Origin of the sequence: Ferrimonas balearica (genome assembly GCF_019802085.1) — a bacterium.
Taxonomy (GTDB): domain Bacteria; phylum Pseudomonadota; class Gammaproteobacteria; order Enterobacterales; family Shewanellaceae; genus Ferrimonas; species Ferrimonas balearica_B.
The window spans coordinates 444,979-900,780 of sequence record NZ_JAHVHV010000002.1 but is presented as its reverse complement, the minus strand read 5'-3'; the positions used below and the strand labels follow the sequence as shown (position 1 = coordinate 900,780).

The following is a 455,802-nucleotide window of genomic DNA, read 5'->3' as shown; positions in this document are numbered from 1 at the left end:
GGCCGGGGCGATCTCGTCGAGGATCTTCTCCACATCGAGGATCTCCACCAGTTGCTTATCCAGCTCGGTGACGGCGGTCAGGTAGTTGCTCTTACCGCTGCCCTTGGGCGGCGGCAGCACCCCCTCCCAGTTGAGGTTGACGATCCGCTCCACGCCGCTGACCAGGAAGCCCTGCACGGTGCGGTTGTACTCGGTGATGATGATGAACGCGGTGTCCAGGTCCTGGGTGACCGGACCGCCGATCGCAGCGGAGAGATCGATCACCGAGATGGTCTGGCCGCGGATGTGGGCCACGCCCCGGATCAGGCCGCTTTGGTGGGGCAGCATGGTGAGCTTGGGGCACTGCAGCACTTCCCGCACCTTGAACACGTTGATGCCGTAGCGCTGGCGCCCCTGGAGACGGAACAGCAGAAGCTCAAGGCGGTTTTGGCCCACCAGTTGGGTGCGCTGGTTAACCGAATCCAGAATACTGGCCATAGGGAAAATCCTTTTCAACGAGAGCGGGTCATGGCTCGGCGTGCCCCGGTAAGGCGCCTGAGGCCGATTGTCGTTATAATGCAGCGGCGTTGTATCAATTTCCCCAACGTGGTTCAAGCTTGGGGATGTAACCCTTTGATATCCAGCGTTACTATCTGACCAAGGCCTTCAAGTATAGGATTATTGGATCGTCGAATGCGAACTTTCTCACGCCCGTGGCGCGCCGCCGGTGCCCTGCTCGCGGCCCTGACCGCCGCCCCGGCCTTGGCCAATGAGTTTACCCCCCTGGAAACCATCCGCGACACCGCCGCCGGCTACGTGGAGGCGCACATCACGGTGCCCGAGGGCGCCCGGGTGACGGTGGAGGCCAACGCCCTCGACAACCGCCTTAAATACCCCCATTGCCAGCAGCCCCTGCTGGCCAGTGCGCCGGGCAATAACGGCTTTGGCCGCTACGTGACCGTCAAGGTCTCCTGCCCGGACGACCAGGGCTGGTCCCTCTACGTGCCGGTGCAGACCCGCACCGAGTTCCCGGTGGTGGTGAGCACCGCCACCTTGATGGCCGACACCCTGCTGGAGCCCCAGCACCTTCGTGTGGAGTACCGGGACGCCAACAGCCTGCGGGGCAACCAGCTGAGCGATCCCGAGCAGCTCAACGGCGCCCGGCTGATCCGCCGGGTCGGGGCGGGCCAGCCGATCCGCAGTAACAACATCTGCCTGGTGTGCAGCGGCGATCTGGTCACCATCTACGCCCGCACCGGCGGCATCGAGATCAAGACCAACGGGGAAGCCCGGGGCAGTGGCGCCATCGGGGACACCATCCGGGTGCAAAACACCCGCTCGGATCGTATCATCGAGGCACGTGTGGTGGGCCTGGGCGCCGTCGAAGTGCGGATGTAAAAATCCCTAAAGCTTCGCCGACTCCGGACGATAACCCGGGTAAGAGACCCCTTTCAGTTCAACGGAACCAGTCATTATGGCGATCGATCTGAACAAACTTGGCGGTGGTGCACACCGCCCCCTGACCCAACAGGGCCAGGGCAAAGCGACGGCCGCGCCCCAGAGCAGCGCCGCCCCGGCCAAGCCCGCCGCGGACGCCGTGGTGCTGACCGAGCAGGCCCAGCAGCTGTCCCGGGCCGAAAGCGGTCTGGCGGACGCCACCGGCATCGACCAGGCTAAGGTGGACGCGGTCAAGCAGGCCATCGCCGAGGGCCGCTACCACGTGGATCCCGAGCGTCTGGCCAGCAACATCACCAAGTTTGAAAACGAGCTGAGCGGCCTGCTGGATGAGTGAGCCCCGTCTCGAGGATCTGCTGACACAACAGCTGGCCCGACTGGGCCAGCTGTTGGCGCTTCTGGAGCAGGAAACCGACGCCCTGGTCAAACGGGACGTTGAGCGTATCGAAGCCCTGCTCAAGGAGAAGCTGACCCTGCTGGAGGCGATCGCCGAAGCGGACCAGGCCCTGGGCCGTCACCGAGATGTGGCCCGCCTGACCGAGGAGCCCGCACTGGCGGAGCAGCTCAAAGCCGGTCAGGCCCTGCTGGCCCAGTGCCAGAGCCGCAACGAGCACAACCAGGCCCAGGCAGAGCTGGTCAGCGCCAGCCTGACCCGGCTGCAGCAGCTGATGCAGCGCACCCGCCACGCCAGCGCCATGACCTATACCGGCGAGGGGCAAACCCACGTGGGCCAGCGCCTGGGCAAGCGGATCCAGGTCTGAGGTTTCCTCAGCCACAAAAAAGCCCGGCTTGGCCGGGCTTTTTTGTGCGAACGTCAACACTCAGTAGTAGCTGACCGACTTGACCCGTTGGCGGGGTTGCTGCTGGTAGAGCTCCCACACCAACTGGTAATCCAGCTCCAGTTCGGTGACGTAGCTGTCCCCCACCGGGTAGCTGCGCACCACCTTGGCGCCGCGGATCACCCCGTCCACCTGGGCCCGGAAGCGGTCGCTGCTGAGCACCAGGTTGTCCACCTCGCTCTGGCCCTGGATCCGCTGGCCGTACACCTGCTCGGCCAGCTCCCGGTAGGCGTCCAGTTTGGCCGCCCGCATCGCCCGGCGCATCTTCTCCTGCTCGTTGTTTCCCAGCTGGGCGGACAAAGGCGCGATGCCGGTGGCGGTCAGCACCGGGAAGGACTCCGGGGCCACGGTCTCGTACTCCACAAAGCGGTCGTAGCCGGCACAGCCGGCCAGGGCCCACACCAGGGCCAGGGGGATGGCACGCTTCATCACTCCTCCAACTCCACCACGCCGCCGCGGCCGGCCTGGTCATGGCGGTAAAGCCGCCCCTGCTCCAGGCTGACCCGCTGGGCGGGACTGAAATACTGCGGCAGGCTCTGCCAGGGCACGCTGCTTTGCGACGCGGACAGCACCCGGCGGTTGGCCACGCTGATCAGCCGACTGTGGATCTGCACCGAGTCCCGGCTGGTGGCCACCGTGGCCACCACCACCTGGTCCACCGGCAACTGACTGGCCAGCGACTCGAAGTCACGGCTCAGCATCAGGTTGCCCTGTTCGGTGATCCGCACCCGGTCGCTGCCGTTCAGATCCACCAGGTTGAGCCCCTGCTGGTGCAGCGCCGCCAGCAGCGCTTCCCCCAACTGTCGGGCAAACAGGCTGCTTTGCTCAAACTGCTCCAGCATCACCGGGGTGGTGACCGCGGTCAGCTGGGTGGTGTCCAGGTTGTCGTGGTGGCGCACCAGATCCCGGGCAATGGCCTGGGCCAGGTCATTCAGCGCCCCCTGGGGCGGCAACGGCTTGCCGTCCGCCTCGGCGGCGGGCCAGTCCGGCGCCTCGGGCCCGGTGGCACAGCCAGCCAGCGCCAAGGCCAGTGCGGCCGCGAGCAATCGCATCTTCCTGTCTCCTGTTTGAGCACCTGCTCAGGGTATCGACCAGGGGCTTGGAAGCTTTAGGCACAAGCCTTGCTTATCTTTGGGGATACATCAAACGGCAACCTGCTTCGGAACCTCATGACACTGCTTCGTCCGCTTCTGCTGGCCACCCTGTTACTCAGCCCTTCGGCCCTGGCCGGCTGGGTAACCGTCCACGGTCAGGCCCAGATCATCAACGACAACCTCGACCAGGCGCGGGAGCGTGCCATTGATCGCGCCCTGTCCCAGGCGCTGATGCAATCCGGTGCCCAGCTGGACTACCAGCAGCGCAGCCAGAACGGGGTGCTGATGGAGGAGGAGCTTCACTGGCAGGCCCAGGCTGAAGTGGAAAGCATGGAGCTGCTCTCGGAGCGGCGCAGCGGCAACCACTACAAGGTGGAGCTGCGGGTGCTGCTGCAATCCACCGCCCTGGGGGAGTGCCAGGGGCCGGCAGGTCGGGTGGCCATCAGCGTGCCCCGGGCCCAGGTGCGTTACCGCGAGCAGCTGGTGCCCGGAGGCCTCTACGAGCTGGACGGCGCTTTCGCCCGGCTGCTGGGCAACACCCTGAACGGCGAAGGGCGCTACGCCTTCGCCACCGCCCGGGACGACTTGCGCATCGACATGATGAGCCCCGACCGCCAGTGGGTGCGCTCCTTGGGGGAGCAGGATCACAGCCAGTACGTGCTGGCGGTGGTGTTTGACGATCTCAGTGTCGACCGCCCAGACCGGGTGCTGGGCTACTGGGAGCGGGACGCCAGCCGCAACCTGGCGCTGGAAGCCACCCTGTACGATGCCTTCACCACCGAGCGGGTGTGGAGCCAGCGTTACCGCAGCCAGGGGGGCTGGCCCTACGAACGCCAGGAGATGGCCGACACCGCCACGGAAAAGTTCTGGGGCAGCGACTTTGGCGCCGAGCTGCGCCGGGTTGGCACCGAGCTGGTGCGGGATCTCAACCAGACCCTGGCCTGCCAACCCCTCAAGGGGCGCATCCTGGAGCTGACCGGGGACACCGCCGTGGTCACCCTGGGGCTGCGTCATGGGCTGCGCCCCGGCGACCGGCTTCAGATCGTGCAGCAGCAGGACTATTGGGGTCAGGCCGGCAGCCTGACCCTCACCCTGGAGCAGGTGGAGCCGGAGCGGGCCCGGGCTCGCTTCAGCGGCGCCGCCGCCCAGATGGGGGTGCAGGTGGGCGACTGGGTGCAGCGCGCTCCCCGTTAGACCATTCTTTAGCCAGTTGATTTTGTGGCCTTTTCAAATCCAACATCCGCGGACTAGAATGGGCCTTCCTTATCTCTCCCCATAGCTCAACAGGATAGAGCAGCCGCCTCCTAAGCGGCCGATAGAGGTTCGAGTCCTCTTGGGGAGGCCATATTTATCCCACGTTGTTTTCCCCGTCTGTGAAGCGCCATCGAGTCCGCCTCGGGCCAACCCGCTGCGCTGAAATCCATTCAAGATTTCAAACCGCCCTGTCGCCATTGGGGGCGATACCGGCGTGCCATTCGGTGCCCTCAGGCAAGCCGTCGAAATTCCGGGACAAGGCCATTGCTTCAAGCTCTTATTGGATCCGCTTTCATTAGGCGTTATTGCTGTGTCCATTCGTTTGCGCCTGAGATTCTGCTTTATTCGACGAATTGGGTTTGTGACCGTGGCATGTCAGGACAATTAAGCTAAAATGTCCGAAGTAAAATTGCGCAATTCGAAAGTTGTGCCAAAGAATTGACTGCAGACGTTTTTATGGCTTGTTGGAATCACCATAAACACCCTGTATGCAAAGTTGTATAGATGAGAGAGCGTCATCGCATACACAGGTTGAATTAAAACAAAATTGGGATCCGCATATGACGATTGTTACGCGTTCTTTCATCGTTGCTCCCCTGATGTTCCTGGGTGTTACGGGCTGCAGCAGCGCCCCGACCCAGGAGGCAGCCAGCGAAGCCACCTGGATGGAGGCCGCCCGCCAGGGCCACGCCAGCTACGTCCGGCAATACGCCGACCAGCTTGACCGCCGTAACAGCGAGGGGCTGACCCCCTTGGAACAGGTCTTTGATGAGGGCGATCGTCTGGCCTTCAAAACCCTGTTGCAAGCCGGGGCCAACGCCAATATCGAATCCCAAAGCGGCGCCACCCTGCTCTGCCGCGCCGCGCAAAATACCGACCCCTTTTACCTGCGCGAACTATTAAGCTTCGGGGCGGAAGTTAACCTGCCCAATTATTCCCCCTCCGATCTGCCCAATGCCGCGTTTTGCGCCGCCCAAGCCGGTCGCGATCATAATTTGCTGCTGCTGCTCTCCCTGGACGTGGACGACGCCCGAACCAATTTAAAAGGCGACACCCTTTGGGATGTGGCTGCCCATCACAATCAGGCAACGATCAGCAACATTCGCCACCATTTTGACCATTAATCCCGTCGGTTCAAAACTGGTCTGCGCTGTTTCGCCTTGAGGGGGCATGGGGGGCATGTTATCAATACGCCTCCCATTCCCACCGGCATGATGTACCGCTGATGAAACACTTTACCGCCCTACTGGCACTGGCCCTGTCCGTGCTGATCCCGGCCCAGGCCCGCACCGTGGCCGACGTCACCCTGCAAGAGTCCATCACCGTCCAAGGCGACACCTTATCCCTGTACGGGGCGGGGATCCGCACCAAGTACTTTATGAAGCTGTACGTCGGCTCGCTCTACGGCGCCGAAACTGGCTTGGACGCCAAAGGGGTGCTGGCCAGCGAGCAGACCACCGCGGTGCGTCTGAACATCATCTCCGGCATGATCACCTCCGACCGGATGATCGACACCATCGAAGAGGGGTTCGATACCGCCACCGGGGGCAACGTTGCCCCGCTGCGGGAGCGCCTGGACAACTTCCTGGCGGTGTTTGATGAGGCCGTAGAGGTGGGCGATCAGTTCACCATGGTCTCCATCCCCGGCAGCGGCCTGGAAGCCTACAAAAATGGCGAACTGCTGACCCTGGTGGAGGGAGACGACTTCCGTCAGGCCCTGTTCGCCATCTGGCTCGGCGAAAAACCCGCCGACAAGAAACTGAAACGGGCCATGCTGGGCCAGTAACGCACAACGGCGCCCAAGGGCGCCGTTGTTGTTTGGACCTGTCGCGTCAGAACGACCAGTTAAAGCTCACCGCAAAGCCCAGCCGACCGTCAACGTCCTGCTTGCGGTTGGCCGCACCATCGGGTTCCCAGTTGAGCTCCCCCTCGGTGCGGTAGCCGATGATCCCCGACAGGTACCAATCCTCGTTGGGGAAATAGGAGAGGCGGCCAAACGCCACCGGCTCCTCCAGCTCCGCCGCCCCGCCCTCAAGGGCAAACCGATCGCTTCGGTAGGCCCCGCCCACCCCCAGCTCGAAGTGGGGGTTCCAACGGTAGCTGAGCTCCAGCCCCGCCCGGCCGGCAAAGCCCGGCTCAAAGGGGTTGTCCAATTTGAGTCGCTCGGTGATCTGCCACTTCACCAGCACGATGGGGAAACTCTTGGTCTCCTTGACGTCGTTGAGGTAGGAGAGCCCAAAGCCCAGTTGCAGATCCGGGCTCATCGAGTACATGGCGCCCCCCAGTACCCCCCAACTGAAACCGTCGGAGAGACTGGCGTCCTTGGCCGCGCTCCACTGGAACCGGGGCGCCAGAATGAACTGCCACTGCTTGTCCATCAGATAGATGCCGTTAAAGCCCAGCCCGATGCGGTCGCGATGTTCCCAGCTGGGCAACTGCCCCTCAAACAACGCGTCTCGGCTGAAGTCGGTGTAGCGGCGGTTGAGCGAGACAGTGCTGCCGACGATCCATTGGGGGCCCAGGCGGGTGCTGTACCCCAGATCCATCCCCAGGGCGCTGTCACCCAGGCTGCCGTCCTGGGCCAGATCACCGTCCGCCATCTGCACCCCGTAGAGGGTGAGATCCCAGGGCTTAAAGTTGGCCGGTGGGCCCCCCTGAGCCAAGGCGGCGGGGGCGAGAAACAGCAGGGAATACCACAGAGACTTCATCCATTCGTCCTTGAAAATTAACTCAATTGTTCTCTACGCGAGTGGCCGATGGCGCGATCACCGGCGCGGCTGGAAACCGTAGCCTCGCAGGAAAAAATCCACCATCTGTGTGACGCGCTGATGGCGCTCGGCGTCGGTTTCGCGCACCTCGAGCCCCAGCTCCAGGCGCAGGTGGCACATGCCGCGGGCCATCAGCAGCAGCTGTCCCGCCGCGACGGTGGGGTTGTCCAGGGTCAGCACGCCGGCGCGCTCCAGTGAGGTCAGGTAATCCGCCAGCACCTTAAGCACCTTGGCCGGTCCGGCCTCGAAATAGCGCTCCGACAGCGTCGGGTGGGTCTCGGCCTGGCTGACGCACAAGCGGTAGACGTAGATCGCCTCTTCGCTTCTGATCATCTCGGCAAAGCGCTGCGTAAACTCCAGCAGCACCTGGCGGGGATCCTCCCCGGCCAGGGCCGACGGCAGCAGCTCCGAGACCACGCACTTGCGCTCGATGCAGTGGGTAAACAGCTCATCTTTGCTGCCGAAGTGGGCGTACACCGTCTGCTTGGACACCCCGGCCCGCTGCGCCACCTCGTCCATGCTGGTGGTGGCAAAGCCCTGCTGGACAAAGAGTTCACCGGCGGCTTCGACGATCTGCTGCCGTTTCTTTTCACTGCGGGCACTGAGAATCTGGGTCATGATCTACCACACCTACTTACATTTGGCTCACATTCAAACTGGACAGTCTAGTTTCCCACAACTAGACTGGACAGTGCAGTTTAATTATGGACCAATTGTTGCTGTCATGGCTAGATATCTTACTGTTTTGCCACTGCTGTTGTTAACCGCTTGTCAGCCCGTCGCGGAGACCTCGGTGAGCAAAGCGCCCCACCCGGTTGTGACCGAGCGCCTTGTTCTGGCACCGGATTACCCCATCACCCACCGCTTCGTCGGCCGCCTCTACTCCTCCACCACCAGCCAGGTGGGCTTTGAGCTGGCCGGCGTGGTGCAGAGCATCTCGGTGGACACCGGACAACGGGTGGAGCGGGGGCAGGTGATGGCCGCCCTGGACGACGCCCTGCTGGCCAGTGAAGCGGACCAGCTGACCGCCAACCTGGAGCAGATCCGCGCCCAGCGATCCCTGGTGGACACCACCCTGGCCCGTCAGCGCCAGCTGGAGGCCCAGGGGTACCAGTCCCAGCAACAGCTGGACGAGCTGCAGAGTCAGCAGAACGAACTGGCGGCGCGCCAGCAGCAGCTGCAAGCCAGCCTGGACGCCAACCGGATCCGCCGCCAGAAAAGCCAACTGGTGGCCCCCTTCGACGGCGTGGTCTCCCAGCGCCAGCTGGCCCCGGGCCAGGTGGTGTCTCCGGGCCAGCCGGTGCTGACCCTGGTGCCGGACCAGCAGGCCGAGGCCCGCATCGGCGTACCGGTGAGGCTGCTGAGCCGCCTGACCGCCCAGGGCGCATTCGCGATCAGCGTCCAGGGCCACAATCACGAAGCCACCCTGGTGGGCCGCAGCGCCGAGGTGGACCCGGTCACTCGCACCGTGGAGTTGCGCTTCGCCCTGCCGCCGCTGGAGAACCTGGTGAACGGCGATCTGGCCTACCTCAACGTCGAGGAGCGGGTGCCCACCGCCGCGGTCAAGGTGCCGGTGAGCGCTCTCATCAGTGGCCTGCGGGGCCGCTGGAACCTGATGGTGGCCGCCCCGGCCGAGTCCGGCTTTGTGCTGGAGCGGCGGGACGTCACCATACTGCACAGCGACGATCGCATCGCCTACGTCAGCGGCGCCATCGACGACCAGGACCGGGTGGTGACCACCGGGCTGCAGTCGCTGGTGGCCGGCCAGCGGGTCTACCCGGACGGCAAGGAGTAGTCCCATGGTCAATGCCCTGGTTCGCAACCCGCGGCTTATCCTGCTGCTGGTGGTGCTGATCCTGGTGATGGGCCTGGGGGCCCTGAACCAGCTGGCGCGCACCGAAGATCCCCACATCACCAACCGCTTTGCCGCGGTGATCACCGCCTACCCCGGCGCCTCCGCCGAGCGGGTGGAGATGCTGGTCACCGAGGTGCTGGAATCCCGCCTGCGGCAGCTGGATGAGCTGGCGCTCATCACCTCCAACTCCCGCCCCGGTATGTCCGCCATCACCCTGGAACTCAAGGACAGCGTGTTCGACACGGACCCGGTGTGGTCCCGCGCCCGGGATCTGTTGGCAGACGCCGCCGAGGCGCTGCCCGCCGGCGTCGCCCGCCCCAGCCTGGATGATCAGCTTGGCTACGCCTTTACCCGCATCTTTGCCCTGCGCTGGCAGGGGCCCGGCGAGCCGGATCTGGCGGTGCTGGGGCGTTACGGCGAAGCCCTGGCCAACCGCCTGCGGGTGCTCTCGGGCACCGACTTTGTCAAGGTGCAGGGGCGTCCGGACGAGGAGATCCTGGTCCGGGTGGACGACAACCAGATGCAGGCCTTGGGGCTGACCACCGACACCCTGGCCCAGATCATCGCCGCCGCCGACGCCAAGGGCTCCGCCGGCACCCTGGAGAGCGACACCATCCGCGCCCAGGTGGAGGTGGCCGGTGAGCTCGACTCCCTGGACCGCATCCGCCGCATCCCTCTGCGCCTGGGCGACCGCCTGCAGGGGGTTCGGGTGGGGGACATCGCCGAGGTCACCCGCAGCGTGCACGAGCCGGGCCAGGACCGGGCCATCGTCCAGGGCGAGCCGGCCATCCTGGTGGCGGCGCGGATGCTGTCGGACATCCGGGTCGACCGTTGGGATGACCAGGTGGAGGCCCAATTGACGGCGCTGCAGAGCCAACTGCCCGCCAACGTCCGGCTGGAGACCCTGTTCTCCCAGCGCGATTACACCGAAACCCGACTGTCGGAGCTGCTCACCAGCCTGGGCCAGGGCTTTGCCCTGATCTTGCTGGTGCTGCTCATCACCCTGGGGCTGCGCTCGGCGTTGCTGGTGGCCGCCGCCCTGCCCCTGACCGCCCTGGTGACCCTGGCCTGCATGCAGTTCTACGGCCTGCCCATCCACCAGATGTCGGTCACCGGACTGGTGGTGGCCCTGGGGATCATGGTGGACAACGCCATCGTCATCGTTGACGCCATCGCCCAGCGCCGAGGCCAGGGGATGGGGCCGGTGCAGGCGGTGCGTCAAACCCTGCGCCACTTCTGGCTGCCGCTGCTGGCCTCCACCCTGACCACGGTACTGGCCTTCGCCCCCATCTGGCTGATGCCGGGCCCGGCCGGGGAGTTCGTGGGCGGCATTGCCCTGTCGGTGAGCTTTGCCCTGCTGGCCTCCTACGCCATCTCCCACACCCTGATCGCCGGCCTGGGTGGCCGCTTTATCCGTCCACGGGAAGACGGTCACTGGTGGCAGCAGGGGCTGACCATCGCTCCGTTGGCGCGGGGGCTGAAGCGCTCTTTGCAGCTGGCCCTGGCCCGCCCCGGCTGGGCCATGCTGGCGATGACCGCCCTGCCGCTGACCGGCTTCTGGGCCGCCGGCCAGATGACCGAACAGTTCTTCCCCCCCTCGGACCGGGACATGTTCCAGATAGAGGTACGCTTGAGTGAGGCCGCCAGCTTGCCCGCCACCCAGGCCCGGGTGGCGGAGCTCGACGCCTGGCTGCGCACCCAGCCGGGGATCACCCAGACCGCCTGGAGTTTTGGCCGCAACGCCCCCTCCTTCTACTACAACCTGCTGCAGCGCCAGCAGGGGGTGCCCCGCTACGCCCAGGGGATGATCACCACCGACAGCTTCCAGCGGGCCAACCACCTTATCGAGCAGCTGCAGGGGGAGCTGGACCGGCGCTACCCGGACCTGCAGGTGCTGGTGCGCAAGCTGGAGCAGGGCCCCCCCTTCAACGCCCCGGTGGAGTTTCGGGTCTTTGGCCCGGATCTGGCCCAGCTGGATCGCATCGGTGAACAGCTGCGACTGGTGTTGCAGGAGCAGGCGGAGGTGACCCACACTCGGGCGGCCCTGGCCAGCGGCCTGCCGCGGGTCAAGCTGGCACTGGATGAGCAGGCAGTCACCGCCGCCGGCCTCACCCTGGCCCAGGTGACCAACCAGATCCGCGGCAGCCTGGACGGCAGTGTCGGTGGCACCCTGCAGGAGGGCCCCGAAGCCTTGCCGGTGCGGGTGCGCCTGCACTCCGAGGTGCGTCGGCAAAGCGGCGATCTGGCCAACCTGCAACTGACCACCGCCGACGGTCAGATCCTGCCCCTGTCCGCCCTGGGCAGCCGCACCATCGTGGCCAGTCGCAGCCAGATCCCCCACCGCAACGGCGAGCGGATCAACACCATTGAGGCCTTCCTGATCGCCGGCGTGCTGCCGGCCCAGGTGCTGAACCAGACCCTGGCCCAGCTGGAGCAAAGTGGCTTTGCCCTGCCCGAGGGCTATCGCCTGGAGGTGGGGGGAGAGAGTGCCGAGCGCAACGAAGCGGTGGGCAAACTGATGTCCAGCGTCGCCATCATCAGCGTGCTGCTGGTAGCCATCGTGGTTCTGTCCTTCAACTCCTTCCGCCTGACCGGGGTGATCCTGGCCAGCGCCATCCAGTCGGTGGGGCTGGGGCTGTTGTCGGTCTACCTGGCGGGTTACCCCTTTGGCTTTAACGTCATCATCGCCCTGATGGGCCTGATGGGACTGGCCATCAACGCCGCCATCGTCATCCTGGCGGAGTTGGAGGACTCGCCGCAGGCCCGGGCCGGCGAGGTGGACGCCATCATCGCCGCGGTGAGCAGCTGTGGTCGCCACATCGGCTCCACCACCATCACCACCATCGGCGGCTTTATGCCCCTGATCCTGGCCGGGGGCGGCTTCTGGCCCCCCTTCGCCATCGCCATCGCCGGGGGCACCGCCCTGACCACCCTGCTCTCCTTCATCTTCGTCCCGGCGGCCTATCGGGTGGTGCGCCGCTGGCGCGCCGAGCCCCCCAAGGCGCAACCGGTGGCGATCGCCGCATAAAAAAACGGGCCTTCGGGCCCGTTTCCTTTTCTGTCGGTCCAGTCTCAGCCGTGACCGTTAAGCAGCCGCCGGTAGAGCTGGTCTTTCAAGCTCACGCGGCGGGCTTTGAGATCCATAAAGTTCTGGTCGGTGGTGGGGACCCCGTTGACCTCCAGCCCCCGGACCTTGTGGTCCAGATCGTGGTACTCCTTGGCCATGCGGGCAAACTCCTCGTCGCTCTCTTTGAGGTGGTGGATCACCTCTTTGTGCTCGGGAAACTCGAAGATCAGTGCATGATTCTCACCCAGCATCACGGGGCCCTCTCTGCTGCTACTACCAGAGGTAACCATAGCCCAGTTACTTCACCTCGTGCGCCTCGGCCCGCTTGTCCGCCAGCGCCTTTTCCAGGGCATCCAGCTGTGCCTCGGAGAACTGGCCGCGGTCAATCAGATGGGTGATCGCCTCCGCACTGCGGCCCCGGTGGTGGATGATCACCTCAGGCACCTTGATGGTGGCCACATGCGCCTCGATGCGCCGGGCTTCCTCCTCCAGACGCACCCCCTCCTCTTCCAGGCGCCGGTGCAGCTCCGCCATCTGCTCCGCCATCGCCTCCTGCTCCAGAAACTCCAGCTCCAACTCCTCCCCGGGCAGGGTCATCAGGTGCACCCGGTGGTGGGCGCCACTGTGCAACGCCAGATGCAGCTCCCCCTCCCCGGCCACCGCACTGCGCGCCAGCTCTAGCCAGCGCTCGCCATGCTCACTGTCCGCCAGGGCCGTTTCCAGCGCCCCCCAGTCCGGCGATGCCGGATCCAGGGTCAACGCCAGGCGCTCCCCATCGCGGCTGAGCACCACCTTGACTGGCTCCGTCCCCTGGCGGGTGAGGGTCAGGCTGTCGGCCCAGAGGGCGGCAGGGTAGAGGGTGGTCAGCGCCAAAGCGGCCAGGCAAAGGGTTCGGGTCCAGAGGGTCATAATGTCCATCCTGTGGTGGTGATTGGACCCAAGCCATTGAAAAGCGCGTGCCAACTTAGCCAAGGCCCGGCCCATGGGCCCTGGCGGGGTTTCGCCGGAGCAGCGCCCCGCTTCGACTGCCGAAAAGGGCAGCGCCTCCTGCCCATATGGGGAGGGTCATCCGGAGTCGGGCCCTTGCCGCCACGCCCGCAGCCTGACACTCTGGGCATTGGCGCCCTGGCACGAAAGCTGTATGACCAGGACAGACAACCTTGTGGAGTGCCCTGAGTCCATGTCCCTCAAACGCTATCTGTTCTTTGCTTTTGGCTCGCTGATGCTGCTGTTCATCGCGGTGCAGATCCTGCTGCTCAACAAGCTGACCGCCGATTTTCACGACACCCTGGGGGATCAGTCCGCCGTGGTGGCCCGCCGGGTGGCGGAGATCACCGTGGAGAACCTGTTCGACGACGAGATGCTCCGCCTGGAGCCGCTGCAGGCCCCCCGGGCCCCGCTGCCGCCGGAGCAGGTTGAGGCGGTTCGGCAACAGCGCGAGGCGCAGGAGCAGCAGCGCGAAGCCGAGCGTCAGCACCAGGAACAGGTGCGTCAGGCGCAGGAGGCCGAACGTCAGCGCCAGCAGGCCTCCCTGTCCCAGCAGCTGCACGCCCTGGAGGCCCACAGCGAAGCGCTGGAGAGCCACCTCGAAGCGTTGGTGCTCACGCCCCACACCATGAGCGAGGAGGAGCAGGCGCTCATCAAGGCGGAGCTGGCCGAGGCACGGCGCCAGGCACTGGAGCAGGCCCGACAGATCAAGGTGGAGTTCGAGCGCGGCAGCGACCGGGTGTTCATCGAGGGCTTCGACGCCCCCCTGGCGATGACCCTGCTCCACGCCCCGGAGCAGGCGCTGATGAGCCAGTTCAGCCGCACCCTGTTCTGGGCCTTACTGCTCTCCGGCGGCATCGGCCTGCTGCTGATCTACTGGCTGGCCCAGCGACTGGCCCGCCCCCTGGAGGCCCTGGATCAGGGCTGTCAGCGCCTCTCCGCCGGTGAACTGGGCCACACCCTGCCGCTGCAGGGCAGCTCCGAGGTGCACCACGCCATCGGTGCCTTCAACCAGATGAGCCAGTCCCTGGCCCGAATGACCGAACAGCAAAAAACCCTGCAAAGCCGCCAGCACCTGGCGGAGATCGGCGAGATCGCCCGGGGCCTGGCCCACGCCCTGCGTAACCCCCTGCACACCATCGGCCTGGCCCTGGAGCGCACCGAGCAGGCGGACGCCGAGGAGCGCCAGCGCTGGCATCGACAGATCCGCGCCAAGCTGACCCACATGGACCGCACCCTGACCGCCATGCTCACCCTGTCCGCCAACGGCATCGACCGCAGCGAACGTCACCGGGCCCGGGCGCTGGTGGACGACATCATCCTGGAGCTGTCCATGGCCAACCCCCAGGGAGTGAGTTTTACCAACACCCTGCCCGACGCCCTGGTGCTGACCGGCGCCCACTCGGAGCTGCGCACCATGCTGCACACCCTGCTGGTCAACGCCCAGGAGGCTTCCCCCGCCGCCGGCGAGGTGCAGATTGAGGGCGAGGGGGACGATCAGAACGCCCGGATCCGGGTGCTGGATGGCGGCGCGGGCCTGGCGCCGGCGATGGTGGACCGGCTGTTCGAGCCCCACCAGAGCACCAAGTCCGACGGCTCCGGCATGGGGCTCTACCTGGCCCGCCGCCTGGCCCGGCTCTGGTACGGCGGTGACGTCGAACTGGCCGACCGCCCCGACACCCCCGGCTGCCAAGCCACCCTGACATTGCGACAAGGAACCGCCCAATGACCCCCTGCCCCATCGTCCTGCTGGAAGACGACGACGCCCAGCGCAGCCTGCTCACCACCCTGCTGGAGGAGGCCGGCCACCGGGTCAAGGCGGTGGCCACCGCCGACCAGGCCGCCACGGCCCTGGAGAGCCCCGACTGGCAGCTGCTGCTGACCGACTGGAAGCTGGCCGAGGGGGACGCCGGGCCCCTCATTCGTGATGCCCGCACCCGACGCCCGACCCTTGGGATCATCGTGGTCACCGCCTACGGCTCCATCGCCCACGCGGTGGAAGCGGTGCAGCTGGGGGCCGACGATTACCTGGCCAAACCCTTCCAGCGTCAGGCCCTGATGCTGGCCATCGACAAGGTCAGCCGCGCCCGTCAGCTGAGGGAGTCCAACGAGCGGCTCAGCGCCCAGTTGGCCCAGCAGGAGCAGTTGGTGGACCTGGTGGGCCACTCGGCGCCGATGCAGAAGGTGTACCGGCGCATCGAGCGGATAAGCCAGGCCAGCGCCACCGTGCTGATCCACGGCGAAAGCGGCACCGGCAAGGAGCTGGCCGCCCGGGCCCTGCACAAGCTCTCCCCCCGCACTGGCCCCTTCGTGGCGGTCAACTGCGGCGCCATCCCCGACAGCCTGGCGGAGTCGGAGTTGTTCGGTGCCGAGAAGGGGGCCTTTACCGGCGCCCACCAGACCCTGGTGGGCAAGCTGGAGGCGGCCAGCGGCGGCACCCTGTTCCTGGACGAAATCGGCGAGCTGCCGCTGAACCTGCAGACCCGACTGCTGCGGGTGCTGCAGGAGGGCAAGATCACCCGCCTGGGCAGCCATAAGGAGCGGGCGGTGGACCTGCGCGTGGTGGCCGCCACCCACAAGGACCTGGCCAAGGCGGTGGCCGAGGGGGAGTTTCGGGAGGATCTCTACTACCGGCTCAACGTCATCCCCCTGACCCTGCCGCCGCTGCGGGCCCGGCGGGAGGACATCCCGGCCCTGGTGCGCTGCCTGATGGCCCGCACCTGCCAGCGCCACGGCCTGCCGGAGCCGGCACTGGACAAGGCCCAGCTCAAGACGCTGATGGACCACTCCTGGCCCGGCAACGTGCGGGAGCTGGCCAACGCGGTGGAGCGCCTGGTGTTGCTCGATGAGCTGGAGCTAAACCCACTCCAGGCCAAGACCCGCCAGGAGGCGTTGCTGCCCAGCGAGGGGATCCAGTGGGAGGTGGTGGAGCAGCGCTACCTGAAAGCGGCGCTGGAGCGGGCCGAGGGCAACCGCTCCGAGGCGGCCCGACTGCTGGGCCTGGGCTACAAGGCGTTTCTCTACCGGGCGGAGAAGTACGGACTGGGATAACAAAACGGGCGGCCCCTGGGCCGCCCGTTGTGGTTTTGCCGAGGGGTTACTGCAACCCTTTGTTGGTGAACAGCACCGCGTTGTCGCCGGCAAAACCAATCTTGATCTGGGTCTCCTCGTCGCCCCAGACACAGCTTTCGGTGCCCAGGGCCTGCTCGCAGTGATCGGCGCCGCCGAGGATCGCCTCCACCTCGCTCTTGCTCATCCCCATCTCGATTTTGTCGTAGTTTTCCTGGGTGATCTTGCCACAGCCGGCCAGCAGCAGCGTCAGGGCCAACCCCCCCAATACCATCCGTTTCATCTTTGACTCCTGTTCACGCAAGGGCGGTTAGGGTAACAGATCGAAGCGGGCGGGACAGCGCTGCTGACCCTGGAAGGGGGCCGGCCGGGCCAGGCTGGGATCGCTGGGCAGGTCCGGTTGCAGGTAGAGGCGCACCTCCTCCAGATAACCGCCCCGACAGTGCAGGCTCACCGCCTCGCCCCAACCCCAACGCTCGAACGCCTCCAGCGCCGCCGCCAGGCTTATCTGCCCCCCGGCCTGGCGACGCAGTTCGGCGGCCGCCGAAGAGGCTTTGAGCCACTGGCTGTAGGTCACCGACTGCTGGAAGTAGGCCTCGGTGGACAGCCCGGAGCAGCTGCCGTGCTTGTGCCACTGGTAGCGCTCCAGACAGACCTGGGTGCCGGGCATCAGGGTATCCAGCTGCTGCCTCAGTTCCGGCTCCAGGGCGAGGGCGGAGTAGCGGCAAAACCCCTGGCGACGGCTGCCGTCGCAGTACTCCGGGTGGGGGGCCCGCGGGTGGGAGGGCCAGAGGCCGTGAAGCACCAGCTCCCCTCGGGCCTGACGGCAGTCGGGGCGGTTGCCCCGCTCGGCGCAGAAGCCACTGTGCCAACTCATCGCCAGGGTGTAGTGGGCAAAGGGCTGAGGCGCCGCGGCCGTGGCGTTTTCGCCCCCTTGATGCTCACCACACCCGGTGGCCACCCAGCGCCGCTGCCCGTCCACCTGCACCAGAAACCAGTCGCCACCGGGCTTGTTCTGGGCCAGTACCGGGTAGGCCTGACCGGGCACCAGGCTCAGCGCCCCGGGATTGCTCTGCTTACGAATGGACTGGAACGCCTCACAGGCCTGACTGGCCAGCAACTGGCCCTCGGCGGGCACCTGGCCCCAGGCGGGTTGGAGCAGAACAAGAAACAGGAGGGATCCCAGCAGCGCGCGCATAACCATTTGTGTTTTATGGAATAGGCGGCGCAGTGTAGCAGGGCAGTACGCAAAACGCCCGGGGCCATTCCCTAACTTCGAGCTGGATCAGGATGCAGTCGGCCGGGGAGCCAAGTCGGGTTTGAGGCGGATTTTCGCGGGGTGATCCCGTCGTCATTATGAAGACGGTTTCTGTGATCGGCTTCACCTCCCCCGCCACAGCCCTGGCGTAAGCTGTCGCCTAATTGTAATGGAAATAACAAATACAAAGAGGCAGTTATGAGATTTTCCCAGTGGCGCTTCGGACGCCAGATCGGCAGCCTGTCGCTGTTGATCTCAATGCTGGTGTTGACCGCGTTCGGCCTGCTCTCCTACACCCTGGCGGCCCAGGCTCTGCGTCAGAGCGCCATGGAAAACACTCAGAGCCAGCTCAGCGCCATGAGCGAGTTGCTCTCCATCCAGTACCAGTCCCAGCTGGACCTGGCCAACCACAACGCCGGCCTCTTTGCCGCCCTCTTCCCCGGTGAGTTCAGCCTCACCGGCAAGCGGATGGCGGTGGGGGGCATCGACGCCCCTGAGATGCGCAGCGGCACCCGGCTGGTGAACACCACCGTGGCCCAGGTGGACCGCTACGCCAACATCACCGGCGGCACCGCCACGGTGTTTGCCCGGGAGGGGGACGATTTCATGCGGATCGCCACCTCGCTGCGCCGCGAGGACGGCAGCCGGGCCACCGGCACCTTCCTCGGCCAGGGCCACCCAGGTTACCAGGCCCTGATGGCCGGCCAGGAGTACACCGGCTACGCCGATCTGTTCGGCCGTCAGTACATCACCGTCTACACCCCGCTGGTGCAAGAGGGCCGGGTGATCGGCGTGCTCTACATCGGCCAGGATGTCTCCTACGCCACCGAGCAGATGCGCCAGACCCTGGATCGCATCCGCATCGGCGACAGCGGCTACTACAGCCTGATCCGCCAGGAGAGCGGCGCCTTCCTCTACCACCCAGGGATGGCCGCCGAACCCAACGCCCTGGCGCTGAAGGACGATCTCGGTGAGCCCCTTTACCAGGCAGCGGTCTCCGGCCAACTGGAGGGGGTGCGGCAGTACCCCCAGGGCGGCCAGGCCTGGCTGCAAGCGGCCACGGTGATCCCCGGCCCCGGCTGGGTGCTGGCCGCCGCCGCTCCAGTAGCGGAGCTTGAAGCGGCCCTGGCGCCCCTGCGCGGCTTCAACGTGCTGGCGGCCCTGGGCGGGTGTCTGCTTATCGGCCTGTTGCTGGCACTGATGCTGCGTCGCACCCTCAACCGCCCGCTGGAGGAGCTGTGCGAGCAGATCGACGCCATCGGCAGCGGTAACCTGGCCCAGAGCCTGCCGCCGGTGCCGGCCCAGTCCGCCAACGAGGTGCACAGGATCACCGCCAGCGTCACCACCATGAGCCAGGGGCTGCGAGACCTGCTGAGCGCCCTGGCCCGCTCCAGCGAAGCCTTGGAGCAGGAAGCCCGGGGCCTGCAACAGGTGGCCCAGACCAACGGCACCGGCGCTGCCGAGCTGATGCAGCAGACCGATCAGATCGCCACCGCCATGGAGGAGATGAGCAGCTCGGTACGGGAGGTGGCCCGCCACGCCACCGGCTCGGCCGAGCAGTCACACCAGGTGGACGCCGCCGCCCAGGCGGGGGATCGCCAGGTGGACGCGGTGATCAACCAGATGCAGACCCTCTCCACGGCGCTGGGCCAGGGCTCTGAGGCGGTGGACCGGGTCGAGCAGGAGAGCGAGGCGATCGCCAAGGTGGTGCAGGTGATCAACGAGATTGCCGAGCAGACCAACCTGCTGGCGCTGAACGCCGCCATCGAGGCGGCCCGGGCCGGCGAGCAGGGCCGCGGCTTTGCCGTGGTGGCGGACGAGGTGCGCTCCCTGGCCCAGCGTACCCAGACCTCCACCACGGAGATCGCCCAGACCATCGAGCAGCTCCATGGCCGCACCCGGGAGGCGGTGAGCCAGATGGCCCACAGCCTGACCCTGAGTCAACGCTCCACCGAGCAGTCCGGTGAGGCCGGCGTGGCCCTGACCCAGATCGCCCAGAGCGTGACCCAGCTGGCGCAAAACGCCACCTCCATCGCCAGCGCCGCCGAGCAGCAGGGGGTGGTGGCCGACGAGATCGCCGCCAACCTCAGCCAGATCACCGAGCTGGCGCGGCAGAGCGAACAGGGGGCCGGCCAGACGGTGGACGCCGCCGGCCAGCTCAACGACCTGGCCCGTTCCCTCAAAGGGCACCTGGCCCACTTCCGCCTCTGACGGGGCCCGCAACGACAACGCCGCCCAGTGGGCGGCGTTTTTTATGGGGGCTTTACCGGTTTACCGGAAACGGCGGCGTCCCAGGTTCAGCAGGGAGAGCAGCAAAAGGCCGACGCCCCCCAGGGTTCCGCCGCCGAGGGAGTAGCCCGATTTGTGCTCCACCCGGGCCACCTCTTCGTTCTTGACCCGCTCGGTAAAGCGGACCAGCTCCGACTCCAGGTTGGTGGTCATGTCCGCCATCGCCAGCTGGAATCCGGCGTCGCCCTGCTCGTAGAGGCTGGCGGAGGCCTCGATGGCGGTGCTGGTCTCCTCCTGCTTGCTGACGCCCGGCGCCCGGAACAGCATCTTGCGGGTTTTGACGTCGAACACCGCGGTATCCACAAAGGTCTGCACGCTGTTCTGGTTGCCCGGGATCACGTACATGCCGACGATGGTCCAGTAGAGAAAGGCCGCCTTGTTCTCCGAGCTGCGCCGCACCTGGTCGTAGGAAACCAGCGCCATCAGCTCGACATCGTACAGACGGGCCACCTGCTCCAGGGTCTCAAAGCCCCGGCCCTGGGCCAGGTAGTCACTGGGGATCACCTCGATGCGATTGATGTAGTCGTACTCGAGAAAGGCCGCCTTGGTGTCCTCCAGCAGTTGCTGCTGGGCCTGACGGCTGAGATCGGAGCGGGTCGAAGGCACGAAGGCCACCCCCACGTTCACCGGCAGACGCAACGTCGGCAGCGTCTCGACGTGGGCCTGACGGCTCGCCTCATCGGGGTAGAGGTAGGCCACTAAACTGCTCGACTCGGCGCCGGTGGCCTGGTAATCCAACATGTACGCACTGCAACCGCCCAGCACCATCACCAACCCGGCCATCCCTAGCCATCTCCACATCGCTGTACTCTCCGCGTCAAAATCGTTAATGGGTATCAGAGGAAACAGCATACCACCTTGGTTTGCCTCGAAAAATAATGCCATCCAAGGCCGCTCTCCCCCTGGGTTGCGAGCCGTTCTGGGCACCAGGGCCCGTCCCGATCACCGGTGGGCGGTGAGGTAGCCGAGAAACGCCTCGGCCAGCACGGAGGGAGGCCGGTCCTTGGGCCAGACAAACTGCCAATGGGTCTGGATCGGCAGCTCCTTGACCTTGAGGCGCTGGATCCCCGCCATGCCGCCATAGGTGATGGCGTGCTCCGAGAGGATCGCCAGTCCCAACCCGGCGGCCACGCACTGCTTAATCGCCTCGTTGCTCTCGATCACCATCCGGGGCTCCAGCGCCAGATCCAGCGCCGCCAGGCACTGGTCGATGGCCAGCCGGGTGCCGGAGCCGGCCTCACGGAAGATGAACGCCTCCTGGGCCAGATCCTTGAGGCTCAGCCGAGGATGGCCACTCAGGGGGTGGGGATCCGGGGCGATCAGGTGCAGAGGGTTGGCCACCAGGGGGTGGACGTTCAGCGGCGGCTGCTCCGGCAGCTGGCTGATGACGTAGACGTCATCCTGGTGCTGGGCCAGGCGAGCCAACAGCTCGGCGCGGTTGACGATCTTCAGCTGCAGATCCACCAGGGGGTATTGCCGGACAAAGGGGCCGATGATGTTGGGAATGAAGTACTTGGCACTGGAAACCAGGGCGATGCGCAGGGTGCCGGCCTTGAGCTGATGCAGGTCCGCCAGGTTCATCTCCAGCCGCTCGGCGCTTTGCAGGATCTCCAGCGCGCAGCGGGCCAGCAACCGGGCGCTTTCGGTGAAGGCCAGCTGCCGGTGGTGCACCCGGTAGAGCGGCTCGCTGAGCTGTTCGCTGAGGCGTTTGAGCTGCAAGGAGACCGTGGGTTGGGTCAGGTGCAGGTGTCGGGCGGCGGCGGTGATCGAGCCGCGCTGATACACCTCGAGAAACACCTGAAGTTGGCGCAGGCTGACGCTGCGCAGGGGCAGAGGCATGGGCACCTCACATAGCACTTTGCCTATGGATGGCATTAGAAACATTTAGTTTCGCTAATGATAGCAATGGGGCAGAGTGGCGCCATCCCCGTGGTATTGGAGGTGGTTATGCAAAACGAAACGATCCTGGTTCCCCTGGCCCCCGGCCAAGTGCTCGGCGCCCAGTCCACGCCCCTGCTGACCTACGCGGAGGCCGCCGGCGCCAAACTCACCCTGGTCACCGTGGTTCAGCAGATCCAGATGCTCGGCTCCAGCGGCCTGTCGCTGCTGGACCTGCTCAAGCGGGCGATGCAGTCCCAGCAGGAGACCCTGGACGCCCAGGCCTACGAGCTGCGGCTGCGCTACCCCAGCCTGCGGGTCGACACCGAGGTGGTCAGTGGCAAACCCTTTATCGAGATCGTCAAAGCCGCCGAGCGCCACGGCGCCAGCCTCATCGCCATCGACGCCAGCCGGCGCCACAAGAGCGCCGCCTGCCAGTACGGCAGCACCACCCGTCACCTGATGCGCAAATCCCAGGTGCCCCTGTGGGTGCTGGCCCCCTCAGAGCGCACCGACTTCGCCACCGTGGTGGCCGCGGTGGACATCGTCACCTGCGATCCCGAGACCCAGCGGCTTAACGAGCAGATCGTCCAGCGGGCCCAGGCGATCGCCGAGCAGCAGGGGGCCAAGCTGCAGGTCTGCCACGCCTGGCGACTGGAGGCGGAGGGCTACCTGCGCAACTGGGCCCGCTACTCGGACACCGAGATCGCCCAGGTGGCCCAGCAGGAGGAGCGCCACCGTCGGGTGCGCCTGGAGGCCCTGCTGGCCCGCTTCGGCCTGACCCCGGAGCGGGTGCCGGTGGTGATGCTGGAGGGGGAGGCGAAAGCCGAGATCCCGGCCTTCGTCGAACGGGTCGGGGCGGACCTGCTGGTGATGGGCACCCTGTGCCGCAGCGGGATCTCCGGCTTTATCATGGGCAACACGGCGGAGCGGGTGATCGATCAGGTGCGCTGCTCAGTGGTGACCTTAAAACCCGATGGCTTTCGCTCCCCGGTGCTGGCCGAAGAGGTTCACCATGCAGATTGACCCCAGTGACCGCATGCAGGCGCAGCTGCAGCGGGTCATCCACTGGTCGGTGCGAGCCCTGTCGGTGCTGATGGTGTTCGTCATCGTGATGGGGGTGATCGACGTCGGCTGGATCCTGTACCAGCGGCTGATGATGGCCCCGCGTTTCGTGCTGACCATCTCCGACATGCTGGCCAGCTTCGGGGCCTTTATGGCGGTGCTGATCGCCATCGAGATCTTCATCAACATCACCATCTACCTGCGGGACAACGTCATCCACGTGAAGATCGTGATGGCCACCGCCCTGATGGCCATCGCCCGTAAGGTGATCATCCTGGACATGGAGGAGACCGAGCCCATCTACGTGTTCGCCATCGGCGTGGTGGCAGTGGCCATGAGCCTGGGCTACTGGCTGATTCACCAGCTGCCCCGCCAGCAGCACCTGGAGGAGTAAGCCAGACACAAAAAAACGCCGTCCCGAGGGGCGGCGTTTTGTCCTGTTAGGTTGGCCTGCGGCACGCCGCAGGCCAGGACGTTACCAACGAGGAGTTGTCAGTCGTCGTCCTTATCCAAGGCTTCCTGCGCTTCGAGCCACAGGCCATTGATGATGCCAAAGGCACAGGCCAGCAGCACGCCCAGGATCCAAGTGAAGTACCACATAGTGTCTAGCTCCTTATTTCCCAGGCCTTAGTACAGAGAGGCCGAATTCTTTTCGATGTGCTCGTTGTTCAGACGACCAAACATCTTGATGTAACACCAGGTGGTGTACGCCAGGATGAGGGGCACGAAGATCACCGCGGCCACCAGCATCACCTTGAGGGTCAGCTCGGAGCTGGTCGCATCCCACATGGTCAGGGAGTGGTTGGGGTTCTTCGAGCTCGGCATCACGAAGGGGAAGAGCGCGGACACGGCGGTCACGATCACACCCACGATGTTCAGGCTGGAGAAGAAGAACGCCAGGCCGTGCTTGTGCGCCTTAGTCGCCACCATCACCAGCAGGGGCATGGCCACCGCCAGCAGCGGGAACAGCCACAGTACCGGGTAGCTGTAGAAGTTGTTCCACCAGGCACCGGCCTGCAGTTCAACGGTCTTGGTCAGCGGGTTGGACGCGGCATTGGGGTCGATGGCGGAGGTGATGACGTAGCCGTCGATGAAGCTGTTCTGCCACACACCGGCAATCACGAACAGCAGCACGGAGGCGGTCGCCAGCACCATGGTGGCCTTGCGAGCCCGCTCCAGCAGCACGCCTTCGGTCTTCATCTGCAGCCAGGTGGCCCCGTGCAGGATCAGCATGGCAGCGGACAGCAGACCCGCCAGCAGGCCGAAGGGGTTCAGCAGGCCGAAGAAGCCGCCGTCGTAGTAGTTGCGCATCCACTCGTCGTAGTAGAAGGGCACGCCCAGGAACAGGTTGCCGAAGGCCACACCGAAGATCACCGGCGGAACGAAGCCACCAATGAACAGGCCCCAGTCCCAGCTGTTGCGCCAGCGCGGATCTTCAATCTTGGAGCGGTAGTCAAACCCGATCGGACGGAAGAACAGGGCGAACAGGGTCAGCACCATGGCGATGTAGAAGCCGGAGAACGAAGCGGCGTACACCATGGGCCAGGCGGCGAACAGCGCGCCACCGGCGGTCAGCAGCCACACCTGGTTGCCGTCCCAGTGGGGGGCGATGGAGTTGATCATCACCCGGCGCTCGTTGTCGGTCTTACCCAGGAAGGGCAGCAGGGCGCCCACTCCCATGTCGAAGCCGTCGGTCACGGCGAAGCCAATCAGCAGGACTACAACCAGTCCCCACCAGATCAGGCGTAAAGTTTCGTAATCAAGCATTGCTCGGAGTCTCCTTGGCCGGGGCGTTCAGGGCAGCGTCAAATTCCGCTTCTTTGTTTTGGCCTTGTTCAAAGTGGTAGCGGCCGGTTTTCAGGCTGCTGGGGCCCAGGCGGGCAAACTTGAACATCAGGAACATTTCCACCACCAGGGCCACGGTGTAGAAGCCGCAGATCAGGATGATGGAGAACCACAGCTCACCCACGGAGAGGCTGGAAGCCGACATGTAGGTGGGCAACACTTCGGCGATGGTCCAGGGCTGACGACCGTACTCGGCCACGAACCAACCACACAGGATGGCGATCCAGGGAGCCGGCAGGGTGAACAACAGAGCCTTGAGCAGCCAGGGCTTCTCGTCGACTTTCTGCTTGCAGCTTTGGAAGAACGCCATACCGATGAGGAACAGCATCAGGAAGCCCAGGCCCACCATGACACGGAAGGTCCAGAACATGGGGCCCACGGCCGGGATGGAGTCGTCCACCGCCTTGGCGATCATCTCTTCGGATGCGTTGGGGATGTCGTCGGTGTAGCGCTTGAGCAGCATGCCGTAACCGATGTCGTCCTTGTGCTCCTCGTACAGGGCACGCTCATCCTCGTTCAGCTCACCGGCACGCAGCCTCTCCAGCAGGCCGAAGGCCATCATGCCGTTGCGGATGCGCACTTCGTGCTCGGCCTTGAGGTCGATGATGCCAGTCACCTGCTCGTCCAGGGAGCGGGTGGCGATGATGCCCATGACGTAGGGGATCTTGATGGCGAAGTTGGTTTCCATGGTCTCGCTGTTGGGGATCCCCACAGCGGTAAAGGCAGCCGGGGCCGGGTGGGTTTCCCATTCCGCCTCGATGGCGGCCAACTTCACTTTCTGCACGTCCCCGACCTCGTAGCCGGACTCGTCACCCAGAACCAGAACGGACAGGATGGAGGCCATACCGAAGGCGGCGGCAACGGAGAAGGAGCGGCGGGCGAAGGGCAGATCGCGCTTCTTCAGCAGGAAGTAGGAGCTGATGGCCAGGACGAACACGGCACCGGTCACGTAGCCGGCGGCCACGGTGTGCACGAATTTCACCTGAGCAACGGGGTTAAACAGCACCTCGGCGAAGGAGACCATCTCCATTCGCATGGTTTCGTAGTTGAACTCGGCGCCGACCGGATGCTGCATCCAGCCGTTGGCCACCAGGATCCACAGGGCAGACATGTTGGAGCCCAGGGCCACCAGCCAGGTCACGGCCAAGTGCTGACGCTTGGACAGGCGATCCCAGCCGAAGAACATCAGACCCACCAGGGTGGACTCCAGGAAGAAGGCCATCAGGCCCTCGATGGCCAGAGGCGCACCGAAGATGTCCCCCACGTAGTGGGAGTAGTAGGCCCAGTTGGTGCCGAACTGGAACTCCATGGTGATGCCGGTGGTGACACCCAGGGCGAAGTTGATGGCAAACAACTTACCCCAGAACTTACACATGTCTTTGTAGACCTGCTTGTTGGTCATCACGTAGAGCGATTCCATGATCGCCAACAGGAAGGCCAGGCCCAGGGTCAGGGGCACAAACAGGAAGTGGTACATCGCGGTGAGCGCGAACTGTAACCTCGATAGATCGACGACTTCATCGATAATCATTGCGTTCTCCTCAACACCATTGCGCCCACCTGGGGTAGGCCACAATGGCAACGCCTAGTTCAACAAAATACGGTCAGGGACGGGGGCAGCCTGCACCCGTCCAGAACCGAGAAAAAAGGGGCGCGCAAAGACACGGCTGAAGGGCGTCTATGGGGGGGACAGTCCAACCTGGGTCAGAATTAAACTCTTCCATGCCGCGACTCCGCGCAATACAACATCCAATTAACATCCAGCCCATTTATCGGGCCGGAGAAATGGCCAAAAAGCCCGTCCGCAAAGTATGATGCAGCCAACACTTTCACCGCAGTTTATAGCATCGGCAGCGCAAGCCTCTCAATCCCTGCCAGAGCGCCCGATCTTGTTTTGTGACTTACCCCTCAGAAGCGCACATCCGGGCGAAAATCTTTGCTTGTTTCCAAAATGTTGCACTCACCTCCGCCTGCATTTCTGTTGCGACACCAACTCGCCCCAAAAACAGGAAAAGGGATTTTGATCACAATTTACACCATACTTATTTTAACTCTTATAAATGCATACTCATTCACAGTCGTTCATTTTCACATGTTTTAAAAGGCTTTTTCCTATTCACTGGCGAGGCGCCCCCATAACTATTGATTAGTTTTTATAATCTAAAATTAAATTTTTCTCGGTTGTGAGCACATCCGCCCCCGATTAGACTAGCCCCGCGACATTGAGACAGGCTTTCCTTCGGGGGCCAAGGCCACCGAAACCGACCCGTCTCTGCGCAAGGTTGTTTGATTGAACTGTCTGTGTGGAGGCCGTATGAAAAAGTTTGTAGATACCCTGGTAGCCAAGTATCAGCGCACCTTCGCTGAGCTCTACCACCAGCCGGCGAAGTAAGACGCGCCGCACCCTTCCTTTCTTGCGTTAAAGCTTGTGCTTTTTTTCACCGCCCTCGTGGCGGTGTTTTTTTTGCCTGCGCGTTAGGAAGTTGATCCAGATCATGGCTCCCCCGCATCTATCCCTATCGGGGTATGTAACCCCCGCAACAAGCTCTTTACATTGCCCCTGAACTTCATTTGTCGGACCGGTCAAAACCGCCCCGTGAGAGGGCGAAAAGATCTTCCGACGTTGTCAGGGAACCGCGATGACTCACCCCCGCCTTTGGCGACGACTGAAAACCCCTCAGCGCCCGCTGTTTCGCATGCCCCACCTGGTGGAGGAGCGCCACTTCGTTGAGCTCTGCACCCGCTGTGATGCCTGCGTCGAAGCCTGCGAGACCGGGGTGATCGTCCGCGGCGATGGCGGCTTTCCCGAACTCGACTTTCAAAGGGCCGAATGCAGCTTCTGCGAAGCCTGCAACACCGCCTGCCCCGAACCGCTGTTTCTGCCCAAGTCCGTCGCCCCCTGGCCCTACCGGGCCCGGCTGGGCGAAAGCTGCCTGCCGCTGTCCGGCATCGAGTGCCGCAGCTGCGCCGATGCCTGCGAAGCCCAGGCGATCCGATTTACCCCCACCGCCGGTGCCGCCCTTCCGACCCTCACGGAAGACTGCACCGGCTGTGGGGCCTGCCTGCCCCGCTGCCCGGGACAGGCCCTGACCCTGCACCCCAAAGGAGAGGCCCAATGAGCGAGCAGATCTGCTCTTTGGTGGTGAACGCCAACCCCCAACGTCGCCAAGCCGTGGAAGCGGAGATCACCGCCCAACCCGGCGCCAGCGTCGCCCTGTCCGACCCCAGCGGCAAGCTGGTGGTGCTGCTGGAACACCCCGGTCAGCAGGCACAGGTGGACTGCATCGACACCATCAAGGGGCTGCCCGGCGTCACCGCCACCACCCTGATCTACCACCAACAACTCTTAGAAAACTGACCATTACTGACATCAAGGAATGGACCATGAAACTCACCCGACGCGAATTCGTTAAGGCCCAGGCGATTGCCGCCGGTGCCGTGGCCGCCGGCCTGGCCGTGCCGGCCGGGGCCCAGGGCATCATCGCCACCCGCTCCGAAGACACCCTCCAGTGGGACAAGGCCCCCTGCCGCTTCTGCGGCACCGGCTGCTCCGTGCTGGTGGGCACCAGCGGGGGCAAGGTGGTGGCCGTCCAGGGCGACCCCCAAGCCCCGGTCAACCGCGGCCTGACCTGCATCAAAGGCTACTTCCTGCCCAAGATCCTGTACGGACAGGATCGCCTGACCCAGCCGATGCTGCGCAAGAAGAACGGCCAGTACGACAAGCAGGGGGAGTTCACTCCGGTCTCCTGGGATGAAGCCTTCGACGTCATGGCGGACAAATTCAAGCAGGCGCTCAAGGAGAAAGGGCCGACCTCGGTGGGCATGTTCGGCTCCGGTCAATGGACCGTGTGGGAGGGCTACGCAGCTGCCAAGCTCTACAAGGCCGGTTTTCGCTCCAACAACATCGATCCCAACGCCCGCCACTGCATGGCCTCGGCGGTGGGCGGCTTTATGCGCACCTTCGGCATCGACGAGCCCATGGGCTGCTACGACGATCTGGAGCAGGCGGACGCCTTTGTCCTCTGGGGCTCCAACATGGCGGAGATGCACCCCATCCTCTGGTCCCGCCTGAGCGCCCGCAAGCTGTCGGCACAGCACGTCAAAGTGGCGGTGCTCTCCACCTTCCAGCACCGCAGTTTCGAGCTGGCGGACACCCCCATCGTGTTCACCCCGCAGACCGACCTGGCGATCCTCAACTTCATCGCCAACTACATCATCCAGAACGACAAGGTGAACCACGACTTCGTCGGCAAGCACGTCAACTTCCGCCGCGGCACCACCGACATCGGCTACGGCCTGCGCCCGGAGCACCCGCTGGAGAAGGCGGCCAAGAACCCCGGTAACGGCGGCTCCGAGGCGATCGACTTCGAGCAGTTCAAGGCCTACGTGGCGGACTACGACCTGGAGTCCGTCTCCAAGCTCTCCGGCGTGGAGCCGGACAAGCTGGTGGCCCTGGCGGAGCTCTACGCCGATCCCAACCGCAAGGTGGTCTCCTACTGGACCATGGGCTTCAACCAGCACACCCGTGGGGTGTGGGCCAACAACCTGGTCTACAACATCCACCTGCTGACCGGGAAGATCTCCGAGCCCGGCAACGGGCCCTTCTCCCTCACCGGCCAGCCCTCCGCCTGTGGCACCGCCCGGGAAGTGGGCACCTTCGCCCACCGCCTGCCCGCGGACATGGTGGTGAAAAATCCCAAGCATCGGGCGATGGCGGAGAAGATCTGGCAGCTGCCGGAGGGCACCATCCCCGCCAAGCCCGGCTACCACGCCGTGCTGCAGGACCGGATGCTCAAGGACCGCAAGCTCAACGCCTACTGGGTGATGTGCAACAACAACATGCAGGCCGGCCCCAACATCAACACCGAGCGTCTGCCCGGATACCGCGACCCGGCCAACTTCGTGGTCTGCTCCGACCCCTACCCCACGGTCACCGCCATGGCCTCGGATCTCATCCTGCCCACCGCCATGTGGGTGGAGAAGGAGGGGGCCTACGGCAACGCCGAGCGCCGCACCCAATTCTGGTACCAGCAGGTGGCCGCCCCCGGCCAGGCCAAGTCCGATCTCTGGCAGCTGATGGAGTTTGCCAAGCGCTTCACCGTCGAGGAGGTGTGGCCCGAGGAGCTGCTGGCCCAGAAGCCCGAATACCGCGGCAAGACCCTGTTCGACGTGCTCTTTGCCAACGGCGAGGTGGACAAGTACCCCCTCACCGAGGTGCCGGAGCAGCGCCTGAACGACGACGCCCGGGCCGCCGGCTTCTACATCCAGAAGGGGCTGTTCGAGGAGTACGCCCGTTTCGGTCGCGGCAAGGCCCACGACCTGGCGGATTTCGACACCTACCACCAGGTGCGCGGCCTGCGCTGGCCGGTGGTGGACGGTCAGGAGACCCGCTGGCGCTTCAAGGAGGGGGCCGACCCCTACGTCAAGGCCGGCAGCGGCTTCCAGTTCTACGGCAAGCCCGACGGCCGGGCGGTGATCTTCGCCCTGCCCTACGAGCCGGCCGCCGAGGCCCCGGACGAAGAGTTCGATCTCTGGCTCTCCACCGGTCGGGTGCTGGAGCACTGGCACACCGGCACCATGACCCAGCGGGTGCCCGAGCTCTACAAGGCCTTCCCCGACGCCGTGGTGTTTATGCACCCCATGGACGCCAAGGCCCGCGGCCTGCGTCGCGGTGACAAGGTGGTGGTGGCCTCACGGCGCGGCGAGGTGGAGACCATGGTGGAGACCCGCGGCCGCAACAAGCCGCCCCGCGGCCTGGTGTTCATGCCGTTTTTCGACGCCAGCACCCTGGTCAACAAGCTCACCCTGGACGCCACGGATCCCCTGTCCAAGGAGACCGACTACAAGAAGTGCGCCGTGCTGGTGCGCAAGGCCTGAACCGCAAGGGGGCGGCACGCCGCCCCCACAAGAACAACATTGGAGCACGCCATGAGTCTCAAACCCCTGATCATCGCTGCCGCGCTGCTGCCGCTGTGGGCCAGCGCCGCCGAACCCCAGCACTTTGGCCTGCGGGCGGACATCCCGCTGGAGCAGACCAGCCCGGCCCCCGGCCTCAAGCCGGTACTCAAGGAGTCCGGTCGCAAGTCCCTGAACTACGTCAACCAGCCGCCGCTGGTGCCTCACAAGGTACAGGGCTACCAGATCACCCAGTCCACCAACCGCTGTCTGCAGTGCCACGACGTGGACAACTACCTGACCACCGGCGCGCCGCGGGTCAGCCCCACCCACTTCACCGACCGGGATGGTGTGGTGCAGCCCCAGGTGGCCCCTCGCCGCTATCTGTGCCTGCAGTGCCACGTCACCCAGGCCGACGTCACCCCGCCGGTGGCCAATGACTTCACCGGCCTGGGCCAGTTCGCCAAGGATTAAGGGGGCGCTATGTCTATCACTAACGGGCTCAAACGCCTCTGGGGCTGGCTGCGCCGCCCCAGTCCCAAGGCCCTGGGCACCCTGCTGATCCTGGGTTTCGTCAGCGGGATCCTGTTCTGGGGTGCGTTCAACACCGGCATGGAACTGACCAACCGGGAGCAGTTCTGCATCGGCTGTCACGAGATGGAGAACAACGTCTACGAGGAGTACATCACCACGGTCCACTACAACAACCGCAGCGGCGTGCGGGCCACCTGCCCGGACTGCCACGTGCCCAAGGACTGGACCCATAAGATGGTGCGCAAGATCCAGGCCTCCAAGGAGGTGTTTGGCAAGATCATCGGCATCATCGACACCCCCATGAAGTTCGAGGAACACCGGCTGGAGATGGCCGAGCGGGAGTGGGCGCGGATGAAGCGCACCGACTCCCAGGAGTGCCGCAACTGCCACAACTTCGACTACATGGATTTCACCGAGCAAAAAGGGGTCGCCGCGCAGCTCCACGCCCAGGCCAGTGCCGAGGGCAAGACCTGCATCGACTGCCACAAGGGGATCGCCCACCGCCTGCCCGCCAACTACGCCGGCAACGATGCGCTGTCCCACACTTTGAGTGCCGACCAGCAATCCACCACCGTTCACTAGCTGTACCCGGGTTCCCTGCAAAGAACCGGATTTGGTCTGGCCCCGCCCCCCTGTACAAGGGGGGCTTTTTTGTTTGCCGGCCAAACCTTGATCTGGATCCCAACCTTGGGGACCATGGGCCCTCCCCCCACTTGCAAGGAGTGCCCGCGTGCAGATCAGCAGCGCCTTTGACAGCGGCAACATCGACGTGGTGTCCCTCGACGACGCCGCCCACATCCAACTGACCATCCGCCCCGATCACAACACCGAGAAGTTCCAGTGGTTCCATTTCGCCCTGCACGGTGCGGCGGGCCAGGCCTGCGCCCTGCACCTGACCAACGCCGGTCAGGCCGCCTACCAGGATGGCTGGCGCGACTACCAGGCGGTGGCCAGTTACGACCGGGAGAGCTGGTTCCGGGTGGACACCCGGTTCGACGGCCAGAACCTGGTGATCGAGCACACCCCGGAGCGGGACCTGGTCTACTACGCCTACTTCGCCCCCTACCCCGCCGAGCGCCACCGGGACCTGATCGCCGCCTGCCAGGACGACGACCGGGTGCACTACCAGTGCCTGGGGCTGACCCCGGACGGCCAGAGCCTGGATCTGCTGCGCATCGGGACCCCGGAGGAGGGCAAGAAGGTGTGCTGGATCATCGCCCGCCAGCACCCGGGGGAGACCATGGCCCAGTGGTGGATGGAGGGGGCCCTGGCGGCCCTGCTGGACGACACCGACGCCGTCTCCCAGGCCCTGCTGAGCCAGTGCGTCTTCTACCTGGTGCCCAATATGAACCCGGACGGCAGCCGCCGCGGTCACCTGCGCCATAACGCCCACGGCACCGATCTCAATCGCGCCTGGCGCCAGCCCAGCCTGGAAACCAGCCCCGAGGTCTACCAGGTACGCCAGGCGATGGAGCACAGCGGCGTCGACTTTTTCCTCGACGTTCACGGCGACGAGGGGCTGCCCTACAACTTCATCGCCGGTGCCGAAGGGATCCCCAGTTGGACGCCCCAAAAGCAGGCCCAGCTGGACGGCTTCAAACAGGCGCTGATGGCCGCCAGCCCGGAGTTTCAGACCGAGCACGGCTACGAGGTGGACAAGCCCGGTCAGGCCAACCTGGACATCGGCAGCAACTTCATCGCCCAGCACTTCGACTGCCTGGCGATGACCCTGGAGATGCCCTTCAAGGACAACGCCGCCCTGCCCAACCCGGTGGTGGGCTGGAGTCCGGAGCGGGCCGCGGCCCTGGCTCCGGCCAACCTCAAAGCCCTGCTCCACTGCCTGCGCAGCGACCTTATCTGACACAGCCCCACGCAACAAAAAGGCGCCCCAATGGGCGCCTTTTTTCATGCCTTGCCGACTCAGTCGACGGTGACGGTCAGGGTGGCGCCGGAGAAGGCGCGGTAACCGTACACCCCGATGTGCCAGGTGCCGGCATTGGGGTTGGTGCCGCTGCAGCTCTCGTTGTTGCCGCTCAAGTAGGGACGACAATCGTAGTTGCGCCGGTCCGGCTGACTGCCAAAGCGCACGTAGAGATCCGCATCCCCGGTACCGCCGGCCAGGCTGACGGTCAGGCTGCTGGCCCCGGCGGGCACCTCGACGGTGAAGTACTGCCAGCTACGGCGGGCCCCATCCAGGTTCTCGTAGGTGTCGGTGGTGCCGTCGCCGCCCCCGCCACCGGTATCGCCGTTGATGGCCGCGGTCACCGCCGCGTCCGAGTCCACCAGGCCCACCCCGCAGTTGCTGCAGTTGTCCGCCCGTGCGGTGTTCTTGAGCAGGCTCTCCACCTGGTCCGGGGTCAGGGTGGGATCCGCCTCGTAGAGCAGCGCCGCCAGACCGGCCACGTGGGGCGCCGCCATGGAGGTGCCCTGCAGGTAGTCGTAGTTGTCGCTGCCCGGGCTCAGGGTGCCGCTGTTGTGGGTGGAGAGCACGCCGTTGGGATCGCTGGCAAAGCTCTGGGCGCCACCGGGGGCCGAGATGTCCACGGTGTTGCCGTAGTTGGAGTAGTAGGCCCGGGTGCCGTCCCGACCCAGGGCCGCCACGGTGATCACGCCGCTGCAGTTGGCCGGGTTGTAGCCACTGGCATCGGCATCGCTGTTGCCCGCCGCCACCACCACGGTGGCGCCATTGGCCCGGGCGGTGTTGATGGCTGCCTGGGTGGTGCTGGAGCAGCTGCCGCTGCCCCCCAGGCTCAGGTTGATGACATTCGCCGGGTTGGCGTTGCCCGGCACGCCGCTGACGTTGCCGCCGGAGGCCCAGATGATGCCATCGGCGATGTCCGAGGTGTAGCCGCCACACTTGCCCAGCACCCGCACCGGCACCACCTTGGCGTCGTAGGCCACCCCGGTGACCCCCAGGTTGTTGTTGCCCACCGCCGCCACGGTGCCCGCCACGTGGGTGCCGTGCCAGCTGCTGTCGTAATCCGACGGCGGGTAGCCACCACCACACTCCCCCTGGCTCATGGCGTCGCCGGGATCCTGGGCATCGTTGTCGCGGCCATCGCCGTCCACCGAGACGAAGGTGTCGTCGATCATGTCGTAACCCGGCAGGATGTTGCCCACCAGATCGGCGTGGGGCCGGTAACCAGTGTCCAGCACCGCCACCACGGTGCCGGCGCCGGTGGCGTTGTCCCAGGCCGCCGGCAGGTTCATCCCGGCGGTGGCTTCGAAGTAGTGCCATTGGTCGCTGTAGCGGGGATCATTGGGGGTGGCCATGGGCCGCAGCAGTTGGTCCACCTCGATGGCCAGGATGTTGGGGTCGTTGGCCATCATCAGCGCCATCGTTTCCTCGGCATCCTGACGGTCCAGGGCGCGGTCCGAGGCCATCACGTAGCGCTGGGGCACCCCCAGGGCACGCAGATACTTGAGGCTCTGCCCCAGGTTGCGCCCCAGGTTGTCGGTCACCTCCTGCATCTTGCGCGACTTTTGCTGGGCGTTCATCAGGCCGGCCACCGCCGGGCTGCTGGCCAGGCCGGCGTCGGCGTAGTGCACGATAAAGCGGGTGGCCGGGCCCTGGCCCGGCAGCGCGGCTCGGGCCGCGGCGTTTTCGTTGGGGCGCTCCACCGCCCAGCCCGGGGCGGTGCTGCAGATCAGCAAACCGCCCAGACAGGCGGCTTTGAGTGTTGGCTGTTTCATTCCAAATCCTTGGTGTTGGGATTGGCGGAACTGACCACGTAAGCGTGTTTTGTCCACTTATCTTCCTGCCAAATCGACACTCGGGACTATTCGCCATGGCGGCCGGGGACGAAAGTTGCGTTGAGCCAAAAGAGGTATGGCCACATAGCCTGGACACATACTGCGCGGCAGAGGATGCCGCTCGGCGCCAGCAAGCCCGCTGTGGCCATCACCCACGACGGCTTGAGCCAATGGGGGCGTCAAATTCCGGTGCCGTGTAGCGGGTAAATCCCTTGACCCGGAACAAAACTGTATATATAAACAGCACTGTATTCATATACAGTTTCGGAGTGGGCCATGAGCACCTTTCAACTGAGCGACGCCGGGGCCGTCCCCTGGCTCCAATCCCTGGGCCGCCATTCGGTGGATCTGGTGCTCACTCGGTTGCCGCCCCGGCGGCGCCAGTCGGATCTGGCGGTGGCCACCGAGCTCAAAAACGCCCGCTCCGCCCGCAACCAGTGGTTCGCCATCTTCCCCAATGATCCCCACCCGGGGCTGTTTGAGCAGCTCTACCGGGTGCTCAAGCCCGACAGCCACTTCTACCTGTTCTGCAGCCAGGAGGACCTGTTCGTGGTCAAACCCCTGGCCCAGGCCGCCGGCTTCCGCTTTCAGACGGTGCTGGTGTGGGATCAGCAGCGCAGCCGTCCCGGCCGTCACTACCGGCCCCAACTGGGCTGGATCTGCCTGTTCGAGAAGGGGCACCGGCCGGTGAGCGATCCCAGAGTCAGCAACCTGCTGAGCTACCCCGCCGAGGACGGCACCCTGCCCCCGGCCCTGATCGCCCTGTTGCTGGAGCAAAGCTCCGCGCCCCAGCAGCTGGTGATCGATCCCTTCCTTCAGGGCAGTGAGATCGCCGAGGCCAGCCTCACGGCCGGACGCCGCTTCTGCGGTGCCACCGGCGATCCCAGCCGGCGCGAAACCCTGCGCCAGGACCTGGGCCAACTGCCCGGGGTCACCGAGCTGCTCACCCGACTGCCCCCCGCCGCCCTGCCCAACTGGAGCCAGGGCAGCGCCCAAATTGCCCTGCTGTAAGCCATAAAAAAAGCCCCGCACTGCGGGGCTTTTTTCGGGACTGAGGCTTAACCCAGGGTGACCCGGGCGCTGCGGAACATCCGCATCCACGGGCTGTCCTCGCCCCAGTGGTCCGGGTGCCAGGAGTTGGCCACGCTGCGGAACACCCGCTCCGGGTGCGGCATCATGATGGTGGCGCGCCCGTCGGTGGTGGTCAGGCCGGTGATCCCCGCCGGCGAGCCGTTGGGGTTGGCCGGGTACTGGGTGGCGATCTGACCGCGGTGGTTCAGGTAGCGCAGGGCCACGGTGCCGGAGTTGTCCGTCGCCTGGAAGGCCTCCAGGTTGGCAAACTCCGCCCGACCCTCACCGTGGGACACGGCGATGGGCATGATGGAGCCGGCCATGCCGCCCAGGAAGGCGGAGGGAGATTCCTGCACTTCCACCAAAGAGAAGCGAGCTTCGAACCGCTCGGAGCGGTTGCGCACGAAGTGCGGCCAGTGCTCGGAGCCGGGGATGATGCTCTTCAGGTTGGAGAGCATCTGGCAGCCGTTGCACACCCCCAGAGACAGGGTGTCGGCGCGCTCGAAGAAGCCCTGGAACTGCTCCCGGGCCCGGTCGTTGAACAGGATGGACTTGGCCCAGCCCTCACCGGCGCCCAGCACGTCCCCGTAGGAGAAGCCACCACAGGCCACCAGGGCCTGGAACTGCTCCAGGGTCAGGCGACCCTCGAGGATGTCGGACATGTGCACGTCGATGGCTTCGAAACCGGCCCGGTCGAAGGCGGCGGCCATCTCCACGTGGGAGTTGACCCCCTGCTCCCGCAGCACCGCCACCTTGGGCGCGCTGCCCTTGGCGATGTAGGGGGCGGCGATGTCCTCGGCGGGGTCGAAGCTCAGCTTGGCGAACAGACCCGGATCCTCGGCGTCCTGCTTGGCGGCGTGCTCCTCTTGGGCGCACTCCGGGTTGTCACGCAGGGACTGCATCTGGAAGGTGGTCTCACCCCAGATGGTGCGCAGCTCGGTACGGGACTCCTGAACCAGCACGGCCTCACCCTGACGGATGGTGATGCTGTCTTCGTTGGTCAGGCCGCCGATGGCGTGGCTGCAGTCGGTCAGGCCGTTGGCCGCCAGGATGGCGTCCACCGCAGCGCGGTCGTCCTTGCGGATCTGCACCACGGCACCCAGCTCTTCGTTGAACAGCAGGGCCAGGGCGTCGTCACCCAGGCCGGCCAGGTCCACGTCGATGCCCTGCTTACCGGCGAAGGCCATCTCCGCCAGGGTCACCAGCAGACCGCCGTCGCCCTTATCGTGGTAGGCGATCAGCTTCTGCTCGGCAGACAGCTGCTGGATGGCGTGCCAGAAGCCCTTGAGCCGCTCGGCGCTGTCCACGTCCGGCGCTTCGTTACCCAGCTGGTTGTAGACCTGGGCCAGGGCGGAGCCCCCCAGGCGCTGCTTGCCAGCCCCCAGGTCGATGAACAGCAGTTCGGAGTCGCCCAGGTCGTTGCGCAGCTGCGGGGTGACGGTGTTGCGAACGTCTTCTACCCGGCCAAAGGCGGTGATCACCAGCGACATCGGCGCGGTGACGGCCTTTTGCTCGCCGTCCTGCTCCCAGGCGGTCTTCATGGACATGGAGTCCTTGCCCACCGGGATGGTGATCCCCAGGGTCGGACACAGCTCCTCGCCCACGGCCTTCACCGCCTCGTACAGGCCGGCGTCTTCACCGGGGTGACCGGCGGCAGACATCCAGTTGGCGGACAGCTTGACGTGCTTGAGGGCACCGACATGGGCCGAAGCCAGGTTGGTCAGGGCTTCACCCACCGCCATGCGGGCGGAGGCGCCGAAGTTGATCAGCGCCAGCGGGGTGCGCTCGCCCATCGCCATGGCTTCGCCCTGGTAGGTGTCCAGGGTGGCGGTGGTCACCGCGGCGTTGGCCACCGGCACCTGCCAGGGGCCGACCATCTGGTCGCGGGCCACCAGGCCGGTGACGGTACGGTCGCCGATGGTGATCAGGAAGGTCTTTTCGGCCACCGCCGGCAGACGCAGTACCCGGCGGATGGCGTCCTGAACACTGACGTCGCCCAGTGCCAGGGTCGGGGCGTCGCTCTTGGCGGAGGCCACGTCCCGGTGCATCTTGGGTGCCTTGCCCAGCAGCACCTCCATCGGCATGTCGATGGGGTTGTTGCCGAAGTGGCTGTCCTCCAGGGTCAGGTGGCGCTCCTCGGTGGCTTCACCGATGACCGCGTAGGGCGCGCGCTCACGCTGACAGATGGCGTCGAAGGTGGCCAGGTTCTCCGGGGCCACCGCCATCACGTAACGCTCCTGGGACTCGTTACACCACAGCTCCAACGGGCTCATGCCCGGCTCGTCGCTGGGCACATCCCGCAGCTGGAAGCGGCCGCCGCGGCCGCCGTCGTCCACCAGCTCCGGCATGGCGTTGGAGAGGCCACCGGCGCCGACGTCGTGGATAAAGGCGATGGGGTTGTCGTCGCCCATCTGCCAGCAGCGATCGATCACCTCCTGGCAGCGACGCTCGATCTCCGGGTTGTCCCGCTGAACGGAGGCGAAGTCCAGGTCCTCGGAGGATTGACCGGAGGCCATGGAGGAGGCCGCGCCGCCGCCCAGGCCGATGTTCATCGCCGGGCCACCCAGTACGATGAGCTTGGCGCCCACCGGGATCTCGCCCTTCTGGACGTGATCCTCGCGGATGTTGCCGAAGCCGCCGGCCAGCATGATGGGCTTGTGGTAACCGCGCACCTCGGCGCCGTTAAAGCTCTGGACCTGCTGCTCGTAGGTGCGGAAGTAGCCGTTCAGGGCCGGACGGCCGAATTCGTTGTTGAACGCCGCGCCCCCCAGGGGACCCTCGATCATGATGTCCAGGGCGGAGACGATGCGGTCGGGCTTGCCGTACTCCTGCTCCCAGGGCTGCTCGAAGCCGGGGATCTTCAGGTTGGAGACGGTGAAGCCGGTCAGGCCGGCCTTGGGCTTGGAGCCGCGACCGGTGGCGCCCTCATCGCGGATCTCACCGCCGGAGCCGGTGGCGGCGCCCGGGTAGGGGGAGATGGCGGTGGGGTGGTTGTGGGTTTCCACCTTCATCAGGATGTGGACCGGCTCCTGATGGTAGCGGTAGACGCCGTCGGCGTCGGGGAAGAAGCGGCCGGCGTGGGAGCCGGTCATCACCGCGGCGTTGTCCTTGTAGGCGGACAGGGTCTCTTCCGGGGTCACTTCGAAGGTGTTCTTGATCATCTTGAACAGCGACTTGGGCTGCTTTTCGCCGTCGATGGTCCAGTCGGCGTTGAAGATCTTGTGACGACAGTGCTCGGAGTTGGCCTGGGCGAACATGTAGAGCTCGATGTCGTTGGGATTGCGACCGAGGGCCTGGAAGTTGGTCACCAGGTAGTCGATCTCGTCCTCGGCCAGGGCCAGCCCCAGCTTGACGTTGGCCTCGGCCAGCGCCGCCCGGCCACCGCCGAGAATGTCGACGCTGGTGAAGGGCTTGGGCTCGGCGGCCTCGAACAGCACCTTGGCGTCGTCAAAGCTTGGCAGCACCGCTTCGACCATGCGATCGTGGACCAGCGCCAGCAGGGCTTTCTGCTCCGCGTCGGTCAGGGTGCGCTCCAGTTTGACGTACCAGGCCAGGCCACGCTCCAGGCGCTTCACCTCCGACAGACCGCAGTTCTTGGCGATGTCGGTGGCCTTGGAGGCCCAGGGTGAGATGGTGCCCGGACGGGGCACCACCAGCAGCAGGGTGCCTTCCGGGGTATGCTCCTCCATGCGGGGACCATAGGTCAGGATCTGGGCCAGTTGCTGGGCGTGTTGCTCGGACAGGGGAGCGGAAAGATGGGCGAAGTGCGTGTATTCAGCGTAGAGGTCTGTGACGGGCAGTTGGGCGTCTCGGCAAGCTTGCATCAGCTTGTTGACCCGGAACGCGGATAATGCCGGAGCACCGCGAAGGATCTCAATCACGTCGGTTCACCTTAATATTGTTATGATGCAGGGTATGGTTGAGGTGGCGCTATTATAGAGAAAAGCCCTGCCTAAAACACCCTCAGTCAATCAGGATGATGACACGAACACACCGGTTTAGGACCTGGACCCGAAATTGCCTGCTTGGCCCGCTGCTTTTCGCCTCGGGATTGTCCGGCTGCATCGAGCTGGCGCCGCCGCAGACCCGTCCCCAGCCCCAGGAGGACAGCGGCGTTTTGGCGGTGGGCACCCTCTACGGCCCCACCAGCTACATGGTGATGGGCCAGGGCCCCAGCGGCTTCGATTACGACCTGGCGGCGGAGTTCGCCGACTACCTGGGCAAGCCGCTCAAGATCCACGCCTACCACAGCCTGGAAGAGCTGTTTCAGGCCCTGGAGGCGGGCCGGGTTCAGATGATGGCCGCCGGATTGACCACCACCCCCGCTCGCCAGCACTTCTGGCGCTTCGGCCCGCCGCTGTACGAGGTCAGCTCCCAGCTGGTGTACCGCAACGGTCAGCCCCGCCCCCGGGACCTGGGCGCGCTGGAGGGGGAGCTGATGGTGGCCAAGGGCGCCAGCCATGTAGAGCTGCTGCACCGACTGAAGCAGGAACACCCCGGGCTGAGCTGGACGGAAACCACGGATTTTGACAGCGACGAGCTGCTGGCCCGGGTGGCCGAGGGGCACCTGGCCTACACCCTGGCCGACTCCACCTCGGTGGCGGTCAACCGCCGCTACCACCCGGAGCTTCGGGTGGCCCTGAGCCTCGGCGAGCCCCAGTCGGTGGCCTGGGCGCTGCCCCGGGACAGCGCCAACCCCCTGTTCAGTGATCTGCTGGATTTCTGGGACAGCCAGATGCGCGACGGCCGACTGGCCCGGTTGGAGGAGAAGTACTTTGGCCATGTCCAGGGCTTTGACTACGTCGACACCCGGGCCTTTATCCGCGCCGCCGAATCCCGCCTGCCCCGCTACCAGCCGCTGTTCGAGCGCTACGCCGGTGACCTGGACTGGCGCAAGCTGGCGGCCATCAGCTACCAGGAGTCCCACTGGGACCCCAACGCCCGCTCCCCCACCGGCGTGCGCGGAATGATGATGCTGACCCAGTCCACCGCCAAGCGGATGGGGATCAGTAACCGGCTCGACCCGGAGCAGAGCATCCGCGGCGGCAGCGAATACCTGCAGCAGCTGATCACCCGATTGCCGCCCCGCATTCCCGAGGAGGAGGCGATCTGGTTCGCCATGGCCGCCTACAACATCGGTCTGGGCCACCTGGAGGACGCCCGGGTGATCACCGAGCGCCACGGCAAGGATCCCAACAGCTGGCTGGACGTGAAGCAGTACCTGCCGCTGCTGCGCCAGCGCAAGCACTACCAGAGCACCCGCTACGGCTACGCCCGGGGCGACGAAGCCGCCCACTACGTCGACAACATCCGCCGCTACTACGACACCCTCATCTGGCTGGACAGCCAATCCAGGCTGGATCGCGTGATCGAGTCCCAGTCCGCGCAACACATGGAGTGACCCGGGTCGCAATCCCCCCTCATTCTGAAGCCCGCTCACTTGACGCCCGTATAACAACGGGTTAAGCATTAATGGTGGGGTGTCGACTGCACTGTAGGGGGCTTGGGTTCATCCAGGCGTCACCCTACCGACATCCCGGGGTCATCGTGACCCAGCATCGTTGCGACAACGACTGCAGTCCCACAAGAATAAGGAGGCAAACGTGATGGCGAGAAAACAGAACCGTCGACGCAAGGCCTTGAGCAGCTTGATGGAGCGTCGCCGGCAGGTTCGGAAACGCACCCATATGCGCATCGTACACCGCGCAAAACTCTTCACTGCCGCTCAGGCCGATTCCCCGGAGTCCAACTCCGCCCTTTGAGCCTGTTTCAAGGCTTTCTTCTCCGCCCTGCGCCGTTTGAAAAAGGCGCTTAGTTGCGCCGCGCAGGGCTCGGAGAGCACCCCTTCCACCACTTCCAGTTGATGATTCAGCGCCGGATGGCGCACCAGATCCATCACCGAGCCGCAGGCGCCGGTCTTGGGATCCGAGGCACCGTACACCAGGGTGCTGACCCGGGCGTGAACCAGGGCACCGGCGCACATGGGGCAGGGCTCCAGGGTGACGTACAAGGTGGTGTCCAGCAGACGGTAGTTGTTCACCGCCTCGCCGGCGGCGCGCAGGCAGAGCATCTCCGCGTGGGCACTGGGGTCGTTGCTGGTGATGGACTGGTTGTAGCCCTCGGCGATCACCCGGTCCCCCTGGACCAGCACCGCCCCTACCGGCACCTCGCCCAATGCCTCCGCCTTTTCGGCCAATGCCATGGCATGGGCCATCCACTTTTGATGTTGTTCCACCGCGCGCTCCTCGTTCTCGGCCGGCCATTGTACTCCCCCCCAGGGGCAACTCAACGCCACCGGCCAGACGGACAGTCACTCATAAAGTGTAAGGCGATTGCCATGTTACATATTGGCAACTTTCTGGTATATCTTTTAACCGTTTAGCGATTCGATGAGAGATATGGATGTCTCAGACTGACGACACCCCCGGCCCGGTGACGGGCAACGCCTCTAAGGCGCCGCCCCGCTGGCGCAAGCTGCGCTCCGGCCTGCTCTACGCCGTGGGCCTGATGATCGCCTTCGGCAACTGGAACGACACCAAGGAGCTGTCCACCAGCTTGTACGAAACCGCCATCGCCCACTTCACCCACCAGGTGGAGCTGGATCAGCTGGACCAGCTGGATGTGGGCAACTACCTGGAGTACGCCGAGAATCTTTTCGGGATCCCCCAGGTGGTCAAGGCCTCGCGATTAACCCCCGAGCTGCAGTACCGTTACTACAAACAGGACAAGTTCTTGCTGATCCTGCAGGTGGAGCAGGAGCGCATCGCCGGCTACCTGCTGCAGAGCCTGCCCCTGGCCAACCGGTTCAGCGCCGCCGGGCCCTTTACCCCGCCCATCCCCTTTACCGCAATGGAACTGGATGAGGCCCCCCTGGCCAGCCTGCCGTTTCGCGACGAGGGGTTCTCGCTGGACCACCACAACCTGGTCTACTTCCTCGAGCGCCACCCCCTGGCGGCGGACGGCCTGCACCTCAACCTCTACCTGGGGATCACCGAGTACGGCGAACCCATTCCGGGACTCAGCCAGGCCCTGGGCACCCTGGATCAGACCTTGGTGTTCGAACAGGGGGACGACCGCCACCAGGCCCTGGAGGCGGTACGCCAGCGCTACGCCCCCAACCTCTATGGCCTGAGCGAACTGGACAACAGCCATATGGCCGAGGCCCTGCTGACCCGCTACGAGTTCAACGCTTACTTTTGATGACGCCGCCCACCGTTCTTGGGAGAGACACAGGTGCGAAACCTGATGATGTTGCTGTGCCCATTGCAGAGCGAGGCTGCCCCACCCCATTCAACCACGCTGAGGAAACGACGATGAAAAAACTGCTGCTGCCCCTGATGATGGGCGCCACCCTGGTCGGCTGTGCCGCCACCGAGGAAGTGACCCTGGCCTGCACCTTCCCGGATGCGGCGCAGACCCAGGCCCCCGGCTGGGTGTGCGATGAACCGGTGGCCGGTTTCGCCCTGACCGGCGTCGGCTACGCCAAGCAAAGCCCCGCCGGCATCGGCTTTATGAAAGAGGTGGCCGCCAACGATGGCCGGGTCAAGATGGCCCAGGCGTTTCGCACCCGGGTGGCCGCCACCTTCCGCCAGAGCGTAGTGGCCAGTGGCGGCAACGGCGATGAGACCACCAACACCCTGGTGGAGACCGCCGCGCGCAACGTCACCGAGCAGGCGCTGTCCGGCGCCCGCATCCTCCAATCCCGCACCAGCCCCAGTGGCGCCCTCTATGTCCTGGTGGGCATGAGCGAGGCGGACTACGAGCGCACCATGAAAGAGGCGCTCAAAGCCAGCCAGGATCGCGACAGCGAGCTTTGGCAACGCTTCAAGGAAGACGAGTCCACCAAGCTGCTGGAGGCGATGCTGCAGTCCACCCGCCAGCTCTGAACCTAAGGAGGCCCCATGGCACCTTCGCGTACACGGCGACCCTTTCGGGTTGCCCTGCTGACCGCCGCCACCTTGGCGGGGATGGGAAGCGCCGCCGCCAACCCTCCGCCCGCCGGAGGCGAGTGGGCGGCCTTCCAGGCCTACAAGCAGCAAACCCAGTCGGAGTTCGAGCAGTACCGGCGCGCCTACCTCGATGCCTTCGACGCTTACCGCGATGAGGTGCTGGGGCAGTGGGACGAGGCCCCCCTGGGGGACGCCCACACCCTGGTGCAGTACAGCGAGGATCAACATCGTCGCACCGAGGTGGATTACCAAAGCGGCACCGTCACCATCTCGGTGCTGCACGACCCGGGCCAGGCGCCGGATCCCAAGGCGATCCAGGATGCCCTGGTGGCCCTGGCCCAGAGCGACACCGCCGAGGCCCGGGCCCAGGATCCCATCCACGCCAAGCTGGCGGCCCCGCCCACCCAGCTGCCGGTGCTCAACGCCCCTCAGCCCCTGGTGCCGGAGCTGGCCCCCGTGGTGGTCGATTCCGGTCAGGCGGCCGAGGCGCGGGTGGAGGCACTGATCGCCCAGGCGGAGGTGACCACCCGCCCCCGGGACTACAGCGCCGAGCGCCTGGCCAAACTGCAGGCAGAGCTGGCCCGCCAGCAACAGGCCGCGCTGCGTGAGTTGGAGCGGCAGCAGGAGTTGGCGGCCCTGGCCGAGGCCAGTGAACCGGAGCAGGCCCAGCCCGCTCCGGTGCCGGAGGCGCAAGCCCAGGCACTGCAAAGCCAGGAGAGGGAACGGGAAGCCAAGCTGGCGGCCCGCTACGCCGAGCGCCAGGCGGATCCCACCGCCAAGCAGATCACCACCTACCGGATCCAGCTGCCCAGTCACGGGCAACAGCAGCGGGCCCGGCCCTTCCTCGACCAGGCCCATGCCCAGGCGCAGCAGTGGCAGGTGGAGCCGGAGCTGGTGCTGGCGATCATGCAGGCGGAGAGCAGCTTTAACCCCCTGGCCCGTTCCCACATCCCGGCCTTCGGCCTGATGCAGATCGTGCCGGCCAGCGCCGGGCGCGACGTGCGCCAGACCTTCTACCAGTCGCGCCAGGCCCCCACCGCCGAGGAGTTGTACCGGCCGGAGTTCAACATCCGCTTCGGCAGCGCCTACCTGAACATCCTCGACAAGCGCTACCTCAAGGGGGTGACGGACCCGCAAAGCCGGCTCTACTGCGTCATCGCCGCCTACAACACCGGGGCCGGCAACGTGGCCAAGGCGTTCAATTCCGACGGCAGCCGGCGGCTGAGCAGCGCCCTGCCCCGGATCAACGCCCTGAGCCCAGAGGCGGTGTACCAGCACCTGGTGGAACACCTGCCCTACGACGAGACCCGCAAGTACCTCACCAAGGTGCGCAATTACCGCGAGGGCTACGCGGCACTGGCCACCGGTCAGAAGCTGTAACCCAACCAGGGCGCCGAAAGGCGCCCTGGTTTTGTCAGGCCAGCCACTCCTTGTGCAGCTGGGCCGGCTCCCCAAGATAGTCGAGCAGCCACTGCAGCAGCGGCGAGTCGCGCTCCCGGCTCCAGGCCAGGCAGCAGGGGCTGGGGCGCTGGCCACCGGTCATGGTGCGCTCCACCAGGCTGCCCCCGGCCAGCAGGGGCCGGGCCAGGTGGCGGGGCATGTAGTTGAGCCCCAGCCCGGCCTGGACACAGGCCTGGGCATTGGGCCAGTCCGGCACCATGATGCGCCGCTGATTGTCCTGCAGCCAGGTGGTGCGCTTGGGCAGGGTGCGGGCGGTGTCCTCCAGGCAGATAAGCGGAAAGCGACGGATCCCCTCGGGGGTGAGCCGGTCCATGGAGCTCGCCGGGTGGCTGGGGGCCATCACCAGAGCCCAGTCCAGCTCGCCCATCTCCCGGTAACCGAAATCCCCCCCCACGGGCACCGCGGTGGTGGCGCCGATGGCGATGTCCGCCCGCCCCTCCGCCAGGGCATCCCAGACGCCGTTGAACACCTCGATGCTGAGGATAAGCTCCGCGTCGTCGAAGGCGGCGTAGAAATCCCGCACCAGGGCGGTGATGCGGTCCGCCTTGACCACGTTATCCAGGGCCACCCGCAGGCTGCGCTGCCAGCCGTTGGCCACCCGCTGGGTCTGCAGGCGCACCTGCTCCATCTCCCGAAGCCATTGTCGGGCCTGCTCGAGGAAGTGGGCCCCGGCGGGGGTCAGCACTACCTTGCGGTGCTGGCGCTCGAACAGGGTGGCCCCCAGCTGCTCCTCCACCTGGCGCACCCCGTAGCTGATGGCGGAGGGCACCTTGTGAAGCTGGGCGGCGGCGGCGCTGAAGCTGCCGTGGCGGGCCACGGCGTCCAGCATCTGCAAAGTGGACTGGGCAAACATAGTGCTTTCAAATTTTTTGATGGCAATAGCCAAAATATACCGTTTAACAGGGGCAATATCACTTAGTAGACTTCGCGACCGACTGAAATCAACCGGTTTACGAGATGGCTGGCAACAAACAGATTGAAACCAAAGCTGAGAAGATCCCCTTTATCGAGCTGCTCTACCTGGCGGGCCTGTCGATGATGGCCTTTGTGGCCACCGACATGTACCTGCCGGCGTTCAAGGTGATGGAGGGCTACTACGGCACCGGGCCGGAGTCCATCGCCCTCTCCCTGTCGGTGTTCCTGGCCGGCCTGGCCGGGGGGCAATTGCTGTGGGGCCTGGCCTCGGACCGCTTCGGCCGCCGCACCACCCTGATGGCGGGCCTGGTGCTCTACACCCTGGCGTCCCTGGGCCTCACCTTCAGCGACAGCGTCTGGCAGCTGCTCAGCCTGCGCTTTGTCCAGGCCATCGGGGTCTGCGCCCCGGCGGTGATCTGGCAGGCGCTGGTGATCGACCGCTACCCCGGCGCCCGGGGTCAGCAGGTGTTTGCCACCATCATGCCCCTGGTGGCCCTCTCCCCCGCCCTGGCGCCTCAGCTCGGGGTGGGCCTGACCCTGCTGCTGGGCTGGCAGAGCATCTTCCTGGCCCTGACCGCCATCGGCCTGGTGTGGCTGTGGCTGACCTGGCGTCTGCCCAAGGACCAACCCGCCGCCAGCCAGCGCTCGGTGCGCGGTGACATCGCCGGGCTGCTGCGCTCCCGGGTCTACCTGGGCAACGTGGTGATCTTCGGTGCCGCCTCCGCCGCCTTCTTCGCCTACCTGACCGGGATGCCGGAGATCATGGCCAGCCTGGGCTACGACGCCCGCCAGATTGGCCTCTCCTTCGTGCCCCAGACCATCGCCTTTATGCTGGGGGGTTACCTGGGCAAGCGCCTGGTGGCCCGCCACGGCGACGCGCCAGTGCTCAAGGGCCTGCTGGTGATGTTCAGTGTGGCGGCCGGGGCGATCACCCTGGTCAGCCAGCTGACCCTGACCAGCATCTGGCCGGTGCTGCTGCCGTTCTGCTTCCTGGCGGTGACCAACGGGGCCCTCTACCCCATCGTGGTCAACCGGGCCCTCTCCAGCGCCCCCCACTGCGCCGCCACCGCCGCCGGTTTGCAGAACAGCCTGCAGATCGCCATCAGCTTCGGCGCCAGTGCCGTGGTGGCCGCCCTGGCCAGCATCGCCCTGCCGGTGACCGGCGTCGCCATCGGCCTCAGTGCCCTGGTGGTGGTGCTCGGCGCCCTGTGGGCCGGCTCCGCCTCGGCCCCCCAGCCGGCCCTGGCCACCGAGTCCTGAGCCATTGCGCCATAAAAAACGCCACCCCTCGGGGTGGCGTTTTTTGTTGTAGGGGGTCAGGGGCGCTTCTCCACCACCACGTCACCCTCAACCACGTAGGCCTCGGAGCCGAACAGCAGCGGGATGTAGAAGGTTTCCCGCTTGATGGTGGCGTTCTCCAGGGCCACGCCGTTGGGCACCGACTCGATGGTGTTGTCGATCGCCTCTTCCAGGTTGGGGATCCCGGTGGGGATGAAGCTGATGATGTAGGAGCGGTCCTCACCGGCCACCCGCTCCACCCGCTCGTACTTCTCCGGGGCATCGACGTCGATGTTCTTGGTGGTGACGTAGGTCAGATCCGCCACCCGGACCGAGCAGCCGCTGGCCAGCAGGGCCGCCGCCAGGGCAACAATAAGCGTGCGCATTGCAGTGTTCCTTATAACGAGAGTGAAGGGGCTGGCCCGGTGGCCAAGATGGGCGCCACTCTATACGTATTACATACGCTTTAAAAGCCACCCATGGGTTCCATCGGCTTTTGTTCAGCTTTCATTCAAGTTGCTGCTGCCAGACAAAAAAAACGCCGCGATAAACGCGGCGTGGGTCTTGGTCGGGCCGCTCAGTCGTTGAGCTCCAGGGCCATGTCCCCGGTGACGGTGGAGGAGCAGGCGAGGAAGTAACCCTGCTCAATCTCCTTGGGGGTCAGCCCCATCACCGAGCTGCTCTCAAGCTTGTCCTTCTCCCCCTTGCACTTGCAGCTGCCGCACACCCCGGTACGACAGGCAGCGAAGATGGGCAGACCGCCCTTCTCCAGGCTCTCCAGCACCGTCTGGCCCGGCAGGATGGGCAGCTCGATGCCGTCCACCGCCAGCGAGTGGCCCTGGGCCGAGTCCGCGGCCGGCGCCTCGGCCACCTCGGGGGCCAAAAAGGCCTCGCTGTGGATGCGGTCCGCGGCCACGCCTTTGTCACTCAGCATCCCCTTCACCGCGTCCATGTAGCCCTGGGGGCCGCAGATCATGGCGGTGCGCCCGGCCAGGTCCGGCACCCGGGCCGCCAGCTGAGCGGCGTCGAGCCGCCCCTCCAGCAACTCAGGCCGGGGATCGTCGCCGATCACCCAGTGCAGCTTGAGGTTGGGGTGGGCCGCCGCCAGAGCTTCGAGTTCGGCGGGGAACAGCTTGTCCGCCTCGGAGCGGGCGCTGTGCACGAAGGCGATGTCGGCGTCGGGCTCCCGGGCCAGGCGCTCCTTGAGCATGGAGAATACCGGGGTGATCCCGCAGCCGGCGGAGAGCAGCAGCCAGGCGCCCTCTCCGGCGGTGTCCCGGTGGAAGGCCCCCGCCGGAGCCATGGCTTCCAGCGCATCGCCGGGACGCAGGGCGTCCAGCAGGTGGTTGGAGACCCGGCCACCGGGCACCCGCTTGATGGTCAGCTGCAGACGGGGCTCGCCGGGCACCGAGCTTAAGCTGTAGGCCCGGGCACTGGTCTGCTCGCCGATGGGCACCAGCAGGGTGAGGAACTGGCCGGGGATGAAGTCCACGTCGGCGTCGCTGTGGAAGAAGAAGCTGGTGACGTCCGCGGTTTCCGGACGCACTTCATGACAGGTCAAAAGCATGGTGACTGTGCCGCTCAACTAACCGAGAAAACAAAAAGGGGGCGGTTGCCCGCCCCCGCTTGATGGGCCTTAGGCCGCCAGGATGTCGCTGATGTCCTGCTCGACGGTGGTGATGAGGCGCAGGCCGAACTGCTCGTTCAGGGCCGCCACCAGGTTGTCGGTCAGGAAGGCCGGCACCGTGGGACCGACGCGGATGTCCTTGATCCCCAGGGCCAGCAGGGTCAGCAGGATGGCGATGGCCTTCTGCTCGAACCAGGAGAGCACCATGGAGAGCGGCAGGTCGTTCACACCGCAGTCGAAGGCGTCGGCCAAGGCCACCGCCAGTTGGATGGCGGAGTAGGCGTCGTTGCACTGGCCCACGTCCAGGAAGCGCGGCACGCCGTTGATGTCGCCAAACTCCAGGTCGTTGAACTTAAACTTGCCGCAGGCCAGGGTCAGGATCAGGGTGTCCTTGGGCGCCTGCTTGGCGAACTCGGTGTAGTAGTTGCGCTCCGCCTTGTCGCCGTCACAGCCGCCCAGCAGGAAGAAGTGCTTGATGTTGCCGGCCTTGACCTGGTCAATCACCGCCGGGGCCGCCGCCATCAGGGCGTTGCGGGCGAAGCCGGTGGTGGTGTAGTGCGGGATCTCGTCGTACTTGAACCCTTCGCAGGCCAGGGCCTTGTCGATCACCGCGCTGAAATCGTCGCCCACCAGGTGGGTCACCCCGGGCCAGCCAACGATGGAGCGGGTGAACATGCGGTCACCGTAGCCCTCGATGCCCGCCGGGTTGGGGTCGATGAGGCAGTTGGAGGTCATGACGATGGCGCCGGGGAAGTTGGCGAACTCCTTCTGCTGGTTCTGCCAGGCGGTGCCGTAGTTGCCCACCAGGTGGGGGTACTTGTGGCCCAGCTCCGGGTAGGCGTGGGCCGGCAGCATCTCACCGTGGGTGTAGACGTTGATGCCCTTGCCCTGGGTCTGCTCCAGGATGTGCAGCAGGTCAATCAGGTCGTGACCGGAGACCAGGATCGCCTTGCCCGCCACCGGCTTCATGTTCACTTTCACCGGCACCGGGTGGCCAAAGGCCTCGGTTTCACCGGCGTCCAGCAGCTCCATCACCCCGAAGTTCAGGTGACCGATGGCCATGGACAGCTCCAGCAGTTCGCCCATCTCGCTCGGATCTTCACCCAGGCGAGCCATGATGCGGTGGAACTCACCGGCCAGCTTGGCGTCCTGCTTGTTCAGCACCCGGGCGTGCTCCAGGTAGGCGGCCACGCCCTTGAGGCCGTAGAGGCAGAGCAGGCGCAGGCCAACGATGTCCTCGCCCACCTCGGCCTGGCCGCGGTTGACCAGGGTCTGCGGGGCGGCGGCCAGCATGGCGGCCTTGTCGACACTGAGTTCCAACTGGGCGGCGCCCTGGGGGGACTGGGCGGTCACGCCCTGTTCGGCACAGGCGGCCTCGTAGGCGGCCTTGATGCGGTTGCGCAGGGCCATGGCGCGCTCGGTGTAGGCCACCAGGCGCTCGGCATCGAAGTTGACGTTGGTCAGGGTGGAGAAGAAGGCCTGGGGCAGGTAGGTGTCGATCTCGTTGTCGATCACCCCAACCTGGCGGCCCAGGTGGGCGTAGGCGCTGACGCCCTGGATGAGGTAGACCAGCACGTCCTGGAGATCGGAGATCTCCGCGGTCTTGCCGCACATGCCCATGCTGTAGGCACAGCCGTTGCTGACGGGGGTCCGGATGGTTTGCTCACACTGAACACAAAACATGGTCTCACTCCATTTGATGCTTTTAATATGCATGTTTAATGTGGCCATCATACGCCCTCCCCCAACCAATAACATGCATTGAACATGCTCTTTTGTGGTTTTCCTGATCCGGATCAATAAAAACGTCGATGGGGACGAAGGGGTTTTCCCCCTTTCCCGGCCCACAAGTGCAATGGGGCAAGCCCCACTCACTGGAGAGAAAAAGACGTGATGAGAGTGGGTTAGCCCATAGAGCCCGACCCCGTCTGCGGGCGCTTTCCCGGCGGGCGGGCACAAAAAAGCCCGCGCGGTTCCCCGTGCGGGCAAAGGGTCTGCATCGCTGTTAACTGAGCAGAAAGACGGTCATGGAACAGGCGCCGTGGGCCCCGATCACCAGGGACTGCTCGATGTCGGCGGTCTTGGAGGGGCCGGCGACGAAGGCACCGTGGCTGCCTGGGGCCAGGTCAATGGCCGGAGCCGCCTGGTGCATGGTGGGGTAGATGGCATCCGCCTTGACCACCGCCGCCAGGTGCTCGGTGATGTAGGGAGCCACCCGGTGACCGGTGGCGGTGTCCTTGATGAACACCGCGCCGTTCTCCGCCACCGCGAACTCGGCGTTGACCAGGGTATGGTCCACGTCTTTGAGGTCGTGGGCCCGCTCATTGAGTTCCCGATTGCCGGTCAGGCCATCGATCAGGCTCAGCACCTGGCCGCCCTCGGCGATGCGATCGTTGAGGTAGACCTGCACCTCCTCCAGGCTGCTGACCCGGATGAGGGAGCCGCCCACCTTGGCCAGGCTGGCTTCGTACTGGCCCGGCAGGTCCTCGGTGTTGGCCGCCACGTCGATCACCGGCATCGGCTGGTTGGGCAGTTCGATCTGGCCCAGGGCCTCAAGGATTTGGTTACGGCTCGACATCATTTGTTCTCCCGATTCTTGCGGAACCACTGCTCGAAGGAGCCGGTCTTGGGCGCCTCGGGCAGTTCACGGTGCTGGGTCCAGGCCCCACCAAAGGGTTTCATCAGCGACCCCGGCAGGATGCGCAGGGCCCCTCGGGCCATCCCCATGCCGGCGTTGAGCATGCTCTCGCTGCCCATGAACTTGCCCACCAGGGGCATGTAGCGGCCCTTGCCGTAGGGCAGCTTGTTCTCGGTGGCGTGGATCTTGCGCCAGTGGTGGATGATCTGGTCCAGGGGCACCTTGGTGGGGCACACCTTGGTGCAGGAGCCACACAGGGTGCAGGCCCAGGCCATGGAGTGGGTCTCATCGTCACCGGCGGACACGGCGATGCCGATGGGGCCGGGGATCAGGGCGTTGTAACTGAAGCCGGAGGAGCGGCGGTACACCGGGCAGGTGTTGAGGCAGCCGCCGCAGCGGATGCACTTGTAGGCCTCCGCCAGCAGCTTGTCCTTGAACAGCTTGGTGCGGCCGTTGTCCACCATCACGATGTGCATCTCACCGCCGGCCTTGGGGCCCTTGTAAATGGTGTTGTAGGTGGTGCTGGGCTGGCCGGTGGCGTTGCGCGCCAGGGTGCGGGTCAGCACGCCCACGGCGTCCAGGTTGGGCACGATCTTGTCGATCCCCATGGAGTGGATCTGCAAAGCCGGCAGGTTGACGCCCATGTCGGCGTTGCCCTCGTTGGTGCAGACCACCACGGCCCCTTCGCTGGCCACCGCCATGTTCACCCCGGTCAGGGCCGCGTCGGCGCTGAGGAAGTGCTCGCGCAGGTGATAGCGGGCCTGCTTGGTCAGGTAGGTGGGGCAGGAAGCGCCCTTGTCGGAGCCGATCTTCTCGTGGAACAGCTCCCCTACCTCCTCTTTCTTGAGGTGGATGGCGGGCACCACGATGTGGCTGGGCGGCTGCTCGTTGAGCTGGATGATGCGCTCACCCAGGTCGGTGTCGATCACCTCGATGCCCCGCTCAATCAGGTAGGGGTTGAGGTGACACTCCTCGGTCAGCATCGACTTGGACTTCACCAGCTTCTTCACCTGGTGTTGCGCCAGCAGACCGTGGATGATCTCGTTGTGCTCTTTGGCGTCCTTGGCCCAGTGGACCACGATGCCGTTCTTCTCGCAGTTGGCCTCGAACTCCTCCAGGTACTTACCCAGGTTGGCCAGGGTGTGGTACTTGATGTCGGAACCGAGCTGCTTGATCTGCTCCCACTCGTCGCCACCGATGCTGTCGGCGGCCAGGTCGCGTTTGTGACGCAGGGTCCACAGGGCCTTGTCGTGCCAGTCCACCCGGGCTTCGTCCCGGTTGAACTTCTCCGCCGCGCTGGCGTGGCTTTCAATCTCACCAATCAGTGCCATGAGACAGTCTCCTTACAGGGCCATGTTGAGGACCTCTGCGATGTGCAGGGTCTTGATGGGGTGCAGCTGCTTGCGGATGACGCCATCCAGGTGCATCAGGCAGGAGGGATCGAAGCCCACCACGTAGGTGGCGCCGGTGTCGGCGTGGGCCTGGGCCTTGTCCTTGCCCATCTTGCCGGAGACCGCGCCCTCATCCAGGGCGAAGGTGCCGCCGAAGCCGCAGCACTCGTCGCGGCGCTCCGGGTAGCAGATCTCAATGCCTTCGATGTGGGAGAGCAGGGCCTCAACCTTGTTGTAGCTCTTGCCCTTGGTCTCGGAGGGGGTGGCCAGGTCCAGCATGCGGATCCCGTGGCAGGACATCTGCAGGCTCACCTTGTGGTTGAACGGCTTGTTGAAGCGTTCCAGACCGTGGATGTCGTGGAGGAACTCGGTCAGCTCCTTGAGCTTGCCGATGACGGCGGTGGCTTCCGGGCTGCAGTCGAACTCGTGGAAGTTCTCCTTGGCCGCCACCAGGCAGGAGGCCGCCGGGCAGACGATGTAGTCGCACTCCACGCCTTTAAAGGCGTTGAGCAGCTTCAGGGTGGTCTTCTTGGCCTCCTCCATGCAACCGGAGTTGGTCATCGGCTGGCCACAGCAGGTTTGGCCTTGGGGCAGGATCACCTCGTGGCCCAGCTTTTCCAGCAGCTCCACGGTGGCGATGCCCACCTGGGGAACCATGTGGTTCACCAGACAGGGTACGAACAGGGCGATTTTCATCGGTGTCTCCGCAATGAAATGACAGACGCGAAGAGCCTCTTTTCCCCCCGCGCTCACCAGCGGTAATTTACTCGCATCCCCTACTCTAGGCGCGGTTTAAATTTGTGTAAAAAAACCCGATCAACATTAGAGTGATCACCTTAAATCCTCCGTTTTTTAACCCTGCGATAACACTGAGATCACCCTGGCGCAACTTGGTCAGACCAATCCGGCCCCGGATGTTGCGTTAGCGTTACTGGCGCGATAACCCACCGTTAACATTCGCCGGTGAAATTTCGTTCAGAACTGGGAGGGGGATCACCTTTTAGCGGGCACGTCGGTGGCGAACGCTTTCCATCCGCCCCCGAGTTGGCCTCACCGCGCGTCAAAATGTCTCACCGGCGCCGGGTTTACTTTCCGATAACACCGAAAATTCCTCGGTGTCCTGCCCCCGTCATGGGACGCAAGCCGGCTTGGGCGGCGGCAAAAGGCGCATGCCAAAGTGGACCACCATCAGCACCAGGTAGACCAGCACCAGCATGGTCAGCGACTGAGTGATGGCGAAGCTGGGCACCAGGTTAACCGCCCCGGTGGTCATCACCACCAGCAGCTGAGCCCCGAGCATCCGCATGATGAACTTCATCGCCCCCTCGCCGGCGAACAGTCGCCAGATCACGAACAGATTGATGAAGTAGAAGGCCCCCAGCTGCCAGGCCTCGGTCAGGTGCGGCAGCAGCAGCGCGTACTGGATCAGCACCGGCACCGCCAGGGCGGTGATCGCCACAAAGGCCACGCCGATCATCCTGGGCGGAAAGGTCACCAGGGGGCTGCTCAGGGAGACCGCCATGATGGGGAAGAGCACGCCGCCGGGCACCGGCAACTGGACCCAGAGGATCAGGGCCACCACCAGAATCAGCATAAAGCTGCTGGCCTGGTGCAGGCGAACCGCCCCGTTGCGGCGCAGGTGCAGCTTGGGCCAGGGCAGGCGCGTGCGGGGCGCGTCGCTGGGCAACTGGCCCAGGGCCATGGCGGCCTCACGCTGAACACTCGCCAGCGCCGCCAGGGGCGCCGAGCTCGGCGCTTGGGCGGCATTGGCCTCATCGAGCGGCAGCGTTCCTCGGCCCCGGGCCTCCGCCAGGCCCAGCAGGGTGCCCACAACGGCGCGCTGCTGGGCCCGCTCGGTCGGGTCCGGGGTGGACCCTGACGCCAGCTGCGCCTCCAGGGCATCCAGGTAGGCCAGCAGCGCCTGGACCATCCGCTGCCAATGCAGTGGACGGAAACGCAGCAGGTAGCTGCTGCCCAGGGGCAGTTGCAGCTGCTCCGGCAGGGGATCAAGCCGGGCCCGCACCCGGGCCAGGGCGGCCGGTTCCAGGGGGCCATCGCCGTCCAGCTGCGCCTGGAGTTCCGACAGGCCCGGGCCCAGCTGGGCAAAGAAGCGGTCGGCGGGGGTCTGGGGCCACAGCAGAGCGTAGACCAGGGTGAACACCGCGATGCCGAGCACGTTTTCCTCGATGCGGAGGATCCCGGTGACGAAGGTGTTGGCGCTGTCCATCTGCCCCATGGCGGCGATGATGGTGGTGACCACCAGGGTGATCTGAAAGGCGTAGCCGTAGTTGGGGCAGCCGGCCAGGTAGACGCACAGCCCCCCCAGCAACACCAGGGCGGTCATAAACAGCATGGGCTGCTGGGCGAAGTTGGCCACCAGGACCACCGCCAAAACGATCCCCAGGGTGGTGCCCACCAGGCGGTTCCAGCCCTTGTAAAGCGCCTGGCTGTGGGACTCCGCGGTGGCCAGGACGATCACCGCCACCGCCGCCCAGTAGGGCTTGGCCCAGCCGAAGCTCAGCGCCAGCAACATGGCGATGGTCACCGCCAGGGCGAGCTTCAACGCCTCCCGGGTGGCAAGACTGAACATGATCAGCGCCCGCCCGCCGGGGACTTCTCGATTTGCACGCTGGCGGTGGTGCCGACCCGCAGCTGGATCCCCTCAGGCAGTTCGGCCAGGGCCACCTTGACCGGCACCCGCTGGGCCAGGCGGATCCACTGGAAGTTGGGGTTCACGTTGGGCAGCAGGAAGGCACCGGTGCTGCCGTCGCTCTGGGCGATGCCGTAGCCGATGCTGGTCACCCGGCCCGGCAGGGGCCGATCGGGGAAGCCCATCAGGGTGACGGTGGCGCTGTCGCCGATGGCGATGCCGTGCAGATCCGTCTCCTTGAAGAAGCCCTCGATCCAGAAGCTGTCCTGATCGATGAGCGCCACCATCGGCTGGTTGGCCACCGCCTGGGTGCCCTCGTGCAGGTTGAGGTTGGTGATAAAGCCGTCATGGGCGGCGTGGATCCGGGTGTACTCCAGGTTCAGCGCGGCCTCGTGGGCGGCGGCCTCGGCCGCCTTGACGTTGGCGGCGGCGGAGTCCACCGCGTTCTGGTGGTTGTTCAACTCCAGCACCGACACCGTGCCCGGCTGGCGCCGCTCCAGGCGCACCGCGCGGTCGTTCTCGTTGCGGGCCTTGTCCAGGGCCGCCTGGGCCTGAAGCAGACCTGCATCGGCCTTGGCCAGGGCGGTCTGGTAGGGCACGGGATCGATCTCGAACAGCAGCTGGCCCCTCTCAACCTGGGCGTTGTCCTCGATGTGCACCTGGCTCAAGGGGCCGGTGACCCGGGGGGTGATCTGGATGATCTGGGCGCGCACCAGGCCGTCCCGGGTCCAGGGGTTGTCCAGGTGATGTTGGTAGCGCAGGGTCACCAGGGTGACGGCGGTGGCCACCACCAGGCCGGTCAGCAAAAAGCGTTTGAACACGTCTCTCTCCTCTTAAGCGGGGATCACCCAGGTGCCCAGCACCACGGCGTAGATGGCGGTCAGCCCCAGCTCGAACAGCACCGGCAGGGCGACAAAGCGGTGCAGACCGCCTTTCACCAGGCCCTGGGCGGTGAGCTGGGCGCCGAGGTAGGCGAGGGCCACCACCAGCAACAGCGGCGGAAACAGCACATCGGCAACGGCCAGTTCGTGGGGGGCAATCAGTGGCATCACGTTTATCCCGGAATGGGCTGCGCTTGGGGGGCACGCAGCGGTCAAAACACAGGGGCCGGGGGTCGCGGTGTTCACTCAAATGCCGGTCAGGCAATGGGGATGGCGACGAGGAGGCCCGTAAAGAGCGGCCATTCTAGGGGGTGGTGCCAGACACCGATAATCGTGATTGACGGATCCGATCCATCAATTTTCCGGGCAGGCTTAAGGGGGGCAAAAGGGTACAAAAAAGGGGCCCCCAAGGGCCCCTGTCGTTCAAGTTCAACCTCAGTGACGGGCTTTGGGCGCGGAGGCCTTGTCCAGCAGGGTGAGGATGTTCTTGTAGGGAATGCCGGAGTGGGTGGTCAGGCCCACTTCACAGGTGGCAGAGACGGAGTAGCCACTGGTGCAGCCCTTGTCCTTGGTCTCCTCTTTGAGGTGACGGAGGCCGTGCTCGTTGAGCTCGGGGTAGTTCATGCCCCGGTTGCCCGCCATGCCACAACAACCCACCTTCTCCGGAACCACCACCTCGGTGGCGCAGAGCTTGGCCAGGCCCACCAGGTCATCAACGATGCCCATCTTGCGGCAGGTGCAGGTGGGGTGGACGGCGATCTTCTCCTCGATGGGAGTGATGGCCAGGCGCTCCACCAGGTACTTCATGGCGAACTCCTCCGGCCCCAGCAGGGTCAGACGGGTGTCACAGGCGCGGCGCATCCGCTCCAGACAGGCGGTGGTTTCCACCAGGATGGGGTGCTCACCGTTGTTGGACACCTCCAGCAGCCAGTTGGAGAGCTCGTCGGACTTGCGGTCCGCCTGCTCGTTGTGGCCGTAGGACTCCCAGGGCTGACCGCAGCACAGGCCCTTGGGCTTGTGACCGCTGACCATCTCCATGCCGGCCTTCTCGAACAGGGCCTTGATGGTTTCCGGGATGGAGCGCTGATCCTCATGCTTGGGCGAGGTGCCCATCATGCGGTTCAGACAGGCGGGGAAGTATACCGCTTTGACGTCACCGGCGGTCTTGAGCTCCGGCAGAGCCTTGCCGCGCTTGGGCATCCCTTCGGTCCACTGGGGGATCGGCAGGCCGGTCTTACGCAGACCCTTGGTGATGCCAGAGATGGCGCCGTCGCCGATCACCGCGCGGGTCACATCGGTGGCCCCCAGGGCGAAGCGGGCCACGGACTCCAGGGCACCGAACTTGTCGGCGGTGAAGTTGGAGATCTTCTTGTCGCCTTCGCTGGCACCCTGGGCGCGCAGCTCCTTGACGAACTTGCCGGTGTCGATGCCCATGGGGCAGCCCATCTTGCACAGGCCGTCGGCGGCACAGGTGTCCAGGGCGAAGTAGGGGTACTGCTTCTTGAGGTCAGCCAGCACTTCCGGCTCGGCACCGGTGGTCTCCAGGGTCTTGATCACCCGGGCCACGGCGGTGCGCTGACGGGGGGAGAGGGTCAGGCCGTGGGCCACACAGTGGGCCTCACAGAAACCACACTCGATGCACTTGTCGACGATGTCGTGCACCTTCGGCAGCGGCTTGAAGCCCTTGGCGTGGCAATCCGGATCGTCGTTGATGATGACGCCGGGGTTCAGGATCCCCGCCGGGTCCAGCACCTGCTTGACGCGAGCCATCAGGCCGTAGACGTCGCTGCCCCACTCCTTCTCGACGAAGGAGGCCATGCCGAAGCCAGTACCGTGCTCGGCCTTCAGGGAGCCGTCGTACTTGACCGCCACCAGCTCGACCATCTCCTTCATGAAGTTGTCGAAGCGATCGATCTCCTCCTGGGTACCGAAGTCCTGGGAGAAGATCACGTGGTAGTTGCCCTCCAGGGCGTGGCCGTAGATCACCGCATCGTTGTAGCCGTGGGCGAAGGAGAGCGCCTGCAGGTCCAGGGTGGCCTGGGGCAGCACTTCGATGGGGAAGGCGATGTCTTCGATGACGCAGGAGGTGCCCGCCGGACGCATGGAGCCGGCCAGGGGGAACACCGCCTTACGGATGGCCCACATGTTGGTGATCTCGGCGCTGTCCTGGGTGAACTCCACCGGACGGTACAGGCCGTGCTTGGCCATGATGGCGCCCATCTTGGCGATGTTGGCGTCGATCTGCTCCTGGCTCATGCCGAAGGTTTCGAACAGCACCGCGGTGACGTCCTTGTGGATGTCGCCGAGGAAGTCCGGGGTCTGGTACTTGGACGCGGCCACCGCCTTCAAGGCGAAGTTGTCCAGCAGCTCGGCGGCGTTGGTCTCGTCGAAGGCGTCTTGGCGCAGCTCCACGATCGCCTCACAGGCGCCCTTGAGGCTGTCGAAGTAGACCATGGCGGAGGCGCTGTGGGTCGGCTTGATCACGCTCTTCATGGTGATCTCGGACAGGAAGCCCAGGGTGCCTTCGGAGCCCACCATCAGGTGCAGCAGGATGTCGAAGGGATCGGTGAACTCGACAAAGGAGTTCATGCCGAAGCCGGTCACATTCTTGATGGAGTACTTGCGCTTGATGCGCGCCACCATGGCTTCGTCCGCCATGATGGTGTCGCGGATCTCCGCCAGACCCTCGAGGATCTCGGGGTGCTTGAGGGCGAACTGGGCACGGCTTTGCTCACAGGCGGTGTCCAGTACGGTGCCGTTGGCCAGCACGATGCGGGCGCCGTCAATCAGGCGGTAGGCGTTGTGGTGGGTACCACAGTTCATGCCGGAGGCGTTGTTGGCCACGATGCCGCCCACCATGGCGGAGGCGATGGTGGCCGGATCCGGACCGAACTTCCAGCCCAGGGGAGCCAGGATCTGGTTGACCTTGGCGCCGATAACACCCGGTTGCAGCTTGATGCGGGCACCGTCGTCCAGCACTTCATGATCGGTCCAGTGGGCACCGGCCACCATCAGCACGGAGTCGGACAGGGCCTGACCGCACAGGGCGGTACCGGCGGCACGGAAGGTCACCGGGGTCTTGGCTTGGTGACACTCGGCCAGGGCCTTGGCGACTTCGGTTTCGTTTTGCGGATGCAGTACCACTTGGGGGCGCTTCTGGTAGAAGGAGGCGTCTGTCCCCCAGGCCACCCGACGCAGGTTGTCGGTGTAAACACGATCTTGATCCAGGATCTGGCCCAGTTTGTCGGCCAGCACACTGATGTTCGATTGCAGCATGTGATCTCCCTTACATTTTTTGCTCACAAAAGACGACAAAGCCGGGCGTCTGCCCGGCTGTCGTTGGCTCACTGGAGGATTAGAGCCCGCCCCACATAAAGGCGATGGTACCGGCGATCATGGCGTAGCCAAGGGCGACCGGCAGGGTCTTACGGATGATCTCGGACTCACGACCGGCCATGCCCACCACGGTAGCGGCGGCAACCACGTTCATCACACACATCATGTTACCGGCGTTGGCACCAATGCCCTGCAGGGCCAGCACCAGCGCGTGGTTCATGCCGATGTTGTCGGCCACACCGTATTGCAGGCCGGAGAACATCATGTTGGAGAAGGTGGCGGAGCCGGACAGGAAGGCCCCGAAGATCCCCACTACCGGCGCCATCCAGGCCCAGACGGCACCCATGGAACCGGCCAGCAGTTCCGCCAGCTGGTTCGGCATGGAGGCCAGGCCCGCGGCGTTCTCACCGGAGTTCAGGAAGATCTTCACCATGGGTACGGAAGCACCCAGGGAGATGATGGTCGGAACCATGGACTTGCAGGAGCTGGTGAAGCTCAGCTTGAAGGCCGCGGGCTTCATCTTGAAGATGAAGAAGCCCAGGATACACACGGTCACGAAGAAGGCGCCCGGGGCATACAGGGTGGCAAAGCCAGCCTTCAGGTTGGTGCCCATGATCTCAGTCCAGCTGATGTTGAAGCTGCTGAGGAAGGACTTCAGCGGCGCCACGGTGCGGGACAGCACCAGCAGGGCAGCCATCACCAGGTAGGGGGTCCAGGCGGCCAGCTGAGAGATCTCGTTCTTGGTGGCAGCAGCGCCCACGGACTGGGGCTGGCCAACGGCCGGCTCTTCGGTCTTGGGCTTGTCACCGTCGGCGAAGTCGTTCCAGGGCTGGCTGGGCAGCAGGAAGCCTTTCTTGGCCGCGGGGATCACGATGCCCATGCCGATCAGGGCGCCAATCACGGAGGGGAACTCCGGGCCGGCGATGAAGTTGATGGTCCAGGCCGGGATGGTGAAGGCCAGGCCGGCGAAGATGGCGAACTTCCAGATGGCGAAGCCTTCGGCGAAGGACTTGTTGCGACCGAAGAAGCCGGTCAGCACACACACCAGCACCAGCGGGATCAGGGTCCCGGTCACCAGGTCGATGGTGATCATGTGCAGGGCGATGAACTGGGCGTAGTCGGCGAAGCTGCCACCGTGCTCGGCGATCTGGGCCGCGGCCATGGAGACACCGCCTTCCATCAGGCCTTGCTCCATACCGAACAGCACCGGCAGACCGATGGCCCCGAAGGACACGGAGGTGGAGTCGGCGATCAGGGCCACCACGGCGGCGGCGATCGGCGGCACGCCCAGCAGCACCAGCAGCGGGGCACCGATGGCGGCGGGGGTACCGAAACCGGCGGAGCCTTCGATGAAGGAACCGAACAGCCAGCAGATGATGATCACCTGAACCCGGGCGTCGGCGCTGATGTTGGTGAAGCCGGCACGGATGGTGTCCATGGCGCCGGAGTTCTTCAGGGTGTTCAGCAGGAAAATCGCGCCGAAGATGATGGTGAGCGGGGTGATGGCGGAGTAGAAGCCCTCCACCACGGACGCCATCAGGAAGGTGCCGTCCATCTCCCACACGAAGTAGGCCACCAGGGCGGTAAGTACGGCGGAGATGGGCATGGCGCGGGAGGCGGGCATCCGCATCAGTACCAGGAAGACCAGTACCGAGATGACCGGCGTCAGCGTCGCCAGAGTTTGAATGAAGGTCACAACCTTGTCCCTCTTTTTGAGTCTTTCGCGTTTTTTATCTTAGTTACGATCGCCTCAAAGACAGGAGCGTGATCGACTTCAAATCGTCGACCTACAGGCAGGAACTCCAAACCCGGGCAATCGCGAGAGAGGATTCTTCCTCACCATACCCACAATTACTGTGAGCCAAATCACCCTAATCCGCGCATGAAAGCCTTTCACTTGAGCCAGATCAATAGATCATACCAATTCCCCATTTCGCGACCTGGGGGAAAGATTCTCATCGCTTATGAATTGCTCACCCCAACCCCCGTCGCATTTGCGTAACAATTCGGAAATCCGGAAGCGACAAGATGGGAAAGAAATTGGTCAAATTGTTAGGCATTTAACAGCACGTGGATCAATGGCATGACCAGTGAAGCGGCGATGGCGGTCAGGGCCATCGCCAGGCCGGCAAAGGCCCCGGATTCCGGGTGCAACTGGAAGGCCCGGGCAGCCCCCTGGCCGTGGGCGGTGGCCCCCAAGGCCAGCCCCACCACCTTGGGATCCCGCACCCCCAGGCGGCGCAACACGCCGCTGCCGATGATGCTGCCCAGGTTGCCGGTGATCACCACAAAGACGATGGTCAGGGAGACCACCGCCTCGAGCTGGCCACTGAGCCCCATGGCCACCGGCACCGTCACCGATTTCAGTGCCAGGGACTGGCCCATCTCGCTGGGCATCGCCAGCCACTGGCTCAGCTGCACCGCCCCCAGGTAACTGACGCTCACCGAGGCCAGGATCGCCAGGGCGATGGGCAGCCACAATCGCTTGAGGTGGTGCAGCTGGCGATAGAGGGGCACCGCCAGGGCCACGGTGGCCGGCCCCAACAGGAAATGGATGATCTGCGCCCCCTCGAAGTACTGGGCATAGGGGATCCCCAGCCACAGCAGCAAAGGGATGATGGTGAGGATGGCAAAGGCCACCGGGTTGACCATGGGGTGGCGACCGCTGCGCTCAAACAGCCACTGGCCGCAGGCGAACACCAGCAGGGTCAGCATCAGGCAGAAGGCGGGGTCCTGGGTCAGGCTGTGGATCATCGTCGTGCCCCCAGTCGCATCGCCAGGGCCATCACCGCGGCGCTGACCGCCAGGGTCACCAACGTGGCCACCACTACCGCCACCGTGGCGGGCAGCCAGGCGGCCAGCAGGTCATCGCCGTACACCATCACCCCCACTCCGGCGGGCACAAACAGCAGCGCCAGGTACTTCAGCAGGCCGTCACTGGCCACGGTGATCGCCTTGGGCTCGCCGCCGCGCAGAAGTAAGAAGAGAAACAGGGCGGCCATGCCGAGCACCGAGCCGGGGATGGGCAGGCTCAGCCACTGGGCCAACGCCTCGCCCAGCAGCCACAGGCCAATCAGGGTGGCCAGACCAAACAGCAGTTCCATGGAAAGCGGGAGTTCTTCGGATTGACATCAAGGGCGGTTAGCATGCCCCATGCGAGGAAAATTGCCTGCCGATTCAACGGCTCTGTGATGGGGATCATGCTCACCGGAGCGTCCGGCCAATTCTCACCCGGTCGAAGCCGCGACGGTTTCGCCCCGGGCCGGGAATTGGGTAGAGTGGGCAATCAGACAAAATAGAGGGAGAACAACACGGTGGAATGGCTTTGGATCCTGGCCCCCCTGGTACTGGCGGTGGTCCTGCTGCTGCCTCGGCTGCAGCGCCGCCAAAGCGAGGCGCCCACGCTGGTGCCCGCCCTGCTCTCCCCGCCGGCCCGCCAGGTCTTCCTGCAGGTCCAACAGGCCGCCGGGGCTCACGCCCTGGTGCTGCCCCAGGTGCCCGCCGAGGCCCTGTTTCAACCGGCCCCGGACAGGGCGCTGCCGGCGCTGGATCTAGTGCTGTGCGATCCCCACAGCCTCAAACCCCTGCTGGCCATCAGCCGCAGTCCCAGCCGCGCCCTGCGTCAGCTGTGCCAGAGCGCCGGCCTGCCCCTGGAGGCCCTTCCGGAGCAGGAGCTGGACAACCCCAGCACCCTGCCCCTGTTGCTGGCTCCCTACCTGGGGGACACCAGCGCCCCCCAGGCCCAGCACGGCCACCTGACCAACGACGAGCGCGACAGCCTGTTCGACGCCATCCAATCCCTGAACCGGGACGAGCCGGTCTCCTCCTAACGCCCCCGGGGCTCAGTAATCCGCCAGCCACTGGGGATCAAACGCCGGCAGGGGCTCATCCAGGGCCTCGGCCTGCTCCACCACCCGGGCCAGGTCGCGCTCCACGGCGGACAGGGTCAGGGTGTTGTTGTCCAGCTCATACACCAGCTTGCGACTGCGATGATAAAAATCCAGCATCGACAGGGCCTTGGGATCATTGCCCTCCGCCGCGGCCTGGATCCTGGCCAGCTTGCGGTAGAGGCGGTTCTGCATCTGCTTGAGCTGCCAGACGTAGAAGAGTTCGTGGAATCGGGGGTGGCGGCGCAACCCCGCCAGCACCGCGGAGCACAGCCCCAGGGCCAGGATTACCCCCATCAGGTTGAGGTGGAAGTGCCCGGTGGACTCACCCGGCGCGCTCGGCCCCTGGCCAAACAGGGCAATCAGCCCCGCCCCCAAGGCCACCGACAACAGCGCCAGCGCACCCACAAAGCCCAGGGTCACCTGGTTCACCTGGCGCCGGTAGCGCCCCTTATCCACCGTTTCTAACCGCATCCTGACTCACTCTTTGCTGAAATGGCCCCCGCTCGGCTCGCGGGGCCCCGGCAGTCTACCCCCTAACCCACACTGCGTCAGGCCTTTAGCGGCGTTTTTCGGTCTATGTTTAGTGCATCCCTTTTCACGGTGAACCCTGAATGACGCCCTACCTTGCCCTGCTGCTGTTCCTGGTGCTGGCCCTGGCCGGTGCCCTGTGGTGGCGCCGACGGCGGGCCAAACGCCGCCACCGCGAGCCCAGCCTCAGCCCCCAGGAACGGGCGCTCTCCAGTGCCCTGCAAAGCACCCTGGACACCCTTTCTGTGCCCCTTAGGGTGTTTGCCAAGGTGAAGATCGCCGACGTGCTGGCCCCTGGGCGCGGCCGCCACCGGGATCACTGGCTGGCGGAGTTTGCCCAGCTGCGGGAGAAGACCTTCGATTTTGTCCTCTGTGAGGCCCACAGCCTTAAGATCCGCGCCGCCATCGAGATTGAGAAACCCGGCCGCAAGGCCCAGCAGCACGATCTGGTGGTGCAGGAGGCGTGCAAACAGCTGCCCCTGCCGCTGTTGCGCTTCCCCAGCCAACGCCACTACCCCCTGGAGTCGGTGCGCGAGCCGCTGATGGCCGCCCTGCCGGAGCTGATGAAACCCGCCCCCAGCGATGCGCCTCAGGTGCCGCCGCAGGAGACGGAAGCCCCCCTCCCCGATGAGTCGCAACCGGTATCGCCAGCCGCGACCCCAACACCGCTAAGCGCCCAGCCCGATGTTGAGGCGGCACAGACCCCCGAGGCGACGATCGAACACCTCTCCACCGAGGAGTTTGCCGAGCGCATCGCCCTGCACCCCCGGGCCCTGCTGGCCCTGCTGGCCCGCCTGGGGTACCTGGAGTGGGACGACGACGGTCAGCTGCAGCTGACGGAGAAGGGTCGGGTCAAGGGGGCGGTGCAGTGGCAGGACGAAGCGGACAAGCGCCAGTTTCAATGGGCGGTGCGGGATCGGGGCCTGCGCCACGCCACCGCCGCCGAATAGGTTTCCACCCCCTCAAACCGTTGCCCAGGCCACACTTTTGGCCCCGGCGGTTGCGCCGAAATCCCACATGACTACAATGCGCGCCCAACAATTTATTGCGCTGTATATCTCTGGAAATCAGGTCCAGAAGTCTCTACCACAAGACCGAATCTTGTGACTACAGTCCAATCCCCCACCGGGCGCCACTGCGTCGGGCGGGTCCAGTGATAGCTGCCGGTAAATTGCCCTGAAAACAGCAACCGAAAGGCAACTTCACTGTGGCGATCACCTCCCTGCTCGACCGGGTCAGCCGGTCCTCCACCCTGGACTCGACCTTCCAGATCCGCCAGCGGCGCAGCACCGTGGGCACCGAACTCTACGCCGGCTTCATCACCTTCCTGGCCATGAGCTACATCCTGGCGGTCAACCCCGCCATCCTCGGTGGCATCGAGGGGATGGACCGCGGCGCCGTGTTCACCGCCACCGCCTTGGCCGCCGCCTTCGCCACCCTGATCATGGGCCTGTTCGGCAACTACCCGGTGATGCTGGCCCCTGGCATGAGCATGAACGGCTTCTTCAAGGGGATGCTGCTCTCCGGCTCGGTGGCCCTGCTGTGGCACGAGGCGCTGTTCGGGATCTTCCTCTCCGGCCTGGTCTACCTGGCCTTCTCCCTGACCCGGGTGCGCAAGCGGATGATCGAGTCGATCCCCGAGGACCTGAAGCTCGCCATCACCGTCTCCCTGGGCCTGTTTATCGCCTTCCTGGGACTCAAGAACGCCGGCATCATCGTCTCCAACCCGGTGATCCTGGTCAGCCTGGGGGACATCACGGACCCGCAGATCGCCATCGCCTTTATCAGCCTGTTCGTGGCCCTGGGCTGCATGGTGCGCGACATCAAGCTGGCGACCTTTATCGCCTTTATCGCCTCCATCGTCCTGACGTTGCTCTCCGACGCCTTCCTCGGCACCCAGTACGCGCCGCTGCCGGAGCAGTGGATCACCGCGCCGCCGAGCCTGGCCCCCACCTTCGGCCAGATCTTCAACTTCGAGTTTCTCACCGTCGATAAGCTGTTTGACCTGCTGTTCATCGTCATCATCTTCTTTATCGTCGACTTCTTCGATGGCCTCTCCACCATCGTCGGGGTGGGCCGTGACGCCGGCATCATCGACAAGAACGGCAAGGTGCCCAACGCCCGCTCCGCCCTGGTGGCCGACGCCGGCGGCACCGTGGCCGGCACCGTGCTGGGCACCACCTCCATCACCGCCTTCTCCGAGTCCGGCATCGCCTCCTCCCAGGGCGCCAAGACCGGCCTGGCGGCGGTGACTGTGGCGGTGCTCTTCCTGGCCTCGCTGTTCTTCTACCCGGTGTTTTCCCTGTTCTCCACCGCCATCGTCGCCCCGGCGATGATCGTGGTGGGGATCTACATGGTGGGCCGCCTGGGCCAGATCCAGTGGGACAAGAAGGAGTCCCGCATCGCCGCCTTCTTCACCATCATGTTCACCATCCTGAGCTTCTCCCCCGCCAACGGCATGGCCATGGGCTTTATCAGCTACGCCTTCGCCATGGTGGTGGCCGGCAAGGGCCGCCAGGTGCACCCCATCATCTACGGCCTGTCGGCCATCTTCGTCGCCTACCTGGTGATGCTGTAACAAGGAGCCACGATGAACCCATTGCAACAACGGATCCTCGACCAGGGGGTGGTAAAAAGTGCCGCCGCCCTGGACGCCAGCGGCTTTCTGACCAAGCAGCTGGACGTGGCGCTGCTCAACTGGTGCGCCCAGGCCATCGCCGAGCACTACCGGGACGCGGCCATCGACAAGGTGGTGACCATCGAGGCCGGCGGCATCGCCATCGGCACCCTGACCGCGCTGGCGCTGGGCAAGCCTCTGGTGGTGTGCAAAAAGGCCGCCAGCATCCTGGACAACGCGGCCCTGCTCACCGCCGAGGTGAAAAGCTTCACCAAGAACACCCAGTACACCCTCACCTGCGACGCCCGCCACCTGACCACCGGCGAACGCCTGCTGTTCGTGGACGACTTTTTGGCCCACGGCCAGGCGCTGCAGGGGATGCAGAGCGTCTGCCGGCAGGCCGGCGCCACCCTGGCCGGGGTCGGCATCGTGGTGGAAAAATCCTTTCAGTCCGGTCGGGCCCTGGCGGATGAGCTGGCCCTGCCGGTGCACTCCCTGGCCCGGCTCAAGGCCCTGGAGCCGGCCATCGAGTTTCTCTGACAGCGGCACTGCCTCTGTACCCTGCGAAAAACAATAAAAACCAGAGAAAGGAAAACCGCCGGCAGGACGCCGGCGGTTTTTTTATTGGTGGGAGTGGAGGCCAATCATGTTGCCGTCCGGATCCGAGGCGATGCTGATAAAGCCGTACTCGCCGATGCTCATCTTGGGCCGCACCAGGGTGCCACCGGCGTCCGCCACCCGACTCTCCTCCACCGCGCAGTCGTCGCAGCTGAAGTACACCAGGGTGCTGTTGGCCCCCGCCGGCACCCCTTCCATGTGACAGATCGCCCCCGCAGCGCCGTAGCCCTCATCCACCCAGGGGAAGGCCCACATCTCAGGCCCGCCGCCGACCCCGGGGTTAATCTGACTGAGGGTGGTGTCGAACACCTGTTGGTAGAACGCCTTGGCCCTGTCCAAGTCGGACACGTAGATCTCAAACCAGCCCACGGGATTGCGCATGTTCACTCCTTTGGCTTTTCAACTGGGGAATTCGCTAACAGCTTAGACGCCAATTGGGCTAAGTGAATGGCGCGCCCACAGGGCGTGCAAGCCGAAAGCTAACTCGCTACCGGGTTGATCTCGCACAACATTTGCAGATTGCTCATTTGTTAATCGCTCGTATACAGTTGTAAACACGCACCGTGACGCAAGGAAGGACCCATGCGCAAACACCCGATCAGTGCCCGCCTGGACGACGCGGACTACGACCTGCTGATGGCCATCGACTGGAACGGGGCCACCACCCAAAGCGACAAGCTGCGGGAGCTCATCGCCTTCGCCCGGGAGTGCGCTTTTGGTCAGCACACCCCGGAGCAGGCCCAACCCCAGATCGATCGCCTGCTGGCGCCCCTTCGCCAACGGCTGCCCCAGGCCGACGCGCCGCTGGCCAAACACTACCTGACTCACCTGCCGGATCTGCTGCGTCCCGGACTGACGCCACCGCCCCCTTGTGCGACCTCGGCCGAGCAGCAAGCCTGGGAGCGGCAGATCCTCGACGCGAGCCTGCAGTGGCTCGACACCCTGCTTCGGCAACACCTGGGCAAGGCGGCCCCCGCAGGGGCACCGGACCCGCTGGCGGGCCTGGCCCGACTCTACCTCGAGATACAGAAGGAAACGGATCATGAATGACGGGATTTTCAGTCGCATTTCACGCCTTATTACCGCCTCGGCCAACGGCCTGGTGGACAGCATGGAGAACGCCGCCCCGGAACTGGCCATGGAGGGCGCCATCGCCGAGATGGAGCAGGCCATCAACGAGCTGCGCCACGAACTGGGCAAACTGGAAGCGGCCAAACACCTGGCGGCCAAACGCTTCCAGGCCAGCTCCTCGGAGCATGACGAACTGGCCGATAAGCTGCGCATCGCGGTGGATGCCGGGCGCGATGACCTGGCCGAAGCGGTGATCGCCCGCCAGATGGACATCGAAGCCCAGCTGCCGGTGCTGCAAAAAGTGCTCAGCGAGAAAAGCGACGAGTTGACCGAAGCGGAGGGTTACATCGACGCGCTGCAGGCCAAGCGCCGGGAGATGCTGGACGCCCTGAAGGCGTACCGTCAAAGCCAGCAGCACAGCGCCGAGAGCCCGGCAGGCAATGCCCCCACCGCCAGTGCCGGTAACACCGCGGCCAAAGCCGAGCAGGCGTTCGAGCGGGTGCTCAGTCGCCAAACCGGCCTGGAGGGTGCCGTGGCGGACAAGGACCACGCCAAGCTGCAGGAGCTGGAAGCCCTGGCCCGCCAGTCCGCCATCGCCCAACGCCTGGCCAAGGCCAAGCTGGAAAACCAGGAGTCCTGAGCCATGCTCGAGTTCCTCACCGCCGAGGCCAACGCCCCCTTCAGCATCGCGCTGCTGCTGATGCTGATGATCGCCCTGTTCGAAGGGGTGGCCGTGGTCTTGGGCTTTGGCTTCTCCTCGATGATCGACGCCCTGCTGCCGGAGATCGATCTCGCCCCCGATGCGCTGGAGGTCCCCTCCGGCGGCCTGACCGGGGTGCTGGGCTGGCTCATGGTCGGCCGGGTGCCGGTGCTGATGATCCTGGTGGTGTTCCTGACCCTGTTTGGCCTAATCGGTCTGACCGCCCAGTACAGCCTGCTCAAGCTCATTGGCCATTTGGCCCCCGGCGGCCTGCTGGCAATACCGGTGGCCCTGCTGACCCTGCCGGTGCTGCGCACCTGCAACCAGGCGCTGGCCCGCCGCTTCGTTGATGAGCGCTCCCAGGTGGTCTCCCTGGACGAGCTGGTGGGCAAGGTGGGCGTCATCACCGTCGGGGTGGCCGAGCCGGGCTCCCCCGCCCAGGCCCGGGTCAAGGACCGCTTCGGCACTCAACATTACGTGATGGTGGAGCCCGATGGCGCCACCGCTCCCCTTCACCAGGGGGAGTCCGTGCTGCTGGTGGAGTACCGCGGCACCCATTTCACGGGCATTACGCCCCAAAGTGACCACTTACAATCCATGGAGTGACCTGTAAATGACAACGGACTTCAATTTCATCCTGATCGTGGCCGGCAGCAGTTTCGTTGCCCTGCTGCTGCTGGGGCTCATCTTCTCCCGCCTCTACACCCGGGCCTCCAAGGAGCTCTCCTTCGTGCGCACCGGCTTTAGCGGCCAGAAGGTGATCATGAACAGCGGCGCCCTGGTCCTGCCGGTGCTGCACGAAGTGATCCCGGTGAACATGAACACCCTGCGCCTTGAGGTCTCCCGTAAGGAGGGTCAGGCGCTGATCACCAAAGACCGCATGCGGGTGGACGTATTGGCGGAGTTCTACCTGCGGGTCAAGCCGGACCTGGACGCCATCGCCAATGCCGCCCAGACCCTGGGCCGGCGTACCCTGCACCCGGACGCCCTCAAGGACATGATCGAGGGTAAGTTCGTCGATGCCCTGCGCTCGGTGGCCGCGGAGATGAACATGGACGAGTTGCACGAGCAACGCGCCCAGTTTGTGCAGAAGGTGCAGCAGGTGGTAAGCGAAGACCTGCTGAAGAACGGCCTGGAGCTGGAGTCGGTGTCCCTCACCGGCCTGGACCAGACCAAGAAAGAGTTCTTCACCGCCGACAACGTGTTCGACGCCGAGGGTCTGGCCAAGATGACCCGCTCCACCGAGGCCCGACGCAAGGAGATCAACGACATCGAGCAGGAAACCGCGGTGGAGATCGAACGCAAGAACCTCACCGCCACCCAGGACAAGCTGGAGATCGACAAGCAGAAGCGCTACTCCCAACTGGAGCAGGAGCGGGAGATCTCCATCCGTGAGGCGGAGCAGAAGGCGCTGATCGCCCAGCAGCAGCACGACCGCCAGCGGGAAGCCCAGGAGGCGGAGATCACCGCCGAGCGTCAGGTGGAGCAGGCCCGTATCGCCGCCGAGCAGCAGACCAAGAGCGCCGAGATCGCCAAGGAACAGGACATCCAGACCAAGGAGATCGAACGCGATCGCCTGCTCAAGGAGCAGGACATCCAACGTCAGAAAGCCATTGAGCTGGCAGAGCAGGAGCGGGCCATCGCGGTGGCGGAAAAATCCCAGCAGCAGTCCATGGCGGACAAGGAGGCCAACCAGGCCCGCGCCCAGGCGGTGAAAGCCGAGGAGGAGGTGGCCACGGCGCGCCAGGTGGAGATCGCCGAGCGTCAGAAACAGATCGAGATCATCGACGCGCTGAAGGAAGCGGAGAAGCAGGCCACCGGCACCAAAGTGGCCGCCGAAGCGGAGAAGCTGGCGGCGGAGGATCTGGCGGACGCCCGCAAGACCGAGGCCGACGCGGAGGCCACGGCCATCAAGATCCGCGCCGAAGCCAACCAGGAGCAATACCGCATCGACGCCGAGGGGACCCGGCTGATGAACGAGGCCCTCAACGCCCTGTCGGAGAGCCAGGTGGCGCTCAAGCGGGTGCTCAGCCTGCACGAGTCCCTGCCGGCGATCATTGCCGAGAGCGTCAAGCCGATGGAGCGCATCGATGGCATGAAGATCATCAACATCGAAGGCCTCAACGGCGGCCCCGCCACCCCGGGTGCCCCGGGAGCCGGTGCCGAAAGCGGCAGCCTGCCAGAAGCCCTGGTCAACTCGGCGCTCAAGCACCGTGCCCAGGCGCCCCTGGTGGACAGCCTGCTCAAGGAGTGTGGCCTGGAAGATGGCCTGAAGGGGCTGACGGAGAAGGGCCAGTAGGCCGCTGAAGCCGCGCGGTCGCCACCGCGCTAATCCGAATCAATCCCCGGCCCAGGCCGGGGATTTTTTGTCCTAGCCCAGCACCGGCGCCGGTTTGAGGCGGCCATCGCCGAGATCCCGGAGATCATGGATTGCCTGCGCCTGTCCGGCGACATCGACTACCTCTCCTTCACCCGCTTTCCCGACATCGAGGCGCTGAACCGCTGCTGCGATCGCCTGAGCGACGACCCCAAGCTCTCCATCAAGGCGATCCGCCCCCGCATCGTGCTGGAGCGCTCCAAGTGGTTCTTCGGCTACCCCCTGGACCACCTCAAGTGGCATGACGACAAGGGCGCCTGAAGGCGCCCTTTTTCTAGAACATCGGCAGCCGGTCGAGCTGCTGCCACAGCATCCAGCGCAGCTGCCCGGTGGTGTCGCTTTGCCACAGCCCGGCGGTGTGCACCATCAGCGGCACCAGGAACAGGAAGAGCACCAGAATCACCGTCATCAGTCGCGGACTCAGGGGCAGGCGGTGGCGAGGCAGGCTGACGGCCAGCGCCCCCTTGGCCGGGCAGGCGGCGACGCAGCGCTGGCAGCTGTGGCACTCGTCGCTGTGCACCGTCAACACCTGCTCAACCCGAATGCGTGAGGGGCAGGCCCGGTGACACTTGTCGCAGGCCATCCCCCGCCCCTCCCGCAGGCACAAGGCGGTGTTGCGCCGAACCTTGTAGGGGCTGAGCACGCCAGCGATGGCCATCAGGGCGCCATAGGGGCAGAGGTAGCGGCAGACGCCGTTGCGGCGCATCGCCGCCAGGGCCAGCACCGCCGCCATCCCCAGCAGCATGCCGGTGGAGGGCTGGGTAAAGAGGGCCCACATCTTCAGGTCCGCCGCCTTGTGGTAGGCGCCATCCAGGTAGCGGGCCACCATCATCGCCGGCATCCCCCCCAGCACCAGGTTGGCCAACCAGGCCAGCAGGCCGTACTTCACCAGACGCAGTGCCCAGTCGCTCAGCCAGGCCACGCCCGTCACCCCTCGCTCCAGCCACTGCGGTGCCTGGGCCAGGCGGGTCCGCCAATCCCAGTGCCAGAGCCGGCGCCGCAGCTGGTAAAGCTGCTCTCCCAGCCAGCCCAGGGGGCAGCCCCAGCCGCAAAAGGCCCGCTTGACGGTGAAGCTCAAGCCCACCGCCACCAGCAGCATCACCAGCCCCGCCGGGTGGTGGCTGTCCCACAGCCCCAGGGTCAGCAGGGCCTTGAGCTGAATGAGCGCAGCGATGGGCAGGAAGGCGTCCACCACGTCCGGGCGGGCCACACTGGGCACACCGCTGTCCAGCTGCCAGACGTTAACCGCGTACTGGGCCCCGGCCAGGGCGATGGCCCCCACCAGCAGCCATTGGGTGATCTCGCGCCAGCGGTTCCAATCCCGGGCCTTATGGGCCGGCCCGTCCAGCCACGCCGGCCGGTTTGACCAGCGCACCACCGCCCAAAGCCCCGCGGCAAGTCCCCCCAGGGCCAACCACAGCAGGGGAGCCAGGCTCAGGAGATAGGCCAGGGCCGCCAGGGCGGCGGTCAGCCCGGCGCCGAATCGGCGGGGGCCGGTCAACAGGGCCCAGGTGCCCAGGCCCAAGGCCAGCACCAGGGCCAGGGTTTCGGTGATGCTCATCTTCCACTCCTTAAAACGCGGCCCGTCGGGGCCATGGGATGAGCATAAGGAGGGGGCGCGGGCGGGCGAAGGGACAGATCCGGGCCAGTGTCCCACCGGGGCCGGGCAATCCAAGGTTTTGTGATCCTTGAAGCATTTCCGCTGGTGCATTCAGACGTTGGGGGCTGGGGCGGCGCTATACTGGCGGCAATTCCCAAGTCGAGCCGCCATGACCGAACCCTGCACCCAGCTGCGCATCATCGACGCCTTCCGCACCCTGTTGCGGGAGCGCGATTACGGCCGCATCACCATCGCCGAGCTCATTGCCCGGGCCGGGGTGGGCCGCAGCACCTTCTATCGCCACTTCCGCGCCAAGCTGGAGATCCTGGTGCGGCTGCACGACAGGGCCTTTGGCAGCCTGTTAAGCGAGCTGGACAGCGCCGATCAGTGGCGGGAGGCGACTCCGCCGGCCTCCCTGGTGGCGCTCTTTTCCCGCTTCGAGGGGCGCCGGGCGCTGCACCGCTCCCTGGCCGATGCCCTGGGGGCCGACGGCGAGCCCGCCGCCCGGCGCATTGAGCAGGCCCTGGCCCGGCAGATCGAAGCCCGGTTGCGCCACGCCTTTGCCGATGCGACCTGGGGGGTAGACCCCAAGGCCCTGGCCCTCTCCCTGGCCGGCCTCTACCTGACCCACCTGGCCCACTGGCGCCGCGGGCTGGTGGGGGGCGACGCCGAGACGGTGGCCGCCCTGGTGCACCGCCACAGTCGGGCGCTGGTATGGGATGCGGTGATCAGCGACTGAGCCAACTGAGGGCCCGGTCCAACTGCTGCTGGGGTGAGGCGTCGATGGCCAGGGTCAACACGCGGGGGTCGTCCCGCGCCGGTGGCTCCATCGCCGCCAGCTGACTGGCCAGCAACGCGGCCGGCATAAAGTGTCCGGTCCGGCTCGTCAGTCGGGCATCCAGCAGCCCTGCCTCCCCCTCCAGCCAGATCCAGTAGGCCGGCACCCCTAGGGAGCGCAGCCGCGCCCGGTGAGCGGTCTTGAGTCCCGAATAGGCCAACACCAGGGTCTGGCCGCGCCGGCCGTGGTCGGTCACGGTATCGCACAGCCGCTGCACCCAGGGCAGGCGCTGGGCGTCGGTCAGCGGCTCGCCCCGGGCCATCTGGGCCTTGGCTTCACGGCTGTGCAGATCATCGGCATCGACAAAGGCGCTGCCGGGCAGGGCCTGAGCCAGGGCCTGCCCCAAGGTGGACTTGCCGCAGCCGCTCACCCCCATCACCACAATCAGGCGTCCGCCACTCATCCTTCGACCTCCGGCAACAGCACCGTCAGCTCGACGCATTCCCCCGCCTGAACCGCCAAACAGGGAGCGGCCAGGGGGGCGTCCTCCCGCAGCACCGTCATTGCCCGCTGCCCCGCCTCTCGGCGGTAGTGCACCCGCACCTCGGCGCCGCGAAACTGGCGCACCGCCCAGGCCTCCGCCCAATGGCTGGGCAGTTGGGGGGCGATCTCCAGCCCGTCCCGCCCCCCCTTCAGGCCAAACAGCTGTTCGGTGACGATGCGCAGACACCAGGCGGCAGTGCCGGTGTTGAACAGCTGACTGGACTGACCGGCGGCCTCCGGGTGGTGCTCGAAGGCGCCGCGGTAGTAGTTGGGCAGGTAGAGCGGCAGCTGGCCCTGCCGGGTCGCACGCTCCGTCTCCAGCGCCGGGATCAGCCGGCACAGCTCGGCAAAGGCGCCGTCCGCCTCGCCCTGCTGGTAGAGGGCGTGGATATAGAACATCGCCGCGTGGTTATAGACCGAGCCGTTCTCGGCGCTGCCGGGAAACTTCTGGCACAGGCGGCCGATGTCCTCCTGCATCCGGGTGTAGGCCGGGGCCAGCATCTGCAGGCCATGAGGGGTGGCCAGCTGGGCCGAGACCGCCGCCATCAGCGCCTCTTTGCGCGGCCCCTGGGCGGCCCCGCTCATCAGCGCCCAGCTTTGCGGGTTGAGGTAGATGCGCCCCTCCGTCTCTTCGGCGACGCCGAAACGGCGGCCGCCGTCGGTGATCCCCCGGGCGTACCACTGGCCGTCCCACAGCTCGCGGTTGACCGCGCCGTTCAGAGTCTCCGCCCAGGCTCGCCACTGCTCCGGCCCCAGCTCGATGCCCAGCCCCAAAGTGGTGTCGGCCGCCTCCAGCACCTGGGCCCACTGGCGACAGGCCACCGCCAAAGCCAGGGTGAGCCAGCCGGAGACGCCGCGCCCCTCGGGGCCCACCATGTTCATGGGATCACACCAATCGCCCTGGCCGATGAAGCACAGTCCCCGGGCATCGCGCTGGGACAGGTGCCACAGCAGCGCCCGCTCCAGATGGGCCGCCACCGGCGCCGGCGCGCCCCCATCGAAGGGCACCGGCACCGCCAGCAGCGGGTAGTCGTCGCTCTCATCCAGGTAGGCCTTCAGGGCCAGGGGCAGCCAGATCCCGTGGTCGGTGTGGGGCACCTGGTTGATGTACTTCAGCTGCGCCTCGGCGCTTAAGCGAATGCCGTCGGGCATGGCCCCGCTGGGGGCCTGTTGGCTCAAGGCCTTGAGCAGGGGTTCCCGCCCGGCGCCGGCCTGCAGGTAGTTCAGCCCCTGGTGGTCCTGCAGGTAGTTGCGGGTCTGGGGATCGGTGCTCATGCGGTTGAGCACCCCGTGGTAGTGCACCTGGCGGGGCAACCAGTGGTTGAGAAACCCATCCAGCTTCGGCTCAGGCGTGGTGACCGCCAGCGCCCCGGCCCCGCCGTCGCTGAAGGCGCGGTGGGATTGGGCACTGGCCTCGAACTGGCCCGGCTCGCTCAGGAAGTGGCGGCGCACTGCGGCGATCTCGTCCAGATCCGCCGCGGGACCGAAGGCGAAGCGGTGGGTCACCGAGGCCCCCGGGGCCAGGGTGAGATCAAACTGCAGCGCCGCCGCTGGCACCTCGTAGAGCGCCGTGCCCTGCCCCAGCCCCTCGCCGGCCAGGCCGTCGGGATGGGTCAGTCCCCCCTCCCCTTCGAACGCCTGCTGACGGGTCTCCCAGCGGTCCGGGCGGTGGTCACTCACCAGGTAGGTCAGCGCCTTGGCGGCCTTGACCGCCGGGTACTGGGACAACTTCTGATAGGGGGGCACGCAGTGGGCCACCACGGCGTGCAGTGCCGGCTCAAAACGGGCGGACTGGGCCATCCAGGAGCGGTTGCCGATGGGGAAATAGGGCACCAGGCGCAGCCGCCGGGGGCGATCCGTGGTGTTTTTGAGGCTCAGCTGCCACAGCTCCACCGCGCCGTGCTCCGGCAGGCTGACCGAGAGGGTGCAGGCCAGGTCCAGGGTCTCAATCCGCCAGCGCACCCCCTCCGGCTCGGCCTCGAAACGGAAACTTTGATGGGGGCGGCGTACCGGCTCGTAGGGCAGCGACGCCCGCTCGGTGCTGTCCTGGTCCTGCAGGTAGAAGAAGCGGCCCGGGTGGTGGGCGTAGTAACCCTGCTCCGGCTGCATAAAGGTGGCCGCTTCCAGCGCCGGCCCCTGGGCGTACTTGGCCGGCTCCGGCTGCATAAACTGGGCGCTGGCAAAGCCGCGGCAGTTGAGCTGCAGCAGCATCTCGCGGTTGTAGAGAAAGGCCCCCGCCTTGGGCAGTTCGGTGGGGCTCAACAGCGCCACCCGGCGCCCGCCATCCAGGTGTTCAATCACGCCTCGGCCTCCTTCTCCTGGGCCACAAACAGCGCCTGCTGCAGCCGGTTGAGCTGCTGTGCATCCAAAGGATAGAGGTGGATGATCCACACCGACAGGGCGGCGAAGGCGCCGGGGATGAGGCTCATCAGCAGGACGATGCCCTGACTGGAGGCGTCGCTTTGCACCGCGTTGGCCACGTAGCCGAGGCTGGAGAGGATCCAGCCGATGGTGGCCCCGGCCAGGGCACCGCCCAGTTTCTGGGAGAAGGCCGCCGCCGAGAACACCATGGCGGTGGCCCGTCGGCCGGTGCGCCAGTGGGAGTAGTCGGCGGTGTCGGCGTACATGGAGAACACCAGGGGCGACTTGGGCCCCAGGGCCAGGCCGATGGCGCCGTGCACCACGAACATCAGACCAAGTTGGTCCGGCGGAATGAAGTAGAAGCCGCCGCACAGCAGCGCCACCGCCGCCATCAGCGCCATCAGCAGGCGTCGCTTGTCCCAGAAGCGGGTCAGTAGCGGTGTCAGCGCCGCACCGGCGGCCAGGGAGAGCATGTAGCAGAGGGTAAAGGCGCCGATAAGATCTTCCCGCCCGGCCACGTACTTGAGGTAGAAGGTGCCGCTGGAGGCGCGCAGCGAGATGGTCATCATGATCACCAGCGCCAGTACGAAGAGCACCAGCCAGGGGCGGTTGCCGGCCAGATCTTTGAGATCCTGGCGCACCGAGGCGCTCTTCACCGGGGCGGCCACCCGCTCTTGGGTGGAGAGAAAGCAAAGGGCAAAGAGCACGGCCGCCACAGCGCCATAGAGCACCAGGGTCAGTTGCCAGCCGGTCGCCTCATCCCCCTGGCCCAGCCAGGTGACCAGTTCCGGGGTCAGGTAGGCCACCAGCGAGCCGCCGCTGAAGGCGCCGATAAAGCGGAAACTGGTGAGGGTGGTGCGCTGCTGACTGTCGCCACTCATCACCCCCATCAGGGCGCCGTAGGGCACGTTGATGAAGGTGTAGGCCAGCATCAGCAGCACGTAGCTGCCGTAGGCCCAGGCCAGTTTGCCGCCCCCGTCCAGATCCGGCACCGTGAAAGTGAGCACCCCCGCCGCCGCCAGGGGCAGGGCCCCCCACAGCAGGTAGGGGCGGAACTTGCCGAAGCGATGTCGGGTGCGGTCCGCCAGCGCCCCCATGGCCGGATCTGACAGGGCATCGATCAGCCGGGTCACCAGCATCATGGTGCCCACGGCGGCGGCGTCCAGGCCGAACACGTCGGTGTAGAAGATGAAGAGGAAAACGTCGATGACCCGCCAGTAGATGTTGGAGGCCACATCGCCGAGGGCGTAGCCGGCTTTCTCGCGAAAGCGCAGGGGAGCGCAGGGGCTGGGGTGTGCCATAGGTTGCCTTATTCGTTGTTGTTAAACCGTCAGGAGCCACCACCTAAGACATCCCAAATCAAAATGTAAGCGTTTACATTTTGCATTTCCACTGTCTAAATACTAAAAACCCAAGACTTTTTTCGAACCCGCTTCGCTGACAAGGATGACCCCATGGCCCTCACCGCCGCCTCCGTTCTGGCCGCCGCCCTTTCAACCGGACTGACCGCCCCGGCCCCCACCGAGCCCCAGCGCTTTGTGATTGGCACCTACACCGGCGCCAGCAGCGAGGGGATCTATGAAATCACCCTGTCCCCGGAGCAAAAGACGCTGGCCCCGGCGCAGCTGCTTACAGCCATGGACAACCCCTCCTACCTGGCCCTCTCCGCCGATCAGCATCACCTCTACGCGGTGAGTGAAACTGGAAAAGGCGCGGTGCACGCCTTCGCCTGGCAGGCCGGGGCGCTGCGCCCCCTGGGCCAGCAATCCAGCCAGGGGGCCAGCCCCTGCCACCTGAGCCTGCACCCTGATGGCCAGGCCCTGGCGGTGGCCAACTACATGGGAGGCAACAGCGCGGTGCTGCCGGTGGAGGTCGATGGCGCATTGCGTCCCGCCACCGCTCGGTGGGCCTACCAGGGCCAGGGGCCCAACACCGAGCGCCAGGAGGCCCCCCACGCCCACTACGCCCAGTGGAGCGCCGACGGTCGCCACCTCTACACGGTGGACTTGGGCAGCGACACCCTCTGGCAACAAGAAGACGGCCGAAGCGAGCCGGCGGTGGCGCTCAAATTGCACCCCGGCGACGGACCCCGTCACCTGGCCTTTCACCCCACCCTGCCGGTGGCCTACCTGCTCAACGAACTGAGCAACACCCTGGTGGTGGCCGACAGGAACGTGGAGGACGGTACCCTGTCGGAGCGACAACGTCTGGCCACCCTGCCAGAGGGCTTTACCGGCCACAGCCAGGCGGCGGCGGTGAAACTCAGCGCCGACGGCACCCGGCTCTACCTTTCCAACCGGGGGCACAACAGCCTGGCGGTGTTTGAGGTGAGCTCGGACGGGGCGCTGGTCCTGATGCAGCACATCGACAGCGGCGGTGACTGGCCGCGGGACTTTGCCCTGAGCCAGGATGGCCGTTGGCTGGTGGTGGCCAACGAGCGCAGCGGCCGCTTGGCGCTCTTTGCGGTGGCGGAGGATGGCAGCTTGAGTGACACCGGGCGGTACTGGGCCCTGGATAGCCCAGTGGCGGTGCTGGCGATCGCCTCAGAAGGGGAGTAAGTGGCGACTCACTCCCCCACCGGGGCTCGGCGCAGCGGGCCCCAGCTGCGGCTGTAAGCCACCAGGGCCGAGGCCCCCAGGTACATGGCGATGCTGTAGATCCCGGCGGCGATGGCGTAGTCCGGGGCGCCCATCAGGCTGATGGCGATGAGCATCGCCATGGTGGAGTTTTGCATGCCGATTTCGATGGCCAGGGTCAGGGTGTCGCGGGCGTTCAGGCCCCCCAAGCGCCCCAGCCCCAGTCCCAATGCGGCACAGGCCAGGTTGAGCGCTAGGGTGGCCCAGAACACCCGGTCGAAGTAGGCCACCAGCATGGTCCACTCCTGGATGATCACCGAAACAATCAGCACCAGCAGGAACACCACACCGAAACGATTGAACAGCGGCTCGGCGGTCAGCGCCCAGTCGCGCCACTTCGCCCGCACCGCCATCCCCAGCAAAATCGGCAGCAGCGAGAAAGCCAACAGCCCCAGGGCCACGGTCAGCAGGGAGAACTCCGTCGCCGCCTCGCTGGCGAACAGTTCGACGGCCAGATTGATGATAAAGGGGGTGGTGAACACGCAGATGAGGGTGCTCAGGGCGGTCAGGCTGACCGAGAGCGCCAGGTTGGCCTTGGCCAGGTGACTGATCAGGTTGGAAGTGGTGCCGCCGGGACAGGCGGAGAGGATCATCACGCCGACGGCCAGTGCCGGCGGCAGGGCGAACAGCCAGCACACCGCCAGAGCCACCATGGGCAGCAGCACCAGCTGGCCCAACATCCCCAGCAGGATGGGTTTGGGGGTTTGCCACAAGCGCAGAAAATCCCGCCCGGTAAGACTGAGGCCCATGCCAAACATGATGACCGCCAGCGACAGCGGCAGCAGCAGCTGGGTGATGATCGAGTCCGTCATCCCTGCCCTTTCGAAATGAAAACGCGAACGATTACGTTAGCGGCCCCGCACCGCCCTGGCAAGCCCCGCAAGCTGCCCCGCTTACCCTGAAAACACCGACCAAGAAATAACCCCAGCCCTTTCCGACACCTGGCGAAATGGGCCATATCAGGGCCCTCGGCGGCGCCAGGCCTGGGCTAGGCTTGGGCCTGTTTGACGTCAACTTCCTCAAGGAGCATCGCGATGGACATCGGACAACTGCTGCAGCTGGGGGCCAAGCTGTTTGCCCAAAGTGGCCCCAACACCGGCAATCTCAACCTGGACGACATCACCTCCGCCCTGGCCGGGCTGCTGGGGGGTAACGCCGACGGCAGCGGCATCGATCTGTCCGGCATTTTGGAGAGCCTCAACGGCGCCGGCCTGATGGACCTGGCGCAAAGCTGGCTGGGGGATGGCGCCAACGCCGGCTTCTCGGTGGAGCAGCTGGGCCAGGTGTTCGGCCAGGACAAGCTGTCCGGTTTTGCCCAGCAACTGGGGCTGGACCAGGCCGAGGCGGACAACGGCCTGACTCAGGCGATCCCCGCCATCATCGACAACGCCAGCAGCGGCGGCAACCTGCTGGAGCTGGCCGGTGGCGCCCAAGGGCTGATGGGGATGGTGGGCAAGCTGTTCGGCAAATCCTAAGCCACTCGCTGACTGCACTTCATTGGCCGGGCACTGGGACAGGCTGCGCTTTCTCGCCATCAGGGTACGACCCCGGTTGCCCGGCCAAGGCACTCCCATGCGCCCTGTCCTTTTGGGCCTTACCCTGCTGTTTTGCCCCCTGGCCCACGCGGATAACTGGGTGCAAACGCAGGTCATTTTCCAGAACCAGCCTATCGACTTTGTCCACGCCCAGGGGCGTGTCCACCTTGCCAGTGTCTGCCAGTCGCTGGCCAGCCTCCCCGAGCCTTACGCCCGCTGTCGGCGTCACGCCCGGGCGTTCTTCCAGGCCCGTTGCGACGCCCTGCGTCACTCCCCGCCCCAGACCCCGGAAGCGCTGTCGGAGAAGACCCTGTACTGCCAAGCGGCCCGGGAATTCAGGCCCTAAGCTTCGATTGGGCGCCACGCTCCACTCAATAGCCACCAAGGCCAACGCCATGGACGCTGGACTGTTGGCCAGAGGGGACGCGCCTTATCGACCGCGCTGGTTGATCCGGCGTCCCATCGAATCATCCAAGTCACCACGCCATCAAGCTGAGTCCGTAGGGCGGCGTTAACCGCAAGGAGCACGTTATGCCAGCCAGAGACCCATGGTGGGATGAAGTCATCCAGACCGATACGGCCAACTACTACCACACTGCTCAGCAGGCACAGGCCGACAACAACCCGGACAAATCCCCCAGCAAGGGACGAAAAGGCAGCTTTCTTTGGGGTGATCGGGTGCGGGTAGTTGACACCCAATCCGGCGTGAAACGCGTCAGTGGGCGGGGTGTGGAGTTCTGGGTCAACGCCCGCCACCTCGGCGGCGAACCGTTGCTGGAGCTCTACGTCATCGACGTCGGTCAGGGCGACGGGCTGCTGGTGGTCACCCCCGAGGGGCATCACCTGATGGTCGATGGCGGCAACATCCGCTCCAACCAAAATGGCGGTAAAAACGCGGCGGACTTCGTCGACTGGAAGTTTTTCAAGGATTACCTGTCGTTCCCGGACCGCGACGATCCGGCCCAGGCCAGCATCCAGTTGGATGCGATGATCGCCACCCACAATGACATCGATCATTTCGGCGGGCTGCTCAACCTTATCGACCAGGACGAGAAAGACCAGGCCGAACTGAACTGCACCTCGGTATCCGTCGAGCGGGTCTACCACGCCGGCCTCTCCTGGTGGAAAAAGGCCTCCGGACGCACTTTGGGCCCCATCACCCAGGAGCACTACACCAAGCTTCTCGGTGGCCGCAGTTCGGCGCTGGAGGCGGTGGCCAATCTCGACAACCCCGACAACGACACCCTGAACGGGTCCTGGGGGCAATTCGTCCTCGCCGCCACCAAGGCCAAACGCCGCTCCGGGGCCCCTGCTGACATCGTGCGCCTCTCCCACGCCACTCACACCCACCTGCCGGGCTTTGGCCCCGGCCAGAGCCAGTGCCAGATCCAGGTTCTGGGCCCGGTGGAGGGCCAAGTGAACGGCGAGCCGGCCCTAAAACGCTTTCCCGATGGCGACTCCAAGAACACCAACGGCCACAGCGTGGTGCTGCGGCTCGATTACGGCCAGCGCCGCCTGCTGCTGACCGGCGACCTCAATACCCACAGCCAGAACCACCTGATGGGCCACTACGGCGCCCAGTTCCACCCGGAGTTCAAGTGCGACGTGGCCAAGGGCTGCCACCACGGCAGTCACGACGTCTCCTACAAGTTTCTCGAGGGGATGCGCCCGCTGTGTACGGTGATCTCCTCCGGCGATGCCGAAACCCACGACCACCCAAGGCCCAACATCCTCTCCGCCAGCGCCATCACCGGCCGTCGGCTGGTCGATCTGGACCACGACCGTCTGATCTGCCCACTCATCTACGTCACCGAGGTGGCCCGCTCTGTGTCCATCGCCGAGATTGGCGCGATGAAGGAGTACCCCGCGCCCCGACCCAAATACGAAGCCAGCAAACCCTCCGGGGCCCAGAAGGTGCATAACACCGAGGCCGAAATGGCCCGCTATCGGCTGTTCCTCGGCAGCAGCCAAAGCAAGCCCGCCCAATGGCCCCGGCTCGACCTGGCCAAGGTGGTGCGCGGGCTGCGTTATGGGCTGATCAATGTGCGCACCGATGGCCAACGGCTGCTGTTTGCCCAGTTGGAGGAGTCCGGCAGCGACTGGGCCATCACCACCCTGTCACCGGAGCAGATTGACCAGGCCCGCTAACCGCCCTCCCCCGGCGCGCCCTCAAAGCGCCGGGGCCCTTGCCTACCCCGTCCAATGCTCCCGCGAAACACTCGGCCCAAGCGCGCCACCAAGGGGCCTCGGGCAATCGGTAAAATCGAATAGTGGCGACCGGCAAGGGCAGGTAACCTACTGAACCCTATCGAGTTTCCAAAGCCATTTTATATATAGGATGTTATAAATGCGCCTTGTTCCTCTCGCCGTGCTCAGCGGCGCCGTGCTGATGGGTTGCGGCAGCGACAGCGATTCCCAAGCCCCCGGTCTGACCGACCAGCAACTGATCGACACCATCGAGTGCAGCAATCTGGCCTGGGGCAAGCCCCATCAGCCGGACAGCCCCTGCACCGCCAACTCCTACCAGGCCTGGGCTGACTGGGACGCCAACCTGCAACACTGCAAGGGCCAGTACTGCTTCGAGGATTACTCCCCGGCACCGGCCAACCCCGGGCTGACTCGCTTTCCCCAGGGGCACCTGATCCCCACCTACAGCCTGTACGCCGAAGACCCCCGCTTTGTCCGCGCCATGGACAAAGCCGAGGCCCTGGTGGGCTACAAACTGTTTGACCGGCGCGGCGTCATCGAGCTGGACATCAGCAACTGGTTCGACATCGATTACTCGGATCTGCCCACCGAGTGGGGCTTTATCTGGAGCCAGGGCACCACCGGCGGCAACTGCTCCTCCGGCACCGTCTCCCGGGGGCCCTGGTCGATGAGCCTGGTCGGCAACCTCGCCAACCCGCAGCAAGGGCTGGTACGCAACCTGCCGGGGGAGTTCACCTGGATCAACATCGACGGTGACGAGGAGAACGCCCAGGAGGGCTGCACCGTGATCGCCAGTGACGAGGTGACCCTGCACGAGCTGGGCCACGCCCTGGGGATGAAAAACCACTTCCGCGGCTTTGGCGACGGCGCCGCCTTCGACGCCAACGCCGAGCGGGTGCTGCGCACCATGTACAACCCGCAAAACCCCGAAGGCCAGCCTTTCGACGCCCTCTACCTGGTCGACTGAGCCGCATCTGTGGCCCTAAAACCACAAAGCCCCGGCGCTCGCTCAGAGCACCGGGGCTTTGTTTTGACCAAACGCCTTAGGAGGCGAGACGCGGCTGGGCCAGGTAGCGGCCGGGACGGTGGTTCATCCCCAGCACCAGGTTCATCAGCACAATGCACAGGGTGGAGGCCATCAGGGTTTCCACCCCGAAGAACACGGCAGTGGCCAGCAGAATCAGGCCGTCGAGGCCCATCAGCAGGTAGCCGGCGCGCAAGCCAAAGCGCTCCTGGCAGTAGAGGGCCAGCACGTTAAAGCCGCCAGCGCTGGAGTGGTGACGGAACAGCACCAGCAGGCCCACGCCACACAGCACGCCGCCGATGGCGCCGGCCATCAGCGGGGAGAGCCCCTCGATGGCGATGGCGTTTTGCATCAGCTCCGACAGCCAGGAGATGAGCCCCACGGTGGCGAGGCTCTTGAGGGTGAAGGCACGGCTCATGCGAAACCAGGCCATCAGGTAAAACGGCGCGCTGATGGCGAAGAACAACAGGCCAAAGCCCCAGCCGGACAACTGACTGACCAGCAGCGCCAGCCCGGCCACGCCCCCCACCAGCACCCCCGCCTGTTTCAAGATCACGATGGCGAAGGAGAGCATCATAACCCCGATGCCGAGGGAGAACAGATCTTCTTGAAGGGAGTGGGACGACGTCACTTTTGGGCCTCTTAACTGCGTTGGCGTGTCGGGGTTCGTACTGTCGCATCGGGCGGGTCGATACCCCGCCGGACGGATTTGGCGCCGATCCTAGTCATCCAGCGCCAGTTCACAACCCCCTAACAACGCACTTTCTGCTACCCGGACATCGGATTGGTTCAACATGCTCTGTTCGGCCCGCCCCCGATGGAAGGGTGCTCGACGCAAGGCGTCCCACGCCGCCGAATCCGCCAAACTGCCTACCGGTTAGAGAAAATGCTCTATCGATGAATAAGCGATACTGATGGCCACACAATCTGCCAGCTAAAAAACGGCGATAGCGCCAGGGAGCCAGAGCCTCAATACTGGTAACTCAGCCGGGGGAATCACAGTCGCCCCGAAAGAGTAAGGAGAACGCGATGCACCTTGAAGGCTCCTGCCACTGTGGGAAAGTGGCCTTTTCCGTCGACTCCCCCCACCCCTGCCCCTTTAACCGCTGCTACTGCTCCGCCTGTCGCAAGGTGGCCGGCAGCGGGGGCTACGCCATCAACCTCAGTGGCCACTACCCCAGCCTCAAGGTTAAGGGGCAGGAGCATGTGCGGGTGTACCAGGTGGAGACCGAGGGCCAGCGCAGCCCCCTGCAGCGCCACTTCTGCGGCCACTGCGCCTCCATGCTGTGGGTGTACGACCCGCGCTGGCCGGAGCTGGTGCACCCCTTCGCTTCCGCCATCGACACCGAGCTGCCCATCCCGCCGGAGCACACCCACCTGATGCTGGGCAGCAAGGCCAACTGGGTGGAGGTGGAGGGCCACCCGGACGACCCGCGCTTCGACGAATACCCCAAGGAGAGCATCGCCGCCTGGCATGACCGGCTGGGCCTTACCCACCCCATCGACCGCTAACACCCATAACCACAAAGCCCCGGGCAAAGGCCGGGGCTTCACTTGCGATGCCGAGGTCGGTCGACTTAGCCCTCGATGCGGAACTGGGCCATCACGCCATCGCGCTTCTCCATCCGCTCGGTGATGTCGCCGAACAGGTCCGGGCGATCCGCCGGGATGCTGTAGTTGTGGCCGTCGTTCAACCGCTTCAGATCGACGCTGAAGTGGGTAAAGGTATCGCCGAACTGGTAGCGCAGGTTCAGCACCTGTTGGTCGAGGTTGTACACCACCCCGTAGAGGGTGGCGTAACCGGTCATCACCCCGCCCAGTTCGCGGTTGGCGGCGTCCAGCGGGATCTTGTAGGTGACGCTGTCCAGCTTGGCCAGGCCATTGGTGTAGCTGCTGGGCTGCTCCAACTGCTCGAACATGTAGCGGTTCCAGACGTAACGCTGGGCCGAGTTGATGTTGCCGGGCACGGCAAAGGTGCCGTTCACCTCGGCCTGAGATTGGGGCTTGGCCGCCTCCCAGTTGGCCAGGTGCTCGGCAAAGGTGGGGCTGTTGGTCATCACGCTGTACTGCTTGCCGTGATAGATCTTCCACTCACCGTCGATGTATTCCAGCACCGCCGAGTCACCGCTGGCGTCCTGCAACGAGTAGTGGCCGCGCATCGCCATGCCGTTGTGGGTGAACTGCTGGATCTGCAGGCTGTCAATCTGGGCCAGCGCCTCCTTCACCGTGGCAAAGCTGTCCAGCAGGTAAGCCACGAAGCGCGCGTTGACGATCTGCTGCTTGCCGGCCTGCTTCTCCCCGGGCGCTTCCTCATCCAGGTAGAGCGCATTGGCGGAAAACCCCACCTCGTTGAAGCCGTCCACCAGGCCAACGCCGTAGAGTGTGGCCCCAATGGAGGCGTACTTCGCCGTCCACTGGAGGGCATTGTCGCCATCATAGCCACGGTAGCTCTGGCCCTTGGCGCGCACGTCGATGGTGGGCTGATTCTCCTCCATCCAGTCCATGGTGCGGGAAACAAACACGCCGTGGTCTTCGGTTTCCCAAACGATTCGGGAACAGGCAGACGCAGCGGCGGAAAAGCCGGACAGGGCAGTGGCAACGGACGCTGCCAGCAGCAGTTTTTTAGAGCAGTGAGCCATGGGGTAGCCCCTCAGTGTCGGTGAATATGGGCCCTATTGTAGGAATCACCACCCGCATGTAATCTCGCTACTGTTGGACATTTTCCAACAAAGAGGCTCAGCCACCCGTTGAGCCTTCAGCGTGAGCCAACCGCCAGCCCCAAAGACGCAACCGGAGAGTGGGATGCCCAGAACCAGTTTTGATCAGCTCAACGCCTTCGTCGCCGTGGCAGAACACGGCTCTTTCAGCCAGGCCGCCCGAATGCTGAGAAAAGACCGCGCCACCTTGCACTCCCAGGTGGGGGATCTGGAGATCGACTGGGGCGTCACCCTGTTTGAGCGCAGTGGGCGCTCACCCAAGCTCACCGCCGAGGGACGCAGCCTGCTCAGCCAGGCCCGCCACATCCTCTACCAGCTCAATGCACTAGAGAACGCCTGCGATGCCATCAACCAGGGGCACGAGCACGAGATCACCCTGCATCACGACATGTCAGTCCCCTGCGAGATGATCCGCACGCTGGAGCAGGACGTGCACCGGGCCTTCCCTCACACCAAGCTCAACTGGCTGCATCGAAGTCGGGAAGAATCCATCGAAGCCTTGGTGGCCAAAACAGCCGACTTCGCGCTGATGCTCAACGCCGGTCAGGTGGTGCCCACGGAGGGCTTAAGCTTTATCAACCTGGGCTACCCCCGCTTCGCCTTCTTTGCCCATAAGAGCGCGCCGCTGGCCCAGCAGGACAGCGTCTCCCTGGCGGACCTGGAGCGCCATCGACAGTACATCGCTGAGAATTTTTCCGGCATCCTCAAAACCCAGCTGGCGATGTCCGCTCAAACCGCCCTGGTGAGCAATACCGATGTGCTACTGGCGCTGCTGAAAAACGGCGGGTACGCCCTGCTGCCTTACCACCTGGTGGATGCCGCGCCTTATAAAGGCCAGTACAAACCCCTACCGCTGGACTTCATGGTGCAGGATGCCCGGGTGGGTTACGTGCTGCTCAGCCTCAGCCGCGCCTCCGGGCCAGCCAAGGCGTTCCTGCAACAGCGGATTGAAGCCGCATTTCGACAGATGAGATAGAACAGCAGGCGACTCCATGGCCAAGCGAAACGCCCTGCTGGAAAGGCACGGGCCTTAAGCCCGCTTTACAAACTTGGCCGTCACCATCATCTCGCCGGCGCCATCGAGCTTGCAGTCCAGCTGGTGATCTTTGCCCTCCACAATGCGGCGGATGCGCCCCTTGGTGCCGATCTTCAATACCGTCGAGCTGCCCTTCACTTTAAGGTCTTTCACCAGGGTGATCTTGTCCCCCTCCGCCAGCGTGGTGCCGTTGGCGTCCTGCACACTGAATTCCGGCTCCTCGCCCGAGGTGTCCGCCGGATTCCACTCATGGCCGCACTCGGGACACACCAGTTGGTTCTGGTCCGGATAGACATGCTCAGACTGACACTCGGGACACGGAGGAAAGGACATGATGGGGCTCGAATCAACAGAAAGTGGCGTACAGGATACTGGCTGCAGGCCCACCGCGCCATTGGCAACAGAAACCGTTGAAATTTAAAGACTCTTTACTAGAACGTACGCCATAGACGAAGATGGCCATTAAGCCCATTGCCTGACGCTAAATCGTGACCAACAAAGAACAACAACGCCATATCGCCCTGGGGCGACACTTGAACCGGGTGTACTGGCTGGAAACCCGCATCGACCGTTTCTCCGACAAACTGGTGAACGGCGCCTCCTGGAAAGCGTTAATCCTCGTTTTCCTGTTTGTCTGGCTGTTCTACCCGGAGCAGCCCACCAAGGGCGTGCTGATCGCCGGCGGGCTGTACCTGCTTGTGGGCCTGTCCCTGGTGGGTCTGGGTCTTGCACTGATTGAATACGGCTCCCGAGTGCACGACCGGGTGTACAACGGCTACCAGTCGGTACGCGCCGACGGCGAGCAGGCCTATGCCGCCGGGCAAAGCGCCGAGGATTGCCCCTACGCGCCTGAGTGTGAGGCGCGCCAACGGCTGGCCAAGGAGTGGCTCAAGGGGTTTGAGCGGGCCCAGAAGCAGGCCGAGGCGCCGTAAGGGCGCTCAGCGTGATGGCCCTGGCTCATCGGAATTTGACGTGAAGGCCGTCAATGAAAGAGGTTAGAGTGGCGTGACCCCCAAGCCCACAGGAGTGCCTCTGTGACCGACGCCAGGCTCATCGTGATCCTCAAAAGCTGCATCGCTTTAGGGCTGATTCTGATATTGCTTGGGCTCTACCTGCACAACTTCAGCGACACCATCGAGGCCATGGGCGTCACGGGGATCATCATCAGTGCCATCTGCGTCGCCGTCGGCATGGTGCTTTCCCTGCCCACCAAGATGTACCTGACCTTTATCCTGGTCAAACGCGAAGCGGACAAAGCCCAGAAGCGGTAACGCCCAGAGAGGGGACTGCTCGGAAGCGCACTGGGCATCTTCGCCAGTGCGCCACCATGGCACAGCCCCCTGCAGCGCTACTTTGCTGCGTCGGCTTCGCGCGCTGAGCCTACCCACTGGATGATCTCGCCCGCACTGCGAACGGCGCGAGCCCGATCCACCACCTCTCCAGAGGCAGAAAACAGCAGAATGTCAGAGGAGCGAGCCCGGTATTGAGTCTGGAACTGCTCGCCGGCCGGAGAGCCAACTCGGGCGATAAGAAAGAGCGCGTCATCGCCAATCTGGCTTCGGGCCGCATTCATCTGCTCTGTCTGGGTGTTGCTCGAGGTAAAGTTGGGGTCATACACAAACACCACCGCCGGTTTTCCCGTACCTATCTCCTCATGCGTCGCTTTGAATCCTTTAGGCATCGCGTTGAATACCAGTACAGCCAATAGAACCAGCGCGGCGATGACGCCAAGCTTTATCCAGGGGTTGCGGCGCGTTGACGTGTCAGTGTGATGCGGTTTGATAGCGGGATCCTCTCATCTGGGTTCATTAGCCGTTGTTTAATATACCCAAACCGCCGCGACCTTGCTTCGACTCTGCCTCGGCCACCGTGACCACAGCCGCATTTCAACAGGAGGGTGCACAGCTCGCCACCAAAGCTGGCAAAGGGCCATACAAGAACGCTAACTTGCTGTCACATCGGCTTGAAGGGTTGGCCCACGCCAAGTGATTCCATCAGCAGCACGCCTTCGCCCCTTTGTTGTGCCGAAACGGCTGAGGCCCCCGAAGTGCTTGATTCGACTAGGCAATCTGGATACCTCGAATAGTTGTCCTCGGGTGCACATTCAACTCGGCAAAACCTTATAAAAACCTGCTAACGCACGATAAAGATCCCGTTTGCAAAAAGCCTTTTCTTATTCTTTTAACCGATTACACTGGCAATTCGCTCAAAAGGCTGTTTTTGGACAAAGAGAACATGAAAAAAACAACAAAAACAAAGAAAGTTCCACATACCCTTGTTTTGCTCCTGGGCATGATGCTGGTGGCCTACATCGCCACCTGGTTGGTGCCTCAAGGGGCGTTTGAGATGGTGGCGAACGACTCCGGTCGCCTTTCCGTGGTGCCCGGCACCTACCATGCCGTCGAAACCACCACCAGCATGACCCCCTGGGATCTGTTGCAGGTGATCCCACGGGCCTTTGCCGCGGCGCAAGACGTGATCTTCTTTGTCTTGATCGTCGGTGGCGTACTGGCAGTGGCGCGGGCCACCGGCACCGTGGATGCGTTGATTGGCCGCATGCTGGAGCGCTTTGGCGACTCGCCGCAGAAGCTCATCTTTGCCGTGGTGTTTGTCTTTGCCATGGCCTCCAGCAGCATCGGCACCGCCGGAGAGTACATCCCCTTTGTGCTCATTCTGGTGGCCCTGTGTCGGGCGATGAAACTGGATGCCATGACCGCCGTGGGGATGATCGTAGCCGGCTATGGCATCGGCTATGGCGTGTCGGCGTTTAACCCCTTTACCGTACTGATCGCCCAGCAGATCGCGGAGATCCCGGCCTACTCCGGGCTCGGCCTGCGCCTGGCCATCTTCGTGCCCTTCGTGCTCATTGGTTTCCACCACGTTTGGCAGTACACCAAGAAGGTTCAAACAACCCCGGGCGCCTCTATGATGGCCGGCATCCCCTGCCCGCTGGGTGACAAGCCTGCCCACAACTACCCGCAGTTAAACGGCCGCCATAAGCTGATCCTGGCCAGCTTCGTGGCCACCCTGGCGATTGCCGTCGCCGGTATCGCCACCCAGGGCTGGTACCTGTACGAGCTGGGCGCAGTGTTTATCGCCTGGGGCATTCTGGTGGCTATTATCGGTAAACTCAGCCCCGATACCGCCGCCAACAAGTTCATCGAAGGCACCTCCGAGCTGGTGATGACCGCGGTGCTGATCGGCGTGGCCCGGGGCATTGCCCTGGTGATGGAAGATGGCCAGATCCTGCACACCCTGGTGCACGGGATGAGCCTGCCCCTGTCTTACGTCAGCGCCGAACTGTCCGCCGTCGGCATGTTGCTGATCCAGACCCTGCTCAACACCTTTATCCCCTCCGGCTCCGGCCAGGCCTTCGTCACCATGCCGCTGATGGCGCCGCTGGGTGACCTGGTGGGTGTGCCGCGTCAGGTGGCCGTACTGGCTTACCAGTTTGGTGATGGCTTCTCCAACATGATCATCCCGACCAACGCGGTATTGATGGGGATCCTCGGTATGGCGGGCGTGCCCTACAGCCAGTGGTTCAAGTTCTGTCTGCCACTGATGGCCAAACTGATGCTGGCCTCCGTTGTGGTGTTGGTGGCCGCCACCATGTTCGGCTACGGCCTGGATGTGCAGCCGCAAGTCAGTGCCATGGTGGAAGCCGCTAACGGCTGACCATACACCAAGGCACTGGAGGGGATAACCGCCTCTATGCCAGCAGGAAAAACGCGCCCAAATGGGCGCGTTTTTCTTGGATGTGGCACTCCAGCCGCATCCCGGCACATGCGTCCTCCGCGTTGGCTGCTCCGTTCCGGGCCTGATCAGGTCAACGATTTAGCATTGCAAGAGGACCGGAGATTACACCGACCGACATTAGACATTTAATCAACCGAGTTACCGAATTTCCCCCCCATCCCCCTCCTTTCAGTCACCAGGTCGTGGTACGTTACCCATTCAACACAAGGACGGTGTTGTGGGAACCCCAGGTACCGAGGAGCAACCGGAATGCAATGGAATCTAGTGCCTGCTTTGCTGCTTTTGGCAGTACCGGCAGTGGCCGAGGCAGAAGTCTATAAGTGCACCATCGACGGCAACATCATCTATTCGGACGACCCCTGCCCGGCTGGCGCAGAGTCGAAGATCATCGACCTTGAGCCCCCATCCGTCATTCCAGACAATAATCCGTCCCTCAGTCGTTACCCCCAATCTCGCCAACAGCAGGGCAAGCTAACCATGAGCGCAAGTGACGCCATTGTCGTCGAACGCTCTAGCTGTACGAATAAGGGGCGCTACACCATTCATTCTGGCTTGCTGCGTAACATCAGCAGATACTCGACGTACAGCGCCAAGATGACCACGCAGTTCGTGTTGGAATCGCCACTGTCGGACTTCACCATGGACTGGGGGAAACAAACCAAGACCACTAGGCTAGGCCCTGGTCAAACGTGGTCCTTCAAACTTCAGTCTCGCGTGCATGATGACGGTGACGAAACCAGCTGCGACTATCGGCTCAAGGTCAAGTTCATCGACAGTGTGCTCAAGCAATAGCGCAGTCGCCCCAGCCCCAGACAAACACCCATCAAAAAAGCCCCAGGTTCGATGCCTAGGGCTTTTTGCTTTCAATAACTCAGGCCGCGTGAGTCCTGCTATGGTTCTCGACTTTGAGAACGGCGGTGGTGAGTGTTGGATACCACTACCATCCCAAGCGCACTGATAACACCCACTATCCACAAGACACCGTCCGAGGCATCTAGCAGTTTTGCTGCGATTAGTGGCAGCAGGAATACACAGAAAATTAGCAGCGTAACTGCCAACTCACGGCTATTGATTCGGCTTCCCATATCACCTGCCAAGTTCATCGAGTTATTGCCTTGTCCTTAGGTTTACCAAATTTGAGGCAAAAGTTCATTACGTTGAGCGACTGGCCACAAGGTTCAGAATCATTGACCCCGTTCACCCTGATGCCCCCACATTTTTGCTCTTGCTTTTCGCCGACTTGGAGGTGCCCGAGCGCAATCGATTTGCACAAGGCTGAGGGTCGGGACGACCCGAGAGGTCAGCGGAGCCAGGGATGGCGACTCTGGCCGGTGCCGCAGTGCGAGTCGATGGAGCGAGGATAAGCACCGACCGGAGGCCCAGGGATTCCAAAGGGCGAAGCCCTTGGCGGCCGCCGGGCCGCTCCCGGCAAAAGATCTTAGTGCCCCACCTCCAGCCTATCTCCATCTTTGCCGAGAAATAGCGGAGCAACGAAACGGTACTCGCCCGTTGAGCCATAAAGCGAAAATCGGGCTGACGCCCGATTTCTTTTTCAAGACTCCACTTAGTCTTTGTATTTTTGCCCCATTGAGTCTTCGAGCTTTCCGTCAAACCCGCGAGTATACTCGGTCCCATTTTGGTCAAAGTAAATGTGGTCGCTCATTCCGTCATCTTCTTTAGCGCTCACGCGGAGTTTCTCTTCCTTATCGTCGTCCGCAATCAGATCAAGCACAACAGATAACGCCTTCCCGGCCATAGACAAATAACTCACCATTACCTCCTTGCAAACACGGCAGCCATTTCAAAAGCTACGTCAGGCGTATACCCATTTCAAGCTGCAGAAGAATAAAAGTCATTTAATGTCATACAGTTAGTGTCTTGCCCTGCCATTCAGGGGCTTTACGAAATTAAAAAGCCCTGAGCACAACGCTCAGGGCTTTTTTTACATCCGGCCATCAGGCCAAAGAGAGGATCACTCCCACTCGATGGTCGCCGGCGGCTTACCGGAGATGTCGTACACCACGCGGGAGATCCCGTCGATCTCGTTGATGATGCGGTTGGAGACGCGACCCAGGAAGTCGTAGGGCAGCTGGGCCCATACGGCGGTCATAAAGTCGATGGTCTCTACCGCACGCAGGGACACAACCCAGTCGTACTTACGACCGTCGCCCATCACGCCTACAGAGCGTACCGGCAGGAACACGGTGAACGCCTGGGAGGTCTTGTTGTACAGGTCGGCCTTGTGCAGCTCCTCGATGAAGATGGCGTCGGCACGGCGCAGCAGGTCGCAGTACTCCTTCTTCACCTCACCCAGTACACGCACGCCCAGACCCGGGCCCGGGAAGGGGTGGCGGTAGAGCATGTTGTAGGGCAGGCCCAGCTCCAGGCCAATCTTGCGCACCTCGTCTTTGAACAGCTCGGTGAGCGGCTCCACCAGGCCCAGCTCCATGTCTTCTGGCAGGCCGCCGACGTTGTGGTGAGACTTGATGACGTGGGCCTTGCCGGTGGCAGCGCCGGCGGACTCGATCACGTCCGGGTAGATGGTGCCCTGGGCCAGCCATTTCACGTTCTGGATCTTGGACGCTTCCTCGTCGAACACCTCGATGAAGGTGTGGCCGATGATCTTACGCTTGGCTTCCGGGTCGTTCTCCCCTTCCAGGGCGGACAGGAAGCGCTGCTCGGCGTCGACGCGAACGATGTTGAGGCCGAAGTGGTCACCGAACATCTCCATCACCTGGTCGCCTTCGTTCAGACGCAGCAGGCCGTTGTCGACGAACACACAGGTCAGCTGGTCGCCGATGGCGCGGTGCAGCAGCATGGCGACCACGGAGGAGTCGACGCCGCCGGACAGGCCCAGGATCACCTTGTCAGAGCCGACCTTCTCCTTGATGCGGGCAATGGCGTCATCGATGATCGCCTCGGAGGTCCACTTGGCCTCGCAGCCACAGATGTTCAGCACGAAGTGCTCCAGCATCCGCTTGCCCTGCTTGGTGTGGGTCACCTCGGGGTGGAACTGCACGCCGTAGAAGCGGCGGGACTCGTCCGCCATGGCGGCGTAGGGGCAGGTTTCGGTCTTGGCCACCTGGGTGAAGCCCTCGGGGATGGCGGTCACCTTGTCACCGTGGCTCATCCACACGTCCAGCAGGGCGTTGCCGTCGGCGGCGATGGCGTCTTCGATGTTCTCAAACAGCTTGGTGGCTTCCAGCACTTCCACCTGGGCGTAACCGAACTCCTTCTTGTCGGAGCAGGACACCTTGCCGCCGAGCTGCTCGGCCATGGTCTGCATGCCGTAGCAGACGCCCAGCACCGGCACGCCGGCGTTGAACACGTACTCGGGGGCGCGGGGGGAGCCGGCTTCGGCCACGGACTCCGGGCCACCGGAGAGGATGATGCCGGTGGGGTTGAACTCGCGGATCTTCTCTTCGGAGACGTCCCAGCCCCACAGCTCACAGTAGACCCCGATTTCCCGGGTGCGGCGGGCCACCAGTTGAGTGTACTGGGAGCCGAAATCGAGGATCAGAATGCGGTGGTCATGGATGTTGCTCATGCGCTTTGCTTCTCTTTTGTTCGTGATATAAAGCGGCAGGTGCCTCAATCGAGACACCTGCCGTGTAGGGTGTGGTTTAGCCCAGACGGTAGTTCGGGGCTTCTTTGGTGATGGTCACGTCGTGGACGTGGCTCTCCTTGATGCCGGCGCCGGAGATGCGGACGAACTCGGCCTTGGTGCGCAGCTCCTCGATGGTGCCACAACCGGTCAGACCCATGCAGGAGCGCAGGCCGCCCATCTGCTGGTGGATGATCTCCTTGAGCTTGCCCTTGTAGGGGATCCGCCCTTCGATCCCTTCCGGCACCATCTTGTCGGCGGCGTTGTCGGACTGGAAGTAACGGTCGGAGGAGCCCTTGGTCATGGCGCCCAGGGAGCCCATGCCACGGTAGGACTTGAAGGCCCGGCCCTGGTACAGCTCGATTTCACCCGGGGCTTCCTCGGTGCCGGCAAACAGGCCACCGGCCATCACCACGGAGGCGCCGGCGGCGATCGCCTTGGCCACGTCGCCGGAGAAGCGGATGCCGCCATCGGCGATCACCGGGATGCCCTGCTCGTTACAGACGGCGGCGGCTTCGGCCACGGCGGTGATCTGGGGTACGCCCACGCCGGTGACGATGCGGGTGGTGCAGATGGAGCCGGGGCCGATGCCCACTTTGACGGCGTCCACACCGGCGTCGATCAGCGCCTGGGCGCCGGCGGCGGTGGCGACGTTACCGCCAACGATCTGGATGTTGGGGAAGGCGGCGCGGGTTTCGCGGATGCGCTGCAGTACGCCTTCGGAGTGGCCGTGGGAGGAGTCGATAAGGATGACGTCGACGCCGGCTTCCACCAGGGCGGCCACGCGCTCTTCGTTGCCGGCACCGGCACCAACGGCGGCGCCGCAGCGCAGACGACCCAGCTCATCCTTACAGGCGTTGGGCTTGCGCTCCGCCTTCTGGAAGTCCTTAACGGTGATCATCCCTTTGAGTTTGAAATCGGCGTCGACCACCAGCACCTTCTCGATGCGGTGCTTGTGCATCAGGGCCTGGGCGTCGGTCAGCGGAGCCCCCTCCTGGACAGTCACCAGGCGCTCCTTCGGGGTCATCACCTCGGCTACGGTCATCTCCGGGTTGGTGACGAATCGCACGTCACGGCCGGTGATGATGCCGATAAGGTCGTTGTTGTCGCCCACCACGGGGAAACCGGCGAAGCCGTGCTGCTCGGCCATCTCACGCAGGGTGCGCATGGTGGCGTTGGAGGTCACGGTTACGGGATCCTGAACGATGCCGGCTTCGTACTTCTTCACTTTGCGCACTTCCGCCGCCTGGGCTTCGACGCTCATGTTTTTGTGAATGAAGCCTAAGCCCCCTTCCTGAGCCATGGCGATGGCCAGACGGGCTTCGGTCACGGTGTCCATGGCCGCAGAGAGCAGCGGGAGGTTCAAACTGATGGTTTTGGTCAGTTTGGTGCCGAGGTTGGCGGTGTTGGGCAGAACGGTTGAGTGGGCGGGAACCAGGAGGACGTCGTCGAACGTCAGAGCTTCTTGTTTGATACGGAGCATATGCAACATTCCACCGATTTTATGATTTGGGAAGAGGTAAAATATTGCGGTCGCATTATAGCGACTCGCCCTTGCCCCGACAAACAAAAGTTGGTACCAATTGGGGATCCTCCTCACGAACCACGATGAAGTCGCCCCCTTGTCCGCGAACCACGCTCACGTTTTCACCGTTTCCGCCCTCAATCGTCAGATCAAAGCCCTGCTGGAACAGCACTGGGGTCGGGTCTGGCTGTCGGGGGAGATCTCCAACCTGGCGATGCCCGCCTCCGGCCACTGGTACTTCACCCTGAAGGACGATCGCAGCCAGCTGCGCTGTGCCATGTTCCGCAGCCGCACCTCCCGGGTGGGGTTCCGCCCGGAGCACGGCATGCAGGTGATGGTGCGGGCCAACCTGACCATGTACGAACCCCGCGGGGATCTGCAGCTGGTGGTGGAGTCGATGCAGCCGGCCGGCGACGGGGTGCTGCAGCAGCGCTTCGAGGCGCTGAAGATGCAGCTGGCCGCCGAGGGCCTGTTCGCCATGGAGGCCAAGCAGCCCCTGCCCCACCCCATCAAACGCCTGGGGGTGATCACCAGCCCCAGCGGCGCCGCCATCCAGGACGTGCTGTCGGTGCTCAAGCGCCGCGACCCCATGCTGGAGGTGGTGATCTACCCCAGCCAGGTGCAGGGCGCCGAGGCCACCGCCCAGCTGTGCCAGGCGATCCACACCGCCAACGACCGCAACGAGGTGGACGCCCTGCTGCTGACCCGCGGCGGCGGCAGTCTGGAGGATCTCTGGTGCTTTAACGAGGAGGCCCTGGCCCGGGCGATCCACGGCTCGCGCCTGCCGATTGTCAGCGCCGTGGGCCACGAGGTGGACACCACCATCGCCGACTACGTGGCGGATCTGCGCGCCCCCACCCCCTCGGCGGCAGCGGAGCAGCTCAGCCAGGACGCCGGCCTGCGGCTGGACCGCCTAGACCGGGACCGTCAGCGCCTGGTGCAGGCGGTCAGCGGTCAGCTGCGCCACCAGCAGCAGCGCCTGGCCCTGCTCACCACCCGACTGAACGGCAACCACCCGGCCCGCAAGCTGCAGCAACACGCCCAGCGCCTGGATGAGTTGAGCCTGCGCCTGGACCGCGCCCTGCACAGCCAGCTGCTGCGCAAGGAGCAGCGTCAGGAGCGCCTGGCGGCCCGTTTGGGCCAGCACCACCCCACTCCCCGCCTCAATGCCCTGGAGGCCCATCTGGCGGCCCTGGAGCACCGTCTTAAGCGGGGCACCGAGCAGAGCCTGCATCAGGCCAAGCTGACCCTGGCGGGTCAGGCGGCGGCGCTGGAGGCGGTCAGCCCCCTGGCGGTGCTCTCCCGCGGCTACAGCATCCTGCAGGACGAATCCGGCCAGACGGTGAAAGGCGCCGACGAGGTGGAAGTGGGCCAGCGGCTGAGCGCCCGGCTGCACCAGGGGCAGCTGGGGCTGACGGTAACCAATAAAGATTAGTGCCCGAACGGGCCGAGTTGCGCCCCGAAGTGGACAGAGAAAGCCCCGCCTAGGCGGGGCTTTTTTGCGGCCTCAGTCCGGCCGGATGTTCTGGTTCAGGTGCAGCAAGTTGTTGGGATCGTACTGCTGCTTGACCTGCTTGAGGCGCTCGAAGTTACCGAGGTAGGCGTCTTCGACCCGGCCCCCCTCCTCCTCGGTCATGAAGTTGACGTAGGCACCGGCAGAGGCGTACGGCGCGGTGGCGCGGAACAGGGCCCGGGCCCAGTCGATGCAGCGAGCGTCCTCGGCGGCGCTTTGCCAGCGGGCGTGGACGTTCATCACGAAGCGGGCGTCCCGGGCGCCCCAGGCGGTGGCCTGGGTGGGCACCTGGTTGGTCACCCCGGCAATCAGGCCGAAGAACACCTCGCACTCCGGCCCCGGCAGCTGCTCGGCGTAATCCAGGGCCACGGTCAGCATCTCGTCGGACAGGCCGGTGAAGTTGTGGGTCTTCCAGTAGTTGCGTGCCCCGGCGGTGAGCAGGGGGTCAAAGGCCTGCTGCCAGTCCACAAAGGGCATGGGCCCCAGGTGGCTGCCCACCGGGGTACCGAATCCCTCCAGGGTGGCCGCCAGTTTGGCGCCCTCGGCCACATCGCCGCTGTGGCAGACCGCCAGCACCGCCACCTTGGTGCCGTGCACCGACTCGTCCAGGAAGGGCAGCGGCGGCGCATGGCGCAGCACCACCCAGGCGTTGAAGGTGGTGTCCGTGGTCAGCACCCAGTCGCGGTACTGGCGCAGCACCGACTCGGCCTGCTCGAAGGGGAAGACAATGAGCCCGGCGAACACCTCGGGGCCCACCGGGTAGGCCTCGAAGTCGAAGCGGCTGATCACCCCGAAGTTGCCGCCCCCGCCGCGAAGGGCCCAGAACAGGTCCGGGTTGTCCTGCTCGGTGGCGTAGACCACCTCACCATCGACGGTGACCACCTGGGCGCCGCGCAGGGCGTCCACCGTCATGCCGAAGCGGCGGCTCAGCCAGCCAAATCCGCCCCCCAGGGTGAGACCGGCAATGCCGGTGGTGGAGTTGATCCCCACCGGCACCGCCAGGCCGTGGGCCTGGGTGGCGGCGTCCAGCTGGCCCAGGGTGGCGCCGGGCTGCACCCGCACGGTGTTGGTGCTGGTGTCCACCTCCACCGCGTTCATGGCGGAGAGATCGATCATGATGCCGTCATCCACGCTGGCGTTGCCGGCGATGTTGTGGCCGGCGCCGCGGATGGCGATCTCCAGGCCCTCGTCCCGGGCGAAGGCCAGGGCGGCCTGGATGTCCGCTTCATTGGCGCAGCGGGCGATCACCGCCGGACGCTTATCCGCCATGGCGTTCCACAGGGCGCGAACCTCGTCGTAGTTGGGGGCATCGGATTGCAGCAGTTCACCGGCAAACTGGCTGCGAAGTTGGGACAAATCGACTCCGTTGGACCGACTCATAAGGACCTCTCAGACAACCGCAAAGTGCTGGGTGTGGAGCCCAAGCTTAGTCAAAAACCACAGGGTATGTAGGGAGATTGGTGCCGGCGGGGATCAGCCGGCGATGCGGGCCTCGACGGCGGCCTCGTTGGCGGGGCTGGGGCGGCGTTCGCCGTGGGTGTGACTGCGGTTGCGGCCATTGGCCTTGGCCTGGTAGAGCGCTTTGTCCGCCCTCAGGTACATGGCCATCAGGCGATCCCCCGGGCCCTGCCAGGAGGTGGCGCCCAGGGAGACCTCCACCGCCACCTGGTGATCCTGGTAGGACTCGTACCAGCGGATCTGGCGGCACAGGCAGTGGGCCAGCTCCGCCACCGGCTGGCCGGGGCGCAGGGGCATCAGCAAGGCGAACTCCTCGCCCCCCAGGCGTGCCACCAGGGCCTCATCCTCCACCAGATCCACCAGGCGACCGCCGAGCTTGCGCAGCACCTGGTCGCCGAAGGGGTGGCCGTAGCGGTCATTGATCCGCTTGAAGTGGTCGATGTCCAGCACCAGAAGGGCCAGGTCGTGGCCCTGCTCCACCGCCCGGGCCACGTAGGGCTCGGAGTACTCGAAGAAGTGGCGACGGTTGGAGAGGCCGGTGAGGGAGTCGGTGAGTGCCAGCGTCTTGAGGTGCTCCAGTCGCTGCACCTCCTGGGAGACGTTGCTGACCACGGTGCACACCGCCGGCTCGCCGTCCCACATCAGCACGAAATCCACCAGTTGGGCGTGCAGGGAGCGGCCGTTCAGGGTGAAGTGCTCCACCACCTGAATCTTGTTGAGGCTGCCCTCGTTCATCAGGCAGTCGTAGTTGCGCTGGGCCTCGGGCCAGTGCTCCTCGCCGATGATGCTGCGCAGGCTCTCCAGGGCCAGCACCTGCTCCACCGAGTCGAAGGCGAACAGCTTGGCGAAGGCGGGGTTAGTGAACAGCGGCTTGAAGCGCCGATGCACCATAAAAGCGCAGGGGTTGAGCTCCACCAGCTGGCGGTAGTGTTCGTAGCCCTGCTCGGGGAAGGCGGTGAGCAGGCTGAGCCAGGCCTGGCCGGTGGGCAGGCGGGAGCTGGCGATGGAGAGTTTCAGTTGGCCGTTGGGGGAGCGGTAGGTGGTGCGCCCCTCGCCATCGACCTGGCGCAGGCGGTTGATCACCTCCCCCTGGAGCAGCAGCGGCTCCGCCAGGGGGTTGGCCGCCAGCACCCCGTGTCCGTCGTGCACCACCGCCGGCTCCGGCAGCAGTTGCAACCAGCTCAGGGTGTCCATTTTCAGCGTGTGGTCGACGGGCATGGCAATCAGAATCCTTTGGCTGCACCGATTATATCGAAAAGTCCCAAAAAGAAATGTGTCAATTCAGGATTTTAACCAAGTTGTCTGCCCACCTTAACCCAGAGGGTGCAGGGCGTTGAATAACGATGTTCAAGGCCAAAAAAAGGGAGCCTTATGGCTCCCCTGTTCGCTGACTAGCGACGGTTTTTCAGATGCCCCAGCACGCGCTTGCGCTGGCGCTGCTCGCTGGCGGTGAGCTTCTTGCGCCGACCGTCGAAGGGGTTCGCCCCCTCCTGGAACAGCACCTTGATGGGGGTGCCGACGATGTTCAGGGAGCGGCGGTAGTAGTTCATCAGGTAGCGCTTGTAGGAGTCCGGCAGATCCTTCACCTGGTTGCCGTGCACCACCACGATGGGCGGGTTGTAGCCGCCGGCGTGGGCGTACTTGAGCTTGACCCGGCGACCGCGCACCATTGGCGGCTGGTGATCATCCTGGGCCATGTGCATGATCTTGGTCAGCAGCGAGGTGGAGGCGCGCTTGGTGGCGCTGTTGTAGGCCTCCTGCACCGACTCGAACAGGTGGCCCACCCCGGTGCCGTGCAGCGCCGAGATGAAGTGCAGCTTGGCAAAGTCGATAAAGCCCAGACGGCGATCCAGCTCCCGCTTGATCTCCTCCTTCACCGTCATGTCCAGGCCATCCCACTTGTTGACCGCCACCACCAGCGCCCGGCCGGCGTTCAGTGTGAAGCCCAGCAGGGAGAGGTCCTGGTCCGAAATCCCTTCCCGGGCGTCCACCACCAAAAGCACCACGTTGGCGTCTTCGATCGCCTTGAGGGTCTTGATGACGGAGAACTTCTCCACCGCCTCGTTGATGTTTTTACGACGGCGCACCCCGGCGGTGTCGATCAGCACGTACTCGCGCTCGTCGCGCTCCATGGGGATGTAGATGGAGTCCCGGGTGGTGCCGGGCATGTCGTACACCACCACCCGCTCCTCGCCGAGGATGCGGTTGGTCAGGGTGGATTTGCCGACGTTGGGCTTGCCGATGATTGCCAGCTTAATGGGCAAGGCCTGCAGCCGGGCCGCTTCCGCCTCGGCGTCCTCTTCGCTCAGGACCTTCGGCTCCTCCACCGCCCACTCGTCCACCTCCGGCTCCTCGTCGCCGGCGTCGGCTTTGAGTTCCTCGGCCAGGGGGGCCAGGGCGTAGTGAATGAGGGAGGAGACGCCGCGGTTCTGAGCGGCAGCGATCTGGTGGATCTCACCGAGGCCCAAGGCGTAGAACTCGCCACAGGCGGCGTCGGCGTCGATGCCGTCGGTCTTGTTGGCCACCAGCAGGGTGGTCTTCTCGCGGCTGCGCAGGTGCTTGGCGATCCCCTCGTCGGCGGCGGTCAGGCCGGCGCGAGCGTCCACCAGAAAGAGCACCACGTCCGCTTCCTCGATGGCCAGCAGGGACTGCTCCGCCATCTTGGTCTCGATGCCCTCTTCGGTGCCATCGATGCCGCCGGTGTCCACCACGATAAAATCGTGACCGGAGAGGTTGGCTTGACCGTACTTGCGGTCCCGGGTCAGGCCGGGGAAATCGGCCACCAGGGCGTCACGGGTACCGGTCAACCGGTTAAACAGGGTGGACTTGCCCACATTCGGACGTCCAACCAGGGCCACCACAGGGATCATCGTTTCCAAACCTCTCGAGTCAAACAAAAACGCCCCCGAAACTTCGGGGGCGCCATAGTGTACAGCCAGATCAGGGCATTGTCACCGCGGCGATGCGTCCCGCTCGGGTTTGCAGATAGAGTGTATCCCCATCCCGCACCGCTTGCGTATACAGACCGCTGGAATCCACCTGGGTGCGTCCCAGCAAGGTGCCGGTGGCGCGGTCCAGGATGTGCAGGTACCCCTCGAAGTCCCCTGCCACCAGGTAATCGCCCATCACTTGCGGGGCGGTGACCAGGCGACCGGTCAGTTCGGTGTTGCCCCACTTCTCCAGACCGTTGCGACGATCGATGGCGTAGATCCCGCCCCGGGCGTCGGTCAGGTAGATGTCGAAACCGCGGATTGCCAGGGGGGCATAGCTGGAGTACTTACGGCTCCAGAGCACCCGGCCGCTGCGCAGCTCGATGGCGGTCAGGTTGCCGTTGAAGGCCACGCCGTAGACGGTCTCGCCCAGTACTACCGGGGAGGCGTCCACGTCCACCACCCGCTCCAGTTCGTTGGCACCGGAGGCCTCCGCCAGTCGGGCTTCCCAAAGCAGGTTGCCGTTCTCGGCGAACATGGCGGTGATCTTGCCGTCCGGGGTGCCGACAAAGGCGGCGCCCTGGGCCTGGCCGATGCCGGAGCTGCCCCGCAGCACCAGCGACGGCATGGTCAGGTCGACCTGCCACTGGAACTCACCGGTGTCGACGTCAAACGCCTGCACCTTGCCGGCGGCGGTGTTGACCACCACCATGGCACCCACTACGGCGGGATCGGAGAGCACTTCGCCGCCGGTGGTGGCCTGCCAGGCCAGGGAGCCGTCCTCGGCGTTCAGGGCGAACAGCACGGCGTTTTCACTGCCGACGAACACCTTGTTGAAGCCGGTGGCCAGGCCGCCGGAGAGGCGAGCGCCCTTGTTCTTCTGCAGCGCGCCTTCGGCGAACACGCGGCGCAGGTTGGTTTCCCACAGCTTGCTGCCGTCGGCCTGGTCGAAGGCGGTGACCAGACCGTAGCGCTCGGAAACGAACACCTTGTCGTAGGCCACTGCCGGGGAGAGGGAGGACCAGAAATCCTCGATCCCCTTGCCGACCCGGGCGGTCCACTGCACGTTGGCGGCAATGGGGTTGTCCAGCTCCGGCAGGGGGGAGATCACTTCGCTTTCGTCATCGCTGGACGCGCAGCCACCGAGCAGCATTGCGCCGCCGATCAGGCCCGCCAGCCATCCTTTTCTTGCCAGCAACATCGGCTCCACTCCTTAGGCTGGTTTAGGCCAGATCGTCCAGTTTCATCTGCAGGGCCGGGCTGGTCTGAGCGCCGCCGGCGGCCAGAGCGGCCTCGTAGGCGGCACGGGCGCCTTCGGTGTCACCCTTCTTCACCAGGATGTCACCCTTGAGCTCTTCACGCTGGGCGGCGAAGGCTTCGGACTGCACCTGGGCCAGGGTGCCCTCGGCGGCGTCCAGCTTCTCCTGGGCCAGCTGCACACGGGCCAGGCGCAGTTGCACCATCGGCTTGGTGGCGCTGTCCAGGGCCGGCAGGGCGTCGCTCAGCAGGGTTTCCGCTTTGGCCAGGTCACCGGCTTCCACCGCGGCGCGGGCCAGCAGCAGCTGGCTCAGCGGGCCGTAGCCGGAGTTGCCGTGCTCGGCCTGGAACTGGGTCACCAGGTTGTCCAGAGCATCCTGAGACTGGGCCGCCTGCTCCACCACTTGGGTGAAGGCGGCGGAGGCCGCTTCGCGCTGGGTCTCGACGTGGCCCTGGTAGTAGTTCCAACCGAACAGACCACCGAGGCCCAGTACCGCACCGCCGATGATGGAGGTGCCGTACTCTTTCCAGAATTTCTTGATCGCTTCTACTTGTTGTTCTTCAGTGCTGTAAATTTCCACGCGTATCCCCTTAATTCTGCACCAGTGCCTTCAGTTCCGTGGCCAGTGCCTCCCGGGACAGCTGACGCTGTTCGCCCCCGCGCAGAGGTTTCACCGTCACCCGTCCCTGCTGTAATTCGTCCTCGCCGAGGATCAGGGCCCATTCGGCCCCGCTCTTGTCGGCGCGCTTCATCTGTTTCTTGAAGTTTCCGCCACCACAATGGGTCATCACCTTAAGGCCAGAAACACTCTGGCGCAACTCCTGGGCCAGTTGCAGCGCAGCGGCCTGGGTGCCGGCGCCCATGGCGCAGAGGTAGACGTCCACCATCCGCGGCAGGGTGTCGAACTTGCCCAGGGTGTCCAGCAACAGCACCAGGCGCTCCATCCCCATGGCGAAGCCCACCGCCGGGGTGTCTTTGCCCCCCAGCTGACCCACCAGGGTGTCATAGCGGCCACCGGCCAGCACGGTGCCCTGGGCACCCAGGCTGTCGGTGACCCACTCAAACACGGTGCGGTTGTAGTAATCCAGGCCGCGCACCAGTTTGGTGTTGACGGTGAATTCGATGCCCGCGGCGTGCAGGAGTTCACACAGGGTGTGGAAATGTTCTTTGGACTGTTCGCCCAGGTAGTCCATCAGCACCGGCGCTTCGGCCAGCAGGGCCTGCACACCGGCGTCCTTGGAGTCCAGCACCCGCAGCGGGTTGGAGTAGAGGCGACGCTGGCTGTCTTCGTCCAGGGCGGCCTTGTGCTGCTCCAGGAAAGCCACCAGAGCCTCTTTGTAGGCGGCACGCTCGTCGGCGTTACCCAGGGTGTTGAGCTCCAGGCGTACCTGATCGCGTACCCCCAGTTGCTCCCACAGCGCCGCGGAGAGCATCAGCACCTCGGCGTCGATATCGGCGGTGGCCAGGCCATAGACCTCCACCCCGAACTGGTGGAACTGGCGGTAGCGGCCTTTCTGCGGGCGTTCGTGGCGGAACATGGGGCCCATGTACCACAGGCGCTGCTCCTGGTTGTAGAGCAGGCCGTGCTCGTTGCCGGCACGGACGGTAGAGGCGGTGCCCTCGGGACGCAGGGTCAGGGAGTCGCCGTTGCGATCCTCGAAGGTGTACATCTCTTTTTCGACGATGTCGGTGACTTCGCCGATGGCCCGCTTGAACAGACCGGTCATCTCGACGATGGGGGTGCGGATCTCCTGGTAGCCATAGCCCGCCACCAGCTCACGCAGGGCGCGTTCCACCTGTTGCCACTTGAGGGTGTCCGCCGGCAGACAATCGTTCATGCCGCGGACCGCTTGGATCTGTTTTGCCACGATAAACCCGTATTGAATTTGGAGTGATTTCGCAAGAACCCGCCATTATAGGAAGCGCCCGCCCATTGGAAAAGGGGCGGGCGGCGGGAGTGGGATCAGACGTCCTCTTCTTTGACGTCGATGCGCTGGGCTTTCTCGGCCACCTTGGCGCGGATGCGCTGCTCCAGCTGGTCCACCAGGTCGGTGTTGTCGAGGCGCTCCTTCTGGCGCTCGCCGTCGACGTAGTAGCCGCTCTTGCGGTTGGATCCCGCCAGGCCAAGGTCGGAGACCAGGGCCTCACCGGGGCCGTTAACCACACAACCGATGATGGAGACGTCCAGCGGGGTGGTGATGTCCTCCAGGCGCTGCTCCAGGGCGTTGACGGTACCGATGACGTCGAACTCCTGGCGCGAGCAGGAGGGGCAGGCGATGAAATTGATGCCGCGGGCGCGAATGCGCAGGCTCTTGAGGATGTCGAAGCCGACCTTGACCTCCTCCACCGGGTCCGCCGCCAGGGAGATCCGCAGGGTGTCGCCGATCCCCTCGGAGAGCAGCATGCCCAGGCCGATGGCGGACTTGACCGAACCGGCACGGGCGCCGCCGGCCTCGGTGATCCCCAGGTGCAGGGGCTGGACAATCTGCTTGGCCAGCTGACGGTAGGACTCCACCGCCAGGAACACATCGGAGGCCTTCACGCTGACCTTGAACTGGTCGAAGTTCAGGCGGTCGAGAATGTCGACGTGGCGCATGGCGGATTCCACCAGGGCCGCCGGAGTCGGCTCGCCGTACTTCTCCTGGATGTCCCGCTCCAGCGAGCCGGCGTTGACGCCGATGCGGATGGGGATGTTGTTGTCCCGGGCGCAGTCCACCACGGCGCGGATGCGATCCTCCCGGCCGATGTTGCCGGGGTTGATGCGCAAACAGTCCACCCCGTACTCCGCCACCTTGAGGGCGATGCGGTAATCGAAGTGGATGTCCGCCACCAGGGGGATGTCGGTCTGCTGCTTGATCAGCTTGAACGCCTCGGCGGCTTCCATGGTGGGCACCGAGACCCGCACGATGTCGGCACCGGCTTTCTGGATCGCCTGGATCTGAGCCACGGTGGCGTCCACATCGGTGGTGCGGGTGTTGGTCATGGACTGGACGGAGATGGGGGCGTCGCCACCCACCGGAACCTTGCCCACCCAGATCTGGGTGGACTTACGACGGATGATGGGGCTTTCGTGTTGCATAACGGTCTTATTGCGGCAGGGTCAGGCGGGCCACCCGACCGGCACGGAAAGAGGAGAGATCGACGGCTTCGCCATCGAACACCAGGGACACCGCTTCCGGTGCGCCCAGGCGCAGGCTGAAGGGGGCCTCACCCTCCAGCTCGGTGGTGTAGCCGGCCAGTTTGAGCCCCTCGAGCAGCACATTGCCGTTGGCGTCCTGCACCAGCATCCAGCACTCACTGCTGAGGCTGATGGCCAGGCGGTTCAGCGCGGCCTCGGTGGCCTCGGCCTGGGCCGGTACCGACGGTGCGGCGTCACTGATGGTGGGGCTCTGGTCCGCGCCACTGGGCGCGGTATCTTGAATCTCGACCGCGGCCGGTTCATCGGCCTCGGTTTGTGCGTTGCTGTCGGCGGGTGCCTCAGGGGTGTCTTCCGGGGCCGGCTCCGGCAGCTGCACCGGAACTGGTGCCTCGTCCTGGGCCGGTTCGTCGGTTACCGACAGGTCAGGCTCATTCGGCTCGGGCTCGGACAGGGTTGGCTCGGCGATACCGGACTCGGCCGGTGTACTTACCGGTGCCGTGTCGTTCTGGGGCGCCAGCTGACGGGTCTCCTCGTTGGCCAACCACCACCAGATCACCAGGCCGACGATGCCGGCGGCGATGATCCAGGTGGCCATCATCCAACGGTTGTCGGTCTTCTGCTGGTTGGTGCGGCGGGAGAAGCTTTGCATGTTCGGGGTGGCTTCCACCTGGTGCAGGGCATCCAGGGCCTGGTTCAAACGGGCTTCGTCCAGCCCCACCAGGCGGGCGTAGTTACGAACGTAACCGCGGATGTACGTCACCGAGGTGCCGGGCTCGAAGCTGTCGTCCTCCATGCCCTGCACCACGGAGTGGCGCAGGTTGAGGCGCTGAGCCACTTGCTGAGTCGTCAGCCCCGCTTGCTCTCGGGCCGCCTTCAGCAGCGGGCCGGGAGTTTCTACGGTGTTCTCGTTGTTCTGTTCGTCGCTCATCAGTAATACTTCGTTCGGTAGGTTTTCGCCTGCTCTGAACCGGGGTACTTGGCCAACAATAACACCCCATAGCGGCGAGCCGCATCAGTATCGTTCGCATCGAGGGCCAATTCCACCCCCAATAGCAGGCTGTCCGGCGATTCGTTGCCGTTATCGTGATATCGGCTCAGGTATTTGCGTGCCTCGGAGGGCTGCTGACGGGCAAACGCCAACTGGGCCACCTCCAGCAAAGAGACGGCGCGACGCGGGTCATAATTGAGGGCCTGGACGAAATAGCCCTGGGCCTTCTCCTCCCACCCCGCCTCCCGGGCGCAGAGGCCCAGGTTCTCGTAGGTCTGGGCCTGGCGGATGTAGTTGGGCATCTTCACCGCCCGGCTCATCCACTGGTCGGCATCCTTGTAGCGCCCCTGACGACAGAGAAACACGCCGTAGTTGTTGGCGGCATCGGCGTTGTTGCGGTTGGCGCTCAGGGCACGGCGGTAGGCACGCTCCGCCTGCTCGGTGTCGGAGACGGTTTCGTAGTAGTAGGCCAGGGCCAGGTGGGCCTCATCCAGGTCAGGCGCCTGTTTGAGGGCACGGTCGAGGTTGAATTTGGCCTGTTCCATGTTGCCGCGGCGCAGGTAAGTGAGGCCCAGCGCGATGCGCTCCCGGGCCGCTGCCACCGCATTGTATTTCTGTTCCACGACCGGCTGGTCCGTGCCGCTGTAGGTGGTTTGCTGGACGCAGCCGCCGAGGCCCAAACAGGCCAGGGCCAGCAGGCATATGCGGTTCATTTAGACCCCGATCCTTTGGCCAAACAAGAGGTTAGACCATTGTGACGGAAATGCCGTCCCCTTGCATGCGTTTTTTCAGCATGCGCTTGGTGCGGTCACGGACGTCCCCCACCAGCTGTCCGCAGGCCGCGTCGATGTCGTCACCGCGGGTCTTGCGGACGATGACGGTCATGCCGTAATCCATCAGCACCTTGGCGAAACGATCGATGCGCGAGTTGGAGCTCTTGCCGTAGGGACTGCCCGGGTAGGGGTTGAAGGGGATCAGGTTGATCTTGCACGGGGTGTCCTTCATCACCTTGGCCAGTTCATGGGCCTGTTCCGTGCTGTCGTTGATGTGGTCCAGCATCACGTACTCCACCGTCACCCGACCCTTGTTGGCGTAGGACTTGGAGAGGTAGGTGCGCACCGAGGCCAGGAAGGTCTCGATGTTGTACTTCTTGTTGACCGGCACCAGCACGTCCCGCAATTCGTCGTTGGGGGCATGCAGGCTGATGGCCAGAGCCACGTCGATCATGTCGCCGAGCTTGTCCAGGGCGGGCACCACACCGGAGGTGGAAAGGGTGACCCGACGCTTGGACAGGCCAAAGCCGAAGTCGTCCAGCATGATGTCCATGGCGGGCACCACGTTGCTCAGGTTGAGCAGCGGCTCACCCATGCCCATCATCACCACGTTGGAGATGGGGCGCTCGCCGGTGTCGGTCTTGAGGCCCAGGTAGGTGGCCACGCGCCACACCTGACCGATGATCTCGGCCACCGTCAGGTTGCGGTTGAAGCCCTGCTGGGCGGTGGAGCAGAAGCTGCACTCCAGGGCACAACCCACCTGAGAGGAGACGCACAGGGTCGCGCGGTCGCTCTCGGGGATGTAAACGGTCTCCACCTCCTGACCGTTACCCACGTCGATGGCGAACTTGATGGTGCCGTCGGCGCTGTGCTGGCTGGTGGCGATCTGTGGCGCGACGATCTCGGCCCGCTCCTTGAGCTTGCCTCGCAGCACCTTATTGATGTTGGTCATCTGGTCAAAGTCGTCGCAACCGAAGTGATAGATCCACTTCATCACCTGGTCAGCACGGAACGGCTTCTCGCCCATCTCCGCGAAAAATTCGCGCATGGCTTTGCGATCCAGGTTGAGCAGGTTGATTTTGTCAGTCATCGGTTGCCTCGTTTAACCAGCCGAAAATGGCGCGCAATTGTACAGGCCCGGGCGCCACCGCGTCCAGTCTCCCAAGGTTTCAGTCTAGCCCCTGCACATTGTGCTTCCGAGAACGGGTGGGAGTCGTGGTAGACTCTGGCTCACCATTAATTACGGATACCCAAACCCTAAGGCCTTATCGGCAATGACACTTCTTCTGGTTTATGTCGCGGTCGCCATTGGCGTCTCATTCATCTGCAGCGTGTTCGAAGCGGTGCTATTGAGCGTCACCCCCTCCTACATCGCCGGACTCAAAGCGGAGCGGCCCAAAGCCGCCGCCAACCTGGCCGAGCTCAAAGAGAACGTGGAAGCTCCCCTGGTGGGGATCCTGACGTTGAACACCATCGCCCACACCGCCGGTGCGGCTGGCGCCGGGGCCCAGGCCGCCGCCGTCTTTGGCAGCCAGGCGCTGGGGCTTTTCTCCGCGGTGCTCACCTTCGCCATCCTGTTCTTCTCCGAGATCATCCCCAAGACCCTGGGCGCCAACTACTGGCGAACCCTGGCCCCCAGCGTGGCCATCGGTCTGAAGTGGATGGTGACCCTGTGCAAGCCCCTCATCTGGTTCTCCATGAAGATGACCGCACTGATGGGCAAGGGCGAGGCCGGCCACTACGTGCGGGCGGAGATGACGGCGATGGCCGACATCGGCGCCGAGTCCGGTGAACTGAACGAGCAGGAGTCCAGCATCCTCAAACAGATGCTCAAGGCCCGCTCGGTACCGGTCAGCGCCATCATGACCCCGCGCACGGTGATCCACTCCCTGAGCCAGGATCTGACCCTGACGGAGTTCACCCACCTGCACGGCAAGCGTCGCTTCTCCCGGGTGCCGGTGTACAACGAGGACAGCGACGACATCGTTGGCTACATCACCCGCTCCGAGGCCCTGCTGGCGGAGAAGCACACCCCGAAGGCGCCGCTGAAGTCGATCCGCCACAGCATCATCGCCGTGCCGGAGAGCGCCCGACTGATGACCCTGCTGGAGCTGCTACTGAAAAAGCACACCCAGATCGCCATCGTTGTGGACGAGTACGGCAGCGTGCTGGGCCTGGTGACCATGGAGGACATCGTCGAGTCCCTGCTGGGGCTGGAGATCGTGGATCTGAGCGATCCGGCCACCGATATGCAGCAGGTGGCCCGCAAGCTGTGGGAGCACCGTCAGAAGCAGCGCAAGATCCGGCTGAGCAAAGACGAAGAGTAAGCGGACACAAAAAAAGCGCCCCCTCGATTGAGGGGGCGCTTTTTTATGCCGGGCTCACCTTAGCGGGTGCGCGGGCACAGCTCTTCAGCAGTGAAGAAGTAGGCGATCTCGCGCTCGGCGGAAGCCAGGGCATCGGAGCCGTGTACGGCGTTCTCGTCGATGCTGTTGGCGAAGTCGCTGCGGATGGTACCGCGGGCGGCTTCGGCCGGGTTGGTGGCGCCCATGATTTCACGGTTGGCCAGAACGGCGTTGTCGCCTTCCAGAACCTGCACCATGATGGGACCGGAGGTCATGAAATCCACCAGGGCACCGAAGAAGGGGCGCTCTTTGTGCTCGGCGTAGAAGCCTTCGGCCTGCTCACGGCTCAGGTGAACCATTTTGGAGGCAACGATCTTCAGGCCAGCGGCCTCAAAACGGTTGTAGATGGCACCGATGTGGTTTTTGGCAACCGCGTCAGGCTTGATGATGGAAAAAGTGCGCTCTAAAGCCATTGTCCACTCCATGTTGTCTATCGGACATTAAATTCTCGGCGCGGATTATATGCCAACTGACCCGGCAAACCCAGCCCCAATCACAGCGCAAAAAAGCCGGGACAATCCCGGCTCGCATTTTTCCCTGTCCGCTTGCGCGGGATCACCATTTGCTGGCGGCGTACTTCACCCCGACCCAGGCGCAGTGCTTGTCGCAGTTGCGGCGGTAGCGGGTCACGAATCCGGTGCGGTTGGCAGCGGTGATGGCGTCGCGCAGCTGATCGGCCTGGTCGGGCTGTTGCGCCACGGTGAGCATCAGGCGGCCACCGTTGCCCAGGCGGCGCCAGGCATGATCCAGCAGCGGCTCATAGGGCTCGGTCAGGCGCTCGGGCAGGATCGCAATGGCGTCGCACTGCTGTTCGTCGACACTGGGGCCAGGGGCCACCACGGTCACCTGAGGGAAGAGGTGCAACTGCTGCTGCAGGCTGCGGCGCTCGGCGTCGGAGACACCGGGCTCGGTCAGCACGGTGATGCGGCCGGTCTGGCCCACCGCCATCGCCAGGTTTTCCACCGTGGTCATGCAGAGGGTGCCCATCAGGATGGCGTGTTCCCCCCGCTTCAGGCCCAACTTGCGCATCAGAAAACGCAACTGCCAACCTGGCAAACCCGACTCAATGGGCGCCGAGACGAGCTCAGGCGCAATACTGCGGACAATTGGAGTCATTGTTGTCTCCGCAAGGAATTATTATGTGTGATAAGAAAAGTCCAAAGCGCGAAAGGCGGGACTTTGACTAATAAAGCGACAACCAGTCACCAAACATAAAGTGTGTTTGATGCAAAAAAAACCCCCTGAATGGCATTTTTTTACGCATTTTGCCCCTATGGTTCGATAACTCCCTGCTACGTCACAAAAACCACAATAATCACGATCGGAACTTTACTTTACCCCCGTCCCAGTCGCAGGGTCGAAAACGGCACCCGAAGGTGCCGTTTTACTGTGTTGAGTGCGAAATTGCTTCAGAGCAGACCCCGAACCGCCCACAAATCGGGAAAGATGTAGCGATGCAAGGTCTTGTGCAGGTACGCCGCCCCAGGTGAGCCCCCACTGCCCCGCTTGGTGCCTATGGTGCGCTCCACCATCTTGACGTGGCGATAGCGCCACTCCTGAAGCCCCTCGTCCAGGTCCACCATCAGCTCGGCAACCAGGTTGGCCTCCGGGTCACGGGGCAGCAGATGGGCCAGGCGGGCCTGGGTGGCTTCGCAGGGGTCGTAGATCACCCCGGCGTCGTTCACCGGCTTGGGGGTGGGGATGTCGTGGCCGCGCAGGTTGAGGTAGGCGACGAAACCGGCCCACAGGGTGGGCTGGGCCAGGCGCTGCTGCAGCCGGTGGTATTGCTCGGGCACGTCCTTTTGCACCTCGATGGCCTGGGGGGAGTGCACACCGCAGAGGATCTCCAGCTCGCGGAACTGCCAGGACTGGAAGCCGCTGGAGCTGGCCAGAAAGTCGCGGAAGCTGTTGAACTCCATCGGCGTCATGGTTTCCAGGATGTCCACCTGGCCCACCAGGGTCTTCATGATGGTGAGGATGCGCCGCAGGGTCTTGGCGCTGTGCCAGGTTTCCCCAGCAACCAGGGCCGGGCCCAGCTTGTCCATCTCGTGCAGGATCTGCTTGAACCACAGCTCGTAGGTCTGGTGAATGACGATAAAGAGCATCTCGTCGTGTTCCGGCGGATCCGACTGCAGTTGCTGCAGCTTGAGCAACTCCTCCACCTTCAGATAGCTGCCATAGGTCAGTGCCATGGTGTGTCCCTAACTCCAATTTCGCCCGCAGGCAATCCTTGCCTTCGACTCTATCGGCTCCCCCAGGGCCTGGCCAGCGCCCCCACAAGGCCGACTCGGGCGGCCAGGTGCAAAGCTGCCTTGCCAGTATGCAACCGGCCGGGCGCAACCCACAGCCTGCGGGGTTTGGCCCGCCCTTCCCCTGTGTTGCTCCCTTTACGGTGGGACAAAAGAAAACGGAGCCTTGCGGCTCCGTTTGGGTCAATCCATCTCTTCGATCCAGGCCTGCTGGATCGCTTCCAGCACCTTCTCGCCACAGTGGCTGGGGTCATCATCGAACCCCTCGAGGGCCAGCACCCACTCCCGCAGGTCGGTAAAGCGCACCTGGGTGGGGTCCACGTCGGGTTTGGCTTCCGACAGTTCGATGGCGATGTCCTGTACGTCAATCCATTTCAGGCCCATGGGATCTCCTTAGTGGTTTTCCGATACCTGGTTGATGGTGTAGCGGGGGATGTCGACCACCAGGTCGTCGTCCGCCACCTTCGCCTGGCAGGAGAGACGGGACTCCGGCTCCAGACCCCAGGCCTTGTCCAGCATGTCGTCTTCCAGCTCGTCGCTCTCCTCCAGGGAGTCGAAGCCCTCGCGCACCACGCAGTGGCATGTGGTGCAGGCACAGGACTTCTCGCAGGCGTGCTCGATGTGGATGCCGTTTTTCAGCGCCACATCCAGGATGGTCTCACCGCTTTGGGCTTCCACTTCCAGGCCGCTGGGGCACAGTTCCTGGTGGGGCAAAAATACGATCTTTGGCATCGGTTCCTCTTATACGTTGTCCACGGACTGGCCGGACAGGGCCCGGCGGATCGCCAGGTCCATCCGGCGAGCGGCGAAGTCGCCACTGGCCTTGTCCAGTGTCTCGATCCCCTGCTTGATGGCTTCCCCATCGGTGCCTTCGCAGAGGTGTTGCAATTGCGTCATCAGCCGGTCGAGCTCGGCGCGCTCCTCGTCGTTCAGCAGCACCTCGCCGTCTTCGGCCAGGCCACGGCCCAGGCTTTCCAGCACGCGGCCGGCTTCGATGCGCTGCTCGGTGAGCATCCGCTTGGTGATGTCCTCCTTGGCGTGGGCCATGGAGTCTTTGAGCATCTGCATCACTTCGCCATCGGAGAGGCCAAAGGAGGGCTTCACCTCGATGGACGCCTGCACCCCGGAGGTTTTCTCCATGGCGGTGACGCTCAGCAGGCCATCGGCGTCGACCTGAAAGGTCACCCGGATCACGGCGGTGCCCGCCGCCATCGGCGGGATCCCCTGCAGCACGAAGCGGGCCAGGGAGCGGCAGTCTTCCACCATCTCCCGCTCACCCTGCACCACGTGGATCGCCATGGCGGTCTGACCGTCCTTGAAGGTGGTGAACTCCTGGGCCCGGGCCACCGGAATGGTGGTGTTGCGGGGCACCACCTTCTCGGTCAGGCCACCCATGGTCTCCAGCCCCAAGGAGAGCGGCAGCACGTCCAGCAGCAGCATCTCGGAGTCCGGCTTGTTGCCCGCCAGGATGTCCGCCTGAACGGCGGCGCCGATGGCCACCACCCGGTCCGGATCGATGGAGGTCAGCGGCGGGCGACCGAAAAAGTCCCCCAGGGTCTGGCGCACCAGGGGCACCCGGGTGGAGCCCCCCACCATCACCACTTCCAGCACCTCCTCCTTGTCGACGCCGGCGTCTTTAAGGCAGCGGCGACAGGCCATCAGGGTTTTCTTCACCAGCGGCTGGATCAGGGCATCGAACTGGGCGCGGGTGACGCTGCCGCGCCACTCGCCCAGCTCGGCGGTGACTTCGTCGGCGTCAGTCAGGGCTTCTTTGACCCGGCAGGCTTCCATCATCAGCGCCCGCTGGGTGCCGGCATCGGCACTGTCGGCGCCGGACAACTCGGCCAGATGATCCGCCAGCAGGTGGTCGAAGTCATCGCCGCCCAGGGCGGAGTCGCCGCCGGTGGCCATCACCTCGAACACCCCTTTATTGAGGCGCAAAATGGAGATGTCGAAGGTGCCGCCGCCCAGGTCATAGACCGCGATCACCCCCTCCTGACCGGAGTCCAGGCCGTAGGCGATGGCCGCGGCAGTGGGCTCGTTCAGCAGGCGCAGCACCTTGATCCCAATCAGCTCGGCGGCGTCCTTGGTGCCCTGGCGCTGGGCGTCGTCGAAGTAGGCCGGTACGGTGATCACCGCGCCGGTGAGATCCCCGCCCAGGGTCGCTTCGGCCCGCTGGATCAGCGGCCGCAGCACCTCGGCAGAGACCTGGATCGGGTTCACCACCCCCTGGCGGGTTTCAAACAGCGGCAGGCCGTTTTCGGAGGCAGCCAGGCGGTAAGGGTGATTGGGGTAGCGACCGGTGACGTCCGCCAGGGAGCGCCCCAGGTAGCGTTTTACCGAGATGATGGTGTTGTAGGGGTCGGCCACCGCTTCGGCCTGGGCGGTGTAGCCGGTGGCCACCCCCTGCTCCAGGTAGCGCACCACGGAGGGCATGCGGTGGCGGCCGTCGGTGTCCGGCAGGGTGTCCGCCTGGCCGCTGCGCACGGCAGCCACCAAGGAGTTGGTGGTGCCCAGATCGATGCCCACCGCCAGCTTGTGCTGATGGGGCGCGGCGCTTTGGCCGGGTTCGGCAATTTGCAGTAGAGCCATGATGCTGTGTTATCCGTCGATCACGGTGCCCACTGCTCTTCCAGCAGGGACAGCTCGTCTTCCAGTTTATGGATGAATTTGAGTTTGCGCACCGTGTCCGCCGCCTGTTCCCACGCCTGGCCCTCGAGGCGGGCGCGCAGCTCGGTGGTCATCTGCTTGCGATCCCCCTCCAGGCGATCCGCCAGGTCCATCGCCGCCTGCTCGGGATCGGCGCTGTCCGGCAACTCTTCGAGCGCCTCGCGCAGCTCCAGCTGCTCCATCAGGAACAGGGGGTCTTTGATGGTGGTGGACTCGCCACGCAGCTCGATACCGTTGAGTCGCAACAGGTATTCGGCGCGGCCGATGGGGGATTTGAGGGTTTGAAAGGCGTCGTTGATTTCGGCGGTTTTCTGCACCGCCATCAGGCGCTGCTGCTCGCTGGCGGCGGCAAAGTTGTCCGGGTGTACCGCCCGTTGCAGCTCGCGGTAGCGGCTGGCCAGGGCGGCCCCGTCAATCTCATAGCCCAGGGGCAGGCCAAAGAGGTCGAAGTAGTTCATGGTCAGACGGTGAAACTCTCGCCGCAACCACACTCCCCGGACGCGTTGGGGTTATCAAACTTGAAGCCTTCGTTGAGGCCCTCTTTGACGTAGTCCACCTGGAGGCCGTCCAGGTAGACCAGGCTCTTGGCGTCGATGATGATGTTGACGCCCTGCAGCTCAAACACTTCGTCACCGGGGCTCAGCTCGTCGACGAACTCCAGCACGTAAGCCAGACCGGAACAGCCTGAGGTTTTCAGACCCAACCGCAAGCCGATCCCCCTGCCTCGATTCTGCAGGTAGGATTTGACGCGCTCGGCCGCGGTGTCGGTCAGTGAAATGCCCATGGGTACAGCTCCAGCTTACTTCTCGTGCTTGCTCTTGTAGTCGGCGATGGCGGCCTTGATGGCGTCCTCGGCCAGGATAGAGCAGTGAATTTTCACCGGCGGCAAGGCCAGCTCTTCGGCGATGGCGGTGTTCTGGATCTGCTCCGCCTCCTCCAGGGTCTTGCCCTTCACCCATTCGGTGACCAGGGAGCTGGAAGCGATGGCACTGCCGCAGCCGTAAGTCTTGAACTTGGCGTCTTCAATCACGCCGCCGTCGTTGATCTTCAGCTGCAGTTTCATCACGTCGCCACAGGCCGGAGCGCCGACCATGCCGGTTGCCACGCTGGGATCGTTCTTGTCGAACGAGCCGACGTTACGCGGGTTTTCGTAGTGGTCGATTACTTTATCACTGTAAGCCATGACTTAACTCCAATACTTACTCTGTTCGTGAGGGGAGTCCCACCTGCGTGGGACCCGCCCAAATCCGTTAGTGTGCGGTCCACTCGACCTTGGACAGGTCGACGCCATCTTTGAACATCTCCCACAGCGGCGACATGTCGCGCAGCTTGCCGATGGCATCGTTGATGATGCTCACCGCGTGGTCCACTTCCGCCTCGGTGGTGAAGCGACCGATGGAGAAGCGGATGGAGCTGTGGGCCAGCTCGTCGTTCAGACCCAGGGCGCGCAGCACGTAGCTGGGCTCCAGGGAAGCGGAGGTACAGGCACTGCCGGAGGAAACCGCCAGGTCCTTGAGCGCCATGATCAGCGACTCGCCTTCGACGAAGTTGAAGCTGACGTTGAGGTTGCCGGCCACGCGCTGCTCGAGGTCACCATTGACGTAGACCTCTTCCATGTCCTTCACGCCGTTCCACAGACGGTTGCGCAGGGCCAGGATGCGATCGTTCTCGGTGGCCATCTCCTCCTTGGCGATGCGGCAGGCTTCACCGAAGCCGACGATCTGGTGGGTGGCCAGGGTGCCGGAGCGCATGCCGCGCTCGTGACCACCGCCGTGCATCTGGGCTTCCAGGCGCACCCGGGGCTTACGACGCACGTACAGGGCACCGATGCCCTTGGGGCCGTACATCTTGTGGCCGGAGATGGAGATGAGGTCGACCTTCATGGTCTTGACGTCCAGCGGGATCTTGCCGGCGCTCTGGGCGGCGTCCACGTGCAGCAGGATCCCCTTGGCACGGCACAGCTCGCCAATGGCGGCCACGTCGTGGATCACCCCGATCTCGTTGTTCACGTGCATGATGGAGACCAGTACGGTGTCTTCGCGAATGGCGTCTTCGAGGCGGGTCAGCGGGATGATGCCGTTGGCGTCCGGCTCCAGGTAGGTGACTTCGAAGCCTTCACGCTCCAGCTGACGGCAGGTGTCCAACACCGCTTTGTGCTCGGTCTTGCTGGTGATGATGTGCTTGCCCTTCTTCTGGTAGAAGTGGGCCACACCCTTGATCGCCAGGTTGTTGGATTCGGTCGCGCCGGAGGTAAAGACGATCTCGCGGGGGTCGGCGTTAAGCAGCTCGGCCACCTGGTTGCGGGCCACGTCCACCGCCTCTTCCGCCTGCCAACCGTAACGGTGGGATCGGGAGGCCGGGTTGCCAAAGGTGCCATCCAAGGTCAGGTACTGCACCATGATGTCGGCGACACGAGGATCCATCGGCGTGGTGGCAGAGTAATCAAAATAGATCGGGAGTTTCATTACCTTCTCCGCTTGCGAGCCGGTCAATTATGGTACCGGCGAAGTACGACAAAAATTCGGGTGGGTTCAGGCCCGAGCCTGAACGCGGCCCTGTGCCTGCTCCTGGCGCAGGCTGACCACTTTGACATCGCGGTTGGCCATCAAGTCGGCCAGGCTGATGCCATTTAAGAAACTGGAGATGCGATCGCTCAGGTCTCCCCACAGGGAGTGGGTCAGGCAGCGCGCCCCGCCCTGGCAGTTGCTCTTGCCGTGGCAGCGGGTGGCGTCGACGGACTCGTCCACGGCGTGCACTACCATACCCACGGCGATCTCTTCCGCCGGGCGACCCAGCAGGTAACCGCCGCCGGGACCCCGGACGCTGGACACCAGGCCGTGCTTGCGCAGTTTGGCGAACAGCTGCTCCAGGTAGGAGAGGGAGATCCCCTGCCGTTCGGAGATGTCAGCCAGGGGCACGGGGCCATCGGGGGAGTGCAGCGCCACATCCAAAATGGCGGTCACCGCGTAGCGGCCTTTCGATGTGAGTCTCATTGCCTATGTCCTTCCATCTGTCTGCCGACCAGTCTACATACCCGAGTAATTTAGTCAAGTATTAGACCCAGTGAACCGGTCAGGTATTTTGGGCCTCGTTTGGCCTCAATACCCCGGTGGCGGGCCGGGGTATTTAACCCCATTGAGCGCTCGGGATCAATGACCCTTAAGTGGAGATCCAACCGATTGGTTCGACCGTTTTTTTGAGGTGGATCACGGTAATTTGTGACCCCTTAGTGACAGGGAAGTGGTGAATCATTCCGTCGGCTTCTTGCCGTGCTGGCCACTGGCCTTGTCCACCGAGGTGAGCACGCCGCGCAAAATGGCCAGCTCGGTGGCCTCGGGACGGGCGCGGTTGAACAGCCGGCGCAGCTTGGTCATCACCTGTCCTGGGTGGGCCTGGATGATAAAACCGGTGTGACTCAGTGTCCGCTCCAGGTGCTGATAGAAGCCCTCCAGCTGCCCCTGGTTGGGGTAAGGCTCCTGGGCCTCGGCCGGTGCCTCGGCCATCGCCAGATGCGCCATGCGGGTCTCGTAGCTGAGCAGCTGCACCGCCTGGGCCAGATTGAGGGAGCTGTATTCGGGGTTGGCGGGGATGCAGACGTGGTAGTGGCACATCTGCAGCTCTTCGTTAGTCAGTCCGTGGTTCTCCCGGCCAAACACCAAAGCCACCGGCCCCTGGCGCCCTTCCTGGGCGAGCTTGGTGCCCGCCTCCCGGGCATCCAGCATGGGCCAGCTCAGGGTGCGGCTGCGGGCGCTGGTGCCGATCACCAGGGCGCAATCCGCCACCGCCGAGGCCAGATCCTCGGTCACAACCAGGTGCTTGAGCACGTCGGTGGCTCCGGCGGCCAGGGCCACAGACTGACCATCGGGCTCGACCCGGGGCTCGGCCAGCACCAGCTGGGACAGGCCCATGGTCTTCATGGCCCGGGCGGCGGAGCCGATGTTGCCGGGGTGGGAGGTGCCCACCAGAACAATGCGAACGTTACTGAGCATGGAGGTTGCCAAATCTGTGCAGGGGGTATGGCGGCGGATACTAGCACACCCGGGGTCTATGCTTGATCCTCAGCGTCACGAAAAATCCACCGGGGCCGCTTTAGTCCTTGCCTGCGGAGGGGTTTGGCTATACCATGCGCGCCTTGCCGCAGGCTTGCGCCTGGTCCCGGCCCTCCGTTCTTTTACATCCTGGGGTATCGATATGCATCCGATGCTGAACATCGCCGTGCGCGCTGCACGCAACGCTGGCAACGTTATTGCCCGCGCTTTTGAAGATCTGGACAAAGTGGAAGCCGAACAGAAAGGCTTGAACGACTTTGTCACCAACGTGGACCGCGACGCGGAGCGCGCCATTGTGGCCACCATTCAAAAGGCCTACCCGGGCCACACCATCATCGGTGAAGAGTGCGGCACCATCGTCGGTGAGCACGATGAGTTCCAATGGATTATCGATCCCCTGGATGGCACCACCAACTTCATGAAGGGGATCCCCCACTTTGCCGTTTCCGTCGCCCTGCAGATCAAGGGCAAGGTGGAGCACGGGGTGATCTACGATCCCATCCGCAATGAGCTGTTCAGCGCCAGTCGTGGCGGCGGTGCCCAGCTTAACGGCTACCGCGTTCGCGTGGGCAACCACCGCGACCTCAAGGGCACCATCCTGGGCACCGGCTTCCCCTTCAAGCAGCGTCAGCACATCGAGCCCTACCTGGCGATCTTCAACGAGCTGTTCACCGACGTGGCGGACATGCGCCGTGCCGGCTCCGCGGCGCTGGATCTGGCCTACGTGGCCGCCGGCCGTCAGGACGGTTTCTGGGAAATTGGCCTGAAGCCCTGGGACATCGCTGCCGGTGAGCTCATGGTGCGCGAGGCCGGTGGCCTGGTCAGCGACTTTATGGGTGGCCACAACCAGATGACCAGCGGCAACGTGGTCGCCGGTGCCCCCAAGGTGACTGCCGCCATCCTGAACAAGATGCGCCCGCACCTGACCGAATCTCTCAAGCGCTGAGCCTTACGCCCAGACGCAAAAAGCGCGGCCCTCGAGCCGCGCTTTTTTGTGTCCGGAGTGTGCTTATCGGTCCTGCCGGCTGCGCTGCCACCAGCGGGCGGCGCGAAACGCGCCGAACAGCACCAGCAAGCCCAGGCCCACCGCCGGGGCCAGCAGCAGGCACAGCAGACCCACCCACAGGTAGGGCAACTGCCTGGGGTGCAACCATCGATGATGTCGGGAAACGCCGTCGCTCATATCCGCTCCATGACAAGGGCAGGCCTACTCAGTCTACGCCAAAACGGCAAAAAAAACCGGGCTGCAAGAGCCCGGTAAAGAACGAGAAGCCAATGAAAAACGTTTGCCGGGATGCCTTCCGACGGTAGTCACTGTGCCCCATTTTGATGACATCCCGGTGACAGAGTGCACCGTCCTGGCGCAAGAGGGCTGTCCCGCGGGGGCAGCAAGCCTATAAACCATTGATTTAAATGCAAGGGAATTCTTGGTACGGCAGTTGCTCTGCAATGCACATTGGGAGAATGAGAAGGAGTCGACCATGCCCTGGACCCCGTTGTGCCAAAGCGAACACCTGCCCCTGCGCACCCAGCTGCAGATGAGTGAAAACGATCAGCGCCTGCTGCTCTACCGGGATCCCTACAGCCGCAAGGTCTACGCCCTGTACAACCACAACCCCCTGACCCTGGGGGCCAACCTGCACCAGGGCGAGGTGGTGCACATCGGTGAACACCCGGTGCTCAGCGTCAACCACGCCCACTTCTCCCTGGCCACCGGCGACTGCCTTGAGATCCCCGCCATGGCGGTGGAGGTGGTCCGCACCCGCGAGTGGCAACAGCAGATCGAGATTTATCTGCCGACTCACTGAAAAATTGGGATTTTCTTGGGGGTGATCCGGATCACAGCCCGGCGGCGGCTATGATAAAAGTGCGGACGGGATCACGGGTTTGCACGTGGGCACACCGATCCCCTGCCAGTACACTAATGCTCAGTCAACCTCAACGGACCGAGTCAATGAACGCACTTTATCAACGCTATGGCACCAAGAGCCTGAAGTTTTGCGAGCACGGGATCCTGATCATCATCTCCATCGCCACCCTGGTTGCGATCTACGAGGAGGTGATGATGATGTTCGGCAACCGCACGGTGCAATTGGGCGACCTGCTGCTGCTGTTCATCTATCTGGAAGTGCTGGCCATGGTGGCCAACTACGCGGAAGTGGGCAAACTGCCCATTCGGATGCCCATCTACATCGCCATCGTGGCGCTGGCCCGTTACCTCATCCTGGACATGAAGGCGATGGACGAGTGGCGGGTGTTGGCGGTGGCCGTTGCCGCCCTGGTGCTGGCCGCCACGGTTCTGGTGATCCGCTTTGGCCAGCTCAAGCTGCCCTATCCGAAGGACAGCAACGACTGAATCAGTGGTTGCAGACCCGGGCCCGATTCACCTGGTACCCCTCCCCCTGCTGGCTGAGCTTGTCCCGCTCCAGCAAAAAGGCCAGCAGGGCATCCACCGTCAGGTCGTCCATCTTACAGGTGTGAAACCGCACCTGGTCACCAAACCGTTCTGCCGCCAAGGCTTTGAGTTGCTCCAGGCTCTGGGGTTCGGCACACTCGGACACCATGGCCAGAAATTCGTGGGCGTGTACACTGCTCATAAAACCACTCCTATTAAATAACGAGTAGATAATATGCACCTTTAGGGGGCGGGTCTTTGATCCCGGTCCGGTTTTGGGGCTTTGGCCTGGGTGCGATACCGCCACATGGAAAACCTCGATCTCATTGTCAGCCTGACCCAACAGATGAGCCTCTACCTGGTACTGGCCTATCTGTTGACCAAGACCCCGGTGCTTCGGCCCATGGTCGATCTGGCGGTGCACCTGCCCCACAAGCTGATCGTCTACGTCACCTTCTCTTTGCTGTGCATCATGGGCACCTACTTCGGTGAGGCCACCCATGGGGCCATCGCCAACACCCGGGCCATGGGCGCCATCCTCTCCGGATTGCTGGGCGGGCCGGTGGTGGGCACCCTGGTGGGGCTGACCGGGGGCCTGCACCGTTACTCCCTGGGTGGCTTTACCGATCTGGCCTGCGCCATCTCCACCACCTCCGAGGGCCTGCTCGCCGGGCTGATGCACTACCGTCTGGTGCGCGGTGGCCGCCTCGATGCCCTGTTCGATCCCCGCCGGGTGGCCCTGGTGGCCCTGGCGGCGGAGACCCTGCAGATGCTGATTATCCTGGCGGTGGCCCGCCCCTTCGTCGACGCCCTGGCCCTGGTCAAGGTGATCGCCCTGCCGATGATGCTGGTCAACTCCCTGGGGGCGGCACTCTTTATGAGCATGATCCGGGATCAAAGGGCCATCGCCGAGAAGCTCTCCTCCGTGCACTCGGCCAAGGCGCTGAAGATCGCCGAGCGTACCGTGGGGGAGCTCATCAACGGCTTCAACCAGGAGAGCACCGCCAAGGTGGCGCGCATCATCTTCGAGGAGACCAAGGTCAGCGCCGTGGCCATCACCGATAGGGAAAAGCTGCTGGCCTTTATCGGCACGGGGGCCGATCACCACATCCCCGGCACCCCCATCTCCTCGCAGATGACCCTGGACGCCATTGCCACCAACCAGGTGGTGTTCGCCGATGGGGTGGAGCGGCCCTACCGCTGCTCGCTGTCGGACCACTGCCTGCTAGGCTCCAGCCTGATCGTGCCCCTGCGGGGGGACAACGAGGTGATCGGCACCATCAAGCTGTACGAGACCAAAAAGCGGCTGTTCCTCAGCCTCAACCAGACCCTGGGCGAGGGGATCGCCCGACTGCTCTCCAACCAGATCCTCACCGGTCGCTATCTGGAGCAGAAGAGCCTGCTGACCCAGGCGGAGCTCAAGCTTTTGCACGCCCAGGTCAACCCCCACTTCCTGTTCAACGCCCTGAACACCCTGGCGGCCATCACCCGCCGCTCGCCGGAGCAGGCCCGGGGGCTTATCCAGCACCTGGCCTCCTTTCTGCGCAACAACCTCAAGCGGGGCACCGGGGAAGTCGCCCTGGGTCAGGAGCTGGAGCACATCCACGCCTACCTGACCATCGAGCAGGCCCGCTTCGGCGACCGATTACAGGTCAGCATCGAGGTGCCCGATGCCCTGCGCCCCTGCCGCCTGCCCACCTTCACCCTGCAGCCGCTGGTGGAGAACGCCATCAAGCACGGCACCTCCACCCTGCTGGAGCCGGGGCGCATCGAGATCGGGGCCCGGGACGAGGGCGAGGATCTGCTGCTCTGGGTGGCGGACAACGCCGGGGCCTACCAGGCCAAACCGGACTCCGACGGCCTGGGAATGAACATCGTCGACCAACGCATCAAGAACGAGTACGGTGAGCACTACGGCATCACCGTCACCTGTGAACCGGACAGCCGCACCGAGGTCCAGGTCCGGCTGCCCAAGAGGGAGGCTTTATGATCCGCACGCTGATCATCGATGACGAACCCCTGGCCCGCGATGAGCTGATCAGCCTGCTGGGCGACCACGACGACATCGAGATCGTCGGCGAAGCCAACAACGCCATCGAGGGGATGAGCCAGATCAACCGGTTGAAGCCGGACCTGGTGTTTCTCGACATCCAGATGCCCAAGATCACCGGCATGGAGATGCTGGCGATGCTGGACCCGGAGTCCATGCCCCGGGTGGTGTTCGTCACCGCCTACGACGAGCACGCGGTGGCGGCGTTCGAGAAGAACGCCTTCGACTACCTGCTCAAGCCGGTGGCGGAGGATCGCCTGGCCACCACCCTGGCCCGGGCGCGGGAGGCGCAGGCCCCCCAGGCGCTGGCACCGCTGCTGGAAGATCGCATCCGACATTTGCCCTGCTACCAGCGCAACACGTTGAAAATCGTGAGAATCGAAGACGTAGAGTTTGTTTTCTCCGATCTCAGCGGGGTGCACGTGGCCACGGCCTCACAAACCATCCATACCCAGCTCACCCTGAAGGTGCTGGAGGAGCGCTCCCCGCTGATCCGCTGCCACCGGCAGTACCTGGTCAACCCGGAGGCGATCGCCGCCATCACCCTGCAGGAGGGGGGCAACGGCGAGATCCAGACCCGTGGCGAGCGCACCCTGCCGGTCAGCCGCCGCTATATGAAGCCCCTCAAGCAGGCCTTTGGCTTTCAATAGCCCACTTTTTAGGCAGTTCCCCTCGGCCCGTCTACACTGAGAAAACCCCCTGTGGGGTTCTTTTGATGTTGTAAATGAGTGAGGTACTGGCATGTCTCTGACCAAGGCAGATATGACAGCCCACTTGGTTGACCATCTTCACCTTAAAGTGGCCGATGCCAAACTGCTGGTGGACACCTTCTTTGAGGAGATCCGCCAGACGCTGGAAAAGGGCGAAGAGGTTAAGCTAAGTGGTTTTGGCGTCTTTCACCTAAGAGACAAAAACCCCAGGCCGGGACGGAACCCGAAAACCGGTGAAGAACACGAGATCACGGCCAGGCGGGTCGTGACCTTTGCCGCAGGGGGCAAGCTCAAGGGCCGGGTGGCCACATTGAACGCCTGACGACACAACGCCGCACTCGCGGCGTTGTTCTTTTCGCCTCAGTAAAAAGTTTCACACCGCTCACCGACCCCACCAACCGCTTACTCCCGCTGACAACCGCTCACTGCCCCTATGGCACCGCTGACCCTTTTTGCCCATGAACCCCTCTCACCGTGCGAGTAAACTGGCGCCATTCTTCGTCTGAGGACTGTCAAAATGCTCTGGTTCTTCACCTGTGTCGCCCTGCTGGTCGGCGGCTACTTCATCTACGGTGCCTTCGTTGAGAAGGTGTTTGGCATCAACGAAAAGCGTCAAACCCCGGCGCACACCAAGACCGACGGCGTGGACTACGTGCCCATGTCCAAAAAGAAGGTCTACCTGGTTCAGCTGCTGAACATCGCCGGTGTGGGTCCCATCTTCGGCCCCATCATGGGTGCCCTGTATGGCCCGGCGGCCATGCTGTGGATCATCGTCGGCTGCATCTTCGCCGGTGCCGTTCACGATTACTTCTCCGGCATGCTGTCCGTGCGTAACGGCGGTGCGTCCGTTCCCACCATCGTGGGCAAGTACCTGGGCACTCCGGCCAAGCACTTCATGAACCTGTTCGCCATCGTGCTGCTGCTGCTGGTGGGCGTGGTGTTCGTTTCCGCTCCCGCGGGCATGCTGACCAACCTGATCAACGAGCAGACCGGTCTGACGGTGACCCTGGGCACCATGGTGGCCATCATCTTCACCTACTACGTGATCGCCACCATCGTTCCGGTGGACAAGATCATCGGCCGCTTCTACCCCTTCTTCGGCGCCCTGCTGATCTTCATGTCCGTTGGCCTGATTGCCGCCCTGATGTTCTCCAGCGAGCACACCCTGCTGGGCAGCTACCAGGTGTCTGACATGTTCACCAACCTGAACCCGAACGACATGCCCCTGTGGCCGGCCCTGTTCATCACCATCGCCTGTGGTGCCATCTCCGGCTTCCACGCCACTCAGTCCCCGCTGATGGCCCGCTGCATGGAGAACGAGAAGAACGGCCGTTTCGTGTTCTACGGAGCCATGATCGGTGAGGGTGTCATCGCCCTGATCTGGTGTGCCCTGGCCCTGTCCTACTTCGGCGACATGGGTTCCCTGGCGGCAGCCGTAGCCGACGGTGGTCCGGGTAACGTGGTCTACTCCGCGTCCTTCGGCCTGCTGGGTGTGTTCGGTGGCATCATCGCCTTCCTGGGTGTGGTGATTCTGCCCATCACATCCGGTGACACCGCGTTCCGCTCCAGCCGCCTCATCCTGGCTGAGTACTTCAACATGAACCAGGTGAAGATCAAGAACCGCCTGATCATCGCCGCGCCGCTGTTCGCCATCGGTGCCATCCTGACCCAGGTGGACTTCGGGGTTATCTGGCGCTACTTCGGTTTCGCCAACCAGCTGACCGCCGTGATGATGCTGTGGACCGCCACCGCCTACCTGGCCCGTGCGGACAAGCTGCACTGGATCACCACGCTGCCGGCGATGTTCATGACCTCCGTCGTCGTGACCTTCATCCTGAACAACGCCACCCTGGGCTTCGGTCTGCCGATGACCATCTCCACCGCCTGTGGTGTGGTTACCGCCTTCGTGGTTGCCTTCACCGTAGTTGGTGTGATTGGCAAGCAGGAGCTGCCGGCCGACGCCGAAGCCTAACGGCCTCGCCAAGTCGCTAAAAAACGGAGCCTTCGGGCTCCGTTTTTGTTTTGTCATCTACACTGACAGTCTCTGTCATGTTCAATCGTCACACTCCCCGCGTCATCAACTGAGAGACAACAAGATGTCTGAACTGTCTTGGCATGTGGAGGGGATCTGGAAAACCCCCAAGGGACACCAGAGGGACATACGCTACTTCAATGGCAGCAAGGAGCACGTGGAAAAGGTGTTGCAGCGACTGGAAGGAAAGGGCCGGCTGTTACGCCGGCTGAAGTTTGCTAAGGGCACACCGCACCGCTGACAAAGGTGGTGGGTTTGAACGGCGCCAGTGACGACTGCCACTGGTCCTGGGCTGCCTCGGGCAGCACCACCAGCACCTGCGCCCCCTCCTTCAGCCCGGCGGCGATCTCCGCCAGGGCCTCCGAATCCAGCGCATGACGCTCGGCATCACGACGACACAGCGCCTCCAGCGCCTCCGGCACACTCCCCAGATGATAGATGGCGTCCAGCTGCTGCAGGTGGGTCAGCGCGGCGATGGGCAGGGTGTCCGCCTGCTGCTCGCTCAACACCAGCCACAGGCGCCCCTGGGCGTCCTCTTCCCGCTCCGCCTGGGCCAGCCGGTCCGGGGTGTCCGCCCGCCAGGCCAGGCCATTGCCCTGCAAAAACCGCTGCCACACCAGGCGCGGCTCCCGGTGCTGTTCCATGATGCGGGGGCGCTGCTCACCGATAAAACGGGCCAGGGCCCCCAGGCTGCTGGGCAGCAGCCCCTCGAGTCGGGCGCGCAGGCTGCGCACCAGCACCGGGGCACCGCCTTCGCTGCCGATGGCCACCACCACCGGCGAACGGTCCACCAGTGCCGGGGTGATGACGGTGCAGGATTGGGGGTCGTCCACCACGTTGACCCAGAGGCCCCGGGCCCGGGCGTGTTCGCTGACGGTGCGGTTGAGGGCGGGATCGTCGGTGGCGGTGATCACCCCCTGGTGCCCCTTGAGTTGCTCATCGTGGTAGAACTGGGCCAGGTGGCGCACCCGACCCTGTTTGATAAGGCCATCGACTGCGGGCACCACCCGGGGGGCGATCACCGTCAGCCGCGCTTCAGTGCGGCTCCAGAGGGTCAACTTGCGGGCCGCCACCTCACCGCCGCCGATCACCACCACTGAGAGGCCCTTGGTGTCGTGAAACAGGGGGAAGTAGCGCATCAGGCCTCCGGCTCGGCGCCGCAGCGCCAGCACAGCTCGAAATGGCCGTCGTTTTGCTCACCGCAGGCGGCGCACTGCCAGGGCGCCATCTCCTGCTGATAGCGTTTGAGCAGCTCCAGGGCCCGGGCCTGGTGGCAGCGTTCCACCAGCAGGCGCACCTCCTGGGATTCCATGGGCAGCTCCCCTGCCCCGCCGCCGAGGGCTTCGCCCAACATCCGCACCAGGATCCCCTGCTGCTCCAAAAATCCCTTTACCGCATGGGCTTCGATCGCGTTGGCCGCTCGATAGAGCTCAACATAGCTATCCATGGTTGACGCCTTCTCCTTGTCGCATGGATTACCGCAGATTCGGCCCGGGTTCCCAGGCCGGCTAAGCTAACAAAAAGCCACCCCGGAGGGTGGCTTGTCAAGACAAATGTGTCGGTCGACGTCCATCAGGGCATCAGGGGGTCCTGATCCGCGCCCTCTTTTTCCACCACCACCGGCAGCATGTGCTCGCGGCACAGGCCCAGGCGGATGGAGGTGTAGCTGGCCACGTAGATGGAGGAGTAGGTCCCCACCGCGATCCCCAGCAGCAGCGCCGTGGCGAATCCGTGGATCATGGAGCCCCCGAGCATAAACAGCGCCACCACCACAAACAGCGTGGTGCCGGTGGTGATGATGGTCCGGCTCATGGTCTGGGTCACCGAGGTGTTGACCACGTGCTCCGGGCTGCCCTTACGCATCTTGCGGAAGTTCTCCCTCACCCGGTCAAACACCACGATGGTGTCGTTAAGCGAGTAACCCACCACCGCCAGCAAGGCCGCCAGCACCGTCAGGTCGAACTCCAGCTGCAACACGGAGAACACCCCCAGGGTGACTATCACGTCGTGCATCAAGGCCACCAGGGCACCCAGGCCCAGACGCCACTCGAATCGGGCCGCCACGTAGGCCAGGATGCAGATCATCGCCACCAGGACGGCCAGGCCACCCTGCTCGGCCAGTTCCTGACCCACCTGGGGACCCACGAACTCAACCCGCTTGATCTCGGCACCGGCGCCCAGGCCCTTGGCCGCGGACTCCACCTTGGCCACCAGCTCGTTGCCTTCACCGGCCTTGGGCGGAATGCGCACGATGAGGTCTCGGGCGCTGCCAAACTGCTGCACCACGGCCCCTTCGATCCCCTGCCCCTCGACCGCCTGACGCAGATCGCTGGGCGAGACCGACTCGGCGTAGTTCACCTCGACCACGTAGCCGCCGGTGAAGTCCAGGCCCCAGTTGATGCCCCGCAGCCCCAGGCTGGCCAGGGAGGCCAGCACCAGAAGGATGGAGAACAGGCTCACTACCTTGGCGTGCTTCAGGAAGTCGATGGTGCCTTTGATTTTCAGGATCTCAAACATCACATCGCTCCTTTAGATGTCCAGCTTCTTGAGGCGCTTGCCGCCCCACAGGGCGTTCACCACGGCCCGGGAGCCGACAATGGAGGTGAACATGGAGGTGGCGATGCCGATCATCAGGGTCACGGCGAAGCCCTTCACCGGCCCGGTGCCCACGGCGAACAGGATCAGCGCGGTGATCAGGGTGGTGATGTTGGCGTCCGCAATGGTGGACAGGGCGTTGCCGTAACCTTCGTGGATCGCCTGCTGGACGGTGCGGCCGGCCTTGAGCTCCTCACGGATCCGCTCAAAGATCAGCACGTTACCATCCACCGCCATCCCCACCGTCAAAACGATACCGGCGATGCCCGGCAGGGTCAGTGTGGCCCCGGGGATCATCGACATCACGCCGACGATCATCACCAGGTTGGCCATCAGGGCCCCCACGGCGATAAGGCCGAACTTGCGGTAGTAGATCGCCATGAAGATCACCACGGCGGCCATGCCCCACAGCAGGGCGGCCATGCCGTTGTCGATGTTCTCCTGGCCCAGAGAGGGACCGATGGTGCGCTCCTGGACGATGGTGATCGGCGCGATCAGCGCCCCGGCCCGCAGCAGCAGCGCCAGGTTGTGCGCCTCGGCGGGCGAGCCGATGCCGGTGATGCGGAAGTTGCGACCCAGGCGCGCCTGGATGGTCGCCACGTTGATCACCTCTTCGATCTTGTCGAACTTGGGGCTGCCGTCTTCGTTGCGCTCGCCGGTGGGCTTGTACTCGATAAAGACGGTGGCCATGCCGGAGCCGATCTTATCCCGGGTAAAGTCCGCCATCTTGTTGCCGCCGGCCGCGTCCAGGTTGATGTTCACCTGGGGCTGGCTGGTCTCGCTGAAACCGGACTGGGCGCCGGTGATGTGGTCGCCGGTGAGGATCACCTGCTGGTCCAGCACCACGGGACGGCCGTCGCGGTCTTCATACAGACGGGTGCCCGGGGGCACGATGCCCCGCAGGGCGGCGTTCAGGTCCGCTTCCCGGGAGACCATGCGGAACTCCAGGGTCGCGGTGGCGCCCAGGATCTCCTTGGCGCGGGCGGTGTCCTGCACCCCCGGCAGCTCCACGGTGATCCGCTCGGCACCCTGGCGCTGTACCACCGGCTCCGCCACACCCAGCTCATTCACCCGGTTACGCAGGATGTTGATGTTCTGGTTGAGGGCGTACTCTTTGATCTCTTTGAGGTAGGGCTCAGAGAGCGTCGCCAGCAGCACCAGGTCGTCGGGCTGACTGAACACCAGGTTGGCGTTGCGGCCGCGCAGGTAGGCGTAGGCTTCGTTGGCCACCGCGGCGTCGCGGAAGCGCACCTCGACGCCGTCGCCGGCCACACGCACACCGGAGTAGCGCAGACGCTGCTCACGCAGGTCGGCGCGGAAATCGGTGACGATCTGCTCCTGCTGCTTGCGGATCGCCTCGTTCATGTCCACTTCCATCAGGAAGTTGACCCCACCGCGCAAGTCCAGGCCCAGCTTCATCGGGTTACCGCCGATGGTCTTGAGCCACTCCGGGGTGGCGGGCGCCAGATTGAGGGCGACGATGTAGTCGCTACCCAGCTCCTGTGCTACCACTTCCTTGGCTTCGATCTGATCTTCGGCGTTGCTGAACCGCGCCAGGATCTGACCCTCTTCCATTACCACGCTCTTGGCGTCCAACCCCTCTTCACCCAGGGCGGTCTGGATCCGATCCAGAACGGAACTGCTGAGCTCGACGTTTCGCGTCGGCGAGATCTGCAGCGCCGGGTCCTCCCCGTAGAGGTTGGGTGCCGCGTAGAGCGCCCCGATGGCGATCACGAAGATCACCAGCAGGTTTTTCCACATCGGGTATTTGTTCAACACGCCGTTGCCCCTTAACAAAAACTGGCTAAATGCGTCGTAAGACTTACAGAGACTTTACGGAGCCTTTGGGCAGAACCGCGGTGATAAAGTCTTTCTTGATGGTGACTTCGGTGTTCTCGCCCAGGGCCAGCACCAGGTAGTCGTCGTCGGCGGTGACCTTAACGATCTTACCCACCAGACCACCGTTGGTCAGGACCTCGTCGCCCTTGGCCAGGGACTCCACCAGGCTCTTGTGCTCTTTCACCCGCTTGTTCTGGGGGCGCAGGATCATGAAGTAGAAGATCAGGCCGAACACCGCCAGCATGATGATCATCTCCATGCCGCCACCCTGGGGGGCACCGGTGTTGGCGTAGGCGTTAGCGATAAACATAAGCGTCAACTCTCTCGTTAGTTATATTGATTTCAGTCGTTTAACGGGGGTACTTCCCGGCCTTGCCTGGCATAGAAATCCGCCACAAAGTCGTCTAGGGTACCCTGCTCAATGGCCCCCCGCAAACCCTCCATCACCCGCTGGTAGTAGCGCAGGTTGTGGATGGTGTTGAGGCGGGCGCCGAGGATCTCGTTGCAGCGCTCCAGGTGATGCAGATAAGCGCGGCTGTAATGCTTGCAGGTGTAGCAGTCGCACTCGCTGTCCAGGGGCGAGGTGTCGTCCCGGTGCTTGGCGTTTTTGATCTTCACCACCCCTTCGGTGGTGAACAGATGGCCGTTGCGGGCGTTGCGGGTGGGCATCACGCAATCGAACATGTCGACGCCGCGACGCACCCCCTCCACCAGGTCCTCCGGCTTGCCCACGCCCATCAGGTAGCGGGGCTTCTCTTCGGGGATCTTGGGACAGATGTGCTCCAGGATGCGGTGCATGTCCTCCTTGGGCTCCCCCACCGCCAGACCGCCGATGGCGTAGCCGTCGAAACCGATCTTCATCAGGCCGTCCAGGGACTCGTCACGCAGGTACTCGTACACGCCCCCCTGGATGATGCCGAACAGCGAATTCTTGTTGCCCAGCTTGTCGAAGGCGTCACGGGAGCGCTGGGCCCAGCGCAGGGACATGCGCATGGAGGTGGCGGCCTCCTCTTCGGTGGCCGGATAGGGGGTGCACTCGTCGAAGATCATCACGATGTCGGAGCCCAGGTAGTACTGGATCTCCATGGAGCCTTCCGGGTCGAGGAAGATCTTATCGCCGTTGATGGGGTGGCGGAAGTGCACGCCCGCTTCGGTGATCTTGCGGATGTCACCCAGGCTGAACACCTGGAAGCCGCCGGAGTCGGTCAGGATCGGCTTGTGCCAGTTCATAAAGTCGTGCAGATCGCCGTGCTTCTGCATGATCTCGTTGCCCGGGCGCAGCCACAGATGGAAGGTGTTGCCCAGGCAGATCTCGGCGCCGGTGGCTTCCACCTCTTCCGGGGTCATCCCCTTGACGGTGCCGTAGGTGCCGACGGGCATAAAGGCGGGGGTCTCCACCGTGCCGCGTTCGAAAGTCAGCCGCCCACGGCGCGCGCGGCCGTCGGTGGTGAGCAGATCAAATTTCATGAATACCTCTTACCAGAGAAACAGTCCGGAGATGGTGTGTAGTGTAGGCCGCAAGGGCGGCGCAACAGGGATAAAATGGGGATCCCCCGAGCCGGCTTCAAGCGCTCGGGGGCGAATTTTGGGTTTTTCGTGATTTACGTCCGCCTGGCGGCCTATTTTTCGTCCCGACGGGTCACGAACATGGCATCGCCGTAGCTGAAAAAGCGGTAACGCTGGGCCACCGCGTGACGGTAAGCGTTCATCACGTTGTCCTGACCGGCGAAGGCGCTGACCAGCATGATCAGGGTGGACTCCGGCAGGTGGAAGTTGGTGATCATGGCGTCCACCAGCAGAAAACGGCGCCCGGGGTAGATAAAGATGTCGGTGTCCTGGGCGTAGGGGGCCAGCGGCGCTCCCCGCTCGTGGGCTGCCTGGGCAGCGGACTCCAGGGAACGCACCGAGGTGGTGCCCACGGCGATCACCCGCCCGCCCCGGGCCCGGGTGCGCTCGATCGCCTCCACCACCTCGGCGCCCACCTCGGCAAACTCCGAGTGCATGTGGTGATCCTCCACCTTATCCACCCGCACCGGCTGGAAGGTGCCGGCGCCCACGTGCAGGGTCACGTAGGCCATCTCCACCCCCTTGGCCTTGAGGGCCGCCAGCATGCTCTCATCGAAGTGCAGGCCGGCGGTGGGGGCCGCCACGGCGCCGGGACGCTGGTTGTAGACGGTCTGGTAGCGCTCGCGGTCGCTGTGCTCATCCGGGCGGTCGATGTAGGGCGGCAGGGGCATGTGGCCGATGCGGTCCAGCAGGGTCAGCACCGTCTCCTCACCATGGAAGGCCAGCTCGAACAGGGCATCGTGGCGGGCGGTCATGGTGGCGGTGACGCCGTCGTCGAACTGCAGCTCATTGCCGGGCTTGGGGGCCTTGGAGGCGCGCACGTGGGCGAGCACCCGGTGGTTGTCCAGCACCCGCTCCACCAGCACCTCGATTTTGCCCCCGGAGGCCTTCTGGCCAAACAGCCGGGCCGGGATCACCCGGGTGTTGTTGAACACCATGAGATCCCCGGGGCGGATGAGATCCATCAGATCGGGGAACTGACCGTCGGTGAGGGCGCCGCTGGGCCCATCCAGGTGCAGCAGCCGGGAGGCGGTGCGATCTTGGGTGGGGTAGCGGGCGATCAGCTCGTCCGGCAGTTCAAAATGGAAATCGGATACCTGCATGGTTTCGGCCCTTGTCGACGGCGTGGGGGTGTCCCGCATCAGGCGGGGGCGCTAGTCTAAAAAGAGGGCGGGCCGGGATCAAGGCCGAGGGGCCTCAGTTGTCCTCTTCGCGCTTACTATCCAGCGGATCGTCCTGGTCCCGGTGCTGGCTGAGCAGCTCCTTCATGGTGTCCGGGGCTTCGTGGGTCTCGAAGGGGATGTCCAGCTCGATCCGTTGTCGTCGCCGGAAGGTTTTCTGTATGTGGTCCTGCAACCATTTGAACGCCATGGGAACTCCTTTCCCGTCCGAAGGGGGTGACGAGGCCTGCCCAAACCTCAAGGTGTCGCCATCCAATGGCGTTAACATAATGTAAATACGACACAAATTCAGAGCAAGCGTAATTTGAACTTCCTCGCCCACCTGCTGATCGCCGATCACACCCAAACCAGCCTGGCCGGCGCCGTGGGGGCGGACTTCGTGCGCGGCCCCCTGGGCGGCTGGCCGGAGCCGCTGCACACCGGCATGGCCCTGCACCGCTTTATCGACGTCCGGGTGGATCAGGACCCGCGGGTACTGGCCCTCAAGGCGGCGTTCGATCCGGCCCATCGGCGGATGGCGGGGATCCTGCTGGACCTGGCCTTCGACCATCAGCTGGCCCGCCAGTGGTCTCGCTTCCACCCCTGGCCCCTGCCCCGCTTCAGCCAACACTGCTACGCCGAGATGGCCCGCACCGAGCACCTGCCGGAGCGGTTTCGCCCGGTACTGGCGGCCATGACCCGCACCGACTGGCTGGTGCAGTACCGCGACGCGGCCAACATCGACGGCGCCCTGTACAACATCGCCCGGCGCCTCTCCCGGCCGGAGCGGTTGCGGGCGGCGATCCCGGAGATCTGGCGCCTGGAAGCCCCCATCGCCGACGCCTTCGACAGCCTGATGCCGGACCTGCTGGACCAGGCCGAGGCCTTCCTCAGGCACAAAAAAAGCCCCGCCTGAGGCGGGGCTTTCTGGGCCGCGGGGTTACTCCACGGCGGGGTTGGGCTTGAGGTTCGCCTCGCCCTTGGTCCGCTCCCGCAGACGCTGGAACAGGGCGAAGAAGCCGGGGATGAAGCAGGTGCCCACCACCAGCACGCACATCAGGCCGCCCAGCAGGGTCCAGCCCAGGGACCACTGGGAGAGCTCGCCGGCGCCGGAGGCCAGCACCATGGGGATCATGCCGCAGATAAAGGACCAGGAGGTCATGTTCACCGCGCGGAAACGCAGCTTGCCCGCTTCCACCGCGGCCGCCTCGATGGGCCGCCCCTCCTCCTCCCGTTTGAGACGGGCGAACTCCACGATAAGGATGGCGTTCTTGGCCGCCAGGGCGATCAGGAGCACCAGACCCATCTGGGCATAGAGGTTCAGCGGCAGACCCACCGCCTTGAGCGCCATCAAGGCCCCCAGTACCGCCATGGGCACCACCAGGATGATGGCGGTGGGCATGGTCCAGGACTCGTACTGCGCCACCATAAACAGGTAGATGAACAGCAGCGCCAGGGCAAAGGCGTAGATCGCCAGATCCCCCGCCGCCTTCTCCTGGAAGGCCATGCCGGTCCACTCGAAGGCGTAGCCGTCCGGCAACATCTGATCCGCCAGCCGCTCCATCGCCGCCAGGGCTTCACCGGAGGCGTAGCCCGGGGCCGCCTGGCCGCTGATGGTGGCGGCGTTGTAGAGGTTGTAACGCCAGGCCACGTCCGGAGCCAGGGTGGGCGAGAGGCTCACCAGGGTGGAGAGCGGGATCATGTCACCGCCGGCGCTGCGCACGTGGAAGCGGCCCAGATCCGTGGTGTCACGTCGAAACTCCGCCTGGGCCTGCATGTTGACCCGGTAGGACTTGCCGTAGAGGGTCACGTCGTTGACCCGCATCGCCCCCAGGTTGGTCTGCAGCGTGGAGAAGATCTCGGTGATGGGGATCCCCAGCTGACGGGCCTTCAGGTAGTCCACATCCACGTAGTAGTGGGGCACGTTGGCACGGAAGAAACTGAACACCCGGGTCAGTTCCGGCTGCTGGTTGGCGGCACGGATGAAATCGTCCATCACCGCCGCCAGCTCCTCCCGGGGACGCCCTCGGGTGTCCTCCAGCATAAACTCGAAGCCGTTGGCCGCGCCGATGCCGGGGATGGCCGGCATGCCGAAGGCCATCACCTGGGCGTCGTGGTACTGGGTGGCGGCCCAGACATTGAGTCGGTGGGTCACCTCACTGAGGCCCGCTTCCCGGTCGGCCCAGTCGTGCAGGCGGACGAAGAAGGTGGCGGTGTTGGACTGCAACGAGAAGGAGAGCAGACCGAAGCCCCGGGCGGCGCCCACGGCGTCCACTTCCGGGTAGCTCATCAGCACCGCTTCCAGATCATCCGCCACCTCCATGGTGCGGCGCAGGGAGGCGCCGTCCGGCAGCTGGACGTTCACCAGCATCATCCCCTTGTCCTCCTCCGGCACAAAGCCGGTGGGGATGGAGGGGGTGATGACGGTCAGCAGCGCGATGGCGGCGGCGAACAGGCCCAGCAGCAAACCGGACTTGCGCACCAGGGTGGCGGCCACCCGGCCGTAGCGCTCGGTCAGGCGGTCGAAGCCGCGGTTGAAGGCCCGGTACCAGCGCGGCCCTTCGGCCCCCGGCTTGAGCAGCAGGGAACACAGTGCCGGCGACAGGGTCAAGGCGTTGATGCTGGAGAGGATCACCGAGATCACGATGGTGACCGCGAACTGGGCGTACATCTCACCGGTGATCCCCGGCAGCAGGGAAACGGGGATGAACACCGCCAGCAACACCAATGTGGAGGTGATGATGGGGCCGGTCACCTCCTTCATGGCGATGATGGTGGCCTCGACGCCGCTCAGCTGCGGGTTCTCCCGCATGTTGCGCTCCACGTTCTCGATCACCAGGATGGCGTCGTCCACCACGATGCCGATGGCCAGGATCAGGCCAAACAGGGTCACGGTGTTGATGGTGAAGCCCATGGTCAACATGAAGGCGAAGGTGCCGATCAACGAGACCGGGATCGCCACCAGGGGCACCGCCGTGGCCCGCATGGAGCCGAGGAAGAGGTAGGTCACCGCCACCACCAGCAGCACCGCCTGGATCAGGGTCTCCAGCACCGAGGCGATGGACTCCTCGACGAACAGCGTGGTGTCGTAAACGATGTCGTAGGCCATGTCCTCCGGGAACTGCTCTGCCGCGGCGGCGAGGAAGGCCTTGACCTGCTGACCGGTCTCCAGGGCGTTGGCGTCCGGCTGCAATGAGAGGCTCAGCATCGCCGCCAACTGGCCGTTGCGGGTGGCCTCGAAGTCGTACATCTCTTTGCCCAGGTCCACACTGGCCACGTCCTTGAGGTACAGGGTGCTGCCGTCGGAGTCCGCCCGTACGATGACGTGCTCAAACTCCTCGACGGTCTGCAGCCGGCCCTGGGTCACCAGGGGGATGGTCATGGCGGGCTGGTCCAGATCCGGTGCTCCCCCGATGCGACCGGCGGGCATCACCACGTTCTGCTCCGCCAGGGCGCCGTAGACGTCGGTGGTGGTCAGGCCGTAACGGGCCAGGCGCTCCGGATCCAGCCAGACCCGGATGGAGTAGCGCGCCCCACCGAGCAGGGAGACGTCGGAGATCCCGGGGATCCGCTTAAGCTGCTCCTCCAGGTTCAGGGCGACGTAGTTGGTGAGGAAGATGTCGTCGTGGGTCTCGTTGGGGGAGTAGACCGTCATCGCCATCAGCAGATCCGGCGACTTCTTGGCCACCTTGATCCCCCGCTCCCGTACGTCGGCGGGCAGTCGGGGTGTGGCCTCGTTCACCCGGTTCTGCACCAAGACGGTGGCCATGTCCGGATCCGTGCCGATGTCGAAGGTCACCTCGAGGAAGTAGCCGCCATCGTTGGCGGAGCGGGAGCGCATGTAGATCATGTTCTCCACGCCATTGACCGCCTCTTCGATGGGCTGGGCCAGGGTCTGCTCCACCACCTCGGCGTTGGAGCCGGGGTACATGGCGGAGACCTGCACCACCGGCGGGGTGATGCGAGGGAACTCGTTCACCGGCATGGTCCGCATGGCGATGAGCCCCACCAGCACCATCACCAGGGCGATGACGATGGCGAACTTGGGACGGTGGATGAAAAACTTGGAGATCATGCGTCGTCACCCACCACGGAGACCTGGCCGCCGGAGCGCACCCGGTGCAGACCGGAGACCACCACCCGCTCACCGGAGTTCAGGCCATCGAGGATCACGATCTCCTGGTCCAGGCGGGTGCCCAGCTCCACGTTGCGCCGGGTGACGGTGCTTTCGCCGTCCACCACCATCACGAAACTGCCCTGCTGGTCACGCTGCACCGCGGCGTTGGGGATCACCACGCCGTTGAGGGCCTGGTGGGGGCGCACCTGGACCTGGACGAACTGGCCCGGCAGCAGCACCTGCTCCGGGTTGGCGAAATCGGCGTGCAGCGCCAGGGTGCCGGTGGCCAGGTCGATCCGGTTGTCGAAGAAGCTCAGGGCCCCGTCATGGCCGTAGATCTGGCCCTGACCCAGGTCCAGGGTGATCTCCACCTGGTCGTTGGCCATCAGACCGTTGACCACCATGGCCAGGCGCTCGCGCTCGGAGATGCGGAAGCTGGTGCGCACCGGATCCCGCTGCACCAGGGTGATGAGGGGGCCGCTTTGCGGGCTCACCAGATCCCCCACCGCCGCCTGAGCGGCGCCCACCTGACCGGCAATGGGGGCGGTAACCACGGTGTGGTCCAGATCCAGCTCTGCTTTCTCCAGGGCCGCCTGGGCCTGCAGCACGCGGGCTTCGGCCATGGCCAGGCTGGCGCTCAGGTTATCGATGTCGGACTCGCTCACGCTGCCCCGGCCCAGCAGCTCCTGGTTGCGCTTGAGGTTGACCTGGGCGATGTCCCGGGAGGCCTTGGCTTCCGCCAGGCTGGCCTGGGCGGCGGACAGGGCGGCGCGGTAGGGACGGGGGTCGATCTCAAACAGCGGTGCCCCGGCCTCCACCACCTGGCCATCCTCCACCAGGCGCTGGGTCAGGTAACCGGAGACCTGGGCACTGATGTTGATGTCCTCGATCGCCTCGATGCGGCCGGAGAAGCGGCGCACCGGCTGGTAGGCCTGTTCGGTGGCGGTGGTCACCACCACCGCCGGCGGCGGCATGGCACTGGGGGCCGCGCCCTGACCGCAACCAACCAGACCAAGGGGGAACAGCAGTGCCAGACACCGCTTGTTAGCAAAATTCATACTGGGAGTCCTATCGAAAGCCCTGGCTCACCCATTGAGCAGTTTCGGGGCACACTCTAGAGAGATGGGGCTGAACTCTACCTCAACAAAGACAGTAAAAATCATGGTTTCAATGCGGAAACTGTATCTAACTATGGTAAGGCCGGAGCTTTCGAAAAACTCTCTTTCACAGAGCAACTTATGGTCAACATCAGGCCAACATTAAACCCACTGATGGCCATCTGGGCACAACCTTGGCAACGGATAAACAAAGTCAGGATTGATAAGTGCAATCAAGCCCGTAAAAAGGGCAAAAAAAGGGGAGGACCGAAGTCCTCCCAAAGCACAAGCAACGTGGGAAACTCAAAGGGGAAGGGTCAGAACTGGTTCATGGTGTTGTCCTTGCCCGCGGCCTTGAGGGCGGCGTCACCGGAGAAGTACTCCTTGTGGTCATCGCCCATGTCGGAACCGGCCATGTTCTGGTGTTTAACGCAGGCGATCCCCTGGCGGATCTCCTGACGCTGAACCCCGGACACGTAGGCCAGCATCCCCTGGTCACCGAAGTAGCCCTTGGCCAGGTTGTCGGTGGACAGGGCCGCGGTGTGGTAGGTGGGCAGGGTGATCAGGTGGTGGAAGATCCCCGCCTCCCGGGCCGCGTCGGCCTGGAAGGAGCGGATCTTGGCGTCCGCCTCCACCGCCAGCTCGGTGTCGTCGTACTGGACGCTCATCAGGTTGGTGCGGTCGTAGGCGGAGAGATCCCGGCCGGCGGCCTCCCAGGCGTCGAACACCTGCTGACGGAAGTTCAGGGTCCAGTTGAACGACGGGCTGTTGTTGTAGACCAGCTTGGCGCTGGGGACCACCTCGCGGATGCGGTTAACCATGCTGGCGATCTGGCCAACGTGGGGCTTCTCAGTCTCGATCCACAGCAGATCGGCGCCGTGCTGCAGTGAGGTGATGCAGTCGAGCACCACCCGGTCCTCACCGGAACCCTTCTTGAACTGGAAAAGGCCACTGGCCAGACGGGCCGGCTTGAGCAGTTTGCCGTTGGCCTTGACCACCACGTCCCCGTTGGCGATGTCGTCGGCGCTGTTGACGTACTCGCCATCCAGGAAGCTGTTGTACTGGTCCCCCAGATCACCGGGCTCACTGGTCACGGCGATCTGCTTGGTCAGGCCGGCCCCCAGGGAATCGGTACGGGCGACGATGACGCCGTCGTCCACCCCCAGCTCCAAGAAGGCGTACCGCACGGCGCGGATCTTGGCCAGGAAGTCGGCGTGAGGGACGGTCACCTTGCCGTCCTGGTGGCCGCACTGCTTCTCATCAGACACCTGGTTCTCAATCTGGATGCAGCAGGCCCCCGCCTCGATCATCTTCTTGGCCAGCAGGTAGGTGGCCTCCTCGTTACCAAAGCCGGCGTCGATGTCGGCAATGATGGGCACCACGTGGGTCTGGAAGTTGTCGATCTTGGCCTGGAACTCGGCTTCCTTGGCCGAGTCGCCGGCCTCACGGGCGGCGTCCAGGGCACGGAAGTAGCCCCCCAGCTCGCGGGCATCGGCCTGGCGCAGGAAGGTGTAGAGCTCCTCGATCAGCGATGCCACCGAAGTTTTCTCGTGCATGGACTGGTCCGGCAGCGGGCCGAACTCACTGCGCAGGGCCGCCACCATCCAGCCGGACAGGTAGAGGTAGCGCCCCTTGGTGCTGGTCAGGTGCTTCTTGATGGCGATCAGCTTCTGCTGGCCGATAAAGCCGTGCCAGCAGCCCAGGGACTGGGTGTACTGACTGGGATCGGCGTCGTAGCCGGCCATGTCATCGCGCATGATCTTGGCGGTGTAGCGGGCGACGTCCAGGCCGGTCTTGAAGCGGTTCTGGGCCTTCATTCGCGCCACGTTCTCGGCGCTCACCCCCCACGTTTGCCCCTGGGTTTCAATCAAGCTGTTGGCGGTATCGATGTCGTTTTGATAAGTGGCCATGGTTCGGGACTCCTTTTACGTGCTTATCCTTGAGCGAGGGTGGGTTGGGTCAGGATCTGGTACCCGGGCAGGGTGAGAAAATCCATCAGGGTGTCGGCGCAGGTCAGGCGCTCGAAGATCGCCGCGGCCTCGTCGAAGCGGCCGCCGTCGAAACGCGCCGGGCCTAGCTCTTCGCGCACCGTGGCCAACTCCTCGGTCAGCAGGGTGCGGAACAGCTCGGCGGTAACCAGCTGGCCGTTGTCCAGGTGGGTGCCGTGTTTGATCCACTGCCAGATGGACGCCCGGGAGATCTCGGCAGTGGCGGCGTCCTCCATCAGGCCGTAGATGGGCACACAGCCGTTGCCGGAGATCCAGGCTTCGATGTACTGCACGGCGATGCGGATGTTGGCGCGCATGCCCGCCTCGGTGGCCTGACCCTCACAGGGAGCCAGCAGCTCCTCGGCGGTGATGGGGGCGTCCACATCGCGGCTGATATGCAGCTGGTTGGGCCGCTCGCCGATGTACTCGTTCATCACCCCCATGGCGGTGTCCGCAAGGCCAGGGTGGGCGATCCAGGTGCCGTCGTGGCCGTTGCGGGCCTCCAGCTCCTTGTCCTGCTCCACCTTGGCCAGCACCTGGGCCTGACGTTCGGGATCCTTGGCTGGGATAAAGGCGGCCATGCCCCCCATCGCCAGGGCACCGCGCTTGTGACAGGTCTTGATCAGCAAGCGGGAGTAGGCGGACAGGAAGGGCTTGTCCATGGTCACCACCTGGCGATCCGGCAGCACCCGGTCGGGGTAGTTCTTGAGGGTCTTGATGTAGCTGAAGATGTAATCCCAGCGGCCGCAGTTGAGGCCGACGATGTTGTTGCGCAGCTCGTAGAGGATCTCGTCCATCTCGAACACCGCCGGCAGGGTCTCGATCAGGCAGGTGGCCTTGATGGTGCCAGGGGTCAGGCAGAAGCGCTCCTCGGTGTAGGCGAACACCTGGGCCCACCAGCGCGCCTCCAGGTGGCTCTGCAGCTTGGGAATGTAGAAATAGGGGCCGGAGCCCTTGGCCAGAAGGGCGCGGTAGTTGTGGTAGAAGTAGAGCGCAAAGTCCACCAGGGCCCCGGGTACCGCCTCACCGCGGAAGCTCAGGTGCGCCTCATCCAGGTGCAGGCCCCGCACCCGGGCGATCAGCACCGCCGGGTTGGGCTTGAGGGCGTAGGCCTTGCCGGTGGTGGGGTGGGTGAAGTCGATGGTGCCGGCCACCGCGTCCTTGAGGTTCTGCTGGCCCTGGATCACCTTCTCCCAGCTGGGGGCCAGGGAGTCTTCGAAATCCGCCATAAAGACTTTGACGTCGGCGTTCAGGGCGTTGATCACCATCTTGCGATCCACCGGCCCGGTGATCTCCACCCGGCGATCCTCCAGATCCGCGGGGATCCCCAGGATGGTCCAGTCGCCGTCGCGGATGGCCTGGGTTTCGGGGAGGAAGTCCGGCAGGGTGCCGGCATCGATGCGCGCCTGGCGCACCGCCCGCTCCGCCAGCAGCGCTTGGCGCGGCTCGGCGAAACGTTCCGCCAGTTCCGTGAGAAAACCCAGAGCCTCCGGGGTCAGGACGTCAGCCTCCCCCGCCACGAATTGGCCGCGCTTGATGACGCTGTCTTTGGACTCGATAACCGCCTGGCTCATATCGCTCCTCCATGTATGGGTTTTTTATGGGTTTTCATCTGAAAGTTTAGAACTACGGAAAAATGTCACCAACTTTCTTTCCCGTTGCACCATCCCGGTGCCTCAATATGAAATTTAAGCTGCTTTATGGTGCATGAAAAATCAAGCCGGAAATAACAATAATTTCACAAAAACAATTTAATTCACTGTTTTTAATGGCTCTTTGTGGCAGGTCGTGATTTGAGCATTAACTTTAAACGGCCGTTTTACTGCCGTTGATAATATTTAGAACCGGATCGGCCAAATGAAACTTAATTACGTAATTTAATTAATGCGCGTAAGCGAAGATTGACATATTCCCGCGTCGCTTCGATTGCACGGGATATTCCCGCGCCCCACCGGCCGTTTGCCCCTGCCCTGCACGTCAGCCTGACAAGCCCGCCAGAGCGGGCGTCGCAGCGGGCCTGTACGCCTTTTCGCCATTAAACGGTCGTTTGAATTTGACCTTTACGTCAACTGTGGTCAAAAAGCGTCCAGCTCGGGCTTGCCGAGATGGCCACCGCAGATGGAAATGAAAAACATCAAATGGGTTCGAGGGGTGGCGCTACAGGGCCCGCCAGGCCGGCCTTTGCGGGGATAGAGGGTCTGACCAATCCACTGGCTCGGGGCCGGGGATGAGGGCTGAGCAAGCTCGCCGTCGCAGGCAAGAAAAAGCCCGCCGAAGGGCGGGCTTGGTTGGGACGACCTCACAGGGTCTAGGCGGGCTGGCCCTTCACCCGCTCCCGCATCCGCTGCAGCACCACGTAGAACACCGGCACCAGCAGGGTGCCGACGATCCCGGCGGCGATCATGCCACCGAACACCGCGTAGCCCAGGGAGTTGCGGCTCTCGGCACCGGCCCCGCTGGCCAGCACCAGGGGCAGCACCCCGAGAATGAAGGAGAAGGCGGTCATCAGCACCGCCCTGAAGCGCATCCGCGCCGCTTCCTGGCCAGCGTCCACGATGCTGTGGCCCGCCTCCCGCTGCTGCTTGGCAAACTCCACGATCAGAATGGCGTTCTTCGATGCCATGCCGATCAACAGCACCAGGCCGATCTGCGTATAGAGGTTGATGTCCGCCTGGGCCAGCATCACGTTGAGGAAGGCCCCGAGCACCGCCACCGGCACCGACAGCATCACCGCCAGGGGGATGGTCCAGCTCTCGTACTGGGCCACCAAAAAGAGGTAGGTGAACACCAGCGCCAGGGAGAAGATGAAGGGGGCCAGGTTGCCGGCCTTGATCTCCTGGTAGGTCTGCCCCGTCCACTCGTACTGGTAGCCGGCGGGCAGCGAGCTCTCAGCCACCCGTTGCATGGCGGCGATCGCCTCACCGGAGCTGAAGCCCGGGGCCGGGATCCCGTTGATGGTCACCGAGCCGTAGAGGTTGTACTGGGAGACCACCTCCGGGCCTAAGATGGGGGTGATGGTCACCAGGGTGGACAGGGGCACCATGTCTCCGGCGGCGGTGCGCACGTAGAACTTGCTGATGTCCCGCTCCGAGTTGCGGTAGTCCATCTCCGCCTGGGCCATCACCCGGAAGGTCTTGCCGAAGCGGTTGAAGTCGTTGACGTAGGCGCCACCGAGCATGGTCTGCAAGGTGGAGAATACCTCGGTCAGGGGGATCCCCAGCACCTTGGCCTTCTCCCGATCGACGTCCACGTACATCTGCGGCACGTCGGCGCGGAAGTTGGAGAACGCCATGGCGATGGCCGGCTCCTGGTTGGCCTCGATGATAAGCCCCCTCATTACCGAGGCCAGCTCCGCCGCGCTGCGACCCATGGTGTCCTGCAGCACGAACTCGAAGCCCCCCACGTTGCCCACCCCGGGCAACGGCGGTAGGGCAAAGGCCATGGCGTTGACCCGGGGATCGGCGGCGTACTGCCCCTGCAGGGTCTGCAGGATCACCTTGTCGGAGAGCATGGGATCGGTCCGCTCCTCCCAGGTGTCCAGCACCACAATCAGCAGGCCCCCGTTGGAGGCCACCGAGCCGGTGAGCACCGAGAAGCCCGAAGCGTGAATGACGTTGGAGACCCCCGGCTGCTGCAAGGTCAGCTCCACCAGGTCCTTCATCACCTCTTCGGTGCGGTTCAGCGAGGCGCCGTCCGGCAGCTGCAAGTCCACCATAAAGCTCTTCTTGTCCTCCGCCGGCACAAAGCCGCTGGGCAGGGTGCTGCCCAGCAATCCGGTGGCGCCGATGGCCAGCACAAAGGCCAGCATCACCAGGGCGGATTTGCGAATGAGCCCCGCCACCAGCGCGCTGTAGCGGCCGGTGAGGCGGTCAAAGTGGCGGTTGAAGGCGGCGTGGAACCCGGTGTCGTGCTGTTTGGGCGGCTTGAGCAGCGAGGCACACAGCGCCGGTGACAGGGTCAGGGCGTTGATGGAGGAGATCAGCACCGAGACACAGATGGTGACCGAGAACTGGGCGTACATCTGGCCGGTGATCCCCGGCATCACCGCCGTGGGCGCGAACACCGCCAGCAGCACCAGGGAGGTGGCGACGATGGGGCCGGTCACCTCTTTCATCGCCTCGATGGTGGCGGTGCGCGGGTCCATCCCCTTCTCTTCCATCAGGCGGGTGACGTTCTCCACCACCACGATGGCGTCATCCACCACGATGCCGATGGCCAGGATCAGGGCGAACAGCGAGACGGTGTTGATGGTCATGCCGAACATCAACAGGAAGACGAAGGTGCCGATCAGGGAGACCGGAATGGCGATGGCGGGCACCAAGGTGGAGCGCACGTCCTGCAGGAAGAGGTAGACCACCAGCACCACCAGGCCGACGGAGATGAACAGGGTCTCCACCACCTCCTGGATAGACACTTCCACAAACTCGGTGGTGTCGTAGAGGATGTCGTAGGTCAGGTCGTCGGAGAAGCCCTCCGCCAGGCGGGCCATCTCGTTGCGGATCCCCTTGGCCACCTCCAGGGCGTTGGCGTCGGGGCTCTGGTAGATGGCGATGATGGCGCTGGGGTTGTTGTCCAGCTTACCCTGGGCGTCGTAGAACTGGCTGCCCAGCTCCACCCGGGCCACGTCATCGACGATCACCTTGGAGCCATCCGGGTTGGAGCGGATCACGATGGCGGCAAACTCCTCGGGCCGGGAGAGTCGGCCCTGGGCCTGCAGGCTGTACTGGAACTGCTGGTCCGGATCCACCGGCGCGGCGCCGATGCGGCCCGCCGCCACCTGGATGTTCTGCTCCCGCAGGGCCGAGATGACGTCGTTGCTGGTCACCGCCAGCGCCGCCATCCGGTCCGGGTTGAGCCAGATTCGCATGGCGTAGTCCATGCCACCGATGATCTGCACCTCGGACACGCCGCTGACCCGGGCCAGGGTGTCCTTGATGTTGAGACCGGCGTAGTTGGTCAGGTAGAGGGCGTCGAAAGTGCCGTTGGGGGAGTAGAGGTTGGCCACCATCAGGAAGTTGGGGCTTTTCTTCTTCACCTTGACCCCCTGCTGGGTCACCTCGGCGGGCAGCCGGGGCAGGGATTGCTGCACCCGGTTCTGCACGTTCACCTGGGCCATGTCGGCGTCGATGCCCACCTCGAAGGTGACGGTCAGGGAGTAGGAGCCGTCGTTGGAGGACTTGGACTCCATGTAGATCATGTCCTCCACCCCGTTGACCTCACTCTCGATCACCTGACCGATGGTGTCCTTGACCACCTCGGCGCTGGCGCCGGGGTAGCTGGTGGTGACCGCGATCTGCGGCGGCGACACGTCCGGGAACTCCGCCACCGGCAACGCCGGGATCGACAACAGCCCCGCCAGGGTCAGCACGATGGAGATGACGAAGGCGAACTTGGGCCGGGATACGAAAAATTGACTGATCATGCCTGGCTCCCGGCTTAGCCTTGCTCATCCGCAGAGAAGGGGGTCACTTCCTGGACCACCGGGTTGACCTCGGCGCCGGGGCGGATCTTCTGCAGCCCCTCCACCACGATCTTCTCCCCCGCTTCCAGGCCGTCGATCACCGCCCACTGGACACCGAAACGCTGGCCCAGGGTGACCACCCGCTTCTGCACCATATTGCCCTCCCCCAGCACCATCACGTAGCGGCCCTGCTGGTCCTCCTGGACCGAGGCCTGGGGCACCAGCAGCTGCGACTCGGCGGTCTGGGAGCGGATCACCAAGGTGGCGTACATCCCCGGCAGGATGCTGGCGTCCGGGTTGGTGAAGCGGGCCCGCACGCTCACGGTGCCGGTGGCGACGTCCACCCGGTTGTCGACGAAATCGACAAAGCCGGTCTGCTCATACATCTCACCGTCCGGCAGGCGCAGCCGCACCTCGAGATCCTCCAGCTTGCTGACCTGGTCCGGGTTGTTACGCAGGAAGGTGCGCATCGCGGCCATCTGGCGCTCGGAGGCCTGGAAGGTGACCCAGAAGGGGTCCACCTGGACCAGGGTGGCCAGAGTGGTCTGGGGCGTCACCAGATCCCCGGTGGAGACCAGGGCGGCGGAGATCCGACCGGCGATGGGGGCCCGCACCTGGCTGTACTCCAGCTGCAGCTGGGCCGAATCCAAAGCCGCCGAGGCCTGCACCACCTGGGCCTCCGACTGCAGCTTGCGGCTGGTCAGCTCATCCATGTCGGTATCGGAGATGACCCCCTCCGGATGCAGGCGCTTGCCCCGCTCCCAGTTGATCACCGCCACGTCGCGGGCGGCGTTGGCCTGGGCCAGCACGGCGTTGGCCTGGGCCACCTGGGCCTGGAAGGATTCGGGGTCCAGGGAGTAGAGCAACTCATCCTTCTCCACCGGGTCCCCCTCGGTGAAGTGGCGCTGGATCACCTGGCCGGAGACCTGGGGCTGGATATGGACGTCTTCGAACGCCTGGGTTCGACCGACGAACTCCGCCGAAGGGCGCACCGGCTGGGCGCTGACCGCAAGCACCTGGACGCTGGGCGCGGGGCGCTCCGGCTGATGCTGAACCTTGCCGCAGGCAACCAATCCGAGGCACAGCAGTAGGCTGCACAGCGTGATCCCTTTCATAGTGGTGACTCCTTGACCCTGTTCCGATACGGATACGATTCTTTTACCTCAGACAAGCTTATCAGCAACCCCCAACAAAAACCCTCTCAACACCAATTATTTCTGTTTAACAACAAGGGGTTTAGCTACATTGGAGGAGCAGAGCCGGAGGGACGGATGAAAAAAGCGGATTACGAGTCGGAGCTGAAACGGCTCCAGGTGGAACTGGTCGCCCTGCAGGAGTGGATCAAGCAGGAGGGGCTCAAGGTGGTGGTGATATTCGAGGGCCGGGACGCCGCCGGCAAGGGGGGCGTCATCAAGCGGATCACCGAGAAGCTCAACCCCCGGGTGTGCCGCATCGCCGCCCTCCCCGCCCCCTCGGACCGGGAGAAGACCCAGTGGTACTTCCAGCGCTACGTGGCCCACCTGCCCGCCGCCGGCGAGATGGTGCTGTTTGACCGCAGCTGGTACAACCGGGCCGGGGTCGAGCACGTGATGGGCTTTTGCACCGAAGCGGAGTACAACGACTTCCTGCGGGCCTGCCCGGAGTTCGAGCGAATGCTGATCCGCTCCGGCATCATCCTGATCAAGTACTGGTTCTCCGTCAGTGACGAGGTGCAGGAGACCCGCTTCCTGGAGCGGCTGAGCGATCCGGTCAAACGCTGGAAGTTCAGCCCCATGGATCTGGAGTCCCGCAGCCGCTGGCAGCTCTACTCCCAGGCCAAGGACCGCATGTTCGCCCACACCGACACCCGCCACAGCCCCTGGTTCGTCATCGACGCCGACGACAAGCGCAAGGCCCGCCTCAACTGCATCCGCCACCTGCTCGGACGCATCCCCTACCAGCCGATCCAGTACCCGGAGATCACCCTGCCGCCGCTGGACAGCCGGGGCTACATCCGCCCCCCCATGGAGGAGCAGGTCTGGGTCGAGGATCACTACGACGACGAGCCCGAATCGTCGTGACAAAATCTTGATAAAGTTGTGAAGGTGGCTTGATACCCGCTTCCTAGACTGATCCCGAATGCGCCATTGCACCGGGAGAAAAAAGGATGAACATCAAGCCACTAGCCCTGTCACTGCTGGTCTCCAGCACCCCTCTGATGGCCCAGGAGGTGACGGTCGAGATCACCAACCTGACCCAGGGGATTTACTTCACGCCGCTGCTGGTCAGCGCCCATGACGCCCAGTACCACCTGTTCGAGGCGGGCACCAGCGCCGGGCCTGAGCTGCAGGCGATGGCCGAGGGCGGTGACATCGCCGGCCTGCTGGGGATCGCCGACAGCGTCGGGGCCGTCTCCGCCGCCAACCCCGCCGAGGGGCTGCTGGGGCCGGCCACCACCACTACGGCCAGCCTGGCCAACGTGGAGATGGGCAGCGTCCTCTCCATCACCGCCATGGTGCTGCCCAGCAACGACGGCTTCGTCGGCCTGGACAGCTGGGCCATCCCCACCGAGCCGGGCACCTACACCATTTACCTCAACGCCTATGACGCCGGCACCGAAGCCAATGACGAGCTGATCGTCGAGGGCAGCGGCGCTCCCGGCGTGCCCGGCATGCCCGCCAACCCCGGCGGCAACGGTGGCACCGGTGGCACCGGGGTGATCGACAGCGAGCCCAACACCCTGATCCACATCCACCGCGGCACCCTGGGGGATAACGACCCCGTCGGCGGCCCCAGCGATCTGGACAGCCGCCTGCACCGCTGGCTCAACCCGGTGGCCCGGGCCGTGATCACCGTGCAGTAAGGAGGCGGCCATGAACAAAGCACTTCCCCTGGCGGCCCTGATCGCCCCGCTGTTGCTCATCGGCTGTCACGACGATGACGACGACATCGTGGTCACCCCGCCGCCCGAGCCGGAGCCGATGATGGCCCGCTACCAAATCACCGTCACCAACCTGACCTCGGCCCAGCCGATGTCCCCGGTGGCCGCCTACCTGCACGACGGCACGGCCCGCGGCTGGCAACTGGGCCAGAGCGCCAGCGTCGGCCTGGAGGAGCTGGCGGAAGCCGGCGATGGCACCACCTGGCTGATGGAAGCCGAAGGCATGGGCAGCCTGACCAGCGCCAGCGGCAGCGACATCCTGATGCCGGGCATGAGCCAGAGCCTGGAGCTGACCCTGGAGGAGACCGACACCCTGGCCCTGAGCCTGGCCACCATGCTGGTCAACACCAACGACGGCTACACGGGTCTGGATGGCCTGGACCTGGCGGCCCTGGCCCCCGGTGAAGCGATGATGCGGCCGTTGCCGGTGTACGACGCCGGCACCGAGGCCAACTCCGAGCTGGCGGCCACCATCCCCGGCCCCGCCGGCGGGGGTGCCGGGTTTGACAGCGGTCGCGATGACGTCGACTTTGTCGCCCGACACCCCGGGGTGGTCAGCCAGGACGACGGCGTCGCCGACTCCGCCCTGCGCTCGATGCACCGCTTCGATGGCCCCGTGGCCCGATTGGTTGTAACAAGAATGGAGTGACGCCGGTCTGTGTGACCTCCGGGAAACCCCGGAGGTCATTCCTTAAGGAGCGGATCATGGCGGAACTGTTGGTGATCGAGGACGACGAGGACATCAATGCCCTGGTGGCGATGCACCTGGAATCCCTCAACCACCGGGTGACCCGTTGCCGCGACGGCGCCGAAGGGCATCGTCTGGCGGGCACGGAGCACTTCGACCTTATCGTGCTGGATCTCATGCTGCCGGGCATGGACGGGCTGACCCTATGTCAGCGACTGCGCCAGGAAGGGTGTCACACCCCCATCCTGATGCTGACCGCCCGCAACAGCGAAACCGACCGGGTGGTGGGGTTGGAGACCGGCGCCGACGACTACCTCACCAAGCCCTTCAGCGTTCGGGAGCTTCAGGCCCGGGTCAAGGCCCACCTGCGCCGGGCCGGACTGAGCGAGGCGGCCGAGGGGCCCCAGGTGCTGGCCCGCGGGCCGCTGCAGTTGGACCCGGAGCGCCGTCGGGTGCAGCTGGCGAAAAAAGAGGTGGAGCTGACCAGCACCGAGTTCGACCTGCTGTGGTTTCTGGCCCGTCATCCGGGCCGGGTGTACCGTCGCGACCAGTTGCTGGACGCCGTCTGGGGCTATCAGCACAGCGGCTACCAGCACACGGTCAACTCCCACATCAATCGGCTGCGGGCTAAGCTGGAACGGGATCCCGCCCACCCCGAATTCGTCCTCACCGTGTGGGGCATAGGGTACAAATTCAATGACCATCTTTCCCCGTAACTCGCTGTTTTCAAGGTTGGCCCTGGCACTGGTGGCCAGCTTCCTGCTGCTGGGCCTGGCCCTGATGTGGCTCACCCGGCTGCTGGATCACCACTACCAGGATGAGATCACCCAGCGACTGCACTTCGCCCTGGCCGAACACATCGTTCACGAGGGCCCGCTGTTTCTCGACGACCAGCCGGATCCGGCGGCGGTGGAGCGGGCCTTTCACAACATGATGATCCTGGGCAAGGGGTTCGAGTTCTACCTGCTGGACCCGGACGGACGGCTGCTCAACTACTCCGCCCCGGCGGAGAAGATCAAGCGCCAGCGCATCCCCCTGACCGCCATCCAGCAGGCGCTCTCCGACAACCCCAGTCTGCCCCTGCGGGGGCCGGATCCCAGGGCGCTGGAGCGGGACAAGATCTTCTCCGTGGCCCCGGTGCTCAGCGAAGGTCGATTGCAGGGCTACCTCTACATCATCATCAACGGCGAGATCTACGATTCCGTGGTGGCCCAGGTGGCCAGCGAGGAGTGGCCCCGCTGGGTGGCCCTGGTGCTGGCCGCCACCCTGGGGTTTCTGCTGCTCTCCACCCTGGGCCTGCTGGCCTGGCTCACCCGCCCGCTGCGCCGCCTGACCGACGACATCGAGGCGATGGAGCAGCAGGGGTTTGGCAGCGGTACTCTCAAGCTGAGGGGGCGCAATCCGCCGGATGAGATCCACCGCCTAAGCGGAGCCTTCAACGCCCTGTCGGAGCGGTTGGAGATCCAGTACCGCAAGGTCAAAAGCGTCGACGAGATGCGCCGGGAGCTGCTGGCCCACGTCAGTCACGATCTGCGCACCCCGCTGGCGGCGCTGCAGGGCTACCTGGAGACCTGGCTGTTGCAGCAGGAGCAGGGCCGGGGGGATCCGGAGTACGTGCGCATCGCCCACCAGAACGCGGGCAAGATCCACAAGATGGTAGACCAGCTGATGGAGCTGGCGCGGCTGGAGAGCGACCAGGTACCGATGCAGATCGAACCTGTTGGGATCGCCGAGCTGGTGCAGGATGTGTTGCAGAAGTACCGGCCTGCAGCCCAGGCCAAGCAGGTGCTGCTGGACGTGCAGCCCAAGGATCCCAGCTTGCAGGTGCTGGCGGACATCGAGAAACTGGAGCGGGTGTTCACCAACCTGGTGGACAACGCGCTGCGCCACTGCCAGGCGGGGGACACCATCACGGTGCGGCTGACCCCGGGGCCGGAACACCTGTCGGTGGCGGTGAGCGACAGCGGCATCGGGATCCCCGCCTCGGATCTGCCCCACATCTTCGATCCCCACTACAAGGCCGCCAACAGCGTGCGGGGCGACAGCGCCCACAGCGGCCTGGGGCTGGCGATCACCCGTCGCCTGCTGGCCCTGCACCAGTCCCCCATCGAGGTGTCCAGCCAGGTGCAGCAGGGTACCGAGTTCCGCTTCCAGCTGGACTGGGCCTGAGCCCCAATCAGAAGCGGTAGCCGAGACTCAAAGTGAAGGCGTCTCGGCTGCTGCCCTTGGAGTACATGATCACCGCTTCGAACTGACTGCCCAACCCAGTCGCATCCGCCCGCCCCGTTGATGGCTCATATCGCTTCAGCCTAGTACAGCTTAAGTGACTGGGTGGTGGGGCTTTACCTGGGGATCGAGCCGGCCTAGAACAGCAAAACGCCCGGCAGGGGCCGGGCGTTATCGCGTCGATGGGACTTACTTGAGCAGGTCTTCTACTTGGCTCATGTCGAGGTGGCGGATGTCCTTGCCCTTGACGTAGTAGATGATGTACTCGCAGATGTTCTGGCAGCGATCCCCCACCCGCTCCAGCGCCCGGGCGGCCCAGAGCACGTCCAGCACATTGGGGATGGAGCGGGGATCTTCCATCATAAAGGTCATCAGCTGGCGCACCACCGCCTCGTACTCGCTGTCGACCTTGGCGTCCTCCTTATGGATCCGCATCGCCGCGTCCACGTCCATGCGGGCGAAGGCGTCCAGCACCTCGTGCAGCATCTTCAGGGTGTGGCGGCCCATCGCCTCCATGGAGACCAGCATGCCCCGCTGACGCTTGTGGTGGTGCTCGGTGGCCAGGCGGGCGATCCGTTCGGCACTGTCGCCGATCCGCTCCAGATCCGACACCGTCTTGGAGATCGCCAGCACCAAGCGCAAGTCCGAGGCCGCCGGCTGACGCTTGGCGATGATGCGGGTGCACTCCTCGTCGATGGACACCTCCAGGGTGTTGACCTTGCGATCCCGGGCCACCACCTTCTTGGCCAGCTCCTCGTCGCCGCTTTGCAGCACCGACAGGGCGTTGGTCAGCTGCTCCTCCACCAGGCCGCCCATGGCCATCACCCGGTTGCGCACGTCCTCCAACTCGGCGTTGAACTGGCCGGAGATGTGCTTGCTGAGATTCATGTTGTCCATCGAAGGCGTCCTTAGCCGTAACGGCCGGTAATGTAGTCCTCGGTCTGCTTCTTGGCCGGGGTGGTGAACAGGGTGTTGGTGTCGCTGTACTCGATGAGCTTGCCCAGGTACATAAAGGCGGTGTTGTCGGACACCCGGGCCGCCTGCTGCATATTATGGGTCACGATCACCACGGTGTAGTTGCGCTTGAGCCCGGTGATCAGCTCCTCGATGGTCAGGGTTGAGATGGGGTCCAGGGCGGAGGTGGGCTCATCCAGCAGCAGCACCTCGGGCTCGATGGCGATGGCCCGGGCGATCACCAGACGCTGCTGCTGACCACCGGACAAACCGAAGGCGTTGTCCGCCAGGCGGTCCTTCACTTCGTCCCACAGCGCGGCGCCCTTGAGCGCCTTCTCCACCGCCTCATCCAAGCGACGGCGGTCGTTGATCCCCTGCAGGCGCAGGCCGTAGACCACGTTCTCGTAGATGGACTTGGGGAAGGGGTTGGGGCGCTGGAACACCATGCCCACGTTGCGGCGCAGGGCCGCCACGTCGACGTTGCGGTGGTGGATGTCGCTGTTGTTGAGCAGGATCTCCCCCGCCACCCGGCAGCCGTCCACCAGATCGTTCATCCGGTTCAGACAGCGCAGCAGGGTGGACTTGCCGCAACCGGAGGGGCCGATAAAGGCGGTGACCTGGTTTTTCGGGATCTTCATGGAGATCCCGTCCAGGGCCTGCTTCTGGTCGTAGTAGAGGTTCAGATCCCGGATCTCGAACGCGGTCTGCTCCGGGCTCAGTGCCGTCAGGTCCTGGGCGGTGCCCCGGGTCATGGCAGTGTCTATGGACAACATGGCTATCGCCCTCGGTTAGTGTTCAAAGGCGCGGAATTTCTCCCGCAGGTGGTTACGAACGGCAATGGCGGTCAGGTTGAGCGCCACAATCACCGTCACCAGCAAGAAGGAGGTGGCGTACACCAGGGGGCGCGCCGCTTCCACGTTCGGACTCTGGAACCCCACGTCGTAGATGTGGAAGCCCAGGTGCATGAATTTTCGATCCAGGTGGACGTAGGGGAAGTTGCCGTCCACCGGCAGCTGGGGCGCCAGCTTGACCACCCCCACCAGCATCAGCGGCGCCACCTCCCCCGCAGCCCGGGCCACCGCCAGAATGAGGCCGGTCATGATCGCCGGGCTGGCCATGGGCAGGATGATGCGCCACAGGGTTTCCGCCTTGGTGGCCCCCAGGGCCAGGCTGCCGTGACGCACCGCCGAGGGGATGCGGCTGAGCCCCTCCTCGGTGGAGACGATCACCACCGGCAGGGTCAGGATCGCCAGGGTCAGGGCGGACCAGAGCACCCCGGGGGTGCCGAAGGTGGGGTTGGGCAGCGCCTCGGGGTAGAACAGCTCATCGATGGAGCCCCCCACCATGTAGACGAAAAAGCCCAGGCCAAAGACGCCGTAAACGATGGAGGGCACCCCGGCGAGGTTGATCACCGCGATGCGGATCAGCCGGGTGATGGGCCCCTTGTGGGCGTACTCGTGCAGGTAGATGGCCGCCATGACACCGAAGGGGGTGACGATCACCGCCATCAGCAACACCATGAACACGGTGCCGAAGATGGCCGGGAAGACGCCGCCTTCGGTGTTGGCTTCCCGCGGCTCGTCGACGATAAAGCTGCCCACGGCGCTCAGCCAGTGCCAGCTTTTGCTCAGCAGGTGCATGTCGTTGGGAAAGGCGATCCCCTTGACCACGCTCAGGGGCAGACGCACCTCCTGGCCGCGCATGTCCTCGACAAAGAGCGCGTCCCGCCCCGCCTGGTTGCGCAGGGCGAACAGCTCGGTCTCCAGCACCTGGTAGGCCTGGTTCAGCTCGTCGCGCCGGGCCTGGATGCTTGCCAGCGCCTGGGGGGTGTCCTGACCGTTCAGGGCCAGCTTGCGCTGCTCCAGGCGCAGCCGCTCCAGCTGGTGGTTGATGCGGCCGATGTCCTTGCTCTGCAGGCGGTCCGCCTGGGCATTGAGGGCGTTGGCGTCGTCGATGGCACCCTCCAGGGCGGCGTGCATCGCCTCCCCGGTCAGGCGCTGGCCGTCCTGCTCCAGGGCCACCGGGTAGCCGTAAAAGTTGCCGTTACGGGCCCGCTCCACCACCGCCAAGTTGGCGGGGGTCTGGCTGGCCACCATGCTGGGAGCCAACACCCAGCGAAAATCCAGGGGCACGTATTCCCGGTTGCCGGTCTTGACCAGCAGCCGCTCGACAAACTCCTCGTCGGTGTCCAGCTCGATGCCGGCGTCCCGAAGCCGCTCCACCGGCACCCATTCGCGATCGTAGACCTCACCAATCAGCCGCTCCTGGCTGCCGTCCGGATGGGTCAACTGCCACTCGTACAGGGTGGCGGGCCAGAAAAAGGTCAGTCCGCGCCAGGCGATCAACAGCAGCAGGCCGAGCACCGCCACCAGGGAGAGGCTGACGGCGCCGCCGGTCATCCAGATCCAGGGACTTCCCGATTTAAACCACTTACCCATGCTCATCCCTACAAGGTGCTGTATTTTTCACGCAGCCGCTGGCGGACGAACTCGGCCAGGGTGTTGAAAATGAAGGTGAAGATAAAGAGGACAAAGGCGGTGAGGAAGAGCACCCGGTAGTGGGTGCTGTTGATGGCCGACTCCGGCATTTCCACCGCGATGTTGGCCGCCAGGGTGCGCATCCCCTCGAAGATGTTCCACTCCATCAGCGGCGTGTTGCCGGTGGCCATCAGCACGATCATGGTCTCCCCCACGGCGCGGCCGAAGCCCATCATCACCGCGGAGAAGATCCCGGGGCTGGCGGTGAGGATCACCACCCGGGTCAGGGTCTGCCACTGGGTGGCGCCCAAAGCCAGGGAGCCGTTCACCAAGTGCCGGGGCACGGAGAACACCGCGTCTTCGGCGATGGAGAAGATGGTGGGGATCACCGCAAAGCCCATCGCCAGTCCCACCACTAGGGCGTTACGCTGGTCGAAGGTGATCCCCAGGGTGTTGGTGACAAAGCCCCGGGCGTCGCCGTCCATCAGGTAGAGCTCCAGGTAGGGGCTCAGTTCCATCACCGACCAGCCCACCAGCAGCAGGATGGGCACCAGGATCAGCTCCCGGTAGTCGCCCCAGTGGCTGTTCTTGATGCGTTCCGGCAGCCGGTGCCAGGCGAAGGCGGTGATCAGCATGGTCAGGGGCAGGGCCAGCAGCAGCAGGATGATCCCCGGCAACCTCGCCTCCACCAGGGGCGCCAGCCAGAGGCCGGCCAAAAAGCCCAGGATCACCGTCGGCAGCGCCTCCATGATCTCCACCGTGGGCTTGACGATGCCACGGACCTTGGGGGACATGAAGTAGGCGGTGTAGATCGCCCCGGCGATGGCCAGGGGAACGGCAAAGAGCATGGCGTAGAGGGCCGCCTTAAGGGTGCCGAACGCCAGGGGCATCAGTCCCAGCTTAGCCTCGAAATCGTCGGAGCCGGAGGTGGACTGCCAGACGTGGGCCGGCTCCGGGTAGCCTTCGTACCACACCTTCTGCCACAGGGCACTGAAGGAGACCTCCGGATGCTGGTTGTCCACCGCGAACACCCGAATGCCCCCCTCGCTCTCCAGCACCAGGCCGTTGGAGCGAGGGCTGAAGGCGGCATGGCTGAGCTGGCCGTCGTTCAGGCGCTCTCGCAGCAGACGCTTTTGCGAGGTGGTGTAGTAGAGGGCCAGCTCGCCGTCGCTGTCGCCCACGGCGAAGCTTTTGCGGAAATACTCGGTGGTCAGGGCGGTGATGGGGGCCCCGTGCTGGAAGTCGCGAATGCGGTTGAACTGGCGCCCCTCGGGGGTGTTGACGGTGAACCACTGGCTCACCACCCCGTTATCGTTGGCCACCAGCAGGGAGCTGGCCCCCGCCAGCAGGGCGATGTCGGTGATCCGCGCCTGGGGCTCGGCGGCCTCCAGGGTCTGGGCCAGGCGGGGATTTTGCGGGTCGCGGATGTTCCAGACGCTGACCTGGTTGTCCGCCAGCACAAACAGCTGGCGCTGGTCGGGGGTGATCAGCAGCTCCTGCACCGCATTGGGCAGCCGGGGCAGCAGCACATCGGAACGCACCCAGGTGACCTCGTCGCTCAGGAAATCCACCTCGGCGGCCATCCGGGTCAGGGTCATCTGGCTGTCGTCCGCGCCGGCCCAGACAAAGGTGGTGGCGTCCTCGCTGGTCTCAAAGGCCAGGGCGCTGATCGCCTCCCCCTCCGGATCCAGGGTCAGCAGCGGCTCCCCCAGGGGGTAGCGCAGGTTGGGTCGGATGGTGCGGATGTCGTTGGGGTAGCTGATCTCAAAATCCGCCTTGAGCACCAGCACCTGGCCGTCGTCCAGCCCCAGGGCCGCGGTGGCGGTGGAAGGCTGGGACAGGGCCGAGCGGGTGATGGTGCGACCGGCGGGCACCCCCAGGGGCAGCAGCACCGGTTCGCCCCCCTCCAGGGAGTGGAACTCCGCCTGGCCCCCCTGGCTGAAGCGGTAGGCCCAGGTATTGGCCTCATCCAGCCCCAACTTGACCGTGGCCCCCTCGCTGATGGGGGTCAGGGTGGTGCGCGGGGTGATCTCGGCGCCGCGGAAGGTGGGGAAAACCACGTAGAGCAGGTAGATGAAGATCAGGATCAGGGCCACCAGCACCATGATGCCACCGGCGGTGATCCCAAACTGGGCCAGTTTGTCTTTGACACGGCGGCGGTGATTGCCCTTAAACCGGTCTGCGCTCGCGATTTCCATCCCTTTCCTCTGGGCCTGTGACGGGGTCCTGATCATGACGATGCGGCATTATATGTCGTTTATATGACAGTCAGGTGACATTCGCGAGCGACTTGAGGCGGATCACGACTGTTCAGGGTATCAGATGTAACCTATAGATATACTTAGGAAACTTCTTTTTATTCCCGGTCAGTCTCCGGCCTTGTCGGTCCGGTCACCCGGTGTGTTTGATGATAAAGTGGCCAAAATCACGGTCGGATTTCATCAAGATGACATCTGCATGATGGAGACTGCCGCTTTTCTCGATTCGCGTTGAACCTATTGGGGCATTATGTCGGCACAAACCACCTTTCCCTACATGGAAAAAGAGCTCAGCTGGCTCTCCTTTAACGAGCGGGTGCTGCAGGAGGCGGCGGACCCGGACAACCCGGTGATCGAGCGGGTGCGCTTTTTGGGGATCTTCTCCAACAACCAGGACGAATTTTTCCGGGTCCGGGTGGCGGATCTGCGCCGGCGCATCATCATCGCCGAAGCCAAGGGCGGCGGGGAAGCCGCCCGTACCCTGATGGCCCAGATCAACGCCAAGGTGCAGGAGCTGCAGACCCGGTTCGACGACATCTACCGCCAGCTGCTGCTGGACTTGGCCCGCCGCAACATCTTCCTGATCAACGAAACCCAGCTCTCCGAGGAGCAGGGGAAGTGGCTCAAGCGCCACTTCCGCGACAAGATCCGCCGCCACATCATCCCCATCCTGCTCACCCCGCACACGGAGCTGGACAAGTGCCTGGAGGACGGCATCACCTACCTGACCACGGAGATCCGCCACAACGATCAGGTGCGCTACGCCTTTATCCCGGTGCCCTCCGGCAAACTGCCCCGCTTCGTGCAGCTGCCCTCCGACGGCAACAAGAGCAAGAAGACGCTGATATTGCTGGACAACATCATCCGTCACTGCCTGAACGAGCTGTTCGACGGCATCGTCGAGTTCGACTCCTTGAGCTGCTACTCCATGAAGCTGACCCGGGACGCCGAGTACGATCTGTCCGACGAGATTGAGCTGAGCCTGCTGGAGAAGATGTCCTCCGGCCTCAAGCAGCGCCTCACCGCCGAGCCGGTACGCCTGGTGTACGACCGGGAGATGCCCCAGACCATGCTGGACTGCCTGCGCCAGGCCCTGGGGGTGGCCAGCTTCGATTCGGTCAACGCCGGCGGCCGTTACCACAACTTCCGCGACTTTATGGCCTTCCCCAACCCCGGTCGCAAGTACCTGGAGAACGGCAAACTGCCGGCCCTCTCCAGTCGCCAGTTCACCGACTACAAGACCGGTTTCGAGGCGATCAGCGCCGGCGACGTGCTGCTCTACTACCCCTATCACAAGTTTGCCCACCTCACCGAGTGGCTGCGCCAGGCCGCCTACGACCCGGCGGTGCGGGTCATCAAACTCAACATCTACCGAGTGGCCTCCAACTCCCAGGTGATCGGCGCCCTGACCGACGCGGTGAAAAACGGCAAGGACGTGACCGTGGTGGTGGAGCTTAGGGCTCGCTTCGACGAGGAGGCCAACATCGACTGGGCCCGCCACCTGACCGACGCCGGGGTGAAGGTCAATTTCGGGATCCCCTCGCTCAAGATCCACTCCAAGCTGGCGATCATCAGCCGGGTGGAGGAGGGCGAAATGGTTAACTACGCCCACATCGGCACCGGCAACTTCCACGAGAAAACCGCCAAGATCTACACCGATTTTGCCCTGTTCACCAAGCACCCGGAGATCACCCGGGAGGTGGAGACGGTGTTCGACTTCATCGAGCACCCCTACCGACGGGTCAAGTTCCAGCACCTGCTGGTCTCGCCGGTGGACGCCCGGCGCAAGCTCTACAGCTATATCGACCGGGAGATCCAGAACAAGCTGGCGGGGCTGCCGGCGGGGATCACCCTGAAGGTCAATAACCTGGTGGACACGGGCCTGATCAAACGCTTGTACGACGCCTCCCGCAACGGGGTGCGGGTGCAACTGATCATCCGTGGCATGTGCTCCTTGCTGCCCGGGGTCCCCGGCGTGTCCGAGAACATCCGGGCGATCTCCGTGGTGGACCGCTTCCTGGAGCACCCCAGGGTGATGGCCTTCGAGAACGGCGGCGATCCCAAGGTGTTCATCACCAGCGCCGACTGGATGGGCCGCAACATCGACAACCGAATCGAGGTGGGTTGTCCCATCCACGACAGTCGCCTGAAGCGTCAGATCCTGGATCTGCTGGCGATCCAGTGGCAGGACACCCAGAAGGCCCGGGTGATCAACCGCACCCAGGACAACCAGTACGTGCGGCGGGGCAACCGCAAAAAGGTGCGCAGCCAGATTGCCATCTACGATTACCTGGTAGCCGCCGAGCAGTCAGATTTGGCAAAATCACGCTAACTAGCGGATTTTAATAAGACTCAAATGTCCAAAAACGCCCGTCCAGCCCGGGTCGGTGACACCATTGCCGCCATCGACATGGGCTCCAACAGTTTCCACCTGGCCATCGCCCGGGTACTGGAAAACAACGTCCAGATCCTTCACCGGGTCAAGCAGCGCGTCTCCCTGGCGGAGGGGATGGACGAGAAGGGCAACCTGGCCCAGGCCGCCATGGAGCGAGGCTGGGAGTGCCTCGGCCAGTTCGCCCAGCGCCTGCAGGAGAGCCGCATCACCGACTTGCGCCTGGTGGCCACCTTCGCCCTGCGTCAGGCCCCCAATCGCCGCACCTTCCTCGACCAGGCCCGCACCATCGTCGATGCCCCCATCGAGGTGATCCCCGGCCGGGAGGAGGCCCGCCTCATCTTCGGCGGGGTCAGCCACACCACGGAGCTGAAGGACGCCACCCTGGTGGTGGACATCGGTGGCGGCAGCACGGAGATCATCATCGGCCAGGGGCCGGAGCCGGTGCTGCTGGAGAGCCTCAACATGGGCTGCGTCAGCTACCGGGATCGCTTCTTCGACGGCGGCAAGCTGAGCCGCAAACGGTTCGACAAGGCGGTGCTCTCGGCCCAGCAACAACTGGAGCCGCTGGTGGAGCGCTACCAGCAACAGGGCTGGCAACAGGCCCTGGGCACCTCGGGCACCATCAAGGCGATCGCCCAGATCTGCCAAAGCGAGTTCGACAAGCCAGAGATCAGCCGCAAGTCCCTGGAAAAACTGGTGGATCGCTTGAGCGACGCCGGACACGTGGACGAGATGGGGCTGGAGTCCCTCTCCGACAGCCGCCGGCCCATACTGCCGGCGGGGCTGGCGGTGCTGCTGGGCTGCTTCCGCGCCCTGGAGATAGACCGCATGCGCTTCTGCGACGCGGCCCTTCGGGAGGGGGTGATCTTCGAGATGGCGGACCGCACGCCTCAGCAGTCGGTGCGCCAGCACACGGTGGAGGCGATGCAGCGGCTCAACCAGGTGGACGTCAACCACGCCCGCCGGGTGGCCACCACCGCCGTCTACCTCTACCGCCAGTCTTCGCACCATCAGGAGGCCCTGGAATCCCTGCTCCACTGGGCCGGGGATCTGCACGAGGTGGGCCTCTCCCTTAACTCCAAGGGGGTGCAGCGCCACTCCGGTTACATCCTGGCCAACAGCAATATGGCCGGCTTCCACCTGGAGCAGCAGCAGCTTCTGGCCTACCTGGTGCGCTGGCACCGCAAACGCCTCGACGACTGCGACCTGCCTGAGCTGCAGCTGGCCAAACCGGCCCAGCTGGAGAGCCTGCTGATCTGCCTGCGCCTGGCGGTGCTCTGGCACCTGGGCCGCCGCCACCATGTGGCCCTGCCGGAGTGCCAGTGGGACAAGCGCACCCTGACCCTGTCCCTGCCGCCAGAGCTGGAGGAGGATCAGCTGCTGCTGGCGGATCTCGATCAGGAGCGGGAGCATCTGGAAGCCCTGGGCTGGGCCCTGAGCGGCGTCGAACCGCCAGCGGACGACTGACGGAACCGGGCCCCTCTGGGCCCGGTTCACTTTCTTACTGCTGTGCCTGACGGGCCTGCCAATGGGCTTCGGCCAGGGCGTTATAGCGGCTCAGCAGATCCCCCTCCTCCCCCAGCTCCAGCAGATCCATCTTCAGCGTCCCCCGGCCATCGAACTGGCTGGCGTAGGTGCCCATATTGATCATCCGCACCTGCCAGTCGGTCAGCCGTCCCAGCACGTAGTTGCCAAACTGGAACGCCTCGTACTCGTTGAGCAGGGTCAGGAAGTCGCTGAAGGAGAACCCCTCCAACCGCTTTTGCGCCTCGAAGGCGTCGCGATAACCCTGGGCCAGCACCGAATCCTCGGCGTAGGCCAGCTGGAACTGGTAGGAGTGACGGGTCTCGTGCAGCAAAAAGGCCAACGACGCGTAGGGGGGCATGGCGGCCAGCTTCTGTGGGTTTAAGTAGACCACCCCCGGGCCGGGGCGACTCGGATCAAAATCGAAGTACACCGTCTTGCCCGGGTAGCTGTGGGGGTCAATCACAAGCTCAGGCGGGGTGATCCCCAGCAGCGCACACTCCAGGGCAAACACCCGCTCCAGGTGGGGCCGCTGCTCATCAAAGCTCAGCTGTGGCCAGCGGGCGATGGCCTCGGCCAGCTCGGGCTCGGCCTGAATTGCCGCCACCAGCGCCTCCCCCTGCTTGCGGGTTAGAGCATGTGCCTGGGCCAAGAAGGGGCGGGCCTGGGCCTGCAGGGCAAAGGCGGAGGGGGCCTGGGCCTGAAGCTCCGGGTTGGCGTAGAAGGGATCGGCGGCCTGGGCCAGGGGCGCGCTCAGCGCCAGGGCAAGCCAGAGGGCCTTGGTCATAAAGTCGTCCTTGAGGGCAAAAAGGCGCAGCTTACCCCTTGGGAACCGGCCCCGCCAGGGGCGGGCGACTCGACCACCTCGGTGCGCTGTTCATGATGACGAACAGGCACAGACTCTGGCCCGGACTGCGGTTACGGCGTTGGTGGCGACTCGGCCAACCAGGTCAGGGCCGCAGCCATATCGCCGTCGGCCTTCCCAGGCCGCGGGGTCGGCAGCGGCACGGCCGGCATCAAGGGGCCATCCGGCATTCCCTCGTCGGCGAAGTAGCCGATCAGCGGCAGGTCCAGCTCCAGGCCACTGTGTGGCAGGCGCAGGTAAAGGATCGCCCCACCATTGATCCCCCGTCGATTGCCGCCACTGGGGCGACCGAAGGTACGTCCACGCTCGAGTTGGGCCAGCGCTTCGAGCAGCATCAGGGTGGCCGAGCGGTTCTTGCCGTCCATCAGCACCGCCACCGGTCCGCCAAAAGCGTTCTCGGCCGGGCTCAGGTTAAGCGGCTGATCTCTGGGGTTATCGCCGGGAAAGCGTCGCCAGGGCCTGTCCTGCTCCCCCTCCTCGTCGGCCAGGGTCTCCGCGCCCAGGCTCTGCCAGCTGTCGTCCCAGCTTTGCAGGTGGGGCAGCAGCGCCTCGGGCACTTGGTCGAACACCAGACGTTGTTGCCAGGGCACTATCGTCACCGGTGCGCTGATCAGGTGGCGCACCAGCTGCGCCGCCACTCTGTCCAGTCCCCCTTCGTTGCCGCGCAGATCCAGCACCAAACCCGTGGCCTGTCGCTGTTCGAGCTCAGCAAAGGCCTGGGCCAGCCAGGCCTGCCAGTCAAAATCGAAGGTCCAGGAGGCCAGGGTGGTCAGCTTCAGGTGCGCCACTTTAGGCTCGGGCCAGCTCAGCGACCAGGGCGCCGGGGGCGTGCCCAGCGCCGCCGCGCGTCGGGCCCGGGTGGTGGCCGCCACCGTAAGACTGCCGCCGTTGGCCAGGGTCAGCCGATAACGCTCGGCCCCGTAGCGCAGGGCGAATAGCAGATCGAAGCTTTCGTAGCGGCCCCAGCCGGTGACCGAGAGCCGAGCCAGCCGGGCAGCCTCGTTGTGGCCGTCGCTGGGCACCAGGGGGGTCAGCTCGGCCAGGATGTCCGCCACTGTGGCCCCGTTGATGGCGGTGATCACCTGGCCGGGCCTTAGCGGCGGCGGTGCCAGGCGATCAAGCACCAAACTCTCCGGTTCCGCCACGAAGGTGAAAGGCAGCACCGGGGCCGAATCAAACAGCTGGGCGCGGACCGACTCGGACTGGTTCCAGAAGTTGGGATAGGTGTGGCCGCAGCGCAGTGTGGCGGCCCAGCGGGAGAGCGCCAAATAGGCCTGGTCCAAATCATCCCCCGGTTGCCAGGCCTGAGCCAGGGTCGCCAGGGAGGCCTTCAATGCCGCCGGCTCCTGGTAGCGCAGCGCCCCGGGGTGCAGGGCCTCAACCGCCTCTGCCAACAGCGCCACGTCCTGTTGCCACCCCTCGGCGGTGAGTGCCGGCGCCGTGGCATCCGCCGACATCGACGACAGCCAGAGGCCGGCTACCAGGGTGAGGCAGCGAGCCCAGTGCCCCATCCTAGCCCGGCTCCGCCATCGTGAGGATCGCTTGCCACTGGGCCTCGGTCACCGGCTGGATGCTGAGCCGGCTGCGCTTGACCAGCACCATCTCTTCCAGGGCCGGATTGGCCTTGATGGCCGCCAGGCTCACCAGGGGCAGGTGCCGCTGGTAGGTCACATCCACCATGATCCAGCGAGGGTTGTCCGGATCCGATTTGGGGTCGTAGTAGGGGCTCTCGGGGTCGAACTGGAAATGGTCGGGGTAGGCCTCGCGGCTGACGGTGGCGATGCCGACCACCCCAACGTTCTTGCAGGAGGAGTGGTAGATGAACACCGAGTCCCCCAGTTTCACCTCGTCCCGCATCAGGTTGCGGGCCTGGTAATTGCGCACCCCCTCCCAGCAGGCGGTGCCCTGTGCTTTCAGGGTGTCGATGGAAAAGGTGTCCGGCTCGGTCTTAAACAGCCAGTAGGCCATGATGCGCTCCTTGATATGCTCGCCTTTCATCATGGCAGAGTACTGAGAACAAAGAAAAACCGCCCGTTTTCACGGGCGGTTTTCTGTGGGGGAACCCCGATGTGCTCGTGGGAACGTCGCGACTTACAGCTGGATCCCCAGGGCCGCCAGGTCCTTGGCGATCACGGTGCGCGGCAGGGGCACGTAGCCGTCCTTCTCCACCACGGTCTGACCCTGCTTGGACAGCATGAACTTGATGAACTCGGCCACCATGGGATCCAGGGGGCGGTTCGGGTGCTTGTTCACGTAGACGTAGAGGTAGCGGCTCAGGGGGTACTGACCGCTGGCGGCGGTGGCGGCGGTGGCTTCGACAAAGTCGCTGCCGGACTTGGCCAGGGGCACGGCGCGCACGCCGGCGGTCTGGTAGCCGATGCCGGAGTAGCCGATGGCGTTCAGGGAGGTGGACACGGACTGCACCACGGAAGCGGAGCCGGGCTGCTCGTTCACGCTGGGCTTGAAGTCCCCCTTACACAGGGCCTTCTTCTTGAAGTAGCCGTAGGTGCCGGACACGGAGTTGCGACCGTACAGCTGGATGTCGCGGCTGGCCCAGGAGCCGGCCAGGCCCAGATCCCCCCAGCGGTTCACCGCCTCGCCGCCACACCTGAGGGTGGAGGAGAAGATGGCGTCCACCTGTTCGATGGTCAGCCCCTCGATGGGGTTGTCCTTGTGGGCGAACACCGCCAGGGCGTCGATGGCCACACGGATGGCGGTGGGCTTGTAGCCGTAGCGCTTGACGAAGGCTTCCTCTTCGTTGGGCTTCATCTTGCGGCTCATGGGGCCGAACTGGGAGGTGCCCTCGGTCAGGGCCGGCGGCGCGGTGGAGGAGCCGGCAGCCTGGATCTGGGGGTTGATGTTGGGATACTGGTTGCGAAACTCCTCGGCCCACAGGGTCATCATGTTGGCCAGGGTATCGGAGCCCACGGAGGAGAGATTGCCGGAGACCCCGCTGGTTTTCTGATAATCGGGCAGGGCGGGATCAATGGCGGCCGTGGCGGAGGCGCTGACCAGGCTGGCAGCGGCGAGGCTCAGGGCACCAACGAGGTGTTTGATTTTCATGGGAATCTCCAGGTTCATCCAGGATCTGGTCAAGGTTTGCACAGGCAGTATCCGCAGCCGAGATGACAATTATGTGACATTTCGATGGCCAACAGGTTAACAACAATCCGTTAACCGGCCCGCTGCACCACCAGGGCGGCGGGGAGTTCGAAGGCGAAGCGGCTGCCCTGCCCGGCCACGGACTGGATCTCCAGCTGGCTGTTGTGGTGGTTCAGCGCGTGCTTGACGATGGCCAGCCCCAGGCCGCTGCCACCGGTGTCCCGGGAGCGGGCCTTGTCGACCCGGTAGAAGCGTTCGGTCAGCCGGGGCAGGTGCTCCGGCGAGATCCCCTCCCCCTGGTCCGCCACCTCGAACCGGGCCCTGTCGCCCTGGCGCTGCCAGCTGACCCGCACCTCACCGCCGGCGGGAGTGTAGCGGATGGCGTTCTGCACCAGGTTGGCGCAGGCGCTGTGCAGTTGCATCTCGTCGCCGTACACCTTGAGCTCGGGATCGATGTCGAACACCAGGGTGTGGCTGCCCCCGGCCAGGGTCTCCCCCTCCTGGCGGATGGTGCCCATCAGGGCCGGCACGTCCACCGGGTGCTCCAGGTCCAGATCCGCCGCCGACTCAATGCGGGAGAGGGTCAACAGGCGATCGATGAGGGTCTTCATCCGGGTGGACTGCTCCTCCATCGCCTTGTACTGACGCCCCTGCATCGACTCGGGATCGCTGGTCATCTGCATCATCTCCACGTAGCCCTGCAGCACCGTCAGCGGGGTTTTGAGCTCGTGGGAGACGTTGGCCACGAAGTCCCGGCGCATCTGTTCGAGCTGACGCAGACGGGTGACGTCCCGGGCCACCAGCAGCCGCTGGCTGTCGCCGTAGGCCATGATCCGCACCTCCAGCAGCCAGCTGTCGTTGACCGGGGAGACCAGCTCCAAAGGCTCGGCGAAGCGGCGTTTGTTCCAGTATTTGACGAAGCGGGGGTGGCGCAGCAGGTTGTGGATGCGGTTGCCGGAGTCCTGGGGCCAGTGGATCCCCAGCAGGTGCTCCGCCAGCTGGTTACTCCAGAGGATCTGCCCCTCGGGCCCCAGCACCAGGGTGGCGTCCGGCAGGGCTTCGGCCCCCTCGCGGAAGCGGGACAGCAGTCGAGCCAGCTGGGCCCGGCGGCGCCGGTTCTTGCCCTGCATGCGGTAGATGCCGTTGAAGATGGGTTCCCAGCTGCCGCTGCCGTGGGGCGGGGTCAGCCGGCGATCGTGCCACAGCCAATTGGCCAGTTTGTTGAGGTGGCGGTAGTGCCAGAACAGCAGCAACCAGGAGCCGATCAGCAGCAGCAGGGCGACCTGGTCGACCATCAGCCCCAGCAGCAGCCAGGGGATCATCCACAGGGCGAGTTTCAGCAACAGGCGGGCGCCGGAGTAGGACTCAAACATGACAACAACCTGACCGGATGGGGTGCTCGATGCCCCGGCGACGCGCGCTCACCCCATCCCGTCTCATCAGTTAAATCTTGGTGGAGAAGCGGTAACCCGCGCCCCGAACGGTCTGGATCAGGCGATCGTGGCCGGTGTCCTGGATCGCCTTGCGCAGGCGTCGGATGTGCACGTCCACGGTGCGATCTTCCACGTAGACGTTGGTGCCCCAGACGTTGTCCAACAATTGCTCACGGCTGTAGACCCGCTCCGGGTGGGTCATAAAGAAGTGCAGCAGGCGGAACTCGGTGGGCCCCATGTCCAGCCCCTTCTCCTCCACGGTCACCCGGTGGGAGACCGGATCCAGGCGCAGGCCCTGGACCTCCACCGCCTCCTCCAGGCGAGTGGGGGCGGAGCGGCGCAGCACCGCCTTGATGCGGGCCACCAGCTCCTTGGGGGAGAAGGGCTTGGTGATGTAGTCGTCGGCGCCCACCTCCAGGCCGCGCACCCGATCCTCCTCCTCACCGCGGGCGGTCAGCATGATAATGGGGATCTGACGGGTGTGCTCCTCCTGGCGCAGGGTCTTGGCCAGCTGGATCCCGCTGCCGCCGGGCAACATCCAGTCCAGCAGCACCAGGTCCGGGTAGGGTTCGCTGATGGCGGACAGGCCCTGGTCGTAATCCGCGGCACTGGTGGTGCGAAACCCGTGCTGGTCCAGTACGAAGGTCAGCATTTCACGGATGGCGGATTCGTCTTCGACGATGAGAATATTGGCAGTCATAACAAGCTATTGGATCCACGAGTGACGTTTCGCGGATGATTATCTGTCCGATAAATGACAGAAATATGAATCCCTGACAAGCAGTGTAATAAAAAAGAGGGCCCTGGGGCCCTCTTTTCGCGGCTTTTCACAGCAATTAGAAGTCGTAACGCAGACCCACAGCCAGGACGCTGTCGTTGTCGGCGCTGTCGTAGCTGGTGCCGGTGTAGTAGGCGTTCAGGCGCATCTGCTTGGACAGCTTGTGCTCGGCGCCCACGGAGTAGACGGAACCGGAGTCGGCGAACTTGTTGCTGCCGTCGGCGTCCTGGTACTGGGCCTTCAGCTTGGTGTCGCCCAGGCTGTAGGCAGCGGAAACCAGGAAGCCGTCGAAGGACTCGGAGCTGTCCACGCGCTCCTGGTCGTTGTACATGGCGCCCAGTTCGATGCCGGCGATCTTACCGCCCACGGTCACACGCAGGACGTCCCAGCCCAGCACTTCGCTGTCGTAGGCCACGGCGGCGTAGAAGGGCTGCTTCTTGTAGTTGGCGTCACCGAACATACCGGCCACGGAGAAACCGCTGTCGCCATTCTGGCTCTTGGCATCCTCAGTCACGTAGGTCACTTCGGCGCGGAACAGGTTGGCGATGGTCGGGGTGGCGTAGGAGATCTGCTGGGAGGCGCGGTTCTCGCCACGGAACAGGGCGTTCAGATCGCCTTCGAAGTCGTTGAACTGGTCAACCTTGCCCTGGGACAGCTTGAGGGCGGTGTCGCGGCGACCGATGGTGGTCATACCGAAGTCGCCCTTCAGGCCGATGAACTGGTTACGGTTAGAGAACACATCGTCTGCGGTGACATCGATACCGAACTCCGCCTGGTAGATGGCTTCCAGGCCCTCGGAGATCTGGTGGCTGCCCTTCACACCCAGGCGGGAGGAGTGGGTCGCAACGCGGGTGGTGCCGTCGCTGTCGTCGCCGCCCAGGTCAGCGTACTGAGCGGTCAGGTTCAGGCGGCCGTACACGTTCACATCGGCGGCAGCGGTGGCAGGCAGGGTTGCGGCAGCCACAGCGGCAGCCAGGAAAGTGCGTTTCAGAGACATGGTTTTAAATTCCTTGTTAAACGGATGTTTTCCGGGTTCAGGAGAAAACGCCGGCAAGTGTGCCAAGGCTTTGTGACAGTTGGATGTCAAACATCCGTGACACTTTTGTGACAATGCCGAAGGACATTCAATGGCATTAACATCCGTTTAACAAGGGGTTGCTCAAGATTTACCGCTCGATAAGGCGCAGTTGACTGGTGCCACCTCCTGCCGCACTCAGCTGCACCCGGGTGCCGATCCGCTCCACCAGGGTCTGCACATGGGAGATCACCCCCACCTGGCGTCCCGCCGCCTGCAGGGCGTCCAGGCAGGAGAGCGCCAACTCCAAGGAGTCCGGATCCAGGGTGCCAAAGCCCTCATCGATGAACAGCGAGCCGATCCGTCCGCCGCCGGTGGTCAGGGCGGAGAGGGCCAGGGCCAGGGCCAGGGAGACCAGGAAGGTTTCCCCGCCGGAGAGGCTTTCGATGGCGCGGATCTCCTCCCCCATGTCGCCGTCCACCACCTGAAGGTCCAGCCCGTTGCCCGGGGTGGGCTGCAACCGGTAACGGGGGGCCAGCTCCGCCAGCTGGGCATTGGCCAGGCTCAGCAACTGGGCCAGGGTCAAAGACTGCGCCATAGCCCGGAATCGGCTGCCATCGGCGGAGCCGATCACCTCTTTGAGCTGCAACCAGACCCGGCAGTCCGCCTCCGCCTGGTGCTGCTGCGCCTCCAGGTCCAGGGCTTGCTGCTGCAGGCTGCTTTGCTGGGCCAGGCGGTGGCGGCACTCGAAATGGGACCGCTCCAGGGTGGTCAGCGCCGCTTTGAGGGCCGACAAGTCCGCTGCCTCGAACTCGCTCTGGGCCAGCTGCTGCTGCCAGGCCGCGTCGGCCTGGCGGTGGGCGGCCTGACGCTCCGACAGTTCCGCTTGTGCCCGCTCGCGGTCACGGCGGGCCCCCTCCCGGGCCAGCTGATGGGCCGACAGGCGCTGCTGCTGGGCCTGGCGCCACTGGTGATCCCGCCCCATCAGGGCCAGCACCTGCTGTTGGGCCAGCCCCAGGGATTGCAGCAGTTCACTCCAGCGGGCCAGGCTGTCCCGGCGCTGATCCTGCTGCTGGGCCAGCTGCTGTCGCTGCTGCTCCAGGGTTGTGGTGAGCGCCACCTGCTCGGTGCGCGCCCGGCTCAGGGCCTCCTGGGCCTGGGTCAGGGCCTCCTGGGCCTGGGCCTGCTGTTCGCCCAGGCGCTGGTGACGCTCGGCCAGGGTCTCCCCCTCCAACAGCGCCGCCAGGACGCTGGACAGGCGTTCAGCCTGCTCGGTCAGCGCCTCGAGCTTGGGCTCCATCAGCGCCAGGCTGGCCCGCAGCTCCTGCATCGCCAGGGCGTGTTGCTGAGCCTGTTCAGCCTGTTCCTGGCCCAGAGTCTCCAGTGCCGCCAGACGGCTCTGGACCTCTCCCAGCGCCGCGACGCTGGCGTCCAGTTCCGCCACCTGGTCGCCCATCCCCTGGGGCTCCTGCCCCAGGGCCGACCAGGGCAGATCCGGCAGCACCGCTGCCAGCTCCTGCCGCTCCGCCTGCAGCGCCCCCTGCAGCCGGGCCAGCTCGGTTTTCAGCCGGGCCTGGCGCTCCTCGCCCTCCTTGACCTTCAGCGCCCAGTGATGACGCTGCTCCTGGGCCTCGGCCCGGGCCCGGTGCAGCTGCTCCGTCTGCTGCTGCAGCTGGTTCAATCCCTGCTGCCACTGACGCCACTGCTGCTGGGCCTGGTGACTCTGACCCAGAGCCTGCTCCCACTGCGCCGCCGTCTCCTGCAGCTGGGCCACCGAACACGACGCCCATTGGGGCTGCTGGGCCTCCAGGGCGTGCTGCTCGGCACGGCCCTCGGCCAACCCTTGGGCCAGCTCCAAGCGCTCCGCCTCCAGTTGTTCGGCTTGCAACCGCTGCTGCTGTGCCAGCACCTGGCCCCGCTGCAGCTCAGCCTGGGTCGATTCCAGCCCCTGGGTCAGTGTCTCGACCCGGGACAGCATGCCGGTCAGCACGGCGCTGACCGCCGGATTGTGCTCCGCGTAGGGGTGGTCCGTGCCTCCGCACAGGGGGCAGGGCTGCTCCGGCTGCAACAGCGGCCGGTAATCCTCCAGGGCCAGGGTGGCCTGGGCCTGTTGGTGCTGGTGTTGCGCTTCGGCCAGGGTCGCCCGCTCCGCCTGGATCCGCTGCTCCAGCGCGCTGCGCTGTGGCGCCCAACGCGCCTGGTGTTCGGCAAGCTCAGCCAACCGTGCTGTCAGGGCGTCGCTGCGCTGCTGGGCCGGCCGCAGCCGCTCACCCAGCTCCAGGTAGCGAAGCAGTTGGCGCAGGGCCTGCTCCTGGGCCGTGCGCGCCTCGGGATCCGGCTGGGCCGGCTCCTGCGCTCGCCACTGGGTCAGGCGCGCCGCCAGTGTCTGTGCCTGCGCATCGAGGCCCTGTTCCTGCTCAGTAAACTGGGCCAGCTGGGCCTGCTCCTGCGCCAGGGCCGGTTGTCCCTGGCGCTGCTGCTGACGCAGGGCATGCCACTGTGTGCCATCCCGGCCCAGGGCCAGCAGGCGATTGCGCCACTGGGGCCACTGGCCCGCCAGGGCCACCAGGGCGCGGTTGGCGTTCAGGGTCTCACCCAGTTGCCGCTGCTCCTGCTCCCGGGCCTGCTGGGCCTGGGCCAGTTCGGCCTGTTGCGCTTGTCGTTTTGAGAGGGCCTGACGCTGGGGCGTCAGCTGGGTCTGCAACTGGGCGTGTTCGGCTTGCACCCCCTGGCGCTGGCGCTCCAGCTGCTCCGCTTCACCGCGCTGCCCCTGCCAGCGCTGCCACTGGGCGTCGCAGCGGGTCTGGGCCTCGGTGAGGGTCGGCAGCCTTTGGGTCAGCCGGTCAATCTCGGCCTGCTGACGGGCGCTGTCCTCCTCCAGGCGCGTCAAGCGGGGCTGCGACTCCGCCAGGGCCACCTCCAGCTGGCTGAGCTCCTGGTAGAGGGGGCGGGCCGCCTGGGCCCGGTCGAACACCTCCAGCTCCGCCGCCAGGGCGTCGAAGGCATCTTGCTGTTCGGCCAGGGCGGTTTCCGCCTCCATGGCCGCGTCGATCTTGGCCTGCTGCCCCTGGCACTGCTGAGCCAGGGTGGTCACCGCGGCGGCGTCCGCCACCAGGGCCTGCCCCCGGGCCAGTCCGGCGGCCAGCTGGGCCTGTTCGGCCTCCAGGGCCGCCAGGGCCTCCGGGTCCATCAGCTCCAGGTGGGCCCGGCGCTCCGCCAAGCGGCTCATCTGCTGCTCGGCGTCCCGCCCCCGCTCGAAGGCGGCGGCGCCGATGCGGCTGTAGATCTCGGTACCGGTCAGCCGCTCCAGCAGCTCGGAGCGCTGTTTCGGGGAGGCTTTGAGGAAGGCGGCAAACTCCCCCTGGGCCAACAGCACCGCGCGGCGAAACTGTTCCCAGCTGAGGCCCACCTTGGCCTCGATGCTGGCCAGCACCTCGGTTTTCTTGCCGCTCTCCACCTTGGCGTCGACCAGGTGGGTCAGGCTCATCTCCTGGTGCTGCATCCGTCCCTCGGCCCGTCCCCGAGCCCGGCGCACCGTCCAGCGGGCGCAGTAACGCTGGCCATCGATGCCGATGAACTCCACCTCGGCGTGGCCCTCGGCCTTGCCGCGACTGAGGATCTGGCGGACGTCGTTGCTCTTGAGCCACAACTTGTCGTCCCCGCCCCGGGCCCCGACCGCCGCCCCTTGGCGCCCTGTGGTGTAGCGGGGGGTCTGGTCATAGAGGGCCAGGCAGAGGGCATCCAGCAGGGTGCTTTTGCCGGAGCCGGTGGGCCCGGTGATGGCGAACAGACCGGATTGGGCCAGGGGGCCCTCCCCCAGGGGGATGTCGAAGGGGCGCGCCAGGCTGGCCAGGTTCTCGCCGCGGATGGCCAAGATCTTCATGCCTGCTCCTCCAGCTCGGCCACCAGGGTGTCGAAGGCGTGCAACAGCCCCTCGGCCGGCGCCTCGCCAAACTGCGCCTGGTAGCCCTGGACAAAGACTTGTGTGGGGTTGAGCTGATCCAGCCCCTGCCCCGGCAACGTCTCTCCCGGGGCCGCGTCCGGGTGGGTCACCTGTATTCGCGCCAGGCGCACCGGCTTATCCTCCAGCACCGCCAGGATCCGCTCACGCAACCTCGGCTCCGGGGCACTCAGGGCCACCCGCACCTCCAGCAGGGGCTGCCGTTCCGGGGCCACCTCCGGCCACTCCTGCGCTTCCAATGTGGTGAGCACGGAGGCCAGGTCCGCCGGCGTCTTGGGCAGACGCAGTATGGGTACCGCCCGGGGCACCCTCAGGGCGTCGTTGGCCACCACCTCCCCCGCTTCAATGCGCAGCTTGCGCACCTGGTGGGGGTAGTGCTCCTCCGCCAACGACAGGGGGATGGGGCTGCCGCTGTAGCGGACCTTGCCGGCCTTATCCACCCGCTGAGCCTTGTGCAGGTGGCCCAGGGCCAGGTAGTCGAGCGACTCGGGAAAGCGCCCGAGGGGCAGCGCATGCTGGTTGCCCCCCAGGATCCGCCGCTCCGACAGCTCCGACAGCTCGGTGCCCGCCAGGTAGGCGTGCCCGGTGGCCACCAGGGCCTGATCCGGCTGGCGCTGCGCGATCATCGCCTCGGTGCCGGCCTGGTAGAGGCGGGCCACGGCGCCGATAAGCTTGTCCTCCTCCGTGTCCAGGGCGGGATCCGACAGGTTGAGATCGGCGCTGCGCAAAAAGGGCATCGCCAGGCACCAGGCGGCCACCGCACCGCTGTGGTCCGTCAGCGGCAGCACCAGCCGCGGCCAGTCGGGGGCGCCATCCTCGCCACGGGGCAACTGGCCGATCACCGTGATGCCGAAGCTCGCCAGCAGGCTGTGGGGGGCGTCCAGCTTGGCCGGCGAGTCGTGGTTGCCGCCCACCAGCACCAGGTCCAGATTGGGCAGCCGACGTCGGCAGTCGGCCAGGAAGCGGTAGAGCATCTGCCAGGCGTAGGCCGGCGGGTTGGCGCTGTCGAACAGGTCGCCGCAGATCAGCAGGGCGTCCGCCTGCTCCGCTTCCAGGGTGTCCAGCAGCCAGGTGAGAAACTGCTGGTGCTCGAAGGCCCGGCTGTGGCCGTGCAGCAACTGGCCCAGGTGCCAGTCGGCGGTGTGGAATAGGTTCATCGGCAATCGGGTGTGGGGAAGATGGGCTAAGGATATCAAGCTCATCGACCGGAGACACCGCCGGATTTGCTCGCCGGGGCGCTTTTCCCCTACACTGCCGCCCCATTGAATTCGCCAAGCAACAGGATCCCCCATGTGGTTTAAGAACGTGCTGCCCTACCGCCTGACCAAGCCCGTCGAGTGGCAAGCGGACGAGCTCGAGCGGCAAATGGACGCCCTCACCTTCACGCCCGCCGGCAGCCAGGAGATGGCCAAGCTGGGCTTCGTCAGTGCCCTGGGGCCCAAGGTGGACGGGGGCCTGGTCCACGTTGCTGGTGGCAACCTGCTGATCGCCATCGAGAAAGAAGAGAAGATGCTGCCCGCCTCGGTGATCAAGGAGGAGCTGGATGAGCGAGTCAGCCAGCTGGAGAACGACCAGGGTCGACCGGCGCGCAAGGCGGAGAAGGAGGCGATGAAAGAGGACATCGTCGCCCTGCTGCTGCCCCGGGCCTTCAGCCGTCGCAAGCGGATCCAGGCGCTGATCCTGCCCAAGCAGCAGCTGATCCTGGTGGACAGCTCCAGTGCCGCCCGGGCCGAGGAGCTGCTCTCCCTGCTGCGCCAGGCCATCGGCTCCCTGCCGGTGGCCCCGCTGATGCCCAACACCCTGCCGGAAGAGGCGATGACCCAGTGGGTGCGCGAAGGGGTGATCGGCAACAACCTGAGCCTGCTGGAGGAAGCGGAGCTGAAAAGCCTGGCGGAGAACGGCGGCAGCGTGAAACTCAAGGACCTGCCTCTGGACAGTGACGAAGTGGGCGCGCACCTGGACGCCGGGCTGCTGGCGGTGAAGGTGGGCCTGGACTGGGCCGACAGCCTAAACTTCGTGCTGGGCGCCGATCTGTCCCTCAAGCGGCTGAAGTTCTCCGACGTGCTGCAGGAGCACAATGACGACATCGACAAGGCGGATCTCGCCGCCCGGCTGGACGCCGATTTCGCCCTGATGTGTGGCGAGTTCGAGCGGCTGTGGCCGGATCTGCTGGAGGCCATGGGCGGCGTCGACGAGAGCATCTGACGCTGTCCCCTCCCCCAAAAGGCCGCCGATGCGGCCTTTTTTGGTTTTATCTACCGGAGCCGACCATGGAGCTGTATCAACGCCACGCCCGGGCCTACGCCGAGGCGATCGAGGACAACCTCTACAACGCCCAGCTGGACCGCTATACCCTGCTGCGGATGCTGCCGCCGCTGGATGGCCTCAAGGTACTGGACCTGGCCTGCGGCCCCGGGGCCTACCTCCAGCCGCTGTTCGATGGCGGCGCCGCCTGGGTCAAGGCGCTGGATCTCAGCCCCCAGATGGTGGCGCTGGTGCGCGAGCGCTTTGCCAGGCAGCTGGGCCAGCGCCTCGAGTGCGAGCAGCAGGACCTGGCCCAGGGGCTGCCCCAGGAGCCCAGCGCCGAGTACGATTTGGTGATCTGCCCCCTGGCAGTGCACTACCTGGCGGATCTGGCGCCACTGTTTCGCGATGTGCAGCGGGTGCTCAAGCCCGGCGGTCGCTTTGTCTTCTCCACCCACCACCCGCTGGTGGACGCCCCCCTCTCCCCCAGCGGCAACTACTTCGCCGTCGAAGCCATCGAGGAGCAGTGGAACACCATAGGCACGCCGGTCACGGTGCGCTTCTACCGCCGCCCCCTCGAGGCGCTGTTCGCCGCCCTGACCCAGGCCGGGCTGCTGGTGGCGGCGCTGGAGGAGGGCACCCCGGACCCGCGCATGGCCGAGCAGGCTCCCGAGGTGTACCAGCGCCTTCGCACCCAGCCGAACTTCCTCTTTCTCGAGGCCAAAAAAACGGGCACCTAGAGGGTGCCCGTTGTTTCGCTCGTTAAGCGGCCTCAGTAGGGCCAGTCCACCCCAAGCCAGGCCTCGAAACGGGCTTTTTGCGCCCCGGTCACCGATTCCAGCGGCTGGATCTTGGCCGGCCCCTTGGGCTGCTCGGCCAGCTCGAGGGTGCGGGTCATCAGGCGGTCGCGACGAAATACGGTGACCGTCACCGACTGCCCCGCTTGGTAGCGAGCCAGGGTCTGCTCCCAGGCCTTGGGATCCCAGCGCTGACCGTCGATGGCCACCAGCTGATCCCCGGCGGTCAGTCCCGCCTGCCAGGCCGGCCCGTCCCGGCGTACCCGGGTGATGGCCCCGCCCTCCCCGTCGGTGGTCAGCCCGAGATCCAGCTTGCGCTGCTCATCCAGGGTCAGGGTCAGCCCCGCCTGGGCCAACAGCGCCTGGCTGTCCAGTTGCAGCGGGCCATCGATGTGGCTCTGCCAGAACGGCTCGGCGGAGCGCCCCCCCAGGGTGCTGACCAGGCGCTTGAGCTGGTCGTCGTTGTAGGCCCCCGGCAGACGGTGATCCCGGTAGAGGGCCCGGTGCAGCTGCTCAATGCCGCTGTCGCCGTCCCGCAGCCAGAAATCCAGCGCCCAGTTGGCCAAAAAGCCCTCGGAGTAGATGCTGACGCTGTGGTTGGTGCCGTAGTCGCCACCCCGGGCGATCCAGTTGTCGAAGCTGGCCTCGGCCACGCTCTGCAGCTCACGCCCCGGGGTCTGGCCGTGGCGCACCAGGCGCTTGGCCAGATCCTTGAGGTACTCCTCGACGGTCATCACCCCGGCGCGCACCAGCCAGAGGTTCTGCAGGTAGCTGGTGCCCCCCTCTGCCAGCCACAGCAGCGGCGTGTAGTTGTCCGACTGGTAGTTGTAGGGCACCAGGCCCTGGGGCCGGTAGGCCTTGACGTTCCAGGTGTGCACCAGCTCGTGGGAGGCGGTGGCGATAAAGCTGAGGTAATCCTCCCGCTTGGCGAAACTCCAGCGGGGCCGCTGGATCACCGTGGAGTTGAGGTGCTCGGTGGCCCCCCGCACGCCGGTGGTGGCGTGGACCATAAAGACGTAGCGCTCGTAGGGGTAGTCGGAGCCGAAGTAGGCGCCGCCGGCGGCCACCAGGGCCTTGAGGTCATTGACCATCAGCTCGGTGTCGTAGTTGCCCTCCCCCCAGATCACCAGCTCGTACTGGCGACCGTCCACCTCGAAGGCGAAGTCCTGGTGGATCCCGGTTTCGATGGGGCTGTCCACCAGCACGTCATAGTCCGGGGCGACAAAGCGGTGGGCGCCGTCGCCGTCCATGCCGGAGACGCTGCGCCAGCCACTGGGCACCTCCAGCTCCACGCTGACCGGTTCCTGGCGAAACTGCGGGCTGTACATGAACACCCCGGAGGCGTCCAGGTAGGCGTGGGTGTCGTCGATGTGGCGGCTGCGGTCCTTGAGCTCATTGGCGTGCACCTGGTAGCGCACCGTCACCTCGGTGGCCTTGGGCAGGGCGATGGCCCAGGTGGCCCGGGCGGTTTTCTGCCAGGCCAGGGGCTGGCCATCGCTGCCCAGCGCCTCGAAACCGCGGATCCCGTCCGCCAGGGGCAGCAGCTGGTAGCGACCGGTGCGCCAGTTGGGCAGCTTCACCTCCAGGGTGCCGGCGGCGCGGCTGGGGAACTGGGCCTGGACCTGGGCGCTGTGGTGGTCGGGGTTGTCGATGTGAATGCGGTAGGCCACGTCGCCCCAGGCGGGGGTGGCCAACAGGGCCGCAGCCCAGAGGGTCCCGGGTAAGATCTTCATCTCAAAATCCTTTTCGCTGTCGTTATAGTTGTTATGAAAATGTCGGGCTGGCACTATACCCAGTGATGACTCGGGGATCCAGATGAGGTAGGGAATGCGGCGGTTTGGGCTGGTATTGGCGGTATGGATGCTGGTGGCCAAGGCGCAGGCGTTTGGCCCGTCCGATCCCCAACGGGGCTGGTCGATGGTCGAGCAGGATCCCGAGCGGATTTTGGCCCTCTACCTGGACGAGTCCGGCCAGACTCCGGAGCTCGAATCGGAACGCCTTTTGCTGCTGGGCTACGCCTACAAGGAGCAGAGCGACAAGCCCGGACTCCAGCGCACCCTGACCCAGCTTCAGCACCGCACCCTCACCGCCACCCAGCAAGCCCGTTTCCTGATCCTCGAAGGCCTCTACATCGGCCCCATGGAGAGCCGCTTCGACGAGGCCCTGTCCCGCTTCGAGTCCGCCCAGGTGCGCCTGGCCAGCCGCCAGGATCCCACCAGTTTGTCTCTGCAGATCCACGCCCTGACCCTCTCCGGCTCCCTGCTGCGCTACCTGGACCGCATCCCCGAGGCGATCGACCGCCTGGGCCAGGCCCGCCAACGCGCGGTGGCCCTGGGGGATAAGGCCCAGCTGGCCCAGGTGGAACAGCATCTGGGCCGGGCCCTGCGCATGGGGGAGCAGCCCCGCCTGGCCGCCGAGCACTACCGGGCCGCCCTGAACCTGTCCGAGCATGTGGTGGACCCCAAGTTCCCCGGCACCCTGGAGCTGGAACTGGCCCGCCTCTACCGCGGCGTGGGTGAGCACCCCAAGACGTTGGAGCACGCCCACAACGCCGCCCATCTGCTGGAGCAGGCGGGAGAGCCGCTGCTGATGGCCGACGCCCTGGCGGAGCTGGGCTACGCCTACCGGGCCCTGGACAACACGCCCCGCTCCCTGCACTACTACATGCTGGCCCTGGACCATCAACTGGCGGCCGAAAGCGTGCTGGGGGTGGCCCGTACCCGGCGTCAGATCGCCCTGACCTACCTGGCCGCCGGCGAGCCGGAGAAATCCCTCGATTACCTGCACCTGGCCCTGGAGGCCTTCCGTCAACGCAACCGCGACAACCTGGTGCTGGCCACCCGCATCGCCATCAGCGAGACCTTCCTGGCCCTGGGGCGCTGGAGCGAAGCCCAACGCCTGGCGGAGGAGCTGCTGGTGCAGAGTCGCCAGGCGGAGGACCGGGAGAGCGAGCGGGCCCTGCTGCTGGTGATGGCCAAGGCCAACCGGGCCCTGGCCCGCACCGAACAAGCCTGGGAGCAGCTGATGCAGGTGGTGACCCTTCCCAGCCGGGATCTGCGCACCGCCAGCAACCTGGGGGCCGCCAACCAGCTGGCGGAGCAGCAGCTGCGCAATCAGCTGCAGCGCCAGGTGGACGAGTTGAACCAGGCCCAGGTGGCGATGGCGGATCTGCGCAACCAGCGCCTGCTCACCGCGCTGGTGCTGATCGCCCTGGTGCTGTCGCTGCTGCTGATGTGGCGACGCCAGCGCAGTAAGGGCGGTGCCCTGGCCGAACTGCACCACCAGGCCCACTACCACACGGAAACCGGCGCCGGCAATCGGCTGGGGCTGTTCCGCCAGCTGGATCTGGCCCAACCCGGCTACCTGGTGCTGCTCAAGGTGGGCGCCCTGCCGGACAGCGAGATCGCCAGCGGTCAGACCCAGTTTGCCGACAACCGCCAACGGCTGGTGGCCCTGATGAGCCGCCAGGGCTGGGTGGAGTCGGTGTACGAACCCAGCCTGGGTCTGGTGGCCCTGGTGGCCTCGGAGCAGGCAACCCTGGAGAGCGAGCTGCTGCGGCTGTTTGACACCCTGGAGCAGACCTTCGGCGACCGCCCCCACTGCCAGGGGCCCCACAGCGCCGGGGTGATCCCTCTGCCCTTCCAGCCCGGCGCCCTGCTGCGCCTGCCGCCGGAGCAGGCCCTGGAGCTGACCCAGCTGGCCCTGTGGAGCGCCAACGATCTGGCCCAGCGCACCGACCGGTCCCAGTTTGTCCAGCTGCGCCCGGTGGCCCTGAGCGCCCCCCTGCTCAACCCGGACAACCTCTACGCCAGTGCCATCAAGGGGATCCAGCACGGGGTGATCCGCTGCCTGGTCAGTGACGATCAGCAGGATCTGCGCTGGCCGCTCCAGGACGACGCGGACGCCATGGCCGATGACACGGAGAATGTGCCGTCGGTCTCTCTGGGCTCACAGTAGGCTTGCACTTGCTGATGGCTCCGATACCATGTGAAGAACAAGAAAAATCAGTAACTAGCACGCATTCGCGGGCGGCGGATTCAGGAACCGATGAAAGAGGCGACCCCTTCTGATCTGGCTCAGGACAACCTGGCGCACCAGTTAAAACGCGCCCAGGTGGCCCAGCAGCAATTGCGGGACTTCCAGGAGCTTCACGACCGTCAAGTCCGGGGACTGGTGGAGTGCATCCACCATCTGAGCATCAACTGCAAAGGACAGAATTTGGAGCTGGACAACCGCCTGGCCAAGCTGCGGGCGCAGCTGGCCGACGAGAAGGACCTGGACAAGGCGTTGCCTGAGCTGGCCAACCTGTGCCGGGCCCTGCAGAACCAGTACCAGCTGACCCAGCGGGAGATCGGCAGCAGCCAGCAGGCCCTGCTCTCCCTGGCCCGTCGCCTGGCCCAGCTGGCCGAGCTGCCGGACCAGATGCAGCGGGAGCTGCACTTCTTCCAGCAGGACGTGCAGAAGCCGATGCACACCCTGTGGGAGTTCCTGCCCCACGTCACCCGCCTGATCCACCACTACGAATCCCTGCTTAAGGAGCGGATGGCCAGCGACGAGCCGCTGCCCATCACCCCCCGCCACCGCCAGCTCAGCCACGAGCTGGCCCACCTGCTCAGCGAGATGGATTTTCGCACCGAGAGCCGGGACGTGGTGGCCGCCATCAAGGCGGAGCTGGCCGGCGAGATCAGCGCCGAACAGCTGCTGGAGGCCTACCAGCAGGTGCTCCACCTGGTGCTGGCGGACATCGCCAAGGAGAAGAGCGCTTCCCAGCAGTTCCTCTACGCGCTGAACGACGCCCTGGGGGCGGTGCGCGAAGCGGTGGCGGACAACTGGAACCAGTCGGTGCGCAACTTCGGCCACCAGCGGGAGTTCAATCGCCAGCTCTCCACCCAGTGCCTGGAGATCGGCGACACCGTGCGCAACGCCACCCAGCTGGACCAGCTCAAGCAGCACGTGGGCAACGAGCTGTCCGCCATCCGTGAGCTGCTCAAGAAGCGCGACGAGGAGGAGACCCGGGAGTTTGCCCGCCTCAAGGCCAGCATGGAGAAGATGCGCAAAGAGCTGACCGCCCTCTCCTCCGAAGCCAGCGGCTACAAGGAGCAGCTGGTGGAGCAGCAGCGTCTGAACATGCTCGACGCCCTGACCCAATTGCCCAACCGGGCGGCCCTGGATGAGCGCCTGAAGCGGGAGTACCGCAACGTGCGCCGCTACGGCAACGACCTCTGGGTGGCGGTGGCCGACATCGATCACTTCAAGGGGATCAACGACAATTTTGGCCATACTACAGGGGACAAGACCCTGCAGGTGGTGGCCATGGCGCTGAAAAACTCCCTGCGCAAAGGGGAGTTCGTGGCCCGCTATGGCGGGGAGGAGTTTGTCCTGTTGCTGCCAGACGTGACCGAGGATCAGGTGCACCAGATCCTCAACCGCACCCGGGAGCGGATCAAGGCGATCCCCTTCAAGTTCCGTAACGAGAAGCTCTCCATCACCGTCTCCATCGGCGCCGCCCTGGTGACCGGTGGGGAGACCATGCAGGAGACCTTCGAGCGCGCCGATGCGGCCCTCTACCGGGCCAAGCGCAAGGGACGGGATAGGGTCGAAATCGACACCTGAACAACAACCATAAGGGGGGATCATGCAGATTCAAGTGCGTCCCCGGGGCAGCCTGGACCAGCTGTCCCAACTGGAGGTGGAGCGGCTGCGAGACAGCGCCGCCTCCGAACTCTACCAGCTCTACCGCAACTGCTCCCTCGCGGTGCTCTCCTCCGGGCTCTCCAGTGACGACAGCGCCGCCCTGTTCGAACGCTACCAGGACTTCAAGGTTCGGGTGCTGCGCCAGGAGCGTGGCATCAAGCTGGAGCTGACCCAGCCCCCCGAGGAGGCCTTCGTCGACGGCAAGATCATCCGCAGCATCCAGGAGCACCTGTTTGCCGTACTGCGGGACATCCTCTACATCAGCGACCGCTACGAAAACCTCCGCCACATCAACCTCACCAACTCCACCCACATCACCAACGTGGTGTTCGAGATCCTGCGCAACGCCAAGGCGATCAGCCCCGGCGGCGAGACGGATCTGGTGGTGTGCTGGGGGGGCCACAGCATCAACGCCGTGGAGTACCAGTACACCCGGGAGGTGGGCTACGAGCTGGGGCTGCGGGAGCTCAACATCTGCACCGGCTGCGGCCCCGGCGCCATGGAGGGGCCGATGAAGGGCGCCGCCATCGCCCACGCCAAGCAGCGGATCCGCGACGGCCGCTTCCTGGGGCTGACCGAACCCTCCATCATCGCCGCCGAGCCCCCCAATCAGATCGTCAACGAGCTGGTGATCCTGCCGGACATCGAGAAGCGCCTGGAGGCCTTTGTCCGCCTGGCCCACGGCATCGTCATCTTTCCCGGCGGCGTCGGCACCGCCGAGGAGCTGCTCTACCTGCTGGGGATCCTGCTGCACGAGGAGAACCGCGCTCAGCCCCTGCCGGTGGTGCTCACCGGTCCCCAGAGCAGCCGGGCCTACTTCGACGAGATCAACGAGTTCATCGGCGCCACCCTGGGCCCCGAGGCCCAGAGCCGCTACCACATCATCATCGACGACCCCCAGGCCGTGGCCCGCTGCCTGAAACAACAGCTGCCTGAGGTGAAAAGCTACCGCCTCAGCACCGAGGACGCCTTCGCCTTCAACTGGCGGCTCAAGATTGAGCCGGAGTTCCAGCTGCCCTTCGAGCCGGACCACGACAACATGGCCAACCTGGATCTGCGGCCCCAGGCCAACAAGGCGATGCTGGCCGGTCACCTGCGCAAGGCGTTCTCCGGCATCGTGGCCGGCAACGTCAAGGCCCAGGGGATCAAGGCGATCCGCCACCGGGGCCCCTTCCAGATCCGCGGCGACAAGACCCTGATGGCGCGAATGGACGCCCTGCTGGGGGCCTTCGTCACCCAGGGCCGCATGAAGCTGCCCGGCAGCGTCTACCACCCCTGTTACGAGATCATCAAAGGATGAAACCCAAGCTCCTGCTCATCGACGGTCTCAACCTGGTGCGTCGGCTCCACGCCGCCGTGCCCGGGGAGGCCGCCGAGGACCTCAAGCGCCGCTGCCTCGGCGCCCTGGACAAGGCCCTGCGCCAGCACAAGCCCAGCCACGCCATCCTGGTGTGGGACGGTGGCCACGAGCGCAGTTGGCGCCGGGCGCTCTACCCCGAGTACAAGGCCCACCGCAAACCCATGCCCGAGGACCTGGCAAAGGCCCTGCCGCTGCTGGACGACGGCTTTGCCCAGCAGGGAGTGCGGTCGGTCAAACAGGCGGACCTGGAGGCGGACGATCTCATCGCCACCCTGGCCAGCAAGGTGGCGGACGCCGGCGGCGAGGTGGTGATCCTCTCCACCGACAAGGGGTTTGGCCAGCTGCTGGGAGCGGGGATCGGCCAGTGGGATCATTTCGAGGGCCACTGGATCGACGCCGAGCTCCTGGCCGCCAAGCTGGGGGTGCCCCAGCCACGATTGCTGGACTACTGGGCTTTGGCCGGGGACAGCGGCAATGGGATCCCCGGGGTGCCCGGGGTGGGCAAGAAAACCGCCCAGGATCTCGTCGCCCGTTTCGACAGCCTCAAAGCGATGTTTGCCGAAGACGCGGTGGAGGGCAAACTGGGGGAGCGGCTGCGCAGCCACCAGGACGAGGCCCGCCTCAGCTACCGCCTGGTGCGCTTGAAAAAGGACATTCAACTTCAGCTCAACCTGAGCCAGTTTCGACTAGGGAGACACCCATGAGCCAGACCATCCTCATCACCGGCGCCAACCGCGGCATCGGCCTGGAGTTCGTGCGCCAGTACCTGGGCAGCGGCGCCCGCATCATCGCCTGCTGTCGGGAACCGGACCGTGCCGACGCCCTGATGGCCCTGGCCGAAGCCCACCCCAGCGAGCTGGATCTGGTGGCCCTGGACCTGGCCAAGCCATCCCAGCTGACTGGCCTCAAGGCCTACCTTGGGGATCTCAAACTGGACCTGCTGATCAGCAACGCCGGCGTCTACGGCCCCAAGGGCGTTCCCCTGAGTGCCCTCGATGGGGAGGATTTCGCCCCGGTGATGGCGGTCAATGTGCTGGCCCCCCTGCTGCTGGTGCAAAACCTCACCGACAACCTGGCCAAGGGCGCCAAGGTGGCCCTGCTCTCCTCCAAGATGGGCTCCATCACCGACAACGGCAGCGGCGGCAGCTACCTCTACCGGGCCTCCAAGTCGGCCCTGAACGCCATCGGCCGCAGCCTGTCCATTGACCTGGCGGAGCTGGGGATCAGCGTGGCCCTGCTCCACCCCGGCTGGGTGCAGACCGACATGGGGGGCCCCAATGCGCTGATCACCCCCCAAACTTCGGTGATGGGGATGCGCCATCTGCTGGCCCAACTGGACCTGACCGGCTCCGGCCGCTTCTACAACTACGACGGTACCGAGATCCCCTGGTAAGCCATGGCCATCCGGGAACGTTTTCACCTCGGCGCCCTTGAAGGGGTGCGAGTGGGCCGGTTTCAGTTCGGCATCAACACCACCTTTATCGTCTACCGGGTGGGGGACACCCTGTTCGACGCCGGGCCCCCCAATCAGTGGTCGTCGGTGGCCGCCTTTGTTTCCGAGCGCCCGGTGCGCCAACTGCTGCTCACCCACCACCACGAGGATCACAGCGGCAACGCCGGGCGGATCGCCACGCTGACCGGGGTCACCCCCATGGCCCCCGAGCCGGGAAGGGCCAAGCTGGCCCGGGGGTTCGCCACCCCGCCTTTGCAGCGGCTGATCTGGGGGGCGCCCTCCCCCCTCGCCACCGAGCCATTGGCCGACGACCTGCATCTGGAGGATGGCAGCCCCATCCAGCCGGTTTTCACCCCCGGGCATGCCCCGGACCTGACCTGCTTCCACCTGCCCCAGCAGGGCTGGCTGCTGAGCGGCGATCTCTACCTCTCCCGCAAGCTGCGCTACCTGCGCAGCGACGAGGACCTGGCCGAGCTGATGGCCAGCCTGCGCAAGGTGCTCACCCTGCCCTTCGACACCCTGCTCTGCCCCCACCGCGGACCGGTGCGCCAGGGCCACCAGGCGCTTTGCGAAAAACTGGCCAACCTGGAGCGGCTGTGCGCCGAGGCCCAGGCGCTGGCCCGACAGGGGCGCAGCGAAAAGGCGATCCTCAAGGCCCTGCTGGGACCGGAGGACTGGCTGGGGCACCTAAGCCGCTACAACCTCTCCAAGACCAACCTCATCCGCCAGGCGCTGACCGTCCCCCTGCCCTGAACGCCGCCCACAAAAAAGCCCGGCCAGTGCCGGGCTTTTTGCGGTTGGGTCGGGCTCAGCCCTGGCGGCTGGCCGCCTTGTCCGCCGCCGCGGTGAAGATCACGTCGGTGGAGCTGTTCAGGGCGGTTTCGGCGGAGTCCTGGATCACCCCGATGATGAAGCCCACGGCCACCACCTGCATCGCCACGGCGTTGTCGATGCCGAACAGGCTGCAGGCCAGGGGGATCAGCAGCAGGGAGCCACCGGCCACCCCGGAGGCACCACAGGCGGAGACCGCCGCCACCAGGCTCAGCAGCAGTGCGGTGGGCAGGTCCACGCTGATCCCCAGGGTGTGCACCGCCGCCAGGGTCAGCACGGTAATGGTGATCGCCGCGCCGGCCATGTTGATGGTGGCCCCCAGGGGGATGGAGACCGAGTAGGTGTCCTCGTGCAGGTCCAGCCGCTTGCACAGATCCAGGTTGACCGGCACGTTGGCAGCGGAGCTGCGGGTGAAGAAGGCGGTCACCCCGCTCTCCCGCAGGCAGCGCAGCACCAGCGGGTAGGGGTTTTCCCGGGTCTTCACGAAGACGATGAGCGGGTTCACCCCCAGGGCGATGATCGCCATGGCGCCCAGCAGCACCGCCAGCAGGTGGGAGTAGCCCCACAGCGCGTCGAAGCCGGTGGTGGCCAGGGTGTTGGCCACCAGGCCGAAGATCCCCAGCGGGGCAAAGCGGATCACCACCCGGACAATCTGGGTGATGCTGTCGGAGACGTCGTGGAACACCTGCTTGGTGGCCTCAGAGGCCCGGTGCAGGGCCAGCCCCAGGGCGATACCCCAGGCCAGGATCCCGATAAAGTTGCCGGTCATCAGGGCGTTCACCGGGTTGTCCACCACCTTGAACAGCAGGGTGTGCAGCACCTCGCCGATCCCCTCCGGCGGGGCCACCGTGGTCTGCTCGGTGACCAGGGCCAGGGTGGTGGGGAAAGCGAAGCTCAGTAGCACCGCGGTCAGGGCGGCGCTGACGGTGCCCACCAGGTAGAGGCCGATGATGGGGCGCATGTGGGTGTGCTGACCCGGCTTCTGGTTGGCGATGGAGGAGGCCACCAGGATAAACACCAGGATGGGGGCCACCGCCTTCAAGGCGGAGACGAAGAGATCCCCCAGCAGGCCGACGGACTGGGCGGAGGCCGGCGAGAGCGCCGCCACGGCGATGCCGACAATGATACCGATGAGGATCTGGAGAACCAGGCTGCCCCGAAAAACGCGAGATAGGAGTGATTGCATCATAATGGTTTTAACTGTTTTATCGTTGTAATTGCCGCGACCGGTCGGCCGCAGGAAACCGTGGTTGTAACAATCTATGCCGCGTTTTGTCCATCCCGATCCGTCCGTTAGTTGATCTTTATCCTTGAGTAACGGTGTTCACTGGTCCAGCCCCCTGACGGCCCACTTTGCTTGTTCCGGGCCGACTGCTACCCTAGGCGGGTTGGTAACAAGGAGTTTACATTGATGAGTCAGGGAAAAAGCCGCCTGGTGCCCTTGGTGGCCGGATTGATTGGGGTGTATCTGGTGTTTGTGGTGGCGGTGATCGCCCTGTGGGAGGAGACCCCGTCCACCCCCGACAACATGGACTGGGATGACCGTCAGAAGCACAACGTGGCGGTGATCGCTTCCCTGGAACCGGGGCTGTCCAAGACGGTGGTAATGGAACGCCTGGGCAACCCGGATTTTTCCGAGGCCCTCAACGACGCCGATGGCCAGGGGATCCTGGTGCTGCGCTACCGCACCCACCGCACCAAGGGGGACGGTGAAACCACCCAGGATGAAACCACCCCGCTGCTGTTCCGCGACGGCGTGCTGTTCGCCTGGGGCGAAAACGCCTTCGAGCGATGGCAGAACGGGGGATAAAACAACGGCCGCGAAAGCGGCCGTTCTCTTTTACTGGTCCGGTTTGCGGTAGGGCAAACCGTTGACCCACCAATCCGGAGCCGGGGCCCCCTTCAGGGTAAAGTCGAAGAACGCCTTCATCTTCAGCGTGTAGTCCAGCTTGTTGGGGTACTGCTTGGGGTGGTGCGGCTCGTTCTGGTACTGCAGCATCACCACCGGCTTGGCCAGCCGACGCATCGCCAGGTAGAGCTCGATCCCCTGCTGCCAGGGCACGGCATCGTCCACGTCGCCGAACATGATCACCATGGGCGTCTTGACCTTATCGGCGTAGAACACCGGGCTGTTCTCGATGTAGAGATCCGGTGCCTCGTAGAGGCTGGGACCGATGCGGCTCTGACCGGACTCGTACTGGAACTGACGCCCCAGCCCGGAGCCCAGACGGATCCCGGTGTAGGCGGAGGTCATGTTGGAGACCGGTGCGCCGGTCACCACCGAGGCGAAGCGGTCGGTCTGGGTGACGATGTAGGCGCTCTGGTAGCCGGCCCAGGAGTGGCCCTGCAGGCCGATCGCCTTGGGATCCGCCACCCCCATCTCAACAATCTTGTCCGCCCCGGAGAGCAGCGCCTTGAGGGACGCCGGCCCCGGCCGCCCCACTTCGAACACGACGTCCGGCAGGAAGATGGCGTACCCCTCGCTGGCGTACCAGGGGAAGTTGGGCCTGTGGTTGATCGCCATCTGCGGGAAGGCGTGCAGGCGATCGCTCATAAAGCGGTAGAAGTAGATCATGGTGGGCAGCGGTCGCTGACCGTCGTACCCCGGCGGGGTGATCAGCACCCCCTTGAGGGGTTGACCGTCTTCGGTCTCCCAGCGCACCAGTTGGGCCTGACCCCAGTCGAGGCGATCCAGCTGGTCCCCCAGGCGACTGAGCTGCTCCGGTTCGCTGCTGGCGTTGGCACTGAGGTAGAGATCCGGGAAGCGGTCATAGCGCTCAAAGCTCAGCATCAGGGTGTCCGCCTCGGCGGCCTTGGCCAGGAACTTCACCCGGTAATCCCCCTGCTGCCAGGGGCTCAGGCTGCCGTCGGCCAGGGCCAGGCGGTACAGCCCCTCGGCCTTGCTCTGCTCGTTGACCCCGTGCACCAGCAGCTCGGCGCTGGCCGCCACCGACAGGGCGTCGGGATCCGTGGTCTGCACCCGGTAGAGAGTGTCGGCCTCGCGGCCCTCGGTCAGCCGGTTGAGCTTGCCGCTGGCGCTGTCGAAGCGCCAGATGTCGTACTTGTCGTACACCAGGGCACCGGCATCGCCGCTCAGCCAGGGGCCGAAGCCGTAACCCGGGGCGGGGCTGGGGTAGTCGTGGTCCTCGTTGGAGAAGCCGTCCGCCAGCTTGCGGGTGCGGTTGCGCTGAACGTCGTGGTGATAGAGGCCATCGCGCACATGCCAGAGCACCTGGCTGCCACCGGGGGCCAGGGTCGGGGTGTCGGCGCTGCCCAGTTGCACCGCCAGGGCGCGACGCTGGCCGGTTTTCAGGTCCACCAGGTACCAGTCCTTGTAGAAGCCGGCCCAGGAGATCATCTTGCGGTAGGGCTTATCGGAGCTAGCCAGCAGGTGGTTGGGGTTGTCCCCCATCACCAGGGTGGGCACCTCAGAGTCGGTGAGCTGGACGTAGGTGTCGTCCCCCAGGTGCCACACCCCCGGATAGGTGCGCTTGCGCTCCTTGTCGTACTGGTGCATCTCCCGGGTCTTGATCTGCTCGTCGTCGCCGTGCCAGAGCACCAGATCGGCGCGGGCCAGCAGCAGATCCCGGTTGGTCAGATCCTCCGCCTGACCAAATTGGGGCTTCTCCGGCACCGCCGGCAGTCGGGCCTGGCGGCCGATAAAGAGCCGCTGGCCGTCGCGGCTGAAGGCCAGATCGCTGTAGGCGGACACCATAAAGTCGGCGTGGTTGAGCTCCTGCCAGCGCAGGGCGTCCCGGGCAAAGAGCCCCACCAGGTGCTCACGCTGACGGGCCTTGGCCTGGAGGGAGCCCCAGCTGAACCCCAGGACCGCGCCGCTGCGATCCCACACCAGGGCGCCGGTGCCATAGCCATCCTGCTGGTGCACCAGCACCGGCTTGAGGGCCGGGTCCAGGCGGTAGAGGGCGTTGCCCTTGCCCTCCTTCGCACTGGTGCTGAAGGCCAGGGCGCTGCCCTTTTTGGGCAGGGCAAAGTGGCGCACATCGGCAAAACGCTGTTCGCTGCCGTCGGTCAGATCCCGCACCAGCAGCGCGCTGCCCAGGTCCGCCTCGTCGATGCTCGGGGCTGCGTCCTCTTCCGACTTCGCCTCGTCGGCCGGCTCCGCGGCCTCGCTCTGTTCCGGCTCGAAGTGGATCACCAGCAATCGGCCGTCGTGACTGAAAGCGGCGGCCTTGACCCGCTCGAAGCGCTCCTGCTTGCCGGTCTGGGTCTGGATCAGCACCCGCCCGGCCTTCAGGCCCTTGCGCTCCTTGGCGCCGGCGTTCTCCTGCTCAAGCAGCGGAACCGGCTGTTCAAACAGCACAAAACGGCCGTTTGCGTTCACAATCGGCTTCTGTGCCCGCTCCAGGGTAAACAACTGACCGTCGGAGCGCCGTACCCGCCCCTGGGGATCGCCCCGGTCCGGGGCGGCGGTGAAGGCCACCACCGCGCCGTTGCCGGCCAACACGGGATCTTTCAGGCTCTTGAATCCCATAACCGCTTCCGGGGTGACCGGCGCCGCCAGCAGGGGCGTTGCCAGGATCCCCAACAGGGGTAAAAGGTTTCGAATTCGTCTCCGCACCGAACCACCTCTCAAAATGTCCATTTTTGTGACTTATACCTTCCGCTAGCTGTCAGTAAGCGGCAAAAAACGTTAAGATGTGCGCTGCATCATGCTAACAAAGCCCCGCCTCCCCGTCACAGGGAATAAGAAGGGCCAAGGATCCAACAAGTTCAACGTGGAAGGATGTAACGATGTCCGCAAGAAGCATTACCGTGATCCCCGGCGATGGGATCGGACCCGATATTGTCGATGCCACCCTCAAGGTGCTGGACAAGGCCGGCTGTAACTTCAACTACGAGTTCGCCGACGCGGGTCTCGCGGCACTGGAGAAACATGGAGAGTTGGTGCCCGCCAGCACTCTGGAGCTGATCGAAAAAAACCGTGTCACCCTCAAAGGCCCCCTGACCACCCCCATCGGTGAGGGCTTCACCTCCATCAACGTCAGCCTGCGCAAGCGCTTCAACCTGTACGCCAACGTGCGCCCGGTGCTGTCCCTCAAGGGCACCCAGGCCCGCTACGAAGACGTGGACATCATCACCATCCGGGAGAACACCGAGGGGATGTACTCCGGTGCCGGCCAGCGGGTGACCGACGACGGCAGCACCGCCGAGGCGATGAGCATCATCACCCGCGAAGGCGCCCAGCGGATCTGCGAGTTCGCCTACGAGCTGGCCCGCAAAGAGGGTCGCAAGAAGGTGACCGCGGTCCACAAGGCCAACATCATGAAGTCCACCTCCGGGCTGTTCCTCAAGGTGGCCCGGGAAGTGGGCGAGCGTTACCCGGACATCGAGTCCGAGGAGATGATCGTCGACGCCACCTGCATGAAGCTGGTGATGGACCCCTCCCAGTTCGACGTGATCGTCACGACCAACCTGTTCGGTGACATCCTCTCCGACCTGTGTGCCGGTCTGGTGGGCGGCCTGGGCCTGGCCCCGGGCGCCAACATCGGTAAGGACGCGGCGATCTTCGAGGCGGTGCACGGCAGCGCCCCGGACATCGCCGGTCAGGACCTGGCCAACCCCACCGCGCTGCTGCTCGGTGCGGTGCAGATGCTGGAGTACCTGGGCATGGCCGACAAGGCCGCCAAGATCCGGGACGCGGTGCGCGACACCATCGCCGCCGGTGAGTGTGTCACCCGTGACCTGGGCGGCAACGCCGGCACCAAGGCGTTCACCGACGCCATCCTGGCCCGCCTGTAACCGCGGCGCCCAGCAAAAAGGCTCCCCGAGGGGAGCCTTTTTTGTGCCGGTTCGACGAGCCTTAGCCCCTCAGCGGCGACGGTGCAGGTAGACGGTGATCTCCTCGCGGTCGTGGTAGAGGTGCTTGGCTTGCAGCTCGAACTCGACCCCGGCGCTGTGGAGGATCTCCGTCAGCAGGTTCAGCGACTCGTAGACGCTGACGTAGCGCTGCTTCATGGGCAGCTTGAGGTTGAAGATCGCCTGGCTGGCCCAGCCTCGCACCAGCCAGGCCGCCATGAGCTGGGCCACCCGGTCCGGTTTCTCCACCATGTCGCACACCAGCCAGGTGACGTTCTTGCGGGGCGGCTCGAACTTGAAGCCGTCCGCCATATGGTGGGTGACCTGGCCGCTCTCCATCAGGCTGTCGGCCATGGGACCATTGTCCACCGCGTGAACAAAGAGCCCCCGGCGCACCAGCTGATAGGTCCAGCCCCCGGGGCAAGCCCCCAAGTCCACCGCCCACATGCCGGACTGCATCCGACTGGCCTGCTGCTCGGGGGTGAGGAAGAGGTTGATCGCCTCATCCAGCTTGAGGGTGGAGCGGCTGGGGGCCTCCGAGGGGAACTTGAGTCGCTCGATCCCCATAAAGTGGGCGGCGCCGTTGTCGGAGCGGCTGTAGCCCAGGTAGCCGTTCTGGTTGTCGGTGAGGAACAGGTGCATGCGGGGCATCTGCTCCTTCTCGGTCTTGGTCAGCAGGCCGGCCTGGCGCAGGGCCTGGCGCAGGGGCACGGTGAACTTGCGACAGAAGGTGAGCAGGGAGCGGTAGGCGTCGCCATCGCCGCTCTCCACCCACAGCTTGCCGCACTTGGGCAGGGCATCGCTGTGGGCCAGGACCGACGCCACCCGATCCGCCGGATCCATCTCAGACAGCTCGGCCAGCACCGCAAACCAGCTGCGGGCGAAGATGAGGTGCGCCAGGGGCAGGGTCTGGATCAGCCGCTCGGCGTCCCCCTCCTGGTAGCACTCGAACAGCACAAAGCCGCTGTCCCGCTCCAGGCGGGGGTAGCCGTACACCTCCAGCTCCGCAGCCCGGTCCTGGATCTCCGCCGCGCACTCCTTCTCAAACCCGGGACGGCAATGCAGCAGGACCTTATTCACGCTCACCTCCCTGGGTCAGGGCCATCACCGCCAGCAGGGCCCAGCCCACCATCAGGGTCAGCCCCCCCATGGGGGTGATGGGGCCGAAGCCCTTGCTGCCCACCAGCACCAAAGCATAGATGCTGCCGGAGAAGCCGAGCATGCCCACCACGAAGGCCAGGCCGGCGGCCACCAGCACCCGGCTTGGGCGCTGCATCAGCCACAGGGCCACGGCCATCAGCGCCAGGGCGTGGAAAAACTGGTACTGCACCGCGGTATTGAAGCTGGCCAGCAGCTCGGGGCTGACCTTACCAGGCAGACCGTGGGCGCCGTAGGCCCCCAGGCCGGTGGCCAGCAGACCACAGAGGGCCGCCAGCAGCAGGAAAACTCGACTCATGATGCGTGTCCTTGAATAAAGGCGCGGGCCAGTTCGGCAGCCCGGGCCAGGTTGTCGTGTTCGGTCAGGCCGCTGAGTTTGCGCGGCTTGAAGCTGTGGTCGCCGTCCGTCAGGTAGTGCAGGCGCGCCCCCTCCGGCAGGCGATGGGCCGCCAGCTCGGCGCGGCTGCCGAAGGTGTCCCGCTCCCCCTGCAATATCAGCAGGGGCCGGGTGCAGGCCAACACCGGCGCCCAGCGCCACTTCTCCGGCTCACTCTTGCCCACCGGGTGGAAGGGGTAGCCCAGGGCGATCACCCCGGCCGCTTCGGCCTCGGCGCCGCACACCGTGGCCACCCGCCCGCCCATGGACTTGCCCGCCAGATACAGCCGCCGACCGCTGCCGGACAGGGCGTCGATCCAGCCCTGGTAGCACTCGGTCAGTTTTGGCAGGCGATCCGGCGGGCGGCGGCGCTCCTCAGCCCGGGCGCGGATCATATAGGGAAATTCAAAGCGGATCACGGCGATGTCGTCGCCGGCCAGCAATTGGGCGAACTGGACCATAAAGGGGTGATCCATGCCAGCGCCGGCGCCGTGGGCCAGCAGCACCAGGTTGGGGGCGTCGGGGTTGCCGTCCAGCCGGTGCTCGGCGGGGAAGTCGTCAATCGGCAGAGGGGATAAGATCACTGTGGGCCTCGTCACTGAACATCTGCAGCATCCACTCACGGAACGCTTCAATCTTGCCTAAGTCCGCCTGGTTCTCATGGCACACCAGGTAGTAGGCGTTTTTGCTGAGCAGCACCTGCTCGAAGGGGCAGACCAACCGCCCCGCCTCCACCTCCGGTCGGGCCAGCACCGAGGAACCCAGGGCCACCCCCTGGCCATGGATCGCCGCCTGCAGCACCAGGGAGGAGTGGCTGAAGATGGGGCCGGAGTTGACGTTGAGGTTGGCCCCCACCTGCTTGACCCAGGCCTTCCAGTCCCGCCGGGACATGTCGTGCAGCAGGGTGAAGCGGGCCAGGTCCGCCACTTCCCGCAGGGGCCGCTCCCCCTGCAGCAGACGGGGGGAGCACACCGGCACCAGGCACTCGCTGCGCAGCTTGTCCGCTCGCAGTCCCGGCCAGTTGCCGCGGCCGAAGTAGACCGCCACGTCGACGTCGTCGGTCAGCGAGGCCTCGTCCTCGTCCACCGCCTTGATCCGCACGTCCACCTCCGGGTGCAGCTCAGAGAAGCGGGCCAGACGGGGCACCAGCCACTGGATGGCAAAGGAGGGGGTCATGCTGACAGTGAGGGAGCCGGTGGCGCTGCGGGCCAGCAGACGCTCGGTGGCGTCCGCCAACTGTGTAAAGAGATCTTTAATGTCGAGAAAATAGCTTTGACCCTCTTCCGTTAACAGAAGAGATCGATTCCGCCGGCGAAATAATTTTAATCCTAAGTACTCTTCGAGGGCCTTGATCTGATGGCTGACTGCGGCCTGGGTCACGAACAGCTCTTCTGCCGCGCGGGTAAAGCTCAGATGGCGGGCTGCCGCCTCAAATGCCTTGACCGCATTGAGGGGTGGAAGGCGCCTGGACATGATGATCCACCTCACGTTTTTTAATTAGATTATCTAATGGCCAATCATACATTAATTCGTTTGTAACCGGCACCGGAACAGGCTAATTTTTGCGCCGTATCCGACACATATTTTGCCGATTGGCAGGAGAAGTCACATGTCCACTATTGCACTGCTTGCTGCTCTGATCACCACCCCCGCTCTGCAACCGGAGCCGGTCCAATTCGACCACGAGGTGATCAACCAGGAGGTTCAGGCTCAGCTGCAGGATCAACTGGCGGAAGTTCGCCAGTCAATGTTCAACATGGAAGTGGGCCCGTCGGTGCAAGTCGCCAAGGTCGACAGCGACGAGCACGACGCCGAGTAATCGAAAAGAAAGCCGCCCGATGGGCGGCTTTTTTGTGTCTTACTGGATGTCCAGGTCCGGCTGGCTCTTGATGAGGTCATCCAGGGCCTTGAGCTGGGCCAGGAAGGGTTCCAGCTTCGCCAGCGGCAGGGCGCTGGGGCCGTCACACAGGGCCTGATCCGGCTCCGGGTGGGCTTCCAGGAAGAGGCCCGCCAGGCCGGTGGCCATACCGGCCTTGGCCAGCTCAACGGTCTGACGACGGCGCCCGCCGGAGGCCGCCCCCAGGGGATCGCGACACTGCAGGGCGTGGGTGACGTCGAAGATCACCGGCAGGCCGCCGGAGCTCTCCTTCATGGTGCGGAACCCCAGCATGTCCACCACCAGGTTGTCGTAGCCGAAGTTGGCCCCCCGCTCACAGAGGATCACCTCCTCCTTACCGCACTCGCGGAACTTCTCCACGATGTTCTTCATCTGCCCCGGGCTCAGGAACTGGGGCTTCTTGACGTTGACCACGGCGTCAGTCTTGGCCATAGCCGCCACCAGATCGGTCTGACGGGCCAGGAACGCCGGCAGCTGGATCACGTCCACCACCTCGGCCACCGGGGCGGCCTGGTGAATTTCATGAACGTCGGTGATGAGCGGCACCTGGAAGGTGGCTTTGATCTCCTCGAAGATCTTCAGCCCCTCCTCCATCCCCGGCCCCCGGTAGGAGTGGATGGAGCTGCGGTTGGCCTTATCGAAGGAGGCCTTGAACACGTAGGGGATCTTCAGCTTCTCGGTGACCTGCACGTAGTGCTCGGCGATCCGCATCGCCAGGTCCCGGGATTCCAGGACGTTCATGCCACCAAACAGCACAAAGGGCTTGTCGTTGGCGACCTCGCATTGACCCACCTTGATGGTGACTGCGCTCATGCTAAAACCTCACTTATTGAATCGGCGTCCGCATTATACCGCCAACGCCTGCAAAATCTGCCCACAGAACCACGCCATGTAGGTGCCGAGCACGTAACCGAGCACCGCCAGCAGCACCCCCACCGGCGCCAGGGCCGGGTGAAAGGCCGCCGCCACCACCGGGGCACTGGCAGCGCCGCCGACGTTGGCCTGGCTGCCCACCGCCATGTAGAACAGCGGCGCCCGGATCGCCCGGGCCACCAGCAGCATGATGGCGGCGTGCACCATCATCCAGATGGCGCCGAGCAGGAAGTAGAGGGGCGCTTCGAGCACCGCCTTGATGTCCATGTGCATGCCGATGGTGGCCACCAGCACGTAGATGAAGGCGGAGCCCACCTTGGAGGCCCCCACCGCTTCGAGGCGGTGGGCCCGGGTCAGGGAGAGCAGCACCCCAAAGGTGGTGGCCAGCACCATCAGCCAGAAGAAGCCGGAGTGCAGGCTGTAGCGCTCCAGCTGGGGGAAGTGCTCGGCAAACCAGGGGGCCAGCAGATCGGCGCCGAAGTGGGCCAGGCCGGTGGTGCCGAAGCCCACCGCCAGGATCACCATAAGATCCCTAAGCAGGGGGATCTTGGCGTGCTCCTCCTGCCAGGCGGCCATGTGGTTCTGCAGCCGCTCCAGCGCCGAGGTGTCCGCCCCCAGCTTGCTGTCCCAGGCCCGCGCCCGGGGCACCAGGATCAGCAGCACCGCCATCCAGGCGTTGGCCACCAGCACGTCCACGGCGATCATGGCGGAGAAGATGGTGTCACCGACGCCGTAGATCTCCTTCATGGCGGTCTGGTTGGCGCCTCCGCCGATCCAGCTGCCGGCCACCGTGGTCATCCCCCGCCACACCGCCTCCGGCCCGTGGCCGTTCATCAGCTCCGGGAACAGCGCCGAGGTGGTCATCAGGGCCACCGGCGCGCCCAGGACAATGCCGACGGTGCCGGCCAGGAACATGATCACCGCCTTAGGGCCCAGTGAGGCGATCGCCTTGAGATCCAGGTTCAGGGTCAGCAGCACCAGGGCCGAGGGCAGCAGGTAGCGTGAGGCCATGTAGTAGAGGGACTTGTCGTCGCCGTCGATGACGCCAAAGGTGTTGAGCAACGACGGCAGAAAATAGCACAGCAGCAGGGCCGGCACGTAGCGGTAGAAGCGGCGCCAGAACGGGTGGGGGCTGTGGGAGGTGTAGAACACCCCACCGAGCACCAGCATCAGCAGGCCCAGAACGGTGGCGGGGTTGGTGAAGATCGCCTCGGACATCCAATACTCCTTTTGAAGCCGATCGTAAAAACGTCAAAAGGGGCCACGCTGGCCCCTGAAACCTTAGCCGACTGGCTCAGCCGAGCAAGATCGGGGTCTTGGTCATCGCCAAGCGGGCCATGTAGTAGACCCAGCCCAGGGCCCCAAGGAAGGCGAAGGTGCGGAACAGCTTGCCCCGCTGCAACTTGAAGGTGATGACGCCGAGCAGTATGTAGGCCACCAGGGCGATCATCTTCTCGGTCAGCCAGGCGCTGGTGCCCGGGTACTGGGCGATGGCGACGCAGAGCAGGACGCCGGAGAGCAGCAGGAAGGTGTCCAGCGCATGGGGGGCGATGCGCGCCCATTTGCGCCCCAGCAGCGGCGACTCCGCCATCAGCCAGACAAAGCGCAGGATGAAGAAGCCCACGCTGGCGGCGATCAGGGTCATGTGCAGGTGCTTGAGGCCGGGATAGAGGGAGTAGAACCATTCCATCGTATTGAAATTCCTTTCGTCTGTGATTGCGCCTAGGTTACGCGTTCCGCTGCCAGAAACCCAGTGTAAAGCGCTCGCGCTGGCCCAGATCCCGTCCGGTGCGCACCCCCTCGAAACCGGCCTCGGTGAACAGCGCCCGCACCGCCGCGCCCTGATCGTAACCGTGCTCCACCAGCAGCGCCCCGCCGGGGACCAGGTGGGCCCGGGCCTCGGTGGCCAGGTGGCGGATGTCCGCCAGCCCGCACTCCTCGGCGGTCAGGGCGGAGCGCGGCTCGAAGCGCACGTCCCCCTGGGTCAGGTGGGGATCGGTCGAATCGATGTAGGGGGGATTGGAGACGATAAGATCAAACCGCTGGCCCGCCAGGGGGGCGAACCAGCTGCCCTGGTACAGGGTGATGGGCAACGCCAGCGTCTCGCTGTTGCGCTGGGCCAGGGCCACCGCCTCGGCCACCCGGTCCACCCCGCTGACCCGCCACTGGGGGCGCTCGCTTTTGAGCGCCAGGGCGATGGCGCCGGTGCCGGTGCCCAGGTCCACCACCCGGGCCTCGGCCGGCAGGGTCAGGGCCAGGGCGGCCTCCACCAGCGCTTCGGTATCGGGGCGCGGGATCAGAGTGTGGGCGTTGACCTGCAGCGGCAGCGACCAGAACTCCCGCTCGCCGGTAAGGTGGGCCACCGGCTCACCGGCCTCGCGGCGGGCCAGCAGCCCCTCGAGGTTGGCCACCAGGGCCTCGGACAACGGGTGATCTGGCCAAGTGAACAGGAAACTGCGGGGCTTGCCGAGGCGGGCGAGCAGCAACAGCTCGGCGTCCAGTCGGGGGCTGTCGCTGTGACCGGTCAAGCGGGCCGTGGCCTGGGCCAGCCAGGCGTCCAGGCGCACTCAGGCCTCCTCTGCCAGGGCCGCCAGCAGGTCCGCCTGGTGCTCCTGGAGAATGGGCTCCATCAGCGCCGACAGGTCCCCCTCCATCACCTCCGACAGGCGGTAGAGGGTGAGGTTGATGCGGTGATCGGAGACCCGGCCCTGGGGGTAGTTGTAGGTGCGGATCCGCTCGGAACGATCGCCGGAGGCCACCAGGGAGCGACGGGTGCTGGTCTCTTCCGCCTTGCGCCGCTCCTCCTCCGCCGCCTGCAGCCGGGCGGAGAGCACCGCCATCGCCTTGGCGCGGTTCTTATGCTGGGAGCGCTCGTCCTGACACTCCACCACGGTGCCGGTGGGCAAGTGGGTGATCCGCACCGCCGAGTCGGTCTTGTTGACGTGCTGGCCGCCAGCGCCGGAGGCGCGGAAGGTGTCCACCTTGAGATCCGCGGGGTTTATTTCGATCGCCTCCGCCTCGGGCACCTCGGGCATCACCACCACGGTGCAGGCGGAGGTGTGAATGCGGCCCTGGGACTCGGTGGCGGGGACCCGCTGCACCCGGTGGCCGCCGGACTCGAACTTCATCTCGCCGTAGACGCCGTCGCCACTGAACTTGGCGATCACCTCCTTGTAGCCGCCGTGCTCACCGTCGCTGGCGGACATCAGCTCGATGGCCCAGCCCTTCTGCTCGGCGTAGCGGCTGTACATCCGCAGCAGATCGCCGGCGAAGATGGCGGCCTCGTCGCCGCCGGCCCCGGCACGGATCTCCACGAAGGCGCTGTTGTCGTCGTTGGGGTCCCGGGGCAGCAGCAGAATTTGCAGCTCCTGCTCCAGGGCCTCGGTCTGGGCCTTGGCCGCCTCCAACTCCTCCTGGGCCATCTCCTTCATGTCGGGATCCGACAGCAGCTCGGTGGCGGTCTCGATGTCTTCCTGGGCCTGCTGGTAGGCCAAAAAGGCCTTGGCCACCGCCTCAAGCTGGGCGTACTCCTTGGAGAGGGCGCGGAATCGGGTCTGATCGGCGATCACCTCGGGCTCCCCCAGTAGCGCCTGAACCTCTTCATAGCGCTCCAGCAACCCTTCCAGTTTGGCGTATACGGACGGCTTCATTGGATACCTTTGTCTTGGCCAGCGAATGTGGCGTCATAGCAAAGCGGAAGCCCGAGGCTTCCGCTTTTTTCAATCGATGGGAATCGGCAATGACTTAATTGTCGTCGATGCCGAGGGCGCTGCGCAAGAGCTCCAGGCTGTCGAGGTCGCCGGAGCGGGCGGCCTTGGAGAGTGCCTGGGTGGGGGAGTGGATCAGCTTGTTGGTCAGCTTGTTGGCCAGTTCCAGCATCACCGCTTCCGGTTCGGCACCGGCGGCGAGGCGCTCCTGGGCCCGCTGCAGCGCGTCCTGCTTGACGGTGTCGCTCTGGGCGCGGAAGGCGCGAATGGTGGCCACGGAGTCGAGGCTGCGCAGCCAGCTCATGAACTCGCCGGACTGTTCGTGGGCGATGAGCTCCGCCTGCTCCGCCGCTTCCAGACGGGAGGCCATGTTCTTCTGCACAATGCCCTGCAGGTCGTCCACGGTGTAGAGGTAGGCGTTTTCCAGGTCGCCCACTTCCGACTCGATGTCCCGGGGCACGGCGATGTCCACCAGCAGCATGGGCTGGTGACGACGCGCCTTGAGGGCGTTCTCCACCATCCCTTTACCCAGGATGGGCAGCGGCGAGGCGGTGGAGGAGATGACGATGTCCGCCTCCGCCAGGTGCTCGGGGATCTGGGACAGGGTCACCGCCTGGGCGCCGAACTCGGCGGCCATCCCCTCGGCACGGGCCAGGGTGCGGTTGGCCACCACCATGTTGTTGACGCCCTGCTCGGTCAGGTGGCGGGCCACCAGCTCGATGGTCTCACCGGCGCCCACGAGCAATACGCGGGACTGGGAGAGGTCGTCGAAGATGTGGCGGGCCAGGTTGACCGCGGCAAAGGCCACGGACACGGCGGAGGAGCCGATCTCGGTCTCGGTGCGGATCCGCTTGGCCACCTTGAAGGTGTGCTGAAACAGGCGGTCCAGGGTGTGGGCGATGGTGCCCACCTGCTTGGCGTCGGAGAACGCCTGCTTGATCTGACCGAGGATCTGGGGTTCGCCCAGCACCAGGGAGTCCAGGCCGGCAGACACCCGCAACAGGTGCTGTACGGCGGACTGTCCGGTGTGCATGTAGACGCACTCCCGCAGTTCGGCTTCATTAAGATTGTGGAACTGGCTAAGCCACGCAATCAGGCGCTCCGACTCCACCTGGTTGGTGTACAGTTCGGTGCGGTTGCAGGTAGAGAGGATCACAGCCTCTCCGGTGCGGGTTTCGCCAGCAAGACTCTTGAGGGCGTCGGTGAGGATGTCCGGGCCAAAGGCCACTTTTTCCCGCAGCGACACGCTGGCAGTCTTGTGATTGATTCCAATAGCAACTAACGTCATGGCTTCGTAACTTACTCGCCCTTTCTCTCAGACATTCCGTGGCGGCAAGGCAATTTTATGCATAAAGCGGTTGGCGAGGGAAATAAAACCGGGAGGAGTTACCCCCACCAGAGTGATCTCTGAGGGTTGGCGCACAAAGTTGGAAAAAAATGCTTAACCTATCATTCAAGACGTTACCGCTCTTATTACTTGTCATTCTCATTAACGGTTGTGCCACGGCCCCCACCCCGGCCGGGGACGCGCCGGCCGCCGACGCCCCCAACTGGCATTTGCGGGGCAAGCTGGCGGTGATCCAGCCCGATGAGCGGGTCTCCGCCAACCTCCATTGGCGCCACCGCAGCAGCTCCGGCCAGGACGACCTGCGCCTCTCCACGCCCATCGGCACCACGGTGCTGGTGCTCAACAGCCAGCCGGGGCGGGCCCAGGTGCGCTTCGATGGCCAGCAGCACGAAGGGCAAAGCGCCGATCAGCTGATCGAACGGCTGACCGGCTGGCCCCTGCCCCTGTCCCAGATCAGCCGCTACCTGTTGGGGGACACCCAGGGGGCCCAGGCGGTGCAGTACGATGAGTTCGGGGAGCCGTCGGCGCTGGAGCTGGTGCACCCGGCCACCGGCGAACAGTGGCAGCTGCGCTACCTGGGCTGGCAGCAGCTGTCCGGTTACAAGGTGCCCCGCCAGATCGAGTTGCGCCGGGGCGATCAGCGCTTAAAATTGGCGCTTTCCCACTGGCAACCGGAGCCCTGATGTCCGCCCACGCGCCCTGGCCCGCCCCGGCCAAGCTCAACCTTTGTCTGCACATCAATGGTCGTCGCGACGACGGCTACCACGAGCTGCAGACCCTGTTCCAGTTTCTCGACGTCGGTGACCGGCTCTCCTTCGGGATCACCGACGACGGCGACATCACCCTGACCCCGGCCATCGAGGGGGTCGCCAACGAAGACAACCTCATCGTCCGTGCCGCCCGTCGCCTGCAGGCTCACACCGGCACCCCCCTGGGCGCCCACATCCAACTGGAGAAGGTGCTGCCCATGGGCGGCGGCCTGGGGGGCGGCTCCTCCGACGCCGCCACCACCCTGGTGGCCCTCAACCACCTTTGGGGCACCGCAGTGGACGAGGACACCCTGGCGGAGCTGGGGCTGGCGCTGGGGGCCGACGTGCCGGTATTTGTCCGGGGCCGGGCGGCGATGGCCGACGGCGTGGGAGAGCAACTGCGGCCGGTGACCGTGGCGGAGCCCTGGTACCTGGTGGTGGTGCCGGATGTGGAGGTGAGCACCGCCGAGGTCTTTGGCCACCCGGACCTGACCCGGGACACCCCCAAGATCCCGGCTCTGGAAACCCAACCGGAACGCTGGCAGAACGACTGCCAGGCGGTGGTGTGCCAGACCTACCCCCAAGTTGCAAAGGCCTTGAGCTGGTTGATAGAATACGCGCCGTCAAAAATGACCGGTACCGGCAGCTGCGTGTTTGGGCAATTTGCCCAGCGGGATTCGGCTTTGGCGGCACTGAACGACCTGCCCAAGGAGTGGCAGGGGTTCGTCGCCCGAGGCTGCAATCTGTCGCCGCTGCGGACTAAACTGGGTTAGTACAAAAACAGACGATTGGGCTATCGCCAAGCGGTAAGGCAGCGGGTTTTGATCCCGCCATTCCCAGGTTCGAATCCTGGTAGCCCAGCCATAATTCGGCTCGCGATCTCTCCACCAAGGTCCAGATTGGTTCGATCGCGGCCCACCGTCCGGCAGGGCCGGAGGGTGCCCCAGGGGCATTTTTGACACAGGGTCGGGGCGTTACGCTACCGGCCAACTTTGAGAAGTTAACGGAGAATGGCCAGCACGCCGCTGGGTTCCTGTCCCAGGCGCGCGGTCTTCCACCCAAGTCAATAAGCCTGAGGTTCTTCCTGTGCCCGACATCAAGCTTTTTGCCGGTAACGCCACACCGGAACTTGCCAGTCGCATCGCCCAACGCCTGTACTCCTCCCTGGGTGAAGCCGAGGTGGGTCGTTTCTCCGACGGAGAGATCAGCGTCCAAATCAATGAAAACGTTCGCGGCGCTGACGTATTCATTATCCAATCAACCTGTGCCCCCACCAACGACAACCTGATGGAGCTGGTGGTGATGGTCGACGCCCTGCGTCGCGCCTCCGCCGGCCGCATCACCGCGGTGATCCCCTACTTCGGTTACGCCCGCCAGGACCGCCGCGTGCGCTCCGCCCGGGTGCCGATCACCGCCAAGGTGGTGGCCGACTTCCTCTCCAGCGTGGGTGTGGACCGGGTCCTGACCTGTGACCTGCACGCCGAGCAGATCCAGGGCTTCTTCGATGTGCCCGTGGACAACGTGTTCGGCAGCCCGGTGCTGCTTGAGGACATGAAGCAAAAGGCCCTGGACAACCCGGTGGTGGTCTCCCCGGACATCGGTGGTGTGGTGCGTGCCCGTGCCGTGGCCAAGCTGCTGGACGACAGCGACCTGGCGATCATCGATAAGCGTCGTCCCCGCGCCAACGTCTCCCAGGTGATGCACATCATCGGTGACGTGAAGGACCGCGACTGCATCATCGTGGACGACATGATCGACACCGGTGGCACCCTGTGTAAGGCGGCCGAGGCCCTCAAGGAGCACGGCGCCCGTCGCGTGTTCGCCTACGCCACCCACCCGGTGTTCTCCGGCAACGCCGCCGAGAACATCAAGAACTCCGTCATCGATGAGGTGATCGTCACCGACACCATCCCGCTGAAGGACGAGATGAAGGCCACCGGTAAGGTGAGCCAGCTGACCATGAGCCAGGTGATGGCCGAGGCGATCCGCCGGGTCAGCAACGAAGAGTCCATCTCCGCGATGTTCGAGCATTAATCGGCCCCTCAGCCGAGTGCGAAACGCCCCGCCCCTGGCGGGGCGTTTTTTGTTCGTGATCCCGATCACGTTCGTAAATTAGTGTCACATCTTGTTGTTTTTCGGGTGTTACATATACGCCGCCACCCAGATGGCAGCCTATAAGCCTTCACAACAAGAGACCAGATTGATGAACCTACAACGCACGGCCCTGGCTTTGGCCCTGACCGGCCTGATGGTCGGCTGCAGCAACAGCTCCAGCGATGACAACCAGGGCACCCCCTTCGCCCTGACCATCGCCCACATCAACGACACCCACTCCAACTTCGACCCCATCAACAGCAGCTTCGCCAACCCGACGCTGCGTGACGGTCAGGCGGTCTACAACCAGTTTGGCGGCCACCCCCGCCTGCTCAGTGCGGTGGACGAGATCAAGGGCAGTGCCGAGCGCCAGGACCAGAGCCTGCTTTTCCTGCACGGCGGCGACGCCTGGCAGGGCACCGGCTACTTCAAGCTCAACAACGGCCGTATGAACGCCGACATCCTGAGCCTGATGGGGCTGGACGCCATGGCGGTGGGCAACCACGAATTTGACCTGGACAACGCCACCCTGGCCGAGTTCATCGATAACGTCACCTTCCCGGTGCTGGGCGCCAATATGGACGTCAGCCAGGACGCCGATCTGGCCGACGTCAGCAACCTCAAGCCCTACGTGGTGTTCGCCTTCGACGGCCACACCAAGACCCGGGTGACCGATCTGGACAACCTGCCCCAGGGTCAGCAGCTGGTGGCGGTGTTTGGCGTGGTGCTGGAGGACATGCCCACCATCTCCCCCAACGTGGGTGACGTCACCTTCCAGGCGGAGGTCGACACCGCCCAGGCCATCGTCGACGAACTCAAGGCGCTGGGGGTCGACAAGATCCTGGCCCTGACCCACCTGGGCACCAGCCGTGACATCAACCTGGCCCAGAACGTCGACGGCATCGACGTCATCGTCGGCGGCCACTCCCACTCCCTGCTGGGGGATTTCTCCAACCTGGGGATGGGCGACAGCGAGGTGCAGTACGCCCAGCTGGTGGAAACCCCCAACGGCGGCCTGACCTGCATCGTCCAGGCCGGCCAGTACGCCCAGGCGGTGGGCCAGGCCGAGGTGGTCTTTGACGCTCAGGGCAACATCGATCAGTGCGGCGGCGGCAACACCCTGCTCTCCTCCGACACCTTCTATGCCGAGAGTCAGCGCCAGGAGGCGGACCGCCTGGTGGGCGCCGAACACGCCGAGGTGGCCAACTTCATCGCCGGCCAGGACAACATCCGCATCCAGGCCGAGGACGCCACTCTGCGCGCCCACATCGACACCCACTACAAGCCGGCCCTGGACGAGGCCTACGGTGAGGTGATCGCCCAGGTGCCCGAAACCCTGGTGCACGAGCGCCGTCCCGGCGACAACGGCATGGACGAGCACGGCTCCCGGGTGGCCCCCATCGTGGCCGAAGGCCAGCGCTACTGGGCCAACCTGCCGGAGGTGGTCGCCGAGACCGGCATGAGTGTAGATCTGGCCCTGGTGGGCGCCGGTGGTGTGCGCACCAACATTGACGAGGGCGCCTACTACGAGGGCAGCGTGTCCCTCGAGCTGCTGCCCTTCTCCAACTACCTGTCGGTGGTGGAGCTGACCGGCGCCGAGATTCGCCAGCTGCTGACCGAAACCATCACCCTGGCGCTGCCCAACGACGCCCACATGGGCAAGTTCCCCTACATCGGCGGCGCCCGCTACGTGTTCAAGGAGACCGAATCCCAGGTCGGCGGCCACATCGAGACCCTGGAGCTGCTCACTGGCGGCACCGAGGCCGAGCCCCAGTGGACCGCCATCGAGGACACGGCCCACTACAACGTGGTGATGACCAACTACAACGCCAACGGCAACGACGACTGGCACGCCATGTACGAAGCCCAGGCCGACGGCGCCAAGCGCTTCGACATCATCCTGGTGGACGGCGCTCCGATGGTTTACCCGGTGGAGAAGGTGCTGTTTGACGGCAGCAGCTACACCGCGGTCTACGCCGACGGCGCCCCGGACTGCGATCAAACCGGCGCCCAGTGCAACACCGACGCCCTGGCGGTGATCGAGTACATCGACGACACCCGCAACGAGCTGGTGGAGATGCAGTACCAGGGCGTGACCTTGAACCGGGCCCAGTAATCCGGACGCCCGACAGAAAAGCCCGCCTTTTGGCGGGCTTTTTTTTGTCCGCAGTGCCTCAAGGCAACCGGCGGAGAATTGGGGGCTTTTGGGCCCAGACCCTCAAAGGGCCCCGGCACAGGGCGCCAATGGCCCGGCAAAGCCCCGCCGCTTTGGCTACTGTTGCTCCATTCCCACCCAGGAGGATCGGATGATGAGTTACCGAGCTGTTCTGCTGTGCCTGGTCACCCTAACCCTGCCTTCGGCTCTGGCCAAGCCCCCCGGGGTGCCGCCGGGGCCCCCCTTCGACCCGCCGGGGCCGCCCGAGACGCCGCCGGGTTTGGCCAAGCAGACGGTGCGCTTTACCGTGCTGCACACCAACGACCACCACGGCCGCTTCTGGCGCAACGGCGACGGTGAGCTGGGAATGGCCGCCCGCAAGACCCTGATCGACCGCATCACCGCCGAGGTGGAAGCCGAGGGGGGCGAAGTGCTGCTGCTCTCCGGTGGCGACATCAACACCGGGGTGCCGGAGTCGGATCTGCAGGATGCCGAGCCGGACTTTGTCGGCATGAATCTGTTGGGCTATGACGCCATGGCGGTGGGCAACCACGAGTTTGACAACCCCCGGGATGTCCTGGCCGCCCAGGAGGCGCTGGCCCAGTTCCCCTTCCTCTCCGCCAACATCTACGACGCCGACAGCGGCGACCGGATTTTTGCCCCCTACCAGCTGTTTGACGTCAATGATCTCAGCATCGCCGTGGTGGGCTTCACCACCGCCGACACCGGCAAGCTGGCCAACCCCGACTACGTGGCCGGCCTGGAGTTTCGCGATCCCCGCGACGTGGCGGCCACCCTGCTGCCGATGATCGAGCAGGAGCACGATCCGGATCTGATCTTTGCCGTGACCCACATGGGCCACTACGCCAACGGCGCCAACGGCAGCAACGCCCCCGGGGACGTGGCCCTGGCCGAATCCCTGCCCGCCGGCCTGCTGGACATGATCGTCGGCGGCCACTCCCAGAACCCGGTCTGCGTGCGGGACGACGGCTCCGGCGAGTACGCCGATTTCGGCCCCGGCGATCCCTGCCTGCCGGACAACAAGAACGGCACCTGGATTGTCCAGGCCTTCGAGTGGGGCAAGTACGTCGGCCGGGCCGATTTTGCCTACCGCAAGGGGCGCCTGACCCTGGAGAGCTACGCCCTGATCCCGGTCAACCTCAAGGACGACGAGGGCAACGTCATCGTCGAACCCATCGAGGAGGACGCCGAGGTGCTGGCGGTGCTGCAGCCCTACCAGGACGCCGGGGACGAGGCCCTGGGCCGGGTGATCGCCCAGAGTGACGGCCGCCTGGAGGGGGACCGTGACGTGGTGCGCAGCCAGCAGACCAACCTGGGCCGCCTGATCGCCACCGCCCAGAACGAGGTGGTGCAGGGGGCCGGTTTCGGCATCATGAACTCCGGCGGGGTGCGCGCCTCCATCGAGGCCGGCGAGGTCACCTACCGGGATGTGCTGACGGTCCAGCCCTTCGGCAATACCGTCGCCCAGGCCACCTTAAGCGGAGACGAGCTGCTGGAATACCTCGGCGAGGTGGCCAGTAAACAGATCGGCTCCGGCGCCTACGCCCAGTTCGCGGGCATCAGCATGGAGGTGGACTGCCAGGCGATGTCGGTGAGCATCAGCGCCATCGGCGGCGTCGACTTTGACCCCTCCGGCGAGTACGTCTTCTCCATCCCCAGCTTCAATGCCGCCGGCGGCGACAACTACCCGGTGCTGGAGGTGATCGACACCGGCTTTGTCGACGCCCAGATCCTGGCGGAGTTTATGGAGGAGCTGGGCACCATCCAGGTGGCGGATTTCGAGCCCATGGGCGAGATCCAGTACCTCAACTCCCTGAGCGACACCGGCTGTCAGCTCGAATGAGCATAAAGGGGGCCAGTCGGCCCCCTTTTGCGGCCGGTTTGAGCGCTTTGCGGTCAAAGTGGTAGACTATCGCGCCGGCAATTTCTTGGTAGTTTGCCGGCACTCGTCTACAAGGAACAGACCTGTCTTGGTCGCGAGGCAGGTTGGACACCCCAAAACAAGGAGAACGGACCATGTCGCAATTCGAATTTGATGCTCATGTCCGTACCGAACTGGGCACCGGTGCGAGCCGCCGGTTGCGTAGGGCAGAACAGCTGCCCGCAGTGTTGTACGGTGCAGACGACGCTCCTGTGGCCATCACTTTGGACCACAAGAAAGTCAACCAAGCCCAGGAACAGGAGGCGTTTTACAGCCAGGTCCTGACCCTGAACATCGAAGGCAAAAAGGTGGAGGCGATCGTCAAGGCGATCCAGCGCCACCCCTTCAAACCCAAGCTGCTGCACATCGATTTCCAGCGGATCAAGCGGGGCACCGCCATGACCGCTACCGTGCCGCTGCACTTCGTGAACGAAGACTCCTCCGACGGCGCCAAGGCCGGCGGCACCATTATGCACCTGCTCAACGAGGTGACGGTGCGCTGCCTGCCCAAGGATCTGCCGGAGTTCATCGAAGTGGACATACAAGCCCTCAACACCGGTGAGGCGCTGCACCTGTCCGATCTGGCGATGCCAGCGGGAGTGGAGCTGCCCAACCTGGAAGCGGGGTCCGACAACGATCTGTCGGTGGTGAGCATCCAGCCGCCCAAGGGTGGCAGCGACGATGACGCCGAAGACACCGAAGAGCAAGAGACACAAGAGTAACGGTGAGCAACAACATCCGTTTGATCGTGGGCCTGGCCAATCCAGGCCCCGAATACGCCCACACGCGTCACAACGCCGGTGAGTGGCTGGTGAACGAACTGGCCCGCACCCACAACGTGACCCTGAAAAGCGAAAGCAAGTTTTTTGGCCTGACCGGACGCATCCAGTCCGGGGGCAAGGATCTGCGCCTGCTGATCCCCACCACCTTCATGAACCTGTCCGGCAAGTCGGTGGCCACCCTGGCCAACTTCTACGACATCGCGCCGGAGGAGATCATGGTGGCCCACGACGAGCTGGATCTGCCCCCCGGGGTGGCCCGCTTCAAGCTCGGTGGCGGCCACGGTGGCCACAACGGCCTGAAGGACATCATCAGCCGGCTGGGCAACAACAAGAATTTCTACCGCCTACGGATCGGCATCGGCCATCCGGGGGATCGTAACCGGGTCACCGGCTACGTACTGGGCAAGGCCCCCGCCGCCGAGCAGCGGGCCATGGACGAGGCCATCGATGAAGCCAGCCGCAGCATCGACATCCTGCTCAGTGACGGCATCACCAAGGCACAGAATCGCCTCCACACTTTCTCGGCCCAACCGGCCTAATCGACACAAAGGTTAACGACACCATGGGTTTTAAATGCGGTATCGTGGGCCTGCCCAACGTGGGCAAGTCCACCCTGTTCAACGCACTGACCAAGGCCGGCATCGAAGCGGCCAACTTCCCCTTCTGCACCATCGAGCCCAATACCGGGGTGGTACCGGTGCCGGATCAGCGTCTGGACGCCCTGGCCAAGATCGTCAACCCCCAGCGTGTGCTGCCCACCACCATGGAGTTTGTGGACATCGCCGGCCTGGTGAAAGGCGCCTCCACCGGGGAGGGGCTGGGCAACAAGTTCCTGGCCAACATCCGGGAGACCGACGCCATCGGTCACGTGGTGCGCTGCTTTGAGAACGACAACATCGTCCACGTCGCCGGCGGCGTGAACCCCGCGGCGGACATCGAGGTGATCAACACCGAGCTGGCCCTGGCGGACCTGGACGCCGTGGAGAAAGCCCTGCTGCGCCTGGCCAAACGCGCCAAGGGCGGCGACAAGGACGCCAAGGCGGAGATCCTGGTGCTGGAGAAGCTGTTGCCGGTGCTGGAAGCCGGTGGCATGGCCCGCTCCGTCACCCTGGCCCCGGAAGAGGCGGCCCGCATCCAGTACATGGGCCTGTTGACCCTCAAGCCCACCATGTACATCGCCAACGTCAACGACGACGGTTTCGAGAACAACCCCTACCTGGACAAGGTGCGTGAGATCGCCGCTGGAGAGAACGCCGTGGTGGTGCCGGTGTGCGCCGAGATCGAGTCCGAGATCGCCGAACTGGACGACGAGGAGCGCGAGGAGTTCATGGCGGATCTGGGCATCGATGAGCCGGGCCTGAACCGGGTGATCCGCTCCGGTTACGAGCTTTTGGACCTGCAGACCTACTTCACCGCCGGTGTGAAAGAGGTGCGCGCCTGGACCATCCCGGTGGGCGCCACCGGCCCCCAGGCGGCGGGCAAGATCCACACCGATTTCGAGCGCGGCTACATCCGTGCCGAGGTGATCGCCTACGACGACTACGTCACCCTGGGCGGGGAGAACGCCGCCAAGGAAGCGGGCAAGAAGCGCTCCGAAGGTAAGGACTACGTGGTCAAAGACGGCGACGTGATCCACTTCCTGTTCAACGTCTGAGTCCCCGCCGCCTCAGTCCACAGCCCGGCTTCGGCCGGGCTGTGTGCGTCTGGGCCCCAGCACCGCCCTCCCCGACCGGCCCTGAGTCCACCCGACAGGGCCGATGCCCCGACGCCGGCAGCGCTGCTTTTTTCATCGCCGCGGGCCCCCCGTTGCTGCATCTTTGCCTACTCTGATTATTTTGCGCCCGAACGATCCCGGCCCGGCACAAATCGCCGCAAAAGCAGTTGACGCTGTGGGGGCAACTCAGCATAATACGCCCCGCTCCCACCGATGGGGGCGCGATGGCTACGTAGCTCAGCTGGTTAGAGCACGGCACTCATAATGCCGGGGTCGCAGGTTCAAGTCCCGCCGTAGCCACCATTCTTTGTTTTGGGCGCTCAAAGCACTGAAACGCGGAAGTGGCGGAATTGGTAGACGCACCAGATTTAGGTTCTGGCGCCGCGAGGCGTGAGAGTTCAAGTCTCTCCTTCCGCACCATCTGTTGGGCTATCGCCAAGCGGTAAGGCAGCGGGTTTTGATCCCGCCATTCCCAGGTTCGAATCCTGGTAGCCCAGCCATTTTTAAGATGCACGACACGTCGGGCATCGATTGGAGCCATCCAATCACCACGGTTACCGTGGCTATGTAGCTCAGCTGGTTAGAGCACGGCACTCATAATGCCGGGGTCGCAGGTTCAAGTCCCGCCATAGCCACCATTTTTCGATTGCACTGCAATCACCCCCAGTTGGGCTATCGCCAAGCGGTAAGGCAGCGGGTTTTGATCCCGCCATTCCCAGGTTCGAATCCTGGTAGCCCAGCCATCTTCCGAACGACCTCGGTTGTTCACCCCAGTTGGGCTATCGCCAAGCGGTAAGGCAGCGGGTTTTGATCCCGCCATTCCCAGGTTCGAATCCTGGTAGCCCAGCCATCTTTTCGAACGACCCCGGTTGTTCACCCCAGTTGGGCTATCGCCAAGCGGTAAGGCAGCGGGTTTTGATCCCGCCATTCCCAGGTTCGAATCCTGGTAGCCCAGCCATCTTTCAAAAGCTCGCCTCGCGCGGGCTTTTGTCGTTTTTACCCCCCAGCTTGACAAAAAAGCGGCCCCGAAGGGCCGCAGCGCTGGCGTCGGGAAGGACACCTTAAAAGCGGTAATCCAGTCGCACCCAGGCGTTGCGCCCCGGCTCGTTGACCCGCACGGTGCGCTCCTCAGGTGGCAGCAGATCGTTGCCGGCACCGGATTTGCTGACGTGCTCGGCGTAGGCCTTATCAAAGAGGTTGTCGATGCCGAAACTCAGCCGGGTGGCCCTGCCGTGCTTCCAGGCGCCGTTCAACGACAGCACGCCGAACCCGGCGGTCTCCCCCAGGTCCTGGCCCACGATGTTGCCCTGCCCCACCGCCACCCGGTCCTGCCGGTCCACCAGGCGCCACAGCGCCCCGAACAGCCAGGTGTCGTTTTCGTAATCCAGTGCGATGCGCCCCTCCAGGGGCGAGATCTGGCCCAGGGGGACGCCATCGGTGTCGTTGTCGCCGTGGGTGTAAGCCAGGGTGGTGGTGAGGGTAAAATGCTGGGCAAAGGCCACGCTGGCCCCCAGCTCCCCCCCCCAGAGTGTGGCGTCGACGTTGCGGGCCGAGGGCTGACTGTTGTTGTCGATCAGGATGTAGTCCTGGATGTCCGCGTAGAACAGGGAGGCCGACAGCTCCAGTGGCCCCTGATGCAGCCAGCCGATGTCCAGCTGAGTGGTCTGCTCCGGTTCCAGCGTCAGGTTCTTGCCCGCCTTCATCACCTCCCAGTAATCGGCGATGCGCTGGGCGTACCCCACCCCGGCGTAGAACTGATGGTGCTCCAGCAGCCACTCGTAGCGGCCGAACCCGCTGAGCAGGTTTTCGGTCTTGTCATTGACCTTGCCCGTCCCGGACCAGCTGCCCAGCAGCGTCTGCTCGTAGCGATCGTAGCGGGCGCCGGCCACCACCTTGCCCGGCCCCAGGGCCCAGTCCGACTCCAGCAGCACCCCCAGGTTCTCCTTGCGGTAGACCTCCTCGAAAGCGGCCCCCAACAGCTCATCCAGGCTCAATCCACTGCGCATGTCCTGAGTGCTGTCCAGGTAGTCGACGCCCACCAACAGCTCCCAGCCCGCCACCGGCATCAGCTCAAACCAGAGGTGGCCGCCCAGGTTGGTGCGCCGGGGGTTGGTGCCGGGGACGGTGTTCTCGGGGCGGTCGAACTGGTCCATGATGTGATCGTTCTGGTTGTAGTAGGCCTGGAACTCCATCATGGCGAGCCAGTCCCGCTCTGAGCCGGTGCGCATCAACAGCGTGGCGTTCTCGTTGTCAATTTGCCGGGCCTTGTTGGCCCGATCCGCGTACTCGGCAGAGCCGGAGGCGAAGCCGTAGCTCAGCTCCACCACCGACTCGGCATCCGGGGTCCAGCCGATGGCGGTGTGGAAATTGTCCCGGTCGTAGCTGGACTGCATGACATCGCCGTTGCCGTCGGTGAAGTCGTCGCTTTCGGAGTGGTTGGCGTCGATGCGCCAGTAATGGTCCGGCGTTCCGGTCACCAGCTCCATGGCGTAGTCTTTGCGCTCAAAACTGCCGTAGGTCATGCTGGCCCGCCCCTCGGTGCCCCCCTCGGCCAGGCCAAAGTGGTCACGCTCGAACAGCACCGTCCCCGCCGAACCCACCGGGCCGTACTTGACGGTCTGCGGCCCCTTGATCACCTCCACCCGCTCGTAGGTGTCCGGTGAGATGTAGTTGGTGGGCGGATCCATTCGGCCGCCGCAGGTGCCCCCCACCTGCTGACCGTCGTTGACGATGTTGACCCGGGAGCCGGCCATCCCCCGCAGCGTAATGTCACCGCCGGCTCCACCCTTGCGGGTCACGTTGAAGCCGGGGATGGTACGCAGGAAGCCGGAGCCATCGAAGGCGGGCAGGGGCTGGCGGGGCAGCTTGGGGTCGGTCACCACGGTCAGGGGCGATTGCATCACCTCCGCCGTGACCACCTGGTACTCATCGCAGCGACCCTGCTCGGTGCAGTCGCTGATCTTATCGGCGTAGGCAGGCAGGGCCAACGCCAGGTTAACGGCCGCGGCGACGGCCAGAAGCTTGCTTTCGGGCATGAAGGATCGGTCCTTGTGAACGTTCAGCGCAGGGCAAGAGCCATGGGATAAGGCCCTTTTACGCCGATGCCAGAAAAGACCAAGCCCGCTGGGCCAGGGTGCGACAATATGCCGCAGGGGGGCGACAACATCGGTTTGAGTTTGAGCATTGAAGACCCCGGCGCCGGCCTGTCGAGCCCGAGTTCGGAGGGGCATGGCCTGGGGCTGTTGATCGTCACCGAGCTGTGTCGGCGCTACGGTTGGGTCTTTGCCCTGGAGGAGCGACCCGAAGGGGGCTGCCGGGCCAGCATCGACTTTACCGGGACGGCGGCGTCACCAGAGTGCTGAGGCGCTGGTAGCGCTCAAGCAACAGCGCCATCTGGTAGAGCACGAACCCGGCCCGGTTGGGCTCCTGGCCCTCCAGCTCGCCGTAGAGCCAGGCCTGCTCCTGCGCCAGTCCCACCGGCCAGGGACTGCGATCCCCGGCCATGGCGTCGGTCAGCACCCGGTAGGCCTCGCCGAACACCTGCTGCAGCCGCTCGCCCATGGGGTCCGGCAGCGTCAGTCCCCGCCGGGCCAGGGGTGCCAGGGCGTTCAGGTGACTCATCGCCCCCTTGTACTCCCCCAGCAAAGCCAGGCTGGCCTCGGCGTTGCGGTAGCCCGGCTCCTGTTTCATCTGGTTGAAGCTGGCGCTTAAGCTCACCCCCTGCTCGTAGGCCAGGCGCCGGGCACGGGCCAGTTGCACCGGCGCCACTGGCTTGCCCTCGAAGGTCATCAGCAGCAGCTGCAGATAGCGCTGCAGGTGGGCCAGGGCCTGGCGCCGCAGGGCCTGCTGACGGCCCCCCTGCCACTGGGGCCAGAGCCAGCGAAAGGCGGCAAACACCAGCACGCAGCCGATCAGGGTATCCAGCATCCGCGGCAACAATATGGAGTCGCCGCCAAACCCCAGGTACTCGAACATCAGCACCAGCAGCATGGAGGCGAAGGTGGTGGTTAGGCCGTGGTGCAGGGGCACCATGGCCAGGGTCACGGGCACCAGCGCCACCGCCAGCCCCAGGGCACCCTGACCGGTGACCCCCAGCCACACCAGCGCCGCCCCCAGGGCCAGGCCGGCAAAGGTGCCCGCCGCCCGCTGCCCCACCCGGTTGCGGGTGGCCACGTAGCTGCTCTGGGTCACCATGGCGATGGTGGTGAGGATCCAGTAGCCCTTCTCCAGCCCCATGTACTGGCTGATGAGCGAGCCCACCCCCAGCAACACCGCCACCCGCGCCGCCCCCCGCAGCACCGGCGAGGACCAGGTCATCATCTTGCGCCACTGAGCCCAGAGCCCCGGGGATTCGCCGCCGATGAAATCCCGTTGGTACAGCGGCGATACCCGCTCCGCCAGGCGGGCGATGCGACGCACGTTGCCCGCCATGTAGTGGGCCACCATGCCCCGGGGGCCGCCGGTCTCGGCCGCCTGCTCCAGGGCCGTCACCAGGGGCTCGGCCAGCGCCTGATGGCGGTCGCTCTGGGTGATGGGGCGCTGCTGGGCCAGGTCCCGGCTGATGCGCATCAGTCGGGCGGCCACCGCTCGGGTCCAGTCCCGGTAGAGGGGGTAGATGTCGTCGGAGGTGAACAGGGCACGGGCCTGCTCCGGCTGGGGGGTGGCCTGGAGCCGCTCCTGCAGATCCAGCGCCGCAATAAAGGCGTTTTTCAGTGGTGCGATGTCCCCCTGACGACCGAAGGCCGCCAGCTGGTTGCGGCACAGCCCCAGCTGCTGGCCCAGCTCGGCATCGAAGTGCAGTGGCAGCCCCTCCCCCCGCAGCTGCTCCGGCCGGGCCAGCAGCAGCTGGGCCAGGCGCCGATAGGCGGCGGAGAGGCTCTGGCGAAGGGGGTAGTGGCGCCAGAGGCGGTACCACAGGGCGCTGAACAGCATCAGCCAGAGCACGCAGCCGCTGTAGCCCAGGGCCAGTTGCCAGGCCGGAGCCAGATCCGAGGTGGCCAGCCCTACCACCGCCATCACCAGCACCGCCATCCCCAGGCGACCGGAGAGCTCGCCCCAGGCCGCGGCGCTGCCCATGGCCAGCCCCAGCAGGGCAAACCAGAGGGGCAACAGCGCGGGGCAGTGTTCGGTGATTAGGGCGGTCAGCCCCGAGGCCAGGGCGACGCCCAACAGGGCCAGGGCGATCCGGCCCCACCAGCGGGGGGAGGGTTGGTCCAGCGCCGCCACCAGCACCGCCGGCAGGGCCAGCATGGAGAGGGCCACCGGCCCCACCAGCCCCAGCGGCCAGGCCAATCCCAGCGCCAGCAGCAGTCCGAGGGAGAGCCTCAGAGACTGGTTGAGGGCGGGATTGAACCAGTAGCGCCGCACCGGGGATCAGAGCCCCATGGCGTACCGCATCACCTGGTTCTTCACCGGGCCGGCGTTCTGGGCCGCCATCAGGCCCAGGTTGCGTGCCAGCTTGAGGGGCAGGCGGTCGTTGGAGAACAGGGTATAGAAAAGATCCATGGTGGACTGCATCAGCAGGTTGTCGCGCCGGCGGGGGGTCTGGTAGCGCATCAGCACCGCCTCGCTGTCCCAGCTCTGGCCGCTGTCCTTGGCCTCCACCAGCACCTGGGCCAGGGTGGCCACGTCCTTGAAGCCCAGGTTGACCCCCTGGCCGGCCAGGGGATTGATGGTGTGGGCCGCGTCCCCCAGGAGCACCAGGCGACCGTCGAAATAGTGCTGGGCGTGCTGCCGGGTCAGGGGGAAACTGCCCCGGCCGTCGATTTCGAACGCCCCCAGGCGCTCCGGGAAGGCCTGCTGGATCGCCCGCTTCAGCTCGCCATCCTCTAGGCGCATCAGCTGGGCCACCTTCTCGGGGCTGTCGTACCACACCAGGGAGCCGTGATGACCCGCCAGGGGCAGGAAAGCCCGGGGGCCACTGGGGGTGAACTCCTGCCAGGTGATGGTCTGCTGTGGCGCCTCGGTGGTGATGTTGACCGCCAGACAGTGGTGGCGATATTGCCAGCCGGTCAGGCCGATGCCGGTGGCGGCGCGCACCCGGGAGCGGGCCCCGTCACAGCCCATCAGCAGCCGACCCTGCAGCCGGCGCTCGCCCACCTGCAGGTAGGCCCCGGCTTCGTCCTGCCAGATCCGGTCCGGCCCCTGGCCGGTGAGCAGGGTGATCCCGTCCAGCTCGGCCATCGCCTGCCACAGCCCCAGCTGCACCACCCGGTTCTCGATGATGTGGCCCAGGTGATCGCAGCCGATCTCGCTGGCCTCGAAGCGCACCTCGCTGCGCTGCCACTCCCAGGTGGCCAGGGTCTGGTAGGGGGCGGTGCGCATGGCGTCGATGGCCGACCAGGCCCCCAGCTGGCTCAGCAGCTGCTCCGAGGCGGCGCTGATGGCACTGACCCGCAGATCCCGCGGCTGCTCCGGGGCAAAGGGTTGCGGGGTCTGGGCTTCCACGATGGCCACGGAAAACCCTTTCTGGGCCAGGGCACAGGCGCTGGCGGCGCCCACCATGCCGGCCCCCACAATGAGGATGTCGTACTGCTCCATGATCTGGCTGTTTCAGGATGAAAAAAGTTGGCCCCATGATATGTCAAAAGCCGGGCTTACGTAATAAAAGGTAAGCGACGCGCACTCTACTCACATCCGCTTACATCCTCCGGTCCGCGGCCTCCAACCCTTTCCTAGACTCAGCCTGTCTTACTGAGGGACCCAAAAGGAGAAACCGTTATGCAAGTCCGTCCGCTGTGCCTCATCCTGACCCTCCTGTCCGCCCCGGCCGCGCTGGCCATGGAAACCGATGCCCGCTACGAAGTGCGTGGCCTCAAGGAAGCCAACCCCATCGTCGAGGAGATCAACCTCGCCCGGGCGATGATCCGCTACGAGCTGGCCCTGGACATTCAGCGCCAGGTGTACCACACCCTGAGCCAGCAGTTTGACCATCAAGTCGTGGAACAAGAGTTGGAAGAAGAGGAAGTTAGCCACAGCGCCGCCGCTTCCGGTCCGCTCACCACCCGCCACTGCCGCCACTGAAACCGCGCAACAACTGGCCAGCGTCGCTGCTGCGGTATAAAATACCCCGCTATTTTTTCCGGAGCGACGCTGATTGATGAGCAAGAAACTGCACATTAAGACCTGGGGCTGCCAGATGAACGAGTACGACTCGGCCAAGATGGCCGATCTGCTCGACGCCTTTGGCGGCTACACCCTCACCGACGAGGCCGAAGAGGCCGACGTACTGCTGCTGAACACCTGCTCCATTCGCGAGAAGGCGCAGGAGAAGGTGTTTCACCAGCTGGGCCGCTGGCGCCCGCTCAAGGAGCACAAGCCCGGCCTGGTGATCGGTGTGGGCGGCTGCGTCGCTTCCCAGGAGGGGGATGCCATCCGCGAACGCGCCCCCTACGTCGACATCGTGTTCGGCCCCCAGACCCTGCACCGCCTGCCGGAGATGATCGGCAAGATCCAGGCCGGCGAGCGCGGCGTGGTGGACGTCTCCTTCCCGGAGATCGAGAAGTTCGATCGCCTGCCGGAGCCTCGCGCCGAGGGGGCCAGCGCCTTCGTCTCCATCATGGAGGGCTGCAACAAGTACTGCTCCTTCTGCGTGGTGCCTTACACCCGCGGCGAGGAGGTCAGTCGCCCCCTGGACGACGTGCTCTACGAGGTGGCCCAGCTGGCCGAGCAGGGGGTTCGCGAGATCAACCTGCTGGGGCAGAACGTCAACGCCTACCGGGGCGAGACCCACGACGGTGAGATCTGCAGCTTCGCCGATCTGCTGCGCTTTGTCGCCGCCATCGACGGCATCGATCGCCTGCGCTTCACCACCAGCCACCCGGTGGAGTTCACCCAGGATATCATCGACGCCTACGCCGACGTGCCGGAACTGGTGGACTTCCTCCACCTGCCGGTGCAAAGCGGCTCCGACCGCATCCTGACCATGATGAAGCGCAACCACACGGCGCTGGAGTTCAAGTCCATCTGTCGCCGGCTGCGCAAGGTGCGCCCCAACATGCACATCAGCTCCGATTTCATCGTCGGTTTCCCCAACGAAACCGACCAGGATTTCGAAGACACCATGACGCTGATCGCCGAGATCGAATTCGATCAGAGTTTCTCCTTCATCTACAGCGCCCGTCCCGGCACCCCGGCGGCGGACATGGTGGACGACGTCAGCGAGCAGACCAAGAAGCAGCGCCTCTACGTCCTGCAGGAACGCATCAACCAGCAGGCGATGCAGTTCAGCCGCCGCATGCTGGGCAGCGTGCAGCGCATCCTGGTGGAGGGCCCCTCCAAGAAGAACGCCATGGAGCTGCGCGGTCGCACCGAGAACAACCGGGTGGTCAACTTCGAGGGCAGCCCGGAGCAGATCGGCACCTTCGTCGACGTCGAGATCACCGAAGTGCTGCCCCACTCCCTGCGTGGTACCCTTATCCGTACTGAGACGGAGATGGACCTGCGCCGGCAACTGCGCCCGGCGGAGATCCTGAAGCATCGCCCCAACGGCCAGCCGGACGCGCTGGGCGTGGCGACTTACCAGCCCTAAAGGGACACTGTGAGTAACAAACTGCTGACTTTAGAGGTTTTTCTCGAACCTGCACACAACCAGCGTCTGGCGGCCCTCTGCGGGCCCTTTGACGACAACCTCAAACAGATCGAGCGCCGACTGGGCGTGGAGATCAGTTACCGCAACAACCAGTTCACCGTGGTGGGCCAGCCCCACCAGGCCCAGGGCACCATTGAGCTGCTCAAGAGCCTCTACGTGGAGACGGCGCCGGTGAAGAACCAGCTGCCGGATCTGGAGCCGGAGCGGGTGCACCTGGCGATCCAGGAGCTGGTGGCCCTGGAGGCGGAAGACACCAGCGCCATGGGCAAAGAGGTGTTCTTCAAGACCAAGCGCGGGGTGCTCAAGCCCCGCAACCCCAACCAGGCCCAGTACATCCGCAACATCATCGCCCACGATATCTGCTTCGGCATCGGCCCGGCGGGCACCGGCAAGACCTACCTGGCGGTGGCCGCGGCGGTGGACGCCCTGGAACGCCAGGAGGTGCGCCGCATCCTGCTGACCCGTCCGGCGGTGGAAGCCGGGGAGAAGCTGGGCTTCCTGCCGGGAGACCTCTCCCAGAAGGTGGACCCCTACCTGCGTCCCCTCTACGACGCCCTGTTCGAGATGCTGGGCTTCGAGCGGGTGGAGCGGCTGATTGAGCGCAACGTCATCGAGGTGGCCCCGCTGGCCTACATGCGTGGCCGCACCCTGAACGACGCCTTCATCATCCTCGATGAGAGCCAGAACACCACGGTGGAGCAGATGAAGATGTTCCTGACCCGCATCGGCTTCAACAGCCGCGCGGTGATCACCGGCGACATCACCCAGGTGGACCTGCCCCGGGGCGCCCGCTCCGGGCTGCGTCACGCCATTGAGGTACTGCGGGAGGTGAACACCATCAGCTTCAACTTCTTCCAAAGCGGCGACGTGGTACGCCACCCGGTGGTGGCCCAGGTGGTCGAGGCCTATGAGGCCTTCGAGGAGAACGAGCGGGCCCGCAAGGCTCAGAAGGAGCGCGATCGCCTGGCCGAGCAGGCCGCCGCCCCCCAGGACGAGGCCGAATGATGGAACTGGACCTGCAACTGGCCGTCGAGGCCGATGCCCTGCCCGATGAGGCCCAGTTGAACCGCTGGGCCGCCCTGGCCCTGGCCGACCGCCCGGAGGCGGAACTGACCATCCGCATCACCGACGAGGCGGAGAGCCAGCAGCTCAACCGGGATTACCGCGGCAAGGACAAGCCCACCAATGTGCTCTCCTTCCCCTTCGAGGCCCCCCCGGGCATTGAGCTGCCCCTGCTGGGGGATCTGGTGATCTGCGCCGCCGTGGTGGCGCGGGAAGCAGAGGAGCAAAGCAAGGCCCCCATGGACCACTGGGCCCATATGGTGATCCACGGCTGTTTGCACCTGATCGGCTACGATCACATCGACGATGAGGACGCCGAACAGATGGAAGCCCTGGAGCGCCAGCTTCTGGCGCAGCTGGGCATTGCCGATCCCTATCAAGAGCGGTAATCTCTCTGACAGGCCCCTAATCCATAGGACAACATGAACGAAGACCAACCTCCGTCGAGCCAGCCCCAACCGAAAAAAAGCTGGTTTGAACGTCTTAGCCAACTCTTTGGTGGCGAACCGCAAAACCGTCAGGAACTGGTGGACGTCATACAGGACGCCGAACAGCGCGACCTGATTGACGAAGACACCAAAGAGATGATCAAGGGGGTACTTGAAGTCTCGGATCTCAAGGTCCGGGATTTGATGATCCCCCGCTCCCAGATGATCACCATCGAGAAGAACCAATCTGTTGACGCTTTCCTGCCCATCGTGATCGAATCCGCCCACAGCCGTTTCCCGGTCATCGACCGCGACAAGGACCACATCGAGGGGATCCTGCTGGCCAAGGACCTGCTGGCTTACGGCTTCGGCAACGGCGACGATTTCAGCCTGGAGAAGGTACTGCGTCCGGCGGTGGTGGTGCCCGAAAGCAAGCGGGTGGATGTGCTGCTCAAGGAGTTCCGCTCCGACCGCTACCACATGGCCATCGTGGTGGACGAGTACGGCGGCGTGTCCGGCCTCATCACCATTGAGGATGTGCTGGAGGCGATCGTCGGTGACATCGAGGATGAGACCGATCTGGAGGAGGACACCCAGGCCCACATCCGGCGCGTCAGCCGCCAGGTCTGGTCCGTGGCCGCCCTGACCCCCATCGAGGAGTTCAACGAGCACTTCGACTGCGGCTTCTCCGACATGGAGTACGACACCGTCGGTGGACTGGTCAGCCACGCCTTCGGCCACCTGCCGGAGCGCGGTGAAACGGTGGAGCTGGAAGGCTTCGAGTTCAAGGTGGTCAGCGCCGACACCCGGCGCCTGGTGCAGCTTCAGGTGCGCACCGCCGGCCAGGCCGACGAACTGACCGAGGATCCCTCCGCCGCCTAATGCCCACTCAAGGAACCCCCATGGCAAACCCCTGGATTGCCGCGTTGATCGCCCTGCTTAGCGGGGCGATTAGCCATCTGGCTTTCTCCCCCTACGGGATCTGGCCCCTGCTGCCCCTCTCCCTGGCCCTGCTGATCTGGCAGTGCCGGGATCGGGGCCCCAAGGCCGCCGCCGGCTTGGGCCTGGCCTACGGCTTCGGCCAGTTCGCCCTGGGGCTGCGCTGGGTCCACGTCAGCATCGACCAGTTCGGCGGCCTGCCGCTGCTGGTATCTTTGCTGCTGATGGCCCTGCTCTGCCTCTACCTGGCCCTCTATCCCGCCCTGGTGATGGGGCTGCTGGCCCGCTTCTTCTCCGCCAACGCCCTCTCCCGGCTGCTGGCCTTCCCCGCCCTCTGGCTGCTGGCCGAGTGGGTGCGCGGCTGGATGCTCACCGGTTTCCCCTGGCTGTGGCTGGGCTACAGCCAGACCGCCGGTCCCCTGACGCCCCTTATCCCCTACATCGGGGTCCTGGGGGTGGGCCTGCTGTTGAGCCTGACTGCCGCGGCCCTGGTGCCCCTGGCCGACAAGCGCTGGGGCTATCTAAGCGTGCCCGTGGCGGTGGCCCTGATGGCCCTGGGCGCCCGAGCAGCGCCCCCCAGCGTCACCAGCCAGGGCAGCCTGGACGTGGCTCTGGTGCAGGGCAACGTTGAGCAGAGCCTCAAGTGGCGACCGGAGATGCTCTGGCCCACCCTGCTCAAGTACCAGGATCTCTCCCGCCCACACATGGACGCCGATCTGGTGATCTGGCCGGAGGCCGCGGTGCCGGCGCCGGAGGCGATGGTCAGCGAGTTCCTGCACCAGTTCGAGCGCGCCACCGTGTTCCGGGAGACAGAGGTGATCACCGGCATCATCAGCATGGACAGCCAGAAGCACTTCTATAACTCCCTGCTGGTGCTCGGCCAGGAGGAGCGCAACGGCCCCTTCAGCCCGGCGGATCCCAACCGCTACCACAAGCACCAGCTGCTGCCCATCGGCGAGTTCGTGCCCCTGGAGGACTGGCTGCGGCCCCTGGCGCCTTTTTTCAACCTGCCGATGTCCTCCTTCAGCCGCGGGGATTACGTCCAGACCAACCTGATGGCCGGTGGCCAGCGCCTGGCCCCGGCGATCTGCTACGAGATCGCCTTCCCGGAGCTGGTGCGGGCCAACGTCAATGCCGGCACCGATCTGCTGCTGACGGTCTCCAACGACGCCTGGTTCGGCGACTCCATCGGCCCCCACCAGCACATGGACATCGCCCGGATGCGAGCCCTGGAACTGGGCCGGCCACTGCTGCGGGTCACCAACAACGGCATCACCGCCATTGTCGACGCCCGGGGCCAGGTTCAATCCCAGCTGCCCCAGTTCGAAACCGGGGTCTTGCGGGACACCGTCGAGCTGGAACGGGCAGACACCGCCTTTCGGGAGTACGGCCAACGGCCGCTCTACCTGATTGCCCTCACCCTGCTGTTCCTCGCCTGGCGCTGGCGTCGGGACTGACGGCCTCAAACGCAAAAACGCCGCCCTTCGGGGCGGCGTTTTGTTTGGCACGGGGGCGGCGTTACAGGGCGTCCAGGGCCTCGGTCAATTTGCTCACCCCAATCACCTCCATCCCCTCGATGGCTTGGCGGGGGGCGTTACCCTTGGGCACGATGGCCCGGCGGAAGCCGTGCTTGGCCGCCTCGGACAGGCGCTCCTGGCCGTTGGTCACCGGCCGGATCTCCCCGGACAGCCCCACTTCACCGAACACCACCAGGTCCCGGCTCAGGGTGTGATCCCGGAAGCTGGAGACCATCGCCAGCAGCAGCGCCAGGTCGGCGCCGGTTTCCGCCACCTTGACCCCGCCCACCACGTTGGCGAACACGTCCTGATCCGACATCATCATGCCGCCGTGACGGTGCAGCACCGCCAGCAGCATCGCCAGGCGGTTCTGCTCCAGCCCCACCGCCACCCGACGGGGGTTGGCCAGTTGACTGTGATCCACCAGCGCCTGCAGCTCCACCAGCAGCGGCCGGGTGCCCTCCCACACCACCATCACCACCGAGCCAGGGGACTGCTCCTCCCCCCGGGAGAGGAAGATGGCGGAGGGGTTGGCGACCTCCTTGAGGCCCTGGCCGGTCATGGCGAACACCCCCAGCTCATTGACCGCCCCGAAGCGGTTCTTGTGGCTGCGCAGGGTGCGAAAACGGCTGTCGCCGTTGCCATCCAGCAGCACCGAGCAGTCGATGCAGTGCTCCAGCACCTTGGGGCCGGCCAGGGTGCCGTCCTTGGTGACGTGGCCCACCATAAAGATGGCGACGTTGTTCTGCTTGGCAAAGCGGGTCAGGTAGGCGGCGCTCTCCCGCACCTGGGCCACCGAGCCCGGCGCCGACTGGACGTCCGCCATGTGCATCACCTGGATGGAGTCGATCACCATAATCGCCGGCTTCTCCTTCTCCGCCACCAGGCAGATCTGCTCCACCGAGGTTTCCGACAGCATCTTCAGCTTGTCGGTGGGCAGGGACAGCCGGTTGGCCCGCATCGCCACCTGTTGCAGCGACTCCTCACCGGTGACGTAGAGCGCCCCCATGGACTGGGAGAGCTGACACATCACCTGCAAAAGCAGCGTGGACTTGCCCGCGCCGGGGTTACCGCCGATGAGGATCGCCGCCCCGGGCACCACACCGCCCCCCAGCACCCGATCCAGCTCCGAGTAGCCCGTGGAGAAACGGGGCACCTCGGTCAGGTCGATCTCCGCCAGGGTCTGCACCGGGCTGGAGCCGGACCCGGCGTAGCCGCTGTATCGGTCGGTGCGGACGGCCTTTGCGGCCCCCAGGCGCACCTCGGTCAGGGTGTTCCAGGCACCGCAGGCGTTGCACTGGCCCTGCCAACGGGGGTGGTCGGCGCCGCAGTCGTTGCAGACGTAGGCGGATTTTGCTTTTGCCATTGAAATATCAATATTCTGTGGGAAGGCGGTCATTATCACCGATGGCCGTTCGGGGTTACAATGGCCACGAGAATTGGAATCGACCGGAACAGATGGACAAGCACGCCGCGCTCATCGAGCAGCTCAAACCCCTCCTCCAGGACAAGGAGTTCGACCTCCTGTTTCAGAAGCTTTGCCACGATGTGCCCAGCTCGGAGCGCTTCCTGGTGAAGATGGAGCTCAACCGCCTTAACCAGCCCAGTCGCCAGGTGATCGACTTACGCGACCGGCTGGCCGACTGCCAGCCCCAGCCCATCGGCGGCGTCACCCATTTCCTCGATACCGAGGCCAGTGGGCGCCTGAGCGAGCAGGTGCGGCTGTACGGCGATCGCCTCACCGTGGGCGCGGTGGAGTCGGTGCTGGCCCACTACCGTCCGGAGCGTCACCCGGACAAGCCTCAAAGCCCCCAACACCCGGCCAACCCGCCCCGCCCCCCGGGGCAGATGGGCGGCCAGTTGCTGGGCCACTACGTCACCCGGGGGGAGACCCGACGCACCTTCTCCACCGAGGTCCAGGTGCACCAGGGCCAGGGGCCCCGCGTCGAGGGCTTGACCCTGGATCTCTCCGTCGGCGGCTGTCAGCTGCGTCTGCCCGGAGATTGCCGGCTGGACTCGAACAAGCCCCTGGTGGTGCGCTTCGTCGCCCTGGGCAAGGAGTTTCTCGCCCCGGCCATGAGCGCCGGGATCCCCTACCAGATCCTCAAGATCCAGCGGCGCAAGGGTTACCAGTACGTGCGGATGAAACGCCAGGACGGCGAGCCGGGTCAGGAGCAGGAGCTGGGCCGGGTGTTGCAGGCCAGCAGCCTGCGCACCACACCGGAGATCAACCATCTGCTGGCCACCACCCGCAGCCACGGCTACGAGCGTCACTTCCTGTCGAAGATGACCGCCCTGCCCCTGTTCTTCAAACTCGACGCCGAGCACCTGGTGCCAGTGCTGGCCCTGGAGACCGAACACAACCAGTCGGTGCTCAGCCACTGGCAGAACGAGCGGGGGGTCAATCAGCTGGCGGCGGCCCTGGGCACCTTGCGACTCAGCCGTCTGCTGCAGGCCCCGGAGGAGGCCGCCCACCGTCTGCTGTTCAGTTTCCAGCACCGTCAGCAGGAGCAGGTGATCTTCTTCAGCGCCACCCTCTACGAGCTGCAGCACAGTGGCCTGCTGGCCACCTTTTTGCACACCGCCAGCCAGCGCACCAGCTTCCAGGTCCACCGCCTGGGGCTGCACGCCCTGTCGGACGGGGATCGCCAGCTGGCGCTGCGCTGCCCGGTCACCGGGCGCAGCGCCGATCCCCTGGTACAGCAGCAGTTGGGGGAGCTGTCTTTGGTGCTGATGATGGAACCGCTGACCACCGAGGATGCCCTCGCCCAATACCAGCAGTGGTCCCCCGCCGGCGACGCCAACGAGCTGCGCCGGTTCGGCATGGCCCGGCTGGCTCGGGACCCCATCCGGGTATTGCCCTTCCAGCGTCGGGAGCTGCGCCGGGAGGCGCGCTTCGGCCTGCGTACCCAGGCCCTGGTCAAGTTGGGGCGCAAGGTGTACCCGGCCCTCACCCTGGATGTCTCCCCCGGGGGCATCAAACTGCAGCTGGCCGAAGCCCAATCCCTGGAGCGGGACAGCCTGGCGGAGCTTGAGCTGCCCAGCCTTCAGCCCCTGGCAGGCAAACTCAAGCTCAAAGGGATGCCCTACCGGCTGGTGCGGGCCCAGAAGGATGGCCGTACCCTGCACCTGAAGGCCGAGGGGAGCGTGGGCCACAGCGGCGTGGTGTTCCTCTCCCACCTGCTCAGCCAGAACCGGGCCAAGCTGTCGGAGGTGGGCAGTGCCCGCCAGCACCGGCAGATGACTGATGGGCTAAAGGACTTGATGTTCAAGCAGCTGCACAGCCTGCCGGTGTTCGCCCACAAACGCGGCGGCAAGGTGGTGCTGGATCTGCTGGGCCAGTCCGCCACCGAGGATCCCCTGCTGATGCGCCTCACCGACAGCGTGCCGGCCAACTTGGGCTGGCTCCTGGAGCGGGGCGGAGTGCAGGACGCCCTGGGGGACTGGCGCCGCCAGGGAGAAGGTGCCCAGCTGGAGATGGAGTGGCTTATAAAGCTGCCGAGCGCGGCGATGGAGGCCCAGGTGCTGCCGATGAGCGCCGCTCAGCCCTTGGCCGTCCGTCAGCAGTTTGTTCGCGAGGCGATGGAGCAGGAGCGCTTTTTGGCGCTGAAACTGAGGCTGTTCGCCGCCAATCGGCCGGATCTGGATTACCTCCAGCAGGACCTGGCGGCCATCAGCACCCACGCCCTGCATCGGGCCCGGGAGCTGGAGGATATGCTATGGCAGGTGCAGGCGGTGGGTCAGCTGGTGGACATCAGCGATGAAGCCCTGTGCCGCTGTCAGTGGACACCGGCCCAGGAGTAATTGACCGGTTCAGGGGCGCAGCAGCGCCAGCACGGCGTCCAGTCCCAGGTGGGCCAGCGCCACGTCCGCCTGGGCGGCCACCGCCGGTTTGGGGTGCACCCCCACCCCCAGTCCCGCCGCCGCCAGCATTGGCAGATCGTTGGCCCCATCCCCCATCGCCACCCGCTGGGCCGGCGCAATGCCCCAACGTGCGCCCAACTCTTCGAGGATCGCCGCCTTGCGGGCGGCATCGACGATGGCCCCGTCCACCTCACCGGTAAAGACGCCGTCGCAGACGGTCAGGTCGTTGGCTTCGATGTAATCCAGTCCCGCCGCTTCGGCCACCGCTTTGGCCACCGGGGTAAAGCCGCCGGAGGCCAGCGCCAGGCGCCAGCCCCGCTGTTTCAGGGCCTGGCAAAGGGTGACCAGTCCCGGCATCAGCGGTGGCTGCTGGGCGATGTCGCCCAGTACCGACTCCGGGATCCCCTTAAGCATCGCCACCCGCCGGCGCAGCGATTCGGCAAACTCCAGCCCCCCGGCCATCGCCTGGGCGGTCACCGCCGCCACCTGGTCGTAGACCCCGCCCTGGCGGGCGATCTCATCGATGCACTCGATGGTGATGGCGGTGGAGTCCATGTCCATCAGCAGCAGACCCGGCTGGGCCAGGCTGGGCAGGTTGGGTGGCAGGATGAGCAGCTCACACCCCTCGGGGGCGGCGGGCAGCGCATCGAATTCACGGCCCTGCCAGCCGACCCGCTGCAGGCCGCCGGGCAGGTTCTCCGCCACCACGGCGTTCAGGGGGCCGCACTGGGCCAGCACCGCCTCGCCCTGGGCTCGGGTCAGGGACGACCCTAGCAGCATCAGGGTGGGCCGATGGGGCTCCCAGGGCAGGAGATCGGAGGCCAGTTGCGGGATCAGGGGCGCATCCGGGGAGAGCGGGGCCATGATAAATCCTTGTATCACTTCTGTTCTTTGGCGCTACCCATTATAAAGAGAGAAACCGAGATGGAAACGGATCTTCCCGTATGCTGTGGCGCAACCGTATGAGAGTCTGGCGTGTTTTGCAGATGGGCCTGGCCCTGACCCTGCTGGTGGGGATCCTCCAGTTGTGGCTCAGCAGCGAGCGCCAGGCCCGGCTGCTGCTGGACCGACAGACCGATCTGCTGGCCGACTCCATGGTCCGCCAGGCCGCCCACGCGGCGGCCCCCGCCCTGAAGCTGGACGAGCCGGAGCAGCTCAACTGGCTGGTCCACTCCCTGGTGGCGGACCCTCGCATCGTCTCCGCTACCGTGTTCAGCCGTGAGGGGCATCGCCTGGCCAGCGAGCAATCCCTGTTCCCCACCGAGCAGTTGCCGGAGGCCGAGGTGGTGGATCGCGCCCTGCAACGTTTTGCCCCGCTGACCGCCGCGGTGCGCCAGGACAGCGAGGTGCTGGGGTACCTGAGGATCCGCATCAACCGTTCGCTGTTTTTCCGCGACAACAAAGTGATGCTGGAGCGCCACCATCACCAGCAGCAGTTGATGCTGTTATTGGCGGGCCTGATTGGCACCCTGCTGGCCCGGGCCCTCTCCTTTAAACGGGCCCGCTTCAGTTACGAGCAGCGCCTCAAACGGCTGGCCCAAAAAAAGGGGGCCGCCGAAGCGACCCCCTCCTAGCCCAATGGCCCGGCCGGATTACAGCAGGGACTCCAGGGTCATGGTGATCATGTCGTTGAAGGTGTTCTGACGCTCCTCCGCGGTGGTGGCTTCACCGGTGCGGATGTGGTCGGAGACGGTCACCACGCACAGCGCCTTGGCACCGAACTCGTGGGCCACGCCGTACAGGCCGGCGGCTTCCATCTCAACCCCCAGTACGCCCATCTTCTCCATCACGTCGAACATCTCCGGGTCCGGGGTGTAGAAGAGATCGGCGGAGAAGACGTTGCCCACCCGCACCGGGATCCCGGCCTGGCCGGCGGCGTCCACCACCTTGCTCAGCAGACCGTAATCGGCGATGGCGGCGAAGTCGTTGTCCTTGAAGCGGGTGCGGTTCACCTTGGAATCGGTGCAGGCGCCCATGCCGACGATCACGTCGCGGACCTTCACATCGGTGGAGATGGCACCGCAGCTGCCCACGCGGATGAGGTTCTTCACCCCGTACTCGGTGATCAGCTCCTTGGCGTAGATGGAGCAGGAGGGGATCCCCATGCCGGACCCCATCACTGAGACCTTCTTGCCCTTGTAGGTGCCGGTAAAGCCCAGCATGTTGCGAACGTCGGTCACCTGCTCCACGTTCTCCAGGAAGGTTTCCGCGATGTACTTGGCGCGCAGCGGATCGCCCGGGAAGAGCACGGTTTCAGCGAAGGCACCGGCGGGTGCGTTAATGTGAGGCGTAGCCATGAAATGACCCCATTTCGTCAGTTGTTATAAAAAGGATTTGCCGTAGTCCATGGGTTCCAGCCCGAAGTGGCTGGCCAGGGACTGGCCGATGTCGGCAAAGCTGTCACGCTTGCCCAGGGAACCCGGCTGGACTCCGGGCCCAAAAAGGATGACCGGCACGTGCTCACGGGTGTGGTCCGTGCCCGTCCAGGTGGGATCGCAGCCGTGATCGGCGGTGATCACCACGATGTCCCCCGGTTGCAACCGGGACATCAGCTCCGGCAACCGGGTGTCGAAATACTCCAGCGCCGCGGCGTAACCGGTGATGTCCCGGCGGTGGCCGTAGGCGGAGTCGAAATCCACGAAGTTGGTGAAGATGAGGCTGTGGGTGCCGGCTTCATCCACCGCCGCCAGGGTCTCATCCCACAGCGCCTCCAGGCCGGTGGCCTTGCGCTTCTGGGTGATGCCGCAGTGGGCGTAGATGTCGGAGATCTTGCCGACGGAGATCACCTCGCCCCCGTCCGCCTTGAGCTTGTCCAGCACCGTGGGGGCCGGCGGCTCCAGCGCGTAGTCCCGGCGGTTGCCGGTGCGGGCGAAGTCCATGGCGCTCTGGCCAACGAAGGGCCGGGCGATCACCCGACCGATGTTGTAGGGCTCCAGCTCCTCACGGGTGATCTCGCACAGCTCATAGAGCCGCTCCAGACCAAAGCTCTCCTCGTGACAGGCGATCTGGAACACGCTGTCCGCCGAGGTGTAGAAGATGGGCGCACCGGTGCGCATGTGCTCCTCACCGAGGCGCTCCAGGATGGCGGTACCGGACGCGTGGCAGTTACCCAGGAAACTCTCCAGGCCCGCCCGCTTTAGGATCTTGTCGGTCAGCTCCTTGGGGAAGCTGTTCTGCTTATCGGTGAAGTAGCCCCAGTCGAACAGCACCGGCACACCGGCCATCTCCCAGTGACCACTGGGGGTGTCCTTGCCGGAAGAGAGCTCGGCGGCAAAGCCGTAGGCCCCGGTGACCTCCGCCTCCAGGTTGAAGCCGGCGGGCACCTTGCCGGTGCTCTCGAAGCCCAGTCGAGCCAGGCCCAACTGGGTGAGGTTGGGCAGATGAAGCGGGCCGCTTCGGCCCACCTCGGCGCCGCCCTCGGCGCACACCTGGGCGATGTGGCCAAAGGTATCGGCCCCCTCATCGCCAAACTGGGCGGCATCGGCGCTGGCACCGACCCCGAACGAATCCATCATAAGCACTATGGCTCGAGTCATGACACCTCCTGTCACCGGTTCGTCAATTGCGAACCAGTCGATACACTTCCGGATCCGCCGCCGGCGCCGCCTCACCCAGGGTGATGGCGTCGCGCAGGGCGGTCGCGGCCGCCTGCCACTGGGCCTCGTCGTTGGCGTGCAGCATCGCCAGCGGCGTGCTGCTGTCCACGCTTTGGCGCAGGGTGCAGATCTGGTCGAAGCCCACACTGTGGTCGATGCTGTCGCTGGCCACCTTGCGGCCACCGCCGAGGTTGACCACCGCCATGCCGATGGCGCGGGTGTCCATGGCGGTCACAAAGCCACTGTGTTGAGCATAAACCGGCTTCACCACCTTTGCCGTGGGCAGGTAGCGGGCCGGATTGTCCATAAAGTCGTTGGGGCCCCCGAGGCCGGCCACCATCTTGCCGAAGTGCTCGGCGGCGGCGCCACTGGCCAGGGCCTGCTCCAGCATCTGCCAGGCGTGCTCCGGGTCCCGGGCCAGTTTGCCCAGCACCAGAAGTTCCGCCCCCAAAGAGAGCGTCACCCGGTGCAGCCGGGGGTTGCGTCGGGCCCCGGTGAGGTAGTCCACCGCCTCGCGCACCTCCACCGCATTGCCGGCGCTGGAGGCCAGCACCTGGTTCATGTCGGTGAGCAGGGCCGAGGTGGGCACCCCAGCACCATTGGCCACCTCGACGATGCTCTGGGCCAGGGCTTCAGAGGCCTCGTAAGTGGGCATAAAGGCACCGCTGCCCACCTTGACGTCCATCACCAGCGCGTCCAGACCGGCGGCCAGTTTCTTGGACAGGATGGAGGCGGTGATCAGGGAGATGGAATCGACGGTGGCGGTAACGTCCCGGGTGGCGTAGAAACGCTTGTCCGCGGGGGCCAGATCGCCGGTCTGGCCGATGATGGCCACCCCGGCGTCCTTGACCACCTCACCGAAGCGGCGGTTGTCCGGCACGATGTTGTAACCGGGGATCGACTCCAGCTTGTCCAGGGTGCCGCCGGTGTGGCCCAGGCCCCGACCGGAGATCATCGGCACGTAGGCGCCGCAGGCGGCGATCAGCGGCCCCAGCATCAGGGAGACCACGTCCCCCACCCCGCCGGTGGAATGCTTGTCGAGGATGGGCCCATCCAGGTTCAGGTGGTCCCAGGAAAGTACGGTACCGGAGTCGCGCATGCCGGTGGTCAGGGCCACCCGCTCCTCCATGGTCATGTCCTTGAAGAACACCGCCATGGCGAAAGCGGCGATCTGCCCCTCGCTCACGGTGTTGTCGGCGATCCCCTGGACGAAAAAACGGATCTCTTCAGCGCTCAGCACTTCGCCGTCGCGCTTTTTACGAATGATCTCTTGCGGTAGAAACATCCTTTGCCCCCTACCCAAAATCAGGGGGGCCGGAGAACGGCCCCAATGCGTCTTAGTAGGCCTGGCTGTCCGCCGGACCCTCACCGTGCCCCAGGGTCTGGAGCAGACTGGCCAGCAGGCTGGAGGCCCCGAAGCGGAAGGTGCGGGGGGAGACCCAGTCCGGCCCCAGGATGGAGGCGGCCAGGTCCAGGTATTCGGCGGCCTGCTCGGCGTTGCGCACCCCACCGGCCGGCTTGAAGCCCACGGAGGTGTCCTTGTCGCGGATCACCTCCATCATGATGCGGGCCGCTTCCAGGGTGGCGTTGACCGGCACCTTGCCGGTGGAGGTCTTGATGAAGTCGGCACCGGCGTCGATGCTGAGCTCGGAGGCGCGACGAATGAGGGCCTCCTCTTTCAACTCACCGGACTCGATGATCACCTTGAGCAGCACCTGATCACCACAGGCGGCCTTGCAGGCCTTGACCAGTTCGAAACCCACGGTCTCGTTGCCGGCCATCAGGGCCCGGTAGGGGAACACCACGTCCACCTCGTCGGCCCCGTAAGCCACGGCGGCCTTGGTCTCGGCCACGGCGATCTCGATGTCGTCGTTGCCGTGGGGGAAGTTGGTGACGGTGGCGATCTGAACCTCGGCGGCGCCGATGGCGTTCAGAGTCTTGCGGGCGATGGGGATGAAGCGGGGGTAGATGCAGATGGCGGCAGTGTTGCCAGCCGGAGATTTGGCGTCATGACAAAGCTTTATCACCTTCTCGTCGGTGTCGTCGTCATTCAAAGTCGTCAGATCCATTAGGGACAAGGCACGCAGTGCGGCGGCGTTCATATCGCTCATGGAATACTCCCAGTTCCGGTTGATTGTACGCAGTATAGATAACACCCTCGCCCCACGGAGACGGGTCAGGTCGTTTTGTGAAGTGGCCCGGAAAGGGGCACGACGAACCAGCTCTCGTCACGTGAAGGCGACGCGGACTTGGTTCCTTGAAGACTTAAGAAGGGCTCTGTTTGAAACGCCAACTTTCGCGAAAAATCCTTTTTCCCGCAAAAACGTGGTCGATAATAACAAAAAGGGTCTGCCGTTGGCAGACCCTTTTTTACACTTCTGAAAATAACTTAGAAGTTGTACTTCAGAGTGTAGATCAGAGCGTCACCGTAGTTGGCATCACCCAGCTTCTGGTCGAAGTAGCGGTACTGCAGACCGGCGGTGAAGTTGTTCGGCAGGTGCCACCACAGGGCAACCGCACCGTTCTGACCGTAGCTGTCCAGCTGACGGCCGTCGGCGCCGTTACGGAACTGGTCCTTACGACCGAACTCGGTCTCGTGCCACTGGGAGATGGACAGCTTCTGACCGCCAACCTGGAAGTCGTAGCCCAGTACCCAGCCAGCCATGTAGCCGTTGAAGCCGTTACCGGCGAAGGTCTGGTTTTCGATGTGAGCACCGATGAAGGGCTTCATCCAGAAACCGGACTTGGTGAAGATGTCGTAGCTGGCACCCAGAACCACGTTGGTGTCGAAGAAACCGGTGTCTTCGAAGTGGTATACGTGGCCGTACAGGTTCCAGTTGGACTGACCGATGTTAACGGCAACAGAACCTTTGGTGGCGATGCGGAAGCCTTTGCCTTCGGCAGCAGCGTCTTCGTCACCCAGGTTTTGCGGGTTCTCGATGTCGAAGAAACCGTACACGTCACCCCAGGAGAAGCCGGCACCGCCTTCCACTTCCAGGTACATGAAGTCTTTCTTGCCACCGAAAGAGGCGCGGTCTTCGGCCTTATCGGTCCAATCCAGGTAGTTTACGGAAGCAGTAGCGAAGCCGTAGAGCTGCTCGGCGGACGCCGGAGCAGACATGGCCAGAGCGGCAGCGCCGGCTACGGCCAGAGTAGAAAACTTGTTCATCATCAACCCCTGTGTATACAGATCATTTTTTAATTAGGACCCACTATCCGTGCAGGCAGGCGCATTGTATCCACTTGAGCCGTTCAAGCAATATCCACAGGCGAGAGCAAGGGCCCCAGGTCTCCCGAGTGTGCGCCAGATCCCATTTTCGGGGTGCAATACTAGACTTTTTACTCTGAACTGTCTTCAGCCTGAACTGAATTTATTTACTGTCTGAACACAAAAAAGGCGGCCTTTCGGCCGCCTTTTTGCCTGTTTCCCAGTGATTAAAGGGAGAGGAACAGGCCCGCCAGGGTGGCGCTCATCAGGTTGGACAGGGAGCCGGCCACCACGGCACGCAGGCCCAGCTTGGCCAGATCGTGACGACGGTTGGGCGCCATGGCCCCCAGGCCACCGAGCAGGATGGCGATGGAGGAGAGGTTGGCGAAACCACAGAGGGCGAAGGCGATGATCGCCTGGGTGCGGTCGGTCATCACGGCGCCGTTGATCAGGGCCTCACCGTTGATGTAGGGGGCGAAGTTCACGTAGGCCACGAACTCGTTGACCACGATCTTCTGACCGATAAAGGAGCCGGCCACGGTGGCTTCCTCCCAGGGCACGCCCATCAGGAAGGCCAGCGGGGCAAAGACGTAACCGAGGATCACCTCCAGGGTCAGGCCTTCCATGCCCACCAGGCCACCGGCCCAGCCGATGATGCCGTTGATCAGGGCGATCAAGCCGATGAAGGCCAACAGCATGGCACCGACGTTCAGGGCCAGCTGCATCCCGGAGGAGGCACCGGCGGCGGCGGCATCCAGCACGTTGGCGGGCTTGTCTTCCGGCTCACCGATGTCTTCCATGTGCTGCTTGGGCTCTTCGGTTTCCGGATGCATCAGCTTGGCCATCAGCAGTCCACCGGGGGCGGCCATAAAGGAGGCGGCAATCAGGTATTCCAGGGGCACGCCCAGACCGGCGTAACCGGCCAGAACGGAACCGGCCACGGACGCCAGACCACCGGTCATGATGGCGAACAGCTCAGACTGGGTCATGGTGGGAATGAAGGGGCGCACCACCAGCGGGGCTTCGGTCTGGCCCACGAAGATGTTGGCGGTGGCGGACATGGACTCCGGCTGGCTGGTGCCCAGGGCTTTTTGCAGGGCACCACCGATGATGCGGATCACCCACTGCATGACACCCAGGTAGTAGAGCACGGCGATCAGGGAGGAGAAGAACACGATCACCGGCAGCACGTTGATGGCGAAGATGAAGCCGACCTTGAACTTGGCCAGATCACCGAACAGGAAGCCGATGCCGTCGTTGGCGTAGCCAATGACGCTGGACACCGCCTCGGAGATCCCGCCCAGGATGTCCTTGCCGATGGGCACATAAAGCACGAAGGCGCCCAAGCTCGCCTGAATGGCGAAGGCGCCCCCCACGGTGCGCCAGTTGATGGCGCTACGATTGTTAGACAACCCGAAGGCAATCAGCAGCAGGGTCACGACCCCCACCAGACTCATCACAATACTCATGGACCTGTAATCCTCATTATCTGGACTTTTATGACATTATTGTAATTTGAAGTAAATTCGCGGCCGATTATAGCGCTGGAGAGGAATCAAATCCTACCCCAAAGCTTCAAAATTGGAGTTCAGTAACATCAGACAAGCAAATTTAACAATTGCCAGAGAGGTGTGGGGTCAACGCCTTGACCTCGTGGCAGGACCCAGATAGGGGTAAACATAGCAGTACAGGGAAAATCGGCCCGGGGTTAGACGCTCAGGCGAGGGAAAAGTCGTTGTGTGTTGCGGGTTAACTGCGTGGCCAGAGCCTGAGGATTGGCCCCGCGAAGCTCGGCCAGGGTGGCCAGCACCTGGGGCAGTCGGGCCGGCTCATTGCGCTGGCCCTGATGGCCCTGCAGGGGCATGTCCGGGCTGTCGGTTTCCAGCACCAAAGCGTCGATGGGCACCTGGGCCAGGGTGTGACGGGTTTTGTTGGCCCGCTCGTAGGTGATGACGCCTCCCACCCCCAGGCAGAGTCCATGACGCAGGTACTGACGGGCCAGATCCAGGCTGCCGCTGAAGCCATGCACCACCCCTCCGGCGGGCAGGGTCATGTGAGCCAACAGGCCCAGCAGTTCGTTGTGGGCTTTGCGCACGTGGAGGATCACTGGCAACTTGTGTTGACAGGCCAGTGTCAACTGGGCCTGACAGCAGGCCAGCTGCTCGGCCATGGGGGCCCGGCCGGCCACCGCGTCCAGGCCGCATTCGCCGATGGCCACCAGGGCGTGGGGCCGCTCGAGGCGTTCGGCCAGGGCCTCGAGATCCCCGGGCTGGTGATCAAAGCAGGGGTGCAGCCCCAGGGCCACCCCCACGCCGGGCCCGGCCAGGGCCTCCAGCGCCGCCCACTGGGTGCAATTCACCGCCGGCACCACCAGGGCGGTCACCCCGGCCTGGCGGGCTCGCGCCACCACCTGGTCCCGGTCGGCATCAAAGGCCTCGAGATCCAGGTGGCAGTGGCTGTCAATCAGGCCGGTCACCGCGCTTGAGCGCCTTCTGGGCCTCTTCCGACAGCGGCACACAGCAGCGCTTGTTCTCGGGAGTCAGCCCCAGGCTGTCGAGAAAATCGCAATACCGCTGCCACCAATGCTTCACCCACTTCATCCGCGCCCTCCCCTCGTGTCACGCCCCGCCACTTTAGCAAGCTTCCCCGGCGCGGGAAACGGCCGAGTCCTTGCCAGCGGCGCCCCATCGTCGGAAGATAACCCAATACGACCCAAGGACCGGAGCCCATGGCACAGGACGCCCCCTCGCTGGATCTGCAGCAATTCATGCCCTATCGGCTGGCCAGGCTGGCCAGCCACCTAAGCCAGGAGCTGTCGCAGATCTACGCCCAGCCCCCGTTCGAGATCACCATCGCCGAGTGGCGGATCCTGGCCCAGTTGGCCCAGAGCGGCCGTCTCTCCAGCACGGCCCTGGGCCGGCGTACCGATATGGACAAGACCAAGATCTCCCGCGCCGTGCGCCTGCTGCACGAACGGGGCTGGCTCGACAAGGTTCGGGACAAGGACGACAACCGCATCACCCATCTCTCCCTGAGCGACAGCGGCCGGAGCCTCTACCAGCAGTTGGCCCCCCGGGCCCTGGCCTGGGAGCGCCAGCGCCTCGCGGTGTTGAGCGACGCCGAGCGGAGCCAGCTGATGGCCCTGCTGGACAAACTCGATGACGCCCTCGGGCCCAGTGACCCGCCCCGCGATGGGCTGGGGAGATAAAAAAAAGGTGGGCCTGAGCCCACCTTTTTTTGTGCCTGATTCGCCTTATCGGGCCGGCAGCAGGGTGCTGCGCACCTCGCCAAAGCCGATGCGCGGGGCACCGGGCTTTTCACACACCGCCCGCATGATGATGGTGTCGCCGTCCTCCAGGAAGGTGCGGGTCTCGCCACCGGGCAGAGTGAGCGGTTGCTTACCGCCGCGGGTTAGTTCCAGCAGGGAGCCGGCCTCTTCGGGGGCCGGACCGGACTGGGTACCGGAGCCGAACAGATCCCCGGCGTTGAGGTTACAGCCGTTGACGCTGTGGTGGGTCACCATCTGGCCCAGGGTCCAGTAGGAGTCGCGGAAGTTGGAGCGGGACAGACGCACCGGCGCGTCCATGGTGGGGGTCTGGATCAGACACTCCAGCTGCATGTCCACCGCCCCCTGGGCGCTGTTGGCTGCCCCGGTCAGGTAGGGCAGCGGCTGAGGATCCGCCTCGGGGCGCTGGAAGGGGGCCCGGTAGGGGGCCAGGGCCTCCAGGGTGACGATCCAGGGCGACAGCGTGGAGGCGAAGCTCTTGGAGAGGAAGGGCCCCAGAGGTTGGTACTCCCAGGCCTGGATGTCCCGGGCGGACCAGTCGTTAAGCAGACACAGGCCGAAGACGTGACGCTCCGCCGCTTCGATGTCGATCGCCTCACCCAGGGCATTGCCCTGGCCGATTACGATGCCCACCTCCAGCTCGTAATCCAGTCGCTTGCAGGGGCCGAAGCTGGGCTCCGCCGCGTCCGGGGCCTTGAGCTGCCCCTTGGGACGATGGAACTGCTGGCCGGAGACACCGATGGAGCTTGCCCGGCCGTGGTAACCGATGGGCACCCACTTGTAGTTGGGCAGCAGCGGGTTGTCCGGACGGAACAGGGAGCCGACGGCGGTGGCGTGGTGGATGGAGGTGTAGAAATCGGTGTAGTCGCCGATGGTCATCGCCAGATCGTACTCCAGCTCCGCCAGCGGAATCAGGCAGGAGCTCAGGGCCGCCTGCTCGGCGGCGCCGGTGCGCAGGGCCCGGGAGAGGGCCAGACGCAGGGCCGACCAGGCCTCCTGGCCCTGGGCCATAAAGGCGTTCAGCTTGGGCTGGGCCGCCAGGGCCAGCCACTCGGCCACCACCCCATCGAACACCCCCGCGGCATTGACCGCCGCCAGATCCAGGGCGTGATCGCCGATGGCCACAGCGCCACGGAAGGGTTCGGAGGTCCCGGCCCGGCGGACGGAGGCGAACGGCAGGTTCTGGATGGGGAAATCGCAACCGGCTTGGTTGGCGCTCTCGACCCAGCTGGTGAGCGCCGTGTCGTGGGTTTCATTCAATTGATGCATGGTAATTCCCTTAAGTGTGGTGCCGCGGCGCCTCAGCGCTCGCCGTTAAACTGTTTCTTCAGACCGGACCAGCAGTCCAGATAATCCCGTTGCCGGTGCTCGCTGTCCAGCGCAAAACGGGTGGGCTCGATGACGTAGCGGGACTCGAACATGAACGCCAGGGTGTCCTGGTAGCGCTGGGGGGCCAACTCGGCGTTGCTGGCCTTGTCGAACACCTCGGCCTCCGGGCCGTGGGGGGTCCAGGCGTTGTGCAGACTCATGCCACCGGGTTCGAAGCCCTTCTCCTTGGCGTCGTACACCCCCTCAATCAGCCCCATAAACTCGCTCATCACGTTGCGGTGGTACCAGGGGGGGCGGAAGGTGTTCTCCGCCACCATCCAGCGGGGCGGGAAGATCACAAAATCGATGTTGGCCCAGCCCTCAGTGTCACTGGGGGAGGTGAGCACGGTGAAGATGGAGGGGTCGGGGTGGTCGAAGCTGACGGTGTTCATCACGTTGAACCGGGCCAGCTCGTACTTGTAGGGGGCGCTGTTGCCGGTCCAGGCCACCACGTCCAGGGGGGAGTGGTCCAGCGGCGCGCTGAACAGACCGCCGGCAAACTTGGCCAGCAGCTCGAACGGCGCCTCCCGATCTTCGAACCAGGCCACCGGGTACTGGAAGTCGCGGTCGTTGGCGTAGCCGTTGGCGCCCACCGGGCCCCGCTCCGGCAGCACCAGGGGCGCGCCGTAGTTTTCACACAGGTAGCCGCGGATGGGGCCATCCACCGGACTGATGCGGAACTTGATGCCCCGGGGGATCACCAGGATCTCACCGGGCCCCACCTCCAGCACCCCCAGCTCCGTTTCGGCCCGCAGCGCCCCCTGCTGGGGCACAAACAGCATTTCGCCGTCGGCGTTGTAGAAGCAGCGGTTGCCCATGCCGGTGTTGGCCCGGTAGACGTGGATCCCCATGCCGTGCTGGGCCTTGGCGTCGCCATTGACCGCCACGGTCACCAGGCCGTCGATAAAATCGGTGGGCTGCTGGGGCAGCGGCAGCGGGTCCCAACGCATGGGGTTGGGGGGCGTCGGGACCGACTGGGGAGCGGTTTTCCACAGCTCGTGGTGCAGCGGGGCAAACTCCCCCATGGCGATGGAGGGGCGCAGCCGGTAGGTCCAGGTGCGGCGGTTGGCCGCCCGGGGCGCGGTAAAGGCGGTGGAGTTCAGCTGCTCCGCGTAGAGCCCGTAAGGGCAGCGTTGGGGGCTGAACTGCCCCTGAGGCAGGGCCCCGGGCAGCGCCTCGGTCTCATGTTCGTTGCCAAAACCGTGCAGGTACGTCAGCTCGCTCATGATCCTCATCCTTGAAATTAGTTTCAGATGAAACCAATTTAGGGCGGGGACCTGGGGAACTCAAGACCGACAACACAGGAAGCGTCCGGGGCGGGCGTAAAACCTGGGTGACAGGCAAAAAAAGGGGCGCCGAAGCGCCCCTGGGTTCCCGCTCAGTGTTCGCGGGTTTTGCGGAAGGCCACCTCGGGGTAGCGCTCCTGGGTCAGGTTGAGGTTGACCATGGTGGGGGCGATGTAGGTGAGGTTGTCACCGCCGTCCAGGGCCAGGTTGGTGGAGGCCTTGCGGCGGAACTCATCCAGCTTCTTGGCGTCGTCGCACTCTACCCAGCGGGCGGTGGCCACGTTGATGGGCTCGTAGATCGCCTCCACCTTGTACTCGGACTTGAGGCGGGCCACCACCACGTCAAACTGCAGCACCCCCACGGCGCCCACGATCAGGTCGTTGTTGTCGATGGGCCGGAACACCTGCACCGCACCCTCCTCGGACAGCTGCACCAGCCCCTTGAGCAGCTGTTTCTGCTTCAGCGGGTCTTTGAGACGGATGCGACGGAACATCTCCGGGGCGAAGTTGGGGATCCCGGTGAACTTGAACGCCTCCCCCTGGGAGAAGGTGTCGCCGATCTGGATGGTGCCGTGGTTGTGCAGACCGATGATGTCGCCGGGGAAGGCCTCTTCGGCGTGGCTGCGGTCACCGGCCATAAAGGTCACGGCGTCAGAGATGGTGACGTCCTTACCCAGACGCACGTGGCGCATCTTCATCCCCTTGCTGTAGCGGCCGGAGCAGATCCGCATAAAGGCGATGCGGTCGCGGTGCTTGGGATCCATGTTGGCCTGGATCTTAAACACGAAGCCGGAGAACTTCTCCTCGTCGGCGGTCACTTCCCGGGCGTCGGTGGTGCGTGGCTGGGGCGTCGGCGCCCAGGCGGTCAGGCCATCCAGCATGTGGTCAACGCCGAAGTTGCCCAGGGCGGTGCCGAAGTAGACCGGGGTCAGGTCACCGGAGAGGAACATCTCCAGGTCGAACTCGTTGGAGGCGCCCACCACCAGCTCCAGCTCCTCGCGCAGCACGCCGGCCAGCTCATCGCCCACGGCGGCGTCCAGCTCGGGGTTGTCCAGCCCCTTGATGATCCGCACCTCCTGGATGGTGTGGCCCTGGCCGCTCTGGTAGAGAATGGTTTCGTCCCGGTGCAGGTGATACACCCCCTTGAACTCCTTACCGCAGCCGATGGGCCAGGTGACCGGAGCGCACATGATATTGAGCTCGTTCTCCACCTCGTCCAGCAGCTCCATGGGATCGCGGATGTCCCGGTCCAGCTTGTTCATAAAGGTGACAATGGGGGTGTCACGCAGACGAGTCACTTCCATCAGCTTGCGGGTCCGGTCCTCTACACCCTTGGCCGCGTCGATCACCATCAGGCAGGAGTCCACCGCGGTCAGGGTGCGGTAGGTGTCCTCGGAGAAGTCCTCGTGCCCGGGGGTGTCCAGCAGGTTTACCAGCGCCTCGTTGTAGGGGAACTGCATCACCGAGGTGGTCACCGAGATCCCCCGCTCCTTCTCCATCTCCATCCAGTCGGACTTGGCGTGCTGGCCCGAGCCGCGGCCCTTGACGGTGCCGGCTTTTTGCAGGGCCTGTCCGAACAGCAGCACCTTCTCGGTGATGGTGGTCTTACCCGCATCCGGGTGACTGATGATGGCGAAGGTGCGGCGCTTGGCCACTTCCTGGGCGTGTTGGCTCATGGGATCACTTATCTGGGTTAGGGGACGGATGCCGTAAAAGACCGCGCATTATAGCGCCACTGGCCAGGCAGAAAAAGCGCCCTACCCCGCCTTGGGGCGGATCCAGCCAAAGGCGCGCATCACCCAGGCCCCCAGGGCCAGGTAACAGGTGGCCGCCATCATCTGCGCAATCCGGGTCACCAGGTCCTCCCCCGCCTCCCCGCCGCTGGAGGAGGTGGTGGCGCTGATGAGGATCAGCAAGGTGGTGAAGCCGGTGGCGTAGAGTTTGCCTTTGGGGGAGGTGAACATCAGTTGGCCGAACAGCAGCGCCGACAGCACCATCAGCAGGGCGAAGAAGATCCACATGGGCACCGCCACCAGCAGGTTGTAAAAGAGGATGGCCGCCAGCCCCCCCACCAGGTTGGCCAGGATCATTATCAGCCCCGCCTTGCTGCCCGCCTCCAGGCCAGGACTTTGCGACAGGATGGCCACCAGCACCAGCACCAGCAGATCCCCGGTGCGGTCGGTCAGGTAGATGAACAGCAGCAGCGGCAACACCAGCACGGTGCTGAGCCAGGCGTTGCGAAAGGCGGTGTCCTCATCGGGCAGGGTGACTTCCGGCTTGGGTGGGGGTGGGCCTGAGGGCAGCCAGGCAAAGGCCAGGGCGCACAGCGTCAGGGCGATGGTCAGGGAGCCGAGAAAGCCCAGGGCGAAATCAATGGCCAGGCTGCGGTTGACCAGCCCCAGGGCGGGAAACATCAGGATGGCGATAAGCAGCATGATCACGATAAGCGGGTTGAGTCCCCGCTCCGCCTTGTAGAAGGTGGCGAACAGCAGCAGCGCCTGCAGGGGCACAAACATCAGGGCATAAGGCAGCGCGATGAGCACCAGCAGGATCCCCACCGCGAAGGTGATGGCCACCCCGATGAGCAGCTTGGTGTAGGCCCCCTGGGGCAAGCGCACGCCGGGAGGGCCCAGCATCATGGCGACAAAGATGGGGGAGACCACCGCCAGGCTCCACTCGATGGTCACCGCCAGGATCATGGCGATGGCGGTCCCCAGACCAAAGCGGACAATGGCCCGTTGGCGCCAGAAGTCCGCTTGCGCGTCGGGCAGAGCGGCCGCGTCAGTAGACATAGCTCACCAGGCTCAACAGCCGGATCCAGAACTTGCCCACCCAGTAGAGGAAGCCCCCGTCCTGGGTGTAGATGATCACATCCGCCTGACCGCCCTCGCGACGGTAGCCGATGGTGTCGTTATCTTCGAACTGGATGAGCACCGGGAAGCGCTCCGGATCCCGCAGCCAGCCGGTGGTGGTCACCGGATCCGGCAGGCTGCCCACGGCGCTGCCTGTCTCGAAGTTGATGCCGTAGCTTAAGGAGACCACACGGCCGGCAAACACCCGCCCGGGGGCGGAGTCGAGCACCATCTCCACCGCGTTGCCCGGGGCGATGTGCTCCAGGTTGTTTTCCCGCAGGTAGGCCTCCACCCAGACGTCCTTGGTGGAGATAAAGGTCATCAGCGGCTGACCGGGGTTGGCGTAGTAGCCCACGTCGTAGCGCAGGTTGGACACCAGCCCCAGGCGCGGGGCCCGCACCAGGGTGTTTTCCAGGTCCAGGCGAGCCTGTCCCAGGGCCGCCAGGGCACGCTGCAGTTTGGGGTTGTTCTCGCCGTCGATCCCCGCCTGCTGCTTGGCAACCTCCAGATCCGCCTTGGCCTTCTCCACGCCGGCCTCGGCGTTGTCCAGTTGGGCCTGGGCCCGGTCGACGTCGGTCTGGGAGACGTAGCCCTGATCCGCCACCGCCAGCACCCGGGCCACGTCGGCCTTGATGTTGTTCAAGGTGGTGATGGACTCGATCACCCGGGCCTGGGCCGAAGCCACGTTGGCGGTACCCGCCCCCACCTCTTGGCCCGCCAGGGCCAGTTCGGCTTCGGCGCGCTGCACCGCCAGCTGATAGCTCTCCTGTTCGATGCGGATGAGCACCTGGCCCTGCTCCACCACCTGGTTGTTCTCCACCAGGATCTGGTCGATGCGGCCCGCCACCTGGCTGGCGATGGGCAGCACGTAGGCCCGAACCCGGGCGTTGTCGGTATTGGGGGTGTAACGGTCCGACGCCAGATACCAGAGGAAGATCAGCAGACAGACCAGCAGCAGGGATAGGGAGGTGTTGCGCACCAGCTTGCCGGACTGGGGCGGTGCCTCCGCCGGGGCTTCCGCCTTGGCTTCGGCCTTGGGCTTGGCATCGCTAACCGCAGTGGCGACCTCAGGGGTCGGTTCCGGCCTGGAGTCCCGGTTAGGCTTGTCGTCGCTCATCCGGCGCCTCCTCGACTCCTGAGCCCTCGGTGGCCCCCGCTTCCTCACCGTTGATCCAGGCCACCAGCAGGGTGTACCCCACCGCCAGCACCACAGCACCGGCAAACAGGCCGATGATGCCGGAGAGCATCATGCCGCCGATGGCACCGATGAGGATCACCAGCATGGGCACCTCCATCCCCCGCCCCAGGAACATGGGCTTCAGGAAGCTGTCGCTGCCGCTGACCACCAGAGACCAGATGGCAAAGAGGGTAGCGGAAGTACCGTCATTGACCGAGAAGACGTAGGCGATGATGGGGGCCAGGACGATGATGGGGGGCAATTGGGCGATGGCGAGGATCAGGATCAGCACCATCCAGACGCCGGTGGCGGGGACCCCCACCAGGGCCATCCCGATGCCGGCGGCCAGAGCCTGGATCACCGCCACCCCGAGCACCCCCTTGGCGACGCTGCGGATGGTGTCGGCGGCCAATTTGGGCAGCGGCGAATGGGCGTGACCGGTGACCCGGTTCATCACGCGCTGAACGGCCCCTTGGCAGGCCTCGCCGGTGGTGAGGAATACGCCACAGATGATCACCGACAGACAGAACATGGCCACCCCGCCAAACAGCGAGCCGAGCATCCCCAGCAAGCCGCTCAGGGCACTGCCCACGCTGTCCTTATGCTTGGCCAGGAAGCCGGTGAGGTTGCGCGACGCGTGAGACCAGCTCTGGTAGGCCTGCTCGCCAATCAGGGGCCAGCCTTTGACCTGCTCCGAGGGCGGCGGAATCTCCAAAGTGCCGGCCTGCAACTGCTCGGTGAAGCGCCCGGCGCTGTCCACCACCCCGCCCCCTAGAGCGAAGGTGGGCACCAGCAGAATCGCCAACCCCACCAAAGTGATGATGGTGGCCGAGAGCTTGGCCTTGCCCCCCAGTTTGGCGGTCAGCCCCAGGTGCATGGGGTAGAGCGCCACCGCCAAGAGCGCGGCCCAGAGCACGGGCACCAGGAAGGGACGGACAATCTGGAAACACCAGATGAGGAGGATGGCGATGAAACCCAGCTTGATCATCGCTTCGATGACCTGCCGTTCGATGACACGGTCATCTTGCGGAACGGGCGAAGTGGCCATGGGAACTCCTTAGAGTCACAAAGGGGCGCGGCCTGACGGGGTCAGGGGTCAACGACTAACCATAGCAAAACCCTTGGTTTTCGCCCCTTGGCCCGAGTAGGCGCCCGGACGCCCTTCGCCGGGCAATAAAAAAGCCGCCTGACGGCGGCTTGAGCTTGGCTTCACTGAGCGGCTTGCGGGGGCTGGGACTCCGCTTGTTGCAGCGACTCCTCGGCAATCTCCCGCATCTCCACCAGGGCGTAGCGGTGTTCGACGAACTCGTACACGTTGGTGGCCAGGGCCAGCTTGTAGAGGTTGATCGCCTCGCTGGGCCGTCCCTGGAGTCGGGCCTGTTTGCCCAGGTAGAAGTAGGCTTCACAGAGGCGCTCCGCCAGCTCCCGTTGGCTTCTCACCCCGTCCCGGCTGCTGGCCAGCAGCGCCGCGGGCTCCACCCGATCGAGGTAAAGATCCACCAGCGAGGTGGCCCAGTTGGCGTCATCCAGCTGGGTGCGGTTGTACCCCAGACGGGCCAGGGCGGCCTCGGGGTCGACTTCGCGCTCCGCCAGATAGAGCCAGATCACCCGGTAGGGATCGTCCTGATCGGCGAGGAAGAAGGTTTCCAGGTCCGCCACCGCCAGTTGGGGCCGGCCGCCGTAGTAGAGGGCGATCCCCCGGTTGAGGTAGGCGTAGCTGTACTGGGGGTCCAGCTCCATCACCGCATCGAAGGCCTCGTAGGCCTGGTCGAACTCCTGGGCCTGGGTGTAGTAGATCCCCATGAAGTTGTAGACGTCGGGGAAGCCGGGCTGCAGCTGCAGGGCACGACTGAAGTCGATGCGCGCCAGGGTGCGCAGTCCCACGCTGTCATAGCGGATCCCACGGTCGTAGAGGAAACGGGCCCGCTGCTCGTCCGTCAGATCCGGCACCTGCAGCAGCTCGGTCAGCTTGGCCAGGGCGATCTCCACCTGGGGATCCGGCTGCTGGGGCGTGACCAGGGGCAAGGTGGGGTTCCGCTCGCTCTGCTGACCGGTACTGGCACAGCCCCCCAGGGCCAGAGCCATCGCCGTCAGCAACGGGATCCATCGTGTTTTGCTCATCAAGTTCGGGTTCCTTACCTTGCGTCTCTCAGCACAGTCTAACCAAGTGGCCGAGAGAAAAAAGGGAGCCTGAGGCTCCCTTATAAAACGGCGTGGCGTTTACTCGGCGGCCGGCTTGGCTGCCGCTTCCTTGATGGAGAGACGGATGCGGCCCTGACGGTCCACTTCGATCACCTTCACGTCCACTTCCTGACCCAGCTCCAGGTGCTCGGAAACGTTGTTGATGCGCTCCTCGCAGATCTGGGAGATGTGCACCAGACCGTCTTTGCCCGGCAGAATGTTGACGAAGGCACCGAAGTCGACGATGCGAACCACTTTGCCCTTGTAGATGCGGCCCTCTTCCACGTCGGAGGTGATCTCCTCGATGCGGCGGATCGCCTCTTTGGCGGCGGCGCCATCGGTGGAGGCCACCTTGACGGTACCATCGTCTTCGATCTCGATGGTGGTGCCGGTCTCTTCGGTCAGGGCACGGATGGTGACACCGCCCTTACCGATCACATCACGGATCTTGTCCGGGTGGATCTTGATGGTGGTGATACGCGGCGCGTGGTCGGACAGCTCAGCACGGGCACTGGGCAGGGCCTCGTCCATCACACCCAGGATGTGCACCCGGGCTTCGAAGGCCTGCTTCAGGGCGATCTGCATGATCTCCTGAGTGATGCCTTCGATCTTGATGTCCATCTGCAGGGCGGTCACACCTTCACGGGTACCGGCCACTTTAAAGTCCATGTCACCCAGGTGATCTTCGTCACCCAGGATGTCGGACAGCACGACGAAGTTCTCGCCCTCTTTCACCAGACCCATGGCGATGCCAGCCACGGAGGCCTTGATCGGCACACCGGCGTCCATCAGGGCCAGGGAGGTACCGCATACGGAAGCCATGGAGGAGGAGCCGTTGGACTCGGTGATCTCGGACACCACACGAACGGTGTAGGGGAACTCCTCGGCGGTGGGCATCACGGCCTGAACGCCACGCTTGGCCAGTTTACCGTGGCCAATCTCGCGACGCTTCGGCGAGCCCATAAAGCCGGTCTCACCCACACAGTAGGGAGGGAAGTTGTAGTGCAGCATGAAGCGGTCGGTGCGCTCACCCACCAGCTCGTCGATGATCTGGCCATCGCGCTCGGTGCCTAGGGTGGCGGTCACCAGGGCCTGGGTTTCGCCACGGGTGAACAGGGCGGAACCGTGGGTGCGGGGCAGCACGCCCGGCAGCACGGACAGGGCACGGATCATCTTGGTGTCACGGCCGTCGATGCGCGGCTCACCAGCGATGATGCGGCCACGAACCACGGACTTCTCCAGGCTGCTCAGCATGCCACCGATTTCAGCTTCGTCCTGCTCCGGGTTTTCGGCCAGGATCGCCTCTTTGGCAGCGGCTTTCACGGCGTTGATCTTCTCGATGCGGGCCATCTTGTCGGTGGTGGTGTAAGCATCACGCATACCGTCGGTCGCAACCTCGGCAACCTTGGCTTCCAGATCCAGGTTTTTCTCCGGGGCAGTCCAGTCCCAAACCGGCTTACCGGCTTCGGCTTTCAGTTCGTTGATCGCCTGGATCACGGTCTGCTGAGCCTGGTGACCGAACATCACGGCACCCAGCATCACCTCTTCGGACAGCACCTCGGCCTCGGACTCCACCATCAGCACGGCGCTTTCGGTACCGGCGACGACCAGATCCAGCTGGGAAGTCTTCAGATCCTCAACGGAGGGGTTCAGCAGGTATTCACCGTCACGGTAACCCACGCGAGCACAGCCGATGGGGCCATTGAAGGGGATGCCGGACAGGGACAGGGCGGCGGAGGTGCCGATCATGGCCACCACGTCGGGGGAGACGGCGGGCTCAACGGAAACCACGGTGGCCACGACCTGGACTTCGTTCATGAAGCCTTTGGGGAACAGCGGGCGAATGGGGCGGTCGATCAGACGCGCGGTCAGGGTTTCCCCTTCGGCCGGACGACCTTCACGCTTGAAGAAACCCCCCGGGATCTTACCGGCGGCGTAGGTCTTCTCCTGGTAGTTCACGGTGAGGGGGAAGAAGTCCTGACCCGGGTTAACGGATTTCTTACCTACCACACTCACCAGAACGGTGGTGTCGCCGATGCTGGCCAGAACGGCGGCGTCGGCTTGACGGGCGATAACGCCGGTTTCCAGGGTGACCGTGTGCTGGCCGTACGGGAAGCTCTTAATGACGGGATTCACTGGCTGATTCCTTAACTCGTTTTTTACCTTGAAATTCGCCCGTTAGTATACTTCAAACCGCCCTGAAAGATAGCTAAGCGGGGGCGCTGGCTAAGAAAAAGTCTGCCCCGGGGCCATGGGCACCGGGGCAGTTGGGTACAGTCAGGTCAAAAAGGGCGGTCATCCCGTCCCCTAGGCCTTCACCGCCAGGATCAGGTTGCGATTGATGGACTGGTCCACCCGGTGCAAAAAGCCGGTGTAGGGCGGGGTGTCGAGCACCTCAAACCCCTGGTGCGCCAACAGTTCGGCCACCTCTTTCCATTTCATGGTGAACTCATTGAAGGACAGGGCCAGGGCGCCGCCGGATTTGAGTCCCTGGTGCCAGCCGGGCAGGGCCTCCTCGAGCAGGGTCAGGGCGCTGCGGTCCAGCTTGGTGTCCTTGGCGTTTTTGCTGCCGTGCTGGACGCCGTAGGGCAGGTCTGACACCAGCAGGTCGCAGCTGTTGCGCTTGAGCAGCCACTGGGCCTGGCGGGTGTCGGCACCACACAGCTTGAACTGCTGCACCCGGCCGGCGGCGTAATCCGCCTTGTCCGCGGCGGTCTCGATCACCAGCTGATCCGCCACCTTCTTGCCCTTGGCGTCGTTGCGCTTGGCCTTAACCAGCTTGTGCTTGTACTTGCCGGTTTTGAGAAACTTCACCATGTAGGCCTGGATCTCCTGCACCCACTTGGTGTTGATCTCTATCCCCTCCACGTCAAACCCGTGAATGAGCCCCTCGTAGAGGGTGGTGCCCTTGCCGCACATGGGATCCACCAGGCGCAGACGCTCACTGCCGGTGCGGCAGGCGCTGTGGGCCAGGTTCACCATCAGGCGGGTGAACTGCTCGTTGGTTTTGCCGGTGTATTTGAGGATTTGACTCAGGCTTTCGGGGAAGTGCTGCCACTGCGGCGCTGCCACCGGGCTCAACCGACCGTCCTCATGGATCTGGAACAGGGCGTAGAACAGCGATGCGGCGGCCAGGGCTTTGAGGGCCTCCCCCTCGATGGCCTGGTCGGTCTCGAAACTGATGCAGGCGGGCAACCCCAGGGTCAACTCGGTAAAGCGCCGGAGGGTGATCCCCTGCCCTGCCATGATGGCCTCGATCTCGTGATTGGCCACCGCCAGGGCGGTCTGGAAGTAGATCCGGTTGTGGCCGGGATGGGCCAGGATGGCGTAGTGAAACATGGACGGGGCTCCGCAGGCTCGAGAGGGGCACAAACTACCAATACCTTAGCGGACAGGCAACGGCGGTCCCCAAAAGGCGGACGACGGACAAAAGAAAAGGGCGCCTGACGGCGCCCTTTTCCCAAACTTGGCTCGACTTAGCGACGCAGACCCAGCTTGGCGATCAGCTCCTGGTAGCGAGCAACGTCTTTGCGCTTCAGGTAGTCCAGCATCTTACGACGCTGAGCAACCATGCGCAGCAGACCGCGACGGCTGTGGTGGTCGTGGATGTGCTGCTTGAAGTGATCTTGCAGGTGGTTGATCTGGTAAGTGTGCAGAGCGATCTGAACTTCCGGGGAACCGGTGTCGTTTTCGCCGCGGCCAAACTCAGCCAGGATCTTTGCTTTTGCTTCTGCGCTTAGTGACATAGTCATATCTCCAAAAAATGCGTAATTCGCTCCGGGCCGATCACTAACTCAGCTCGAAGGCGCGACATTGTAGCGGGTTCCCTAACCCAACTCAACCTTGCTGGAGGTTGATCAGGCGCTTGGGGGCCACCAGGCCGTCATCGTCGATGGCGCCGAGGCCCACAAACACCCGCTGCTCGCCCACGGTCAGGCGTACCGAGCCCTCCTGGGGCGCGCCGGGGATCTGCACCGGCTGGCCCTGCAGCAGGTAGCTGGCCACCAGCTCGTTCATGTTCACCTCCGGTAGCGTGGCCACCGCGGTGTCCATGGGCAGCAGCAGGGGATCCAGCAGCTCCTTGGGTTTGCGCTCCTGATCCAGCGCCTGGTCCAGCAGGTTCTGGATCTGCTCCAGGGTGACCATGCGGGCGTAGGGGTAACCGGCCACCTGGGTGCGTCGCAGTGCCGTGACGTGAGCGCCACAGCCCAGCACTTCCCCGAGGTCGTCGACGATGGTGCGGATGTAGGTGCCCTTGGACACGTGCACGTCCAGCTCCACCTCGTCGCCATCAAAGCGGTTGAGCACCAGCTCGTACACATTGATGGGGCGGGCCTCCCGGGGCACCTCGATGCCTTCCCGGGCGTACTTGTACAGGGGTTGGCCCTGGTACTTGAGCGCCGAGTACATGGAGGGCACCTGCATGGTCTCCCCACGGAAGCCATCCAGAGCGGCATTGAGCTGATCCAGGGTGACGCTCACCGGACGCTCCGACACCACTTCGCCGTCGGCGTCACTGGTGGTGGTGCGCACCCCCAGCTTGGCCACCACGACGTAGCGCTTGTCCGCTTCCAGCAGGTACTGGGAAAACTTAGTGGCCTCTCCCAGGCAGATCGGCAGCATGCCGGTGGCCAGGGGATCCAGGGCACCGGTGTGACCGGCCTTGGCGGCGTTGTAGATGCGCTTGACCTTCTGCAGGGCGTCGTTGGAGCTGATCCCCGCCGGCTTGTCCAGCAGCAGCACGCCGTCCACCGGACGGCCCCGTTGTCGACGGCGACCCATTACTGCTGCTCCTCGTCGTCTTCACGACCGAACTTGTCCGCCTTGGCCTCGTCTTCGCTGCGGGCCTGGCTGACCAGGCTGGCCATGCGAATGCCCTCCACCAGGGACTTGTCGTAGGTGAAGCGCAGCTCCGGCATCACCCGCATCTTGACCTGGGATGCGGCCAGGGTGCGGATCTGGGGGGCCAGCTCCAGCAGCGCGTCCATCTGACGCTTGACCGATTCCGGGCTGTCGTCCAGGAAGGTGACAAACACCTTGGCGTAGCCCATGTCCCGGGACACCTCTACCGCGTTTACGGTCACCATGCCCAGGCGGTCATCGCGGATCTCCCGCTGGATGATCATCGCCAGCTCGCGCTGGAGCTGCTGGCCGACGCGGCGGGCTCGACTGAATTCTCTTGCCATAAACCTCTACCAAAAAGAGGGGCCGCAGCCCCTCTTGTCTGTCTCTTTACAGTGTGCGTTTCACTTCGACGGTTTCGAACACTTCGATCTGGTCGCCGACCTTCACGTCGTTGTAGTTCTTCACGCCGATACCACACTCCATGCCGCTGCGCACTTCCTGGACGTCGTCCTTGAAGCGGCGCAGGGATTCCAGTTCGCCTTCGTAGATCACCACGTTCTCGCGCAGTACACGGATCGGGGCGTTACGCTTCACGATGCCCTCGGTCACCATACAGCCGGCCACGGCGCCGATCTTGGGCGACTTGAACACGTCACGCACTTCCGCCAGACCGATGATCTCCTGCTTGAACTCCGGCGCCAGCATGCCGCTCATGGCCTGCTTCACTTCGTCGATCAAATCATAGATCACGCTGTAGTAGCGCAGGTCCAGGTTCTCGTTGTCCACGGTGCGACGGGCCACGGCATCGGCACGGACGTTGAAGCCCACGATGATGGCGTTGGAGGCGGCCGCCAGGGAGGCGTCGGTCTCGGTGATCCCGCCCACGCCACGACCGATGATGTTGACCTTCACCTCGTCGGTGGAGAGCTTCACCAGGGAATCGGCGATGGCTTCCAGGGAGCCCTGCACGTCGGCTTTCAGTACCACGTTCAGTTCGGAGACGTCGCCGGCGGTCATGTTGGTGAACATGTTCTCCAGCTTGGCCTTCTGCTGTCGTGCCAGCTTCACTTCGCGGAACTTGCCCTGACGGTGCAGCGCCACTTCACGGGCCTTCTTCTCGTCCCGTACCACGGTGGCTTCGTCACCGGCGGCCGGTACACCGGACAGGCCGAGGATCTCCACCGGAATGGAGGGGCCGGCTTCCTCAATCACCTTACCGTTCTCGTCACGCATGGCGCGCACCCGGCCGTACTCCAGGCCACACAGAACGATGTCACCCTGACGCAGGGTGCCTTCCTGAACCAGTACGGAGGCCACCGGGCCGCGGCCCTTGTCCAGGCGGGATTCGATTACCACGCCGCGGGCCATGCCCTCTTTGCGGGCGGTCAGCTCCAGTACTTCGGACTGCAGCAGGATGCCTTCGAGCAGCTCGTCGATGCCCATGCCGGACTTGGCGGAAACGTGGACGAACATGTGCTCGCCACCCCAGTCTTCCGGGATCACCTCGTGCTGGGACAGCTCGGTCTTCACACGATCCGGATCCGCGGTTTCCTTATCCATCTTGTTCACCGCCACTACCAGGGGCACACCGGCCGCCTTGGCGTGTTGGATCGCCTCAATGGTCTGGGGCATAACGCCGTCATCGGCCGCCACCACCAGAACCACGATGTCGGTGGCCTTGGCACCACGGGCACGCATGCTGGTAAAGGCGGCGTGACCCGGGGTATCCAGGAAGGTGATCATGCCGTTGTCGGTTTCGACGTGGTAGGCACCGATGTGCTGGGTAATGCCACCGGCCTCACCGGAGGCCACCTTGGCGGCACGGATGTAATCCAGCAGAGAGGTCTTACCGTGGTCAACGTGACCCATGATGGTCACCACCGGAGCACGGTCAACGGTTTCGGCTTCGGTATCCCGATCCGCCATTACCGCGTCTTCCAGTTCGTTCTCGTTGCGCAGCACCACCTTGTGACCCATCTCTTCGGCCACCAGCTGGGCGGTCTCCTGATCGATCACCTGGTTGATGGTCACCATGGAGCCCATCTTCATCATGGTCTTGATGATCTCGGTGGCTTTCACCGCCATTTTGTTGGCCAGCTCGGCCACGGTGATGGTTTCGCCGATCTCAACGTCACGGACCACTTTCTCTGCCGGCTTCTGGAAGCCGTGCTGCATGGTGGACGGGGCGCGAACGCCGCGCTTGCCGCGACCGCCACGGCGGTCGTTACGACCACCCGGGCCACGATCGCCGGCCGCTTTCTTCTTGCGGCGGGGGCCACTGCGCTCGGCCTTGGCGTCCTGCTGATCTTCCGCAGCACGGGCCGCGGCGGAGGTGGTCACGTGGTAATCCCCGGACTTCTCCTGTTCCTTACGCTTGGCTTCCTCTTCGGCCCAACGCTGGGCGTTCTCTTCGGCCAGACGCTTGGCTTCCTCGGCTTTTTGCTGGGCTTGCTCTTCAGCCTTACGTGCGGCTTCGGCTTCCTGGGCTTGTAACAATGCTGCTGCCTCTTTCTTGGCTTGCTCTTCGGCTGCCACGGCCTCGGGGTCGGCTTTGGCCTCTTCCGCTTTACGCTTGGCTTCCGCTTCACGCTGGGCCTTCATTTCGGCGTCGCGCTTGGCTTTCTCTTCGGCATCGCGCTTGGCTTGGGCGGCGGCTTCGCGCTTGGCCTGCTCTGCCGCTTCACGTTGAGCGAGCTCTTCGGCTTCACGCTGAGCCTGTTCCTCTTTGGCCCGCTCTTCGTCCAGCGCGCTGCGCTTGACGTAGGTTCGCTTCTTACGCACCTCGACCTGGACCGACTTGCTCTTGCCGCCGGTGCCGGCCACGTTCAGAGTGGAGCGGGTCTTGCGCTGCAGGGTCATGCGGGTGGGCTCGGATTTGCCACCGTGCTGCTCAGAGAGGTGAGCCAGCAGCTTCTGCTTCTCCTCCTCACTGACGCCGTCGCCCGCTTTTTTGCTGATCCCTGCTTCGGCAAATTGGGCCAAAAGTCGATCAACCGGCTTGCCCACTTCAGTGGCCAGCGCTTCTACGGTTTTCGCTGTCATTCTTTCAATTCCTCCGTTGACCGACTCAGGCGTCTTCGCCGAACCAGCAAATGTTACGAGCCGCCATGATCAGCTCGCCGGCTTTCTCTTCGCTCAGTTCTTCGATATCGCTCAGATCGTCGATACCCTGATCGGCAAGGTCTTCCAGAGTCACCACCCCACGGCTGGCCATTACAAAGGCCAGGTGGCGCTCCATCCCCTCAAGGTTAAGCAGGTCGTCCGCCGGCTCAGCGCCATCCAGCGCTTCCTCGGACGCCAGGGCTGCGGTGGTCAGAGCCGCCTTGGCCCGCTCACGCAGCGCCTCCACGGTCTCTTCATCCAGCCCTTCAATTTCCAGCAGTTCGTTCACCGGTACGTAGGCGATCTCTTCGAGGCTGGTGAAGCCTTCGTCCACCAGCACCTCGGCAAACTCTTCATCGATGTCCAGGGCCTCCATAAACTGGGTCACCATCTTGGAGGACTCGGCCTGATGCTTCTCCTGCATCTCTTCGGTGGTCATCACGTTCAGTTCCCAGCCGGTCACCTGAGAAGCCAGGCGCACGTTCTGGCCGTTACGACCGATGGCCTGGGCCAGGCTGTCCTGCTCGACGGCCACGTCCATGGACTTGGCATCCTCGTCCACCACGATGGAGGAGACGTCTGCCGGGGCCATGGCGTTGATGACGTACTGGGCGCTGTTTTCGTTCCACAGCACGATGTCGATGCGCTCACCGCCGAGCTCGCCGGAAACGGCCTGAACCCGAGCACCGCGCATGCCGACACAGGCACCGACGGGATCGATGCGCTTGTCGTTGGACTTCACCGCAATCTTGGCGCGGGAGCCCGGATCCCGGGCAGCGCCCACGATCTCGATCATCTCTTCACCAATCTCCGGCACCTCAATACGGAACAGTTCGATCAGCATCTCGGGGCGGGAGCGGGTCAGGAACAGCTGAGAGCCACGGGACTCCAGGCGCACGGAGTGCAGCAGGGCGCGAACCCGATCGCCGGGACGGAAGTTCTCCCGGGGCAGCATCTCTTCACGGAACAGCACCGCATCGGCGTTGTTGCCCAGATCGATGATGACGGAGTCACGGTTGACCTTCTTCACCACGCCGGTGATCAGCTCACCCTCTTTGTCCTTGAACTGCTCCACCACCTGGGCACGCTCGGCTTCGCGCACTTTCTGCACGATCACCTGCTTGGCGGTCTGGGTGGTGATGCGGTCGAAGGTGATGGACTCGATCTGCTCTTCAACAAAATCGCCCACCTCGATGCTCTCGTCCTCTTCCATGGCGCGGGCCGCGGAGAGGAACACCTGGCGAGTGGGGACTTCCATCTCGGCGTCGTCCTCAATCACCTCCCAGCGACGGAAGGTATCGAACTCGCCGGTTTTCTGATCGATGGCCACACGGACATCAATCTCAAGCTCTTGCTTTTTCTTGGTCGCGGTCGCCAGGGCGAACTCCAGCGCCTCAAAAATCTTTTCCCGGGGCACCGCCTTCTCGTTGGACACCGCCTCGGCAACTAACAGGATCTCTTTGCTCATCGTCAGCCTCGTTTCACCCTGAAACCATTAAAACTTATGGATCAGGTGGGCCTTCTGCACATTGGGCAGGGCCAGCACCTGATCGCTATCATTGTGTCGCAGTGTCACCATGTCGCCCTCGACGGCGACAATCTCTCCCTGCCACTTTCGCTTTCCATCCATGGGCATGTTCAGCACCAGCACCGCTTCATTGCCGATGTAGCGCTCGTAATGCGCAGCGGTAAACAGGGGCCGGTCCAGCCCGGGAGAGGAGACCTCCAGGTTGTATTCCGTGCTGATGGGATCTTCCACATCCAGCACGGCGCCCACCTGGCGGCTGACGGCAGCACAGTCGTCGACGGTGATGCCGTTCTCGTGTTCGATAAACAGGCGCAGAGTGGAGTGGTTGCCCGCGCGGACAAACTGGATCCCCCACAGCTGGTAACCCAGAGCCTCAACCGGCTCGGTGAGCATCTCAGTCAGGCGCTGTTCCATTGTTGACATGGGTTTCCCCTCTAAAACAAAAAAAGGGCTAAAAAGCCCAGTCACCCGACTATCTAGGATAGCCAAACCCTAGGGGCCAGATAACAAAAAACCCCGGTTTGAAACGGGGCTTTAAGATGACTGAACCCTGTCCTGATGCGGCTTTCGCATCGACGCTCACAGCGCCACCGTCCTCGCCACGGTTTCTTTGTCTTTCGACAAGGCTCAATGGCCGCGAGGCGGTATCCAAACCGGGCAGTCAGGTTTCGATACCGGCAATTCCTATCGACAGTGCCGCTGAGCAGTGGCGACACTCTCTTCACACTAAAGTGATGATGGGAAAGTGGTTGCGGGGGCCGGATTTGAACCGACGACCTTCGGGTTATGAGCCCGACGAGCTACCAGGCTGCTCCACCCCGCGTCAATATCGGCGAACAGTATACCGGGGCCGGTAAGCTGACGCAATATTCGCTGGAAAACCGGAACTTCCGACTTTCCGAAAAATGGTGCCGAGAGCGGGACTTGAACCCGCACGAGCATAGCTCACCACCCCCTCAAGATGGCGTGTCTACCAATTCCACCACCTCGGCACAGAGTTAACTGATTCTTTTGCGTGTTCAGTTAGGCACGTCGCCGGCCGGCACATCGTCGGCAGGCTGTTCCACAACGGGAACATTGATTTCGTTCCACTCTTCGGTGGGCTTGGCGGAGTGGGCAGACATGCGACCCAGCACCAGGCTCAGTACGAAGAACACGGTTGCCAGTACGGCAGTCGTGCGGGTCAGGAAGTTACCTGAACCACTGGAACCAAACAGAGTGGCAGATGCGCCGGCACCGAAAGAGGCACCCATGCCTGCACCCTGGCCCTGCTGAATCAGTACCAGGCCAATGATGCCCAGCGCTACCAGCAGGTAAACAACCATCAGAATCTCGAACATTTTTCGCTCATTCCGCTTCTGAGGCGATGCGACACAGCGTTGTAAATTCGCTGGCGTTTAAGCTCGCACCGCCGACTAATCCACCGTCGACATCCGGCTGGGAAAACAGGTCCGCCGCGTTGCTGGCTTTGACACTGCCTCCGTAGAGGATTCGGATGTTCTCACCGATATAGGGAGAGACTTCCGACAGCCGGCGACGGATGTAGGCGTGCACTTCCTGAGCCTGCTCAGGGGTGGCGCTCTTTCCGGTGCCGATGGCCCACAAGGGCTCATAGGCAATCACCGCGTTATCGAAGGCCAGGGTGCCATGCTTGTTGATCACGGCGTCCAACTCTCCGGCAATCACCTCAAAGGTGCGGTTCGCTTCGCGAGCCGGGAGGGACTCCCCCACACAGAGGATCGGGGTCAATCCCATCTTCTGCGCCATGGCGAATTTATCCGCCACGATATCGCTGGTCTCTCCGTACATACGACGGCGTTCGGAGTGACCGATGATAACATAGTTGCAGCCGAATTCTTTAAGCATCCTGCCGGAGGTTTCCCCGGTGTAGGCACCGAATTCGTGGTGGCTTAAGTTCTGGCCACCGAGCCGAATGAGGCAATCGGACAACTCGGCACGATTGGCTTCATACTGCTGCTGCACGCCGTCCAGATAGATGCTTGGCGGACAAAGGACAACTTCAACGGAATCATCCTTGAGCTGGCGAAACTTTTCGAACAGCTCTTGCGCCAGCTGTCGACTGCCATCCATTTTCCAGTTGGCAGCCACCATAGGGCGTCTGAGGGCCATAGACATCTCCTGTGAAAGCGGGCGAGATAATATCTAACTGACCTGTAAGTTACAAGGCATATTAGCGACAATTCCAGCGGGCCCAAACCGTTCGCGCAAGGAATGTGCAACCCGTCGAGAACTTGGTCATTTCACGCTATTGGCGATCCCCTGGGCCAGGGTCTGCACCAGGGTGGCGTCGGCGCCCTCCACCATCACCCTCAGCACCGGTTCGGTGCCGGATTTTCGCAGCAGCACCCTCCCCTGGCCGGCCAGGGTGGTTTGCGCCGCCTGCTCTGCGGCCCTCAGTTGCGGGTCTTTCAAGGGATCCTGCCCCCCCACCTGGTAGGGCACGTTGATCAGCACCTGGGGCCACAGAGGGCACTCGGCCACCGCTTGAGCCAGGCTCTGACCGCTGCGCAGCAGCGCCGCCACTACCAGCAAGGCGGCCACGATGCCGTCCCCGGTGGAAACGTGGTCCAAGTCCAGCAGATGGCCCGAGCTTTCCCCGCCCAGGCGCCACCCGCGCTCCTTGAGGGTTTCCATCACGTAGCGATCGCCCACTTTGGCCCGGGTAAAGGGCAGCCCCATCTGTGCCAGCCGCTGCTCCAGCGCCATATTGGTCATTAGGGTCCCCACCACACCGCCAATGGCCCGCTCTCTTTGCTGGGCGTCTTTGGCCAGGACATAGAGAAGCTGATCGCCATCGACCACCTGGCCGGTGGCGTCCACCATGATCAGGCGATCGCCATCGCCATCCAGTGCAATGCCGAGCTGGGCCTGCTCGGCCACCACCCGCTGGGCCAGTGCTTCGGGGGCGGTGGCGCCCACACCGTCATTGATGTTGAGGCCGTTGGGACTCACCCCCAGGGTGTGGACCTTTGCCCCCAACTCACTGAACACCGCCGGGGCGATGTGGTAGCCGGCACCGTGCGCACAGTCGAGAACCAAATTGACGCCCGACAGGGTCAACTCCCCGGGGAAGTGACTCTTACAAAACTCGATGTAGCGCCCGGCGGCATCGTCAATGCGGGTGGCCTTGCCCAGTCGATGGGATTCGGCGCATTCGATGGGTTGAGCCAGCATCGCCTCGATGGCCAGCTCGATGTCGTCCGCCAGTTTGGTGCCATCGGCGGAGAAGAACTTGATGCCGTTGTCGTAGTAGGGGTTGTGGGAGGCACTGATCACCACGCCCGCTTCGGCCCGGAAGGTCCGGGTCAGGTAGGCGATGGCGGGGGTGGGCATGGGCCCGGTGAGCGCGACATCCACCCCTGCGGCACTGAAGCCGGCTTCCAGCGCCGACTCCAGTAGGTAGCCACTGATGCGGGTGTCCTTGCCGATCAGCACTTTTCGCGTCCCTCGCGAGGAGAGCACCTTGCCCGCGGCCCAGCCCAGCCGCACCGCGAACTCTGGGGTGATCACCCCTTCGCCAACCCGCCCGCGGATCCCGTCCGTTCCGAAATAGGCCCTCGCCATGGCCACCTCCCTAATCTCGATGGGCTTGTACCGCCTCCCAGATCATCAGCGCATCCCGGGTCGCCGCCACATCATGCACGCGCAGCACCGGGGCCCCTTGTTGGGCGGCCAGCAGGGCGGCGGTCACGCTGCCCACCACGCGCTCGTGGGTGTCACGGCCCAGCAACTCGCCAATCATCCGCTTCCGGGACAGCCCAATGAGCAAAGGTAGCCCAAGGTGCTGCAGTTGCCGGAGGTTCGCCAGCAGACGGTAGTTATGTTCCCGAGTCTTGCCGAAACCGAAGCCCGGGTCCAGCATCAGTCGCGAGCGGTCAATGCCGGCCGCTTCACAGGCGGCCACCCGCTCAGCCAAAAAGGCGCCGACCTCACCGTAGAGATCCCGGTATTGGGGACTTTCCTGCATGGTACGGGGCTGGCCCTGCATGTGCATCAGGCAGATCCCCGCCTCGGTCTGGGCCGCCGCTTCCAGCGCGCCAGGCTCGCGCAAAGCCCGCACGTCGTTGATGATGTCGGCACCGGCCGCGACCGCCTGACGCATCACTTCGGCTTTGGATGTGTCGATGGAGATAAGCACCGTCTGGGGCAACTGTTGGCGCAGCGCACGTATCACCGGCACGGTGCGGGCCAACTCGTCCTCCAGGGCCACGTCTGCGGCACCGGGCCGGGTGGACTCTCCGCCAATATCGAGAATGGTGGCGCCCTCCTCCATCAGGCGCAAAGCGTGACTGACCGCCGCCGCCTGCTGATGATGTTGGCCGCCGTCGGAGAAGGAGTCGGGGGTTACGTTGACGATCCCCATGATCTTCGGGGATGACAGATCCAGCGTTCGCTGGCCGCATTGGAGCGTATTCAATGGCTGTTCCTCAAACAAAAAACCCCGCTGAGCGGGGTTTTCTTATTGGGCCTGGGTTACTTGGCCGGGGCTTCGCTGCCCTTGTCCGCGTTGACGTCGGTCTTAGCGGCCACCGGCTCTTCCACCTGGGGCTCTTCGGCCGGAGCACCACCGGTGGGCTTGTCATTGCCCGAGTCGCTGTCGGTCCAGTCCGCCGGCGGACGCACATCGCGGCGCTCCATAAGGTCGTCGATCTGCTTGGCGTCGATGGTCTCGTACTTCATCAGCGCGTCGGTCATGGAGTGGAGGATGTCCATGTTGTCCACCAGGATCTGGCGGGCCCGCTCGTAGTTGCGGTCGATGAACTCCTTCACCTCCTCGTCGATCATCTGCGCCGTCTCGTCTGACATGTGGCTGGCCTTGGCCATGGAGCGGCCCAGGAACACCTCACCATCCTCTTCGGCGTAGTTCATCGGTCCCAGCTTCTCAGACAGACCCCACTGGGTCACCATCTTGCGGGCAATCTCGGTGGCCCGTTCGATGTCGTTGGAGGCGCCGGTGGTAACCTTGGCATCACCGTAGATCAGCTGCTCGGCAATCCGCCCGCCGTAGAGGCTTGAGATCATCGACTCCAGGTGCTGCTTGGAGTGGCTCCAGCGGTCCTGCTCCGGCAGGTACATGGTGACACCCAGGGCGCGACCACGGGGAATGATGGAGACTTTGTAGACCGGATCGTGCTCCGGCACCATGCGACCGACAATGGCGTGACCGGCCTCGTGGTAGGCGGTCATCTTCTTCTCGTCCTCGGACATCACCATGGAGCGGCGTTCGGCGCCCATCATGATCTTGTCTTTGGCCTTCTCGAACTCTTCCATCGCCACCAGACGCTTGGAGGAGCGGGCAGCAAAGAGCGCGGCCTCGTTCACCAGGTTGGCCAGATCGGCACCGGAGAAACCGGGGGTGCCGCGAGCGATCACCGCCGCATCGACACCTTCGGCCAGGGGCACCTTGCGCATGTGCACCTTGAGAATTTGCTCACGACCGCGCACGTCCGGCAGACCCACGGTCACCTGACGGTCGAAACGGCCAGGACGCAGCAGCGCCGGGTCCAGCACGTCGGGACGGTTGGTGGCGGCGATGACGATGATGCCCTCGTTGCCTTCGAAGCCGTCCATCTCCACCAACATCTGGTTGAGGGTTTGCTCACGCTCATCGTGACCGCCACCCAGGCCAGCGCCACGCTGACGACCCACGGCATCGATCTCATCGATAAAGATGATGCAGGGGGCGGATTTCTTCGCCTGGTCGAACATGTCACGAACCCGAGACGCGCCCACACCCACGAACATCTCGACAAAGTCGGAGCCCGAGATGGTGAAAAACGGCACCTTGGCTTCACCGGCGATGGCCTTGGCCAGCAGGGTCTTACCGGTACCCGGCGGGCCCACCATCAGGACACCTGTGGGGATCTTGCCACCGAGTTTCTGGAACTTGCTGGGATCACGCAGGTAATCCACCAGTTCCGCCACTTCCTCCTTGGCCTCGTCGCAACCGGCCACGTCGGCGAAGGTGGTCTTGATCTGGTCTTCACTCATCAGGCGGGCTTTGCTCTTGCCAAAGGACATGGCGCCCTTGCCACCGCCGCCCTGCATCTGACGCATAAAGAAGATCCACACCCCGATCAGCAGGAGCATGGGGAACCAGGAGATGAAGATCTGGGCCAGCACGCTGGGCTGCTCCGGCGGAAGGCTCTTGATCTGCACGTTCTGCTTGTACAGGTCGTTGATCAGGTCTTCGTCGTAGATCGGCATGTAGGTGACGAACTTCTCGCCGCCACGGGTCTGGCCCTTGATGGTGGTACCATCGGGCTGGAACTCCACCGAACCCACCTGGCCATCATTGATGGCACTGATGAAGGTACCGTAATCCATGGCGTTATTGGTGCGGGATGTCGGGGAGTACCCCTGGAACACCGTCATCAGCACCACGGCAATCACCAGCCACAGGATCAAATTCTTTGCCATGTCACTCAAGGTATGGGACCTCGCATATTCCTTGGTTTATTCGGGTTAGCTTACCCTTTGTAACCGTTAGCCACAATGTAGACCTCCCGGGAGCGGGCCCGGGAGCTGTCGGGTTTACGAATCTTTACGTTGCTAAAGGCGGATCGGACCTCTTGCAAGTATTGGTCAAAGCCTTCCCCCTGGAACACTTTGACCACGAAGGCGCCGTTTTTCTTCAGCACCTGATGGCACATGTCGAACGCCAGCTCCACCAGGTACATGGCCCGCGGCTGGTCTACCGCACCGGCGCCGGAGAAGTTGGGGGCCATGTCGGACATCACCACATCCACCTTGTCATCGCCGATGCGGGTCAGCAGTGCATTGAGCACCGCCTCCTCGCGAAAATCCCCCTGAAGGAAATCGACGCCGGCGATGGGGTCCATCGGTAAAATGTCACAGGCGATCACCACCCCGGACTGCCCTACCTGCTCGGTGGCGTACTGGGACCAGCCCCCCGGGGCGGCCCCGAGATCCACCACGGCCATGCCGGGCTTGAGCAGTTTGTCCTTGCCCTGGATCTCCTCCAGTTTGAACACCGCCCGGGATCGCAGACCCTGTTTCTGGGCCTTCTTGACGTAGTGGTCGTCGAAGTGCTCCGTCAGCCAGCGCTTGGAGCTGGCACTGTGTTTCTTCTTAGTCATGCCGCGGGGGACATCTCCGAGTTGTTTCCGGCATCGGTCCCATTTCGACCGCTACCATTAGTATTAGGCTATAGATGGCGCTAGAATACGCCGTTTTCAAGTCCACCACGTCAAAAAGAGTGCCCGATGACGCAACTGACCAATAAGCAAAAGCAGTACCTGAAGGGCCTGGCCCACAAACTGCGTCCCGTCGTCCTGCTGGGCGCCAACGGCCTGACCGAAGGGGTGCTGGCCGAGATCGAGCAGGCGCTGGATCACCATGAGCTGATCAAGGTGAAGGCCGCCACCGAGGACCGCGAAACCAAGCGGGCCATCATGGACGCCATCGCCCGGGAAACCGGCGCCATCGAGGTCCAGGTGATTGGCCACGTCCAGGTGCTGTACCGCCCGGCGGCCGAGCCCAAGATTGAGCTGCCCCGCGCGCGCTGAGCACGCCCGGCCGACGCATCAAAAAAGCCGCCCCCAGGGCGGCTTTTTCGTGTCCGCATGGCGTCAGAGGTACTGCACCTCGACCACCTCGTACTCGATGTCGCCGGAGGGGGCGTTCACCACCAGCACGTCGTCCAGCTCCTTGCCAATCATGGCGCGGGCGATGGGGGAGTTAACGGAGATGAGCCCGGCTTTGAGGTCCGCCTCGTCGTCACCCACGATGCGGTAGGTCACCTCGTCGTCGGTCTCCACGTTCAGCAGCGTGGCGGTGGCACCGAAGATGATCCGGCCGTTGTTGGGGATCTTGGTGACGTCGATGACCTGGGCCACCGACAGCTTGCCTTCGATGTCGCGAATGCGGGCTTCGGTCAGCCCCTGCTCTTCGCGGGCCGCGTGGTACTCGGCGTTCTCCTTCAGATCGCCCAGTTCACGGGCCGCCGCAATGGCCTCGGTGATCTTCGGTCGCCTGGTGTGCTTGAGATGATCCAGCTCTTCGCGCAGCAGCTCAGCGCCGCGCACCGTCATGGGTACCTGACTCATAATCTTGTCTTTGTCTCCAGCAAAAACCCGCCCCGTCCGGATTGAACCAGACGCGAATGGGCGAGTTGGGGAAGTTCGGGGAATGTCACCTTTGCCCAGATTGTAATAGCAAAACGCCGGCGGGTCATCCCGTCCGGCGTTTTGTTCTACTGGCGTTCAGCCGGCGGGAGAATCCCGCGCAGGCTTAGCCTTTGCTGCGCTTGTGCAGCTCCTGCACCGAGGCCACGTTGCTGCGGTCATCCGCAGTGTGGGCCATGCAGGAGGCAAAGGCGGCGTTCATGGTGGTGGTGTAGTTCACCTTGTGTTGAAGGGCACCGCGGCGCAGCTGTCGGGAATCCTCGATGGCCTGACGACCCTCGGTGGTGTTCACGATGTAGCTGTACTCGCCGTTCTTGATGCGGTCCAGGATGTGCGGACGGCCTTCGTGCACCTTGTTCACCAGGCGCGGGTTGATGCCCGCTTCGCCCAGGGCCACGGCGGTGCCGTGGGTGGCGTCCAGCTCGTAACCCAGCTCCACCAATTTCTGTGCCAGGTCCGCCACGCGACGCTTGTCGCCCTGACGGACGGACAGCAGTGCACGGCCCTCTTTCGGCACGTCCTTGATGGCGCCCAGCTGCGCCTTGGCGTAGGCCTCGGCGAAGGTGTCACCTACGCCCATCACCTCACCGGTAGAGCGCATCTCGGGGCCCAGCAGCGGATCCACGCCCGGGAACTTGTTGAACGGCAGCACCACTTCCTTGACGGAGTAGTAGGGCGGGATGATCTCCTGGGTGAAGCCCTGCTCCTTGAGGGTCTTGCCGGCCATCACTCGAGCGGCGATCTTGGCCACCGGGGCGCCGATGGCCTTGGAGACGAAGGGCACGGTCCGTGCGGCACGGGGGTTCACCTCGATGAGGTACACCACGTTGTCCTTCACCGCGAACTGGATGTTCATCAGGCCCACTACGCCCAGCTCCAGGGCCAGCTTGCGGCACTGTTCGCGCATCTCGTCCTGGATGGCGGCGCTCAGGGTGTAGGGCGGCAAAGAGCAACCGGAGTCACCGGAGTGCACCCCGGCCTGCTCGATGTGCTCCATGATGCCGCCGATCACCACGTCGGTGCCGTCGCAGATGGCGTCCACGTCCACCTCGGTGGCGTCGTCCAGGAAGCGGTCCAGCAGGACCGGCGACTCGTTGGACACGCTGACCGCCTCATTGAAGTAGCGGCGCAGGTCCGCCTCGTCGTAGACGATCTCCATGGCACGGCCACCGAGCACGTAGGAGGGGCGCACCACCAGCGGGTAGCCGATGCGCTCCGCTTCGCGCACCGCCTGCTCGACGGTGGTCACGGTGCTGTTCTCAGGCTGGCGCAGGCCCAGGCGCTCTACCGCCTGCTGGAAGCGTTCGCGGTCCTCGGCACGGTCGATGGCGTCCGGGGAGGTGCCGATGATCGGCACACCGGCCGCTTCCAGGGCACGGGCCAGTTTCAGCGGGGTCTGACCGCCGTACTGGACAATGACGCCCTTGGGCTGTTCAACGCGGACAATCTCCAGCACGTCTTCCAGGGTGATGGACTCGAAGTAGAGACGGTCGGAGGTGTCGTAGTCGGTGGACACGGTCTCCGGGTTGCAGTTGACCATGATGGTCTCGTACCCGTCTTCGCGCATCGCCAGGGCGGCGTGCACACAGCAGTAGTCGAACTCGATGCCCTGGCCGATGCGGTTCGGGCCCCCGCCGATCACCATGATCTTGTCCTTGTCAGACGGATTGGCCTCACACTCCTCCTCGTAGGTGGAGTACATGTAGGCGGTGTCGGTGGCGAACTCGGCGGCACAGGTGTCCACCCGCTTGTAGACCGGGAACAGCTCGTGACGGTGGCGCAGCTTGCGCACCTCGCCCTCGGACACCCCCAGCAGGGTGGCCAGGCGGGCGTCGGAGAAGCCCTTGCGCTTGAGGTTGCGCAGGAAGTCGTAGTCCAGGCCGGCGAAACCGCGGGTCTGCACCTGCTCTTCCAGCTTCACCAGCTCCTCAATCTGCACCAGGAACCAGGGGTCGATGTTAGTGATCTTGAAGATGGCGTCCATGGACAGGCCGGCACGGAAGGCGTCGGCGATGTACCAGGGGCGGTCGGCGCCCACGTCCTGCAGCTCGTAGCGGATCTTGGCCAGGGCGTCGTTGTCGTTGACGTCGACGATGGGGTCGAAACCGGTCTTGCCGGTTTCCAGGCCGCGCAGGGCTTTCTGCATGGACTCCTGGAAGGTGCGACCAATCGCCATCACCTCACCCACGGACTTCATCTGGGTGGTCAGGCGGTCGTTGGAGCCGGCGAACTTCTCGAAGTTGAAGCGCGGGATCTTGGTGACCACGTAGTCAATGGAGGGCTCAAAGGAGGCCGGAGTCGCGCCACCGGTGATGTCGTTGGACAGCTCATCCAGGGTGAAGCCCACCGCCAGCTTGGCGGCGATCTTGGCGATGGGGAAGCCGGTGGCCTTGGAGGCCAGGGCGGAGGAGCGAGACACCCGCGGGTTCATCTCGATGATCACCATGCGGCCGTCTTTCGGGTTCACGCCGAACTGAACGTTGGAACCGCCGGTCTCCACGCCGATTTCGCGCAGCACCGCCATGGAGGCGTTGCGCATCAGCTGGTATTCCTTGTCGGTCAGGGTCTGGGCCGGGGCCACGGTGATGGAGTCACCGGTGTGCACGCCCATGGGGTCGAAGTTCTCGATGGCGCAGACGATGATGCAGTTGTCCGCCTTATCGCGCACCACTTCCATCTCGTACTCTTTCCAACCGATGAGAGACTCGTCGATCAGCAGCTCGTTGGTCGGGGACAGGTCCAGACCGCGGGTGCAGATCTCCTCGAACTCCTCCTTGTTGTAGGCGATGCCGCCGCCGGAGCCGCCCATGGTGAAGGAGGGGCGGATGATGCAGGGGAAACCCACCTGGTCCAGTACGCCGTAGGCCTCCTCCATGGAGTGGGCGATGCCGGCGCGGGGGCACTCCAGGCCGATGGATTTCATCGCCTTATCGAAGCGGGCGCGGTCTTCGGCCTTGTCGATGGCGTCGGCGGTGGCGCCGATCATCTCCACACCGAACTCCTCCAGGACCCCCTTGGACTCCAGCTCCAGGGCGCAGTTCAGCGCCGTCTGGCCACCCATGGTGGGCAGGATGGCGTCCGGGCGCTCCTTGGCAATGATGTTGCGCACCACCTCCCAGTGGATGGGCTCGATGTAAGTCGCGTCGGCCATCTCCGGGTCGGTCATGATGGTGGCCGGGTTGGAGTTGACCAGGATCACCCGGTAACCCTCTTCGCGCAGGGCCTTACAGGCCTGGGCACCGGAGTAGTCAAACTCACAGGCCTGACCAATCACGATGGGGCCAGCGCCCAGGATAAGAATGCTTTGAATGTCTGTACGTTTCGGCATCGTTATTCTTCTCTGTGCTTACTGGGCCTTGAATGTGTCCATCAGTTCGATGAAGTGATCGAACAGCGGGGCCGCGTCGTGCGGACCGGGGCTTGCTTCCGGGTGCCCCTGGAAGGAGAACGCCGGCTTATCGGTGCGATGAATGCCCTGCAAAGAGCCGTCAAACAGACTCTTGTGGGTGGCGCGCAGGTTGGCCGGCAGGGTCGCCTCGTCCACGGCGAAACCGTGGTTCTGGGCGGTGATCATCACGGTGTTGCGGTCCAGGTCCTGAACCGGGTGGTTGCCGCCGTGATGGCCAAACTTCATCTTGATGGTCTGGGCGCCGGAGGCCAGGGCCAGCAGCTGGTGACCCAGGCAGATGCCGAACACCGGGACATCGGTGCCCAGGATCTCGGTGATCGCCTCGATGGCGTAGTCGCAGGGCTCCGGGTCACCGGGGCCGTTGGAGAGGAACACGCCGTCCGGGTTCATCGCCAGCACCTCGGCAGCCGGGGTCTGGGCCGGCACCACGGTCACGTCGCAGCCGCGATCCACCAGCATCCTCAGGATGTTCTGCTTCACCCCGTAGTCGTAGGCCACCACCTTGTACTTAAGCGCTTCGGCCGGGGTGTCGGAGGGCAGACCGCCCACCAGCTTCCAGCTGCCGTTGCGCCAGTTGTAGCCCTTGGCCACGGTGACCTCCTTGGCCAGATCCATCCCCTTCAGGCCGGGGAAGGCCTGGGCCTGGCTCAGGGCCTCGGCGATGTTGGCTTCGGTGGCGTCCCCCACCAGGATGCAGCCGGCCTGAGCGCCCTTCTCACGAAGGATGCGGGTCAGCTTGCGGGTGTCGATGTCGGCGATGCCCACCACGTTGTGGCGCTTGAGGTAATCGGACAGGCTCTCTTCGCTGCGGAAGTTGGACGCCAGCACCGGCAGGTCGCGGATCACCAGGCCCATGGCGTGGATGGCGGAGGATTCAACGTCTTCGTTGTTGGCACCGGTGTTGCCGATGTGGGGATAGGTGAGGGTGACGATTTGTCGGGAATAGGAGGGATCAGTCAGGATTTCTTGATAGCCGGTCATGGAAGTGTTAAAAACGACTTCTCCAACGGATGAACCGCCCGCGCCTATAGCTTTACCACGGAAAACAGTCCCATCCTGGAGCACTAACAGGGCAGTTTTATTCAACTTGACCTCCCACCAGAAATAATTATAAGTTGTTGATTTTAGGCCATTCGTGGCCGTAGGGTCGCTTACCTGAATCCTTAAAAAAGGAATTTTTGGCAAATTCCGCGCATTATAGCAGCCGGATCCGACTTTGACTACAGTTTTCCTCCACAAAAAGGCCCGCAAATTGCGGGCCTTTTTGTGTTTAGGGCTTAAACCCAAGCACTTGCTGCATATCGTAGAATCCGGCGGGCTTGTCCGCCAGCCAGCGGGCCGCGCGCATCGCCCCGTTGGCAAAGGTCATCCGGGAGGAAGCCTTGTGGGTGATCTCCAACCGCTCGCCGATGTCGGCAAAGAGCGCGGTGTGCTCGCCAACGATGTCGCCGGCGCGGATGGTGGAGAAGGCGATGGTCTGACGGTCACGCTCCCCGGTGATCCCTTCGCGGCCGTAGATGGCGCACTGCTCCAGGTCCCGGCCCAGGGTCTCGGCGATCACCTCCCCCATCTTGAGCGCCGTCCCCGAGGGGGCATCCTTCTTGTATCTGTGATGCCCCTCGATGATCTCGATGTCGGTGTAGTCCCCCATCACCTCGGCGGCCACCTCCAACAAACGGAACAGCAGGTTAACCCCCACCGCCATGTTGGGCGCCAGGACCACGGGAATTTGGCTGGCCACTTCACCGATACGGGCCTTCTGGTGGTGGTTGAACCCCGTGGTGCCGATGGCCATCGCCTTGCCCTTGGCCAGGCAGACATCGAGAAACGCCAGGCTGGACTCCGGGGAGGTGAAGTCCACCAGCACGTCGAAGTCGTCACACACCGCCTCGATGTTATCCACCAGGGCCACCCCCGACTTGCCCCGGGCCACCAGCTCACCGGCGTCGCAGCCGATCAGGGAGGAGCCGGGACGTTCGATGGCGGCCCCCAGCTGGATCTGCTCATTGTCGATGGCCGCCTCGATGAGGGTGCGCCCCATGCGGCCGCTGGCGCCGGTGATGGCCACTCGGATCGGTTCCACGGTGTTACTCCTAAAATGCGTGCGATGTCACGCACTATAAAGCCTTTACCGGCAACAAAAAAGGAAGCCGAAGCTTCCTTTTTCTGTGGTCTGTGGCCTTAGACGATGGCCAGCAGCTCGACTTCAAACACCAGGGCGGCGAAGGGCGGGATGGCGCCACCAGCGCCACGCTCGCCGTAGGCCAGCTGATGCGGGATGAACAGCTTCAGCTTGGTGCCGGGGCTCATCATCTGCAGGGCTTCGGTCCAGCCGGCGATCACGCCGCTGACCGGGAACTCGGCCGGCTCGCCGCGCTGTACGGAGCTGTCGAACACACGGCCATCGATGAAGGTGCCGTGGTAGTGACAACGTACGGTGTCCTGCAGGCCAGGCTTGTCGCCTTCGCCCTGGGTCAGCACTTCGTACTGAAGACCGGACTCGGTTACCTGAACGCCGTCACGCTGGGCGTTCTGGGCCAGGAAGGCGTCGCCTTCGGCCGCGGCCGCTTTGGCTTTGGCTTCCTGAGCCTCGGCCATGCGCTGGGAGATCACCGCAAAAGCTTCCTGCAGCTCCTGGGCGGGAACGGCGCTTTCGGCACCGTTGAAGGCGTCGGCCAGGCCAGCCTGAACGGCGGCGATGTCCACGCCTTCGAAGCTGTTGCCGGCCAGCTGCTCGCCCATCTGACGGCCCACGCCGTAGCTTACTTTCTGTTCTACAGAGTCAAAGGTCATTCTCTATGTCCTGAGGTTGTCTCGCGGTATGGAGGCGGCAGTGTACCACCTCTCACCGCGGGACTCGACAGCCGGGGCGGCGGCCCTGGCTCTGGGCCTGCCGGTACCAAACGCTGGCCTCCGCCTGCATCCGCTCGAGATCACCGATGCGGGTGCCGTGGGAGGGGTGGGTGGAGAGCAGCTCTGGCGGTGCACCGCCGCTGGCGTCCGCCATGTTGTGCCACAGCTGAACGCTGGCTGCGGGGTCGAAGCCCGCCCGGGCCATCAGCTCCAGACCGATGACGTCCGCCTCGCTCTCCTGCTGGCGACCGAACGGCAGGGTGATCCCCACCTGGGCACCCAGCCCCAATCCCGCCATGATGAGGTCCTGGTTGGCGGTGCCGCTGGCCCCCAGGGCGACCTGGGCGATCTGCAGCCCGGCGTTGGTCATCTGCGCCCGGGAGACCTGCTCATTGCCGTGGTCCGCCAGTACGTGGCCCACTTCGTGGCCCAGCACCGTGGCCAGCTGATCCGGGGTCTTGGCCACCCCCAGCAGCCCGGTGTAGACGCCGATGTGGCCACCGGGCAGGGCAAAGGCGTTGACCTGCTCCGACTCGAACACCACCACCTCCCACACCTCGGTCTGACCCGGATCCACCACCGCCAGCAACGCCGGATCCGTCACCGCCTCCGCAACGCAGCGAACGTAGGCGTTGACGGCCCGGTCCGTGGAGGCGGTCTCCTGCTCCTTGATCTGGGCAAAGGACTGGGCGCCCATCTGGCGCATCTCGTCCTGAGAGAACAGCAGGGTCTGGCCGCGACCGGTAGGGGACTGGTTGGTGGCACAGCCCCCCAGGGTCAAAAGCAGCGACAGGATCAGCAGTGAGCGCATGGCAACGTCCTTTTCAGCCTCAAAGTTTCAGGTGGGTCTCGAAAAAGCCCAGCAGGGTTTCGTACATCTCGGTGCGGTTCTCCTCGTTGTAGAACCCGTGTGCCTCTTTCTTCATCACAATGTACTCGAAGGGATGGTCTTTTGCCTTAAGCGCCGCGGCGAGCCTGTCGGCGTGCTCGATGGCAGCCCGCTCATCCTCCTTGCCGTGGATGAGCAGCACCGGCGCCTTGAGCTTGTCCACATGGTGGACGGGGCTGTAGGCCTTAAGCTCGGCTTCGTCCCGGCCAAGCACTTTATCAAGATAGCGAAGGCCGTAGTCGTGATCCTGGATGTCGCCCTCTTTGTACATCAACGCCAGATCATAAACGCCCACAAAGCCCACGGAGCAGGCGAACATGTCGGGCTCCAGGATGGCGCTTTGCAGCGCGGAGTAGCCCCCGAAGCTGGCACCGTAGATGCAGACCCGCTCCTTATCCGCGTAGCCCTGGTCAATCACGTAACGGGTGGCGTCGATGATGTCGTGCTGGATGGCGGCCCCCCACTGGCGGTAACCGGCGTGCTCGAAGTTGCCGCCGTACCCGCCGGAGCCGCGGAAGTTGACCTGCAGCACCGCCATACCCCGGCTGGCCAGCAGCTGGGTTTCCGAGTTGTAGCCCCACCAGTCGCGTTCGCCGTGGGGGCCGCCATGGGGGTTCACAATCAGCGGCAGATTCTTGGCTTCCACACCCTGGGGCAGGGTCAGGTAACCGCGGATGGTCATGCCATCCCGGGCCTGAAACTCGATGGGGCGCACCTCGGCGGACTGGGCCGGATCCACCCAGGGGCGGCTCTTCATCAAGAAGCTCACCGAGTTGGCTTTGCTGTCATAGAGGTAGAAACTGCCGGGGTCCCGGTCGTCAAAGACGTAAACCACCGCCTTGCTGCCATCTTCGGTCTGGCTGGCGATCTTCACCTGGCTGCCCCCGAAGGCCTGAAGCAGTCCCTTGAGCAGGGCCGCTTCCGGGCGGGCCTTGTCCACCAGCACGTACTCGGGGCGGCCCGCGCTTACCTCCAGGGCATAGAGGTGGCGACCGTCGGCACTGTAGTAGTAATCGTTCGGCTCTACTACCTTGTCGCGGTAGACCAGCTCCCGCTCCTGGGTCTCCATATTGACCTTGAAGACGCCGGCGATGTCACCGTCGCCATAGGCTTCCATATAGACATGGGTGTCGTCGGCAAAGGCCAGGGGCACGATCTCCAGCGCCGTGTTGGCGTTCTCGTAGATCAGCTGCCACTTGTCGTCCTTAAGGCCTCGGTAGTGCACCTGGTTGATCCCTTTGGCGGTGGTGCCCACCACAAAGCGGGCCCGCCCTTGATGATCAGCCAGGAAGGTGGCATTGGCCACCGGAGAGCGGCCCACCTTGCGCATCTTGCCGGTGTAGACATTGAGCCGGTAGAGCTGGGCCTTGTTGTCACCCGCGGCATCGAAGGGGGTGGAGCTGATCAGGATCTCGTCCTCGTTGTCCTTCCACAGATCGATAAGCTGAGCGTAGCCGTAGGTGGCGGTGGCCTGGTTGATGCGGCTGCCGGTCTGCATGCCGCCGGCCCGATAGCCGTAGATGTTTTTGGCCCGCTTGCCATCGACGTTGACCGCAAACCACTCGCCGGCGGTCAGGGGCTGCTCGAACCACCCCTTGAAAAACTGCAGCTGGACGATCACCCGCTCGTTATTGGCCCAGTAGAACTCCCCCACCTGCTTGTTCTCGCCGAAACGGATGACGTGGGTGGGTTTCATGGTGTCGATGCTCAGGATGGCCAGGACGTTCTTGCCGTCCATGGGGGTAAGCACGGCCAGGTGCTGGCCATCGGGAGCGATTTTGACCGCTTGGAACTGGTCAAATCGGCTGAATGTGTCGATGTCCGCCGGCTTGGCAGACACCCAGGTTGTTACCCAGAACAGGGCAACCAGGATCCATCTGGTCATGGGAGACTCCTTCTCCATTTTCGGTGTGAGGCAATGATAACAGCTTGTAAAAATAAAGAAAAAGCCGCCCCTTGGGGCGGCTTTGTGTGAACGGACTTCAGCTTAGCTGGTCAGGTCGTCGAAGAATTTCTTCACGCCATCGAAGAAACCTTCCGCCTTGGGCTTGTGCCGTTTGGCGGAGGCGGCGCAGGACTCGTCCAGCTCCCGCAGCAGCTCTTTTTGACGCTCGGTGAGGTTCACCGGGGTTTCGATGATCACCTTGCACACCAGATCCCCCACGGCGTGGCTGCGCACGGATTTCACCCCTTTGCCCCGCAGACGGAACATGCGTCCGGTCTGGGTTTCCGCCGGCACCTTGAGGGAGACCCGGCCATCCAGGGTGGGCACCTCAATCTCGCCCCCCAGCGCCGCATTGGCGAAGGAGATCGGCACCTCACAGTAGAGGTTGTTGCCGTCGCGAACAAAGATGGGGTGCTCCTTGATGTGCACCTGGACGTAGAGGTCGCCCGCAGGGGCTCCCATTTCGCCCGCTTCCCCTTCCCCGGCCAAACGGATGCGATCGCCGGTGTCCACCCCGGCGGGGATGGTGACGGAGAGGGTTTTGGTCTTCTCAACGCGACCCTGACCGCGGCACTTGGTGCAGGGGTCGGTGATCACCTTGCCACGACCGCCACAGGTGGGACAGGTCTGCTGCACGGCGAAGAAGCCCTGGCGCATCTGCACCTGGCCGGTGCCGTGACAGGTGCCACAGGTGTTGGCGCTGGTGCCCGGCTTGGCGCCGCTGCCGTGACAGGTGTCGCAGCTGGCCAGGGAGGGGATCTTGAGCTCCTTCTTACAACCCTTAACCGCCTCCTCCAGGGAGAGCTCCAGGTTGTAGCGCAGATCGGCACCGCCGCGGGCCTGCTGACGACCGCCGCCACGACGACCGCCGAAGATGTCGCCAAACACGTCGCCAAAGATGTCACCGAAGTCGGCACTACCGCCGCCAAAACCACCGCCACCGCGGTTGGGATCCACCCCGGCGTGGCCGAACTGGTCGTAGGCGGCCCGCTTCTGCTCATCGGTCAGGATCTCGTAAGCTTCCTTGACCTCCTTGAAGGCCGCCTCGGCTTTCTCGTCCCCCGGATTGCGGTCCGGGTGGTACTTCATGGCCAGGCGCTTGTACGCCTTTTTAATGTCCCGGTCGCCGGCATCACGGGCCACGCCCAGCACTTCGTAGTAATCGCGTTTTGACATGTCAGCTCGCCGCTTTGTCTCTTATATAACGAAAGCGGGCGGCCGGGATGGCCGGTCGCCCGCTTGGCAGTGTCAGTCAGTAAAAGCTTACTTCTTGTCGTCTTTTACTTCTTCGAACTCGGCGTCCACTACGTCGTCAGCCGGCTTCTGCTGTTGAGGCTGAGGCTCACCCTCCGCCTGGCCCTGAGCTTGGGCCTGCTGCTGAGCAATTTCCATCAGCTTAGCAGAGGCTTGGATCAGCTCCTGGGTCTTGGCTTCGATGGCGTCTTTGTCGTCGCCCTTCACCGCTTCCTCAACGGCCTTGATCGCTTCTTCGATCTTGGCCTTGTCTTCCGCGGGCAGTGCGTCGCCGGCCTCTTCCACCTGCTTCTTGGTGGCGTGGGCCAGGCCATCGGCCTGGTTGCGGGCCTGAACCAGCTCTTCGAACTTCTTGTCTTCCTCGGCGTGCGCCTCGGCCTCGTTCACCATCTTGTCGATCTCATCCTCGGACAGACCGGAGGAGGCCTGGATGGTGATCTTCTGCTCTTTGCCGGTGTTCTTGTCGGCAGCAGAGACGTGCAGGATGCCGTCGGCGTCGATGTCGAAGGTCACTTCGATCTGCGGCAGACCGCGAGGCGCCGGCTGGATCCCCTCCAGGTTGAACTGACCCAGAGACTTGTTGGCACCGGCCTGCTTACGCTCACCCTGCAGCACGTGGATGGTCACGGCCGCCTGGTTGTCCTCGGCGGTGGAGAACACCTGGGACTTCTTGGTCGGGATGGTGGTGTTCTTCTCAATCAGCGGAGTCATGACGCCGCCCATGGTTTCGATGCCCAGGGACAGAGGCGTCACGTCCAGCAGCAGCACGTCTTTTACGTCACCGGCCAGTACGCCGCCCTGGATGGCGGCACCCATGGCTACGGCTTCGTCCGGGTTGACGTCCTTGCGCGGCTCCTTGCCGAAGAAGTCGGCAACGGCTTTCTGCACCTTGGGCATGCGGGTCTGACCGCCCACCAGGATGACGTCGTTGATGTCGGATACGGACAGATCGGCGTCCTGCAGGGCCACCTTCAGGGGCTCCAGGGAGCGCACGATCAGATCCTCAACCAGGGCTTCCAGCTTGGCGCGGGTCACCTTGATGTTCATGTGCTTGGGACCGGTGGCGTCGGCGGTCACGTAAGGCAGGTTCACCTCGGTCTGCTGGGCAGAGGACAGCTCGATCTTGGCCTTTTCCGCGGCCTCTTTGAGGCGCTGCATCGCCAGGGGATCGTTTTTCAGATCGATGCCCTGCTCTTTCTTGAACTCTTCCACCAGGTAGTTGATCAGGCGGTTGTCGAAGTCCTCACCCCCCAGGTGGGTGTCACCGTTGGTGGCCAGCACCTCGAAGGTGTGCTCACCGTCCACCTCATCGATCTCGATGATGGAGATGTCGAAGGTACCGCCGCCGAGGTCGTACACGGCCACAACGTTGTCACCCTGACGCTTGTCCATGCCGTAGGCCAGGGCCGCGGCGGTGGGCTCGTTGATGATCCGCTTGACGTTCAGACCGGCGATGCGACCGGCGTCCTTGGTGGCCTGGCGCTGAGAGTCGTTGAAGTAGGCCGGCACGGTGATCACCGCTTCGGTCACTTCCTCGCCCAGGTAGTCCTCGGCGGTTTTCTTCATCTTCTTCAGCACTTCGGCAGACACCTGAGGGGCCGCCATCTTGTTGCCCTTGGCTTCCACCCAGGCGTCACCGTTGTCCGCTTCCACGATCTTGAACGGCATGATGCCGATGTCACGCTGCACCACTTCGTCTTTGAAACGACGACCGATCAGACGCTTGATGGCGAACAGGGTGTTGTGCGGGTTGGTCACGGCCTGACGCTTGGCGGGCTGACCGACCAGGGTTTCGCTATCGGTGTACGCGATGATGGAGGGGGTGGTGCGATCGCCCTCCGCGTTTTCAATTACGCGCGGCTTATCGCCGTCCAGAATGGCCACACAGGAGTTGGTGGTGCCCAGGTCAATGCCGATGATCTTGCCCATCGAGAGCCTCCAAAAAACTTGAAACCGACGAGGTTATTAACTGTTAACTGGGATTTGGGGCCGCCGGCCGTCCCTTTCAAGGGGGGCGGGGAAATTTAATTGCGGCCCGAGTCTGTCAGGCTAAATGGGGTCGCCGCCGTCGCTTTCAAGGGGCAAGGGGAAAAAAATCCCTTCTAGGGGCAACGGAGTAAACGGTATACTTTCTGCACTTTCCGCCACGTTGTCCGTTCGAGCTGTCCGAGATGGTAAAAAATCAAACCCGAGCCATGACCTATGGCATCGGGGCCGTGCTGTTGTGGTCCACGGTGGCCACCGCCTTCAAACTCTCCCTGGCCCAGATGACCCCCGCACAGCTACTGCTGTACGCCGCCCTCGCCTCCACGGCAGTGCTGACGCTGATCCTGGGCGTCCAGGGCAAGCTGGGGCGGCTCAAGGGGCAGTTTCGTGCCAACCCCCTGGTCTACCTGCAAAGTGGCCTGCTGAACCCCTTCCTCTACTACCTGGTGCTGTTCGCCGCCTACGATCTGCTTCCGGCCCAGCAGGCCCAGCCGCTCAATTACACCTGGGCCATTTTGCTGAGCCTGCTGGCGGTGCCCATGCTGGGCCAGAAACTGCGCGGCTGGGACATCGGCGCGGCGCTGCTGGCCTATTTCGGCGTGGTGGTGATCGCCACCGGCGGGGATCTCCTGGCCCTGAATTTCGAACGCCCGCTGGGGGTCGCCCTGGCGCTGCTCTCCACCCTGTTGTGGTCCCTCTACTGGATCGTCAACACCCGGGACAAGGGCGATCCCGTGGTCAGTCTGCTGCTGAGCTTCCTTATCGCCCTGCCCTTTATCCTGGCGGTGTGCGCCTGGCGAGGAGAGCTGGCCCTGCCCAACTGGCAGGGGCTGGCGGGGGCCGTCTACGTCGGCCTGTTCGAGATGGGGGTCACCTTCGTGCTCTGGCTCAAGGCGATGCGCACCGCCGAGCGCACCGCGCCGCTGACCAACCTGGTGTTCCTGGGCCCCTTCCTGTCGCTGTTCTTTATCGCCACCTTCCTGGGGGAGTCCATCGCCAGCGCCACCTTTATCGGCCTGGCCTTTATCGTCTGCGGCCTGCTGGTGCAGCAGCTGGGGCCCAAGCTGATCTCCCGCCTGGCCCCCAGCCGCAGCGTCGGCTAGGCGAAGGCTTTCGCCGCCGCCAGCAGGGGCCGCAGCGCGTCGCTGTTGGCCTCGTCGGCGGCAAAGCAGAGGCCGATGCGACGGAACATCCGCGGCGCCTCCAGGGGCACCGCGGTTAAGCGGCGGCTGCCCTCCAGCACCCCGCTGGGCAAAAAGGAGATCCCCACCCCCGCTTCCACCAGGTGACGGACCTGGGTCTTGTGGGCCGCCTTGGCCACCAGGTCCACGGAGAAGCCGGCGCTGGCCAGCAGGCTCAGGGTCTGCTGATGGGCCTCGCAGGCGGCACACTCGATAAAGGGGAAATCGTTGAGCTCGGCGATCCCCACGCTGTCCTTGTCCGCCAGGGGGTGATCCTCCGGCACGCACAGGCGGTAATCCTCCTCCCACAGGGGCAGAAACAGCTCCTGCTCCCCCTTGAACACGTCCAGGGTCACCCGTGCATCCCAGCCGGGCTGGTCGTGATCCCACAGGTCCAGCTCCAACCGCGGCTCTTGCTGCTGACACTGCCCCAGGAAGCGGGCCAGGCGCACCGGGCTCAGGTCGTGGAAGTTGGCCAGTTTGACCTTGAGCCGCCGCTGACGGGCGTGGAACAGCGCCGGCAGCTGCTCCGCCTGGGCCAGCAGCTGCCGGGCCAGGGGGTAGAGCTGGTGGGCACTGTCGGTCAAGTCCACCCCCCGTTTGTGGCGCACAAAGAGTGCCAGCCCCAGCTCCGCCTCCAACTGTTTGATGGCGGTGGAGAGGGAGGGCTGGGTGATGAAGCAGCGCTCGGCGGCGGCGGTCATGTTCCGCTCCTCGAACACCGCAACAAAGCAGCGAAGACGACGCAAATCCATAGACGGAGCCTATCTCAGACAAAGGAATATAATATTTTATCCCAATGTCTAGGCTCTCTATAGTGCGCTCCATCGCGGCGTCGCCGCTTTATGTCCATCAGGAGAGTCCCATGACCCAGCCCCTCGTCATCATCACCGGTGCCAGCTCCGGCATCGGCGAAGCCACCGCCCGCACCCTGTCCGCCGCCGGCCACCCCCTGCTGCTGCTGGCCCGTCGGGTCGAGCGCCTGGAAGCCCTGAACCTGCCCAACACCCTGTGCCGTGGGGTTGACGTGACCGACCGCGACGGCTTCCTGGCGGCGATCGCCGAAGCCGAAGCCCAGTTCGGCCCCGCCGATTGCCTGGTCAACAACGCCGGCGTGATGCTGCTGGGCCAGGCCGATGCGCAGGACCCGAACGAGTGGCAGACCATGCTCAACGTTAACGTCTTAGGGCTGCTCAACGGGATCCACGGCGTACTGGCCAAGATGCGGGCCCGTCGCGGCGGCACCATCATCAACATCAGCTCCATCGCCGGACGGAAAACCTTCCCCAACCACGCGGCCTACTGCGGCACCAAGTTCGCGGTGCACGCCATCTCCGAGAACATCCGGGAAGAGGTGGCCATGGACGACGTTCGGGTGATCACCATCGCCCCAGGTGCGGTGGAGACCGAGCTGCTGGGTCACACCACCAGCGACGCCATCAAGGAGGGTTACGACGACTGGAAAACCCAGATGGGGGGCGTACTGGCCGCCCAGGACGTGGCCAACGCCATCGCCTACGCCTATGGCCAACCGCAAAATGTCTGCATTCGGGAGATCGTGCTCGCCACCACCCGCCAGCAGCCGTAAGCCACTTAGCCACAAGAAAAAAGCCCGCATAGTCGGGCTTTTTTGCTATCTCTTAAGGGTGATTGGTGACAAAAACATCAATTGATCCGTCGCTTAAGCTGTGGAACACTCCTGCGCCAACTGACCTCAGGAGGCCCCGTGATCCGTACCCTGCTTGCATCCCTGTTTTGCCTGGCCCTGGCGCCGCTCGCCCTGGCCACCCCATCCGGTCGAACCCTGGAGCAAGCCCTGGCCCAGTACGGTCCCGACGCGCGCCTTCGTCTCGCCCCCTTTGTCGACACCCTGCCCCCGGCCTTTGACCCGGTGGCCATGAAGCTGGTGGCGATCAAGGCGGATCGCCGGCTCGAGGTGTGGCTGCAATCCGCCGCCGGACCCTGGCACGAGCTGCGTACCTACCCCATCGTTGAAGCCAGTGGCAGCCTGCGCCCCAAGATGCGCGAGGGGGATTTCCAGGTGCCGGAAGGGGTGTACCGCATCGACGCCAGCAACCCCAACAGCCAGTACCACCTCTCCCTGCGCATCGATTACCCCAATGCCATGGACCGCCACTATGGCGCCCTGGAGCAGCGCAGCAATCTGGGGGGCAACATCTTCATCCACGGTCGGGATGTCTCCCGCGGCTGCCTGGCGATGGGCGACCGCTACATCGAGGAGCTCTTTGTGCTGGCCCACGACATCGGCCTGGACAACATCGAGGTGGTGATCAGCCCCCGGGACCCGCGCCGTTACGATCTCGAAGTGCCGGTGGGCCTGCCGGACTGGGTGGCCCACAAGTACAGCGAGATTGAAAGCAGCATCGCCCAGCTGACCCAGCCCGCCAGCCCCCTGCAGCAATCCGCCGAGCTCGAGGGTGAGACCCTCGGCGACGAGGCGCTGCTGCTGCCCTGAGGCCCGTCTCAGCCTTTCCCCTCGGCTTCGCCGCCCTGATGCCGCCCGATCAACAGGGCCAATTCGGCGGCGTTGTGCACCCCCATCTTGTCAAACAGGTTCTTGCGGTGGATCTCCACGGTGCGCTGGGCGATGAACAGCTCGGCACCGATCGCCTTATTGGTCTTGCCCGCCACCACCAGCGCCATCAGTTGTCGCTCTCGCTCGGTCAGTGACGCCAGCTTCTGGGTCAGGGCCTGCGCCTCGCCGGCGGCCCGGTGGCGTTGCTCAGAGCGAACCAGCCCCTCCTCAATCAGGGCGATGAGCCGGTCGCCGTCCACCGGCTTCTCCAGAAAATCCAGCGCCCCGGCCTGCACCGCCTGCACCGCCTTGGGCACAGTGGCATAGCCGGTGAGGAAGATAAGCGACAAACGGCTGCCCCGCTCCAGCAGCGCCTGCTGCACCGCCAGTCCATCCATCCCCGGCATATTGATGTCCAGTACCGCCACCCCCGGCGTCTGCGGGTCGAGCTGTTCGAGGAAGCGGTTGCCGCTGTCAAAAGCCTCGCTGTGAAGGCCCTTGGCCTCCAGCATCCAGCCCAGGGCATCGCGGACGTCGGCGTCGTCGTCCACCAGGTAGATCGCACTCATGGGTTCTCCTCAATGGGTATCGAAAACGTCACTCGCAGCCCCGGCTCGGCGGACTCCGCCCAGATGGTGCCGTGGTGCTCCTCGATGATCCGTCGACAGATCATCATGCCCAGCCCCAACCCCTCGGTTTTGCTGCTTTCAAAGGGCAGGAACAGCCGGTCCAGGGCCGCCGGTGCCAGCCCCGGGCCATGATCCCGTACCGACAGCTGCACTCGCTCCGCCTCCCGGGTCAGCGCGATCACCACCTCCCGCTGGGGCTCGGCCACCTCCGCCATGGCATCCAGGGCGTTGCGGACCAGATTCACCAGCACCTGCTGCAGCAGCACCGGATCCCCCTGAATGGCCAGGTTGTCCGCCAGCCGATTGTCGAATCGCACCCGGCTGCGGTTGCGGCGAAGATCCGGCTCCATCAGGGCCAGGGTCTCGGTCACCAGCTCCGACAGGGCCAGCGAGGAGAGCTTGCTGGGCCGGGCGCAAAATCGCTTCACCCGCTGGATGATCCCCTGGGCCTTCTCGGTCTGGGCCTCGATGCGCTTGAGGCCCTCGGCCAGGGCCTCCCGGTCCAGCGGCTCACCGTCGAGCCGATAGCCGCACCCCTGGGCCAGGTAACGGATGCTGGCCAGGGGCTGGTTCAGTTCGTGGGAGAGTCCCGAGGCCATCTCCCCGGTCAGCAGCACCCGTTGAGCCTTGTAGAAGGCGCTGCGCTGCTCCTGGAGGTGGGCCTGGGTGGCGCTGTGCTGGGTCATCTCCTGGGTCAACTGACTGGTTCGCCGGGCCACCAGGGCCTTGACCCTCAGGTGGTGCAGGTAACCCAACAGCAGGATGAGTGCCGCCAGCCCGGCCCAGGGCAGGGCCTGGCGGGCCAGGTGATGCCAGTCGGTGTTGAAGGGCCACAACTTGATCGCCTTGAGCAGAGCGTACACCTCCCGGTCGTCCACCGGCACCGTCCACTGGGAGTAGCGGCCCCGCTGGGCCGCCGGGGCGTCCCCCGCCATCGTCAGCAGGCGCCGGGCCACGAAGGTGGCCACCTCCGGGGAGACGTGACCCAGCTTGGACACGGCGAAATAGGGGTAGAGCCGACTGCTGACGGCACAGGGGAAATCCGCCGGGCGGCGATCCAGGGCCACAGTCAGGCTTCCTTCGGGCACCTCCCGCTCGGCGACCGCCTGCTCCAGCAAACAGCTGGGCAGGATGGCCACGTCCGCCTCACCGCTGAGCAGTTGCTGCAACAGTTTGCGCTGGGGAAAGCCGACAAAGGTCAGTTGGCGGAAGGCTTTCTTGGGTGTCAGGCCCTGCTCCGCCAGCTCCCGGCGAAACACCGTATAACCGCCGAAGGCGTGGGCCGAGGTGGAGATCGCCTTAAGCCGCGCCAGCTGGCCAAAATCGGTCACCGCCTCCCCCTGGCGCATTACCAGCGCCGAGCCGATGGCCCGGTTGGCGGGGGCGGGCCACAGGGGTGCGGCGGTCAGCAACCGGCTGGCCCCGTACTTCTCCTTGTACTGCACCGTCTTGACGGAGTTTTGGATCAGCAGGTCCACTGCCCCCTCGGCAAGGCGCTGCTCCAGCACCTTGGGCGGCAGCGCCAGCAGCTCAAAGCGGTACTGCGCCTGGCCCTGGTTGAGGTAATCCAGGGTCGGCTGCCAGCGCTGGGCCACCCGCTGGGGGTTATCGAAGGCCGCCACCCCCACGGTCAGCGTCTCACTGGCCATCAGCGGTCCGCCCCAGCTCGCCAGCAGCAGCGCCAGCAAGCCGCCGCGCCAGTGGCCTGTTCCGCTCAGTAACCCGTTGATCAAACCCATCCTCCGCTTTCGCTGCCCAAAGTGTCGCCCGGGCGCTCCTCCACAGTGTATCCGCTGAGGGGGAGGCAACCGGGTTGCCGGTCACAAATGCCGCCGGGATGCGGAAAACCACTATTCAAAAAACCGGAAATCCTGACGGGTCGTAAGGCCGGTGCGATCCCTCTCAATGTCGGCGCCAGAGTCGTGATCCGGCTGGCGCGCTTCTCCGCTCGACGCGAAGCGCTGTCGAGGTTTTGGCCGCCCCAGAGTGAGCCCAGTCACAACCGACTGGGGGTTTCGGAAAACCACTATATCGCGCTCCAGCCCGGCTCCGGTGTAATCCCATCGTCCATTCCCCTCAGGGGAGACTTCAACTTCACGCTGTCAGGGCGCGCAGAACCGCCCGGCACCCTAACCGGGCCCCGGGCCCAACGAACACTGGGATAACCGATGAACCGATTCCAATGCTCCACCCTCGCCGTGACCTGCGCCAGCGCCCTGCTGCTCAGCGCCTCCGCCCAGGCCGACATGCCGACCTTCTACGGCACCCTGGATTACTCCCTGACCTACAGCGGTGCCGGCACCGGCAACCAGCAGCGGGGCCAAGACGGCTGGCTGCTGGAGAACAACATGACCCGTCTGGGCTTTCGCGGAACCGAGGCCCTGTCCGAGCACACCGAGTTCTTCTACCGTGCCGAGGTGGGCTTCAACGCCGATGACAGCGGCGACACCTTCAGCTCCCGCCCGACCTACATCGGCCTGAAGCACGACGCCGCCGGGGCCATCGCCTTCGGTCGCATCGATCCGGTGCTGAAGATGGTCAAAGGCGGCGCCGACATCTTCGGCCTGACCAACATGTCGATGAACCGCATGTTTGCCGGTAACAAGCGCCACGGCGACTCCATCGAGTACAAAACCGCCAAGTGGAACCACATCCAGTTCGGCACCAGCGTGATCCTTAAAGACGACGCCAACAGTCCCTACGACGACAACTACCAGCTGGCCATCTCCTACGGCGGCAAGGGGTTCCGTCACGGCAACCTCTACCTGGCCGCCGCCTACGGCAACGGCATCGAGGGGATCGAAGCGCTGCGCGGCGTCGCCCAGTACAAGATGGGCAACCTCAAACTGGGGGTGATCGTGCAAGACACCAAGGCCCTGGAGGGGTTTGAGAAGGACGGCACCCACTACGAGTCCCGTGAAGGCTTCGGCTACATCGTCAACGCCCTGTACGAGTACAACGACTGGAAGTTCAAAGCCCAGTTCGCCCAGGACGACTCCGGTACCGGCCGGGTGGCCAACGAGGTCTACAAGGCCGGGGTCTTTACCGGCGACGACGCTCCGGAAGTCACCCAGTGGGCCCTGGGGGCGGAATACCGAATGAGCAAGCAGCTGACCATGCACACCGAGGTGGGCCAATACCTGGTGGACGACTACAGCGATTTTGACGATGACATCGTCAGTGTCGGTCTGAAATACCGCTTCTGAATTTTTAGAACAGGAAAAGCCCCGGTAATTATCCGGGGCTTAGTCGTGTCCAAATTAAATAAAAGGCGCCAACACTGGCGCCTTTTATTTCTTCCTATCAATCTAAATCGATTCGATATTGGGGCAACCCCTGGGTGGTGATTTTATTGCCCTGTTCATCGAGGTACCACACCGCCTCCAAATAGGGCAGCGACTCCGCCATCTTCAGCGCCTCCTCCCGGGGCATCAGGAACAGTGTGGTGGAGAGCACATCGGCATAGATGTGCTGGTCGTTCATCACCACGGAGACGGAGACCCCGTCGGGCTTGGGGTAGCCGGTGTTGGGGTTGATGATGTGGTGATACTCCTTGTCCCCCACCCGGTAGTAGCGCAGGTAGTTGCCGCTGGAGACGATGGTCAGATCCTCACCGGCGATGAACTCGTGAAACTGCCCCTCTAGGGTTTGGCAGCGGGGGCTGGCAAAGTCGTGTTTCTTGCACAACGGATCCTCGATGGCGGTGACAAAGTCGCGCCCTTCGGGGTGGTGGCCGTGGTGGCGGATGTTGCCCCCGGCGTTGATCACAAAGGCCTGCATCCCCGCCGCCACCAGCTGATCGTGCACCTTCTCCGCCATCCAGCCCTTGGCGATGCCCCCCAGATCCAGGCTCATGCCCGCCTTGAGGCGCACGGTGCCCGCCTCGACGTCCAGCTCGATGTCATCGATGTTGATGTGCCGCGCCGCCTCCTGCAGCGCCGCTTCGCTGGGGATCCGGCAGCCGTTGTCCGGCTCGGTGGGTGCGGCGCAGGCGTTGCGCTCCCGGCGCCACTGCTGCACCAGGGGGCCCACCGCGATGTTGAAATACCCCCGGGAGATCTTGTGCCAGTCGATACCGGCCTGGATCAGCGCCACCAGCTCGGGGTCGATGTGGTGCACTTCGGTGGGGGCCTCGTTGATGGAGCGGACGTTTACCACGTGGTCGTAGGTTTGGTAGTCCGAGGCCAGATGATGCAGCCGCTGGATCACCTTGAGGCTGTCGCACAGGGCCCGCTCGGCCTGCTCACCTGGGGCGTCGTAGACGCGGATGGCGATGGAGGTGCCGAAGTACTTCAGGGTGGTCAGCTCGGCGTAACCGGGCCCCTGGGTGATCAGCCCATCCTGGTGGCAGAGGGAGTCCATCGCCTTGGCGGCATTGGCGGGCTTCGGCAACTGGTCCGCCACCGCATCGGCGGAGGCCTGCACCCCAAAGATGGGCAGCGACAGGGCCATGGCACAAACAAGGGGATTGAGTTTCATGTTCAGGCTCGGCTTAAAATAAAAGGATGACGAATTTTAGCATGAACATTTTGATTCAATATTCACCATAAAAACGTATGGTGATCCCATTCACAAAAGCCACTTCGCCATCGCAATATAGTGGTTTTCCGCAATTGTTCGGCCAAGCAATATCCCTATTCTCATCTCTATAAAAATTCGTCATCAAAACTATGGGTGAGAACGTGAACCAATTTAAACGCATCAAGCTTGGCCTGGTCAGCTCCGCCGTGGCACTGGTGGTGGCCGGGTGTGCCGCCTCCGCCCCCCAGGGCAAATACGTGGACGGCACCCACGAAGTGTCCGGCAAGGGCAAGAAGAGCGACATCGTGTTGACCGTGGTGGTGGAGCAGGGGGAGATCCGGGAGATCAAGACCAAGTCCCACGGCGAGACCGAATCGCTGTTTCTCAATGCCGAGCGCCTGTTGCCGCAGATCGTGGCCAACAACGGCCATGAGGGGATCGACGCGGTCTCCGGCGCCACCCTCTCCTCCAACGGGATCTTAAAGGCGATCAACGACCTGCCCCGCGCTGACGGCTCCCAGCCCGAGTACCAGAGCGTCGGCGCCAAGCAGGGCCAGGAGGAGGACTTCAAGCTCAAGTGGTCGATTCAGCCCCAGCTGGGCCTGCTCAAGGGGGACTACTACTACGAGGAGGCCCGCTTCCGTCAGGGGCACATGGGCTCCATGACCGTGGTGCTGGACAGCGACAACCCCGAGGATGTGATCTTCGCCGAGTTCAACGAGGAGGGGCGCCCCAACTACTACACCCGCCTCTACCAGGGCGTGCCCAAGCGGATGTCCGAGTACAACTTCTCCATGGGCAAGAAAAAAGGCACCGCCTGGGTGCAGTCCTCCCTGACCATGGAGCGGCTGATGGTGGAGGAGAACAAGCTGACCTTCGAGCCCAACCCGGACTGGGACCCCAAGCTGGCCAACAAGCTTAAGGAACCCAACCGCCTTAAGTACCAGGGGCTGGACATCGTGGCCGGTGCCTCCAACTCCATCCAGCAGTCCATGGTGCCGCTGACCGCCAAGATCCATCACCGCATCACCGAGGAAGGCACCACGCTGAAGTTCTACCAGCAGGCAGAGAAGCTGATGGACGACAAGGGCAAGTGGACCGGCCTGACCGCGATGCTGCGTTTCGTGGTGGACACCGAGTCTGGCCAGATCGTCGACGTCTACTACGACGAGATCTTCGCCGACGAGAAGGCCCAGATCAGCGACGCCTCGTTGAAGAAGTTCTACCGCCAGTCCAAGTACCAGTCCATCGGTTACGAGGAGCCGGCCCGCATCGGCTTCAACGTGATGTTCGATGCCCTGGAGAGCCACATCGTCGAGGGGGGCTCCATGTTCGACATCGAGGATCTGCCCGCCACCGGCGACACCGGCAGCTACGCCGCCACCGGCTTTACCCGCCTCTCCACCAGTTGGGCCCACTACCTGCGCCTGGCCGAAGTGCTCTACCAGGAGATGCGCGCCGACGGCGTGGTCGCCGAGCACAACAAAGCCTGAGGGCTTTAACCGTCCCTCTGGGACCCCAGTGCAAAAGCCCCCAGTCGGGGGCTTTCTCGTGCAATACGGGATCAAAAAAGCCGCCCTTAGGGCGGCTTTTTTCGGTGGACCAAGCGACGGCTCAGGCCTGGGTGTCCACCGAGGGGGTGTCGGCACCGCGGGAGACGATCACCATGGCCGGGCGCAGCAGGCGACTGTTCAGGGCGTAGCCCTTTTGCATCACGGAGATCACTGTGTTGGCGGCAAACTCCTCGCTGGGCAGCATGGAGATCGCCTGGTGCTGCTCCGGGTTGAAGGCGTCGCCCACCGGATCCACCACCTCGATGCCGAACTTGGCCACCGCGGCCTGGAAGCTCTTCAGGGTCAGCTCGACCCCTTCCAGCATCGGCTTGATCGCCTCCTCTTCGGTGTTGGACACCTCCAGGGCGCGCTCCAGGTTGTCGATCACCGGCAGCAGTTCGTTGGCGAACTTCTCCAGGGCGAACTTGTGGGCTTTCTCCACGTCCTGGGCGGTGCGACGACGAATGTTTTCCACCTCGGCGGCGGCGCGAACCACGCTGTCCTTCTGACCCTCGATGGTGGCCTTGGCCTTGCCAAGCTCCGCTTCCAGCTCGGCAATGCGCTGGCTGGCGACGTCCTCGACCGGGGCATCCCCTTCGGCGTCCGCCGGGGCCTGCGCCTCAACAGCCTCGGTTTCAGTCGCTTCAATTTCCTCTTTAGGCTCTACTTTTTCCTGCTTGTCAGCCATCTCAACTCCAGCCAAAACCACTTTATTCAATAAAACACTGAGCCTATTATGGGGGCGATATTCGCCACTTCAAGGGCTCCGGCCAGACAACTTCATGAGCAAGCCATTTCACACCATCGGCCTTATTGGCAAGCCGGATCACCCCGGCGCCAACCAGACCCTGACGCGCCTGTTCTATTGGCTGAGAAAACAGGGGTATGAAGTCCTGCTCGAGCAGCGGGTGGCGAAACAGCTGGGCTGCGACAAGGCCGAGCGGGTGGATCTGACCACCCTGGGCCAGCGCTGCGATCTGGCCATCGTGGTGGGCGGGGACGGCAACATGCTGGGTGCCGCCCGGGTCCTGTCCCGGTTCGACGTGGCGGTGATTGGGGTGAACCGGGGCAATCTGGGCTTCTTGACCGATCTCAACCCGGAGCAGTTCGAGGCCCCGCTGGAGCGGGTGCTGGCCGGCGAGTTCGACACCGAGCGCCGTTTCCTGCTGCAGGCGGAGATCTTCCGCCACGGCGAGCTCAAGGCCAGCAACACCGCCGTCAACGAAGCGGTGCTGCACCCGGGCAAGGTGGCCCACATGATCGAGTTCGAGGTCTACATCGACGGGCATTTCATGTACAGCCAGCGGGCCGACGGCATGATCGTCTCCAGCCCCACCGGGTCCACCGCCTACTCCCTCTCCGCCGGCGGCGCCATCCTCACCCCCAACCTCAACGCGGTGATCCTGGTGCCCATGTTCCCCCACACCCTCTCTGGCCGCCCCATCGTGGTGGACGGCGACAGTGAGGTGAAGCTGATCGCCTCGCCGGAGATGGGCGAGCGGCCGCTGGAGGTCAGCTGCGACGGCCACGTGACTTTGGCGGCGCTGCCCGGCGATGAGATCGTGGTGCGCAAGGCGGACCACGCCCTGCGCCTTATCCACCCCAAGGGGCACAGCTACTTCCAGGTGCTGCGCAGCAAACTCGGCTGGGGCAGCAAGCTGTTCTGATTCACCAGGGGATCGGCTGGCGGTAACGCAGGAACGCCCCGCTGGGGCCGTCCTCCTCCAGGGTCGCGGCCCACACCACATCCGACGCCGCCTCCGCCGGGTCCCGGTGCGCCTGGGGGCCGCCCATGTCGGTGCGCACCCAGCCGGGGCACACCGCATTGACCTTGATGTTCATCCCCGCCACCTCCGCCGCCATCACCGCGGTCAGGGCATTGAGCCCCGCCTTGCTGACCCGGTAGGCGGTGATCCTCGGCCCCATCTGTGACAGCGCCCCGTAGCCGGAGGAGAGATTGACCACCCGGCCATAGCCCCGGGCCATCATCATGGGGATCAGCGCCCGGCACAGGTAGAGGGGCCCCAGCAGGTTGGTTTGCAGCGTGGTCTCCAGGGTCTCGTCGTCCAGCTCGAACAGGCGCACCCCGTCATCGAGAAACACCCCGGCGTTGTTGACCAGTACGTCTACCCCACCCCACCGGGCCTTAAGCTCCCGGGCCAGCCCCTCGGCGTCCCGGGCCAACCGCACGTCCAGCACATAGGGCACGGCATCCAGCCCCTGGGCCACCAGGGCCTCGGCGGTCTGCTCCGCCTCCTTCAGTCGACGGGTGGTGCAGACCACGGTGTAGCCCAGTTGGCCCAGTTGCTGCGCCGTGTGCCAACCCAATCCGCGGTTGGCACCGGTCACCACGGCAGTCCCCCTCATGGCCGTCCCTCGTTTTGCCCGTCATAAGGATGATCTTTAACCGACTTTTTCCACATTGCCGCTTTACCGGGTAAAAAAACCGCATATACTGTATTCCTGTACAGCACTGTTTATCCACACAGGGATGCGCCATGCTCACTCAACTGACGGTCACCAACTTCGCCATCGTGAAATTTCTCGAGCTGGATTTTGCCGCCGGAATGACCACCATCACCGGCGAAACCGGGGCGGGGAAATCCATCGCCATCGACGCCCTGGGGCTCTGCCTCGGCGGCCGCGGCGAGGCGGCCATGGTGCGCCCCGGTGCCGAGCGCACCGAGATCTCCGCCCGGTTTGATCTGAGTGAAATTCCCGCCGCCCGAGCCTGGCTCAGTGACCACGCCCTGGACGAGGAGGAGGAGTGCATTCTGCGCCGCACCATCAGTGCCGAGGGGCGCTCCCGCGCCTGGATCAACGGCAATCCGGTGCCCCTGTCCCAGCTCAAGGCCTTGGGGGAAACCCTGGTAAGCATCCACGGCCAGCACGCCCACCACGGCATGCTGCACGGCGACACCCAGCTGACCCTGCTGGATCAGTACGCCGGCCACCTGGACCTGCTCAATGCCTGCCAGGCCAGCTACCAGCAGTGGAAATCCCTGGATCACCAGCACCGCCAGCTTCAGGAGCACCTGTCCCAGCAGCAGGCCCGGGCCCAGCTGCTGGAGTACCAGGTGCAGGAGCTGGACGAGTTTGCCCTGCAAAGCGGGGAGTTCGAGGCCATCGAAACCGAGCACCGCCGGCTGGCCAACTGCGGCACCCTGCTGGAGCAGAGCCAGCGGGCCCTCTACCTGCTCAGCGAAGGGGATGAGGTGAACGTGCAGTCCTTGCTGCAGCAGGTGATCAGCGAGGTCGAGGCGCTGCAGGGGGAGGATCCGGGACTGGGGGAGATCACCGCCATGCTGCACGAAGGGCTCATCCAGGTGCAGGAGAGCAGCAGCGAACTCAGTCGCTACCGGGACGGCCTGGAGATGGATCCGGAGCGCTTCGGCGAGCTGGAGCAGCGCCTCTCCCGGGCCATGACCCTGGCCCGCAAGCATCAGGTGCCCGCCGCCGAGCTGGCGGCCCACCACCAGGCCCTGGCCGAGGAGCTGGCGCAGCTGAGTGGCGGTGACGAGCAGCTGGCCCAATTGGCGGAGGACAGGGACCAGGCCCGCGCCGCCCTGGCCGCCAAGGCCGCCAAGCTCAACAAGAGCCGCCAGCGATACGCCCGGGAGCTGGACAAGCGGGTGACGGAAAACCTGCAGGCCCTGGCCATGCCCCACGCCCGATTCCAGATCGCCATCGAGCATCGACCCGATGCCCTCACCCCCAGTGGCGCCGACCGGGTGCAGTTTATGGTCACCACCAACCCGGGCCAGCCCCTGCAGCCGCTGGCCAAGTCCGCCTCCGGCGGTGAGCTGTCGCGCATCGGTTTGGCCATCCAGGTGATCACCGCCCGCAAGGTGGCCACTCCCACCCTGATCTTCGACGAGGTGGACGTGGGGATCTCCGGCCCCACCGCCGCCGTGGTGGGGCGGATGCTGCGTCAGCTGGGCCAGTCCACCCAGGTGTTCTGCGTCACCCACCTGCCCCAGGTGGCTGGCCAGGGCCACAACCACATGTATGTGGCCAAGCAGAGCAAGGGCAAGAGCACCGAGACCCGGATGATGCCCCTGGAGGGGGACGCCCGTCTGGGCGAGCTGGCCCGCCTGCTCGGCGGCGACACCATCACCGACAACACCCTGGCCAACGCCCGGGAACTGCTGGTCAGCGATCCCGCTTGATCCCACAGCGATTCACCGGCAGGGCGGCAAAACTGTGCGGCCGGTCCCCCTGCCAGTGGGTGAAAACCGGACCCCCATCACACCTGTAACAAAATTACAGTGCTAGCGTAATTCCTAGAGACGATTTCCCAATCCTGAATCTTCAATTTGGCACTCTAGGAGGACAACATGTCCGCGACCAAATTCTTTATCCCCTCCGTCAACACCCTGGGCCAAGGCGCCCTGGACGATGCCATCAATGACATCGTGGCACTGGGCTTCAAGCGGGGTCTGGTGGTGACCGACACGCCGCTGGTGGAACTGGGCCTGGTGGCCAAGTTGACCGAAGCCCTGGGGCAGAAAGGGGTGGAATCCGTGGTGTTCGACGGGGTTCAGCCCAACCCGACCACGGGCAACGTGGTGGCCGGCCTTGCGTTATTTACTGATCACAATTGTGATTTTGTGATCTCTTTTGGTGGCGGTTCCCCCCACGACTGCGCCAAAGGGATCGCCCTGGTGGCCACCAACGGAGGCGACATCCGCGATTACGAAGGGGTCGACCAGTCCGCCAAACCCCAGGCCCCCCTTGTGGCCATCAACACCACCGCCGGTACCGCCTCTGAGATGACCCGTTTCTGCATCATCACCGACGAGGACCGTCACATTAAGATGGCCATCGTCGACAAGAACACCACCCCGCTGCTGTCGGTCAACGATCCCGAGCTGATGCTGGCCAAACCCAAGGCCCTGACCGCCGCCACCGGGATGGACGCCCTCACCCACGCGGTGGAGGCTTATGTGTCCATCGCCGCCACCCCCATCACCGACGCCTGCGCCGAGAAGGCGATCACCCTGATCAGCCAGTACCTGCGTCGCGCCGTGGCCGACGGCCAGGACATCGAAGCCCGGGAACAGATGGCCTACGCCCAGTTCCTTGCCGGCATGGCGTTCAACAACGCCAGCCTGGGCTACGTCCATGCCATGGCGCACCAGCTGGGCGGCTTCTACGACCTGCCCCACGGGGTGTGCAACGCCATCCTGCTGCCCCACGTCCAGGCCTACAACGCCCAGGTGGCGGCCAAGCGCCTCGGTGACGTGGCCCGCTGCATGGGCGTGGACACCCAGGGAATGGACGACGACGCGGCTGCCCAGGCCGCCCTGGCGGCGATCCGCACCCTCTCGGCGGACATCGCCATTCCGGCGAACCTGACCGAGCTGGGGGTCAAGGCCGAGGACATTCCCACCCTGGCCACCAACGCCCTGAACGACGCCTGCGGACTGACCAATCCCAAGCAGGCCAGCCACGAAGAGATCTGCGCCATCTTCCAAGCGGCCCTGTAAAGCGGCCCCTCACGGCAAAAAGCTCCCCCCGGGGAGCTTTTTTTGCGCCCCGCCCTTGGTTATGATGCGGGGTTAACGCCAAGGTAACGTAGAGAACAGGATGAAGCAGTTTAGGACGCTGATGTTGGCCGCCGCCCTTTCCACCGGTGTTGCCGGTTGCTCGGTCTTCGATTGGATGGTGTACAAGATCGACATCCCCCAGGGGAACTTTATCGAGCAGAACCAAGTGGAGAAGCTGCGCATCGGCATGAACCGGGAGCAGGTGGAGTTCGTGCTCGGCCGCCCGGTGCTGCGGGACAGCTTCGCCTCCGACACCTGGTACTACGTCTACCAGTTCAAAAATGGCCGCACCAATGACCTGACTCGCAAGGAGCTGGTGGTGCGCTTCGAAGAGGACGCCGTGGTCTCCGTCGAGGGCGACTACGAGCTGGGTGAGCAGTTCTACACCCCACTGCAAAACAGCGGTCGGCCCTAAGCCGAACCTCTGAGATCAAAAAGGGCGGCCCCAGGCCACCCTTTTTTGTTACTCCGCCTTATTGCGCAGCGGGTTGGGTTTGCCGCCGGTCACCTTGTCGGCCCGGCCCTCCGCCTTGGCTTTCTCCGCCCGGCGTTTGCGCACCTCCCTGGGATCCGCCAGCAGCGGCCGGTAGATCTCCACCCGCTCCCCGTCGCTGAGCACCTGGCCCAGTTTCACCGTACGACTGAAGATCCCGATCTTCTGCGCCCCCAAGTCGATCTCCGGGTAGCGCTCCAGCACCCCACTGGCGCGGATCGCCTCCTCGGCGGTGGTGCCGGTGGGCAGTGTCAGCTTGCGCAGGAACACCTCCTCGGGCAGGGCGTAGACCACCTCCACCGTCATCGCCTCAGCCACGGTAGACCTCCTTGGCCCGCTCGGAGAAGGCCTGCACCATGTTCTGGGCCAGCTCGTTAAACACCTTGCCGAAGGCTTTCTCCACCAGGGCGTTGGAGAATTCGAAGCTGAGGTTCAGCTCCACCTTGCAGGCGTCCTCGCGCAGGGGCAGGAAGCGCCACACTCCCTGCAGCTGCTTGAAGGGGCCGCTTTCCAGGGCCATGGCGATCTCGGAGTCGGCCACCAGGGCATTGCGGGTGGTGAAGGTCTGGGCGATGCCCGCCTTGCGCACCGACACCGAGGCGCGCATCTCGCCGTCGTCGGCGTGGTGCACCTCGGAATCGACACAGCCCGGCAGGAACTGCGGGTAGGCCGCCACGTCGTTGACCAGGGCGTACATCTGCGGGGCGCTGAAACGCACCAGCGCGCTGCGATTGATCTCGGGCATCTTACCTCTCCCAAATTCAGAATCGCGCTATTTTGCCACAGCCAAGACGATACCAAAATGGCGGGGGGCGAGTATAATGGCGCGCCTATGGCAAAGAAAAACGCAAAGAAATCCACGCCCACTTCCTCCACCATCGCGCTGAACAAGAAAGCGAAGCACGAATACAAGTTCCTGGAGAAGTTCGAGGCGGGTCTGGCCCTGCAGGGCTGGGAAGTCAAATCCATGCGGGCGGGCAAGGTCAACCTGACCGACTGCTACGTGATCCTCCAGCGCGGTGAAGCCTACCTGGTGGGCTGCAACATCACCCCGCTGAACACCGCCTCCACCCACGTGGTGTGTGAGCCGATGCGCTCTCGCAAGCTGCTGCTCAATCGGCGCGAACTGGAGCGCCTGATCGGCCAGGTGGAACAGAAGGGCCTGACCATCGTACCGGTGGCGCTCTACTGGAAGAAATCCTTCGCCAAGCTGGAGATCGCTCTGGCCCAGGGTAAGCAGACGCACGACAAGCGCCAAGACAGCAAAGAGCGGGATTGGCAGCGGGAAAAAGCCCGGGTAATGAAGGGCTCCATGCGCTGACCGCTCGACAACTGGCCAGTTGCCGCTTGGCGCGCTTGAACCGGGCGTGGTAGACTGGTCTGGTACTTGGGGTCGATTTAGGATTCGACGGGATATTAAAGCCCGAGGTGCATGCCGTGGGGCGGTTGGCCACGTAAAAAGCCGCAAAAAAATAGTCGCAAACGACGAAAACTACGCCCTCGCTGCCTAATAAGCAGTAGAGAGCCTGCCTCCAAAACCCCGCCTACTGGTTGAGGATTCAAGGCAGTCAAGCCCTGTAGGATCGCGTGGAACCTTTGTCCGGAGGTGAAGCGTTAAAACCAATCGGACTCGCCTCGATGAAGCCTGTTGTTCGGCGTCTGAAAAGGTTAACTAAAAGAGCAACTAAGCATGTAGTACCGACGGTGTAGGTATTTCGGACGCGGGTTCAACTCCCGCCGACTCCACCAAACGCGTTTGAGAAAGCCCATCCACTCGGATGGGCTTTTTTGTTGCCTCTTCTCAGCCACATAGGCCATGGTGTAATCAGGTTTTCCCCGGACTGTCGCGATGCGCTACCTCTGGCTCTTGTTGCTGCTTCTGCTCCCGCTGCTCTACCTGTGGTGGACCATCAGCTCGCCTCCGGCTCCCCAGTTGGCGCCGGAGTCACCTCCTGCACAGACCACTCCTGAACCCGACGCGACACCACCATCGGCGCCCGCTGCCGACACCGCCCCGGAGCCCCTCTCCCCGGAGGCGCCGGAGCCGACCAACCCCAGCCGCTTTGACCCGCAGCAGCCCATCCAGCCGGAGTACGGCCTGGTGGAGACGCCCCCCTGGCCCGAAACCGGGGCGTTGAGCTTCGATTTTGCCCCCTTTGAGGATCTGTTGGACGGCCAGAGCGACGCCGAGCGACGCATGGCCAGCCTCCACCAGGGGTTTCTGGATCAGACCCGGGACTCCCAGTGGGCCGACGCCCAGGAGGCGCGATTGCGCGAAACCCTGCTGCTTCACCCCCTGGGGGATCAACTGCGACTGGCGGGACTGGAGTGTCGCTACGACAGCTGTTTGCTGGTGGGCCAGTTTGCCGAGACCAATCCCTTGCCGGCCCTGCTGGGCCCCCAGGAGGATGACCCGGATTGGCCCTTCAGCGCCGAGGTTACCCTAGAGGAGAGCGAGGGGGAGGAGGAGAGCGAGGGGGAGCCCAAACGCTTTATCACGGTGCTCAGGGCGGTGCGATAAAAAAGGGCCCCGCTGTGGGGGCCCAAAGGGGTGGAGGTCAACCACGCCTTACTGAGCGAAGAACTGGGGCAGCAGCACACTGTCGATGATAAACACGGTGCCATTGGTGGTACGCACCGGCTGACACTGCACATTGGCGTTGTTCACCCGGGGAGACCCGCCGCCGCGGCTGAAGAAGATGTTCTGGCCCGCTTCGGTGGGAGCTTTGCGGGGGAAGTAGGCCCGGCGCGGGTCATAGTAGCCGTTGCTCACGTGGTAGAGCAGCACGGCCTTCAGAAGCCCATCGGGGTCCGCGGTGATGGCGCTCAGAATGTCCGAGGGGATGGCCAGGAAGGCGTCGTTGACCGGGGCATACACGGTGAAGTTGCCGGGGCTGGCCAGGGTCTCGGCCAGACCGGCGTTGATCACCTGGTCGGTCAGGATGCTCAGGGCCTCGGTGGCCACGGCGGCGTCGGTAATGGTGCCATCGAAATAGACGGGTTGGGTTTTGAGGCATTGCCAGAAACTGGCGGCGCTGGCGGGCAGGCTGGTGCCCAGGGTGGCCAGCAGGGCGAACGACATCAGGAAGCGCTTCATAACTCCTCCTCTCCGGTAGGGGGACAGGGTTAAAGGGACGGTGTGGGACTCATCGACTCGAATCCCGCTCACAAAACGCCCAGTCTCTAACTGCCCTCACCGACCCCCTGGATCACTTTTTTTCACCCGGCTGGCCACGCTGTGGTAGGCCGTCGACATCTCAGTCACTCACTCTCGCTTCCGCCTTTACCTCACGGTTCACTCCAGTATGATGGGAAGTTAAATAAAAACAGGGGGATGGCCGATTTGGCGACCTTTCGAGAGCAGGGCCGATACTGCGAGCATTGCGACATCGCCTGCAGCGCCACCATCGCGTTTCGCAGCTGGGACGACGGTTATTGGCAATCGCTGATCCGCTGCGACAACTGCCGGGCCACACAGCTTCAGGGCACCCTGCCCCCAAGCGACAAACGCGGCTTCAGCGCCCGCGACGTCGCCCAGCACCAGCAGAAACACGGCTAAAAAATCGGGCCCCAATCATTGGGGCCCGAGCGTTTTGGCTATTCCACCGCCTTGGCGTAATCCTGCAGCCAGAGCTCCAACTTGGTGTAACCGGACTCGGTCACCTCGTTGTAGTTCTCCGGCAAAGTCAGGCTGCGCTTGTTCTCCGGTAGGTCCGGCCAGCCGCCGGCGTTCACGTCACAGGGGATGTGGATGCGGAAGCTGGAACTGCTGTCCGGCACCGTCCCCCAGTCGCTCTCCACATTGAGGGTGACCACATCCCCGCTGCAGCTTTGGCTTTTCACCTTGCGGCTCTGTCCGGAGCCCTTGCCTTCGTAGATCTCCACCTCCCGGCCCACATAGGCGGTTTTGCTGCTGTCACAGTCCGGGATCTCCCCGGCCACCCGCGAGGAGCCGGAGCTCGAAACCCGGGCGGTGGGATAGAGGATGGTCTCACCGGCCACGCAGTTGATGATGGAGCCGCTGCGGTTGGCCACCTCGTAGATGATCCGCTCATCCACCTCGTCCCGGTCTCGCGGGCGGGCCCCGGCGTGGGTCAGCACGTAGTCCAGGGTCTGGTTGGCGGGGATCACCTCCAGGCCGTCGATCCACAGCGGTGGGCTGGACACCCGGAAGCTCTCCGCCGAGCTGGAGTCGGGTTTGACGCAGGGCCAGTCGGGGTTGTCGAAGTTCTCACACAGGTTGTCCTCGGCGTAGATCTTCGAGCCGCTGCGGCTTTCGCTGATCACCACCCAGGGGGCTTCCCGGTCGGAGTTGGGCCCCTGGAGGCGAACATTCCCGGCGATGGTGGTGGTGCGGGTCTTGCCGTCGTGGGCCGAGTTGTTGGACAGCGGCGACAGGCGCATCCCCACCTGGCGGGTGTTGTAGGTGACGTTGTTGACCACGATGGCGCTGGGGGTGGTCTCCAGCGGCGCCCGGTCATCGTGGTGGGCGATGAGGTTGCCTTTGACCAGCATGGTGGGCGCCGAGATCATCAGCCCCTTGGAGTGGCCGCCCTTGGGATGCATGTTGTACCACAGCCCCTCGCTGACGATGCTGTTGAGGATGCTGACGTCCCGGGCGGTGTCCTTGACGGTAAAGGTCTCGTCGATGCCCCAGCTGACGGAGATGTGGTCAAACACCACGTTGTAGGGCTGGCGGTCCGGGTTGTCGGACTTGCCGATGACGTAGATCCCGTCCCTGTCCCCCGGGGTACGGCCGTCGACGGCATCCCCGGTGCGCACCCGGATGTGCTGAATGAGCACGTCATTGGCTTCGATGCGCAACGAGGCCCCTATCAGGGTGATCCCCGGGCTGGGTGCCGTCTGACCGGCAATGGTCAGGTAGTCATTGTCGATGGAGAGCAGCCCCAGGTCCGTCAGGTCGATGGTACCGCTGGTCTCGAAGATGCAGACCCTGGGCCCCGAGGCATCGGTACAGGCCTTGAGGCTGCCGCTGCCGGAGCTGTTGAGGTTGGTGACTCTGTGCACCGTGGTCTTGGGCGTCGACAGGTTACGACCGCTGCCCGCCGGGGTGGTGATGCCAAAGCCCACGGCACAGGGCACGATGGCCAGCTCGCCATCGGTGCGGTCCGGGCAATCCGGTGAGGGGTCGGGATCCGGGTCCGGGTCCGGGTCGGGGTCAGGATCAGGGTCAGGGTCCGGGTCCGGGTCCGGGTCAGGGTCAGGATCCGGGTCAGGGTCAGGGTCCGGGTCCGGGTCCGGGTCCGGGTCCGGGTCAGGATCCGGGTCCGGGTCCGGGTCCGGGTCCGGATCAGGGTCGGGTTCAGGAGGCTTCCCCGGCTTATCCTTGGGCGGTTTATCCTGCCCCGGGGGCTTGTCCGGTTTGGCGTACCAGGCGCCAGCGGATGGCAGGGCACCGGGGCCAGCCAGGCTCAACAGCACCCCGGCGATCACCACCAGGGACTTACGGATCCACGCTCTCATCTGCTGCTCCTCACTCCACCTGTTTGGCCATGTCGTGCAGCCACACCTCAAGCTCGGTGTAACCGGACGGCGTCACCGCGTTGTAATCCTCCGGCAGGGTCAGGGGCCGGGTATTGACCTCCATCTCCGGCCAGCCACCGGCGTTGTTTTCGCAATCGATCACCTCGCCATCCGCCTCAATGTCCTCGGGCCCGACGCAATCGACGATCTTGCCGGTGCGATTCACCACGTCGTTGACGATGCGGGCATCCACTTCGTCGCGCTCAGCGGGGCGTGCCCCGGCGTTGGCCAGCACGTAGTCCAGCGCCTTACTGGCGGGCAGCACCGAGAGGCCATCGATCCACAGTGGCGGATTGCTGACCCGGAACCCCATCCCCTCGTCGGTATCGACGCGGACGCAGGGCCAGTCCGGGTTTTCCCACCCGTCACAGAGGTTGTCCTCGATGTAGATCTCCGATCCGCTGCGATCTTCGGAGACCACCACCCAGGCCGAGTCCCGCCCCTCGTCGGAGCTGGGGCCCTTGAGGCGGACGTTGCCCGCCACCGTGGTGCGGCGCACCTTGCCATCGTGGTTTTCATTGTTGGACAGGGGGGAGAGGCGCATCCCCACCTGGCGGGTGTTGTAGGTGACGTTGTTCACCGTGATGGCCGCCGGCGTGGTCTCCAGAGGCGCCCGGTCGTCGTGGTGGGCAATGAGGTTGCCCTTCACCAGCATGTTCTCAGCGGAGATCATCAAGCCCTTGGAGTGGCCCCCCTTGGGATGCATGTTGTACCAGAGCCCCTCGCTGACGATGCTGTGCAGGATGGTGACGTTCTTCGCCGTGTCCTTGACGGTAAAGGTCTCGTCGATGCCCCAGCTGACCGACAGATGGTCTAGCACCACGTTGTGGGGCTGGCGATCCGGATCGTCGGATTTGCCGATGGCGTAGAGGCCATCCCGGTCTCCCGGGTCCCGACCCTCCACGGCGTCCCCGGTGCGCACCCGGATGTGCTGAATCAGCACGTCGTTGGCCTCGATGCGCAGCGAGGCCCCCCGGATCATGATGCCCGGGCTCGGTGCCGTCTGACCGGCAATGGTCAGGTACTCGTTGTTGATGGAGATCATCCCCATCTCGGTCAGGTCGATGGTGCCGCTGATCTCAAAGATGCAGGTCCTGGGCCCACTGGCGTCGATGCAGGCCTTGAGGCTGCCATCGCCGTCGGGGTCCAGGTTGGTGACCCGGTACACCGTGGTCTTGGGCGGATTGACGTTACGGCCGCTGCCCGCCGGGGTGGTGATGCCAAAGCCCACTTCGCAGGGCACGATGGGCAGGCCCTCCTCGGGGGTGGGGCAATCCGGGTCGGGATCCGGGTCTGGGCCGGGATCCGGGCCGGGGTCGGGATCAGGGTCAGGATCCGGGTCAGGATCGGGATCCGGGTCGGGATCCGGATCCGGGTCAGGATCGGGGTCGGGGTCCGGCTCCGGAGAGTCGGAGCTGGACTGCTCGCTGCAGGAGGTGGTCATCACCGCCCCTGCCAGGGGCAACACAATAAAGAGGATCCTGGCCCAGACTCGCCACCAGGACGCCCAAACACTCAGCATTCCGCGCCACGCCATACTGCCTCCCCGACCGCCTGATTCGCAGGGCTCACTTTGCGCCGATAGAAAACTTGGGACGACTAACAGGTATAGCAAGCCCAGCGTCCCTTGGTAGGGCCAATTGGTTCTAAGGGCCGCGCTGTGCCTCCCCAACCCCATGGGGTCGAGGAGGCCGAGGCGGCTGAGATCACTCCACTTCCCGGGCCAGCTGATGCAACCAGACCTCCAGCACCGTGTAGCCGGACTCGGTCACCCGGTTGTAGTCCTCCGGCAGGGCCAAAGCGCGTTGGTTTTCCGCTACTTTCGGCCAGCCACCGGCGTTGATGTCGCAGGGGATGTGGATGCGGAAGCGGGCGTCAGTACCCGGTACCGTCTGCCAGTTCTCGCTGACGTTGAGGGTCAAGTTATTGCCGCTGCAACTCTGGCTTTGCACCTCCCGCTGCTGGCCCGAGCCAGTACCCTCGTAGATCTCCACGATGCGCCCTTCGTAGGCGGTCTTGCTGCTGTCGCAATCGGGGATGTCGCCCTTCACCTGGCTGTCGGAGGCGCTGGAGACCTGGGCCGTCGGATAGAGGATGGTGCCGGGGCCGACGCAGTTGATGATCCGGCCACTGCGCTGGCGCACCTCGTCGACGATGCGGGCATCCACCTCGTCACGCTCCGCCGGTCGGGCCCCGGCGTTGGCCAGCACGTAGTCCAGGGTCTGATCGGCGGGCAGCACCTCCAGCCCCTCGATCCACAGCGGCGGCTCACTGACCCTAAAACCCATCCCTTCGTTGGTGTCCACCCGCACGCAGGGCCAGTCCGGGTTCTTCCATCCGTCGCACAGGTTGTCCTCGATGTAGAGCTCGGAACCGTTGCGGCTTTCGGACACCACCACCCAGGCCGAGTCCCGGTTGGAGGAGGAGTTGGGCCCGGTCAGACGAACGTTGCCCGCCACCGTGGTGCGCCGCACCTTGCCATCGTGGTTTTCGTTGTTGGACAGAGGCGCGAGACGCATCCCCACCTGGCGGGTGTTGTAGGTGACGTTGTTCACCGTGATGGCCGAGGGGGTGGTTTCCAATGGCGCCCGGTCGTCGTGGTGGGCAATGAGATTGCCTTTGATCAGCATGTTCTCGGCGGAGATCATCAAACCCTTGGAGTGGCCCCCCTTGGGGTGCATGTTGTACCAGAGCCCCTCGCTGACGATGCTGTCGAGGATGGTGACGTTGCGGGCGGTGTCCTTGACGGTGAAGGTCTCGTCAATGCCCCAGCTGACGGTGATGTGGTCGAAGATGACGTTGATGGGCTGGCGGTCCGGATTGTCCGATTTGCCGATGACGTAGATCCCGTCCCGGTCACCGGGGGTGCGCCCCTCGATGGCGTCGCCGGTGCGCACCCGGATGTGCTGAATCAGCACGTCGTTGGCCTCGATGCGCAGCGAGGCCCCCCGCAGGCTGATCCCCGGGCTGGGGGCGGTCTGTCCGGCGATGGTCAGGTACTCGTTGTCGATGGAGTAGGTGCCGATGCTGGTCAGGTCGATGGTGCCGCTGACCTCGAACACGCACACCCGGGGCCCCTTGGCATCGGTGCACGCCTTAAGGCTGCCCTCCCCGCTGGCATTGAGGTTTGTCACCTTATGCACAGTGGCATTGGGGGTGTCCTGGTGGCGGCCGCTGCCGGCAGGGGTGTCGATGCCAAAGCCCACCTCGCAGGGCACGATGGGCAGGCCGCCATCGGGCAGGGTGGGACAATCCGGCTCCGGATCGGGGTCGGGATCCGGATCTGGCCCGGGATCGGGATCCGGGTCCGGGTCGGGATCGGGGTCCGGGTCCGGGTCCGGGTCCGGGTCAGGGTCCGGGTCCGGGTCCGGGCCCTCGGAGCTGGACTGGTCGCTGCAGGCGCTGGTCAGCACCGCGCCGGACAGCGGCAGCATCACCAGAAGAACTCGGGCCCAGGTGCGCCATCCGGCGGCCCCCAGCCTGAGCCCGAACAGGGGCCAACCGGCCAACTTTGCCACTACCCACGCGCGCCAATTCATACCACCTCCCGCTCCCGTTGCTCTAGTGTCCCGGACCCCACCCGTGGCGGCCGGGGACGACTGTGAGGTATAGCAGGCCAGGGGCGCCCAGCTTGGGCCATTTGGTTCTAACTGCCCTGCCCCGGTGATTCAGCCCAGAGGGGATCGGCTTCACTCCACCTCCCGGGCCATCTGGTGGAGCCAGACCTCCAGCACCGTGTAGCCGGAGTCGGTCACCGCGTTGTAATCCTCCGGCAGACTCAGGGTGTGTTTGTTCTCCTCCAGCTCCGGCCAGCCTCCGGCGTTGATGTCGCAGGGGATGTGGATGCGGAAGCGGGCGTCGGTGCCCGGCACCGTCTGCCAGTTCTCGCTGACGTTGAGCGTCAGGGTATCCCCGCTGCAACTCTGGCTTTGCACCTCCCGTTGCTGGCCCGAGCCGGTGCCCTCGTAGATCTCGACAATGCGCCCTTCGTAGGCGGTCTTGCTGCCATCGCAGTCGGGGATGTCCCCCTTCACCTGGCTCTGGGAAGCGCTGGAGACCTGGGCCGTGGGATAGAGGATGGTGCCCGGGCCGACGCAGTTAATGATGCGCCCGCCCCGGCTGGCCACCTCGGCCACGATGCGCGCATCCACCTCATCCCGGTCCGCCGGCCGGGCCCCGGCGTTGGCCAGCACGTAGTCCAGAGTCTGATCGGCGGGCAATACCTCGAGCCCCTCGATCCACAGGGGCGGCGTGTCCACCCTGAACCCCGCCCCTTCCGAAGTATCGACCCGCACGCAGGGCCAATCCGGGTTTTGCCAGCCGTCGCACAGGTTGTCTTCAATGTAGAGCTTGGAGTCCTTTCGGTCCTCGGAAACCACCACCCAGGCGGAGTCGCGGTTGCTGTCGGAGCTGGGGCCCTTAAGGCGCACGTTGCCCGCCACCGTGGTGGTGCGCACCTTGCCATCGTGGGCATCGTTGTTGGACAGGGGGGAGAGACGCATCCCCACCTGGCGGGTGTTGTAGGTGACGTTGTTCACCGTGATGGCCGAGGGGGTGGTTTCCAGTGGCGCCCGGTCGTCGTGATGGGCGATGAGGTTGCCCTTCACCAGCATGTTCTCGGCGGAGACCATCAAGCCCTTGGAGTGGCCCCCCTTGGGATGCATGTTGTACCAGAGCCCCTCGCTGACGATGCTGTCGAGGATGGTGACGTTGCGGGCAGTGTCCTTGACGGTAAAGGTCTCATCGAGGCCCCAACTGACGGAGATGTGGTCGAACACCACGTTCACCGGCTGACGACTGGGATCGTCGGACTTGCCAATGACGTAGATCCCGTCCCGGTCGCCGGGGGTGCGCCCTTCGATGGCATCCCCGGTGCGCACCCGGATGTGTTGAATGAGCACATCGTTGGCCTCGATGCGCAGGGAGAGCCCCCGCAGGCTGATCCCCGGACTGGGGGCGGTCTGACCGGCGATGGTCAGGTACTCGTTGTCGATGGAATAGGTGCCGATGCTGGTCATGTCGATGGTGCCGCTGACCTCGAACACGCACACCCGGGGCCCCTTGGCATCGGTACAGGCCTTGAGGCTCCCCGTCCCGCTGGCATTGAGGTTGGTCACCTTATGCACCGTGGCGTTCGGCGTGCTCTCGTGGCGGCCACTGCCGGCAGGGGTATCGATGCCAAAGCCCACCTGACAGGGCACGATGGGCAGAGAGCCGTCCGGCAAGGTGGGACAATCCGGTTCGGGATCCGGGTCTGGCTCCGGGTCCGGGTCCGGGTCCGGGTCTGGCTCGGGGTCAGGATCCGGCTCCGGGTCGGGGTCGGGGTCGGGGTCCGGGTCGGGGTTCGGGTCGGGATCCGGATCGGGGTCGGGATCCGGGTCAGGGTCCGGACCTGGGCCGGGACTGGGGTCGGGGTCAGGATCTGGATCGGGGCCGGGATCCGGATCGGGGTCCGGTCCGGGACCCGGGCCTGGGCTGGGGTCGGGGTCCGGGTCAGGATCAGGGCCGGGGTCGGGGTCTGGGTCTGGGTCTGGGCCGGGGTCGGGATCCGGGTCCGGATCCGGGTCAGGGTCCGGCCCGGGATCCGGTGGCGGGGTGGTGCTGGACTGGTCACTGCAGGCGGTCAGGGTGACGCCGCCGGTTAAGCTCAACAGCAGCAGCACCCACTTGAGGCTGCCTCGAAAATTCCGATACCACGCGCGCCCGGTCATGCCACCTCCCCGGGGCGGTCGGACCGCCCGTCGGATTCGCCACCCCAGCTCTAGGTATAGCAAGGCTGCCAGCACGCCCAAACTGTGAGGACTCATCAGCAGGGCACATTGGTCTGAGTTGATAAGTTAATTGACTGTTACGCTTGCAGTTCCTGCTCAAAACCCTATGTTGGTAATAGACACGGAAGTCCCCAACGCGGCGCGCGCAACGACAAGGAAACTAGCCGGATGCTTTGGAAATCTTGGCCCCCTATCCGAACCCGGATCCTGCTGGTACAACTGCTGCTGGTATTGGCCGGTTCGGCCCTCTCCTGGCAGGTCTATCACAGCGGCCAGGTGGTCAACGCCAACGCCGAATCCCTGGTGAACCGTCGCCTGCCGGAACTGGTGGACATCCGCAGCCTGAGCGAAGAGCAGCTGCGCACCGAACGTCTCCTCTACGAGTACTACGCCGATCAGAACCGCGATCACTACCTGGTCAGCTACCTGGAGGTGCAGTACCGCTTCGAACAGGCCCTGACCAACCTGCGGCTGCGCCTGCCGGACAACCCGCTGCTCGAACAGATCAACCAGCAACATGAACAGAGCACCCTACTGGCCCAGCAACTGGACAGCACCCTGTCCCAGCGGCCGGTGGACTGGGATCGCACCCGCTCCCTGCTCAACCAAATCAGCGAACTGCGCCGAGAGTCCCAGCCGCAGATCAAGCAGCTTCAGCGGGACCTCAACCTACAGGCCCAGGAGGCCCTGGCCCAGACCCTGGACAGCACCCAGGCCAACACCCGCTGGGTCATCGGCTTTGCCCTGCTGATTGTCATCGGGGCTTTTATCGCCAGCGTGATGGCCACCCGCCTGTTGACCGACCGTGCGGAGCGTCGCCGCCTGGCGGCCTTTGCCGAGCGCAACCCCGACCCCATTCTCAGCGTGAACCCCCACGGTCAGCTGCTCTACCTCAACCCCGCCGCCATCCGGCTGGCCAAGGAGCAGCAGCTGCCCCTCTCCCCAAGAGAGCTCATTCCGGACCTCAGCCATCAACTGCACCGGATGGAAGCCCAGGGCAAGACCGACCACGACTGGGAGTTTGCCCTGGGTCGTCGCTACATGACCGCCCGAGCAGTGATGCTGTCGGATCTGCAGCAGATCCAGGTGCACCTGAGGGACATCACCAGCGCCAGCCGGGCCGAGGCGGAGCTGCGCCATCGGGCCACCCACGACCTGCTGACCGACCTGCCCAACCGCCACCAGTTCGAACAGGATTGCCAGCAGCTGATGGAGGAGGACCCCAACGGCGGCCTCATCCTCGGCCTGCTGAACCTCACCCGATTCCATCGGGTCACCGCCCAGGTGGGATTCCAGGCCGGCGACTCCATCATCTGCGCCACCGCCCGGCGCCTGACCCGGGCCCTTAACCCCTTAAGCTCCCCCAAGCACCCCATCGCCCTGTATCGCTTCGGCGGCACCCGCTTCGCGCTTCTGGTGCAGGGCAAGGACAGCAGCGAGAGCCTGGCGCTCATCGCCCAGGCGATCAAAGAGGGCTTCAGCGAGCCGGTCTACTCCGAGGGGGCCCTGGCCAGCTTTGTGCTGGCCTTCGAGCAGGGCTACGCCCACTATCCCCAGCACGCCGACAGCCCCCAGGAGCTGCTGCGCTGCGCCGACGCGGCGGTGCGGGAAGATGGCCAGCAGCCCAACACCCTGTTCACCCTTTTCGACCCGCGGATGCGGGATCTGGAAGAGGCGCTCATCTCCTTGGAGAACGAACTGCGCATCGCCATGCAGGAGAAGCAGTTCCGCCTCTTCTACCAGCCCAAACAGTGCCTGAAGGACGACAGCCTGACCGGCGCCGAGGCGCTGATCCGCTGGCAGCACCCCCATCGTGGCCTGCTGCGGCCCTCGGACTTCATCTCCCTGGCGGAGCAGACCGGGCTTATCGTCGACATCGGGGAATGGGTGCTGGAGCAGGCCTGCATCCAGGCCAAGTCCTGGCATGAGCAGGGGCTGGAGCTGACCGTTTCCCTCAACCTGTCGCCACGCCAGTTCCAGCAGCCGGACTTCGTCAAACGGGTGGCGGAGATCCTCAAGGAGACCCAGGCCCCGGCCTCGCGCATCGAGCTGGAGTTGACGGAAAGTCTGCTGATGGAGGACCTGGATGCGGCCTACGAGATGCTGTGTCAGCTCAAACAGCTGGGGCTGCAGCTGGCCATCGACGACTTCGGCACCGGCTACTCCTCCCTGGCCTACCTCAAACGCTTCCCGGTGGACACCCTGAAGATCGACCGCAGCTTTATCGCCAACCTGCCCGCCGACACCCAGGACAGCGCCATCATCCGCTCCATCCTCGACCTGGCCCAGCACCTGAACCTCAAGGTGGTGGCCGAGGGGGTGGAAACCCAGGGCCAGCACGACTGGCTGCAGCAGGCCGGCTGTGACGTGATCCAGGGCTTCTGGTACAGCCGCCCGCTGGCCTACGAGGACTGGGTCAAGATGCTGGATCATTACCGCCGGAATGTGCCGATGGAGGGGGACCCGACGCGTTGCCTAACAAAGGGTTAACCTTTAGACTTGGGGGTCTATATCGGCCCGCGGTCGGGGCGGCGAAGGAGCATCAATGAAGATCACCATCAAGGACGTGGCGCAGAAAGCCGGCGTCAGCATCAAAACCGTCTCCCGGGTGATCAACAACGAACCTTCCGTCAAAGCCAACACCTTCGAAAAGGTGCAGGCGGCCATCGAGGCACTGAACTACCAGCCCAACGCCGCGGCCCGCAACCTGGCGGGCACCAAGGCCTACGCCATCGGCTTCATCTACGACAACCCCAACGCCTACTACGTCATCGACATGCAAAACGGCATCCTGGATGCCTGTCGCCGACACGGCTATGAACTGCTGATCCACCCCTGCGACGCCAAGGCGGAGAACATCTGCCAGCAGCTGACCGGGCTGGTGTCGCGCTCCCGGGTGGCCGGCCTGGTGCTGACCCCGCCCTTCTCCGAGACCCCGGCCATCGTCAACACCCTGGAGCAGCTGGACGTGGCCTTCGTCCGCATCGTCTCCGGCTCCGGCGACGGCGACGTGGATCCCAACTGCCTCTACATCGATGACCGCCAGGGCGCCTACGCCATCACCGAGCACCTGATCAGCCTCGGCCACCAGCGCATCGGCTTCCTCTGCGGGGACAGTGAGCACCACTCCAGCTACGAGCGCCTCAAGGGGTTTAAGCAGGCATTGGGCGATCACCGCATCAAGGTGGAGCCGGAGCTTATCGTGGACGGGCGCTACGCCTTCGATTCCGGGGTGGAGAACGCCCAGGCACTGCTCGCGCTGGCCAACCCGCCAACGGCGATGTTTGCCTGTAACGATGAGATTGCCGCCGGGGCACTGTTCGCCGCCCGCCTCTCCGGGGTGGCGATCCCGGGCCAGCTCTCCATCGTCGGCTTCGAGAACAGCCCCTTCTCCCGCCAGACCTGGCCCAAGCTGACCACGGTGGATCAGCCCATCGTCGGCATCGCCCAGCAGGCCACCGAGCAGCTGCTCAACCAGATCCGCGGTCAGGTGTCGGGTGAGGCCCAGAAGTTCGTGCCCCAGCCCATCACCCGGGACTCCTCCGGCCCGCGTCCGGACTGACTCAGACCTTCAGGAACAGCCCCTTTCGCGCCATCAGCGCCAGCACGGCCCACTGTAGCCCCAGTAGCCCCAGTACCGACACCAATGGTCCCGCCTCGGGCCAGGCCCGCCCCACGCCCCCCAGCAGGCTGGATGCCGTGTAGCCCCAATCCACCCAGGCGCTGGCCAGGTAGATGAAGATGGAGTTGACCCCAATCAGGGCAAAGGCCCGGCCCAACCGGGTCCACCCTGCCCCATCCACCAGCGCCAGGAAGGCCGCCAGGAAAAGGCCGCTCCACCCCAGGGTCACCAGCACGAAGCTGACTGTCCACAGGGTCTTGTTGACCGGCACCCAGGGGTGCAGGGCCCAGCCGAGGCCGCAAAGCAAGGCCGAGACCCCGGCCAGGACGGCACAGCGCTGCCACAGCCCTCTTGGCTGGCGCAGCCAGTAGCCGGCCCAGACCCCCACCAGGGCGTTAAGGGCGGCGCTCAGGTGAGAGAACAGCCCCTCGGGGTCCAGCGTCGCGTTCTGGTAGGTGACGCCCGGCAGCCAGGTCTGATCGAGCCAAGCATTCAAGGAGTGCTCGGCGCTGTAGGGGGCGGCCCCCCAGAGCCCCTGGGCCAGGCCGTAGGCCAAGGCCAGGGCCAAGCCGGCCAGCAACTGGCCCCGCAGGGGCAGGTGCCAGGCGATCATCGCCGCCAGGAACCAGGCCATGCCGATGCGCCCCAGCACGCTGGCGTAGCGCACCTCCTCCAGCGCCAGGGGCACGCCGGTACCCCAGCCGTGGTTGTACAGCACCCCCAACAGGCAGAGCAGCGCCAGGCGGCGCAGGGCCTTGCGGTAATGGGGAGTACGCTCGGCCCAGGGCAGGCCCACCAGGCTCTGGCGCTGCAGGCCGATGGTCACCCCGGAGAGGAAGATAAAGAGGGGAAAGATCAGGTCGTAGAAGGTGAAGCCGTGCCAGGGGCTGTGCAGCATCTGCTCCGCCGCCGTTTGCCACAACGGCCAACCGGTGAGCAGCAGCAGGGCCGCGAACAGCTTCTCCCCGCCGATGATCCAGAACATGTCAAAGCCCCGCAGGGCGTCCAGCGCCTGGAGGCGTGGCTTGGGAGTCGACATCGTCACATCCTGTGAACGCCGGGGCGGACGCCCCGGCGGTGTGGGTTACCAGCTGCGGAGCTTATGCCCCTTGACCGCGTAGTAGAAGATGAACAGGTAGCAGGGCAGACCCAGCCAGTAGGCGATTTGGGTGTCACCGGTCAGGTGGGCCACCTTGCCAAAGGCCAGCGGCAGGATGGCGCCACCGGAGATCCCCATGATCAGCAGCGCCGAGCCCTGGGCGGTGAAGCGGCCCAGACCATCCAGGGCCAGGGGCCAGATCGCCGGCCACACCAGGGCGTGGGCCAGGCCCATCAGAGCCACGAAGGTGATGGGATCCGGCACCACGGGAATGCCGCTCCAGCCCCAGAGCACCGAGGCGATGGCCGTGCTCTGCTCCGAGGCCATGGTGACGCCCAGGACGCACAGCATGCCGGCAATGCCGGAGAGCACCAGGGCCTGCTGCTGAGAGAGGAAGCGGGGGATACAGGTGACCCCCACCAGGTAGCCGATCACCATAAACACCATGGTGTAAGAGGTCAGGGCGGCGAAGTTGGGCACCCCCAGGGCGCTGCCGTACAGGCCGATGGTGTCGGCGGCGATCACTTCGATCCCCACGTAGAAGAACAGCGCCACGGCCCCCAGGACCACCTGGGGAAACTGGGTGATGCTGCCCTTGTTCTCGTGTTCGGTCTCGGTTTCAAACTCCAGCTCCGGCAAGGAGGAGAACTTCACCAAAGCGATCAGCGCCGCCAGCACCGCGGCCATGTAGAGGTAGGGCACCACCAGGCGGTTGGACAGCTCCTCAATCTGGGCCTGGCGCTCGGCCTCGCCCAGCTGGGCCAGGTGTTCGGCGGTGAAGCCCTCGAAGCCGGACAGCACCAGGGCGGTGAAGACGATGGGCACGATCACCCCGGCGCCCTTGTTGATGAGTCCCATGATGCTGATCCGAACCGCCGCGGTCTCCTTGGGGCCGATCATCACCACGTAGGGGTTGGAGGCGGTCTGCAGGATGGTCAGCCCGGTGCCCAGTACGAACAGGGCCGCCAGGAAGAGCGCGTAGTTGGCGCTCTGGGCCGCGGCGATGAACACCAGAGCACCCACGGCCATCAGCGCCAGGCCCACCGCCATGCCGTTCTTATAGCCGGTGCGTTTGAGGATGCTGGACATGGGCAGCGCCATCACCGTGTAGGCGATGTAGAAGGCGAAGGTCACGAACAGCGCCTGGAACTCGTTCAACTCACAGATGATCTGCAAGAAGGGGATCAGGGAGCCGTTCAGCCAGGTGACAAACCCGAAAATGAAAAACAGGGTGCCGATGATGAACATCGGCAGCAGGCTGCTCTTGTTCCGCACGGCCTCTTGGTTGGCTTCAATCATAGTCATCGCTTCTCTTCCTTTGAGTGCCCCGACCCGCCCTGAGGACGGTGCCTAAGACACGATGGCCGGACGCCTTACGGGCCCGGCCTGTCGTTATTAAATCGGTTCTACGGGGGTGCCGGCTAGCCAGCATTGGCGCACCCGGTGCTGCTCATCCAGCAGCACCATGTCCGCCGCCGCCCCCACCCTCAGGCGGCCGGGGTGGTCCAGCCCCAGAAACTCCCCCGGGTAGCGGCTGGCCATCTTGAACGCCCGAGCCTCGGTCAGCCCCAGGCGGGTGATGCTGTTGCGCACCGCGCTGGCCATATCCAGCACCGAGCCGGCCAGCTCTCCGGAGGGGGCGGTCAGCTTGCCGTCGTGGCGTTCGATGGTGCGCCCCAGCAGGGTGAAGCTGGTGCCATCCACCCCCACAGGAGGCATGGCGTCGGTCACCAGCATCATCTTCTCCTCCGGCTTGGCCTTGAGGGCCAGCTGCAGACTGGCGTCGTGGACGTGATGACCATCGACAATCAGGCCGCACCAGCTCAGCTCATCCAACAGCGCCGCCCCCACCATGCCCGGTGCCCGGGAGGTGAAAGGAGACATGGCGTTGAACAGGTGGGTAAAGCCCCGGGCCCCGGCAGCCAGGGCGGCCCGGGCGGTGTCGTAATCGGCGTCGGAGTGGCCCAGGCAGACCCGAACCCCCGCTGAGCTGAGCTCACTGATCTGGGAGGCCGGCACGCTCTCCGGCGCCAGGGTGACCACCACCTGGCCCAGGTCCTTGCGGGTGTAAACCGCCATCTCCGCTTCGGTCAGGGGGCGGATGTGCTCGGCGCTGTGGGCGCCCTTCTTGGCCACCGACAGGTGGGGTCCCTCGAAGTGCACCCCGAGAACCCCCGGCAGCTTCTGGGCCCGGGCTTCGGCAACGGCGTCGGCGGCCTGCTCCAGGGTGGCCAGACGGTCGGTGATCAGGGTCGGCAGGTAGCCGGTGGTGCCAAAGCGGGCGTGGGCCCGGCCGATGGTGGCGATCGCCTCCACCGTGGGGGTGCCGTTAAACAGCGCCCCGCCGCCGCCGTTGACCTGGACATCGACAAAACCGGGCACCAGGGTGCCCTCCAGGCGCTCGGCTCCGGTCGGTGCCGGGCCGTGGCCCAGGGCGACCACCCGGCCGTTATCCAGGGTCAGCCAGGCGTCCTTATGGAAACGTTCGCCGTTAAACAGTCGTGCAACTTGGTAGGTGTGCGCCATGGCTGCCTCACAGGGTCTGGGTGACCTTCTTCAGGCCCTTGGGGTTGTCCGGATCGATGCCGCGGGCCAGGGCCACTTTTTCCACGTCCAGGTAGAAGCGCTGCATCAGGGTCAGTGGAGCCAGGCGCGGGTGCACGGCACCCACCTGGCTCATGGGGATCACGGTAGCGCCCCGGGCGCGGATCTCCGCCATCTGCTCCCGGTGGGCCGGGGCGGACTCGTCATCGATGTCCAGATCCAGCACCGTCAGTTCCTGCTCCACCAGGGTCACCGGGCCGTGCAGGAACTCGGCGCTGGAGAAGGCTTCGGCGTGGATCCCGCACACCTCCTTGAGCTTGAGGGCGATCTCCTTGGCCACGGCATAGCCCAGACCCCGCCCCAGCACCACCAGGTTGCTGACCCCGGCAAGCGGCGCGGCGCTCAGCTGGGTGGGGGCGGCAGCGGCGTGGCTGAGGGCCCCGGGCAAGCGGTCCATCGCTTCGGCCAGCTCGCGGCGACCGCTCCAGGCGGCCACCAGCTGCAGCAGGGCGCTCAGGGTCGCCAGGTAACTCTTGGTGGCGGCCACCGCCTTCTCCTCGCCAGCGCGCAGGGGCAGGACAAAATCCGCTACCGAAGCCAGGGGGGATTGCTCATCGTTGACCAGGGCCACCACCCGGGCGCCGCTCTCCTTGGCCATCCGGGCCTGGGCCAGGATGTCGGGGCTGCGGCCGGACTGGGAGATCACCAGCACCAGGGCGCCGGCCAGCTCAAGCGGCCGGCCGTAGATGCTGGCCACCGAGGGGGCGGAGGCGAAGGTGGGGATCCCCATCTCGATCTCTATCAGGTACTTGGCAAACACACCGGCGTGATCGGAGCTGCCCCGCCCCACCCACATGACGAACTTGGGGGGCGTGGTGCGCAGCTGGGCTCCCAGCTGCTGCAACACGGCACCGTTGTGACCCAACTGGTCGCTCACACGCTGGGCGGCCTCCAGGGCCTCCCGCTCCATAATGCTGCTCATTGACGTTGTTCCTTCTGTGCGCGCTGTTGGCGTTGGTCCTGGGCGTAGAACACGGCGCCCATCTCCGGGGTGGCCTGGGCCGGCGAGAGGGCGTCCTGCACCTCCGGACTCAAATGGGGGATCACCAGGGGCCCCAGGCCACCCAGCAGGGAGAGGCGTGGCGCACCGGCGTCCAGCAGTTGCCGGGCCAGGCGATTGATGTAGTCGGTGCCATCGGCGCGGATCGCCAGGGCCAGGTAGTCCCCCTGCTCCGCCGCTTCGAATACCACCGAGGCCAGGCGGGCGTAGGCGGTGGAGCGCTGACCGGCCAGTTGCTCCACCCAGTCCAGGGCGACATCGCTGCCCAGGGCCCGGCCAATGCCGGCGCTCATGGCGGTGTGGGGCCCTTGACCGTCGGAGGCCTCCAGGGCCTTTTGTACCGCCATCAGCCCATACCAGGCACCGCTGCCCTTGTCCCCCTGGGGGAAACCGTGGCCGCCGTAAATCCGCTGGTTGCCGCCGAGATCGAGGAAACCGCAAGAGCCGGTGCCGGTGATCATGATGGCGCCATCCTGGCGGCCATGGGCCCCCAGGCAGGCGATGTGCAGATCCGTGGTCAGGTGCAGCTGGGCAAAGGGGTGGGACCAGGCCGCCATGGCGGCGTAGCAGGAGGGCAGATTGACCCCGGCCAACCCGGCCCCGGCCACGCACTCCGCCAGCTTGCTGGCGGGCAGACCGGCGGCGCCGAGCGCCTGCTGGCAGGCCTCGATGATGGCCGCCTGGGCCGCTTCCAGGCCGTTCACCGGGTTGGCGGCGCCGGCCAGGCCGGTGCCCATCACCCCCTGGCTGGGGTGGTAGAGGATGGCGCGGCACTTGCTGCCGCCGCCATCGATCCCCAGTAGCAGGGGGCTGTCTGCGCTCACCACGTCCGAGGTCTCCTGTGCGGTCTGGCCATCTGAATGAATCGAGTCCATTGATAATGACAACGCTGTCATAGTTTGTCCACCCCCGCCTCGACACTCAGGCTGCGGCCGGGACGCTGACCGTCGGCAGAGCGGGCACGGATGGCCACCGGGCCGTTCACCGCCACCGGCGCCGAGTAGGCCCGCCATTGACCGTCTTGCTCCCGGTACTCCAGGGCCAGTCCGGGAAAGAGCAAGTTCAGGCTCAGCTTGCCCGCCGTCAGCTGACCGCCGACGGTGGGAATGCGATAGGCGATCCCCGCCCGGTCAAGCTTGGCCAGCTCCTGCCCGCCAAGCAGGGCGGCGAAGCGCTGCCAGTCGGCCAGGCGGGCTGCTTCGGCGGTGAAGTGGCGGCTGTCGGGGCCGTAACTCTGGCCGGGGACGTAGGCCAACTCCCAGTCGGCCCGGTGCCAGGCCCGCTCCGCCACCGCCAGCAAGCGGGGGAACAGCTTGTACTCCACCACGTCCGGGTGGCGCACGGTTTCGCTCCACAGCTGGGCCTGGATCCCCTGGATCCGCTCCTCCTCCAGGGGGAAGTCGACATCCTCGGCCTGGTAGGGGTTGCCCTGGCGATCCCGCCAGATCTCGGCGTGGGCCGGCAGGTTCTCCGGCATCAGGCTGAACACCTTGAAACTGTTGATGGCCCGGGCGCCCCAGTAGTAGCCCCCCTCGTCCGGATCCGCCTCGTAGGGGAAGTCGAAGTAGAGCACGTCGGGGCTGGAGAGCACCACGTCCCAGCCCAGCTTGAGCTGCTCCTGAGCCTTATTGTGGCCGCCCCAGGCCAGCAGGTCCCAGCTGAAGGAGGTGACGGGCACGCTGAGCTGCTCCTTGGACTCCAGCAGGCCGTCGCTCCAGCCGGCGGCGCGGATCCCGCGCTCCGCCAGCATGTCCACCACCCGGCGGATGAAGTAACCGGTGAGATCCTCGGTGCTGTGCAGGTCCAGCTCGTCGGCGATCAGTGCCGCGCAGCGGGGGGAGTGCTCCCAGGCCCCGGCGGTCTCATCGGCACCGATGTGGTAGAGGGTCAGGGGGACGCCGGCGTCCTCATGCATCGCCTGCACCTCGTCCAGCACCTTGCCGATAAAGCGGTAGCTCGACTCCTGGCAGGGGTTGATGGTGTTGTCGGTGTAGTACTGCACCGAGAGGTAATCCGGCGCGTCTTCGAGATCGCTGAGCAGGTACTGGTTGGCCGCGGCGCTCTGCCCGGCGGCCATCAACCGCCGGTGACGCTCGGCCATCGATTGCACCGCCGCCCGGGAGTGGCCGGGCATGTCCAAGGAGGGCAGCACCTGGATGTGGCGGGCGTCGGCGTAGCGCAGCAGCTGGATGTAGGCGTCGCGGCTGAAGTAGCCGTTCACCTCGCTGCCCGGGGTCACCCCGGAGCCCAGCTGGGGCAGCAGGCAGTTGCGCTCCTGGGCCTCGGCACAGCGCCGGGAGCCGATTTCGGTCAGCTCCGGCAGGCCGGGAATGGCCAGGCGCCAGCCCTCATCGTCCGCCAGGTGCAGGTGCAGACGGTTGAGCTTGTAGGCCGCCATCTGGTCGATGATCTTGTACACCACGGCTTCGCCGGGGAAGTTGCGGGAGAGATCCAGGTGCAGGCCCCGGTAACCAAAGCGGGGTGCATCCTCGATGGCCACCGCCGGCACCTGGGGCTGGTCCAGACGGATGAGGCCCGCCAGGCTCTGCAGGGCGTAGAAGGCGCCGGTATCGCTGCTGGCCTGGATGTTGATGCCCTCCGCACTCAGCTGCAGCCGGTAGCCCTCCGCAGCCAGCCCCTCGACCCGCTTAAGGGTCAGCGGCGTGCCGCGCTCATTCTGGGCCAGGCCCAGCATCGCCAGGTGCTCGAAGGCCGCGGCGAACGCCGCCACCTCGAAGCCCTCACCGCGGGCACTGAGCCCCTTGGCCAGGGACAAAGGCTCCCCCTCGGTCAAGGTGAGCGACTCCGGGGTGGGGATAAGGCCGGCGGCCGGCAGGGCGCTGTGTTCGGGGACCAGGGCGGCGTTGTCGGCAAACAGCTGGGTGGCGGTGGCCTGGGGGGTGTTGTCCTCGGCGGTGCGCTTGAGCTGACGCTCAGGGTCCGTCAGGGGCTCGACAAAGGGCAGCGTCCAGAGCCCGGTGTGCTGGTCCTGCACCTCCCGGGTGCTGGCGATCACCACCGGCTGGAGGCCCTCGGCCACCAGGAAGTAGTTGGGCATGGGGTCGGAGTTGGAGACGCTCCAGAAGTTGGCGGTGTAGGGCACCACCTGGGTCTGGCCGGCGGCCAGACCGGAAAACTCGGCGGTGGGGGCCAGACGGTGCAGATCGCCGTTCAGGTGAGTGATGGCCAGGGGGCCAGTGCTGCCCTGAACGTAGGAGACCTGGCTGAATCGCAGCTCCCAACCGCTGGCGGGCAACGGCAGGTCACCGGTCTCAAGCTGGATCTCGGCCCGATAGCAGAAGCCATCGCCCTTCTCCTTGAGGCAGTGGGGGCCGGGGCGGTTGTCCACCACCCGGTGACGGATCACCAACTGGTTGGCCAGGGCTTCCAGACCGGCCTGGTCCAGGGGCGGCTCTGGGGCGTCAGACCCGGGCTGGCAGCCTGCCAGCAGCATCAGGGTCAGAGGCAAGACTGCACGCATACTCGCTTCCTTGTCGATGCGCCAACCGTCTGTCGCGGTTGGTCGGAATAAAAAAACTGGCTGCCAAAACGGCTGGCAGCACAGCGGACGCCTGGACCGAGGGAGTGGCAAGGCAAACTGGTACGGCACCTACGAGGGGAGAACACCAGACCCTTTGCCAGGCAGCGCCCGGGAAACCCTTGACGCAATACAAACTGGTTACATAATGACAACGCTGTCATTGCCTGTCCAGCCCCCCGGGCCATTTTTCTTTCCGCCCTCTGGCGCGCCGCCCAGGGGGCCCGGACAAAGCGACTGACAGCGGTGTCAGAGGATGGTAGGTTAAGTAAAATAACAAGAACACAACAATAAAGACGCCATCCCATGATCCGTACCGCCCTGCGAACCCGCCCCTGGCTGCTGCCCGGCTCCCTGCTGCTGATGGGCGGCGCGATCTTCTGGTCCGCCTCGCTCAGTGCCGGCTTCGCCGAGTACGGCCATTTCAGCCTGCTGGGGATCCTCGGCGCCCTGGTGGCCAACAGCACCGGGGCCGGCGGGGGCGTGGTGTTCATCCCCGCTTTCGGCCAGCTGGGGCTGTCGGCGGAGCAGGCGGTGGCCACCTCCTTCGGGATCCAGTGCTTCGGCATGACCGCCGGCGCCCTCACCTGGCGCCACTACGCCCGCACCCGGGTGACGGCCGCCGAGCAGCCCCAGTGGACCCCACTGCGCGCCATCCTGCTCTGGACCCTGGCCGGCACCCTGCCCGGCCTGGCCCTGGGCCACATCCTGGCCGCCCCCGCGGCACTGCATCCGCTGTTTGCCGGCTTCTCCGTGGTGTTGGGGTTGGCGATATTGGCCAGCACCTGGAGCGCCCCCGGGGCCCGGCCACGCCACACCCTGACCGGCCCGCTCAAGGGCGCCCTGGTGCTGCTGGGGCTGGTGGGTGGCGTGATCACCGCCTGGCTGTCGGTGGGGGTGGGGGAGATCCTGGTGATCCTGCTTATTCTGCTGCGCTTTAACACCGCCATGGCGGTGGCCGCCGGGGTGATGGTATCGGCCCTGGCGGTGTGGTTCGCCACCGCCCTCAACCTGCTGGCCGAGGCCCCCATACAATGGCCCATCGTGCTCTTTGCCGGCCCCGCGGCGATGCTTGGCGGGGTGCTGGCCCGGCGCCTGGCCACCTGGCTGTCGCCCCTGCAACTCAAACGCTTTTTCGCCTGCTGGATCCTCTTTGTCGGCCTGCTGGGCTGACCTAACGCTAAGGAAGGCTCTTATGACGTCACGGCCCCTCTCCCGAATCACCATCGTCGGCGGCGGCAGCGCCGGCTGGATGACCGCGCTTTACCTCAACCGCTACTACAACAGCGGTGCCACCCGCACCAAGATCACCCTGATCGAGAGCGAGGACATTGGCACCATCGGGGTGGGGGAAGCCACGGTGCACAGCATCCGCTTCTTTTTCGCCGCCATGGGGCTGGACGAGGCGGAGCTGATGCGGGAAACCGGCGCCACCTTCAAGACCGGCATTCGGTTTCGCAACTGGAAAAAACCGGTGGCGGGCCAGACCCACGAATACTTCCACCCCTTCGAGGAGCAGCGCCTGCCCGCCATGGTGGATCTCACCACCGCCTGGTTCAGCAGTGACCGGGCCCAGTCCGAGCGCTATGACCAGGGCACCTGCCTCTCCAGCCACCTGATGGCCGAAGGCCATGGCCCCAAGGGCCCCAGCTCCGGTCCCTACCAGGGGGTGGTGCCCTACGGCTACCACCTGGATGCGGTGCGCCTGGGCCGCTACCTGCGTCGCAAGGCGGTGGAGGCCGGCGTCGAACACCGGGTGGGCACCGTGGACCGGGTGGAGACCCAGGGGGAGCGGATCCTGGCCCTGCACTGCAACGGCCAGCGCCACGAGGCGGATCTCTACATCGACTGCAGCGGCTTTCGCAGCCTGCTGATGAGCCAGCTCAAGCAGGACAACTGGCAAAGCTTCGAGGACGCCCTGCCCTGCAACCGGGCGGTGGCTTTGCAGCTGCCCTACCCCAAGGGCGCCTCGCCCCGGCCCTACACCCAGGCCACGGCCCTGGACAACGGCTGGGTGTGGGAGATTGACCTTCAGGAGCGGCGCGGCAACGGCTACGTGTACGACGGCAACCGGCTGAGCCCGGAGCAGGCGGAAGCGGCCCTGCGGGCCCACCTGGGGGTGCCGGCGGACATGGGCCAGGCACTGCACCTGAAGATGAAGATCGGCTGTTTGAAGGAGTTCTGGGTGGGCAACTGCCTGGCCATCGGCCTGTCCGGCGGCTTTATCGAGCCGCTGGAGTCCACCGGGCTGCACCTGATCAACCTGAGCGTCCGATTGCTGGCCACCCATCTGAACGGGGCCGAGGTGGCCCAACCGGTGAAGGACTCCTACAACCGGCTGATGAACGGGATCTACGACGACCTCAAGCGCTTTATCATCCTCCACTACTGCCTGAGTGACCGGGACGACAGCCCCTTCTGGCGCCAGGCCGCCGACAGCGCCAAGCACAGCCCCCGCCTGCAGCAGGACCTGGCGCTGTGGCAGCACAAGGTGTGCGAGTTTATGGACCTGGCGGGCAGCTACGCCACGGTGTTCACCGACGAGAACTACCGATTCGTGCTCTACGGCATGGGCCACACCCCCACCTTTGCTCCCATCGGCGATCCCGCCCAGCACCAGGCGCTGTTCGATCAGCTCGCCGCCCGGGTGCAGATGGCGCTGCAGCAGACTCTGCCCCACCATCAAGCCCTAGCGGCGCTCAAGTAGCGGGCGCTAAAATTGCCGGTACCGACAGAGAAAGGGCCCCGACTGGGGCCCTTTTTTACACCTTCTGCAGCCCGTGCCGGGCGATGCGTTCCAACAGCTCCCGGTGGGGCAACAGCTCCCGGGCCAGCTGATCTGCTCCCTGGCGCAGCCGGGCCACCTTCTGCTCCGCCTGACCGCCGTAGGGGTGGCGTTCGGCGGCCACCCGGGTGGGAAACTCCATGCCGTAGAGCACATAGAGGTAGTTCTCCAGGTTGAAGATCGACAAGGTGGAGGCGAAGTCGTAGGCGCTGGGCAGCTGTTCGGCCCAGAACGCCAGGTTCTCCTTGAGGGAGTCAGGCACGGTCGCCGGGTCCCGGTTGTCCCGCCAGAACGCCGAGTCCTCCCGCTGGGACAACACGTAGTGCAGCTTGATGAAATCGATCACCCGGTCCCAGGTGTGGCGCACCCGCTGGTTGAAGCGCTGGGCCACCGCCGCCATCTGACGGGCGTCGGCGGGCAGCTGCTCCGCCAGCATCCGGGCGGTGAGGTCGAACACCAGAAGCCCGGTGGCTTCCAGGGGCTCGACGAAGCCCCCGGCCAGGCCGATGGCCACACAGTTGTCCTGCCAGGCCCGCTCCCGGTAGCCCACCCGCATGGGGATCTTGCGACAGGAGAGCCCCTCGGCCGCCGGGCCCAGGTAGTCCCGCAGCACCTGCTCCGCCGCTTCGTCGCTGGTGTAGCGACTCGAGTAGACGTGACCCACCCCACGCCGGCCGGTGAGGCCGATGTCCCAGATCCAGCCCGCCTCGGTGGCGGTGGAGAGGGTGTGGCAGGGGATGGGGGCATCGGGACGCTCGTAGGGCACCTGGATGGCCAGGGCGCTGTCGACAAAGAGCACGTCACGCTTGTCGATAAAGGGCACCCCCAGGGTCTGCTCCGCCAGCAGGGCACTGAAACCGGTGCAATCGACAAAGAGATCCCCCTCGATGCGCCCGGCGCTGTCGGTCAGGATGGCCTGGATCCCCCCCTCGGGGCGGGGGACCACCTCGGTCACCTCCGCCAGCTGGTGTTGCACGCCCAGACGCTCCACCGCGTGGCGGGTCAACAGGGCGGCAAACTTGGCGGCATCCAGGTGGTAGGCGTAGGCGGTGGCCCCGCCAAACTCCGGGTGCACCAGGGTCTTGGGTCCCAGGCCCCGCTCGCACAGCTGGGCCTGCAGGGCCACGGCCTCGGCGTAGGGACCCGGTGCCTGGCCCATCAGCCAGTAGGGGGTGGGATCCAGGCCGTTGATGGCCGGGTAGTCGAACAGGTGGTGGTAGGCGTGGGATGCGCCCCCCTCGGGGGCGCGCAGCCAATCGATGAACTTGATGCTCTGCTTGAAGGTGACGTCACACTGGCGGATGAAATCGGTTTCCCGGATCCCCAACCATTGCAGGGTCTGGCGCATGGCGGGCACCGTGCCCTCCCCCACTCCCACGGTGGGGATGTTGGGGGATTCCACCAAAGTGACGCTGAAGTGGGGATTGTCCCCGTGTTTGCGGGCCAGGTGGCAGGCGGTCAGCCAGCCGGCGGTGCCGCCTCCGACCACCACCACACGGCGGATTGCTTCACCTGCCATCGGGCACTCCGTTTAGCCGTTGAGCTTCTTGTCCGCCAGGCGGTTTACCTGGTGCAGGGAGGTCAGGTGGGCATAGATCAGCGGCAGGAAACCGCGCTTGCGCAGATCGGCAAACTTGTTGTCCGGCAGCTCGTTGAGCTTCTGCTCGTTAACCATGTAGATCCCGCCGATGTTGTACTCCTCGTCGTCGATCTTGAGGCTCAGGGTGCGGGCGTCCAGCAGCTCCAGGTCGTTCATCAGGGCGATAAAGCCCTGGGTCACCTGCTCGGACTCGATAAAGCGGCCCAGGCTTTCCTTCTTCTGCTGCAGGTAGGCGCTGGGATCGCCATTGAGCTCAAACAGGGCCTGGCCATCGCCCTCGCCGATGCGGTCGCTGTTGTCGAACAGGGCCACCATCAGCTGGTCCTGGTTCTGCAGGTCCGGCACCAGGGCCAGGGGGTAGTGGGTGACGGCGGCCGGGATGTAGGTGCCCTTCCAGCCGGACTCGGCGGAGTAGTAGTTCTCACCGGGCTTGAGGCCCAGCATGGCCACGGCGCGGAACTGGCCGGTCTCGGTGTTCTTGACGAAGACGATGGGGAACTCGTTGCTGGCGCGGACAAACTCGTGCACCACCACAGGCACGATGTGCTGCTCCTTGACGTGGGCAAAGCCGGGATCGTCCTTAATGGTGACTTTTGCGTGCTTCTCTTTTTGCAGCGGTACGATGTTGGCTTCCATGTGAATACTCCCTAAATACGTTCGCAGTGGTGAGCCACTGTCTCTGGATAAAAAAAGGGGAGTCAAGCTCCCCTTTTTTTGAGTGTTACTACCTTGTCACGACTCGGTTAGAAGCGCAATGCTGCACCCACAGAGACGGTCCGAGCCATCTCGTACTCGAACAGCGGGAAGCCCTGGGCAAAACCGCTCAGGTCGGTCTGGAAGGCGTTGTTACCGTACTGCTTGGAGTTTTCCTCGGTCAGGTTGACCGCATCCAGGGTGATGTCCAGGTAGTCGGTGACACGCCAGCGGGCGGACAGGTCCAGGGAGCCGAAGTCGTCGTGCAGACGGTTACCGTAGGAGCCGGTCTCACGGATCATGTACTCGTCACGCCAGGCGTAGGACAGACGCACCTCCAGCCACTCGTTCTCGTAGTACCCGGTCACGTTGTAGCTGTGCTTGGAGCTGTTGCTCAGGAAGGGGTTGCCGTCGGTAAAGGTGGTCTCGTCGGTGTCGGTGTCGGTGTAGGTGTAGTTGACGATGGCACCCAGGCCGTTCTCGAAGTCCTGCTGGTACTGCAGTTCCAGGCCTTCGATGGAGGCGGACTGACCGTTGCTCTTCTCCTGCTTGGTCCAGTAGATCTCATCCGGACGCAGCTCGCCGCCGAAGTCGATGCCACCCTCACCGTTCATGAATGGACCGGACTCCTTGATGGTCACGAAGTTGGACACGTCCTTGCGGAACAGGGCCGCGGAGACCATGGAGGCGCTGTTGAAGTACCACTCGATGCCCAGGTCGTACTGGTTGGCGATAAAGGGCTTAAGGCCCACGTTACCCACGATCCAGAACTGGTTGTTGGGCACGTCGTCGTTGGCACCGCGCACGTCCGGGTTGACGTACATGTCCACGTACTGGGGACGGGCCATCACCCGGGCCGCGCTGAAGCGCAGGATGGTGTCGTCGGTCAGGTCGTAGGCGGCGTTGAAGCTCGGCAGCACCTCGGTGTAGTCGGCGCTGGTCTCGGTTTTGGCGCCATCCAGGTAGTAGGTGGAGGTGGCGTCGGTGCCCACAAAGCGCACCCCGAAGTTACCGCGCAGGCCATCGGCGTCGTAGCTGGCCATACCGTACAGGGCGTAGTTGTCCTCGTCGATCTCGCTGTAGGAGCCCAGATCTTCCACCTTGCCGGTGATGCTGGAGCGGGCCCAGGACTTGAGCGCGTCGGCATCCACCTTGAGGATCTGGTAGTCCCCGGCACCCACATCAATCAGGCCAGCGTTCACCTCGGAGGTGTCGATGCTGGTGATGAAGTTGGGGTCCTGGATAAAGTCGAAGCGACGGCTGGTGGTGTTGTGGCTGGCGTAACGGGCGCCAAACTTCAGCTCGGTGATCACACCCAGGTCCACTTCGAAGGCCACGTCTGCCTGGGCGTAGGTCTCGTCGTCGGTTTTGGGAGTGGCATTGAACTGCGAGCCGGTGCCCATGCCCAGGGAGCCCGGATCGTAACCGGCCATGTCGAAGCCGTTCAGATCCCAGCTCTGGCCGCCGCCGGTGAAGTCGTAGCTGCCGCCCGGGATGGGGGTGCCGCCGGTGCCGTCGTCCACCACCATCTCGAAGTCGGTGCCGCCGGTGGAGGAGGTGTCACCCACCTGGAACTCGAACACGTAGCCGTTGCCGGTGTACTCCATCTTCAGGTCGTAGACCTCGGCGTTCATGGTCGCTTCCCGCGGACGGGCCTGGTAGTAGGCCACGTTGAGCGGGCCGGCCACCTGGGTACCGGAACCGGGACCCGGGGCGTCGCCGCCACACAGACCACAACCGCCCAGCCAGGAGGTCTGGTCCCAGTTGCCGGACCAGGAGGTGTCCCCCTGGGTCAGCCACAGGGCGTAGTTGGTGTTGTTGGCCTTCATCTTCATGTCGATGGCGTTGACCACGAAGTTGAGGTTGTCGGTGGGGGCCCACTGCAGGGTGGCGGTGAAGGCGGTGCGCTCACGCTCCTGCTCGAAGGCCACGGGGCCCGCGCCCCACTCCCAGAAGGCTTCGTTGCCCTGGCGTTGCAGGCTGCGGTCCTGCATCACACCGGAGAGCATCACGCCGAAGGTTTCGTTTTCGTTCTTCCAGCTCACCAGGCCGGAGGCCAGGGGGTCCCACTCTTCGGAGTCGGACTGGTAGAGGCCGGCGGCGGAGGCGTACACGCTCAGGCTGTCCAGGTCCAGCGGCTTGCGGGTGTTCACCTCGACGGTGCCCCCCACGCCCCCTTCCAGCAGGTCCGCCTGGGAACTCTTGTACACCACCAGATCACCGACGATCTCGGAGGGCAGCAGCTCGTAGTTGAAGCTTCGCTTGGCCGGTTCCAGCACGAACCACCCGGTGGAGGCCACGTTCTGGCCATTCAGGGTGGTCAGGGTCAGGTCATCACCGGCACCACGGATGGAGACCGAGGCCCCTTCACCGAACTGGCGCTGGATGGTGACGCCGGGGATCCGCTGCAGGGATTCGGCCACGTTGCGGTCGGGGAATTTCCCGATGTCTTCCGCGGTGATGGCGTCCACCACGCTGTTTGAGAAACGCTTTTCATTCAAGCTGGCCTGCTGAGAAGCCCGGATCCCCCGGACTTCAATGCGCTCAACCGTGGCTTCGGCCTCTTCGGCCAGGGCGCTGGCCGGCAGCATGACTCCGGCGCCCAACACCATGGCGATGGAGGTCGCCAGCAGATGTTTTTCGAACTTAACAGATCCCATCAGAATCCCCTTCCGTGCTCTTGTTATCTCTGTCGCTGTGTTGTCCATGTCGTATGACAGCGTTGTCATGGATGTAACTTAACTTACACAAGTCCCTGGCAAATGACCATATCTTCGCCACATTTTTTTAACCATTGTAAATCATACACTTGTGGTGAAAATTCGAAAATGGTGTGGATTGATACGCGAGAAAACGGACGCTTTTGGCCGGCTCAAAACGTCGTAAAAACGGCAAAAATGACAAGGCTGTCAATTGGCTAGACCCATGGGGCCTGGCGACCGGGCAACAAGCTTGCAGTGAAGAGGCAACAGGCGGATTTCATTAGCAAAGCGCAGTTTCAACCAGGCTTTTGGTGACCCTGACCTTGCCATCACCGGCCAGGATCACAGCCTGAAACTGAATTACAGAAAGTTCTTTCCCTAGAGGGGGCGATATCGTGATCATGATCATCACGCATACCGCAAAAACCCCGAAAACCTCGCTTTTATTCGGCCATTGCGGCCTTTCTCGGTTAGCTTGCGCTTTTTGAAAGAAAACAACGGAATTGCTAAACTCCGACCACTTATCGCGGCCCCCTGTGTCGGGCCCCAGCCTCAAGGCCAGAGCGCCTATGGTTAGGAAGCGCATTTCAGTTTCAGTCTCATAACCTGGAGTCAACTATGACCAAAATCGTGATCGTCGGTGGTGGAGCCGGCGGTATGGAGATTGTTTCCAAGCTGGGACGTAAGCTGGGGCGCAAGGGCAAGGCCCAGATCACCCTGGTGGACCAGTGCGATCACCACATCTGGAAGCCGCTGCTTCATGAACTGGCCACCGGCAGCCTGGACGAGGGGCTCAACGCCCTGGATTACCGGGTACACGCCTCCCAGAACGGTTACCACTTCGAGCAGGGCAGCCTCAGCGGCCTGGACCAGGTGAACCGTCAGATCGTCCTGGCACCGATGCAGGATGAGAAAGGGGTCGAGGTGCTGCCGGAGCGACGCCTCGACTACGACTACCTGGTACTGGGGGTGGGCGCCATCACCAATGACTTCGGGATCCCCGGGGTCAAGGAGCATTGCGACTTCCTGGATCTGACCGACGAGGCGATGGAGCTGCGCAAGAAGATCCTCAACCGCTTCCTGCGCTACGCCAAAACCCACGACCACGACCACTTCGAGATCACCATCGTGGGCGCCGGCGCCACCGGGGTGGAGATGGCCGCGGAGATGCACCACGCCGCCGACACCCTGCGGGGCTACGGCTACGAGATCAGCGAAGATCTGCTGCGGGTGACCCTGGTGGAAGCCGCCGACCGGGTGCTGCCCCGGGTGGACAAGGAGCGGATCTGTAATGCCGTGGCCGAGGAGCTGAAAAAGCTCGGCGTGGTGGTCAAGACCCACACCCGCATCGTCGAGGTGACCGATCGCGGCATGCAGACCGCCGAGGGCGAGTTTTTGCCCTCGGACCTGATGATCTGGTCCGCCGGCGTCATGGGCCACCCCATGCTCAACACCCTGGGACTGGAGACCAACCGGGCCAACCAGATCATGGTGAAGGCCAACTGCCAGACCCCGAGCAACGACCGCATCTTCGCGTTCGGCGACTGCGCCGCCTGTCCGCAGCCGGACGGCAGCTTCACCCCGCCGCGGGGCCAGACCGCCCGCCAGATGGCGCTGATGATCGGCGACAACATCCAGCGCCTGATGGCCGATCCCCACGCCGAGCTCAAGGAGTACGTCTACAAGGATCTGGGCTCCCTGGTGAACCTCTCCAAGTTCCACACCGTGGGCAACCTGATGTCCTTTATGGGCGGCGGCATCGCGGTGGAGGGTAAGGTGGCGCGCCTGGTGTACACCTCGCTGTACCGTCGCCACATGATCGCTCTGCACGGTCCGGTGAAGGGGCTGTTCCTGATGGGCCTCAACGGCCTGCAGCGCCTGATGCGCCCGGAGCTCAAACTGCACTGAGTCCGGCGCTTCGCGTCATCCCCCAGAATCGGGCTCAAGTCTCCCTTTGAGCCCGATTTTTTTTTGCCCCCCCTCAGGGCCGCCTCACCGGCAGCTGGAAGGTCATCACGGTCACGCCCGTGCGGATCGCGTCGGTCTGCTCGATGATCTCCACCCCCCAGCCGTTGTCGGGCAACGTCCAGCCGCGCTTAAGCACCTCCTCAACCAGTCGGTCCCATACCCCGTAGTACGCGGATTCCGAGGCCAGTCTCGCCTGACAGCACAGGTGCTCCCCCCCGGGGAGCGTCAGGGTGTGGGGCCCGGCCTGGCTCACCCATCGGCCGGCGTGCACTGGGTAATCCGCAAGCCGGGTGTCCAGTTGCTCGGTGATCGGCGCAGCCAGCACCAGCGGGGTGCCCGGTTGCTGTTCGGCCGCCTGGCAGTACGCCTCCCAGTCCGCACTGGGCAGCCGGGTCGCCTGCAGGGTGCGTGTTGGCAAGGATTGGCACTCGATTTCCAGCTGCTGGGCCAGTTGGCGCTCCAGGCTGGGTAACGCCTGTGGCGCTGGCGACGTTTCCGGGCCGGGGTGGCCCAGGCGGTCGAGCAATCGCTGCAACTCGACGCTCCCCGGCGCCCGACCCAGGGCGCGGATCGCCTTGGCGCTGGTGCCCAGATCGCGCTTTAACGCCTTGGCCAGCGCCTGGGAGGAGGAGAAGCCGGTTTTGTGGGCCACCTCGGTGACCGAACTCCGTTCCGAGCTCAGCAGCAGGTGGACCGCGGTTTGCAACCGGAGGCGGCGCAGATACTGCCCCGGGGGTTCATGGAACACCGAGTGAAACATGCGGTGAAAATGGTGAGGGGAGATGGCGCAGTGCTCGGCGACGCTCTCCCAGCTGGGTGGGGGATCCCTATCCAGATGCACCGTCAAATACAGCAAAGCCTTCTCGAAGCGTTTACGCCAGTGGGGCGCGAGGGACTCGATAAGCTCAAGCTCCGGGATCAGGTTCTGCGTGTCCATACCACCTCGATGTGCGACCGGCTGCCGGGTATCCCTTACGGGCGTTGCCCCCATCCTATCAGCTTGGCAGTACCCCCGGCTTTCGGGGGCCCAGATCGCACTGCCCGGCCCTGTCTGCCGGACGTAACAGCTCGGCCGTCTGGTCGGTGATCCGGCCCCTAGGGCAGGCAGATGGCGGCGGCGATGGCGGGGCCCTGCATTCGGCTGATGCGGCGGGCACGCCGGAGAGAACGCCGGATGCTCCACAGCTCCTGGTGCAGCCAGGCCACCCCCTGCTCCAAGGTCTCGACGCTCATCTGAGCCGGCTGGAACACCGCCTGGGCACAGTCGTAGCGTTGCCAGTCGCGGGTCAGCAGCCGCTCCTCCCTCGCCAGTTGCTGATACAGCCGGGTGCCGGGGAAGGGGGTCACTATGTTGGGGTGCGGCACGTCCAGGTCGATGGCGTCCACGAACGCCAGGGTGCGCTCGAATATCCCGCTGTCGTGCTGGTCAAAGCCCAGCAGCAGGCAGCTGTCCACCAGGACGTTGTAGCGGTGCAGCCGCTCAATCAGGGCACCGGCCCGGCTGGGGTCGATAAAGCCCTTCCCCGCGCCCTTCAGCGCCGCCGGGCAGGCGGTTTCCAGCCCCACCACCAGATACCAGAGACCGCTGCGGACGGCGGCCGCCACCAACTCTTCGTCCTCGGCGAAATCCAGGGTCGCCTCACCGCTCCAGCGGATATCAAGCGGCGCCAGGGCCGAGAACAGCGCCATGGCGTACTCCCGGTCGGCGCACAGGTTGTCGCAGTGCAGCTCCAGATCCCGGGCCCCCGAAGCGCGGATCTCGGCGACCACCTGTGCCACCGGTCGAAACGCCTCCCGCTTGAAAAACGGGCGGACGGTGCAGTAGCTGCAGTTATGGCGGCATCCCCGCCCTACGGTGACGCCCCACTCACCGTATTTTTTCTGAAGTGCCGGATCCGAGGGCCAGGGGTTGAGTGCGGCCAGGTCCGGCTTGGCCGGACTGTTATAGAGGGGCTTAAGCGCGCCTTGCTGGTGGTCCGCCAGTAATTGCGGCCAGCTGATCTCCGCCTCCCCCAGCAGCACCGCATCGGCGTGGGATGCCGCCTCCTCGGGCAGCGCGGTGACGTGCAAGCCGCAAAGCACCACGGCACGCCCCCGGGCCCGCAGCGTATCCGCCAGGCGATAAGCCCGCTGCACATCCGGCGTGCTGGATACCAGGGCGATCAGATCATAACCCCGGTCGTCCAGGGATTCCCCCAGGGTCTCGTCCACCAGGGTGATGTTGTGGCCCTCTGGGGTGGCCGCCGCCAGGGCAAAGAGGCTCTGGGGCGGCGAGGACATGTAGGCTTTGTACTGCTTAAAGGGCGAGGGTTGGCAAACCTTGACCAGGGCGATGTGCATAGGGGTGACTCCAGTTATGACGTTCGGCAGCGAAGTGGCACTCGAGGTTGAAAGCGGCCCTAGCGCGCCTCACCACCGGGGGGCACGCTCTTTGTGGCGATCTCGGCCGGCTTGTTGGGGGGGGCTTCGTGGGGCGCCCAGCCCGGCGGTTTAACGAGCAGGGCCCAGCGCTGGCCCGCCGGGGCCCGGCGAAGATCCCGCCACAGCCGGGGAAACTCGTAAAACTGGACGGTGACGGGGTTTATCGAGGTCATCGCCGTGGTGAGACCGTAGCGGGGGGTCTGTTGCTCTTCGGCAAAGGTGCCGAACAGCCGATCCCAGAGGATCAGGATCCCGCCGTAGTTCTTATCGATGTACTGGGGATCCGAGCCGTGATGCACCCTGTGGTGCGACGGCGTATTGAACACCCACTCCAGGGGACCCAGCTTGCCGATCATCTCGTTGTGCAGCCAGAGCTGGTAGGCCTGCACCAGGATCTCGGCAGCCAGCAGCAACACCGGGTCCACCCCCAGCAGGATGAGCGGCAGGTGAAACAGCAGGGTGATGAAGGGATCGAACACGCTGAAGCGAAACGCCGTGGCGGTGTTCATCACATCGGAGCTGTGATGCACCGAGTGGGCCAACCACAGCAGGCGGACCCGATGCATGCAGCGGTGCTCGATGTAATAGACCAGATCCGCCGCCAGCAGCACCAAAGCGAAGGTCAGCAGAGTGTTGGGGGCCGACCAGGGCACCCACTGGGCCAGCCCGAAATAGAGGGTCAACGCCAAGACAAAGGCCACCCCTTCGGCGAAGTAGTAGGGCACCTGGGTCAGCAGGCTGGAGCCGGTCTCCAGCAGGCGGGCGGCGGAGAAGCGGCCGGTGAGCACATCGTTGCCAATCTCCAGCAGCAAAAAACCCAGGGCGAAGAGCAAAACGGCGTCATAGGTGTCGATGGCGAACCGCTCCAACCGGTCACTGAAGCGGACACCTTCAGAGGCACCGGCCAGCCAGAACAGCAAGAGTCCCATCAGGCCAATAAGGCCGGCGTACAGCCAGACCAGCCCGGCCTGGCGCTTGGGCAGCGTCATGACAGGCTCCAGTAGGGGTAGGTGAAACAGCTGATCGCCAGGGCAGACCAGAGCGCCATGGCAAACCAGTAGGTGCCCGGTTCCTGCTTGCGCTCGTGGGCTTGCCAGAGGTAAACCCGTCCGGTGAACAGGTCCCACAGCACCCAGAGGCTGAGCAGGGTGCCCAGGCCGTAGGAAAACAGCATCTCGTTGGTCATCGTTGATTCGTTCCATGAAAAGGGATGGCGCTGAGCTTAACCCGCCACCGAGGTGCAAACGTGTCCGCGTTTGCTTTATTGAGAAACTTGGCCAGCGCCTGTGCCGGCCCCGTTAAATGTTCAGAGCGGAGCTTGGGCCCGACAGTGAGACCCACCAAAGCCCTCCCCCCTTGCATCCCCGAGCAACAAAAAAGCGGCTTGCTGTAAAGCAAGCCGCCGGGGTGCGGTGCGGGCAGTTCGGGGGTGAACCCGGGGGTCAGCCGTAGAGGGACTCGAAATAGCTCTCCAGGATGAGCGCCGCAGCCAGGGCGTCCACCTGATCCTTCTTCAACGCCTTGTAGCCCCCTTCGTCGAACAGTCGGGCCCGGGCGTCCACCGTGGTCAGCCGCTCGTCCTGGGTGATCGCCTCGATGCCGAACCGGCCGAACAGCCGGTTGGCAAACTTGCGCGCCGCCCGGGTGACGTGCTGATCGCTGCCGTCCATATTGAGCGGCAGCCCCACCACCAGCTTGTCCGGTTGCCATTCGCGGATAAGCGCCGCCACCTCGTCCCAGTTGGGGATCCCGTCCCGGGCCTTGACCCGGGTCAGGGGACTGGCAGTGGCGGTGACCGTCTGGCCCACCGCCACACCGATGCTCTTGGCCCCAAAATCAAACCCCATGATGGTGCTCATGAGTGCCCCACGTCCGAGGAGAGTTGCCAGACGTCGATACCCAGGCGGCGGGTGGCCTCGCTCCAACGCTCCTCCAGGGGCACGTCGAACAGCAGGTCGAGATCGGCAGGGATGGTGAGCCAGGAGTTGCTGGCCAGCTCCTCCTCCAGCTGCCCGGCGGACCAGCCGGCGTAGCCCAGGGCCACCAGGTAGCGGCTCGGCGCCTGCTGGCTGCCGATGGTGGCCAGCACGTCCTTGGAGGTGGTGATCATCAGATCCGTGGTCAGGGACTGGCTGCTGGCCAGGCCGCGAACCGGGGAGTGCAATACGAAGCCCCGCTCCGGGGTCACAGGCCCCCCCACCACCACGCGGTTGCGCAGCCCGGCGGGGAGCACGAAGTCGTCCTGTTTGATCTTCATCTGACGCAGCAGATCATCCAGATCCATGTCGATGGGCTGATTGATCACCAGGCCCATGGCGCCCTCGTCGTTGTGTTCGCACAGGTAGGTGACCGAGCGCTTGAAGAAGGGATCCTGCAGCGAAGGCATGGCGATCAGCAGATGGTTGTGCAGACTGTTCATCCCTAGCCTCCCGCCAGTTTGACCCGATAACCCTGCCCCTCCAGCAGCGCCTTGAGGGCATCGCGATTGTCCCCCTGGATCTCGATGTCGAAACCCTTGACCGCGCCACCGCAGCCCAGCTTTTTCTTCAGCTGGCCCGCCAGGGTCTTGAGGCCCTTGGCGTCCAGCCCCAGCCCGGTGACCACCATGGCGCCCTTGCCCTTGCGGCCTTTGCGCTCCATGCGGATGCGGACGATGCCGTCCCCCTGGGGGGCCTGTTCGGCCTCGGTTTGCGCCTTGATGCGGCCCTGATCAGTACTGTAGACCAGTTGCGAGTCGCTATTGGAGATCATAAAGTGCAGATTCGTTAAATCGGGGGCTTTCAGTGTACCAAATCCCCGAATCAGGACACAGGGGGCACCATGTCATGGATGGGAAGATTGCTGTCATCGGTCGGGATCGGGGCGGCGCGGGTGGACACCCTTCTGGCCCGGGACCAGTACCGGCCCGGTGAAACCATCGACGCCCGGGTGCAGCTCATCGCCGGTCAGGTGGATCAGCGCATCGACGGCATCCACTTCTCGGTGCACAGCCGTCTGGCGCCCAAGCAGCACGCCAAAATCGCCCACTGCACCCTGGCCGAGGGGCTGACCCTCAAGGCCAATACCGTGATGGAACTCCCGGTCAAGCTGGCCCTGCCCCAGTTTGCCCCCATCAGCTCCGGGCCCATCGAGTCCTGGCTGCACACCGGGCTTGAGATCCCCAAGGCCCTGGACCCCACCGACATCGATCCCATCGCCATCCTGCCCACCTCGTCCCAGCAGGCGGTGCTCGACGCTTTAGCGGGATTGGGGCTGGAGCAGACCGGCGTGGAGATTGAGCCGCTGCCCTCTCAAAGCCGATTGGGGCTGCCCTTCTTGCAGCAGTGGCACTACCGCCCCGGTGAGGGCGCGGAACTGGCCGGGGTGGAGCAGCTCAGCTGCGCCTGGCGTCCGCTGACCTCCGGGTTGGAGCTGATGATGGATTATCGCAGCCCCAGCGGGCAGCATTACCACCACGCCCTGCTGGTGCCGGAGGATAACGGCACCAAACTCAAGCCAAAACTGCGCAACCTGTTGACCAGTCACAATCTCACCATCTGAGGGGACGCATTTTCTCGGGTCGATTCAGCTGCCGGTCAGCCTGCCGCTAACGGAACCAATGGCCTTGTGTTAAGGTCAGTTATTGTGAATGTATCGACTTGCGACGGAACACCAATGAAGAAGATTTTTGCCTTCGCCCTCGCGCTGCTGTTGGCCGGCTGCAGCAGCATCAGCACCGATTCGGACTTCGATCCGCAAACCGATTTCAGCCAATACAAAACCTGGAGCTGGATCAAGCAGGCCAGCACCCCCGGTGACAAGCAGTACCATATGGATGGCCTGACCGATCAGCGGATCCGCAACGCGGTGACCCGCAAGATGTCCGAGCTGGGCTTCACCCAGGTGGCCGCCGAGGAAGCCGACATTCTGGTCAACTACCTGACCCAGACCGAGAAGAAGGTCAACGTCGACACCTTCTACACCAGCTTTGGCTACCACCCCTACCACTACGGTCGCTACCCCTACTACGGCGCCGCCAATGTCCACGCCGACACCCGGGTTCGGGAGTACAAGGTGGGCACCTTGATGGTGGATTTCGTGGATGCCGAAAGTCGCCAGCTGATCTGGCGAGGCAGCGCCTCCGACACCGTCCGGGACTACAAGACCCCGGAGGATCGCACCGCCAAGATCAACGAAGCGGTGACCGCCATCCTCCAGCAGTACCCCCCGGGCAGCGGCAAATAAGCCCGCGTCAAAACAACAACGCCCGGCAATGCCGGGCGTTGTGCTATCTGGGCAGCTTGCGGGGCCGTCCCGCCTCGTCGATGGCCACGTAGGTGAACACCGCCTCGGTCACGCAGTAGTGGGCGTCGCTGTCCTTGGCGATGGGCCGGGCCCACACCTCCAGCTCCACCTCCATGGAGGAGTTACCCAGCCGGCGCACCCGACCGTAAACGCACACCGCGTCCCCCACCGCCACCGGCCGGTGGAAGCTCATGCCGTCCACCGCGACAGTGCAGATCCGGCCGCGGCTGATCTGCTTGGCCATCAGGCCACCGGCCATGTCCATCTGCGCCATGATCCAGCCCCCAAAGATGTCGCCGTTGGCGTTGGTGTCCGCCGGCATCGCCAGGGTGCGCAGCAGCAGTTCCCCCTCCGGGGCCGTGTTCTGGCTCATTGGGCGCCCCCCTGCTCAAAGGCGTGCAGGCTGGCCACCAGGGCATCCACCCCGGTCCGGGGCAGGTCCTTGTGCAGCACCAGTCGGGTGGCCTGGCCCAGGGAGACCTTACAGCCGTCCGCTAGCAGGTGGGTGTTCAGGGCCTTGAGATCCGGATGGTGGCACTGGGCAAACACCATGTTGGTGGCCACCCGCTCCACGCTCACCTGCTTAAGACCCGACAGCTGCTCCGCCAGGTAGCGGGCGTTATCGTGATCCTCTGCCAGGCGCTCCACCTGTTCGGTCAGGGCCAGCTGGCCGGCGGCGGCCAGCACCCCGGCCTGACGCATGCCGCCGCCGAGCACCTTGCGCCAGCGGCGGGCTTTGTTGATGAGCGCCTCGTCCCCCACCAGCAATGAGCCCACCGGCGCCGCCAGCCCCTTGGAGAGGCAGATGGTCAGGGAGTCGAAGTGCTGAGCGATGGTGGCCAGCGGCACATTCTGCGCCACCGCGGCGTTGAACACCCGGGCGCCGTCCAGGTGCAGCTTGAGGCCGCGCTCGAAGGCGAAGGCCTGGGCCTGGGCCAGGTATTCCAACGGCAGCACCTGGCCGCCGATGGTGTTCTCCAGGCTCAGCAGTCGGGTGCGCGCAAAGTGGATGTCATCGGGCTTGATCGCCTTGGCCAAGCGGTCGAGACAGAGGCTGCCATCGGGCTCGTTATCGATGGGCTGGGGCTGAATGGAGCCCAGCACCGCCGCACCGCCCCCCTCGAACTTGTAGTTGTGGGCCTGCTGGCCACAGAGGTACTCGTCGCCCCGCTCACAGTGGGCCATCAGGGCCAGCAGATTGGCCTGGGTGCCGGAGGCGGTGAACAGCGCCGCCTCGAAACCGGCCAGCTCGGCGGCCTGCTCCTCCAGGGCGTTTACCGTGGGGTCATCACCGTAGACGTCATCCCCCACCTCGGCCTGGGCCATGGCACGGCGCATCGCCTCGGTAGGTTGGGTGACGGTGTCGGAGCGAAAGTCATACTGGGTCATCGGCGGCTCGGGATGCATCAAAGTGGGCGAATAGGGTATCAAAAATCCCTGGCAAGACTGCGATCTCCCTCACTAACGCCATTCAGACAAAATGGATTCATGCGATCTGGATTTCTTATCGCTGTTGCCACTGCCATCGCCTGACCATAATGCACTCCATCAAACAGCGGGCGCTTGTCCGCGCTTGGAAAATCTTTCTGTTCGCCTCGTTCGAGTTAGCGCCCTTCGCGGTGGCCAGAAAAACCAGGGCGACGTTCGCATTAACGAACGTCGCCCGACTTACTCAAGAGGTGTGATTATGTTGAGCAGTGTTCTGGTGGTGCTTTCTCCGTTGGCCGCGGAAGGCCTGCGTCGTCATTTCAAGCCGACGCCGAAGATCTCCGCCGCCCTGGCCTGAGCGCCCCTCAGCCCTGCTGCTCCGGCAGGGCTTTGACGTGCAAGTCCATCTGCGGATAGGGGATGCCGATCCCCTCCTGGTCCAGGGTCAACTTGATGTCCCGCATCAGGTCAAAGCGCACCGCCCAGAAATCCTCAGTCTTCACCCAGGGCCGCACCACAAAGTTCACCGACGAGTTGGCCAGTTCACTGACCTCCACCACCGGCGCCGGATCCTTGAGCACCTTCTCATGGCCCGCCACCAGGTTCATGATCACCTCCCGGGTGTGGCGCAGATCCGCGTCGTAGGAAACCCCAATCACCATGTCCACCCGGCGCTGCCCCTTGGCGCTGTAGTTGATGATCACGCCGTTCATGACCGCGGAGTTGGGGGCCACGATGCGCTTGTTGTCCGGGGTCACCAGGGTGGTGGAGAAGATGGAGATCTCCTCAACTGTGCCTGCCACTCCGGCCGCTTCGACGTAATCCCCCGCCTTGCAGGGGCGGAACATCACCAGAAGGACGCCGGAGGCGAAGTTCGACAGGGAGCCTTGCAGCGCCAGGCCGACGGCCAGACCGGCGGCACCGAGCACCGCCACCAGCGACGCGGTCTGCACCCCGAGCTGGCCCAACACGGCGATCAGGGTGAAGGCGGTGATCACGGCACTGACCATATTGGCCATAAAGCCCACGACGGTCTTGTCCATCTCCCGCTTGGTCAGGATGCCGGTAACGGCCTTGGCCACGGTCTTGGCCAGCCAGCGACCGATGATGAAGATGACGATGGCCAGCACCACCCGGGTGCCGTACACCATGATCAGATCCGGCGCCTGATCCATGAGGCTTTCCAATGAACCCATTACTCTTCTCCGCTCGTCAGAATTAGTCCCGGCTCGAGCCACAGCTCGACCCGACGATTCAGCGCCCGTCCCGTGGGCGTGAAGTTGTCCCGCCAGGGCAAGGTCTCGCCCAGGGTGGTCACCATTATTCTAGCGCCATCAATCTGATAACGCTCTGATAACGCGCTAGAAACTGATCTGGCCCGGCGTAAAGCCAGCGAACGGTTGTGGCCCTCGCTGCCCTGGCTGTCCGCGTGCCCCACCACCCTCACCCGCCCTTGGGGGCTGTCCTGGGCAAAGGCCTTGAGCTGCGCATAATGCTCCGGCCGCAGGCGGGCCGAGTCGCTGTCAAAATGGAGGACCACCGGCTGGCTGCGCGCTGGCGTGCAGCCATTGGCCATCACCACCCCGGCGGGCCCATCGGGACAGGCGTCCTTGTGATCGGGAACGCCATCGCCGTCCCGATCGGCAGCCATCAGCCCGGGGGACAGCAGTAAAAGAAGGAAAAACAGGCTTTTCACGATATCTCTCCGGTTAACGGAGAAAAGATAGTCGATGGGCTTAGAAAAGATCCGGTTGGACAGGTCGATGGGGGTCCTTGGGGCCGATGGAGAGGGTCGGCTCAAAGGGGGCCTCTGGCGCCTGCCCGGCCAGCCAGGGCAGCACCTGGTCCCGGCCCAGGCACAGCGGCATGCGGTGGTGGTAGGCCTCCAGGGGAGGCGTTGCCGCGGTGGTCACCAGCACCACGGCCCCCCGGGGGTGGCGCTCGCTGGCGGGCCACCACAGGGCGGCAAAGTGCAGCAGCCGCTCTCCATCGAAGCGATAGCCCACCTTGTCACTGCCCTCCCGGCGCCACTCGAACCAGGCGGAGGCGGGCACCACCGCCTGGCGCACTCCCAGCGCCGGCTTGAACAGGGGCCGCTCAGACAGCGTTTCCACCCGGGCGTTGATCACCGGCCGTGGACTGAAGTCGGTTTTCAGCCCCCAGGGCAGGGCCACCACCTCCAGTGCCCCCTCGGCGGCGCGCAGCAGGCTGATGCTGTCGGTGGGCCGGATATGGGGGGAGGCCGCCAGCTTGTAGCTGCCGTAATCGGCCCCCAGTTGCTCCCGGGTGTCGTAGTTGACGGCATCCAGGGCGAAATGGCCGCACATCTCAGGCTCCTCTGGCCATGGGGGTATCCCCCTATTGTGTGCCTTGGTCAGAATTTGACAAGTGCGATGAGAAAACCATTACTATCAGAGTCTTGTCATGGAAACTTCGCCACCGCATGTTGACTCTCTCCCGTCGCTTCACCCCCTGGTTCTGGCTGCTCCTGCTGACGCTCGGCGGCTGCGCCAGCATGCCCAAGGAGCAGCACCTGGCCCCCAGCTTTGCCCAGCCCCAGAGCCACCCGGGGGAGCTGGGGCGCATTCTGGCCCCGACCAAGGCCGAGCATCCAGAGCAGAGTGGGCTGGGGCTGATCAGCCGCGCCGACGACGCCCTCAAGGTGCGGCTGGCGATGGCGGATCTGGCGGAGCACACCCTGGATCTGCAGTACTACATCTGGCACGGCGACAGCAGCGGCCTGCTGCTGCTGGAGCGGGTTGCCCGCGCCGCCGAGCGAGGGGTCCGGGTGCGATTGCTGCTGGATGATCACACCTTCACCGGCAGCGACAAGGAGCTCAAGCGCATCGCCTCTCTGCCCAACCTGGAGATCAAACTCTACAATCCCTACGGCAAGCGCCGCTCCGGCTCCTTTGCCCGCACCCTGGCGTTTCTGGGGGAGTTTGGCCGTCTCAATCACCGCATGCACAACAAGATGATGGTGGCGGACAACCAACTGGCGGTGGTGGGGGGGCGCAACATCGGCGATGAGTACTTCGGCCTCAGCGACGGGCTGAATTTTCGCGATCTGGACCTGTTCGCCGCCGGCCCCGTGGTCAATGACCTCTCCGCCAGCTTCGATCAGTACTGGAACTCCAGCTGGGCCATCAGCATCAACAGCATTCATGGCCGCAAGGTCACCCCGGGCACCTTCGAGGAGCTCTTCAGGGTGCTGGAGGCCGAGCGTCAGGCCCAGCCTCCCTTGCCCTACCAGATTGAATTCAATGACGAGGAGCTGCGCCGGGCCATCGAGCAGATGCCCGCGTCCCTGACCTGGGGCAGGGCCCTGGTGACGGCGGACCCGCCGAGAAAGGACCTGGCCAAGGCGCTGCCGGAGGATGCGGTGGCCAGCATCCTGGGCCAGCTCGGTGCGGGGGCAGAGGAGGAGATCCTGGTGGCGGCCCCCTACTTCGTTCCGGGGGATCTGATGATCCAGGGTCTGGCGCAGCTGCACCAGGCGGGAGTGCGGGTGCGGGTGCTGACCAACAGCCTGCACGCCAATGACGTCAAGGTGGCCCATTACGGCTACGTCAATCGGCGACAGGAGACTCTGGAAACCGGCACCGAGCTGTACGAGCTGCGCCCGGACGCCGCCAGCGCCCTGGCCACCCAGCCCAGCAGCCAGAGCCAGGTGCCGGTGGGGCTGCACGCCAAGGTGGCGGTGTACGATCGCAAGCGGGTCTACATCGGCTCGGCCAACCTGGATCCCCGCTCCCACCTGCTCAACACCGAGATTGGCCTGGTGGTGGACGATCCGGAGCTGGCCCAGGCGGTGGCGGCGCTGCTGCTGGCAGACATGGCGCCGGATTCGGCCTACCGGGTCACCCTGGATGAGGAGGGCGACCCCTGCTGGCACTGGGAGGAGGCGGGTACCCCCTGGCGGGCCTGCACCGAACCGGGGATCGGCACCTGGGACCGGCTGGGGATCTGGGTCAACTGGCTGCTGCCCATCGAAGATCAGCTGTGATCACTGGCCGAAGCTGGGGGCTCCGTCCGCCAGGTACTGACTCTCCTCCGCCGTATTGGCGCGGCCCAGCACCTTGTTGCGGTGGGGAAAACGATCGAATCGCTGGATGATCTCCAGGTGCAGCTGCTGGAACCTCAGGGTGTCCGCCACCGTCTGGCGGGCGGGGCCGCTGAGCCCCGGCAGCATCTGCTCCAGCATCCGCACTCCGAGAAACTGATCGCTCAGGCTCTCGGAGTGTTGCAACGGCATGTAGAAGAACAGCTTGTGGGCCAGGGGCAGGGGGGTGTCCCACTCCTGCTCAATGCCGGTCTTGCACAGCCCCAGGGCGGTGGCGTCGTAGGCAAAGGCCTCGGCCTGGCCCCTGAAGAGGTTGCGGCTGAACTGGTCCAGCAGGATGATCAGCGCCAGCCGCCCCCGGCTGCTGTCCAGCCAAGGGGCCAGTTCGCCCTCCACCGCCTGGCGGTGCATCTGGCCGAAGCGCTGACGGATGGCGGCGTCGGACAGCTCGCTGGCGCCGAACCAGAGCTTGTTCATCGGCTCCACCGGCAGCCCCTGTTCATCCAGGGTGCCAAACCAAAAGTCCAGAACCTGATCGATCTCCTTCGCCATAATGCCTCCTAAGCCATTGATTCATCACATCCTGCCCTGAGCGAGCCGGAATGTGAAGCGGCTCAGTTCCCCACCGGGTGACGGCGCACCAGGTTGAAGTCCGACAGCACCGCGTAGGCGGCGGGGATCATAAAGAGCACCAGCAGCGTCGAGGTGAAGATCCCGAACACGATGGCCACCACCATGGGCTTGACCACCTGGGCCTGGAGGCTGGTCTCCAGCAACAGCGGCAGCAGCCCGGCGGCGGTGGTCAGCGAGGTGAGGAACACCGCCCGGAACCGCTCCTGGGCGGCGGCCACCACCGCCTCCAGCACCGCCTGGCCCTCGGCCATATGGTGGCGGATGTACTGCACCAGCAGGATGGAGTCGTTGACCACCACCCCGGCCAGGGAGACAAAGCCGAGCATCGAAGGCATCGACAGGGGGTAGCCCAGCAGCAGGTGGCCCCAGAGCACCCCAATCAGCGCCAGGGGGATGGCGATCATCACCACCGCCGGCTCCAGGTAACTGCGAAACTGCAGGCTCAGGATGGCGTAGACCCCAAACAGGCCGATCAGAAAACCCCGGGCCATGGAGTTACCGGTTTTGGCGGACTCCTTGGCCTCCCCCTCGAACCCCAGGCGCAGATCCGGGTAGCGCTCCCGCAATTCGGGTAGGAACTCCTGGCGCAACTGGCGCAGCACCTCGGCGCTGTTGGCGATGCGGTTGTCCACCTCCCCCATCACGGTGACGGTACGCAGGCCGTCGATGCGCTGGATCCGCACGTAGCCGCGCTGGTAATCCAGGTTGGCCACCGTGGCCAGGGGCACCGCCTGGCCGTCGCTGAGCATGATGGGGAAGCGGGCCAGGGTGGCGAGATCCGCCGCCTCGCCCTTGTCCAGCTGCAGGTGGATCTTGATGCTCTCCGGCCCCACCTGAATCTCATCGGCGGTCTGACCGTAGTAGGCGGCCCTAAGCTGTGAGGCCACCATCTGGCCGTTGACCCCCAGGGCCTCGGCACCGGGCCTCAGGGTCACCAGCAGCTCCTCCTTGCCCGGACGCATGTCATCCAGCAGGCCGTGGACCCCGGCAAACTGCCCCAGGTATTGCTGCAGCTCCACCGACGCGGCCTTCAGGGTATCCAGCTCATCCCCCTGCAGGCGCACCTCGATGGCCCGCCCCCCCGGCCCCATGGCCGGCTGGGAGAACACCAGTGAAAGAACCTCCGGACGCTCCCCCACCGCGTCGCGCCAGGCCGCCAGGAAGTCGTCCATCCGGGTTTCCCGCACCTCGGCACTAAGCAGATCCAGCCGCACCGTAGCCACATGGGGGCCGCTCTCGCCGGCATCGATATTGAGGTTGTACTGCTCCGCCAGGTTGACCAGCAGCGGCGCCTGCTCCTGGGCCTCGGTAAACTCCGTCGCCACCTGCTCGGCAGCGCGGGCGATGCGGGTGATCACCGCCTCGGTCTGGGCCAGGGTGGCCCCGGGGGGCAGGATCACCCGCGCCTCCGCCACATCCCCGTCCAGCTCCGGAAAACCGACGAACTTGAGCACCCCACCGGAAAGCAGGGCGATGGAGGCCAGCATCAGCGCCAACACGCCGCCCAGGGTGGCGTAGCGCCAGGTCACCGCCGTCCTCACCCAGCGCACCAGGGTCTGCTGGCGAAACGCCTCGAAGCGGTCCAGGAAACGGGCCTTGGCCCGGGCCAGGGCATTGTTCGGCCTGGCCGCCCCATCGCCTCTTTTGGCCTGCTTGTGCATGGAGTGGGCCAGGTGGGCCGGCAGGATCAGCAGCGCTTCGACCAGGGAGAGGGCCAGCACCAGCAGCAGCACCTGGGGCACCGCCTTGAGCACCGAGCCCATCTGCCCCTCGAGAAACAGCAGACCACCGAAGATGCAGACGGTGGTGAAGAAACTGGAGAGCACCCCGGGCAGCACCTTCTTCACCCCGGCGATCACCGCCTCATCAATATCCGCCTCCCGCTCCAGGTGGGCGGCAATGGACTCGGCGATGACGATGGCGTCATCCATCATGATGCCGATGGCCATCAGCAGCGCCACCAGGGACATGATGTTGATGGAGATCCCCAGCAGGAACATCATGTAGAGGCCGCCGAGAAAGGCCACCGGCAACCCCGCCGCCACCCAGAAGGAGTAGCGCAGGGTGAAGAACAGCCACATCACCAGGAACACCAGCACGATCCCCTGGCCGCCGTTGTTGATCATCATGCTGAGGCGATCCCAGAGCAGCGAGGAGAGGTCGTTGGAGAGGGTCAGGGTGATCCCCTCCGGGGCCTGGGCGCGCTCCTGCTCGACAAAGGCCGACACCCGCTCCTTCACCTTGAGGGCATCCTCCGCCTTGTTCTTGCTGATCTTCAGCACCGCCGCCGGCTGGCCGTTGAACAGGGTGCGCTCCTCGTCCAGCTCGAACCTGTCCTCGATGGTGGCCACGTCCGCCAGGCGCACCAGGGCACCATCGCGCCCGGAGGCCACCACCAGCTCCCCCAGGCGCTCCGGGGTCACCCGGCGCTCATCGAAGCGGATCAGCAGGTTGCGATCCTGGGTTTCGATGTTGCCGCTGGGCAGCATCAGGTTCTGCCGCTCCACCGCCTGGGCCACCTCGCTGACACTGAGGCCGAGCCGGCGCAGGGCCGCCTCTTTGAGCTCCACCCGCAGCTGATGATCGGAGAAGCCGGAGACGGTCACCAACCCCACCCCGGCGTCCAGCTTGAGCCGGCGCTTGAGGGTTTCGGCGTAGGCCTTGAGCTCCGGCAGGGGCAGATCCGCGGTGACCACCAGATCGATCACCGGCTCGGACCAGTCCAGCTCCTGCACCACTGGCGGCTCGATCTCCGTGGGGAAGTCATTGATGGCGCCGATCTGGGTCTGCACGTCCACCAGCATGCGGGAAACGTCCGCCTGATCGGTGAGCTTGAGCATCAGTGTGGCCACCCCTTCGCTGGCCTGGCAGAAGGTCTCCTCGATGTTGGCCAGGCCATCCACCGCGTCCTCCATCCGCAAGCAGAGGTTCTGCTCCGCCTCCAGGGGGGAGGCCCCCGGGTAGACCACGGTGGCGGAGATGCGGTTGAGCTCAAACTCGGGGAAGGTCTCCCGCTTGATGCTGCCGACGCTGGTCAACCCCACCAGCAGCAGGGCCAGCATCAGCAAGTTGGCGGCGGTGGGGTGGCGAACGAAGAAGCGGATCATTGCTCGGACTCCGTGCGCAGGGCCATCCCCTCAACGGCGGGGATGAGATCGGTGAGCACCACGCGCTGACCGGGCTGGATATCGCCCTTGACGGCCACCCGTTCGCCGTGGCGGAACAGCACCTCCACCGGCCGGATCACCAGCCGCGCCTCGTCGTCCATCAGGTAAAGCCGGTTCTGGCGCAGCGCCGCGGCGGGTACCGTCAGCACCTGCTGGGTCGGGCCCTGCAAGGTGGCGCGGACAAAGAGGTCCTTGACCAGGGGCGGCCGCTCGGTCAGTGACAGGCTGCGGTAATCCTGGCGCACCTCCATCAGCACCCCGGCGGTGGCCTGGTTGGGATCCACCGCCTCGCGCACACCGGTGACCCGGGCCGGCCACTGGGCCTGGAAATCGCCGCTGCTGAGGGTCAGGGTGCCGCTGAGCCCCAGGGCCTCCACTCGGGGCAGCTCGGTGCCGGAACGGGGCGCGACGCCGCCGAGCAGGGCGCGCATGTCGTGCAGGGCCACCTGGGCCTCCACCTCCATGCGGTCGATGCCGTGGGCCTCCACCAATACCTGGTTCTGAGTGGCCACCTGGGCCTGCTCCACCGACACCTCGGCGATGCGGGCGTCCATCGGCAGCACCACCTGGGTCTGGCGCAGCCGCCGTTCGGCGTCCGCCACCGCCGCCTGGGCCACCTTGAGCTGGGCCTCGGCCACCGCCCGGTCGCCGGGCAGCAAGGTGATCTGGTTCTGAAGCTCCTGCACCAGCTGACGCTGGGACAACAGGCTCTGGCGCTGATTGTCCAGCTCCGACTGGGAGATCAGCCCCCGTTCGTGGAGCGACGCCTTGCGCTGGGTTTCCGCCTCCGCCAGGCGCAACCGATCCTGCTCCAGGGCCAACGAGGCCTGCAGGTTGGCCTCGCTCTGGTCCAGCCGGTTGAGCTGGGCCTGGGCGCTGTTGTCGTCCGCTTTGGCCTGGGCCAGGCGCAGCTCGTACTCCAGGGGGTCGATGGAGAGCAGCAAGGTGCCAGCCTTGAGCAGCCGCCCCGGCTCCAGCTCCGGATTGCGGTAGACCACCTGGCCCCCCACCTCCGCCAGCGCCTGCCACACCACCTTGGGCTGCACCCGGCCGAAGCCGGTGATCTGCGGGGCCAGCTCCGCCTCGGTCACCTGGGTGACGGACACCAGGCGGGCCCGGTCGTAGGTGGTGTTCACCGGCGGGCTGGGGCGCAGCAATACGCTCAGGGCCAGGATCAGGATGCCGGCGAGCACGCCCAGGGGCAGCCAGCGTTTGGAGGGGGTCAGTTTCATTGTGCGTTCTCTGCCAGGAGGCCGTGCTGCAGCATGGCCGCTTGGTGACGCGCCAGGCGGCGCAGGAAGGGTGGGGTCAACTCGATGCCGTTGTACTGCTTGATCCCCTGGGGGATCAGGAAGGGGAAAACCAGCACCCCCATCAGGGAGATCTTGGCCAGCTGGGGATCCACCCCGGGGCGCAGCAGACCGGGACGGGCCAGGGCCCGGTCCAGCGCCGCCATCTGGTCGGATTGGAACATCGCCCGGGTGAGGATCTGGCGCTGCTGGTCGTCCGAACCCAGGGACATCACCTGCTGCACCAGGCGGGGCAGGTCCGGATGCCGGCCCATCACCTCGTAGTAGGCCCGGATGATCCCCTCGATGGAGACCCCGTCCCGGCCCATCAGCTGTTCGCTGAACTGGCGCATCAGGGGGTGGAACAGCTCGGCAAACATCGCCTCGAACAGCCCGGCCTTGCTGCCGAAGTAATAACGGATCATGCCGATGTTGCTCTGGGCCGCGGCCGCCAGCTCCCGGGTGGAGACCTTGGCGTAGGGGCGCCGGGCAAACTGGTCGCGGGCGGCGTCCAACAGGCGTTGGCGCACCTCGCTGCCCTGGCCCTGGGATTGGCGGGGACGGCCGGCGGGATTTGGCGATGAGGTCATGTCAGGCTCGAGTTAATCGATGAATAACACGCGAAGTGTATGCCTGGAGTCAGACCGATGGCAGGGGATTAATTCCCTTAAAACGGGAGAAATGATGAATTATCCGGGTGGGATCACACCCACCCGGATAATCGGAGCTCAGTCGAGATCGACGGTGACGCCGTCCATGTAACCGGAGCCGGTGCTGTTGGCCTGCTTGAGTTTGATCATCAATCTCAAGTCGTTGGGGCTGTCGGCGTAGTGCAGGGCGTCGTTGTAGGTGATCTCGTCGTTCATGTAGAGATCGAACAGGGCCTGGTCGAAGGTCTGCATCCCCTGCTCCCGGCTCTTGGACATGGTCTGCTTGAGCTCGAACAGTTCGTTCTTGGCGATGAGATCCGACACCCGGGGGGTGTTGAGCAGCACCTCGATGGCCACCCGGCGGCCGGAGCCGTCCCGGTGGGGCACCAGCTGCTGGGCCATGATGGCCCGCAGGTTCAAGGAGAGATCGAACAGCAGCTGCTGGTGTTTCTCCTTGGGCACCAGGTGGAGGATGCGGTCCAGGGCCTGGTTGGCGTTGTTGGCGTGCAGGGTGGCCATACACAGGTGGCCGGTCTCGGCGAAGGAGAGGGCAAACTCCATGGTCTCCTGACTACGGATCTCGCCGATAAGGATCACGTCCGGGGCCTGACGCAGGGAGCTTTTCAGCGCCGCGTCGAAGGAGTCGGTGTCGATCCCCACCTCCCGCTGGGTGACGATGCTCTGCTCGTGGTCGTGGACGAATTCGATGGGGTCCTCGATGGTGAGGATGTGCCCCTTCTGGTGGCGGTTGCGGTAACCCACCATGGCCGCCAGGGAGGTGGACTTACCGGTGCCTGTGGCCCCCACCATGATCACCAGCCCCCGCTTGGACATGCACACGTCCTTCATGATCTCCGGCAGGTGCAGCTCCTCCATGGAGGGGATCCGGGTTTCAATCAGGCGCAGCACCATCCCCGGATTCTCCCGCTGCCAAAAGGCGGAGACCCGGAAACGGGCGTCCAGGGCGCCGGAGGCGTAGGCGAAGTTGGCCTCCTGATCCTGATGGAACTGGCGCTTCACGTCGTCGCTCATCACGCTCTCCACCAGCGCCAGCGACTCCTCGGCGGTCAGTGGGCGCTCACCTAGGCGCTCCAGCTCGCCGTTGATCTTGGCGCTGGGCGGGAAGCCCACGGTGATGAAAAGATCGGACGCCTTGCGCGCCACCATGGTCTCAAGCAGCGAATGGATCCCCATGGGCCCTCCTAGATGGCCGATTTGTTCGCGGTTTTGCTCAGGGCGTCTGCGCGGGTGATCAGTCCCTGATTCACCAAGTTGGTCAGGCTCTGCTCCATGGTCTGCATGCCATGGGCCATGCCGGTCTGGATGGCGGAGTACATCTGCGCCACCTTGTCTTCACGGATGAGGTTTCGAATGGCCGGGGTGCCGATCATGATCTCGTGGGCCGCCACCCGGCCCCCCCCCACCTTCTTGATCAGGGTCTGGGAGATCACCGCCTGCAGCGACTCCGACAGCATGGTGCGCACCATGTCCTTCTCACCGGCGGGGAACACGTCCACCACCCGGTCGATGGTCTTGGCCGCCGAGGTGGTGTGCAGGGTGCCGAACACCAGGTGACCGGTCTCCGCCGCGGTCAGGGCCAGGCGGATGGTCTCCAGGTCCCGCATCTCCCCCACCAGGATCACGTCCGGGTCCTCCCGCAGGGCGCTGCGCAGGGCGTTGGAGAAGCTGTGGGTGTCCTTGTGCACCTCCCGCTGGTTGATCAGGCAGTTCTTGTTCTGGTGCACGAATTCGATGGGATCTTCGATGGTCAGGATGTGGTCGTGACGCTGCTCGTTGACGAAGTCCACCATCCCCGCCAGGGTGGTACTCTTACCGGAGCCGGTGGGCCCGGTGACCAGCACCAGCCCCTTGGGGAAGGAGGCGATGTCCTGGAAGATCTCCGGCGCCCCCAGCTCCTCCAGGGTCAGTACCTGGCTGGGAATGGTCCGGAACACCGCCGCGGCGCCGCGGTTCTGGTTGAAGGCGTTGACACGGAAACGGGCCAGGCCGGGCACCTCAAAGGAGAAGTCCACCTCCAGGTGCTCCTCGTACTCCTTGCGCTGGCGATCGTTCATGATGTCGTAGATGAGGGCGTGAACCTGTTTGTGGTCCATCTGGGGCAGGTTGATGCGGCGCACTTCGCCGTCCACCCGAATCATGGGTGCAACCCCGGCGGAAAGGTGCAGATCCGAGGCGTTGTGTTTTACACTAAAGGCCAGTAGTTCAGTAATTTCCATATTATTTCTTTGGCTTCCCCTAAGATATGTCAACCATAGCAGAGCGCCTGTTTGAAGCCCAAGCACGTATTGCGGCGGCGGCGCAAAATTCGGGCCGGTCAGCCCAGGCGATCACCCTGCTGGCGGTGAGCAAGACCAAACCGGCCAGCGACATCCGCGAGGCCTACCTGGCTGGCGCCCGTCATTTCGGTGAAAACTACCTCCAGGAGGGGGTGGAAAAGATCACCGAGCTGGCGGACCTGGCCATCCATTGGCACTTTATCGGCCCGCTTCAGTCCAACAAGACGCGACCGGTGGCGGAGCGATTCGACTGGGTCCACAGCGTGGACCGCCTAAAGATAGCCAGGCGACTGAGCGAGCAGCGCCCTGAAGGCCTGACGCCGCTCAACGTCTGCCTGCAGGTCAACATCTCCGGCGAGGCCAGCAAGTCCGGGGTCCCCCCCGCCGAGCTGGCAGCGCTGGCCCAGGGGGTCAGCGCCCTGCCCGGGCTGACCCTGCGGGGGCTGATGGCGATCCCGGCACCGGAGGCGGATGTAGTCCGCCAGCGCCAGGCCCTGGCGCAGATGAAACAACTCTTTGATGACCTCAAGGTCCAGCACCCCCAGATGGACACCCTGTCGATGGGGATGAGCGGCGATCTCGAGGCGGCGGTGGCCGAGGGCAGCACCATGGTGCGCATCGGTACCGCAATTTTTGGCACTAGGAAGTGAACAGCGTGAATAATGACATCCGCACCGTCGCCTTTATCGGCGCCGGTAACATGAGCCGCAGCATCATCGGCGGCCTGATCCAGAACGGTTACCCCAGCGATCGCATCATCGCCAGCAACCCCAGCACCGGCAAGCTGGAGGCCCTGGCCGAGCAGTTCGGTATCCGCACCACCCAGGACAACCTGGCGGCGGTGGCCGAGGCGGACGTGCTGGTGCTGGCGGTCAAACCTCAGCTGATGGCCGAGGTGTGCGCCCCCATCGCCGAGCTCGACCTGGAGGGCAAACTGGCCATCTCCATCGCCGCCGGGGTGACCTGTGAACGGATGAGCGCCTACCTGGGCGGCCACGCCTCTTTGGTGCGCACCATGCCCAACACCCCCTCCATGCTGGGGTTGGGGATGACCGGTCTCTACGCCGACCCGGTGGTGGGCGAGGCGGATCGCGCCTTCGCCGGCACCCTGATGGGCGCGGTGGGCGAGATCCTCTGGCTGGAGCAGGAGGCGGGCATCGACCAGGTGATCGCCTGCGCCGGCAGCTCCCCGGCTTACTTCTTCCTCTTTATGGAAGCGATGGAGCAGGGCGCGGCGGCTTTGGGGGTTAAACCCGAGGACGCTAGGCTGATGATCGAGCAGGCAGCCATTGGCGCGGCGCAGATGGTCAGGCAGAATCCTCAGTCGAGCCTGGCCGAGCTGCGCGCTCAGGTCACCTCCAAGGGAGGCACCACCCACGAGGCGGTGCTGACTCTGGAACAGCAAGGATTGCGAGATGCGGTAAAAGACGCCATGCAGGCCGCGGTCACGCGGGCCCAAGAGATGGCCAAACAGTTTTAATTTGGGAAACGAGACACCATGAGTGCAACAACCTATCTGGTATCCACCCTGTTCAACCTCTACCTGATGGTGGTGCTGCTGCGCTTCGCCCTGCAGCTGACCCGGGCAGACTTCTACAATCCTTTCAGCCAGTTCGTGGTCAAGGCCACCCACCCCATCCTGGCGCCCATGCGCCGGGTGATCCCCAGTGTGGGCAGCGTGGATCTGGCCACCGTGGTGCTGGCGCTGCTGCTGGGCTGCGGTAAATGGACCGCCCTGCTGGCGATGAACGGCCAGCCGCTCAACCCGGTGGACATCACCCTGCTGGGCAGCCTGACGGTGCTCAAGGAGGCCGGGGTGCTGCTGTTCTGGCTGCTGCTGATCCGCGCCATCCTCAGCTGGGTTTCCCAGGGCTACAACCCCTTCGAGGCGGTGCTGCACCAGCTGACCGAGCCCCTGTTGTCCCCCATCCGCCGCATCATCCCCCCCATGGGTGGGCTGGATCTGTCCATGCTGGTGCTGCTGCTGGGGATGAACTTCATCAACCTGCTGATCGGGGACCTTATCCCCCTCTGGCGCCTGGTCTGAGCCGTGTCCCCGGCCGTGCAGCGCCAGGGCGATGACCTGCTGCTTCAGCTCTATATCCAACCCAAGGCCAGCCGGGATCAGCTGGTTGGCCTGCACGGCGATGAGTTCAAGGTGGCCATCACCGCCCCGCCGGTGGACGGCAAGGCCAACGCCCATCTGGTGAAGTTCCTGGCCAAGCAGTTCCGGGTGGCCAAGGGCCAGGTCACCATATTGAAGGGCGAGCTGGGCCGCCATAAGCAGTTGAGGATCCAAAGCCCCAATGCCATCCCGGATCCCCTGCGCCAACTACTATAGTGATGCTATGGACCACAATTTCTATAAGGAGTCCAAGATGCTGAGGTTAGCCGCAGCTCTGCTGGTCAGCCTGTTGGCTGTCTTCCCCGCCAGCGCCGAACAGATGCAGAAGGTGGGCAAATATGCCATCCACTACGTCTCCTTCGGCAGCACCTTCCTCACCCCGGAGATCGCCAAGAACTACGACATCACCCGCAGCCGCTACGTCGGCCTGGTGAACGTCTCGGTGATCGACACCTCCCAGTCCGGCGACCAGACCCACGCGGTGGAGGTCAAGATCTCCGGCACCGCCCGCAACCTGCTGGGCAGCTCCAAGGCCCTGGACTTCAAAGAGATCCGCGAAGGAAGCGCGATCTACTACATCGCCGAGGTGAGTCACCGCAACGAGGAGACCTTCACCTTCGACATCAACCTGGACAATGGCCAGGATCTCAGCACCGAGTTGCACTTCAAGCAGAAGTTCTACGTCGACTGACCGAGCCTCTGGCTCTATCCATCAGCGGGGCGCTTGGGTAAGATCGGCGCCCCGTTGTCGTACAGCCCCATCACCGGAGTCACCATGTCCACCAAGCAACCCATAGTGCTCGCCACCGGCAATGCCGGCAAGGTCAAAGAGTTTGCCCAGCTGCTGTCACAGACCCCCTTCGAAGTGCTGCCCCAGAGCCAGTTCGAGGTGGCCGAGGCGGTGGAGGATGGCACCACCTTCGTGGAGAACGCCATCATCAAGGCCCGCAACGCCGCCCGGGCCACCGGCCTGCCCGCCATCGCCGACGATTCCGGCATCGAGGTGGACGCCCTGGCCGGTCGCCCCGGGATCTACTCCGCCCGCTTTGCCGGTGAGGGCGCCAGCGCCCGGGACAACTGGGTCAAGCTGCTGGCCGACATGGAGGGCCAAAGCCAGCGCAGCGCCCGCTTCCAGTGCGTGCTGGTGTACCTGCGCCACGGCGAAGATCCCTCGCCGGTGATCGCTCAGGCAAGTTGGGAGGGCAGCATCACCGACGCCCCCCGCGGCGACGAGGGCCACGGTTACGATCCGGTGTTTCGGGTGGCCGGCGACCAGCGCACCGCCGCCGAGCTCAGCGCCGACGAGAAGAACACCCTGAGCCACAGAGGCAAGGCGATGGCCCAGCTGCTCGAGCAGTTCCAGGCCAAGGGGATCCTCTGACGTGACCCTGCCGCCCCTCTCCCTCTACATCCACATCCCCTGGTGTGAGCAGAAGTGCCCCTACTGTGACTTCAACTCCCACGCCCGCAAGGGGGTGATCCCGGAGGCCCAGTACATCGATGCCCTGCTGGCGGATCTGGACCGGGACTGCCACTGGGCCCAAGGGCGGCCCCTGACCAGCCTGTTTATCGGCGGCGGCACTCCGTCGCTCATCTCCCCCGCGGAGATCGCCCGACTGCTCGACGGGGTGGCCAAGCGCCTGCCCCTGGTGGCGGATTGCGAGATCACCATGGAGGCCAACCCCGGCACCCTGGAGGCGGACCGTTTCCGCCCCTACCGCGACGCCGGGGTCAACCGGCTGTCGGTGGGGGTACAGAGCTTCCAGCAGGACAAGCTGCGGATCCTGGGCCGGATCCACGGGGCAGAAGAAGCGCGACGGGCGGCCAAGGAGGCCTGCAAGGCGGGCTTCGAGCGGTTCAACCTCGATCTGATGCACACCCTGCCGGGCCAGAGTGTCAGCGACGCCCTGTACGATCTGGAGCAGGCCATCGAGCTGGCGCCCCCCCACCTGTCCTGGTACCAGCTGACCATCGAGCCCAATACCCAGTTCGCCTCCCAGCCCCCCACGCTGCCGGACGACGATATCCAGTGGGCCATCTTCGAGCAGGGCAAGGCCCGGCTGGAGGCCGCCGGTTACCGCCAGTACGAGATCTCCGCCTGGGCCAAACCCGGTTACCAGTGCCAGCACAACCTCAACTACTGGCGCTTCGGCGACTACCTGGGGATCGGCTGCGGCGCCCACGGCAAGATCACCCTGGCGGACGGCCAGCTGCTGCGCACCACCAAGGTCAAACACCCCCGGGGCTACCTGGAGGCGGGACGGGATCCCATGGCCACCCAGCTGCCGGTGGCGCTGGAGGACCAGGCCCTGGAGTACTACATGAATCGCCTGCGCCTGATGGAGCCCATGCCCCTGGCCGAACTGGCCGAGCGCACCCAGCTGAGCCATGCCCAGGTGGCCAAGCCCCTGGCCTGGGCCGAGCAGCGCAAGCTTATCCGCCGGGATGACCAGCAGATGCAGCTGACCGAGCAGGGTCACCGCTACCTCAACGAGCTGCTGGCGCAGTTTCTGCCGGACTGAGCCGGACGTTAAGATCTTCTAACAGTTTCGCCCTTCAGCACTTGCAACAGCCGTGCAACACTTGCGCCAAATTTCTTGCAAGGAGCGCCAAGTGAAAAAGTACGTGAGCATCATCGCCCTGTCGGTGTCCGCCGCCCTCTCGTTAGGGGCCTGCAGCAGCCCGGCCCCCAGCGCCAGCGTTGACAGCGCGGTGGTCGCGCAGTCCGAATCGGAGAAGGCCAACGCCCTGTTTGAGTCCATCTTTATGGACAACGTCATGGCCTCCCCCATCAGCCAGACCTACCTGGGGATCAAAAAAGATCAGGACAAGTGGGGCGATTACGGCGAGAGCGCCTTTGCAGAGGAGCTGGCCCGAAACCAGCGTCACCTGGCCCAGCTGGAAGCCCTGAACCCCGACGCCCTGGACCCCCAGACCCTCATCAGCTACCGCCTGATGAAGCAGCGCCTGGAGCAGGCGATCGAGGATCACCAGTGGCGCCACTACCGCTACCCCATCAACCAGATGTACGGGGTGCAATCCACCACCGCCTCTTTCCTGATCAACCAGCACCGCATCACCAGCGTCGAGGACGCCAAGGCCTACATCAGCCGTCTCAACGGCATCGAGGGGCGCTTCGACCAGGTGATCGAGGAGCTTAAAATCCGCGAAGCCAAGGGGATCGTGGCCCCCCGCTTCGTCTTCCCCTACGCCATCAGCGACAGCCAGAACATCCTGGCCGGCGCCCCCTTCGAGGCGGGCGAGGACAGCACCCTGCTGGCGGACTTCAAGGCCAAGCTAGCCAGCCTGGAGTTGGAAGAAGCCGAGCGCCAGGCCCTTATCACCGAGGCCGAGGCCGCCCTCAAAGGCCCGGTCGCCAAGGGCTACGGCAAGCTTGTCGTCTTCCTCGAGGGCCAGTACCAGCGCGCCAGCGATGACGCCGGTGCCTGGAAATTCCCCGAGGGCGAGCGCTTCTACAACAACGCCCTGGCCCGCACCACCACCACCGACCTGACCGCCGAACAGATCCACGAGATGGGCCTCAAGGACGTGGCCCGCATCCACGACGAGATGCGCGCCATCATGGTCAAGGTGGGTTTCGAGGGGGACCTGCAGGCGTTCTTCGAGTTCATGCGCACCGACAGCCAGTTCTACCTGGACAACGATGACGCCGGCCGAGCCGCCTACCTGGGCCAGGCCGAGCGCTACATCGGCGACATGAACGAGCGCCTGGACGAGGTGTTCGGGGTCAAACCCAAGGCGCCGCTGGTGGTGAAGAAGGTGGAAGCCTTCCGGGAGAAATCCGCGGGCAAGGCGTTCTACCAGCAGCCCTCCCCCGACGGCAGTCGCCCGGGCTTCTTCTACGCCAACCTCTACGACATGGCCAATATGCCCACCTACCAGCTGGAGGCCCTGGCCTTCCACGAGGGGATCCCCGGCCACCACATGCAGATCGCCATCGCCCAGGAGCTGGAGCAGATGCCCAAGTTCCGCCGCTTCGGGGGCTACACCGCCTACATCGAGGGTTGGGGGCTCTACTCCGAGTACCTGCCCAAGGAGATGGGCTTCTACCAGGACCCCTACAGTGACTTCGGCCGCCTGGCGATGGAGCTGTGGCGCGCCTGCCGCCTGGTTGTGGACACCGGGCTGCACGCCAAGCGCTGGACCCGTGAAGAGGCGATCGACTACCTGGCCAGCAACACCCCCAACCCCGAGGGTGACGTGGTCAAGGCGATTGAGCGCTACATCGTAATGCCCTCCCAGGCCACCGCATACAAAGTGGGGATGATGCGCTTGCTGGAGCTGCGGGCCGACGCCCAGACGCAGTTGGGGGATCAGTTTGATCTGCGGGGGTTCCACGACGTGGTGCTGGCCAACGGTCCGCTGCCGCTGAACGTTTTGGATGAGCAGGTGGCCCTGTGGGTGGAGTCCCAGAAGCTGGCCCTGTAAAGCGAAGAGGGGGCGCCCGCCCCCTGTTGCCAGGGAGCAGACAAAGAAAAAGGAGGACCATGTGGTCCTCCTATTTTTTTGTTTTGTTGGGCGTATTTTTTGTTTTGCCGCGGCCCATCGCCAGCTACCACTCCAAAGCTATTATCTGCTTTTCGTAGGGTACGGAGGGTGATCCTTGCTTTTGAAAAAACGCCCCGGATCCGACCGGGGCACAAAAGTCCAGATGATGGATCCTAACAATCCGTCATAGGCACCGCGCGAGGTGCAATGCCTAGGATCAAACGTCCTGACTTCGTGTACTGCCCGGAGGGGTCATTCCTGACGGTAACCAGTGCCGTTTGATGAGCGCCATTGTAGGGATTAATCCCTTGCTGACAAGGGCATAGAGAACCCAAAGCAACACACATATAACATTTGGCGCTATCCACCGTGCGACCAAAAGCACAAATAATTACTTTAAAATCATACCACTGTGACCATTGTGCGATTTTTTGCACAGTCATTGTTCTTTATCCAGAACAATGATTTCTATCACTCGCGATTATGACCCAGCTGATCCAGGGCCAGGTCCCAGGGGGCGGGGGTGGAAAAGTGGCTGCGGACGAAGTCGATAAAGGCCCTGACCTTGGGGGCCAGGTTCTTGCGCCTGGGGTAGACGGCCTGCAGGGCCAGGGGGTGAGTCAGCTGCCAATCCGGCAGCAGGAGGATAAGTTCGCCCTTTTGCAGCTCCTCCTCCAGCAGGTAGCTGGCCAGGTAGACCACCCCCAGCCCGCGCTTGGCAGCGTCCTTCAGCGCCGGGGCATCGTCCACCCGGTAGTTGCCCTGCACCCGGATCTCACAGGTCTCCTCCCCCTTGGCAAACTCCCACACCCCGTGCTCATACCATTCGCTCTTGTACACCAGGCAGTTGTGCTCGGCGAGGGCCTCCGGGTGATAGGGCACCCCGTTACGGGCCAGGTAGTCCGGCGAGGCCACCAGCACGAAACGGCAGTTCATCAGCGGCCGGGCCACCATGCCCAAGGGCAGCTGCTCAGACATGGTCAGCAGGAGATCCAGCCCCTCGGCCACCACGTCCACCTTGTGATCGAGGAAGCTCACCTCCAGCTCCAGCTCCGGATGCTGGGCCATAAAGGCCGGCAGCAGCGGCATCAGGTGCATGGAGCCAAATGCCTGGGTGATCCCCACCCGAAGCACGCCCCGGATCTCCTGTTGCAGCGCCTGGACTCCGGCCACCGCCTGCTCCAGATCTTTGAGCAAACCCTCGCCATGTTCGTACAACAGCTCGCCGCTCTCGGTGAGGCTTAACGACCTTGTGGTGCGCTGCACCAACTGCACCCCCAGCTGCTGCTCCAGCAGGCTGACGTGGCTGCTGACCTTGGACTTGGAGATCCCAAGCTTCCTGGCCGCGGCGGAAAACCCCTGGGCGCGCACCACGTGGGTAAATATCACTATGGGCTCCAGCAGTTCACGCATTGGGCTCTCCTTACAACCGGTTGTCGACCAACAAAAAAAGCGGCGATGTCTCCATCGCCGCTATTGTAGCCCCTAAGCCCGTATTCAGCGCAACCAGGCCAGATCCGGGTCGCCCTGGACCACCAGGTCGAACTCCGCCATCTGGGGAATGCTGCGCTGCATCTGCTGCTCCAGCTGGTCCAGTGCCATCCACTCCTGGCACAGGGATTCAGCCCGCTCCTCAATTAGGCTGGCCTTGGCCTCCAGCTGGGTCTCAAGCTGCTCCCCCATGCGCTCCATGCGATTGCCGAACGCCTCCATCTTCTGCTCGAAGTCCTCGCCGGTGCCGTTGGCCATGGCATCCCCCAGGGCCATCAGCAGTGAACCCACCGACTGGGCCACCACCTCTTCGATCTGGCTCTCCAGCTCGCTGTCGAGATCCTCGCCCAGCTTGTCCACCGACTGGGCGCCCAGGTGGTAGGTGCCGTCATCGGCGTGCATCCGCTGGGCCACCTTGTCGCGAATGGTGTCCATAATGCGGCTGCCCTGGCCGGGATCCACCCCAATCTCCGCCAGCTCAGTAAAGACCGCATCCAGGGCCTCGCCGGCCAGCAGCAGGCTGTCGTCCACCAGCGCCAGCACCTCAGGCACCTGGCGCTCCATCTCGGCGTGGTAGTCCCGCACCAGCTGGCGCTGCTCGCTGTCCAGCTCCACTTCCTGACCGCGCACCCAGAGCCGGTCGCCGCGGATCCGGTAAAGCTCCTCGTCGCCATCGCTGACCACCAGCTGCTCCGGGGTCAGCGACAGGTCGAAGTTGAGGCTCAAGTCGCACTGGTTGCTGAAGTGGTCCCCCACCTCGACGGCCATGGCCCCGGCGGGCAGCATCAGGGTGAACAGGAGTAGAAGTCGTGAAAACATGGCGATGTCCTTGCTGTGTTTAAGTCTCTGGCTCAGCTATGCCAGAATCGCGCCAGCAGGGAAAAAGCGCAAGTAACAAACATTAGCCGTTGATATTTAAGGACAAAATTTCGAAGGGTAAAAGCCGCCCCCTTGGTGAGAACCACCAAGGGGGTGGTGAAAATCGCTAAAAGATGGAGCGTCCCAACTGCTTGGCCAGGTGTTCGAGCAAGGCGGTGCCCACCAGGGAGTTGCCGCTGGCATCCAGCTCCGGGGACCAGACGCAGAGGCTCATCTCACCGGGGATCACGGCGATGATCCCGCCCCCCACGCCGGACTTGCCCGGCATCCCCACCCGGTAGGCAAACTCGCCGGCCCCGTCGTAGAGCCCGGAAGTAGCCAAAAGGGCGTTGATCTGGCGGGTCTGGCGCTCGGAGACCAGTCGTCGCCCCCCCAGGGTGACCCCCTGGTTGCTGAGGAAGAAGGCGGCCTTGGCCAGATCGGCGCAGCTCATGCGCACCGCACAGTGGGCGAAGTAGGTTCTCAGCACCTCGTCCACGTCGTTGTGGAAGTTGCCGAAGGCCTTCATCAGGTAGGCGATGGCGGCATTGCGGGCCGAGTGTTGATACTCGGAGGCTGCCACCACTTTGTCGGAGAGGATATGGGCATTGCCGGACAGCTCCCGCACCAACTCCAGCATCCGCTGGCGCGGCGCGCTCAGCCGGCTCTGCAGCATGTCGGTGATCACCAGGGCACCGGCGTTGATAAAGGGGTTGCGGGGCACGCCCTTTTCAAACTCCAGCTGCACCAGGGAGTTGAAAGGGTTGCCCGAGGGCTCTTTGCCCACCCGCTGCCACAGCTCCTCCTCCGGGTAGAGCATCATCGCCTGCACCAGGGCAAACACCTTGGAGATGCTCTGAATGGAGAAGGGTTCGTGGCAATCACCGGCGCTGATCACCCCGCCTTCGGCACTGCACACCGCGATGCCCAGCTTGTTGCCGGGCACCCGGGCCAGGGCGGGGATGTAATCGGCCACCTTGCCACTGCCGAGCAGCGGACGAACCTCGTCGAGGGCCGCCTCCAGCAGCGCCTTATCCGGCAACACTCAGGCTCAGCCCCACCAGAGATCGAACAGTTCGGTGACCTTGAGATCCGACACCGGCTGCTTGGCGAAAAACCCCTGGACCGCCTCCCGGTGCGCCTCGGTGCACTTGCCCAACTTCTGAGTGCAGATCAGACCGTCCCAGGCCTTGTGGCCCTCGCCGGAGAAACCCAGCCCATTGGGCTCGATCACCTCGTCGATAAATTGGTCGACGATGGCGTCGATCTGCTCTTCGCTGACCTCGGCGTTGAAGACCCAGCTGACCTCGAAACCCAGTTCCTGGAACTCGTCGGTGCGCAGTTTTTTGCGAATACGGGCGTTGCGTTTGGCGTCAGGCTTAATGGCCATCAGGCACTCCTTAGTTGGCAGAGTCAGTCGATGCGACGGTAGATAAGGTCCCACACCCCGTGGCCCAGTCGATGGCCGCGGGCCTCGAACTTGGTCAGGGGACGGAAATCCGGGCGGGGCACAAAGTGGCCCTCGGTGGCGGTGTTCTCGAAGCCCGGGGCTTCGTTCATCTCCTCCACCATATGTTCGGCGTAGTGCTCCCAGTCGGTGGCCATATGGTAGAGGCCGCCGATTTTCAGTTTCTGGCGCACAGAGGCGATGAACTCCTCCTTGACGATACGGCGCTTGTGGTGGCGCTTCTTGTGCCAGGGGTCCGGGAAGTAGAGCTGCACCCGGTCCAGGCTGGCGTCGGGGATGCAGTCGGCCAGGATCTCCACCGCGTCGTGCTGGAACAGCCGCAGGTTGGTCACCCCCAGCTCCTCGGCGTACATCAGGCAGGCGCCCACGCCCGGACCGTGCACCTCGATGCCGATGAAGTTCTTCTCCGGTTCCGCCTTGGCCATCTCCACCAGGGATTTGCCCATGCCAAAGCCGATCTCCAGCACCACGGGCGCCTCGCGACCGAAGGCCTCGGCCAGGTCCACCATGCCGCCCTCATGGGTCAGTCCCATGGTGGGCCAGAACACCTCCATGGCCCGGGCCTGGCCCTTGGTCATGCGCCCTTCACGTTTGACGTAGGAGCGGATCTTGCGCTTACGCAACTCCTCCACCGTTTCGCTCGGCTTTTGCTCGTCACTCATCTGGATCTTCTCGCTCTGTGCGGTGGGCGCTACACTGGGCGCCCCGAAAAACGCGTGATTGTATTTTAGGTTGCTCATCGATGGAAGCGAACACCGGAAGCTTTGCCGAGCGGATGCTGAACTGGTATCAGCAACACGGCCGCAAGGATCTGCCCTGGCAGCAGGACCGCACTCCCTACCGGGTGTGGCTGTCGGAGATCATGTTGCAGCAGACCCAGGTCGCTACGGTGATCCCCTACTACCTCAAGTTTACCGAGCGCTTCCCCACCCTGCTCGACCTGGCCAACGCCGAGGACGACGAGGTGATGCACCTGTGGACCGGCCTGGGCTACTACGCTCGGGCCCGCAATCTCCTCAAGGCCGCCAGGGTGGTGCGCGATGAGCATGGCGGCCGCTTCCCCACCGAGATAGACCAGGTGATGGCACTGCCGGGTATTGGTCGCTCCACCGCCGGGGCCATCCTCAGCCTCTCCCTGGACCAGCCCCACCCCATTCTCGATGGCAACGTCAAACGGGTACTGGCCCGCCACGGCGCCATCGAGGGCTGGCCCGGCAGCAAGGCGGTGGAAACCCAATTATGGGTTCTGACCCGGGCCCTGACCCCAGACAAAGGCGTTCAGCCCTACAACCAGGCGATGATGGACCTGGGGGCCAGTCACTGCAGTCGCACTAAACCCAACTGCCCGGCCTGTCCGGTCAATGCCGACTGCCGGGCCTTCGCTTTGGGTCGGCAGAGCGACTTCCCCGGCAAGAAGCCAAAAAAGGAGAAGCCGGTTAAAGCCTGCTTTTTACTGCTGCTGCGCCACGGCGGGGAGATCTACCTGGAGAAGCGCCCCGGCGCCGGAATTTGGGGCGGCCTCTGGTGCCCACCCCAGTACAACGGCAAGGATGAGCTGGATGGGGCCCTGATGCCACTGAAGGCGGCCCAGGCCCCCCAGATGTTGCTGCCCTTTCGCCACACCTTCAGCCATTACCACCTGGAGATCCAGCCGGTGCTGGTTGAGCTGGCCCAGCGCCCCGGGCAGGTGGCGGAGCACCCAGGCCAATGGTTCGCCCCCGGGGCAGACAACCGCATCGGTCTGGCCGCCCCCACAGAGCGGCTGCTGGCCGAGCTTGAGGGCAATACCCACACTGCGCCTGCATAGATGGCAAACACCACATCTGGTATAACTGCGCTACCACCTAAGTGAGGATCCCAAACCATGGCACGTACCGTATTCTGCCAATACCTGAATAAAGAGGCCGAGGGCCTGGAGTTTCAGCTGATCCCCGGCGAGCTGGGCAAGCGGGTGTTCGACAACATCTCCAAGGAAGCCTTTGGCCTGTGGCAGAAGAAGCAGACCATGCTGATCAACGAGCACAAGCTCAATATGATGAACGCCGAGCACCGCAAGATGCTGGAGGAGAACATGGTCAAGTTCCTCTTCGAAGGCGAAGAGATCCACATCGAAGGTTACAAGCCGCCGGAGGAGTGAGCCTCTCTAGCGCCCAACGCCCCGCCAATGTGCGGGGCGTTGACGTTAATCAATGGCGAGAAAGGGCCTAGCCATGGGACTGGCCCAAAACCCCTCGCCCAAGACAAAGATATCCACACCGATGGCTGGCGCCCCACCGGACTGGACCGGCACCTCATCGGCAAACTCGATATGGCCCAGCCCCATGCGCTTAAGATCCTGTGGCAGGTAGGTCCAGATCGCTTGCTGGCGCTGGGAGCGAAAAGGCTCCAAGTGGCCCAGGTAGGCAAACAGTGGATCCAGCCCCAGCCGGTCGAACAGCGCTTGCTCTTTGGCCTTGAGCTCCTTCGCCCTGGGGTAATCCCAAAGCTCTGGTTGAGGCAGGGTCGCACTGCCGTGCCAACCGAGCACCGCCCCAGAACTCACCCACACCCGGCTGGCTGCTGGTACTAGATAGTTGGCGCAAGAGGAAGCGCACAGCGACTCCACCACCAACTCCAGTTCGAGATCCCGCACCCAGTGGGCCATCACCATGGCCGCCTCCACGTCACCGCCGCCGCTGGTAATCACCATCCGAGAGATGGACACTTCGCTGCGCTCAGCCAGCATCATCGCCCGGTTTACACTGTCCACTTCTGTAGCGCCATGAAAATAGAGGGTGTCGCCCTCCAGGCGCAGCGTCGCCGGCTCTGGATTGCTAACGCATCCTGCCAGGCAAAGCAGAAACAAGGCGGGCAACATTCGCATCAGTAGGCCCCCGCATCGCGAAGCAGGGCATCCAGCTCCGCCGCCATCACCCGGTAGCCTTCGGCGTTCAGATGGATAGGATCTGACTTGTAGGCGGGGGTGCGCAAAAGCGAGGCCAGCAGGTCGTCTACCAGCAGCAGGCTGTACTCCTCGGCCAACTCCCGGTACAGCGGTGCCGCATCGGAGAACAGCTTCTTCTCCGGCACAGCGATCAGCACCACCTCCACCCCCAGCCCATGGGCTTGCTCAATCATTGCCGCCAGATTGGCCTTGATCTGCGCCGGCGCGCGATTGCGCAGGATGTCGTTGCCCCCCAGAAGCAACAGCATCAGCTCCGGCGAGGCCTCAAGCAGCTCACGGGGCAGGCGCTCCCTTCCCTGGGCCGTCTGCTCGCCGGACACGCCGGCATTGATCACCGTCAGGCCACTGAGACCAGCCAACACTTCCGGGTAGGCCTGGCCTTCGCCGGCCCCGACCCCCTGGGTAAGGCTGTCACCAAAGGCCAGGATCACCCCGTCGCTGGGCAGGGGCATCAGGGCCGGTCCGCCGCAGCCACCGAGCAGCAGCCCGAGCAGCAGGCCGGATAACCACCGTGTCATATTTAGCTCTCCCTTCTCTTTGCCCACTAACATACGGCAATCCGCTACCCTTTTCTTGGTCTGGTGTGGTCAGAGCGGCGAAGGTAGCCGGGGCCGAGTGCTGTTCAGCAATGCAGCCATTTGCGCACAGCTTTTGTGCCCCTGCACATCTTTCAGGCAAACGGCAAAAATCGAGTTGACTTGCCCAGGCAAAATCCGTTTAATAGCGCCCCGTCGCCTCGTTAGCTCAGTTGGTAGAGCAGCGGATTGAAAATCCGCGTGTCCCTGGTTCGACTCCGGGACGAGGCACCATCTATTCCCCCTTAGTTCAGTCGGTAGAACGGCGGACTGTTAATCCGTATGTCGCTGGTTCAAGTCCAGCAGGGGGAGCCACTTTCGGCCTCGTTAGCTCAGTTGGTAGAGCAGCGGATTGAAAATCCGCGTGTCCCTGGTTCGACTCCGGGACGAGGCACCATAGAGATAAGCCCTGAACTTCGGTTCGGGGCTTTTTGGTTTCAAGCCGCAGCGGATTGGCCTATTCAAGATCGGCTCGTGTCCCTGGCTCGACCACAGGACGAGGCACCATCTAAAAAGCCCTGAACTTCGGTTCGGGGCTTTTTTGTATCAATCCGCAGCGGATTGGCCTATTCGAGATCGACGCGTGTCCCTGGCTCGACCGCAGGACGAGGCACCATAGAGATAAGCCCTGAACTCCGGTTCGGGGCTTTTTGGTATTTGGCTAAGCCGTTGTACCAACGGCTTGCCCCTGGTTCGATTGTGGATTCCATCCCTGTCATCCACCCTGCGGGCCGCCGCACGCGGCGTCATGTTCGGCATCCTGCCTCCTATTGCCGGGACGAGGCACCATGGAGATAAGCCCTGACCGAAAGGTCGGGGCTTTTTCGTATTTGGCTAAGTCGTTGTACCAAAGACTTGCCCCTGGTTCGATTGTGGATGCCATCCCTGTCATCCACCCTGTGGGCCGCCGCACGCGGCGTCATGTCCGGCATCCTGCCTCCCATTGCCGGGACGAGGCACCATCTAAAAAGCCCTGAACTTCGGTTCGGGGCTTTTTCGTTTCAATCCGCAGCGGATTGGACTATTCAAGATCGGCGCGTGTCCCCTGGCACCGTCGCGAGCGGAGCCCGGGCAACGCGGCTCTTTGGGTAAATACCAACTACACTGGCTAAAAACGAAGCAAGACGCTTACCAATCTGCCAGAAAATGATCGCTTCTTTGACCATTAGACCCGCCCAAGCGGATGAGGCCGCCACCCTGACCGATCTGGCCATGCGCTCCAAAGCGCTGTGGGGCTACGATCGTCAGTTTATGGCCGCCTGCAGCGAGGAGCTGACCTACGCCAAGGAGGGGTTTGCCCTGGGCACCCACCACGCCACCATCGCCGAGGTGGGTGACGACCTGGCGGGCTTCTCTGTGGTCAAGCACCTGGGCCAACGCCAGTGGGAACTCGATGGCCTCTTTATCGATCCCGACTGGGTGGGACAGGGGATCGGCAAGCGTCTGCTCCAGCACGCCTTGGTGCTGGCCCGCTCCCTAGGTGGTGAAAGGCTTTTGGTGATCAGTGATCCCCACGCCGTGGGCTTCTACCGTCATGCTGGTGCCCAGGAGTTTGGCACCGCCCCCTCAGGAAGCATTGCTGGCCGCCAGCTTCCCCAACTGGTCTTTCCCCTTTAATACCCGCCCGTTCGGCACCGCTGCCGCTGGCCGGCGGAAAATGCAGCAAACGCGATAAGCCCCCTCGGTTTCGGTTGACTCCGGTGGGCAAAGTCCGTTTAATGACGCCCTCGCTGCCTCGTTAGCTCAGTTGGTAGAGCAGCGGATTGAAAATCCGCGTGTCCCTGGTTCGACTCCGGGACGAGGCACCATCTTCGAAAGCCCTGGCCGAAAGGTCAGGGCTTTTTCGTATTAGGCTAAGTCGTTGTACCAACGACTTGCCCCTGGTTCGATTGTGGATGCCATCCCTGTCATCCACCCTTCGGGCCGCCGCACGCGGCGTCATGTCCGGCATCCTGCCTCCCATTGCCGGGACGAGGCACCATCTTCGAAAGCCCTGAACTTCGGTTCGGGGCTTTTTCGTTTCAATCCAAAGCGGATTGGCCTATTCAAGATCGGTGCGTGCCCCTAGGCTCGTCTTCGGGACGAGGCACCACACAAGAGAAAGCCCTGACCGAAAGGTCGGGGCTTTTTCGTATTTGGCTAAGCCGTTGTACCAAAGACTTGCCCCTGGTTCGATTGTGGATGCCATCCCTGTCATCCACCCTGCGGGTCGCCGCAAGCGGCGTCATGTCCGGCTTCCTGCCTCCCATTGCCGGGACGAGGCACCATCTTCGAAAGCCCTGACCGAAAGGTCGGGGCTTTTTGGTTTTTATCTTCAGCGCCTCAGCATCGCCCACCGCCCCTGTCCATTGACCCAGCGCAACAAAGGGCGGGGTTTACCGCGCCATAGGGTCAGAGCCATTAAGCTCTTAACAGGTCGATTCAAAGGGAGTCTTAGGATGGCGCAACAGGAGATGATGCAATTTACCGAGCTGGTGCAGGCCCGACGCGCGGTACGGGTCTTTTTGGCCGAGGGGCCCTTTGACCCTGAAGCGGTTCAGCGCTGCCTGGAGCTGGCCACCCTCTCTCCCAACTCCTCCAATATGCAGCTGTGGGAGTTCTACCGGGTGCAGGACCCCGCCCTGCGTCAGGGGATGATCCCCATCTGCATGAACCAGAACGCGGTGCGCACCGCCAGCGAGTTGGTGGTGGCGGTGATCCGCCCGGACCGCTGGCGCCAGCACGCCCGGGAAAACCTCGAAAACCTGACCGCCGAGAACCGCGACAATCCGCAGCTGCTCGCCAAGATCCGTCGCTACTACCAGGTCCTTATCCCCCTGACCTACTGGCAGGACCCCCTGGGGTTTACCGGCGCACTGCGCAAGGGCCTCTTTGCCCTGCTGGGTCTGTTTCGACCCAGCTACCGGGAGGCCGGGCGGTCGGATATGCAGGCGGTGATGCACAAAAGCACCGCCCTGGCCTGCATGACCTTTATGCTGGCCATGAAAGCGGAAGGTCTGGACACCTGTCCGCTGGAGGGGCTGGACAGCGTCCGAGCCCGCCGGCTCCTCAAGCTGCCCCGGGCCGCGCGCATCACCATGGTGATCGCCTGCGGCCGGGGCGATCCGCAAAAAGGCACCTGGGGAGTGCGCCACCGGGTGCCCCATCAGCGGGTGATCCACCGGCTGTAAGGGCTACAGCTCGGGCACCGTTATCAGGGTGAGGGGCCGCCCCCAGTGGGCCAGCAGCCGTTCGATGCCCTGGGGCGGGATCACCCAGGTGCGGGTATTGTCCAAGGGATGACAGTGCAGCCCCTCGTCGTGCCACAGCGCCTTATCGATCCACAGCTCCACCGCTTTGTCCGGGTCATTGACCAAGGCCAGCAGGGAGACCCGCCCGGGTTTCAAATCCAGGTAACGAGCCAGGCGCTCTGTCGAGGCAAAACCCAGCCGTGACAGGGCCATCTGGCGGGAGAGCGCCTTGAGATCCACCTGCTTATCCGGCGCCGTCACTAGGATGAAGTGGCGGCGACCGTAGTTGTCCCTTAAAAAGAGGTTCTTGGTACGCTGGCCGTCCCTGTCCAGGGCCAGCCGGTCCGCCTCGCTGCAGTCATTGAGCGGCGGATGGTGGTAGTCGTGGTAGCCGATCCCAAGTTCGGCCAGCAGGGTTTCCAGCATCATAGGTTGAGTGGGGAGAGGGTTTGCCCAACCTTACCCTGGCGCCGAAGGCGGCTCAACGCTTTGCGCGGGCAAACCAAGCTGCTAGCTTGAAAGCGGTCAGGTTAAAAGGAGAGGACGATGATCACCCTGTATGGATTTCCCAAGACCCGCGCTTTGAGGATCAGCTGGCTTTTGGAGGAGCTGGGCCTGAGCTGGCAATACCAGCTGGTGGACTTCACCCAGGGGGAGCATCGTGGCGATGACTACCTGGGCCTCAACCCCGCCGGCAAGGTGCCCGCATTAAAGGACGGCGATCTGACCCTGACCGAGTCCGGTGCCATCGCCCTGCACCTGGCGCAAACCCACGGTCAGGGCCGACTGCTGCCCCCACCGGGCAGCACCGAGGCCGGTGTTCATCTGCAGTGGCTGTTCTACATCGTCACCGAACTGGAGCAGCCGCTGTGGACCATGGGCAAGCACCGTTTCGCCCTGCCAAAAGCCCAGCGCCGTGCCGAAGTGCTGGAGACCGCCCGTTGGGAGTTTGCCAAGGCACTCAAGGAGATCGACGACAGGATCCCGGCCAGCGGATTCCTGATGGGAGACCAGTTGACGGTGGCGGACCTCTTCCTGGCCCACACCCTCAACTGGGCGGTCAACTTCGACCAGCCCCTGTACGATAACGCCGACGCCTTTCGTCTGCGCCTGTGCGCCCGCGAGGCCCTGCAACGGGCCCGGGAGCGGGAGGACGCCGCCCAAGCCTCGGCCTAACCCTCCACCCGAACCGGCAGGCGCCGCCGACCCCACTGGCCCGGCCTAGCCTCGAACCTTCCCGGCACCGGGTGGCCGCAGTGACTGCACTGCCCCGCCCCATCGGTGCCGGCCTCCAAGTGCCAAGCCCCCAGCTGGTACCAGTCACGGGCGATAAGCAGGGCACCACAGCCGGGGCACCAGCTGCTGTCCCCTTCGCGGTCGTGAACATTGCCCGTATAGACGTAGTGCAGCCCCACTTCCATGGCGATCCGCCGGGCCCGACTCAGGGTGGCGGCGGGAGTAGGGGCAATATCCAGCATCTTGAAATCCGGGTGAAAGGCGGAGAAGTGCAGGGGCACCTCGGGTCCCAGCTCCTGCCCCACCCACTGGGCCAGTTGCCGCAGCTCCGCATCCGAGTCGTTGAGTCCCGGGATCAGCAAGGTGGTGATCTCAAACCAGACCCGGGTATGCCGCTTAAGGTAGACCAGGGTCTCCAGCACCGGCGCCAGGTGGCCGCCGCAGACCTTGTGGTAGAAGGTCTCGGTAAAGCCCTTAAGGTCGATGTTGGCCGCATCCATGGCGGCAAAGAACAGCTCCCGGGGCTCGGGGTTGATGTAGCCGGCGGTCACCGCCACGCTCTGGATCCCCCGCGCCCGGCACGCCGCCGCCACATCCAGCGCGTACTCCATAAAGATCACCGGATCGTTGTAGGTAAAGGCCACGCTGCGACAGCCCAGCCGCTCGGCGGTGCGGGCCAACTGCTCCGGTGAGGCCACCGAGGCCAGGGTATCCAGCTCCCGGGATTTGCTGATGTCCCAGTTCTGGCAGAACTTGCAGGTGAGGTTGCAGCCGGCGGTGCCGAAGGAGAGCACCGGGGTGCCCGGCAGAAAGTGGTTAAGGGGTTTCTTCTCGATAGGATCGACACAAAAGCCCGAGGAGCGACCATAGCTGGTCAGCACCATCTCGCCCCCCTCGGCCATGCGCACGAAACAGACCCCCCGGTGGCCCTCACGCACCGTACAAAACCTCGGGCACAGGGTGCAGCGCACCCGGCCATCCTCCAGGCGCTGCCAGTAACGGGTGGGCACATGGCTGCCAGTGGTCATTTCGCCTCCCGGGCCGCGCCGTCAGGGGGCAGGCCCTCCTATAATATTAGTGTCGGGGCCCCCTGATGGCCCTGGACTGGAGCGACACCGTGACCCTATCCCCCCGGATACGCCCCGCCGCCGTGGCGGGCTATTTCTATCCCGGGGAAGCCACCGAGCTGGCCCGGGAATTGGATCTGATGCTGAGCGCCGAGGCAGCGCCCCTGCCCCGCCCCCCCAGGGCCCTGATTGTGCCCCACGCCGGCTACCTCTACTCCGGTGCCATCGCCGCCAAGGCCTACCGCACCCTGGCCGATCACCCCTACCGGCGGGTGTTCCTGTTAGGCCCGGCCCACACTCGGCCGGTGGAGGGGATCGCCCGTCCCGACTGGAGCCACTATGCCACCCCCTTGGGTCAGCTGGCCCTGGACAGCGACGCCCTGTCGGCGCTGGATGCCAATCCCTGGGTCAGCCTCGACAATCTGGCCCACGCCAAGGAGCATTGCCTGGAAGTGCAGCTGCCCTTTATCCAGTCCACCCTGGCCGATTGCCCCCTGGTGCCCCTGGTGGTGGGGGACATCCCCGCCGATGCCCTGGCGGATCTGCTGGCGCAGCACCTGGCCAAGCAGGACCTTCTGATCATCAGCACCGATCTCAGCCACTTCCTGACCCTGGAGCAGGCCAGTGACAAGGACAGGCACACCGTCGAGCGCATTCTCCATTTCGCCCAGGACCTGCACGGGGAGGACGCCTGCGGTGCCGCGCCGCTGAACGGCGCCCTGCGCTGGGCCAAGGCCCAGAAGCTGAGCATTCAGCTGCTGGCCAAGGGCAGTTCCGCCGAGGCCAATGGCGATACCGATAGGGTGGTGGGCTATGCCGCTTTCGCCCTCTGTTGATGAGCAGCAGCGCTGGCTGGCCCTGGCCCGGGACAGCATCGCCGAGCGTTGGCAGGGGCCCCGCCCGGCGCCAGAGCTGACCCTGGGCAACCAGGTGGTGGACGCCTTTGTCAGCCTGCACATCGACAGCCGACTGCGTGGCTGCATCGGGGCCACGGACGCCGAACGCCCGCTCAAGGAGCTGATCCCCCGGCTGGCCCGTCGCTGCGCCTTTAACGACCCGCGCTTCCCTGCGCTGGAGGTCGATGAACTGCCCCGCTGTCAGCTGGAGATCACCCTGCTGGGCCCCAAGCGCCCCCTGCCCGCCCAAAGCCGCGCGGCGCTGCTGGCGGCACTGGAGCCGGGCCAGGGCCTGCTGCTGTGCCAGGGGGAGCGCCAGGCGCTGTTCCTGCCCCAGGTGTGGCAGTCTTTGGAGGATAAGGGGCGCTTCCTCGATGCCCTGCTGCACAAAGGAGGTTGGTCAACCTGGCCCGACGGGATGGCCGCGTACACCTTCGACGCCCTGGTGGTGCAGGATGGACTGGGGGGGCCTGAGTCACACCCTTAGGACCAGGCGGTCAGTTTTTCACCGCAGCGCTTGCAATTTGGTCCTGATTCCGTAGAATGCGCGCCTTCAAGTTCGGCCTCACGTATCCGATTCAATCTACGGCTGGGCTTGGCAAGCGGGGTGACGAGCGCCATACGACTTCAGTTCTGGGACCGTCGATGGGCTATCACCTCTCAATACGTTTGCGGGAATCCCCTCCTGCCTTAATACAGAGCATCTAATGTCTAACAGCTGTGATTTTTCCAGCCTCGGCCTGCCCGAGTCGCTGCTGAGCGCCCTTTCCGCCATGGGTTTCGAAACCCCGACCCCGATCCAGGCCCAATCCATCCCCTTTATGCTGGATGGCAGCGACATCCTGGGCGAAGCCGCCACCGGTACCGGTAAAACCGCGGCCTTCGGCCTGCCGGCCCTTGCGGGCATCGATCCCCGTCAACGCGCCGCCCAAATGCTGGTCCTGGCCCCGACCCGTGAACTGGCCATCCAGGTTGCCACTGCCCTGGAAGAGTTCGCCGTGAACATAAAGGGTCTGCGGGTTACTACCCTGTACGGCGGTCAGCCTTACGGCCCTCAGCTGCGCGATCTCGAGCGCGGCAGCCAGGTGGTGGTTGCCACCCCCGGTCGCCTGATGGATCACATCCGTCGCGGCAGCATCGAGCTGGACAGCATCCAGTGCTGTGTTCTGGACGAAGCGGACGAGATGCTCAACATGGGCTTCCTCGAAGACATCGAGTGGATCCTGGAGCACCTGCCTGACCAGACCCAGATGGCCCTGTTCTCCGCCACCATGCCGACCCAGATCCGTCGCATCGCCGAGCGATTCCTGAAGGATCCCAAGCACGTTAAGATCGCCTCCGACAAAGCTCAGAAGGCCAACATCGTGCAGAAGGCGTGGAAGGTGTCCGGTCTCAACAAGCTGACCGCCCTCGAGCGTCTGGCCGAGACCCTGGATTACGACGCCATGATCGTGTTCGTGCGTACCCGTAACGACACCATGGAGCTGGCCAACCACCTGAACAACATGGGCTTCAAGGCCGCCGCCCTGAACGGCGACATGAGCCAGCAGCAGCGTGAGCACACCGTGGCCCAGCTGCACAAAGGCACCGTCTCCATCCTGATCGCCACCGACGTTGTGGCCCGGGGCCTGGACGTGCCGCGCATCACCCACGTACTCAACTTCGACCTGCCGATGGACTCCGAGTCCTACGTGCACCGCATCGGCCGTACCGGCCGTGCCGGTCGCAGCGGTACCGCTATCCTGTTCGCCCGTCCGCGTGAGCTGCGTCAGCTGCGCTTCTACGAGCGCGCCACCAACGGCTCCATCGAGATGATGGATCTGCCCACCGCCGAAGAGCTGGGCAAGCACCGTGTGGCCAAGCTGAGCGTTGAGCTGGCCGAGTGCGTCTCCAAGACCGATCTGGCGGAGATGCAGGAGATGATCGCCGCCATGGCTCAGGAGAACGAGCTGAGCGTCGAGCAACTGGCTGCCGCCCTGCTGTTCCAGCGTCAGCGCAGCAAGCCGCTCAAGCCCAAGGCCGATCCCAAGCCCCGTTTCGAGCGGGACGATCGCCGCGGTGAGCGTGGTGAACGTGGTGAGCGTCGCGAGCGCAAGCCCCGTCCGAACATCGACTGGCAGACCTACCGCCTGGAAGTGGGCCGCGAGCACGGCACCCAGGTGAAGGACATCGTCGGCGCCATCGCCAACGAGATCCAGCTGGAGAGCAACTACATCGGTCAGATCCGCCTGCACGATGCCCACTCCCTGGTGCAGCTGCCGGCCGCCATGCCCGCCGACGTACTGGCCAAGCTCAAGTCCGTCCATGTGCGCAACCGCGCCCTGGCCGCCGAGCGCACCAACGAGGTGATCGAGCCCCGTCCGCGTCGCGAGGGTGGCCGGGACGAGCGTCGCGGTGGTTACCGTGGTGACAACCGCCGCCGTGAAGGCGAAGGCTTCCGTGGCCGCCGCGATGGCGAGGGTTACCGTGGCCGCCGCGACGGCGAAGGTCACCGTGGTCGCCGCGACCGGGATGACGATGGCTTCCGCGGCCGTCGTGACAGCCGTCGCCGCGACGACAGCTTCGGTAACCGCTAAGCCTTAGCGAACTCCACCGGATCTGATAAGCTGCCGTGATTTTTTCACGGCAGCTTTTTTTGTATGTGGTTTAAGCGTTTCGCTCTACTGTGCAGTCTCCTCCCCCTGATGTGCGCCCCGGCCCGGGCCGACAGCGAACAGCTGGCCTCGGCGCTGCGCATCGCCCTGCCCGCCGCCGCAGCCGGCACCAGTCTGTGGAAAGAGGACTACGAGGGGCTGTGGCAGTTTGGCCTCAGCTTCGCCGCCAGCAGCGCCACCACCCTGGCGCTCAAGTCCGCGGTGGATGCCGAGCGTCCGGACGGCAGCGACAACGACAGCTTTCCCAGTGGCCACGCCACCAACGCCTTTTCCGCCGCCGCCTACCTGCAGCGCCGTTACGGCTGGCACTACGGGGCCCCCGCCTACGCCCTGGCCTCCTGGACTGCGGTCAGTCGGGTCAACACCGGGCACCACCACTGGGCCGATGTGCTGGCCGGTGCCGCCATCGCCGTCGCCTTCAACCAGTGGCTGGTGGATCCCCAGGCCCCGCTGCAGCTGGCGCCGGTGGTGCTGGAGGATGGCCTGATGCTGAGCGGCCGCGTCACCTTCTGACCCCGAACCAGGTCAATAAATAGGCATGTTTTTCAAGATCCTAAGCCTTTAGCGTCTACACTGGGCCTATCCCCGGATTCGGATCCCAACGGCTCAGGTTCATGACAAAAACTGCCCGTCGGGAGGACGGTGAGCACAAGCCGCCTCCCATAAAACGGCAGCTGCTGTGGCAGTTGCTGCTGCCCATGGTGTTGCTGCTGTTCGCCATCATGAGCTTCAACCTCTACATCGAGCGTCGGGAGTGGCGCAGCGAGATCCACCAGCACCTGTCGGACGAGGTGGCCCTGGTGGCGGAACGTCTCGATGGGATCCTCAACGGCGTGGTGACCACGGTCACCGGCACCGTCATACAGCTCAGCCAAGTCGAACAGTTCGACGAGCAGCAGCTCTATCAGCTCACCCGCATCCATCTGCAGAACAACGGCTATCTCTACGGCAGCGCCATCGCCATGGAGCCGGCCCGCTTTGGCCACCCCTTCAGCCCCTACTCCTGGCGTGACCGCAGCGGCCTGCAGAGCATGGACATCGCCGCCAACGCCTACGACTACAGCAGCGGCGACTGGGCCTGGTGGACCATACCGGCAGAGAAGAACCTCGCCTTCTGGACCCCGGCCTACTTCGACGACAGCGCCGGCAACATCCTGATGACCACCTACAGCGCGCCCTTTTTCCATCAGGGCCAGTTCCAGGGGGTGGTCACCGGCGACATGGCCCTGGCCCGGTTGCACGAGCTGCTGGAGGTGGGGTTGCAGGAGCTGATCCTGGTGGACCAGGAGGGCTTCTTGCTGGCCCACTCCAACCCGGAGATGGTACTTAACCGCAAGCTGGCTCAGATCCTGCGCGACGATGCCCATAACCGGGCCCTACTGGCTGAGCTGGAGGAGCGGGAGGGGGGCGTCGAGCGGGTGGTGATGGCGGACGGCCTGGAGCAGGTTGTGGTCTACAAGCGCATCGAAACCACCGGCTGGCTGCTGGCCCTGGCCCGTCCCACCTCCCTGGTGGACGCCCCCATCCTCTCCAAGATGCGCAACAGCCTGCTTCAGCTGCTGCTGTTCACCCTGCTGTTCTCCATCATCGCCTGGTGGCTGACCCGGCGCATCGGTCGGCCCCTGGAGCAGCTGCGTCACCGGGTGATCGCCCTGCAACACGGCAGCCGCACCCTCACCGCCCTGAAAAACCCCGGTACCGAGGAGATCCAGGCCCTTGACCAAGGGCTGCTGACCATGGCCGACGCCCTCAAGGAGCGCGAAGAGCGGCTGCAGGATGCCCACGGCAGCCGGTTCGCCAAGCTGATGGAGGGGATGGGAGACACCGCCTTCTACTTCGCCATGGATCCCAGCGGCAAGCTGATCCGGGTCAGCGACAGCGTCAAGCCGGTGCTGGGCTTCGAACCGGAGGAGTTTGCCCGTCGCTACCCCCGTCTGTTTGTGGACAGCGAGATCAACGAGGCCAGCTGGGCGCTGCAGGATACGGTGCTCAAGGGGGAGGCGGTGCCCCCCCACCATATGGAGCTGCGCCATCAGGATGGCAGTCTGCGCCAGTTCAACGCCTTTATGCAGCCGGTGATCGACGATCAGGATCAGCTGCTCAGCGTCGAGGCCCTGCTCACCGACATCACCGAAGAGCTGGAGGCGGGCCGGTGGTACCAGGCGATCCTGGAAGCGGCCCCGGACGCCATCCTGCTCACCGAACCCGACGGCACCATCGTCTACCTCAACCACCAGGCCGAGGCCCTCACCGGCTACCAGCGCGACCAGCTGCTGGGGCAGAAGGTGGAGCTGCTGGTGCCCAAGTCCCGCCGCGCCGGTCACCCCCAGTTGCGCCAGTCCTTTATGGCGGATCCCCAGCCCCGCCCCATGGGGGTGGGATTGGATCTGGCCCTGCGCCGGGCCGATGGCAGCGAGCTGGCGGTGGAGGTGAGCCTCAGCCAACTGCCCGCCTCCGCCGGCGAAACCCCGCGCATCGCCGCCATATTGCGAGACATCAGCGAGCGGCGGGCCATGGACGACAAGCTCAAGGCCTCGGAGGAGCGCTTCCGCACCCTGGTGGGCAACATCCCCGGCGTGGTGTACCGCTGCGCCCTGGACGCCGACTGGACCATGGCCTTCATCTCCGACCACATCGAGGAGCTGGCCGGCTACCCCGCCAGCGACTTCCTTGGCAACGCCAGGCGCACCTTCGCCAGCCTGATCCATCCGGAGGATGAGGCCCGGGTCAGCGAGGCGGTGCACCAGGCGGTGGCCACCCAGGACAGCTGGGCGCTGGAGTACCGCATCCGCCATCGCCGCGGCCACACCTGCTGGGTGTACGAGAAGGGTCGGGCCCACTACTCCGACGACGGCGAGCCGCTGTGGCTGGACGGTTCCATCCACGACGTCACCGAGGCCCGCACCTCCCGGGAGCGGGTGGAGCAGGCCAAGAACCAACTGGAGACCATCACCGAGTCGGTGCCCGGGGTGGTGTTCCAGCTGCAGCAGGACGACTCCGAGGTGGGGATCCGCTGCAACTTCGTCAGCGGCGGGGTGCAGCGCGCCCTGGGGCTGAGCGAGGCCCAGGTGATGGAGAGCATGGCCACGGTGCTGGCCCTGGTGGTGAACGAGGACCGGCCGCGACTGGAGAAGGCCCTGAAACGCTCGGCGGTGACCCTCTCCGACTGGGTGATGGAGCTGCGTTTCAAGCTGGCCAGCGGGCCACCCCAGTGGTTCTCCGTCGGGGCCCAGGTCAGCCGTGACGGAGATGGGCAGGTGATCTGGAACGGCTTTTTGCTCAACATCAGCGAGCGCAAGCAGATGGAGCAGAAACTGGCCGCCTCCGAGGCCCACTTCCGCGCCCTGTTCGACAACGCCGGCATCGCCATCGTCACCCTGGACAAGCGGGGGGTCATCGGCGAAGCCAACGAGCGCTTCCACCAGTTTGCCGAACTGGAGCGAGAGCAATTGGTGGGGCAGCACATCAGTCAGCTGCTGCCGCCGGAGGACCGCGACCCCTTCAACCAGGCCCTGGCGCCCCTGCTGGCCTGTGAGCGACGCCACCTGGCCCAGGAGCTGCGCTATCGCAAGCCCGACGGCAGCCTGCGTTGGGCGGATCTGCGCGCCGTGGTGCTGGAGGACAGCCGGGGCAAACTGGCCAACCTGGTGCTGACCATGTCCGATGTCACCGAGCGGCGCCAGGTCAACGAGGCACTGCGCCAGGCCAAGGAGGCCGCCGACGCCGCCAGCCAGGCCAAGAGCGATTTTCTGGCCAACATGAGTCACGAAATCCGCACCCCGATGAACGCCATCATCGGCATGACCCAGCTCTGCCTGCAAAGCGAACTGCCCCCCCGTCAGGCGGACTACCTCAGCAAAATCGACTCCGCCAGCCAGTCGCTGCTTGGGATCATCAACGACGTGCTGGACTACTCCAAGATCGAAGCAGGCAAGCTGGAGCTGGAGCAGCAGCCCTTTGCCCTGGACGAGTTGCTCGAGCGGCTGTCGGATCTCTTCGCCGTCAAGGCCCAGGACAAGAACATCGAGCTGCTGTTCGCCGTGGAGCCCGGGGTCCCGCTGCGACTCAAGGGCGACGTGCTGCGCCTGGGCCAGGTGCTCACCAATCTGGTGAGCAACGCCATCAAGTTCACCGAAGAGGGGGAGGTGGTGCTGGCCATCCGCCAGGTCCCCGATGCCACCGGTCGCAGCGCCCTGCGCTTCTCGGTGCGGGATACCGGCATCGGCATGTCCGATGAGCAGCGGGCTCGGCTGTTCAGCTCCTTCTCCCAGGCGGACAGCTCCACCACCCGCAAGTACGGCGGCACCGGCCTGGGCCTGGCCATCAGTCAGCGCCTGGTGACCCTGATGGGCGGTGAGATCCAGGTGGACAGCGCGCCGGGCACCGGCAGCACCTTCCACTTCGTCCTGCCCATGGAGCTGCCGGCCCAGCCCCCCCAGCACCAGCACCTGGAGCTGGAGGGCCAGCAGGTGCTGCTGGTGGACGACAACGACACCGCCCTGGAGGTGCTGGAGACCAACCTGGCGGCCTTCGGCTTCAAGGTGATCACCGCCCGCAGCGGTGCCCAGGCACTGGAAAAACTCAAGGAGATCGACCAGCTGATGCTGGTGATCACCGATTTCCAGATGCCGGAGATGAACGGCCTGGAGCTGGCCGATGCCCTGGCCGAGCGGGGGGTGGAGGCCGCCACCATACTGATGATCTCCGCCTACAGCGACGAGAGCCTGGAGCAGTCCGCCAAGGAAGCGGGGATCGGCGCCCTGTTGCCCAAACCCGCCAACCCCTCGCGCCTGCTGGACACCATCCTCAGCCTGCTGGACAAGAGCCATGCCCCGCGCCTGGTGCGTCGCCGGGCCCACTGGCAGCTGGATGAGCACCAGCGTCAGGTGGTGGCGGGCAAGAAGGTGCTGCTGGTGGAGGACAACCCGGTCAACCAGGAGGTGGCCTGCGAATTCCTCGAACAGCTGGGCCTCAAGGTCAATGTGGCGGAGCACGGCCAGCTGGCCCTGGAGAAGCTGCGTACCGGCAGTTATGACCTTGTGCTGATGGACTGCCAGATGCCGGTGATGGACGGCTACCAGGCCAGCCGGGCGATCCGCGATGAGTTGAAGCTCGACCTGCCGGTGGTGGCCATGACCGCCAACGCCATGCAGGGGGACCGGGAGAAGTGCCTGGCCGCCGGGATGAACGAGCACATCGCCAAGCCCATCGATCTCAGCGAGCTGCACAAAACCCTATGGCACTACCTGGGCGACGGCGAGGGCAGCCCCGCCCCTGCCCCTGAGGATGCCCCCCAAAGCTGGCCCCGCCACCGGGAACTCGACATCGATAAGGGGCTGCAGCTGGTGCAGGGCAGCGCCAAGCTGTTCAGCCGTTTCCTCGACCGCTTTGCCGACTCCCAACAGGATGCATTGGTCGAGGTGGCCAAGCTGATTGAGCGGGGGGACTGGGCGGCGGCCCAGCGCCAGGCCCACAGCCTCAAGGGGCTTTGTGGCAGCCTGGCCTGCCCCGCCCTGGTCAAACAGCTGGGGCAGCTGGAGCAGCAACTGGCCCAGCGCCAGGACAACCCGGCCCTGCGGGGCCAGGCCGAGTCCCTGCTCAAGGCGGTGATCGACGCGATCCGTGCCTGGCAGCCGGAACCGGAAGCGCCAACCGAGCCTCTGGCCGAGCCGGCCCTGATCGAAGCGGTGCGCGCCCTGCTGCCCCTGCTGGCGGAGTACGATGCCAGCGCCGGTGAGCAGGCGGAAGCCCTGGCCAGCCAGGGGGGCCCCCGGGGCACTCAACTGCGCCAGCTGGCTACACTGATCAAAGGGTATAAATTCGATGAGGCTCAGGCGTGGATCCAGGCCTGGTTGAGCAAACAGGGCGAGGGAGAGGCTGAGGATGAATCAGGATAGGCCCACCATCCTGGTGGTGGACGACACACCGGAGAACATCGACGTGCTGGTGGGGATCCTGCGTCCCCACTACCAGCTCAAGGTGGCCCTCAACGGCCCCACCGCCCTCAAGATCGTCCAGCAAAGCCCGCCGGATCTCATCCTTTTGGACATCATGATGCCCGAGATGGATGGCCTGGAGGTGTGTCGTCGGCTCAAGGCGTCGCCCTTAAGCTCGCCCATCCCTGTCATCTTCGTCACCGCCCTGGGGGAGGTGCAGGATGAGGCCGCCGGCCTGGCCCTGGGGGCGGTGGATTACATCACCAAGCCGGTCAACGGCGCCGTGGTGCTGGCGCGGGTGGCCACCCACCTGGCCCTTTACAACCAGGCCCAGCATCTGGAGAGCCTGGTCCATGAGCGCACCGCACAGCTGGAGCAGACCCGGCTGCACGTGGTGCAGTGTCTGGGCCGCGCCGCCGAGTACAAGGACAATGAAACCGGCCTGCACGTCATCCGCATGAGCCACTACGCCGAACGACTGGCCCGGGCCATCGGAATGCCGGATCACTTCTGCCAGGTGTTGCTGCACGCTGCCCCCATGCACGACATCGGCAAAATTGGCATTCCCGACCACATCCTGAAAAAGGCCGACCGACTGGATGAAGAGGAGTGGACGGTGATGCAAACCCACCCGGAGCTGGGCGCCCGGATCCTCGGCGAGCTGGACACCGAGCTGATGCAGATGGCCTCGACCATCGCCCTGACCCACCACGAGCGCTGGGACGGCCAGGGCTACCCCAATGGCCTGGCGGGGGAGGCGATCCCCATCGAGGGTCGGCTGGTGGCCATCGCCGACGTGTTCGATGCCCTCACCTCCCGGCGCCCCTATAAGGAAGCCTGGACCATCGAGGACACCCTGACTCAGCTCAAGACCCAGAGCGGCAGCCAGTTTGATCCCAACCTGGTGGACCACTTCCTGGCGCTGGAGCCGGAGATCCGCGAGATTGCCGAGCGCCTCAAAGACCGCCCCTGACTCGAAGCTGTCCCGCTTGTGCCCGGGGCCGGGGTCCGCTAGCGTAGGCCCCCCAACTCAACGAGGCCCAGCCCATGTTTGAACTGCACCCCCGCCTGGACCAAGACAGCGTGCTGCTCGGCACCTTGCCCCTGTGCCAGGTTCGCCTGCACCGCGACGGTCGCTACCCCTGGCTGATGCTGATCCCGATGCGCAATGGCATCAACGAAATTCACCACCTGAGCCCGGCGGATCAGCAGCAGCTGATGGCGGAGTCCTGCCACCTGGCCAGCCTGATGGAGGCCCAGCTCAAGCCCGACAGCATGAACGTGGCGGCCCTGGGCAACCTGGTGCCCCAGCTCCATCTGCACCACGTGGCCCGTTTCGAGGGGGACGACGCCTGGCCCGGGCCCATCTGGGGGGCCCTGCCCGCCCGTCCCTACTCGGCAGAGGAGCTCGCCGAGGCTGAGACCCGGTGGCGCCAGGCCCTCAGCTCCCTGGCGGGCTTTAGCGCCGCCCACCCATAAAAAAAGGCGCCCGAGGGCGCCTTTGTTGAACCTGGGCCTGGCCTTCAGGCCTTGAGCCACTGGGGCGTGACGGTGACGTAGTGTTCGCCGTCGCCCACGCTCACCTCGCCATCGCACAGGGTGACGGAGAGATCCATGGTGCGCTGGGCCATGGCTTCGAGCACCTGGGCCTGGTCACCGGGGATAAAGCACACCGCCAGGTTGTCGAAACGGCTGAATTTGCCCTGGTGCTTCTCCCACCAGACGGGCACGGCCCGGTCACCGTAGGCCAGCACCACCACCTTTTGGGCGCGGCCGCAGGCCTTGCGCACCCGGCTCTCCTCCGGCATCCCCAGATCGATCCACAGCTCAATCTCGTCGCTGAAGGACTTCTGCCACAGCTCCGGCTCGTCGTCGGCGCAAAGCCCACGGGTGAACTCCAGGCGCTCATCGCCATACATGCCCCAGGCCAGCAGCCGCAGCATCATCCTCAGATCGGTTTCCGAGGGGTGGCGAGCGAGGGTCAGGTGGTGGTCCAGGTAGACGTTCCTGTCCATGTCGGACAGCTGCACCCGAGCTTTGAATACGGTGGCCTTCAGTGCCATGAGCGGGTTCTCGATGATGGGAAAAATCAGCGGTTGAGGGTAAAGCAGCGGCTGGCAAAGGACAAGGATGGCAAATTTTGCTGTAACTCTCAGAGATTCCTCAATAAATCACCAATATGCCCTTTTCGGCATGGCGATAATCTGCACAAACGGACCCAGGGAGAGAGAAAATCGGGAACCCGCCTTCAAATCAAGGCTCTATTACCGGACCAATATCGATTGCGGGCTTGCACTTTAGCCCATTCGCCCCAATAGTAGTCGGGCACACATTTGGGAGAACACCATGAACAAGCTGTTTAAAGTGGGCCTGATCGGCGCCGCTATTGCCCTGGCCGGTTGCCAGGACGACGCCAACCAGACCCAGGCCCCCGCTGCCCAGACCGCTGGCAGCCAGGTCACCCTGAGCACGGAAGATCAGAAAGTTGCCTACGCCATCGGCGTGTCCATGGCCCAGTACATCGGTGGCAGCCTGGAGCAGCAGGAAGAGCTGGGGATCACCCTGGAGCGCGAAGTGGTGCTGGCCGGTGTGAAGGACGGCCTGGCCAACAGCAGCCAGCTGACCGACGAGCAGATGCAGGAAGTGCTGATGGCCTTCGAGCAGAAGGTCACCAAGCTGGCCGGTGAAAAACGCGACGCGGAGCTGGCCAAGGTTAAGGCCGAGGGCGACGCCTGGCTGGCCGAGATGGCCGCCGTGGACGGGGTACAGAAAACCGACTCCGGCCTGATGTACAAGGTGGTCACCGCGGGTGAAGGCGCCAAGCCCACCGCCGAAGACACCGTAACCGTGCACTACCGTGGCACCCTGCCCACTGGCGAAGAGTTCGACTCCTCCTACGCCCGTGGCGAAACCATCAGCTTCCCGCTCAACGGCGTGATCCAGGGCTGGACCGAAGGCCTGCAACTGATGGCCGTGGGCTCCAAGTACGAGCTCTACATCCCCTCTGAGCTGGCCTACGGCGAGCGTGGCGCGGGCCAGATGATCGCCCCCAACACCCCGCTGAAGTTCGAAGTGGAGCTGTTCGCCATCAACGGTGAGCCGGAGCTGGAAGACAACTCCGACAAGTAAGGGCCTGGCCCTGAAATCAAAAAGGGAGCCGCGCGGCTCCCTTTTTTGTGCCCAAAATCCAGGCCTTTGCTGGCGCACCGAGCGACACCCTGGTCATCGTGGCTACACTCAGACGGGTTAACGCGGGATTTCAGTGACATCGCCTGGGGGTTCGGGGAGGAGGCATGCTCAGAGGGTCGGGACTGGGGATCACCCTGTTGTGCGCACTGTTCGGTGGCGCCCTGGCGCTGCACCAGCTCTACGCCATGCTGACCCACGCCCGACTGGACTCCGAAGGCGGCACCTTTGTCTACGGCCTGCTGTTTCTGCTCTACCTGTCCGCCACCGCGCTGTGCGTGCTGGTGGGCAGCCTGTTGTGGTGGCGGGGGTTGGTGCGCCATCGTCGAGCCGGCGGCGCGGTGTCTGGATGGGAGCGATGGGGGCTGGGGATCAGCTTCGCCCTGAGCGGCTTGTGGCTGCTGTTCATCCTGTTACGGGTGCTGGGCAACGCCCTGTGAGTCAGGGCGGCGGCAGGCGACGGATGCTCAGTACCACCCGGCCCACCTCGAGGCCCCACTTGCTCATCACCGCCACGTTCAACAGCTCGTCCTCGGTGACCAACACCATGGTGTCGTCGAAGCTCAGCACCCAGCCCCCCTGCTCTTCGGGCAGCTGCAGCCGGTAACGCCATCGGAGCATCGGTCCCACCGCCTGACCCTCGGCCACCTCCAGCACGTCATCAGCCCGGCCTTGGTAGTTGCCCTGCCCCAAGTCGGTCAAGGTCCAAACCCGTTTGCTCACCTCGCCGTCGTCCCAATAGAAGGTTTCATCCAGCACGCCGGTGTCCCCCTGCCAGGTGCCGGTCATGGTGACGGTGAATCGGCGAGTCACGTCACCACTGCGGTCCAGCACCATGCCGGTGGCTTCCAGTGGGCCGGAGAAGAAGCGGGCCAGCTCCAGCTTGGGGGTCTTATCCTGGTACTGGGTGAGATCGCCACCGGAGCAGGCTGACAGCATCAGCAGGGCGAGGGCCCACAGGGCTTGGGGCCAGGGTCGGGTCATCGGTTTTGTCCTATCAGGGCGTTGCGCAGGCGCGGGTAGCGGGAGTCCGGATGCAGCCAGATCGCCAGGAAGCGTTCGCCGAAGTCGAGGCCGTCGATGCTGCCCAGCGCCTCGCCGTTATGGAAGAAGGTGCTGCGTTTGGGGTTCATCACCAGGGTCAGGCGATCCCCCTTGGCGACATCGGGCCACAGCCGGGTCAGCTCGGCCAACCAGGCCTCGCTGGTGGCTCCCTCGTAGAGCGCCAGGCGCTGCCACTCGGAGCGGGTGTGATCGACCAAGTCCTCGGCCTCGATGTCCCTCAGGTACTCCAGATCCAGTGCCAGGGGGGCTTCGATGCCGTCGTACCGGCCATCGTCGCTGTAGAGGCGGGCGTGGTAGATGGGAAACCAGAGCACCTTGAGGCGGGACTCCCCCACCGGTTCCAGTGTCCAGGCCGAGGCGGCCTCGGTGGGGGGCAGATTCAGACTTAACGAAAGCAACAGGGTGGCCAACATGGCGTACCTCCTGTCAGCGGCTCTTCTGGGCCGTCAGTTGCACTGTGCTGACTCGGCGGGTTTCGAAGCCCGCCTGGCAATAACAGAAGTAGAAACGCCACAGGCGGACAAAGGGATCATCGAACCCCAAAGATTGCACCTGGGGCAGAGCCGCCTCGAACTTATCCCGCCAGCTGACCAGGGTGCGGGCGTAATCCAGGCCGATGTCGGTCAAATCCCGGATCACCATGTCGGTCTGGCCGGCGATAAGATCCCCCATCACCTTGACGCTGGGCAGGAATCCGCCGGGGAAGATGTAGGTCTGGATAAAGTCGGCGCCGCGGCGGTAGCTGTCGTAGCGCTGATCGGCGATGGTGATCGCCTGCAGGGCCATCAGGCCGCCGGGCTTGAGCAGGCGGTTGAGGGTCTGGAAGTAGCCGGCCAGGTAGCGCTCCCCCACCGCCTCGATCATCTCCACCGAGACAATCTTGTCGTACTGGCCGCTGAGATCCCGGTAATCCAGGCGCAAAAGCTTAATGCGATGGCCCAGGCCAGCGGCGTCGATGCGGGTCCGGGCCTCCTGATACTGGGCCTCGGAGATGGTGGTGGTGGTGACCCGGCAGCCATATTTGCGGGCGGCGTGGATCGCCAGGGCGCCCCAACCGGTGCCGATCTCCAGCAGGTGATCCTCCGGCTTCAGATCCAACTGCTCGCAGAGCCGGGCGATCTTGTTGGCCTGGGCCTGCTCCAGGGTGTCCGCCTCCTGCCACAGGGCGCTGGAGTAGACCATCCCCTCATCCAGGAACAGGCGGTAAAAGTCGTTGGAGAGATCATAGTGGGCGGCGATGTTTTTGCGGGCGTTGGCCTTGGAGTTGTGGCGCCGCAGGTGCTGCAGCCGATGCCAGGGGCTCAGCAGAAAACCGTATCGGCGCTCCAGCCGGTCAAGCCAGGCCAGGTTGTCGGCAAACAGGGTCAGCAGGGCGGTGAGATCGTCGCACTCCACGTCCCCGTCCCGATACAGCTCCGCCAGGGCGATGGCGCCGCCAAACAGCAATCGGCGCCAGGCCTTGGGGTGGTGGATCACCAGTTTTACCCGGGGCGCCCCCTGGCCAAACTGCCACTGCTGACCGCCCTCCTCCAGGCACAGGGTGCCACGCTCCAGCCGAGGCAGCAGGGCCATCAAAGTGCGGCGGCACAGGGCCAGGTCCCAGCGGGGGGCGGTGCTCACTCGGGTCGTCATCGGAGATCTCCTTGCTTCTTCTCCCCCCGGGGATGGGGGTAAAACCGGGCGCCTTTCCACCACAGCTTCATCGCTTCGAAATAGATGCCAGCAACGGTTTTTACCGCCATGGCCGGAATGTGACTCCATACGCGCCACAAAGAGCGCCGGTTCAGCGGTTCGGTGTCCAGGCGCAGGTCGGCAACAAACTTCGGCGTGCCATCCGGGTGCATACAGCGGATCATCACCGCCACCCGTGCCTCCTCGACCTTCACCCGCCACTGGTACTGCAGCGCCATGGGCATGAAGGGGCTGACGTGGAACGCCTTGTCGTGGTCGTTGTCGCCGCTTAAGGGCACCAGGTAGTGGTGGCGCTGGTTCCAGGGGGTGTTGCTCACCTCCGCCAGCAGGTGGGTAAAGCCGCTCTCCCCCTCCAACAGGTAGAAGTTCACCGGCGAGAAGTAGAGGCCCAGGGTCCGCACCTGGCCCAACAGCCATACCTTGCCCGCCAGCGGTGTCTCGCTGAGCTGGTTCATGCGCGCCAGCACCGCCTGCTCCAGCGGCCCTTCGCCCAGGTAATCCTCCCGGCGGAACCAGCACAGGGGCCGGCGCCAGAGGCGCGCCAGGGCAGGCAGCTCCGACAGCTCCAGCATCACCATGTGCAGCCGGTAGGTGAAGCGGTGCTCCGGCGGGGCAAACCTGTGGTGCAGCACGGTGCCGCTGGCGATTTTCGACTTCACAACTCGACTCCGAACCGGCGGCAGACGTCCAGGGCACTGCGCACCCCGTCCTCGTGGAAGCCGTTGTACCAGTAGGCGCCGCAGAAGTGGGTCAGGCGCTGGCCGCAGATGGTGTCGCGCTGCCCCTTGGCCGCCTCGGCGTCCAGATCAAACTGGGGATGGCTGTAGCGGTAACGGCCCAGCACCTGGGCGTCGGGAATGGGGTGGATGGGGTTTAGGGTGACGCAGTAGGTGGTGTCGCCGGGCAACCCCTGCAGGATGTTCATGTTGTAGGTCACCGACACCGGCCGCTTGTCGCTGACGCCCCGGCCCAGACGGTAGTTCCAGCTGGCCCATGCCTTGCGCCGGGTGGGCAGCTCGGCGATGTCCTTGTGCAGGATCACCTCGTTGGGGGCGTAACGGATCGCCCCCAGCACCGCCCGCTCCGCGTCGCTGGCGTCCATCAGGATCTTCAGCGCCTGGTCCGAGTGGCAGGCCAGGATCACCTGGTCGAATCGGCGCCGCTGTCCCAGGCTGTCCTCCAGCTCCACCCCATCGTCATGGCGCCACAGGCGCTGGACGCCGTTCTCCAGCTCCAGGGTAAAGCGGCCTGCTTCCATCAGCGCCTTGACGTAGCGCCAGGAGCCCCCCTCCACGGTGTACCACTGGGGTCGGTTGGCGATGTCCAACAGCCCGTGGTGGTGGAAGAAGCGCAGGAAGAAGCGCAGGGGGAAGTCGCGCATGTCGTCCAGGCTGCAGGACCAGATCGCCGCGCCCATGGGCAGCAGGTAGTGACTGACCATCCAGCCACTGTAGCCCCGGGCCTGCAGGTGCTCTCCCAGGGTCTGATCCGGAATGGCGTCCTGCTCCACCATCGCCTTGCCTTCGCGGTTGAACCGCAGGATCTGCGCCGTCATCCGCCAGAAGGCGGGACGCAGCAGGTTGCGGCGCTGAGCCAGGAAGCGATCCAGGTTGTGGCCGTTGTACTCCAGGCCCAGATCCGGATCCGCCACCGAGAAGCTCATCTCGGTCTTGCGCCCGGCCACGCCCAGGGAGGCCAGCAACTTCTGGAAGTTGGGGTAGGTGCGGTCGTTATAGACGATAAAGCCGGTGTCCACCGCTTTGCCCTCCACCTCCACGGTGTGGGTGTGGCCACCGAGCCAGGACTCCGGCTCGAACAGGGTCACCTGGTGGTGCTGCCCCAACAGGTGGGCACAGGTCATGCCTGAAATGCCGCCGCCCACCACGGCGATGCTCATCCTTGCTGCTTGAGCCATTGACAGATCCTTACTTGCAGTCCCTCTCCCAGTTGGGAGAGCAGGGTCAGCGGCCAGGCCAGCCGCCGGGGAAATCGTATGGTGCGACGGCCGGCGGCCATCCCCTTCATGATGGCGACACTGGCGTCCTCCACCGTCATCAGCGCCGGCATGCCAAAGGTGTTGCGCTGGGTCAGCGGGGTATCCACAAAGCCCGGCGACACCGCCAGCACCTTGACCCCTCTATCGGCCAGGTCCACCTCCAGGGTTCGGGCCAGGTAGTGCAGGGCCGCCTTGCTGGCGCCGTAAGCCTGGGCCCGGGTAAAAGGCAGTAGCCGGGCCAGGCTGTCCACCAGCACCAGCTGGGAGCCCCGCTCCAGGGTGGGCAGCAGCGGTGCCAGGCAGTTGGCCGGCCCCATCAGGTTGGCCTCCATCACCTGGCGAAACAGCGCCGGGGACCACTGGTCCACATCCAGGTACTCGCAGGTGCCGGCGTTCAATATGGCCCTGTCCAGCGGCGCGCCCTTTAACAGGTTTGCCAGGGTGGTCGACACCACCTCCTGGGTCTGGGCCTCGTCAGTCACATCGAACCGGGCAACAACCAGTTGCGCCGGTGCCCGCTGATGCAGTTGCGCCAGCGCCTCGGGGTTGCGTCCGCAGGCCACCACGGTCCAACCCTCGGCCAGATGGTCGAGGACCAGTTGGTGGCCGATGCCGGAGGTGGCGCCGGTGATCAGGACAGTTTTCATTAAGTGTGTGACAACATAGCGATTATTTAACTTAACCCTACGGCAAAGGTAGCTGAAAAGATCACTGAACCTTTTCCCTTTTTGCCCCGTAAGTAGGGCAACCAAGGTCAATCCGGAGTCACGATGTCCACCATAGAAGCCCTGCCGCTGTTTCCGCTCACCAGTCACCTGTTTCCCGGTGGCCGGTTGCCCCTGCGGATCTTCGAGCCTAGATACGTGCGCATGGTGAAGGAGAGCTTCGACCGACCCCACGCCTTTGCCATGTGCATGCTCGACCCCAGTGGCGACAAGGCGAGCAACACCCACATCTGGCCCCTGGCCACCCTGGTGCGGGTGGTGGATTTCGATGCCCTGGACGATGGCATGCTGGGGATCACCGTTGAGGGTGTGCAGAAGGTGGAGATCCTCAGCGTCGACAGCGAAACCGACGGCCTGCGGGTGGGCACGGTACGCCCCCTGCCCAACTGGCCCGAAGCCCCCTTGGATGAGGCCTACCTGCCGCTTAAAGAGAAGCTGGCGGAGGTCTACCAGAGCTATCCCGAACTGGGCCAGCTGTACAGCGACCCGCACTGGATGGACGCCGCCTGGCTGGCCCAGCGCTGGCTCGAGGTGGTGCCCCTGGAGGCGGGACAGAAACAGAAGCTGTGGGCCGGCAATCCCAACCAGGCGTTGAGCCTGCTCGACCAATTGATCCAGACCGGGTGATCCCTATGAGCATCAGACGCGTTGAAAAGCTGGATAACACCCCGGATGCCGGAGATACTGAGCGTATGGGTATGATCAGGGAGACACTGATCTCGGTGACAAAACCAGTAAACGAAGCGGAGCAGCACAAGTCTTGGCTGGCGGCGGTCGCGCAGGAGCGCGACAAGGCGGCCTTCGCCCAGCTGTTCCGTCATTTCGCCCCGAGACTGCTCAGCCACGCCCGGCGTCAACTGGGCAACGACGCGTTGGCCCAGGAGATGGTTCAGGAGACCATGACCAAGGTGTGGCTCAAGGCCAACCTCTACCACGCCGACAAGGGCCGGGTCTCCACCTGGGTGTTTACCGTGGCGCGTAACGTCAGTTACGACATGATGCGGCGAGCCCAGGCCCGTCCCGAGCACCCCAGCTCGGAGGATCTCTACCTGGAGCCGGCCAGCGAATCGGAGCTGGAGGGGGATGCGATGGATCAGCCTATTCTCCGCCAGCAGTTGGAGCAGTTTTGTCGTCACCTGCCTCCCAAGCAGCAGCAGGTGGTGACCATGATTTACTTTGAGGATCGCTCGCACCAGGAGGTGGCGGACGCCCTTGGGGTGCCACTGGGCACCGTCAAGTCCCGTCTGCGCCTGGCGCTCAATCGGATCCGGGAGCTACTGGATGACCCACATTAACCATCACCCCGAATCGGCCTGGCTGGAGGCGTACGCCCGGGGCGAGCTCTACGGTGGCAAGGCTCTGCTGTTGGCCGCCCACCTGGAGTACTGCCCGGTGTGCCGCCAGCGACTGGCCCAGGCGGAGCAAACACTGGCCAAGGCGTGCTGGTCCGAGCCGGTGACCGCCGGCGATGATCCGCAGCTCGAGTCGATGCTCTCCCAGATGATGACGTCGCTGCCCCAGGCCCCCCTGCGTGAACCCGAGCCAGAGGCCCCCATCGAGCTTCAGCTGGAGCATCGTCGGTTCGTACTGCCCCGGGTGCTGTCCCGTCAGGTGCACCGGATGGGCAGCTGGAGCAAGCTCCCCGGCGGCCTGCATCAGGCCCGGCTGGAGACCCAGGCCGACGATGACCGCTTCTTCTTTATCCATATGGAAGCCAACTCCGGGGTGCCCCAGCACACCCACCACGGCGACGAGGTGACCTTGGTGCTGCACGGCGGCTTTGCCGACGACCGCGGCGAGTACAAGGTGGGCGATTTCATCCACCTCGACGGCCGCCACGAGCATCAGCCGCACACGGATGCCGATGAAGATTGCCTGGTGATCAGCGCGCTGGACCAACCACTGCAGTTCACCTCGGGTCTGGCCCGACTGCTGAACCCCCTGTCCCACCTTTTCTTTCGCTAAATGACAGATAAAAAGCGCCGTCCCCTCCCGGGTGACGGCGCTTTTTTTGTAATCTTCCTACAATTGTCGATTTTTTCACCGACAAAAAAAACCATTCATTGCGGTCATTTGCGCAACTGATACACTCTGGCCCGTCCAGTTACGTGATCCAGCTCACATTCGAACTCACCGGCGAATTTATCTGCTTGCCCGTGGTTCGCTGCCGTTATATGGCTGTCACAGAGTATCCCCGGCCAGGGGATCAATAAAAGAAAATTACTACACGCGAGGATATGATGAAGAAAGCTCTTGCCGCCACTGCCACCGCAGTGTCTCTTGCCCTGACCTCCTTTGTTGCCACCGCTGCCGACTTCAAGCCGGCCGTGGCCTACGACACCGCTGGTAAGCACGACAAGTCCTTCAACCAGGCTGTGTTCGAGAACGGCGTTACCGCCTTCAACAAGGACAAGGGCGTTAAGGTATTCGAATACGTACCGTCCAACGACACTCAGCGTGAGCAGGGCCTGGAGCGCATGGCGCGCCGCGGTTACTCCCCCATCGTGGTGGTCGGCTTCAACTACGCCGCCTCCCTGGAGAAAGTGGCCAAGGCTTACCCGGACACCGACTTCGTCATCATCGACTCCGTGGTTGACCTGCCGAACGTGAAATCCTTGGTGTTCGCCGAGCACGAAGGTTCCTTCCTGGTGGGCGCCCTGGCGGCCATGAAGTCCGACACTCAGAAAGTGGGCTTCGTAGGCGGCATGGACATCCCGCTGATCCGTAAGTTCGCCTGTGGCTACGAGCAGGGCGTCAAGCACGTCAACGGCGACGCCGAAGTGTTCCAGAACATGACCGGCTCCACCCCCGCCGCCTTCGCCGATCCGGTGCGTGGCGCCGAGCTGGCCAAGAGCCAGTTCTCCCGCGGTGCGGACATCATCTTTGCCGCTGCCGGTGGTACCGGTAACGGCGTTTACCAGGCCGCCAAGGACGAAGGCAAGTTCGCCATCGGCGTAGACTCCAACCAGAACCACATGCACCCGGGCACCATGCTGACCTCCATGGTTAAGCGCGTGGGCTTCACCACCTACAAAGTGTTCGAAGAGTACCAGGCTGGCAACTTCACCGCCGGCATCCAGGCCAACGGTCTGGCCGACGGTGGCATCGAGTGGGCCCTGGACGAGTACAACCGTGACCTGGTTTCCGCCGAGCAGGAAGCCCAGCTGAACGCCATCGCCGAGCGCATCGTTGCCGGTGAGATCGTGGTTCACGATTACATGGCTGACAACAGCTGCAAATACTAATCCACTAACGGATTCAGTAATTTAAGAAAAGCCCCCGTTCTACGGGGGCTTTCTATCGAATGCGCCTACTGCAATAGCGAGAATCACAGCCATGTCTCAAGCCCGACCCCAGTCGCCGCTTGCACTGGAACTGCGCGGTATCGAAAAACGGTTCGGCGACGTCCACGCCAACCGCGACATCAACCTGCAGGTGCCCGCGGGCACCGTCCACGGCATCATCGGCGAGAACGGTGCCGGCAAGTCCACCCTGATGAACATCATCTACGGTTTCTACGAAGCCGACTCCGGTGAAATTCACGTCGGTGGCCAGCGCCAATCCATCACCAACTCCCGCGAGGCGATCGCCGCCGGGATCGGCATGGTGCATCAGCACTTTATGCTGGTGGACAACTTCACCGTGCTGGAGAACGTCATCCTGGGCGCCGAAGAGGGCGGCCTGCTGGCCGGCTCCCTGGGCAAGGCCCGCAAGGAGCTCCAGCGCCTGGCCGAAGAGTACCAGCTGGACGTGCCCCTGGACGCCACCATCGAGGAGCTGCCGGTGGGGCTGCAACAGCGGGTGGAGATCCTCAAGGCCCTCTACCGCGGTGCCAAGGTGCTGATCCTGGATGAGCCCACCGGGGTGCTGACCCCCCAGGAAACCGACCACCTGTTCCGCATCCTCGATGCCCTGCGCAACCAGGGGGTCACCATCTTGCTGATCACCCACAAGCTGCGGGAGATCCTGGCGGTCACCGACAACGTCTCCGTGATGCGCCAGGGCGCCATGGTGGGCCACGTAAAGACCGCCGACACCAGCAAAGAGGAGCTGGCGGAGCTGATGGTGGGCCGCAAGGTGCGCCTCAAGGTGGAAAAGGGCCCCGCCAACCCCGGCGAGGTGCTGATGGAGGCCAAGGGCCTGACCTACACCGACGGCCGTGGCGTGGACATGCTCAAGGCGGTGGATCTGCGGATCCGCGGCGGCGAGGTGGTGGGCATCGCCGGGGTCTCCGGCAACGGTCAATCCGAGCTAATGGAAGCCCTGGCGGGGATCCTGACCCCCACCAAAGGTGAGATCCGCATCGGCAGCCACAGCATCACCCCCAAATCCCCCAGCGATCCCAAGTCGGTGCGCGCCATGAAGGTGGGCCACGTGCCAGAAGACCGCCTGGCCATGGGCCTGGTGAAGAGCTTCTCCGCCGAGGAGTCCGCCATGCTGGGCTTCCACGAGCAGGCGCAGTACAACGGCCCGGTGCTGACCAAGCCCAAGGCGATCGAGGCCAAGTGCCGCGAGCTGATGGAGGAGTGGGACGTGCGCCCGCCCAACCCCAAGCTGCGCTCCTCGCTGTTCTCCGGTGGTAACCAGCAGAAGCTGATCATCGCCCGGGAGGTGGACCAGGATCCGGACGTGCTGATGATCGGCCAGCCCACCCGCGGGGTGGACATCGGCGCCATCGAGTACATCCACAAACGCATCATCGACATGCGCGACCAGGGCAAGGGTGTGCTGCTGGTCTCGGTGGAGCTGGATGAGATCCTGGCCCTGTCCGATCGCATCGTGGTGATGTTTGACGGCCAGATCGTCGGCGAAGTGCCGGCGGACAAGGCCAACGAGCGCATTCTCGGCATGATGATGGCCAACGTCATCCCCGACGAACTCAAAGCGGGAGAGTCCCTGTGAACAACAACAAATTGCCGGCCTGGATCAACGTCCTGCTGCTGCCGCTGTTGAACCTGTTGCTGGCCTTCGCGGTGTCCGCCCTGGTGTTCATCGCTGTGGACGTCAACCCGGTGGAAGCCGCCACCCTGATGCTCCAGGGCGCCCTGGGCTACCAGGAGGGGGTGGGCTACACCCTCTACTACGCCACCAACTTCATCTTCACCGGCCTGGCCGTGGCGGTGGCCTTCTCCGCCGGCCTGTTCAACATCGGTGGTGAAGGTCAGGCCTACATCGGCGGCCTGGGCACCGGCCTGGTGTGCCTGGCCCTGGATGCCTCCATGCCCTTCTGGGTGATCTTCCCGGTCTCCATGCTCGGCGGCATGCTGTTCGGTGCCCTGTGGGCGCTGATCCCCGCCTACTTGCAGGCCTACCGCGGCAGCCACGTGGTGATCACCACCATCATGTTCAACTTCATCGCCGCCTCGCTGATGGTCTACCTGATGGTGAACGTGCTCAAACCCGAGGGCGAGATGTCTGCGGTGTCCCGCCTGATTGGTGACAATGCCCGGCTGCCGATGATGCACGAGATGCTGGCCTGGTTCGGCATTGAGTTCGAGCGCAGCCCGCTGAACTTCTCCTTCCTCATCGCCCTGGCCGCCCTGGTGCTGGTCTGGCTGCTGCTGTGGCACACCCGCTGGGGATACGCCATCCGCGCCCTGGGGGCCAACCCCAGCGCCGCCACCTACGGCGGCATCAACCCCAAGCGCCTGACCGTCATCGTGATGCTGATCTCCGGTGGCCTGGCGGGCCTGCTGGGGATGAACGAGATCACCGGTTACAGCCACCAGCTGCGCCTGGACTTCGTGGCCGGCTACGGCTTCACCGGCATCGCGGTGGCGCTGATCGGCCGTGGCCACCCCATCGGCATCCTGTTCGCCTCGCTGCTGTTCGGTGTGCTGTTCCAGGGCGGTAACGAGCTGGCGTTCGAATACCCCAACGTGGACCGCGAGATGGTGGAAGTGGTGCAGGCCCTGGTGGTGCTGTTCTCCGGCGCCCTCTCCCTGATGCTGGTCAAACCGGTGGAGAAGGCCTACCTGGCGATCTCCGCCGCCCGGGCCAACAAACTCGACGCGCAGGAGGCCTAAGCCATGTTTGACACCATCATCCTGATGCTGGACGCCACCTTACGGGTGTCCACGCCCCTGCTGCTGCTGGCCCTGGCGGGCCTGTTCTCCGAGCGCTCCGGGGTGGTCAACATCGCCCTGGAGGGCAAGCTGCTGGCTTCGGCCTTCGCCGCGGCCGCCACCGCCTACGTCACCAACGACGTCTGGTTCGGCCTGCTGGCGGGGATCGCCACCGGCGTGCTGATGGCGCTGATCCACGGCTTCGCCTCCATCACACACAAGGGCGACCAGATCGTCTCCGGTACCGCCATCAACATGCTGGCGGCGGGCCTGACCATCACCCTGGGCCGCTACTGGTTCGAGATGGGCGGCCAGACCCCGGCCCTGTCCGGCGGTCAGCGCTTCGAGGCGATCACCCTGCCCCTGGCCCAGATGCTGGCGGACGTGCCGCTTGTTGGCGCCCTCTACTCCAAGCTGATCTCCGGCCACAACCTGCTGGTGTACCTGGCCTTCGCCATGGTGCCCCTGTCCTGGTGGATCCTGCAGCGCACCCGTTTCGGCCTGCGTCTGCGCGCCGTGGGGGAGAACCCCCACTCGGTGGACACCGCGGGGATCTCCGTCACCTGGCTGCGCTACCGCGCGCTGATCATCGCCGGGGTGCTGGCGGGGATCGCCGGCGCCTACCTCTCCACCGCGCACGCCGCCGGCTTCGTGCCCAACATGAGCGCCGGTAAGGGCTTTATCGCCCTGGCCGCGCTGATTTTCGGCAAGTGGCGTCCGGTGCCGGTGATGCTCGGCTGTCTGCTGTTCGGCTTCCTGGACGCCCTGGCCGTCCGTCTGCAGGGGGTGGAACTGCCCCTGGTGGGCGAGGTGCCGGTACAGGCCATCGAGGTGCTGCCTTACGTGCTGACCGTGCTGCTGCTGGCCGGCTTTATCGGCAAGGCGATCGCGCCCAAGGCCGTGGGCCAGCCCTACGTCAAATCCCGCTAAGGCGGGCAGAGACAAAAAACCGCGGCCTGGGCCGCGGTTTTTTTATGCCGGTAAGGGACGTCCCTTAGCGGTACTCGGTGATCCGGGCCACGTAGTGGAACAGGCCGATATCGCGGTGGTAGTCGCGATAGAGATCCACGGAGAAGTAGGTGGGCTGGTTGGCGTCCACCCGCTCGCCGATCTCCTGGATCAGGGTGTCCAGATCCTTGCGGCCGTAGACGTAGTACTTGTCCACCTTGGCCAGCTTCATCTCCTTGGCCTGGTGGCGGCTGACGTAGATCTCCTTGAGTGATGCGTTCACCAGCTCAAGGTACTCCACGCGCTCGTACTTGCCCTCCTGCTCGATAACGGCAAACAGCTCATCGTCCACCGCCACGCTGACCAGTTGGCTCATCGCCTCATCCACCTTCTGCTCCTCGACGGCGAGACGGGACTGGGCGGCCACGTTGAAGGTCAGGGGCAGCAGCAGCGCGCAAAGCAGTGTTTTTTTCATCTTGATACCTTGTGTTGGTTTTTGGGTTAAGGAACTTCAGTGGTCCAGAGGGTGCCTTGTACCGCTTTGCGGTAGCCGTAGCGGTACAAGGCCGTCATGTACTGGGTGTCGAACATCGCCTTACTGGCCTTGGTGGCGTCGAAGTCGTCGCCCACGTAGGCAAAGGCCAGATCCAGCCCCCCCACTTCGCTGAAGTAGAGCATCCGGAAGAGATCGCCCCGGGTTTGCTGGATGGTCAGGCTTTTCAGGCTGCGGTTGAGCAGGGCCACCCCTTTGTCCTTGGTGGGGCTGTAGGGCATGGTCAGGGCGCCATTGCGCACCACATGCACCTGGGGCGCCTGGCTCAGGCCCAGGACCTGGCTGATCTGGCGGTAGTCGATCTGGCCGGCGTCGAAGAACACCTGCTCGGCCAGACCGCCGTCCACGTGCAGCTCCTCGAAGCGCTCACCCTGGTGCTCCACCTCGATAAACTGGGGCGGAAACACGCCGGGAATGGACGCACTGGCCGCCAGCACCTGGTGGATCAGCCGGGCCCGGTTGGGCAGCTCGCTGCTGGCGATCTGTCCCAGGTTCCACACCACCAGCTCGCCGGAGTCGAAGTGGGTGGTGCCGATCAGCAGACGGCGCCCCTGACGGTGCTGTTCGGCGATCTCCTCGATCATCGTCGAATCGAAGTTGTCCTCGATGAACTCGTACAGCTTATGGCCGTTGGTAAAGGCGTCCTTCAACAGGGTGTTGAGCAGATTGCGCTTGCCCAGCACCATCTTGTCGTCGATCCCCAGCATCACCGCCTCGATCTGCTGGATCCGCTCGCCGCCCACGAAGGCGAAGGGGGCGATCAGGGCCCCGGCGCTGATCCCGGTGACCACGGTGTAATCCAGCAGCTGGCCGCTGTCGTGCAGGCCATTGACCACCCCGGCTCCGAAGGCGCCGTTGGCGCCACCGCCGGACAGCGCCAGGATGTTGAGCCGCTCGCCAGTGACGGTCAGCGGCGTCTTATCCTGGCTGCCGTTCAAAAACAGCTGAGCGTCCTCATCCGCCCAGAAGCGCATCGGCTCCGGGTGGTCTGAACCCGCGCTGCCCGCCAGGCTGGCCTGACGGTAGTCCGCTTCGTCCAGGCGAAGCTCCAGGGTGTGAGGGGTGCTGCAGGCGGTCAGGACCAGGGCCAGCAGGCCTGCGAAAAGTTGGGTATGCCTTTGAGTCATCTCGAATCTCTTCTGTCGTTTGTGTCACCGACTCCTGTTAGTGAACGGGGATTGCCAAGACGGCCAACCCCGCCAAACCGTGGGGCATACCGTCGAATCGGAGGGGGATACTAGTGGCGGTCGCATCGCGCGACCAATCGCATTTGAAGGATGCCATCCATCCACCATCCGCCAGGCTGGCTCGCCTTGCCGGTGGCTTGATGGATACCGTCCTGCATAGTGAAGGTGCATGGCGTCGAGGGGGCCGTTACCCTGCCCGCCCAATCACTGCAAAGAGCGACACACCATGAATACCCGATTGCTGATCCTCGGCGCCCTGATCGCCTTTGGCGCCCAGGCCAAAGTCATCGTCGACACCAAGGGGGTCGATATGGAGCGCTACCACGCCGACTACTACGAGTGCGAACAGCTCTCCTACCAGGTTGAACAGCAGCAGGCCGACTCCCTGGGCCATGACGTGCTGCACGACACCGCCAAGGGGGCGCTACTGGGGGCTGCCGGTGGTGCCATCAGCGGCGGCAGCGGCTCCAAGGGGGCCCAGGTGGGCGCCGGGGTTGGCTTGATCGGCGGCGTGCTGCATCACGGGGCAGAGAAGCGTCAATTGGCACAGAGTCACGCCCAGCACCAGGACCAGGTGATGCGCAACTGCCTGTTTGGCCGCGGCTACCGGGTGCTGGACTGAATCGGGACAGAGGCCCACTCGCTTTGCTGTGGCATTCGGCACCGGCTTGGCCGAAAACCAGGTTAACCAGGTAAGCAGGCTGAATGGGGCGTTGCGACTTCGGCCCTCCTGGCGGGGCCAATGTGTTATGCCATTGAAATAGAATGGTTTGGTGCAAAGGCTTTACACCAAAGTGCCACCGCTTTGCCGCCAAATCGACATGTCGCGTGCTTAGTTTTCGGGCCACATTCCCACTAAGGACACGCCCATGTTCAAGAAAACTACCCTGGCCCTGCTCACCGCCGCCGCCCTGGCCGGCTGCAATAGCAGCAGCGACAGCAACGACACCCCCGCCCCGGCACCGGGGCCGCTCAAGATCGGTGTACTGACCGACACCCAGGGGGGCGGTGACGCCGTGGCCCTGCCCCAGATGGAGGCGATCTTGGATCTTTATCGGGAACAGGGTATCCAGTACGTCATCGCCGTGGGCGATCTGACCAACTCCAACACCGAGCACGAGTACGAAGCCTGGCGCGAGATGGCCCACCGCTACTCCGACGCCATCACTTTCCTGCCCCTGATGGGCAACCACGACCGCAAGCCCGGCGACAACTACACCTGGAAGCGGGTGATGCAGGAGTTCATTCCCGAGGACGCGGTGCACATGCCCGGCCGCCACTTCCAGACCTACGCCTACACCAGCGGCAACGCCCTGATGATCCAGATCTCCGATCAGGACAAGCCCTACGCCTACTCGTGGGTGGAGGAGATGATCGAAGGCCGCGACAGCGCCATCGAGCACGTGTTCGTCTCCACCCACAGCCCCTTCGTCGGCCCCTACCGCGGCGGCATCGTCTACGAGAACGTGGTGGCCCGCTGGGGCAACCAGCTCGAGAACGACCTGGTGACCGCAGACCTGGTCAAATGGCGTAACCTGCTGAGCCAGAACGACGTCATATACCTCAGTGGCCACGACCACCAGTACAGCCGTTCGGTGATCTGGGACAACGGCGCCGGTAACGGCACCTTCACCGACGAGGAGGCGAGCGAATCCGGTGACCGTGACCTGCGATTTTTCACCCAGATCGTGACCGGCAACGCCTCGGACAAGAGCTACTACAACCGCATCGGCGAGTTCGAGAAGATCCAGGACATGGTGATGTACCGCACCACCACCCCCAACGGTCGCGACGGCGGCAGCAGTAGCGACCGCTGGACCGAGCAGGAGAATGCCCGGGATCTGCAGGGGCCCGGGGTCACCCAGATCAACGCCTCCTGGTTCGAGATCACCGGTCCGGTACTCTCTTTCCAGGCCTACTACGACGACTGGGTCAACCCGGAGGACGTATTGGACGGCGGGGCAGACTGGCGCCTGTTCGACCGCTTTACCCGCACCCCCCAGCGCTGCGACAAGGTGGTCCACCCGGACAGCCTGCCGGAGGCCTCCCGCTACTACAGCGTGGCCGATGCCCAATACCGCACCGTGCGCTGCCTGTCGGATAACGGCGACGTGGCCCGCCTGATGGACGGCACCAACCGGCTGTTCAACCGGGTCGACCAGGCCCTTTACGGCGCCGACTGGATCTCCAGCAGCATCGCCAACCTGGAGTACATCGACCGCCTGAACACCCTGATGAAGGTGCGCTCCTCCTTGGGCAACAACACCATTGGCTCCGACCGCAACTACCAGGTGGATGGCCGCTACGCCATCAACTACGGCCACCCCAAGGGCTACGAAGTCACCGCCCTGGGCGCCTTCCGCTGGCACCCTCACACCTACGACATGAAGAAGCTGGTCTCCCTGAGCTGGGCCCCGGCCACCGCCGAGACCCTCTCCGACGTGCTGATCGTCAGCGGGATTCAGGGTCAGAGCGGCCTTTACGCCAACCCCTTCGGCCGCATGCTGGACATCGCCTTGGACGAGGGCCGTCCCGGTACCGGCATCGTCGACAACCCCAGCGATCGTCGCAACCTGGACGTGCAGAACAAACCGGCACTCAACTACGTGGAGCTGCTGGACGCCAAATCCCCCTATCGTCTGGATGAGCGGGACAACTGGACCCTGAACGCCGATCTGCGCCATGGCGCGCTGCGGGCCGACGACTATGTGCTGGAGTTCCGCCTGCCCGCCGGCGTCAATGCCGACGAGGTGACCCTGGCCCACTTCGACGGCGAACAGTGGGTGCCCCTGGTGAGCAACCAGGAGTGCATCAGCACCGCCGCTTACGACGCTCGCTACCTGACCCAGGCGCCCAATGACCTGACCGGCGAAGCCTGCGATCCCAACCTGACGGTGGGCCTGCACGACGGTCACTTCTGGGCCAAGCTCGACTTCGAAGGCCAGTTCGCCATCGTCCGCCGCTGAGCCCGACCCCACCCAGGCGCCGCCGACCCGTTCGGCGGCGCCTCATTTTAGGAGTGCATGATGAAAGCCGTCATTGCCCTGCTGCTGCCCCTCTTGCTGGGGGGCTGCCTGGCGTCGCAACCTCCGGTGCCCCAGTGGGGATGGGAGCAGCTGATTGATGAGAAGAACCGGGCCAGGATCACCGCCCTGATTGCCGAGGAGCACGCCTGGGCCGAGGCCAACCACGACGATCTCAGCGGCCCTCAGCCGCAAAGCCTGGGGCTTGGCCAGGTTGCACGCAATCCGCAGCTGCTGAGCCAAGAGGGGGCCCTGCCGGGCTTTATCGTGCCGTTGGAGTGGCAGGACCAGGAGGTCAGTGAGTTTCTGCTGGTGCCCTACTACGGGGCCTGCATCCACGCCCCGCCGCCGCCCCCCAACCAGATAGTGCACATTCGCGCCACTGAGCCGGTACCTTTTGACTGGCTGCGGGACGCGGTCTGGGTGCAGGGGGTTCTGGAAGCCGAGGCCCTGGATCTCAACGATCTGGGCGAAGTGGGCTATCGCATGACCGCCGCCCGAGTCTGGCCCTACTGAGCCGGCTCGCGCCCTTTGGCCGGGTAGACCGGGCCATGGCCCGGCACTATCCAGTCCACCTTGTCCACCCAGGCGGCCTGGGAGCGCTCCAGTTGCGCCTGGTCCTGGGCAAGTGGGTCAATCTCTGGCTGGCCGTTGGCCCACCACATGTGGGTCAGCAGGTAGGTGCCCTCGTCGGTCTCCACCAGCAAACTGGCGTCCTCCCGGGTGTGGCCCGGGGTCTGGATCACCGTCACCCCGGGGGCCAGGGTGTGGGGGCTGGGATGGGGCATCAGGGTGTCGTAGCGGTAGATCCCCTGGTAGTCCACCAGGGCCGCGTGGGGGAAGACTCCCACCCGGGTCAGGTGATCCGGATGATGATGGCTGATGAACACGTGGGTCACGGAGTCCGGGTTCACCCCCTGGGCCCGCAGCCGCACCATCACCTGGTCCCACTGCTCCTCGGAGGCCATCCCCGGATCTGCCACCAGCACCAGATCATCGCTTTGCACCAGGGTGATGGTGCTGCCCACCCGACCCTGCTCCGCCCGCACATAGCCCTCGTGCAGGATCTCCAGGGTTGCCGCCCCCACGGGCGCCGCCAGTACCCAAAGCCCAACCAGCCATCGCATCCTCGTCTCTCCCCCGTCGGTGATCTCAGGCAGTATAGCCAGAACGCAAAACGCCGCCCCGAGGGGCGGCGTTTGTCTGATGGCACCGAGGCTTAGCGGGTGGCCAGGTAGTTCATCAGCTCAACCAGTTCACCCAGGGTCTCAACGCTGTTGATGTTCACCAGGTACTTGTTGTTCACCACGAAGGCCGGGATGGAGCCGATCTGGTACTGACGCTGCTCCTTGGCCCACAGCTCAACCTGGCTCTGCACCTCGGGGGTGCTGGCCGCCTGGTCAAAGGCGTCACCGTCCACACCGTGCTCAACGAAGATGGCGCGGACGTCGGCCAGGGAGTGGATCCCCTCGCCGTGCTTGTCACCCTCAACGTGGTTGTGGTGCTTGCCCCCCATCAGGGCGAACATCGGCTCCTTGATCTGCTTCTCCACGCCCATCTGCTGGACGGCCGCAAAGCCCTGGATCACCGCCTGGTAGGTCTGGTAGTCCTCTTCGGTGCGGGCGAAGTTGACGTGCTTCTGCTCAAACTTCACCCCCTCGGCCAGGGCCGGCACAATGGTGGGCAGGAAACGGCTTTCCATGTTGTAGCAGCCACCGCAGTAGAAGGAGAAGAACTCGGTCACCGTCGGCTGGTCCACCTTGCCTTCCGGGTTCACGACCTGGAAGTGGACCCCTTCCTGGAAGGGGGAGGGCTGGGCCGGGGCGGCGGCGGTGGTTTCCGGGGCAGACTCGGAACAGCCCGCCAGGACCAGGGCAAAAGCGAGACCAATTAGCTTCTTCACGGTTATTACTCACAAAGTGGATTGAATTGGAGGCAGCTTATCCCTTGGACGGGCTCCAAGGTCAAGTGTTTGGGCTGGATTAAGCATCAAAGGGTGAAGAGGGTCACCCGGAGAAAATTCATCGGAGAGGAGCGGGAACTTTGCCGCATTTGCCCCGCCACCGGGGTCTTCGGTTATAGTCGTAGTTCGTCGTTTTTCAGGAACCTGCTATGCCCTTGGCCCTGGCCACCCTCTTTGTGCTGCTGCTCAGCGCCTGCGCCAGCGCGCCCCCTGCCCCGGAGCACTTCTTCACCACCGAGACCGACGAGCAGGGGGAGCTGCGGTTCACCTTCAACTACATCCAGGTGACCGAACCCCTCTCCCGACGCCAGCGGCAACAGCTGGCGCAGCTGGAAGCCAGTCAGCCAAGGCGCAACCGGGACCCCGAGCCGCCACTGCCGGGCCAGGGCCCGCTTATCGATCAGCACCAGCTCTACCTGGATCTGGAGAAGGAGTTGGACGAGCGGGGACTGTGCCTGGAGGGCTACCGCATCGACCGCCGGCACCCCACTCGCCAGGGGATCTCCCTCAGCGGCCGCTGCCGCTGATCCCATCCAGCGCCAGCAGCACCTGGTGATGACCGCCCCGGTTAAGCCGCGCCAGCACCATCCACACCATGGGCAGGGCCATCAGCACCGCCAGGGCCGCCACCGGCGCCAACGGCAGCAGGTTGACCAGCCCCACCAGCAGTGACGCGCCGGTCATCTGGAACAGCCCCATCAGCGCCGAGGCGGTGCCGGCCCGTTCGCCAAACGGCGCCAGGGCGCCGCCGCCGCTGACCGCGAACACCAGGCAGAAGCCAACGCTGGCCACAAACACCGGCCCCATAAAGGCCAGGGGATGGGCCCAGCCCATCAGCGCCACCAGGGCCGCACCGGCACTCAGGCAGAGCAGGGCCGCCAGTTTCAGGGCGCGTTTCTTGCCGATGCGGGCCACCAGGGTCGGAGCCAGGAAAGCCGCGGCGATGTTGATGGCGGCGTTGGCACCGAACCAGAGGCTGAAGGCCAGGGGGGATTGGGTCATCGCCACCATCAACTGCACCGGGGCGATGCTGACGTAACCGATGATCACCGCCATCGCCAGCATGATAAGGCCGGTGTGGTAACGGAACACCGGGTGAGCCAGCACCGGCTGGTAGCGGGCCCAGCTGATCAGCGCCCCCTCGGTTTGGGTGCCCGCCGGACGGGTCTCCGGCAGCCGCCAGGCCACCAGGGCTCCGGCCACCAGAGCGTAGAGCGCCATAAACTGGAAGTTGGCCCGCCAATCCCACCACTGGGTCAGCACGCCCCCCAACAGCGGCGCCAGCGCCGGCACCACGCAGATCACCCCGTTAAGGTAGCTGTAGTAGGTGCCGGCCCGCTCCGGGCCGTAGCTGTCGCGCACCCCGGACATGGCGGCCACCACCACGGCACAGGCCCCCAGCCCCTGCAGCACCCGGCCCAGCCAGAGCACCTCCACCAGGTTGGCGTAGGCGGACACCAAAGCCCCCAGCAGGTAGAGGGCCACGCCCCACAGCGCCATGGGCCGACGGCCGTAGCGGTCGGCCAGCGGCCCGGAGATCAGTTGGCCCAGCCCCATCGCCAGCAGGAAGATCGCCACCGTCGCCTGCACCTTGGCCAGGGGGGTCGACAGGGCTTCGGCCATGGCCGGGATCGCCGGCAGGAAGATGTCGATGGCCAGGGGGCTGAACACCACCAGCAGGACCAGCAGGGGGAAGGAGACGGGACGGCTCATTGGGGCTCCGGTTTCATCATTTTGGGGCGCCATTTTAGGGGCCGTCAGTTATGATAAAAAATGATTTATTGGCAGTAGCCAATTTCCCTATAGGAATAATTCGGGAGGGCGCCATGGCGCTGGAACGACTGGATCTCAATCTGTTACGGCTGATGCTGGTGCTGCTCGAGGAGGGCAGCGTCACCGCCGCGGCCACCCGACTGCACCTGGGCCAGTCGGCGGTCAGCAAACAGCTGGCCAAGCTGCGGGAGCAGTTGGGGCAACCCCTGGACGATCCCCTGTTTGTTCGCGCCGGCCAAGGGCTGGTGCCCACCCCCAAGGCCGCGGCCCTGGAGCCCAAGCTGCGCCACTGGTTGCGCCTCTCCTGCGAGCTGCTGACCCCGGAGGGGTTCGATCCCCGACTCGATGAGCGGCAGTTCCGCGCCAGCGTGGTGGAGACCGCCTTCCCCACCCTGATGCCCAAGGTGCTTACGGACCTGCAAAGCGAGGCACCGGGGGTGCGCCTGGGGATGGTGCCCGGCTCCAACGACAAACTGGAACTGCTGGAGCGGGGTCAGCTGGACCTGCTATTGCTGGCCCGGGACACCGACGAACGGGCCCACTACCCCTGGCACATCAGCCATCTGCCGGACCTGCCCCAGCAGGAGCTGTACCGGGACATCAACGTCTGCCTGGTGCGGGAGGGGCACCCGGCCCTCACCGGCCGCTGGGACCAGGAGCGCTTCCTGGCACTGCCCCACATCCAGATCTGGGTGGAGGGCACCGAGCTCTGGCTGATGGACCATGTGCTGGCCTCCCAGGGGCTGCGCCGACCGGTGGCGGTGCAGGTGCCGGACTTCCACAGCGCGGCGCTGATGGCCCAGCAAACCGACATGGTGTTCACCTGCGCCGGGGTCTTTGCCCGCCAGCTGACCCAGCACTACCGCTTGACGCTGCTGCCCCTGCCCCTGGCCCTGGCCCCCATCAGCTACCGCCTGATGTGGCCGGTCTTGCAGGACAGAGACCCGGCCCACCAGTGGCTGCGGGCCTTTATCGCCGAGCGCTGCCAGCGATTGGGGGTGGCTTAGAGCACCACGGAGCCCAGGGCGAAGCCGAAGGCCACCGACAGGCTGATGGCCACCACGCCGGGCAGCAGGAAGGGGTGGTTGAAGACGTACTTGCCGATGCGAGTCGAACCGGTGTCGTCCATCTCCACCGCCGCCAGCAACGTCGGGTAGGTGGGCAGGACAAAGAGCGCGGAGACCGCGGCGAAGGAGGCCACGATCACCAGAGGATCCACCCCCATGGCCACGGCGGCGGGCATCAGGGCCACGGTGGCCGCCGCCTGGGAGTAGAGCAGCATGGAGGCGAAGAACAGCGCCACCGCCAGCAGCCAGGCGTGGTTCTGCACCAGCTCACCGGCCACCGCCTTGATCGACTCGATGTGGGCGGAGACAAAGGTGTCCCCCAGCCAGGCCACCCCCAGCACGCAGACGCAGGCGCTCATCCCCGCCTTGAAGGTGCTGGCCGCCAGGATCTGACTGGTGTCCACCCGACACACCAGGGTGATCAGCGCCGCCGCCGAGAGCATCAGGATCATGATCGCCTGGTCCCGGGCCATTACCGGGTTCTCGATCAACCCAACACTGTCGCTGATGGCAGTGGCGTAGCCGACGATGGCCAGGATGGTGACCAGGAAGATCCCCACCGCCCGCTTGGCGCCGGGCTTGATGGCCAGCTCATCCGCCTTGCTGGCCCGCACCAGCCCCTCCGCCAGGCGCTTCTGGTACACCGGGTCCTGATCCAGCTCCACCCCCTGGCGGTTGGCCACAAAGGCGGTCAGCAGCACCGCGGTCAGAGAGGCGGGGATGGAGACCGTCAGGATGCTCAGGTAATCCACCCCCAGGGGGGCCAGGATGGCGGTCAGGGCCACCACGGCGGCGGAGATGGGGGAGGCGGTGATGGCAATTTGGGAGGCCACCACGGCGATGGAGAGCGGCCGGGAGGGGCGGATCCCCTGCTCCTTGGCCACCTCGGTGATCACCGGCATGGTGGAGAACGCGGTGTGGCCGGTGCCCGCCAGAAGGGTCATGCTGTAGGTGACCAGCGGCGCAATGTAGGTGATCTGCTTGGGGTTCTTGCGAATGATCCGCTCGGCGATCTTGACCAGGTAATCCATGCCACCGGCCACCTGCATGGCGGCGATGACGGAGATCACCGCCATGATGATGAGGATCACCGAGGTGGGGATCTGGCCGGGGGTCAGCCCCAGCATCGCCAGCACCAGCACCCCCAGGCCACCGGCATAGCCGATGCCGATACTGCCCAGGCGGCTCCCCAACCAGATGGCCAACAGGACAACACTCAACTCGACAAACAGCATGGGCACTCCGGACGCGACAAAAAGCGCGCGCATTGTACAGAGTTTGTCATCGCCGGAGCGTGATGGCGTTCAAACCCCATCAAACCCGATTCGAAACCGTGTCAGTCCGGCTAGAAGGCTTCGTTCACCGCGAAGTAGAAGCCGCTCTCACCATTGCCAAAGCCCATGTCCAGGCGGACATTGACCCGCTGCTTGATCTCGAAGCGGTAGCCCACCCCGACGGAGTGCAGCCACTTCTCGGATCCCAGGTCAGACGCCTTGTCCGCCAGGGTTCCGGCGCCCACCCAGTACACCATGCCGTGGCGGCCCGCCAGGGGCTGACGATACTCCACCTGGGCCAGGGTCATCTGCCGGTCCCGGTAGCGCCCCGCTTCGTAGCCCCGAAGCCGGGTGCCGCCCCCCAGTTTGGCCAGCTGGTCCCAGGGCACGTCACCGTGGTTGAACTCCCCCAGCCATTGCCAGGCCAGGATCCCGGGGATGGACTCCAGTGCCAGGTAATCGCTGTAGTTGAGGGTCAGCTTCTGGAAGTCGTGGTCGGAGCCGAAGACGTCGTCGTACACCGCCAGATCCGCCTGCAACAGTCGGCCTTCAGAGGGGTTGAGGATGAAATCCCGGGAATCGTGGACGATGTGGAAGGTCATCCCGGAGCTGAAGCTCTTCTCCGGGAAGGCCGCCCCGTCGCCGCGGGCCGGCAGCGCGCCCGGCGTGGTGGGCTCCACCTCGCGGGCCTTGTTGGCTCGCAGGGAAAAACCCGCCCCTACGTAGGTGCTGGGCAGCACCCGCATCAGGGCCTGGGGGGCAAAGCTGTAGCTGGTCAGTTCGAAATCGGTCTTGTTGGCGGCACTGCGGCCGCTGTCGACGCCGACGCCGTAGTAGACGTCGGGGGCGTCGTAGATCTCCGCATCGATGTAGAAGCGCAGGCTGTCGTCCCGCAGGAAGTTACGGTTGGCGATGGTGACCCCCACCGAGCCGTTGACCGAGCCAAACCCGTTGAGGGTGATGGAGCTGGGCTGGGCGTTCTCACCGGCGCTGTCCGGCAGGTAGAGGCCGACGGTGGAGACGCCGATCCCCAGGCTCATCTCCGGGGTGTAGAAGGGCCCGGGCATGACGCTCCAGTCGATCCCCTTCTCCGGATCGAAACCGCCGTCCGCCCCCAGATCCTCCAGCAGCTGCTCGAACCAGGCCTGAGTGCGCTGGTACAGCGAGGGATCCGCCGCCTCGTTCTTTGGCGTGGAGGTGGATCCCCAGGCGGATCCGCTAAGCAGCACCAGGGCCAGTGCCCAAACCCGTTTGGTCATCTGTGTGCTCAGAACCGACGGCTGACGGACATGAAGCTGGTGCGACGGGCACCGAAGCCGGACTCGATCAGCAGCTCCCAGTCACGGCTGAGGGCGTACTGGGCCCCCACCACGGTGTTCCAGCGGGAGGTGCCTTCCTGCTCCACCTCGAACTGGCCGTCGGGGGCCAGGCCGGCGATCAGGTCGTTCAGCTCCGGCGGCAGGCCCAGATCCAGCAGACTGCCGCTGAGGTACTGGTCCACCTTCTGGTACATGGCACCGGCAAACACCCGCAGCTCCTTGCCGCCCTCGAACTCCCAGCGGTACCCCACCCGCGGGGCCGCCACGAAGGTGCGGATGTCACCGTCGATGATGTTCATGTCGGTGTAGGTGTAGTTGACGTCCACCAGGGCGAACCAGTTGCCCACACCGCCGGCCACCGTGGTGCCCACGCCGTAGGTGCCGCCCTTCATCTCCAGGGCAAAGGGGGCGCCAATGGCCAGATCCGACGCTTCATTAATGCCGGCGCAGAGGATCTTGTTCAGCCCGGACACGGCGTCCACATCGCAGCTGAGGCTGCGGATGGTGGCCACGCTGTCGCCGGAGGTGTAACCCAGGATCCCGTAGACGTTCATAAAGGGGAAGATCCACACGTCGCCGCGCAGGGTCAGGTTGTAGCCGTCAAACTCCGCGTCCGGGGCCTGGATGTCGAGCGCTTCGAGCACCGGGTGGCCGGTCAGGGCGATGCTGTTGACCTTCACCGGGTTGCTCATGTCCATGTAGGAGAGGGACAGGCCGTAGGGCTTGGGCAGGGTGTAGCCCCGGGCCGCGGCCTCCTCGCCCCAGATGGGGAAGAAGGAATCCTGGGCCTGGGCCAGACCGGTCACCAGCAGCAAACTGGCGGCCGCGGTGCGCAGAAAACGTGAAAACATGGCAGTACTCAATCACAAGCAAAAAAAGGCCCCCGAGGCGTGAAAGCCCGGTGCCGAAAATATAAACATAGGTGTTCGACGGAGGTCGGTCGGGAAATATGGTAACCACCGCAATCTGCATCCAAGCTGAATCGCTTTGGGCCAAATCGCTGCTGCATCCAACCTGAATAACTGAAGTAACAGGGTTTTCCCAGTCCACTGCGCTGGATTAGAATCCCCAACCCAGTGGAAAGGTCGGGATTATAATCGCCTTTCTCGCAAATGGGTACCTTGCCCAACTGGCCGCCCACGCCGGGCAGCGCCTATCGTTACTCCCAGAAGTTAAGCCAACAGGGGAAGCATGATCCGCTTTCATTTATTGATCCTGGCCAGCGTATTGCTGACCGGCTGCTCCGCCACCCAGTGGCAGGGCCACCCGCGTCCCGACGAGGCCGCCATCAGCCGCGCCCTCAACGGCAACATCGACGTGGTGGAGGTGTGGGATCTGCCGGTGGAGAGCCTGCCGGAGTTCCCGGTGCCGGCCAATGTCCGCCCCTGTTGTGCCTTTGGCAACCTGCAGAAGGTCTCCTTAGGGCCGGTGCCCCTCCCGCTGTTTCGCCTGGGCAACACCGTCGACCCCAGTGACGTTGGCCCCCACCGCTTCGATGGCGGCACCTTCTCCTACACCCGCTCGGGGATGAGCGCCAACAACAACAGCGGCACCGAGAACAACGGCATGCTGTATACCGCCCGGGGCGGCTTTATCGATCTGGCCCACGTACGAGACACCGCCGACGACACCGTGGCGCTGTTTTTCCAGATCATCCGCCACCTGGGCCAGGACCACATCATCGAGGTGCCGGACGAGATCGGTCGGCGCTACGTCCGCCTGCACGCCTTCGACACCGAGGGGATGAGCGGCCAGGAGCGCTGGCAACTCTCCGCCGCCCTCGCCGCCCGGCTGGGCTATTTCAAAGCCGAATCCCACGAGATCGCCCAGTGGCACGGCTACGCCAGCTTCGCCGGCTGGCCGGAAACCGTGTCCGCCTACTCGCCGGAGGATCTCTACTCCAACATGCTGGGGGCCAAGCTGACCGAGGCGATGATCAACGCCAAGCTGGTGCTCAATGACCAGCTCTACAACCAGAGCCTCACCGTCTGGCTGGACGAAGCCCTGATCTGGCTGGGGGAGGTGGACAGGGACACCACCAACGCCCTGTTCGACGTGGTGGATGGCCACTGGTGGGACTCCTCACGGCCCATCCCGGACAAGTACATGGTGCTCAAGCGTCACTACGCCATGGGGGACCGGCAACTGCCCTATCTGGTGCCCGAATCCCTGGCCGCCGACAGCGCCGACTGGGACCGGGTCGCCCACCTCTACGCCCAGCCCAACTCGCCCCACACCTTGCAAGTGAAAGCCACCCTGTTCGGCCTGGAACTGGATGAGATTGGGGAATTGGTGATGGAAGTGGATGCGCGCTACGCCCCCACCTTCGCCCACGTGCCCGAGGCGCTGTGGCAGGACGGCTTCACTCACCGGGAGTTTGGGGTGATCGCCTCGTACGCGGCGCAGGAAGACGCCAAGCAGTTGGAAACGCTGTTGGCCAACTGAGTCGACTCCGGCTCCCGCTCCAGGGTAAGGCTCAAGCGTCGGGTCAGGGGGTCGTCCTCCAGACGCAGGGGGGCGTCGGTGTGCTCCGCCAGCGCCCCCATCAGGGTCAACAGCTGCCGACCGTCCGGCGTTTCCCGGTAGCGCCAGCTGAACCGGCAACGGGTGGGATCGCACTGGGGCGCATCCTGCACCAGGGCCGGCCAGCTCAGCTGTGACAATGCCGGCTGCCAGGCTTCCTGGGCCGCCGATGCCGGCCAGGATACGATCGCTAAAGCCAGCAAAACCGCCTGTCCATTCAATCCACTAACCATGATGCCTGCCCTTGTGCGACCGGGCTTCTAAGTGTAGTCAACCGGCGGTGGTGCACCCGGGGGATTTGTGTATAATCGCCGCCACTGTGCGCGACCCCGGCCCCCTTAGCACACCGCTTCGCCCTTCTGGCGATGTGCTCGGCCGGCGAATCGCCAGGAGGGCGGTTGGGGATCTCACCCCGGCCAAACTCGTTGGGGGGGCGGTAGGGCCATACTTACCAAACCATGCATCTCTGCCTTCAACGGGAGTACAACCACAATGATGTTCTTCGAGGGCTCCGAAAAAAAAGTCGAAGCGGTGCTCAAGCCGGGCCATGAATCCCTGCGCGCCCTGGGGAAACCCTTCTGGGAAAACCTAGTGGCCCAGGCCAACGCCACCATCCTCTCCTCGGTGCACAACGACCGCTGCGACGCCTACCTGCTGTCCGAGTCCAGCCTCTTCGTCTGGGATGACCGCTTTTTGATGCTGACCTGTGGCACCACCACCCTGGTCCAGGCGGTCACCGAGTTCCTCAAACACTTCAGCCAGAACGAGCTGGCGATGCTGACCTACCAGCGTAAAAACGAGTACCAGTCGCACCTGCAAAAAAGCAGCTTCGACGAGGACCTGGTCGCCCTCTCCGGCCTGCTGCCGGGCACCGCCTGGCGCCTGGGTCACCTGGATGGTCACCACAACTACATCTTCCACAGTGAAGCGGCCTACCAGCCGGACGCCGACGACGCCACAGCCGAGCTGCTGATGTACCACATCCAGGGCCAGGCCGCCGACTACCTGCGCAGCCCCAGCCAGACCCTGGAGGGGGTGCGGGCGCTGTTCAACTGGCAGGGGATGCTGCCGGATTTCCAGTTCGACGATTTCCTGTTTGAGCCCTTCGGCTACTCCATGAACGGGATCCGCGGCGACCGTTACGTGACGGTGCACATCACGCCCCAGGAGGACAGCTCCTACGTCAGCTTCGAGACCAACCTGGACAAGGCGGAGCTGGGCCCGGTGCTGGATCAGCTGCTGCGCCTGCTGCAGCCGCAAAGCTACGACGTCATCAGCTTCAACCTGGCCACCAAGCTGGCCCACCAGGGGGGCGTGGTGCGCGTCGACCAGGCCGAGCAGCGCCTGCCCATCGGCTACACCATGCGCTTCGAGCACTTTATGGTGCCCCCCAAAGCGCCGCTGTCGGCCACCCGGCTGTAACCCTTAAGGGCTCGCAACAGCGGGCCCTTAATCGTTTCAGGGCCGCGGTGGCTGGGCCACCAGTTGGGTACGCCACAGCTCGAAGTTGTTGCGCCCCCCGGCCTTGACCCGGTACAGCGCCCGGTCCGCCTCCTCCATCAGCCGCTCCAGGGTGAACCCCTGCTCCACCGGATCCTGGCCCGGCTCCAGCAGGGCGATGCCGATGCTGATGGTCAGTCTCTGGTTCAGGGTGGGCGCGGCAATCTCCAGCTGGTGGACCCGCTGCTGCAGCGCCCGGGCCAGGGCCTCCAGCGCCGGTGCCGTCGGCTCGGTCACCGCCATCACGTACTCCTCGCCCCCCCAGCGGCAGGCCAGCTCACCGCCGCGCCGGGTCAGGGACTCCAGCACCCGGGCCACCTTGGTCAGCACCTCATCGCCGGTGCCGTGGCCATAGTGATCGTTGAACTGCTTGAAGTGGTCGATGTCCACCATCAATATCGCCAGCCCCCGGTGGTGACGGCACAGCCGCCGCCACTCCTGCTCGAGAAACTGCTCCATCGCCCGGCGGTTGGCCAGGCCAGTCAAGGGATCGGTGCGGGCCAGCTGCTTCAACTTCTCCCGCTGCTGGGAGAGCATCCGCATCAGGCTGTTGAAGGCGTTGGCCAGCTGACGGAATTCGCTGATGGTGGCGCCGCCGCGCAGGGGTCGGAACTGCTGGTTGCGCTCCATGGCCCGGATCTGGGCCACCCCGCGCTCCATGGGCCTGACCAGCAGATGGCCCAACAGGAGGTTGACCAGGATCACCAGCACCACCATGCACACCAGCGCCATCCACTCGTAGCGGGACAGCTCCCGGGGCGGGCCGGCGGTGTGCTCCAGCTCGATCACCAGTGCCGGCTGGCCCAGCACGTCTTTGAGCAGCAGCGAGCGCCGCTGGCGGGGCCGGGTCAGGTCCGACAGTGCCATCAGGTCCGGCAGCCCCTCATCCTCGGCCTGGGCCAGTCTCAGGCTTAAGCGCAGCCCACTGCTGCCGGCCAGGGTGGTGGCGAAGTCATCCCCCAGCTTGTGCACCAGCAGCAGGTAGCCGTGGCCACAGTCGTTGGCCATGGCGGTGCACAGGGAAGCGGCGGCGTAATGGTAGGCTTCGCCCCCTTGACGCAGCACCCCGCTGCGGCTGCGGGGCTGGTGCGGGTGCAGCAGGGGCATCAAACGGGCCCGGCGAAACGGCTGATCGCCGGCCAGCAGGGGCAGGGCCACCCCCTGAGAGACGCTCTCGTAACGCTTTTGCAAAGTGGCGTCGTAGAGGAACAGGCCCGCCAGCTGCTCACTCTTGTGCAGCGGCAGCTGATTGGGGGCGGCGTCGGGGTCCGCCAGGTAGGTCAGTACCTGATCGTCACTGGCCATATCGGTGGCCAGCAGACGCAGGGCCGCCTGACGCGCCTGGATCTGGAAGCGCAGGCTGTGCAGCTCCTGGATCTGGGTGGCCAGCACCTCCTCGTTGATGTAGGGCAGGATCACCAGGTTGCGCAACAGCAGATACCCCACCGCCAGCAGCAACACCAGCAGCAGGGAAAAAAGCAGCGCCAATCGCCTCAAAGGCATAGAGATCCCCCGAGCCACACCTTCAGTCAGTGTGGCACGGATCCGCCGGCATGGATAAACGCCGCATCACCGGCGGGTCACCAGCGGGGTGAAAAGCGAAAAACCCCCTTAAGGACAGAGCGTTGACATCTCCTTAGAGGATACGGGAGCGCGATGCCTTGCCCTGGCAGATCAGGGCGGCCCCGCTGACCTACTGGGGCGGAATCCCGCGAATCAAAAAAGGCGCCCCAGGGGCGCCTTTTTTTCGCAAGCTTGCCGTTACAGCCGGTATTCCACCAGGCCAAACACGCTGCGCTCCTGACCCGGGTAGCTGCCGCCGGAGAAGGTGTCCGCAATGGTGAGGTACTCCTCGTCGAACAGGTTCTCCAGGCGCAGTCGTAGCGTCAGCGCCTCGGTGAGGCTGTAGCTGGCCGCCAGGTTGACCAGGAAGTAGGGATCCAGCTTGACGCTGTTGGCGGCGTCGCCGTAGCGGCTGCCCCGGTAGATGAGGTTGGCGCCCAGGTTCAGGGCCTGCCAGTCGGCGCTCAGGTTCCATTTGGCGTTGTGCCGGGCGCTGGCCACCAGCTGGTTGCCAGTGGCCTTGTCCTCGCTGTCCCGCCATCCGTAGCTGAGCTGGTGATCCACCCAGCCGGTGGCGAAGGCCGCCTCCAGCTCGATGCCGTCGATCACCGCCTCACCGATGTTCTCCGGCCGGTTGCTGGCAAAGTCGAACTGGATGAGATCCTGCGCCTCCTGGCGGAAGTAGCCCAGGCGCCAATCCACCCCGGCGTACCCCGCCTCCAGGGCCAGCTCGTAGTTGTCGGAGGACTCCGGCTTGAGTTCGGGGTTGCTGAAACCCGGGTAGTAGAGGTCGTAGAAGCTGGGAGCCCGAAAAGCGGTACCGAAGCTGGCCACCAGGGCCAGGCGGTCGGTGAACGCCGCGCGCCCGCCCACCTGCCAGGTGTTGTGTCGACCGAACTGCTCGTTGTCGTCGGTGCGGATGGAGGCTTCCAGGCTGTGCCCCGCCTCCTCCACCCGCAGCAGGCCATAGACTCCGGTGTTGTCCCGCCCCAGGGTGCCGTCGGCAAAGGGGGCGGCCTCGCCGGTGCTCCAGTCCAGCAATGTGGAGTCGCCCCGCAGCTCCTCCCGGCGCCAGTCCACCCCGCCGGCCAGGGTGACCGCATCGCTGGCCTGGAACTGGTTCAGCCAGGCCAGGTTGTGCTGGCGAAGGTGGGCAAAGTCCGGGGCGTCCTGGCGATCCAGGCTGTCGATGTAGTCGTAGCTCTGGCTGTCGCTGGTCTGGGCCTGCACCGTGCTGTGCCAACGCTCACCCCGGTAGCGGGCCTCCAATTGGTAGTCAAAGCTCTCGACCCAGTTCTCCTTGCGCTCACGCACGTCCGGCATCCCCCAATCCGGGTTGCCCAGGCTGGAGTTGTCGTACTGGCTCTGGTTCTGGAACCAGCGCACGGCGCCGTAGAGCTCGAAACGTTCCGCCAGGGGACGCTGGTAGGCCAGCAGGGCGCTCTTGCCGGTAAAGCCGTGCTCATCGCCGTCGTTGACTCCGGGCACCGGGTGGACGTTGTAGCCCGCCTCATCCTCGTAGGCCAGCACCGCCTTGAGGGTGCCGCCGGCCAGGCTGCTCTGGTGGCGCAGGCTGGCCTCGTAGCGCTCGAAGCTGCCGGCCCCGGCGCTCAAGGTGGTGCCGTCGGCCCCGCCGCGGGTGATGATGTTGATCACCCCGCTGACCGCCTCGGAGCCGTACAGGGAGGCCCGGGCTCCACGGATGAACTCGATGCGCTCCACCTGGGCGACGGGGAAGGCGTTGATGTTGACCGGGCCGATGGCGCCGGTGGCGGCGCGCATGCCATCGATCAGCACCAGGGTCTGGGCGCTGGTGGCGCCGCGCACGGTGACGGTGGCGTTCTGACCCCGGCCACCGTACTGGTTGACGTCGACGTTGGGCAGGATGCGCAGAAGATCCGCCAGGCTTTTGGCCTGGAGCTGGTCGATGGTGGTCCGGTCGATCACCGTCACCGGTGCCAGCACCGAGTCCGGCGCTTGGGCAAAACGATCGCCGGTCACCACCAGGGTGTCGTCCACTTCGATGGCCTGGACGGCCAGAGACGGGGCCACGGCCAACAGCGCCGCGGTAACTGCAGAGAGTTTCATTGAGTGTTCCTAGTTCGCGTAGGTTTGGGGCGGTGATGGGAGATCGGGCTTAAGGCAAGAGCCTCATACCGTTGCGCGCCAGCTCCGGATTCTCACCGGATTCATCCACATCGCCGCGAGTTGCGTCCATGTCCGCCGAAATCGGCGGGGTTCCTTGACCCTTGCCTCAGTAGCTTTGACTTTGGAAGGGGATCTCTTCCTGCCCCAGCTGCGCCTTTAAGCGCACCGTCAGGCAGAAGAAGTAGTTGGTCAGCAGGTTGGCCAGGCGCAGCAGGCGTTCATGGACCATCAGGCCCGCCTCCTCGCAGCGCACCAGCTGACGAATGCTTTTCTTGGCCCCGCTGCGACACAGGTGCAGGGCCATCACCCCGGGGGAGCCGGTGGGCAGCACGAAGCCGCCAACGGTGCCGAAGCCGTGGTGGTGATCGTAGCGGGCCTTGAGCCAGTCCAGGTCCGCCTCGCTCACCGCCAGCTTGCCCCGCACCGAACCGTTGAGGTGGTAGACCAGGGCCTGAACCCGGTGCAGCTCCGGCTTGAGCTCCGCCAGCTGCGCCTCGGACAGCTCCGACGCCAGCAGCGCCAGGGCGTAGCCTATCTGGCTGCACAGCTCATCGGTCTGCACCTCGAAATCGGTACTGGGGCCGGACTCGAAGATAAAGGGGTAGCACAGCTCCCGCTTATCGGCGCTCAGGCGACGGGGCATCAGTCCCGCGCCAGCTGGGGATAGCGGCGGCTCAGCAGGGCATAGCCGCCGAACAGAATGGCGCTGAACAGCCAGGTGCTGGCCAGGTCATGCTGCATAAAGGGCAGCCCCATGATCCAGCACTGCACCAAGCCTTCCCAGGTGTGGGGGTAGAAGTCGGTCACCGCCCACATGCCGGTGTTGGTGATAAAGAAGAACTGCAGGCTGCTGGCCACTCCGGCCAGGGCCACGGTGCCCCCGCTGCGCTTGTGGCGCAGCAGCATGCCGATGCCGGCGGTGATGGCGGTGGCGAGGTAGACGAACAGCATGGTCTCGTGCAAGCCAATCACCAGGTCCCCCAGCAGCATCGCCAGCAGGGGCACCGTCAGGGCCAGTCGCTTACTGGCGAACATCGCCCCGGCAAAGAGGCCCATGGCCGCCACCGGCGTGAAGTTGAAGGGGTGGGGCAGCACCCGGTAGAGGGCGCACAGGGCGATCATGACCAGGACGGCGACGAGCTTGGTTTTCATTTTTGTCTCCAGCGGCACAGGGCCTGGGGTACACTCCGAGGCGCCTAGAATAGCCCGAGGGGCGGCCAACATCCAGTCTTGGACGGCTAGAAATCTCTATGGCCATAACGAATATCAAATAGCAAACTGATTGATTATCAAGGAGTCCTTATGCCGCACCTGGTGCTGGAGTACGCCGAAACCACCCTGGATGATGCGGCCATTGCCCCGGTTCTGACCGCGCTGCACCACAGCGCCCTGGCCAGCGGCCAGTTCAGCGAGTCCGCCATCAAGGTGCGCGCCCTGGCGGTACCCCATGCCCTGGTGGCGGGCCAGCCGGCCCCCTTTGCCCACCTGACGGTCAAGCTGCTGCCGGGGCGCAGTGAGGAGACCAAGGCGGCGCTGCTGGACCGACTCTTGGCCACTTTGGCGGCGGCGCTGCCTCACCAGGCCAGCACCTCGGTGGAGCTGGTGGACCTGACCTACTACCGCAAACCCACCCCGGCGAACTGATCGCGCATTTGCTGAGCGGCGGCCCCTTGCCCCCCACGCGGGCTGGGGCAATACTGGCTCCATTGCTGACCTTTGGAGCCCCGCCATGGAGATGAACCTCAGTCTCAACGAAGCCCGCGTCATCGGCTGCCTGCTGGAAAAACAGAGCACCACCCCGGATCTCTACCCCCTGACCCTCAACGCCCTCAAGGGCGCCTGCAACCAGAAGAGCAACCGAGATCCCGTGCTCGCCCTCTCCGATGGTGAGGTCAAGGCCACCCTGAACGGCCTGATGGAGAAACGCCTGGTGCAGGAGGAGGGCGGCGCCCGGGCCAGCAAGTACAAGCACCGCTTCTGCAACACCGCCTTTGGCGGCCTGCAGCTGAGCGAACAGGAGCGGGCCCTGGTGTGTGTACTGCTGTTGCGGGGGCCGCAAACCCCCGGTGAGCTGCGCTCCCGTACCGGCCGGCTGTGCGAGTTTGAGGACGTTCGGGAAACCGAGACGGTGCTGCAGCAGATGGTGGAACGGGATCTGGCCGTACAGCTGCCCCGGGAAGCGGGCCGGCGGGAGAGCCGTTACGCCCACCTGTTCAGCGGCGAAGTGGAAACCGTCACCACCGCCGACGTGGTGGCGGATGACAAGGCGCGGATCCTCGAGCTGGAGCACCAGATCAAGGTCCTGACTTTGGAGAACGAGCGGCTGCGCACCGCCTTGGCCGAGGCGCAGGCCTGACTCAGCGCTGACGCAGCTCCAGGTGGCGGCGGCCATAGCGCCGCTGTCGACCATAGGGCCGGCCGGCCAGGAAGCGTCGTATCCCCCGCTGGATCCCATGCCAGCGGAACGACAACAGCACCACCAGCTGTCCGAGGATCGCCAGGCTGTAGAGCAGCCAGGGCTTGGACAGCCACAATCCCAGTGGCAGGCTCAACAGGATCAGCACCCAGCCTGCCCAGTACACCCCACGTGACATCTCCCCTCCCCCGCGGAAGTCACCGAAGCTTCAAGACTAGGGCAGCCGATAAGCGGGTACGCCCGGCAAAGGTAACAGGCCGTGTCCAACGCAGGGTTCCGCAAGCGACGGGTTTCCCGCCCCCTTTTAGGCCCCCCCGAAACCGCCCCGGGCAAGCGCCCCGAACACAGGCCTTTTTCCGGCTCCCCCGGGGGCCTTTCTCGGCCTCACTGACACCAAAAGTTACAGCTTGGCCAGGCGCTGCCACTCGCGCCAGAGCAGGGTGCCGGCCACCAGGGACAGCACCACGTTGGAGATGGGCAGGGCCAGCCAGACGCCATCGAGGCCCAGCCAGGGGGGCAGCAGCAACAGGAAGGGCAGCTGGATCCCCATATTGGCCAGGGTGATCAAGGTGGCCTTGCGCCCCGCCCCCAGGGACTGGAAAAACACCCCGACACAGAACAGGAAGCCATCCAGGTAGATGGCCAGCATATGCAGGCGCAGTCCGTGACGAGTGGCCTCGAACAGCGCCGGATCGGCGTCGTTGAACACCCGGATAAGCGGGCCCGCCGCCAAGTTGAACAGCACCACCGCAAGCACCCCACTGCCCACGGCCACCACCAGCATCCGCCGAGCGTAGCGCTTCATCAGGGCGTACTGACCGGCCCCGTAGTGCAGGCTGATCAGCGGCTGGGCGCCACTGGCCACCCCTTCGGCAAAGAGAAAATAGAAGGCCATCAGATAGCCGACGATGGCGTAGGCGCCCACCACGGTGGCGTCGCCATAGCTGAGGAAGAGCCCGTTATGCAGAGCGATCACCACGGAGAAGTAGCCGTACATCAGCATGCTGGACAGGCCGATGCTGCAACTGCGTCCGGCATCGAAGGGCCGCAGGCGCAGATCCGCAACGCGCAGTCGGGTCTGGGCCGCTTGGGTAAAGAAGTGCGCCACCCCCAACAGGGTGACCAGGGCCTGGGCCAGGGCGGTGGCCAGGGCGGCACCGGTCAGCCCCCAGCCCAGCTCGGCGATAAACCACCAATCCAGCAGGATGTTGGTCAGGGCCCCCAGCACAATGAGCGCGGTGGCCCGGTTGGGCGCCCCGTCGTTGCGCAGCATAAAGGGCAGCGCCATGCTGCCCAGGGCCAGGGGTACCGCAAAGAGCAGCACCGCCAGGTAATCCTGCCCCAGGGCCAGCACCGGCCCCTCAGCATCCTGGATGCGCAACCCCCAATCCCCCAGGGCCCACAAGCCCACCGTGGCCAGGGCCGAGACCAGCAGCAGCAGGACCAGGCCATTGCCCAGCTGGGCCTGGGCCCGCGCCTGGTGCCCCTCCCCCCGGGAGAGGGAGCTGAGCGCGCCGGCCCCCACCCCCACCATCATCCCCAGGCCATAGAGTACGCCCACGATGGGCCAGGCGATGTTGATGGCCGCCAGCCCCTCGGCGCCGATGTGACGGCCTATAAAGATCCCGTCCACCAGCTGGTAGAGGCCACTGACCAGCATGGCCGCCACCGTGGGCAACACGTAGCGCCAGAACTGGCGGTTGACTGAGATCTGGGCGGACGCCTGGGTCATGCCCCCTCCTAAAGATTAGAAATGCTAACTAAATCGGGAAAAAACGCCTCAACGGCGCACCAGTCGAGCCAGCAGCCCGGCCAGCTGGGCCCGCTCCGCCTCCCCCAGATGGGCGAGTAATTCGTCCACCAGCTGACGGTAGAGCCGCCGGTCCTGCGCCAGCAACTGCTGGCCCTGCTCGGTCAAGGAGAGTATCACCGCACGGCCATCCTCGGCACAGCCCTGACGGCGCACCAGGGCCTTGCGCTCCAGGCGCTTGACCATGTTGCTGGCGGTGGGCTTGCTGACCCCCATCACCTGGGCCAGATCGGACAGGCGCCGGGTGCCGGCCTCCTCCAGGGTCTGCAGGTAGTCGTACTCGGTGTAGGTCAGGCTGATCCCGCTGGGATCCCCCTCCTCCCGCCAGCGACGGGTGATGTGGCGCTCCAGCGCCATCAGGGATTGATCGATGCGCATCCGGCGAGTTTATTAGCCTTGCTAACTAAATGGCAAATAAAAAACGGGGAGACCGGCTCCCCGTTCCTCTTAGGGTCTCTGCAGCTCAAGGGCATTGAGCGCTGAAGTCAGCCCCAGGGTACTGACCTCCACCCGGTGCTGCAGTTTGCCCTCAGGGTAGTAAGCGAGGGATTGGGCCTGGCTCAGGGTGTCCAACAATTGGCGAGAGTCCAAAGTGACAGCCCAATTGCCCCCCACCAAATGGGCGTCCAACACACGCCGCTCGCCATTGACCTCAAATACAAAGGCCAAGTTCTGGCGGCCGCTGTAGAAGTAGGAGTCAATGTACAGTTGCCAGGGCTCCGCTTCACTGGGGGCAGTATCGCAATTGCCCACGATAAAGAAGTTAAAGGGCTTGCCCTTGCTGCCCGGGCCCCCTTCGCTCAAAGCCACCCGGCAACCGGAGACCGGATTGCGCTTCTGGTAGCTGAACCAGGCGCCATAGGACTCCACTTCGGACCAATCAATCTCGCTGCCCTGGATCCAGCCCGGAACGAAGTAGGCATATGCCGAAGCGGTGGCGGTCACTAAAAGACTGATCGCTAAGACCAGGTTACGGCCGAGACGAAAAAGGGCGGTCATTGCAGGGATTCCGTTACAACATTGGAGGGAAGAAATTCGAAGCGGGAAGATACGTCAACATAAGCTGAGAACATAGTTCACATGGTGACAAATTTGACCCATGCCAACAAAATGGCTGACCGCTTCAAAACACCCTCAAAGCGAGCAACCTGACAAGATCGAGTCGGCAACAAACGATCAGCATTGCATCAGGGTGCGCATAAAATTAGGCCGGTCGGCGGGCAAAAACAGAGCCGGGAGGAAAACTTCCTCCCGGCTTATTGGGGTCTACCACAGGCGGTGGCGAAACTGGTGGCTCTCGGCCCAGAACAGGCTCAGCCAGAAGCGGCGCATGTGGCGACGAAAGCGCAGTCCATAGCGGGGCAGACGAAGGCGATAACCCACCAGAACCAGGGCATGTCCGGCCACAGCCAACAAATACAACAGCCAGGGTACCTGCACCAACATGGCGATCGGCAAGCTCAAGGCCACCAGGGTCCAACCACAGCACTTCAACAACAGATTCAACATGGTCAAGCTCCTCAACTTCAAGCCACTGACCGGCGCCGGTCGTCATCACTGCATCGAATGCCCGGTAAATCTAGGCCTCCCAAAACCTCGTTTCCACTGATTAGAAAACCGGTATTGAGCAAATTTTTCCGAGGTATTGAAAGCGGCGCAGAAGGGGTGAAGCGAAATCAGTAGGTTGTCGGGATATCCGAAGAGAAAGGCAATATGAGAAGGGTATATCGAACAATAAAGGGCCGGCATTGCGCCGGCCCTTATCCATCACATCGGCGTCAAATCCCCGCCAGGGAGAGGGACTGAGCGTCCAGCAGGCCCTTGAGTCCCATGGGGTTGACCCGCTGTCTCAGCTGGGCGTGGCGCCCCATGGGGTAGTAGGAGACGTTGTGGCTCTGCTTTAGGGCCGTCAACACCTCGGTGTTGTCGAGCACCATATGCCATTTGCCCGCCGCCAGGTGGGCGGTCAATACGTACTCCACGTCATCCAGCAACAGGACAAACTCCAGCTCCCGTTTGGCGCTGTAGAAGTAGGGGGAGATGATGAGGTTCCAGTGCGCTTCCCCCTGGGGTGCCGCGCAGGGGCGCTCCAACGAGAAGGCGAAGGCGCGACCGAAGGAGTCCGGCCCCCCTTCACTGAGCACCTGACGGCAACTGTCGTTGACCCCCACGCGCTGGGTAAACCAGGCGCCGTTGGTCTGAACGGTTTGCCAATTGGTGCGACTGCCCCCCACCCAGCTGGCGTCAAACGCCGCCCAGGAGAGGGAGGTAAAAAAGAGAAAAGATGCGGCCAGCAACTGCCCGGATGCCAACCTGAGCGAAAAGAGGTGTTTCACGGTAATGCCCAATATCGAAATCCATATCGAGTGGGCAAGATACTTCGTTCACCAGCGGATGTACAGACTGCTGCGTCAATTTTTTGGCTTTATGACAGTATTTTGACTCCTGTCGTAAATGCCACTCAGAGAATCCTATTCACTCATTTTAAATCAGGTAGATAGAAATTCTGATTTTAAAAAAATTGTTACCAGTCCAGGCCTTTTTGTGCCTTAACCCCTACCGAAAATGCGTGTTTGACCTCAGTTACGTCGGATACCGTGTCTGCCATCTCGATTAGCCTTCGATGGCAGTTCCGCCCCGTAACCACAACGTGTTGATGTGTAGGGCGATTGGCCAAAGCAGTAAGCACTTCGTCCACCTCAAGGTAGTGAAAACTCAGCATGTAGGTCAGCTCGTCGAGCAGCACCAGATCCACCGCCGGGTTGGCCAAGTCCTGGGCAATGGCCTGCCACACCGCCTGGGCCGCCCTGGTGTCCGCCTCCCGGTCCTGGGTGTCCCAGGTAAACCCGGTGTTCATCACGTGAAAGGCCACCCCAAGCTCACTCAGCACATTACGTTCGCCACAGGGCCACTCCCCCTTGATGAACTGCGCCACCGAGCAGCGCAGGCCATGGCCCACTGCCCTGAGCACGGTGCCAAAACCGGCGGTGGACTTGCCCTTGCCGTTGCCGGTGAGCACCAGCAGCACCCCTTTCTCCGTCTGTGCCTGGGCCACCTTGGCGTCCACCTCGGCCTTAAGGCGCTGCTGACGCGCCTTGTGTTTCTCCTTGTCCCGCACCTTCTCTCCCTATCCCACTGAAAATGGCTGAACAGGTTGGATATACTGGCCCCTAACCCCCAATGCGTCCAGAGCCGCGATGAACCCGACCATCGACATCCCTTGGTGGCAGCTGGCCGCCTTCGCCTGCATCCTGGCCCTGCCGTTGTGGCTCAACCGTCGCTTTGCCCTGGACCAGGGACGCACCACCCTGGTGGCCTTTGCCCGCATGACGGTGCAACTGGCGCTGGTGGGGCTCTACCTGAAGTTCCTGTTCAGCTACGACAGTCTGTGGCTCAACCTCGCCTGGCTGGCGCTGATGACCCTGGTGGGCACCAGTGCCATCCTGGAGAACAGCCAGTTGCGTCATCGACGCCTGGTGCTGCCGGTGCTGGCGGGCATGGTGCTCTCCCTGCTGCCGGTGCTTGCGTTGCTGTTGCTGGCTCTGCTGCAGCCGGTGCCCTGGTACAGCGCCCAGTACCTGATCCCCCTGGCGGGCATGCTGCTGGGCAACACCTTAAGCGGCAACGTGGTGGCACTGCAGCGCTACTTCGGGGCCCTCAAAAGCGAGTTCGCCCTCTACGAGGGGGCGTTGGCACTGGGCTGCGCACCGGCGCACGCCGCCCAGCCCTTTATCACCCAGGCGATCCGCCAGGCCCAGGCCCCCCAGTTGGCCAACATCACCGCCACCGGACTGGTGACCCTGCCGGGGATGATGACCGGCCAGATCCTCGCCGGCGCCGATCCCCACATCGCCATCAAGTACCAGTTGGTGATCATGGTGGCCATCTACGTGATGCTGAGCCTGTCGGTCACCCTGACCCTGCTGCTGGCCCAGCGGGCGGTGCTGGCCCCCAGTGGTCGGGTGCGGATCCCCCTGCCTGGCCCCAAATAGAACAAGGCGCGCCACCAGGCACGCCTTGTTGGTTGAGCACCTGAGGTCAGCCCACCAGGTTAAACAGAAGGCCGCCACCGATGGCCATCAGCAGGATGGTCACCACGAAAGCCATCAACAGCGGCCAGCGGAACAGCCGCTTGAGCATGATGAGCTCCGGGATGCTGGCCCCGCCGGAACCGATGGTCAGCGCCATTACCGCCCCCAGACTCACGCCCTTGGCCACCAGGGAGCCCACCAGGGGCAGCAGCGCCTCGACTCGAATGTAGAGGGGGATCCCGATCACCGCCGCCACCGGAATGGCCCAGGGGTTGTCGGCCCCGGCCACCTCGGCGAAGAAGTCACTGGGGACGAAACCGTGCACCAGGGACCCAATGGCCATCGCCAGGGCCATGTAGGGCAGCATGCTGCGATAGAGCGCCACACCTTCCCGGCCCGCCTTACGCCAGTCGATGGCCACTTTCCCCGCCTTGGCCGGTTTGGCCTGGCTCTTGGCCTCACCCGAGCAAGAGGTGCCGGCGGGGGAAGCCATGGCAACGGTTGCCCCGCCGCCACAACCGGCTTCGGCAGCCACGGCCCGCATCACCGGCACCGGTTGGTCGCTGGCGCAGCACGCGCTCTGAGCCGGGGCCGGCTTGGTCTCCCCGGAGCAGCAGGCGGTCTGAGCTTCGGCCGCCTTGGCATCGGTTTTCCCGCCGCAGCCCGAGGCCGCCGCGGAGGTGTCGGCCCCCTTGTCGCTGTCACAGCAGGTGCCCTGCGCTTCGGGATCGGCCAACAGCTCCGATTTGATGTAACGCTCAAAACCCAGCGCCTGGAGCACCATGCCGGCGACGATGGCAACGCTGAGCGCCAGCAGGGCGTAGATGAGGGTCACCTTGGCGCCGAACACCGGCAGGAACAGGGCGATCACCAGGGGGTTGAGCAGCGGTGAGGTGATCAGGAAGGTCATGGTGGGGCCGAACCCGGCCCGGGCCTTGAGCAGACCGATCAGCATGGGGATGGTGGAGCAGCTGCAAAACGGGGTCAGGCCTCCCAGGCCGGCGGCCATCAGGTAACCGCGGCCCCCTCGCCCCCCCAGCAACGCCTGCACCTTCTCCTTGGGCAGCTTCTGGTTGATCACCCCCACCAGGGTGCTGATCAGCAGAAACAGCACGGAGATCTCCGCCATCAGAAACACAAACATGGAGAGTGCGGAGAGCAGCTGATCGCTCATCGACCCATTCTGGGCCAGGAAATCGGGATTCATAATATCCACCCTTCTAAAATATTCGAAATATTGAATGGAGGCACCCGCACAGACGCCCCCATCCCGGTTACAGGGTGCAGCACTCGGCGGTGAGAAACGCCATCAGTTCGTCCAGGGATTCCATCCGCGCCTTGCAGTACAGGGTACGGCCGTCCCGGGTCTGCTCCACCAGCCCCGCCGCCACCAGGCGGCTGATGTGGTGGGACAGCGTGGAGCCGGGGATGTCCAGGTAGGTCTGGATCTCACCCACGCTCAGGCCATGTTGGTTGCCCTTGACCAGCAAACGGAAGATCGCCAGACGGGTCTCATGCCCCAGCTCCGACAACCGTTTGACCGCCAACTCATCACCAATCATGTTCCACTCCTCATGACACCAGTGGCGATAATTCTATAATCATCGAAATATAAGTCAACCCGAATATACAGCTCTGGTGTCGAGCCTGTCTCAATCGGCCTCAGCGCCCTCGATCCACCGCTCGATGCGGGCGATCAGGTAGGGGTAGAAGGGGTTCCATTTCTGGCGCAGCACCTCGTCGGCGGGGATCGCCAGCATCCCCCGTTCACCGCGGATCACCCCGCCCCCCAGGTGGATGTGCACCCGGTTGGGATCCCGCTGTGGCCCCAACAGGGGATCCGCCCGGGGGATGGTCAGGGCCACGTGGGAGAGGGAGTGCACCCCCTGTGGCCAGCTCAGGGGGAGGGGTTCGACGGCACCATCCTGGATCTCCCGGGCCTGCACCCGGTCATCCCCCACCCCGCGATTTTCCACCAGGGTGGTACGGAAGCGGCTGCGGCTGGCGTCGAGGAAGAGTCGGTAGTCGCTGATGGGGTCCTGGGTCAGCAGCTGGCTGTCCAGCCAGGTGCGGTTGATGTCGAACAGCACCAGTTCGTCCTCGGATTTTCCCAGCGCCAGGTAGAGGGTTTCGAACAGGGCCTGGGTGTCCACCGTCTGATCGATGATGGAGTTGAAGGTCAGCATGGGCGGCAAAGTGGCCAGCGCTTGCGGGCTTAAGCCTTCGATAAGCGCCTGGTTGGCCTGGGTCAGCCGGTAGACCACATCCCCGGCGTTGACGGCAAAGGAGCCGTACTTGAAGGGGTGGTACTCCAGGCCCACGCTCTCCCAGGCCAGCTTGTCGAGCCCCAGCCACTGGCCGATGCGCGCCTGCCACCAGGCGCCCCGGGCCACCGGCGACAGCCCGATGGCCGGGGAGATGAACACCATCCGGTCGAACAGCGGTGTCTCCCCCTCGGACAGCCGGGACAGCTCGTGTTGCAGTGCCAGGGCCGCACCGGTGGAGAACCCCACCAGCACCAGGGGCCGATCGCCCAGTTCCGCCCGCATGTGCCGCGCCGCCAGCGCCAGACTGGCGGCCATATCCTGCCAACGCACCTGGGTCAGAGCCGACGGCAGGGTGCCGTGGCCGGGCAACCGCAGTCCCAGCACCCGGGCCCGATCGGCGAAGTGCTGGCCGATGTGCGCCAGGTAGTAGGGGGAGTCGGACATGCCGTGCACCAACAGCAAACCGTACTCCGCCTGGGGATTCGGCCACTCGAAACTGCGGTTCCAGGGGGTGGCCCAGTGGGCCGGATCGGCAAAGCTGCCGTGGTAGTAGCGATTAAAGGGCGCCAGAGGGCGCTCGGCGGTCTGGTTGTAGACCCGCTGCTCCAGCTCCTCGAACAGGGTCTGCTCCAGCGCCAGGTAGGCGGGAAAATCCTTCAGGGGCCGTTCGGCGTCGAACTCCGATTTGAGCTTCACCTGGTGCCACAGGGCCAGGTCCGGCTTGCTGTTCAGCCACCAGACCCCGGCCACCAGCGCGGTCACCACCACCCCAAGGCTGCCGTAGAACAGCGCCAGCCCCAGGTGTTTGCCCAGCCCCCACAATCTGCGTCGCACCCTGCCCCCTCGAGATTCCGACCGCGCCCTCTGGGCCGATCACCAATGATTTTCCATTAACCAAGAGGAGTTTAGCGTGAAATGCTCCGGCCAGACAGGGACCCGCAGAGCCCGAAAAGACCGGGGTAAAACGGGCTGGTCTTTCCCGGTCGCCTCTGTTTAAATAGACGTCTATACGGATAAAAGGCCATTTAATGGTCTCGGAAAACAGCACGGTTAAGGAAGTGGCGGTATGTCGACTCAGCACTCTCTCCAACATCAGCTCGCCCAGCGGATCCTGATCCTGGACGGGGCCATGGGCACCATGATCCAGGGCCATGGGTTGGAGGAAGCGGACTACCGGGGGCAGCGCTTTGCCGACTGGCCCAGTCCCCTAAAGGGCAACAACGATCTGCTCTCCCTCACCCAGCCGGATATCATCCGGGAGATCCACACCGCCTACCTGGAGGCCGGTGCCGACATCATCGAGACCAACACCTTCAACAGCACCACGGTCGCCATGGCCGACTACGACATGCAGTCGCTGTCCCGGGAGATCAACTTCGAGTCCGCCAGGCTGGCCTGCCAGGCCGCCGATGCGGTGGCCGAGGCCAGCGGCATCCCCCGCTATGTGGCGGGCGTGCTGGGGCCCACCAATCGCACCTGCTCCATCTCCCCGGACGTGAATGACCCGGGCTTTCGCAACATCCACTTCGATGACCTGGTCACCGCCTACACCGAGTCCACCGAGGCGTTGCTGGACGGCGGTGCGGACCTCATCCTGGTGGAAACCATCTTCGATACCCTCAACGCCAAGGCGGCGCTGTTCGCCATCGACTCGGTGTTCGAGGCGCGCGGCCGGCGCTGGCCGGTGATGATCTCCGGCACCATCACCGACGCCTCCGGCCGCACCCTGACCGGCCAGACCACGGAGGCGTTCTACAACTCCCTGCGCCACATCCAGCCCATCGCCATCGGCCTCAACTGCGCCCTGGGACCCAAGGAGCTGGTGCCCTACATCAGCGAACTGAATCGCATCAGCGAGTGCGCCGTCTCCGCCCACCCCAATGCCGGTCTGCCCAACGAGATGGGGGGCTACGACGAAACCCCGGCGCAGATGGCCGAGATCATCGGTCAGTGGGCCGCCGAGGGCTGGCTCAATATCGTCGGCGGCTGCTGCGGCACCACCCCGGATCACATCCGCGCCATCGCCGATGCCGTCCGGCCCCATGCCCCCCGTCAAGCCCCGGCCCACCTCACCGACGGCCAGCACGTGGCCACCCGCCTGGCCGGCCTGGAGCCGTGCAACTTCGACGCCGACTCGCTGTTCATCAACGTCGGCGAGCGCACCAACGTCACCGGCTCCGCCCGCTTCCTGCGTCTGATCAAGGAGGGGGACTACGAAACCGCGCTGGAGGTGGCCCGCCAGCAGGTGGAGAACGGCGCCCAGATCATCGACATCAACATGGATGAGGGGATGCTGGACGCCGAGGCGGCCATGGTGAAGTTTTTGAACCTGTGCGCCTCGGAGCCGGAGATCGCCAAGGTGCCCATCATGATCGACTCCTCCAAGTGGACGGTGATCGAGGCGGGCCTCAAGTGCATCCAGGGCAAGGGGGTGGTCAACTCCATCTCCCTGAAGGAGGGGGAGGACGCCTTCCTCGAGCAGGCCAAGCTTATCCGCCGCTACGGCGCCGCCACCGTGGTGATGGCCTTCGATGAAACCGGCCAGGCGGACACCTTCGAGCGCAAGGTGGAGATCTGCACCCGGGCCTACCGGGTGCTCACCGAGAAGGCGGGCTTCCCGCCGGAAGACATCATCTTCGATCCCAACATCTTCGCCATCGCCACCGGCATCGAGGAGCACGACAACTACGCCGTGGACTTTATCCAGGCCTGTCGCACCATCCGCGACACCCTGCCCCACGCCCGCCTCTCCGGCGGGGTCTCCAACGTCTCCTTCTCCTTTCGCGGTAACAACCCGGTGCGCGAGGCGATCCACGCGGTGTTCCTCTACCACGCCATCCAGAACGGGCTCTCCATGGGGATCGTCAACGCCGGTCAGTTGGCGATCTACGACGACATCCCCAAGGACCTGCTGGGCCCGGTGGAGGACGTGGTGCTCAACCGTCGTCCCGATGGCACCGAGCGACTGCTGGAGGTGGCCGAGCGCTACCGGGACGCCGGCAAATCGGAGGCGGATCCCAAGGACGCCGAGTGGCGCAGCTGGCCGGTCAACAAGCGCCTGGAGCACGCCCTGGTCAAGGGGATCACCGAGTTTATCGATGAGGACACCGAGCTGGCCCGCCAGGCAGCGGACAAGCCCCTGGAGGTGATCGAGGGGCCGCTGATGGACGGCATGAACGTGGTGGGCGACCTGTTCGGTGCCGGCAAGATGTTCCTGCCCCAGGTGGTCAAGTCCGCCCGGGTGATGAAAAAGGCGGTGGCCTACTTAAACCCCTACATCGAGGCGGAGAAGGTGGAGGGTCAGTCCAACGGCAAGGTGCTGATGGCCACGGTGAAGGGCGATGTCCACGACATCGGCAAGAACATCGTCGCCGTGGTGCTGCAGTGCAACGGCTACGAGGTGATCGATCTGGGGGTCATGGTGCCGGTGGAGAAGATCATCGAGGTGGCCAAGGCGGAGAAGGTGGACGTCATCGGCATGTCGGGTCTGATCACTCCGTCGCTGGATGAGATGATCCACAACGTCAAGGAGTTCAGGAAGGCGGGGCTGACCTGCCCGGCCATCATCGGCGGCGCCACCACCTCCAAGATCCACACCGCGGTGAAGATCTTTGAGCACTACGAGCACGGCGCCCTCTACGTGGCCGACGCTTCCCGCACCGTGCCTGTGGTGGCCAAACTGATTGGCCCGGACCGCCAGGCCTTTATCGACCAGGCCTACCGGGAGTACGCCGAGCTCAAGGCCAAGCGGGAAGCCCAGGGCAGCCGAAAGACGCTCATTCCTCTGGCCGCCGCCCGGGACAACCGCAACCAGATTGACTGGGCCAGCCACACGCCGGCGGTGCCCAGGCAGCTCGGGGTGCAGGTGTTCAACGACTACCCGCTGTCCGACCTTGTCGACCGCATCGACTGGACGCCGTTTTTCCGCAGCTGGGGCCTGCACGGCAAGTACCCGCAGATCTTCAAAAACCCCACCGTGGGCGAAGAGGCCCGGGAGCTGTACGACAACGCCCAGTTGATGCTTACCCAGATCATCAACGAGAAGTGGCTGACCGCCGCGGCGGTGATCGGCCTGTTCCCGGCCAACACCTGCGACAACCACGACGACATCGCGCTCTACACCGACGAGTCCCGCAGTGAGGAGTTACTGCGCCTGCACATGCTGCGCCAGCAGGTGGAGCGGGTGGACAACGACAACTTCTCCCTGTCCGATTTTGTGGCCCCTAAGGCCAGTGGCAAGGCCGACTACATGGGCGCCTTTGCGGTGACTGCCGGCATCGGCATCGAGGCGCACATCGCACGTTTCGAAGCCGCCCACGACGACTACCACGCCATCATGATCAAGGCGCTGGCCGACCGCCTGGCGGAGGCCTTTGCCGAGCGGATGCACGAACGGGTGCGTAAGGAGTTCTGGGGTTACGCCGCGGATGAAAACCTCGATAACGAGGCGCTGATCCGAGAAAAGTACAAGGGCATTCGCCCGGCCCCGGGTTACCCCGCCTGCCCGGACCACACCGAAAAGGGGCTGCTGTGGCAACTGCTGCAGCCGGAGCAGAACATCGGGCTGAAGATCACCGAGAATTTCGCCATGTACCCCACCGCCGCGGTCTCAGGCTGGTACTTTGCCCACCCGGAGTCGCGCTATTTCGGCGTGACTGAGATTGGCGCCGATCAGGTGGAGGATTACGCCCGGCGCACCGGCATGACCGTGGCCGAGACCCGCAAATGGCTGGCGCCGCTACTGGGCTGACGTTGTGGCGCGAACAGGACGTTAGACTTTTCCGTTAACACCTAATATCAGCGACTAATAAAGGGCAAAGACGAGTTTTCCGACTTTGCCCTTTTTTATTGACCCAAGCATTCACTTTACCAAGGGAGCAGGCCACGCCCTTTCAGGGCTCCTTTTCAAGATCCCCGTCAAATCCGTTATCTACAAAATGTCCGATAGGGCATGCCTCTATGAGGATGCGAGCGTAACTGTTCCCTTCACTGGCACAAAAAGGCAACACATCCGTCCTTAAGCGGGATTTTCTGCCTAAGCTTGAGTCATCTGCACGATCTCACTTTCATGCTGTGTCGGAGCCTTTCCATGAAACAGCGAAAAACGCCTCAAAAGGGCCTCACCTCCATTGAGTACGCCATTGTTGGCGCTTTGGTGGCCGGCAGTCTGGCCATCGCCTTCTCCTCCCTCGGCGGTTCTGCGAGCAATAACATTGGCGAACTGGCCAGCGCCTGGGACGGCGATGCCGGTGGCAGCGGCGGCGGTGGTGGGGGAGGCTGGGGCGGCGGTGGCGGCACTTCGCCCCCGGATGGCGGGGGCGGCGGTGGAGGCGGCACCACACCCCCCGGTGGCGGAGGCGGCACCACGCCCCCCGGTGGCGGGGGCGGCACTGAGCCTCCCGGTGGCGGAGGCGGCACCACGCCCCCGGGTGGTGGTGGCGGCACTGAGCCTCCCGGTGGCGGAGGCGGCACCACACCCCCCGGTGGCGGAGGCGGCACCACGCCCCCCGGTGGCGGGGGCGGCACCACGCCTCCCGGTGGCGGGGGCGGCACCACACCCCCCGGTGGTGGGGGCGGCACCACACCTCCCGGTGGCGGGGGCGGCACTACACCCCCGGGTGGCGGGGGCGGCACCACACCCCCAGGTGGCGGGGGCGGCACCACACCCCCCGGTGGCGGGGGCGGCACCACACCCCCCGGTGACGGCGGAGGCGACAGCCCCGCTCCGGGGGGCGGCAACAGCGCCCCGCCCGCGGGTGGGGGCGATGGCGCCGGCGGTGAGTCCGCGTCCGAGGGTTCCGGAAGCGGTGATGGCAGTGGGGGCAGCTCCGACGGCGGTGGCAGCCCCATGGGTGACAGTGGCCTGGACGGGGGCAGCATGGCGGGGCTGGAGCTGATGGCGGACAACAGCATGGCCCAGATGGGCGACGATGATCCGGTTACCGACAGCGCCACCGCCGCCGGGTATCACAACGCCGGCCCCAGCGCCGAAGAGGAAGCCAAGGCCCAGACCGCCCAGGCCAATAAGATCGAAGGCAGCGTCGCCAAGGTGGTGGAAAGCTCCTGGTTCTGGCTGGTAGCGCTGCTGATGCTGATTGGGTTGTTCCTGATCACCCGCATGGCCATCAGTCGGGCCAAGCGGGTTCAGGAAACCTAGCGCCCGGCATCCCCCTCACGGCCCCACAGGCGACGCCATCCTGTGGGGCTCAACCCTTTGGCAGCCCCCAGGACGAGCAGCGCCAGGGAAAACGCCGTGCTCGCCGACAGCGCCAGCAGCGCCCCCCGAGCCTCGGTCAGCACCTCGGCCCCGTGGCGCAGCAGAAGCACCGCCAGCACACCAAACTGAGCCACCAGCACCACCGCGAAGGCGATCGTGATTGCGGTGATCCCCTGGGTTTCCTCCTCCCCTAGCGCAGGAGATTGGGACTGGGTATCGGTGGAGGCCGTTTCCCTCGCTATCCGGACAAAGCTGGCCTTGTCCAACTCCAAGGCGGCGCTGAGCGCCGCTACCGATTCAGCGGAGGCCACGCCGCTTTTCTCAATTCGCTGTACGGTTCGGTGGCTGAGATTGCACACCTGTGCCAGCTGTTGTTGGGTCCAGGCCCGACGCTGTCGCGCCGCCTTGATCACCCCGGCATCGATCTTCATGGTCACGTCCATTGTGTGGTCTCCTCTGGTCAATGGGAGGTTTTACCCTATCCAGAACAGACACTTGTCCCTACGACACTTTTACGACTTGCCCCTTTACTGTCGCCTTGCTGTCCATTGTCTGTCCAGCATCGCGACTATCTTTTGCCGCCAATGGAGGATATGTTGACCACTTGTTTATTAAATTAACCACCCAGGGAGGGTAGCAGATGGCATCGTTGAACGAGTGGGTCTTTTTCGGACAGGCGGCGAGCGAGGTGGAGGAGTATCGGCCGGCCGAGGAGAAGCGGGTGAAGGGCGCCCCACTGAACCGGTTGTGGAACCACTATTCGGATCCCAGTCAGCAGTTTCACGCCGGAGTTTGGCAATCGGAGCCCGGCTGCTGGAAAGTGAGCTACAGCGAGCACGAGTTTTGCCAGATCCTCGAAGGGGAGTCGGTGATCCGGGACGAACAGGGCAACGAGCGGACGGTCAAAGCCGGCGAACGCTTCGTCATTCCCGCCGGCTTTGTCGGAGAGTGGGAGGTGATTGAGACCTGTAAGAAGATCTACGTGCTGTTCGAGCCGGCCCCCTAGAGGCCGACAAAGAAGCCGATCACCAGGGCGTTGACGATGTCGATAAAGAAGCCGCACACCAGGGGTACGATGATGAACGCCTGATGACTGGCGCCGTACTGCTGGGTCACGGCGGTCATATTGACGATGGCCGTGGCCGTGGAACCCAGGGTGATGCCGCCAAAGCCGGCACTGACCACCACAGAGTCGTAGTTGCGGCCCATCAGACGGTAGACCAGCAGGACGGTGAACAGCACCGAGAGGGTGATCTGCAGCCCCATCACCACCGAGATGTAGCCCAGCAGCCCCTCCAGCTCCCACAGTTGCAGCCCCATCAGGGCCATGGTCAGGAACATCCCCAGGCAGATGTCGGAGATCAGGGCCAGCCCCAGGGTGCCCTGCTCCTCCCAGCGCACCTCCCGCTTGCGGGTCATAAAGCGGCCCAGGTTGCCCACCAGGATCCCGGCGAGCAGGCAGCTGACGAACATCGGCAGGCGCACTCCCGCCTCCTCCAACGACTCGTTGAGGCTGTAACCGAGGATCAGGGTGACGTTGAGCCAGAGCCAGGCCCAAAGCACGCCGTAGTAGGTCAGCTGGGTACGCTGATCGGCGTCGTGCCGTACCCCGATGTCCAGATCCGTGTCCCCGGACGGCTGAACCTTGTGTCTTTGGATCAAATACTTGGCAATCGGACCGCCGATCACACAGGCGGCGATCAGCCCCACGGTGTTGGACGCCACCCCCAGCTCCAGAGCGTTCTCGATGCCCAGGTCCTCGACAAAGGTGGGGGCCCAGGCCAGGGTGGTGCCGACACCGCCGGTCAGGCTGATGGAGCCGGACAGCAGGCCCGCCTTGGGATCCATGCCAAAGGCGGTGGCCACCCCCATGCCCAGAAGGTTTTGCAAGACGATAAAACTGGAGGCCAGGAACAGCAGGATAAACAGGGGACGCCCGCCCTTGATCAGGGTTTTAAGGTCGGCCTGCAGACCGATGCCGGCGAAGAAGTAGAGCAGCAGCACATCCCGCGCTTCCAGGGCAAAGTTCACCTGACGGCCAAACCCGTAGTAGAGCAGCGCCACCGTCGCGGCACAGATAAAGCCGCCGATCACCGGCTCGGGAATGGAGTATTGCCGCAGCAAGGTCGACCTTTGGGTGATCTCCTTACCGACAAACAGCAGCAAGATGGCGATGGTGAAGGCCACAAAGCCTTCCACATCCACGATCACCGGTTCGGGCAAACTCATCTCTCTCTCCGCAGCAGGATAAATTCAATTTATCAACAGTAGCTTATGTTCCAAGATCTGGACACTGCCTGAACCCTGGCCGCTACAGCCAGCGCTTCCAGCGAAACAGCAGCAGTTGCCCCACCACCACCGCCACCAGGGCCACCAAAAACCACCAGAACGCCAGGGGCTCGGACTCGCCGGGGATCCCCGCGACATTGACCCCCAGTAAACCGGTAAAGAAGCCCAGGGGCAGGAAGATGGCGGCGATCACCGACAGCACGTACATGCGGCCATTGAGCTGCTCGGACGCCCGCCCCAGCAACTCCTCCTGGACCAGGGCGGCACGCTCGCGGATGGCGTCGATCCCCTCGATGTGCCGGGCCAGGCGGTCGATCCCCTCCCGCAGGTGCAGCCGATGGCGCTCCTCCAGCCAGGTCAGCGGCAGCTCCGCCAACCGGATCAGGGCCTCGCGCTGGGGGGCCATGTGCCGCCGAAGGGCGATGCACTGCTGGCGCAGCCCGGTAAGCTCGAGGCGCTTTACCTCACCGTCCGGCGCCACCAGCTCCGACTCCAGGGCGTCGATCCGCTCCTCGAACTCCGCCACCACGTCCCCCATCCCCCAGATCAGACCGTCCACCAGGCTGGCCAGGGTGTCCATGGCCCCATGGGGTCCGGAGCCGGTATTGAGCCCCTCGATCAGGTTGGCCACCGACAGCAGCTTGCGTCGGCGGGTGGTGATCAGCCGTTCGGGGGTCAGGAACAATCGCAGGGAAACCATGTCCTCGGGATCGGACTGGGGGTTCTGGTTGACCCCTCGCAAGGCCATCAGCAGGCCGGCCTCCATGGGCGAGGTTCTCGGCCGGGTGTCCTCCGCCAGCAAGGCCTCGGCCACCAGGGCGGAGAGCCCGCTGTGCTCCCGCAACCAGGCCTGGGCCTGTGGCTCGCTGTAATCCAGGTGCAGCCACAAGAACCCCTGCTGGGGCGACCAGGCTGCCACCTCGGGCCAGCTTAAGGGGCGGGCACCCCCCTGTCCGTCCAGCAGCAGGGCGTGCAGCAGTCCCTGCAGGGGCGCGCTATCGGCCATATCCATTCCTCAAAGTTCGCCCAAAGCGGCGAAATAAAAAAGTAATGATATGAGCAATATAGCCCCACTGTTACCGGAACCGCTAGAGACTCAGCCGCGGCTGGATAAAGTCGAGAAACACCTGGATGCGGGGGGCCAGGGCGGAGTTGCGATAATAAACGGCGCTGACCTGCTCCCGCTCCGGCTGGGGGGTCTGCTGAGGGGCCAGCACCGGCACCAGGGCCCCCTCGGCCAGATCCCGGGCCACCATAAAGTGGGAGAGGCAGGCGATCCCCTGCCCCTGCAGCGCCAGCTGGCGCAGGGTTTCGCCACTGCTGGCGGCGATGGTGGGGCGGATGGCCAGATCCCCCGCCAGTGGCCAGAGGTTGAGCCGGGAGGGAGGAATGAACCCCAGCAGGCTGTGGCGCATCAGGGCCTCCACATTGTCGGGGGTGCCCGCCTCGGCCAGGTAGTCGGGGGAGGCCACCAGGTGCAGGGCGCTGCGACCCAGGGGACGGGCGTGCAGGGTGGAGTCCCCCAGGGCCCCCACCCGGATCGCCAGATCCGTGCGCTTCTCCAACAGATCGATGATGCCGTCGCTGGCGCTGAGCTCCAGCTGGATCTCCGGGTAGGCCTGGCGGAAGGCGCCGATGTGGGGCACCAGCTGGTGCTGAACAAAGGGGCTGGCCGCGTCCACCCGTAAACGACCACTGGGCCGACCGCCCTGCTGCTGCAGCCGGGCTTCCGCCGCCGCCAGTTGCTCCAGCCCCTGGCGCACGGATTGGGCAAACTGCGCCCCCTCCTCGGTCAGCTCCAGGCGCCGGGTGGTGCGGTTCAGCAAGGTGGTACCCAGCTGCGTCTCCAAGCGGCGCACCGCCCGGGACACCTTGGCCACCTGCACATCCAGACGCTCCGCCGCGGCGGAGAAACTGCCGCTGTCCACCACCGCCACAAAGAGCTGGAGATCGTCCGACCGGCTTTTCATTTGTCATTTCCGCAAAAGTGTTTTGCTGACATTAGCATTTTTCACAAAAGTTGACCCACGCATACTGTCGCCATTCCGGCCAACCGGCCCCCTTATTCGGAGTATCCGTTATGCCCATTGCCCTGTTGGCGCTGACCCTGAGCGCCTTTGCCATCGGCACCACCGAGTTCGTGATTGTCGGACTCATCCCCACCATGGCCGCCGATCTCGGCGTCTCCATCCCCTCGGCGGGCCTGCTGGTCAGCCTCTACGCCCTGGGGGTGGCCATCGGCGCCCCGGTGCTCACCGCCCTGACCGGCCGCTGGCGACGCAAAACCGTACTGCTGGCGGTGATGGCCCTGTTTGTGGCCGGCAACCTGCTGGCCTGGCAGGCTCCGGGGTACGCCTCTTTGGTGCTGGCCCGGGTCCTCACCGGCCTGGCCCACGGGGTGTTCTTCTCCATCGGCGCCACCGTGGCCACCAGCCTGGTGAGCAAAGAGAAGGAGGCGTCCGCCATCGCCATCATGTTTACCGGCCTCACCGTGGCCCTGGTCACCGGCGTGCCCCTGGGCACCTACATCGGCCAGATCTTCGGTTGGCAGACCACCTTCCTGGTGGTGTCCCTGCTGGGTCTGGGGGCCCTGATCGGCAGTGCGCTGTTGATCCCGGCGGATCTCAAGCAGCCGGAACCGGCCCACTTGGGCGAGCAGCTCAAGGTGCTGGCCCAGCCGCGGCTGCTGCTGGTGTACGCCATCACCGCCCTGGGCTACGGCGGCACCTTTATCGCCTTTACCTACCTGGCCCCGATCCTGGAGCAGGTCACCGGTTTCAGCGCCAGCCTCACCGGTGCCATCCTGCTGGTGTACGGCGCCTCCGTGGCGGTGGGCAACATCTGGGGTGGCAAGTTGGCGGACCGTCGCGGACCGGTCAGCGCCCTGACCCGCATCTTTGCCGGGCTGGCCGTGGTGCTGCTGGCGCTGGGGTTCACCGCCTACAGCCCGGTGGGCGCCGTACTGACGGTCCTGGTGTGGGGGGCGTTTGCGTTCGGTAACGTGCCTGGCCTGCAGGTCTACGTGGTGCAGTTGGCCCAGCGTTACACCCCCAAGGCGGTGGACGTGGCCTCCGGCCTCAACATCGCGGCGTTCAACGTGGGCATCGCCCTGGGGGCCTGGGGCGGCGGCCTGGTGGTGGAGCGCAGCGGCCTGATGGCCACCCCCTGGATCGGCGCGGTGATCGTGTTGCTGGCCCTGGCCCTGACCCGGCTCAGCGGCCGCCTCGACCGCCAGGCCGAAGGCACCCCCTGCCCCGCCTGATCTCGTCCCACCCCACAGGTTGAGAACGTCAACCTGTGGGGTGTTTGGGTAAAGCTGGGTAAAGGGGGAAACTCCGCCGCACCGAGACACTCAGACTGGAAGCGTTAACTTCCAGGATACGAACGGATGCCCATCACTCGAACGGCCCTTGCTCCCCTGCTCAGCCTCTCACTGTTGACCGCCTGCGCCAGTGACCCCAGCCCCAACCACCAGTTCTACACCGAGTCCGGCCCGAACGGGCTGCACTTTACCCTGGTGCACTACTCCGAATCGGAAGCCGATGCCGAAAGAGGCCCTGCACCCGCACAGGCCGAGAACGGCAAGGGCAGTCATCGTGGTGGTAAAGGGGGAGGACGCAGAGTCAGCGAACAAGAGCGCGGTGGGCAGAGCCGCACCGCCAAGGATACGGTGCCGAAAGGGGCCATTGATGACCGCACTCTGATGGCCCTGCTGGAGCAGGAATTGGATCAGCGGCAGCTGTGCCTAGAGGGATATCGCATCATTGAACAGCGTCCCACTCAGCACGGCGTGGTGCTTCAGGGCCACTGCCTCTGATTCACCGCGGCGGGAAGCCAAGGCGATAGCGACCGAGCGCTGGCACTGTGTCACAGAGACTTCCGGCAGGGTGGCCGGGGCAGAGGCGCCGCCCGATGCCATCCAGACCCCGGCCTTGGCCGGGGTCATTGCCGTTCAGGGATGAAGAATGTACTTGGGATCGATGTGGAAACTGCGGGCCGCTTCGACCAGCGCCTCCTGGGAGGAGTGGGCGCGCAGATCCAGGGTTCTGCCGTGGTACGCCTGGCCCTCAATCTCATCCTGGATCACCAGCCGAGCGTGCCAACCGGTGTCCATGGGCGCCAGGTGATCGTGGAACACTTCGATGCCGATGCGGGTTGCGGTCATAACGGCCTCCTTCGCTCACAGGCTCCTTCCCATTATCGTCCATCCTGCTCTCCACCGAGGGGCTTTGCCCCATTTCGACACCCGATACATTGAGTGCCGAAAACGGCCAGTTTGCCCCGCCCTTCGCGGTACACTGTGGAACAGAGTCACAGCAGATGCAGGCCCATGATGGACCCCACCCCCTACCGCCAGGCCCGGCTGGCCCGCGATCCCCGTTTCGACGGCCGCTTCTTTATCGCGGTGCGAACCACCGGGATCTACTGCCGCCCCATCTGTCCCGCCTCGCCGCCGAAGGAGGAGAACGTCACCTACTTCGACAGCGCCATCGCCGCCGCCAACGCCGGTTACCGCCCCTGCCTGAGATGCCGGCCGGACAGCGCCCCCGGCTCCTGGGCCTGGCGGGGCAGCGACACCACGGTGGAGCGGGCGGTGCGGCTGATTGACGAAGGAGCGCTGATCGACGGCGCCATTCCGACCCTGGCCAGCCGGCTGGGGATCTCCCCCCGCTACCTCAACAAACTGTTCCAGCAGCGCCTGGGCACCAGTGCCAAGCAGTACGCCCTGTACCAGCAACTGATGCTGGCCAAGCGGCTCTTGCACGACACCCAACTGCCGATGGCCGAGGTGGCGGCTGCCGCCGGCTTTGGCAGCGTGCGCCGCTTCAACGACTGCTTTGCCCGCGAGCTTAAGCTGCCCCCCAGCCAGATCCGGCGGCGCAGCACCTCCAAGGGCCAGGGACTGACGCTGTTTCTCAGCTACCGGCCGCCCTACGCCTGGGCCCAGCTGCAGGGATTTCTGGCCCGCCGCCTGGTGCCCGGCCTGGAGTGGACCGGACCGGATCATTACGGCCGCACCCTGGCGCTGCAGGGCGGGGTACGGGGCCGGTTTACCGCCGTGCACCAGCCCAAGCGGTGCGGCTTCGAGGTGACCCTGGAGCTCACCGAACCCGGACCGCTGATGCCCCTGGTCCACCACATTCGTCGCCTGCTGGACCTGGACGCGGAGATCGCCACCATCGATGCCCACCTGGCCCAGTTGCCCGGGCTGGGCCCTCATCTTCAGCCGGGCCTGCGTCTGCCGGGGATCTGGCGGCCGTTCGAGGCGGGGATCCGGGCGGTGCTCGGCCAGCAGGTCTCGGTGGCCGCGGCCCGCAACCTGGTGTGCCAGCTGGTGGCCGAGCACGGCGAAACCCTGGGCCCCCATCGGCTGTTCCCCACCCCCGAGCGCCTGGCCGAGGCGAGCCTCAGCGAGCTCAGGATGCCGGACAGCCGGCGCCAGACTCTGCGCCGCCTGGCCGCCCACGTGGCGGAGCACGGCGAACAGGAGGACCCGCAGCGCTGGCAGGCCCTCAAGGGGATCGGCCCCTGGACCGTGGACTACGTCCGCCTGCGCGGGCGCTCCGAGCCCGACGTTTTCCTGGGCGGGGATCTGGGCGTCAAACACGCCCTGGCCCGCCGGTCACTCAACCTGGACCCGCAGGCAGCCGCCCCCTGGCGCAGCTACCTGACCTTTCAACTGTGGAACCTGTTATGACCCCAAGCTACCTGAGCACCCTCGCCACCCCCTTGGGCCCCCTGGCGATCCACGCCAACGAACACGCCCTGACCGAGGTGCGCTTCGTCGACGGGCCTCTGCCCCTTGAGAGCCCAAGCCCGCTGACCGAAACCGCCAAGGCCCAGCTGACGGAGTACTTCGCCGGCCACCGTCGCCACTTCTCCCTGCCCCTGGCCCCGGCGGGCACCGCATTTCGTCAGGCCGCCTGGCAGGCACTGCAGGCGATCCCCTACGGCGAGACCCGCTGCTACGCCGACCAGGCTCAGACCATGGGCAACCCCAAGGCGGTGCGCGCCGTGGGGGCGGCCAATGGCGCCAACCCCATCGCCATCGTCATCCCCTGTCACCGGGTGATCGGCAAGGGGGGCAGCCTGACCGGCTACGCAGGTGGCCTGGACCGCAAAGCCCGCCTGCTGGCCCTCGAGCAGGGCCAGCCAATCACCTAAGATTTCAACGCTTTTATGTTTATGACGAGCTGATTACACTGGCCCTATCCATTAGCCAAAGGAAGGCAAGGGTCATGCTGAAAGTTCTGATCGTCGAAGACAGCGCGGTGGTCACCAAGGTCCTGCGGCACCTGGTGGACAGCGATCCCCAGCTGCAGGCAGAGTTTGTCGACTCCCTGGCCGCCGCCCAATCGGCCCTGGCCCAGACCAACGACTACTTCGCTGCCATCGTCGACCTCACTCTACCGGACGCCCGGGACGGGGAAGCGGTGGATTTCACCCTGGCCCAGGGGCTGCCCACCATCGTCCTCACCGGAGTGTTCGACCCCCAGATGCGCGAGCGGCTGCAATCCCGGGGGATCGTCGATTACATCACCAAGGAGAACCGCTACTCCTATCAGCGGGCCCTGGCCCTGGTGCATCGCCTGGCGCGCAATCGCCACACCCAGGTGGTGGTGGCGGAGGACTCCAGCTCGGTGCGCCGCCACATCGTCACCCTGCTGGAGCGTCACCACTATCGGGTGCATCAGGCGACCAATGGCCGCGAAGCCCTGGCTCTGCTGACCCAGCACCCGCAGACGCGACTGCTGATCACCGACTACCAGATGCCGGAGGTGGACGGCTTTACCCTCACCCAGGAGCTGCGCCACCGGATCGGGCCGGATCGCCTGGCGATCATCGGCCTCTCCACCAGCGGTGAGCCCAACCTCTCCGCCCGTTTCATCAAGTACGGGGCGGACGATTTCCTGCACAAGCCGTTCTGCCCGGAGGAGTTCTACTGCCGGGTGCAGTCCAACATCGAGGCGCTGGAGCGGTTGATGGCCCTGGAGGAGAGCGCCCGGCGCGACCCCTTGACCGGGCTGCACAACCGGCGCCATTTCTTTGCCGAGGCCCCCGGCCTGCTGAGCCAGGCCCAATCCCAGGGCCACCCCCTGGCGGTGGCGGTGCTGGACGTGGATCATTTCAAGAAGATCAATGACCACTACGGTCACCAGACCGGGGACGAAGTGCTCAAGGCCCTGGCCCAGGCCCTGAGTCAGGGGTTCGCTCGCTTTCTGCTGGCCCGCGCCGGTGGGGAGGAGTTTTTCCTGATGATGCCGGGGGTGGACAGCGACAAGGGCCGGCAGCTGCTGGACAGCCTGCGGACCCAGTTGGCCCGCCACCCGCTGCGCGCCTCGGGCGAGGCGATCCCCATCCGATTTAGCGCCGGGATCACCGACGAGCGGGGCTTGGATCTGGAGCAGATGCTGGCCCAGGCGGACCGTTACCTCTACCAGGCCAAGGCCGCCGGCCGGGACCGGGTGGTGGACGACAGCTGCGCCCTGCAGCCGGCCTAAACGCGCTTAAGCAGCGCTCGCTCCGCCTCGCTGGCGTGGTGGGCGTCCCAGTGGGCCAGCCGCGGGGCCATCACCCGCCGCCACAGGGGCGGCACCAGGGTCAGCATCAGGGTGCCCAGATACCCCGCCGGCAAGGTGGGTGCCTCCGGCATGGGAGCCAATCGCTGAAACGGCAGCTGCGCCGTGGCGTGGTGGTGGGAGTGGCGGGTCAGGTTGAAGCTGGCCCAGCTGCTGATCCGCCGGGTGCTGTTCCAGCTGTGGCGGGGCTGCACCTGGCAGGCCGGATCGCGCACCAGGCCGTAATGCTCCAGGTAGTTCACCATCTCCAGAAACGCCTTGGCGATGGCCGCACTGGCCAGGAACACCAGGCCTCCCACCCAGCCCGCCAGAAGAAGCGCCGAAAGCAGCAGCGCCAATGACATCAGTTGACCGCGCACAAAGCGGTTGTGAAGACTTAAAAGCGGCTTTCGACGCAGAGCCAGGCGTTTGGCTTCGATGCGCCAGGCGCTGAGGTTGCCCTCCCAGGTGGAGCGCAGGATGTGGGTGTAGACGGTGCGGCCCCGGGGGGCCGAGGCGGGATCCTGGGGGGTGGCCACATGGCGGTGGTGACCATAGACGTGCTCGATGGCAAAACCGCTGTCCCAGCTGAACGCCAGCAACCAGCGTCCCAAGATCAGCGACGGCCGATGCCAGGTGCGGTGAACCAGCTCATGGGCGACGATGGTGCCCAGCATCGAGGTGAGCAGGCCACAGGCCAGCAGACTCACCCCCTCCCCCATCAAAGGGTTGCCGGCCTTGGCCGCCAGCACATCGTAGCCGGTCAGCCCCGTGACCCAGGCGCCGTAGCCCAGCAGATCCCCGGGCACCATCAGCCAGATCTGCAGGAGATTGGTGATCACTACCGGCACCAGGGCCAGGTAGAGCATCATATTGAGCCAGCCAGGGGGGCGATCATCGGGGGTCGAGGTGTCCTCCCCCAGCAGGGCGTCCCCCACCACCAGCACCAGCAACAGGGCCGAGAGCCCCAGGAAGAGCCAGGGGCCGCCCAGGGTGAGGCCCAGCCACTGGGGCAGGGCCAGCGCGTACATCAACAGGAACTTGAAGTGGTGCATGACGCGTGCCGATGGGGAAGTCTGCCCCCAGTATGGCACCCAGGAACGAGCAAAAAAACCGCAGCGGCGAAGCGAGCTTAGCGGATCCCAGGCCAACGGAAGCTGAACCGCTGCGGCCGGTTTCGCATTGGACGGTCAGAGCGTGAGGCGGCCGGCAAAACCCCCGTCGGCTTTTGATCCCCGCCACCTCGGTACAGATAATCGACGCCCCAACTCCCCAGTGAATCAGTATCATGCGCCCAGTCCACGCCATCGCGGCCGTCCTCGCCCTGTTCAGCCCCCTGGCAACGGCCCAGTTCTCCCTGGCCCCGGCCCAACCCGGCAACGCCCCGGAGCAAACGGTGATCTCCCCCTATGCGGCCCTCACTTTGGACTACATCCCGGCCCAGACGGATCTCTGGGGGGTGACCCTGGCCCCCACCCACTTCGATCCCAACTACCCCCGCTGGGGCTACTACGCCGGTTACGCCTGGGGACGCACCGAGAATCTGAACCTGCCTGAGCCGGAGCAGGGGGAGGTGAGCGAAACCATGGGCCGCTTCGGAGTCAGCTATGGCCTGACTCCCGCCATTCACCTCTACGGCGGAGCGGCCTACCACACCACCAAGACCCGCTACACCGACGGCAAAACCCAGTTCTGCGCCGATTGCGAGCCCACCTGGACCACGGACAAGGATTATCGCTGGGGGGCGGAGCTGGGGATGCGGGTCAATCTTGGCCAGCACCTGGTGATCGGCGCCGGCTACAACTGGGCCAGTGAATCGGCCGTGATCAGCCTCGGCCTGCGTTAACTGCTGCGCACCTGGGGCAGGGGCAGCGCCTTGCCCCGCAGCTTGCGCCGGTACATCGATTGGTCGGCCACCTTGAGCAGGGCCTCGGGGGTGGCGCCGTCGCGGGGATAGCAGGCGTGGCCAATGCTGGCCCCGATCTGCACCTCGCCGTGACGCGGCAGCATCAGGGGCACCGCCAGCGCCTGCTGGACCCGGCGGGCCATCGCCTGCACCTGGGCCTCACCCCCCTCGGCCATCAACACCACGAACTCGTCGCCGCCAAGGCGGGCCAGCAGATCCTGGTCCCGCAACGCGCCCTTGAGCCGGCGCGCCACCTGCTCCAGGGTGGCGTCCCCGGCGGCGTGGCCGAAGCGATCGTTGACCCGTTTGAAATCATTGAGATCGATAAACAGCAGCGCCAGTTCCAGACCCTGTCGCTGGGCCTGCTCCATCGCCTGGCGGCACTGCAGGTTGAAATGACGACGGTTACACACCCCGGTCAGGGCATCGGTGTGGGCCAGTCGTACCCAGTTCTGCTCCTTGGCCTTCTGGCGGGTGATGTCGGTGACCGTGGCCAGCAACACCGGCTCGGTGCCCTCCGCCAGCACCAGCACCCGGTGCTGCCACTGGCACAATCGCGACGCCCCTGCTTTGGTGCGGTTCCACTGCTCCAGCGGAGCGCTCTCCTGTTCGCTGAGCCAGGCCTGTAGCCGGGCCGGCACCGCCGCCCGTTCCGGTTCCGGCAGCAGCAGGTCCGCCATCGGCCTGCCCAGAACCTCCTCCGCCTGCCAGCCAAACAGCTCCGTGGCCGCGGCGTTCCAGCCCTCGATGCGACCATCGGAGTGGATCACCATCAGGGGGGTGGGGGTTTGGTCCAGCAGGGTGCTCATCGCCTGGCCCTGCACCTTGAGCCGGCGATTCTGACGCAGCACCCAAAGCAGCAGACCCAGCACACAGAGCCCCAGGGCCACCACCAGCCCCGACAGCGGCAGGGCGGAGCGAGGCTGCACTGCGGCATAGGCCATGGGCAGACCCAGGGCCAGCTGCATCAGTGCCAGGGGCACCCGCCAGGGGATCCGAAAGGGGCGGGCCAGCGTGGCCACCGGCCCCCAGGCCGCGTTTCGCATCGTCTCATCCTTGTTTGGTCGCCGCAGAAGCGGCGCTTGGACCGATCCTTTGGGGCTTTCCTTTATAGACGCGAAGCGCGGTCGCAACGGCTCAGGCGGGGCGAAAAAATCCGTCGGTGCCACAAGTTCAATTGGCGTATCATCGGGGCGAGACTCAAAAACCAGGGGCCCCCGAGTGGCAAAGAAAAAGTTCTACGTGGTCTGGACCGGGCGCCAGACAGGCATCTTCCCCGACTGGCCCAGCACGGAAGCGGCGGTCAGCGGCTTCCCCGGCGCCAAGTACAAGGGGTTCGCCACCGAGGCGGAGGCCCGTGCCGCCTTCGCCCAGGATTACCAACAGGCGATCAAAAACACGCCCCGCCCCGCCAAGGCCGCTGCGGCCCGAAGCGCGGCCCTGCCAAGCAGCGACTGGGTGATCTACGCCGACGGCGCCTGCGATCCCAACCCGGGTCAGGCGGGTACTGGCCTGGCGCTCTACCGCGACGGCACCCTGAGTGAGCTCTGGTACGGCCTCTACACCCCCCAGGGCACCAACAACACCGCCGAGCTGAACGGCTTAAACCAGGCCCTGATGCTGGCCCAGCAGGGGGTGGACCAGGGCCGCTCGGTGACCGTACTGTGCGACTCCCAGTACGCCATCAACTGCGTCAGTCAGTGGGCGGCGGGCTGGGCGCGCCAGGGTTGGACCCGCAAGGGCGACCCGATCAAGAACCTGGCACTGATCCAGGCCGGTTACGCCCTGTGGCAGCCCCTGGCGGACAAAATCACCCTGGCCCACGTCAAGGGCCACGCCGGCATCGAGGGCAACGAGTTGGCGGATCGGATGTCGGTGCACGCGGTGGATCAGCAGGAACAGGACTTCGTCCGTTACGACGGACCGCAGGATATCGCCACCATCCTGGCGATGCGCGCCGGCTGAACATGCCCTGGCCGCTACGATCCTTTATAAACCGGGAACGCATGGTTTAGGCGGGGGTCAGGGCGGGGTCCATTCGTGGACTTCGCCTTATTTTTCATCTAGTTAACGAGTCAGTGCCGGGACGTATAGGGGTCAGGGTATGGACTCGAAAATGTCCCCAAGTACGAAAGCCGGACCAGTCGGTGACAAACATTCATTTTGATCCCGCAGCACACAGACGATGATCCCCCGTGGGTAAGTCTGTGCGTAACTGTGCGAACCAAAAATAAAGAACGGACATTTTGGGGGTCGGATTATATTTCTAGGTTTTACAAGCTCTTATAGCTCTTAAAGAAAGATCTTAAAGCTGTCCTGTTGTTTCAGATCCGAGGTTGAGACAACCACCAGAACGACCAAAAATTCCCGAGCATCTCTTTTAACGGGATGTTTGCATTTGAAGATTTTTGCTCGGTTGCAACATCGCAGCCATGAGGGCAAAGTTCACTCCGTCGACCGGGCCTAATACCCCCGGCGATGACGGACTAGGATTCCGAACGGCAACAGAAAAGATTTCGAAAGGGCCCGACAGTGCCTTAAACTGTTACTGGGGGCTCGGGGAGAGCCAAAGAAAACCCCCAGTCGCGGTTTGCCGTCTCAATGTGCCGCAGGTATTTGCGGCTGCTCCCCACCTATTCCGTCTTGATGCCTTCTAGCGTTGAGACAAACCGATGAAATATCGATTCCTAGCCGCCATCGGCGGCAACATCCAGACGATCACCACCGTCGCCACCAGTGAGCACGAAGCTCGCGCTCACTTGTCGGCATCCAACATCCTCGTTCTCGCTTTCACAGCCAGGTTTTCTCTTGGAGGTGCGGAATGATCCGTAACCATCCGAGCGCCCATGTCGACGAAGCCATCGCTTCTGTTCGGTCACTGGGGATGAAGTTAACCGGGGCTCAGCAAATCGTGTTCGCTGCGATCATCAAACGATTCTCTCTGCAACGCCAAAGCACGTACCGGGCTCAGGCTGACTTGGCAAACGACACCGGCTTCTGTGAGAAGACCGTGAGTCGAGCCATCGCCAAGCTCGAGCGCCTCGGTCTGATTGCTGTTATGCGAGCTCGTCGTTTCGTGAAGCGCGGAGGCCGATGGCGCGTCCGGACTGGATTCCAGAATCGATACCTTTTCGCCGGGACGCTTCTCGAGGTCATGCAGAAAATGACCAAGAAAGTCGGAGCCGTAACCATCGTTAAGAGCGGTCGCGGCTTCCAGCTTCGGAGCCGCGAAGCGAGCGCCGGTCCGATTTGGGTTAGCCGTCCACCTAAGGGATCTGACCGAGAACGAGTTTTCGAAGGGCTTCTCTGTGAGGGGGCCAAACAATGAACACTTCGAATTTAGTGGAAATGGAGATCGTAGCAGGGAACGCCGAAGCAACTGTCGACGTTGAGTTCATCAATAGCGTAGGGGTCCGAGTACATCGGAAGAAGAATTTCGCCATCCGCCTCGCTAGATGTCCAGTCGCAGCAATCAAAGACGAGTTCGGCTTCGACGTTGTCGAGGTACGCAACTCACCTAGAGGCGACTTCTCCGTTTGGGGAGCCGGTCAAAGCGAGTCCGGCGCTCCATACAGACTCTTTGATATTGAACGAGGCCAATGATGAACGTGACCACCCTTACCAGAGCAGACCTTTACGAGCAGATCGAGAAGGCTCTCGATGTGTCACCAAGAGGCGCTAAGCGCATCGGAGACGAAACGATTCTGTTCGTCCCACGCTGCCTCGCTGAGGGTGTGCCGGTTCTGATTCAGTACGTAGGAACCTTCGAGCTACGCGACAAACCAGCGCGGCCAGTTTGGTCTGACCTTCGCGGAGAGAAGAAGCGGATCACCTTGCCCCCGAGAACGGTTGTTCGGCTCGGCAGGGTAAAGAACATGCAGGAAACCGGGCCTCGAGCAGCAAAACGGATCTTCATGCCTTACCTGATTTCTATCCCCGGCGTCGGGACTCCACTCCGAGCGATGCAGGTATACGACATCTTTGTTGAGTTCCTGCGCCGGCCTCTTGATGGCGACTGCCGGATTGAACTTCGCGGCTTCGGAGTCATCGAGCCTCGGATCATCCCGAAGGGCAAAGTCGTTCACAACCCTGCGACCGGTGAAAAGGGCGTCATCAGCGAAGACCGAATCAAGCTGAAGTTCAAAGCGTCCAAGAACTTGATGCCGACAATCGAAGCAATGCGGGACGAGGGATGAAGTATGACCGGGCACCGAATCGTAATTGTCGCTCTCTGGCTTTCCGTAGGCGCGACGTCAGCCGTACTGACTTGGGACTTCATGTCCAGCGTCGGCGAAGCCATTGGGCTCGGACTGGTGATGGGGTTCCTAGGCGTATCTCTTGACGCCGCGAAGCTCTATCTCCCGGTGTGCGCTCACCGTCTGTGTGGCAACCAGGTGGCCCGAGGGTTCTTCTGGTGCATGACAATGTGTCTCGTTGCCGTCTCTTTTGCCGCCCCTATGTTTGCAATGGATAACGGATACCGCGACGGATTCGCCGCACGAAGCGCCGAGTCCATAGTCGAGCAGCAAAAAAATTCACTTGAGCGGGAGCAAACGATGATCTCTATCAAGCAGTATCAAGAGTTGGCTCAGGCTCAAATTAGCTCTGGCCATATTTCTAGAGCCGTGGAAACGAACGACAAGATTGCGGCGCTCGTTGATTCAATGGAGGTGAACTCTGCACCAGAAGTCGAGCCATCCCTCTTGGACGAGTACGGGACTCTCGCATTCGTAGTATCCGCCGCCGCTATTGAAATCGTCGGCTTGTCACTGGCTATCGCGTTCGCTGCATCTGCGGAAGCCCCGACTAGAGCCAAAGCGCTAACCCATAAGGTCCAAGAGGTTAGCAAGCCGAAACCGGTCAGCAAACCAGCCCCTAAACCAGATCCGAAGCCTGAACCGAAGCCTGAAGTTAAAGAGGCCGAGCCGGAGCTCATTGGTCACGCCATGGTTCGGAGGGCGATTCTCGATGGTGAGGTTAGCGCGTCAGTGCATGAGGTTCGGAAGCGGTTCAAATCCGACACCATCAAAGAATCGGAAATCTCGCCTCTGATTCTCAAGATGTCCGAAGCGGGGGAGCTGACCAAAGTCGGTCGTAGCTGGAAAGTGGCGAAAACATGAAATCTTGAGCAACTGCCTCACGGAATGTTGATCCATGTTTGGTTTATTGCCCCTACATGATGTTTATTATGCCTCTGTCGCACACCATGGAACGAAAGCAATGGATCTGAATGTTTTCAAAGCGGCGTTATGCAAGTGTCCTGCGGCGGTTTCACTCGACATCGTTGCGGCACTTCCTACAGGCCACCAGGAAGCTATTAGAAACACCCTAGTCGCGAAGCTTAAGAAGGCAGAACGGCAGGATAGAGAGGCATCGACACATAAACCGGGCGGGAAGGCATACCCGTTCGACCATGACTCCGGAGTTCCTGAACACATCCGCGAACAAGCGAAAGTCGTTCTCGAACAGTATCGGAGGCATGAAATCTACGCGAAGCGGCTCCAAGGCTGTAACACCATGTCTTTGAGGGTCGGTCGTAGCTATCGACTTCTAGGGAATGGGGGTCGCTGGCAACTGGTGAGCCGAGAGCGAGCCGAACGCTACTACAGATAAGGACAAAAAATGTTTGAGTTTGATACTGGCTCTTTGCGCAAGAGCGAGGCGGGAATCTTTGCGCAAAACGCTAACGCTAAGCAGTGGGGCTCCCTGCTCTCTGAGTTCTCTCAGATCAACGAGCGCCGGGCTTTAGCGGGGCTGAAATCGGTTAAGACAGAAAGCATCGCCGACATCATGTCGATCTGCACGTTAGCCCTCGAAGCTAGAGGGACGACGATTGAGGAAGTTCGGCTTCACCAAAGGAAGGTCGTCAGATGGAAGCAGCGACTCGCAGAAGAAGGGATAACCCTCGACGAGATGCGCGACCTGTAAGTTTCGGAGGCTGAGCCGTCCAAGGAAACTTGGAGAAATGGTCAGCGGCTCGGCCTCCACCCCTTTCGGGGTCGGCGCTCCTTCTATCCGTGAGGGGTGCTTTTAGACGAAAACCGCGTCGACCCCGAATCTTGCTCTTTTACAACTTGGATTTTTTTTGAAGCAAGCCGTCGCGGCGAGCTCTCGTTCGTGCGCGACATACAGATAAGTATTGAGGTCTATCTAATGAAAAAAACAGTATTGGTTTTATCCATGCTGCTTGCCGGTTGCGGAGGCAGCGAAAGCAGTACATCACCAGACGGTGACAACAACGGCACCGATTGGATCCCGATGCCCCCGGCGAACTGCTCCGAGGGCGCGATTAAAGACGAGAACGGGATTTGCGTAATCCCAGATCCAGACGAGCCGGATCTTCCTTGGACACCCCTTGAGCCTTCCGAATGCTCAGAAGGTAGCTACCGCCCGGACCCGGATGGTCCGTGCGTTGAGTATTCACCTTGGGAACCGCTCGAACCTTCCCAGTGTACAGAAGGCAGCTATCGCCCCGACCCGGATGGTCCGTGCGTTGAGTATTCACCTTGGGAACCGCTCGAACCTTCCCAGTGTACAGAAGGCAGCTACCGCCCGGACCCGGATGGTCCGTGCGTTGAGTATTCACCTTGGGAACCGCTCGAACCTTCCCAGTGTACAGAAGGCAGCTACCGCCCGGACCCGGATGGTCCGTGCGTTGAGTTCCCTCCGATGATCCCGCTCGAGCCTTCCCAGTGTTCAGAAGGGTTTGAGAAGGACGAGGAAGGCAATTGCGTTCCGAAGCGATACGTAAATGAAATCGATCTTAATCAAATCGAACAGTGTTATGCCCATGCGAAAGAAAGCGGGTTCGACATGGTCAAAGACGTTTGCGACATGCTAGTCGAAGCCACTTACATTCCCCATGAATATGATGGTGTACACAATTTCGGATCTATCTATTTCCTGTCGTTGGGTAACTATATTTCAGTGTCAATTACTCGCGACTCTGTGCACTATGGGTTCCACAATAGCCGAGGGAAAGCAGGGGCCGCGAGTGCCAAAGGTCCTTTCTATACAATTTTCCAATCTGACCAATTCAGAGACGACATGCTGACATGGGGATGTCTATCGGATAACGGTTGCGTTATTGAAGTGAATGGCTATGAAGCCATTTCAAATCCGATTGACTTCTCCGGTGCCAATATCGGTTACAGCATTGACCATCGTTCTCTAGACATTGCTCATGATACTGAGTCGGTTTCTTATCGCATTCTCTTCCGGGGCGACGAGGTCGCATCTGGCGAGTTCGACGTTGATAAGCGCGGCGTAACTCTCGCTAACATGCAATATGATTTCGACTTCCGGGGCTATTTGAATGAGAAGTGGAAAAAGGAAATCGAAGGGATCGTCGGCATTGAGCAATATGCCGAAGCCGTCGCAAATCGGGACCTTGTTCACTTTGAGTCGAACACCATTGGCAACTATCCCAACAGCGTTCAACTCTCCGTAGTGGTCGATGGCGGTTTCGTATTCCTTCCCGCCGGATATGGGAACACGAGCTACCGTAGTCAATTTATCGGGGACGATAGTACGGTCGCAACTGTTCAGTTCGAATACATGGACGGAAGTACGTCCACGGTTCCAACCGGCGATTGGGTCCATGGCCTTGTGTATCGTGACGCCGAATGGCAGACCCAGCGCATCAGGTTCGACAACTTGCAGGACGTCGCCGACCTGTTGTTCGTTGTGCATCACGGCTACGCCGTTCCGGATCGCGGAGAACGACCCGAGGATCCGCCGTGGTGGGAGTTTGATCCGTCCATTTCCGAGATGCAGAAAGACTTTCTCCGGGTTGGGCACAACCTAGAAGATGCGGTCTTCCTCGAGGAACTTTACGACACCCTAGGCGCGGCGTTCGATGGCTGCGACTGCGAGTTCGGGTTCTATCACGAATCGTATGGAGGCAACGGTGAACCTTTCGAACTGACTTCCTACCTGTCAATTAAGGTATCTAACAGAGATCAGAAGTGGGGCCGTTCTGAGTTCGATTTGAAAGTCGATTTCGCTAACAAAGCGATTCACCTTGGGACCACCTACCTTATTAATCAGGAGGTCGACGGAGCAACCCCTAAATTTGATGACTACTGGCTTAATGGAGACGCATTTTTCTTCAATGGCTCAGCCATTGGCGGAAGCAACGCACACATTAAAGCGGAATCCATCTATACCGGGTTCACCGGCTCTCAGTATTACGTGATTAACGGAGTAACTCTCAACGAAGAGAACGACCAGTGGCGTAAGTCTCTTATCTCCGACAGCCTAGGCACTCTCATTGGCGCCAGCGTTCAATTTGAAATTGAAGGGAGCAGTAGCAGCAAACACGGAAACGTGAGCGGGGTTAACCTCAACATCGGCAATAATTATATTTTTGCTAAGGCTATCCGGATTGTGTCGGACGACTGGAAATGATGAACTTTATCCCTAGCGAAAAAATGTATGACTATTCGGACGCCAAGCTAAACGCGACTCTCGTGGAAAGCATGAAGCCGACGGAAGACTCTTGTCCGGTTCCGATGTTCGTATTGCAGCGTTTAACGGTCGCGATTATCGGCCTCTTCGTATCCGTAGAGGTTGGCGTAATCATGGGCATCGCATCCGCGATTGTCATTGGCGCTCTCGTTGAGAGCTTGATTGATAACGTCCACGAACAAGCGCGTATTCGTTTCTCCTGCGAGTCGTTCATTAACGACCTTCAGGTAAGAGAGTGTCTTTTAGAAAAGGCCCGACGAGGCCAGTAAGCAAGGAGCCCCGCCATGGCGGGGTTTTTTATGAGCGTAACGATCACAGTAATCCTTTTGATTGGGGCGATGCTCCTTTTCATCCATGCCCTCCGCAAAGACGACAAGTTACACGACGACAGAAAAGCGGATGCATATAGAAAGGCCCCTAGACAACCCAGAACAAAGACCATGAGCGAAACCGACATGCACGATAACAAAATGCTGATCTCTGGCATCAAGTCCCGGCTAGACCTAGAAGACTGTCTCTTCATCGATACAGAAACGACCGGGCTAGGCAACACAGACCAAGTCATCGAGATCGCCATCATCAACGGTCACGGTGAAATTCTCTTGGACACCCTGATCAAGCCGACCATCCAGATCCCAGAAGACGCCATTCGAATCCATGGCATCACTAACGAGATGGTGAAGAACGCCCAAACCGTTGACGCGATTGCCGACGACTTCCGACGCATCGTCGAAGGTAAGAAGCTGTTCGCCTATAACGCGAAGTTCGACTCTCGACTTCTTCGCCAAAGCTTTCACTCCGTCGGAGAGAGCTTCCCTAGAGCCGAATGGTTCTGCGTTATGGACTCGTTCTCCGAGTTCAATGGAAAGCGAACCAGTCTGATTAACGCCGCTGCGTCCTTTGGATACGTTCCGGAAGAGAAAGCGCACCGGGCTCTGACTGACGCGATGATGTGCCTCGAGGTGTTCGCAGCAATGCGTATCTACGACGGCGACATCCAGCCCGACACCCCGAAAGAGGCCGAGAATCTGAAAGGGAAGCGCGTCGTCTTCACCGGGCAGATGAAGACAGGGAGCCGAGCTCAGATGAAGAAGCTTGCGAGCTCTCTGGGGATGGTCAACCAATCATCCGTTGGCAACAAAACTGACTTCGTCGTCATTGGTGACGAGGGCGACGAGCGATGGGCAAACGGAACCTATGGCCGGAAAATCGAAGAGGCAATCGCCAGAGTAAAGGCGGGTCAGGAGATCAACATCATCAAAGAAAGTGAATGGCGGGAAATGACCGGGCTATGAAGATCACCAGGGAGCAGCTAGAGAAGGACTTTGCAAACCGGGCGCGTTGGACGCGCTCGTTTGCCCTTATCGGTCCTTGCGGGGCTGGAAAAAGCCATCTGTTAAACGAACTGCTCGGATACACCGAGCGCCGACGTCGAGAGTTCACTCACTTGTCGCTAGGCGTTATGGATCAGTCCGAGATGAAAGATTATCTGAGAGAGTGCCAAGACTTATGCGTCGAACGAGGCGGGATTTACATCGTAGGAAGAGACTTGGATTACGTGGAAACCGTATCCGGACACTTCGTTACTATCTCTGGGGACTACGTCCAGTGGCGGGAGTTCATGAGGAAGGGGGGAGCGCTTAACATCTCCGTCGGGAGGGCGTTCCTGAATTATGCAGCCTAAGACTAACGTCGAGCTCGCGGTCGACTTCTCTAGTTGGCTATGCCAACAGACTCGACGGAAGGATGAAATCGGCGACCTTGCTATCGTCTTCTCTTCTCGAATCATGAGTTATCCGCCGAACGTAAGCCCCCCGAAATGGGAGGCTCACCTCATCTTACATGGTGTCGAGAAGAGGCAAGCAAGGCACGTATACAACGCCATTTCCGAATGGTTCTCTAAGCGGTGCCCATCTTATGAGCCGAAGCCGGGGAACAGAATCCCGAAACTAGAAAGCCCCTTTTAGGGGCTTTTTTTTTGCCTGAGATTTAGCTCCGAGCGGTGAGCTCGGCGAAGCGTCCAAGAAAATCGGTTTGTATGGTCGCCAAGACATCCGCAGGACGTTCCGTCAATCCATCGACATAGAAGGTCCCATCACCAGAGACAGACTCGAAAACGAAGGGCTTCGCCCCGGCGTCTTTATCTGCCTCGTTGTCCCAATAGAAAATCTCGTATTCGAGATGAACCGGAGAGTTGATAACCCCCTTCCCATATTGATACTCGACGGTCGTTTCTACCGACATGATGTAATGCGCGACTTCGGCTATCGCCGACGGATGAACCGCCAAGTGAGCATCCGTAAAAGGAGGAAGAACAAAAGACATAAACACCCCAAAGAAAAGCCCCAGTTTCCTGGGGCGTTGGTTATCCAATCCGCTCAACGTCAACGGTTATTTGGTTGATGGCTAGGCTATTGCCTCCCACCCCGAGCGAACTGTCATTCTTGACCGCGAAGTGAACGCTCCGGGAGCCCGATGTCGAAGTATTCTTATCGGTCATAAGCCAATCCGTTGACACCGGAGGGTTGTTGTCTGCGCTCGAAGGACCCATCACAGCAATATGCGAAACCGTTCCGCCACCAGTCCCCATCTGCTCGACCCGGAGAACGGAACGCTGAGCGCGACCGTAAAGGGTTAGAGTAAGACGGATCCGATAAAGGCCAGCCCCATAACGAGGGAGGGTTACAGTGAAGAGTGCCCTTTGCGTCGTGCCTGGAGCATTCCAAGCTGGTGCAACAGACACCCCATCAGTTGCAGCCGAATACCCTCTATTAAGCCAAGTTTGAGAGACGTTAATCGGGAACCTGGTGTTTGCCGTTGAAGACGCCCCCAACCCCAAGTAACTACCCCTTGCCGCAGAATCACTGCTTGACCAACTAGACCGGCCCCTGACGAACTGAGCTCGAGGGTTGCCTCGATAGTCAGGCCAACCCCTTACAACCTTCACATACGGATTAGCCGTCGCACCGGCCGCAGAGTTAACCGTCATCACACCGATGTTCTCGAAGTCCCTCGAGAAAACCTTACCCGACGAGTTCACACGGAACGGCGCACTAGCCGAACCGGTCACTGACCCACCCGCCCAAATCCGATAGGTGCCAGATCCCGACAAATGAGCCGACGCCGTTCCGGTTCCCGCACTGATTGAGCCGTTCACTTGAAGGACGTTACCCGTCGCCACTCCGAACGCGAAGATGTTCGCCGCGAAGGCTTCGACAATGTTCCCCTCCCAAAAGTCGTCATTGTCGATGGCGATGTCGCCCATCGTGACAACTCGAGAGAGATTCCCGGTGTAGTCGTTGGCCTGAAGTACCCCGGCAACATTTTGGTTCGCCGTGAACGTCTGGATGTTCTCAAGACAGGCAATGGTTCGCCAAGGCTTCCAAGCCCCGCCCCCATCCTGCGTCGTCCGGTAATAGATTTGATCTAAGCCCCCCGTGGTGTTCGAGTTGCCAGCGATAGACCAACCGTTATAGCCAGACGACCAGCCTTTTACTACGAATCCAGAATGCCACCCAGACTTAGGAACCCCTGAATTGTCGAAAAAGGTGCTGATAGCCTTCCGAGGATAGTCAGCGATCGGAGTGTTCAAACCTCGGCGGTCTGTGATGTCCATAGTCATCGCCGGGTTGATGTATGCGCCGTCATGCTGCGGAACCAAAATCCCATCACGGAACAACTGAACCCCGTCGAACGTCTGAGCTTTGGCAAGCGTCGCGAGTTGCTCCTTCGCAGAACCATTCCAATAGATCGGAATCCCCGACCCGCCATCAATCCCAATCAAGCGCGATTGATCGTTGCTTCCGAACCAGCAGTCACCGCCGCTTGTGGCATAAATGGAGCCCTTATCGGTTGCTCCGAACTTGATGCCGTTGGCGATGCTGGTCGCGCCCCTGAACAGAATGTCCCCAGAGTCAAACCGAACGGTCGAGTTACCGAAGAACACGCCAGAGGTGAAGCCGTCTAGGTCGTTAATCCGAAGCCACGAATCAACATACCTGAAGGCAACTTTCTGACCGAGATACAGGTCACCGCCACCGAAGTTCCAATTCCCGTTCCAATCGACAGTGCTTTGGGCGGCAGACGAATCAACGCCTCGAGGCCGAAGGTAAATCTGATATGTGTCTTGAGCGGCGCCCCCTCCTAGCAACAATGACGAGCTCGCGCCGCCTCCATTGCGAAGGGCTACGCCCTGGGTCCCGAGGTTAAGTTTTCCTGAGTTGGAGGTTACCGATATCTCTGGCGCCTGAAGACGAGCTCGAGCCGTAGCAACACCGCCAGACGTCCAAGAGAAATGGTAGTCGCCGTTCGCATTGCTCCCGGTCTTGAACCCAGTCGTCGAACCGTTTCCGACCATGTGCCAAATAGTTCGGCTCGGACCGTTCCTCCATGACAGGTAGTTCTGATTGTCCGAGTTGCTCGCTCCGGATCCGGTGATGTATAGCGCACCAGTCCCAGTCATCAACGACGTTGAGGCGTTGAAGTAAGCGCGAGTTTCGAACGTCTGAGAAGCGGACCAAGTTTGCGCGAGGCTCGTAACCGGAATCGGGCGGTCGGTCCCGCTGTTCAACCTGAGAGCCACCCGGTTCAAGTCCGGTTGAAAGTTCAACTGAACATAGTCGCCGGATTCCTCGTTGATAGCTTGAATCCCAATCCCGCCACCCGTCGCGCCTCCCCATGCCGGAGTTACAATCTGACCTTTGTAACGAGTATCTCCGATGGTCCGATACCACTCCGTTTGACGGTAAGCGGTATTCCCGGTCCCGGTCATCCGAACCACGCTGTTGTTGAAGGTCTGCACGCCCGTCCAGATTTGATCACCAGCCAAGCGACCATAGCCAGAGAGGTCAATCTTCGCGCCTTCAACACTCTGCGCAACGGTGAAGCCGGTACGGGCACCATAGGCGCGTTTAGTCGCCGAGGCTGGGGGCTGGATGGTCAACGCATATTCGGCGCTCCCGTTCACCAGGGAGGGAGATGCATCTTCGCCGGAGAGCTCAGCGGCTACCCGGTAAGACTCAATCGCACCATGGTTGCGAGTTCCTTGGACAGTCGTCGACCAAACCTCTTCCCACGTTCCCGGCAAGTTCCCGAGAGAAACCCCTCCGGACACGACCCGATGCCAGATAGCGACAGCCCAATTCCTATCCCCAGCGGTGCCGACGGCAACGCTATCGTTGAAGGCAAAGGAGAATTGAACCGGGCGCGTATCGCTGGCCGGAGAGATAGACAACGCCGTATCGGATACGTAACGAGCCGAGATGTCACCGGACTGTGGGAAGTTGACCGAGGCCGGCTTCGAATCGCTCCCCCCCGTCTGCCCCTCGAACGTCGGCGTGAACGAGTTCCGAACCTCGTCCTTCAGGTTTGCCAGCCCGATAATCTTGCCGGTGACGACAGCGTTTTCGTTGATGGAAACGCTGTTATCTCCGACCGAGAAAATCGGGGCGGTGTTGCCCTCGATGACGAACGGACCGTCATCGCCGTTGATGGTTACAGTCGCATTGTCACCAGTGACAACGAGCCGACCATCTGCGTACAGAGAACCGAGAGAGACAGAGCCCTTCACCAGAAGGTTCCCGTCGATCACTTGGGAGAGACGAGCCCAACTAGCTCCGTCGTAAACGTAGCTCTCGGACCGCCCATCGATACCGGATCCCTCGTTCGCTAACTTGTAGAGCGTTACGGTATCTCGGCTGATAGGTTCCTTCGGGGTGACGTCTTTGTCTGCGAGCTCGTTCTCGATGATGGCGGTTAGAGCTCGTTGCTTAGCCGCCTCGTCAGAGAAGCCGAAGTCCGACTCAGAGTCGACATGGATAGTCCCTCGTCGACCAGTTTCGCCGGGGTCGCCCTTGCCCCCAGTTGCTTCCTCTACAGGATCCGTCCAGCCAGGCGGAACATCGATTTCAGTCGCGGAGCGCCGGTAACCGATGATGAAGTAACGCTTCTGTCCGTCCGGGATACTCTCGGGCTCTAGCTTCCAGCCCAATGCGACAAGGTCGGCATCTTCGACGACAGTGTCGTCGGGTCCAACCGGGGGAGTCGCGCCATTCTGGAAGCGGTATTCGAGGGTCGCCCCATCCTTACCCGAGGCACCAGCATAAGCCTCGAGCTCGAGAGCTTTCTCAGCCAATGGGCCAACGGTCAGACCACGAACCGCCGAAACAGATACGTCATAGGTTCCGCTTACCGAGAGATCGACCATGTCGAAGAATGGGTCGAACGGCTCAGCGATTGCGACTTCCACTTCGGTTTGGTCGGGCCGGGTCCACATTACTCGGACCCGATAGCTCGAGGCATAGGGAACCGGATCCCAAGCAATCCGGGAGGTTGCGGTACTCGTAGACGGCGCGGATTCGGCTCGGAGGTTCTCGGGAGCCACCAGGGCAAACGAACTCGAGCTCGAGCGAGGCGGTCCGAGCGGGGCGTCGGCGTCGTCATGCTCCCTGAATAGGGGGACCAATGCACCGCTGGTGATGGTCATCTGAGCATGAAGCTTCAACTGAGCATTAGAGATCCCCTGCCGCTTAACGTCCAAGACAAACAGGACGACACTCGCGTCGACAAGTTGCTCGGGCAAGTCGATGTTTACGTAGTCGCCCACCTCGAGCAGAGCCGAGGCTCCGGTTACGTTTACGGTGATCTCGACACCCTGCCGCGACAGGTAGGCCGTAACCGCCGCGATTAAACCGGCCTCGGCGTTGTTTCCGCAGAACTGAAGCGATACCTCGGTATCCAGAGCTCGCCCGTTGTCCTGAGTTTGCCACTGGTTGTATATGGCGCTTCCCGTCCGGGGGAAGGTCGCAATCATCGAGCCATCTGGCGTCTCGTATTGGGAAACTACCTTGTTGAACCGGTTGTCGGTCTTCGGCGAGGCAAAGGAGACTTCGCCGACGATGTCATTCCGAGAAATGGACTGAATCTCTCCGAGCGCCGGGTTGCGCATCGCGACCAGAGAGATCCCTTCGCTCGTATAGCAAAGCGTCGACATCGCCGAGTCAGCAATGGCCGAGACATTGTCGAGCAAAGACTCTCCGGTATCGACGACCCCTCGGATAGAGTTCCGAGGATGGTCGATGCCGGAGTAAATCTTCTCTGCGTAGATGGCACCAGCGGCGACGAAACTCGCGTCGTCTATCTTGGACTTGTCGGCTCCCTTACCGACGAATGGGTCGGTGAGGTAGTGATAGAGAACGTTCGCCGGATTGGCGTTTTCGTCGTGAGGCACACCGGCTTTGTTCTCGACGGCGGCACCCAGCAACAGAGCCGAGAAGTCCGACTCCGGCCCATAGCCCTGACCATCGTCGCCGACTTTCCTCGCGTCGGTGAAGCGCATCAACAGAGTTACGACACCACGACCCCGGAAGTTCCGAGCCTGATCCGCGGTAAGACCATTCATCTCCGGAACGACGTCAGAAGACCAACCGGTAAAGTCGCCGTTACTGATAGAGCATCGCTTCGAGTAGCCGTCGAAATCCTGCTTTCGGATTAGGGCGAGGTAAGCGTTACTCGTCGCCGCATTGAACAGAACCGCATCGTCGTGTGACTGGGTTAGGTCAGCCCATACCGGACGACCTAGAGTGTCGTCCCAGATGATAGGCCGATACTCGACGCCGTCGACGATGAACCGGTCGATTCCCGCAGTCTTCCCCATGGAGAAGGCGAAGGAGACGTATAGGTGATTCTCGTTGGCCGAGATGTCCTTCGTGGACAAGAACACCGGAATCGCCTCGACGATGTTCGGACCGAATACGAGCGGGAGGTTATCGGAGCTCTCAGATACTCGGACATCCCTCGAGGTCCCGGTCCGAATGACTTTCCCTCGCTTCCAGAACCGGGAGGCTTTCCTCGAGGCTCGGCGAACTCGGTACGTGTACCATTCCACCGACTCGGGGAGGTCCCCCATCATGATTAAGCCAGTCTCGGACCGAGCCAGCGGAGGGACGCCGGGAGCCTCGGAAAAGGCGTTCTCGCCTCGGCCAATCGTGCGGATGCGGTCGAAGTCTGCCCAGATGTCGCCGAACTCGATCCGAAGGGTATCCTCTGCGCCCTGGTAGTCCCATGACAGGTCGAGAACCTCGCCCTCGAAAAC

413 protein-coding genes, 15 tRNA genes, 2 other RNA genes and 2 riboswitches (2 of these 432 cut by a window edge) are annotated in these 455,802 nt (G+C 64.4%); of the genes, 186 read left to right on the top strand and 244 right to left on the bottom strand.

The window, feature by feature from the left end; translation table 11 throughout:
- Nucleotides 1–477: the 5' portion of a chemotaxis protein CheV gene (locus KUV81_RS12520; protein WP_222544184.1), read on the bottom strand. It extends 456 nt beyond the left edge of the window; only the first 477 of its 933 coding nucleotides appear in the window; its start codon is at nt 475–477; its stop codon lies off the left edge, out of view.
- Between the two features lie 195 nt (nt 478–672).
- Between KUV81_RS12520 and flgA the strand changes: the two genes are divergently transcribed.
- The 3 genes from flgA (at nt 673) to flgN (ending at nt 2,195) form a co-directional block, all read left to right on the top strand.
- Nucleotides 673–1,377, top strand: a complete 705-nt coding sequence (flgA, locus tag KUV81_RS12515; protein ID WP_222544183.1) for a flagellar basal body P-ring formation chaperone FlgA — start codon at nt 673–675, stop codon at nt 1,375–1,377.
- A 76-nt stretch (nt 1,378–1,453) separates the two neighbouring features.
- Nucleotides 1,454–1,771 (top strand): flagellar biosynthesis anti-sigma factor FlgM, encoded by a 318-nt coding sequence (gene flgM / locus KUV81_RS12510; protein WP_222544182.1) that lies wholly within the window; start codon nt 1,454–1,456, stop codon nt 1,769–1,771.
- Complete coding sequence (flgN, locus tag KUV81_RS12505) at nt 1,764–2,195, top strand: flagellar export chaperone FlgN (protein WP_222544181.1); 432 nt, start codon at nt 1,764–1,766, stop codon at nt 2,193–2,195. The genes flgM and flgN overlap by 8 nt, the downstream gene beginning before the upstream one ends.
- Before the next feature lie 60 nt (nt 2,196–2,255).
- Here flgN and KUV81_RS12500 read toward each other — a convergent pair whose 3' ends face one another.
- Nucleotides 2,256–2,702, bottom strand: coding sequence for an LPP20 family lipoprotein (locus KUV81_RS12500; protein ID WP_222544180.1), 447 nt, complete (start codon nt 2,700–2,702; stop codon nt 2,256–2,258).
- Nucleotides 2,702–3,325, bottom strand: coding sequence for a FlgO family outer membrane protein (locus KUV81_RS12495; RefSeq protein WP_222544179.1), 624 nt, complete (start codon nt 3,323–3,325; stop codon nt 2,702–2,704). The genes KUV81_RS12500 and KUV81_RS12495 overlap by 1 nt, the downstream gene beginning before the upstream one ends.
- A gap of 117 nt (nt 3,326–3,442) precedes the next feature.
- On the opposite strand from KUV81_RS12495, the gene KUV81_RS12490 reads away from it, so the two are divergent.
- From KUV81_RS12490 to KUV81_RS12475, 4 genes are all read left to right on the top strand, one after another.
- The gene (locus KUV81_RS12490; RefSeq protein ID WP_222544178.1) at nt 3,443–4,561 is read left to right on the top strand and encodes a flagellar assembly protein T N-terminal domain-containing protein; all 1,119 of its coding nucleotides are present in this window, start codon (nt 3,443–3,445) and stop codon (nt 4,559–4,561) included.
- 75 nt (nt 4,562–4,636) lie between these two features.
- Nucleotides 4,637–4,712, top strand: a tRNA-Arg gene (locus KUV81_RS12485).
- A 469-nt stretch (nt 4,713–5,181) separates the two neighbouring features.
- Nucleotides 5,182–5,745 (top strand): hypothetical protein, encoded by a 564-nt coding sequence (locus KUV81_RS12480; protein ID WP_222544177.1) that lies wholly within the window; start codon nt 5,182–5,184, stop codon nt 5,743–5,745.
- A gap of 101 nt (nt 5,746–5,846) precedes the next feature.
- On the top strand, nt 5,847–6,407 hold the full coding sequence (locus KUV81_RS12475; RefSeq protein WP_222544176.1) for a chalcone isomerase family protein: 561 nt from the start codon (nt 5,847–5,849) through the stop codon (nt 6,405–6,407).
- A 46-nt stretch (nt 6,408–6,453) separates the two neighbouring features.
- Here KUV81_RS12475 and KUV81_RS12470 read toward each other — a convergent pair whose 3' ends face one another.
- Nucleotides 6,454–7,329, bottom strand: a complete 876-nt coding sequence (locus tag KUV81_RS12470) for a hypothetical protein (protein WP_222544175.1) — start codon at nt 7,327–7,329, stop codon at nt 6,454–6,456.
- A gap of 57 nt (nt 7,330–7,386) precedes the next feature.
- A complete protein-coding gene (locus KUV81_RS12465; RefSeq protein ID WP_222544174.1) occupies nt 7,387–8,007 on the bottom strand; it encodes a TetR/AcrR family transcriptional regulator in 621 nt (206 codons plus the stop codon).
- Between the two features lie 175 nt (nt 8,008–8,182).
- Here KUV81_RS12465 and KUV81_RS12460 point away from each other — a divergent pair, with 175 nt between their 5' ends.
- Together KUV81_RS12460 and KUV81_RS12455 are read left to right on the top strand one after the other, a co-directional pair.
- Nucleotides 8,183–9,184 carry an efflux RND transporter periplasmic adaptor subunit gene (locus KUV81_RS12460; RefSeq protein WP_222544173.1) on the top strand — a complete coding sequence of 334 codons (1,002 nt, stop codon included), beginning with the start codon at nt 8,183–8,185 and terminating at the stop codon, nt 9,182–9,184.
- Between the two features lie 4 nt (nt 9,185–9,188).
- Nucleotides 9,189–12,272, top strand: a complete 3,084-nt coding sequence (locus KUV81_RS12455; protein ID WP_222544172.1) for an efflux RND transporter permease subunit — start codon at nt 9,189–9,191, stop codon at nt 12,270–12,272.
- A gap of 44 nt (nt 12,273–12,316) precedes the next feature.
- On the opposite strand, the gene KUV81_RS12450 is transcribed toward KUV81_RS12455, so the two are convergent.
- Nucleotides 12,317–12,562, bottom strand: coding sequence for a YdcH family protein (locus KUV81_RS12450; protein ID WP_222544259.1), 246 nt, complete (start codon nt 12,560–12,562; stop codon nt 12,317–12,319).
- Nucleotides 12,563–12,608: 46 nt separating this feature from the next.
- Entirely contained in the window at nt 12,609–13,220 is a 612-nt protein-coding gene (locus KUV81_RS12445; RefSeq protein WP_222544171.1) for a hypothetical protein, read from the bottom strand.
- A 271-nt stretch (nt 13,221–13,491) separates the two neighbouring features.
- Between KUV81_RS12445 and KUV81_RS12440 the strand changes: the two genes are divergently transcribed.
- On the top strand, nt 13,492–15,027 hold the full coding sequence (locus KUV81_RS12440; RefSeq protein WP_222544170.1) for an ATP-binding protein: 1,536 nt from the start codon (nt 13,492–13,494) through the stop codon (nt 15,025–15,027).
- Nucleotides 15,024–16,349 carry a sigma-54-dependent transcriptional regulator gene (locus KUV81_RS12435; RefSeq protein ID WP_222544169.1) on the top strand — a complete coding sequence of 442 codons (1,326 nt, stop codon included), beginning with the start codon at nt 15,024–15,026 and terminating at the stop codon, nt 16,347–16,349. Before KUV81_RS12440 ends, KUV81_RS12435 begins: the two co-directional genes overlap by 4 nt.
- A 46-nt stretch (nt 16,350–16,395) precedes the next feature.
- Here the strand turns inward: KUV81_RS12435 and KUV81_RS12430 are convergent, their stop codons facing one another.
- A complete protein-coding gene (locus tag KUV81_RS12430) occupies nt 16,396–16,650 on the bottom strand; it encodes an outer membrane protein assembly factor BamE (protein WP_222544168.1) in 255 nt (84 codons plus the stop codon).
- A gap of 27 nt (nt 16,651–16,677) precedes the next feature.
- Nucleotides 16,678–17,565: a ribonuclease T2 family protein gene (locus KUV81_RS12425; protein WP_222544167.1), complete on the bottom strand. Its 888-nt coding sequence runs from the start codon at nt 17,563–17,565 to the stop codon at nt 16,678–16,680.
- Nucleotides 17,566–17,823: 258 nt separating this feature from the next.
- On the opposite strand from KUV81_RS12425, the gene KUV81_RS12420 reads away from it, so the two are divergent.
- Complete coding sequence (locus tag KUV81_RS12420; protein ID WP_222544166.1) at nt 17,824–19,836, top strand: methyl-accepting chemotaxis protein; 2,013 nt, start codon at nt 17,824–17,826, stop codon at nt 19,834–19,836.
- Nucleotides 19,837–19,896: 60 nt separating this feature from the next.
- On the opposite strand, the gene rhlP is transcribed toward KUV81_RS12420, so the two are convergent.
- Both rhlP and KUV81_RS12410 read right to left on the bottom strand, forming a co-directional pair.
- Nucleotides 19,897–20,715, bottom strand: coding sequence for a rhombotarget lipoprotein (rhlP, locus tag KUV81_RS12415; protein ID WP_222544165.1), 819 nt, complete (start codon nt 20,713–20,715; stop codon nt 19,897–19,899).
- 141 nt (nt 20,716–20,856) lie between these two features.
- Complete coding sequence (locus tag KUV81_RS12410; RefSeq protein ID WP_222544164.1) at nt 20,857–21,753, bottom strand: LysR family transcriptional regulator; 897 nt, start codon at nt 21,751–21,753, stop codon at nt 20,857–20,859.
- Between the two features lie 108 nt (nt 21,754–21,861).
- Here KUV81_RS12410 and KUV81_RS12405 point away from each other — a divergent pair, with 108 nt between their 5' ends.
- Nucleotides 21,862–22,818 (top strand): universal stress protein, encoded by a 957-nt coding sequence (locus KUV81_RS12405; protein WP_222544163.1) that lies wholly within the window; start codon nt 21,862–21,864, stop codon nt 22,816–22,818.
- On the top strand, nt 22,808–23,251 hold the full coding sequence (locus tag KUV81_RS12400) for a phosphate-starvation-inducible PsiE family protein (protein ID WP_222544162.1): 444 nt from the start codon (nt 22,808–22,810) through the stop codon (nt 23,249–23,251). Before KUV81_RS12405 ends, KUV81_RS12400 begins: the two co-directional genes overlap by 11 nt.
- A 98-nt stretch (nt 23,252–23,349) precedes the next feature.
- Here the strand turns inward: KUV81_RS12400 and cydX are convergent, their stop codons facing one another.
- Genes cydX through KUV81_RS12385 form a run of 3 tightly spaced genes read right to left on the bottom strand, consistent with a single transcriptional unit; the run spans nt 23,350 to nt 26,233 of the window.
- Nucleotides 23,350–23,457 (bottom strand): cytochrome bd-I oxidase subunit CydX, encoded by a 108-nt coding sequence (gene cydX / locus KUV81_RS12395; protein WP_222544161.1) that lies wholly within the window; start codon nt 23,455–23,457, stop codon nt 23,350–23,352.
- A gap of 27 nt (nt 23,458–23,484) precedes the next feature.
- The gene (gene cydB / locus KUV81_RS12390) at nt 23,485–24,624 is read right to left on the bottom strand and encodes a cytochrome d ubiquinol oxidase subunit II (protein ID WP_222544160.1); all 1,140 of its coding nucleotides are present in this window, start codon (nt 24,622–24,624) and stop codon (nt 23,485–23,487) included.
- On the bottom strand, nt 24,617–26,233 hold the full coding sequence (locus KUV81_RS12385; protein ID WP_222544159.1) for a cytochrome ubiquinol oxidase subunit I: 1,617 nt from the start codon (nt 26,231–26,233) through the stop codon (nt 24,617–24,619). The genes cydB and KUV81_RS12385 overlap by 8 nt, the downstream gene beginning before the upstream one ends.
- 1,108 nt (nt 26,234–27,341) lie before the next feature.
- Between KUV81_RS12385 and napF the strand changes: the two genes are divergently transcribed.
- The 6 genes from napF to KUV81_RS12355 all read left to right on the top strand — a co-directional run bounded on the left by napF (nt 27,342) and on the right by KUV81_RS12355 (nt 32,992).
- Nucleotides 27,342–27,821 carry a ferredoxin-type protein NapF gene (gene napF, locus KUV81_RS12380; RefSeq protein ID WP_222544158.1) on the top strand — a complete coding sequence of 160 codons (480 nt, stop codon included), beginning with the start codon at nt 27,342–27,344 and terminating at the stop codon, nt 27,819–27,821.
- Nucleotides 27,818–28,060, top strand: coding sequence for a chaperone NapD (locus tag KUV81_RS12375; RefSeq protein WP_222544157.1), 243 nt, complete (start codon nt 27,818–27,820; stop codon nt 28,058–28,060). Before napF ends, KUV81_RS12375 begins: the two co-directional genes overlap by 4 nt.
- Nucleotides 28,061–28,086: 26 nt before the next feature.
- Complete coding sequence (gene napA, locus KUV81_RS12370; protein WP_222544156.1) at nt 28,087–30,579, top strand: nitrate reductase catalytic subunit NapA; 2,493 nt, start codon at nt 28,087–28,089, stop codon at nt 30,577–30,579.
- A 51-nt stretch (nt 30,580–30,630) separates the two neighbouring features.
- Nucleotides 30,631–31,071: a nitrate reductase cytochrome c-type subunit gene (locus KUV81_RS12365; protein ID WP_222544155.1), complete on the top strand. Its 441-nt coding sequence runs from the start codon at nt 30,631–30,633 to the stop codon at nt 31,069–31,071.
- Nucleotides 31,072–31,080: 9 nt separating this feature from the next.
- Nucleotides 31,081–31,713 (top strand): cytochrome c3 family protein, encoded by a 633-nt coding sequence (locus tag KUV81_RS12360; RefSeq protein WP_261389353.1) that lies wholly within the window; start codon nt 31,081–31,083, stop codon nt 31,711–31,713.
- A gap of 148 nt (nt 31,714–31,861) precedes the next feature.
- Nucleotides 31,862–32,992 (top strand): M14-type cytosolic carboxypeptidase, encoded by a 1,131-nt coding sequence (locus KUV81_RS12355; RefSeq protein ID WP_222544154.1) that lies wholly within the window; start codon nt 31,862–31,864, stop codon nt 32,990–32,992.
- A 59-nt stretch (nt 32,993–33,051) separates the two neighbouring features.
- Here KUV81_RS12355 and KUV81_RS12350 read toward each other — a convergent pair whose 3' ends face one another.
- On the bottom strand, nt 33,052–34,824 hold the full coding sequence (locus KUV81_RS12350) for a S8 family peptidase (RefSeq protein WP_222544153.1): 1,773 nt from the start codon (nt 34,822–34,824) through the stop codon (nt 33,052–33,054).
- Between the two features lie 336 nt (nt 34,825–35,160).
- Here KUV81_RS12350 and KUV81_RS12345 point away from each other — a divergent pair, with 336 nt between their 5' ends.
- Nucleotides 35,161–35,895 (top strand): site-specific DNA-methyltransferase, encoded by a 735-nt coding sequence (locus tag KUV81_RS12345; protein WP_222544152.1) that lies wholly within the window; start codon nt 35,161–35,163, stop codon nt 35,893–35,895.
- Between the two features lie 47 nt (nt 35,896–35,942).
- Here the strand turns inward: KUV81_RS12345 and purL are convergent, their stop codons facing one another.
- A complete protein-coding gene (gene purL, locus KUV81_RS12340) occupies nt 35,943–39,833 on the bottom strand; it encodes a phosphoribosylformylglycinamidine synthase (protein ID WP_222544257.1) in 3,891 nt (1,296 codons plus the stop codon).
- A 101-nt stretch (nt 39,834–39,934) separates the two neighbouring features.
- Here purL and mltF point away from each other — a divergent pair, with 101 nt between their 5' ends.
- Entirely contained in the window at nt 39,935–41,356 is a 1,422-nt protein-coding gene (gene mltF, locus KUV81_RS12335) for a membrane-bound lytic murein transglycosylase MltF (protein ID WP_222544151.1), read from the top strand.
- Between the two features lie 324 nt (nt 41,357–41,680).
- Here mltF and tadA read toward each other — a convergent pair whose 3' ends face one another.
- Nucleotides 41,681–42,190, bottom strand: a complete 510-nt coding sequence (tadA, locus tag KUV81_RS12330; protein ID WP_222544150.1) for a tRNA adenosine(34) deaminase TadA — start codon at nt 42,188–42,190, stop codon at nt 41,681–41,683.
- A gap of 167 nt (nt 42,191–42,357) precedes the next feature.
- On the opposite strand from tadA, the gene KUV81_RS12325 reads away from it, so the two are divergent.
- The 3 genes from KUV81_RS12325 (at nt 42,358) to KUV81_RS12315 (ending at nt 45,284) form a co-directional block, all read left to right on the top strand.
- The gene (locus KUV81_RS12325) at nt 42,358–43,155 is read left to right on the top strand and encodes an ETEC_3214 domain-containing protein (RefSeq protein ID WP_222544149.1); all 798 of its coding nucleotides are present in this window, start codon (nt 42,358–42,360) and stop codon (nt 43,153–43,155) included.
- Nucleotides 43,156–43,268: 113 nt separating this feature from the next.
- Nucleotides 43,269–43,841, top strand: coding sequence for an LPP20 family lipoprotein (locus tag KUV81_RS12320; protein WP_222544148.1), 573 nt, complete (start codon nt 43,269–43,271; stop codon nt 43,839–43,841).
- A 15-nt stretch (nt 43,842–43,856) separates the two neighbouring features.
- Nucleotides 43,857–45,284 (top strand): transglycosylase SLT domain-containing protein, encoded by a 1,428-nt coding sequence (locus KUV81_RS12315; RefSeq protein ID WP_222544147.1) that lies wholly within the window; start codon nt 43,857–43,859, stop codon nt 45,282–45,284.
- 34 nt (nt 45,285–45,318) lie between these two features.
- Here the strand turns inward: KUV81_RS12315 and punR are convergent, their stop codons facing one another.
- The gene (gene punR / locus KUV81_RS12310; protein WP_222544146.1) at nt 45,319–46,218 is read right to left on the bottom strand and encodes a DNA-binding transcriptional activator PunR; all 900 of its coding nucleotides are present in this window, start codon (nt 46,216–46,218) and stop codon (nt 45,319–45,321) included.
- Nucleotides 46,219–46,322: 104 nt separating this feature from the next.
- Here punR and punC point away from each other — a divergent pair, with 104 nt between their 5' ends.
- Nucleotides 46,323–47,540: a purine nucleoside transporter PunC gene (punC, locus tag KUV81_RS12305; RefSeq protein WP_222544145.1), complete on the top strand. Its 1,218-nt coding sequence runs from the start codon at nt 46,323–46,325 to the stop codon at nt 47,538–47,540.
- Between the two features lie 56 nt (nt 47,541–47,596).
- Here the strand turns inward: punC and KUV81_RS12300 are convergent, their stop codons facing one another.
- The 13 genes from KUV81_RS12300 to KUV81_RS12240 all read right to left on the bottom strand — a co-directional run bounded on the left by KUV81_RS12300 (nt 47,597) and on the right by KUV81_RS12240 (nt 63,185).
- The gene (locus tag KUV81_RS12300) at nt 47,597–47,944 is read right to left on the bottom strand and encodes a hypothetical protein (protein ID WP_222544144.1); all 348 of its coding nucleotides are present in this window, start codon (nt 47,942–47,944) and stop codon (nt 47,597–47,599) included.
- Nucleotides 47,945–48,135: 191 nt separating this feature from the next.
- Nucleotides 48,136–49,125, bottom strand: coding sequence for a hybrid-cluster NAD(P)-dependent oxidoreductase (locus KUV81_RS12295; protein WP_222544143.1), 990 nt, complete (start codon nt 49,123–49,125; stop codon nt 48,136–48,138).
- A gap of 69 nt (nt 49,126–49,194) precedes the next feature.
- Nucleotides 49,195–50,868: a hydroxylamine reductase gene (gene hcp / locus KUV81_RS12290; protein ID WP_222544142.1), complete on the bottom strand. Its 1,674-nt coding sequence runs from the start codon at nt 50,866–50,868 to the stop codon at nt 49,195–49,197.
- Nucleotides 50,869–51,190: 322 nt separating this feature from the next.
- Nucleotides 51,191–51,763, bottom strand: coding sequence for a lactate utilization protein C (locus tag KUV81_RS12285; RefSeq protein WP_222544141.1), 573 nt, complete (start codon nt 51,761–51,763; stop codon nt 51,191–51,193).
- The gene (locus tag KUV81_RS12280) at nt 51,763–53,154 is read right to left on the bottom strand and encodes a lactate utilization protein B (RefSeq protein ID WP_222544140.1); all 1,392 of its coding nucleotides are present in this window, start codon (nt 53,152–53,154) and stop codon (nt 51,763–51,765) included. The genes KUV81_RS12285 and KUV81_RS12280 overlap by 1 nt, the downstream gene beginning before the upstream one ends.
- Nucleotides 53,155–53,166: 12 nt before the next feature.
- Complete coding sequence (locus KUV81_RS12275; protein ID WP_222544139.1) at nt 53,167–53,910, bottom strand: (Fe-S)-binding protein; 744 nt, start codon at nt 53,908–53,910, stop codon at nt 53,167–53,169.
- 433 nt (nt 53,911–54,343) lie between these two features.
- A complete protein-coding gene (locus KUV81_RS12270; RefSeq protein WP_222544138.1) occupies nt 54,344–55,804 on the bottom strand; it encodes an FUSC family protein in 1,461 nt (486 codons plus the stop codon).
- A 2-nt stretch (nt 55,805–55,806) separates the two neighbouring features.
- On the bottom strand, nt 55,807–56,685 hold the full coding sequence (locus tag KUV81_RS12265) for an HlyD family secretion protein (RefSeq protein ID WP_315900078.1): 879 nt from the start codon (nt 56,683–56,685) through the stop codon (nt 55,807–55,809).
- A gap of 12 nt (nt 56,686–56,697) precedes the next feature.
- Nucleotides 56,698–56,913: a DUF1656 domain-containing protein gene (locus tag KUV81_RS12260; RefSeq protein WP_222544137.1), complete on the bottom strand. Its 216-nt coding sequence runs from the start codon at nt 56,911–56,913 to the stop codon at nt 56,698–56,700.
- Nucleotides 56,914–57,180: 267 nt separating this feature from the next.
- The gene (locus tag KUV81_RS12255) at nt 57,181–60,021 is read right to left on the bottom strand and encodes an FAD-binding and (Fe-S)-binding domain-containing protein (RefSeq protein ID WP_222544136.1); all 2,841 of its coding nucleotides are present in this window, start codon (nt 60,019–60,021) and stop codon (nt 57,181–57,183) included.
- 79 nt (nt 60,022–60,100) lie between these two features.
- On the bottom strand, nt 60,101–61,777 hold the full coding sequence (locus KUV81_RS12250; protein ID WP_222544135.1) for an L-lactate permease: 1,677 nt from the start codon (nt 61,775–61,777) through the stop codon (nt 60,101–60,103).
- 356 nt (nt 61,778–62,133) lie between these two features.
- Nucleotides 62,134–62,835 carry an LrgB family protein gene (locus tag KUV81_RS12245; RefSeq protein WP_222544134.1) on the bottom strand — a complete coding sequence of 234 codons (702 nt, stop codon included), beginning with the start codon at nt 62,833–62,835 and terminating at the stop codon, nt 62,134–62,136.
- The gene (locus KUV81_RS12240) at nt 62,832–63,185 is read right to left on the bottom strand and encodes a CidA/LrgA family protein (RefSeq protein WP_222544133.1); all 354 of its coding nucleotides are present in this window, start codon (nt 63,183–63,185) and stop codon (nt 62,832–62,834) included. The genes KUV81_RS12245 and KUV81_RS12240 overlap by 4 nt, the downstream gene beginning before the upstream one ends.
- 210 nt (nt 63,186–63,395) lie before the next feature.
- Between KUV81_RS12240 and KUV81_RS12235 the strand changes: the two genes are divergently transcribed.
- On the top strand, nt 63,396–63,911 hold the full coding sequence (locus KUV81_RS12235; RefSeq protein ID WP_222544132.1) for a hypothetical protein: 516 nt from the start codon (nt 63,396–63,398) through the stop codon (nt 63,909–63,911).
- Between the two features lie 12 nt (nt 63,912–63,923).
- On the opposite strand, the gene KUV81_RS12230 is transcribed toward KUV81_RS12235, so the two are convergent.
- Nucleotides 63,924–64,442, bottom strand: a complete 519-nt coding sequence (locus KUV81_RS12230; protein WP_222544131.1) for a DUF3087 family protein — start codon at nt 64,440–64,442, stop codon at nt 63,924–63,926.
- A gap of 140 nt (nt 64,443–64,582) precedes the next feature.
- Here KUV81_RS12230 and KUV81_RS12225 point away from each other — a divergent pair, with 140 nt between their 5' ends.
- From KUV81_RS12225 to KUV81_RS12215, 3 genes are all read left to right on the top strand, one after another.
- Complete coding sequence (locus tag KUV81_RS12225) at nt 64,583–65,449, top strand: DUF2726 domain-containing protein (RefSeq protein ID WP_222544130.1); 867 nt, start codon at nt 64,583–64,585, stop codon at nt 65,447–65,449.
- A gap of 80 nt (nt 65,450–65,529) precedes the next feature.
- Nucleotides 65,530–65,629: riboswitch (purine riboswitch) on the top strand.
- Between the two features lie 77 nt (nt 65,630–65,706).
- Nucleotides 65,707–67,077: an NCS2 family permease gene (locus KUV81_RS12220; RefSeq protein ID WP_222544129.1), complete on the top strand. Its 1,371-nt coding sequence runs from the start codon at nt 65,707–65,709 to the stop codon at nt 67,075–67,077.
- Nucleotides 67,078–67,089: 12 nt separating this feature from the next.
- Entirely contained in the window at nt 67,090–67,656 is a 567-nt protein-coding gene (locus KUV81_RS12215; protein WP_222544128.1) for a xanthine phosphoribosyltransferase, read from the top strand.
- A gap of 81 nt (nt 67,657–67,737) precedes the next feature.
- On the opposite strand, the gene KUV81_RS12210 is transcribed toward KUV81_RS12215, so the two are convergent.
- Nucleotides 67,738–68,115 carry a VOC family protein gene (locus KUV81_RS12210; RefSeq protein ID WP_222544127.1) on the bottom strand — a complete coding sequence of 126 codons (378 nt, stop codon included), beginning with the start codon at nt 68,113–68,115 and terminating at the stop codon, nt 67,738–67,740.
- Between the two features lie 201 nt (nt 68,116–68,316).
- On the opposite strand from KUV81_RS12210, the gene KUV81_RS12205 reads away from it, so the two are divergent.
- Genes KUV81_RS12205 through KUV81_RS12185 form a run of 5 tightly spaced genes read left to right on the top strand, consistent with a single transcriptional unit; the run spans nt 68,317 to nt 72,143 of the window.
- A complete protein-coding gene (locus KUV81_RS12205; protein WP_222544126.1) occupies nt 68,317–68,784 on the top strand; it encodes a hypothetical protein in 468 nt (155 codons plus the stop codon).
- Nucleotides 68,777–69,445, top strand: a complete 669-nt coding sequence (locus tag KUV81_RS12200) for a PspA/IM30 family protein (protein WP_222544125.1) — start codon at nt 68,777–68,779, stop codon at nt 69,443–69,445. Before KUV81_RS12205 ends, KUV81_RS12200 begins: the two co-directional genes overlap by 8 nt.
- Before the next feature lie 3 nt (nt 69,446–69,448).
- Nucleotides 69,449–70,111: a YqiJ family protein gene (locus KUV81_RS12195; RefSeq protein ID WP_222544124.1), complete on the top strand. Its 663-nt coding sequence runs from the start codon at nt 69,449–69,451 to the stop codon at nt 70,109–70,111.
- A gap of 7 nt (nt 70,112–70,118) precedes the next feature.
- Nucleotides 70,119–71,804, top strand: a complete 1,686-nt coding sequence (locus KUV81_RS12190) for a flotillin family protein (protein WP_222544123.1) — start codon at nt 70,119–70,121, stop codon at nt 71,802–71,804.
- A gap of 42 nt (nt 71,805–71,846) precedes the next feature.
- Nucleotides 71,847–72,143 (top strand): Lrp/AsnC ligand binding domain-containing protein, encoded by a 297-nt coding sequence (locus tag KUV81_RS12185; protein ID WP_222544255.1) that lies wholly within the window; start codon nt 71,847–71,849, stop codon nt 72,141–72,143.
- A 13-nt stretch (nt 72,144–72,156) separates the two neighbouring features.
- On the opposite strand, the gene KUV81_RS12180 is transcribed toward KUV81_RS12185, so the two are convergent.
- Nucleotides 72,157–73,443, bottom strand: coding sequence for a 4Fe-4S binding protein (locus KUV81_RS12180; RefSeq protein WP_222544122.1), 1,287 nt, complete (start codon nt 73,441–73,443; stop codon nt 72,157–72,159).
- Between the two features lie 208 nt (nt 73,444–73,651).
- Between KUV81_RS12180 and KUV81_RS12175 the strand changes: the two genes are divergently transcribed.
- Nucleotides 73,652–74,221, top strand: coding sequence for a TetR/AcrR family transcriptional regulator (locus tag KUV81_RS12175; RefSeq protein ID WP_222544121.1), 570 nt, complete (start codon nt 73,652–73,654; stop codon nt 74,219–74,221).
- Here KUV81_RS12175 and KUV81_RS12170 read toward each other — a convergent pair.
- From KUV81_RS12170 to KUV81_RS12160, 3 genes are read right to left on the bottom strand one after another with little or no spacing between them, the layout of a single operon-like run.
- On the bottom strand, nt 74,211–74,723 hold the full coding sequence (locus KUV81_RS12170; RefSeq protein ID WP_222544120.1) for a gluconokinase: 513 nt from the start codon (nt 74,721–74,723) through the stop codon (nt 74,211–74,213). The genes KUV81_RS12175 and KUV81_RS12170 overlap by 11 nt on opposite strands.
- Nucleotides 74,720–77,104, bottom strand: coding sequence for a GH36-type glycosyl hydrolase domain-containing protein (locus tag KUV81_RS12165; protein WP_222544119.1), 2,385 nt, complete (start codon nt 77,102–77,104; stop codon nt 74,720–74,722). Before KUV81_RS12165 ends, KUV81_RS12170 begins: the two co-directional genes overlap by 4 nt.
- Nucleotides 77,101–78,465: an MFS transporter gene (locus KUV81_RS12160; protein WP_222544118.1), complete on the bottom strand. Its 1,365-nt coding sequence runs from the start codon at nt 78,463–78,465 to the stop codon at nt 77,101–77,103. Before KUV81_RS12160 ends, KUV81_RS12165 begins: the two co-directional genes overlap by 4 nt.
- A 153-nt stretch (nt 78,466–78,618) precedes the next feature.
- Between KUV81_RS12160 and KUV81_RS12155 the strand changes: the two genes are divergently transcribed.
- Nucleotides 78,619–79,722 (top strand): lactonase family protein, encoded by a 1,104-nt coding sequence (locus KUV81_RS12155; RefSeq protein WP_222544117.1) that lies wholly within the window; start codon nt 78,619–78,621, stop codon nt 79,720–79,722.
- 8 nt (nt 79,723–79,730) lie between these two features.
- Here the strand turns inward: KUV81_RS12155 and KUV81_RS12150 are convergent, their stop codons facing one another.
- Nucleotides 79,731–80,612 (bottom strand): bile acid:sodium symporter family protein, encoded by an 882-nt coding sequence (locus KUV81_RS12150; protein WP_222544116.1) that lies wholly within the window; start codon nt 80,610–80,612, stop codon nt 79,731–79,733.
- 222 nt (nt 80,613–80,834) lie between these two features.
- On the opposite strand from KUV81_RS12150, the gene KUV81_RS12145 reads away from it, so the two are divergent.
- The 4 genes from KUV81_RS12145 (at nt 80,835) to KUV81_RS12130 (ending at nt 84,510) form a co-directional block, all read left to right on the top strand.
- Complete coding sequence (locus KUV81_RS12145; RefSeq protein ID WP_222544115.1) at nt 80,835–81,275, top strand: YidB family protein; 441 nt, start codon at nt 80,835–80,837, stop codon at nt 81,273–81,275.
- A gap of 97 nt (nt 81,276–81,372) precedes the next feature.
- A complete protein-coding gene (locus tag KUV81_RS12140; RefSeq protein WP_222544114.1) occupies nt 81,373–81,681 on the top strand; it encodes a hypothetical protein in 309 nt (102 codons plus the stop codon).
- Nucleotides 81,682–81,866: 185 nt separating this feature from the next.
- Nucleotides 81,867–83,483 (top strand): ComEC/Rec2 family competence protein, encoded by a 1,617-nt coding sequence (locus KUV81_RS12135; protein ID WP_222544113.1) that lies wholly within the window; start codon nt 81,867–81,869, stop codon nt 83,481–83,483.
- 199 nt (nt 83,484–83,682) lie between these two features.
- Nucleotides 83,683–84,510 carry a hypothetical protein gene (locus KUV81_RS12130; protein ID WP_222544112.1) on the top strand — a complete coding sequence of 276 codons (828 nt, stop codon included), beginning with the start codon at nt 83,683–83,685 and terminating at the stop codon, nt 84,508–84,510.
- A 76-nt stretch (nt 84,511–84,586) separates the two neighbouring features.
- On the opposite strand, the gene KUV81_RS12125 is transcribed toward KUV81_RS12130, so the two are convergent.
- Entirely contained in the window at nt 84,587–85,198 is a 612-nt protein-coding gene (locus tag KUV81_RS12125; RefSeq protein ID WP_222544111.1) for a YitT family protein, read from the bottom strand.
- 398 nt (nt 85,199–85,596) lie between these two features.
- Here KUV81_RS12125 and KUV81_RS12120 point away from each other — a divergent pair, with 398 nt between their 5' ends.
- On the top strand, nt 85,597–86,079 hold the full coding sequence (locus KUV81_RS12120; RefSeq protein ID WP_222544110.1) for a GFA family protein: 483 nt from the start codon (nt 85,597–85,599) through the stop codon (nt 86,077–86,079).
- 65 nt (nt 86,080–86,144) lie between these two features.
- Here the strand turns inward: KUV81_RS12120 and KUV81_RS12115 are convergent, their stop codons facing one another.
- Nucleotides 86,145–87,206, bottom strand: coding sequence for a linear amide C-N hydrolase (locus KUV81_RS12115; RefSeq protein ID WP_222544109.1), 1,062 nt, complete (start codon nt 87,204–87,206; stop codon nt 86,145–86,147).
- Nucleotides 87,207–87,369: 163 nt separating this feature from the next.
- On the opposite strand from KUV81_RS12115, the gene KUV81_RS12110 reads away from it, so the two are divergent.
- Nucleotides 87,370–88,260 (top strand): LysR family transcriptional regulator, encoded by an 891-nt coding sequence (locus tag KUV81_RS12110; protein WP_222544108.1) that lies wholly within the window; start codon nt 87,370–87,372, stop codon nt 88,258–88,260.
- A 54-nt stretch (nt 88,261–88,314) separates the two neighbouring features.
- On the opposite strand, the gene KUV81_RS12105 is transcribed toward KUV81_RS12110, so the two are convergent.
- Nucleotides 88,315–88,653 (bottom strand): zinc ribbon domain-containing protein YjdM, encoded by a 339-nt coding sequence (locus KUV81_RS12105; protein WP_222544107.1) that lies wholly within the window; start codon nt 88,651–88,653, stop codon nt 88,315–88,317.
- A gap of 155 nt (nt 88,654–88,808) precedes the next feature.
- On the opposite strand from KUV81_RS12105, the gene KUV81_RS12100 reads away from it, so the two are divergent.
- Entirely contained in the window at nt 88,809–89,252 is a 444-nt protein-coding gene (locus KUV81_RS12100) for an Rmf/CrpP family protein (protein ID WP_222544106.1), read from the top strand.
- A 102-nt stretch (nt 89,253–89,354) separates the two neighbouring features.
- Entirely contained in the window at nt 89,355–89,591 is a 237-nt protein-coding gene (locus KUV81_RS12095; RefSeq protein ID WP_222544105.1) for a hypothetical protein, read from the top strand.
- Between the two features lie 77 nt (nt 89,592–89,668).
- On the opposite strand, the gene KUV81_RS12090 is transcribed toward KUV81_RS12095, so the two are convergent.
- Nucleotides 89,669–90,025, bottom strand: a complete 357-nt coding sequence (locus KUV81_RS12090) for a hypothetical protein (RefSeq protein WP_261389351.1) — start codon at nt 90,023–90,025, stop codon at nt 89,669–89,671.
- A gap of 530 nt (nt 90,026–90,555) precedes the next feature.
- Here KUV81_RS12090 and KUV81_RS12085 point away from each other — a divergent pair.
- The gene (locus KUV81_RS12085; protein ID WP_222544104.1) at nt 90,556–91,995 is read left to right on the top strand and encodes a YfcC family protein; all 1,440 of its coding nucleotides are present in this window, start codon (nt 90,556–90,558) and stop codon (nt 91,993–91,995) included.
- Between the two features lie 85 nt (nt 91,996–92,080).
- Here the strand turns inward: KUV81_RS12085 and ffs are convergent.
- An RNA gene (ffs, locus tag KUV81_RS12080) (signal recognition particle sRNA small type) lies at nt 92,081–92,177 on the bottom strand.
- A gap of 148 nt (nt 92,178–92,325) precedes the next feature.
- On the opposite strand from ffs, the gene KUV81_RS12075 reads away from it, so the two are divergent.
- The gene (locus tag KUV81_RS12075; RefSeq protein WP_222544103.1) at nt 92,326–92,868 is read left to right on the top strand and encodes a DUF4124 domain-containing protein; all 543 of its coding nucleotides are present in this window, start codon (nt 92,326–92,328) and stop codon (nt 92,866–92,868) included.
- 772 nt (nt 92,869–93,640) lie between these two features.
- Here the strand turns inward: KUV81_RS12075 and KUV81_RS12070 are convergent.
- The 3 genes from KUV81_RS12070 to guaB form a co-directional block, all read right to left on the bottom strand.
- Nucleotides 93,641–93,847, bottom strand: coding sequence for a hypothetical protein (locus KUV81_RS12070; protein ID WP_222544102.1), 207 nt, complete (start codon nt 93,845–93,847; stop codon nt 93,641–93,643).
- A gap of 201 nt (nt 93,848–94,048) precedes the next feature.
- Nucleotides 94,049–95,623, bottom strand: coding sequence for a glutamine-hydrolyzing GMP synthase (guaA, locus tag KUV81_RS12065; RefSeq protein WP_222544101.1), 1,575 nt, complete (start codon nt 95,621–95,623; stop codon nt 94,049–94,051).
- Between the two features lie 76 nt (nt 95,624–95,699).
- Nucleotides 95,700–97,163 (bottom strand): IMP dehydrogenase, encoded by a 1,464-nt coding sequence (guaB, locus tag KUV81_RS12060; protein ID WP_222544100.1) that lies wholly within the window; start codon nt 97,161–97,163, stop codon nt 95,700–95,702.
- A gap of 139 nt (nt 97,164–97,302) precedes the next feature.
- Between guaB and xseA the strand changes: the two genes are divergently transcribed.
- Nucleotides 97,303–98,640, top strand: a complete 1,338-nt coding sequence (gene xseA / locus KUV81_RS12055; RefSeq protein ID WP_222544099.1) for an exodeoxyribonuclease VII large subunit — start codon at nt 97,303–97,305, stop codon at nt 98,638–98,640.
- Nucleotides 98,641–98,712: 72 nt separating this feature from the next.
- Here xseA and KUV81_RS12050 read toward each other — a convergent pair whose 3' ends face one another.
- The 10 genes from KUV81_RS12050 to KUV81_RS12005 all read right to left on the bottom strand — a co-directional run bounded on the left by KUV81_RS12050 (nt 98,713) and on the right by KUV81_RS12005 (nt 110,354).
- Nucleotides 98,713–100,074 (bottom strand): FAD-binding oxidoreductase, encoded by a 1,362-nt coding sequence (locus KUV81_RS12050; RefSeq protein WP_261389350.1) that lies wholly within the window; start codon nt 100,072–100,074, stop codon nt 98,713–98,715.
- Between the two features lie 117 nt (nt 100,075–100,191).
- On the bottom strand, nt 100,192–101,394 hold the full coding sequence (locus KUV81_RS12045) for a GGDEF domain-containing protein (RefSeq protein WP_222544097.1): 1,203 nt from the start codon (nt 101,392–101,394) through the stop codon (nt 100,192–100,194).
- A gap of 173 nt (nt 101,395–101,567) precedes the next feature.
- Nucleotides 101,568–103,046 carry a ribosome biogenesis GTPase Der gene (gene der, locus KUV81_RS12040; protein ID WP_222544096.1) on the bottom strand — a complete coding sequence of 493 codons (1,479 nt, stop codon included), beginning with the start codon at nt 103,044–103,046 and terminating at the stop codon, nt 101,568–101,570.
- Nucleotides 103,047–103,116: 70 nt separating this feature from the next.
- A complete protein-coding gene (gene bamB, locus KUV81_RS12035; protein WP_222544095.1) occupies nt 103,117–104,307 on the bottom strand; it encodes an outer membrane protein assembly factor BamB in 1,191 nt (396 codons plus the stop codon).
- 22 nt (nt 104,308–104,329) lie between these two features.
- Nucleotides 104,330–104,944, bottom strand: coding sequence for a YfgM family protein (locus KUV81_RS12030; RefSeq protein ID WP_222544094.1), 615 nt, complete (start codon nt 104,942–104,944; stop codon nt 104,330–104,332).
- A gap of 10 nt (nt 104,945–104,954) precedes the next feature.
- On the bottom strand, nt 104,955–106,232 hold the full coding sequence (gene hisS, locus KUV81_RS12025; protein WP_222544093.1) for a histidine--tRNA ligase: 1,278 nt from the start codon (nt 106,230–106,232) through the stop codon (nt 104,955–104,957).
- 95 nt (nt 106,233–106,327) lie between these two features.
- On the bottom strand, nt 106,328–107,443 hold the full coding sequence (ispG, locus tag KUV81_RS12020) for a flavodoxin-dependent (E)-4-hydroxy-3-methylbut-2-enyl-diphosphate synthase (RefSeq protein ID WP_222544092.1): 1,116 nt from the start codon (nt 107,441–107,443) through the stop codon (nt 106,328–106,330).
- 7 nt (nt 107,444–107,450) lie between these two features.
- Nucleotides 107,451–108,431: a cytoskeleton protein RodZ gene (rodZ, locus tag KUV81_RS12015; RefSeq protein ID WP_222544091.1), complete on the bottom strand. Its 981-nt coding sequence runs from the start codon at nt 108,429–108,431 to the stop codon at nt 107,451–107,453.
- Nucleotides 108,431–109,204: a type IV pilus biogenesis/stability protein PilW gene (pilW, locus tag KUV81_RS12010; RefSeq protein ID WP_222544090.1), complete on the bottom strand. Its 774-nt coding sequence runs from the start codon at nt 109,202–109,204 to the stop codon at nt 108,431–108,433. Before pilW ends, rodZ begins: the two co-directional genes overlap by 1 nt.
- 31 nt (nt 109,205–109,235) lie before the next feature.
- Entirely contained in the window at nt 109,236–110,354 is a 1,119-nt protein-coding gene (locus KUV81_RS12005) for a bifunctional tRNA (adenosine(37)-C2)-methyltransferase TrmG/ribosomal RNA large subunit methyltransferase RlmN (protein WP_222544089.1), read from the bottom strand.
- A gap of 184 nt (nt 110,355–110,538) precedes the next feature.
- Here KUV81_RS12005 and KUV81_RS12000 point away from each other — a divergent pair, with 184 nt between their 5' ends.
- Nucleotides 110,539–111,591, top strand: a complete 1,053-nt coding sequence (locus KUV81_RS12000; RefSeq protein ID WP_222544088.1) for a CNNM domain-containing protein — start codon at nt 110,539–110,541, stop codon at nt 111,589–111,591.
- A gap of 59 nt (nt 111,592–111,650) precedes the next feature.
- Here the strand turns inward: KUV81_RS12000 and ndk are convergent, their stop codons facing one another.
- The 12 genes from ndk to trmJ form a co-directional block, all read right to left on the bottom strand.
- Entirely contained in the window at nt 111,651–112,082 is a 432-nt protein-coding gene (gene ndk / locus KUV81_RS11995) for a nucleoside-diphosphate kinase (RefSeq protein WP_222544087.1), read from the bottom strand.
- Between the two features lie 142 nt (nt 112,083–112,224).
- Nucleotides 112,225–112,698, bottom strand: a complete 474-nt coding sequence (locus KUV81_RS11990) for a hypothetical protein (RefSeq protein WP_222544086.1) — start codon at nt 112,696–112,698, stop codon at nt 112,225–112,227.
- Between the two features lie 380 nt (nt 112,699–113,078).
- Nucleotides 113,079–113,861 (bottom strand): tryptophan 2,3-dioxygenase, encoded by a 783-nt coding sequence (locus KUV81_RS11985; protein WP_222544085.1) that lies wholly within the window; start codon nt 113,859–113,861, stop codon nt 113,079–113,081.
- 240 nt (nt 113,862–114,101) lie between these two features.
- The gene (gene iscX / locus KUV81_RS11980; protein WP_222544084.1) at nt 114,102–114,302 is read right to left on the bottom strand and encodes a Fe-S cluster assembly protein IscX; all 201 of its coding nucleotides are present in this window, start codon (nt 114,300–114,302) and stop codon (nt 114,102–114,104) included.
- 9 nt (nt 114,303–114,311) lie between these two features.
- Nucleotides 114,312–114,650 carry an ISC system 2Fe-2S type ferredoxin gene (gene fdx, locus KUV81_RS11975; protein WP_222544083.1) on the bottom strand — a complete coding sequence of 113 codons (339 nt, stop codon included), beginning with the start codon at nt 114,648–114,650 and terminating at the stop codon, nt 114,312–114,314.
- Between the two features lie 9 nt (nt 114,651–114,659).
- Nucleotides 114,660–116,510, bottom strand: coding sequence for a Fe-S protein assembly chaperone HscA (gene hscA, locus KUV81_RS11970; RefSeq protein ID WP_222544082.1), 1,851 nt, complete (start codon nt 116,508–116,510; stop codon nt 114,660–114,662).
- A 20-nt stretch (nt 116,511–116,530) separates the two neighbouring features.
- Entirely contained in the window at nt 116,531–117,046 is a 516-nt protein-coding gene (gene hscB / locus KUV81_RS11965) for a co-chaperone HscB (protein ID WP_222544253.1), read from the bottom strand.
- Nucleotides 117,047–117,048: 2 nt separating this feature from the next.
- Nucleotides 117,049–117,372: an iron-sulfur cluster assembly protein IscA gene (gene iscA / locus KUV81_RS11960; RefSeq protein ID WP_222544081.1), complete on the bottom strand. Its 324-nt coding sequence runs from the start codon at nt 117,370–117,372 to the stop codon at nt 117,049–117,051.
- 15 nt (nt 117,373–117,387) lie between these two features.
- Nucleotides 117,388–117,771 carry a Fe-S cluster assembly scaffold IscU gene (gene iscU / locus KUV81_RS11955; protein ID WP_222544080.1) on the bottom strand — a complete coding sequence of 128 codons (384 nt, stop codon included), beginning with the start codon at nt 117,769–117,771 and terminating at the stop codon, nt 117,388–117,390.
- 67 nt (nt 117,772–117,838) lie between these two features.
- Nucleotides 117,839–119,053: an IscS subfamily cysteine desulfurase gene (locus KUV81_RS11950; RefSeq protein WP_222544079.1), complete on the bottom strand. Its 1,215-nt coding sequence runs from the start codon at nt 119,051–119,053 to the stop codon at nt 117,839–117,841.
- 66 nt (nt 119,054–119,119) lie between these two features.
- Nucleotides 119,120–119,581 (bottom strand): Fe-S cluster assembly transcriptional regulator IscR, encoded by a 462-nt coding sequence (gene iscR / locus KUV81_RS11945; protein WP_222544078.1) that lies wholly within the window; start codon nt 119,579–119,581, stop codon nt 119,120–119,122.
- 255 nt (nt 119,582–119,836) lie between these two features.
- On the bottom strand, nt 119,837–120,577 hold the full coding sequence (gene trmJ / locus KUV81_RS11940; protein WP_222544077.1) for a tRNA (cytosine(32)/uridine(32)-2'-O)-methyltransferase TrmJ: 741 nt from the start codon (nt 120,575–120,577) through the stop codon (nt 119,837–119,839).
- Between the two features lie 202 nt (nt 120,578–120,779).
- On the opposite strand from trmJ, the gene suhB reads away from it, so the two are divergent.
- On the top strand, nt 120,780–121,583 hold the full coding sequence (gene suhB, locus KUV81_RS11935; RefSeq protein ID WP_222544076.1) for an inositol-1-monophosphatase: 804 nt from the start codon (nt 120,780–120,782) through the stop codon (nt 121,581–121,583).
- A gap of 63 nt (nt 121,584–121,646) precedes the next feature.
- On the opposite strand, the gene KUV81_RS11930 is transcribed toward suhB, so the two are convergent.
- Complete coding sequence (locus KUV81_RS11930) at nt 121,647–121,820, bottom strand: hypothetical protein (RefSeq protein ID WP_222544075.1); 174 nt, start codon at nt 121,818–121,820, stop codon at nt 121,647–121,649.
- Between the two features lie 298 nt (nt 121,821–122,118).
- Here KUV81_RS11930 and KUV81_RS11925 point away from each other — a divergent pair, with 298 nt between their 5' ends.
- On the top strand, nt 122,119–122,445 hold the full coding sequence (locus KUV81_RS11925) for a nitrite reductase (NAD(P)H) small subunit (RefSeq protein WP_222544074.1): 327 nt from the start codon (nt 122,119–122,121) through the stop codon (nt 122,443–122,445).
- Nucleotides 122,446–122,591: 146 nt separating this feature from the next.
- Nucleotides 122,592–122,993: a phosphate-starvation-inducible protein PsiE gene (locus tag KUV81_RS11920; protein ID WP_222544073.1), complete on the top strand. Its 402-nt coding sequence runs from the start codon at nt 122,592–122,594 to the stop codon at nt 122,991–122,993.
- A gap of 1 nt (nt 122,994) precedes the next feature.
- Here the strand turns inward: KUV81_RS11920 and KUV81_RS11915 are convergent, their stop codons facing one another.
- Entirely contained in the window at nt 122,995–123,234 is a 240-nt protein-coding gene (locus KUV81_RS11915; protein WP_222544072.1) for a YecH family metal-binding protein, read from the bottom strand.
- Nucleotides 123,235–123,339: 105 nt separating this feature from the next.
- Between KUV81_RS11915 and KUV81_RS11910 the strand changes: the two genes are divergently transcribed.
- From KUV81_RS11910 to KUV81_RS11890, 5 genes are all read left to right on the top strand, one after another.
- The gene (locus KUV81_RS11910; protein WP_222544071.1) at nt 123,340–125,022 is read left to right on the top strand and encodes a sensor histidine kinase; all 1,683 of its coding nucleotides are present in this window, start codon (nt 123,340–123,342) and stop codon (nt 125,020–125,022) included.
- Nucleotides 125,019–125,732 carry a two-component system response regulator BtsR gene (gene btsR / locus KUV81_RS11905; protein ID WP_222544070.1) on the top strand — a complete coding sequence of 238 codons (714 nt, stop codon included), beginning with the start codon at nt 125,019–125,021 and terminating at the stop codon, nt 125,730–125,732. The genes KUV81_RS11910 and btsR overlap by 4 nt, the downstream gene beginning before the upstream one ends.
- 91 nt (nt 125,733–125,823) lie before the next feature.
- Nucleotides 125,824–126,114 carry an integration host factor subunit alpha gene (locus KUV81_RS11900; RefSeq protein WP_222544069.1) on the top strand — a complete coding sequence of 97 codons (291 nt, stop codon included), beginning with the start codon at nt 125,824–125,826 and terminating at the stop codon, nt 126,112–126,114.
- Nucleotides 126,115–126,309: 195 nt separating this feature from the next.
- Nucleotides 126,310–127,764 carry a carbon starvation protein A gene (locus tag KUV81_RS11895; RefSeq protein WP_222544068.1) on the top strand — a complete coding sequence of 485 codons (1,455 nt, stop codon included), beginning with the start codon at nt 126,310–126,312 and terminating at the stop codon, nt 127,762–127,764.
- 124 nt (nt 127,765–127,888) lie between these two features.
- On the top strand, nt 127,889–128,065 hold the full coding sequence (locus KUV81_RS11890) for a hypothetical protein (protein ID WP_222544067.1): 177 nt from the start codon (nt 127,889–127,891) through the stop codon (nt 128,063–128,065).
- Here KUV81_RS11890 and KUV81_RS11885 read toward each other — a convergent pair.
- From KUV81_RS11885 to KUV81_RS11850, 8 genes are all read right to left on the bottom strand, one after another.
- The gene (locus KUV81_RS11885; protein ID WP_222544066.1) at nt 128,043–128,963 is read right to left on the bottom strand and encodes a bifunctional precorrin-2 dehydrogenase/sirohydrochlorin ferrochelatase; all 921 of its coding nucleotides are present in this window, start codon (nt 128,961–128,963) and stop codon (nt 128,043–128,045) included. The genes KUV81_RS11890 and KUV81_RS11885 overlap by 23 nt on opposite strands.
- Nucleotides 128,963–129,271, bottom strand: a complete 309-nt coding sequence (locus KUV81_RS11880; protein WP_222544065.1) for a putative signal transducing protein — start codon at nt 129,269–129,271, stop codon at nt 128,963–128,965. Before KUV81_RS11880 ends, KUV81_RS11885 begins: the two co-directional genes overlap by 1 nt.
- 125 nt (nt 129,272–129,396) lie before the next feature.
- On the bottom strand, nt 129,397–130,341 hold the full coding sequence (gene secF, locus KUV81_RS11875) for a protein translocase subunit SecF (RefSeq protein WP_222544064.1): 945 nt from the start codon (nt 130,339–130,341) through the stop codon (nt 129,397–129,399).
- Nucleotides 130,342–130,353: 12 nt separating this feature from the next.
- Entirely contained in the window at nt 130,354–132,198 is a 1,845-nt protein-coding gene (gene secD / locus KUV81_RS11870; RefSeq protein ID WP_222544063.1) for a protein translocase subunit SecD, read from the bottom strand.
- Nucleotides 132,199–132,241: 43 nt separating this feature from the next.
- Entirely contained in the window at nt 132,242–132,568 is a 327-nt protein-coding gene (gene yajC / locus KUV81_RS11865; RefSeq protein ID WP_409995567.1) for a preprotein translocase subunit YajC, read from the bottom strand.
- 32 nt (nt 132,569–132,600) lie between these two features.
- On the bottom strand, nt 132,601–133,725 hold the full coding sequence (gene tgt, locus KUV81_RS11860; RefSeq protein WP_222544061.1) for a tRNA guanosine(34) transglycosylase Tgt: 1,125 nt from the start codon (nt 133,723–133,725) through the stop codon (nt 132,601–132,603).
- A 152-nt stretch (nt 133,726–133,877) separates the two neighbouring features.
- Nucleotides 133,878–134,927, bottom strand: a complete 1,050-nt coding sequence (gene queA, locus KUV81_RS11855) for a tRNA preQ1(34) S-adenosylmethionine ribosyltransferase-isomerase QueA (RefSeq protein WP_222544060.1) — start codon at nt 134,925–134,927, stop codon at nt 133,878–133,880.
- 94 nt (nt 134,928–135,021) lie between these two features.
- Nucleotides 135,022–135,195: a hypothetical protein gene (locus KUV81_RS11850; protein WP_222544059.1), complete on the bottom strand. Its 174-nt coding sequence runs from the start codon at nt 135,193–135,195 to the stop codon at nt 135,022–135,024.
- A 114-nt stretch (nt 135,196–135,309) separates the two neighbouring features.
- On the opposite strand from KUV81_RS11850, the gene KUV81_RS11845 reads away from it, so the two are divergent.
- Nucleotides 135,310–135,900 carry an ACP phosphodiesterase gene (locus KUV81_RS11845; RefSeq protein WP_222544058.1) on the top strand — a complete coding sequence of 197 codons (591 nt, stop codon included), beginning with the start codon at nt 135,310–135,312 and terminating at the stop codon, nt 135,898–135,900.
- A 24-nt stretch (nt 135,901–135,924) separates the two neighbouring features.
- Here KUV81_RS11845 and KUV81_RS11840 read toward each other — a convergent pair whose 3' ends face one another.
- The 6 genes from KUV81_RS11840 to KUV81_RS11815 all read right to left on the bottom strand — a co-directional run bounded on the left by KUV81_RS11840 (nt 135,925) and on the right by KUV81_RS11815 (nt 148,762).
- The gene (locus KUV81_RS11840) at nt 135,925–139,059 is read right to left on the bottom strand and encodes an efflux RND transporter permease subunit (RefSeq protein ID WP_222544057.1); all 3,135 of its coding nucleotides are present in this window, start codon (nt 139,057–139,059) and stop codon (nt 135,925–135,927) included.
- Nucleotides 139,056–140,159, bottom strand: coding sequence for an efflux RND transporter periplasmic adaptor subunit (locus KUV81_RS11835; protein WP_222544056.1), 1,104 nt, complete (start codon nt 140,157–140,159; stop codon nt 139,056–139,058). The genes KUV81_RS11840 and KUV81_RS11835 overlap by 4 nt, the downstream gene beginning before the upstream one ends.
- 356 nt (nt 140,160–140,515) lie before the next feature.
- Nucleotides 140,516–142,108 carry an isocitrate lyase gene (locus KUV81_RS11830; protein ID WP_222544055.1) on the bottom strand — a complete coding sequence of 531 codons (1,593 nt, stop codon included), beginning with the start codon at nt 142,106–142,108 and terminating at the stop codon, nt 140,516–140,518.
- A gap of 23 nt (nt 142,109–142,131) precedes the next feature.
- Nucleotides 142,132–143,760, bottom strand: coding sequence for a malate synthase A (aceB, locus tag KUV81_RS11825; RefSeq protein WP_222544054.1), 1,629 nt, complete (start codon nt 143,758–143,760; stop codon nt 142,132–142,134).
- Between the two features lie 734 nt (nt 143,761–144,494).
- Complete coding sequence (locus KUV81_RS11820) at nt 144,495–147,608, bottom strand: efflux RND transporter permease subunit (protein WP_222544053.1); 3,114 nt, start codon at nt 147,606–147,608, stop codon at nt 144,495–144,497.
- A 14-nt stretch (nt 147,609–147,622) separates the two neighbouring features.
- On the bottom strand, nt 147,623–148,762 hold the full coding sequence (locus KUV81_RS11815) for an efflux RND transporter periplasmic adaptor subunit (protein ID WP_222544052.1): 1,140 nt from the start codon (nt 148,760–148,762) through the stop codon (nt 147,623–147,625).
- Nucleotides 148,763–148,918: 156 nt separating this feature from the next.
- On the opposite strand from KUV81_RS11815, the gene ppk2 reads away from it, so the two are divergent.
- The 5 genes from ppk2 (at nt 148,919) to KUV81_RS11790 (ending at nt 153,424) form a co-directional block, all read left to right on the top strand.
- The gene (ppk2, locus tag KUV81_RS11810) at nt 148,919–149,707 is read left to right on the top strand and encodes a polyphosphate kinase 2 (protein WP_222544051.1); all 789 of its coding nucleotides are present in this window, start codon (nt 148,919–148,921) and stop codon (nt 149,705–149,707) included.
- Nucleotides 149,708–149,793: 86 nt separating this feature from the next.
- Nucleotides 149,794–150,489, top strand: coding sequence for a spondin domain-containing protein (locus KUV81_RS11805; protein ID WP_222544050.1), 696 nt, complete (start codon nt 149,794–149,796; stop codon nt 150,487–150,489).
- Nucleotides 150,490–150,499: 10 nt separating this feature from the next.
- Nucleotides 150,500–151,216 carry a spondin domain-containing protein gene (locus KUV81_RS11800; protein WP_222544049.1) on the top strand — a complete coding sequence of 239 codons (717 nt, stop codon included), beginning with the start codon at nt 150,500–150,502 and terminating at the stop codon, nt 151,214–151,216.
- A 56-nt stretch (nt 151,217–151,272) separates the two neighbouring features.
- Nucleotides 151,273–151,971 carry a response regulator transcription factor gene (locus KUV81_RS11795; RefSeq protein WP_261389349.1) on the top strand — a complete coding sequence of 233 codons (699 nt, stop codon included), beginning with the start codon at nt 151,273–151,275 and terminating at the stop codon, nt 151,969–151,971.
- The gene (locus KUV81_RS11790; RefSeq protein WP_222544048.1) at nt 151,952–153,424 is read left to right on the top strand and encodes a sensor histidine kinase; all 1,473 of its coding nucleotides are present in this window, start codon (nt 151,952–151,954) and stop codon (nt 153,422–153,424) included. Before KUV81_RS11795 ends, KUV81_RS11790 begins: the two co-directional genes overlap by 20 nt.
- A 246-nt stretch (nt 153,425–153,670) precedes the next feature.
- Here KUV81_RS11790 and phoU read toward each other — a convergent pair whose 3' ends face one another.
- Genes phoU through KUV81_RS11770 form a run of 4 tightly spaced genes read right to left on the bottom strand, consistent with a single transcriptional unit; the run spans nt 153,671 to nt 159,110 of the window.
- Entirely contained in the window at nt 153,671–154,378 is a 708-nt protein-coding gene (gene phoU / locus KUV81_RS11785; protein ID WP_222544047.1) for a phosphate signaling complex protein PhoU, read from the bottom strand.
- Between the two features lie 11 nt (nt 154,379–154,389).
- The gene (gene pstB, locus KUV81_RS11780; RefSeq protein WP_222544046.1) at nt 154,390–155,208 is read right to left on the bottom strand and encodes a phosphate ABC transporter ATP-binding protein PstB; all 819 of its coding nucleotides are present in this window, start codon (nt 155,206–155,208) and stop codon (nt 154,390–154,392) included.
- 15 nt (nt 155,209–155,223) lie between these two features.
- Nucleotides 155,224–156,873 (bottom strand): phosphate ABC transporter permease PstA, encoded by a 1,650-nt coding sequence (gene pstA, locus KUV81_RS11775; protein WP_222544045.1) that lies wholly within the window; start codon nt 156,871–156,873, stop codon nt 155,224–155,226.
- A gap of 8 nt (nt 156,874–156,881) precedes the next feature.
- Nucleotides 156,882–159,110, bottom strand: a complete 2,229-nt coding sequence (locus KUV81_RS11770; protein ID WP_222544044.1) for an ABC transporter permease subunit — start codon at nt 159,108–159,110, stop codon at nt 156,882–156,884.
- Nucleotides 159,111–159,420: 310 nt separating this feature from the next.
- Here KUV81_RS11770 and ppk1 point away from each other — a divergent pair, with 310 nt between their 5' ends.
- Both ppk1 and ppx read left to right on the top strand, forming a co-directional pair.
- A complete protein-coding gene (ppk1, locus tag KUV81_RS11765) occupies nt 159,421–161,502 on the top strand; it encodes a polyphosphate kinase 1 (protein ID WP_222544043.1) in 2,082 nt (693 codons plus the stop codon).
- Between the two features lie 24 nt (nt 161,503–161,526).
- Entirely contained in the window at nt 161,527–163,032 is a 1,506-nt protein-coding gene (gene ppx, locus KUV81_RS11760) for an exopolyphosphatase (protein ID WP_222544042.1), read from the top strand.
- Nucleotides 163,033–163,066: 34 nt separating this feature from the next.
- On the opposite strand, the gene KUV81_RS11755 is transcribed toward ppx, so the two are convergent.
- The 9 genes from KUV81_RS11755 to KUV81_RS11715 form a co-directional block, all read right to left on the bottom strand.
- Nucleotides 163,067–163,876 carry a hypothetical protein gene (locus tag KUV81_RS11755; protein ID WP_222544041.1) on the bottom strand — a complete coding sequence of 270 codons (810 nt, stop codon included), beginning with the start codon at nt 163,874–163,876 and terminating at the stop codon, nt 163,067–163,069.
- 131 nt (nt 163,877–164,007) lie between these two features.
- Nucleotides 164,008–165,465 carry a S41 family peptidase gene (locus KUV81_RS11750; protein ID WP_222544040.1) on the bottom strand — a complete coding sequence of 486 codons (1,458 nt, stop codon included), beginning with the start codon at nt 165,463–165,465 and terminating at the stop codon, nt 164,008–164,010.
- 1 nt (nt 165,466) lies between these two features.
- Nucleotides 165,467–165,922, bottom strand: coding sequence for an EVE domain-containing protein (locus KUV81_RS11745; RefSeq protein ID WP_222544039.1), 456 nt, complete (start codon nt 165,920–165,922; stop codon nt 165,467–165,469).
- Nucleotides 165,923–166,045: 123 nt separating this feature from the next.
- On the bottom strand, nt 166,046–167,017 hold the full coding sequence (locus tag KUV81_RS11740) for a PstS family phosphate ABC transporter substrate-binding protein (protein WP_222544038.1): 972 nt from the start codon (nt 167,015–167,017) through the stop codon (nt 166,046–166,048).
- Nucleotides 167,018–167,127: 110 nt separating this feature from the next.
- Nucleotides 167,128–168,429, bottom strand: a complete 1,302-nt coding sequence (gene phoR, locus KUV81_RS11735; protein WP_222544037.1) for a phosphate regulon sensor histidine kinase PhoR — start codon at nt 168,427–168,429, stop codon at nt 167,128–167,130.
- A gap of 70 nt (nt 168,430–168,499) precedes the next feature.
- The gene (gene phoB, locus KUV81_RS11730) at nt 168,500–169,189 is read right to left on the bottom strand and encodes a phosphate regulon transcriptional regulator PhoB (RefSeq protein WP_222544036.1); all 690 of its coding nucleotides are present in this window, start codon (nt 169,187–169,189) and stop codon (nt 168,500–168,502) included.
- A 136-nt stretch (nt 169,190–169,325) separates the two neighbouring features.
- A complete protein-coding gene (locus KUV81_RS11725; protein WP_222544035.1) occupies nt 169,326–170,264 on the bottom strand; it encodes a porin in 939 nt (312 codons plus the stop codon).
- 169 nt (nt 170,265–170,433) lie between these two features.
- A complete protein-coding gene (locus tag KUV81_RS11720; RefSeq protein WP_222544034.1) occupies nt 170,434–174,165 on the bottom strand; it encodes an AAA family ATPase in 3,732 nt (1,243 codons plus the stop codon).
- On the bottom strand, nt 174,162–175,400 hold the full coding sequence (locus KUV81_RS11715; protein ID WP_222544033.1) for an exonuclease SbcCD subunit D C-terminal domain-containing protein: 1,239 nt from the start codon (nt 175,398–175,400) through the stop codon (nt 174,162–174,164). Before KUV81_RS11715 ends, KUV81_RS11720 begins: the two co-directional genes overlap by 4 nt.
- Before the next feature lie 133 nt (nt 175,401–175,533).
- On the opposite strand from KUV81_RS11715, the gene rdgC reads away from it, so the two are divergent.
- Complete coding sequence (gene rdgC / locus KUV81_RS11710; RefSeq protein WP_222544032.1) at nt 175,534–176,448, top strand: recombination-associated protein RdgC; 915 nt, start codon at nt 175,534–175,536, stop codon at nt 176,446–176,448.
- A 65-nt stretch (nt 176,449–176,513) separates the two neighbouring features.
- Nucleotides 176,514–177,227, top strand: a complete 714-nt coding sequence (locus tag KUV81_RS11705; RefSeq protein WP_222544031.1) for a class I SAM-dependent methyltransferase — start codon at nt 176,514–176,516, stop codon at nt 177,225–177,227.
- A 32-nt stretch (nt 177,228–177,259) separates the two neighbouring features.
- Here the strand turns inward: KUV81_RS11705 and KUV81_RS11700 are convergent, their stop codons facing one another.
- Nucleotides 177,260–179,017 (bottom strand): M61 family metallopeptidase, encoded by a 1,758-nt coding sequence (locus KUV81_RS11700; protein ID WP_222544030.1) that lies wholly within the window; start codon nt 179,015–179,017, stop codon nt 177,260–177,262.
- Between the two features lie 94 nt (nt 179,018–179,111).
- Here KUV81_RS11700 and KUV81_RS11695 point away from each other — a divergent pair, with 94 nt between their 5' ends.
- The 6 genes from KUV81_RS11695 (at nt 179,112) to KUV81_RS11670 (ending at nt 186,544) form a co-directional block, all read left to right on the top strand.
- Nucleotides 179,112–181,241, top strand: coding sequence for a tetratricopeptide repeat protein (locus tag KUV81_RS11695; RefSeq protein WP_222544029.1), 2,130 nt, complete (start codon nt 179,112–179,114; stop codon nt 181,239–181,241).
- 90 nt (nt 181,242–181,331) lie between these two features.
- Entirely contained in the window at nt 181,332–182,897 is a 1,566-nt protein-coding gene (locus KUV81_RS11690) for a sensor domain-containing diguanylate cyclase (protein WP_222544028.1), read from the top strand.
- A 22-nt stretch (nt 182,898–182,919) separates the two neighbouring features.
- Nucleotides 182,920–184,278, top strand: a complete 1,359-nt coding sequence (ppnN, locus tag KUV81_RS11685) for a nucleotide 5'-monophosphate nucleosidase PpnN (protein WP_222544027.1) — start codon at nt 182,920–182,922, stop codon at nt 184,276–184,278.
- On the top strand, nt 184,275–185,042 hold the full coding sequence (gene xni, locus KUV81_RS11680) for a flap endonuclease Xni (RefSeq protein ID WP_222544026.1): 768 nt from the start codon (nt 184,275–184,277) through the stop codon (nt 185,040–185,042). The genes ppnN and xni overlap by 4 nt, the downstream gene beginning before the upstream one ends.
- On the top strand, nt 185,039–185,731 hold the full coding sequence (locus KUV81_RS11675) for an SDR family oxidoreductase (protein ID WP_222544025.1): 693 nt from the start codon (nt 185,039–185,041) through the stop codon (nt 185,729–185,731). The genes xni and KUV81_RS11675 overlap by 4 nt, the downstream gene beginning before the upstream one ends.
- Before the next feature lie 51 nt (nt 185,732–185,782).
- Nucleotides 185,783–186,544, top strand: coding sequence for an MBL fold metallo-hydrolase (locus KUV81_RS11670; RefSeq protein ID WP_315900077.1), 762 nt, complete (start codon nt 185,783–185,785; stop codon nt 186,542–186,544).
- A 55-nt stretch (nt 186,545–186,599) separates the two neighbouring features.
- Here KUV81_RS11670 and sstT read toward each other — a convergent pair whose 3' ends face one another.
- Nucleotides 186,600–187,811 (bottom strand): serine/threonine transporter SstT, encoded by a 1,212-nt coding sequence (gene sstT / locus KUV81_RS11665; RefSeq protein ID WP_222544023.1) that lies wholly within the window; start codon nt 187,809–187,811, stop codon nt 186,600–186,602.
- 222 nt (nt 187,812–188,033) lie between these two features.
- Between sstT and KUV81_RS11660 the strand changes: the two genes are divergently transcribed.
- On the top strand, nt 188,034–188,432 hold the full coding sequence (locus KUV81_RS11660; RefSeq protein WP_222544022.1) for a DUF3192 domain-containing protein: 399 nt from the start codon (nt 188,034–188,036) through the stop codon (nt 188,430–188,432).
- A 30-nt stretch (nt 188,433–188,462) separates the two neighbouring features.
- Here the strand turns inward: KUV81_RS11660 and KUV81_RS19865 are convergent, their stop codons facing one another.
- Nucleotides 188,463–191,201 carry a S9 family peptidase gene (locus KUV81_RS19865; RefSeq protein ID WP_222544021.1) on the bottom strand — a complete coding sequence of 913 codons (2,739 nt, stop codon included), beginning with the start codon at nt 191,199–191,201 and terminating at the stop codon, nt 188,463–188,465.
- A gap of 173 nt (nt 191,202–191,374) precedes the next feature.
- Between KUV81_RS19865 and KUV81_RS11650 the strand changes: the two genes are divergently transcribed.
- The gene (locus KUV81_RS11650) at nt 191,375–192,382 is read left to right on the top strand and encodes an isocitrate dehydrogenase (RefSeq protein WP_222544020.1); all 1,008 of its coding nucleotides are present in this window, start codon (nt 191,375–191,377) and stop codon (nt 192,380–192,382) included.
- Between the two features lie 69 nt (nt 192,383–192,451).
- On the opposite strand, the gene rlmM is transcribed toward KUV81_RS11650, so the two are convergent.
- From rlmM to KUV81_RS11630, 4 genes are read right to left on the bottom strand one after another with little or no spacing between them, the layout of a single operon-like run.
- The gene (gene rlmM / locus KUV81_RS11645; RefSeq protein WP_222544019.1) at nt 192,452–193,519 is read right to left on the bottom strand and encodes a 23S rRNA (cytidine(2498)-2'-O)-methyltransferase RlmM; all 1,068 of its coding nucleotides are present in this window, start codon (nt 193,517–193,519) and stop codon (nt 192,452–192,454) included.
- Nucleotides 193,512–193,895: a DUF423 domain-containing protein gene (locus KUV81_RS11640; RefSeq protein WP_222544018.1), complete on the bottom strand. Its 384-nt coding sequence runs from the start codon at nt 193,893–193,895 to the stop codon at nt 193,512–193,514. The genes rlmM and KUV81_RS11640 overlap by 8 nt, the downstream gene beginning before the upstream one ends.
- Nucleotides 193,892–194,557 (bottom strand): alpha/beta family hydrolase, encoded by a 666-nt coding sequence (locus KUV81_RS11635; RefSeq protein WP_222544017.1) that lies wholly within the window; start codon nt 194,555–194,557, stop codon nt 193,892–193,894. Before KUV81_RS11635 ends, KUV81_RS11640 begins: the two co-directional genes overlap by 4 nt.
- The gene (locus KUV81_RS11630; RefSeq protein WP_222544016.1) at nt 194,532–195,446 is read right to left on the bottom strand and encodes a transcriptional regulator GcvA; all 915 of its coding nucleotides are present in this window, start codon (nt 195,444–195,446) and stop codon (nt 194,532–194,534) included. Before KUV81_RS11630 ends, KUV81_RS11635 begins: the two co-directional genes overlap by 26 nt.
- A 136-nt stretch (nt 195,447–195,582) precedes the next feature.
- Here KUV81_RS11630 and KUV81_RS11625 point away from each other — a divergent pair, with 136 nt between their 5' ends.
- Complete coding sequence (locus tag KUV81_RS11625; RefSeq protein WP_222544015.1) at nt 195,583–195,792, top strand: hypothetical protein; 210 nt, start codon at nt 195,583–195,585, stop codon at nt 195,790–195,792.
- A 39-nt stretch (nt 195,793–195,831) separates the two neighbouring features.
- On the opposite strand, the gene kdsA is transcribed toward KUV81_RS11625, so the two are convergent.
- The 6 genes from kdsA to hemA form a co-directional block, all read right to left on the bottom strand.
- Entirely contained in the window at nt 195,832–196,683 is an 852-nt protein-coding gene (gene kdsA, locus KUV81_RS11620; protein ID WP_222544014.1) for a 3-deoxy-8-phosphooctulonate synthase, read from the bottom strand.
- Between the two features lie 33 nt (nt 196,684–196,716).
- A complete protein-coding gene (locus KUV81_RS11615; RefSeq protein WP_222544013.1) occupies nt 196,717–197,961 on the bottom strand; it encodes a DUF819 domain-containing protein in 1,245 nt (414 codons plus the stop codon).
- Nucleotides 197,962–198,037: 76 nt separating this feature from the next.
- A complete protein-coding gene (locus KUV81_RS11610; RefSeq protein ID WP_222544012.1) occupies nt 198,038–198,433 on the bottom strand; it encodes a SirB2 family protein in 396 nt (131 codons plus the stop codon).
- A 37-nt stretch (nt 198,434–198,470) separates the two neighbouring features.
- Nucleotides 198,471–199,310 (bottom strand): peptide chain release factor N(5)-glutamine methyltransferase, encoded by an 840-nt coding sequence (prmC, locus tag KUV81_RS11605; protein WP_222544011.1) that lies wholly within the window; start codon nt 199,308–199,310, stop codon nt 198,471–198,473.
- Nucleotides 199,311–200,393, bottom strand: a complete 1,083-nt coding sequence (gene prfA, locus KUV81_RS11600; protein ID WP_222544010.1) for a peptide chain release factor 1 — start codon at nt 200,391–200,393, stop codon at nt 199,311–199,313.
- 94 nt (nt 200,394–200,487) lie between these two features.
- Nucleotides 200,488–201,738, bottom strand: coding sequence for a glutamyl-tRNA reductase (gene hemA / locus KUV81_RS11595; protein ID WP_222544009.1), 1,251 nt, complete (start codon nt 201,736–201,738; stop codon nt 200,488–200,490).
- Nucleotides 201,739–201,887: 149 nt separating this feature from the next.
- Between hemA and lolB the strand changes: the two genes are divergently transcribed.
- From lolB to KUV81_RS11515, 16 genes are all read left to right on the top strand, one after another.
- The gene (gene lolB, locus KUV81_RS11590; RefSeq protein WP_222544008.1) at nt 201,888–202,481 is read left to right on the top strand and encodes a lipoprotein insertase outer membrane protein LolB; all 594 of its coding nucleotides are present in this window, start codon (nt 201,888–201,890) and stop codon (nt 202,479–202,481) included.
- A complete protein-coding gene (ispE, locus tag KUV81_RS11585) occupies nt 202,481–203,320 on the top strand; it encodes a 4-(cytidine 5'-diphospho)-2-C-methyl-D-erythritol kinase (RefSeq protein WP_222544007.1) in 840 nt (279 codons plus the stop codon). Before lolB ends, ispE begins: the two co-directional genes overlap by 1 nt.
- A gap of 16 nt (nt 203,321–203,336) precedes the next feature.
- A tRNA-Gln gene (locus tag KUV81_RS11580) sits at nt 203,337–203,411 on the top strand.
- 222 nt (nt 203,412–203,633) lie between these two features.
- Nucleotides 203,634–204,581: a ribose-phosphate pyrophosphokinase gene (locus KUV81_RS11575; RefSeq protein ID WP_222544006.1), complete on the top strand. Its 948-nt coding sequence runs from the start codon at nt 203,634–203,636 to the stop codon at nt 204,579–204,581.
- Nucleotides 204,582–204,750: 169 nt separating this feature from the next.
- Nucleotides 204,751–206,757: a bifunctional metallophosphatase/5'-nucleotidase gene (locus KUV81_RS11570; RefSeq protein WP_222544005.1), complete on the top strand. Its 2,007-nt coding sequence runs from the start codon at nt 204,751–204,753 to the stop codon at nt 206,755–206,757.
- Nucleotides 206,758–206,947: 190 nt separating this feature from the next.
- A complete protein-coding gene (gene ushA / locus KUV81_RS11565) occupies nt 206,948–208,660 on the top strand; it encodes a bifunctional UDP-sugar hydrolase/5'-nucleotidase UshA (protein ID WP_261389347.1) in 1,713 nt (570 codons plus the stop codon).
- A 173-nt stretch (nt 208,661–208,833) separates the two neighbouring features.
- Entirely contained in the window at nt 208,834–209,460 is a 627-nt protein-coding gene (locus tag KUV81_RS11560; RefSeq protein WP_222544004.1) for a 50S ribosomal protein L25/general stress protein Ctc, read from the top strand.
- 2 nt (nt 209,461–209,462) lie between these two features.
- A complete protein-coding gene (gene pth / locus KUV81_RS11555; protein WP_222544003.1) occupies nt 209,463–210,059 on the top strand; it encodes an aminoacyl-tRNA hydrolase in 597 nt (198 codons plus the stop codon).
- A 23-nt stretch (nt 210,060–210,082) separates the two neighbouring features.
- On the top strand, nt 210,083–211,174 hold the full coding sequence (gene ychF / locus KUV81_RS11550) for a redox-regulated ATPase YchF (protein WP_222544002.1): 1,092 nt from the start codon (nt 210,083–210,085) through the stop codon (nt 211,172–211,174).
- Between the two features lie 286 nt (nt 211,175–211,460).
- Nucleotides 211,461–211,537, top strand: a tRNA-Met gene (locus KUV81_RS11545).
- A gap of 32 nt (nt 211,538–211,569) precedes the next feature.
- A tRNA-Leu gene (locus KUV81_RS11540) sits at nt 211,570–211,654 on the top strand.
- A gap of 5 nt (nt 211,655–211,659) precedes the next feature.
- Nucleotides 211,660–211,734 (top strand) — tRNA-Gln (locus tag KUV81_RS11535).
- Between the two features lie 61 nt (nt 211,735–211,795).
- Nucleotides 211,796–211,872: transfer RNA gene (locus KUV81_RS11530), tRNA-Met, on the top strand.
- Between the two features lie 30 nt (nt 211,873–211,902).
- A tRNA-Gln gene (locus tag KUV81_RS11525) sits at nt 211,903–211,977 on the top strand.
- Nucleotides 211,978–212,009: 32 nt separating this feature from the next.
- Nucleotides 212,010–212,084, top strand: a tRNA-Gln gene (locus KUV81_RS11520).
- Nucleotides 212,085–212,117: 33 nt separating this feature from the next.
- Nucleotides 212,118–212,192: transfer RNA gene (locus tag KUV81_RS11515), tRNA-Gln, on the top strand.
- A gap of 103 nt (nt 212,193–212,295) precedes the next feature.
- On the opposite strand, the gene KUV81_RS11510 is transcribed toward KUV81_RS11515, so the two are convergent.
- A complete protein-coding gene (locus KUV81_RS11510) occupies nt 212,296–214,269 on the bottom strand; it encodes a TonB-dependent copper receptor (RefSeq protein ID WP_222544001.1) in 1,974 nt (657 codons plus the stop codon).
- A 108-nt stretch (nt 214,270–214,377) separates the two neighbouring features.
- Between KUV81_RS11510 and KUV81_RS11505 the strand changes: the two genes are divergently transcribed.
- Nucleotides 214,378–214,596, top strand: coding sequence for an ATP-binding protein (locus KUV81_RS11505; protein WP_222544000.1), 219 nt, complete (start codon nt 214,378–214,380; stop codon nt 214,594–214,596).
- Here KUV81_RS11505 and KUV81_RS11500 read toward each other — a convergent pair.
- Both KUV81_RS11500 and KUV81_RS11495 read right to left on the bottom strand, forming a co-directional pair.
- A complete protein-coding gene (locus tag KUV81_RS11500) occupies nt 214,565–216,601 on the bottom strand; it encodes an FUSC family protein (protein ID WP_222543999.1) in 2,037 nt (678 codons plus the stop codon). The genes KUV81_RS11505 and KUV81_RS11500 overlap by 32 nt on opposite strands.
- A 6-nt stretch (nt 216,602–216,607) precedes the next feature.
- Nucleotides 216,608–217,774: an FAD-dependent oxidoreductase gene (locus tag KUV81_RS11495; protein WP_222543998.1), complete on the bottom strand. Its 1,167-nt coding sequence runs from the start codon at nt 217,772–217,774 to the stop codon at nt 216,608–216,610.
- A gap of 180 nt (nt 217,775–217,954) precedes the next feature.
- Here KUV81_RS11495 and KUV81_RS11490 point away from each other — a divergent pair, with 180 nt between their 5' ends.
- From KUV81_RS11490 to lnt, 6 genes are all read left to right on the top strand, one after another.
- Complete coding sequence (locus tag KUV81_RS11490) at nt 217,955–218,257, top strand: hypothetical protein (RefSeq protein WP_222543997.1); 303 nt, start codon at nt 217,955–217,957, stop codon at nt 218,255–218,257.
- 76 nt (nt 218,258–218,333) lie between these two features.
- The gene (gene miaB / locus KUV81_RS11485) at nt 218,334–219,764 is read left to right on the top strand and encodes a tRNA (N6-isopentenyl adenosine(37)-C2)-methylthiotransferase MiaB (RefSeq protein ID WP_222543996.1); all 1,431 of its coding nucleotides are present in this window, start codon (nt 218,334–218,336) and stop codon (nt 219,762–219,764) included.
- A 9-nt stretch (nt 219,765–219,773) separates the two neighbouring features.
- Nucleotides 219,774–220,829 (top strand): PhoH family protein, encoded by a 1,056-nt coding sequence (locus KUV81_RS11480; RefSeq protein WP_222543995.1) that lies wholly within the window; start codon nt 219,774–219,776, stop codon nt 220,827–220,829.
- On the top strand, nt 220,829–221,275 hold the full coding sequence (ybeY, locus tag KUV81_RS11475) for an rRNA maturation RNase YbeY (RefSeq protein ID WP_222544250.1): 447 nt from the start codon (nt 220,829–220,831) through the stop codon (nt 221,273–221,275). The genes KUV81_RS11480 and ybeY overlap by 1 nt, the downstream gene beginning before the upstream one ends.
- A gap of 33 nt (nt 221,276–221,308) precedes the next feature.
- Nucleotides 221,309–222,196: a CNNM family magnesium/cobalt transport protein CorC gene (corC, locus tag KUV81_RS11470; protein WP_222543994.1), complete on the top strand. Its 888-nt coding sequence runs from the start codon at nt 221,309–221,311 to the stop codon at nt 222,194–222,196.
- Between the two features lie 20 nt (nt 222,197–222,216).
- Nucleotides 222,217–223,710 (top strand): apolipoprotein N-acyltransferase, encoded by a 1,494-nt coding sequence (gene lnt / locus KUV81_RS11465; protein ID WP_222543993.1) that lies wholly within the window; start codon nt 222,217–222,219, stop codon nt 223,708–223,710.
- Nucleotides 223,711–223,771: 61 nt separating this feature from the next.
- On the opposite strand, the gene radA is transcribed toward lnt, so the two are convergent.
- Nucleotides 223,772–225,136 (bottom strand): DNA repair protein RadA, encoded by a 1,365-nt coding sequence (gene radA / locus KUV81_RS11460; RefSeq protein WP_222543992.1) that lies wholly within the window; start codon nt 225,134–225,136, stop codon nt 223,772–223,774.
- 92 nt (nt 225,137–225,228) lie between these two features.
- Here radA and KUV81_RS11455 point away from each other — a divergent pair, with 92 nt between their 5' ends.
- A complete protein-coding gene (locus KUV81_RS11455) occupies nt 225,229–227,574 on the top strand; it encodes a PilZ domain-containing protein (RefSeq protein ID WP_222543991.1) in 2,346 nt (781 codons plus the stop codon).
- A gap of 9 nt (nt 227,575–227,583) precedes the next feature.
- On the opposite strand, the gene serB is transcribed toward KUV81_RS11455, so the two are convergent.
- Nucleotides 227,584–228,498: a phosphoserine phosphatase SerB gene (gene serB, locus KUV81_RS11450; RefSeq protein ID WP_222543990.1), complete on the bottom strand. Its 915-nt coding sequence runs from the start codon at nt 228,496–228,498 to the stop codon at nt 227,584–227,586.
- Nucleotides 228,499–228,596: 98 nt separating this feature from the next.
- On the opposite strand from serB, the gene KUV81_RS11445 reads away from it, so the two are divergent.
- A complete protein-coding gene (locus KUV81_RS11445) occupies nt 228,597–229,208 on the top strand; it encodes an AhpA/YtjB family protein (RefSeq protein WP_222543989.1) in 612 nt (203 codons plus the stop codon).
- Nucleotides 229,209–229,226: 18 nt separating this feature from the next.
- Here KUV81_RS11445 and deoD read toward each other — a convergent pair whose 3' ends face one another.
- The 8 genes from deoD to KUV81_RS11405 form a co-directional block, all read right to left on the bottom strand.
- Nucleotides 229,227–229,931 (bottom strand): purine-nucleoside phosphorylase, encoded by a 705-nt coding sequence (deoD, locus tag KUV81_RS11440; protein ID WP_222543988.1) that lies wholly within the window; start codon nt 229,929–229,931, stop codon nt 229,227–229,229.
- A gap of 24 nt (nt 229,932–229,955) precedes the next feature.
- Nucleotides 229,956–231,170 (bottom strand): phosphopentomutase, encoded by a 1,215-nt coding sequence (locus KUV81_RS11435; RefSeq protein ID WP_222543987.1) that lies wholly within the window; start codon nt 231,168–231,170, stop codon nt 229,956–229,958.
- Between the two features lie 22 nt (nt 231,171–231,192).
- A complete protein-coding gene (gene deoA, locus KUV81_RS11430) occupies nt 231,193–232,515 on the bottom strand; it encodes a thymidine phosphorylase (RefSeq protein WP_222543986.1) in 1,323 nt (440 codons plus the stop codon).
- Between the two features lie 52 nt (nt 232,516–232,567).
- Nucleotides 232,568–233,341, bottom strand: a complete 774-nt coding sequence (gene deoC, locus KUV81_RS11425) for a deoxyribose-phosphate aldolase (protein ID WP_222543985.1) — start codon at nt 233,339–233,341, stop codon at nt 232,568–232,570.
- A 278-nt stretch (nt 233,342–233,619) separates the two neighbouring features.
- On the bottom strand, nt 233,620–234,399 hold the full coding sequence (locus KUV81_RS11420) for an outer membrane protein OmpK (protein ID WP_261389346.1): 780 nt from the start codon (nt 234,397–234,399) through the stop codon (nt 233,620–233,622).
- A gap of 266 nt (nt 234,400–234,665) precedes the next feature.
- A complete protein-coding gene (locus tag KUV81_RS11415; RefSeq protein WP_222543983.1) occupies nt 234,666–235,907 on the bottom strand; it encodes a NupC/NupG family nucleoside CNT transporter in 1,242 nt (413 codons plus the stop codon).
- A gap of 239 nt (nt 235,908–236,146) precedes the next feature.
- Complete coding sequence (locus KUV81_RS11410; RefSeq protein ID WP_222543982.1) at nt 236,147–236,914, bottom strand: TatD family hydrolase; 768 nt, start codon at nt 236,912–236,914, stop codon at nt 236,147–236,149.
- Nucleotides 236,898–237,038 (bottom strand): hypothetical protein, encoded by a 141-nt coding sequence (locus KUV81_RS11405; RefSeq protein WP_222543981.1) that lies wholly within the window; start codon nt 237,036–237,038, stop codon nt 236,898–236,900. Before KUV81_RS11405 ends, KUV81_RS11410 begins: the two co-directional genes overlap by 17 nt.
- Before the next feature lie 128 nt (nt 237,039–237,166).
- Here KUV81_RS11405 and KUV81_RS11400 point away from each other — a divergent pair, with 128 nt between their 5' ends.
- Nucleotides 237,167–237,646: a MarR family winged helix-turn-helix transcriptional regulator gene (locus KUV81_RS11400; RefSeq protein ID WP_222543980.1), complete on the top strand. Its 480-nt coding sequence runs from the start codon at nt 237,167–237,169 to the stop codon at nt 237,644–237,646.
- A gap of 45 nt (nt 237,647–237,691) precedes the next feature.
- Here the strand turns inward: KUV81_RS11400 and fahA are convergent, their stop codons facing one another.
- The 23 genes from fahA to rlmE form a co-directional block, all read right to left on the bottom strand.
- Nucleotides 237,692–238,993 (bottom strand): fumarylacetoacetase, encoded by a 1,302-nt coding sequence (gene fahA / locus KUV81_RS11395; protein ID WP_222543979.1) that lies wholly within the window; start codon nt 238,991–238,993, stop codon nt 237,692–237,694.
- Between the two features lie 32 nt (nt 238,994–239,025).
- Entirely contained in the window at nt 239,026–240,318 is a 1,293-nt protein-coding gene (gene hmgA, locus KUV81_RS11390; protein ID WP_222543978.1) for a homogentisate 1,2-dioxygenase, read from the bottom strand.
- A gap of 152 nt (nt 240,319–240,470) precedes the next feature.
- Nucleotides 240,471–242,054 carry a peptide chain release factor 3 gene (prfC, locus tag KUV81_RS11385; protein WP_222543977.1) on the bottom strand — a complete coding sequence of 528 codons (1,584 nt, stop codon included), beginning with the start codon at nt 242,052–242,054 and terminating at the stop codon, nt 240,471–240,473.
- Nucleotides 242,055–242,135: 81 nt separating this feature from the next.
- Nucleotides 242,136–243,170, bottom strand: a complete 1,035-nt coding sequence (locus KUV81_RS11380) for a DUF2955 domain-containing protein (RefSeq protein ID WP_222543976.1) — start codon at nt 243,168–243,170, stop codon at nt 242,136–242,138.
- On the bottom strand, nt 243,160–244,347 hold the full coding sequence (locus tag KUV81_RS11375; RefSeq protein ID WP_222543975.1) for an HlyD family secretion protein: 1,188 nt from the start codon (nt 244,345–244,347) through the stop codon (nt 243,160–243,162). The genes KUV81_RS11380 and KUV81_RS11375 overlap by 11 nt, the downstream gene beginning before the upstream one ends.
- Nucleotides 244,328–245,455: an AI-2E family transporter gene (locus tag KUV81_RS11370; RefSeq protein ID WP_222543974.1), complete on the bottom strand. Its 1,128-nt coding sequence runs from the start codon at nt 245,453–245,455 to the stop codon at nt 244,328–244,330. Before KUV81_RS11370 ends, KUV81_RS11375 begins: the two co-directional genes overlap by 20 nt.
- A 161-nt stretch (nt 245,456–245,616) precedes the next feature.
- The gene (nlpI, locus tag KUV81_RS11365; RefSeq protein WP_222543973.1) at nt 245,617–246,528 is read right to left on the bottom strand and encodes a lipoprotein NlpI; all 912 of its coding nucleotides are present in this window, start codon (nt 246,526–246,528) and stop codon (nt 245,617–245,619) included.
- A 99-nt stretch (nt 246,529–246,627) separates the two neighbouring features.
- On the bottom strand, nt 246,628–248,724 hold the full coding sequence (pnp, locus tag KUV81_RS11360; RefSeq protein ID WP_222543972.1) for a polyribonucleotide nucleotidyltransferase: 2,097 nt from the start codon (nt 248,722–248,724) through the stop codon (nt 246,628–246,630).
- Nucleotides 248,725–248,895: 171 nt separating this feature from the next.
- On the bottom strand, nt 248,896–249,927 hold the full coding sequence (locus KUV81_RS11355; protein ID WP_222543971.1) for a TRM11 family SAM-dependent methyltransferase: 1,032 nt from the start codon (nt 249,925–249,927) through the stop codon (nt 248,896–248,898).
- A 137-nt stretch (nt 249,928–250,064) separates the two neighbouring features.
- Entirely contained in the window at nt 250,065–250,334 is a 270-nt protein-coding gene (gene rpsO / locus KUV81_RS11350) for a 30S ribosomal protein S15 (protein WP_222543970.1), read from the bottom strand.
- Nucleotides 250,335–250,425: 91 nt separating this feature from the next.
- Entirely contained in the window at nt 250,426–251,370 is a 945-nt protein-coding gene (gene truB / locus KUV81_RS11345) for a tRNA pseudouridine(55) synthase TruB (RefSeq protein ID WP_222543969.1), read from the bottom strand.
- Nucleotides 251,370–251,774 carry a 30S ribosome-binding factor RbfA gene (gene rbfA / locus KUV81_RS11340; RefSeq protein ID WP_222543968.1) on the bottom strand — a complete coding sequence of 135 codons (405 nt, stop codon included), beginning with the start codon at nt 251,772–251,774 and terminating at the stop codon, nt 251,370–251,372. Before rbfA ends, truB begins: the two co-directional genes overlap by 1 nt.
- A gap of 46 nt (nt 251,775–251,820) precedes the next feature.
- Nucleotides 251,821–254,475: a translation initiation factor IF-2 gene (infB, locus tag KUV81_RS11335; protein ID WP_222543967.1), complete on the bottom strand. Its 2,655-nt coding sequence runs from the start codon at nt 254,473–254,475 to the stop codon at nt 251,821–251,823.
- Nucleotides 254,476–254,500: 25 nt separating this feature from the next.
- Nucleotides 254,501–256,003: a transcription termination factor NusA gene (nusA, locus tag KUV81_RS11330; RefSeq protein ID WP_222543966.1), complete on the bottom strand. Its 1,503-nt coding sequence runs from the start codon at nt 256,001–256,003 to the stop codon at nt 254,501–254,503.
- A gap of 27 nt (nt 256,004–256,030) precedes the next feature.
- Nucleotides 256,031–256,486: a ribosome maturation factor RimP gene (rimP, locus tag KUV81_RS11325; RefSeq protein ID WP_222543965.1), complete on the bottom strand. Its 456-nt coding sequence runs from the start codon at nt 256,484–256,486 to the stop codon at nt 256,031–256,033.
- A gap of 323 nt (nt 256,487–256,809) precedes the next feature.
- Nucleotides 256,810–256,886 (bottom strand) — tRNA-Met (locus KUV81_RS11320).
- 83 nt (nt 256,887–256,969) lie between these two features.
- Nucleotides 256,970–257,055 (bottom strand) — tRNA-Leu (locus KUV81_RS11315).
- Between the two features lie 27 nt (nt 257,056–257,082).
- Nucleotides 257,083–257,403 carry a preprotein translocase subunit SecG gene (secG, locus tag KUV81_RS11310; protein ID WP_222543964.1) on the bottom strand — a complete coding sequence of 107 codons (321 nt, stop codon included), beginning with the start codon at nt 257,401–257,403 and terminating at the stop codon, nt 257,083–257,085.
- A 7-nt stretch (nt 257,404–257,410) separates the two neighbouring features.
- Nucleotides 257,411–258,193 carry a triose-phosphate isomerase gene (gene tpiA / locus KUV81_RS11305; RefSeq protein WP_222543963.1) on the bottom strand — a complete coding sequence of 261 codons (783 nt, stop codon included), beginning with the start codon at nt 258,191–258,193 and terminating at the stop codon, nt 257,411–257,413.
- Nucleotides 258,194–258,319: 126 nt separating this feature from the next.
- Nucleotides 258,320–259,648 carry a phosphoglucosamine mutase gene (gene glmM / locus KUV81_RS11300; RefSeq protein ID WP_222543962.1) on the bottom strand — a complete coding sequence of 443 codons (1,329 nt, stop codon included), beginning with the start codon at nt 259,646–259,648 and terminating at the stop codon, nt 258,320–258,322.
- Between the two features lie 10 nt (nt 259,649–259,658).
- The gene (gene folP, locus KUV81_RS11295; RefSeq protein WP_222544249.1) at nt 259,659–260,447 is read right to left on the bottom strand and encodes a dihydropteroate synthase; all 789 of its coding nucleotides are present in this window, start codon (nt 260,445–260,447) and stop codon (nt 259,659–259,661) included.
- Nucleotides 260,448–260,557: 110 nt separating this feature from the next.
- Nucleotides 260,558–262,513 (bottom strand): ATP-dependent zinc metalloprotease FtsH, encoded by a 1,956-nt coding sequence (ftsH, locus tag KUV81_RS11290; protein ID WP_409995566.1) that lies wholly within the window; start codon nt 262,511–262,513, stop codon nt 260,558–260,560.
- Between the two features lie 41 nt (nt 262,514–262,554).
- On the bottom strand, nt 262,555–263,184 hold the full coding sequence (gene rlmE / locus KUV81_RS11285; protein ID WP_222543960.1) for a 23S rRNA (uridine(2552)-2'-O)-methyltransferase RlmE: 630 nt from the start codon (nt 263,182–263,184) through the stop codon (nt 262,555–262,557).
- Between the two features lie 126 nt (nt 263,185–263,310).
- On the opposite strand from rlmE, the gene yhbY reads away from it, so the two are divergent.
- Nucleotides 263,311–263,613 (top strand): ribosome assembly RNA-binding protein YhbY, encoded by a 303-nt coding sequence (gene yhbY, locus KUV81_RS11280; RefSeq protein WP_222543959.1) that lies wholly within the window; start codon nt 263,311–263,313, stop codon nt 263,611–263,613.
- 63 nt (nt 263,614–263,676) lie between these two features.
- On the opposite strand, the gene greA is transcribed toward yhbY, so the two are convergent.
- The 9 genes from greA to dnaK all read right to left on the bottom strand — a co-directional run bounded on the left by greA (nt 263,677) and on the right by dnaK (nt 276,510).
- The gene (greA, locus tag KUV81_RS11275; protein ID WP_222543958.1) at nt 263,677–264,153 is read right to left on the bottom strand and encodes a transcription elongation factor GreA; all 477 of its coding nucleotides are present in this window, start codon (nt 264,151–264,153) and stop codon (nt 263,677–263,679) included.
- Nucleotides 264,154–264,337: 184 nt separating this feature from the next.
- Nucleotides 264,338–267,559 carry a carbamoyl-phosphate synthase large subunit gene (gene carB, locus KUV81_RS11270; protein ID WP_222543957.1) on the bottom strand — a complete coding sequence of 1,074 codons (3,222 nt, stop codon included), beginning with the start codon at nt 267,557–267,559 and terminating at the stop codon, nt 264,338–264,340.
- Nucleotides 267,560–267,577: 18 nt separating this feature from the next.
- Entirely contained in the window at nt 267,578–268,726 is a 1,149-nt protein-coding gene (carA, locus tag KUV81_RS11265; protein WP_222543956.1) for a glutamine-hydrolyzing carbamoyl-phosphate synthase small subunit, read from the bottom strand.
- A gap of 184 nt (nt 268,727–268,910) precedes the next feature.
- Nucleotides 268,911–269,723, bottom strand: a complete 813-nt coding sequence (dapB, locus tag KUV81_RS11260; RefSeq protein WP_222543955.1) for a 4-hydroxy-tetrahydrodipicolinate reductase — start codon at nt 269,721–269,723, stop codon at nt 268,911–268,913.
- 98 nt (nt 269,724–269,821) lie between these two features.
- Complete coding sequence (locus KUV81_RS11255; RefSeq protein WP_222543954.1) at nt 269,822–270,433, bottom strand: FKBP-type peptidyl-prolyl cis-trans isomerase; 612 nt, start codon at nt 270,431–270,433, stop codon at nt 269,822–269,824.
- Nucleotides 270,434–270,485: 52 nt separating this feature from the next.
- A complete protein-coding gene (locus tag KUV81_RS11250) occupies nt 270,486–271,304 on the bottom strand; it encodes a M48 family metallopeptidase (protein ID WP_222543953.1) in 819 nt (272 codons plus the stop codon).
- Nucleotides 271,305–271,323: 19 nt separating this feature from the next.
- On the bottom strand, nt 271,324–273,267 hold the full coding sequence (locus KUV81_RS11245) for an alpha/beta hydrolase family protein (RefSeq protein WP_222543952.1): 1,944 nt from the start codon (nt 273,265–273,267) through the stop codon (nt 271,324–271,326).
- Nucleotides 273,268–273,369: 102 nt separating this feature from the next.
- Nucleotides 273,370–274,503, bottom strand: a complete 1,134-nt coding sequence (gene dnaJ / locus KUV81_RS11240) for a molecular chaperone DnaJ (RefSeq protein ID WP_222543951.1) — start codon at nt 274,501–274,503, stop codon at nt 273,370–273,372.
- An 87-nt stretch (nt 274,504–274,590) separates the two neighbouring features.
- Nucleotides 274,591–276,510 (bottom strand): molecular chaperone DnaK, encoded by a 1,920-nt coding sequence (dnaK, locus tag KUV81_RS11235; protein ID WP_222543950.1) that lies wholly within the window; start codon nt 276,508–276,510, stop codon nt 274,591–274,593.
- A gap of 242 nt (nt 276,511–276,752) precedes the next feature.
- Here dnaK and KUV81_RS11230 point away from each other — a divergent pair, with 242 nt between their 5' ends.
- Nucleotides 276,753–277,670, top strand: a complete 918-nt coding sequence (locus KUV81_RS11230; protein WP_222543949.1) for a DMT family transporter — start codon at nt 276,753–276,755, stop codon at nt 277,668–277,670.
- Here the strand turns inward: KUV81_RS11230 and KUV81_RS11225 are convergent.
- Nucleotides 277,667–278,503, bottom strand: a complete 837-nt coding sequence (locus tag KUV81_RS11225; protein WP_222543948.1) for a LysR family transcriptional regulator — start codon at nt 278,501–278,503, stop codon at nt 277,667–277,669. The two genes, KUV81_RS11230 and KUV81_RS11225, sit on opposite strands and share 4 nt — an antisense overlap.
- Nucleotides 278,504–278,613: 110 nt before the next feature.
- Here KUV81_RS11225 and KUV81_RS11220 point away from each other — a divergent pair, with 110 nt between their 5' ends.
- Both KUV81_RS11220 and KUV81_RS11215 read left to right on the top strand, forming a co-directional pair.
- A complete protein-coding gene (locus KUV81_RS11220; protein WP_222543947.1) occupies nt 278,614–279,336 on the top strand; it encodes an SDR family oxidoreductase in 723 nt (240 codons plus the stop codon).
- A 138-nt stretch (nt 279,337–279,474) separates the two neighbouring features.
- Nucleotides 279,475–280,224 (top strand): murein L,D-transpeptidase family protein, encoded by a 750-nt coding sequence (locus KUV81_RS11215; protein ID WP_315900076.1) that lies wholly within the window; start codon nt 279,475–279,477, stop codon nt 280,222–280,224.
- 8 nt (nt 280,225–280,232) lie between these two features.
- Here KUV81_RS11215 and KUV81_RS11210 read toward each other — a convergent pair whose 3' ends face one another.
- Both KUV81_RS11210 and KUV81_RS11205 read right to left on the bottom strand, forming a co-directional pair.
- Nucleotides 280,233–280,853 (bottom strand): response regulator transcription factor, encoded by a 621-nt coding sequence (locus KUV81_RS11210; protein WP_222543946.1) that lies wholly within the window; start codon nt 280,851–280,853, stop codon nt 280,233–280,235.
- Entirely contained in the window at nt 280,850–282,646 is a 1,797-nt protein-coding gene (locus KUV81_RS11205; RefSeq protein ID WP_222543945.1) for a PhnD/SsuA/transferrin family substrate-binding protein, read from the bottom strand. Before KUV81_RS11205 ends, KUV81_RS11210 begins: the two co-directional genes overlap by 4 nt.
- A 435-nt stretch (nt 282,647–283,081) precedes the next feature.
- On the opposite strand from KUV81_RS11205, the gene KUV81_RS11200 reads away from it, so the two are divergent.
- Nucleotides 283,082–284,119: a porin gene (locus KUV81_RS11200; protein WP_222543944.1), complete on the top strand. Its 1,038-nt coding sequence runs from the start codon at nt 283,082–283,084 to the stop codon at nt 284,117–284,119.
- Nucleotides 284,120–284,216: 97 nt separating this feature from the next.
- On the opposite strand, the gene KUV81_RS11195 is transcribed toward KUV81_RS11200, so the two are convergent.
- Nucleotides 284,217–285,392: an FAD:protein FMN transferase gene (locus KUV81_RS11195; protein ID WP_261389345.1), complete on the bottom strand. Its 1,176-nt coding sequence runs from the start codon at nt 285,390–285,392 to the stop codon at nt 284,217–284,219.
- A 191-nt stretch (nt 285,393–285,583) separates the two neighbouring features.
- On the opposite strand from KUV81_RS11195, the gene KUV81_RS11190 reads away from it, so the two are divergent.
- Nucleotides 285,584–286,927: an FMN-binding protein gene (locus KUV81_RS11190; protein ID WP_222543943.1), complete on the top strand. Its 1,344-nt coding sequence runs from the start codon at nt 285,584–285,586 to the stop codon at nt 286,925–286,927.
- A 121-nt stretch (nt 286,928–287,048) separates the two neighbouring features.
- On the opposite strand, the gene grpE is transcribed toward KUV81_RS11190, so the two are convergent.
- A complete protein-coding gene (gene grpE, locus KUV81_RS11185) occupies nt 287,049–287,675 on the bottom strand; it encodes a nucleotide exchange factor GrpE (protein WP_222543942.1) in 627 nt (208 codons plus the stop codon).
- A 94-nt stretch (nt 287,676–287,769) separates the two neighbouring features.
- Here grpE and nadK point away from each other — a divergent pair, with 94 nt between their 5' ends.
- Nucleotides 287,770–288,654 (top strand): NAD(+) kinase, encoded by an 885-nt coding sequence (gene nadK, locus KUV81_RS11180; protein WP_222543941.1) that lies wholly within the window; start codon nt 287,770–287,772, stop codon nt 288,652–288,654.
- Nucleotide 288,655: 1 nt separating this feature from the next.
- Here the strand turns inward: nadK and KUV81_RS11175 are convergent, their stop codons facing one another.
- Nucleotides 288,656–289,354, bottom strand: coding sequence for an SDR family NAD(P)-dependent oxidoreductase (locus KUV81_RS11175; RefSeq protein ID WP_222543940.1), 699 nt, complete (start codon nt 289,352–289,354; stop codon nt 288,656–288,658).
- A 131-nt stretch (nt 289,355–289,485) separates the two neighbouring features.
- Here KUV81_RS11175 and recN point away from each other — a divergent pair, with 131 nt between their 5' ends.
- The 3 genes from recN (at nt 289,486) to KUV81_RS11160 (ending at nt 292,951) form a co-directional block, all read left to right on the top strand.
- On the top strand, nt 289,486–291,156 hold the full coding sequence (gene recN, locus KUV81_RS11170) for a DNA repair protein RecN (RefSeq protein WP_222543939.1): 1,671 nt from the start codon (nt 289,486–289,488) through the stop codon (nt 291,154–291,156).
- Between the two features lie 168 nt (nt 291,157–291,324).
- Complete coding sequence (yiaY, locus tag KUV81_RS11165; protein ID WP_222543938.1) at nt 291,325–292,476, top strand: L-threonine dehydrogenase; 1,152 nt, start codon at nt 291,325–291,327, stop codon at nt 292,474–292,476.
- 100 nt (nt 292,477–292,576) lie between these two features.
- Nucleotides 292,577–292,951, top strand: a complete 375-nt coding sequence (locus tag KUV81_RS11160) for an outer membrane protein assembly factor BamE (RefSeq protein ID WP_222543937.1) — start codon at nt 292,577–292,579, stop codon at nt 292,949–292,951.
- Between the two features lie 48 nt (nt 292,952–292,999).
- Here KUV81_RS11160 and KUV81_RS11155 read toward each other — a convergent pair whose 3' ends face one another.
- Both KUV81_RS11155 and KUV81_RS11150 read right to left on the bottom strand, forming a co-directional pair.
- On the bottom strand, nt 293,000–293,347 hold the full coding sequence (locus KUV81_RS11155) for an RnfH family protein (RefSeq protein WP_222543936.1): 348 nt from the start codon (nt 293,345–293,347) through the stop codon (nt 293,000–293,002).
- The gene (locus tag KUV81_RS11150) at nt 293,340–293,774 is read right to left on the bottom strand and encodes an SRPBCC family protein (protein WP_222543935.1); all 435 of its coding nucleotides are present in this window, start codon (nt 293,772–293,774) and stop codon (nt 293,340–293,342) included. The genes KUV81_RS11155 and KUV81_RS11150 overlap by 8 nt, the downstream gene beginning before the upstream one ends.
- Before the next feature lie 87 nt (nt 293,775–293,861).
- On the opposite strand from KUV81_RS11150, the gene smpB reads away from it, so the two are divergent.
- The 3 genes from smpB to KUV81_RS11135 all read left to right on the top strand — a co-directional run bounded on the left by smpB (nt 293,862) and on the right by KUV81_RS11135 (nt 295,550).
- Nucleotides 293,862–294,350: an SsrA-binding protein SmpB gene (smpB, locus tag KUV81_RS11145; RefSeq protein ID WP_222543934.1), complete on the top strand. Its 489-nt coding sequence runs from the start codon at nt 293,862–293,864 to the stop codon at nt 294,348–294,350.
- 68 nt (nt 294,351–294,418) lie between these two features.
- Nucleotides 294,419–294,778: a transfer-messenger RNA gene (gene ssrA / locus KUV81_RS11140) on the top strand.
- Nucleotides 294,779–294,878: 100 nt separating this feature from the next.
- Nucleotides 294,879–295,550: a hypothetical protein gene (locus KUV81_RS11135; protein WP_222543933.1), complete on the top strand. Its 672-nt coding sequence runs from the start codon at nt 294,879–294,881 to the stop codon at nt 295,548–295,550.
- 48 nt (nt 295,551–295,598) lie between these two features.
- Here KUV81_RS11135 and KUV81_RS11130 read toward each other — a convergent pair whose 3' ends face one another.
- Nucleotides 295,599–296,126, bottom strand: coding sequence for a fasciclin domain-containing protein (locus tag KUV81_RS11130; RefSeq protein WP_222543932.1), 528 nt, complete (start codon nt 296,124–296,126; stop codon nt 295,599–295,601).
- A 246-nt stretch (nt 296,127–296,372) separates the two neighbouring features.
- On the opposite strand from KUV81_RS11130, the gene KUV81_RS11125 reads away from it, so the two are divergent.
- Nucleotides 296,373–296,588, top strand: coding sequence for a hypothetical protein (locus tag KUV81_RS11125; protein WP_222543931.1), 216 nt, complete (start codon nt 296,373–296,375; stop codon nt 296,586–296,588).
- A 38-nt stretch (nt 296,589–296,626) separates the two neighbouring features.
- On the opposite strand, the gene KUV81_RS11120 is transcribed toward KUV81_RS11125, so the two are convergent.
- From KUV81_RS11120 to KUV81_RS11105, 4 genes are all read right to left on the bottom strand, one after another.
- On the bottom strand, nt 296,627–298,513 hold the full coding sequence (locus KUV81_RS11120; protein WP_261389344.1) for a pectate lyase: 1,887 nt from the start codon (nt 298,511–298,513) through the stop codon (nt 296,627–296,629).
- Nucleotides 298,514–298,523: 10 nt separating this feature from the next.
- Complete coding sequence (locus tag KUV81_RS11115) at nt 298,524–300,095, bottom strand: pectate lyase (protein ID WP_222543930.1); 1,572 nt, start codon at nt 300,093–300,095, stop codon at nt 298,524–298,526.
- A 184-nt stretch (nt 300,096–300,279) separates the two neighbouring features.
- Nucleotides 300,280–302,112: a pectate lyase gene (locus KUV81_RS11110; protein WP_261389343.1), complete on the bottom strand. Its 1,833-nt coding sequence runs from the start codon at nt 302,110–302,112 to the stop codon at nt 300,280–300,282.
- 150 nt (nt 302,113–302,262) lie between these two features.
- Nucleotides 302,263–304,284, bottom strand: a complete 2,022-nt coding sequence (locus tag KUV81_RS11105; RefSeq protein WP_261389342.1) for a pectate lyase — start codon at nt 304,282–304,284, stop codon at nt 302,263–302,265.
- A gap of 228 nt (nt 304,285–304,512) precedes the next feature.
- Here KUV81_RS11105 and KUV81_RS11100 point away from each other — a divergent pair, with 228 nt between their 5' ends.
- On the top strand, nt 304,513–306,834 hold the full coding sequence (locus KUV81_RS11100) for a putative bifunctional diguanylate cyclase/phosphodiesterase (RefSeq protein ID WP_222543929.1): 2,322 nt from the start codon (nt 304,513–304,515) through the stop codon (nt 306,832–306,834).
- 55 nt (nt 306,835–306,889) lie between these two features.
- A complete protein-coding gene (locus tag KUV81_RS11095) occupies nt 306,890–307,906 on the top strand; it encodes a LacI family DNA-binding transcriptional regulator (RefSeq protein ID WP_222543928.1) in 1,017 nt (338 codons plus the stop codon).
- Nucleotide 307,907: 1 nt separating this feature from the next.
- On the opposite strand, the gene nagX is transcribed toward KUV81_RS11095, so the two are convergent.
- The 6 genes from nagX to KUV81_RS11065 all read right to left on the bottom strand — a co-directional run bounded on the left by nagX (nt 307,908) and on the right by KUV81_RS11065 (nt 316,150).
- Nucleotides 307,908–309,005, bottom strand: a complete 1,098-nt coding sequence (gene nagX / locus KUV81_RS11090; protein WP_222543927.1) for a transmembrane glucosamine N-acetyltransferase NagX — start codon at nt 309,003–309,005, stop codon at nt 307,908–307,910.
- A 45-nt stretch (nt 309,006–309,050) separates the two neighbouring features.
- Nucleotides 309,051–310,364 (bottom strand): sugar MFS transporter, encoded by a 1,314-nt coding sequence (locus KUV81_RS11085; RefSeq protein WP_222544245.1) that lies wholly within the window; start codon nt 310,362–310,364, stop codon nt 309,051–309,053.
- Nucleotides 310,365–310,460: 96 nt separating this feature from the next.
- The gene (gene nagA, locus KUV81_RS11080) at nt 310,461–311,591 is read right to left on the bottom strand and encodes an N-acetylglucosamine-6-phosphate deacetylase (protein ID WP_222543926.1); all 1,131 of its coding nucleotides are present in this window, start codon (nt 311,589–311,591) and stop codon (nt 310,461–310,463) included.
- 7 nt (nt 311,592–311,598) lie between these two features.
- Nucleotides 311,599–312,591: a glucosamine-6-phosphate deaminase NagB-II gene (gene nagB-II / locus KUV81_RS11075; protein ID WP_222543925.1), complete on the bottom strand. Its 993-nt coding sequence runs from the start codon at nt 312,589–312,591 to the stop codon at nt 311,599–311,601.
- A complete protein-coding gene (gene nagK, locus KUV81_RS11070; RefSeq protein ID WP_315900074.1) occupies nt 312,588–313,493 on the bottom strand; it encodes an N-acetylglucosamine kinase in 906 nt (301 codons plus the stop codon). Before nagK ends, nagB-II begins: the two co-directional genes overlap by 4 nt.
- A 68-nt stretch (nt 313,494–313,561) precedes the next feature.
- Nucleotides 313,562–316,150: a family 20 glycosylhydrolase gene (locus tag KUV81_RS11065; RefSeq protein ID WP_222543923.1), complete on the bottom strand. Its 2,589-nt coding sequence runs from the start codon at nt 316,148–316,150 to the stop codon at nt 313,562–313,564.
- A 363-nt stretch (nt 316,151–316,513) separates the two neighbouring features.
- Between KUV81_RS11065 and KUV81_RS11060 the strand changes: the two genes are divergently transcribed.
- Nucleotides 316,514–317,380 carry a sulfite exporter TauE/SafE family protein gene (locus tag KUV81_RS11060; protein WP_222543922.1) on the top strand — a complete coding sequence of 289 codons (867 nt, stop codon included), beginning with the start codon at nt 316,514–316,516 and terminating at the stop codon, nt 317,378–317,380.
- Between the two features lie 22 nt (nt 317,381–317,402).
- On the top strand, nt 317,403–318,914 hold the full coding sequence (locus KUV81_RS11055; protein ID WP_222543921.1) for a tryptophan halogenase family protein: 1,512 nt from the start codon (nt 317,403–317,405) through the stop codon (nt 318,912–318,914).
- Between the two features lie 55 nt (nt 318,915–318,969).
- On the opposite strand, the gene KUV81_RS11050 is transcribed toward KUV81_RS11055, so the two are convergent.
- The 4 genes from KUV81_RS11050 to KUV81_RS11035 form a co-directional block, all read right to left on the bottom strand.
- The gene (locus tag KUV81_RS11050) at nt 318,970–320,511 is read right to left on the bottom strand and encodes a tryptophan halogenase family protein (protein ID WP_222543920.1); all 1,542 of its coding nucleotides are present in this window, start codon (nt 320,509–320,511) and stop codon (nt 318,970–318,972) included.
- Between the two features lie 12 nt (nt 320,512–320,523).
- Complete coding sequence (locus KUV81_RS11045) at nt 320,524–321,228, bottom strand: SapC family protein (RefSeq protein ID WP_222543919.1); 705 nt, start codon at nt 321,226–321,228, stop codon at nt 320,524–320,526.
- Nucleotides 321,229–321,335: 107 nt separating this feature from the next.
- Nucleotides 321,336–323,945, bottom strand: coding sequence for a TonB-dependent receptor (locus KUV81_RS11040; protein ID WP_222543918.1), 2,610 nt, complete (start codon nt 323,943–323,945; stop codon nt 321,336–321,338).
- Between the two features lie 322 nt (nt 323,946–324,267).
- Nucleotides 324,268–324,573: a hypothetical protein gene (locus KUV81_RS11035; protein WP_222543917.1), complete on the bottom strand. Its 306-nt coding sequence runs from the start codon at nt 324,571–324,573 to the stop codon at nt 324,268–324,270.
- Between the two features lie 32 nt (nt 324,574–324,605).
- Between KUV81_RS11035 and KUV81_RS11030 the strand changes: the two genes are divergently transcribed.
- Nucleotides 324,606–325,895: an NAD(P)/FAD-dependent oxidoreductase gene (locus KUV81_RS11030; protein WP_222543916.1), complete on the top strand. Its 1,290-nt coding sequence runs from the start codon at nt 324,606–324,608 to the stop codon at nt 325,893–325,895.
- Nucleotides 325,896–325,968: 73 nt separating this feature from the next.
- Here the strand turns inward: KUV81_RS11030 and KUV81_RS11025 are convergent, their stop codons facing one another.
- From KUV81_RS11025 to yciH, 7 genes are all read right to left on the bottom strand, one after another.
- A complete protein-coding gene (locus KUV81_RS11025; protein ID WP_222543915.1) occupies nt 325,969–326,892 on the bottom strand; it encodes a helix-turn-helix transcriptional regulator in 924 nt (307 codons plus the stop codon).
- 158 nt (nt 326,893–327,050) lie between these two features.
- The gene (locus tag KUV81_RS11020; protein WP_222543914.1) at nt 327,051–328,295 is read right to left on the bottom strand and encodes a B12-binding domain-containing radical SAM protein; all 1,245 of its coding nucleotides are present in this window, start codon (nt 328,293–328,295) and stop codon (nt 327,051–327,053) included.
- 59 nt (nt 328,296–328,354) lie between these two features.
- Nucleotides 328,355–329,365 (bottom strand): sterol desaturase family protein, encoded by a 1,011-nt coding sequence (locus tag KUV81_RS11015; protein WP_222543913.1) that lies wholly within the window; start codon nt 329,363–329,365, stop codon nt 328,355–328,357.
- Nucleotides 329,362–329,562: a hypothetical protein gene (locus KUV81_RS11010; RefSeq protein WP_222543912.1), complete on the bottom strand. Its 201-nt coding sequence runs from the start codon at nt 329,560–329,562 to the stop codon at nt 329,362–329,364. The genes KUV81_RS11015 and KUV81_RS11010 overlap by 4 nt, the downstream gene beginning before the upstream one ends.
- 256 nt (nt 329,563–329,818) lie before the next feature.
- Nucleotides 329,819–330,235: a Holliday junction resolvase RuvX gene (gene ruvX, locus KUV81_RS11005; protein ID WP_222543911.1), complete on the bottom strand. Its 417-nt coding sequence runs from the start codon at nt 330,233–330,235 to the stop codon at nt 329,819–329,821.
- Nucleotides 330,232–330,795 carry a YqgE/AlgH family protein gene (locus KUV81_RS11000; RefSeq protein ID WP_222543910.1) on the bottom strand — a complete coding sequence of 188 codons (564 nt, stop codon included), beginning with the start codon at nt 330,793–330,795 and terminating at the stop codon, nt 330,232–330,234. The genes ruvX and KUV81_RS11000 overlap by 4 nt, the downstream gene beginning before the upstream one ends.
- Nucleotides 330,796–330,797: 2 nt before the next feature.
- Nucleotides 330,798–331,127: a stress response translation initiation inhibitor YciH gene (yciH, locus tag KUV81_RS10995; protein ID WP_222543909.1), complete on the bottom strand. Its 330-nt coding sequence runs from the start codon at nt 331,125–331,127 to the stop codon at nt 330,798–330,800.
- An 87-nt stretch (nt 331,128–331,214) separates the two neighbouring features.
- Here yciH and KUV81_RS10990 point away from each other — a divergent pair, with 87 nt between their 5' ends.
- Nucleotides 331,215–331,916 carry a sporulation protein gene (locus KUV81_RS10990; protein WP_222543908.1) on the top strand — a complete coding sequence of 234 codons (702 nt, stop codon included), beginning with the start codon at nt 331,215–331,217 and terminating at the stop codon, nt 331,914–331,916.
- A gap of 114 nt (nt 331,917–332,030) precedes the next feature.
- The gene (locus KUV81_RS10985; protein WP_222543907.1) at nt 332,031–332,600 is read left to right on the top strand and encodes a DUF4136 domain-containing protein; all 570 of its coding nucleotides are present in this window, start codon (nt 332,031–332,033) and stop codon (nt 332,598–332,600) included.
- 43 nt (nt 332,601–332,643) lie between these two features.
- Here KUV81_RS10985 and yciA read toward each other — a convergent pair whose 3' ends face one another.
- The 5 genes from yciA to KUV81_RS10960 all read right to left on the bottom strand — a co-directional run bounded on the left by yciA (nt 332,644) and on the right by KUV81_RS10960 (nt 336,415).
- Nucleotides 332,644–333,033: an acyl-CoA thioester hydrolase YciA gene (gene yciA, locus KUV81_RS10980; RefSeq protein ID WP_222543906.1), complete on the bottom strand. Its 390-nt coding sequence runs from the start codon at nt 333,031–333,033 to the stop codon at nt 332,644–332,646.
- On the bottom strand, nt 333,030–334,049 hold the full coding sequence (gene ltaE / locus KUV81_RS10975) for a low-specificity L-threonine aldolase (RefSeq protein WP_222543905.1): 1,020 nt from the start codon (nt 334,047–334,049) through the stop codon (nt 333,030–333,032). The genes yciA and ltaE overlap by 4 nt, the downstream gene beginning before the upstream one ends.
- 404 nt (nt 334,050–334,453) lie before the next feature.
- Nucleotides 334,454–335,284, bottom strand: coding sequence for a mechanosensitive ion channel family protein (locus tag KUV81_RS10970; protein ID WP_222543904.1), 831 nt, complete (start codon nt 335,282–335,284; stop codon nt 334,454–334,456).
- Complete coding sequence (locus KUV81_RS10965; RefSeq protein WP_222543903.1) at nt 335,284–335,784, bottom strand: OmpA family protein; 501 nt, start codon at nt 335,782–335,784, stop codon at nt 335,284–335,286. Before KUV81_RS10965 ends, KUV81_RS10970 begins: the two co-directional genes overlap by 1 nt.
- 40 nt (nt 335,785–335,824) lie before the next feature.
- A complete protein-coding gene (locus KUV81_RS10960; RefSeq protein WP_222543902.1) occupies nt 335,825–336,415 on the bottom strand; it encodes an SOS response-associated peptidase in 591 nt (196 codons plus the stop codon).
- A gap of 116 nt (nt 336,416–336,531) precedes the next feature.
- On the opposite strand from KUV81_RS10960, the gene KUV81_RS10955 reads away from it, so the two are divergent.
- A complete protein-coding gene (locus KUV81_RS10955) occupies nt 336,532–338,094 on the top strand; it encodes a phospholipase D family protein (RefSeq protein WP_222543901.1) in 1,563 nt (520 codons plus the stop codon).
- On the opposite strand, the gene KUV81_RS10950 is transcribed toward KUV81_RS10955, so the two are convergent.
- The 6 genes from KUV81_RS10950 to KUV81_RS10925 all read right to left on the bottom strand — a co-directional run bounded on the left by KUV81_RS10950 (nt 338,095) and on the right by KUV81_RS10925 (nt 346,127).
- Nucleotides 338,095–338,703 carry a DUF924 family protein gene (locus KUV81_RS10950; protein ID WP_222543900.1) on the bottom strand — a complete coding sequence of 203 codons (609 nt, stop codon included), beginning with the start codon at nt 338,701–338,703 and terminating at the stop codon, nt 338,095–338,097.
- A 62-nt stretch (nt 338,704–338,765) separates the two neighbouring features.
- Complete coding sequence (locus KUV81_RS10945) at nt 338,766–341,891, bottom strand: efflux RND transporter permease subunit (protein WP_222543899.1); 3,126 nt, start codon at nt 341,889–341,891, stop codon at nt 338,766–338,768.
- Nucleotides 341,888–343,183, bottom strand: coding sequence for an efflux RND transporter periplasmic adaptor subunit (locus KUV81_RS10940; protein ID WP_261389341.1), 1,296 nt, complete (start codon nt 343,181–343,183; stop codon nt 341,888–341,890). Before KUV81_RS10940 ends, KUV81_RS10945 begins: the two co-directional genes overlap by 4 nt.
- Nucleotides 343,180–343,830 carry a TetR/AcrR family transcriptional regulator gene (locus KUV81_RS10935; RefSeq protein ID WP_222543898.1) on the bottom strand — a complete coding sequence of 217 codons (651 nt, stop codon included), beginning with the start codon at nt 343,828–343,830 and terminating at the stop codon, nt 343,180–343,182. Before KUV81_RS10935 ends, KUV81_RS10940 begins: the two co-directional genes overlap by 4 nt.
- 138 nt (nt 343,831–343,968) lie before the next feature.
- The gene (locus tag KUV81_RS10930) at nt 343,969–345,084 is read right to left on the bottom strand and encodes a PilT/PilU family type 4a pilus ATPase (protein ID WP_222543897.1); all 1,116 of its coding nucleotides are present in this window, start codon (nt 345,082–345,084) and stop codon (nt 343,969–343,971) included.
- Between the two features lie 8 nt (nt 345,085–345,092).
- Nucleotides 345,093–346,127 (bottom strand): type IV pilus twitching motility protein PilT, encoded by a 1,035-nt coding sequence (locus KUV81_RS10925; RefSeq protein WP_222543896.1) that lies wholly within the window; start codon nt 346,125–346,127, stop codon nt 345,093–345,095.
- A gap of 26 nt (nt 346,128–346,153) precedes the next feature.
- Between KUV81_RS10925 and KUV81_RS10920 the strand changes: the two genes are divergently transcribed.
- From KUV81_RS10920 to KUV81_RS10885, 8 genes are all read left to right on the top strand, one after another.
- Nucleotides 346,154–346,837: a YggS family pyridoxal phosphate-dependent enzyme gene (locus KUV81_RS10920; protein ID WP_222543895.1), complete on the top strand. Its 684-nt coding sequence runs from the start codon at nt 346,154–346,156 to the stop codon at nt 346,835–346,837.
- A 5-nt stretch (nt 346,838–346,842) separates the two neighbouring features.
- Nucleotides 346,843–347,667 (top strand): pyrroline-5-carboxylate reductase, encoded by an 825-nt coding sequence (gene proC, locus KUV81_RS10915; protein ID WP_222543894.1) that lies wholly within the window; start codon nt 346,843–346,845, stop codon nt 347,665–347,667.
- 18 nt (nt 347,668–347,685) lie between these two features.
- Nucleotides 347,686–348,234 carry a YggT family protein gene (locus KUV81_RS10910; protein ID WP_222543893.1) on the top strand — a complete coding sequence of 183 codons (549 nt, stop codon included), beginning with the start codon at nt 347,686–347,688 and terminating at the stop codon, nt 348,232–348,234.
- Between the two features lie 3 nt (nt 348,235–348,237).
- A complete protein-coding gene (gene yggU / locus KUV81_RS10905) occupies nt 348,238–348,528 on the top strand; it encodes a DUF167 family protein YggU (protein ID WP_315900072.1) in 291 nt (96 codons plus the stop codon).
- A gap of 37 nt (nt 348,529–348,565) precedes the next feature.
- Complete coding sequence (locus KUV81_RS10900; protein ID WP_222543892.1) at nt 348,566–349,003, top strand: DUF4426 domain-containing protein; 438 nt, start codon at nt 348,566–348,568, stop codon at nt 349,001–349,003.
- Between the two features lie 84 nt (nt 349,004–349,087).
- On the top strand, nt 349,088–349,693 hold the full coding sequence (rdgB, locus tag KUV81_RS10895) for an RdgB/HAM1 family non-canonical purine NTP pyrophosphatase (RefSeq protein WP_222543891.1): 606 nt from the start codon (nt 349,088–349,090) through the stop codon (nt 349,691–349,693).
- Nucleotide 349,694: 1 nt separating this feature from the next.
- The gene (gene hemW, locus KUV81_RS10890) at nt 349,695–350,834 is read left to right on the top strand and encodes a radical SAM family heme chaperone HemW (protein WP_222543890.1); all 1,140 of its coding nucleotides are present in this window, start codon (nt 349,695–349,697) and stop codon (nt 350,832–350,834) included.
- A 91-nt stretch (nt 350,835–350,925) separates the two neighbouring features.
- On the top strand, nt 350,926–352,761 hold the full coding sequence (locus KUV81_RS10885; RefSeq protein WP_222543889.1) for a DUF885 domain-containing protein: 1,836 nt from the start codon (nt 350,926–350,928) through the stop codon (nt 352,759–352,761).
- Between the two features lie 531 nt (nt 352,762–353,292).
- Here KUV81_RS10885 and KUV81_RS10880 read toward each other — a convergent pair.
- The 5 genes from KUV81_RS10880 to trmB form a co-directional block, all read right to left on the bottom strand.
- A complete protein-coding gene (locus KUV81_RS10880) occupies nt 353,293–354,234 on the bottom strand; it encodes a LysR family transcriptional regulator (RefSeq protein WP_222543888.1) in 942 nt (313 codons plus the stop codon).
- 84 nt (nt 354,235–354,318) lie between these two features.
- The gene (locus tag KUV81_RS10875) at nt 354,319–355,131 is read right to left on the bottom strand and encodes a YggN family protein (RefSeq protein WP_222543887.1); all 813 of its coding nucleotides are present in this window, start codon (nt 355,129–355,131) and stop codon (nt 354,319–354,321) included.
- 166 nt (nt 355,132–355,297) lie between these two features.
- A complete protein-coding gene (gene glsB / locus KUV81_RS10870) occupies nt 355,298–356,212 on the bottom strand; it encodes a glutaminase B (RefSeq protein WP_222544242.1) in 915 nt (304 codons plus the stop codon).
- Nucleotides 356,213–356,221: 9 nt separating this feature from the next.
- Nucleotides 356,222–356,560 (bottom strand): YggL family protein, encoded by a 339-nt coding sequence (locus KUV81_RS10865; RefSeq protein ID WP_222543886.1) that lies wholly within the window; start codon nt 356,558–356,560, stop codon nt 356,222–356,224.
- 23 nt (nt 356,561–356,583) lie between these two features.
- The gene (trmB, locus tag KUV81_RS10860; RefSeq protein WP_222543885.1) at nt 356,584–357,300 is read right to left on the bottom strand and encodes a tRNA (guanosine(46)-N7)-methyltransferase TrmB; all 717 of its coding nucleotides are present in this window, start codon (nt 357,298–357,300) and stop codon (nt 356,584–356,586) included.
- Nucleotides 357,301–357,380: 80 nt separating this feature from the next.
- On the opposite strand from trmB, the gene mutY reads away from it, so the two are divergent.
- Both mutY and KUV81_RS10850 read left to right on the top strand, forming a co-directional pair.
- Nucleotides 357,381–358,445 (top strand): A/G-specific adenine glycosylase, encoded by a 1,065-nt coding sequence (mutY, locus tag KUV81_RS10855; protein WP_222543884.1) that lies wholly within the window; start codon nt 357,381–357,383, stop codon nt 358,443–358,445.
- 57 nt (nt 358,446–358,502) lie between these two features.
- Nucleotides 358,503–358,775, top strand: a complete 273-nt coding sequence (locus KUV81_RS10850) for an oxidative damage protection protein (RefSeq protein ID WP_222543883.1) — start codon at nt 358,503–358,505, stop codon at nt 358,773–358,775.
- A 45-nt stretch (nt 358,776–358,820) separates the two neighbouring features.
- On the opposite strand, the gene KUV81_RS10845 is transcribed toward KUV81_RS10850, so the two are convergent.
- A complete protein-coding gene (locus tag KUV81_RS10845; protein WP_222543882.1) occupies nt 358,821–359,501 on the bottom strand; it encodes a hypothetical protein in 681 nt (226 codons plus the stop codon).
- Nucleotides 359,501–360,100 carry a GDSL-type esterase/lipase family protein gene (locus tag KUV81_RS10840; RefSeq protein ID WP_222543881.1) on the bottom strand — a complete coding sequence of 200 codons (600 nt, stop codon included), beginning with the start codon at nt 360,098–360,100 and terminating at the stop codon, nt 359,501–359,503. The genes KUV81_RS10845 and KUV81_RS10840 overlap by 1 nt, the downstream gene beginning before the upstream one ends.
- 215 nt (nt 360,101–360,315) lie before the next feature.
- Here KUV81_RS10840 and KUV81_RS10835 point away from each other — a divergent pair.
- The 6 genes from KUV81_RS10835 (at nt 360,316) to KUV81_RS10810 (ending at nt 363,327) form a co-directional block, all read left to right on the top strand.
- A tRNA-Phe gene (locus KUV81_RS10835) sits at nt 360,316–360,391 on the top strand.
- 5 nt (nt 360,392–360,396) lie between these two features.
- A tRNA-Asn gene (locus tag KUV81_RS10830) sits at nt 360,397–360,472 on the top strand.
- A gap of 6 nt (nt 360,473–360,478) precedes the next feature.
- Nucleotides 360,479–360,554, top strand: a tRNA-Phe gene (locus tag KUV81_RS10825).
- A 761-nt stretch (nt 360,555–361,315) separates the two neighbouring features.
- On the top strand, nt 361,316–361,774 hold the full coding sequence (locus KUV81_RS10820; protein WP_222543880.1) for a GNAT family N-acetyltransferase: 459 nt from the start codon (nt 361,316–361,318) through the stop codon (nt 361,772–361,774).
- 115 nt (nt 361,775–361,889) lie between these two features.
- A tRNA-Phe gene (locus KUV81_RS10815) sits at nt 361,890–361,965 on the top strand.
- A gap of 630 nt (nt 361,966–362,595) precedes the next feature.
- Nucleotides 362,596–363,327, top strand: a complete 732-nt coding sequence (locus KUV81_RS10810) for a nitroreductase family protein (RefSeq protein ID WP_222543879.1) — start codon at nt 362,596–362,598, stop codon at nt 363,325–363,327.
- Nucleotides 363,328–363,330: 3 nt separating this feature from the next.
- Here KUV81_RS10810 and KUV81_RS10805 read toward each other — a convergent pair whose 3' ends face one another.
- Nucleotides 363,331–363,813 carry a prolyl-tRNA synthetase associated domain-containing protein gene (locus KUV81_RS10805; protein ID WP_261389340.1) on the bottom strand — a complete coding sequence of 161 codons (483 nt, stop codon included), beginning with the start codon at nt 363,811–363,813 and terminating at the stop codon, nt 363,331–363,333.
- Nucleotides 363,814–363,933: 120 nt separating this feature from the next.
- Between KUV81_RS10805 and KUV81_RS10800 the strand changes: the two genes are divergently transcribed.
- Nucleotides 363,934–364,563 (top strand): glutathione S-transferase family protein, encoded by a 630-nt coding sequence (locus tag KUV81_RS10800; protein WP_222543877.1) that lies wholly within the window; start codon nt 363,934–363,936, stop codon nt 364,561–364,563.
- On the opposite strand, the gene amrS is transcribed toward KUV81_RS10800, so the two are convergent.
- On the bottom strand, nt 364,560–365,651 hold the full coding sequence (gene amrS / locus KUV81_RS10795; protein ID WP_222543876.1) for an AmmeMemoRadiSam system radical SAM enzyme: 1,092 nt from the start codon (nt 365,649–365,651) through the stop codon (nt 364,560–364,562). The genes KUV81_RS10800 and amrS overlap by 4 nt on opposite strands.
- Nucleotides 365,652–365,716: 65 nt before the next feature.
- Here amrS and amrB point away from each other — a divergent pair, with 65 nt between their 5' ends.
- The 7 genes from amrB (at nt 365,717) to KUV81_RS10760 (ending at nt 376,655) form a co-directional block, all read left to right on the top strand.
- Nucleotides 365,717–366,526, top strand: coding sequence for an AmmeMemoRadiSam system protein B (gene amrB, locus KUV81_RS10790; protein ID WP_222543875.1), 810 nt, complete (start codon nt 365,717–365,719; stop codon nt 366,524–366,526).
- A complete protein-coding gene (gene amrA, locus KUV81_RS10785) occupies nt 366,504–367,073 on the top strand; it encodes an AmmeMemoRadiSam system protein A (protein ID WP_222543874.1) in 570 nt (189 codons plus the stop codon). Before amrB ends, amrA begins: the two co-directional genes overlap by 23 nt.
- Before the next feature lie 220 nt (nt 367,074–367,293).
- A complete protein-coding gene (locus tag KUV81_RS10780; RefSeq protein WP_222543873.1) occupies nt 367,294–369,162 on the top strand; it encodes a DEAD/DEAH box helicase in 1,869 nt (622 codons plus the stop codon).
- Nucleotides 369,163–369,225: 63 nt separating this feature from the next.
- Entirely contained in the window at nt 369,226–369,753 is a 528-nt protein-coding gene (locus KUV81_RS10775; protein WP_222543872.1) for a phosphatase PAP2 family protein, read from the top strand.
- A 101-nt stretch (nt 369,754–369,854) separates the two neighbouring features.
- Nucleotides 369,855–375,137, top strand: a complete 5,283-nt coding sequence (locus KUV81_RS10770) for a PAS domain S-box protein (RefSeq protein ID WP_222543871.1) — start codon at nt 369,855–369,857, stop codon at nt 375,135–375,137.
- A complete protein-coding gene (locus KUV81_RS10765; protein ID WP_222543870.1) occupies nt 375,124–376,149 on the top strand; it encodes a two-component system response regulator in 1,026 nt (341 codons plus the stop codon). The genes KUV81_RS10770 and KUV81_RS10765 overlap by 14 nt, the downstream gene beginning before the upstream one ends.
- 74 nt (nt 376,150–376,223) lie before the next feature.
- Nucleotides 376,224–376,655 carry an HIT domain-containing protein gene (locus tag KUV81_RS10760; RefSeq protein ID WP_222543869.1) on the top strand — a complete coding sequence of 144 codons (432 nt, stop codon included), beginning with the start codon at nt 376,224–376,226 and terminating at the stop codon, nt 376,653–376,655.
- A gap of 44 nt (nt 376,656–376,699) precedes the next feature.
- On the opposite strand, the gene KUV81_RS10755 is transcribed toward KUV81_RS10760, so the two are convergent.
- Nucleotides 376,700–377,239 (bottom strand): YaeQ family protein, encoded by a 540-nt coding sequence (locus tag KUV81_RS10755; RefSeq protein WP_222543868.1) that lies wholly within the window; start codon nt 377,237–377,239, stop codon nt 376,700–376,702.
- Between the two features lie 283 nt (nt 377,240–377,522).
- On the opposite strand from KUV81_RS10755, the gene fkpA reads away from it, so the two are divergent.
- Both fkpA and KUV81_RS10745 read left to right on the top strand, forming a co-directional pair.
- Nucleotides 377,523–378,305 carry an FKBP-type peptidyl-prolyl cis-trans isomerase gene (fkpA, locus tag KUV81_RS10750; RefSeq protein ID WP_222543867.1) on the top strand — a complete coding sequence of 261 codons (783 nt, stop codon included), beginning with the start codon at nt 377,523–377,525 and terminating at the stop codon, nt 378,303–378,305.
- 164 nt (nt 378,306–378,469) lie between these two features.
- Complete coding sequence (locus KUV81_RS10745) at nt 378,470–378,802, top strand: hypothetical protein (protein ID WP_222543866.1); 333 nt, start codon at nt 378,470–378,472, stop codon at nt 378,800–378,802.
- Nucleotide 378,803: 1 nt separating this feature from the next.
- Here the strand turns inward: KUV81_RS10745 and KUV81_RS10740 are convergent, their stop codons facing one another.
- From KUV81_RS10740 to KUV81_RS10715, 6 genes are read right to left on the bottom strand one after another with little or no spacing between them, the layout of a single operon-like run.
- Nucleotides 378,804–379,346: a DUF3833 domain-containing protein gene (locus tag KUV81_RS10740; protein ID WP_222543865.1), complete on the bottom strand. Its 543-nt coding sequence runs from the start codon at nt 379,344–379,346 to the stop codon at nt 378,804–378,806.
- The gene (locus tag KUV81_RS10735) at nt 379,343–379,840 is read right to left on the bottom strand and encodes a chalcone isomerase family protein (RefSeq protein ID WP_222543863.1); all 498 of its coding nucleotides are present in this window, start codon (nt 379,838–379,840) and stop codon (nt 379,343–379,345) included. The genes KUV81_RS10740 and KUV81_RS10735 overlap by 4 nt, the downstream gene beginning before the upstream one ends.
- Before the next feature lie 13 nt (nt 379,841–379,853).
- The gene (locus KUV81_RS10730; RefSeq protein WP_222543862.1) at nt 379,854–381,059 is read right to left on the bottom strand and encodes an SAM-dependent methyltransferase; all 1,206 of its coding nucleotides are present in this window, start codon (nt 381,057–381,059) and stop codon (nt 379,854–379,856) included.
- On the bottom strand, nt 381,056–381,778 hold the full coding sequence (locus KUV81_RS10725; protein WP_222543861.1) for a DUF1365 domain-containing protein: 723 nt from the start codon (nt 381,776–381,778) through the stop codon (nt 381,056–381,058). Before KUV81_RS10725 ends, KUV81_RS10730 begins: the two co-directional genes overlap by 4 nt.
- Entirely contained in the window at nt 381,775–383,034 is a 1,260-nt protein-coding gene (locus tag KUV81_RS10720) for an NAD(P)/FAD-dependent oxidoreductase (RefSeq protein ID WP_261389339.1), read from the bottom strand. The genes KUV81_RS10725 and KUV81_RS10720 overlap by 4 nt, the downstream gene beginning before the upstream one ends.
- Nucleotides 383,013–383,762, bottom strand: a complete 750-nt coding sequence (locus KUV81_RS10715; protein WP_222543860.1) for an SDR family NAD(P)-dependent oxidoreductase — start codon at nt 383,760–383,762, stop codon at nt 383,013–383,015. The genes KUV81_RS10720 and KUV81_RS10715 overlap by 22 nt, the downstream gene beginning before the upstream one ends.
- 123 nt (nt 383,763–383,885) lie before the next feature.
- Here KUV81_RS10715 and KUV81_RS10710 point away from each other — a divergent pair, with 123 nt between their 5' ends.
- The 7 genes from KUV81_RS10710 (at nt 383,886) to KUV81_RS10680 (ending at nt 390,835) form a co-directional block, all read left to right on the top strand.
- The gene (locus KUV81_RS10710; RefSeq protein WP_222543859.1) at nt 383,886–384,467 is read left to right on the top strand and encodes an LON peptidase substrate-binding domain-containing protein; all 582 of its coding nucleotides are present in this window, start codon (nt 383,886–383,888) and stop codon (nt 384,465–384,467) included.
- A gap of 95 nt (nt 384,468–384,562) precedes the next feature.
- Nucleotides 384,563–385,135 carry a sigma-70 family RNA polymerase sigma factor gene (locus tag KUV81_RS10705; RefSeq protein ID WP_222543858.1) on the top strand — a complete coding sequence of 191 codons (573 nt, stop codon included), beginning with the start codon at nt 384,563–384,565 and terminating at the stop codon, nt 385,133–385,135.
- A complete protein-coding gene (locus tag KUV81_RS10700; RefSeq protein WP_222543857.1) occupies nt 385,122–385,805 on the top strand; it encodes a ChrR family anti-sigma-E factor in 684 nt (227 codons plus the stop codon). The genes KUV81_RS10705 and KUV81_RS10700 overlap by 14 nt, the downstream gene beginning before the upstream one ends.
- 275 nt (nt 385,806–386,080) lie before the next feature.
- Nucleotides 386,081–387,085, top strand: a complete 1,005-nt coding sequence (locus tag KUV81_RS10695) for a BMP family protein (protein ID WP_222543856.1) — start codon at nt 386,081–386,083, stop codon at nt 387,083–387,085.
- 91 nt (nt 387,086–387,176) lie between these two features.
- Nucleotides 387,177–388,742 (top strand): ABC transporter ATP-binding protein, encoded by a 1,566-nt coding sequence (locus KUV81_RS10690; protein WP_222543855.1) that lies wholly within the window; start codon nt 387,177–387,179, stop codon nt 388,740–388,742.
- The gene (locus tag KUV81_RS10685; RefSeq protein ID WP_222543854.1) at nt 388,739–389,866 is read left to right on the top strand and encodes an ABC transporter permease; all 1,128 of its coding nucleotides are present in this window, start codon (nt 388,739–388,741) and stop codon (nt 389,864–389,866) included. Before KUV81_RS10690 ends, KUV81_RS10685 begins: the two co-directional genes overlap by 4 nt.
- A gap of 3 nt (nt 389,867–389,869) precedes the next feature.
- Complete coding sequence (locus KUV81_RS10680; protein ID WP_222543853.1) at nt 389,870–390,835, top strand: ABC transporter permease; 966 nt, start codon at nt 389,870–389,872, stop codon at nt 390,833–390,835.
- Between the two features lie 64 nt (nt 390,836–390,899).
- Here KUV81_RS10680 and KUV81_RS10675 read toward each other — a convergent pair whose 3' ends face one another.
- Complete coding sequence (locus KUV81_RS10675; protein WP_222543852.1) at nt 390,900–391,328, bottom strand: hypothetical protein; 429 nt, start codon at nt 391,326–391,328, stop codon at nt 390,900–390,902.
- 26 nt (nt 391,329–391,354) lie between these two features.
- Nucleotides 391,355–392,533 carry a patatin-like phospholipase family protein gene (locus KUV81_RS10670; protein ID WP_222543851.1) on the bottom strand — a complete coding sequence of 393 codons (1,179 nt, stop codon included), beginning with the start codon at nt 392,531–392,533 and terminating at the stop codon, nt 391,355–391,357.
- A 286-nt stretch (nt 392,534–392,819) separates the two neighbouring features.
- Here KUV81_RS10670 and KUV81_RS10665 point away from each other — a divergent pair, with 286 nt between their 5' ends.
- From KUV81_RS10665 to KUV81_RS10655, 3 genes are all read left to right on the top strand, one after another.
- The gene (locus KUV81_RS10665) at nt 392,820–393,215 is read left to right on the top strand and encodes a glycine zipper family protein (RefSeq protein ID WP_222543850.1); all 396 of its coding nucleotides are present in this window, start codon (nt 392,820–392,822) and stop codon (nt 393,213–393,215) included.
- Nucleotides 393,216–393,462: 247 nt separating this feature from the next.
- A complete protein-coding gene (locus tag KUV81_RS10660) occupies nt 393,463–395,559 on the top strand; it encodes a metallophosphoesterase family protein (protein WP_222543849.1) in 2,097 nt (698 codons plus the stop codon).
- 60 nt (nt 395,560–395,619) lie between these two features.
- The gene (locus KUV81_RS10655; RefSeq protein ID WP_222543848.1) at nt 395,620–396,132 is read left to right on the top strand and encodes a DUF3299 domain-containing protein; all 513 of its coding nucleotides are present in this window, start codon (nt 395,620–395,622) and stop codon (nt 396,130–396,132) included.
- Here the strand turns inward: KUV81_RS10655 and KUV81_RS10650 are convergent.
- Together KUV81_RS10650 and KUV81_RS10645 are read right to left on the bottom strand one after the other, a co-directional pair.
- Nucleotides 396,126–396,743 carry an MBL fold metallo-hydrolase gene (locus KUV81_RS10650; RefSeq protein WP_222543847.1) on the bottom strand — a complete coding sequence of 206 codons (618 nt, stop codon included), beginning with the start codon at nt 396,741–396,743 and terminating at the stop codon, nt 396,126–396,128. The two genes, KUV81_RS10655 and KUV81_RS10650, sit on opposite strands and share 7 nt — an antisense overlap.
- A 92-nt stretch (nt 396,744–396,835) precedes the next feature.
- Nucleotides 396,836–397,519 carry a thiol:disulfide interchange protein DsbA/DsbL gene (locus tag KUV81_RS10645; protein WP_222543846.1) on the bottom strand — a complete coding sequence of 228 codons (684 nt, stop codon included), beginning with the start codon at nt 397,517–397,519 and terminating at the stop codon, nt 396,836–396,838.
- 209 nt (nt 397,520–397,728) lie between these two features.
- Between KUV81_RS10645 and KUV81_RS10640 the strand changes: the two genes are divergently transcribed.
- Complete coding sequence (locus KUV81_RS10640) at nt 397,729–398,106, top strand: hypothetical protein (RefSeq protein WP_222543845.1); 378 nt, start codon at nt 397,729–397,731, stop codon at nt 398,104–398,106.
- Here KUV81_RS10640 and KUV81_RS10635 read toward each other — a convergent pair.
- Nucleotides 398,087–399,292, bottom strand: a complete 1,206-nt coding sequence (locus KUV81_RS10635) for a multidrug effflux MFS transporter (RefSeq protein ID WP_222543844.1) — start codon at nt 399,290–399,292, stop codon at nt 398,087–398,089. The genes KUV81_RS10640 and KUV81_RS10635 overlap by 20 nt on opposite strands.
- A gap of 113 nt (nt 399,293–399,405) precedes the next feature.
- Here KUV81_RS10635 and KUV81_RS10630 point away from each other — a divergent pair, with 113 nt between their 5' ends.
- A complete protein-coding gene (locus KUV81_RS10630) occupies nt 399,406–400,359 on the top strand; it encodes a LysR family transcriptional regulator (RefSeq protein WP_222543843.1) in 954 nt (317 codons plus the stop codon).
- On the opposite strand, the gene KUV81_RS10625 is transcribed toward KUV81_RS10630, so the two are convergent.
- From KUV81_RS10625 to KUV81_RS10615, 3 genes are all read right to left on the bottom strand, one after another.
- Nucleotides 400,356–401,654 (bottom strand): anaerobic C4-dicarboxylate transporter, encoded by a 1,299-nt coding sequence (locus KUV81_RS10625; protein WP_222543842.1) that lies wholly within the window; start codon nt 401,652–401,654, stop codon nt 400,356–400,358. The genes KUV81_RS10630 and KUV81_RS10625 overlap by 4 nt on opposite strands.
- 110 nt (nt 401,655–401,764) lie before the next feature.
- Nucleotides 401,765–402,952: a BamA/TamA family outer membrane protein gene (locus KUV81_RS10620; protein ID WP_261389337.1), complete on the bottom strand. Its 1,188-nt coding sequence runs from the start codon at nt 402,950–402,952 to the stop codon at nt 401,765–401,767.
- An 8-nt stretch (nt 402,953–402,960) separates the two neighbouring features.
- Nucleotides 402,961–403,863, bottom strand: coding sequence for a hypothetical protein (locus KUV81_RS10615; RefSeq protein ID WP_261389336.1), 903 nt, complete (start codon nt 403,861–403,863; stop codon nt 402,961–402,963).
- Between the two features lie 340 nt (nt 403,864–404,203).
- Here KUV81_RS10615 and KUV81_RS10610 point away from each other — a divergent pair, with 340 nt between their 5' ends.
- A complete protein-coding gene (locus tag KUV81_RS10610) occupies nt 404,204–405,457 on the top strand; it encodes a DUF4056 domain-containing protein (RefSeq protein WP_222543841.1) in 1,254 nt (417 codons plus the stop codon).
- On the opposite strand, the gene KUV81_RS10605 is transcribed toward KUV81_RS10610, so the two are convergent.
- Nucleotides 405,379–405,738: a hypothetical protein gene (locus KUV81_RS10605; protein ID WP_222543840.1), complete on the bottom strand. Its 360-nt coding sequence runs from the start codon at nt 405,736–405,738 to the stop codon at nt 405,379–405,381. The two genes, KUV81_RS10610 and KUV81_RS10605, sit on opposite strands and share 79 nt — an antisense overlap.
- Nucleotides 405,739–406,027: 289 nt before the next feature.
- Between KUV81_RS10605 and KUV81_RS10600 the strand changes: the two genes are divergently transcribed.
- Nucleotides 406,028–406,957 (top strand): adenosylmethionine decarboxylase, encoded by a 930-nt coding sequence (locus KUV81_RS10600; RefSeq protein WP_222543839.1) that lies wholly within the window; start codon nt 406,028–406,030, stop codon nt 406,955–406,957.
- 36 nt (nt 406,958–406,993) lie between these two features.
- Here KUV81_RS10600 and KUV81_RS10595 read toward each other — a convergent pair whose 3' ends face one another.
- The 4 genes from KUV81_RS10595 to KUV81_RS10580 all read right to left on the bottom strand — a co-directional run bounded on the left by KUV81_RS10595 (nt 406,994) and on the right by KUV81_RS10580 (nt 411,898).
- On the bottom strand, nt 406,994–408,523 hold the full coding sequence (locus KUV81_RS10595) for a diguanylate cyclase domain-containing protein (protein ID WP_222543838.1): 1,530 nt from the start codon (nt 408,521–408,523) through the stop codon (nt 406,994–406,996).
- 273 nt (nt 408,524–408,796) lie between these two features.
- Nucleotides 408,797–410,686, bottom strand: coding sequence for a TonB-dependent receptor domain-containing protein (locus tag KUV81_RS10590; protein WP_222543837.1), 1,890 nt, complete (start codon nt 410,684–410,686; stop codon nt 408,797–408,799).
- A gap of 19 nt (nt 410,687–410,705) precedes the next feature.
- Nucleotides 410,706–410,832: riboswitch (cobalamin riboswitch) on the bottom strand.
- Nucleotides 410,833–410,852: 20 nt separating this feature from the next.
- Nucleotides 410,853–411,389 carry an ATP--cob(I)alamin adenosyltransferase gene (locus KUV81_RS10585; protein ID WP_222543836.1) on the bottom strand — a complete coding sequence of 179 codons (537 nt, stop codon included), beginning with the start codon at nt 411,387–411,389 and terminating at the stop codon, nt 410,853–410,855.
- Entirely contained in the window at nt 411,389–411,898 is a 510-nt protein-coding gene (locus KUV81_RS10580) for a DUF6580 family putative transport protein (RefSeq protein ID WP_222543835.1), read from the bottom strand. The genes KUV81_RS10585 and KUV81_RS10580 overlap by 1 nt, the downstream gene beginning before the upstream one ends.
- Nucleotides 411,899–412,048: 150 nt before the next feature.
- Here KUV81_RS10580 and KUV81_RS10575 point away from each other — a divergent pair, with 150 nt between their 5' ends.
- A complete protein-coding gene (locus tag KUV81_RS10575; RefSeq protein ID WP_222543834.1) occupies nt 412,049–412,390 on the top strand; it encodes a 5-carboxymethyl-2-hydroxymuconate Delta-isomerase in 342 nt (113 codons plus the stop codon).
- A gap of 91 nt (nt 412,391–412,481) precedes the next feature.
- On the top strand, nt 412,482–413,102 hold the full coding sequence (locus KUV81_RS10570; protein WP_222544238.1) for a YceH family protein: 621 nt from the start codon (nt 412,482–412,484) through the stop codon (nt 413,100–413,102).
- A gap of 1 nt (nt 413,103) precedes the next feature.
- On the opposite strand, the gene KUV81_RS10565 is transcribed toward KUV81_RS10570, so the two are convergent.
- The 7 genes from KUV81_RS10565 to cobO all read right to left on the bottom strand — a co-directional run bounded on the left by KUV81_RS10565 (nt 413,104) and on the right by cobO (nt 418,090).
- Complete coding sequence (locus tag KUV81_RS10565) at nt 413,104–413,340, bottom strand: hypothetical protein (protein WP_222543833.1); 237 nt, start codon at nt 413,338–413,340, stop codon at nt 413,104–413,106.
- 222 nt (nt 413,341–413,562) lie between these two features.
- Nucleotides 413,563–414,894 (bottom strand): MATE family efflux transporter, encoded by a 1,332-nt coding sequence (locus KUV81_RS10560; protein WP_222543832.1) that lies wholly within the window; start codon nt 414,892–414,894, stop codon nt 413,563–413,565.
- Between the two features lie 48 nt (nt 414,895–414,942).
- Nucleotides 414,943–415,350 (bottom strand): MarR family winged helix-turn-helix transcriptional regulator, encoded by a 408-nt coding sequence (locus KUV81_RS10555; protein ID WP_222543831.1) that lies wholly within the window; start codon nt 415,348–415,350, stop codon nt 414,943–414,945.
- Between the two features lie 69 nt (nt 415,351–415,419).
- Complete coding sequence (locus tag KUV81_RS10550; RefSeq protein ID WP_222543830.1) at nt 415,420–415,971, bottom strand: hypothetical protein; 552 nt, start codon at nt 415,969–415,971, stop codon at nt 415,420–415,422.
- Between the two features lie 267 nt (nt 415,972–416,238).
- Nucleotides 416,239–416,481, bottom strand: a complete 243-nt coding sequence (locus KUV81_RS10545; RefSeq protein ID WP_222543829.1) for a hypothetical protein — start codon at nt 416,479–416,481, stop codon at nt 416,239–416,241.
- 269 nt (nt 416,482–416,750) lie between these two features.
- Nucleotides 416,751–417,308 (bottom strand): hypothetical protein, encoded by a 558-nt coding sequence (locus KUV81_RS10540; RefSeq protein WP_222543828.1) that lies wholly within the window; start codon nt 417,306–417,308, stop codon nt 416,751–416,753.
- Between the two features lie 188 nt (nt 417,309–417,496).
- Nucleotides 417,497–418,090, bottom strand: coding sequence for a cob(I)yrinic acid a,c-diamide adenosyltransferase (gene cobO / locus KUV81_RS10535; protein ID WP_222543827.1), 594 nt, complete (start codon nt 418,088–418,090; stop codon nt 417,497–417,499).
- 79 nt (nt 418,091–418,169) lie between these two features.
- On the opposite strand from cobO, the gene KUV81_RS10530 reads away from it, so the two are divergent.
- Nucleotides 418,170–418,964, top strand: coding sequence for an ABC transporter permease (locus tag KUV81_RS10530; RefSeq protein WP_222543826.1), 795 nt, complete (start codon nt 418,170–418,172; stop codon nt 418,962–418,964).
- Between the two features lie 46 nt (nt 418,965–419,010).
- On the opposite strand, the gene KUV81_RS10525 is transcribed toward KUV81_RS10530, so the two are convergent.
- The 3 genes from KUV81_RS10525 to KUV81_RS10515 form a co-directional block, all read right to left on the bottom strand.
- Nucleotides 419,011–420,210 (bottom strand): permease, encoded by a 1,200-nt coding sequence (locus tag KUV81_RS10525; protein WP_261389335.1) that lies wholly within the window; start codon nt 420,208–420,210, stop codon nt 419,011–419,013.
- A gap of 67 nt (nt 420,211–420,277) precedes the next feature.
- Complete coding sequence (locus KUV81_RS10520) at nt 420,278–420,565, bottom strand: ArsR/SmtB family transcription factor (RefSeq protein ID WP_222543825.1); 288 nt, start codon at nt 420,563–420,565, stop codon at nt 420,278–420,280.
- A 90-nt stretch (nt 420,566–420,655) separates the two neighbouring features.
- Complete coding sequence (locus tag KUV81_RS10515) at nt 420,656–422,104, bottom strand: alpha/beta hydrolase (RefSeq protein ID WP_222543824.1); 1,449 nt, start codon at nt 422,102–422,104, stop codon at nt 420,656–420,658.
- Nucleotides 422,105–422,336: 232 nt separating this feature from the next.
- Here KUV81_RS10515 and metH point away from each other — a divergent pair, with 232 nt between their 5' ends.
- Both metH and KUV81_RS10505 read left to right on the top strand, forming a co-directional pair.
- Complete coding sequence (gene metH / locus KUV81_RS10510; RefSeq protein WP_222543823.1) at nt 422,337–426,020, top strand: methionine synthase; 3,684 nt, start codon at nt 422,337–422,339, stop codon at nt 426,018–426,020.
- Nucleotides 426,021–426,359: 339 nt separating this feature from the next.
- Complete coding sequence (locus KUV81_RS10505; RefSeq protein ID WP_222543822.1) at nt 426,360–427,427, top strand: Flp family type IVb pilin; 1,068 nt, start codon at nt 426,360–426,362, stop codon at nt 427,425–427,427.
- Here the strand turns inward: KUV81_RS10505 and KUV81_RS10500 are convergent.
- Entirely contained in the window at nt 427,424–427,930 is a 507-nt protein-coding gene (locus KUV81_RS10500) for a helix-turn-helix domain-containing protein (RefSeq protein ID WP_222543821.1), read from the bottom strand. The genes KUV81_RS10505 and KUV81_RS10500 overlap by 4 nt on opposite strands.
- Nucleotides 427,931–428,127: 197 nt before the next feature.
- Here KUV81_RS10500 and KUV81_RS10495 point away from each other — a divergent pair, with 197 nt between their 5' ends.
- Entirely contained in the window at nt 428,128–428,493 is a 366-nt protein-coding gene (locus tag KUV81_RS10495; protein WP_222543820.1) for a cupin domain-containing protein, read from the top strand.
- Here the strand turns inward: KUV81_RS10495 and gltS are convergent.
- The 3 genes from gltS to KUV81_RS10480 form a co-directional block, all read right to left on the bottom strand.
- Nucleotides 428,490–429,716, bottom strand: a complete 1,227-nt coding sequence (gene gltS, locus KUV81_RS10490) for a sodium/glutamate symporter (RefSeq protein ID WP_222543819.1) — start codon at nt 429,714–429,716, stop codon at nt 428,490–428,492. The genes KUV81_RS10495 and gltS overlap by 4 nt on opposite strands.
- An 82-nt stretch (nt 429,717–429,798) precedes the next feature.
- Nucleotides 429,799–430,782 (bottom strand): zinc transporter ZntB, encoded by a 984-nt coding sequence (locus tag KUV81_RS10485; RefSeq protein WP_222543818.1) that lies wholly within the window; start codon nt 430,780–430,782, stop codon nt 429,799–429,801.
- 82 nt (nt 430,783–430,864) lie between these two features.
- The gene (locus tag KUV81_RS10480; protein ID WP_222543817.1) at nt 430,865–431,746 is read right to left on the bottom strand and encodes a LysR family transcriptional regulator; all 882 of its coding nucleotides are present in this window, start codon (nt 431,744–431,746) and stop codon (nt 430,865–430,867) included.
- 110 nt (nt 431,747–431,856) lie between these two features.
- Between KUV81_RS10480 and KUV81_RS10475 the strand changes: the two genes are divergently transcribed.
- Together KUV81_RS10475 and KUV81_RS10470 are read left to right on the top strand one after the other, a co-directional pair.
- Nucleotides 431,857–433,038 (top strand): MFS transporter, encoded by a 1,182-nt coding sequence (locus tag KUV81_RS10475; protein WP_222543816.1) that lies wholly within the window; start codon nt 431,857–431,859, stop codon nt 433,036–433,038.
- 126 nt (nt 433,039–433,164) lie between these two features.
- Nucleotides 433,165–433,593, top strand: a complete 429-nt coding sequence (locus KUV81_RS10470) for a hypothetical protein (RefSeq protein WP_222543815.1) — start codon at nt 433,165–433,167, stop codon at nt 433,591–433,593.
- 135 nt (nt 433,594–433,728) lie between these two features.
- On the opposite strand, the gene KUV81_RS10465 is transcribed toward KUV81_RS10470, so the two are convergent.
- A complete protein-coding gene (locus KUV81_RS10465; RefSeq protein WP_222543814.1) occupies nt 433,729–433,941 on the bottom strand; it encodes a hypothetical protein in 213 nt (70 codons plus the stop codon).
- Between the two features lie 165 nt (nt 433,942–434,106).
- Between KUV81_RS10465 and KUV81_RS10460 the strand changes: the two genes are divergently transcribed.
- The 3 genes from KUV81_RS10460 to KUV81_RS10450 all read left to right on the top strand — a co-directional run bounded on the left by KUV81_RS10460 (nt 434,107) and on the right by KUV81_RS10450 (nt 437,278).
- The gene (locus tag KUV81_RS10460; RefSeq protein WP_409995565.1) at nt 434,107–435,474 is read left to right on the top strand and encodes an AlkA N-terminal domain-containing protein; all 1,368 of its coding nucleotides are present in this window, start codon (nt 434,107–434,109) and stop codon (nt 435,472–435,474) included.
- Complete coding sequence (locus tag KUV81_RS10455; protein ID WP_222543812.1) at nt 435,471–435,941, top strand: methylated-DNA--[protein]-cysteine S-methyltransferase; 471 nt, start codon at nt 435,471–435,473, stop codon at nt 435,939–435,941. Before KUV81_RS10460 ends, KUV81_RS10455 begins: the two co-directional genes overlap by 4 nt.
- A 74-nt stretch (nt 435,942–436,015) precedes the next feature.
- Entirely contained in the window at nt 436,016–437,278 is a 1,263-nt protein-coding gene (locus tag KUV81_RS10450; RefSeq protein WP_222543811.1) for a diguanylate cyclase, read from the top strand.
- Here the strand turns inward: KUV81_RS10450 and KUV81_RS10445 are convergent.
- Entirely contained in the window at nt 437,275–438,390 is a 1,116-nt protein-coding gene (locus KUV81_RS10445; RefSeq protein WP_222543810.1) for an alkane 1-monooxygenase, read from the bottom strand. The genes KUV81_RS10450 and KUV81_RS10445 overlap by 4 nt on opposite strands.
- Before the next feature lie 233 nt (nt 438,391–438,623).
- On the opposite strand from KUV81_RS10445, the gene KUV81_RS10440 reads away from it, so the two are divergent.
- The gene (locus tag KUV81_RS10440; RefSeq protein WP_222543809.1) at nt 438,624–439,181 is read left to right on the top strand and encodes an outer membrane beta-barrel protein; all 558 of its coding nucleotides are present in this window, start codon (nt 438,624–438,626) and stop codon (nt 439,179–439,181) included.
- Here KUV81_RS10440 and KUV81_RS10435 read toward each other — a convergent pair.
- Nucleotides 439,178–440,287, bottom strand: a complete 1,110-nt coding sequence (locus KUV81_RS10435; protein ID WP_261389334.1) for a diguanylate cyclase domain-containing protein — start codon at nt 440,285–440,287, stop codon at nt 439,178–439,180. The genes KUV81_RS10440 and KUV81_RS10435 overlap by 4 nt on opposite strands.
- Before the next feature lie 175 nt (nt 440,288–440,462).
- Between KUV81_RS10435 and KUV81_RS10430 the strand changes: the two genes are divergently transcribed.
- From KUV81_RS10430 to KUV81_RS10385, 10 genes are all read left to right on the top strand, one after another.
- A complete protein-coding gene (locus KUV81_RS10430) occupies nt 440,463–441,206 on the top strand; it encodes a ribonuclease H family protein (RefSeq protein WP_315900071.1) in 744 nt (247 codons plus the stop codon).
- A 707-nt stretch (nt 441,207–441,913) separates the two neighbouring features.
- On the top strand, nt 441,914–442,066 hold the full coding sequence (locus KUV81_RS19910; protein WP_222543806.1) for a host cell division inhibitor Icd-like protein: 153 nt from the start codon (nt 441,914–441,916) through the stop codon (nt 442,064–442,066).
- On the top strand, nt 442,063–442,569 hold the full coding sequence (locus tag KUV81_RS10420) for a helix-turn-helix domain-containing protein (protein ID WP_222543805.1): 507 nt from the start codon (nt 442,063–442,065) through the stop codon (nt 442,567–442,569). The genes KUV81_RS19910 and KUV81_RS10420 overlap by 4 nt, the downstream gene beginning before the upstream one ends.
- 274 nt (nt 442,570–442,843) lie before the next feature.
- Entirely contained in the window at nt 442,844–443,437 is a 594-nt protein-coding gene (locus KUV81_RS10415; protein ID WP_222543804.1) for an HU family DNA-binding protein, read from the top strand.
- A 3-nt stretch (nt 443,438–443,440) separates the two neighbouring features.
- Nucleotides 443,441–444,361 (top strand): hypothetical protein, encoded by a 921-nt coding sequence (locus KUV81_RS10410; RefSeq protein WP_222543803.1) that lies wholly within the window; start codon nt 443,441–443,443, stop codon nt 444,359–444,361.
- A gap of 502 nt (nt 444,362–444,863) precedes the next feature.
- Nucleotides 444,864–445,169 carry a hypothetical protein gene (locus KUV81_RS10405; RefSeq protein WP_222543802.1) on the top strand — a complete coding sequence of 102 codons (306 nt, stop codon included), beginning with the start codon at nt 444,864–444,866 and terminating at the stop codon, nt 445,167–445,169.
- 225 nt (nt 445,170–445,394) lie between these two features.
- Nucleotides 445,395–447,650, top strand: a complete 2,256-nt coding sequence (locus tag KUV81_RS10400) for a hypothetical protein (protein ID WP_222543801.1) — start codon at nt 445,395–445,397, stop codon at nt 447,648–447,650.
- Complete coding sequence (locus KUV81_RS10395; protein WP_222543800.1) at nt 447,647–447,979, top strand: hypothetical protein; 333 nt, start codon at nt 447,647–447,649, stop codon at nt 447,977–447,979. The genes KUV81_RS10400 and KUV81_RS10395 overlap by 4 nt, the downstream gene beginning before the upstream one ends.
- Nucleotides 447,980–447,994: 15 nt before the next feature.
- Complete coding sequence (locus tag KUV81_RS10390; RefSeq protein WP_222543799.1) at nt 447,995–449,005, top strand: exonuclease domain-containing protein; 1,011 nt, start codon at nt 447,995–447,997, stop codon at nt 449,003–449,005.
- A complete protein-coding gene (locus KUV81_RS10385; protein ID WP_222543798.1) occupies nt 449,002–449,394 on the top strand; it encodes a hypothetical protein in 393 nt (130 codons plus the stop codon). The genes KUV81_RS10390 and KUV81_RS10385 overlap by 4 nt, the downstream gene beginning before the upstream one ends.
- 305 nt (nt 449,395–449,699) lie before the next feature.
- On the opposite strand, the gene KUV81_RS10380 is transcribed toward KUV81_RS10385, so the two are convergent.
- Both KUV81_RS10380 and KUV81_RS10375 read right to left on the bottom strand, forming a co-directional pair.
- Entirely contained in the window at nt 449,700–450,083 is a 384-nt protein-coding gene (locus KUV81_RS10380) for a hypothetical protein (RefSeq protein ID WP_222543797.1), read from the bottom strand.
- A protein-coding gene (locus KUV81_RS10375) for a hypothetical protein (protein ID WP_222543796.1) crosses the window boundary here: on the bottom strand, nt 450,076–455,802 show its 3' portion. The gene runs 369 nt beyond the window's last position; only the last 5,727 of its 6,096 coding nucleotides appear in the window; its start codon lies beyond the right edge, outside the window; its stop codon occupies nt 450,076–450,078. The genes KUV81_RS10380 and KUV81_RS10375 overlap by 8 nt, the downstream gene beginning before the upstream one ends.

Bases quoted from the DNA above. Each gene is read 5' to 3' on its own strand.
- flgA (WP_222544183.1), top strand. From the start codon at position 673: ATGCGAACTTTCTCACGCCCGTGGCGCGCCGCCGGTGCCCTGCTCGCG.
- flgM (WP_222544182.1), top strand. From the start codon at position 1,454: ATGGCGATCGATCTGAACAAACTTGGCGGTGGTGCACACCGCCCCCTG.
- flgN (WP_222544181.1), top strand. From the start codon at position 1,764: ATGAGTGAGCCCCGTCTCGAGGATCTGCTGACACAACAGCTGGCCCGA.
- KUV81_RS12500 (WP_222544180.1), bottom strand. From the start codon at position 2,702: ATGAAGCGTGCCATCCCCCTGGCCCTGGTGTGGGCCCTGGCCGGCTGT.
- KUV81_RS12495 (WP_222544179.1), bottom strand. From the start codon at position 3,325: ATGCGATTGCTCGCGGCCGCACTGGCCTTGGCGCTGGCTGGCTGTGCC.
- KUV81_RS12490 (WP_222544178.1), top strand. From the start codon at position 3,443: ATGACACTGCTTCGTCCGCTTCTGCTGGCCACCCTGTTACTCAGCCCT.
- KUV81_RS12480 (WP_222544177.1), top strand. From the start codon at position 5,182: ATGACGATTGTTACGCGTTCTTTCATCGTTGCTCCCCTGATGTTCCTG.
- KUV81_RS12475 (WP_222544176.1), top strand. From the start codon at position 5,847: ATGAAACACTTTACCGCCCTACTGGCACTGGCCCTGTCCGTGCTGATC.
- KUV81_RS12470 (WP_222544175.1), bottom strand. From the start codon at position 7,329: ATGAAGTCTCTGTGGTATTCCCTGCTGTTTCTCGCCCCCGCCGCCTTG.
- KUV81_RS12465 (WP_222544174.1), bottom strand. From the start codon at position 8,007: ATGACCCAGATTCTCAGTGCCCGCAGTGAAAAGAAACGGCAGCAGATC.
- KUV81_RS12455 (WP_222544172.1), top strand. From the start codon at position 9,189: ATGGTCAATGCCCTGGTTCGCAACCCGCGGCTTATCCTGCTGCTGGTG.
- KUV81_RS12450 (WP_222544259.1), bottom strand. From the start codon at position 12,562: ATGCTGGGTGAGAATCATGCACTGATCTTCGAGTTTCCCGAGCACAAA.
- KUV81_RS12445 (WP_222544171.1), bottom strand. From the start codon at position 13,220: ATGACCCTCTGGACCCGAACCCTTTGCCTGGCCGCTTTGGCGCTGACC.
- KUV81_RS12440 (WP_222544170.1), top strand. From the start codon at position 13,492: ATGTCCCTCAAACGCTATCTGTTCTTTGCTTTTGGCTCGCTGATGCTG.
- KUV81_RS12435 (WP_222544169.1), top strand. From the start codon at position 15,024: ATGACCCCCTGCCCCATCGTCCTGCTGGAAGACGACGACGCCCAGCGC.
- KUV81_RS12430 (WP_222544168.1), bottom strand. From the start codon at position 16,650: ATGAAACGGATGGTATTGGGGGGGTTGGCCCTGACGCTGCTGCTGGCC.
- KUV81_RS12425 (WP_222544167.1), bottom strand. From the start codon at position 17,565: ATGCGCGCGCTGCTGGGATCCCTCCTGTTTCTTGTTCTGCTCCAACCC.
- KUV81_RS12420 (WP_222544166.1), top strand. From the start codon at position 17,824: ATGAGATTTTCCCAGTGGCGCTTCGGACGCCAGATCGGCAGCCTGTCG.
- rhlP (WP_222544165.1), bottom strand. From the start codon at position 20,715: ATGTGGAGATGGCTAGGGATGGCCGGGTTGGTGATGGTGCTGGGCGGT.
- KUV81_RS12410 (WP_222544164.1), bottom strand. From the start codon at position 21,753: ATGCCTCTGCCCCTGCGCAGCGTCAGCCTGCGCCAACTTCAGGTGTTT.
- KUV81_RS12405 (WP_222544163.1), top strand. From the start codon at position 21,862: ATGCAAAACGAAACGATCCTGGTTCCCCTGGCCCCCGGCCAAGTGCTC.
- KUV81_RS12400 (WP_222544162.1), top strand. From the start codon at position 22,808: ATGCAGATTGACCCCAGTGACCGCATGCAGGCGCAGCTGCAGCGGGTC.
- cydX (WP_222544161.1), bottom strand. From the start codon at position 23,457: ATGTGGTACTTCACTTGGATCCTGGGCGTGCTGCTGGCCTGTGCCTTT.
- cydB (WP_222544160.1), bottom strand. From the start codon at position 24,624: ATGCTTGATTACGAAACTTTACGCCTGATCTGGTGGGGACTGGTTGTA.
- KUV81_RS12385 (WP_222544159.1), bottom strand. From the start codon at position 26,233: ATGATTATCGATGAAGTCGTCGATCTATCGAGGTTACAGTTCGCGCTC.
- napF (WP_222544158.1), top strand. From the start codon at position 27,342: ATGACTCACCCCCGCCTTTGGCGACGACTGAAAACCCCTCAGCGCCCG.
- KUV81_RS12375 (WP_222544157.1), top strand. From the start codon at position 27,818: ATGAGCGAGCAGATCTGCTCTTTGGTGGTGAACGCCAACCCCCAACGT.
- napA (WP_222544156.1), top strand. From the start codon at position 28,087: ATGAAACTCACCCGACGCGAATTCGTTAAGGCCCAGGCGATTGCCGCC.
- KUV81_RS12365 (WP_222544155.1), top strand. From the start codon at position 30,631: ATGAGTCTCAAACCCCTGATCATCGCTGCCGCGCTGCTGCCGCTGTGG.
- KUV81_RS12360 (WP_261389353.1), top strand. From the start codon at position 31,081: ATGTCTATCACTAACGGGCTCAAACGCCTCTGGGGCTGGCTGCGCCGC.
- KUV81_RS12350 (WP_222544153.1), bottom strand. From the start codon at position 34,824: ATGAAACAGCCAACACTCAAAGCCGCCTGTCTGGGCGGTTTGCTGATC.
- KUV81_RS12345 (WP_222544152.1), top strand. From the start codon at position 35,161: ATGAGCACCTTTCAACTGAGCGACGCCGGGGCCGTCCCCTGGCTCCAA.
- mltF (WP_222544151.1), top strand. From the start codon at position 39,935: ATGACACGAACACACCGGTTTAGGACCTGGACCCGAAATTGCCTGCTT.
- KUV81_RS12325 (WP_222544149.1), top strand. From the start codon at position 42,358: ATGTCTCAGACTGACGACACCCCCGGCCCGGTGACGGGCAACGCCTCT.
- KUV81_RS12320 (WP_222544148.1), top strand. From the start codon at position 43,269: ATGAAAAAACTGCTGCTGCCCCTGATGATGGGCGCCACCCTGGTCGGC.
- KUV81_RS12315 (WP_222544147.1), top strand. From the start codon at position 43,857: ATGGCACCTTCGCGTACACGGCGACCCTTTCGGGTTGCCCTGCTGACC.
- punR (WP_222544146.1), bottom strand. From the start codon at position 46,218: ATGTTTGCCCAGTCCACTTTGCAGATGCTGGACGCCGTGGCCCGCCAC.
- punC (WP_222544145.1), top strand. From the start codon at position 46,323: ATGGCTGGCAACAAACAGATTGAAACCAAAGCTGAGAAGATCCCCTTT.
- KUV81_RS12300 (WP_222544144.1), bottom strand. From the start codon at position 47,944: ATGCGCACGCTTATTGTTGCCCTGGCGGCGGCCCTGCTGGCCAGCGGC.
- KUV81_RS12295 (WP_222544143.1), bottom strand. From the start codon at position 49,125: ATGCTTTTGACCTGTCATGAAGTGCGTCCGGAAACCGCGGACGTCACC.
- hcp (WP_222544142.1), bottom strand. From the start codon at position 50,868: ATGTTTTGTGTTCAGTGTGAGCAAACCATCCGGACCCCCGTCAGCAAC.
- KUV81_RS12285 (WP_222544141.1), bottom strand. From the start codon at position 51,763: ATGTCGAGCCGTAACCAAATCCTTGAGGCCCTGGGCCAGATCGAACTG.
- KUV81_RS12280 (WP_222544140.1), bottom strand. From the start codon at position 53,154: ATGGCACTGATTGGTGAGATTGAAAGCCACGCCAGCGCGGCGGAGAAG.
- KUV81_RS12275 (WP_222544139.1), bottom strand. From the start codon at position 53,910: ATGAAAATCGCCCTGTTCGTACCCTGTCTGGTGAACCACATGGTTCCC.
- KUV81_RS12270 (WP_222544138.1), bottom strand. From the start codon at position 55,804: ATGTTCAGTCTTGCCACCCGGGAGGCGTTGAAGCTCGCCCTGGCGGTG.
- KUV81_RS12260 (WP_222544137.1), bottom strand. From the start codon at position 56,913: ATGCCACTGATTGCCCCCCACGAACTGGCCGTTGCCGATGTGCTGTTT.
- KUV81_RS12255 (WP_222544136.1), bottom strand. From the start codon at position 60,021: ATGCTGCAATCGAACATCAGTGTGCTGGCCGACAAACTGGGCCAGATC.
- KUV81_RS12245 (WP_222544134.1), bottom strand. From the start codon at position 62,835: ATGATCCACAGCCTGACCCAGGACCCCGCCTTCTGCCTGATGCTGACC.
- KUV81_RS12240 (WP_222544133.1), bottom strand. From the start codon at position 63,185: ATGGAACTGCTGTTTGGTCTGGCCACCCTGATTGGCCTGTGGCTGCTG.
- KUV81_RS12230 (WP_222544131.1), bottom strand. From the start codon at position 64,442: ATGCGGTTAGAAACGGTGGATAAGGGGCGCTACCGGCGCCAGGTGAAC.
- KUV81_RS12225 (WP_222544130.1), top strand. From the start codon at position 64,583: ATGACGCCCTACCTTGCCCTGCTGCTGTTCCTGGTGCTGGCCCTGGCC.
- KUV81_RS12215 (WP_222544128.1), top strand. From the start codon at position 67,090: ATGAACCCATTGCAACAACGGATCCTCGACCAGGGGGTGGTAAAAAGT.
- KUV81_RS12210 (WP_222544127.1), bottom strand. From the start codon at position 68,115: ATGCGCAATCCCGTGGGCTGGTTTGAGATCTACGTGTCCGACTTGGAC.
- KUV81_RS12205 (WP_222544126.1), top strand. From the start codon at position 68,317: ATGCGCAAACACCCGATCAGTGCCCGCCTGGACGACGCGGACTACGAC.
- KUV81_RS12200 (WP_222544125.1), top strand. From the start codon at position 68,777: ATGAATGACGGGATTTTCAGTCGCATTTCACGCCTTATTACCGCCTCG.
- KUV81_RS12195 (WP_222544124.1), top strand. From the start codon at position 69,449: ATGCTCGAGTTCCTCACCGCCGAGGCCAACGCCCCCTTCAGCATCGCG.
- KUV81_RS12190 (WP_222544123.1), top strand. From the start codon at position 70,119: ATGACAACGGACTTCAATTTCATCCTGATCGTGGCCGGCAGCAGTTTC.
- KUV81_RS12180 (WP_222544122.1), bottom strand. From the start codon at position 73,443: ATGAGCATCACCGAAACCCTGGCCCTGGTGCTGGCCTTGGGCCTGGGC.
- KUV81_RS12175 (WP_222544121.1), top strand. From the start codon at position 73,652: ATGACCGAACCCTGCACCCAGCTGCGCATCATCGACGCCTTCCGCACC.
- KUV81_RS12170 (WP_222544120.1), bottom strand. From the start codon at position 74,723: ATGAGTGGCGGACGCCTGATTGTGGTGATGGGGGTGAGCGGCTGCGGC.
- KUV81_RS12160 (WP_222544118.1), bottom strand. From the start codon at position 78,465: ATGGCACACCCCAGCCCCTGCGCTCCCCTGCGCTTTCGCGAGAAAGCC.
- KUV81_RS12155 (WP_222544117.1), top strand. From the start codon at position 78,619: ATGGCCCTCACCGCCGCCTCCGTTCTGGCCGCCGCCCTTTCAACCGGA.
- KUV81_RS12150 (WP_222544116.1), bottom strand. From the start codon at position 80,612: ATGACGGACTCGATCATCACCCAGCTGCTGCTGCCGCTGTCGCTGGCG.
- KUV81_RS12145 (WP_222544115.1), top strand. From the start codon at position 80,835: ATGGACATCGGACAACTGCTGCAGCTGGGGGCCAAGCTGTTTGCCCAA.
- KUV81_RS12140 (WP_222544114.1), top strand. From the start codon at position 81,373: ATGCGCCCTGTCCTTTTGGGCCTTACCCTGCTGTTTTGCCCCCTGGCC.
- KUV81_RS12135 (WP_222544113.1), top strand. From the start codon at position 81,867: ATGCCAGCCAGAGACCCATGGTGGGATGAAGTCATCCAGACCGATACG.
- KUV81_RS12130 (WP_222544112.1), top strand. From the start codon at position 83,683: ATGCGCCTTGTTCCTCTCGCCGTGCTCAGCGGCGCCGTGCTGATGGGT.
- KUV81_RS12120 (WP_222544110.1), top strand. From the start codon at position 85,597: ATGCACCTTGAAGGCTCCTGCCACTGTGGGAAAGTGGCCTTTTCCGTC.
- KUV81_RS12115 (WP_222544109.1), bottom strand. From the start codon at position 87,206: ATGGCTCACTGCTCTAAAAAACTGCTGCTGGCAGCGTCCGTTGCCACT.
- KUV81_RS12110 (WP_222544108.1), top strand. From the start codon at position 87,370: ATGCCCAGAACCAGTTTTGATCAGCTCAACGCCTTCGTCGCCGTGGCA.
- KUV81_RS12105 (WP_222544107.1), bottom strand. From the start codon at position 88,653: ATGTCCTTTCCTCCGTGTCCCGAGTGTCAGTCTGAGCATGTCTATCCG.
- KUV81_RS12085 (WP_222544104.1), top strand. From the start codon at position 90,556: ATGAAAAAAACAACAAAAACAAAGAAAGTTCCACATACCCTTGTTTTG.
- KUV81_RS12075 (WP_222544103.1), top strand. From the start codon at position 92,326: ATGCAATGGAATCTAGTGCCTGCTTTGCTGCTTTTGGCAGTACCGGCA.
- guaA (WP_222544101.1), bottom strand. From the start codon at position 95,623: ATGAGCAACATCCATGACCACCGCATTCTGATCCTCGATTTCGGCTCC.
- guaB (WP_222544100.1), bottom strand. From the start codon at position 97,163: ATGCTCCGTATCAAACAAGAAGCTCTGACGTTCGACGACGTCCTCCTG.
- KUV81_RS12045 (WP_222544097.1), bottom strand. From the start codon at position 101,394: ATGCCCGTCGACCACACGCTGAAAATGGACACCCTGAGCTGGTTGCAA.
- der (WP_222544096.1), bottom strand. From the start codon at position 103,046: ATGATCCCTGTGGTGGCCCTGGTTGGACGTCCGAATGTGGGCAAGTCC.
- bamB (WP_222544095.1), bottom strand. From the start codon at position 104,307: ATGTTGCTGGCAAGAAAAGGATGGCTGGCGGGCCTGATCGGCGGCGCA.
- ispG (WP_222544092.1), bottom strand. From the start codon at position 107,443: ATGCAACACGAAAGCCCCATCATCCGTCGTAAGTCCACCCAGATCTGG.
- rodZ (WP_222544091.1), bottom strand. From the start codon at position 108,431: ATGAGCGACGAACAGAACAACGAGAACACCGTAGAAACTCCCGGCCCG.
- pilW (WP_222544090.1), bottom strand. From the start codon at position 109,204: ATGAACCGCATATGCCTGCTGGCCCTGGCCTGTTTGGGCCTCGGCGGC.
- KUV81_RS12005 (WP_222544089.1), bottom strand. From the start codon at position 110,354: ATGACTGACAAAATCAACCTGCTCAACCTGGATCGCAAAGCCATGCGC.
- KUV81_RS12000 (WP_222544088.1), top strand. From the start codon at position 110,539: ATGACACTTCTTCTGGTTTATGTCGCGGTCGCCATTGGCGTCTCATTC.
- ndk (WP_222544087.1), bottom strand. From the start codon at position 112,082: ATGGCTTTAGAGCGCACTTTTTCCATCATCAAGCCTGACGCGGTTGCC.
- KUV81_RS11990 (WP_222544086.1), bottom strand. From the start codon at position 112,698: ATGCGCAAGTTGGGCCTGAAGCGGGGGGAACACGCCATCCTGATGGGC.
- KUV81_RS11985 (WP_222544085.1), bottom strand. From the start codon at position 113,861: ATGGCACTGACCTATGGCAGCTATCTGAAGGTGGAGGAGTTGCTCAAG.
- iscX (WP_222544084.1), bottom strand. From the start codon at position 114,302: ATGGGCCTGAAATGGATTGACGTACAGGACATCGCCATCGAACTGTCG.
- fdx (WP_222544083.1), bottom strand. From the start codon at position 114,650: ATGCCAAAGATCGTATTTTTGCCCCACCAGGAACTGTGCCCCAGCGGC.
- hscA (WP_222544082.1), bottom strand. From the start codon at position 116,510: ATGGCTCTACTGCAAATTGCCGAACCCGGCCAAAGCGCCGCGCCCCAT.
- hscB (WP_222544253.1), bottom strand. From the start codon at position 117,046: ATGAACTACTTCGACCTCTTTGGCCTGCCCCTGGGCTATGAGATTGAC.
- iscA (WP_222544081.1), bottom strand. From the start codon at position 117,372: ATGGGCATTTCACTGACCGACACCGCGGCCGAGCGCGTCAAATCCTAC.
- iscU (WP_222544080.1), bottom strand. From the start codon at position 117,771: ATGGCTTACAGTGATAAAGTAATCGACCACTACGAAAACCCGCGTAAC.
- KUV81_RS11950 (WP_222544079.1), bottom strand. From the start codon at position 119,053: ATGAAACTCCCGATCTATTTTGATTACTCTGCCACCACGCCGATGGAT.
- iscR (WP_222544078.1), bottom strand. From the start codon at position 119,581: ATGAGACTCACATCGAAAGGCCGCTACGCGGTGACCGCCATTTTGGAT.
- trmJ (WP_222544077.1), bottom strand. From the start codon at position 120,577: ATGCTCAGTAACGTTCGCATTGTTCTGGTGGGCACCTCCCACCCCGGC.
- suhB (WP_222544076.1), top strand. From the start codon at position 120,780: ATGCATCCGATGCTGAACATCGCCGTGCGCGCTGCACGCAACGCTGGC.
- KUV81_RS11930 (WP_222544075.1), bottom strand. From the start codon at position 121,820: ATGAGCGACGGCGTTTCCCGACATCATCGATGGTTGCACCCCAGGCAG.
- KUV81_RS11925 (WP_222544074.1), top strand. From the start codon at position 122,119: ATGCCCTGGACCCCGTTGTGCCAAAGCGAACACCTGCCCCTGCGCACC.
- KUV81_RS11920 (WP_222544073.1), top strand. From the start codon at position 122,592: ATGAACGCACTTTATCAACGCTATGGCACCAAGAGCCTGAAGTTTTGC.
- KUV81_RS11915 (WP_222544072.1), bottom strand. From the start codon at position 123,234: ATGAGCAGTGTACACGCCCACGAATTTCTGGCCATGGTGTCCGAGTGT.
- KUV81_RS11910 (WP_222544071.1), top strand. From the start codon at position 123,340: ATGGAAAACCTCGATCTCATTGTCAGCCTGACCCAACAGATGAGCCTC.
- btsR (WP_222544070.1), top strand. From the start codon at position 125,019: ATGATCCGCACGCTGATCATCGATGACGAACCCCTGGCCCGCGATGAG.
- KUV81_RS11900 (WP_222544069.1), top strand. From the start codon at position 125,824: ATGTCTCTGACCAAGGCAGATATGACAGCCCACTTGGTTGACCATCTT.
- KUV81_RS11895 (WP_222544068.1), top strand. From the start codon at position 126,310: ATGCTCTGGTTCTTCACCTGTGTCGCCCTGCTGGTCGGCGGCTACTTC.
- KUV81_RS11890 (WP_222544067.1), top strand. From the start codon at position 127,889: ATGTCTGAACTGTCTTGGCATGTGGAGGGGATCTGGAAAACCCCCAAG.
- KUV81_RS11885 (WP_222544066.1), bottom strand. From the start codon at position 128,963: ATGCGCTACTTCCCCCTGTTTCACGACACCAAGGGCCTCTCAGTGGTG.
- KUV81_RS11880 (WP_222544065.1), bottom strand. From the start codon at position 129,271: ATGGATAGCTATGTTGAGCTCTATCGAGCGGCCAACGCGATCGAAGCC.
- secF (WP_222544064.1), bottom strand. From the start codon at position 130,341: ATGTTTGAGATCCTGAAAATCAAAGGCACCATCGACTTCCTGAAGCAC.
- yajC (WP_409995567.1), bottom strand. From the start codon at position 132,568: ATGTTTATCGCTAACGCCTACGCCAACACCGGTGCCCCCCAGGGTGGC.
- tgt (WP_222544061.1), bottom strand. From the start codon at position 133,725: ATGAAATTTGATCTGCTCACCACCGACGGCCGCGCGCGCCGTGGGCGG.
- queA (WP_222544060.1), bottom strand. From the start codon at position 134,927: ATGCAGGTATCCGATTTCCATTTTGAACTGCCGGACGAGCTGATCGCC.
- KUV81_RS11850 (WP_222544059.1), bottom strand. From the start codon at position 135,195: ATGGCGTTCAAATGGTTGCAGGACCACATACAGAAAACCTTCCGGCGA.
- KUV81_RS11840 (WP_222544057.1), bottom strand. From the start codon at position 139,059: ATGATCTCCAAGTTTTTCATCCACCGTCCCAAGTTCGCCATCGTCATC.
- KUV81_RS11835 (WP_222544056.1), bottom strand. From the start codon at position 140,159: ATGAATTTTGCTAACAAGCGGTGTCTGGCACTGCTGTTCCCCCTTGGT.
- KUV81_RS11830 (WP_222544055.1), bottom strand. From the start codon at position 142,108: ATGGCCACTTATCAAAACGACATCGATACCGCCAACAGCTTGATTGAA.
- aceB (WP_222544054.1), bottom strand. From the start codon at position 143,760: ATGAGCCAGGCGGTTATCGAGTCCAAAGACAGCGTCATCAAGCGCGGC.
- KUV81_RS11820 (WP_222544053.1), bottom strand. From the start codon at position 147,608: ATGATCAGTCAATTTTTCGTATCCCGGCCCAAGTTCGCCTTCGTCATC.
- KUV81_RS11815 (WP_222544052.1), bottom strand. From the start codon at position 148,762: ATGAAAGGGATCACGCTGTGCAGCCTACTGCTGTGCCTCGGATTGGTT.
- ppk2 (WP_222544051.1), top strand. From the start codon at position 148,919: ATGAAAAAAGCGGATTACGAGTCGGAGCTGAAACGGCTCCAGGTGGAA.
- KUV81_RS11805 (WP_222544050.1), top strand. From the start codon at position 149,794: ATGAACATCAAGCCACTAGCCCTGTCACTGCTGGTCTCCAGCACCCCT.
- KUV81_RS11800 (WP_222544049.1), top strand. From the start codon at position 150,500: ATGAACAAAGCACTTCCCCTGGCGGCCCTGATCGCCCCGCTGTTGCTC.
- KUV81_RS11795 (WP_261389349.1), top strand. From the start codon at position 151,273: ATGGCGGAACTGTTGGTGATCGAGGACGACGAGGACATCAATGCCCTG.
- KUV81_RS11790 (WP_222544048.1), top strand. From the start codon at position 151,952: ATGACCATCTTTCCCCGTAACTCGCTGTTTTCAAGGTTGGCCCTGGCA.
- phoU (WP_222544047.1), bottom strand. From the start codon at position 154,378: ATGGACAACATGAATCTCAGCAAGCACATCTCCGGCCAGTTCAACGCC.
- pstB (WP_222544046.1), bottom strand. From the start codon at position 155,208: ATGTTGTCCATAGACACTGCCATGACCCGGGGCACCGCCCAGGACCTG.
- pstA (WP_222544045.1), bottom strand. From the start codon at position 156,873: ATGGGTAAGTGGTTTAAATCGGGAAGTCCCTGGATCTGGATGACCGGC.
- KUV81_RS11770 (WP_222544044.1), bottom strand. From the start codon at position 159,110: ATGGAAATCGCGAGCGCAGACCGGTTTAAGGGCAATCACCGCCGCCGT.
- ppk1 (WP_222544043.1), top strand. From the start codon at position 159,421: ATGTCGGCACAAACCACCTTTCCCTACATGGAAAAAGAGCTCAGCTGG.
- ppx (WP_222544042.1), top strand. From the start codon at position 161,527: ATGTCCAAAAACGCCCGTCCAGCCCGGGTCGGTGACACCATTGCCGCC.
- KUV81_RS11755 (WP_222544041.1), bottom strand. From the start codon at position 163,876: ATGACCAAGGCCCTCTGGCTTGCCCTGGCGCTGAGCGCGCCCCTGGCC.
- KUV81_RS11750 (WP_222544040.1), bottom strand. From the start codon at position 165,465: ATGGGGCACTGGGCTCGCTGCCTCACCCTGGTAGCCGGCCTCTGGCTG.
- KUV81_RS11745 (WP_222544039.1), bottom strand. From the start codon at position 165,922: ATGGCCTACTGGCTGTTTAAGACCGAGCCGGACACCTTTTCCATCGAC.
- KUV81_RS11740 (WP_222544038.1), bottom strand. From the start codon at position 167,017: ATGAAAATCAAACACCTCGTTGGTGCCCTGAGCCTCGCCGCTGCCAGC.
- phoR (WP_222544037.1), bottom strand. From the start codon at position 168,429: ATGTTTGAGTCCTACTCCGGCGCCCGCCTGTTGCTGAAACTCGCCCTG.
- phoB (WP_222544036.1), bottom strand. From the start codon at position 169,189: ATGACTGCCAATATTCTCATCGTCGAAGACGAATCCGCCATCCGTGAA.
- KUV81_RS11725 (WP_222544035.1), bottom strand. From the start codon at position 170,264: ATGTCTCTGAAACGCACTTTCCTGGCTGCCGCTGTGGCTGCCGCAACC.
- KUV81_RS11720 (WP_222544034.1), bottom strand. From the start codon at position 174,165: ATGAAGATCTTGGCCATCCGCGGCGAGAACCTGGCCAGCCTGGCGCGC.
- KUV81_RS11715 (WP_222544033.1), bottom strand. From the start codon at position 175,400: ATGAACCTATTCCACACCGCCGACTGGCACCTGGGCCAGTTGCTGCAC.
- rdgC (WP_222544032.1), top strand. From the start codon at position 175,534: ATGTGGTTTAAGAACGTGCTGCCCTACCGCCTGACCAAGCCCGTCGAG.
- KUV81_RS11705 (WP_222544031.1), top strand. From the start codon at position 176,514: ATGGAGCTGTATCAACGCCACGCCCGGGCCTACGCCGAGGCGATCGAG.
- KUV81_RS11700 (WP_222544030.1), bottom strand. From the start codon at position 179,017: ATGAAGATCTTACCCGGGACCCTCTGGGCTGCGGCCCTGTTGGCCACC.
- KUV81_RS11695 (WP_222544029.1), top strand. From the start codon at position 179,112: ATGCGGCGGTTTGGGCTGGTATTGGCGGTATGGATGCTGGTGGCCAAG.
- KUV81_RS11690 (WP_222544028.1), top strand. From the start codon at position 181,332: ATGAAAGAGGCGACCCCTTCTGATCTGGCTCAGGACAACCTGGCGCAC.
- ppnN (WP_222544027.1), top strand. From the start codon at position 182,920: ATGCAGATTCAAGTGCGTCCCCGGGGCAGCCTGGACCAGCTGTCCCAA.
- xni (WP_222544026.1), top strand. From the start codon at position 184,275: ATGAAACCCAAGCTCCTGCTCATCGACGGTCTCAACCTGGTGCGTCGG.
- KUV81_RS11675 (WP_222544025.1), top strand. From the start codon at position 185,039: ATGAGCCAGACCATCCTCATCACCGGCGCCAACCGCGGCATCGGCCTG.
- sstT (WP_222544023.1), bottom strand. From the start codon at position 187,811: ATGATGCAATCACTCCTATCTCGCGTTTTTCGGGGCAGCCTGGTTCTC.
- KUV81_RS11660 (WP_222544022.1), top strand. From the start codon at position 188,034: ATGAGTCAGGGAAAAAGCCGCCTGGTGCCCTTGGTGGCCGGATTGATT.
- KUV81_RS11650 (WP_222544020.1), top strand. From the start codon at position 191,375: ATGTCCGCAAGAAGCATTACCGTGATCCCCGGCGATGGGATCGGACCC.
- KUV81_RS11640 (WP_222544018.1), bottom strand. From the start codon at position 193,895: ATGAGTCGAGTTTTCCTGCTGCTGGCGGCCCTCTGTGGTCTGCTGGCC.
- KUV81_RS11630 (WP_222544016.1), bottom strand. From the start codon at position 195,446: ATGTCCAGGCGCCTTCCACCCCTCAATGCGGTCAAGGCATTTGAGGCG.
- KUV81_RS11625 (WP_222544015.1), top strand. From the start codon at position 195,583: ATGTCCACTATTGCACTGCTTGCTGCTCTGATCACCACCCCCGCTCTG.
- kdsA (WP_222544014.1), bottom strand. From the start codon at position 196,683: ATGAGCGCAGTCACCATCAAGGTGGGTCAATGCGAGGTCGCCAACGAC.
- KUV81_RS11615 (WP_222544013.1), bottom strand. From the start codon at position 197,961: ATGTCCGAGGCGATCTTCACCAACCCCGCCACCGTTCTGGGCCTGCTG.
- KUV81_RS11610 (WP_222544012.1), bottom strand. From the start codon at position 198,433: ATGGAATGGTTCTACTCCCTCTATCCCGGCCTCAAGCACCTGCACATG.
- prfA (WP_222544010.1), bottom strand. From the start codon at position 200,393: ATGAAGCCGTCCGTATACGCCAAACTGGAAGGGTTGCTGGAGCGCTAT.
- hemA (WP_222544009.1), bottom strand. From the start codon at position 201,738: ATGACGTTAGTTGCTATTGGAATCAATCACAAGACTGCCAGCGTGTCG.
- lolB (WP_222544008.1), top strand. From the start codon at position 201,888: ATGCTTAACCTATCATTCAAGACGTTACCGCTCTTATTACTTGTCATT.
- ispE (WP_222544007.1), top strand. From the start codon at position 202,481: ATGTCCGCCCACGCGCCCTGGCCCGCCCCGGCCAAGCTCAACCTTTGT.
- KUV81_RS11570 (WP_222544005.1), top strand. From the start codon at position 204,751: ATGAACCTACAACGCACGGCCCTGGCTTTGGCCCTGACCGGCCTGATG.
- ushA (WP_261389347.1), top strand. From the start codon at position 206,948: ATGATGAGTTACCGAGCTGTTCTGCTGTGCCTGGTCACCCTAACCCTG.
- KUV81_RS11560 (WP_222544004.1), top strand. From the start codon at position 208,834: ATGTCGCAATTCGAATTTGATGCTCATGTCCGTACCGAACTGGGCACC.
- ychF (WP_222544002.1), top strand. From the start codon at position 210,083: ATGGGTTTTAAATGCGGTATCGTGGGCCTGCCCAACGTGGGCAAGTCC.
- KUV81_RS11510 (WP_222544001.1), bottom strand. From the start codon at position 214,269: ATGCCCGAAAGCAAGCTTCTGGCCGTCGCCGCGGCCGTTAACCTGGCG.
- KUV81_RS11505 (WP_222544000.1), top strand. From the start codon at position 214,378: ATGCCGCAGGGGGGCGACAACATCGGTTTGAGTTTGAGCATTGAAGAC.
- KUV81_RS11495 (WP_222543998.1), bottom strand. From the start codon at position 217,774: ATGGAGCAGTACGACATCCTCATTGTGGGGGCCGGCATGGTGGGCGCC.
- KUV81_RS11490 (WP_222543997.1), top strand. From the start codon at position 217,955: ATGCAAGTCCGTCCGCTGTGCCTCATCCTGACCCTCCTGTCCGCCCCG.
- miaB (WP_222543996.1), top strand. From the start codon at position 218,334: ATGAGCAAGAAACTGCACATTAAGACCTGGGGCTGCCAGATGAACGAG.
- ybeY (WP_222544250.1), top strand. From the start codon at position 220,829: ATGGAACTGGACCTGCAACTGGCCGTCGAGGCCGATGCCCTGCCCGAT.
- corC (WP_222543994.1), top strand. From the start codon at position 221,309: ATGAACGAAGACCAACCTCCGTCGAGCCAGCCCCAACCGAAAAAAAGC.
- lnt (WP_222543993.1), top strand. From the start codon at position 222,217: ATGGCAAACCCCTGGATTGCCGCGTTGATCGCCCTGCTTAGCGGGGCG.
- radA (WP_222543992.1), bottom strand. From the start codon at position 225,136: ATGGCAAAAGCAAAATCCGCCTACGTCTGCAACGACTGCGGCGCCGAC.
- KUV81_RS11455 (WP_222543991.1), top strand. From the start codon at position 225,229: ATGGACAAGCACGCCGCGCTCATCGAGCAGCTCAAACCCCTCCTCCAG.
- serB (WP_222543990.1), bottom strand. From the start codon at position 228,498: ATGGCCCCGCTCTCCCCGGATGCGCCCCTGATCCCGCAACTGGCCTCC.
- KUV81_RS11445 (WP_222543989.1), top strand. From the start codon at position 228,597: ATGAGAGTCTGGCGTGTTTTGCAGATGGGCCTGGCCCTGACCCTGCTG.
- deoD (WP_222543988.1), bottom strand. From the start codon at position 229,931: ATGGCTACGCCTCACATTAACGCACCCGCCGGTGCCTTCGCTGAAACC.
- KUV81_RS11435 (WP_222543987.1), bottom strand. From the start codon at position 231,170: ATGACTCGAGCCATAGTGCTTATGATGGATTCGTTCGGGGTCGGTGCC.
- deoA (WP_222543986.1), bottom strand. From the start codon at position 232,515: ATGTTTCTACCGCAAGAGATCATTCGTAAAAAGCGCGACGGCGAAGTG.
- deoC (WP_222543985.1), bottom strand. From the start codon at position 233,341: ATGAGCGATATGAACGCCGCCGCACTGCGTGCCTTGTCCCTAATGGAT.
- KUV81_RS11420 (WP_261389346.1), bottom strand. From the start codon at position 234,399: ATGAACAAGTTTTCTACTCTGGCCGTAGCCGGCGCTGCCGCTCTGGCC.
- KUV81_RS11415 (WP_222543983.1), bottom strand. From the start codon at position 235,907: ATGAGTATTGTGATGAGTCTGGTGGGGGTCGTGACCCTGCTGCTGATT.
- KUV81_RS11405 (WP_222543981.1), bottom strand. From the start codon at position 237,038: ATGAAGTGGGTGAAGCATTGGTGGCAGCGGTATTGCGATTTTCTCGAC.
- KUV81_RS11400 (WP_222543980.1), top strand. From the start codon at position 237,167: ATGGCACAGGACGCCCCCTCGCTGGATCTGCAGCAATTCATGCCCTAT.
- fahA (WP_222543979.1), bottom strand. From the start codon at position 238,993: ATGCATCAATTGAATGAAACCCACGACACGGCGCTCACCAGCTGGGTC.
- hmgA (WP_222543978.1), bottom strand. From the start codon at position 240,318: ATGAGCGAGCTGACGTACCTGCACGGTTTTGGCAACGAACATGAGACC.
- prfC (WP_222543977.1), bottom strand. From the start codon at position 242,054: ATGAGCCAACACGCCCAGGAAGTGGCCAAGCGCCGCACCTTCGCCATC.
- KUV81_RS11380 (WP_222543976.1), bottom strand. From the start codon at position 243,170: ATGTCTACTGACGCGGCCGCTCTGCCCGACGCGCAAGCGGACTTCTGG.
- KUV81_RS11375 (WP_222543975.1), bottom strand. From the start codon at position 244,347: ATGAGCGACGACAAGCCTAACCGGGACTCCAGGCCGGAACCGACCCCT.
- KUV81_RS11370 (WP_222543974.1), bottom strand. From the start codon at position 245,455: ATGGCCACTTCGCCCGTTCCGCAAGATGACCGTGTCATCGAACGGCAG.
- nlpI (WP_222543973.1), bottom strand. From the start codon at position 246,528: ATGAGCAAAACACGATGGATCCCGTTGCTGACGGCGATGGCTCTGGCC.
- KUV81_RS11355 (WP_222543971.1), bottom strand. From the start codon at position 249,927: ATGTTTCACTACGCCATCCTGGCCCATCCCGGCCACAACCGGATCTAC.
- rpsO (WP_222543970.1), bottom strand. From the start codon at position 250,334: ATGTCACTAAGCGCAGAAGCAAAAGCAAAGATCCTGGCTGAGTTTGGC.
- truB (WP_222543969.1), bottom strand. From the start codon at position 251,370: ATGGGTCGCCGTCGACAACGGGGCCGTCCGGTGGACGGCGTGCTGCTG.
- rbfA (WP_222543968.1), bottom strand. From the start codon at position 251,774: ATGGCAAGAGAATTCAGTCGAGCCCGCCGCGTCGGCCAGCAGCTCCAG.
- infB (WP_222543967.1), bottom strand. From the start codon at position 254,475: ATGACAGCGAAAACCGTAGAAGCGCTGGCCACTGAAGTGGGCAAGCCG.
- nusA (WP_222543966.1), bottom strand. From the start codon at position 256,003: ATGAGCAAAGAGATCCTGTTAGTTGCCGAGGCGGTGTCCAACGAGAAG.
- rimP (WP_222543965.1), bottom strand. From the start codon at position 256,486: ATGTCAACAATGGAACAGCGCCTGACTGAGATGCTCACCGAGCCGGTT.
- secG (WP_222543964.1), bottom strand. From the start codon at position 257,403: ATGTTCGAGATTCTGATGGTTGTTTACCTGCTGGTAGCGCTGGGCATC.
- tpiA (WP_222543963.1), bottom strand. From the start codon at position 258,193: ATGGCCCTCAGACGCCCTATGGTGGCTGCCAACTGGAAAATGGATGGC.
- glmM (WP_222543962.1), bottom strand. From the start codon at position 259,648: ATGGCGAGGGCCTATTTCGGAACGGACGGGATCCGCGGGCGGGTTGGC.
- folP (WP_222544249.1), bottom strand. From the start codon at position 260,447: ATGGGGATCGTCAACGTAACCCCCGACTCCTTCTCCGACGGCGGCCAA.
- rlmE (WP_222543960.1), bottom strand. From the start codon at position 263,184: ATGACTAAGAAGAAACACAGTGCCAGCTCCAAGCGCTGGCTGACGGAG.
- yhbY (WP_222543959.1), top strand. From the start codon at position 263,311: ATGACGCAACTGACCAATAAGCAAAAGCAGTACCTGAAGGGCCTGGCC.
- greA (WP_222543958.1), bottom strand. From the start codon at position 264,153: ATGAGTCAGGTACCCATGACGGTGCGCGGCGCTGAGCTGCTGCGCGAA.
- carB (WP_222543957.1), bottom strand. From the start codon at position 267,559: ATGCCGAAACGTACAGACATTCAAAGCATTCTTATCCTGGGCGCTGGC.
- KUV81_RS11255 (WP_222543954.1), bottom strand. From the start codon at position 270,433: ATGACCTTTGACTCTGTAGAACAGAAAGTAAGCTACGGCGTGGGCCGT.
- KUV81_RS11250 (WP_222543953.1), bottom strand. From the start codon at position 271,304: ATGCGCTCACTGCTGATCCTGTCGCTGCTTTTGACCCTGGGGGGCTGT.
- KUV81_RS11245 (WP_222543952.1), bottom strand. From the start codon at position 273,267: ATGACCAGATGGATCCTGGTTGCCCTGTTCTGGGTAACAACCTGGGTG.
- dnaJ (WP_222543951.1), bottom strand. From the start codon at position 274,503: ATGTCAAAACGCGATTACTACGAAGTGCTGGGCGTGGCCCGTGATGCC.
- dnaK (WP_222543950.1), bottom strand. From the start codon at position 276,510: ATGGGCAAGATCATCGGCATTGACCTGGGCACCACCAACTCCTGTGTG.
- KUV81_RS11230 (WP_222543949.1), top strand. From the start codon at position 276,753: ATGGTAAAAAATCAAACCCGAGCCATGACCTATGGCATCGGGGCCGTG.
- KUV81_RS11225 (WP_222543948.1), bottom strand. From the start codon at position 278,503: ATGGATTTGCGTCGTCTTCGCTGCTTTGTTGCGGTGTTCGAGGAGCGG.
- KUV81_RS11220 (WP_222543947.1), top strand. From the start codon at position 278,614: ATGACCCAGCCCCTCGTCATCATCACCGGTGCCAGCTCCGGCATCGGC.
- KUV81_RS11210 (WP_222543946.1), bottom strand. From the start codon at position 280,853: ATGAGTGCGATCTACCTGGTGGACGACGACGCCGACGTCCGCGATGCC.
- KUV81_RS11200 (WP_222543944.1), top strand. From the start codon at position 283,082: ATGAACCGATTCCAATGCTCCACCCTCGCCGTGACCTGCGCCAGCGCC.
- KUV81_RS11195 (WP_261389345.1), bottom strand. From the start codon at position 285,392: ATGAAACTCAATCCCCTTGTTTGTGCCATGGCCCTGTCGCTGCCCATC.
- KUV81_RS11190 (WP_222543943.1), top strand. From the start codon at position 285,584: ATGGGTGAGAACGTGAACCAATTTAAACGCATCAAGCTTGGCCTGGTC.
- grpE (WP_222543942.1), bottom strand. From the start codon at position 287,675: ATGGCTGACAAGCAGGAAAAAGTAGAGCCTAAAGAGGAAATTGAAGCG.
- nadK (WP_222543941.1), top strand. From the start codon at position 287,770: ATGAGCAAGCCATTTCACACCATCGGCCTTATTGGCAAGCCGGATCAC.
- KUV81_RS11175 (WP_222543940.1), bottom strand. From the start codon at position 289,354: ATGAGGGGGACTGCCGTGGTGACCGGTGCCAACCGCGGATTGGGTTGG.
- recN (WP_222543939.1), top strand. From the start codon at position 289,486: ATGCTCACTCAACTGACGGTCACCAACTTCGCCATCGTGAAATTTCTC.
- yiaY (WP_222543938.1), top strand. From the start codon at position 291,325: ATGTCCGCGACCAAATTCTTTATCCCCTCCGTCAACACCCTGGGCCAA.
- KUV81_RS11160 (WP_222543937.1), top strand. From the start codon at position 292,577: ATGAAGCAGTTTAGGACGCTGATGTTGGCCGCCGCCCTTTCCACCGGT.
- KUV81_RS11150 (WP_222543935.1), bottom strand. From the start codon at position 293,774: ATGCCCGAGATCAATCGCAGCGCGCTGGTGCGTTTCAGCGCCCCGCAG.
- smpB (WP_222543934.1), top strand. From the start codon at position 293,862: ATGGCAAAGAAAAACGCAAAGAAATCCACGCCCACTTCCTCCACCATC.
- KUV81_RS11135 (WP_222543933.1), top strand. From the start codon at position 294,879: ATGCGCTACCTCTGGCTCTTGTTGCTGCTTCTGCTCCCGCTGCTCTAC.
- KUV81_RS11130 (WP_222543932.1), bottom strand. From the start codon at position 296,126: ATGAAGCGCTTCCTGATGTCGTTCGCCCTGCTGGCCACCCTGGGCACC.
- KUV81_RS11120 (WP_261389344.1), bottom strand. From the start codon at position 298,513: ATGAGAGCGTGGATCCGTAAGTCCCTGGTGGTGATCGCCGGGGTGCTG.
- KUV81_RS11115 (WP_222543930.1), bottom strand. From the start codon at position 300,095: ATGCTGAGTGTTTGGGCGTCCTGGTGGCGAGTCTGGGCCAGGATCCTC.
- KUV81_RS11110 (WP_261389343.1), bottom strand. From the start codon at position 302,112: ATGAATTGGCGCGCGTGGGTAGTGGCAAAGTTGGCCGGTTGGCCCCTG.
- KUV81_RS11105 (WP_261389342.1), bottom strand. From the start codon at position 304,284: ATGACCGGGCGCGCGTGGTATCGGAATTTTCGAGGCAGCCTCAAGTGG.
- KUV81_RS11100 (WP_222543929.1), top strand. From the start codon at position 304,513: ATGCTTTGGAAATCTTGGCCCCCTATCCGAACCCGGATCCTGCTGGTA.
- KUV81_RS11095 (WP_222543928.1), top strand. From the start codon at position 306,890: ATGAAGATCACCATCAAGGACGTGGCGCAGAAAGCCGGCGTCAGCATC.
- nagX (WP_222543927.1), bottom strand. From the start codon at position 309,005: ATGTCGACTCCCAAGCCACGCCTCCAGGCGCTGGACGCCCTGCGGGGC.
- KUV81_RS11085 (WP_222544245.1), bottom strand. From the start codon at position 310,364: ATGATTGAAGCCAACCAAGAGGCCGTGCGGAACAAGAGCAGCCTGCTG.
- nagA (WP_222543926.1), bottom strand. From the start codon at position 311,591: ATGGCGCACACCTACCAAGTTGCACGACTGTTTAACGGCGAACGTTTC.
- nagB-II (WP_222543925.1), bottom strand. From the start codon at position 312,591: ATGAGCAGCATTATGGAGCGGGAGGCCCTGGAGGCCGCCCAGCGTGTG.
- KUV81_RS11065 (WP_222543923.1), bottom strand. From the start codon at position 316,150: ATGCGTGCAGTCTTGCCTCTGACCCTGATGCTGCTGGCAGGCTGCCAG.
- KUV81_RS11060 (WP_222543922.1), top strand. From the start codon at position 316,514: ATGATCCGTACCGCCCTGCGAACCCGCCCCTGGCTGCTGCCCGGCTCC.
- KUV81_RS11055 (WP_222543921.1), top strand. From the start codon at position 317,403: ATGACGTCACGGCCCCTCTCCCGAATCACCATCGTCGGCGGCGGCAGC.
- KUV81_RS11050 (WP_222543920.1), bottom strand. From the start codon at position 320,511: ATGGCAGGTGAAGCAATCCGCCGTGTGGTGGTGGTCGGAGGCGGCACC.
- KUV81_RS11045 (WP_222543919.1), bottom strand. From the start codon at position 321,228: ATGGAAGCCAACATCGTACCGCTGCAAAAAGAGAAGCACGCAAAAGTC.
- KUV81_RS11040 (WP_222543918.1), bottom strand. From the start codon at position 323,945: ATGGGATCTGTTAAGTTCGAAAAACATCTGCTGGCGACCTCCATCGCC.
- KUV81_RS11035 (WP_222543917.1), bottom strand. From the start codon at position 324,573: ATGCGCTTCCTAACCATAGGCGCTCTGGCCTTGAGGCTGGGGCCCGAC.
- KUV81_RS11030 (WP_222543916.1), top strand. From the start codon at position 324,606: ATGACCAAAATCGTGATCGTCGGTGGTGGAGCCGGCGGTATGGAGATT.
- KUV81_RS11025 (WP_222543915.1), bottom strand. From the start codon at position 326,892: ATGGACACGCAGAACCTGATCCCGGAGCTTGAGCTTATCGAGTCCCTC.
- KUV81_RS11020 (WP_222543914.1), bottom strand. From the start codon at position 328,295: ATGCACATCGCCCTGGTCAAGGTTTGCCAACCCTCGCCCTTTAAGCAG.
- KUV81_RS11015 (WP_222543913.1), bottom strand. From the start codon at position 329,365: ATGACGCTGCCCAAGCGCCAGGCCGGGCTGGTCTGGCTGTACGCCGGC.
- KUV81_RS11010 (WP_222543912.1), bottom strand. From the start codon at position 329,562: ATGACCAACGAGATGCTGTTTTCCTACGGCCTGGGCACCCTGCTCAGC.
- ruvX (WP_222543911.1), bottom strand. From the start codon at position 330,235: ATGAGCACCATCATGGGGTTTGATTTTGGGGCCAAGAGCATCGGTGTG.
- KUV81_RS11000 (WP_222543910.1), bottom strand. From the start codon at position 330,795: ATGAACAGTCTGCACAACCATCTGCTGATCGCCATGCCTTCGCTGCAG.
- yciH (WP_222543909.1), bottom strand. From the start codon at position 331,127: ATGATCTCCAATAGCGACTCGCAACTGGTCTACAGTACTGATCAGGGC.
- KUV81_RS10985 (WP_222543907.1), top strand. From the start codon at position 332,031: ATGAAGAAGATTTTTGCCTTCGCCCTCGCGCTGCTGTTGGCCGGCTGC.
- yciA (WP_222543906.1), bottom strand. From the start codon at position 333,033: ATGAGCCAGAACACGGCCCCGGAGGGGGAACTGCTGCTGCGCACCCTG.
- ltaE (WP_222543905.1), bottom strand. From the start codon at position 334,049: ATGACCCAGTATGACTTTCGCTCCGACACCGTCACCCAACCTACCGAG.
- KUV81_RS10970 (WP_222543904.1), bottom strand. From the start codon at position 335,284: ATGGGTTCATTGGAAAGCCTCATGGATCAGGCGCCGGATCTGATCATG.
- KUV81_RS10960 (WP_222543902.1), bottom strand. From the start codon at position 336,415: ATGTGCGGCCATTTCGCCCTGGATGCCGTCAACTACGACACCCGGGAG.
- KUV81_RS10955 (WP_222543901.1), top strand. From the start codon at position 336,532: ATGTTGACTCTCTCCCGTCGCTTCACCCCCTGGTTCTGGCTGCTCCTG.
- KUV81_RS10950 (WP_222543900.1), bottom strand. From the start codon at position 338,703: ATGGCGAAGGAGATCGATCAGGTTCTGGACTTTTGGTTTGGCACCCTG.
- KUV81_RS10945 (WP_222543899.1), bottom strand. From the start codon at position 341,891: ATGATCCGCTTCTTCGTTCGCCACCCCACCGCCGCCAACTTGCTGATG.
- KUV81_RS10940 (WP_261389341.1), bottom strand. From the start codon at position 343,183: ATGAAACTGACCCCCTCCAAACGCTGGCTGCCCCTGGGCGTGCTCGCC.
- KUV81_RS10935 (WP_222543898.1), bottom strand. From the start codon at position 343,830: ATGACCTCATCGCCAAATCCCGCCGGCCGTCCCCGCCAATCCCAGGGC.
- KUV81_RS10930 (WP_222543897.1), bottom strand. From the start codon at position 345,084: ATGGGGATCCATTCGCTGCTTGAGACCATGGTGGCGCGCAAGGCGTCC.
- KUV81_RS10925 (WP_222543896.1), bottom strand. From the start codon at position 346,127: ATGGAAATTACTGAACTACTGGCCTTTAGTGTAAAACACAACGCCTCG.
- KUV81_RS10920 (WP_222543895.1), top strand. From the start codon at position 346,154: ATGTCAACCATAGCAGAGCGCCTGTTTGAAGCCCAAGCACGTATTGCG.
- KUV81_RS10910 (WP_222543893.1), top strand. From the start codon at position 347,686: ATGAGTGCAACAACCTATCTGGTATCCACCCTGTTCAACCTCTACCTG.
- KUV81_RS10900 (WP_222543892.1), top strand. From the start codon at position 348,566: ATGCTGAGGTTAGCCGCAGCTCTGCTGGTCAGCCTGTTGGCTGTCTTC.
- rdgB (WP_222543891.1), top strand. From the start codon at position 349,088: ATGTCCACCAAGCAACCCATAGTGCTCGCCACCGGCAATGCCGGCAAG.
- KUV81_RS10880 (WP_222543888.1), bottom strand. From the start codon at position 354,234: ATGCGTGAACTGCTGGAGCCCATAGTGATATTTACCCACGTGGTGCGC.
- KUV81_RS10875 (WP_222543887.1), bottom strand. From the start codon at position 355,131: ATGTTTTCACGACTTCTACTCCTGTTCACCCTGATGCTGCCCGCCGGG.
- KUV81_RS10865 (WP_222543886.1), bottom strand. From the start codon at position 356,560: ATGGCCATTAAGCCTGACGCCAAACGCAACGCCCGTATTCGCAAAAAA.
- trmB (WP_222543885.1), bottom strand. From the start codon at position 357,300: ATGAGTGACGAGCAAAAGCCGAGCGAAACGGTGGAGGAGTTGCGTAAG.
- mutY (WP_222543884.1), top strand. From the start codon at position 357,381: ATGGAAGCGAACACCGGAAGCTTTGCCGAGCGGATGCTGAACTGGTAT.
- KUV81_RS10850 (WP_222543883.1), top strand. From the start codon at position 358,503: ATGGCACGTACCGTATTCTGCCAATACCTGAATAAAGAGGCCGAGGGC.
- KUV81_RS10845 (WP_222543882.1), bottom strand. From the start codon at position 359,501: ATGCGAATGTTGCCCGCCTTGTTTCTGCTTTGCCTGGCAGGATGCGTT.
- KUV81_RS10840 (WP_222543881.1), bottom strand. From the start codon at position 360,100: ATGACACGGTGGTTATCCGGCCTGCTGCTCGGGCTGCTGCTCGGTGGC.
- KUV81_RS10810 (WP_222543879.1), top strand. From the start codon at position 362,596: ATGGCGCAACAGGAGATGATGCAATTTACCGAGCTGGTGCAGGCCCGA.
- KUV81_RS10805 (WP_261389340.1), bottom strand. From the start codon at position 363,813: ATGCTGGAAACCCTGCTGGCCGAACTTGGGATCGGCTACCACGACTAC.
- KUV81_RS10800 (WP_222543877.1), top strand. From the start codon at position 363,934: ATGATCACCCTGTATGGATTTCCCAAGACCCGCGCTTTGAGGATCAGC.
- amrS (WP_222543876.1), bottom strand. From the start codon at position 365,651: ATGACCACTGGCAGCCATGTGCCCACCCGTTACTGGCAGCGCCTGGAG.
- amrB (WP_222543875.1), top strand. From the start codon at position 365,717: ATGGCCCTGGACTGGAGCGACACCGTGACCCTATCCCCCCGGATACGC.
- amrA (WP_222543874.1), top strand. From the start codon at position 366,504: ATGCCGCTTTCGCCCTCTGTTGATGAGCAGCAGCGCTGGCTGGCCCTG.
- KUV81_RS10780 (WP_222543873.1), top strand. From the start codon at position 367,294: ATGTCTAACAGCTGTGATTTTTCCAGCCTCGGCCTGCCCGAGTCGCTG.
- KUV81_RS10775 (WP_222543872.1), top strand. From the start codon at position 369,226: ATGTGGTTTAAGCGTTTCGCTCTACTGTGCAGTCTCCTCCCCCTGATG.
- KUV81_RS10770 (WP_222543871.1), top strand. From the start codon at position 369,855: ATGACAAAAACTGCCCGTCGGGAGGACGGTGAGCACAAGCCGCCTCCC.
- KUV81_RS10765 (WP_222543870.1), top strand. From the start codon at position 375,124: ATGAATCAGGATAGGCCCACCATCCTGGTGGTGGACGACACACCGGAG.
- KUV81_RS10760 (WP_222543869.1), top strand. From the start codon at position 376,224: ATGTTTGAACTGCACCCCCGCCTGGACCAAGACAGCGTGCTGCTCGGC.
- KUV81_RS10755 (WP_222543868.1), bottom strand. From the start codon at position 377,239: ATGGCACTGAAGGCCACCGTATTCAAAGCTCGGGTGCAGCTGTCCGAC.
- fkpA (WP_222543867.1), top strand. From the start codon at position 377,523: ATGAACAAGCTGTTTAAAGTGGGCCTGATCGGCGCCGCTATTGCCCTG.
- KUV81_RS10745 (WP_222543866.1), top strand. From the start codon at position 378,470: ATGCTCAGAGGGTCGGGACTGGGGATCACCCTGTTGTGCGCACTGTTC.
- KUV81_RS10740 (WP_222543865.1), bottom strand. From the start codon at position 379,346: ATGACCCGACCCTGGCCCCAAGCCCTGTGGGCCCTCGCCCTGCTGATG.
- KUV81_RS10735 (WP_222543863.1), bottom strand. From the start codon at position 379,840: ATGTTGGCCACCCTGTTGCTTTCGTTAAGTCTGAATCTGCCCCCCACC.
- KUV81_RS10730 (WP_222543862.1), bottom strand. From the start codon at position 381,059: ATGACGACCCGAGTGAGCACCGCCCCCCGCTGGGACCTGGCCCTGTGC.
- KUV81_RS10720 (WP_261389339.1), bottom strand. From the start codon at position 383,034: ATGGCTCAAGCAGCAAGGATGAGCATCGCCGTGGTGGGCGGCGGCATT.
- KUV81_RS10715 (WP_222543860.1), bottom strand. From the start codon at position 383,762: ATGAAAACTGTCCTGATCACCGGCGCCACCTCCGGCATCGGCCACCAA.
- KUV81_RS10710 (WP_222543859.1), top strand. From the start codon at position 383,886: ATGTCCACCATAGAAGCCCTGCCGCTGTTTCCGCTCACCAGTCACCTG.
- KUV81_RS10700 (WP_222543857.1), top strand. From the start codon at position 385,122: ATGACCCACATTAACCATCACCCCGAATCGGCCTGGCTGGAGGCGTAC.
- KUV81_RS10695 (WP_222543856.1), top strand. From the start codon at position 386,081: ATGAAGAAAGCTCTTGCCGCCACTGCCACCGCAGTGTCTCTTGCCCTG.
- KUV81_RS10690 (WP_222543855.1), top strand. From the start codon at position 387,177: ATGTCTCAAGCCCGACCCCAGTCGCCGCTTGCACTGGAACTGCGCGGT.
- KUV81_RS10680 (WP_222543853.1), top strand. From the start codon at position 389,870: ATGTTTGACACCATCATCCTGATGCTGGACGCCACCTTACGGGTGTCC.
- KUV81_RS10675 (WP_222543852.1), bottom strand. From the start codon at position 391,328: ATGAAAAAAACACTGCTTTGCGCGCTGCTGCTGCCCCTGACCTTCAAC.
- KUV81_RS10670 (WP_222543851.1), bottom strand. From the start codon at position 392,533: ATGACTCAAAGGCATACCCAACTTTTCGCAGGCCTGCTGGCCCTGGTC.
- KUV81_RS10665 (WP_222543850.1), top strand. From the start codon at position 392,820: ATGAATACCCGATTGCTGATCCTCGGCGCCCTGATCGCCTTTGGCGCC.
- KUV81_RS10660 (WP_222543849.1), top strand. From the start codon at position 393,463: ATGTTCAAGAAAACTACCCTGGCCCTGCTCACCGCCGCCGCCCTGGCC.
- KUV81_RS10655 (WP_222543848.1), top strand. From the start codon at position 395,620: ATGAAAGCCGTCATTGCCCTGCTGCTGCCCCTCTTGCTGGGGGGCTGC.
- KUV81_RS10650 (WP_222543847.1), bottom strand. From the start codon at position 396,743: ATGCGATGGCTGGTTGGGCTTTGGGTACTGGCGGCGCCCGTGGGGGCG.
- KUV81_RS10640 (WP_222543845.1), top strand. From the start codon at position 397,729: ATGCCCTTGGCCCTGGCCACCCTCTTTGTGCTGCTGCTCAGCGCCTGC.
- KUV81_RS10635 (WP_222543844.1), bottom strand. From the start codon at position 399,292: ATGAGCCGTCCCGTCTCCTTCCCCCTGCTGGTCCTGCTGGTGGTGTTC.
- KUV81_RS10630 (WP_222543843.1), top strand. From the start codon at position 399,406: ATGGCGCTGGAACGACTGGATCTCAATCTGTTACGGCTGATGCTGGTG.
- KUV81_RS10625 (WP_222543842.1), bottom strand. From the start codon at position 401,654: ATGCTGTTTGTCGAGTTGAGTGTTGTCCTGTTGGCCATCTGGTTGGGG.
- KUV81_RS10620 (WP_261389337.1), bottom strand. From the start codon at position 402,952: ATGACCAAACGGGTTTGGGCACTGGCCCTGGTGCTGCTTAGCGGATCC.
- KUV81_RS10615 (WP_261389336.1), bottom strand. From the start codon at position 403,863: ATGTTTTCACGTTTTCTGCGCACCGCGGCCGCCAGTTTGCTGCTGGTG.
- KUV81_RS10610 (WP_222543841.1), top strand. From the start codon at position 404,204: ATGATCCGCTTTCATTTATTGATCCTGGCCAGCGTATTGCTGACCGGC.
- KUV81_RS10600 (WP_222543839.1), top strand. From the start codon at position 406,028: ATGATGTTCTTCGAGGGCTCCGAAAAAAAAGTCGAAGCGGTGCTCAAG.
- KUV81_RS10590 (WP_222543837.1), bottom strand. From the start codon at position 410,686: ATGAAACTCTCTGCAGTTACCGCGGCGCTGTTGGCCGTGGCCCCGTCT.
- KUV81_RS10585 (WP_222543836.1), bottom strand. From the start codon at position 411,389: ATGCCCCGTCGCCTGAGCGCCGATAAGCGGGAGCTGTGCTACCCCTTT.
- KUV81_RS10580 (WP_222543835.1), bottom strand. From the start codon at position 411,898: ATGAAAACCAAGCTCGTCGCCGTCCTGGTCATGATCGCCCTGTGCGCC.
- KUV81_RS10575 (WP_222543834.1), top strand. From the start codon at position 412,049: ATGCCGCACCTGGTGCTGGAGTACGCCGAAACCACCCTGGATGATGCG.
- KUV81_RS10570 (WP_222544238.1), top strand. From the start codon at position 412,482: ATGAACCTCAGTCTCAACGAAGCCCGCGTCATCGGCTGCCTGCTGGAA.
- KUV81_RS10565 (WP_222543833.1), bottom strand. From the start codon at position 413,340: ATGTCACGTGGGGTGTACTGGGCAGGCTGGGTGCTGATCCTGTTGAGC.
- KUV81_RS10560 (WP_222543832.1), bottom strand. From the start codon at position 414,894: ATGACCCAGGCGTCCGCCCAGATCTCAGTCAACCGCCAGTTCTGGCGC.
- KUV81_RS10555 (WP_222543831.1), bottom strand. From the start codon at position 415,350: ATGCGCATCGATCAATCCCTGATGGCGCTGGAGCGCCACATCACCCGT.
- KUV81_RS10550 (WP_222543830.1), bottom strand. From the start codon at position 415,971: ATGACCGCCCTTTTTCGTCTCGGCCGTAACCTGGTCTTAGCGATCAGT.
- KUV81_RS10545 (WP_222543829.1), bottom strand. From the start codon at position 416,481: ATGTTGAATCTGTTGTTGAAGTGCTGTGGTTGGACCCTGGTGGCCTTG.
- KUV81_RS10530 (WP_222543826.1), top strand. From the start codon at position 418,170: ATGAACCCGACCATCGACATCCCTTGGTGGCAGCTGGCCGCCTTCGCC.
- KUV81_RS10525 (WP_261389335.1), bottom strand. From the start codon at position 420,210: ATGAATCCCGATTTCCTGGCCCAGAATGGGTCGATGAGCGATCAGCTG.
- KUV81_RS10520 (WP_222543825.1), bottom strand. From the start codon at position 420,565: ATGATTGGTGATGAGTTGGCGGTCAAACGGTTGTCGGAGCTGGGGCAT.
- metH (WP_222543823.1), top strand. From the start codon at position 422,337: ATGTCGACTCAGCACTCTCTCCAACATCAGCTCGCCCAGCGGATCCTG.
- KUV81_RS10505 (WP_222543822.1), top strand. From the start codon at position 426,360: ATGAAACAGCGAAAAACGCCTCAAAAGGGCCTCACCTCCATTGAGTAC.
- KUV81_RS10500 (WP_222543821.1), bottom strand. From the start codon at position 427,930: ATGGACGTGACCATGAAGATCGATGCCGGGGTGATCAAGGCGGCGCGA.
- KUV81_RS10495 (WP_222543820.1), top strand. From the start codon at position 428,128: ATGGCATCGTTGAACGAGTGGGTCTTTTTCGGACAGGCGGCGAGCGAG.
- gltS (WP_222543819.1), bottom strand. From the start codon at position 429,716: ATGAGTTTGCCCGAACCGGTGATCGTGGATGTGGAAGGCTTTGTGGCC.
- KUV81_RS10485 (WP_222543818.1), bottom strand. From the start codon at position 430,782: ATGGCCGATAGCGCGCCCCTGCAGGGACTGCTGCACGCCCTGCTGCTG.
- KUV81_RS10480 (WP_222543817.1), bottom strand. From the start codon at position 431,746: ATGAAAAGCCGGTCGGACGATCTCCAGCTCTTTGTGGCGGTGGTGGAC.
- KUV81_RS10475 (WP_222543816.1), top strand. From the start codon at position 431,857: ATGCCCATTGCCCTGTTGGCGCTGACCCTGAGCGCCTTTGCCATCGGC.
- KUV81_RS10470 (WP_222543815.1), top strand. From the start codon at position 433,165: ATGCCCATCACTCGAACGGCCCTTGCTCCCCTGCTCAGCCTCTCACTG.
- KUV81_RS10465 (WP_222543814.1), bottom strand. From the start codon at position 433,941: ATGACCGCAACCCGCATCGGCATCGAAGTGTTCCACGATCACCTGGCG.
- KUV81_RS10460 (WP_409995565.1), top strand. From the start codon at position 434,107: ATGATGGACCCCACCCCCTACCGCCAGGCCCGGCTGGCCCGCGATCCC.
- KUV81_RS10455 (WP_222543812.1), top strand. From the start codon at position 435,471: ATGACCCCAAGCTACCTGAGCACCCTCGCCACCCCCTTGGGCCCCCTG.
- KUV81_RS10450 (WP_222543811.1), top strand. From the start codon at position 436,016: ATGCTGAAAGTTCTGATCGTCGAAGACAGCGCGGTGGTCACCAAGGTC.
- KUV81_RS10445 (WP_222543810.1), bottom strand. From the start codon at position 438,390: ATGCACCACTTCAAGTTCCTGTTGATGTACGCGCTGGCCCTGCCCCAG.
- KUV81_RS10440 (WP_222543809.1), top strand. From the start codon at position 438,624: ATGCGCCCAGTCCACGCCATCGCGGCCGTCCTCGCCCTGTTCAGCCCC.
- KUV81_RS10435 (WP_261389334.1), bottom strand. From the start codon at position 440,287: ATGCGAAACGCGGCCTGGGGGCCGGTGGCCACGCTGGCCCGCCCCTTT.
- KUV81_RS19910 (WP_222543806.1), top strand. From the start codon at position 441,914: ATGAAATATCGATTCCTAGCCGCCATCGGCGGCAACATCCAGACGATC.
- KUV81_RS10420 (WP_222543805.1), top strand. From the start codon at position 442,063: ATGATCCGTAACCATCCGAGCGCCCATGTCGACGAAGCCATCGCTTCT.
- KUV81_RS10415 (WP_222543804.1), top strand. From the start codon at position 442,844: ATGAACGTGACCACCCTTACCAGAGCAGACCTTTACGAGCAGATCGAG.
- KUV81_RS10410 (WP_222543803.1), top strand. From the start codon at position 443,441: ATGACCGGGCACCGAATCGTAATTGTCGCTCTCTGGCTTTCCGTAGGC.
- KUV81_RS10405 (WP_222543802.1), top strand. From the start codon at position 444,864: ATGTTTGAGTTTGATACTGGCTCTTTGCGCAAGAGCGAGGCGGGAATC.
- KUV81_RS10400 (WP_222543801.1), top strand. From the start codon at position 445,395: ATGAAAAAAACAGTATTGGTTTTATCCATGCTGCTTGCCGGTTGCGGA.
- KUV81_RS10395 (WP_222543800.1), top strand. From the start codon at position 447,647: ATGATGAACTTTATCCCTAGCGAAAAAATGTATGACTATTCGGACGCC.
- KUV81_RS10390 (WP_222543799.1), top strand. From the start codon at position 447,995: ATGGCGGGGTTTTTTATGAGCGTAACGATCACAGTAATCCTTTTGATT.
- KUV81_RS10385 (WP_222543798.1), top strand. From the start codon at position 449,002: ATGAAGATCACCAGGGAGCAGCTAGAGAAGGACTTTGCAAACCGGGCG.